The organism is Kribbella sp. NPDC049174 (assembly GCF_043197365.1).
Taxonomy (GTDB): Bacteria; Actinomycetota; Actinomycetes; order Propionibacteriales; family Kribbellaceae; genus Kribbella.
The window spans coordinates 112098-467280 of the sequence record NZ_JBICSZ010000007.1; the positions used below are offsets into that span (position 1 = coordinate 112098).

Below are 355183 nucleotides of genomic sequence, written 5' to 3' on the forward strand. Positions count from 1 at the left end.
CAACCTGGCCGTCTTCTTCAAGTGGACCGGCGCGCTGCTGATCCTGGTCGCGGCCGGCATCTTCGCCTACGGCTTCCACGACCTGCAGGAGGCGAACATCCTGCCCGGCCTGCAGAACCTCGCCTTCGACATCTCCCACGTCATCCCGCCGGACAGCTGGTACGGCGTGCTGCTCAAGGGGATCTTCAACTTCAACCCGTCCCCGACCGTCGTCGAGGCGATCGCCTGGCTGGCGTACCTCGTCCCGGTGATGGTGCTGTACTTCCGCCCCGTCAAGACGCCCCCCGCCGTACCTGCGAAGACCGCTGAAAAAGCGGCCTGATCCACCACTCACAGTCCAGGAGAACCATGTTCACGTCAGCGGCCCGCCGGGCCACCGTCATCGGCGCAGTACTGGGGCTCGCCACGCTCACCGGCTGTGCCGACGAGACACCGGCCGCCACCGATGACGGCACCGGTCCGGTGGCCGTCAAGGCGACCGACTCGGAATGCGACCTGAGTCGGCGTGACGTGAAGTCCGGCACCAGTACCTTCACCGTCACCAACGGCGGCAGCAAGGTCACCGAGTTCTACGTGTACGCCGACGGCGACCGGGTGATGGGTGAGGTCGAGAACATCGGCCCCGGTCTGAAGCGCGACCTGATCGTCGAGCTGCCGACCGGCAAGTACCAGGCGGTCTGCAAGCCCGGCATGGTCGGCAACGGTATCCGCGGCGACCTGACCGTCACCGGTGACGCCCCCGCGCAGGTCGACGAGGACACCCTGCTCAAGGAGGCCACCCAGAGCTACCAGCGGTACGTGAACTCGCAGGCGGTCGCGCTGGAGCAGAAGACCACCGAGTTCGTGGCCGCGGTCAAGGCCGGCGACGTGGCCAAGGCCAAGGAGCTGTTCCCGGTGTCGCGCACGTACTGGGAGCGGATCGAGCCGGTCGCGGAGTCGTTCGGCGACCTGGACCCGAAGATCGATGCCCGGGTCAACGATGTCGAGCCGGGCACCGAGTGGACCGGGTACCACCGGATCGAGCAGGCGCTCTGGGTCTCGAACTCCACCAAGGGCATGGAGAAGTACGCCGACCTGCTGCTGACCGATGTGAAGACGGTGGTGGCCAAGGCCAAGGTGGTGCAGCTGAACCCGCTGCAGCTCGCCAACGGCGCCAAGGAACTGCTCGACGAGGTTGCCACCGGCAAGATCACCGGCGAGGAGGACCGCTACTCGCACACCGACCTGTGGGACTTCGAGGCCAACGTGGAAGGCTCGCAGGCCGCCATCCAGGCGCTCCGCCCCGCCCTGCAGAAGCGTGATGCCGCGCTTGTCGTCACCCTGGACACGAACTTCAAGGCAGTCTTCGCCGCGCTGGACAAGTACCGCGTCGGCGACGGCTTCAAGCCCTATGTGGTGACCGAGGCCGAGAAGAAGCAGCTCGGCCAGGTCTTGGACGGACTGGCCGAACCGGTCAGCAAGGTCGCCGGAGTGATCGCCAAGAAATGAGCGAACGTAAGGGCATCTCCCGCCGCGGTCTGTTCGGGGCCGCCGGCGCGGCCGTGGCCACCGGCGTCGCCGGGTACGCCGCCCATTCGGTGCTGGCGGGCGAGGAGTCCCAGGCGGCGGACACCACTGGCCCGGTCGAGTTCCACGGTCAGCACCAGGCCGGGATCATCACCCCGGTCCAGGACCGGCTGCACTTCGCAGCGTTCGACGTCACCACGACGAAGCGCGCCGAGCTCATCTCGCTGCTGAAGGAGTGGACCGCGGCCGCGGCACTCCTCACGGCGGGTCGCGACATCGGCCAGTACGGCGCGATGAACGGACCGGGCGAAGCACCGCCGGAGGACACCGGTGAAGCGGTCGGACTGCCGCCGGCCCGGCTGACGCTGACCATCGGGTTCGGGCCGAGCCTGTTCGACAAGCGGTTCGGCCTGGCGGCGAAACGGCCGCAGGCGCTGGTGGATCTGCCGCACTTCATCGCCGACGACCTGGACCCGAACCGGTCCGGCGGCGACATCGCCGTACAGGCCTGCTCGGACGATCCGCAGGTCGCCGTCCACGCGATCCGCAATCTGGCCCGGATCGGCTTCGGCCGGGTCGCGGTCCGCTACTCCCAGCTGGGTTTCGGGCGGACGTCGTCCACGTCGAAGGCACAGACGACACCGCGGAACCTGTTCGGTTTCAAGGACGGCACGAACAACCTGAAGCTCGAGGACACGGCCAAACTCGAGCAGCAGCTCTGGGTGCAGCCCGACGACGGCCCGGACTGGATGGTCGGCGGCTCCTACCTGGTGTCGCGGCGGATCCGGATGAACATCGAGATCTGGGACCGTACGTCGCTCGGCGAACAGGAAGCCATCATCGGCCGGGGCAAGGGCACCGGGGCGCCGCTGGGCAAGGCGGACGAGTTCGACGCGATCGACTTCGAGGCGAAGAACTCCGACGGTGAGCTGAAGGTCGCGACCGAGGCGCATATCCGGCTGGCGCACCCGTCCTTCAACAAGGGGGCCGAGCTGCTGCGGCGCGGCTACAACTTCGTCGACGGTTCGGACGGTCTCGGCCGGCTGGACGCGGGCCTGTTCTTCCTTGCCTACCAACGGGATCCGCGCAAACAGTTCATCCCGGTCCAGAACCAGCTGGCGCGGTCCGACGTACTGAACGAATACATCGTCCACGTCGGCTCCGGCATCTTCGCCTGCCCCGGCGGCGTGGCCGCCGGTTCCTACTGGGGCGAGAAGTTGTTTGCCTGAGCTTCCTTGGCCCAGCATCGACCCGGTCAGTGGAGCGGGATGGCGATGACCTCGCCGACGTCGGCGCAGACGCCGCAGTTGGAGACGTATGCGTTGCCGTTCCTGATCGCCAGGCCGGTCGGCATCGTCAGGCCCTCGCTCGCGATGACCGTCCGCGCGCCGTTCTCGCCGACCCGGATCAGTGCACCCGTGGGGTCACCCGACAGCAGACCGTTGTGGGCGATCTCCAGGACGTAGAGTGCATTGTCCGGACCGAAGGCGATGTCGATGATGTTGGTGAATCCACCGGCCGCCACCTGGGGCTGCCCGCCCGGCCCGATCCGGTAGACGTTCGCGCCGCCGACCGGGAACGGGAACCCGGTGAGCTGACCGACGTAGAGCGCGCCGTCCGGGCCGCGGGTCACCGTCGTCGGCACTGCCTGCATCGGGATGTCCGGGCCGCCGAACGGATTCGGCACCAGCCGCGTCGGGAAGACGGCCAGCGTGGAGATGCGTCCGTGCGAGCGCACCCCGAGCAGAGAGTTTCCACCGGCATCCGCGACGACCTGACCACCCTTCGTCACCAGCAGGCCCTGCGGATTGGTGTCCGGCAGTCCGCCGTCCGGGTTCGCGGACAGCTCGTACGCGCCGATGTCCGCTACGACCTTGAATGTTCCCTTGGGCGCCTTCGCCCGAATCAATGTCCCGGCGAGCTGTCCGTTCGGAGGCAGTTGACTCCGCAGGCCCGGGTCGTCGCCGAGACCGAGCGTCACGTACAGGTTGCCGGTGCCGTTCAGTCCCACGTCGGACGGTCCGAACACCTCGTCCGTGCCCTGGAGGCCGAAGGAGGGGAGTCCGGTGAGAACCCGCGTCTGGTGCCCTCGTTTCACCTCGGTGACCGCACCCGTAGCGCCGTAGCAGATCTGCCCGAGCGGATGCGGGATGCACGGTCCGGCGCCGCCAACACCTGCTTCGGCGACGTAGAGTGTGCCGTTCGGAGCGAATCCCAGGCCGCGTGGGCTGTCGAGGCCGGACGCGATCACCTGCCACGAAGTGCTTTGTGCGCCTGCCGGTACGACGGGCAGGGCGACGAGACTCGCCCCGGTCATCAATGCTGTGCCGATGACCGTCAAACGTCGGAACATGTCCCCTCCCAAGGTGTTACGGCCCCCTCTTCACTCCCGAGTCTGCGCGTATCCGCCCCGACCGTCACGGGGTCGGCACGTGCAAGAAATGCCGGTGGCCCCGGACAGAGCCGGGGCCATCGGCAGAGCGTAGTACTGCGATTACTTGACGGCGCCCGCGGTGACGCCGGCGACGAAGTGCCGCTGGGCCAGGAGGAAGCCGATGACAACCGGGATGCTGACGACCAGGGCGGCGGCCATGATCTGGTTCCAGTAGACGTTGGTCTGGGTCGAGTACTGCCGCAAACCCACCGACAACGTCCGGTTCGCCTCCGTCGTCATCACGGATGCGAACAGCACCTCACCCCACGCGGTCATGAACGAGTAGATCGCGACCGCAATGACACCGGGCCGGGCCGCGGGCAGCACCACGCGGCCGAGCGCGCCCATCGGCCCGCACCCGTCCACCAGCGCGGCCTCGTCCAGCTCGCGCGGGATGCTGTCGAAGTACCCGGCCAGCATCCAGATCGAGAACGGCAGGCTGAACGTCAGGTAGGTGATGATCAACCCCAGCCGGGTCCCGACCAGCTGCACACCGATCGAGTTGTTGATGTTCACGAAGATCAGGAACAACGGCAGCAGGAACAGCACACCCGGGAACATCTGCGTCGACAGCACCGTGGTGGTGAACACCGTCCGGCCGCGGAACCGGAACCGCGACACCGCGAACGCGGCCAGGATCGCGATCGCCACCGAGAACACCGTCGCGACCACCGAGACGATCGTGCTGTTCACGAAGTACCGGGCCAGCGGCACCGTCTTCCACATGTCGAAGAACGGCGCCAGCGTCAGGTTCGACGGCCACCAGGTGAACGCGCCCTGGACGTCCTTCAGCGGTTTCAGCGACGACGTGACCATCACGTACAGCGGGATCAGCACGAACAGGCCGAGCACGGCCAGTACGACGCCCCGGTAGATCTTGAAGCCCCTGGTCTCACGCACGACGCGACCTCCTTCCGGTGACGAACAGGTAGATGCCGGTGACGATCATCAGGAAGATCAGCAACAGCACGGACATCGCCGCACCACTGCCGAAGTTCCAGGTCAGGAACGACGCGTTGTAGATGTGGAAGGTGATCAGGTCACCCGCCGGCGGCTGCGCCGTACCGAACAGCACGTACGGCGTGTTGAAGTCGCTGAACGTCCACAGGAACAACACCAGCACGAGCACCAGGTTGACCGGCCGCAGCGACGGCAACGTGATGTTGCGCCACTGCCGCAGGTTGCCGGCTCCGTCCACCGCCGCGGCCTCGTAGATGTCGCGGGGGATGCTCTGCAGCCCGGCCATCAGGGTGAGGAACGCGAACGTCCACAGCTTCCAGGTCGCGACCGTGATCAGCGACACCAGCGCGTTCCCGCCGATCAGCCAGAACGGCCGGTCCGAGGCGAGCCCGAGGTTGTCGACCAGGATGTGGTTCACGATGCCGGTGTCGCGCTGCAGCATGAAGTTCCAGGTCAGGATCCCGGCGTACGCCGGTAACGCGTACGGCACCAGGAACAGGGTCCGGACCCAGCTCCGGCCGCGGAACGGCGGCTGCAACGCGACGGCCGCGGCCATCCCGAGCGCCCAGGAGAGCCCGACCGTGATGAGCGAGAAGGCGACGGTGACGCCGAACGACTTCAGCAGTCCCTCGCCGACGGCGTTGTCGAAGTCGAGTGCCACCTTGTAGTTGCCGAGCCCGGCCCAGGGCGCGGCGGACCAGTTCGCGATGTAGAACTTGGTCAGTTTCACGAAGCTCATCCAGATTCCGACCAGCATCGGGAGGATGTGGATGAGCAGTTCCAGCAGTACCGCCGGTGCCAGCAGCAGGTACGGGAGCCAGCGGCTCAGTCCGGGCCGGCGCTCCGGGCCATGCTTGATCTTGGCGGCTTTCGCCGGGGCTTCCGTCGTGGCGACGGCCATCCTGGGTCGCCTCCTGTCCTTGGGATCGCGGTGGTCGGCTGACGCGGTCGGTGGCCCGGACGCGCTGCGCGCCCGGGCCACCTGGCCTCACGTCAGCTACTCGCGGCCACCTGATCCTCGGCGGTCTTGAGGGCCGCCTTCACATCGTCCGCGGTCACGGTCCCGCCGGTGGCGATCTTGGCGAACATCGCGTTCATCGCCTTGCCGACGGTGCTCTCGTACTGGTCTTCGGCCGGCACCAGCGGCAGCGGCTTGGACTTGGTGTTGTAGATGTCCTGGAACGTCGCGGCCTCTTCGGCGTTGTCGGTGAAGACCGGCTTCGCGTCCTTCAGCACCGGCAGCGAGGCGAACGGCTTGCCCAGCGTGGACTGAGTGTTCGCGTCCGTCATGTACTTGACGAACTTGAGCGCCGCGTCCTTGTTCTTGGTGTTCTTGAAGATCGACAGGTTGATCCCGGCGACGTGGCTCGCGGTCTGGTTCGCCGCGCCCTGCGGTGCCGGGAAGGGCACCACGCCGTACTCGCTGCTCTTCATGCCGTTGGCGGCGATCGAGGAGTCGGCGTTGTTCTGGTTGATGATCATCGCGACCTTCTTGGTGGCGAAGTCGTTCACCGACTTGGTGCCGTTGTCGTACTGCGCGTTCGACGGGTTGGCGACCTTGTCCTTCTGCATCAGGTCGAGGTACCGCAGCACGCCCTGCACCTGGCCGTCACCGGTGAAGGTCGGCTTGCCGTCCTTGTCGAACCAGTCGGCGCCGTTCTGCGCGGCGTTGATGAACGCGAAGTGCACGTTCTCGGTGTAACTGCCGGCCGCGAGCGCCATCCCGTACTGGTTCTTCGCCGGGTTGGTCAGCTTCTTCGCCGCGGTGACCATCTCTTCCCAGGTCTTCGGCGGCTGCGGCCCGGCCGCGGCGAACATCGCCTTGTTGTAGTACATCCCGTACGCCAGCCCGTAGAGCGGGACCGAGGTCGGGTCGGTGCCTTCCTTGCCGCCGGTCGCCAGAGCCGTCGGCACGAACTTGTCCTTGCCGCCGATCGCGGTCATCGCGTCACCGTCGAACGGCAGGAACGCGTCGGTCGCCTGCAGCGACGCGGCCCAGGTGTTGCCGATGTTGACCACGTCCGGCGCCTGGCCGGAGGTGATCGCGGTCTGGATCCTGGTCTGCAGGTCGTTCCAGCCGATCACCTCGAGGTTGACCTTGATCCCGGTCTCCTGGGTGAACTTCTGCAGAACCGGGGTCAGCACCTCCTTGTCGTTGTCCAGGCTGGTGCCCTGGTTGCTGGCCCAGTAGGTCAGCGTCTGGTCTCCACCCGAGCTACCGCCGGAGGAATCGCCCGAGTCGCTGCCACCGCAGGCGGCCAGGCTGATTCCCAGGGCGGTCACCGCTGCTGCGGCTACAAGCGAACGCAGTCTCACGTCGGACTCCCTCGTCCCGTCGAGCCCCCGCGGACCTGCGGAGGCGGATCGGCCCCATAGTGGCCTAACCGGTTAAGTTTCGAAACCCTAACCGGTTCAGTAAGCAGTGGTTCGTTATTACCTCGTGACCATGTCGGCACGCGACACAACACACTCCGAACCTACCCAACTACAAAGAGTTGTGGGTGGGATGCTTTTCAGCTCCTGGCAGGTCCTGACGACTCCCGCGCGTGCAGTTCGCCCGCAGGTGCCTCTTCGTGCAGATCGGTCTCGCCACCGGCCACCCGCAGCAGCAGATCCGCCGCGGCCCGCCCGCGCTCCATCGTCTTCTGATCGATCGCGGTGATCCCCGGCCGGGCCAGCTCGCACAACGGCGAGTCGTCCCACGCGAGGATCGACACCTCGCCCGGTACGTCGGTGCCGTGATCCATCGCCACCCGCAACGCGGCCACCGCCATCAGATCGTTCCCGAGCACGATCGCGGTCGGCGGGTTCGGGTCGCTCAGCAGCCTGCGGGTCAGCTCGGCGCCGTCGTCGTACCGGTAGCTGCCCTCGAAGTGCCGGACCGTCATCCCGCGCCGCTCGGCCCCCTCGGCCAGCATCCGCACCCGCAGTTGCTCGTGGACGAACGTGAACGGCCCGCTGATGTGCGCGATGTCGCGATGGCCGAGCTCGGCCAGGTGGTCGAGCAGCAGCGTGACGGTCTCGACCGGCGAGCTGATCAGCCGGCCGACCTGGTCGTCGGGGTCGTTGGAGCTCACCACCACACACGGCATCCCGAGCTCCTTGAGCAACGTGATCCGCGGGTCGTCGTCGTGCTCGTCGAACAGGATGAACCCGTCGACCCGCCCCTGCCGGGACCATCGCCGCAGTACGTCGAGATCCTCGCCGTGCTCACCGGTGAGCCGCAGCAGCAGCGACGAGTCGACCTCGTTCAGGTACTGCTCGATGCCGACCAGCGTTCGCATGTAGAACGCTTCGGTCGAGATCAGCGCGGGATCACGGGCGATCACGATGCCGATCGTGCGGGTCCGGCTGGCCGAGAGCGCGACGGCGGCGGAGTTCGGATGGAAGCCGAGTTCCTCGGCCAGGTTGAGGACCCGCTGCCGGGTCTCCTCGCTGACCCCGGCGCGGCCGTTCAGCGCGTACGAGACCGACGCCTTGGAGATGTGCAGACGGCGTGCGAGATCGCTGATCGTCACTCGCCGGCGCCCGCCACCGCCCGCCGGACCGTCGTCGGCGCTGTCCCCGCCGGCCAAGGATCCGGGTGTCGTCATGTCTGCCTGGTACCCCGCACAGCCGAGAGAGTAGCAGCGAGTTTTCTGGGGTAGCGCGTTCGCGGAGGTTTGGATAGCGTTTTCCCATGACGCCTGGTGAACCGTTGAGACTGGATTTCCTGCCCTGGGAGTACGCGCGCGTCGGGTCCGACGAGGAGCGTGAGCGTCAGATCGAACGGCAGCAGCGGCTCTCTGGGACGCTGTCGCTGGCAGACAACGTGTACGTCGCGGAGTCGGCGGCGGTGTACTGCGAGGAGCTCCGGATGGGGGAGCGGTCGTACATCGCGGCGCACGCGTACGTGACCGGGCACATCACGCTCGGCTCGGACACGACGATCAACCCGTTCTCGGCGGTCCGCGGCCGGGTCACCGTCGGCGACGGCGTTCGGATCGGCGCGCACACGTCGCTGCTCGCGTTCAACCACGGCACCGCGCCGGGCGAGCCGATCTTCCGCCAGAAGCACACCTCACTCGGCATCACCGTCGGCGACGACGTCTGGATCGGCTCGAACGTCACCGTCCTGGACGGCGTCACCATCGGCCCACACTCGATCATCGGAGCTGGTGCAGTGGTCACCAAGGACGTCCCCGCCAACACCATTGCCGCCGGCAACCCGGCCCGCGTCCTGCGGTCCCGGTCGGACTCCGGCCCGAAGCCTTCCACCGACCTGGCCGGCCGCCTCTCCGCTTTCACGGCCAAGGCTCGGGCGCAGGCGGACGACGTACTGCGCCGCTGCTGGGACGGCGAACGTTTCGTCGACCGCCCCGGACTCGACCACGAACCGGCGATCCGCCCGTGGTGCGACGCCGTCGAGATCGCCGACGTACTGCTTCGTCGTACGCCTGAAGGTCACACCCGCGACGACCTGGTCCGCCGCCTCCGTGCCCGTCAGGATCCCGAGTCCGGACTGGTCTCGCCAGGAGACCTCGCCGACGTCGGCCTCGACGTGCCGGCTACCGACAAGCTGTCTGTCCTGGAAGGTCCGGCCAGCTACCACATCCTGTGTGTTGGGTACGCCCTGCAGGTCCTCGACAGTTCCTTCGAGCACCCGATCCGGACCGACTTCGCACCCGGCGAGCTCGAGCGTCAGCTCGACAACTTGCCCTGGGCACGGCAGGCCTGGTCGTCCGGTTCCGGAATCGATGCCCTCGGCACCGCTGTGGCCCGGAACCTCAAGGATCACGGGGAATCCGGGCCGTTGGAGACTCTGATGGGATGGCTGCTGGTTCGTGCCGATCCTGCTTCCGGCATGTGGGGTGAGCCGCATCCGGACGACGGATGGCTGCAGGTGGTCAACGGTTTCTATCGGCTGACTCGTGGCACCTACGCGCAGTTCGGGCTGCCGTTGCCGTATCCGGAGCAGGCCGTCAAGACTCTTCTTGCCCACAGCAACGACAAGCGGATGTTCAGTGGTGACGGCTACAACGCGTGCAACGTGCTGGACGTGATCCACCCGCTCTGGTTGGCCGGCAAGCAGACCGACGTGGGCCGGGCGGACGGCACTCGGTGGGCCGAGGACCAGCTGACCCGGATCCTGGACCGCTGGGTCGACGGCGAGGGTTTCGCGTTCGCGCCGGACGGTACCGACGACCGCTCGATTCCCGGGCTGCAGGGCACCGAGATGTGGCTGTCCATCATTTGGCTGCTCTCCGACTACTTGGGTCTGTCCGACGCCGTCGGCTACCGTCCTCGCGGCGTCCATCGACCCGAGCCCCTGGTCAGTCCGCGCTGACCCAGCTCGACCAGAGCTGCCCCGTGCTGTGATCCGGCCCTCTTCGCGTCCCTGGCCCTGACTGTCGCCGGACGGGGGTCCATTAGCCTGATGGCGTGGACCCCCGCACCCGCCGACTGGTGACCTCGCTCGTACTGGCCGCACTGGTCGCCATGGTCGTCATCGCCGCACTCGTCCGCTGACACTTCGGCGACTAACGTTCTGCCGCATGACCGTATTGATGCCACGCCTCCGGCGCGGCGGGTCATGGGGCTTCGGCTCCCGGCCTCCCCTCGTCGCTCCGCTCCTCAGTCCAAGCCGGGAGACCCCATGACCACCACCCCTGGAGCACGGTCGCCGTACCTGATGCGAGCGGGTCTGGTCCGCAACGTACGGTCCGCGGAACACCTGACCACCTTCGTGGTGAGCGGTGTGGCGACCGTCCTGATCACCCGCCTGTTCCTCGGGCTGAGCGGCTACCCGCAGATCGGCGGCAAGGGGCTGCACATCGCCCACGTCCTCCCCGGCGGCCTGCTGATGCTGGTCGCGATCTCCCTGCTCCTCGCGTACGTCGGTCCGGTCGTCCGACCCGCGGCGGCCCTGATCGGCGGGGTCGGGTTCGGGCTGTTCATCGACGAGGTCGGGAAGTTCGTCACCTCGGACAACAACTACTTCTACCAACCGGCCGCGGCGATCGTGTACGTCGTCTTCGTGCTGATCGTGCTGGCTACCAGGTTCCTCACCACCCGGCGGCCGATCGATCCGCGCGAGCAGTTGGCGAACGTGGTCGACAACGCCGTCGAAGGGGTCGCGGGCGGGTTGTCACGCCGCCGGCTGGCGCAGGCCTCGGAACAGCTTCGTCAGGTCGGTGCCGAGGTGCCCACTCGCCAAGAGACCCGGGCGCTGCTGGCGGCCTGCCCGGCCGACGAGGTGGAGCTCGCCGCTCCGGTCGATGCCGCCTGGAAGGCCCTACGGCGTGGGTTCGACCGGCTGGCCACCCATCCACTCGCGCCTGGGTTGGCGGTCGCCGTACTGGTCGTCCAAGCGATCGGTGCGCCGGCCATCGCGGCCGGGATCCGGTTCGACGACGGGCTGGTCGCGGACATTCCGGTGCTCGGGGTGGCCGCCGGGAGCTTGCTGTCGGCATCGTTCACCGTGCGTGGCGCGGTGCAGCTGCGGAAGAAGAACAGGGCACGTGCGGTCCGGCTGTTCGAGCTGGCCGTGCTGGTGTCGCTGCTGGTCACGCAGGTGTTCCAGTTCGCCGGTACGCAGTTCGCGGCGGCGTTCGGGATGTTGCTCGACCTGGTGCTGCTGGGACTGCTGAGTGCCGAGCGGGACCGGTTGAGCCGCAAGGAGGTCGAGGCGACCAAGGCTAAGACGTGGAAACTGCCACCGGATCCGAGCCTCCCGCCGTTCCCTGAGGACCCGTCGGATCCTGTGTAGCCTTCCAGGTCTCGTGCCGCCCGATCAGCAGCGGTGACATGGTCGCGACGAAGTAGACCGCGCCGGCCGCGAGCAGTGCTGGCGCCAGGCCGATGCCGGCGATCGCCGCACCGGCCACGACTCCACCGAGTGGTACTCCGATCCAGCAGACCGCGTCGGCCAGTGAGTTGACCCGGCCGAGCATGTGCCGGGGGATCCGCTCGATGAACAATGCGCCCAGCACGGGGTTGATGAACCCTGCTCCGATGCCTCCGGCGGCGTACACGGCCATCACTGCCCACACCGGTGCGTCGAACGCCATCACCACGAAGCGCGGTGCACCACAGATCAGGAACGCGAGCGTGAAGACCAGCTTCCGCGGTATCCGGTTGCCGACCGCTGACGCGACCAGTGCGAACAGGGTTGCGGTCACACCGAACGACGTGAGGATCAGGCTGGTGTGCCCGGGACCGAAGCCGTGGTCCTTGATCCAGACCGGCAGGAGTACGGCGGCAATCGCCGCGTCGAGCAGGTTGGTCACGGCGATCATCACGACGAGCGGCATCATCAGCTTGTCCCTGCGGAGGAAGTGCCAGCCCTCGAGCAACCGGTGCTTGTAGGTTCCTTCGTCCGGCTGCTCGGTCTTCTGGTGCTGTCTGGGGATCCAGCGGGCGATGAGGACTGCGCAGACGCCGAACGATGCCGCATCGATCCACAGCGCGTTGACCTCGCCGACGAGAGTGATGAGGGCACCGGCGATGGCGAACGCGATGAACCCGGCCAGCCGCTCGGTGGTGCTCTCCAGGCCGGTCACGCGTTCCAGCGGGACGTTGGCTGCCTTTGCGATGTCGGGGATGAGCGTGCCCTTGGCTGCGTCACCTGGTCCGCGGAGTGCTCCTGCTATTGCGACCAGCGCCAGCAACAGCGGGAAGGACAAGGCGTTCAGCGTGTGTAGCAAGGGGATCAGCGCGACTACTCCGGTGCTGGCGGTGTCTGCGAGCACGCTGATCCGACGCGGTCCGACGCGGTCGATCAACGGGCCGCCGACTGCTTTGAAGATGACCAGCGGTGCCATCTCAGCCAACGCGACCAAACCGGTCTTGAACGGCGACCCGGTGGTCATCAACACGAACCACGGGATCGCGATGGCGCTGACCCGGGTGCCGCAGATCGACACCACATTGGCGACCAGGAACGCCACCAAGGGCGCCCGGTCTGGTCTCACCGCCGTACTCGCGTCACCCATCTGCCTCACCTTTCGCCTCACGTCGTACCGCTGCTGCACGCCGTGCGGCGGCTCACCGGGTCTCTCGTGGATAGGCCTGGATCTGGACCGACACCTGCTCGGCACCCTCGGGCAGGGGAGCGGTGAGGTCCGGTGTCTTGTACTTCTCGAACACCGCCACGACCTCCGCCAACATCGCGGCCAGCTCCTCAGGGCGGAGATGGAAGATGTAGTCCGAGAGCATGCTGGCTTCCCGCCACGCAGGCGGCAGTGTCTGCATCGCGTCGATGAAGCCGAACATGTTCTCCGCGTACGACTGCCCGATCCCGTGCAGGAAGCCCATGGTCAGCTCCGGCTCCTGGTCGAGCAGTTCAGCCGCGTCGAACGCCGTTCCCTGGTGCGCCGACTTCCACCAGCGGTCCCGTGCGTTCCCTCGCGTGTCGTCCTCCACGACGAGACCTGCCGCGGCCAACTGCCGCAGGTGATAGCTCGTGGCGCCGGTGTTCACCCCTAGCCGGCCGGCCAGCGTGGTGGCGGTTTGCGGCCCGTACACCCGCAGCAGCCCGAGCATCCGGTTGCGCATCGGGTGCGCCAGCGCCCGCACCAGATGCCGATCGAGCCGGACCGTCTTCCCGCCGACAAGGCGAGCCTCCACTGGCTCGTCAGGTGCGTCAGGTGGGCCCGGCGTTTCGGGTGCGTCCTCGCTCATGCCGTCGAGCCTAGGACTGCAAAGCCTGTTTGCAAAGAGATTTTGCAAAGCAATTGTGTGGTCGGTTGTCCACAGCTTGCGGATCGGCGGTCGGGGAGGGGCGGGATCGCGGCATCTTCTCTGTCGAGAGAGGGACCGGATGCGACCGCCGTAGCCGCCGGACCGTACGACGAAACGGAGAGAACGACCCATGTTGCGAGTGATGCTCGAGGACGCCGACTACTGCGACGTCCCGGCCGACCTGATGACGTTCGAGGAGGAGGCGGTGGTGTTCTGGCGCGAGGGCGAGGAGGTCGGTCGGCACCGCCAGGCGCGGATCCGGTCGCTGGAGCTGCTGGACACCCGCTCGATGACCCGCAAGATCAAGGCCGCCCGCAAGAACCATCCCAACGCCTTCCGCGTCTGGTCGCCCGAGGAGGAGCAGACCCTCACCGAGCTGTACCGCACCGGCGCCACCAAAGACGAACTCGTCGAGGCCCTGGGCCGCCAACCAGGCGGCATCGCCACCCGCCTCCGCTCCCTGGGCCTCCTCAAAGAGGACGAGAAACTCGAATGACTCCGCTCCCCGGCAGGGTGCCGGACGGGTCCTGTGGACGCAGGTTGGGGTGGATGCTCAGCGGGGTTGGGCGAGACCGTTTTGTGATCGGGATGAGCGGTCGGAGACAATGGCGCGATGCAGGCAGACGTGGATCCGGAGCGGACTTCCGGCGAGCCGGGCGCCGGCTCCGGAGCGGAGTCCGGCGCGCGCGACGTGATCCGTGCGGCTCTGCTGGATCCGGCCGGCCTGGTCCGGGCGGTCGCCTCGGGCCGCCGTCGCGGCCTGGAACCACCGCACTACCAGCGCGTCGAGCTCCGGTGCGTCGACCTCAAGGGCGTCCGTCACCTGCAGATCACCGAGTACGACGTACGCCAGGCCCACACCCGCAACGTCGCCGACCCGGACCTGGAGAAGGCGGTCGACGAACTGCTCGACCTGCCGTACGGGACGTGGCATGTCGAGACGACGGCCGAGACACTGCGGCTGCGGTACACCAAGAAGGGCAAGGAGCTGCTGCACCGGCAGGCGGACAGCCGGGAGCAGGAGACCAGCCACGACCGCGCGAAACAGCGCGTGCTCGAGCCGGGCGCGCCGTTCCTGATCGAGCTCGGGATCAGCGACCACCACGGCCGGGTGAAGCCGTCGCGGCAGGCGAAGTACAAGCAGATCGAGGAGTTCTGCAAACTGCTCGCCCCGGCTCTGGACGAGGCGATCTCGGCGGGCCGGATCGCGACCGGCAGGCCGCTCCAGGTGGTCGACCTCGGCTGCGGGAACGCGTACCTCACCCTCGCCGCCTACCACCTCCTGACCACGGCCGGGCACGACGTCCGGATGACCGGTATCGACCACAATCCCGCGGCGCGGAACCGCAACACCAGGGTGGTGACGGCGCTCGGCTGGCAGGACCACCTGCGGTTCGTCGACGCGACCATCCAGGCGGCGGAGCTCGACGTACGCCCGGACGTCGTACTCGCGCTGCACGCCTGCGACACCGCGACCGACGACGCGCTCGCCCGGGCGGTCGGCTGGGAGGCTCCGCTGGTGCTCGCAGCTCCGTGCTGTCATCACGACATCCAAAAGCAGCTCAAGAGCGTCACACCACCGGCGCCTTATGCGCTGATGACGAGATATGGCATCGTTCGTGAGCGGTTCGCCGACGTCCTGACCGATAGTCTCCGGGCGGCGGTACTGCGACAGGTCGGATACCGGGTGGAGGTTGTGCAGTTCGTGGACAGTCAGCACACTCCGCGTAACCTCCTTCTCCGCGCCACGCGCACCGGCGTCCAGCCCACTCGCGATCTCCAGACCGAGTACCAGACCCTGATCGACGACTGGCACGTCACTCCCCGCCTCGCCCAGCTTCTGCTGACGGACAGTCCCGAGGTGGTGTCGTGATGCGACTCCGGGCTGGTCTCGCCCTGGTGGCGGCCGGGTTCTTCGGCCTGGCCGGTACGGCGCTCCCGGCCGGGGCCTCAGCCTTCGCTCCGGAGTCCGTCAGCGCCGCCTCGGCCGCGCTCTCACCGCAGGCTGCTGGCGGGGCCGCGTCCGCGGCGTCGCGGGCCGGCGTGCAGTTGCCGGTCGCGGATCCGTCGCCGGCGGCGAAGAAGCTGTTCACGATCCGCGACGAACGGGTGACCGAGTCGTCGGGGCTGGCGAAGGCCTACAAGTACGAGGGCATCTACTGGACGGTGAACGACTCCGGCGACAAGGCTCGCGTGTTCGGCGTCGACACCACCGGCAAGGTCAAGATGGAGCTCAGCTTCAATGCGGAGGTCCGTGACGTCGAGGCGGTCGCCGTGGACCGCGACGGAACGATCTACATCGCCGACATCGGTGACAACAAGGCGACCCGGGACGTGGTCGAGATCTACACGATCCCGGAGCCGGGCCAGCTCGGCGACGCCGGCAATGTGCCCTACCACCGGTACGACTTCACCTACCCGGACGGCGCGCACGACGCCGAGACCCTGCTGGTGGAGCCCGGTACCGACCAGCTGTACATCGTCACCAAGTCCGCGAAGGGCGCCGGGATCTACGCGGCACCACCGGCCCCGTCCCGCGAGGGCACGAACGAGCTGACCAAGCTCGCGCCCGCCCCGGCCGGTGTCTTCACCGACGGCACGTTCCTCCCGGACGGCCAGCGAGTGGTACTGCGGACGGCCACCGGCGTCTCCACCATCGCCTGGGGCGAGTCCCCGAGCCTGGTCGCGAGCGCCAATGTTCCGGCCGCCCAATGCACCTCGATCGCCCTGTGCGAATCGGTCGCCGTCGGTCAGGCGAACGACACGGTCGTGATCGGCAGCGAGGGTGAGAACTCCGCCGTCTACCAGGTCGCGGTCCCGGCCAAACAAGCCGCCACCCCACCCGCCGCCTCCGCGACCCCCAAGCCGGCCACCGGCAACGAGTCGAACACCGAGCCCGCGAAGAGCCACAACCTCCGCTGGATCCTCATCGGCGCCGCCGCCTTCGCCCTCATCATCACCATCATCACCTTCCCCCCAGGCCGCCGCGAACGCCTCGACCGCATGGCCGAAAACGCCCGCCTAACCGGCCAATCCCCACGCACCCCCCACCGCCGCCCCTAGCCCCCGCCTCACACCGGCCCCCGCCTCACACCGGCCCCCGCCTCACACCGGCCCCCGCCTCACACCGGCCCCGGCACCACCTCATCGCGCGCTGGCTAATCCCAACCGCTCACAGCCGGTGCTTTGCCTAGGCACAGGGCGGTCAGCTGACAGCAAACCTGCAAAGCACCGGATGGGAGCTACCTGCACCCGTCAACGGCGGCTGCGGCACCCCGACAGCCCCGCGCACCAGACTGCACCCAGCGGGATGAACACGAACAGCCGCCGACCCGGACTCGGGTCGGCGGCTGTTCGGCGTACCAACAGACTCTGAGCGACCTACTTCTGCTGCTCGACCACGTAGTCGATGGCCCGGGTGAGCTTCTCGACATCGTCCGGGTCGACCGACGGGAACATCGCCACCCGCAGCTGGTTACGACCCAGCTTGCGGTACGGCTCCGTGTCGACGATCCCGTTGGCCCGGAGCGTCTTCGCGACCGCGGCCGCGTCGATCGAGTCGTCCAGGTCGATAGTGCCGATGACGAGCGAGCGCGCGTCCGCGTCCTCGACGTACGGCGTCGCGTACTCGGACTTCTCGGCCCACGTGTACAGCCGGGTGCTCGAGTCGGTGGTCCGCGCGACGCTCCACTCCAGCCCGCCCTGGTTGTTGATCCAGTCGGTCTGCTCCGCCATCAGGAAGAGCGTGGCCAGCGACGGCGTGTTGTACGTCTGGTGCTTGCTCGAGTTGTCCACCGCGGTCGCCAGATCCAGGAACGCCGGGATCCACCGGCCGGACGCGGTGATCTCCTCGACCCGCGCCAGCGCGGCCGGGCTCATCACCGCGATCCACAGACCGCCGTCGGAGGCGAAGCACTTCTGCGGCGCGAAGTAGTAGACGTCGACCTCGTTGATGTCGACCGGCAGGCCGCCGGCGCCCGAGGTGGCGTCGATCGCGACCAGCGCGCCGTCGTCGGCACCCTCGACCCGCTTCACCGGCGCCATCACGCCGGTGGAGGTCTCGTTGTGCGGCCAGGCGTACACGTCGACGCCCGCCTCGGCGACCGCGGTCGGCCGCGTCCCCGGGTCGGACTTGACGATGCTCGGCTCACCGAGGTGCGGAGCCAGTTGCGCGGCCTTGGCGAACTTCGAGGAGAACTCACCGAAGCTCAGGTGCTGGCTCTTCTCCCGGATCAGCCCGAACGTCGCGACGTCCCAGAACGCGGTCGACCCGCCGTTGCCGAGCACCACCTGGTACCCGTCGGGCAGCTGGAAGAGGTCGGAAACGCCCTGCTGCACCCGCGCCACGAGGTTCTTGACCGGCGCCTGACGGTGCGACGTACCGAGCAGCTTGGCGCCTTCGGTGGCGAGCGCGGCGACGGCTTCCGGACGCACCTTGGACGGCCCGGCCCCGAAGCGGCCGTCAACAGGCTTGAGCTCTGCAGGAATCTGAATCTCGCTGGTCACCAGCGTCTTCCCTTCGTCGTCTGGCAATCCCTGAGCCGACGACGCTGTCAGCGCGATCTATCCTCCCACACGACTCCCAAGACCCGGCTCAGGGTCTCATCGGGGCTCTCGTCACCGGCTCCGCGCCCTCCACCGCGCCCTCGACCCGCCCTCCACCGCGCACCGCGCGCGAGTGGCCTCGGCTACTCGTGTTTGCGGGTGATGGTCTGGGTGCCGGTCATGACGGCGACCGGGCCGTCCGGGGTGTCGGTCCATTCGCCGCAGGCTCCGCCGCCCTCCGCGATCTCCAGCTCCAGCGTGCTGCCGTCCATCCGGAGGGCCGGGTGGTAGTACTGGGCAACTCGCTCCGCTTCGCCCTCGATGTAATGACCGATCAGCGCCCGGCGGAACCGGTCGGTGGTCACGTTCGGCGCGCTGCCGTGGACGAGAGCGCCGTGGAAGAACAGCACGTCCCCAGGCTCCATCTCGATCGGTACGGCGGCGTCCGGCTCCGGCAGCGGGACGGTGACGTCGGTGAAGCTGACCTTGGTGTCCGCCTTCTCGGTGCACAGGATCGGCCAGCGGTGGCTACCGGGGACGACCTCCAGGCACCCGTTCGCCTCGTCGACCTGGTCGAGCGCCATCCACGCCGCCACGCACGTACCTGGCTCGGCCTTCAGGTAGAAGTTGTCCTGGTGCAGCGCCTGGCCGCGGGAGCCGGGCGGCTTGAAGTAGATCATCGTCTGGACCGCGTACGGCGACCTGCCGAGGAGCGCCGTCATCACCTGGTCGAGGCGTGCGTCGATCATCCAGCGCAGCGAGGCGTCGTCCCAGCGGTGCATCTGTGCCATCCGCGGGTAGCGCCGCAGGGGATCCCGGCTGTCGGTCTGGAGACCGGCGAAGTCCCCTGGGTGTGCGCCGCGATGCCGCAGTTCCATGTAGTGGTCCCGCAGCACATCGACCTCGTCCGCGCCGAACAGCCCGCGCACCAGCGTGTACCCGCTGTTCTCGAAGTCTTCCCGGTACGCCGCGGACGCCTGCTCCTCGACCTTGTACGAAACGCTCATCCACCACTCCCGCAGTAGTTCCGGCAATCGCTCCCGGATAGCCCTACTCTGTCCCTGACACAGCAATTCTCCGAGCAATCATCACCATCGGACCACAGACGATCCACGCAAGGACTTGAACTATTGGCGCACGAGCCACCTATCGATGCTCCGCGGAGGCGCGAGGTCTCTGGGGATGAGGCGGTGCGCGGGGTGGCCGCAGGTGAGGCGTTGGGGTTGCGGTTGTTGTCGGGGCCTACGTTTTGGCGGTGTGAGCCGAGTTGGTCTTGGGTGTCTCGGCCGTTGCCGGATTATCTGCTCTGGTGCGTGCTGGATGGGCGTGGGCGGCTGGAGTTGGACGGGGTTGAGCGGGAGTTGCATCCGGGGGTGTGTGCGGTGTTCGCGCCGGGGGATGCACCGACTGCCGGACACGATCCGAAGCGTCGGCTGTTGGTGTTCGGGATGCATTTCGATGTCGAAGGTTCTGCGACAGGTGGGGTGGTGCCGGCCCCCCGGTGGGGGGAGGTGCGGGATCGGGAGTTGTTGGGGGTGCTGGCACGCACGAGTGATGCGGCGTACCGGCGGCGGGATCCGGTGGGGAGGCGGCAGGCTGAGCTGTGTCTGGAGCAGCTACTCGGGATGATCTGGGACGCCGTGCACAATCCTGGCCGCAGCGCGACGGACACCGCGGTTGACGAGGTGGCTCGGCAGCTTCGGCAGGACCCTGGGCGTGACTGGACCGTCGCGGAGATGGCCGGGCGAGCCGCGCTGTCCAGAGCGCAGTTCACCCGGCGCTTCGTCGCACAGCTCGGCATGTCGCCGGCGCAGTACCTGATCCAGGCCCGGATCGACCGCGCGCACCAGTTGCTCACCGAGACCGGCATGACCGTCACCCAGGTCGCCGCTGCCCTCGGCTACACCGACGTGCCGTACTTCAGCCGCCAGTACAAGCAACGCACGGGCAAATCCCCGAGCACCGCCCGCCCCTAGGCCCAGTTGGGGTTCCAACCTTCGATGGAGGTGGCCGCGCGGGAGGAGGGGCCTGAGTAGATGGCAGAGGGGCGGATCAGGCGGCCGGTGCGCTTCTGCTCGAGGACATGCGCGCTCCAGCCCGCCGTACGGGCGCAGGTGAACATCGACGTGAACATCGGCGGCGGTACTTCGGCGAAGTCCAGCACGATGGCAGCCCAGAACTCGACGTTCGTCTCCAGCACTCGGTCTGGCCGGCGCTCGCGGAGCTCGTTGAGTGCGGCCTTCTCCAGAGCCTCGGCCACTTCGTAGCGCGGTGCGGCGAGCTCCTGCGCCGTACGACGGAGCACGCGAGCGCGGGGGTCCTCGGCCCGGTACACGCGGTGTCCGAAGCCCATCAGCCGTTCGCCTGCGTCCAGCAGGCCTTTGACGTAGGCACGGGCGTCGCCACTGCGCTCTACGCCCTCGATCATCGTCAGTACGCGTGCGGGCGCCCCACCATGTAGCGGACCGGACATCGCGCCGACCGCACCGGACAGCGCTGCTGCGACGTCGGCGCCGGTGGAGGCGATCACCCGCGCGGTGAAGGTGGATGCGTTCATGCCGTGCTCCGCTGCGGACGTCCAGTACGCGTCGACAGCCTTCACGTGCTTCGGGTCGGGTTCGCCGCGCCAGCGGATCATGAACCGCTCGGTGATCGTCTTGGCCTTGTCCACCTCGCGTTGCGGCACCATCGGTTGCCCGATGCCACGAGCGGCCTGGGCGACGTACGACAGGGCCATCACCGCGGCGCGGGAGAGATCCTCACGGGCCTGTACGTCGTCGATGTCGTAGAGCGGTCGCAGACCCCAGGCGGGTGCGAGCATCGCCAGCGCGGACTGAACGTCGACCCGCACGTCACCGGTGTGGACCGGCAGCGGGAACGGCTCGGCCGGCGGCAGACCGGGGGTGAAGGCACCGTCGACCAACAGGCCCCAGACGTTCTCGAACGGCACCCGGCCGACCAGGTCCTCGATGTCCACGCCGCGATAGCGCAGCGCCGAACCTTCTTTGTCCGGCTCGGCGATCTGCGTGTCGAACGCGACCACGCCTTCCAGCCCGTGCTGCACCTCGGTCCTCGGATCTGACATGCGACTCCCTCGTCCTCGTGGTCAGCACCCCCGCCCACCAGTGGCCGGCGCACTGCTAGGCGCCCAGGCAGCATAGTTCTCGCCGGCGACCCCCGGACAGATCTGTGACCAGCTCGGCACGTCGTCCCCTGCCGGCTGGGTGGGGTGGGGGTGACCGGATGGCAAGACGGGGGAAAGGAAAGGCGGGGTTGCTGACCGGTTAGAGGTCTAGTGTCTTGGCATGCCTGCCAAGCCTGTTCCTGGCCTCGGTCTCGTTCTTGGGGTCATTGTCGGATACGCCGCGATCGTCGGCGGCTCGTACGCGACCACGCGGCTCGCGATGGCACGCGCCGTCAGGTTCGAGAGCGACCTCGGCCGGAGTCTGCCGTGGCTGGCCCTGTTGATCGCAGTCGCGGTGGTGCTGGGTGTGCTGATGGCGATCCCGGCGATCGGGGCCGGGGCGATGGTCGGGACAGGCGGTCTGATGACGCTGGTCGGCCTGGCGTTCCTGGTGCTGCCGTTGCGGCAGGTGTTCGACCTGAGCAAGGTGTTCAGGGTCCCTGGGTCGCGGTTCCCTCCGTCGTACATGCTGTTCGACGGGTCGCTGCTGCTCCTCGGGCTTGTTCTCCTGCTGGTCGGTGTACGGCGGTGGGCCTCGGACGCGAAGGTCTACCGGTTGCTGACGGCCCAGGGGCAGGCGCAGGACCGGGCCTACAACCCGACCTTCCCGGCGCAGCCGGGCCAGCCGGCCCAGCAGTGGGGCGGCTACCCCGGCCAGCAGCCCCAACAGCCGCTCGGCCAGCCCCAACACATCCAGCAGCCCCACCAGCCGCAGCAGTACGGCGGCTACCCCGGCCAGCAACAGCAGAGTGGTCAACACAGCCCGCAGCAACCGGGATATCCGGGCCAGCAGCAACCACAGGACTACGGCCAGCAACCACCCGGCGGGCACCCGGGCCAGCAGCAGCCGCCGCGATAACTTTCCTCGCAGGGCCTGCATCTGGCTCTGCATGGAAACACTGGTCGCCTACACCTTCCACGGAGACAGCGTGGCAAGGGCTACCGCGGGCGCGGCACGAGTCGAGGCGTACTACAGCGGCCTGTGGGACCACAAGGCCAGGCACAAGGGCTATGACGGCAGCACGATCGGCCTGCACGTGTGGGACCGAGACGACACCAGTTGCTTCTGGCCGTCCTGGCACGACACCGGTGACCTGCGGGTGGCGAGCCTCCACACACCACTCGGCTACCAGCGTGTCATCGGTGACGTTCCGCCGTACGACGGTCCTGGCCGGTTGGCACACGCAGTACGGCGTACTCCGGACGGCTTCCTGGAGTTGGCGCCACCGTTCACGATGGCGGTGCTCGAGCCACAGCAGGAACGTCTGGACCTCTTCACCGACTCCATCGGTGTCGGCAGGCTCTTCCAGCTGCGACTCACCGATGGCTGGGTGTGGAGCAACCGGCCGGTCGCGGCTCTGCTGTTCGCGGGGATACCGGCCGCAGCCGCTCCACGGGGCTGGAGCTTTGCCGCCGCGTGCGGGTGGTTCATGGACGACAGCACGCCGTACGACGGTGTGCTCGCCGTACCGGGGGCCACACACATCGTTGCCGACGGCAGGAGTCGTCGACAGACGGTGTCTCGCATCGAGACCACCAGCGTCTGGTCCACTGACAGCACTGACACCGTGGACGAGACTGCCGAAGCACTGCAGGACGTCGCGAGGTCGGTAGGCCGCTTGTGGCCTGGCAGACCGACTGTCGACCTCAGCGGCGGTCGCGACTCGAGAGTGGTTGCGGCCGCATTCCTCAAGGCCGGTGTGGACCTGAAGCTCAACAGCTACGACGCAGTGCCCGGCGAACTGGAGGTCGCCGAGTCGCTCGTCCAAGCCCTGCCCTTCGAGGTCGAGCACGCCACCACCCGCCGCAAAACCACCGGAATCAAGCCCGCGACCAACCCGCAGCCGGTCAAGCCACCGGCACTGGCAGACCGGGCGCTCCGCTGGCACAGGTACGCCGAGGGACTCCGCCCGGCCAGCTATCTCTTCCACGCGCCGCCGGCGACGCTGGCGAACGTCACCCACCTGGCCATCGGCGGCGCCGGCGGAGAAGTTGCTCACGGCCACTTCTATCCCGCAGACGTACTGCAGCTCGATGCGCTTCCCCTGCACGAGAAGGTGAATGCCTTCGGTAGTCGTCTGCAGGCCAGGCTGACGCCGACCGCCGGGCCGGCCACCATGGCCCGCGCCGCGGTCGCCGAGCAGATCGATCGCGTCCTGCGGACCGCGGTGCACGGCGGTATCGAGAACGCGACCATGCTCGACTACTTCTACGTCGTCGAGCGCCTCCGCCGCTGGGGTACGACGGGTGAGCGCAGCGGCGTCGTGTCGCCGCTGCTCGTCCCGTCCTTCGTCCGGTCCGCGTTCGCGCTCAGCCCGACCCAGCGCGTCGACAACGCCCTCCATCGTGAACTCGTCCGCCGTCTGATCCCGGAGTGGGCCGACATCCCGTTCTTCAAACCGGCCCGGCCGGCTCCACGCAGTACCCCCACCCGGATCCGCTGCCTCGCCGACGCCCCGGACTGCGACCTCATCCGGGCACAGCTCACCGACGTTGACGGCTTCGACCAGCAGGCGCTCAACACTCTCTGGGCAGCCTCCACCGCCGGCGCCAGCTCAGCCGCCGCCGAAGCCACCCTCAACCAGGCACTCTGGCGCGCGACCTTCAACCAGCACCTGGACGAGATCAACCGTCACCTCCCGCCCAGCGCCCGGGTGCAGCAGCGCGCGACGCCGAGCAGCGCGAACAACACGCCGGAAGCGTCCACCGCGGCCACCCGCTCAACCCGCAAGGTACGACGCCTGGTCCGGCACCCAGCCGTACGGCGCCTGGCCGCCAACCCGCTCTGGAAGGCGTTCCGCCGTACCAGCCTCGGTCGTTCCTGGCGAAGCCTCAGTAAGTAGGCTCGGACCGTGGATCTTGCGGAGATGCGGCGTATCTATGGAATCGGCGAGTTGCTCGAGACCCAGGTCGACCCGGACCCGATCGTCCAGTTCGGCATCTGGCTCCAGCAGGCGACGGAGGCCGGCCTGGCCGAGCCGAACGCGATGGTGCTGGCCACCGCCGACAGCGACGGCCGCCCGTCCGCACGGACTGTCCTCCTCAAGGGCCTGGACGCCCGCGGGTTCGTGTTCTACACCAACCAGCAGTCCCGCAAAGCCGATGACCTCGCCGCGAACCCGCACTGCGCCCTCGTCTTCCCCTGGCACGCGATGGAGCGGCAGGTCCGGATCGAAGGCACCGTGAGCAAGCTCCCGGCCGACGAGGTCGACGCGTACTTCGCCAGCCGTCCGCGCGAGTCACAACTCGGTGCCTGGGCCTCGCAACAGAGCCAGCCGGTCGAGTCCCGCGAGGAGCTCGACCTGCAGTACACCTCGTACGAGCGGCAGTGGCCGGAGGGCACCGAGATCTCCACGCCGTACTTCTGGGGTGGGTACCTCGTCCACCCGGACAGCGTCGAGTTCTGGCAGGGCCGCACCGGCCGCCTCCACGACCGCCTGGCCTACCGCCGGACCAAGTCGTCGACCGATGCGGCCTGGTCCGACTGGGAACTGACCCGGCTCCAACCCTGAGAGCCCTGCGGGCCCTGAGCACCCTGAGGCCCGTCCGAGCTCTCGCGGAACCCGAACCGCTCCCACCACCGCACCAGCGGTCCCGGCGCCCACCAGTTCGCCCGGCCGAGCAGCCGCATCGTGGCCGGCACCAGCAGCGCCCGCACGATGGTCGCGTCCAGCGCGATCGCGATCACCAGCCCGACCCCGATCATCTTCACGAACACGATGCCCGAGGTGGAGAACGCGGCCACCACGATGATCAGCAGCAACGCCGCGCTGGTGATGATCCCGCCGGTCCGTTGCAGCCCGAGTGCGACCGCCTGGGTGTTGTCGCCGGTCCGGTCGTACTCCTCCCGGATCCGGCTGAGCAGGAACACCTCGTAGTCCATCGAGAGCCCGAACAGTACGGCGAACAGCAGCACCGGGTTGGTGGCGTCGAGGAACCCGGCCGGGGTGAAGTCGAGCAGCCCGGACAGGTTACCGTCCTGGAAGATCCACACCATCGCGCCGAACGCGGCCGACAGGGACAGCACGTTCATCACCAGTGCCTTGGCCGGCAACACGAAGGATCCGAAGGCAACGAACAGCAGGACGAACGTGATCAGCACGATGAACCCGGCCATCCATGGTGCCCGCTCGGCCAGGACGTCGAGCAGGTCGATCACGGCCGCCGTCTCACCACCGACCTCGACCGAGGTCCCGGCCGGCGGCGCCACCGCCCGCACGTCGTGGACGACGTCACGCGCAGGCAACTCCTGCCCGGTGAAGTGCGTGTGCACGACCACCGACGCGACACCGTCCGAGTAACCGCCGAGCCGCACGTTGTCGACATCCTTGATCTGCCCGAGCGTTCCGACGTACGGCGCCAAGGCCGCCGCCGGATCAGCAGGCGGAGAGTCGAACCGCACCGCCACGAAGATCTCCGACCCGCCGGCCCCGGCGAAGTCCTGCTGCAGCGTCTCCGTCACCGTGCGAGACGTCGCGCCCGAAGGCAAGGCCCGATGGTCGACCCCGCCCAACTGCGCCTGCAGGAAGGGAATCCCGAGCACCAGCAGCAGCGGAATCAGCACCACGACATACCGGACCGGCCGCTTCATCACACTGTGCGCGAGCCGGTACCACGCGCCGTGCTCCGCCGCCCCAGGCTTGCGTCGCCGCAGGAAAGGCAACCGCAGGTTGTTCACCCGATGCCCCAGTACGGCGAGCAACGCGGGCAGCGCCGTCAGCGCCGCCACCATGGCGACCGCCACCGCGGCCGCACCGCCGTACGCCATCGAGCGCAGGAACATCACCGGGAACAGCACCAGACTGCTGATCGCCACACCGACCGTGATCCCGGAGAACGCGACCGTCCGGCCGGCCGTCGACATCGTCACCGCCAGCGCCGTCTCCACGTCATTGCCCTTGGCAAGCTCCTCGCGGAACCGGGTGACGATGAACAGTGCGTAGTCGATCGCCAGGCCGAGCCCGATCATGGTGACGATGTTGATCGAGAAGATCGACACGTCGGTCACCGCGGACAATCCTCTGAGCACCACGAACGCGCCCAGGATCGCCAGGGCGCCGACGAACAGCGGCAGGCTCGCCGCGACCAGGCCGCCGAACACCACGACCAGCAGCACCAGCACGATCGGCGTCGAGATGGTCTCCGCCCGCACGATGTCGTGCTCGGTCTGGGTGTTCACCTCGTCGAAGACCGCGATCTCACCGCCCACCTTCGCGTCCAGCCCGGCCGGCGACGTTCGCAACTGATCGGCGATCTTGTGGAACGTCTCCAGCCGTGCGTCCGGATTCGCACCGGCCAAGGTCAGTACGGCGTACGTGCTGTGCTGGTCCTTGGAGACGAAGGCGGGGGAGCGGGTGGTCCAGTACGTCGCGGTGCTCGTCACCTCGGTGGACGGCAACGCGGACAGGTGACGCTCCACCGACTGCCGGAACGCGGGATCGGCCACAGTCTTCGAGCCGCCGTCGTACAGCACGATGACGTCGGTGCCGGTCCGGCCGACGGTCTGCTCGATGGTCGCGACCGCGTTGGCCGCCTCGGTGTCCGGTGCGTCGAAGCCGCCGTTGGCCAGCGAGCCGAACACGCCGGTGCCCCAGGCGAGGCCGACGGCGACGAAGACTCCGGTCAGGGCGAGCACCAGGCGGCGGCGCCGATAGGTGAAGCGGCCGAGCGTCTCGAACACGAAACTCTCCCCCAGGGCGTAGATTTGAGCGGATGGCAAAGAGTGAACAGCGTTAACTGTTAACGGTGTTAACTCTAGGCCGAGGACGGTCGTCGTTGTCAAGGGAGAAAACCGACAGATGGAACCGAGTCCGACCCGGCGCGATCGCCAGCGGGCCGCCACGGTCGCCGAGATCAAGGCCGCCGCCCGGAGGCTGCTGGTCGGCGGCGGCGTGGCCGCGGTCGGCCTGCGGGCCGTCGCGCGCGAGCTCGGTCTCACCCCGCCGGCGCTCTACCGGTACTTCCCGAGCCACGAGGCGCTGATCAGCGCACTGATCGCGGATCTGTACGACGAACTGACCGCGGCGCTGATGGCGTTGCAGGACAACGACGCCGACCCGGATCTGGGCGCGCGGCTCTACCTGCTCGCCAACGGCCTGCGCGACTGGGCCCTGGCCCACCCGGCCGAGTTCGGGCTGCTGTTCGGCACCGCGATCCCGGATCCGGACGCGGAAGGACACGAGGAGACCCCCGGCCATCAGGCGGCGATGCGGTTCGCGGGGGTGTTCAAGGCACTGGTCGCCCAGGTCTGGCACCAGAAGCCTTTCCCGCATCCGTCCGAGGAGGAGATCGGGCCGGTGCTGGTGGCCCAGCTGTCCCGGAAGTCGGAGTACTTCGACGGGATGCCGCCGGGCGCCATCTACCTGGCACTGAACTACTGGACCAGGCTGTACGGCCTGATCTGCATGGAGGTCTTCGGTCAGTTGCACTGGGCACTGGAGGACGCCGGTGCCTACTTCGAGGCGCAGCTCTTCGAGATCGGGGAGGCACTCGGGCTCGACTGCCCGACCCCTGGATAGAAAGAAGCCCGCGGGCGCTTCCAGAACGCGACCGGGTGGCCGAACTCTGGGTCAGGCGGACTGACCTGACTGCCCGCGGGCCCGGTGGCTGGCGTTGAATTGGCCGACCCCGGTTCAACGCAATAAAGCGCTGTCCCACTTAACTAGTGGTTGGCGGTCAACCCGCCGCCACCTCACGAGTCCGATAGCAATTCATGCGTTGGACCACCTCCCTTCGCGTGTACTGCGAACCTACTTCCCGAAGGTCCGCCGTTCAACCGCTTTTCGCCCGCGAACGTGATCCCATAAGGGACATGTTCAGACTCGGACTGCCGGTGATCGTCATCCTGCTGGTCGGAACCGCCTGGTTCGCGTGGGCGTCGTACCGCCGGGCCGCCCAGGCAGAGCGGGCGCTGGCCGAGCTGCACGCCGAGAACCGGGCGCTGCTGCAGGAGGCCAGGGCGCTGGAACGGGCGGTCGCGGCTGCCGAGCAGGGCTTGCGTACGCTCAGCTCGCATCCGTCGGTGCCGCGCGACGTCGCGCTCACCGCCGACCTGACGATCGCCGACGTACGGCGACTGGTAGAACGCAAGGAGCTCGACGACTGATGGCAAAGCTGGGGAACGCCGCGGCCGCGGTGAAGGCCACCGGGGGCGGCGGCGTCAAGGCGAAGGTGATCGGCGGCATCGTCCTGGCCGTGATCGCGCTGATCGTGTTGTTCAACATCTTCAACTTCGCCGACACCGACGCGAACAAGATCGGTCTGCACTACGGCGGCGGTGTGGTCGAGGACAAGAGCTTCAAGTCGATCATCCCGCCGGGCTCGACGAACAAGCTGATCGGCCCGGGCGACACGGTCTACGCCTACCCGATCGACCAGCGCTCGTACATCATCGGCGGCGACGGTGCGGACACCGACACCGCCGACGAGGTCACCGTGGTCAGCAAGGACAACGTCCGGCTCGGTGTCCGGGTGCAGGTCTACTTCACCCTGAATCGGACCGAGGAGACGCTGAAGTCCTTCCATGAGCGGATCGGTCTGAAGACCGACGCGTACGAGGACGACGGCTGGGACACCATGCTGCGGAGCTACTTCCGGCCGCAGATCGACCGCGCATTGTCCGCCGTCGCGACCAACTACAACTGGGCCGAGCTCTACAACAACGAGGCGAAGAAGTCCGCCTTCCAGAAGGCTGCGGCCGAGGAGTTCACCCGGCTGCTGCCGGCCGCGGTCGGCGGGGACTACTTCTGCGGCCCGTCGTACACCGGCAACAACGCGTGCGGTGAGCTGTCCTTCACCGTCCAGAAGCCGACGCCGCTGGACAAGGGCATCATCGACGGCCTGGAGGCCAAGCAGCGGGCCGAGCTGGCCAGGGCGACGCAGGTGCAGAAGAACGAGCAGGTCAACGTCGAGCTGCAGTCGGTCAAGCAGCAGGTGGCGATGCTCGGGGCGCAGGGCTACCTGCTGAAGACGGCGATCGAGTCGGGCAAGATCCAGTTCATGGTGATCCCGCAGAACGGCAACGTCAGCATCCCGGTGCCGACCACCGCCCAGACCACCCAGCCGGCCCAGCCGGCTCCGCCGAACCAGCAGACCCAGCCGAACCGCTGAATCGAGAGCACCCGTGTCCGCGCTGCCTTCGCACCTAGAGCTCGTGCAGGGCGTCGTCCTGCCCAAGCCGGTCGGCGCGGACCCGGTGCTCGACTTCGTCAACACCCGGGCCGACTGGACCGTCCGGGCCCGGCCACGGACCGAGTGGCTGACGTCGTACGAGGCCTTCCTGATCTGGACCTCGTACGTCGGCCTGTTGCCGCCGGCGACCGTGTTCCGCCTGATCGAGCAGGCCAGCGGTAAGCCGACCGAGGCGGCCCGCAGGTTGCACACGGCTTTGGAGTTCAGAGCCGATCTGTACGACGTCCTGACCGGCCAGACGACCGGTGGGTCGTTCGAGGGCGCGGCCCGGGTGATCGAGAAGGCATCCGGGCGGCGGCAGCTCGTGCCTGCGGACGAGGGCGCGTCGTGGGAGTTGCCGGAGGACTTGGCTCAGCCGCTCGACCAGGTCGCGCTGCTCGCCGGTGAGCTGTTCACCGGGCCATCCCGGGCACATGTCCGGCTCTGCCCGGGGGAGTCGTGCGGCTGGCTGTTCCTCGATCAGCGCGGGCGCCGGCGCTGGTGCTCGATGGCGACCTGCGGCAACCGCGCCAAGGTCCGGGCCCACGCGGCCCGGGTTCGCTAGTTGAACATCGCCGGGTCGACGGTGATCCACGTGTGGCGCGCACGGGCGAGCACGCGGCCGTCGGCGTCGTACAGGGTGCTGGCGGTGAACGTCTTCCGACCGTCCTCACCGAGGTAGCGGCCGAGTGCCACGCAGGCCTCACCGACATGCGGTCGTGCGTCGATGCAGGCCGTGAGCTGGCCGAGCACCGACGGCCGGCCCTCCAGATCGATCGCCCATCCACCCGGGCAGTCGAGTGCCGCCCAGAGGAACACCTCGTCCACCAGCCCGTCGTCGCCGGTGGCGAGGTCGGCGGCCGGTTTCCAGGTGCACGCCGTCCGTCCGTCGCCCAAAGGCCCGGGCTTGAGGTGCAGTCCGTCCTTGTTGGCCGGCCCGCACACGAAGCACGTCGGGAACGGGTGGTTCTTCAGCCCGCGGTACGACGCCTCGGCCACCCGAGCCTCCTCCGGCAACACCGGATCGACTGTCGCATCGGCCAGGAAGTCAGCGGACACCGGTACGGCGCTCGCGACCAAGGACTCACCGTCGAGCAGGCGGGCGCCCTCGGAGTCGGCGACGAGCTCCAGCTCCCGCTCCACCGGCGGCGGCATCCGCAAGGTGACCTGCGGCACCAGCCCGCCGTCGATCGCACCGGCCAGGGCGGTCCCCAGCCGGCCGGCGACGTACCCACCGTTCCCGGATCTCTCCGGTCCCTGGAACCGTCGGGCGATCCACACCGCTTCCCGGTCATTCATGGATCTCGACCCTAGTCGTTCACGGTCGGTGGCTCACATTGCCACACACAGTGACCGAATCTGAGTACTAAGACCATCCCGGCGGACCGGATCAGGGGACCTGGGCGACAGGCGAAGTACACAGGTGTGAGTTGTGATCCCGGTGGGAAAGAAGGAGTTTCAGAGAAATCTGAGGAATTCTCGGAGATAACTGAGCTGAGTACTCCTGTTCAAACGACCGTTTGAACTATGCTGACTGCAGGCTACGGCGAGTGAGCAGGTGGGGTGCCTGAGCAAGCAGTGGCCGGGGGGAAGGAGAACTCTGTGGAAACGCCGGTCGAGTCGACCCGGGAGAGGTTGCTCAACGTCGCTGAGCAACGATTCGGCGAAGGGGGTTACGAAGGAACATCGCTGCGCGCCATCACGGTCGCGGCAGCCGCGAACATCGCGGCGGTCAACTATCACTTCGGCTCGAAGGAAGCGCTGCTGCGAGCGGCGGTGGCGCGGGCCATGGCGCCGGTCAACACCGAACGCAGGCGCCGGCTGGACCAGTTGGAGGCCTCCGGTCAGCCGGAGCCCGAACAACTGATCCGCGCCTTCATCGAGCCCGGACTGGACCTGGTCCTGCGCCGCGGTGAGCGCGGTGCCGTGGTCGCACGGTTCATCGGCCGGATCGCCTTCGATCCGAGCCAGCGGATCCGCGACCTGTACGCGGCCGAGTCCGATCCGATCGAGGCGCGGTACCTGACCGCGCTGAAGGCCGCGCTACCGCACGCGACGCCGGAAGCGGTCGCGTTCGGGTACGTGAACATGCTCGGTCTGCTCGCCCTGCACCAGTCGCAGGCGCTGTCTCGCACACCAGGTCTGGAGGACGCAGAGGATTCCGGCAAGTTGGCCGAGAACCTGATCGCGTTCCTGGTGGCGGGGTTCGACCGGGGCCTGCGCGCCTGATCCGGTGGCGGCCGAATACCCGCGGCGCCCTGCCCGCGGATCTTCGGACGCAACTGAACCAGCGTCGCAGGTGGTACGGCCGGAGATGTCCAAAGACTGCTCACGGATGTTCGGACTGCCGGGTAACGCTGCATAATGGCGCTCCGTGGACCCCTGTGAAGTCGTGGTTGCCGTCGATCTCGGTGGAACCCGGATGAAGTGCGGCCTGGTCGCCGCCGACGGTGCCGTGCTGCACCGCGAGACCAGGCCGACTCCCCGGGACGCTGGGGGCCGCGCCGTCCTCGACGCGCTGCTGGAAACCGTCGTCGAACTCGGCCAGAAGGCGACCGCCGACGGCCATCGGGTGCGCGCCATCGGCGTGGTCGTGCCCGGCGTCATCGACGCCGCGACCGGTACCGTCGGCGCCGAGAATCTGGCCTGGGCCGGTACGCCGGTGCTCGCCGAGCTGACCGCCGCGGTCGGCGCGGACGTACCGGTCGTACTCGCCCACGACGTCCGGGCCGGTGGGTACGCCGAGCTCCGCCACGGCGCCCTGGCCGGCACCACGAACTCGATGTTCCTCCCGCTCGGCACCGGCATCGCCGCGGCGATGGTGGTCGACGGCTCGCTGGTCAGCGGCGACGGGTACGCCGGTGAACTCGGCCACACCCGCTTCGTCCACGGCGACGGCGCCGAGCAGTGCGCCTGCGGTCAGTGGGGCTGCCTCGAGACCGTCGCCTCCGCCGCCGCCCTGGCCCGGAGGTACGGCGCCCGCACCGGGCGGACCGTGGACGGTGCCCGCGAGGTGCTCGAGCTGCTCGCCGCCGGTGACCCGGACGCCGCGCAGGTCTGGGACGACGCGCTGACCGTCCTGGTCGACGCACTGGTCCTCTACACCACCCTGGTCGCGCCCACGCGGATCGCGATCGGTGGTGGACTGGTAGGAGCGGGCGAGACGCTGCTGCAGCCACTGCGCGACGGCATCCACGCACGGCTGACGTTCCAGCGCGAGCCGGAGATCGTCGCCGCCGTCCTGGGTGAGGAGGCCGGCTGCCTCGGCGCCGCGCAGATGGCCTGGGACCGAGTCGCCGCGGACGAGAATGAGGGTGCGGTATGACGACTTATCGCGTGGGCCGGCTCGTGACGCCGGACGACGTGCTGGAGAACGCCTGGATCCAGGTGGTCGACGAGGACATCCTCGCCTTCGGCCGCCGGTCCGAGGGGATGCCGGCCGACGGCAAGCGGCCGGAGGACCTCGGTGACGTCACGGTCGTCCCGGGCTTCGTCGACATCCACACCCACGGTGGCGGCGGGTCGACGTATTCGACGACCGATCCGGAGGAGGCGCGCAAGGTCGCGGCCTTCCATGCCAGGCACGGTACGACGACCACGCTGGCCAGCCTGGTCACGTCGCCGCTCGACGACCTGGTCTCGCAGACCGCGTGCCTCGCGGAGCTCGTCGCCGACGGTGTGATCGCGGGCGTCCACCTCGAAGGCCCGTTCCTGTCCGAGGCGCGGTGTGGTGCGCACGACCCGACGATGCTGCGTGACCCGGTCGCGGACGACGTGGCCAAGGTGCTGAGCGACGTCGTGCGGATGGTGACGATCGCGCCGGAGCTCGAGCACGGGCTGGACGCGATCCGGCAGGTGGTCGACGCCGGTGCCGTCGCCGCGCTCGGGCACACCGACGCGACGTACGAGCAGATGATCGCCGGTGCCGACGCCGGGGCGACCGTGGCGACGCACCTGTTCAACGGGATGCGGCCGTTCCACCACCGCGACCCCGGTCCGGTCGGTGCCGCGATCAACGACGAGCGGTTGCTGCTCGAAGTGATCAACGACGGCCTGCACCTGGATCCGCAGGTCGTCCGGGTCGCACTGGCCGCGGCGGGGGTGAACCGGATCGCCCTGATCACCGACGCGATGGAGGCGACCGGGATGCCGGAGGGGCGGTACAAGATCGGGAACCTCGAGGTGGACGTGAAGGACGGGCTGGTGACGCTCGCGCACGGCACGCACTCGATCGCCGGCAGCACGTTGACGATGGGCGCCGCCTACGCCAACGCGGTCAAGGCCGGGGTGTCCCTGGTCGACGCGTCCCGGATGGCGTCGACCACGCCGGCCCAGACCTTCGGCTGGTACGACGTCGGCGCGATCGAGACCGGTAAGCGGGCCGACCTGGTGCTCCTGGACGAGGAGTACGCCGTCCAGAAGGTGATGCGGGCCGGGTCGTGGCTGGACTGATCGGACCATGATCGGCACCGTCACTCTCAACCTCGCGCTGGACGTCACCTACGAGGTGGACGAGCTCGTCGTCGGCGGCAGTCATCGGGTCGCCGCGATCCGGCAGCGGGCCGGTGGCAAGGGTGTGAATGTCGCGCGGGTGGCGTCGACGCTCGGTCACCAGGTGCTCGTGCTCGGATTCGTCGGCGGTGTCACCGGTGAGCTCGTCGCCGAGGAGCTCTTCGACGCCGGGCTGACCGCGCTGCTCACCCCGATCGCCGGGGAGACTCGCCGTACCGTTGCCATCGTCAACGGCGCCGACGGGGACGCGACGATCTTCAACGAGGCCGGCCCGTCGGTGACGGCCGACGAGTGGCGAGCGTTCCTCGACCGGATGCCGTGGGGTCGGCTGGGCGTGCTGGCGTGCTCCGGCAGCCTTCCGCCGGGCTTGCCGGCCGATGCGTACGCCGAGCTCGCGGTCCGGGCCCGGCATCACGACGTACTGACGGTGATCGACGCCGGTGGCGACGCGCTGACCGCGGCGGCGAAGGCCGGTGCGGTGGTGCGGTCCAACGCGGCCGAGTTGCGTGACGCGCTCGGCGACACCACGGTCGAGGAGGGCGCTCGGCAACTGGTTCAGCTCGGCGCGACCGCGGCCGTGATCACCGACGGATCCCGCGGAATGGTTGCCGCGAGCCACAAAGGTGTCTGGCGGGCATTGCCGGTCGAGAAGGTGTCCGGGAATCCGACCGGCGCGGGAGACGCGTGTACGGCGGTCGTCGCCGCGGCGGTCGCGGAGGCGCCCGAGCCGGACTGGTCCGTCGTCCTGAAGTCTGCCGTCGCCGCATCCGCCGCCGCTGTCCTGACGCCGGTTGCCGGAGACATCGATTTGGGCGCGTACCGGCGTTGGCAACCTCAGGTTGCCGTCAACTAGAAGGAGTTCTCATGCCGTTGGTTTCCGGGGCCGAGGTTGTGCTGACCGCTGCCAAGGCCGGTCGCGGGGTCGGCGCGTTCAACGTGATCCAGCTGGAGCACGCGATCGCGCTGATCGCCGGAGCCGAGCAGGCCGGTGCACCGGTGATCCTGCAGATCAGTGAGAACGCGGTGAAGTACCACGGCGCGCTCAAGCCGATCGGTGTCGCCACACTGGCCGCCGCGGCCGCCGCTTCGGTCCCGGTCGTCGTACACCTCGATCACGCGATGGACCGCGACCTGGTCACCGAGGCGGTCTCGCTCGGCTTCACCTCGGTCATGTACGACGCCTCGAAACTCGAGTACGCCGACAACGTCGCCGCGACCAGTGAGGTGACGACGTTCTGCCACGACCACGGCGTCTTCGTCGAGGCCGAGATCGGCGAGGTCGGCGGCAAGGACGGCGTGCACGCGCCCGGTGCTCGCACCCGGCCCGACGAAGCTGTCGCCTTCGCCGAGGCCACCGCCGTCGACGCTCTCGCGGTAGCCGTCGGCTCGTCCCACGCGATGACCGAGCGCACCGCCACCCTCGACTTCGACCTGATCACCGAGCTCCACGCCGCAGTCGCCGTACCGCTCGTCCTGCATGGGTCTTCCGGCGTGGCCGACCCCGACCTCACCCGCGCCGTCGAGGCCGGGATGACCAAGGTCAACATCGCCACCCACCTCAACAACGTCTTCACCGAGTCGGTCCGCCGAACGCTCACCGACAACCCGACTCTGATCGACACCCGCAAGTACCTGGGCCCGGCCCGTGACGCGGTAGCCGCCGAGGTGGCCCGCCTCCTCGGCGTCCTCAAGGCGGTCTGATGGCTGCCCAGCCGGGGCTCGCGCGACGCCTCGGTCTGGGTGACGCCGTCGTCATCGGTGTCGGGTCGATGGTGGGGGCCGGCGTGTTCGCGGTCTGGGCACCGGCTGCGCAGGCGGCCGGGGCGGGGCTGCTGATCGGGTTGGTGATCGCGGCGGTTGTTGCCTACTGCAACGCGGTGTCGTCGGCTCAGTTGGCGGCTGTCTATCCCGTGTCGGGCGGGACGTACGTGTACGGCCGGGAGCGGCTGGGGGAGTGGTGGGGTTTCGCCGCGGGCTGGTGCTTCGTCATCGGCAAGACCGCGTCATGTGCGGCGATGGCGCTGACGTTCGCCACCTACGCGGTGCCCGGCGCCGAATGGCTCCGGCGACTGATCGCTTTGCTGGCAGTTGCCGGGCTGGCGGCCGTCAACTACCGCGGCGTGACCAGGACCGCCCGGCTGACCAGAGTCCTGGTCACGTGCACCTTGGCGGTGCTTGCCCTCGTGCTGGTTCTGCTCTTCACCGGTGAGCCGCATCGCGAACTACCGGCGCTCACCGGCACCTCGCCGTACGGGTTCCTGCAGGCGGCGGGGTTGTTGTTCTTCGCCTTCGCCGGCTACGCGCGGATCGCGACGATGGGCGAGGAGGTGCGGGACCCGGCGAAGACCATCCCCCGCGCCATCGGCATCGCCCTGCTACTTGCCATTGGCATCTACTTCCTGGTCGGCGTAGCGCTGTTGCGGGTGCTCGACCCCGCGACGACCACCGCGCCGCTGGCCGCCGCGGTCGACGCGGTCGGTGCGGCCTGGGCCGTCCCGGTGGTGAGGATCGGAGCTGCGCTGGCCAGCCTCGGTGCGCTTCTCGCTCTGATCGCCGGCATCGGGCGGACCTCCCTGGCGATGGCGCGCAACCACGACCTCCCCGCGTGGCTGGCCGCCGTACACCCGCGCTACCAAGTGCCGCACCACGCCGAGATCGCGCTCGCCGTGGTCGTCGGCATCCTCGTCCTCACCACCGACCTCAGAGGCGTGATCGGCTTCTCGTCCTTCGGTGTCCTGCTGTACTACGCGATCGCGAACGCCGCCGCGTTCACCCAACCGGCCGATCAACGTCGTTGGCCTCGTGCCGTCAACGTGATCGGCCTGGTCGGCTGCGTCGTCCTCGCGGTCACCCTGCCTTGGACCTCGGCTGTGGTGGCCGCAGCCCTGCTCGCGGTCGCCCTGCTGGTACGACGGCTCAGGAAAGGTCGCGCCGGATCCGCCAGAAGCTGAACCCGGTCAGGCCGAAAGCCAGCAGCATGAACAACCCGAACTCGCGCCACTGCAGTGACCAGAAGGTGTCCGAGGTGAAGTACCGGACGTGCTGCCGGTAGCCCTCGTCGGCCAGCCGCTGGAAGCACGCGTCCCGCTTCGGGTTGGGGCGCACCTCCTGGGCTGCTCCCGGCGGCCCACCTGGTTCGCAGTCGATCGTCCACGAGGGCAGCACGCTCAGCGCCTTGCCGGACTTGTCGACGGTCTTGTCGTACAGCTTCCACGCGCCGACGGCACCGGTCGCGACCTCGATCTGCTTCACCTCCGGATTGGGCCCTGGCCCGGAGAGCATGAAGCCACGGATGTTCTCCGCGGAAGCGACGATCTTCTGATCCGTCGGCGCCATCAGGTGCGGCCGGACGAACGTCGGCGTCAGGATCTGCACCAGGATCACCACGGCCAGGGTGACCGCGAGGGCGACGAGGGTACGGCGTACGACGAGTCCGATCGCGACACCGAGGGCGAACGCGAAGGCGGCGTACCCGACCGGGACCAGGCCGCGGGCGGAGAAGACCGGCGGGAACATCCGGGGCAGGTAGGAGTTCGACTCCTGTCCGGCGTTGATCGCGTCGTCGATCGGGTCGGACCACCAGGTGACGGCGAGGCTGAGCAGTCCGGTGATCGCGATCGCGCTCAGGCCGGTGATCCCGACCTTGGTCGCGAGCCAGCGTCGCCGGCCGATGCTCTGGCTCCACACCAGCCGGTGTGTCCCGGTCTCCAGCTCACGCGCGATCAGCGGCGCGCCCCAGAACGCTCCGATCACCGGCGGGACGGCGTACAGGAGCGCCTGTCCGATGTAGTACAGCTGCGGGTTGAGCCGCTCGAGCGCGAGATTCCTGATGAACTCGGTGGTCAGCCGTTGATAGTCGTCCGCGAGCCCCGGCCCGGTGACGGCGAGGATGACGATCGCCGCGGCGATCACCGTCGCGACCACCAGGAACTGGACGCGGAACTGTCGCCAGGTCAACCAGATCATCGGTGCACCTCCAGCAGCGGGCGTTCGGGTTGGGCCGGGGCGGTGCGGCCCATGTACGCCAGCACCAGGTCTTCGAGGGTGAGCTGACTGACGTTCCAGGCCGGGTCGAGGATCGGCTGGTCGGTCCGGATCAGGAATGTCGACTGCCGGTCCGTGTGGCTCTCGGTCACCACGTGCTGGTCCCGGGGCAGGTCCTTGGCGTTGCGCCGCGGTCCGGTCAGCCGGAAGTGCGTCGCGAGCAGGGTGTCGATCTCGCCACTCACCTGGACCCGCGAGTCGACCAGCACGACCAGGAAGTCACAGGCGCGTTCCACGTCGGAGACGAGGTGCGAGGACAGTACGACGCTCAACTCCTGCTCGGCGACCGCCTGCATCAGGTCCTGCAGGAACTCGCGCCGGGCCAGCGGATCGAGCGCGGCGACCGGTTCGTCCAGGATCAGCAGATCGGGACGCTTGGCCAGGCCGACGGTCAGCGCCAGCTGCGCCCGCTGGCCGCCGGACAACTTGCCGGCGCGCTGCTTCGGGTCGAGGCCGAGGTGCTGGATCCGTTGCTGGGCAAGGGAATCGTCCCACCCCGGGTTGAGCCGGGCGCCGAGTTTCAGATGATCGGCGATGCTCAGGCGGCTGTAGGTGGGGGTGTCCTGAGCGACGTACCCGACCTTCGCCTGCTGTGCACCGGCCGCCGTACCGAGCACCTCGACGGTGCCGGTCGTCGGGGTGAGCATTCCGACGGCCAGGTTCAGCAGCGTGCTCTTGCCTGCCCCGTTCGGCCCGACCAGCCCAACCACGTGCCCAGCCGGAACCTCCAGGTCGCAGTCGGTCAACGCCCACCGGCGACCGTATCTCTTGCCCAATCCCTGGGCCTGCAGAACCGGGGTCATCGCAATGATGGCGCGGACGTCCCGTACCTCGCGGCGGGGAAGTAGCGCCATCTCCCTCCCTTCAAGAAGTGTCGGTGCGAGCTGCTTGGATTCTTTCTGTGTCCCGCTACCGCCTCGCTCCGACGCCTGCCCAAGTCGCAGCGTTGCTGGAGCAGTGCGGGCATGCCAGATTCGTGTGGAATCTCGCCCTCGAACAGTGGTCGATGTGGCGGCCTGGTCGCCGCTCCCACGCTCCCCGGTTCGTGGCACAGGCACGCCAACTCACCGAGGCCCGCGCCAACAACGATTGGTTGCGCGCTGGGTCGCAGATGGTGCAGCAGCAGGCGTTGCGGGATTTCGATCAGGCTGTTACCCGGTTCTTCGCCGGCATCAACCGACGCCCGACGTGGCGCAAGGCCGGTCGGCACGAGGGCTTTCGCATCGTCGGCGCACAGGCATCCCGAACGGAGAGATTGTCGCGGAGGTGGGGACGAGTTCTCGTGCCGAAGGTTGGCTGGATCAGGTTCCGGCTGTCCCGCCCGTTGCCGGAGGCGAAGTCGTACCGGGTGACGCGCGACCGGGCTGGCCGCTGGCATGTGGCGTTCGCTGTGGCGCCGGATCCGATCCCAGCACCAGCCAATGGGGACGTTGTCGGTGTGGACCGCGGCGTGATCGTGTCCGCTGCCCTGTCGACCGGGGAGCTCCTGTACTGCCCAAGACTCAGGCCGGGCGAGAAATCCCGCCTCCTCCGGTTGCAGCGCCGCCTGTCGAAGGCTCAACACGGATCGAACCGGCGCGCCAGGATCGTGGCAGCGATCGCACACTTGAAGGCTCGGGAAACGGATCGGCGCAAGGACTGGGTCGAGCAGACCTCCACCGACCTTGCGCGTCGTTTCGACGTTATACGGGTGGAAGATCTCAGGATCCGGAAGTTGACCCGCTCGGCCAAAGGAACGGTCGCCGAGCCGGGGAAGAACGTCCGGCAGAAGGCAGGCCTCAACCGCGGCATCCTGGCCAACGGCTGGGGTTGTCTGGTCGAGCGGCTGGAGCACAAGGCCGTTGGGCGGGTGGAGAAGGTTGTGCCCGCCTACACATCGCAGACGTGTTCGCGCTGCGGGACCAAGGACAGGAAGGCGCGCGAGAACCAAGCCGACTTCCGGTGCCCGTCCTGCGGCTACATCGCGAACGCGGACGTGAATGCAGCTACCAACATCGCGGCAGGGCGTGCCGTGACAGCGCGTGGAGCCGATGGAGTCCGATCGGCTGCGAAACGTGAACCTCAACTCGCTACCTCCGCGTCGATGAGTTGGAATCCCCGTCCTTCGGGGCGGGGAGGACGTCAAGCTATGTCCTCCTGAGCGGCGGTCCGAAAGGTTGTCAGGAACAACGCCTCGATGCTCTCGTCGTCGAGGCCTGCCTTGCGTGCCTTCGCCAGCCAGCGGCGCAGGTCCTGCCGGAGCGGGCCGTGGGCGGCGAGGGTGTTGTCGGTCAGCGTGCGGGTCACGAACGTGCCGCGTCCGGGCCGGGCCTGGACCAGGCCTTCGTGCTCGAGTTCGCGGTAGGCCTTGAGCACCGTGTTCGGGTTGATCGCCAGCGTCGCGACCACGTCCTTGACGGTCGGCAGCTGGTCTCCCTCGCGCAGCAGACCGAGCCGCAGCGCGTTCCGGACCTGCTGGACGATCTGCTGGTACGGCGAGACCCCCGACCGGCCGTCCAGATGGAACTCGATCATCTCCAACCCCATTCATCTAGGTAACTAGCACTATAGGGGTATGGCTCAAGTAGTCGTCAAGACTCGGTGGTCTCAGCGGATCGCGTCGTACCTTCTGAGCGCCTCGCGACGGGCCTCGGCGTGGTCGACGATCGGGGCCGGGTAGCCGTCGGCGCCGCCGTGCTTCCACGGTTCGTGGGCGGCCTTGCCGTCGAGGTGACGCAGCTCGGGGACCCAGCGCCGGACGTACTCGCCGTCCGGGTCGAACTTCAGCCCCTGCCCGACCGGGTTGAAGATCCGGAAGTACGGCGCCGCGTCCGCACCGCAGCCGGCCACCCACTGCCAGTTCAGCGAGTTCGACGCGAGATCGCCGTCGCGCAGGGCCCGCATGAACCAGCGGGCACCGAACTTCCAGTGGACGTGCAGATCCTTGACCAGGAACGACGCGACGACCATCCGCACCCGGTTGTGCAGGAAGCCGGACCCGGCGAGCTGCCGCATTCCGGCGTCGACGAACGGGAGCCCGGTCCGGCCCGCGCACCAGGCCTCGAACGCGTCCCCGGGCTCGTCGTACGACATCCGCTCGAACTCGGGCCGCAACGGTTTCCAGGACGCGTCGGGATGCCGCCTCAGCAGGTCCGCGCAGAACTCGCGCCAGGCGAGCTCGCGCCGGTACGCGTCCGCGCCGGCGCTGCGCTTGCGGGCCAGGTCGGCGAGCATCGTGCGCGGGTGGATCTCGCCGTACTTGAGCGGGATCGACATCCGCGAGGTGCTGTCGAGATCGGGCCGGTCGCGCTCGTCGTCGTACCGGCCGACCTCGTCCAGGTACGCGCGCCAATGGTCCAGCGCGGCCTGCTCGCCGGCGCCGTGCGCCGTGCTGTCCGGGAGGTCTTCACTGTCGGCCGTGATCCAGTCGACCTTCGCCGGCGGGTCGACCGGCTGTCGCCAGCCGTGCTCGAGCCAGCTGCGGAAGTACGGCGTGAACACCTGGTAGGGACGGTTCTGCTGGTTCAGGATGCGGCCGGGCGCGATCGCGTACGGGGATCCCGTCGCCACCAGCGGACAGTTCAATGAGGCTTCAACTTCCGCATCCCGGTCCCGTCCGTACGGCGCGTGATCCGCAGTGATGTGGACGCTGGTCGCGCCGACCTCGTCGGCCAGCGCCGGGACCACCTCGGCCGGAGCTCCCCGTCGTACGACGAGGTTGCCGCCGATGGACTCGGACAGGCTCCGCAACGACGCCGCCAGGTGCGCACGCCGTGGATCGCCGGCTCGATCCCAGAGCCTGGGATCGAGGACGAACAGGGCCACCACCCGACCGCCGCCCGCCGAGACGGCGTCCAGCAACGCCGGATGGTCCGCCAGCCGCAGATCCCGGCGGAACCACATCACCGCTGCCACATCCCGCATCCTCCGGTAGTACCCACGACCATCCGCGGACCCGCGCCGACCCGCTACCACAAGAACCGAACAGGCGATTGGGTAAGGCTTGCCTCCATAGGCGAGAATGGTTTTCGTGAGCGAGCTGATCGATACCACCGAGATGTACCTGCGGACCGTCTACGAGCTGGAAGAAGAGGGCATCCTGCCGCTGCGCGCGCGGATCGCCGAACGACTGCACCAGTCCGGTCCGACGGTCAGCCAGACAGTGGCTCGGATGGAGCGCGACGGGCTCGTCACGGTCGAGGGCGACCGTCATCTCGAGCTCACCGAGGTCGGCCGGAAGCAGGCGGTCCGGGTGATGCGCAAGCACCGTCTGGCCGAGCGGCTGCTGGTCGACGTGATCGGGCTGGAGTGGGAGGACGTGCACACGGAGGCCTGCCGCTGGGAGCACGTGATGAGCGACGCGGTCGAGCTGCGGCTGCTGAAGATCCTGAACCACCCGACCGAGTCGCCGTACGGCAACCCGATCCCGGGGCTGGAGGAGCTGCTGACCGACGGCCAGGCGAGCGGGACCGAGGACTTCCGGATCGGCGTCGAGCCGCTGGACAAGGTGCTCGACCAGGCCACCGGTGACAGCGTGCGGGTGCTGGTCCGCCGGATCGCCGAGCCGGTCCAGACCGACGACGGCGCGATGGCGGTGCTGCGCAAGGCCGGCGCGCTGCCGGGCCGCGAGGTCGACTCCACCCTCGACGCCGAGGGTGTCCTGGTCGGCAGCCGCGAGGCCGGCGGCGTGATCAGCGACGAGACGGCCGGGCACATCTTCGTCAGCCGGGTCTGAGCTTTCCGTACTTCAAAAATGCATTAAGGCCGTCAACGCTGAGCGCTCGATGCTGTACAGCGTGTGGCCACGAGGTAGCGTCTGTCCGCAATGTCTGAGAACGAGATCGACTGGCCGGAGTATCTGCGGGAGTTCCACACCGCGGCTCCGGGCAGCACCGAAGCCCTGCTGTCCCGAGCGGTGGCAGGCGACCACACGCCGTACCGCTGGCTGGTCCGCGCTGTCTCCGGCGAGGCCCGCCGGGTGCTCGACCTGGCGTGCGGGAACGGTCCGGTCGCGCGTGAGCTGTACGGGCGGTGGGTCGTCGGTGTCGACAACAACCCGGCCCAGCTCGCCGGCGCACCGGGTCCGAAGGTGCAGGCCGATGCGTTGCACCTCCCGTTCGCGAACGAGGTCTTCGACGTCGTCACCTGCTCGATGGGACTGATGGTGCTGCAGCCGCTGCCCGCCGTACTGGCCGAGGCGGCCCGGGTACTGCGCCGCGGCGGCGTACTGGCCGCGATCGTGCCGGCCGTGCGACCGCTCCGGCGTGGTGACATCCGCACGTTGAGCGGGCTGACCACGCGGCTGCGGTCGACCCCGCAGTTCCCGGCCGGTGGTGAGATCACCGAGCTCAAGGACAAGTTGCATCACGCCGGTTTCGACGTGATGGAGAGCCAGCGCGAGCGGTACGTGTACATGATCCGCACCCGCGACGACGCCCATCGACTGGTCAACGCGCTCTACCTTCCCGGTACGCCGGACCTCCGCCGCGACACCGCCGCCGGCTGGCTCGCCGACCGCGCCGAGTCCAAGGACGGCCTCGAGGTCGCCATCCCGATCCGCCGAATCACCGCCATGAGAACCAAGCTGGCCCTGACCGTCTCCTGAACCCAGGCCCTCACCGGCGCCCACGGTAGGTAACGTGTGCCTGTGAGTGCGCTGCGCTGGTCTGTGCGGACGGTTGACCGGGCGCTTGACGGTGAGACGGTCTACCGCGAGCTGCTGGCCGGGGAAGCTGTTGCGTTCTGGCTCGACGGGAGTCTGACCGATCGGGCGGTCCGACGGGTGTCGGTGCTCGGTACGACGCTCGGGGTCGGCGCGGAGGTCGTCGTGCGGGATGTTGCCGATGGCGACGTGTTCAGCGAGTTGCAGGGGCTGATCGCGGCCAAGGGGGCGCGGCTGGACGACGTACCTGCAGAACTGGCCGGGGTGTTCAACGGTGGGTACGTCGGGTACTTCGGGTACGAGCTGAAGGCGCTGACCGGGGGAGTCGCGGCGCACGAGTCGCCGACGCCGGACGCGCTGTGGATCTGGGCGAACCGGTTCGTGGTGATCGACCACGACCGGGATGTGAGCTACCTGGTCAGCGTGGACGAGGGCGACGACGGGTGGCTCGATCGGGCCACGCGGAGTGCGGCCCATTGGTCGATGTGCGGGGTCGACACACCGGCGATCGCGCGGCTCGATCTCGAGACGCATCTGGAGCAGGACCGGGCGACGTACCTGGCCGGGATCGGCAAGTGCATGGCCGCGCTCGAGGCCGGGGAGACGTACGAGGTGTGCCTGACGAACCGCGTCCGGCTGCCCGCCGTCCCCGATCCGTTCGAGTTCTTCCTCTGGCAGCGGGCCCAGAACCCGGCGCCGTACGCCGCCTTCCTCCGGTACGGCGATCTCGCAGTGGCCAGCTCGTCGCCGGAGCGGTTCCTGACCGTGGACGCGGACGGCTGGGCGGAGTGCCGGCCGATCAAGGGGACCGCACCGCGGGAGGCGGACCCGGCGGCCGACCAGCTCGCCGCGAAGGCGCTCGCCGAGGACGAGAAGACGCGGGCCGAGAACCTGATGATCGTCGACCTGATCCGCAACGACCTCGGCCGGGTGAGCGAACCGGGGACGGTGCACGTGCCGCAGCTGATGGAGGTCGAGACCTACCGGACCGTCCACCAGCTCGTTACCACCGTGCGCGGCCGGCTGCGGTCCGGGGTGTCCGCGGTCGACGCCGTCCGGGCCTGCTTCCCGCCGGGGTCGATGACCGGGGCGCCGAAGATCCGGACGATGGAGATCCTCGACGCGCTCGAGTGGAGTGCGCGCGGGGTGTATTCGGGGGTGCTGGGCTACCTGACCGTGGACGGGCGGGCGGATCTCAGCGTGGTGATCCGGACGGCGGTACTGACGCCGTCCGGGACCGTGGTCGGGACGGGTGGGGCGATCGTGCTCGACTCGGACCCGGTCGCGGAGTACGACGAAATGGTGCTGAAGGCAACGGCAGCCGTCGGCGGGAACGCCGCGGCCGAAGGGTGGGGGAAATGAGTGAGTTGCAGGTGGCGGATTCGTTCCTGGTGGCCAATGGCAAGGTTCGGGGGATCGAGCTGCACCGGGAACGGTTCGTCGGGTCGTGTGCGGCGGCCGGTGTCGAGGCTTCGGCCTTCTGGACCGAGCAGGTCGGCCGGCTGCCGGGGTTCGGCCGCTGGTTCCCTCGCTTCGAGCTCCGAACGTCGGGTGAGTTGGCGGTCCAGCTCCGACCGGCTCCTCCGGTCGGGGGTCGCGTGCGGGTCGCCGTCCACGAAGGTCCCGACCCACGCACCACGCCGCGGGTGAAGGGTCCCGACCTGGAGCTCCTCGGCAAACTCAAGGAAGCCGCGTCGCACCGGGCCGACGAGATCCTTCTCCTGGACCAGGACGGCACGGTGCTGGAAGCGGCGTTCTCCGCCATCGCCTGGTGGGACGACGACACCCTCTGCTTCCCACCCGCCGACCGCCCGCTCCTCCCGTCGGTCACCGCCGCCCTGCTCCGCCAGGTCGCCACCACCCAAAACGTCGAGATCGCCGAACGAGCCTGCACCCCCGCCGACCTCCAGTCCCACGAGGTCTGGCTCCTCAACGCCCTCCACGGCATCCGCCCCGTCCACGCCTGGTCCGACTCCGCCATCGACCCCCTCCCCAACTCCCAATCCACCACCTGGCAACAACACCTCACCGCCCTCGCCCAACCGCTATGAAACCCCTGCCACCGCACGAACAGCTGTCGGTCTCGACGGACCTGCCGCTGATCGAGCGCTGGCTCGAGAACAACCTGGTGTCGGCCCAGGCGACCGTCGCGATCGACCGGGCGGCCTTCGACTCGAACCTGGGCCACGTGCTCCTGGTCGTCTCCGTCCGGGAGCTGTCCGAGGTCGACCGCGCCCGCGAAGAGCTCACCGCCCTCGTCGTCTACCCCGACCGCCTCCGAGTACGCCGCTGGAAGCCCGCCGAAGCCGAACTCCGGCGCATCCACGACTGGATCTGTACGAGGCCGACCCTCCCCGGCAGCGAGGACACCAAGATCACTTCCTGGGGCCCACACCACGAGACCGGCCTCATGTGGGTCACCCTCAACCGCAAGGACGAGACCTACGCCGCCTATCTCGTCAAGGCCAGCGGCGGCCTGATCGCCGTGGACCCCACACCCACGACCATCGTCGCTCTGACCGGCTGACCCGGGCGTCCGATGCGTCGGCGGGAGCGTGTGTTGAAAAAGTGATATCACAATGCTACCTTTTGGATATTCGAGAGGAGTGGTGATGGCTGAGGTGGATGTCGCGGTGGAGATGCCGGCGCCGAAGGTGACGGAGCGGGTGGCGCGGGAGATCAACGGGTGGCCGATGGCCGGGGTCGCGTTCGTGCTGGTGGTGCTCGGGGTGGTGTCGTTCGTCCTGGGGATCGCGAACGGGACGGGTGCCGTGGTCGTGATCTCGATCCTGGTGTTCCTCGCCGGGCTGACCGTGGCCGGTGGGTTGACGCCGGTGGCGCCGGGCCGCGCGCGGGTGCTGCAGATCCTGGGGCGGTACAGCGGGACGATCCGCACCGACGGGCTGCGCTGGGTGAATCCGATCGCCACCCGCAAGGTGGTGTCCACCCGGATCCGTAACCACGAGACGGCCGTTGCCAAGGTCAACGATGCCGACGGCAACCCGATCGAGATCGCCGCGGTGGTGGTCTGGCAGGTCGAGGACACCGCGCAGGCGACGTTCGAGGTGGACGACTTCGTCGAGTTCGTCGCGATCCAGACCGAGACCGCGGTCCGGCACATCGCGAACAGCTACCCGTACGACGTCCACACCGAGGACGGCGGGTTGTCGCTGCGAGACAGCACCGACGAGATCACCGAGACACTGTCGACCGAGATCGGCGCCCGGGTGCAGGCTGCCGGGGTCCGGGTGATCGAGTCCCGCATCACCCACCTCGCGTACGCGCCGGAGATCGCGCAGGCGATGCTGCGCCGCCAGCAGGCCGGTGCCATCGTGGCCGCCCGGCAGCGGATCGTCGAAGGGGCGGTCGGCATGGTCGAGCTCGCCCTGGATCGGCTGTCCGAGCACGACGTCGTCGAGCTGGACGAGGAACGCAAGGCCACCATGGTCAGCAACCTGTTGGTCGTGCTGTGCGGTGACAAGGACGCCCAGCCTGTGGTCAACACCGGCACGCTCTACCAGTGAGGCCCCGCCGTGGCCGTCGAACGCAAGAAGATCCTGCTCCGGCTGGATCCCTTGGTGCATGATGCGCTGGCCCGCTGGGCAGCCGACGACCTGCGCAGCACCAACGCCCAGATCGAGTACCTGCTCCGCCGGGCGCTCGCCGACGCCGGCCGGCTCCCGTCCGGGGTCGGCAAGATGCGCCGCCCGGGCCGCCCGTCCAAGGAGGAAGACGATGAGTAGAAGTGTCAGTACCGTCGCCTCAGGCAACCACCTCAGCTTGGTGCGTGCCCCGGGCGGCCGCGGGACGCTGCCGCGGCGGCCTCCGCTCCGGCGTCCCCGGGTTGTTGCCCTCGGCAGGGTTCAGGCCCCGGACGCCTTGCCTGCAAGACTTTTTCTGTTGGCCTACGATCCGGAGAGCGGGCGTCTGGTCGGCCGATGGACGAAGCTGGGCCGGACCCTCCGGGCCGCCGCGCTCGTCGATCTCCAGCTGAGCGGAAACCTTGCCGACGACAACGGCCGGGCCCGGCTGACCAAGGCGGCCGATCCGGTCGACCCGGTGCTGGCCGGGGTGCTCAAGGACATCCGCCGGGTCGGCCCGCGGAAGTGGCGGACCTGGGTCGACCGGCGCCACGGCGCGATCGTTCGTGACGTCCGCGACGAGCTCGAGCGCGCCCGCCTGATCAAGGTGGAGCGCTACCGCATCCTCGGCCTGTTCCCGGCCGACCGCATCACCCTGCGCCATCCGCTGGTACGACGCCACTTGCTGCGTAACGCCACGGACACGCTTCGGCCGGCCCGTCTCGTCACACGCATCGACCTCCGCGACGCGGCGGTCGTCGTACTGGCCGCGACGGGGGACCTGCGCACCGTCGTGACCAAGGACCAGCGCGCCCGGCACAAGGACCGCCTGGCCCAGCTGGCGGTCCGCGTCGGCCCGGTGGTCCCGGCCCTGAAGAAGGCACTCCAGCAGGCCCACGCGTCCGCCTCCTCCGGCGGATAGGCCGATCGGTCGCGACCCGGCCCGGCCGATCGTGAGACCTGATGACCTGGCGGGGGTGCTATGGTTCGTTGCTCAAGTAATGAACCTAAGAACCTACGCGCCTGGACCCGGGAGAGGAGGCCGTGATGTTCGATGACCGGAGCCCGATCTATCTGCAGATCGCCGAGCAGATCAAGAACGACATCGTCACCGGCGCCCTCGCCGAGGATGAGCAGGTGATGTCGACGAACCAGTACGCCGCGTTCTACCGGATCAACCCGGCCACCGCGGCCAAGGGGTTCGCCCAACTGGTCGACGAGGGTGTCCTCTACAAGAAGCGCGGGATCGGGATGTTCGTCAGCCCGAACGCGCGGGACCTGCTCCGCACCGCCCGGCGTGACTCGTTCTTCGCCGACGTGGTCGACCCGATGATCCGCGAGGCCAAGGCGATCGGCGTACCACTGAAGGACGTCGTCCAGCACATCCGCATCTACGGAGACGCCTGATGACCAACCGCACCGTGGAACCCACAGACCTCGCCGCCGCGACGGAGACCGAGCATGCACTGGCGGCGCGGACGGAGAACCTGTCGGTCCGGTTCGCCAGCGTGCCCGCGCTGGACCGGCTCGACCTGCGGCTGGCACCGGGCAAGATCCATGGCCTGCTCGGCCGCAATGGCTCTGGCAAGAGCACTCTCGCCGCGGTCCTGGCGGGATTCCGCCAGCCGGACGAGGGCCGCGTCCTGATCGAGGGCGGCGACCTCGGTACGGCGGCCGAGCCGTACGAGAACGCGGTCGTCACCAGCCGGATCTGCCTGATCCGCGAGACGGGCGACCTGGTCGACGCGGCGCAGGTCAAACAGGTGATCGGTCTCGCCGCGAGCCTACGTCCGTACTGGGACAGCGACCTCGCCGAGGAGTTGCTCGACCGGTTCGAGCTGCCGACGAACCAGAAGGTGCAGAAGCTGTCCCGCGGTAAGAAGTCCGCGCTCGGGGTCGTCCTCGGGCTGGCCAGCCGCGCGCCGCTGACCATCTTCGACGAGACCTACCTGGGCATGGACGTGCCGTCCCGCAACCTGTTCTACGACGCTCTGCTCGCCGACTACGCCGAGGTGCCGCGCACGATCGTGCTGTCGACGCACCTGGTCAGCGAGGTCAGCACGATGCTCGAGGAGGTCGTCATCCTCGACAACGGCCGGCTCGTCACGCAGTCGCCGGTCGACGCCCTCCGCGGTCGCGGCGCATCGATCGTCGGTCCGGCCGCGGTGGTGGACGAGTTCACCTCCGGGTTCACCGTGCTCGCCGAGGAGAAGCTCGGCGGCACCAAGTCCACCACCGTGCTGGGCGATCTCGATCCCGACCTGCTCGCCGAGGCAGATGCGGCCGGTCTCGAGATCGGTCCGGTCGGACTGCAGGACCTGTTCGTCCATCTCACCGCCAATGGCAAGGGAGCGCGCCGATGACGACCACAGTCGACAAGGCCCGTCCGGCGTACGCCCTCCCGCGTGGCGTCACCTCGACCAACCGGTTGCGGCAGGTCGTGCTGGCGATGATGGTCGGCACCCGGCCGATGCTGACCGGCTACTGGCTCGTGATGCTGTTCCTGTTCCTCGCGATCAGCGTCGGGTATCTGGTCGCCACCGGCGGGCTCCCCCGTAGCACGTGGGACTGGGGCACCCAGTCGCCCAAGTACTTCTCGATGGCGCTCGGCATCACCATCACCCCGGCGTACGTCGGCCTGATGATCGCCCAGGGCGTCACCCGCCGGATGTTTTCCGTTGCCGCGAGCATCTACCTCACCGGCGCCGCGATCGCGACGGCGTCGCTGTGGGTGCTGATGTATCAAGGCGAGCGCTTGCTTTACAGCGTCCAGGGCTGGTCGCAGACGATGGAGAACCCGCACCTGTTCCACGACACCACGCAGGCCGGTCTGATCTTCACCGAGTTCTTCCTGCTGATCCTGTCGCACGAGGCGGCCGGCTGGTTGCTCGGCATCACGTTCTACCGGTTCGGCTTCTGGCGCGGTGTGCTGATGCTGCCGCTCTCGCTGATCCCGGCGGCGGTGACCGAGTTCCTGTTGATCGCTCAGTGGCTCGCCGACGTGTTGAACGGCATCGGCTATCAGCGTCCACCACTCGCTGTCGCCGTACCGTCCATCCTGGTGGTCAGTGTCCTCGGGATGTACGTCGGCTACCTTCTGCTGCGACCGATGGCACTGAAACAAGCGAAGGGCTGACACCCTGGTTATGCACAGGGGGTGTGCATAAGTCGAGGTATTTCTGTGGATGGTTGCGGTATCACTGTGGACGACACGCGGTCGCTCGCGAATTGACGAAATCTCTTGGCAGGAAAGGCTTGTGCGGCCCTGGGGAGCGGCGGTAGAAATGTCGACACGCCGCTTCTGATCTGAGCGGTGGGTCGAACGGAAACCGAGGACCCTAGCGGTGGGGATCCCCACTGAGGTAGACCGGTGACGGGGTCTGCCGGCCCAACGGACCCGTTCGGGAGGCTGGAGACGTCACCTTCCTTCAGCTATGCGGGGCCCCTCCGACTCATACTCGGAGGGGCCCCGCTTCTTTGCGCTTATCGGCACCGATCGGTGCCGATAACAACACACTCAGTGCCGACCACACAGGGCCGACAGCAAAGGGCCGGCCGGCGCACAGAACGGTTGTGCGCCGGCCGGCGGTTCGGGGCTCACCGGGTCGGAGTCCCGAGGGCGGCCGTGGCGGCCCGGCAGGAACGAGCCGCCACGGGGTCAGTCAGCGAAGGGTGATCTTCAGCGCCGAGGACGAACCGCGGGCCGCGACCTGCACCTCCACTCCACGCGTCGTGGTCACCAGCTGGTACGACGCCGCGCGACCGTCCAGCGAGACACTCTTCACCGTCGCGCCGGCCGGCAGGACGGCGCCGATCGTGAACTTCGCGCCGACACCCTTCACCCTCACGTCGGTCCGCAATTCCTTACCTGCAAGGCGTGCGGACACATCGACCGAGCCGCGGCCGAGCCGGATGTTGCTACCGGCCACCTTCTGCTGGCCTTCCGGAAGCTGCGGAATCACCGCGACCGTGCCGTGCCCGAGGTCCGGGTCCACACCGAGCTGCTGGTGCACGACCGGCCACAGGATGCCGTACGCGCCCCACGCCTGGAGCGACATCGAGCGGTCGTAGAACGGCCGGCCGATGTTCGCCGGTGAGTCGGGTGACGGTGCGATCTCCGGCATCGCGCCCGGGGTCTCCCACACCGTCGGGTCGAGCTGGATGCGGGCGTTGCCGGTCGTGTAGACCTGCTGCTGGTCCTTGCCCAGCCGTCCGTAGTTGCCTTCAGCAACCGCCATGATCGACGTGTTCAGCCCGAACATCGCCCGCTCGCTCTGGACCGTCGAGACGATCGGGTCACAGGAGGCGCCACGGTTGCCGCCCGGAGCCGACGTCGGCCCGGTGCCGGTGTGGAACAGGCCGAATTCGCCTGTGTAGCAAGGCGTCTCGCGCTGCTCGAGGGCGATGGCGCCGTGCTCCGCGGAGGCCAGCGGAGAGTCTGGCTGACCGGGCCGGTTCAGGACCGCCTCCATCGGCGTGACACCGATCCAGTGCCGCTGGAAGATCGGCGTGTTGTCGTTGGCGGGGTTGGCCGGGTCGTCGACCGAGTCGGCGTACCCCATCGCCTGCGGGACCCACCACTGCGCCTCGAAGCGGGACTCGAGGTCGTTCGCGCGGGTGGTCGCCCACTGCTGGACCGCTGTGTCCTTCTTGGACGCCGCCAGGTCGGCGAGATCGCGGAGACCGCGGGCCAGGTAGACGGTGCTGTCGAGCTTCTCGACACCCATCCCGCTGCGCTCGACGTTGGCCAGGCCCTCCGGCCAGCCGTCGCCGTCCTTGTCCAGCTCGCGGTAGACGTACTGCAGGTTGCGGACGCTGAAGTCGTACATCGAGTCGCGGAACTTGTCGTCACCGGTCCACCGCCACAGCAGTGCGACGGCGCTCGGGAACTTCACCGTCTCGTCGGTGTTGCCCGCGCTCTGGTTGGAGCCGAAGTAGACGTCGCCGGTCGGGACCACCTCGTGCGCGACCTTGCCGCTGCGGTTGTTGAGCAGATCGCTGATGTCGCGCAGCGCGCGCAGGTGCTCCTTCACCGTGTCGAACTGACCGGCCGCGACCGCGGCGAAGGCCATGTACTCACCGTCGGTCGCGAAGATCCACGGGTAGTCCGGGAAGCCCGCGCCGAACCAGCGCGCGGCCTCGACGGTACCGACCGGTGCCGGGTAGTCCTTGCCCTCGTTCACGTCGCGGATGCGCAGGTTGCGTGCCTCCTGGACGGAGTCCGCGAGGTTCTGCTTGCTCCACTCGACACTCTGCTGCAGTAGCCGGTCACCAGGAAGGTCCACCGCGGACATGCTGTCGATCTCTTGCCGGTCCCGAGTCTTTGCCTTCAGCAACGCTTCCGGGCTGCTCAGAGCACGGCGGTACTCGCGTTGAGCGGCCGACACTCCGTCATCCGAGCCGGCGACGGCGAACCAGACCGTCTTCGACTGACCGGGCGCGAGTTTGACGTCGTACGTGAGTCGTCCGCCGGTGCCCTTGCCGACGAGCGAGTCGTCGCAGCGTGCGGGCGTCGTACCGTCGGCCGGGCAGATCACCGCCGGGTCCTGCGGACCGCGGTTGTTCGGGCTCAGGGCGTGGCCCGTCGGACGCAGGGACGATCCGACGAACGCGGCGAAGTCGTGGGCGGTCGCGTTCGGGTGCGGCGGTGTGCCCTGCTCGCGGAATCGCAGCGAGCCGTCGGCGTACGCGCCGGTGTCCGGCAGGTTGGCGGTGGCCGCACTCGGCGTCGTCCAGCCCCACGGGTAGGACTGCATCAGCTCGGAGTGTGCGTCCACGTCGAGCTTGACCGTCTTCGCCGTACTGGACTCGAGTGTCAGGCCGACGAGGGTCGCCCGGATGCCGTCGGGGACGAAGTCGGTACGGCGGACGCGGACATCACCGGAGTAGTCGATCCGGCTGTAGCCGTGGCCGCTGGTGTACTTCTGCGCGGCCACGTCCTTCCCGAGCCAGGCGCCGTCGAGCCCGAACCACAGGCCGTCGAGGAGCTTGATCGGCTGGGTCCAGAAGCCGCCCATCTCACCGCGGATGTGCCATCCGGCCGCGGGGTAGAGGCCGGTCTCGTCGCCCATCGCGTAGGCGCGGTCGCCGACCACCAGCGACCGCCGGTCGGCAAGCCGGGTCGTTTCGGACAGCTCGGACGGTGCGGCGGTCGGTCCGGAAGCTGCCTGGGGTGGGGTCGAGCCGGCGGTCGCGGAGGCGGTGCCGGCCAGGATCGTGGCTGCGGCGAGCAGCGTGATGCCGGCCGTCCGCCGGGCTCGACGTGGTGGGGCGGTGCTGCGTCTGACGGTTGGGCGGAGAGTCATGGCGGTGTCCTCCTTTTCGCGGCGCGCGTGCACCGCATCAGCCAGGGGCTGAACTACCCCTGATCACCAGTTCTGGTTGCAGCAGGCGTTCGGTCGGTACGCCGTTGCTCGTACCGGTCAGGCTCGGCGTTTCAGTGAGAGTGGCGATGAGCTCGGACGCGATCTGGTCCATCGGCTGCCGGAGACTCGTCAGGCCGGGGGAGACCACCGACGCGAGCGGTGAGTCGTCGAAGCCGGTGACGCCGACGTCGACGCCGGGGGTGAGACCGCGGCGGCCGAGCTCGCGGAGTGCGCCGAGGGCGAGAATGTCGCTCAGGGCAACGATTCCGTCCGGCGGCTGGTCGCTGTCGAGCAGCTCGGCGGTGGCCCGGGCGCCCTCGTCGATGGCGTCTTCGCCGCAACGCACGGCCAGCCCGGCGGTGGGAAGGCCGAGCTCCTTGCAGCGGCCGCGCCAGCCGGCCAGCCGGTCCTCGGCCAGGCCGGACGACTTCGGCCAGCTGAGGAAGGCGATCCGCCGGCGGCCGGTGTCGTACAGGTGCTGCACCGCCGTCGCGGAGCCGGCCGCGCCGTCGACGTCGACCCACGGGCCGGGCTGGGTGGTCTGCTTCCACACCCGGCCGAAGGACACGAACGGGATCTGCTTCTCCTTCAGCCAGCCGTGCCGCGGGTCGTGCGTCTCCGTCTGCGAGAGCACGAACCCGTCGACCAGGCGGCGCGCATGCAGGTCGTCGTACGTCGGCATGCCGTCGACGGCGGCCGGGGCGGTGAACAGGAGGATGTGCCGGCCGGTCGTCTCGGCGGCGGTGCAGAGTTCGTGCAGGAACTGGTCCATCACCAGGTGGGTCTGGTTCGGCCAGCTGGGGACGCAGTAGCCGATCAGTTCGACGGCGCTGGTGCGCAGGCTGCGGGCGTTACGATTGGGCCGGTAGTTGAGCAGCTCGATCGACCGGTTCACCCGCTCGAGCGTGTCCGGCCGGAGGCGATGCGGTGCGTTCAGAGCGTTCGACACCGTCTGGACCGACACCTCGGCGTGGGCGGCAACCTGCTTCAACGTAGCCACGGCAACCTCCCACGACACTTTGAACGTTAAAAACAACCGCAGTCTGCCGCTCCGCCCCGGCCATGTCAACGCCTCGGCCGCGACCTTCGATGGTCGCGGCCGAGGCGGTGGTGCCGACGGACCCGCGGTGGTCCCCGCAGGAGTACGGATCAGGCGGTGTGGCCGCCGTCGATGGTTAGTTCGGTGCCGGTGAGGTAGGCGGTGGTCGGGCCGGCCAGGTAGGTGATCGCGGCCGCGACCTCGGTGGTGGTGCCGAAGCGGTCCAGGGCCAGGTCGGCGATCTGGGCCGCGGCGTACGGGCCGTCCGCCGGGTTCATGTCGGTGTCGATCGGGCCCGGCTGGACGACGTTCGACGTGATGCCGCGCGATCCGAGTTCACGGGCCAGGCCCTTGCTGAGACCGACCAGTGCCGACTTGCTCATCGCGTACAGCGTCATCCCCGGGCTGGTGACCCGGCCCGCGGCGCAACTGCCGACGTGGATCATCCGGCCGCCGTCGGACAGTCTCAGTACGGCGGCCTGCGCGGCGGCGTAGACACCACGGATGTTCACCGCGAGCACCCGGTCCACATCGTCGAGCGTGAAGTCGCCGATCGGGCCGATCGCGCCGACACCCGCGTTGTTGACCAGGATGTCGAGCCCGCCGAGTTGGTCCGCGGCCCGGGCCACGCCGTCCGCCACTGCGATCGCGTCGGCCGCATCGACCTCGAACGCGTACGCCGTCCGGCCGAGGGCCTCGATCTCCTTCACCACCTTCGCCGCGGCGTCTGCGGAACTGTTGTAGGTCAGCGCGACATCCGCGCCGCGTTCGGCAAGCGCGATCGCGGTCGCCGCTCCGATTCCGCGGCTGCCACCGGTCACCAATGCCTTCTTGCCAAGTAGTTCGTTCATGTCTTCCAGTTGACCTTGGTGCGTCGCCTGGTTCTGGCGGAAATCGGACGCCGGATCCTGGCGTCGCGTTTCCGCTATCCGACCCAGTTCGCGATCCCTCCATGTCGCAAAACCGCTAGAGACTGTCGGCGGCAGCAGGGATGCTGGGGGACGTGTACGAATGCAGAGAACGGTGCGTCCGCGCGGTCCAGTCCAAGGACGCGCGGTTCGACGGCTGGTTCTTCACCGCGGTGCTGACGACGAAGATCTACTGCCGGCCGAGTTGCCCGGTGGCGCCGCCGAAGGTCGAGAACATGCGGTTCTACCCGAGCGCCGCCGCCGCTCAGCAGGCCGGGTTCCGCGCCTGCAAGCGCTGCCGCCCGGACGCCAGCCCGGGGTCGCCGGAGTGGAACCACCGCGCCGACCTCGTCGCCCGCGCGATGCGGCTGATAGCGGACGGCGTGGTCGACCGCGACGGCGTACCAGGCCTTGCCACCCACCTCGGGTACAGCGTCCGTCAGGTCCAGCGCCAGCTGCAGGCCGAGCTCGGCGCCGGTCCGCTCGCGCTCGCGCGGGCGCAACGCGCGCAGACCGCCCGGCTGCTGATCGAGACCAGTGAGCTGCAGATGGCCGACGTGGCGTTCGCGGCCGGGTTCTCCAGCGTGCGGACGTTCAACGAGACGGTGCAGGAGGTGTTTGCCCTCGCGCCGACCGAGCTGCGCAGCCGGGCCAAGAAGGGTACGACGACCGCCGCGCCCGGCACGATCTCACTCCGGCTGCCGTTCCGCGCACCGCTGACTCCGGACAACCTGTTCGGCCATCTGATCGCGACCGGCGTACCAGGCGTGGAGGAGTGGCGCGACGGTCACTACCGGCGCACGCTCCGGCTTCCGCACGGCCATGGTGTCGTCGCGTTGAAGCCGATGCCTGACCACATCGCCTGCCAGCTGTCACTCAACGATCAGCGTGACCTGGCGATCGCGATCAGCCGGTGCCGCCGGATGCTCGACCTCGACGCCGACCCGGTCGCGGTCGACGACCTGCTGGGCGCCGACCCGGTGCTCGCAGCGCTGATCGCGAAGGCGCCTGGTCGCCGGGTGCCGCATACGGTCGACGGCCAGGAGTTCGCCGTACGGGCTGTGCTCGGGCAGCAGGTGTCGACAGCGGCCGCGCGGACGCACGCTCATCGGCTCGTCCGGCAGCATGGTGAGCCGATCGAGGACGCGGCCGGCGGGCTCACGCATCTGTTCCCGACCATGCAGGCGCTGGCCGAGCTCGATCCGGAGACCCTCGCGTTCCCGAAGTCCCGTCGTACGACGCTGATGACGCTGATCGAGACGCTCGCCGCCGGTGAGATCGACCTCGGCGCGGGGAGCGACTGGGACAAGGCACGTGCGCAACTCACCGCACTGCCGGGGATCGGGCCGTGGACGGTCGAGTCGATCGCGATGCGTGCGCTGGGCGACCCGGACGCCTTCGTGGCCAGTGATTTGGGTATCCGGTACGCGGCGCGTGATCTAGGCTTGCCCGAGGCCCCCAAATCCCTGATCGCCCACGCCCGTGCGTGGCGGCCGTGGCGTGCCTATGCGGTGCAGTACCTGTGGGCCACCGGCGACCATGCGATCAACAAGATCCCCGCGGAGTGAGCATGACTGTATTGAAGGCCACGCTGCCGCGCGGCAGGTCATGGGGCTTTGGCTCCCGGCCTTCCCTCGTCACTCCAGTCGCTTCGCTCCCTCCACTCCTCAGTCCAGGCCGGGAGGCCCCATGACCGAATTGACCACCGACCGCCTGCTGATGCGCCAGTGGCGCGACTCGGACCGCGAGCCGTTCGCGGCGTTGAATGCGGACCCGGCGGTGATGGCGCATTTCCTGGCACCGCAGACCCGCGAGCAGAGCGACGCGCTGATCGACCGGAACATCCCCGAGATCGAGGGACGCGGCTGGGGTCTGTGGGCGTTGGAGGTGAAGGACACCGGCCGGTTCATCGGCTTCACCGGGTTGTCGGTGCCGAGCTTCGAGGCGCACTTCATGCCCGCGGTCGAAATCGGCTGGCGGCTCGCGAAAGAGGCCTGGGGCAACGGTTATGCGACCGAGGCGGCCCGGGCGACGCTGGCCCACGGGTTCGGTCCGGCCGGGCTGACGGAGATCGTCTCGTTCACCACGACCACCAACCTGCCGTCCCAGCGGGTGATGCAACGGATCGGTATGACCCACGACGAGGCCGGCGACTTCGATCATGTCCGCCTGCCGGATGGTCACCGGCTCCAGCCTCACGTCCTCTACCGGATCAACCGTGCGCGGTGGGAGGCGACGCGTTGACGTACGCCGTGATGGACAGTCCGCTCGGTCCGCTCACCCTGGTCGAGCGGGACGACGGCCTCGCCGGTGTCTACATGGAGCAGCACCGTCATCGCCCGCCGATGGAGACCTTCGGCCAGCGTGACGATTCGGTGCTGCCGGCGGTGGCCGAGCAGTTGACCGAGTACTTCGAGCACGGCCGGACGACGTTCGACGTACCGCTGCACCTGGCCGGGACGCCGTTCCAGCAGCGGGTGTGGACGGCCCTGCAGGACATCTCGTACGGCGAGACGACCACGTACGGCGAACTTGCCCGGGCCCTCGGCCTCGTGCCGGGCGCATCGCGGGCGGTCGGCCTCGCCAACGGCAAGAACCCGATCAGCATCATCGTCCCGTGCCACCGCGTGGTCGGGTCGACCGGCAGCCTGACCGGGTACGGCGGCGGCCTCGACCGCAAGCAGGCACTGCTGGACCACGAGCGCGGCGACGCACTGTTCTGAAGCTGCGCCGAATGTCTCTCCGAGAAAGTGCTCATTCGGTGCGCACTTATTGGGTGCATCCTCTAGGTATGAGCACATTGACCGATGAGGACGCGCTGGCCTGTTCGACCGTGGCGGAGTGGCGCGCGTGGCTGGCGGCGAACGGGCGGACGGAGCGGTCGGTCTGGCTGATCGTTCACCGGAATGACGAGGGTGTCGGTCTGATGAGTGCGGTCGAGCAGGCGTTGTGCTTCGGCTGGATCGACAGCAAGACCGTGAAGCGTGACGACAAGACGACGTACCAGTGCTTCACACCGCGGAACCCGCGCAGCACCTGGAGCAAGATCAACCGCGAGCGGGTCGAGGAGCTGATCTCGGCGGGTCTGATGGACGCGTCCGGTCAGGAGCTCATCGACCTGGCCCAGCGCACCGGCACCTGGGACCTGCTCGCCGACGCCCAGAACCTGATCGTCCCCGCCGACCTGGCCGCCGCCCTGGCCGCGAATCCGCCGGCGGACAAGCACTTCCAGGCCTTCCCGCCGTCCTCGCGCCGGGCGATCCTCGAGTGGATCACGCTGGCCAAACGGCCGGAGACCCGAGCGGGCCGGATCGAGCAGACCGTCGCCCAGGCAGCCCAGAACGTCCGCGCCCGCTGACCGACCGGCGGTGGTCAGCGGGCGCGTGGGCTCAGCTCGCAGTGTTGGCCGGGTCGTCCAGGCGTTCGGCGGCGGGAGGCCCGGCGGGGGTCTGCTTGCGGGCCGTCAGGCGGCGGGCGAGCGGTTCGGTGTAGCGGGCGGCGATCGGGCCGAGGACGACCAGGATCAGCACGTACGCCGTCGCCAGCGGGCCGAGTCTGGGTTCGACGCCGACCGCGAGACCCGCGATGACGATGGAGAACTCGCCTCGGGCGACCAGGGTGCCGCCGGCCCGCCAGCGTCCGGCCGTCCCCACGCCGGCCCGGCGGGCGGCATACCAACCCGTCGCGATCTTCGTCAGCGCGGTGAGCAGTGCCAGCCCGAGCGCGATCGCGAGCACCGGCGGGATCTCGGCCGGATCCGTGCTCAACCCGAAGAACACGAAGAACACCGCGGCGAACAAGTCCCGCAACGGACTGAGCAGGTTCCGTGCGCCGTGCGCGACTTCACCCGACAACGCGATCCCGACCAGGAACGCGCCGACCGCCGCCGACACCTGCAGTTGCTGCGCGATACCCGCGACCAGCAACGTCAGCCCGAGGACGACGAGCAGCAACATCTCCGGGTTGTCGGAGGACACCGCCCGGCTGATCACGCGTCCGTAGCGCACGGCAACGAACAGCACGATGCTCACGGTGCCGAGCGAGATCAGCAGCGTCATGCTGCCGCCCGCCAGTCCGACACCGGCGAGCAGGGCGGTCAGGATCGGCAGGTAGACCGCCATCGACAGGTCCTCGAGCACCAGAATCCCCAGCACCACAGGGGTTTCCCGGTTACCGAGCCGGCCGAGATCGCCGACCACTTTGGCGATCACACCCGATGACGAGATCCAGGTGACACCGGCCAGCGCGACCGCGGCGACCGGTCCCCAGCCGAGCAGCAATGCGACGGCGGCACCTGGCAACGCGTTGAGCAGGAAGTCCACGACCCCAGAGATGTACTGCGTCTTCAACGTGCCGACCAGATCGCTGGCCGTGTACTCGAGGCCGAGCAGCAACAGCAGCAGGATGACGCCGATCTCGGCGCCGGTGGCCACGAACTCCTCACTGGCTGCCAACGGCAACAGTCCGCCGTGGCCGAAGGCCAGCCCGGCCAGCAGGTAGAGCGGAATCGGCGAGAAGCCGAACCGGGAGGCGATCCGGCCGAGGATGCCGAGGGCGAGGATGACCGCGCCCAACTCGATCAGGAGGGCGGTGATGTTCTCGTGCACGTCACCCTCCCGCGATCAGGTCGTAGACCGCGTCGACGCCCTCGCGGGTGCCCACGACGACCAGCGTGTCCCCGGTGGCGAACCGGAAGTCCGGGGTCGGGGACGGGGTCGCGCCGGTCCGGCGCAGTACGGCGACGATGGACGCACCGGTCCGGCTGCGGGCCTGGGTGTCACCCAGCGTGCGACCCGAGTACGGCGACTTGGCCGTGATCGGGATGTGCTCGGTGATCAGGTCGATCTCGATCTCGTTGCGCACCGGGTCGATCGGTGCCGGGATCAGCAACTGGGCGAGCGCGGCCGCTTCACCGGGATCCAGCGGCACGGAGTCCTTGCAGTTGTCGTCGTCAGCGGGATCGTGGAAGCCGAGGAACCGCCGTCCGTCGTTGTGCACCACCACCGAGACGTGCTGGCCGCCTTCGGTGGTCAGGTCGTACCGGGTGCCGATCCCGGGCAACGTCGTCCTGGTCGGATGGGCCTGCTGGTCCATGATTCCTCGATCCGCGATAGCTGGCGTCTGCAACCATTATCCCAAATCCTGAGCGGCCTGTCCGGCGCTCAGCTGTGATCCAGGCTGCAATCAGGTGCACTGCAACCAGTTGCATAGGTACGCTGCCGGACATGGCCCTGGAACACGCGATTCTCGTCTCGCTGACCGAGCGGGCCGGGACCGGTTACGAGCTGGCCCGGCGGTTCGACCGGTCGATCGGGTACTTCTGGCCGGCCACCCACCAGCAGATCTACCGGGTGCTGCGCCGGATGGACGAGGCCGGCTGGGTGCGGCACACCGAGATCGCCCAGGACGGGCGGCCGGACAAGAAGGAGTATCGGGTGTCCGCGGCGGGGAAGGCGGAGCTGAGCCGCTGGCTGGCCGAGCCGGAGGATCCCGCCGTACTGCGGGACGGCCTCGGCGTGAAGTTGCGGGGTGCGTCACTCGGCGATCCGGGCGTCGTACTGCGGGAGGTCGAGCGGCACCGGGCCGAGCACGCCACCCGGCTCGAGGTGTACCGCGGGATCAGGACCAGGGACTTCCCGAAGCCGGCCACGCTGCGCGGGCGGGACCTGCACCAGTACCTCGTCCTCCGCGGCGGCATCCGCGCCGAGGAGTCGTTCGTGGACTGGTGCGACGAAGTGATCGAGGCCCTCCGGAAGGATGATCGATGACTGTGCTTTTGGCCGGGCCTTCGGCGCCGGCGTGGTCATGGGGCCTTGGCTCCCGGCCTTCCCTCGTCGCTCCAGTCGCTTCGCTCCCTCCACTCCTCAGTCCAGGCCGGGAGGCCCCATGACCGCGTATCCACATCTGTTGCGACCACTCGATCTTGGTCACGTCGTGCTGCCGAACCGGGTCATCATGGGCTCGATGCACACCGGTCTGGAGGACCGGGCGAAGGACCTGCCGAAGCTGGCCGCGTACTTTGCCGAGCGTGCTCGCGGCGGCGTCGGGCTGATGGTCACCGGCGGCTACGCACCGAACCGGACCGGCTGGCTCACTCCCTTCGGCTCCAGGCTGACCAGTCGCCGGCAGGCCCGCAGACACCGGATCCTCACCGACGCGGTGCACGCCGAGGGCGGTCTGATCGCACTGCAGATCCTGCACGCCGGTCGCTACGCGTACCACCCGTTCAGCGTCTCCGCCTCGGCGCTGAAGGCCCCGATCAACCCGTTCAAGCCGCGGGCCCTGACCGATCGCGGCGTACACCAACAGATCAAGGCGTACGTCGACTGCGCCGCGCTCGCCCGGGAGGCCGGGTACGACGGCATCGAGATCATGGGGTCCGAGGGCTACTTCATCAACCAGTTCCTGTCCGAGCGCACCAATCAGCGCACCGACCGCTGGGGCGGCAGCCCGGAGAACCGGCGCCGGCTCGCGGTCGAGATCGTCCGGCGGACCCGGGAACGCGTCGGCGACGACTTCCTGATCATCTACCGGCTGTCGATGGCCGACCTGGTCGAGGGCGGTCAGACCTGGGACGAAGTCCTTGCGTTGGGCAAGGAGATCGAGGCGGCCGGTGCGTCGATCATCAACACCGGCATCGGCTGGCACGAGGCACGCGTACCCACCATCGTGACGTCGGTCCCGCGCGCGGCCTTCACGAGCGTGACCGCAGCATTCAAGCCGCACGTGAGCATCCCGGTCGTCACCTCGAACCGGATCAACCTGCCGCAGGTCGCCGAAGAGGTGCTGGCCCGTGGTGACGCCGACCTGGTCAGCATGGCCCGGCCGTTCCTTGCCGATCCGGACTGGGTGCTCAAGGCAACCACTGACCGGGCCGACGAGATCAACGTCTGCATCGCCTGCAACCAGGCCTGTCTGGATCATGTCTTCGCCAAGCGGAAGGCGAGCTGCATGGTCAACCCCAGGGCGGCCCGGGAGACCGAGCTCCAGCTGGTGCCGACCCGTCGTACCAAGAACATCGCGGTCGTCGGGGCCGGGCCGGCCGGGCTGGCCGCGGCGGTGACGGCGGCCGAGCGCGGCCACTCGGTGGAGCTGTTCGAGGCGAGTGACGAGCTCGGCGGACAGTTCGGGATCGCGCAGCGGATCCCCGGCAAGGAGGAGTTCGCCGAGACGATCCGGTACTACCGGCGCCGGCTCGAGCTGACCGGCGTCAAACTGCACCTCGGCCGCCGCGCGAGCGTCGAGGACCTGGCCGGTTTCGACGAGATCGTGCTGGCCACCGGCGTCGTCCCGCGGATCCCGGCCATCCCCGGTATCGACCACCCGAAGGTTCTCTCGTACGTCGAGGTCGTCCGCGACCGCAAGCCGGTCGGCAGCACCGTCGCCGTGATCGGAGCGGGCGGGATCGGCGTGGATGTCAGCGAGTTCCTGACCACCGAGTCGTCGCCCACACTGGACCTGGAGGCATGGAAGGCGGAGTGGGGTGTGACCGATCCGACAGTCGCACCCGGCGCACTCACCACGCCACGCCCGGAGCCGTCTCCTCGGCAGGTCTACCTCCTGCAGCGCAAGGCCGGGAAGGTCGGTGCCGGCCTCGGGAAGACGACCGGCTGGGTGCACCGCGCGGCCTTGAAGAACAAGAAGGTCGAGCAGCTTCGCGGTGTCAACTACGAGCGCATCGACGACAGCGGCCTGCACCTGACCTTCGGCCCGAAGCGTGAGAATCCAAGGGTTCTGGACGTCGAGACCATCGTCGTCTGCGCCGGGCAGGAACCGGTCCGCGACCTCGCCGACGCGCTCCGGGAGACCGGCCGCCCGGTTCACCTGATCGGGGGAGCCGACGTCGCGGTCGAGCTGGACGCCAAGCGCGCGATCGATCAGGCGACCCGGCTGGCGCTCACTCTCTGAGCCGGTGCGCGGACAGAGAGCAAAGCTGACAGTTCAAGTAAGGTAAGGCTATCCTCTGCTCCATGCGGGAAAAGGTGGGGCTGGCCGGGGACGACCTGCGCCTCGGCTATCACGGCAAGCTGGTGGTCGACGGCGCCTCGTTGCGGATCGAGGCGTCCAGTGTCACCGCGCTGGTCGGCCCGAACGGCAGCGGGAAGTCGACGCTGTTGCGCGCCCTGGCGCGGCTCCACCATCCCGACGGTGGCCGGATCACCTTCCCGGACGGCGTGGACGCGCTCGACCTGTCCGCGAAGGAGTTCGCCCGCAAGGTCACCCTGCTGTCGCAGTCGCGGCCGACTCCCAACGGTGTGAGTGTGCGCGACGTCGTCGGGTACGGCCGGCATCCGCATCGCGGGCGCTGGCGGGCCGACGACCCGGACGGCAAGCGAGCGATCGACCACGCGATGGCTGTCACCGGTGTGACCGCGATGGCCGGGCGTGCGGTCGACGAGCTGTCCGGCGGTGAGCTGCAACGCGTGTGGCTCGCGACCTGTCTGGCCCAGGACACCGGTGTCCTGCTGCTGGACGAACCGACCACGTTCCTCGACCTGCGCTACCAGATCGAGATCCTCGACCTGATGCGCGAGCTCGCCGACTCCCACGGGGTAGCGGTCGGCGTCGTACTGCACGACCTGAACCAGGCCGCCGCCGTCGCGGACCGGATCGCATTGCTCGATCAGGGGCGGGTACGTGCGACCGGTACGCCGGAGGAGGTGCTCGAGGCGGAGGCGTTGACCGAGACCTACGGCATCCGCATCGAGGTCGGCACCGACCCGGCCACCGGCTTCGTCACCACCCGCCCGATGGGCACTCATCTAAGCCGCGTCACGACAATCTGAGGTCAACTGATGAAGAGAATCACCGCCCTGCTCGCCGCCGCCGCGTTCGTGCTGACGGCCTGTGGGACGAGCGAGCCCGCCACCACCGACGCCGGTGCGCAGACCACTGCCCAGCCGGTCTCGATCACCGACGCGCGCGGCAAGAAGATCGACCTCAAGGCACCTGCGACCAAGGTGGTCGGGCTGGAATGGGGCGCGATCGAGAACCTGATCACCCTCGGCGTGATGCCGGTCGGCGTGGCCGACGTCAAGGGCTACACGAACTGGGTCACCGCGGCCAAGCTGGACGCGTCGGTCAAGGACGTCGGCACCCGCGGTGAGTCCAGTGTCGACGCGATCGCGGCGCTCAGCCCCGACCTGGTCATCACCACCACCGACGAGTCGGCGAACTCGATCGCCCAGTTCGAGAAGATCGCACCGGTGCTGGTGATCCGCGGCGCGGACGCGGCCAACGCGATCCCGCAGATGAAGACCAACCTGGAGCTGATCGGCAGCGCGATCGGCAAGGCCGACCAGGCCCAGCAGATCAATGCCGACTTCGACAAGAAGGTTGCTGAGGGCAAGCAGAAGATCGCCGACGCGGGTAAGGCCGGCGAGAACTTCACCATGTCCGACGGCTACAAGCAGGGCAGCACGATCTCGATCCGGATGTACACCACCGGCTCGCTGCTCGGCGCCGTACTGACCGAGATGGGCCTGAAGAACGGCTGGACCGGCGCCGGTGACAAGGACTACGGCCTGGCCCAGACCGATCTCGAGGGCCTGACCAAGGTGCCGAACGGCAACTTCCTCTACATCGCCAACGACGCCGACGGCGGTGACGTGTTCGGCGGCGACCTGGCCGGGAACGCGATCTGGAAGAACCTGCCGTTCGTGAAGGCCGACGACACCCACCGGCTGCCGGACGGCATCTGGATGTTCGGCGGCCCGAAGTCCACCGAGCAGTTCATCGACGCGGCCGTCCAGGCAGTCACGTCTTGACCCAGGTCACCGCCCCGGGGCCTGACGTCCAGGTCTCCGAGGCTCTGCAGCCGGTACGACGGCTCCGGGTGGCGAGCGTCTTCGTCATCGCCACCGTGGCCGTCGTCCTGCTCGCTGCTGTACACCTCACCCAGGGCACGTCGTCGGTGAACGCAAGCGACCTGCTCCGGCTGCTGGTCGGGCAGGGTACGGACAACTCGGCCAACGTGCTGATCGCGTCCAGGCTGCCCCGGCTGCTGGCCGGCGTACTGGTCGGGGTGGCGCTCGGTTTCGCGGGCGCGGGCTTGCAGTCGCTGGCCCGGAACCCACTCGCCTCACCGGACACGTTGGGGGTCAACGCCGGGGCGTATCTCGCGGTCGTCGTGGTGGCCGCGTTCGGGGTTTCGCTGCCGGTGTTGCCCGCCGGGGGAGTCGCCTTCCTCGGCGGGCTGGCGGCCGCCGCGCTGGTGCTCGCCTTGTCCGCCGGCGGCTCGTCCGGGCCGACGCGGCTGATCCTGGCCGGCTCGGCCGTCGCGATGGCGCTGGCCGGGGTGACGACGTTGCTGCTGCTCCTCTATCGCGAGGAGACGGTCGGCACGTTCGCGTGGGGAGCGGGCACGCTGGTCCAGACGGACCTCAAGGCGGTCACCCAGATGACGCCAGTCGTTGCCGTCGGCATCCTCGGATCGATGCTGCTGGCACCGAAGCTCGACATCCTCGGCCTCGGCGACGACACGGCGTCGGTGCTGGGAGTTCACGTACGGCGGGTGCGGGTCCTGATCACCCTCTTGACGGTGTTGCTCTCCGCCGCCGCGGTCACCGTTGCTGGACCGGTCGGCTTCGTCGGTTTGGTCGCGCCGGTGTTGGTGCGGTTGGTCGCTCCGCTGGTGCCGGGGTTGTTGCGGCATCGCGTGCTGCTTCCGATGAGCGGGCTGGTCGGCGTACTGGTGGTTCTCAGTGCGGACGTCGTACTCCGGGCTGTGCTTGGCAGTCAGGCCGGGGTGGAGATCCCGACCGGTGTGATGACGATGATGGTCGGTGCGGTCGTGCTGGTGTGGCTTGCGCGGCGGTACCGGGATTCAGGGCCGAGCCGTACGCCGGGTGGTGCGAGTTCGGGCCTGCGTAGTCTGCGGACTTTCTGGATCGTCACGGGTGTGCTCGTCGTACTCCTGGTGGTTGCCGGGGTGCTCGCGATGCTGGCCGGCGACGCGTTCCTGCGCACTGGCGACGTGGTGAACTGGATCAACGGGCAGTCCGGCCGGGCGATCACCTACGTGCTCGACCAGCGGTTCCCGCGCGTGTTGTCCGCCGTGCTGTGCGGTGCCGCCCTCGCGATCGCGGGTACGACGGTCCAAGCGGTGTGCCGGAACCCGTTGGCCGAGCCGGGGATCCTCGGTATCACCGGTGGCGCCGGCGTCGGTGCCGTGATCACGCTCGTACTGTTGCCATCAGCAAGCATCTGGCTGCTGTCAGGTGTCGCCGCGGTGGCCGCACTCGTCACGTTCGCGCTGGTCTATCTGGTGTCCTGGCGGGGTGGCCTGAGCTCGGACCGGCTGGTCCTGATCGGTGTCGGGGTGTCGTCGGGGGCGACCGCGATCATCACGTTGCTGATCGTCGCCACCGATCCGTGGAACCTCAGCATGGCGATGACCTGGCTGTCCGGCAGCACCTACGGCCGGACGTTGCCGCAGGTCGCGCCGGTTGCGATCGCGCTGCTGATCTTCACCCCGATCATCGTCCACGCAAGGAGCGAACTCGACCTGCTGGCGCTGGACGACGACGTACCGCGGATTCTCGGTGTGCGACTCGAGCGCACTCGGCTGACCGCGCTGCTGTGTGCGGCGTTGCTGACCGCGGCGGCTCTGTCCGCGATCGGGGTGGTCGGATTCGTCGGGCTGGTGGCGCCGCATGCCGCTCGGGCCCTGGTCGGTGGGCGGCACACCCGGATCCTGCCGGTCGCCGCGCTGCTCGGCGCGATCCTGGTCAGCGTCGCGGACAGCCTCGGCCGCACGCTGCTGGCTCCGGCGCAGATCCCGGCGGGGCTGCTCACCGCACTGATCGGAGCGCCGTACTTCGTCTACCTGCTCTGGCGGACCCGGGTCCCGAACCGCTGATCAGCCGGCAGTCTTCGCGGCGGCCTTCTTCGCCTGCTTGAACTCCCGGACCTTCAGCAGCGACTCCCCGTCCACGACATCCGCGACCGACCGGTAGCCGTCGAGTGCGTAGTCGCCCGCTACCGCCTCCCAGCCCTCGGGCCGGACGCCGAGTTGCTTGGCCAGCAGCGCGACGAAGATCTGCGCCTTCTGCTTGCCGAAGCCGGGCAGCTCCTGCACGCGCTTGAACAGCTCCTTGCCGGTCGTCGGCTCGGTCCACAGTCGCGTGACGTCACCGTCGTACCTGGTCTCGACCAACGCGGCGAGCTCCTGCAGGCGGGCGGACATCGAGCCGGGGAACCGGTGGATCGCCGGCGGCTGGGAGCACAGCTCCTTGAACGTCTCCGGGTCGGCGGCCGCGATTGCCGCCGGATCGAGGGTGCCGAACCGGCTGAGCACTTTCCAGCCGCCCCGGAACGCGTGCTCCATCCCGTACTGCTGATCCAGCATCATCCCGAGCACGACGGCGAACGGGTACTCGTCGAGGACCTTGTCGGCCTCAGGCAGGTTGGTCATCTGGAAGCCCATCGCCGCATCATCTCACGGGGGTCGCGGTGCGGGTTGTCCCTTGTGCTCAGCCGAGGTCCCTGCCGAAACGCCGCCATCAGGCCTATGCTCAGCCGGGGCAGCAGCCGACGGGAGGAGCACGGATGGACATCCGGGATCTGGATCGTAGGGCCGGTGCGGTACTCGGGGAAGTGGTGATGCAGGTGCGCCCCGAGCATCTGTGGTTCCCGACTCCCTGCCCCGACTGGACCGTCCGTGGTCTGCTCCGCCACATCGTCAGCGAGAACGAGGGGTTCGCCGCCGCGGCCCTGAACGGGTCTGCTCCGGTGCAGACCTGGAACGGCGGCCGGCTCGGGGACAATCCGGCCGGCGCCTACCGGCGGTCCAACGTGGGCGTCGCGGACGCGTTCGCCGACGGCGGGGCGCTGGACCGGCTGATGGAGGTCCGCGAGTTCGGCTCGTTCCCGCGCCGGATCGCGCTGACCTTCCACCACCTCGACTGTGTCATCCACGCCTGGGACCTGGCCCGGGCCATCGATGTCCCGTACGACCCGCCGCCGGACCTGGTCGAGCAGGCGTTCGCGCTGGCCCGCAAGATCCCGGACACCGACACGGCCCGGGGTCCCGGAGCCGCGTTCGAGCGCAGCGTGAAGGTCCCCGGCGACGCGTCCGACTTCGACCAGTTACTCGGCCTCCTCGGCCGCAACCCGGACTGGGTTTCCCCGCTCGACTGAGTAGTCCTCGAGTTCGATCTTGTCCGGTACGGCGGCGGCCATCTTCGCGAGGAGGCCGGTGAACGGACGCGACATCATCAGCCGGGTCGAGGCGTTGCGGAACCAGATCCCGAGTGACGTCATCGGCATCGCCATCGTGATCCCGCCCGGCGGCAGTTCCATCCGCTGGTCGACGTACGCCTGCAGCTGAGCCTGGTACGACGGGAAGGCCCGGACGTGATCGCCGTCCGCGGCGGCCAGCTCACCGGCGAGGACGTACGCACCGACGAGTGACAGCGCGGTCCCGTGTCCGGCCAGCGGCGAACCGCAGTACCCGGCATCGCCGATGAGCACGACCCGCCCGCGGGACCACTCCGGTACGACGACGCGGCTCGTGCTGTCGAAGTAGAAGTCGTCCGCGTCGCGCAGTGCGGTGAGGATGTGGTCTGTGTGCCAGCCGAGACCTGTGAAGCGCTGAGCCAGCAGGGCCTTCTGGGCGTCGACATCGCGCCGGTCGTAGCTGAGGACGGGGGAGCGGAAGCTCAGCAGGGCCTTGGCGTATCGCGGATCGTGGTCCGGCCGCAGTCCGACCCAGCGACCACCGGGTGCGGAGTAGATCTTCATCCAGTGGTTCAGCGGTTCGGGTGTCTCGACGGTGAAGAACGACCCGTAGCCGCCAAGGTGCTGGACGAACTCCTCTTCCGGTCCGAACGCGAGCCGCCGGACCCGCGAGTGCACCCCGTCGGCCCCGACCACCAGGTCGAACCGTCGCTGCGATCCGCTGGTGAAGGTGACCAGCACGCCGGCTGTGTCCTGGTCCAGTGCGGCGATCGAGTCGCCGTACAGGTATTCGACGTCACCCGCGACGGCGTCGTTCAGGATCCCGGCCAGGTCGCCGCGGAGGATCTCGATGTCGGCGACCGGGCCGGCGCCGTCGAGTAGTTCGGCCGGCATCGCGGCGCCGGTGCGGCCGTTGGCGCGGACGTACTCGAGACCGCGCTCATGCAGCTGGGCCCGCTTGATCGCCGGCATCAGGCCCATCCGCTCGACCACCACCTTGGAGATGCCGCGGATGTCGACGGTCTGCCCGCCGGGCCGTGGTGCGGGCGCGATCTCGACGATCGTCGGGGCGAATCCGTGTTGGCGCAACCAGTAGGCCAGGGCCGGTCCCGCGATTCCGCCGCCGGAGATCAGAACGCTCGTCGTCATGGTGGTTCCTCTCGCTGAGCTAGTGCACTTACGCTGTACACGTACACGGTGTGGTGCACTGTGGTCGGTCGTCCAGCGGGAGCTGAAGCGCACTAGTACAGGAGACAGGGATGGGTGAAGCGCCGTACCGGGTGATCGCGGCCGAGCTGCAGCGCCGGATCGAGACGGGAGAGCTGGGTCCGGGGGACCGGGTGCCCTCCACCCGGGCGTTGGTCCGGGAGTTCGGTGTCGCGATGGCAACAGCGACCAAGGCGCTTCAGGTGCTTCAACAACAGGACCTCGTCCAAGCACTGCCTGGAGTCGGCACCGTCGTCGGGCCCCGGACCGTGCGCGTCCGCCCGAGCCAGCCCTCGCGTGAACTCAACCGCGACGAGGTGGTCAGGATCGCGATCGCCATCGCGGATGCCGAAGGACTGGCGGCGTTGTCGATGCGACGGATCGCGGCCGAGCTCGGTGTCTCGACGATGGCGCTGTACCGGTACGTCGGTGGCAAGGAAGCACTCGTGTTGCGGATGGTCGACACGGCGATCGGCGAGTTCCCGGTGCAGCCGGTGGCGAGCTGGCGGGCCGGGATCGAGTCCGTGGCCCGGCTGCAGTGGGCGGCGTACCGGCGGCATCTCTGGCTGGCGAGCGCGATCAGCCTCAGCCGTCCACAGGCCCTGCCGAACCTGCTCCCGCACACCGACGCCGTACTGCGTGCGCTCAGCCCGTTCGGGCTCGACGGCAGTACGGCGCTCTACACCGCGATCACCGTGTTCGCCTACGTCCGTGGTGTCGCGCTGGCGCTGGAGGCCGAGGTGCAGGCCGAGCAGGACACCGGGATGACCGCGGACGAGTGGGCCGACCAGCACATCGGTCCGATCGCGACGATGATCAGCCTGGAGGACCTGGCCGGCTTCCGGGCGGTCTTCCAGCCCGGTTTCGACTTCGACTACGACCTGGACCAACTGTTCGAGTTGGGTCTCGAACTGGTTCTGGACGGTCTCGCAGTGAAGCTCTCCCGGCTACGCTGAGTGCCGACAGTGTCGACAGCCGTGGAGGTGCCGATGGAGCCGGTGTTCGCACCTGACGTTCCGGCCGGCGTACGGCGGCTGTACGAGCGCAGGCCCGAGTTGTTCGTGCCGGCCGGGCAGCCCAAGCCGAAGCGGGAGACGTCCTGGTCGGTTGCGCCGGCGAACACCTTCGGTCAGCTGCTGGTCTGGCTCGCGGTCTGCGTCGGCGGCTGGATCCTGGCCCTGATCATCATGGCCGCGACCCTGCCGGCCGAGGTCGCCGCCTGGTCCGCGGTGATCCTGGCCGGGATCGCGGCCGTCGCCACCGTCGGGATCGTGGTCAAGACCGGGGTCGAGGATCGCGGCCACCGGGCGGTCCGGCTGCAGCACGGGAAGTACTTGCTCCCGGACGATTTCGACGACGCGGCCGGCCGGTTGCTGGGCCGGGCCCAGCGCGCGGTGAAAACGGTGCTTGAGGCAACAGTCACCCGGCGCGGGCTGCTCGACGACGTGAAGAACGACCTGGTCCTGCCCGAACAGCTGTGGGACATCGCCCAGGTGCTGCGCGAGCAGACCGTCCTGCGGGCGCGGCAGCGCGAGATCGCCCGTGGGATGGCGACGGCCGAGCTGGAGGCCGTGCTCGGACCGCAGCGCCGCGCCCTCGCCCTCTCGGTCGACGCGATCAAACGCAAGGTCGATCTCCTCGACCGGTACGCCGATCGCGTCCGCTCGGCCGATGCCGCCCTCCGCGCCGAGGCCGCCCTCGAGGACGGCGACCGCTACATCGAGCTGCTGGCCCGCACCGAACCGGCCGGCGACACTTCGGTCGTCCAGGGTTTCGCCGACGAGGCGGCCGCCTTGCGCGACACCCTCACCCGCGCCATCAACGCGGCCCGCGACGCCGGCCGGACGCTAGCTCTGCCCGAGTAGCTTCTGCTCGTCCTCGGGCGACAGACCGAAACCGAGGTCGGGCTCGCCGCGCGCCTGGTCCCAGGCGATCAGGTCGGCGAGGGTCTGGCGGAATGGGGTGACCGGCATGCCGGCGGATCTGGCCTTCGCCGGGTTGCGGCGGCGCTCGCCCCACTCGGTCTCGGGCTCCATCAGCGGGAAGCGCGGCGGCACGGCGTCGGTCGGGACCCGCACCAACTCGACCGTGCTGCCGGAGAGATCAGCCGAGGTTTCGATCAGTTCGGCGATCGTGGTGAACGGTCCGACCGCGTTGAACGCACCGGAGCGATCGTCCGCGATCAGCTGCACCAGGAGTCGTCCGAGGTCGCGGCTGTCGGTCAGTTGCAGCGGCTGCTCCGGCTTCGTCGGCAACGCGACCCGGCCGCCTCGCGCGCCACGCCGTACCCAGTAGAGGACCGTGCTCGCGGTGTCGCCGGGACCGGTCAGCCGCCCGGGCCGGACGATCGTCGCGCGGTCGCCGTACCGCTCCAGGACGTCGTCCTCGCAGGCGACCTTGCAGGGGCCGTAGGTCTCGTTGGTGAGGGCGTCGGCCGCGCGCATCGGCGCCCGGCGGGCTGCGGTCTCGTCGGTGCCGGCCGGCAGATCGCGGATGTAGACGGCATGGCTCGAGATGAACACGTACCGTCCGACCCGGTCACCCAGCACGTCCATCGCCTCGTCGACGTGCTTGCTCTGGTAGCCGCTCAGGTCGACGACCGCGTCCCAGTCGCCGGTCCGCAGCGCGGCGTAGTCTCCGGTGTCGCGATCGCCGATCAGCTGCGTGACCTCTGCCGGCAGGTCGGTTCCGCTCTTGCCCCGACTGAAGGACGCCACCTCGGCGCCGTGCTCGAGCGCGTCCGCGATAGCCGCGCGCCCGACGAACCCGTTCCCGCCCAGCATCAGAATCCGCACAACCGCCGACGTTAACCCGTGGAGCCGCGCTGCCGCGACCCGATTAGGCTTCGGACCATGACCAACACGGTGGTGGTTGCCGGGGGCACCGGTGCGCTCGGGGCGGCGGTGACGGCGGAGTTCCTGCGGGCCGGCTGGCGGGTCGTCGTCCCCGGACGGACCGAGGAGTCACTCGCCCGGCTCGGCACCGATCCGGCGCTGAACCCGGTGGTCGCCGACCCGTTCGACCCGGCCGGTACGGCGGACGTCGTCGCGCTCGCCACGTCGGACGAGAGCGCGCCACTGACCGCGCTGGTCAACCTCGTCGGCGGGTTCGCATCCGGCGGGCGGGTGCACGAGACGCCGGTCGAGGAGTTCGAGAAACTGCTCCGGCTCAACCTGCGGCCGACGTACCTGATGACGCACGCCGTGCTCCCGCACCTGCTCGCGGCCGGCGGCGGAGCAATCATTTGTACGTCGAGTGGTGCGGCGCTCCGACCGTTCTCCGGGGCGGCCGGGTACATCACCTCGAAGGCCGGCGTGATCGCGTTCGCCGACGCCCTGCACGCGGAGTACGCACGTGACGGCATTCGGGTGAACACCATCCTGCCCGGCACCATCGACACCCCGGCCAACCGCGCCGCGATGCCGAACGCCGACACCAGCAAGTGGACCCCGCCGGCCCGCATCGCCGAGGTCGTGCGCGCTCTCGTCGAGACCCCCGGCTTCTCGGGCAGTCACCTGCCCGTATGACAACCGATTGACCCTGTAACACGTCTGAAGAGGTGCAGGTGTGGGTACTTGACGCACACTGGTTCTGGGGACGGCGACAGGGGAGCCATGGGGAGACGCTCGCGCGAGGCAGGCGCCACGGGGAGTTCCGAGTTGCCGACGGCGATTTCTGAGTTGACGGAAGGCGAGCCGGCCGGGCGACGGCTGCGATCGGTGCCGAAGCTGCTCGGGCTGACCCTGCTCGGCGCGCTGCTCCCCGGATCCGGTCTGATCGCCGGCGGGCGGCGCCGGATCGGCGCCTTCATCCTGACCGTGACGCTCGGGCTGATCGGTCTCGGCGTGTACGTCGGCCTGACCCGGCGCGAGGAGGTGCTGGCGGCGGCCGTCGTACCGAGCCGGCTGCTGATGACCTCGGTGGCGATCGGGACGCTCGGGTTCCTCTGGATCGTGGTGATCGTCGCCTCGCACCGCTCGTTGCGTCCGGCAACAGGTGGGGCCGGCGGCCGGGCGGTCGGGGCGCTGCTGGTCGGCGTCCTGTGTTTCGCGATCGCGGCGCCGGCGGCGCTCGGCGTCCAGAGTGTGCTGGCGCAGCGCGACCTGGTCCAGGATGTGTTCGTCGCGCAGGGGGAGAGCCGGAGCGCGACCCGGCCGGAGGTGGTGAACACCAAGGACCCGTGGGAGGACAAGCCGCGGCTGAACCTGCTGCTGCTCGGCGGCGACGACGCCCCGAGCCGGCCCGGGGTCCGGACCGACACGGTGATCGTGGCGAGTATCGACACCAAGACCGGTAACACCGCGCTGGTCTCGATGCCGCGGCAGCTGACCTTCATGCCGTTCCCGAAGGACTCGCCGCTGCACAAGATCTACCCCGACGGGTACGGCCAGGAAGGGCTCAGCCTGGAGGGCCGGCTGGAGTGGATGCTGACCGCGATGTACCAGAACATCCCGGCCGCGCACCCCGGCATCCTCGGCCCGTCCGACAACGAGGGCGCCGACGTCCTGAAGCAGTCCGTCGGTGAGGCGATCGGGCTGAAACTCGACTACTACCTGCAGGTCAACCTGAAGGGCTTCGCCGAACTCGTCGACGCGCTCGGCGGGATCACCGTCAACGTCAACGAGCGGGTCGCGATGGGCGGCGTCAGCAGCTCCCACATCCCGCCGGACGAGTGGATCGAGCCGGGACCGAAACAGCACCTCGACGGGCGGCACGCGCTGTGGTTCGCCCGCGGCCGGTACGGTGCCGACGACGACCAGCGCCAGATCCGCCAGCGCTGCGCGATCAAGGGCATCGTCGACGCGGCGGACCCGCGGACCCTGGTGACCAAGTACCAGGCGATCGCCAAGGCCGGCCAGCAGTTGCTCCGCACCGACATCCCGCAGGAACTGCTGCCCGCGTTGGTCCAGCTCGCCCTCAGGGTGAAGTCCGGCACCGTCTCCAACGTCACTCTCGACGTCGCCAAGCTGCGGCTGAAGTACCTGCACCCGGACTACGACGCGCTGCGCGACACGGTCGAGAATGCTCTCGAGCAGCCGACGCCCGAGCCGACCACCGCCCCGACCACACCGGCGACCCCGAAGTCGACCACGCCCGCCCGCAAGCAAGCCACGCCGGCGCCCCCAGGCCCCACGCAGGACCTCGTGGACGCCTGCGCGTTCCACCCGAACGGCGACCAGCCGAACTAGTCAACCGGGACTGTACGGCCCTGACCGCTCCGATGGCGGGCCGCTGAATTCTTGTCGTGGCGTGTGTCGATCTGGTGGTGAACCGCTCGACGTGAGAGTAAGTGATCGACCGACACGACGAGGAGAACCACTGCGATGCGATACATGATCATCAACAAGGCGGACGCGGACAGCGAGGCCGGAAAGTTCCCGTCCGACGAGGTGGCCGCGGCCGTCGGGCAGGCCGTCGAGGAGATGTCGAAGGCGGGCGTCCTGCTGTTCGCCGAAGGTGTGCACCGCAGCGCCCTCGGCGCCCGGGTGAAGGTCGAGGCCGGTAAGCGCACCGTCACCGACGGACCGTTCGCCGAGACCAAGGAACTGATCGGCGGCGTCATCGTCGTCGAGGTCCGCACCCGCGACGAGGCCGTCGAATGGGCCGCCCGCCTGGCCGAAGCCCTCGGCAGCGAGGTCGAGGTCCGCCGAGTGGTCGAAGAAGCCGACTTCGACCCCGACTCGGATCTCTACAAGAACTGACGTGGTCCCCGGGTGCTGGGCAGGTTTCCGTCCAGCACCGACCCGGCTGTCCATTTCGCGAGGTGCCGTTCGTGGTAGCGGCAAGAACTCGTCGAAGGAGGACACCATGATCAGCAACACGACTGCGAGCTCGGTTTCCGGCAGCACCCTGAGCGTGCCCGATGCGGAGCTGTACTACGAGGTGCGCGGCACCGGACCCCTGGTGGTTCTGGTCGGTGCGCCGATGGATGCCGATTCGTTCGCGCCGCTCGCCGACCTGCTGGCGAGTGATCACACCGTGCTCACCACCGATCCACGCGGGATCAACCGCAGCTCACTGCGCAGTGAGGGGTCGACGCCTGGGCAGCGTGCGGACGACCTGGCCCGGCTGATCCGGCACGTGGACGCCGGGCCGGCGACCGCGTTCGGGTCGAGTGGCGGCGCGGTGACCGTGCTGGCCCTGGCTCAGGCGCATCCGGACCTGGTCAGCACGGTGATCGCCCACGAGCCGCCGCTGGATCGGCTGGTCGAGGACGCCGACGAGTTGCTGGCCGCGTCGGAGCGGATGATGGCCGACTACCTGGCCGGGGACGTGATCGGTGCCTGGAAGCAGTTCTTCGCGCTGGCGAACATCCAGGTGCCGGACGGTGCGATCGAACCGATGTTCGGCGGCGAGCGGGATCCGCGGGTCGTCGCCGACGAGCGGTTCTGGTTCGAGCACGAGCTGCGGGCGTCGGTCACCTGGGAGCCGGACTTCGGCGCGCTGCGGGACGGCAGTGTCCGCATCGTGGTCGGGATCGGCGAGGAGTCGGGCGCGCAGCTGTGCGAGCGGACCTCGATCGCACTGGCCGCCGGGCTCGGGATCGAGCCGACCCGGTTCCCGGGTGATCACATCGGATTCGCCGAGGACCCCGAGCCGTTCGCGGTCGCCCTGCGCGCGGTGCTGGGATAGAACCGCGCGTGATGCTGGATAGATGAGACTCGCCCGTGGCTCCGCGGGCGGAGTATGTGAAGCTGGGGGTGACCGGTGTGGGCCCGTGTGAACAGGCCCGGATCGGGCACTGGGCGGAGGTGCCGGCCGGGTTCTCCCGCGTGGCGCCTTGACCTCAACCGTGGTTGAAGTTTCAAGCTGGTGCCGCTGAAACAGGACATCGGAGATATCGGCCCCCGCGGGCCCCGACGAAGGAGCAGAGTTGACCACGTACACGCTTCCCGACCTCCCCTACGACTACGGCGCACTGGCGCCGAGCATCGCCGGTGAGATCATGGAGCTGCACCACTCCAAGCACCACCAGACCTACGTGAACGGCCTGAACGACACCCTCGAGAAGCTGGCCGCGGCCCGCGAGAAGGGTGACTTCGGCGCCATCGTCGGGCTGGAGAAGTCGCTCGCCTTCAACCTCGGCGGGCATGTCAACCACTCGATCTTCTGGAAGAACCTGTCACCGGACGGCGGCGACAAGCCGGACGGCGAGCTGGGTGCCGCGGTGGACGAGTTCTTCGGCTCGTACGACGGCTTCCAGGCCCACTTCACCGCGGCGGCGACCACCATCCAGGGCTCCGGCTGGGCGATCCTCGGCTGGGACGCGCTGGCGGGCAGGCTGCTCGTCCACCAGCTGTACGACCAGCAGGGCAACCTGCCGGCCGGCCAGATCCCGATCGTGATGCTGGACATGTGGGAGCACGCCTTCTACCTGCAGTACAAGAACGTGAAGCCGGACTACGTCAAGGCCTGGTGGAACGTGGTGAACTGGGGCGACGCCCAGGCCCGTTTCGACGCGGCCCGCGCGGGTGCTTCCGGGCTCATCAACGGCTGACCTGAGCCACGCACGACTCGAGGGGCGCCCGGAGACGGGCGCCCCTCGCGGTCTGTTCAGCGCAGGCTGGGTGTCACTGTAGGAAGCCGGAGATCACCGGGGCGATCGCCGACGCTTTGATCATGTGGTTCTGACCAGGCACTTCCTCGTGTTTCGCCCCCGGTACGGCGCCCGCCAGCGACTTCACCGACGTCCGCATCCAGCCCGGGCTCTTCCCGCCGTTGACCACCAGCGCCGGCGCCTCGATCGTCGCCCACTGCTCCGGGTCGAGCGGCCGGCCGAAGCAGTTCGGGCCGAGCAGCGCGGCGTCGTACGGAAGGGTGTGCGCGACCGCCTTCATCCCCTTCCAGGCCGGCATCAGCTTCATCATCCCGACCACGAACCCCGGCAGCCCGATCCCCTTGGTCATGAAGTACTTGACCGCCTCACCCGGCTTGCCCGCGTCGCTCAGCGCGCGCATGTCCGCGGCCCAGGTCGACGGGATCTGCTTGCGGCTCTGGTCCACGACGTACGGCGGCTCGAACGCGACCAGCCTCGTGATCGGCAGCCCGGCTGCCGCGGCCCGCAGCGTCAGCGCCGCACCCGACGACGTGCCGTAGACGTACGCCGACCCGCCGGCCGCCTTGATCACCGCGGCCAGATCCTCGATCTCGCGCTCGACGTCGTACTCCGCCGCGTCACCGCTGTCGCCGCGACCACGCCGGTCGTAGTTGTAGACCGTGAACTCGGACGCCAGCAGCTCGGCGAGCTCCGGCATCGGGCCTTGTGCCCGGCTGCACAGCGCGCCGTCCACCAGCACCAGCGCCGGGCCGCTGCCACGCTTGTCGTAGGCGATCGTCGTACCGTCCTGGGAAGCGACAGTGTTCATGCGAAGAACTCCTTCAGTGCGGGGGCCAGGGCGGCCGGGGTGCCGGTGAACACTTGGGTGGGTACCACCACCGTGTCGGGTGGCGGCTCGGGCGGCTCGCAGAGGGCCAGCTTGGTGACCGGGCGGCCGGCGGCCGTTGCCAGCAGGGCCAGGGCGGCGCCGGAGGACGTACCGCAGAGGTGGGCGGAGCCGCCGACCGCCGCGAAGATCGCGTCCAGGTCCTCGATCTCGTGCTCGATCGCGTACTCCGCGCCGTCGCCGGAGTCACCGCAGCCGCGGCGATCGTAGTTGTAGACGGTGAAGTTCTGGGCCAGCAGCGCGGCGAGCCCGGCGTTCGCCACCCGGTCCACGGAGCTGCCGCAGACAAGGACCACCGCGGGTCCGTCGCCGAGCCGGTCGTACGCGATGGCGGTGCCGTCCGCCGACGTGACCTTCTCCATGATGTTCCTCCTGCATCGTGGGCCAATCGGCTGGCCTCACCACTGCGTCGAACATCGGTCCCGGAAATCGACACGTCGGAGCGGAGAACTTACTGACAGGCCGCCGCACGCTCGAGCAGCAGGGTGCGTTCCCGTTCGTTGCGGGTCAGGCCGGCCGCCTTCTCGAACTCGGCGCGCGCCTCGTCGAGCCGGCCGAGCTTGAACAGCAGGTCGCCGCGGACACTGGGCAGCAGGTGGTAGTCCTTCAGGGACGGCTCGTCCGCGAGCGCGTCGACGGCCGCGAGTCCGCGTTCCGGGCCGAACGCCATCGAGATCGCGACCGCCTGGTTGAGCTCGACCACCGGTGACGGGGTGACTTGCGCGAGTACGGCGTACAGGCCGGCGATCCGGGCCCAGTCGGTGTCGTCGGGGTCGGCCGCCCGGGCATGGCAGGCGGCGATGGCGGCCTGGAGCAGGTACGGGCCGGGTGGTTTGTCCAGCGCCCAGGCCTTGTCGAGTCCTTCCAGACCACGGCTGATCAGCAGGCGGTCCCAGCGGCGGCGATCCTGGTCGAGCAGCAGGACGGGCTCGCCTTCAGGGCCGATGCGGGCGTTGGCGCGGGAGGCCTGGAGCTCCATCAGCGACAGCAGGCCGTGGACCTCGGGCTCCTCGGGCATCAGTTCGGCCAGTAGCCGGCCGAGGCGCATCGCCTCGTTGCACAACGCCGGGCGCATCCAGTCGTCGCCCGCGGTCGCGGAGTACCCCTCGTTGTAGATCAGGTAGACGACCTCGAGCACACTCGTCAGCCGGTCGAGCAGGTCGTCACCCGAGGGGACCTCGAACTCGACACCGGCCTTGGCGAGATTGCGCTTGGCCCGGACGATCCGCTGGGCGATCGTCGACTCGGGGGCGAGGAACGCTCGGGCGATCTCGTCGGTCTTCAGGCCGCCGAGCAGCTTCAGCGTCAGCGTCACCCGCGCGTCCATGGTCAGCACCGGGTGACAGGCGGTGAATACCAGCCGGAGAAGGTCGTCCTCGATGTGGTCCTCGAGGATCGCCTCGACATCGTCTTCGACGCTCTCACCGTCGATCTCGAGCTCGTGGCCCATCTCGGCGAGCTTGCGCTGGTACGTCTCCTTGCGCCGGATCAGGTCGATCGCACGGCGCTTGGCGATCGCCATCAGCCAGGCGCCGGGATTGTTCGGTACGCCGGACTCCGGCCACTGCTCCAGCGCCGCCACCAGGGCGTCCTGCGCCAGTTCCTCGGCCAGCCCGACGTCCCGCACGATCCGGGCCACCCCGGCGATGATCCGCGCCGACTCGATCCGCCAGACCGCGTCGACCGCCCCCTGCGCCTCCATAACCGTCACGCCGCCGATAGTAGTCCGGGCACCGGACCCCGGCGGGGGACGAATAGACTTCCCCCCGATACCCCTCGGAAGAACGCTTGAGGTTTGTTGTGCTCACCATGCAGGACGCGCTGCTGGCGCTGACGAAGTACTGGACCGACCGCGGGTGCATGGTCGTGCAGCCGTTCAACACCGAGGTCGGCGCCGGAACGCTGAACCCGGCGACCATCCTGCGGGTGCTCGGTCCCGAGCCGTGGCGGGTCGCGTACGTCGAGCCGAGCGTCCGGCCGGACGACAGCCGGTACGGCGAGAACCCGAACCGGCTGCAGACGCACACCCAGTTCCAGGTGGTGCTCAAGCCGGACCCGGGCAACCCGCAGGAGCTGTTCCTGGACAGCCTGACCGCGCTCGGGATCGACATCCACGCCCACGACGTCCGGTTCGTCGAGGACAACTGGGCCAACCCGGCGACCGGTTCCTGGGGGCTCGGCTGGGAGGTCTGGCTGGACGGTCTGGAGATCACCCAGTTCACCTACTTCCAGCAGGCCGGCGGGATGACGCTGGACCCGGTGTCGGTGGAGATCACCTACGGCATCGAGCGGATCATGATGGCGCTGCAGGGTGTCTCGCACTTCAAGGACATCGCCTACGCGCCCGGCATCTCCTACGGCGAGGCGTTCGGCCAGGCCGAATACGAGATGAGCCGCTACTACCTCGACGACGCCGACGTCGACAGCCAGAAGCGGCTGTTCGAGGAGTACGCGAACGAGGCCCGCCGGATGCTCGACGCGCGTCTCCCGGTCCCGGCGCACGTCTACGTGCTGCGCTGCTCGCACACCTTCAACGTGCTCGACTCCCGCGGTGCGGTCAGTACGACGGAACGCGCCAAGGCCTTCGGCCGGATGCGGTCGCTGGCCCGCGAGGTGGCTCAGTTGTGGGCCGAGCGTCGTACCGAGCTCGAGCACCCGTTGGGGATCGCCGAGCTGCCCGCGGCGGCGCCGGAGCCGACCTCGTTCCCGACGGTGACCGGGACCAGGCAGCTGACGTTCGAGATCGGCACCGAGGAGATGCCTCCGTCGGAGGTGACCAAGACCGCCGAGGCCGTGCGGACCGCGTTGACCGAGAAGCTGGCCGCGACCCGCCTCGGCCATGGCGACATCACGGCGTACGCGACGCCCCGGCGCGTCGTCGCCTTCGTCGCGAGTGTCCAGGCGGGCGAGCCGGACGCGGAGCGGGTGGTGCGTGGTCCGCGGAAGTCGACCGCGTACGACGCCGACGGCAATGTCACCAAGGCCGCCGCCGGGTTCGCCCGCGGTCAGGGTGTCGACGTCAGCGAGTTGCACGACCTGGACGTCGACGGTGTCGAGTACGTCGCGGTGACCAAGCCCGACCCGGGTCGCGGTGCGGCCGAGGTGCTGAGCGGCGTACTGAGTGAGATCGTCAGCGGGCTGCGGTCCGACAAGAACATGCGCTGGAACGACGCCAAGCTGTCGTTCACCCGGCCGGTCCGATGGCTGGTCGCGCTGCTCGGTGACCAGGTCGTTCCGGTGTCGGTGTCGTCCCTGGCCGCCGGCCGGACGACGCGAGTGCTCCGGACCGCGGCCCAGACCCAGGTCGAGATCGCCGCGGCCGAGGGGTACCTGGACCTGCTCCGGATCCACGGTATCGAGGCCGACCCGGCTCGTCGCCGCGAGCAGATCGTGACCGCGGCCCAGGAGCTCGCCGCGGGCGTCGGCGGCACGATCGACGTCGAGGGCGAGTCCGCGCTGATCGACCAGATCGTCAACCTGATCGAAGAGCCGACCGCGATCCTCGGTGGGTTCTCCGCCGACTACCTGACGCTGCCGGGCGAGATCCTGACCACCGTGATGCGCAAGCACCAGCGGTACCTGCCGGTCCGCGACGGCGACGGCAACCTGCTTCCGCACTTCGTTGCCGTGGCCAACGGCTCGGTCGACGAGGACGTGGTCCGCGGCGGGAACGAAGGGGTGCTGCGGGCGCGCTACGAGGACGCCGCCTTCTTCTGGCGGGCCGACCTGGAGACGCCGCTCGAGACCATGAAGAGCGAGCTGGAGAAGCTGGCCTTCGAGGAGCGGCTCGGCTCGATGGCCGACCGGGCGGCGCGGATCGGCCGGATCGCCACGTCCCTGGCCGCGGTGGTGAGGCTGGACGGCGACGACCTGACCACGCTGCGGCGGGCGGCCGAGCTGGCGAAGTTCGACCTCGGGTCGCAGATGGTGGTCGAGCTGACCAGCCTGGCCGGCACGATGGCCCGCGAGTACGCGCGGCGTGCCGGTGAGGCCGAGGCCGTCGCGCAGGCGCTCTACGACATGGAGTTGCCGCGGTCCGCGGGCGACCCGGTGCCGTCGACCACGCCGGGTGCGCTGCTCGCGCTCGCCGACCGGTTCGACCTGCTGGCCGGCCTGTTCGGCATCGGCGCCAAGCCGACCGGTAGCTCCGACCCGTTCGCGCTGCGTCGCGCGGCCGCCGGTGTGGTCGCGATCCTGCGCGAGCACCCGTCGTTGCAGGCGATCACCCTGGAGACCGGCCTGAAGGCGGCCGCCGCGGAGATCGGTGCCCAGGGCATCGATGTACCGGCGGAATCGCTGGAGGAGGTCGCCGAGTTCACCGTCCGGCGGTACGAGCAGCAGCTGATCGATCGTGGTGACGACCACCACCAGGTGGCTGCGGTGTTGCCGCTGGCAACGGCTCCGGCGGTCGCGGACGAGACCCTGGCCTCCTTGCAAGAACTGGTCGGCAGCAGCGACTTCGCCGACTTGGTCGCGGTGCTGCAGCGGGTGCGACGGATCGTGCCGGAAGGGACCGAGGCGTCGTACGACGCGGGCAAGCTGACCGAGCCGGCCGAGGTCGTCCTGCACGAGGCGGTCCAGAAGGTCGGCCAGGCGCCGACCGCGCTGGCCGACTTCGTCACCGCCGCGTCCGTCCTGGTCGAGCCGGTCACCACCTTCTTCGACGAAATCCTGGTGATGGCCGAGGACCCGGACCTGCGCGCCGCCCGACTGGGCCTGCTGGCAACGATCAGCGCCCTCGCCGCACCAGTCCTCGACTGGCAAGCCCTCGGCACCAGCCTCAGCCCGGCCGAGTGATGGCCTGACCGGCGACGCTGGTCCTCAGTCGTCGAGAGTGATCAGCGCGCCGAGGCGTTCGCCGAGGAGGCGGTAGCCGTCGGGGCCGGGGTGTACGTCGTCGACGTACAGGGTAAGCGCTTCGTCCGCGGTGAGGACGGTGCGCCCGTCGATGATCCGCACCCTGGGGTCCGTCCGGGCGCCGAGCTCCACACAGGCGCGTACGTCGTCCAGCGTGAGGCCGACCGCGTTCGGTTTGCCTTCGAGCTGTGGTGCGACGAGCGGGGTGATCACGACGAGCGGGGTTTTCGGATGCCCCGCGCGGACGGTCGACACGAACGCCTCGACCTGCGCCGGCAAGGTGCGGCCGCTGTACGTCTCACCGCCGTAAATGTTGATCCCGAGACACATCGAGATGAGCCGGGCAGGGGTGTCGCGGATCGTGCGGGCCGCGACCGGGTCGAGGTGGCACTCGCCGGCGAAGCCGAGCGCAACCAGGTCCCACCCATGCGTCCGCGAGACCAGGGCCGGCCACGTCTCCGACGGTCCGTAGGCCCCGGTGCACTGCGTGATCGAGCTGCCGTAGGTGATCCACCGCGGTCCGGCCGGCGCCAGGGGCTCGGCCGCACCGTCGAAGGTCAGTCCGCGGACGCCGATCACGCCCGAGTGCGGCAGCCAGATCTCGACCTCGACCGGCCGGTCCGGCAGCTCGACCACGAGCCGCTGCTCACCGTCACGGACGACGCAGCGCTCGTGCAGCTCGCCGTCGACCAGCACGTCCATCGGGGCGATCAACGAGTAGATGCCGAGGCTCGCGCGGATCTCCAGGCTCACCGAGGACGCCGTCGTACGCCAGGCGGCCCGGACACCGGCGGGGGTCGCGGCGCGGTCCCACAGCCGGTGACCAGGGCGATCCGGATACCCGGTCCAGTCGATCAGCCGGAAGTCGTGACCGCGGGGGTCGAGCCGCCAGTACGTCGTCCAGCCGTCGACGTCGACCGCACGATGCTGGTAACCGCTCCACAGCGCGTCGGTCATGTGCGTGCTCCTCGGATGCCCCGGAGTGACCGGGCGACGGGTTGGGCGGCGGCGGAGGTGAGGCGGGCGACCGCGCGCGCACCGAGGCTGGCGTCGACATGGGCGAGCATGACCGTGGCGGCCGTCTCGGAGTCCCCGGCCGCGATCGCGTCGACCATTGCGCGGTGCTCGGCGTGGGTGCGGTCCAGATCCTCTTCGGTCCGGCCGTCCTCGAGAGCAAGCCTGCGGTACCGGTCCGCCTTGTCCCACAGTCCGTCCAGGGTCTGGACCAGCATCTGGTTGTGCGACGCGGTGTAGATCGCGACGTGGAACCGCCGATGCGTGGACAACTCGGCCGGCCCGGGGTCGGTCCGCAACGGCAGCAACTCGTCCGCCGTCGCCCGGATCAGTTCGAGGTCCTGCCGGGTACGACGCTCGGCCGCGAGCCCGGCCGCGAGCGGATCGAGTGACCGCCGCAGCTCGACCAGGTCACGCGCCTCCTCGGCGGTCAGCCGGGTGACCCGCGCGTCCCGGTGCGCATCGAGCTCCACCAGTCCGTCACTCATCAACCGCCGCAGCGCCTCCCGCAGCGGCGTCGTGCTGATCCCCAGCTCCCGGGCGAGCGCCGCCTGCTGGATGACCGCGCCGGGCACCAGATCCCCGCGCAGCACCTGCTCGCGGACGAGCTCGTACGCGACCTCGGCCTTGGTCGCCATCTTGGTCGCCCCGGTGGTCGCCAGATTCGCCTCTGCCACGCCTGCCCTCCTCGTCCGGACCGGGCTACAACTTACCTCAGCCATCTGGTTATAACGAGAATCGGGCACAGACCGCCTGATTTCAAGCCTTGAGACGATCATGGGCGACCAGTTGACGCAGAAGGTTATAACGACTCATAGTCAGAGCTGATCAGGTGGACGTGCTGTTGGGAAGGTGGCCATGGCGGACAACTACAGGCTGGGTGTGCTGGCCGGTGACGGCATCGGGCCCGAGATCGTGCCCGCGGCCGTCCAGGTGCTCGACGCGGCGGTGGCTGCTGCCGGTGGTGCGCCGATCGAGTGGGTTCCACTCCCGGTCGGTGCCGACGCGATCGAGACGCACGGCAGTGCGCTCCCTCCGATCACGCTGGAGACGCTCGAGCAGCTCGACGGCTGGCTGCTGGGTCCGCATGACAGTGCGTCGTACCCGGATGAGCATCGAGTGCAGCTGAACCCGAGCGGCTTCCTGCGCAAACACTTCGACCTGTTCGCGAACATCCGGCCGGCGAAGGCCTTCGAGGGGACGCCCGCGCTGGTGCCCGGCCTCGACCTGGTCGTCGTCCGGGAGAACACCGAGGGTTTCTACGCCGACCGCAGTACGTATCGCGGCACCGGCGAGTACATGCCGACCCCGGACGTGGCGATCGCGATGGGCATCTTCACCCGCCCCGCGATCGAGCGGATCGCGCGCCAGGCGTTCGAGCTCGCCTCGCGGCGCAGCCGGCATCTGACCATCGTCCACAAGGCGAACGTGCTGCGTCTGACCACGGGCTTCTTCCGGGACATCTGCCGCGAGATCGCCGCCGAGTACCCGGATGTCCGGGTCGACGACTTCCACATCGACGCGATGACCGTTCATCTGGTCCGGCACGGCGCCGACTTCGATGTCCTCGTCACCGAGAACATGTTCGGCGACATCCTGTCCGACCTGGCCGGCGAACTGGCCGGATCCCTCGGCATCGCGCCGTCCATCAACGCCTCCAGCGACCACGCGATGGCCCAGGCCGCGCACGGCTCGGCACCCGACATCGCCGGCCGGAACCTGGCCAACCCGACCGCGATGATCGCGTCGGGTGCGATGCTGCTCGACTGGCTCGGCAACCGGCGCGACGACCCGATCGCCCGGCAGGCCGCCGTACTGGTCGAGCAGGGGCTGCGGGCAACCGTCGCTCGAGGCATCCGGACGGCGGACCTCGGCGGAACGGCCGGTACGTCGGAGTTCGCCACGGCCGTGGCCGACGGTTTGAGATGAGCACCCTGACCGTCGGGGACCGCGAATACTCCTTCCATTCGTTGGACGGAATCGCGCCGGACCACCTGCCACGGACGCTGCGGATCCTGCTCGAGAACGCGCTCCGGCACCGGACGTCGAGCGATGTGCTCAGGGTCTGGGAGCCCGGCGTGATCGGTGAGCTGGAGGTGCATCCGTCGCGGGTGTTCCTGCACGACACCAACGGCGTACCGGTGCTCGCGGACCTGGCCGCGATGCGTGACGCGATGGTGGCCCAGGGCAAGGATCCGGCGCTGGTCGACCCCCTGATCCCGGCCGAGCTGGTGGTGGATCACTCGGTGATCGCCGACGCCTTCGGACGGCCGGACGCGATGCAGCTGAACGTTGCCCTGGAGTACGAGCGCAACGCCGAGCGGTTCCGGTTCCTGCGCTGGGGGCAGCAGACTTATCAGCAGTTGAAGGTCGTCCCGCCGGGTGCGGGGATCATGCACCAGATCAACCTGGAGCACCTGGCCCGGGTGGTCGAGGAGCGCGACGGCCTGCTGTTCCCGGATCTCTGTCTGGGCACGGATTCGCACACCACGATGGTCAACGGGCTGGGTGTGCTCGGCTGGGGGATCGGCGGGATCGAGGCCGAGGCGGCGATGCTCGGGCAGTCGGTGTCGATGGTGCTGCCGCGGGTGGTCGGCGTACGGCTGACAGGTTCGCTGCCGATCGGCACGACCGCGACCGATCTGGTGCTGACGATCACCGAGACGCTGCGGGCGCACGGTGTGGTCGGCAAGCTGGTCGAGTTCGGCGGCCCCGCGCTGGCCGAGCTGCCGGTGCCGGATCGGGCCACGATCGCGAACATGAGCCCGGAGTTCGGCTCGACCGTGGCGTACTTCCCGATCGACCAGCAAACGCTGGACTACCTGCTCTTCACCGGGCGGCCGGTGGAGAAGGTCGCGGTGGTCGAGACCTATGCGCGTGCACAAGGGCTGTGGCATGACCCGGCGGAGCTTCGGTACGACGAGTACGTCGACATCGACCTGACCACGGTGGTCCCATCGATCGCCGGTCCACGCCGGCCGCAGCAGCGCACCTCACTCGCCGACGCTCGCCGAGCCGTTGAGGCGGAGCTCCCGCCGGGGCGCCGTACCGTCGGGGCTCCGGGGCATGGTGCTGTCGTGGTCGCGGCGATCACCTCCTGCACGAACACGTCCAACCCCGAGGTGATGGTCGCCGCCGGACTTCTCGCCAGGAACGCGGTCGAGCGCGGTCTCACCAGCAAACCGTGGGTGAAGACGACACTGTCGCCCGGATCGCGCGTGGTGATGGATTACCTCGGCGACGCCGGCCTCACGCCGTACCTGGAGAAGCTCGGGTTCCACCTGGCCGGCTTCGGCTGTATGACGTGTATCGGGGCGTCGGGTGCGCTGATCGACTCGGTCGGCGAGGCGGTCCGTGCGCAGGACCTGACTGTTGCCGCAGTACTGTCCGGCAACCGCAACTTCGAGGGCCGGATCCAGCCCGACGTACGACTCAACTACCTCGCGTCGCCGCCGCTGGTGATCGCCTACGCCCTGGCGGGCCGGATGGACATCGACCTGCTCACCGAGCCCCTCGGCATCGACACGAGCGGCGATCAGGTCTACCTCGCCGACCTCTGGCCGTCGTCGGCCGATATCGGCGCGGTGATCAGCCAGACGCTGAAACCCGAGCTCTTCAACACTGCGTACGACGACATCTTCGTCGGTGACGACCGTTGGCAGCGGCTCGAGGTGCCCGACGGTGAGACCTTCGCCTGGGGTGATTCGACCTATCTGCAGCGGCCGCCGTACTTCGACCAGCAGGCCGCTCCGGGTGACCTGATCGGTGCGCGTGCGTTGGTGCGACTGGGCGACGCGGTCACCACTGACCACATCTCGCCCGCGGGCGCGATCCCGGTCGACAGTGTGGCCGGGCGCTATCTGCTGGACCTCGGGGTGACGCAGCCGAACACCTATGCGTCGCGTCGGGGCAACCATCTGGTGATGATGCGGGGTGCCTTCGGCAACGTCCGGCTGCGCAATCAGCTTGCCCAGGGCGTCGAAGGGCCGACGACACCCGGGCCGGACGGCGTACTGACGTCGATCTACGACGCGGCCGAGGCGTATCGCGCGGCCGGCGTACCGATCGTGGTTGTCGCCGGCAAGGAGTACGGGACCGGGTCGTCCCGGGACTGGGCCGCGAAGGGTCCGGCGTTGCTCGGGGTGCGGGCGGTCCTCGCCCAGTCGTTCGAGCGGATCCACCGGTCGAACCTGGTCGGGCTCGGCATCCTGCCGCTGGAGTTCCAGCCGGGTGAGGGCGACGACCTCACCGGCGCGGAGCCGATCGACATCCACCTCGGCGACGACGGCTTCGCCACCGCGTACTCCGCGGGTCGGGAGTACCGGCTGAAGATCCGCCTCGACACCCCTCGAGAAGTCGACTACTACCACCACGGCGGCGTCCTGCCCTACGTGCTGAGCCGCCTGAGTGAGGAATCGTTGCGGGGTCAGAATGGTAACGAGTAGACTGATGTAACAGGTGATGCAATTTAACTAAGGTTACGCTCACCTACCCCCGCGGAAGGATTCTTCGACAATGACCGCGCATGTAGCGGAACTACCGACTCCCGAGATTCACCACTCCCACCGCGACGTCACCGGCGGCTGGCTGCGGCCCGCGACCTTCGGCGTGATGGACGGCCTGGTGTCGAACTTCGCCCTCGTCGCCGGTGTGGTCGGCGGCGGTGCGACCGGCAAGGTCGTGATCATCACCGGACTGGCCGGCCTGGTCGCCGGCGCCTGCTCGATGGCGTCCGGCGAGTTCACCTCGGTCTCGTCCCAGACCGAGCTGATGCAGGCCGAGATCGAGATCGAACGGCGCGAGCTGCAGATCCACCCCGAGGAAGAAGAGCGCGAGCTCGCGATGATGTACGAGGCGAAGGGCCTGCGTCCCGAGCTCGCGGCGGAGGTCGCCCGCGAGCTGACCAGCGACCCGGCGGTCGCGCTCGACGTCCACGTTCGCGAGGAGCTCGGGGTCGACCCCAACGACCTGCCGTCGCCGTGGCTGGCGGCCGGATCGTCGTTCGTCGCCTTCGCCCTCGGCGCGGTGATTCCGCTGCTCCCGTTCATCTTCGGCGCCATCAGCGTCTGGCCGGCGCTGTTGCTGAGCGCGCTCGGCCTGGTCGTCACCGGCGGAATCGTCGGCAAGATCACCGCACGCCCGTTCTGGTACGGCGGTGGGCGGCAGCTGCTCCTGGGCGGAGTATCGGCCGCTGTCACATTCGTCATCGGACTAGCAGTAGGAACCGGTTTGTCATGACCCAAGGAGGGCGGCCGTTGTGCGCATCACGGCTTTGATCAAGCAGGTGCCGAAGGGTGACCACAGCGGTCGCCTGGACGCCGACGGACGGCTCGAGCGGGCCGGCGCCGTCACCGAGATGAACCCGTGGTGCCGCCGGGCCGTCGCTCAGGCCGTCCGGCTGGCGGCGGAGTCCGGCGGTCGCAGCACGGCGATCACCATGGGTCCTCCGGCGGCTGCCGACGTACTGCGCGAGGCGCTCGCGTGGGGTGTGGACGACGCTCTGCACCTGACGGACCCGGCGCTGGCCGGGTCGGACTGCCTGATCACCGCTCGCGCGCTGGCCGCCACGATCGCGGTGCTGGACGACCGGCCGGACCTGATCCTGGTCGGTGCCAGCTCCGTCGACGGCAGCACCGGCGCGGTCGGCGCCATGCTGGCCGAACTCCTCGGCCTGCCCTTCACCGGCCCGGTCCTGACCCTCGAACCACACACGTCCGGTTCGACGACGCGGCTTCGAACGACGGTCCAGTACGACACCGGCACCGAGGACGTCGACGTACAACTCCCCGCGGTGGTGGCCGTAGCCGAACGCTCGTGCAATCCGGCCAAGGCACCCGCGGAGACCTGGCCCACCGGGGACGCCATCCGCCGCGTCACCACGTCTGATCTGAGCCCCGGCCGCTGGGGCCTGCCCGGCAGCCCCACCAAGGTCGCCAACGTCCACCCGGCGCCCCTCACCCGAGACCCCGTCATCTTCCGCGGCCGCCCGGAAACCCAGGCATCCAGAGCCATCACCGAACTAACCGCCCGAGGCTGCTTCGAGGCTCCCCACGCGGAATTGGTCGAGCCCGTCCCCAATAGTCAGCTCCCGGGTGGATCCGAGGTGGTTGTGCTTGTTGGTCCCGGCCCGTCGGCCGGCACTCAGGCGCTTCTCGGCGCGGCCGCGACCCTGGCAGCAGACGTCGGCGGGTCGGTGACCGCAGTAAGGACAGAGCACAGTAGTGACGATCTCGCGCGCTGGGGTGCTGACGCGGTCGTGACCTTGACGGGTGACGAACCACGCCCGGTTGCCGAGAGCCTGGTGAAGTGGATGGCCGACCGCGAGCCCTGGGCGGTGCTCGGCGCGGCGTTGCCTTGGGACCGCGAGGTGCTGGCCCGGCTCGCAGTCGCGACCGGCGCCGGACTGATGTCCGACCTGGTCAGCCTGAGCATCAACGGCACCCACCTGGCCGGCCTGAAGCCCTCCGGCGGCGGCACCCTGGCCGAGATCGTCAGCCACGGATCGCCGCAGATCGCGACGCTGAGGACCGGCCTGCTCCCACTGCGCACCCCGCGAGCCGACCGTCCCCTGGACCAGCACACCCTGCACGTATCGGACGATCCAGCCGTACGCCGGGCAGAGCGTCGTACCGGAAGTGAAGGCGACGCGCTCGACCGCGCCGATGTGGTGATCGGAGTAGGCCGCGGCGTACCGCCGGATAGATACGCCGAGCTCGAGCCCATGCGCGTCCTGCTCGGCGCGGAGTTGGCCGCGACCCGCAAGGTCACCGACGAAGGCTGGTTGCCGCACGGTCGGCAGCTCGGCATCACCGGCCGCAGCGTCGCACCGCGGATGTACTTCGCGGTCGGCCTGTCCGGCAACCTGAACCACCTGGCCGGCGCGAGTCGGGCCGGGACCGTGCTGGCCATCAACACCGACCCGGCCGCGGAGGTCTTCGCGCACTGTGACGTCGGGCTGGTCGCGGACTGGCGGGAGGTGATGCCTCACCTGGTCGAAGGACTGCGCAATCGTGTGAGTGCGCGGGAGGCCGGATAACCTGTGCGGCATGGCGACGACCCGACGGACGAAGGCTGCGGTGACCACCCCTGACACCGAGGCCTGGCTGCTGCTGATCTACAAGGTGCCCAGCGACTCGTCGCGGGCGCGGGTGGCGGTCTGGCGGGAGCTGAAGCGGCTCGGCGGGTTCTACGTCCAGCAGGCGGTGTGTGTGCTGCCGGATCGCGAAGAACTGCGGACCGGTATGGAGAAGGTGCGGGAGCGGGTCGCCGAGCTCGGCGGCTCGAGTGTGTTCCTCACCCTCACCGATGTCGACGAGGATGCGCGCTCGCAGTTCGTGGAGGGCTTCCGGAGCCAGTCCGCGAAGGAGTACGCCGAGATCGTCGAGGAGTGCGACACCAAGTTCGTCAAGGAGATCGAGTTCGAGCGGTTCCGGGAGAACTACACGTTCGAGGAGGCCGAGGAGATTCGCCAGGACCTGGAGAAGCTCCGCCGCTGGCTCGCGAAGGTCGAGGGCCGGGACTGGATGGGTGCCGACGGCAAGGAGCTGGCGCACTCGAAGGTCGCCGACTGCGAACGTCTGCTGGAAGAGTTCGAGGCCGACGTCTACGAACGGACCGAAGGCAAGGTCTAGCCCGCTTAGCTGCGGCGACGCGGTTTGGACCTCGGTGGGGCGGTGCGGGGGAGACCCAGGACCGTCTCGTCGGCCAGCGGGTAGCCGTTGAGCTGCTCGCGGAGCTGGTTCATCCGGACGGTGTTGCTCAGCGCGCGATCGCGGTCGTGGGCGGCGACGGCGATGACGAGGGCCTCCAGCACGATCAGGACCATCACCTGGCTGGTGTAGGTCCCGGGCCGGCTCATCCGGGTGGACAGGACGACGGCCACCTCGTCCCGCAACGCTTCGCCGAGGGTGTCGGTCACCAGGATCACCGGGATGCCGGTCTCGCTGCAGTGGTCCAGGATGATCCGCGCCTCGCGGTTCAGCCGGTTGTGCGCCATCACGACGACGACGTCCTCGCTCCCGAGCAGCAGGATCCGGTCCGCCAGCCGGTACCCGGTGTCGGTGGCGACCCGGGCCCGGTGCCCGATCCGGGTCAGGTGGGTGGCGACGTACTCCGAGACGCCGTCCAGGCCGGCGAATCCGCAGACGACCGTCTCCCGGGCGCCGTCGATGAGCTCGACCGCTCGGCGGAACTCGTCCGGGTCGATGGTCTGCTCGGCGATCATCAGGTGCTCGATGTGATCGCGCAGGGTCGCCCGCAGTACCTCCTCGGGCCCGTCGCCGAGCGTCTCGAGGCTGGCGGTGAGCCGGCTGGCCGGGGTGAGCAGGGTCTGCAGGTGATCCTGTAGTGAACGCTTCAGCCCGGGCAGTCCGTCGTACCCGAGCGCCTTGGCGGTCCGGACGACGCTCGCGTCGCTGGTGCCGGTCGCCCGGCCGAGCTCCTCGGCGGACGAGAACGCGGCCTCCTGCGGATGCGCGGACAGGTACTCCGCGACCTTCCGCTCGGTCGCGGTGAGGTCGGCGAGTCGTGCCGCCACCCGCTCCTGCAAGGTGGGCGGTTTGGCCTCTGCTGTGGTCACGTCGATCCCCTCCGTACGAGTCGGCCCATCATTTCATTCGCGAACCCGTTGACAGCGATTGTAGCAATCACTACCGTCATCTGAATATTCGTAGTGAACACAACGACAACAAGAGCCGCCGACTCCGGCGGCAGGTGGTGGGAGAGGGGTCGCCCCACCTGACTCCGTCCAGTCCAGGGAGCATCCGTGATCGACACCATCGACATCTCGGCGGCGGACCCGCGGGAACGCGGTCGCCAGTACGGCGAGGCCGCACGTGAGCAGATCGCCCGTTCGGTCGCCTTCTACACCGAGTCCGTCGCCCACAAGACGGGACTGTCCTGGCCCGAGGTGCAGGACCGGGCCCGCGCCTGGGTCCCGATCATCGAGGACTACCTGCCGGAGATCGTGCCCGAGTTGCGCGGGATCGCCGACGGTTCCGGCCGCGCCTTCGAGGAGATCGTCGCCCTGAACAGCCGGGGCGAGCTGACGCGGGGGAACCCGTTCCAGACCACCACCCAGCCCGGCGCCTCCCCTTCCACCGCCGGGCTGGGTGGCGACCCCACCGAGGACGAGGGCTGCACCTCGTTCGCGATCCTGCCCGCGGCCAACCCGCTCGGCCGGGTCTGGGCCGGGCAGAACTGGGATCTGTGGGCCGGGGTCGCCGACACGATCGTCGCCGTCCGGATCGCACAACCGGGCAAGCCCACGATCATCTGTCACGTCGAGGCCGGCCAGGTCGGCCGGCACGGGGCGAACTCGGCCGGGATCGCGCTGAACGCCAACGGTCTCGGGGCCGGCTTCGGCACCGGGCTCGGTATCCCCGGCGCGTTCGTACGACGCAAAGTCCTGGAGAGCTGGGACTTCCACGAGGCGCTGAAGGCGATCTTCGACGCCCGCCAGACCTTGTCCAGCAATCTCCTGCTCACCCATCGGGACGGTTTCGCCATCGACGTCGAGACCACCCCGGGACGCAACGCCTGGATGTACCCGACCGAGGGGTTGCTGGTGCACGGCAACCACTTCCAGGCCTTCGTCCCACCGCAGATCGAGGACAGCTACCAGCCGTTCTCGGTGGATTCGCTCTACCGGGTGCCGCGAGTCGAGGAGGGCCTCCACCGGGTCCGCCGCGACGGCACCTCCGATGAGGCCATCGCGAAGATCGTGCAGGACACGATGAGCGACCACTTCGGCCACCCCGACGCCGTCTGCCAGCACGTCGATCCGCGCCGGCACGAGCTCGACCGTTACGCCACCATCGTGTCCAGCCTGGTCGATCTGACCACTGGCACCTACCGGCTCACTCCGGGCCTGCCGTGTGCGAACAGCTACCAGCAGGCGCCGTGGAATCTGTACGACGGTCCTAGTGCCCCGTCAGCGTTGTCGCTTGACGCTGCCGACGCCCAGGCGCGCACCTCGCTGCGTTGGAGGAGCGCCCACGATGAACCCCGCATCGAGGACGCTCCTCCGCCTTGCGAGGCACGCACCTGGACGTCGCCATCGTTCAAGCGACAACGCTGACGGGGCACTGTCCGGACGACCGTCCCGACGTCCCCGGTCCGGCGCAAGCACTCGCCGGTACCCGATGACCCAGCTTCAGCCCGAGGAGCACGTGCCATGTCCCACTCCGCCACGAAGGTACGGCGTACTGTCGCCGTCCTAGCCCTGACCGTCGCCGCGGCCGCCCTGGCCGGCTGCGGCGCGTCTGCCTCGCCCTCCACCGGCGCGGCGCCGAATGCCGACCGCGCCGCGGCCGCCGAGGGCGTCAGCCCGGACGTCAACCTGGAGCAGTGCGGGAAAGAGTCCCGCACCGTCAAACACGATCTGGGCACCACCACGATCACCGGCAGTCCGACCAAGGTGGTGGCACTGGAGTACTCCTTCGTCGACGCCCTGGTCGCGGTCGGGATGTCGCCGGTCGGTGTCGCCGACGACGACCAGCCGGAGCGGATCATCCCCGCCCTGCGCGACAAGGTCGGCGAGTACAAGTCGGTCGGCCTCCGGGCGACGCCGAACATCCAGGTGATCACCGCGCTCAAGCCCGACCTGATCGTGGCCGACAGCGGCCGGCACAAGGCGATCTACGCCCAGCTGTCCAAGATCGCGCCGACGATCGCCTATGCCAGCCTGAACGGCAACTACCAGCAGGTGCTGGACAGCGAGATGTCGACCGCGATCGCGCTGAACAAGTGCGACCAGATGAAGACCCGGCTGTCCGAGCACGCCAAGCTGATGGCCGACCTGAAGGCCCAGGCGCCCGCGGACGAGAGCCGCAAGGCGCTGTTCGTGCGCGCCTCGGACAAGGGCTTCACCGGGTTCCCGCCGAAGGCCTACACGCCGGGCGTCCTGGCCGTCGTCGGAATCCGGTCGCCGCTGCCGGACGAGTCCGGGGACGCGTCGGTCTCGCTCACGCTGGAGACGCTGGTCGCCACCAAGCCGGACGTCATGTTCATCGCCCCGAACGACGGACCGACGCTGCGCGACACCTGGGTGAAGAGTCCGCTGTGGAAGGAGATCCCGGCGGTGAAGAACAACGCGACCTTCGACGTCAACCCGAACGAGTGGTCCCGGTCGCGCGGTCTGATCGCCTCCGAAGTCGTCGCTCAGGAAGCCGTCAAGCTCCTCTACGGGAAGTGACATGTCCACACCTGTGGGCACTGTGCCCAAACCGGCCGAGGACGCCGCTCACAAGCGTCCGAGGATCGTCACCAACAAGCAGCGGGTCACCTGGGTGACGCTGGCACTCCTGGTGCTGGTCGTGGCCGGCGTGGTCTGGGGCCTGTCGATCGGGAGTCAGCAGATCTCGCTGGCGCGGTTGCCAGGGGCGATCTTCAAGGCCGATCAGCCCGATGAGCTGATCATCCAGTCGATCCGGCTGCCCCGGGTGGTGCTGGCGCTGTGCGTCGGCGCCGCCCTGGCGGTCGCCGGCGCGCTGATGCAGGCGGTCGCCGCGAACCCGCTGGCGGCACCGGAGATCATGGGTGTCAACGCCGGCGCGGTGTTCGTCGTCGTACTCGCGATCACCGTGGTGCCGTCGCTGTCGGGTGCTCCGACGATTCTGCTGGCGTTCGGCGGTGCGGCCGCGGCGGGTGTCGCGGTGATGATGCTGGCGGGATCGGGTGGGGGCCGGATCAGTCCGGTCCGGCTCGCCCTGGCCGGGGTGACGGCGAGCAGTCTGCTGATCTCGCTGACGCAGGTCCTGATCATCTTCGACGAGAACTCGGCGGACAGCGTGCTGTTCTGGCTGGTCGGCGGCGTCAACTTCGCCGGCTGGCAGGACATCCGCAACCTGCTGCCGTGGCTGGTCCTCGGCCTGATCGGCGCGTTCGCGATGGCGCGGCCGCTGAATCTGCTGGCGCTCGGTGACGACATGGCCCGCGGTCTGGGTCAGAACGTCGAGCGGACGCGGATGTTCGGGTCGGCGCTGGTGATCGTGTTGTGTGGTGCGGCGGTGTCGGTGGCCGGTCCCGTCGCGTTCATCGGGCTGATCGTGCCGCACATCATGCGTCGGCTGGTCGGTTCCAGCTACACGGTGCTGTTGCCGCTGTGTGCGGTCGGCGGCGGTGTGCTGGTGCTCTACGCCGACATCTCGTCCCGGTACATCAAGCCACCGTTCGAGGTGCCGGCCGGTGTGGTCACCGCGCTGATCGGTGCACCGATCTTCGTCTACCTGGCTCGTCGACAGAAGGTGACCTCATGAACGAGCGAAGCGAGTTCATCATCAAGCGCAGTCCACTCGTGCCTCATCGGCGCCCGGAGCGAAGCGAGGACGTCGATGAGTAGTACGGCGATTGTCGCGCAGCACGTTCGGCGTACGTCGCTGGCCCAGCGGCATCCATCGGTTCTGATGGGATCGCTCTGCGTGCTGGCGGTGGTGCTGAGTTTCTACAGTCTCAGCGTCGGCGCGACGGATGTGTCGATGGGTGACGTGTTCAATGCCGTGATCGGCAACACCAGTGATCAGGCGGCGCAGATCGTGGTGCAGTTCCAGCTGCCGCGGGTCCTGCTGGCGTGGCTGGTCGGGATCGCGCTGGCGGTGTCCGGCGCGGTGATGCAGGGTGTGATCCGCAACCCGCTCGCCGCACCTGATGTCGTCGGGGTGACCAAGGGTGCCGGGTTCGCCGGCATGCTGTTGCTGCTCGCGATCCCCGGGATGCCGGTGGTGGCCGTCGTACCGGCGGCGTTCGTCGGTGGTCTGGCGGCCGCGGCCCTGGTGTACCTGCTGGCCTATCGGCGCGGCGCTACTCCGGTTCGGATCGCGCTCGTCGGTATCGCGGTCAGTGCGGCCTTCGAGGCGGGCATCAGGTTCCTGCTGGTGCGTAATCCGCTCGATGTGAGCGCGGCACTGATCTGGTTGACCGGCAGTCTGTTCGGCCGGTCGATGAGTTCGGTGCTCGAGATCCTGCCCTGGGTGCTGGTCCTCGTGCCGCTGATCGTGATCTGGAGCCGCAAGCTCGACGTACTCGGGCTCGGTGACGACCTCGCCGCCGGACTCGGTGAGCCGGTCGAGCGGACCCGGCGGACGTTGCTGCTGTTCTCGGTCGCACTGGCCGCCGCGGCGGTCGCGGTGTCGGGCACGATCGGCTTCGTCGGTCTGATCGCACCGCACATGGCCCGGCGGGTGTTCGGCGGCAAGCACATCGCGTCGATCCCGGCCGCCGCGCTGTTCGGCGTCCTGCTGATGCTCTTCGCCGACATGCTCGGCCGCGGCCTCGCCCCGCCGCTCGAGATCCCCGCCGGTCTGGTGACAGCAGTCGTCGGCGGACCGTACTTCCTCTACCTGCTCGTGAAGACCGGAAAGTAGGAGAACCGCCATGCGTCTCCAGGCACAGGGCGTTCAGCTCGCCTATGACCAGCGCGTCATCGCCAAGGACCTGACCCTGACCATCCCGGACGGGAAGGTCAGCGTGCTGATCGGTCCGAACGGGTCGGGCAAGAGCACCGCGCTGCGGGCCCTGGCCCGGTTGCTGCCCCCGCAGAAGGGAAGTGTGATCCTGGACGGGAAGTCGATCCAGGACACGCCGACGAAGGAGGTGGCCCGGCTGCTCGCGATCCTGCCGCAGGTCCTGGTCACGCCCGAGTCCATCTCGGTCGAGGACCTGGTCTGGTTCGGCCGCCATCCGCACCGCGCGTCCCTCAAGGTGCCCAGCCCGGCCGACAAGGAGGCCGTCGAGTGGGCGATGGACGTGACCAGTACGGCGGAACTGCGGCACCAGCACGTCGATCAGCTGTCCGGTGGTCAACGGCAGCGGGTCTGGATCGCGCTGTGCCTGGCCCAGGGCACGGACCTGATCCTGCTCGACGAACCGACGACGTACCTGGACGTCGCCTACCAGCTCGAGGTGCTCGACCTGCTGCACCAGCTCAACCAGGAGCAGGGCAAGACGGTCGCGATGGTGCTGCACGACTTCAACATGGCCGCCGAGTACGCCGATCACGTGTTCGTGATGAAGTCCGGCGGCCTCGTCACCCAGGGAACACCGGAAGACGTGTTCACCTGCGACATCATCCGCGACGTGTTCGGGGTGGAGTCGAAGGTCGTCCCGCACCCGGTCAGCGGCAAGCCGATGTGTATCCCACTGCGCGCCGGGCTCCGCGCCCAGCTCTCAGTGGCAACCGGATAGGAGTACTGCATGACGTTGAGCCCAGCGGAAGCCGCCGAGCGGTCGGAACGGGTGGCGCCGAGGTTGCGTGAGCATCTGCCGCCCACGCCGTTCGTCCGGTTCGGGGCGTTCAGCGACGAGCTGGGGGCGGAGGTGCTGGTGAAATGCGAGCATCTCCAGCGCACCGGCTCGTTCAAGGCCCGTGGTTCGATGGCGAAGATCCTGAAGCTGACCGACGAGCAGCGGGAGCGCGGCGTGGTCACGGCCTCGACCGGCAACCACGGCCTTGGTGTCGGCAATGCGCTGGCGGCGCTCGGTGGCCGCGGTCTCGTCTACCTGCCGGAGAACGCGTCGCCGAGCAAGGTGGCCGCACTGCGCCGGCTGGGTCTCGACTTACATGCTGAGGGCAACGATTCCGGCGTCCTCGAGCCGAAGGCACGGGCGTACGCCGCCGAGCACGACCTGGCCTACGTGCCGCCGTACAACGACCCGGACATCATCGCCGGGCAGGGCACCGTGGCTGTGGAGATCCTCGAGCAGCTGGCCGGCCAACCGCTGGACGCGGTGGTCGTGGCGGTCGGCGGTGGCGGGTTGGTCAGCGGAGTCGCGGCGGTGCTCAAGAAGCACCTGCCGGGGATCCGCGTGTACGGCGCCTCGCCGGTGCGCGACGACGCGATGGCCGCGTCGGTGCGGGCCGGGGAGATCGTCCAGGTCGACGCGCAGGAGACGTTGTCGGACGGTACGGCGGGCAGCGTCGAGCCCGGCAGTATCACCTTCGACCTGTGTCGTGAACTGGTCGACGACTGGGTGCTGGTGAGTGAGGACGCGATCAGTTCCGCGTTGCGGACGGTGATCGACACCGAACACCAGTTGATCGAAGGATCCGCCGCGATGGCGTTCGCCGCCGCGCGGGCCCGCCGTACAGAGCTCGAAGGCCGGCGGGTCGCGATCGTGTCGTGTGGCGGCAACATCTCGTCGAGCACGCTGGTGGCCGCACTGGCCTGACCCTCCCGCCGAAGCACCCGAGGCAACCACCTCGGGTGCTTCGGCGTGCCTGCGTTCGGGCCACTTCGAGGTTCTCCGCGTGACGTTGACACCTTCGACACGACGTAACTATCGTTTCGTGCAGCATATGTTTCATCTGAGCATCTGAGACGAGGAAGTGGCTGATGGATGCGGCAACATGGGGGTTGATCATCGCGACGTTCGTCGCGTGTTTCGTGGAGATGGTGGAAGCCACCACGATCGTGATGGCGATGGGGTACACCCGGAGCTGGCGATCGGCGCTGGCCGGCACCTTCGCGGCGCTCGGTGCGCTCGCGGTGGTCACCGTGGCGGCCGGGTACGCACTGGCGAACTGGCTGCCGGAGTCGGCGCTGCAACTCGCGATCGGCGGCCTGCTGCTGATCTTCGGTCTGCAGTGGTTGCGCAAGGCAATCCTCAGATCGTCCGGGCGGAAGGCGATCCACGACGAGGATGCGATCTACCGCGAGGAGGTCGCGGCGGCGAAGGCGGCCGGTGAGACCAGGACCGGCCTGGATCTGTTCGCCTTCATGGTCTCCTTCAAGGGTGTCTTCCTCGAGGGCATGGAGGTCGTGTTCATCGTCCTCACCTTCGGCCTGAACGCGAACAACATCCCGGGTGCCGCGCTCGGTGCGATCGCCGCCGTGGTGATCGTGCTCGGTGTCGCGGTGGCACTGCGCCGGCCGCTCTCGATGATCAACGAGAACCTGCTCAAGTACGGCGTCGGCCTGCTGCTCGCGTCGTTCGGTACCTACTGGGCGGTCGAAGGGCTCGGCATCTTCCGGGACGGCCGGGAGAGCATCGACTGGCCGGGTCACGACCTGATGATCCTGGTCCTGCTGGCCGCCTGGCTGCTGCTCAGCCGGATCTTCGTCGCCGTCCTGCGCAAGCCGGCCGACCCTGCGCCGGTCGCCGCCGGTGGCGTTCCCGTGGAGGTGAAGAAGTGAAGTTCCTCAAGGCTTTCGGGCAGTTCTGGTACGACTTCATCATCGGTGACGACTGGAAGATCGCCGTCGCCGTGGTGCTCGCACTCGGAGTGACACTGGTAGTGATGGCTACCGGCGCCCTCGGTGACACCGCGTTGACCTTGCTCGGCGGGGTCGCGATCATCGTCGCGTTCTCCATCAGCCTGGCCATCGACGTCCGGCCGAAACAACACTGATCTCCTTCCCTGCTTGACCTCCGGCCCCACAGCGCCTTGTGGGGCCGGAGTTGTTTGTAGTGATTGTGACGTCTTCTCAGAATCTCGTAGTGTCTGCTACAGTGCTGATCGAGGCGCCCGTTTCCCTTTGTGCATCGGAGGTCCCGAAGTGTCTGATTCATCGGTCCTGCGCGATACCGCCGAGGCGGTGCTCGGGCTGCTTCCCACGGAGGTGCAGTACGGCGACGTTCGCGTCGTCCGGCGCACCCACGAGCAGGTGCTGGTCGAGCTCGAAGGTCCCGGCGAGGTCGGGTACGACGACTCGACCGGGCTCGGTCTGCGGGTGCTGATCGGCGGCCAGTGGGGTTTCGCCGCGACGCACCGGCTCGATCGGCCGGGGCTCGACGCGGTCGTCGCCCAGGCGGTCGGCCAGGCCCGCGCGGCCGGCGGTGGCGGGCGCGTTTCGCTCGGGTCGCCGGTGACGACCCACGACACGTGGTGCTCGCCGATGCAGGTGGATCCGTTCACCGTTCCGCTGGCCAGCAAGCTCGACCTGCTGGCCGCGACCGTGAAGGAGGCGGCGACCGCCGGTCCGCTGGTGCAGCAGATCGAGGCGTCGATGGACTTCTACCGCGACCACAAGGTGTTCGCGAACACCGAGGGCGCGCTGATCGAGCAGACCCTGACCGAGAGCGGCGGCGGCCTGATGGTCAACGCCAGCGACGGCGACGACCTGCAGCGAAGGTCGTTCCCGCAAGGCGTACCGCGGCAGATCCGCGGTCAGCGCGGTGACTTCGCGACCGCCGGTTACGAGCATGTCATCTCGCTCGGTCTGGATCGCGAGGCGGCCCGGATCGCCTCCGAGGCGGTCGCGCTGCTGTCCGCACCGCAGTGCCCGGACGAGATCACCACGCTCATTGCCGGTAGCAACCAACTCGCGATGGTGCTGCACGAGTGTGCCGGTCACCCGATGGAGGCCGACCGTGCGCTCGGCACCGAGGTCAGCCTGGCCGGCGGCACTTACGCCACGCCCGAACGACGCGGCACCTTCCGATGGGGTTCACCGATCGTGTCGGCGTACGCGGATGCCACCATCCCCGGTGCGCTCGGTTCCTTCGGGTACGACGACGAAGGCGTGCCGGCGCAACGGACCCAGCTGGTGAAGGACGGCATCTTCCTCGGCTACATGTCCGGGCGCGAGTCGGCCGGGGCGCTGGGCGGTGAGTCGACCGGTCAGGCCAAGGCCGACGGCTGGCAGCGGCTTCCGCTGGTGCGGATGACGAACATCTGCCTCGAGCCGGGCGAGTCCTCGCTGGCCGAGATGATCGCCGGCACCAAGCGCGGCATCCTGGTCGACACCAACCGCGGCTTCTCGATCGACGACCAGCGGATGAACTTCCGGTTCGGTACCGAGGTCGGCTGGGAGATCCGTGACGGCAAGGTCGGCCGGCTGCTGAAGAACTGCACGTACCAGAGTGTCACGCCACAGTTCTGGGCCAGCCTCGACGCCTTGGGCGGACCGGACGAGTGGAAGCTGCACGGCGTTCCGTCCTGCAACAAGGGCGAGCCACTGCAGGTCGCACACGTCGGTCACGGCACGGTTCCAGGTCGCTTCCAGAATGTGCAGGTGGGTCGATGAGCATCCAGCAGTCCCAGGTCGAACAAGCCCTCGAGATCCTCGGCGCGGGCACCCGGCTCGACGTACTCGGTGAGCACGCCGACCTGCTCCGCTTCGCCGAGTCCGCGGTCACCGCCCAGCACAGCGAACGCCGCCTCCGCGTCCGGGTCCGCACCACCCGCAACGGCCGCTCCGTCGCAGGCTCCCTCGAAACCCTCGAGCCTGCAGCAGTCCAGACTTTGGCCGATCGCCTCGACGCGGCTCTCGCCGACCTTCCTCCGGGACCCACGGCAGCCACCTCCTCGGAAGCTCCTACAGATCATTCCGCGGAAACACCTGAGGTCACTGCCTCCTCCTCTGTTCTTCACGCTGACCCCGCCGACCGGCACCGGTGGTTCTCGACGGTGCGGGACGGGCTGGACTCTTCGACGACGCTTGGTGGGGCGATCCGGTACGACGTGCTGGATCGGGTGGTAGCTGACTCGGACGGGCTGTTCCGGGCGGAGACGTTGACCAAGGCCGCCATCCAGGCGATCGCCAAGAAGGGTGACAACTCGGTCAGCGTCCGGTACATGCATCGCGATGCCGACCGGATTCCGGTCGACGAGATCCCGGCGAAGTTGCGGACGGCGTTGACTCCGTTGCCGACCCGCGAAGCGCACCACGGTCCGTGCCGCGTGCTGCTGAAACCACAGGCCGTCATCACGCTCATGGCGACGTACGGCCACTTCGTCCTCGGTGCGACCGGCTACGCGACCGGCCGCTCGGCGGTGGCCGGCCGGCTGGGGGAGCGGGTCGTGAGCGACCTCCTCAGCCTGGTCGACGACGGTGCCGACGCGGACGGCCTGCCCAGCGGCTTCGATGCCGAGGGCAACGTACGACGCCGCACCCAGCTGATCGATCACGGTGTCCTCACCGGGGTCGTCTCGGACCGTCGCCGCGCGGCCGTCACCGGCGGCATCCCGACCGGCCACGCAGTACCGGACGGCTGGCGCTTCGGCGGCGATCCCAGCCCGTCGAACCTGCTGCTGGCTCCCGGCGACGCAACGGACGAGGAGTTGCTCTCCGACTGCGGCAGCGGACTCGTCGTCAACCGGTTGGACTACCTGCGCTCTCTGCATCCGAAGCAGACCCTGGTCACCGGCACGACCCGTGACGGGACGTACTGGGCCGAAGGCGGCGAGCTCGTCGCGTGGCACCCGCAGGTGCGTTTCACCTTCCGGATGGAGGACGTCCTCAACGCGGTCCTTGCCGTCGGCAACACCCGCGAGTGCGGCGACACCACGTTCATGGACAGCGTCGTCGTACCGTCCCTGCTGATCGACGCCGGTCCGCTCGTCCTCCCCTGATCCAGCAGTGCCCCGCGTGACGCGTGCTCAGAATCCGCGGGGCACTGCTGCACCACCTCGTTTGGAGATTGCATGCCCTCGGTCACACCCCTGCTGAACGGCTACTCGCTGACGTCGGACCAAGGCAATCCGGCCTTCTGTTCCGTGCTGCTGGTAGAGAGCGGCGATGAGCGGGTGCTGTTCGACTTCGGTCACGTCGGGAGGCGTCGGAAACTGCTGACGACGTTGGCGGATCGCGGTCTGGAGCCGGCCGACATCAGCAAGGTGGTCGTGTCCCACGGTCACTGGGACCATCTCCAGAACGCGGACCTCTTCCCCAAAGCCCAGGTCCTCATCCACCGCGACGAACTGCGCAACCTGGCCAATCCACCGGCGACCGATTTCGGCACCCCGCGGTGGGCCAAGGCAGTGCTGGACGATCTCGACCTCCACGAAGTCGGTGAGGGGGACGAGGTGATCCCGGGCATTCAGGTGCTGGAGCTGCCGGGACACACCCCTGGTTCGATCGGTTTGGCCGTCAGTACGACGGAGGGCACCGCGGTTCTCGCGGCAGACGCCGTACCGACCCTCGCCGTTCTGCTCGCTCGCCGAGCGTCCGGCAGGCCGTACGACAGGGAGCGGGCCGATGCATCCGTCGAGCGGGTCGCGGCGATGGCCCAGATGGTCTATCCGGGCCACGACCGGCCGATGCGGCTCGACCCGGACGGTAGCTTCGACTACACCGGATCTGTTGCGCCGTTGGAGTTCCGGGTCCCGTGAGCGAAGGAGTTGCTGTGGACACCATCCCCGAGCGGACGCCGAGCATGCTCGAGGATCCGCCCCAGGTCGACCTGACCGCGGCGACGCGGTTGCTGCAGGTGGAGTACGGCCTCGACGCGGTGGTGTCCGACCTGCGCAGCGAGCGGGACCGGAACTTCCTCGCCGAGGTCCCGGACGGCCGGCGGCTCGTGGTCAAGGTGTCGAACTCGGGCGACGACCCGGACCAGATCGCGATGGAAAGTGCCGCGATGCATCACGTCGAGGTGGTCGACCCCGACCTCCCGATCCCGCGCGTGCTGACCAGCCTCGACGGCCGATCGGTGGTGACGGTCGAGGCCGCCGACGGGCGGACGCACCTGGTTCGCGTGATGACGGTGATGCCCGGCGATGTCGCCGACCTGACCGCGCTGCCGGGGTGGTTCGCGGCCGACTTCGGTGTGGTGAGTGCGCGGCTGACGCGCGCTCTGCAGGGTTTCGGGCATCCGGCGGCGTACCGAAGGCTCGACTGGGATCCGCGGATCGTGACCACCCTGCGTCCGTACGCCGACCGGCTGCCGGACGAGCGTCGTCGCGCCCCGATGCACCGGCTGCTCGATCGGTTCGAAGGGCTCGACGCGGCGACGCGTGCGCTGCCTGGGTATGTGCTGCACGGAGACGTGACGTTGAGCAACGTGCTGCTGCAGGACGGCGGCATCACCGGCGTGATCGACTTCGGCGACATGCACCACACGGCCCGCGTCGCCGAGCTCGCCATCAGCCTGACGTCGCTGCTGCGCGAGTCGGACGATGTGTGGGGCGATGCCGGCCGGTTCCTCGACGGGTACCAGCGGGTGCTGCCGCTCGAGCCTGCGGAAGTCGCGCTGATCGGTGAGCTCGTCCTGGCCCGGTCCGCCGCGAGTGTGCTGATCTCGGCCTGGCGTGCGCCGCTCTACCCGGACAACGAGGAGTACCTGACCAGCCTGGTCGCCGGCAGTTGGCGCATCCTCGACCTCCTCGCCGACAGCTCTCCGACCGACCTGGCCGACCACTTCCACCGCCTCTGCGGCACCTCGCGCGTCGCCTCCGCCCAGACCGCCGATCCGACCTTGCTGGTACGACGGCAGTCCGCGCTCGGTGGTGAGCTGTCGCCACTGTTCTACCGGTCGCCGCTGCAGGTCGTACGGGCCGAGGGTCCGTGGATCCACACCGCGGACGGTCGCCGGTATCTCGATGCCTACAACAACGTTCCGGTCGTCGGGCACGCGCATCCGGCTGTCGTCCAGGCGATCTCGCGACAGGCCGCCGTACTCAATCTGAACTCGCGCTATCTGCATCCCAACGTGGTCGAGTTGGCGGAGCGGCTGACGGCGTCGATGCCGGACGGGCTGGACACCTGCGTGTTTGCCAACTCCGGGAGCGAGGCCAACGACCTCGCTTGGCGGATGGCGCGCGTCGTCACCGGACGGGGTGGTGCGGTTGTCGCCGACCTCTCGTACCACGGCGTGAGCGAGGCGACTGCGGCGTTCTCGACCAACACGTATCCCGCCGAGGCCCGCCCGGCGCATGTCGCGGTCTTCGAGGCGCCTCGGGACGCCGGCGATGATGGGATTGCCGCGGTCGAACGGGTTCGGGCCGCGCGGGTGGAGTTGCAGCGGGCCGGGCACGATCTGTCGTTGCTTGCGGTCGACACGGTGTTCAGCAGTGCGGGGATCCTGACGCCGACCGACTCGTTCATGCGTGGGTTGCAGGACGAGGCGCGGGCGGCCGGCGGGTTGTTCCTGGCCGACGAGGTGCAGGCCGGGTTCGGGCGTGGTGGGCGGAACCTCTGGCGGTTCCTCGACTTCGGGCTGACCCCGGACTTCGTCACGCTCGGCAAGCCGATGGGCAACGGGCATCCGGTCGCGGCGCTGATCACCCGGCGGGAGATCGCGGAGGCGTTCGTCGAGGTGGACGAGTACTTCAGCACCTTCGGCGGCAACCCGGTCTCGTGCGTCGCGGCGCTGACCGTCCTGGACGTGATCGAGGAGAGTGGCCTGGTCGCTCGCTCCGGCGAGGTCGGCGCACTGCTGCGCAGCGGTCTGGAGTCGCTGGTCCCGGAGCTGCCGGTCCGCGGGCAAGGGCTGATGGTCGGCGTGGAGACACCTGACGCGGCCGACTTCGTCGAGCGGTTGCGGGAGAACGGCGTACTGGTAGGAACGACCGGACCCGGTGGGGGAGTGCTGAAGATCCGGCCACCGCTGATCTGGACGGCGGCCGAGGTCGAGCAGGTCTTAATCGCGTTTCAACGGGCGTTGCGTTAGCTACTGTTGGCGGGTGCGCGAACTGGTTGTGCTGGGCACCGGAAGTCAGGTGCCGTCGCGCGAGCGCACCCAGAACGGCTACTTCCTGCGCTGGGACACCGAAGGGTTCCTCTTCGATCCTGGTGAGGGAACGCAACGCCAGATGCTGTACGCCGGGGTCGCGGCCGGCGCGATCACCCGGCTCTGCGTCACCCACTTCCACGGCGACCACTGCCTCGGCGTGCCGGGAATCGTCCAGCGGCTGTCACTGGACGACGTACCGCATCCGGTCCGGGCGCACTATCCGGCGTCGGGGCAGACGTACTTCACCCGACTGCGGTACGCCGCGTCGTTCTACGAGCGGGCCGAGTTGGTCGAGGAGCCGGTGGAGGAGGACGGTCTGCTGTCGGTCGGGTCGTTCGGGCAACTGTGGGCGCGCCGGCTCGAGCACCCGATCGAGTCCTTCGGCTACCAGTTGATCGAGCCGGACGGCCGGCGGATGCTGCCGGACAAGCTCGCGGAGTACGGCGTGGCCGGTCCGGCGATCGGGCGCCTGCAGCAGAGCGGCTCGATCGAGGTCGACGGCCGGACCGTGACGATCGAGCAGGTCAGCGAGCCGCGGCCCGGGCAGCGCTTCGCGTTCGTCATGGACACCCGACTCTGCGACAACGTGCTCAAGCTCGCCGATCGCGCCGATCTGCTGGTGATCGAGTCCACCTACCTGTCCACCGAATCAACGCTGGCCCGCCGCTTCGGTCACCTCACCGCCCGCCAGGCGGCCCGAGTGGCGCAGCAATGCGGCGTCCGCAAGCTGGTCCTGACCCACTTCTCCCAGCGCTACCTGGACCCGAAGGCCTTCCATGACGAGGCCGCCGAGGAGTTCACCGGCGAGATCGTCGTCGCCGCGGACCTGACCCGCACGGGCGTCCCGGCCCGCGGCTGACCCGTCAGCGCAGGGTCCGGAAGAACTCGCGGACGTCGCTGACCAGCAGTTCAGGCTCCTCGAGAGCCGCGAAGTGGCCGCCGCGGTCGACGTCGTTCCAGCGGGTGATGGTGTTCTCCACTTCGGCGTACCGGCGGATGCCGACGTCGTGCGCGAACACCAGCGCGGCGGTGGGCACCCCCGAGTTCTCCTTGGTCGCACCCCACGCCTGCTGCTGGGCATAACCGACGTACGCCGCCGATCCCGCCGTCCCGGTGAGCCAGTACAGCATCACGTTGGTGAGCAGGCGGTCCTTGCTGACGATGTTCTCGGGCAGGGTTTCGGCCGGGTGGGTCCAGGTGCGGAACTTGTCCATGATCCAGGCGAGCTGCCCGACCGGCGAGTCGACCAGCCCGTAGGCCAGCGTCTGCGGCCGCGTCGACTGGATCGAGATGTAGCCGAACTCCTCCTGCATGAACGTCGCGATCCGCCCGATCCGGTCCTGCTCGAGCGGAGTCAGGCTGTTGAACTCGTCGTCGGACAACGGGAACGGCGGCAACCCGGGAGCGCCGTTGACGTGCACGCCGACCACGTGGTCCTTCGCCGCTCTGGCGACCTCGGGCGACACCGCTCCGCCGATGTCCCCGCCCTGTACGCCGTACCGCTCGTAGCCGAGGTGGTTCATCAGTTCGGCCCACACCCGCCCTACCCGGTCCGTCGACCAGCCGCTGTCGCTGACCGGGCCGGAGAAGCCGAACCCGGGCAGCGCGGGGATGACCAGATGGAAGGCGTCCTCGCTCGAGCCGCCGTACGCGACCGGGTCGGTCAGCGGGCCGATCACGTCGAGGAACTCCACGATCGACCCCGGCCAGCCATGCGTGAGCACGAGCGGGAGCGCGTCGGGCTCAGCCGACTTCACGTGCAGGAAGTGGATCCGCTGGCCGTCGATCGTGGTGGTGAACTGCGGGTACGCGTTCAGCTCTGCCTCGGCCTTGCGCCAGTCGTAACCGGTGCGCCAGTAGTCGACCAGCTCGGACAGCCAGCCGACCGGTACGCCGGTGTCCCAGTCGTCGCCGGGGAGTGCGGCCGGGAGCCGAGTGTTCTCCAACCGGGTCGCCAGGTCGTCGAGCGTGCTCTGCGGGATGTCGATGCGGAATGACTTGATCATGGTTCTACTGTGTCACCTGGTTAGGACAGCTTCAGTCCTAACTGGGTGACAGAATCTCGGCATGCTCGAAACTTCTGCTCGATTGCTCAAGCTGCTCTCCTTGCTGCAGTTGCCCCGGGACTGGAGTGGGGCCGCGCTCGCGTCGGAGCTGGGTGTCGGGGTGCGGACCGTCCGTCGCGACGTCGACAAGCTGCGCAACCTCGGCTACCCGGTCGACGCAGTACCAGGTGTGGCCGGCTATCGCCTCGGCGCGGGTACGGCGCTGCCTCCGCTGCTCCTGGACGACGACGAGGCGGTCGCCGTCGCGATCGGCTTGCGAGCAGCGGCGACCGGGAGTGTGGCCGGAATCGAGGAGTCGTCGGTCCGTGCGCTGACGAAGCTCGAGCAGGTGCTGCCGTCCCGGCTGAGGCACCGCATCAAGCTGCTCCAGGCAGTCGCTGTCACGCCGTCCGGCGGACCTGCTGTGCAGCCGGACGTGTTGCTGGCGGTCGCCGCGGCCACTCGCGATCGGCAACGGTTGCGGTTCGACTACCGCAGTCACGACGGTACGACGACCATCCGTACGACGGAGCCACATCGGCTGGTGCACACCGGCCGCCGCTGGTACCTGGTCGCCTGGGACGTCGACCGTGCGGACTGGCGGACCTTCCGCCTCGACCGGCTCGAACCGCGCATCCCGACCGGACCGCGCTTCACTGCTCGCGAGGTGCCGGACCTGGATGCCACCGCCCGCGGCGTCGCGTCCGGCGGCTATCGCTACCAGGCCCGCTTCCTCATCCACGCGCCCGCCGAACAGATCGCCGATCGCTTGGGCCCGAGCATCGCGACCGTGACTCCGGTGACCGCCACCACGACTCAGGTCGACGCCGGCTCCAACTCGCTGGACGAGCTGGCCCTCTACATTGGCCTCCTGCCCTTCCCGTTCGAGATCCAGTCGCCACCCGAACTCATCGCTCACGTCCGCACTCTGACCGACCGCCTGACTGCCGCGATCCCGTCCAACGGGGAGCTGAGCGGGTAGCGTTCGGACATGTCTCTCGCCGGCTTTCAGGATCGGTATGTCGACACGGTGCTCGGCCGGATTCGCTTGCGGGTCGGCGGATCGGGACCGGCGATGCTGTTCTGGCCGAGCCTGTTGATGGACGGGACGCTCTGGTCCGGCCAGGCACCACACTTCGCCGACCGCTTCCAGGTGATCCTGGTCGATCCGCCCGGCCACGGTGACAGCGCGCCGCTGACGGCGCCGTTCACCTTCGAGCAGTGCGCGCAGGCGATCACCGAGATCCTCGACGACCTCGGCGTCGCCAAGGTCCAGCTCATCGGCAACAGCTGGGGCGGCATGATCGGCGGCACGTTCGCCGCCCTCCACCCCGACCGGATCGGCATCGCCGTCCTGATGAACGCGACCGCCTCCCCGGCCGGTCGCCGGCAGAAGTTCGAGTACGGCGTCCTGACCCGGTCGGCCCAGCTCCTCGGCGCGATCCGGGGACCGCTGGTCCGGCCGGTGATCGACGCGTTCCTCGGCCCGACCGCCAAACACGAGAAGCCGGATGTCGTTGCCGCGGTCAACGAATCGGTCCGGCGGGTGAACATCACCTCCGGCCGGCACGCCGTCACCAGCGTGGTCCCGCGCCGACCGGATCAGCGCGAGCTGTTCGGCCGGATCCGCACGCCCGTCCTGGTCGTGGCCGGCGCCGAGGACGCCACCTTCCCGGTCGCCGAGACCGAGGAGATGGCGGACTCGATCCCCGGCGCGCGCTTCGTCGTACTGGAACAGTCCGCCCACCTGGCCGCGCTGGAAAGCCCGGCCGAGGTGAACGCCCTGATCGACGACTTCCTGGCGGACAATCCCTACACGCCGCAGTCATGATTGCTCGCGGCACTTGGTTTCTGTGGACAACCTGGGGATGGTGTCTGTGGACCGAAGTCCCTTGAAAATAAGGGGATTCCTGGTTTGAGAAGTGTCGGTGGAGGTGTCTAGGGTGGTCGGCATGGAGATCCTTGGCGAACGGCCCGCGTGGTCGATGACCGGCAGCGAGAAGCTGTCGCGTCTCGACGCGGCCGTCGCTGAGATCCACCGGTTGAAGACCTACTGCCTGCATCTGGTCGGCGACCTCGACGCGTCGGGTTACGCCAAGGACATCGGCGCCGGTGACACCGCCCGGTTCCTGTCCACGCGCTACCGCATCGATTCGGTCGAGGCGCGTCGCGACGTTCGCCTCGCCAAGTCCTTGGCCAGGTACGAGGCCGTCGCGGCAGCCCTCCCCGACACCGCCGTCCCGTTCCCCGGGCCGGCGCGCACCCCCGACGTCTCCGCCGACACCGACCAGGCCGCCGACACCGACCAGGCCGCCGACACCGACCAGGTCGATGACGCCGACAGCAACAAGCAGGCCGACCGGGGTCGTCCACTGCACCCTGCGCAGGCTGCTGCCATCGTGTCCGCCCTGGAGAAGGTCCCCGACACCGTCCCGGTCGACAACATCGACGCCGCCGAACGCCAACTGGTCAATCTGGCCCGCACCTTCACCCCCGGCCAACTCCGCGACGCCGCGCAGCGCATGCGCAACATCCTCGACCCCGACGGCCCCGAACCCGACGAAAAGCGCGCCTACCACCGCGAATCGCTGACCCTCAAACCCGCCGACAACGGTGTGAAGTTCGGCGGCTACCTGGCCAACGAGAACGCCGAACTCTTCCGCACCCTCATCCACAGCGGCGCCAAACCCCACAAGACCATCGACGGCGCACCCGACCCCCGCGCCCGCGACAAACGCCAAGCCGACGCCCTGACCACCCTCCTCAACACCGCCGCCGCCATCACCCACACCACCATGACCACCACCGCCAACCCCAGCACAACGACCACCACCACCGCCAACCGCACTACGGCGACCACCGGCAACCGCAGTACGGCGACCACCGGCAAACCGCAGTGCGGCGAGCAACTTCCTCGCCGACCGCCGCGCAGCCAGCGAGCCAAACGACGATCACAACTCCGCCGGCCACCTCGGCCAGCCCACCCGCTACGGCACCTCGACCGGCACAAGCACCCGCACAGATGCGCCCCCTGACGAAGGCGACAGCACCAGCGCCGCCGGCAACTCCAACCATCGCGCCCGCAAAGACATGCCACCGGTCGACAACCCCGCCACTCACCACACGCCGACTCACCACACGTCGAGTCACGACACTTCGACTCACGACGCGGCCGGTCAAGAGACGTTCGGCCAATACATTCCCGGGCACGGACCGAAAGCCCACCTCACCATCACCATCGACTACGACGCCCTCAAAGCCGCGACCGCCGACGCGATCGGCGAGACCGTCTTCGGCGACGACCTCTCCGCAGCCGCCGTACGCCGCCTGGCCTGCGACGCCCAAGTCATCCCCATAGTCCTCGGCTCCAGATCCCAACCACTGGACGTCGGCACCACCAAACGCCTCGTCACCGCACCAATGCGCCTCGCACTGAACGCCCGCGACCGCGGCTGCGTGGTCTGCGGCGCCCCACCAATCCACTGCGAAGCCCACCATCTGGAGCATTGGATCGACGGAGGGGAGACGTGCGTCTCGAACCTGGTCCTGCTCTGCAAACGCCACCACCTCGACCTGCACACCGGCCACTGGCACATCCAAATCATCGACGAGGTCGTCCACGTCACCCGACCCGACTGGGCGAACCCCGATCCCGCCCCACCCGGCACCTATAGACCACCCATCCACCACGACACCGCGGGCACCTCCACGCGTGTCGCCGATCCGGCCCGCCCACATAACAACGACCGCGGGCAGGATCACAGCCGCTCCCAGGCCATCCCACCAGATCTCCGGCTGAACGCCACCCCGGATGTCGTCCGTCAGGCGATCTGGGGTGACGACATCCGGCTTGCCACTCCCGGATCACCCCAACGCGCCAAACCTCCCACCACAAGACCATCACCCGTCGTTGCTGCTTGCCCACCCAGCTAGCGCCCGGCTGGGCTGCTGCTCTCGTTCACGGACCGTCGATGGTTGCTGCCTGAGTCGACGCTCGCTCACCCCGGTGCCACTGAGCACACTCCGCCGAGCTGCCATCCGGTCACCGCTGCACGCTCGGTGCATCCCGGCGACGCTCGGCTGCCTTTTCCGGGTCAGTCGTCGTAGTCGGTTGAAGTGGTGAGGTGTGCCCAGGCCGCGGCTTCGTCGGCGCGGGAGCGGGAGGCCTGGTCGGCGTGGGTGAGGGCGTCCTTGCCGAGCAGGAGCCGGAGTGGCGGGTTGTCGAGGGCAACGATCTCGAGGATCGCGCGGGCGGCCTTGGCCGGGTCACCGGGCTGTTTGCCGTCGGTCTCGAGCCGGTAGCGGTTCATCGCGCCGACGGTGGAGTCGTAGTCGGGATCGACCGGCGCTAGCGTCATCGACGTACCGCCCCAGTCGGTCCGGAACGCACCCGGCTCGACGATCGTCACCTTCACACCGAACGGCGCGACCTCGTTGCTCAGCACCTGCGAGAACCCTTCGACCGCGTACTTCGCGGTCTGGTACGCGCCCATGCCCGGCGTCCCGCCGGCCCGGCCGCCGATCGACGAGAACTGCAGGAAGTGCCCGCTCCGCTGCCGCCGGAATACCGGGAGCGCGGCCTTCGTGACGTTGACGAGGCCGAACAAATTCGTCTCGAGCTGGGCCCGGAAGTCGGCGTCGGTGGTGTGCTCGATCGCGGCGCTGTTCGCGTAGCCGGCGTTGTTCGCGACCACGTCGAGACCGCCGAACGCGTCGAGTGCGGTCTGTACGGCCGACTGCGCGGCGGCCGCGTCCGTGACGTCGAGGGGGATGGCGCGGATCCGGTCGCCGTACTGCTCGACCAGGTCATTGAGTTGCTCGGGTTTGCGGGCGGTCGCGACGACCTGGTCGCCGGCGGCCAGGACCGCTTCGGTGAGGGCGCGACCGAGCCCGCGGGAACTACCTGTGATCAGCCATGTTCTAGTCATGTCCGTCCTAACTAACCAACCGGTTGGATATATTCCTGGGTAGGATGCCGGGCATGCAGAGGAATGCCGACCGGACCAGGACCCGGATCCTGGCGGCCGCCACCGAGGAGTTCGCCGCCCGCGGGATCGCCGGGGCGCGGGTGAACCGGATCGCCGAGGTGGCCGGCTGCAACAAGGCGATGCTGTACGCGTACTTCGGCAGCAAGGACGGGCTGTTCGACGCGGTCTACACGGCGGCCGTCGACACCTACCTGGCCGAGGTCGGGTTCGACACCGCCGATCTGCCCGGGTACGCCGGCCTGGTCTTCGACTACTTCGAGGAGCACCCCGAGCATCTGCGGCTGAACATCTGGTACCGGCTGGAGCGCCCCGCCGGCGCCGCACTGGAGGCGATCGTTGCCGTCAACAAGAGCCGCCTCGGCGACCTCGACCAGGCCCAGCGATCCGGCGTCGTACCGGGAGATTTCACCCCGGCCGAGCTGCTCGCGCTGCTGCAGGCCGTCGCCACCAGTTGGTCCTCGATGAACCCCGAGTACGGCGCCTCCGCTCCGAACCGGGCGTCCCGGCGGGAGGCGGTCGTCGAGGCAGTGCGCCGGTTGCTGACGGCGTAGGTGTGGCGCAGGACACGACGGATTCTCAGCCAACTCATTGGTTCACCCGAAGGAGTTCTCAGTCTCGCGCGCTCTACTCGAAGGCAGAAGGAACTGGCCGAGGAGGGCACCGGGAATGAACGACAGCGCGGGACGGCAGGGACAGGGACAGGGCGGCGGCGCGGGGCAGCAGGGCGCCGGTCAGCAGGGCTTCGGGAATCAGGGGCCCGGTCCGCAGAGTCCTGGCCCGCAGGGTCCCGGTCCGCAGGGTCCCGTGCAGCAAGGGCCCGTGCAGCAAGGGCCGGTGCAGCAAGGGCCGGTGCAGCAAGGGCCGGTGCGGCAAGGGCCGGTGCGGCAAGGGCCGGTGCAGCAGGGGCCGGGGATGTCGGCCCAGTGGCAGGCGCCCGGACAGCAGCCGCCCGGTTACTGGCACCCGGCTGGTCCGCAGCAGGCAGGCCCGTACCAAGGTGGTCCGCAGCACGCAGCGCCGGGGCAGGCGCCGTACGCGGGGATGCCGTATCCGCCCTATCCGGGGTATCCGGCGTACGGCGCACCGCAGCAGCGGCCGCCGCGGAAGCGGGGCCGGCGGCTGTTCGGCGCCGGAGCGCTGGGACTCGCCGTCGCGCTGGTCGCCGGTTCGGTTGCCTGGGGCATCGATCAGCGGGCCGACAGCGGTTCGAAGCTCTCGCACCAGCAGTTCGATCCGGCCGCCGTGGCGGCGCAGGTCTCGCCCGGGCTGGTGAATGTGAACACAGTGCTCGGGTACGAGGGTGCGAAGGCAGCCGGGACAGGGATCGTGCTGACCTCCGACGGCGAGGTCCTGACGAACCACCACGTGGTCGAGGGTGCGACCTCGATCTCGGTGGTGGACGTCGGCAACGGGAAGACGTACACCGCGAGTGTGGTCGGGTACGACGAGGACCACGACGTCGCAGTACTGAAACTGAAGGACGCCTCCGGGCTGCAGACGGCCAAGATCGGTGACTCGGACAAGGTCGCGGTCGGCGACCAGGTGGTCGGGATCGGCAACGCAGGCGGCGTCGGCGGTACGCCGAGCTACGCGCCCGGCACCGTCACCGGGCTGAACCAGGCGATCACCGCAACGGACGAGAACGGGCAGGACCCGGAGAACCTGACCGGCCTGATCCAGACCAACGCGAACATCCAGGCCGGCGACTCCGGCGGACCGCTGGCGAACGCGGCCGGCGAGGTGGTCGGCGTCGACACGGCCGGCTCGAGCGCCAACGGCGGCGGCAACGGGCCGCAGCGGCAGACGGCCGCGACCACGGCAACCTCCGCCACCGCGACACTGGCGTCGGCCCCGGCGGGTACGGCGACCGAGACGGCGGACGGCAACGGGTACGGCGGGCCCGGGTTCGGACCTGGCGACGGCTCGGGCAACGGCAACGGCAACGGCAACGGCAACGGCAACGGATACGGCGACGGGTCGGGTAACGGCAACGGGTACGGCGACGGTAACGGTGACGGGTCGGGCAACGGTGACGGGTCGGGGAACGGCCAGGGGCAGACCACGACGCTGGGGTACGCGATCCCGATCAACGAGGCGATGGAGATCGCCGACCAGATCGAGGACGGCAAGGCGTCGGACACCGTGCACATCGGCGAGTCGGCGATGCTCGGAGTCTCGATCCTGTCGAACGCCGGCACGACCGGCGCGGTGGTCGGCGACGTCCTGGCGAACGGCAAGGCGGACGAGGCCGGGATCGAGGCCGGTGACGTCATCACCTCCTTCGCCGGCAAGACGGTCGAGTCGCCCGACACCCTGTCGACCCTGCTGAACCAGCAGCACCCCGGCGACAAGGTCGAGGTCGGCTGGGTCGACCAGGCCGGACAGCAGCACAAGGCAACCATCGAACTCATCACAGGCCCGGTCCGCTGACACCAGCGCTACTCCCCCCGCTGCAGCGGACCGCAACGATCGGGCCCGGCGTCTCCCACCCCTAGAGGCGCCCGGGCCCGATCAACACAGACGATCGGGCCCGGCACCTCCTCCCCCTCCGAGGCGCCCGGGCCTGATCAAACACGATCGGGCCCGGCGCCTCGTCCCCCTCCGAGGCGCCCGGGCCTGATCAAACACGATCGGCTCGGCGCCTCGTTCCCCCGCGAGGTGGCCGGGTCCGATCGGCATAGACGATCGGGCCCGGCGCCTTGTCCCCTCCGGGGTAGCCGGGTCCGATCTTGTGGGTCCGGAACGGTCAGGAATTGAGAAGCCCAGGGGTGTAGGCCGCACTTAGCGTGAGTCCATGGTGATTCGACGCCTTGTCCCCGCCGCGTATCGCCCGGTGCTGGCCAACCGGGTGCTCCGGCGGTTGATCCTCGGCTTCGCGGTCTCGTACCTCGGCGACGGGATGAGCTTCGTCGCGGTGGCGTGGCTCGCCATCGAGTTGGCGCCCGAGGCAACGGCCGGTCTGTGGGTCGGCGGCGCGGTGGCGGCGTACACCTTGCCGGGCGTTGTCGGCGCGTTGGCGTTCGGTCGTCGTCTGCGCCGGCTTCCGCCCAGGCGCATTCTGCTGGCCGACAACATCGTGCGCGGTGTGTTCCTGGGCGCCGTACCGCTTGCCTGGTTCGCCGGTGCGTTGACGCTGCCGTTGTACGTCGGACTGCTCGCGGTGTCGTCATTGCTCCACGCGTGGGGCAGCGCGGGGATGTACACGCTGATGGCTGAGTTGCTGCCCGAGGAGCAGCGGCTGGCCGCGAACACGCTCGTCAGCACGCTCAACTTCAGTGCCACGATTGCCGGGCCTGCCATCGCCGGTGTGCTGGTGACGTACGTCAGCTCCGCGCTGGTGATCGGTCTGGATGCGCTGACCTATGTGTTCCTCGCCCTGATCGTCGTAACGACCCGATTGCCTACCTCGCGACCGCCCGTCGCCGAGGTCGATGAGCCGTCGGCTGCCCGCGGTGGGTTCGCGTTCCTGCGTTCGCATCCCGAGCTGCTCGGGCTGTTGGCGCTCACCTGGTTCTTCAACTTCCTCTACGGCCCGGTCGAGGTCGCGCTGCCGCTCCACGTGACCAACGACCTGAACGCACCGGGCACGCTGCTCGGCCTCTACTGGATGCTCTTCGGCATCGGCGCGGTCCTCGGCGGCCTCACGATCGGTGCCCTTCGCCAGCTACCTCTCTGGCCCGTGACCATCGCCATCGTCGTCCTCTGGGGTCTACTACTGCTGCCGTTCGGCTTCGACGTACCGGTCGCGGTCACCGTCGCGTGCTTCATGCTCGGCGGCGCAATCTACGGCCCGTTCGTGCCGCTCTCCGTGACTCTCGTCCAGGCGAAGTCGCCGCCCCAGCACCTGGCCGCCGTCCTCGCCGCCCGCAGCTCAGTCCTCCTCACCGCGGCTCCACTCGGCACGGCCCTCGGCGGCCCTCTCACCACCGCCCTGGGCCCAAGAGCAACGCTCGGCGTCTCAGGTCTGGCGACCGTGACCCTCGGCGGCATCGCCTGCGCTCTACTGGTCGCCCGCGAAGCCAGAGCGCCACGTCGGGTGCGTGGGCGTCCACGCTAGATCGACGCGGGCACGGGTGTTGGAAGCGCCGCGTGCCCAGACAGGGCGACTGCTCTCGGTCGGTGGGGGAGCGGGGGCACCGACGGACTCGGCGAACACCGGGGACCAGGCGGAGGCCGGAGCAGGGTCGTTGTCGACGATGTTGACCGGGCCTGTCGGCCAGTTGAGAGCCTTTACGGCGGCGATCGCGGCGTCCTCGACATGGAGGAAGCTGGTGATGTCGGAGCCGGTGGGCAGGTCGCCGGCCACGGCGAGGTCGGCCATCAGGCCGCCCTTGGTGTACCAGGTGCCGGGGCCGTACAGCATGCCGTAACGCAGCACGATCCACTCGGGAGCCTCGGCGGTAATGTTCTCGAGTTCCGCCACCGCCTCGACCATTCCGCGGCGTCCCGCGTCCGCCGCGGCGAGGTCCAGCGGTGTCGACTCAGTGGCCGGGTCATCGCCGCCCTCGTACGCCCACGAGATGCTCTGTGTGATCACCCGGCGTGCACCCGCGGCCAGCGCGGCGTCGACGAGGTTGCGGGTGCCGACTCGCCGGATCCGACCGTTCGCCGCGAAGTCGCGCGATCCCAGGTCGGTCAGCTGGTGCATGACCACGTCCGGCCGGGCCGCCGCGACCACCTCGCGCAATGACGCGGCGTCGTACACATCCCCGACGACAGCGGTCGCGCCCTGCCTGTGCAGCAATGACGGGTCGCGCCTGGTCAGGGCGGTGACCTGGTGGCCGTCGGCGAGCAGGAGCGGTACCAGCAGGCGCCCGATCGCGCCGGTCCCGCCGGCGAGAAAGATCCTCATGGGGGCCACGCTAAGCGGTCGCAGCGGTGTGGAGGGTGGTCCAGTTCACGGGGAATTCGGTGGGCCATTCCCCGGCCGTCTGTCTATTCTGAGGTGAAAGTAAACAGCTGTTCACCTTCGTGAGGACACCGCGTGAGCGCCCGCACCTCGACCGTCCGCCCAGCCCGTCCGCGCCTCATCCTGACCGCGCTCGCCTCCTGCGGCGTCCTCGTCTCGATCAGCCAGACGATCGTCGTACCGCTGCTGCCCGAGCTGCCGCGGATCACCCACCGCGGTCCGGCCGACGTCAGCTGGCTGATCACGGTCACGCTGCTGACCGGCGCGGTGTTCACGCCGTTGCTCGGCCGGGCCGGCGACATGTACGGCAAGCGCCGGGTGCTGTTGATCGCGCTCGGCTCGATGGTGATCGGTTCGTTGCTCTGCGCAAGCAGTTCGGAGCTGGCGGTGCTGATCGTGGGCCGCGCGTTCCAGGGTGCCGCGGTGGCCGTCGTACCGCTCGGGATCAGCATCCTGCGCGACGAGCTCGAGCCGCGCCGGGTGCTGCCGTCGATCGCGATGATGAGCTCGACCCTGGGGGTCGGTGCGGCGCTCGGCATCCCGGCGGCGACCCTGGTGGTGGAGTACTCGAACTGGCACACGATGTTCTGGATCTGCGCCGGGATCGGGGTGTTCGACCTCGTCCTGGTCCTGCTGGTCGTGCCCGAGTCGGCGGTGCGGACGCGCGGCCGGTTCGACGTCGTGGGTGCCCTGGGGATGAGCTCGTTTCTCGTCTGCCTGTTGCTGGCTGTCTCGAAGGGCAGCACCTGGAGTACGACGGCGACCATCGGCCTGTACGTCGCAGCCGCCGCGATCGTGCCGTTGTGGGGCTGGTTCGAGCTGAGGACGACCAGTCCGCTCGTCGATCTGCGGGTGTCCGCGCGTCCCGCCGTACTGTTCACCAACCTGGCCGCGCTGCTGATCGGATTCTCGTTCTACGCCAACTCGCTGGCGACCGCGCAGCTCGTGCAGGAGCCGAAGTGGACCGGCTACGGACTCGGCGGGTCGATCGTCGTCAGCGGACTGTGCCTACTGCCCGGCGGTCTCGCGATGGTGCTGCTGTCGCCGGTGTCGGCCCGGATCTCGGGCGCCCGCGGCCCGCGGTTCACCCTGGTGATCGCGTCGGTCCTGATGGCGGCCGGGTACGTCGTCCGGCTGTTCACCAGTGGAAATGTCGCCGGGATCGTGGCCGGTGCGACCGTCGTCTCTGCCGGGACCGCGGTGGCGTACTCGGCACTTCCGGCCCTGATCATGCATGCTGTGCCCGTGACCGAAACGGCCGCGGCGAACGGCCTCAACACCCTGATGCGCACGGTCGGGGCAGCGATCTGCAGCACGATCGTCGTGACCGTGCTGACCAACGTGACGATCACCCAGGCCGGCCCCGGACCGAATGCGGTCGCGCCCGCGCTGTCGGCGTACCTGATGGTCTTCGTGATCGCCGGCGTGGCCGCGGTGGTCGCGGCCGGGCTGGTCCTGCTGATCCCGGTACGGCGGCAGGCCCCGGTCCATCTGGAAGGCACGGTGGGCAGGACGTGACGGACGTCGGGCGGATCGCGATCCTCCGGGCGGCGCGACGGGCGTTCGCGCTGCAGCCGTACAACGCCGTCACCCTGCGCGGCATCGCCGCCGACGCGAACGTGAGCGCGGCCCTGATCGTCAAGCACTTCGGCAGCAAGGAGTCGCTGTTCGACCTGGTCGCGGACTTCAGTGAGGCCGCGGAGAAGCTGCTCGACGCGGCCGACGAGGACCTCGGCCGGCATGCCGTCCTGACCCTGGTGAACTACCGCCGCGAGAACGGTCTCGACCTGCTCGTCCGGGTGATCTTCGCGGCCGGCAGCGGTGACGAACGCGTGCTCATCCGCGAGCACTTCCGCGACCAGGTGACGCGTGCGTTCGCCGCCCGCCTGTCCGGCTCCGACGCGGACCTGCGAGCCGAGCTCATCACCGCCCAGTTGCTCGGCCTCGGCGCCACGATGTCGATCGACAAGACCGGCCCGACCGCGACCGCGGACCCCGAGACGATCGCCGATCACTACGCTCCCGCCATCCAGGCCCTCATCCACTGACTGAACAGCAGTCTCACTAAGTGGGCAGGGGTCCTGTAATCCCGGTGTGACGCCGCTAACATGGTGCGGCCAGGTCGAGAGGCGCTGCAACGGACACTCAGGTCCGCCACGCTCGACCCGGGGTCTGTTTGCAAGGGCGCCTCCGGAGATTTTCTGGAGGTGACGGCAGATGAGTGAAACCGCTCTACGGGAGCTGCTGGATCAGCGGGTCGTGGTGCTGGACGGTGCCTGGGGCACGATGCTGCAGTCCGCGAAGCTGAGCGCAGCCGACTACCAGGGCGATCGGTTCCTCGATCACAGTCACGACCTCACCGGTGATCCGGATCTGCTCAACCTGACCCGGCCGGACGTCATCCTCGACGTGCACCGCCAGTACCTCGCGGCCGGCGCGGACATCACCACCACCAACACCTTCACCGCGACGAGCATCGGCCAGGCCGACTACGGTCTGCAGGACCATGTCCGCGAGATGAACGTGGCCGGTGCCCGGCTGGCCCGGCAGGCCGCTGACGAATTCGAGAACCGGTTTGTCGCAGGTTCGATCGGCCCGCTCAACGTGACGCTCTCGCTGTCGCCGCGGGTGGAGGACCCGTCGTACCGGGCGGTCACGTTCGAGCAGGTGCGGGCCGCGTACGCCGAGCAGATCGCGGCGCTGGCCGAGGGCGGCGTGGACCTGCTGCTGATCGAGACCATCTTCGACACCCTGAACGTGAAGGCCGCGATCATGGCGGCCCGCGAGGTCGCGCCGCATCTGCCGCTGTGGATCTCGGTGACGATCGTCGACCTGAGCGGCCGGACGCTGTCGGGCCAGACGGTCGAGGCGTTCTGGAGCTCGGTCGAGCACGCCAAGCCGCTGATCGTCGGCGTCAACTGCTCACTCGGTGCTGCGGAGATGCGCCCGCACGTGGTCGACCTGTCCCGGTTCGCCGACACGTACGTCGCCTCGCACCCGAACGCCGGCCTCCCGAACGCCTTCGGCGGGTACGACGAGACGCCGGAGCAGACCGCCGGGATGCTGCAGGAGTTCGCCGAGTCCGGCCTGGTCAACATCGTCGGCGGCTGCTGCGGTACGACGCCCGCCCACATCGAGCAGATCGCGCACAGCGTGGCCGGCCTGGAGCCGCGGACCGTCGTACCGCCGGACGAGACCACCCGGTTCTCCGGACTCGAGCCGTTCAGGATCGGGCCGGACACCGGGTTCGTGATGATCGGCGAGCGGACCAACGTGACCGGGTCGGCCCGGTTCCGCCGGCTGATCGAGGGCGACGACTACCAGGCCGCGGTCGACGTGGCGCTGGAGCAGGTGCGCGGTGGCGCGAACCTGCTGGACGTGAACATGGATGCCGACCTGCTGGACAGCGAGCAGGCGATGACCACGTTCCTGAACCTGATCGCGACCGAGCCCGAGGTGGCCCGGATCCCGATCATGATCGACAGTTCGAAGTGGTCGGTGCTGGAAGCCGGCCTGAAGTGCGTGCAGGGCAAGGGTGTGGTCAACTCGATCAGCCTGAAGGAAGGCGAGGAGGAGTTCCTCGAGCGCGCCCGGCGGATCCGCGACTACGGCGCCGGCGCCGTAGTGATGGCCTTCGACGAGCAGGGCCAGGCCGACACCGTCGAGCGCAAGGTGGCGATCTGCGGCCGGGCCTACGACCTGCTCACGCAGAAGATCGGCTTCCCGGCCGAGGACATCATCTTCGATCCGAACGTGCTCGCGGTCGCCACCGGCATGAGCGAGCACAACGGCTACGCCAAGAACTTCATCGACGCCTTGCCTCTGATCAAAGAACGGTGCCCGGGCGTCCACATCAGCGGCGGTATCTCCAACCTGTCGTTCTCGTTCCGCGGTAACGACGTGGTCCGGGAAGCGATGCACTCCGCGTTCCTGTACCACGCCGGCCAGGTCGGCCTGGACATGGGAATCGTCAACGCGGGGCAGCTCGCGGTCTACCAGGACATCCCGGCGGATCTGCTGGAACTCGTCGAGGACGTGATCTTCGACCGGCGCGACGACGCCACCGACCGGCTGGTCAGCTTCGCCGAGAACGTGAAGGGCAAGGGCACCAAGCGCGAGGTCGACCTGACCTGGCGGGAGGGCTCGGTCGAGGAGCGGCTGTCCTACGCGCTGGTGCACGGCATCGTCGACTTCATCGAGGCCGACACCGAGGAGGCCCGGCAGAAGCTGCCGCGGCCGCTCGAGGTGATCGAAGGCCCGCTGATGGACGGGATGAAGGTGGTCGGCGACCTGTTCGGCGCCGGCAAGATGTTCCTGCCGCAGGTGGTGAAGAGCGCCCGGGTGATGAAGCGCTCGGTCGCCTACCTGGAGCCGTTCATGGAGGCGGAGAAGGAACAGGCCCGGCTGGAAGGCCGCGCCGAGACGGTCCGCGGCCAGGGCAAGGTCGTGCTGGCCACGGTCAAGGGCGATGTGCACGACATCGGCAAGAACATCGTCGGCGTGGTGCTCGGCTGCAACAACTACGAGGTGATCGACCTCGGCGTGATGGTGCCGGCGGCAAAGATCCTGGACACCGCCGTGGCCGAGGGCGCCGATGCGGTCGGGCTGTCCGGCCTGATCACGCCGTCGCTCGACGAGATGGTTGCCGTCGCCACCGAGATGCAGCGCCGCGGGCTCAAGCTCCCGTTGCTGATCGGCGGCGCGACCACGTCGAAGCAGCACACCGCGGTCCGGATCGCACCGGCGTACGACCACACGACCGTGCACGTCCTGGACGCGTCGCGGGTGGTCGGGGTGGTCTCGGACCTGCTCGACGAAGAGCGCTCCGAGGAACTTGCCCGGAGCAACAGCATCGAGCAGGAGCGGCTGCGTGAACAGCATGCCAACAAGCAGCGCGCCCCGCTGTTGAAGATCGAGGAGGCGCGCGCGAACAGGGAGCCGGTGGCATACGACGAGCTCCCGGTGCCGGCGTTCACCGGGCTGCGGCAGGTGTCACCGTCGATCGAGGTGCTGCGCGAGATGATCGACTGGCAGTTCCTCTTCCTGGCCTGGGAACTGAAAGGCAAGTACCCGGCGATCCTGGACCAGCCGGTGGCGCGTGAGCTCTTCGACGACGCGAACACGCTGCTCGACGAGATCATTGCCCACGGCTCCTTCACCGCCGAGGGGGCGTACGGGTTCTGGCCGGCGCACAGCGAGGGCGACGACATCATCCTGGACGGTCAGGACGTGTCCTTCCCGATGCTGCGGCAGCAGACCGAGAAGCCGGCCGGGCGGCACAACCGGTGCCTGGCGGACTACGTCGCGCCGGCCGGTGACCACCTCGGCGGGTTCGGGGTGGCGATCCACGGTGCCGAGGCGCTGGCGGCGTCGTACGAGGCCCGGAACGACGACTATCGCGCGATCATGGTGAAGGCGCTGGCCGACCGGCTGGCGGAGGCGTTCGCCGAGTGGATCCACCTGGAGGCGCGGCGGGCCTGGTTCGAGCCGGACGCGGAGCCGGTCCTGGAGGACCTGCATGCCGAGCGGTTCCGTGGGATCCGGCCGGCGCTCGGGTACCCGGCGAGCCCGGATCACAGCGAGAAGAAGGCGCTGTTCGAGCTGCTGGAGGCCGAGAAGATCGGCCTCGGGCTGACCGAGTCGTACGCGATGACACCGGCCGCGGCGGTCAGCGGTCTGATCTTCCAGAACCCGGCGTCGCGCTACTTCAGCGTCGGCCGGCTCGGCCGCGATCAGATCGAGGACTACGCCGTACGCCGGGGGCTGCCGGTCGCCGAGGTGGAGCGCTGGCTCCGGCCGAACCTGGCCTACGACCCGGACTGATGTCACACTCGGGCGCCGGGATGACTCATAAGTGGTGTGAAAGCACATGATGACCTGAGTCCGGACGCGGCGACCGAGGTGTTCGTCGAGCATCGGGAACTGCTGTTCTCGATCGTCTACAACATCCTCGGCAGCGTCACCGACACCGACGACGTCCTGCAGGAGACCTGGCTGGCCTGGTCGACCCGGACCGGCGTCGAGAACCCGCGGGCGTACCTCGTCCGGATCGCGGTGAACTCGGCGTTGGCCCGGCGTACGACGATCAATCGCCGCAAGGAGGAGTACGTCGGGCCGTGGCTGCCGGAGCCGGTGGTCACACCGGCCGATCCGGTCGAACGGACCGAGGCGGTGTCGCTCGCGGTGCTCGTCGTACTGGAGACGCTGACGCCGTTGGAGCGGGCGGTGTTCGTGCTGCACGAGGTGTTCGGGTATGCACACACGGAGATCGCGGAGATCGTGGGTCGGACGCCCGCGGCGGTGCGGCAGTTGGCACATCGGGCCCGGGATCACGTGCGGGCCCGGCGACCTCGGTTCCCCGCGGATCGGCACGTGCAGCAGGAAGTGACGCAGCGGTTCATCGATGCCGTCGTCGGCGGGGATCTGAACGCCCTGATGGAAGTGCTCGCGCCAGATGTGACGCTCTGGGCCGATGGTGGCGGCAAGGCTCGCGCGGCCGGTCTGCATCCGCTGCTGGGTCGTGACCGGATCGCCCCGCTCATCATCGGTGACCGCCGTCGTCGCCCGCTGGAGTCACTCGGCATCCGCTACCGGACCATCAACGGCGATCCGTCCGCGCTGCTGTTGTCCGGTGACACCGCGTTCGCCGTGATCGTGCTGGATGTCGAAGGTGATCAGGTGACAGGCATCTACGCGATCACCAACCCGGACAAGCTCGCGCACGTGGAGGTCGACTGACATGGGCACGACCGCGGTTGTCGTCGTGGTGGTGACCGTTGCCTTGAACGCGTTCTCGGGGATCGCGGCGCTGCTGCACTGGAAGGCGATCCTGCCTGGGATGGCGAAGGCCGACGTACCGGAGTCGTGGCTGACCTTCCCGATCGGCACACTGAAGACTGCCGGTGCGGCCGGACTGCTTGCCGGGCTGTTGATCGAAGCGCCGTGGCTGGTGGCTGCTGCCGCGATCGGGCTGGTGCTGTTCTTCGTGTGTGCGCTGTACACCCACGTCCGGGCCGCGGACTACACGGCACAGTTCGGGCTGGCCGTCGTGTTCTTGGGCGCGGCGAGTGCCTCCTTGGTGTTTACCCTGACTGCATGACAGCTTCGCTCCGCCCTGCCGGGCCCGCCGACGCCGAGGCCGTCGCCGCCATCTGGTACGCCGGATGGGGCGACGGGCATCTCGGTCACGTGCCGGACGAACTGGTCGCGATCCGGACCAAGGATTCGTTCTGGACCCGGGCCGCCGAACGCGTCGCCGACACCACAGTCGCGGTGGTGGGTGACGAGGTGGCGGGATTCGTGATGGTGGTCGGGGACGAGGTCGAGCAGGTGTACGTCTCCCGCGACCACCGTGGCTCGGGTATTGCCGGCGTACTCCTGGCCGAGGCCGAGCAGCAGGTGAAGGCGAACGGTCACGCCGAGGCGTGGCTCGCGGTCGCTACCGGCAACGCCCGGGCTCGCCGTTTCTACGAGCGCAGCGGCTGGACCGACGCCGGGGCCTTCGACTACCCGGCCACCACCGACTCGGGCCCAATCCCCGTCCCGTGTCACCGCTACACGAAGCCGGTCTGACGGGGCCCGCTTGGCGGTTACGGCAGGTAGTAGTTCGGGTTGGGGAGCTTGAAGGTGCGGTCGGCGTACCCGCCCTTGAGGTCGCTGTACTGGTCGCCGAAGTTCGCGACGATGTCGTACCCGAGCGACTCGATGTGGGCGCGGGTCGCCGACTTGTAGTGGATCGTGGTGCAGGAGCCGTTCGGGTCGGCGGCACACGCCTTTTTCAGGTAGTCCGGGTAGTCCGCGACGGCCGGCTTGGTGAACAGGCCGTCCTCACCGTTCGGCAGGGTGGTCGGCTTCGGGAAGCCCGCGTCGACGCCGACGCCGTCCGCGGTCAGGTTGCCCAGCGTCGCCTGCTCCTGCGCGGCACCGCGCCCGGTCAGGAAGAAGACCGCGTACCCTTCCCGCTCGGCCGTCGTCACCAGGTCGACCATCCCCGGGACGGCGGGGAATTTCTGGTCCAGCACGTACGTCGCGTTGGTCGCCGGGTTGTACGCCCAGTTGCTGGCGATCTCGTAGTTCCAGGTGGCCAGCGAGGTGTCGTCGACGTCGAGCAGGATCGCCTTGGTCTTCTTGGCGTCCTTGGGGTGATGCGGTGCGGAGATCCAGCGCGTGCCCGCGGCGGCGACCGACGTCGCCTCCTTGGCGTAGTTGCTGTTCGCACCGAACGTGCCGGTGCCGAGCGGATCGCCGTAGTAGTTGCGCAACTGCTGGCGCAGGACGTCGATGTTCGTGACCTGTCGTTCGGTCCGCGGTGTCGACGTCTGGATGGCCGGCTGCTGGGCCGCGACTCCGGCCGAGTACGCGACGCCGCCGACGATCGACGCGAGCGCGACCGATGCGGCGCCGGTCAGAACCAGCCGGCGCGACGGCCGGCGCCAGGAACGGATGTTCATGGGTAACCTCTCCCAACGAAGAAAGCTTGCGCGAGCAAACTAACTCCATTCGTCACCAATGGAGTTGCGCTGGGCTCAAACTTCAGGGGAAACCTGCACCGCGGCGTCTCAGGCCTCGGTGGGTCAACGCACGGTGATCCCCGGTGTCAGCGGGGGAGTCCGCCGCCGGTGTCACCGGGGGAGAAGGCCGTACAACAGACTGGTGAGTGCTTCGCGGAGACTCGGCGCGAACTCCAAGCGGATGGTCGCAAGCTCGGGGTCTGCCTCGTAGGCGGCCAGGATGGCGGCGGTCGGGTGTGAGTGTGTCCAGATCGCGCCGGCCAGCATGCTCGCGTTGGCGATGAAACGGGACGCACCTTCCACGCCGATCTGCGGAAGGGCTGCGGTCACCACGATCAGCATTCGCTGGTAGCCGGCCAGGGCGGCGCGTTTGAAGGTGAGCGCGACCTCGGTCGAGATGTTCCGCTCGAGCACCGCCGCCTGCGCGCTGATCAGGTCGCAGAACACCGGCCGCGCCGACAGCGTCCGGACCACTGCCTCCACCAGTTGTTCGCTGCGCTGGGCCGGGCTGCCGGCGGCGTCCCGCAGGGCCGCCTCCAGATCGTCGATCCACGCGTCGAACTCGATGCCGAACAGCTCGAGCAGGACGGCCTCGCGGGACTCGAAGTACTTGAGCACGTTCGACTTGGCCAGGCCGACGCGGCGGCTCAGTTCGTTCAGGCTCAGCTCGGCGACCGGCATCTCGGTCAGCATGGCCGCCGCTGTCCCGAGGATCGCCCGCCGCCGGGCCGCCCGCTGCTCCTCGCTCCGGGCCCGCTGGAATGTCGTCACCCTCACAGTCTACAGACCGCCGGTCTGTTGTTAACGAACCACCGGTCTGATAACGTGGAAGCCATAACAGACCACCAGTCTTTTATGAGATGGAGACGAGAATGTACGTCGTTCCCGACCAGACCGGCAAGCTCGCGGTCGTCACCGGCGCCAACAGCGGCACCGGCAAGGAAGCCACCAAGCGGCTGGCCGCGGCCGGCGCCCGTGTGGTGATGGCGGTCCGCACCGTCGCGAAGGGTGAGGCGGCCCGGGCCGAGATCCTCGCCGAGCACCCGCACGCCCAGCTCGAGGTACGGCGCATCGACCTCGCCGACCTCGCCTCGGTCCAGGAGTTCGCCGCCGGGCTGAGCGCGGACGAGCCGCACCTCGACCTGCTGGTGAACAACGCCGGCGTGATGCATCCGCCGACCCGGATGACCACGAAGGACGGTTTCGAGCTGCAGTTCGGCTCCAACTTCCTCGGCCCGTTCGCTCTCACCCTGCAGTTGCTGCCGCTGGTCCTGGCCGCCCCGAAGCCGTGGATCACCACGATGAGCAGCGGTGCCGCGAACTTCGGCCGGATCCACTTCGACGACCTGCAGTGGGAGCGCCGGTATCGGGCGACGGCGGCGTACGCGCAGTCGAAGCTCGCCGACCTGATGTTCAGCAACCACCTCGCGCAGGTGGCCGCCGACCACGGCTGGCCGCTGCTCAGCAACGGCGCGCACCCCGGCTTCACCCGCACCAACCTGCAGACGGCCGGCCCCAGCCTCGGCCGCGACAAGACGCCGCGGCTCGTGGAGCTCGCGATGCGCTTCAACCCGCTACCGTCGCAGGAGGTGGAGATCGGCACCGAGCCGTTGTTGTTCGCGGCAACCAGCCCGGACGCGAAGGCCGGTGCGTACTACGGCCCGTCCGGCCGCCTCGGCCTGGTCGGCCCGACCAAACTCGTCAACCCGCCGAAGCGCTCGCTCGACCGCGAAGCCAACGCTCGCCTCTGGAAGGCGGCCGAAGAACTCACCGGGGTATCCCTGCCGACCCATGTCCGGTAGGCCTACGCTGCGGGAATGAGCGAGTGGTCGAGTGGCGACATCTACGAGTCGTACGTGGGCCGGTGGAGCCGGCCGGTCGCGGCGGAGTTCGTCGGCTGGCTGGACCAGCCCACAGGCCTGCGCTGGCTCGATGTCGGCTGCGGTACGGGCGCTCTGACCAGCACGATCCTGCGGATCGCGGCTCCCGCGTCGGTGCTCGGCGTGGACCCGTCAGAAGGGTTCATCGGGTACGCGCGCCAGACCGTCGACGACGAGCGGGCGAGCTTCGAGGTCAGGTCCGCCGCTGAGCTCCCGGACGGTCCGTACGACGCGGTCGTCGCCGGGCTTGTGCTCAACTTCATCCCCGAACGCGTCGAGGCGCTACGCCGGATGCGGGAGATCGGCTCGACGGTCGCGGTCTACGTCTGGGACTACGCCGACGGCATGCAACTGATGAGGTACTTCTTCGACGCGGTGGCCGAGGTGCGGCCGCAGGACCGTGAGCACGACGAGGGCATCCGCTTCTCGTTCTGTACGGCGGAGGGCATCCAGGGGCTGTTCACCGATGCCGGGTTCACCACGGTCGCCACGCGCGAGATCGTCGTACCGACGGTCTTCACCTCGTTCGACGACTACTGGCGGCCGTTCCTGGGTGGGCAGGGGGTTGCGCCGGCCTACCTGCGCAGCTTGGCCGCGCCGGATCAGGAGGTACTGCGGGAGGCGGTGCGCTCGCGGTTGCCGATCGAGGCGGACGGCTCGATCCGGTTGACCGCCCGCGCGTGGGCGGCGAAGGCGGTCAGCTGAGGTAGTCGGTGCGCAGGAGACCGAACAGCAGGTCGTCGGTCCACTCGCCCTTGAACCACGAGTTGGAGGGCCGCAAACCCTCCCGCCGAAAGCCGACCCGTTCGAGCAGCCGTGCCGACGCGGAGTTGCGAGCATCGCACTCAGCCGACACGCGATGCAGGCTCCGCTCGATGAAGAGGTGGTCGAGCAGTCCCCGAACGGCCTCGGTCGCATAGCCGTTCCCCTGGTACGCCGGCGCCAGCGTGAAACCGAGCTCGGCCTGCATGAGGTTGTCGTGCAGATTGAGCCCGAGGTCCCCGATCAGTACGCCGTCCAGGTCGATCGCGTACTGGAACCAGCCGGGCCCGGCCGGATCCCCCTGCCCGAAGTCCTCGACCAGCTCGAGCGCGTCCGCCAGGCTCACCGGCTCATCCCACGACTGGTAGCGGGCAACCTCCGGCACCGACCGGTACGCCGCGAACGCCTCGGCGTCCGCGGTCGTGAAGCGGCGCAAGCCCAACCGCTCGGTGCGTACGAACATCCCGTCATCATGTCAAAACCGCGGCCTCGACTCCGTCTTATCTGTAAGAGAGGAGTGCGCCGATGAAATTCCTACTGATCCTGCAGGGCGACACCGGCGCGGACCTGTGCCGCGACGCGTTCGAGCACACCGCCCGCGAGGCCGGCGAACTGGTCGGCGGTGAACTGCTGGCCGATGCACAGCTGGCGATCACCGTTCCCGACCGAGCCCGCGCGGTCTCGATCGACGCCTACTACCTGATCGACGTGGAGACTCCGGCCCGCGCGGTCGAGCTCGCGCACCTTCTCCCCGACACCCGCGCCCCCGGCCGCTCGGTGGAGATCCGCGCCGTCATGCACTCGACCGCGGTCGACTTCTAGCCCTCCTTGGACACTGCGAACCAGAGGTTGGAGGCGAGCGGGTTCTCGGTCAGGCTCAGGCGGGTCAGGGCGACGGTGTGACCGCCGGGGTGGTCGAAGAGGCGGGTGCCGTCGCCGAGCATCACCGGTGCGAAGCACAGCAGCACCTCGTCGAGTTCGCCGGCCTCGATGCACTGCTTGGCGATGTTCGCGCCGATCACGTTGACGTACTTGTCGCCGGCCGCGTCCTTCGCCATCGCGAGTGCCTTCGCGAACTCGTCGACGTACGTGACACCGGGCTCGGGGCTGGCCGGCGGGCGGTGTGTGACCACGAACAGCGGCCCGTCCCATCCGCCGCCGAAGGCCTGGCCCTCGCCCTCGTCGCCCTTGTGCGGATCGTCCCCGTCGTGCGACCGCCGCCCGATCAGCAGTGACCCGATCCGCGGGATCAGCTCCTCGACCTCCGGATTCGGCCCGAGGTACGGCCGCATCCACTGCATGTCGCCCTCCGGCCCGGTGATGAAACCGTCCACCGACATCGTCACCGAGTACAACACCTTCGCCATCACAAACCTCCGGCTCGCTCGTCCTGTACCCCTGTTGAGACGAGCGAGCCGGCGAAAACTCATCGCGGCCCGACGTCTCCGGGGGTGAGCGGCCGGTTGAGCGGAGTGGCCGGGCTGTACTCGTCCGCGCCGACGTCGGCCCGGCCCATGCGCGGGTGACCGTCGAGGTCGCGGGTCACGGTCGGGTAGGTCTTGCTGGCAGCGTTGATCGCCGGACTCGACGAGGTGAGGCGGCGGATGCCGTCGGAGCCGGTGGCGAGCCTCGGGTCCTTCCGGCTGAAGCCGCCGGGGATGTTGCCGTCTCCGGCGGCGCCCCAGCAGATGTTGCCGGACCAGCTGATGCCCTGCAGGTACGGCATCGACACCAGATGCCTGCCCGAGTCGCCGACCAGCAGGTTGTCGGCGATCGTGCAGCCCATCGGCGGGAGTGTCCGCTGCGACTCGCCGCTGATCGCCGTACCGCAGAACAGGATCGTGTTGAGGGCGATCGTCACCCGGTCCGGTGCGTCGTTGCCGCGGCGGCTCTCCGGTGAGTCCTCCGGCTTGTGGTCCTGGACGTTGCCGCTGCCCAGGACGACGCCGGAGCCGCCGACCTGCTCGACGTAGTTGTTCACGATCAGGTGATCGTTGCCGTAGATCCGTATTCCGTTGCTCCCGGCAAGGATGAAGTTGCCTTCGACCCGGGTCCGGTTGCCGTGCCGGAGTACGATCCCGCCGAGGCTGTCGCGGATCGTGTTGTACCGGATGGTGTTGCCGGACGACTTGACCGAGATGGCCTCGGGATCGCCGTCGACGCGTTCGAACAGGTTGTACTCGACCACCGCACCCGCGTCGCTCAGCGACCGGCCGCTCAGCCCGAGCCGGATCGGTTCGCCGCCGTTGTCGCCGGCGAAGGTGTGGTCGGAGAAGTAGTTCCGGGTGATCCGCACACCGCGGGCCATCCCGTCCGCACCGGGCCCTTCGACCCCGAGGAAGACGCCGAGGGTGGACTTTCCGTGGAAGTGGTTCCGCTCCACGGTGGAGTAGTCACCGCGGATCATCAGCCAGTGCATGCCCTCGATATCGGCCAACTGGAAGTCGTTCCGGCTGATCCTGAGGTGATGGCACGTGGTCGGCACCTCGAACGTCGACCGCTGCCGGAGCTTGAACCCGCTCACCGTGACGTATGACGAGTCGCCGAAGACGAACCCGCGGCTCCCGGTCAGCGTCACGCCGCCGATCGACTCGGCCCGGACGGTGATCGGCGCGTCCGCGGTGCCGCGTTTGCCCTGGACCGCGATCGTCTGGCCGTCCGGTACGTCGTACGTCCCGTTGGCGAGCACGATCTCGGCACCCGGCCGGGCCGCGGCGATCGCCCTCCGGAGTTCGTCGAGGGTCTTCGCCCGGACGGGTCGGGCGTGGGCACGGGCGGGCGGGACGACGAACGCGGTGGTGGCGAGGCCGGCGCCGACGGTGGTCAGGAAGGTACGGCGATGCATGCGTTTCTCCTCCGGGATCGGGGGCGGTGTTCCGGATGTGGCGCTCAGTCTGTGGCTCGCGGACGGGTCTGGCAAGCGTTTGCCAACGAACTTGCCGGGATCTCCCGTCGGGTGGGACGAAGCGGGCATCCGGTTCCGCGACACAGCCCGGTTGCGCCGGCCGGACCGCGCTACCGGTAGCCTTCGGGACAATCTGACTTTTCGGATTTTCGGACCTTCCGGACGCAAGCCCTGACACAAATCGTTGGTCGATCCGGCCCGCGATCGCCGATCATGGGGTGCATGTCTCCGAAGGCCGCTGCCGCTCACTGATTCCGCGACACCTCGCCGGATCATGCCCGTCACCAACGGGCTCTTCAGCGTGCAGCCTTCAGCCTTGGAGTTCATCACCTATGCACACCCTGCCATCGCAGGCGTGGGTCGAGATCGCCTGTGACGAGTCGGGATTCTCCGGGAGCAACCTCCTGGATCCCGAGTCGCCCGTGATCACCCATGCCGGCGTGGATCTCGCCGTACCGGAGGCCGCCGAGGTGGTCGCCGTACTGCGGTCGTCCCGTCGGCGCCGATCCACCGAGTACAAGTCCAACCTGCTGCTCCGGCCCGAGCAGCGATCCGAGCTCGAGTGGTTCCTGACCGTCCTGCGGGGGCGTGCGCACGTCCACGTCATCGACAAGACCTGGTACGTCGCCCGCCGGGTGATCGAGTTGCTCGTCGCCGAACCGTCGTACGGCGCGGGCACCAGCCTGGAATGCGATCACCACGAGAGCGCGATCGCCATCTACCGGGCCGCCGGCCGGACCGAGTTCCTGGACGCGTTCATCACGATGACGCGGACGAAGCGGCTGCGGCTGATCGACCATGCGCTGATCGACCGGTTCTTCGCGACGATGCCGGCCGAGGTAGCGGTGTTGCGGGACGTGACGCGTGCGCACGTGGAAGAGGTGCTGCTGCGGTTGATCGACGACGATCCGGCGATCCCGCCGCCGCTCGAGCCGATGGTGCCTGCGCTGGCGGAGACCGCGCTGTTCTGGAGTGCCGGTCGTCGGTCGGTCGCGGTGGTGCACGACGAGCAGAGTGCGCTGACCCGGCATCGCATCGCCCGGCTGCGCACGTACCTGGCTGGGGCGACGTTTCCGTCCCCACCGCCGCTGCTGACCGTGACTCAGGTCGACTCTCGTCGCGATCCGCGCGTCCAGGTGGCCGACCTGCTGGCCGGAATTGCCCGTCGCTTGCACGCGCAGCCGAGCCGGCTGCTCCAGCCCTACCTGGTGGGCGGGATCCACCCGCCCACCACGCTGGATCAGACCGGCTGGCGGGTGTAGCTGCGGGCCACCTCGATGCCGAGGATCTCGGGCCGGCCCGCCGGTTCGGGGCCGAGGACCTTGGCGAGGACCGGGCCGAGGCGGTCGGCGAAGAAACGGTCGGCGTGCTCCTTGGTCTCCCAGAGGGTGACCACTCGGAGCCCGTCGGCGGTGGTGCCGACGTACCGGGCCTCCAGGCCGTCGACCTGGTCCTCGCCGAGTTGGTCCATGACCCGGTCGAACTGCTCGATCGCCGCGAACGGCGGGGTGGCGACTGCGATCCACTGCATGATTCCTCCTGGGTGAGTGCTGACCCTCGTCACGCTAGGGATCCGCGGGCGGGCGCGAATCCGCCAGATCACTCATTCGGGGTACTCATCGGGCGGGGTGCTCACCGGCGGCTGGACCAGGCGGCGATCTGGCTGCGAGTGGTGAAGCCGAGTTTGGTGAGGATGTGCTGGACGTGGTTCTGCGCGGTCCGCTCCGAGATCACCAGCCGCCCGGCGATCTGCCGGTTCGTCATCCCCTCGGCCACCAGCCCGGCGACCTCCAGCTCGCGGGTGCTCAGCCCGTGCTTCTCGTTGCCGTTCAACCGCCCGACCAGAACGGCGGCCCGTTCCCTGTAGGCGGACATGCCAAGCGTCTCGACCAAGCGCGCCGCCTCGGTCGCGAGCGGCCGGGCCCGGTCGCGGTCGCCCGCCCGGTCGCGCGTGAACAGCGTCCAGGCGAGGTGATACTGCGCCTCGGCAACGAACCCGGCGGCTCCGGCGGTCTCGGCCAGGGCGACCGCCGTGGTCAGATCGTCGACTGCGGCATCCAATCGCCCGAGTGCGGCCGCGGCCCGGCCGATGGCCAGTTCAGCTGGCCCCAGGTACGCGACACCGTTGCCCACGGCATGTTCCCCACGGAACGGCTGCAACCTGTTCAGCAATGCGGCGAGGTCGTCGAACCGGCCGAGGCCGCAGCAGGCCAGGGTCGCGTACACGTACGCCGGCAGCACGAAGAACGCGGGCAACGACCACGTGTCGATCGGCCCGGCCCGCTGGTACGCCGCCGCCGCCTGCTCGGGTGAGTTCGTGCAGAGCAACAGGTGGGCCCTGGACAGCAGGGAGAGCGTGACGAAGCGCGGCGGTGGTTCGAACGGCTGTTGGGCGAACTGCCGCATCTCGTCGGTGACTGCGACATGTCCGGCCAAGGCGATCTGCAGGGCGAAGTACGCGCCCGTGGCTGGAGCCCGTTCGACCGGCCGCATCCGGTCGAAGCCGCGCCGCCCGAGCATCGCTGCTTCGGCGTACAGGCCGCGGGCTTGGGCAATACAGGCGGCGATGCGGTCGTGGTGCCAGGCGGCGACCGGGCCGCCGAGGCGGTCGACGGCGACGCGGAGGCGGGGGAGTTCCTCGGCCGCGGCGGCGAGGCGGCCGCTTTCGATCAGCGCGTCGAGCCGCCAGATCTCGCCCCACATCTCTGCCCGTGGGTTACTGGTCCGCTTGGCGAGGTCGAGCATTTCGGTCGCGAGCTCCAGCCGCTCGGCGCGACCGTGCGGACCCGGGCACGCCTCCTGCCGAGCGCGCAGCGCATCAGCGAGCGCTCGGTCGTCCTTAGAGGTCCTCGCGAGGGTGAGAGCCTCCGCGCTGAGCTCGTCGAGTCGCGATTGCTCGCCGTCGTAGAAGGCGAGATGGCTGCGCAGGGCAAGCAGCCGGGCACGGAGTCCAGGATCGATGTCCAGGGCAAGCGCCTCCTCGCAGAGCCGCTCGGCGGTCGCGTTGATGGCCGGGTCGGGAACTGCTTCGAGCACCAGGGCGGCCTCGGCCGACTGCTCCGGACTCTGCGCCGTCGCGGCCGCCTCGACCGCTGCGGCGCAACAGCTCTGCAGATCACCGGCCAGGTAGGCCGCCTTGCCCAGGGCAATCAAGATCTCGCAGGACTCCCGCAGGTCGAGTGGCCGCGTCGTCAACGCCTGCCGATAGAGCCGAACACCTTCCTCGTAGGCCAGTCGTCGGACGGCGTCCTCGGCCGCACGAACGATCCACCGCCGCGCGGTCGTGCCGTCGCCGTACTGCGCGAGGACCGCATAGTGACTGGCGATCGTGGCCAACTGCTCCTCGGGGTCGTCCTCCAGTGCTGCTGCGACGGCACGGTGGAGCATTATCCGTTCGGTGGTCGACAGGGAGGCCTCGACGGCGTCGCGGGTGAGGGCATGGACGAACCGGAAGTCCTCGATGAAGCCCAGTTTCGTTGCCTCGTCCACCAGCGGCAGACAGTCGTCCACGGGCCGTTGCAGCGTCGCGGCAACTGTTCGGAGGCGGAAGTCGCGGCCGACGATCGCGGCGGCCTGGACCAGCCGGCGGCAGTCGTCCGAGGCGCGGTCGAGTCGGGTGCCGACGATCTCTCGAACCGACCGTGGCGGTGGCTGGTTCGGACGCCAACTGCCGTCGGCGATCGCGCGGGCGAGTTCGCGGACGAACAGCGGGTTGCCGCCGGTGACCTCGTAGACCGTTGCCGCCAGCCCGGAATCGGTGGTTGCCGACGTCAACTGTTCGGCGACCTCGGTCGCGGCGAGGGGTTGCAGATCCAGGCGTTCGGCGGCGGAGAGTTCGCCCAGTCCGGTGGCGTCGCGGGCGGTGGCGAGGATCAGCACCGGCAGGTTGGTGAGTTGGCCGGCCAGATGTCGCAGTACCAGCAAGGACGGTTCGTCACCGCGGTGGATGTCGTCGAGGACGATGACGAGGCCACGGTCCCCGGCGGCCCGTCGTACCTCGTCCGTGACTTCCTCGAAGAGCTTGAAACGGTCGTCGCCGGTGAGCACCTGATCCGCGTCCAGGTCGAGTGAGCGCAGTACCTGCCGCCACGGCCAGTACGCGGGAGCGCCTTCGGTCTCGACGCAGCGGCCCCACGCGACGGCGGCTCCCTGCGCGAGGGCCAGCCCGGCGACTTCCTGTGCCAGCCGGGTCTTGCCGATCCCGGCCTCGCCGGTACACAGGACCAGTCGCCCGTGACCTGCACGAGCCTCGTCCACCCACGCGCGCAGGGCCTGCAGTTCCCCCCGGCGCCCCACCATCGCCATGGGCCAAGCATCACTCCCCGAGCGGTTTGGCGGAAGCCCCGTGTGTTTGCTCGGCCAGGAAGTCCTCCCAGGTGCGCGTGCCGACGTCGGCGCCGCTGAGCGTCAAGTTGCCTCCGGCCCGATATACCTTGCCGGCCTTGCCCGGGACACGGACCGGGAGCGACAACCGTCGCTTGCCAGTCGCCTTCAGGTAGTCGCGGGCGAGGTCTCCCACTGGGTAAACCTTCGGGCCGACCAGATCAGGCACGAGCCCGGCCGGCTCGCCCAGCGCGAGTTCGACCAGCCGCTCGGCCACGTCCCGAGCATCCACCGGCTGGAACCTCAAACCGCCGGGAACAGGCAGCACCGGCAGTTTCGCCATCGCCTGCACCGTCTTCAACGCGAAGTCATGGAACTGCGCCGCCCGCAGCACCGTCCACGGCACCGACGACTCCCGGACGGCCTGCTCAGCACCGAGCTTCGACTTGAAGTACGTGAACGGCAACTGGTCCACCGCCGTCACCGAGATGTGCACCAGATGCTTCACCCCAGCCCGCTCCGCCGCCTGAACGAGATTCCGCGTCCCGATGTCGTCACCCTTCGGCCCGCCCGCCAGGTGCACCACCACGTCGACACCCTCCACCGCGGCGTCGATCCCCGCACCCTCCATCAGATCCGCGGCAACGTATTCCACCCCATCGCCCCGATCCCGCCCATGCCGGCTCAGGACGCGAACATCCCGTCCCGCCGCCCGCACCAACGGCACAACCTGCCGCCCGAGCGTCCCGGTCCCACCAGTCACCAGCAGCGTGCCCACAACAGCCTCCACTCATCAGGTGGACCCGTTTCCCGGGTCCTCACCCTTCTGACGGACCCCGATCCGGGAGTGTGACCGGCAGAATGTCGAGGGTGGCGCGGTGGGTCCGACGTCTACTGCGTATCGGCACACACCCACAGGAGGATCTTGTGAAGTACGTGATTCTGATCCATTCCAACCCGCAGCCGTGGGGGCACCCGACGGTGGACTTCACCGAGGTGGGGCGGGCGATCCCGGTGGAGCAGCGGGAGCGGATGTACAAGGAGTTCGACGAGATGCTCGCCGAGCTGAAGGCGTCGGGGGAGTTCTTGACCGCGGAGGCGCTGGATGCGCCGGCCTCGTCGAGCGTCTACCGGTGGCAGGGTGGCCGGCCGGTCAGCACCGACGGGCCGTACGCGGAGGCGAAGGAGCAGTTGGCCGGGTTCTTCCTGTTCGACTTCGCCACCCGTGAGCGGGCCGAGGAGATCGCGGCCAAGTTCGCCGGACCCGGTGACGTGGTGGAACTCCGGCCGGTGATGTGAATGTCCGACGCGATCAGGCTCGCATCGCCGACGCTGAACTGCCCCGATGCGACTGCGCTGGCGCGCTTCTACGCCGAGATCACCGGCGGGAAGGTTGTGTACGTCGATCCGGTCTGGGCGACGATGGACGGGCCGGGCGGGCGGATCGACTTCCAGACCGATCCCGCCTACGTCCCGCCGACCTGGCCGGATCCGGCGACCCCGATCCAGATGCACCTCGACTTCACCGTCGACGATCTGGACGCGACCGCGGCCAAGGTGCTGGCCGCGGGGGCGACCAGGTACGACCACCAGCCGAACGACGACCACTGCCTGGTCTTCGCGGACCCGGCCGGGCACCCGTTCTGCCTGTCCACCTGGGACCCGCTGGCGTGACGTAGCTCGCGTCCGGACGTGATGTAGGCCGTACCGCTGTCGCGGAACTTCTCCTACTCTGTTGAAACTTACCGAGAGTCAGGAGTGCTGCCCGTGACGACCGTCGTCCTGATGGGACCGCCCGGTGCCGGCAAGGGAACCCATGCCGAGCTGCTCGCGGGTCGTCTCGGCGTCCCTGTCATCTCGACCGGTGACATCTTCCGTGCCCAGGTCGCCGCCGGGACCGACCTGGGCCGGACCGCGCAGCGGTACCTGGACGCCGGTGAGTACGTCCCGGACGAGGTCACCAACGCGATGGTGCGCGAGCGCCTGGCCGCCGACGACACCCGCTCGGGCTTCCTCCTCGACGGGTATCCGCGCACCCTCGACCAGGTGGCGGTCCTGGACGAGATCCGCAGCATCGATGCGGTCGTGGTTCTGCGGGTCGAGCAGGAAGCCCTGGTCCGCCGCCTGCTCCGCCGGGCCGAGACCGAGCACCGCTCGGACGACACCGAGGAGGTGATCCGGCACCGGCTCCAGGTGTACAGCGACCAGACCGTCCCGCTCATCAGCCTGTACGGCGACCGCGGCCTGCTCCGCGAGGTCGACGGCAACGGCGAGATCGACGAGGTCCGCGAACGCGTCCTCCACGTCGCCTGCGAATTCACCCCGGCTGAGGAATCTCCTCCCGGCCCGGTTGCCGGTTGAGCGCCAGCGCTGACGTTCACGGCGTACTGCCAGGAAAGTCGAGGGGCTTTCCCAGCGGGTCTTTCTAGCGTCATTGCCTTCGCACGGGGATCGGAACCGACGAAGGAGAAGGACAGTGGAAGACGACGACAAGCCCGTCGGCCGGGTGCTGAGCCGGCGCAAGGCGCTGGCCGTGTTCGGCGCGGCCGGGATGACCGGTCGGACATCCGGGTGGACACCTCGGACGGGTCGCAGGTTGCCGGTGCGACCTCACCCTGGTGCTGCACATCCTGCAAGTGGGGGATCAGGCCTGCAAACCATTGCCGGGTGCAACTGTCGACATCTGGCACTGTGACGCGGCCGGGATCTACTCCGACATCGCGGCCGAAGGCACCACCGACAAGAACTTCCTGCGCGGCTACCAGGGGACGAACCGAGGCGGCATCGTCAAGTTCACCACCGTCCTGCCGGGCTGGTACCAGGGCCGGACCGTCCACACCCACGTGAAGGTGCAGACGACCGGTACCGACGGCAACCCGCACGAGTTCACCTCGCAGCTGTACTTCACCGAGGAGTTCAAGGCCGCTTACCTGGCCAGGGCGCCGTACGCCGCCAAGGGCACGCCGGACACCACGAACGACGCCGACATGCACTACGCCGACATCGGCGACCAGATGCTGCTCAAGCCCAGGCTGACCCGCAGCGGGTACGAGGCGTCCTTCGCCATCGCCCTCGACCTCTCCGACACCGCGGTCGGCGCCGACGACGCCTTCAGCGTGCCGGGCGGTGGCGGCCCCGGCGGCACCCCACCCACGGGCACGCCGCCCACTGGCACCCCGACCACTGGCACCCCGACCACTGGCACCCCGACCACTGGCACCCCGACCACCTGACCCGCTGCCCCGAGCCCCGGCGCACCCCCGGGGCTCGGGCTTGCGTCAGCTGCGCCAAACGGGAGCGACGGACTTGCGGTAGTTGCGGCCGAAGATGCCGGAGATGACGGTCAGGACCGGCTTGGGCACCGTGCCGGTGATCGCCGCGGACTCCTCCGGGCCGGCGCCGTCGAGCGCCCAGGCGAAGAACGTGCCGCCCTGCGACGGGCTGACCTTGGCGAACTGCCGGCCCATCGCCTTCATCTCGGCGGAGTCCTTCTTCTCCAGGTACACCGGCTCGATCGCGGCCTCCTCGTGATCCAGGTGCAGCACCGTGACCCGCTGCAACTCCTGCATCGCGGTCAGCGCGGCCGCTGCGTCATCGGCACTCGCCGTACTGCGCAGGGTCGCGAGTGCGCTGCGGGTCGCGGTCAGCGCCGCCGCCATCGTGTCGTGCTCGGCATCCATCTGGGTGAGCAGCTCGTGGCTCACGCCGATCGACTCCAGCGCCGGCCAGGCGATCTCGTGCTCACCCTCGTGGTGGCGCGTCAGTTGCTCGTCGAAGTTGGCCCAGGCCATCGACAATTGCTCGGCCCGCTGCCGATCCCCCGCCGGAAACCGCTCCAACGCGTCGATGAATCGCTGCAGATCCCGCCGAAACGCGGCGTGGATCGCCTTGTTCATACTCATCATTTCCGCCATGTTCTCGGAGTGTAGGCTGAAGTGGCGTTGGAGCGGCAGAGGCGAGCCCTGGAGGGGAAAATGGGCACAGCCGTCGAGTTCTCCGGCACCGTACGGCGCTGGAACGAGGACAAGCCCGGCGGTCTCGCGGTCGTCGACGTGCCGTCCGATCGCGTGGCGGAACTGGGTGGGCGCAAACAGCGACGGATCACCGGCACTCTGAATGGTGCCGACTTCACTGGCAGCACGATGCTGGTCGCCGGCGGCGGCTTCTGTGTCGGCGTGAGCAAGGTGGCGCTGAAGGCAGCCGGCGCCTCGGTCGGCGACGAGGTCCGGGTGGCGCTCGAGCCGTAGGAACATTTGTGGCTTTCGGCAAGTTGTCCACAGGTATGCATGGTGAGTACAAAGTGCCGGGTGGGAAGCTGGTTGTCGCGGATCTCGAGGTGGTCGGCGAGCACGTACGGCGGGCTCAGATCAGTGGGGACTTCTTCCTCGAGCCGGACGACGCGCTGGAGCGGATCAACGGTGCGCTCGCCGGTCTGCCGGTTGCGACTCCGGCGGCTCAGGTGGCTGCGCGGGTGCGCGCCGTCCTGGGGGACGGCGTCGAGATGCTCGGGTTCTCGCCGGAGGCCGTGGCGGTCGTCGTCCGGCGTGCGCTGACCGGCGCGACCGGTTGGCGCGATCACGAGTGGGAGTTCGTGCACGACGTTCCGCGGGAGCCGGCCCTGCAGATGGCGCTCGACGAGGTGCTGACCGAGCAGGTCGGTTCCGGTGAGCGCCCGCCCACGCTCCGCGTCTGGGAATGGGCCTCGAACGCGGTCATCATCGGCAGCTTCCAGTCGCTCAGCAACGAGGTCGACCTGGACGGCGCCGCCAAGCACGACGTGACAGTGGTACGACGGATCAGCGGCGGCGGAGCCATGTTCGTCGAACCCGGCAACACGATCACGTACTCGCTCTACGTCCCCGAGTCACTGGTGTCCGGGTTGTCGTTCACCGAGTCGTACGCGTTCCTGGACGACTGGGTGATCGGGGCGCTCAACGACCTCGGTATCGCGGCGACGTACCAGCCGATCAACGACATCACCTCTCCCGCCGGCAAGATCGCCGGCGCCGCGCAGAAGCGGTTGGCGGGCGGCGCCATCCTGCACCACGTCACGATGGCCTACGACATGGACGCCGCGAAGATGCTCGAGGTCCTGCGGATCGGCCGCGAGAAGCTGTCCGACAAGGGCACCACGAGCGCGAACAAACGCGTCGACCCGCTCCGCAGCCAGACCGGCCTCGACCGCGCCGAGGTGATCGACCGGATGGTCGCGTCCTTCGCGAGCCGCTACGGCCTCAAGCCCGGCGCCATCGACCCGACGACGGTGGAACTGGCCGAAGATCGCGTGCTCAGCAAGTTCGGCACCGACGACTGGCTCACCCGCGTTCCGTGATCGGTACGGCGTTGCCGCTCACCCGGACCCGATTGTCGTCGGTCCGCAACTCAACCTGGATCTGACTGGGCCGGCCCAGATCGTCACCCTGATGCAGCGTGAGCGTGACGGGCGCCTGGACGATGCCGCGCTCACGCAGGTACGCGCCGAACGCAGCCGCCGCCGCACCGGTCGCCGGATCCTCGACCACACCGCCGACCGGGAACGGGTCGCGAACATGGAAGGTGGTCGCCGACTCCCGCCACACCAGCTGCAGCGTGGTGAGATCGCGCTCGAGCATGTACGCGAGCAGCCGGTCGAAGTCGTAGTCGAGCTCGGCGAGTCGTTGCCGGGTCGACGTACTCAGGATGAGATGACGCGCCCCGGCGTACCCGATGGCCGGTGGCAACGCGGGGTCGAGCTGGTCGGCGCGCCAGCCGAGGATGTCCAGCACCTCGCCGATCTCGCCGGCCTCCTCGACGTACGGCTCGACACTCGTCAGAGTGGCCCGCAGCCCTTCGTCCACGACGATCGGCACGAGCCCGGCCGCGGTCGAGAACACCAGCTCGCCCGGACCGATCCGCTCCGCCAGCGCGACCGCGGTGGCCACCGTCGCGTGGCCGCAGAACGGGACTTCCGCCTTGGGGGAGAAGTACCGCACCTGATATTCCCCGGTCACAAAGGCTGTTTCGGAGTAGCCGACCTCAGCGGCGATCGCCTGCATCGCGGCGTCGTCCAGGCCGCGGGCGTCGAGGACGACGCCGGCCGGATTCCCCCCGGCCGGGTCAGTGGTGAACGCGGTGTAGCGCAGTACTTCGGTCATCGGCGCCTCAAGGTGATGTGGGTGGCGGTGGGTGAGCTGACCATCTCGGTCACCTGGTAGTTGATCAGCGCGTCGGCGACGTTGTCGAACAGGCGCTCGCCGGCGCCGGCGAGCAGCGGGACCTGGACCAGGTACAGCTCGTCGATCAGGCCGGCCCGCAGGTACTGCTGGATCGTCGCGGCACCACCCGCGACGATGACGTCCTGACCGTCGGCGGCCTTGAACGCCCGGTCGAGCACGGTCTCGACCGGCTCGTCGGTGAGGTGGAACGTCGTCCCGCCCTCCATCACGATGGGGTCCCGCGGGTGGTGGGTGTGCACGAAGACATCGTGGTGGTACGGCGGGTTGTCACCCCACCAACCCTTCCACGACTCGTCCTGCCACGGACCGCGGACCGGGCCGAACATGTTCCGCCCCATGATCGTCGCGCCGATGCCCTCCTCCCACCGGCCGACCCGGTCGGGGCCGATCCCGGTCCGGCCGGCCGCCTTGTCCTCCTGCGCGGCGAACATCCAGTCGTGCAGCCCCTCCACACCGTCGCCGAACGGCGCGTCCAGCCGCTGGTTCACGCCGGCGCCGAAGCCGTCCAGCGTGATCGTGTAGTTGTGGACCCGAACCTTGGCCATGATCTTCTCCTCGGGGTGTGCTTGCACCCGATGGTCGGACCCGTCCCGCCGACTTTGACATGGCTACTCGGTCCAATCCAGCTGAGGCTCCGGGATCCCGAGCTGCCGCCCGAAGGCCTGTGCCTCCGCACGGGCCACGACGTCGCCGCGCGGATAACGGAACACGCGTCCCGGGAACACGACGAAGATCTCCTTGGCGTCGTGGAAGTCCGCGTACCACCCCGGCGAGTCCAGCGTTGCCGCCAACTCCCTCGACAGCGTCTCCGCGTGCCAGTCCTCCACCTCGAACTCCAGCACCGACCACACCGGAGGCTGATCGGTCGTCGCACTACTCACGTCGTACCGGCTGATCTTCCGCACCACGACCGGGATCTGCGTCAACTCGGTGCCGACCCGGAGGCTCTCCAGGATCAACGTGCCCTCGTACACCTCGATCTCCTCTCCACACAGCCGAGGCTAAGTCACACCACCGACTAGTTTGGCGTCGTGCAGCGGATCGGGTACGTCATCTTGTACGTCGAGGATCTCGACGTGTCGGTCGCGTTCTATCGGGACGTGATCGGGTTGCCGTACAAGTTCACCGACGCGGGGTATGCGGAGTTCGGGACGGACGGGACGCGGTTCGCGTTGTACGAGCGGCGGCGGGCGGAGTGGCTGACCGGGCGGGCGGTGACGCCGGGGCCGGCGGCGGAGATCGTGCTGGTCGTCGACGACGTGGACGCGTGCGCCGATCGCCTCGTGGCCCGGGGCGTGACCGTGCTCAGTGGGCCGGCCGACCGTCCGTGGGGACACCGGACGGTGCACATCGCCGATCCCGACGGGTTCGTCGTCGAGTTCGCTCAGGAGATCCCGCGGCGCAGAGGGCGTGTCAGCGGCGGTGGTGGTGCTGGTGCTGCCAGCGGTTGCGATGAGCCCCGCTGAACAAGACGATCCAGAACAGACCCCACAGCAGCCACGGCGCCGTCAGCGCGATCGACGTGACCACCAGGCCGATCATCAGGATCGGCGCCAGCATCATGAACGGTGGCGGCGGGCCTTGCCGTTGCCGCTGCCTGACCGGCTTGGCGGCCGGCGACCACGGTCCCTGGACGAGTTGCAGCTCGGCCGGATCCGGCAGGTCGTCGAACAGCAGCGTGAGGTCGTCGGCGTACCGGGCCCGCGTCGCGTGCTCGCTGCGCTCCTCGAACTCGTCCTGTGTCAGCCGGCCGGCGACGAAGTGGTCGCTGAGCATGGCCACGGCCTGATCGCGTTCGGCGTCGCCGATCCGGACCGGGCCGTGGCGCTCCGGGAGGTACGAGCTCATGACCGGTCCTGCTCGTCGTCGGCGAGGATGCCGTACAGCTTGCGGCGCAGCTCGGCGACCGCGTCCTTGGCCCGCGCCTGCTGCTCCGGCGTACCGGTCGCGATGATCTGCCACATCGCCGTCGCGACCTGGCCGAGCAGGGGCTTCAGGCCGTTCTCGTCGTCCGCGGCCGGTGCGCTCATCGCCTCCCACGGCGCCGACACCTCGTCGGCGTGCTCGGCGACGTACGCGCGTCCCTCGTCGGTCAGCGTGAAGGTCCGGCGGCCGACCTCGGCGTCGGCGGTGACCAGGCCCTCGTCCTCGAGCTGCTGCAGGGTCGGGTAGATCGAGCCCGGGCTCGGCTTCCACACGCCACCGCTGCGCTCGGCGATCTCCTGGATGATCTGGTAGCCGTTCATCGACTGCTCGGCCAGCACGGCGAGGATGGCGGCGCGGACGTCACCGCGCCGGGCCTTCGGTCCGCGCCAGCGCGGCGGCGGCCCCCACGGCGGCCCGAACATCTGCCCGCCGAACATCCCCCACTGCGTCCCGAACGGGTGCTGCCCGTGGTGGGTGCGCCGGCCGGTCATCGCGGCGCGCAACTCGTCCTTGATGTCGTCGAAAGCTGAACAGTGCCGTGCGATGTGCTGCCAGGGCCACCCCGCGGCGTACGTCGATCCGGTCATCCCGACCACCGTCCCTCAGGTGAGAATGCGATACGTCGACGATATATCGCGATCCATCGCAACCCAAGGGTCAGCCGGGAACGGTCTCCAGGCTGGCGAGGAGGCGGAGACCGTCGTACGACGGAGTGCCCGGCGCGGCGTTGTAGGCCGTCAGCGTGAGACCGGGATCGGCCGGCAGCGGCATCGCCTCGAAGTTCAGCTCGAGGACGCCGACCTCCGGGTGCCGGAAGCGCTTGACGCCGGAGTGGTGCAGCCGTACGTCGTGGGCCGCCCAGCGGGGTCCGGAACTCCTCGCTCCGGGTCGAGAGCTCGCCCACCAGGTCGGTCAGCTTGCGGTTGTAGGGATCCCGGCCGGCCTCGGTCCGGAGCAACGCGACGGTGGTGTTCGCGGAGTGCTCCCAGTTGGGATGGAAGGTCCGGGCGGCCGGATCGAGGAAGACGAACCGGGCGAGGTTGACCGGGCGGTCGTCCCCGGCCCCGTCGAAGGCCGGTGCGAACAGGGCACGGGCCAGCCGGTTGACGGCCAGGAGATCGAGCCGCCCGTTGCGGACGAAGGCCGGTGCCTCGGTCATCGACTCGAGGATGGCGACGACACTCGGCCGGACTTCGTCGGTGGTACGACGACGTCGCGTCGTCCGCGGGGTGGCGCCGGCCGTGCGGGCCAGGTCGTACAGGTGCTGGCGTTCAGCCTCGTCCAACTGGAGTGCGCCGGCCAGGGCGTCGAGGACGCTCTCGGAGACGCCGCCGAGGTTGCCGCGCTCGAGGCGGGCGTAGTACTCGACACTGACGCCGGCCAGCAGCGCGACCTCCTCGCGGCGGAGGCCCGGGACCCTGCGGTGACCGCTGTGCAGCCCGCCGAGTCCGGCCTGCTGCGGGCTGATCTTCGCCCGCCGGCTGGCCAGGAACTCGCGGATCTCGCTGCGGTTGTCCATGCGTTCGAGGCTAACGCGGCGCTCCACAGGGGTGGGATTCCCTGTCAGTACCAGTTACGCGGCTGGGCAACGTACGGATCCTCCAGCCGCTTGATCTCGTCCTCGGTGAGTTCGAGGTCGAGTGCCGCGGCGGCGTCGGTGAGGTGGTGCGGTTTGGTGGCACCGACGATCGGAGCTGACACGACCGGCCTGGTCAGCAGCCAGGCCAGCGCGACCTGCGCCATCGGTACGCCGCGATCGGCGGCGACTGCCTCGACGGCATCGACCAGGGCCTGGTCGGTGTCCCGCTCGAGGGCTTTGGCCACGTGATCGGTGTCCGCCCGCAGTGTCTGCCGGTCCCACGGCTGCGCCAGCCGGCCTTTGGCGAGTGGCGAGTAGGGAATGGAACCGACGCCTTGGTCGGCACAGAGCGGCAGCAACTCGTTCTCGTCGTCGCGCCGGATCAAGTTGTACTGGTTCTGCATCGACACGAAGCGCGTCCACCCGCCGAGGTCGGCCGCGTGCTGCAGCTTCGCGAACTGCCACGCCCACATCGACGAGGCCCCGAGATACCGGACCTTGCCGGCCCGGACCGCGTCGTGCAGTGCCTCCATCGTCTCCTCGACCGGCGTGTCCGGATCGAACCGGTGGATCTGGTACAGGTCGACGTACTCGGTCCCGAGCCTGGTCAGGGACGCGTCGAGCTGTTCGAGAATCGCCTTGCGGGACAGGCCGGAGCCGCCCGGTCCGTCGTGCACCTCGCCCCACACCTTCGTCGCCAGGACGATGTCCTCGCGGCGGCTGTACCGAGTGATCGCCCGGCCGACGAACTCCTCCGAAGTGCCCCCGCCGTACGTGTTCGCCGTGTCCCAGAAGGTGATCCCGAGCTCGACCGCTTGCTGGAAGTACGGCTGCGAACGCTCCTCGTCCAGCGTCCACTGATGGAACGCGTCGCGATCGCCGAAACTCATACAACCCAACGCGATCCGGCTGACGGTCAGTCCGGTGCTGCCCAACTTCAGATACTCCATGTCCCGACGCTAGAGCGGACCGAGAGGATCAGGCAGGCACTGTCAGTACACGTCTTGCGAGGGTGCGGCCTCGATGACGTGATAGCCATACGGCGGTAGCGCCTTGCTGACAGCGGTCATCGTGAGACCGGCCTTCTCGAGCAGGCCGCGGAACTCTTCCTCGGTGCGCTCCCGGCCGCCCGTGACGACGAGCATGTGCATGTCGATCAACAGCGTCGGCATGTCCTCGGGACTGACGACTTCGGGCAGCATCCGCTCCAGGATCAGGATCCGGGCTGTTGGTGACATCGCGGCCCGGCAGTTGGACAGGATCCGGACCGCCGCCTCGTCGTCCCAGTCGTGCAGGATCTGTTTGAGCAGGTAGGCGTCCGCGTCGTGCGGTATCGCTTCGAAGAAGTCGCCCGGGTAGAGGCGACAGCGATCGATGACGCCGCGTGCCTCCAGGCTCGCGGCGGCTTCATCCAGGCCTGAGGGCAGGTCGAACACGATGCCGTGGAGTCCGGGCTCCGCGTGCAGCATCTCCGCGATCAGCGTGCCGTCGCCTCCGCCGACATCCAGGACGGTTGTGAAGCGCGCTGGGCGGACTGCCTCGATCAGACCGGGTGCGGCATCACGGGAGTGCTGCGACATCGCCTTGTTGAACGTGGCCGATGCCTCCTGGTGGCGGGAGTAGAAGTCGATCCAGGACATCCCGTAGGCCTGACTCCAGCCGGCCTCACCGGTTCGGACCGCCGCGACCAGCTCGCCCCAGCTCACCCAGGCCTCCTTGCCCCAGAGCATCGTGGCCAGCGCGTGGATCGAGTCGTCGGTGTCGCTGCGGAGGGTTGCGCCGCGCTCGGTGAGCTCGAACTCGTCGGGGGCGGTCTGCTGCACGAGCCCGAGTCCGGCCAGGGTCCTGAGCAAGCGGTAGAGCGACGGCTGGTCAGTGCTCGTGTGCTGGGCCAGGTCGGCACTCGACTGTGGTCCGCCCGCCAGCAGGTCGGCCAGGTTGAGCTCGGCGGCCGCGGTGACGACCTTGGTCACGGTCGCGCCGAAGAGCAGTTCATCTGTCATCGCCATCCGTCAACGCTGTCATCGCACTCGCTGGGCCGACATGACCAGGAGTGCACAGCTGATGAGGATCCGTGTACTCATTCGTGAGTGTTTGGCTACGGTGGGCAGGTGAGCGCGGTGTTCAGGGCTGACGACCAGCCGGTGAACGCACGAGCCGACTACTGGCATCAGGTGGTCGGCGATACGCTCGCGCGCCTCGATCTGGCTTTGCCGTCGACGCCCTTGGACGCCCGCGATCGCCTGCGGGTCGGCGATCTCGGTCCGGTGCGCGTGGTCGAGTTGTCGACCGGTGAGACGAGTCGGGCGTCACGGCGGCCGGCGCACATCAGGAGCTCGGACCCGGAGCTGTACAAGATCGACGTACAGGTTCGCGGACACGGTCTGATCGCGCACGGCGGGCGTGAGGCTCGGTGCGCGCCGGGCGATTTCACTCTGGTCGACCTGTCTCGGCCTTGTGGTTGGGCGAACAGCCCGGCTGCTGGTCTCGTGGCGGTGGCGTTTCCGCGTGCGTTGCTGCCTCTCCCGGCGGACAAGTTGGCGTCGGTGGCGGGAGTTCGGGTTCGTGGTGACGACGGTCTGGGTGCGCTGGTGTCGTCGCTCGCTCTGCAGCTCCCGGGGCACCTGGACTCGGGTGAAGGGGCGCGCCTCGGTACGGCGATGCTGGATCTGCTGACGGTGGCGTTGGCGGGGCGGCTGGGCGTTTCCCGTGCCGTCCCGACGGAGTCGCGGCGGCGGGCGCTGCTGGTGCAGATCCGTGCCTTCATCGAGGAACACCTCGGCGATCCGGAGCTGTCACCGCGCAGCATCGCTTCCGCCATGTACATCTCCGTGCGGTATCTGCACAAGCTGTTCGAGACCGAGCAGACGACTGTCGTGGACCTGATCCGCCGCCGCCGACTCGAACACTGCCACCGCGACCTGCTTGATCCGGGCCTGGCCGCCGTACCAGTCAGCGCGATCGCCGCCCGCTGGGGTTTCACCACCCCGGCCCACTTCAGCCGCCTCTTCCGCGCGACGTACGGCGTACCACCGATCGAACTGCGCCTCAGCCGGCGAATGTGAGGTCGTCGACGGTTGCCACCAGTACGACGGAATTGCCTTCGACGGCGACCTGTTTGAGCGAGGCACCGAACGGCATCTTCGGGAGAGTGATGCCTCTGGCAAGCATCGAGCTCACCGCGTTGCGGACGACCGACGGAACCTTGTCGGAGAGCTCGTCGACCGCCAGGACGATGCGGCCCTTCTCTACCTTCGGGCTGAGCGTCGCGTCGGCGTCGATACCGCGCACCGACAGTTGCGCGTGCAGCCTGCCGTCGACAATGCGCAGGGTCAGGTCGTCCACACCGGTCGCCCGTGCGGCGAGTTTTGCCAACTCAGCCGGCGACAACCGCACCTTCAGGTCCGTCGAGTCGATGGTGACCTCCGCACCGGAACCGCCCGTCACCAACGCGCGCGGCACATGGACCCCGGTCATCGTCACCACCAGGTCCTCGGCCGGCACCGACGAGAACGTCGGCTGCTGCATGGTCAGCGTGACCGTGGAGAACTCTTCCTTCACCACCTGTGGCAGGAAGCCGAACCCACCGATGGCCACCTTGGTCTCCGCGGCCTGTACGTCGTACTGCGCCGCCTCATCCGCGGCCATCGTCGCCAGCCGATCCTCAGCCACCCACGCAGCTGCCCGATCGGCGCCGACACCCAGCAGCCCCAGAATCACCACGGTGACAACCAGACGCCGCAACCACCGACGCGGTCTCCTCGAACTCATCCCAGCCCTTCCATCGGCAGACCAGCAGGCCCGGACCCCGTCGACCCGCACAGCCTAGGGCACACCACCAAGCGACCGGCCCCGGGACGGACGACGCTGACCCGGGCGCTCACCGGTGAGGTCGGTCAGACAGTCGCCTGAGCGCGGATCCCGTCGATGGTCTCGCGGAGAGCCTCGTCGGTCGGCGTCGGCTCGATGCCGAAGGCAACAGTTGCGGCCTTGGAGTCGAGGACGAACGGACGTTGCCACTGGTACTGCGTCTCGACCATCGCCCGTGCGGCCGGATTGAACAGCCCGGCCAGCCGCAGCGCTGTCCCAGGCATCTTCGCGACCCGAGCCGCCGGCGCTCCGGCCATCTCGGCAGCACGACCGGCGAGCTCGCGGACGGACACTGGCGGGGGAGTTGGCACGTGCCACGGGCGACCCCACGCGTTCTCATCCGCCGCCACCGCGACCAGCGTGCGGGCAACGTCCCCGGCGTACGTCCAACTGTGCGGGGCGTCCAGATCGGCCGGCGCCGTACCACGACCGCCGGCGATCACCTTCGGCAGCACCATGACGCTGAACGGCGACACCGTGTGCGCTCCGAGGTAATCGGATCCGCGCACCTCGGCCGTCCGGATCCGCCCAGCCTCATGCGCCGCCAGGGCGTCCGTCCACAGCATCGCCCGGACCTGGCCCTTGACCGAGTTGGGGCGCAACGGCGTCTCCTCGGTCATCGGTCCATCCACCGCGCCGTAGCCGTACAGATTGCCGGTCGTCACCAGCACGGCGCCGCTGGTTTCAGTCGCCCGAATCAGCGCCGCCCCCAACGGCGGCCAGTCGGTAGCCCACCGGTGATACGCCGGCCCCGCACACGAATACAGCGCAACCGCGCCGTCGGCATGCCTCGCCAACACCTCGGCGTCACTAGCGTCCGCCGCAACACACTCGATCCCACTCGCGTCGATCCCACTCGCGTCGATCCCGCCCGCGTCGATCCCGCCCGCGTCAGTCCCGCTCGCGTCGGTCCCCGTGGTGGTGCTCCGGCCGGGGAGTTGCTGGGGACCGCTGCCGCCGCGGGTGATGAGGCGGACCTGCTCGCCGCGGGCGGCCAGGAGGCGGGCGGTGGCCGAGCCGACCGGACCTGCTCCGACGATGACGTGCAGGGACATGGCGAGTAACCCCTTCGTAGACTTCGGATGAGAACACTGTTCTCGAATAGGTTCACTGTACGCAGGCCGTAGATCGGCAGTCAAGAACACTGTTCTCGCCACGTTCCAGTGTTCTCGGATCTGTGTCAGACTGGCGCCATGTCCGCACCGTCACTCCGCGCCCGGGTCCGCTCGGAAATGGCCCAGGAGATCAAGGACGTCGCCCGCCGGCACCTCGCCACGGACGGCGCCAACCTCTCCCTGCGCGCAGTGGCCCGCGACCTGGACATCGTCGCCTCGGCCCTCTACCGCTACTTCCCGAGCCGCGACGCCTTGCTCACTGCCCTGATCATCGACGCGTACAACGCACTCGCCACCGCCGCGTCCGAGGCCGATGCCGCCGTACCCCGCGATGACCTCCGCGGCCGCTGGCTGGCCGTCTGCCGCGCTGTACGCACCTGGGCTCTCGCTCACCCGGCCGAGTACGGCCTCATCTACGGCGCCCCCGTCCCCGACTACGCCGCCCCGCAGGACACCGTCGAGCCGGCAGCCAAGGTCATCCTCCTGCTGGTCGGTATCGTCACCGACGGCCTCGGCCGGCTGAAGCCGATCACCGCGTCACCGCTCACGATGCCGCTGCGCGCCGACCTCCGCCGCCTCATCGACGAACGCCACGGCGAGCTGCTCGAGGAACGCCTCGACCGGGTGCTGGTCGCGTGGACCCACCTCTACGGCGTCCTCAACTTCGAAGTCTTCGGCCGCCTCGACACCATGATCGATGCCCGCGCCGAGTACTTCGACCACCACATGACCCTGATGGCCGACCTCACCGGCCTACCCCGCTGACCTCGCCGCGAGGTTCAGTCCGCGACCCAGACGTCGGGGGAGGCGATGCGGTCGGCGGGCAGGTAGTCGGTGATCTCGCCGTGCCCGTCGTCGTACTGGACGAGGCCGACCCAGCCGGTGGGCCCGTTCTGCCGGGCGATCAGCCAGCCTCGTCGCCAGCCGGTGTCGGTCCGCAGGATCACGTGGCCGGGGAGCGGGAGGTTGCGGAGGATCTGCTCGCCGTGGGCGCGCTGGAACCGGCCTTGCGCGGTGCCCGTCATGACGTCAACCGACGGCGCAAACGCAGCTCGTCGCGGATCGCGCGCGGCACAGGCAGCCGGTAGGACTCCAAGGCGTCGGCGTAGGCGCTCAGTGAGGCGGTCAGGCGGCGGGAGTTGCTGCGGATGGTGTCGTCCGGACGCTTCGTGCTGCGGGTCAGTTGTTCGGCGGCGCGAGCGTGGACGACCTCGGCGAGTAGGTGGGAGAGATCGTGGTCTGCCGTCGAGCGACGGCGGATGCTCGGCAGATCGGCAATTGGCTGGATGGTCATCAGGCATCGCCTCAAACAGGCCGCCGGTTCCCGACAGACCGCCTGGTGTGCCATTGTTCCGGAGTCTCACCAGCTTACCTCGGTAAAGACCGGATCGAAGGCCGAGAAGGCGTGATGCCCTCCCGCAGCGACACACCGCGACCGACCGCTCACGCTGTCGTCGGAGCGGTTCACGGAGTGAGTGCAACGGCTGTTGGGCCGTCTCGTGCGGATGCAGATCGTTATGTCGGTAGTGGGTGATTCGACATATATTGACGGTGTAGGGCGCCGTTGTAACGGCGTCGGCACGCTGCCCCAGACCCCGGTGGCTCGACCACCGGATGGGTGGGTTTGAGTGGGGCCGGGTCTATGTTTCGTCTCTGCAGGAGCGCCGAACGGTGGTCAGCCGACCACTTGGCGGCCCTGATGCCCGCCGAGTCTGAGCAGGAGATGTACTCCGCTCCCACCGAGGCTGCGGGCGCTGTTCAGCGCCGCAGCCGCCTGTCCCCGCTCCGCGGTGCTGCTCGGACCCAGAGATCAGGGATCCGATGCCGCGGCCGCGGGCGGCGCCGACCGTCCCCGCCCGCTCCGGTACCCTCCCGCCGCGATCCGGCGAGGCGGCGTGCGAACGGAGTACCGAGGGGTCAAGGTAGGGTCACGGCGCTTGCGGTCCAGTTGTATCGACAGCCCATCGCAGCGCGCGAACAGACGCCGAGGACGGTGTAGAGGCAGTGGGATCGTTGCGGGTCCATCAGATCCTCGTTGCCGTCCTCACGGCTCATGCCGACGCCGTCGGAAGCGCTCTGGACAGATTGTGCGCGGCCTGCGTCGACGAGTTGCCGGTCAGCGGAGCCGGGCTGGCACTGATGACGTCAGCCGGACATGGTGGCACCTTGGCCGCCAGTGGCGGACCGGCCGAAGCGATGGAGAACCTGCAGAACGGGCTCGGGGAAGGGCCGTGCCTTGATGCCTTCCGCGACGGGCGGCCGGTGCTGCAGTCCGACCTCGCCTCCACCGGTACGGCGCTGTGGCCGGGGTTCGTGTCTGGTGCGCTGGAGGCCGGTGTCACGGCGGCGTTCGCCTTCCCGCTGCAGGTCGGCGCGATCCGGTTGGGTGTGCTCGACCTCTATCGGGATGCGACCGGCCCGCTGACCGGTGCCGAGCTCACGCTGGCGCTGGATTTCGCCGCCGCGGCGACCACACTGGTCCTCGATCTGCAGAACAAGACCGCTCCAGGCGAACTGCATCCGCACCTGGCCGACGCAGCGGCGGGTCATCGTGAAATCCACCAGGCGACTGGCATGATCACCGTCCAGGCCACCGTCGGCATGACCGAGGCCCTGCTGTTGCTGAGGGCCAGGGCCTATGCCGACGAGCGTCCCTTGCTCGATCTTGCCAAGGATGTGGTGGCCCGGAGGCTGACATTCCGGCCGGAAGACGATCCATCATGAAGAGAGCACCCGAGACGACAGGGCTGTTCATGGTCAGGAAGGGCAGCAAGCTATGAGCAGGGAGCAACGCCTGGCGAGTGTGTTCGTGGAACTCGCGGACACCCTGATCGATGAGTTCGACGTCATCGACTTCCTCTACGTGTTGTGTGAGCGCAGCGTGGAGTTGCTACCGGCCGACGCGGCCGGCCTGATTCTTGCCGATCAGCGCGGCGGGCTCGAGGTGATGGCTTCGACGACCGAGGAAGCTCGGGTACTCGAGTTGTTCGTGCTGCAGAACTCCGAGGGACCCTGCCTCGACTGTTACGTGACCGGGCAGCCGCAGGTGAACATTGAAATTCGTGAGGTCGAAGGGCGCTGGCCCCACTTCCGGGCAGCGACCATCGATGCCGGGTACGAGGCGACGCACGCGCTACCGCTGCGGCTCCGCGGTCAGGTCATCGGCGCCCTCAACCTCTTCTGCGCGCGCCCGGTCAGCCTGAGCCCGGATGAGGTGGCGCTCGGTCAGGCGCTGTGTGATGTGGCGACGATCGGCCTGCTGCAGGAACGAACCGTTCGGCGCGGGGAGATTCTGGCCGAACAGCTCCAGAACGCCTTGAACAGCAGGATCCTGATCGAACAAGCCAAGGGTGTCCTGGCCGAGCGGGCCGGTGTCGGCGTGGAGGAAGCGTTCGCCATGATGCGCGGCTGGGCGCGTCAGCATGGCAGGCACCTTCAATCCGCCGCGCAGGCAGTCATCGACGGCACCGACGACCTCGTCCGAACCCAACCCGGATAGCCGCCCCCCGGCGCCGACTCAAGCCTCAGCTCTGGCGCCTCGTCTCGAGGCGGCCTACGGTCTTTGGGTTGGCGTTGCCTCTCTTGGGGAGGGCTGAGGCATGGCAGTCAGGGGTTTGTCCTTCGGGTGGGTTCGGATCCTCGTGGTGGCCGGACTGCTCGTTCCTACGGTCGGTGTCGTGAGCGCTACGAGCGCCGCGGCCGGACCCTCGTCCCAACAGGGGGCGTCCGCAAGGCCCGCGGCGGTGAACCTGCAGTGGAAGCCGTGTGGCCCGGAGCATCCCGGCTACGACTGCGCGACCGTGACCGTGCCCCTGGACTACGACCGGCCATCGGGCGGGACCACACAGCTCGCGCTCGCGCGCTTCCCGGCGACGGACACGCGTCACCGCATCGGTTCGGTCTTCGTCAACCCTGGTGGGCCGGGCGGATCCGGTGTCGGCATGGTGCTCGGCGGTTTCGGCGAGTTCCTCGGCACCCAGCTCGACGGGCGCTTCGACGTCGTGGGGTTCGATCCTCGCGGGGTCGCATCCTCGGACCCGTTGCACTGCTTCGCCTCCGCGGACGAGTTCAACGAGTACTTCGCCGGCCAACCCCTCTTCCCCTACCGCAACGACCAGTTCCGTTCGTACTTCGACACGTACGCCGGCCTGGGACGCGAGTGCCTCGACGATCGCCAGAAGGTCGCCGCGCATATGAACACCGCCGACGTGGCCCGCGACCTGGATCTGCTGCGCCGGGCTGTCGGCGACCGCCGGCTGACCTATCTCGGCTTCTCATACGGCAGTTACCTCGGCAACACCTACGCCAATCTGTTCCCGAACAACGTGCGTGCGTTGGTGATCGACGGTGTCCTCGACCCGCGCCTGTGGGCCAGTGGCTGGCAGATCAAGTCGGACCGGGTCGCCACCCAGGCGGAGTTCAACGAGTTCCTCCGCCTCTGCGACGCCGCGCGTACCGAGTGTGCCTTCTGGACGCCGGCGGGCTCGGCCAAGCGGTGGGAGCAGTTGGCCAGAAGCATTCAGCGTGACCCGCTCGAGCTGCCGGACGGGACGCAGTACACCTATGACTTCCTGATCGGCGACGCCACCGGGGCGATGTACTCGCCCGAGGTCTGGGGCGGTCCCGAAGGGGCGGCGGCGTTCTTCGATCTCCTGGCGGACGCGGCCCTGGCCGGCCAGCCGACCGCCGCAGCGGCCCGGGTGCGTACGGCGCTGATGGACCAGCTCACGCCGGACCGCGAAGAGGCCGACTACCCGAATGGGCTCGACGCGTACTACGGCAACCAGTGCGCCGACACGCAGTACCCACACTCGTTCGCATCGTGGCTCGCGATCGATAAGTACGCGCGGGCCGGGTCGCGGTTCGGCCCGCTGTGGTGGTGGGGCAACACCGGCTGCGCACGCTGGCCGGTCAACGCCGACCGCTACGTCGGTCCGTGGACGGCTCGAACGTCGTCGCCGGTGCTGGTGGTGGGGAACTTCTTCGACGGCGTCACCGACTACGCCGGCGCTGTGGCCAGCGATCGCCTACTGCGCAACAGCCGCCTGCTCAGCTACGCCGGCTGGGGGCACACCGCCTATGGACGCAGCCAGTGCGTGACTGACTACGTCGACGCCTATCTGCTCACGCAGTCGCTACCACCCAACGGAAAGGTCTGCCCCGCCAACCCGAACCCGTTCCTGACGGCGACAGCCCGTAACCTCCAACGAACAGCCCCGCTGGTCGGACTCCCCCCACCGTTCCTCACCCGCCGCTGACCCACCCGGCCTAGCGCACGGCCGCCGTACGGGCCGCTTGCCTGCGAGGATGCGGGGATGGATCTGCATCTGCATCTGGGGGAGGAGGGCGGACTGGCCGAGCAGATCTACGCACAGCTGCACGAGCGAATCAGCACCGGTGCCTTGCCCGCTGGAACGGTGCTGCCGTCCTCCCGGGAGCTCGCCGCGCGGCTGTCGGTGTCGAGGGCAACGGTGGTCGCGGCGTACGAGCGGCTCGCCGCGCACGGGTTGATCCGCTCCCGCGCCGGGATCGGAACGGTTGTCACTGGGGAACGCACCCCCGCGCCGGCCGCATCCCCGCTGCGGCCACGGGCAACTGCGCACCCGCACAGAGGTCAACTACGCCGACCCGGGGGCTCGGCCCGGCTGCGTACTGCGCTTGCGCATCATCTGGTCGTGAGTCGCGGTCTCCGAATTGCGCCGGAGCAGTTGGTGATCACGACGGGTGCCCAGCAGGCGTTCGACATCGTTGCGCGCATTCTGCTCGAACCAGGCGACACGGTGGCTGTCGAGGACCCCGGTTACCTGCCGGCCTACCGTGGATTCCTCGCGCACGGAGCCCGTGTCGTCGGGGTGCCCGTCGACAGCGAGGGCCTGGTTGTCGACCGGATTCCGGCCGGGACACGGATGGTGTACGTGACACCGTCGCACCAGTTCCCGCTCGGCATGCCGATGTCCGAGTCACGCCGTACCGCGCTGCTCGCCTGGGCCGACCGGCACGACGCGGCGATCGTCGAGGACGACTACGACTCGGAGTTCCGCTTCACCGGGCGTCCGCTCACGCCGCTGCAGGCGACCGACCGCGAGGGGCGCGTCCTGTATGTCGGGTCCTTCTCCAAGACGCTGCTGCCGGCGCTGCGGGTCGGATTCCTGGGCGTCCCGGCAACGCTGGCTGAAGCCGCGCGCCGCGCGAAGTTCGTCGCCGACTACGGCACCACCGGCCACGTACAGGCCGCGCTCGCCGCCTTCATCGAGGACGGCGACCTGGCTCACCACATCCGGCGGATGCGACGCTCGTACGAACGTCGGCACGACCTGCTGATCGGCACCCTGCGCGAACACTTCGCCGGCGTCCTCGAGCCGATCGAGTCCAGCGGAGGAACGCACATGGCCGCCCTGCTCACCCCCGGACAACCGCAGGACACGGTCCTCGCCGCGCGCTCTCACGAAGGGCGTGAACCTCGCGACGACCTCGCGCTGGGGGACACCTACCACAGGAGGCCCGATGAGATCTCTGCGCGTCGCCGCGTTCGCCATCGCCGGTGCCGGCGTCCTCGCCGGCTCGTCCCTGGCCAACGCGGCTGCCCGCCCCCGACCCAGGTCTGCGTGGTCGGCCTCACCTGGCTATCGCGCGGTCAGCGGCACGATCACCCTCACATTCACCCTCACGTTCAAGGACGGTTCGACGCTCACGGCGCTCGAGACCGCCATCGGCAACGTCGACACCACCACCACCGGCCTCGGCCACGCCGGCGGCACCCAGGAGTTCACCGGCGGCACCGGCCGCTACGAGGGCGCGCCGGCTTCACCTACCTCAGTCAGCACTTCGAGGCCGACCACTTCGTCACCCGGATCCAGGGCGAGGTCTGCCGCGCAAGGAGCTAGCCTCCGGATGGCGCACCGGCTCGCCGCGGCTCGGCCCGGCCAATCATCCAGGCGGGGTGATGTGGTGCCCGGCCGGGCACGGCAGCCTTCGAGCCATGGCCACGAAGGTGATTGAGCATCCGGACATCGAAGAACGACGGGCCGAGGGCAAGGAGGCCCGGAGGCGTACGCCGCCGTCGAGCCACGCCGGGTGGCACCCTGTCGCGGACCGTGCGGATCCGGTCACGCTGCTCGACGAGCAGAACAAGACCCGCGAGCCAGATCTCGTCCCGGTGCGCCACGGCCGGATGATGGTCTCGCCGTTCACCTTCTACCGGGGCTCGGCGAAGATCATGGCCGCGGATCTGAAGGACACCCCGACCGCGGGTCTCACCGTCCAGTTGTGCGGTGATGCGCACCTGTCGAACTTCGGCGTCTTCGGCTCGCCCGAACGGCGCCTCCTGTTCGACCTGAACGACTTCGACGAGACGCTTCCCGGGCCGTTCGAGTACGACGTGCAACGCATGGCCGCGAGCTTCACGATCGCCGCCCGCAACAACGGCTTCTCCAACCCCGACACACTCGACGCGACGACCGCCTCGGTCGCCGCCTATCGCGAGGCGATGGCTGAGTTCGCCGAGATGCGGACGATGGAGATCTGGTACGCCCGGATGGACGAGGACGACCTCGCAGCGGCGGTCCGCGGCACTCTGGACCAGGTCGTTAAGGGCAAGCACGGGAAGAAGGACGCGAAGGCCGCCGTGAAGGCCGGGAAGTCGTTCGAGAAGAACCGGCAGAAAGCACATTCCCGGGACAGCCTGCAGGCACTCTCCAAGCTCGGCGAGGTCGTCGACGGACAGGCACGGATCGTCAGCCAGCCGCCGTTCGTGGTTCCGATCCGCGACTTGGCAGCCATCTACGGTTTGTCCGGGGACGAGACCGACGAGGCGATCCGGGCCCAGTTCAGGGCGTACCGGGCGACTCTCAGTGATGACCACCGCCAACTGCTCGAGCGGTTCCGGCTCGTGGACGCCGCCCGCAAGGTCGTCGGCGTCGGCAGCGTGGGCACCCGGGCGTTCATCGCCCTGCTCCAGGGACGAGACGCCGGCGACGTGCTTTTCCTGCAGGTCAAGGAAGCCACCAACTCTGTGCTCGAGGCTCACCTGCCCAAGAGCACCTACAAGCAACACGGCGAGCGCGTCGTACGGGGACAGCGAATGATGCAGGCCGCCAGCGACATCTTCCTCGGCTGGACCGTCGGCCATGACAAGCGCCGCAACTTCTACTGGCGTCAGTTGCGGGACATGAAAGGCTCGGCGCTGGTCGAGACGATGCCACCGGTAGCGCTCACGCTCTACGCCCGTCTGTGCGGGTGGACGCTGGCACGGGCGCACGCGCGCTCCGGAGACCCGGTCGCCATCTCCCGGTACCTGGGAAACAACGACAAGTTCGACCGGTCGATCACCGACTTCTCGGTGCAGTACGCGAACCAGAACGAACAGGACTACGAGGCCTTCGTGAAGGCCATCCGATCGGGGCGGTTGGAAGCCGCCGAGGACATCGGCTGAACGGGCCTCCGATCACGTACCGCCGCCGCGTTCCTCATCCAGTTCCGCCATCGCCACCTCGATAGCGACACCGATCGCCGTCACGATGCGTCCTGTCGCCGCGGCGACCCGCGAGGTTCCGACAATAGGTGCGATCGCGGCGAGAACGCCGCGAACGGCCTCGGCATCGAGGCCCAGCTCGGCATCGGCGGCCAGGTTCAGGGCGTAGGACGCGGCCGGTGCATCGCTGGCCACCAGGGCGGCGAGCCGGACGAGCGCGATGGACTGTACGTCGAGGCTCGACGTGGCCACCGAGTCGACGGTCATGCGCTCCAGGAGGTCGAGAACGGGTGTGTCCGTGGGGCTGAGATCAGACATGGTTTCTCCTCAAAAGTCTGCTGTGAACGGCTTGCGGGCCCCTCATCAGCGCTGAACAGTGGACGGGTAGCCCGGCGCCTGCCGACGCTGCGTCCAGGAAGCGGCCCAGTGGGCGATGTCGAGGACGCCGGCCAGGACGATCCAGAACCAGTCCAGCCCGCTCAGGCCTCCGGTCCGCCAGAGGATCACGTACATGAGGGTCGCGAAGGGCAGGAAGATCAGCCCGAGTAGCGGCCAGATCCACGAGTCGAAAGCGGCTTCCACCAACTTGGGCCGCGCCACCCAGACGATGAACAGGGCGAAGCGCGGAAAGATACCGGCGAACAGCGCGAACAGACACCCCATGGATCGCTCCCCTCGTAGGCGTTCTGCCCCGACCATGCCCTGGCAGCGGTAGCCCCTGCCTCATCCCTGGCAGGTGACTCTCGAACCGTCGTCACGTCTTCTCCTTCGGGGAGTGCCAGTTCGCGCCTGTCTGCCGCCGGTACTCCGCGACCGCCTCGTCGAGCGTGGGGAGGAAGTGCGCCGGGTCGATCGTGCGGGTGAGCTCGTACCGCTCGATCTTCTGGCGGACCGGATCCTTCATCTCCGCGAAGACCAGGGACACACCGCGCGCGTTGAGCCAGGAGTCCAGCTCCTGCAGCATGTCGGAGGCGGTGGTGTCGACGTCGGTGATGGGCTCGGCGGCCACGATGATCCAGCGGAGGTCCGGGTGATCCTCGGCGATCTCCCGTACCGCGTCACCGAACATGCGCGCGTTGGCGAAGATCAGTGGCGCGTCGAAACGGTAGACGACCAGACCTGGCAGCAGTTCGGCGTCGGGGTAGCTCTCGGTGTCATGCAGTCCCGCGATCCCCTCCACCCGGCCAAGCTCGGCCCGGTGCGGCCACCAGGCGCGGCGGAAGACGTTGAGGATGGACAAGCCCACCGCGATGAGAATGCCGGGCAGCACACCCAGGAGGGCGACGCCGAGCAGCGCGATGATCGACAGTAAGAACTCGGTCCGGCGCTGGTGCCACAGGCGGCGCGTCCCGGGGATGTCGGCCAGCGACAGCGCTGCGGCGATGACGATCGCGCCCAAGGTCGGCTGCGGCACGTGCTGCATCAGGCCGGTGGCGAAGACCAGGACCACGGTGATCACCGCGGCGCCGACGACGCCCGTCACCTGGGACCGGGAGCCGGCCTGCTCGGCGACGGCGGTGCGGGACCCGCTGGTGCTGACCGGGAAACCCTGGAAGAATCCGGCCGCGACGTTCGCGGCACCGATGCCGATCATCTCCTGGTTGCCGCGGACCCGCTCTCCCTTGCGGGCGGCGAACGACGATGCCGTCGACATCGTGTCGGCGAGCGCGACGACCGCGATGGCGAGCGCCCCGAGGAACAGCGGCGCCACGTCGCTCCAGTTGATCGCCGGGACCTCGAAGGGCGGGAATCCCTGGGGGAGCACGCCGATCGTGTCGACGCCGTCCGACTCCAGGTCGAACGCGTTGACCGCGAGGGCGGCCAGCACCACGACGATCAGGACGCTCGGGAGCTTGGGCAGCAGCCGGTTCAGGAGCAGGATGCCGGCCAGCGATCCCACCCCGAGGACCGCGGCGGTCGCGTTGGCCTCGCCGTCCGCGAGCCCTGACAGGAAGGCGCCCGCCTCTTCGACCAGCCCGTCGGCATCGATCGAGAACCCGAACAACTTGCCCAACTGCCCGATCACGATGGTCAGCGCGAGCCCGTTCATGTAGCCGATCTGGGTCGGCTTCGACAGCAGGTCCGCCACGAACCCGAACCGGGCCAGCCCGGCGACGGTCATCACGACGCCGACCATGATCGCCAGCATCGAGGCGAGCGCGACGGCTCGAGCGGGGTCGCCGTTGGCGAGCATCAGTGGCGCGATCGTTGCCGCGATCATCGGTCCCAGGGACGAGTCGGGACCAAGGACCAGCACTCTGGACGGTCCGAAGACCGCGTAGCCGAGCAGGCACAGAATCGAGGTGTAGAGCCCGGTCACCGGCGGCAACCCGGCCAGCTGGGCGTACGCCATCCCCTGCGGCACCAGCAACGCCGACAGGACGAGGCCGGCCACGACATCCTTCGGCAACCAGGCCCGCTGGTACGACCTGGCCAGCGCCAGACCAGGTACGTACTCCTGCCACCAAGGCGGGCTCACGTCGGATCGGGCCCTACTGTCATGGAACCGGGCGATTGCCTGAGTCCGGGCACGTCGCTCCTCCTCAGGTCGGCCTAAAGATCGTTGCCCAGTCGTTCTTCATGCTCACGACGGTCCAGTCACTCGCGGCGGCTCGCTCGAGGGCTTGCTCTGCGCCGGATGTGTACTCGAACTCCCGCTCGCCGTCGTCGTGTAACACCAGCAGCCGCAGGAAGGGCTTGTCGCCATGCTGGGAGAAGTCGAGCATCGGGACGTCTCCGTTGGAGTTGCCCGCCGCCAGCACCGGCCGTCGTCCGGTCCGCGACCAGATCCGTACCGGCTTCTCCGGGCCGTCGTCGATGTAGTCGGCCGCGGCCGTTCGCATGATCGTGCCGCCGCGCCCGTCCGGCGCGTAGGTCAGCGCGGCAGTGCTGCCGATCACCCTCTCGCTCGGTACGGCGTACACCTCCTGGCTGATCGGTCGCATGAAGTCCCGGCCGCCGCCCGAGGCGATGTAGTTGGCGAAGCCGTTGTCCGCCAGGTAAGCGAGCAACTCGACCATCGGCGCATAGGCGCATTCGAGGTAGCCGCGACCGAGGGTGGGATGGCGAGCGGTGCGGAGGAACTCCTCTGCCTTGGCGGCGAAAGTCTCGACGCTGATTCCCCCGAACGCGGCGAGGATGCCGGCCCCCACCGTTCTGACATTCGTGTCATCGCCCGCATAGTGCTCGGCCATCACCGCGCCGAACCAGCCGTAGTCCTGCGCGTACGCGGCCTTCCATGGCTGGCGCTCCCGCAGTTCGGGATCCGCAGCCGCCATCTCGACGAGGCGACGCAGAATGAAGTCGAGCTGGATCGGCATCGGCTTCTCGCACCACAGGGTGCCGTCGTTGTCGAAGACCGCCACTCGGTCCGCCATCGGCACCCCGGGTGCGGAGCCTTCGCCGCGGGCCTGTCGCACGAAGGCGACGATGTCGTCCTTGCTCTGGCCGTCGTTCCAACTCGGCAACGGATCAGACATTCCCGGATCTCCCCTCCGCACGTCGTGTCAAGGATCGCGTCAACCCCGTCCGTCGCACCTCATCCGCCGCGCATGAGCCCCCCGGGAACACCGGAACCGTCCGGGTCTCACGGTCCGTTGGTCATCCGCTGAGGGGGAGGCGCGGCGGGGTCGCGTTGACCAGCCTGTGGTGAAACAGCCCGGTGGAGCCATGCCGTGCCCCGGGGGGCCGTAAACCCAAGGGGAGTCGATCATGGGCAGCACGTTCAGGGGCGTTATCAACACCGACATCCGTGACTCGGTGCCGGACTGGTCGCCGTTCGAGCCGCCGAAGGCACCCGAGGGAGCGCCGAGCGTGGTGTACATCGTGCTCGACGACGTGGGCTTCTCGGCCATGGGTTGCTACGGCGGTCCGATCGCGACGCCGAACATCGAACGGATCTCCGGCGCCGGCGTGCGGTACACGCAGTGGCACACCACGGCGCTGTGCTCGCCGACGCGCTCCTGCTTGCTGACCGGCCGCAACCACACCCGTAACGGGATGGCGTGCATCACCGAGTGCGCCAGCGGGTTCCCCAACGCCAACGGGGTGATCCCGCCCGAGAACGGTCAGGTCCAGGAGATCCTCGGTGCCCAGGGCTGGAACACGTACATGGTCGGCAAGTGGCACCTGTGCCCGGAGTCGGAGATGAACCTGGCCTCCTCGCGGCGCAACTGGCCGAGCGGCCGGGGGTTCGAACGGTGGTACGGGTTCCTCGGGGCCGAGACGAACCAGTGGTATCCCGACCTGGTCTACGACAACCACCCCGTCGACCCGCCACGGTCCCCCGAGGAGGGCTATCACCTGTCCGAGGACATCACCGACAAGGCGCTGGAGTTCATCAAGGACGCCAAGGTGATGGCCCCGGAGAAGCCGTTCTTCCTGTACTACGCGCCGGGCGCCTGCCACGCTCCCCACCACGCGCCCAAGGAATGGATCGATCGCTTCAAGGGACAGTTCGACATGGGCTACGAGGTCCTGCGCGAGCAGACCCTCGCACGTCAGAAGGAGATGGGCATCGTCCCGCCTGACACGACGCTGCCGCCGCTGAATCCGATCGGGACGCCCGACACCCGCAGCGGCCCGGACGGCCAGCCCTACCCGGCCCTCGACTACACGCGACCGTGGGACTCGCTGTCGAGTGAGGAGCAGCGGCTGTTCAGCCGGATGGCCGAGGTGTACGCCGGCTTCCTGGCGCACGCCGACGCGCAGATCGGCCGCTTGCTGGACTACCTCGAGGACACCGGCCAGAGCGAGAACACGATGATCATCGTGGTCTCCGACAACGGCGCCAGTGGCGAGGGCGGCCCCAACGGGTCGGTCAACGAGAACAAGATCTGCAACGGGATCCCGGACGACCTCGAGGAGAATCTCGCCAAGATCGACGAGCTCGGCAGCCCGGCGACGTACAACCATTACCCCAACGGCTGGGCGATGGCGTTCAACACGCCGTTCAAGATGTGGAAACGCTACGAGTTCGAGGGCGGCACGTCGGACCCGTGCATCATCTCCTGGCCGCAGGGCATCAAGGCCAGGGGCGAACTCCGCGAGCAGTACCACCACGCCATCGACATCGTCCCGACAATCCTCGACGCGCTCGGCGTCGAGCCGCCCGAGACCATCGCCGGCCACCAGCAGAGCCACTTCGACGGCGTCAGCATGCGCTACAGCTTCGACAGCGCGCCGCTGCCCAGCGCACGTCAGACGCAGTTCTACTCGATGCTCGGCTCCCGCAGCATCTGGCACCAGGGCTGGAAGGCCGTCACCACCCACCCGACCATCAGCGGCTGGGACGCCTACGCCAAGGACACGTGGGAGCTCTACCACACCGACGTCGATCGCTCCGAGGTGCACGACCTTGCGGCCGAAGAACCCGAGCGTCTGGGCGAGCTGATCAACCTCTGGCATGCGGAGGCCGGCAGCAACGCCGCCTTCCCGCTTGACGACCGTTCCGCACTGGAGCTCCTCACGACGCCGCGGCCGCTGCTCTCGCCGCCGCGGAACCGCTACATCTACTACCCGGGCGTCGCCGACGTGCCGGAGTCCCAGGCGGTCAGCATCCGGAACCGCTCCTACGCGATCGCCGCGCGCGTCGACCTCCCTGCGCCCGGGGCTGAGGGCGTGTTGTTCGCGCATGGCTCGCGCTTCGGCGGCCACTCCCTCTACGTCAAGGACAACCGGCTGCACTACGTCTACAGCTTCGTCGGGAGCCTCGAGCAGAAGATCGTCGCGTCCGAGGAGGTGCCGACGGGGCAGGACGTCGTCCTGTCGGCCGCCTTCGAGAAGGATGGCGAGGACCCGCCCGGCGTCGCGGTCGGCACTCTGTCGCTCTACCACGGCGACGTCAAGGTCGGCGAGGGCCGCATCAAGACCCAGCCGGGCAAGTTCACGCTCGCCGGCGACGGCCTGTGCGTCGGACGCGACAGCAGCGACCCGGTGACCCAGGGCTACCCCGGCGAAGCGCCGTGGTTCTTCACCGGTGGGACGATCAATCGCGTGGTCATCGACGTCAGTGGCGAGCCCTACGTCGACCTGGAGCGCGAGGCCGTCGCGATGATGGCGCGGGAGTAGGGCGACACCCTGGCCGGCTGCTCCGGTGCTGAACGATCCGGGACCATCACAGCGGACTGCTGGGCGGCGTCGCCACTGGCGCCGTCCCCGGGTCGGCCCGATAGGCGCTGAAGGCCTCCTCGAGAGTCGGAAAGATGTTGTCCGCGCCGATCGCGTCCAGGGTCCCGTACGCCCGGAGCGTCGCCAGCAGTTGGGTATCCGGCCGGACCAGCACGAAGCGGGCGTTGTGCGCCCGGCTGTAGTTGACGAGGTTGGCCAGCGTCACCCCGGCCGAGTAGTCGATGTCATCGATCGCAGCGCAGTCCAGCGCGACCCAGCGGACGGGGACAGGAGCGGCGGAGACCACCGACTCGAGTTGGTCGGCGAAGCGGTTGGCGTTGGCGTAGAAGAGTTCCGCGTCGTAGCGGAAGACCACGAGCCCGGGCAGGCTCTGCGCGCCCGGCACTGCCGGCAGGTATGTCGGCTCGCCGGCCTGGTCCTGACCGATGACATAGTCGCCCGGTTTGTACTGCCGCCGGACGAGGTCGAGCAACGAGAGCACGACGGCGAGGATGATGCCCTGCTCGACGCCGACAGCGAAGACGGTGACCGTGGTGATCAGAGCCACCACGAACTCGTCCTTGCGTCGCCTCCACAGCCGCTTCAGGCCGGGCAGGTCGATCAGGCTGACGCCGATGAGGAAGACGATCCCGGCGAGCACCGCCGTGGGCATGTCCGCCAGCAGCCCGGTGAAGAAGAGCGTGAACAGCAGCACGACCGCCGCCATCGTCAGGTTGGCGAGCTGGGTGCGCCCCTTCTGCTCGTCGAGGATCTGCGTCTTGGTCGGGCTGCCGTTGACCACGAAGGTGCCGCTGAGGCCGGCCGCGAGGCTGGCGCCGCTGAGCCCCACGATGTCCCGGTTGATGTCGACCGAGTCTCCGTGCTTGAACGCGAAACCGCGGGAGGTGGCGGCGCTCTGGGCGACGATGAGCACGAAGCAGGACAGGGCGGTCGGCAGCACCTTTCCTACGTCCGACCAGGAGATGCCCGACGGCAGGCCGATCGGTGGGAATCCGCCCTGCACGGCGCCCACCACGGCCACGCCGTGCGTGTCCGCGGCGGCCAGAGCGGAGATGACGGTCAGCAGTACGACGGCGACGATGGCGCCCGGCACCACACGAGCAGCCGCGATGAGCCCAGCAGGGCGAAGATCAGCGTGGGGAAGATGACGGTGTACAGCCCGGTCACGATCGGCGTACCGGCGATGGACGTGTAGCCCATCACTTCGGGAATCGCCACCGCCGACAGCGTCAGACCGGCGATGATGTCGCGGGCCAGCCAGGTTCGCTGGTAGCCACGCAGCGGCTCGGGCATCAGATTCATGCCGTCCGCCCAGGCTCGATCGCCGGTGCGGGGTCGTGGGCCTGCCGCTGAGCCGGTTCCGGGAGCATATTGGTGATGACGAAGGCCACCGCTACCGCGACCACGACCTGAGGCGTCACCACAATGCCGTCCGTGCCGAGCAGCAGGGTGGCCAACAGCGTCGAGGTCAGCGGCAGCCGCAGCATCGCGGCACACATGGCTCCGATGCCCATGCCGATCGCCGGCGCGAGACTCATGCCGGGCAACCCGTTCGCGGCGATGCCCAGTACCGCACCGATGAACATGGCGGGGAAAACGGGTCCGCCGCGGAACGCGCTCAGTGAGAGCCCGTAGGCGATGGTCTTGCAGACGGCGAGCAGGATCAGTACGCCGAGTGAATAGTCCGCGGCGTTTTCGACCAGCCCGGGCAGAGCATCCTGGCCGGAGAACAACACCTGGGTGAAGCTGTTGTCAGAGATCAGTTGGTAGGCCATCGCGGTCAGGCCGATGACAAGGCCGAGCCCCGCTGTCACCAGCACCCGGTTCACGTGCACGACCGGACGCAGCGACAGCCCGATCCAGCGGATCACCCAGCCCAGCAGCGCCCCAGCCGCGCCCATGGCCAGAGCCCAGGCCATCGTGGCCACCGTCGGGTCCACCGCCGGCGGCACCGAGGGGAGGGCCAGCGAGAAGCTGCCGAGGCCCGTCCAGTTGTCCAGACCGACGAAGACCAGAGCGCCGACACCGGAGGCGAGCAGTCCGGGCAGCGCCACCAGGCTCAGCGTCGCACCCCCGATGCCGGCGGCCTCCATGATCAGGAACGCACCGAGGACGGGGGAGCCGAGCAGCGTGCTGATCGCCGCGAAGCTGCCGGCCGACGCCATGATCGTCAGCGCCATCGGTGGCGCGTCCTTCTTGATGAGATGCACGGTCAGCGCCGCAAGGCCACCGCCGATGGCGATGAGGGGAGCTTCGGGCCCGAGGACGGCGCCAAGACTGAGGGTGGTCAATGCGGCGAGGATGATGGCGGGGAGTTCGATGTCAGCCGTCGGACCTCCGCCGGCCTTGAACCCGAAGGCGGGTGAGTGACCCCCGTTGCCGGGCAGGTACCGGATGGTCAACCCGGTCAACGCTCCACAGAGCACCAACCAGGGCACCGGCCACCACGCGGGGACGCCGCCGGTGAAGATCGCCCGCGGAAGATCGTCGAACAAGGACTCCTGGATTTTGCCGACCAGAGCCAGGAAGCCGTACGCGACAGCCGAGATCGGAATACCGAGGACCGCGGCGAGCAGCAGCGCCACCAGATACGGCTTCGAACGGATGACCGCGGCCGGGTCCATCGCCAGTGGACCAGCCGACGGCGAAGAAGTCGGGCCCGCCGCGGGTGATCCGGTCGCAGGGCGTTGCGAGTCGGTCATCAACCGCCACCACCCAGGCGCGGAGGGAGCTCGAGCGAACAGGGCGCACCGATCGTCACGATGGACTCCTCTCAGACGCCTCCACCATCCGCGTGCGGCCCGGCGGTCGCATCGTCCAGGCCGGATGATCGACCCACTGCTATCTGGAAGGTCCGATCGCTCAAGCGTTTGCGCCCTCGCTCGAGCGTTTGCCGGCCCTTGGTCGGCCGAGAGCGAGTCGATCACTCGTCACCCGGCAGGGGTGATGCCGCGCTGCGTGCCCGATGCTCTGGTTGGTGGAAGAACTGCACGATTCGTTGGATCTGGCTCGGCGCGTCTCATCGGCGTAGGCGGACGGAGTGGCTATGACCGTGAAGACTGAGGGTCGCAGAGTGGCGAGCCCTGCCGCGCGGGCGTTCGGTAGAGAATCGAAGCGGGCCGGGACAGCCGGCCAGTTGAGCCGTGCGGACCGGGTCGCCCTGGGGAAGGACGCCCGGAGGGTCACTCCGCGGGAGTCGCACGCGGAGTTCCAGCCTGACGTGGCGCGGGATCCGGTCGGGCTGCTGCTGGAGCAGTCGAAGTCGCGGTTGCCGGAGCTGGTGCCGATCCGGCACGGGCGGATGCTGGTGTCGGCGTTCGCCTTCTATCGGGGCGCTGCGCTGCCGATGGCGGCTGACCTGGCCACGACGCCCACGTCGGGTCTGCAGGTGCAGTTGTGCGGAGATGCGCACCTGTCCAATTTCGGTGCGTTCGCCTCGCCGGAGCGGGAGCTGGTCTTCGACGTCAACGATTTCGACGAGACGCTGCCCGGCCCGTTCGAATGGGATGTCAAGCGGCTGGCGGCGAGCCTGGCGGTGGCGGGACGCGACAGCGGGTTCCATCGCAAACACCGCCGCAAGATCGTCCTCGCGGCGGTGAAGGGGTACCGGAAGGCGATGCGTGGGTTCGCGCAGCAGACGTTTCTGGAGGTGTGGTACGCGCACCTGGACCTCGAACAGGCCATCGGGCAGTTCCGGTCTCAGCTGAAGGCGAAGACGTTCACGGCTACGGAGAAGATGCTGGCCAAGGCCCACACCCGCGACAGCACCCAGGCGCTGCGCAAACTGACCACGATCGTCGAGGGCCGTCGTCGGATCATCAGTGACCCCCCGATGGTCGTCCCCGTCGAGGAGGTCTTCGCCAACGTGCAGGCCAGTGAAGTGTATGACCAGATCCGCGCGGTGCTGGGCAAGTACCGGCGCAGCCTGCAGTCCGACCGGCGGCACATGCTCGAGCGGTTCACGCTGGTCCAGGCGGCCCGCAAGGTCGTCGGCGTGGGCAGCGTCGGCACCCGCGCCTGGATCGTGCTGATGGACAGCGGAGACGGAGTCGAACCGGTGTTCCTGCAGGCCAAGGAGGCGCAGCCGTCGGTCCTGGCGGACTACTGCGGGCGCAGCCAATACACCAACCAGGGCGAGCGCGTGGTCGCCGGACAGCACCTGATGCAGGCCGAGAGCGACATCTTCCTCGGCTGGACCCACACGCCGGGCCCGGACGGAGTGGACCGCGACTATTACGTCCGCCAGCTCAAGGACTGGAAGTTCTCCCTCCCGATCGAGCAGGCGGCACCCGCGGGCATGGTGGTCTATGCCCGCGTGTGCGGATCGACCCTGGCCCGCGCTCACGCTCGCTCCGGCGACCGCGTCGCCTTGGCCGCCTACCTCGGCGGCTCGGACGCCTTCGACCAGGCAATCGCCGACTTCGCAGAAACCTACGCAGACCAGAACGAACGCGACTACGCCGCGCTCCAGAGCGCCGTCAAAGACGGCAGAGCCGAAGCGACCACCGACATCTGACACCGAAATCTCGGCGGTCCAGCCGGACGGCCGAGAAGAACAGGAATGCGCCATGGCAGACCCCGCCGTCGATCCCGATGCTGAGCACAGGGCGTCACTTGGGCGCCGGTACTTCATCCGGTTCGAGGAAGACACCCTGCGGCAACGGCCGTTGTGGATCCGGCTGATCATCGAGTTTCTGGGCACCTTCGTCCTGGTGACGGTGGCGGCCGGATCGGGTGTGATCAACCATTACGTGGGCAACGAACCGATCAGCAGGACCGCGGCGGTGATTGCGCCCGGGGCGGTGGTCATGGCCATGATCTACGCGTGGGGCCCGCTGTCAGGCCTCCACATCAACCCCGCTGTGACCTTCGCCTTTACCGCCCGGGGAGTGTTTCCCACCAAATGGGTGGTGCCGTACTGGGTGGTCCAGCTCGCCGGGGCCATCTGTGCCGCGCTGTTCCTGGAGCTGATGTTCGGCGACGTCAGCACGGGCGGGAACTACCCGATCGACACTCCCGGCGGGGAGTGGAGGTCGCTGGTGATGGAAACCGTCCTGACCGCGATCCTGGTCAGCATCATCCTCAACACTGCGACCGGGGCCCGCAGCATCGGCCACAACGCGGCGATCGCCGTCGGGTCGACGGTCGCGCTGCTCGGCTTGTTCGCCAGCCCGATCAGCGGCGCGTCCATGAACCCGGCCCGTACCCTCGGGCCCGACATCGTCGGCAACGACTACTCGGGCTGGTGGGTCTATATCGCCGGTCCATTGATCGGGGCCGCGATCGCCGTCGCGATCATCGGAGCCGTGCGCGGATTGCCCGACAAGGACGAGCGTGAGGCCGCTGAAGGCGGTGCCCTGCCGATGACTGGCACTCCCACCAGCCGCTGAGCAAAGAGCCCCACAGAGATCTGGCGTCCGGCCAGCGTCAGGAGCGTGTGTCGATGACCAGTGAACCGCCCGAGGGCCTGGCCGGCGAGGGAGTCCGCACCCTGGAGGTCCGCTGGATCTTCCCTGGCCGGCTGGAGACCGCGGTGACCGGATGGTTCGGGCGGTTCCCCACCGGGTTGGAGTCCCGCGAGGACAGCTACCTGCTGGATCCGCGGTTGCCTGGGCTGTCAGTGAAGGTTCGCGGGGGGAGGGCACTGGAGGTCAAGATGTACCACGGGAGCCCGGGAATCCTGGAGGTGGAGGGTCGCGCCCGCGGACGCCTGGAGTCCTGGCAGAAGCTGTCCTTTCCGGTCAGCCCGCCCTACCAGCACAGCGGCTCCCCGGCCGGCTGGCGGCCGGTACACAAAAGTCGACGCATCAGCCATTTCTCACTGGCCGGAGGACAGATCGTGGCGTGCGCCTCGGGGCTGGACCAGGAGCCGCAGTGCGACGTGGAGCTCACCGAGGTCAGCAGCATCGGCCAAGACTGGTGGACCCTGGGGTTCGAGGCGAGCGGTCCTGCCGATCTGCTCCGAAGCACACTCGAGGCCACCGCCCGGCTCGTGTTCGACCGCTCCCTGCCCGGTGGTGCGGAACCCGGTCTCGACGAGTCCAAGTCCTACCAGCAGTGGCTGTCCCAGCGGCCGGGCCCCAAGACCGAAGCCTGTTGACGTACACAGGTCGGCGTCGTCTCGCTCGTCCCAATGGACGTCGACCTCACCTCGTCGATGTCCGTATGGAAGGGCCTGGCGAGGTCCCGGTTGCCCCACCGGTCAGGCCCGCCAGCGGTCGGTCAGCTCTTCATTGCTAGGCGGCGGTCCCGGGAGTTCCGGATCGCCGCCCGGTTGTTCCCCGGGCCGATGCATCGCCTCCAGCATCAGGGTGAGGTACCGATGCCGGAGTTGGTTCGTCCGCGCCTCGTCGCCGAGCTTGATCGACGTGATCTGCTCCAGGATCACCCCGAAGTCCTCGACCACGATCCCCGGCCGGAGGTCCTCCTTCGTCCGCGCGTAGATGGCCTGGTTCAGCTCAGCCGCCCGGGCGGCGTCCTGCCACAGATCGGGCGTCGGGGTGAACGTTCCCGCCAGTCGCTGGGTCAGTGAGTTGGTGTCAGCGTCGACCAACGCGTGCAGGAACGCTCCGAAAGCGACCCATGGCTCACGGTCGTCGGCCAGGGCCTTCTCCGACTCCTCGATGTACCGGGCCAGACCGTCGCTGCAGAGCTTGCGGAGCAACTCCTCCTTGCTCGCGTACCGCCGGTAGAGCGCGCTGATACCGACACCGGCGCGCTCGGCCACCGCGGAGATCGGGGCGCCGGGATCGGCGATGAACACCGCCCGGGCGGCGGCCAGGATCACTTCGTCGTTGCGGGCCGCCTGCGCCTGCCGGCCACTCAAAGCTTTCGTCATATCCCCAAGATTACCACTTGAACGGAATGCTCCGTTCCGCTAGAGTTGGAACAGAACAGTTCGTTCCGTTTGAGCCTGGAGTCGATGATGACCGCAGTCGTAGAACTCCCCAGCAGCGCAGCAGCCGCCACCGTCGTCGAGGCCGCCTCGCAGCCCGTTCGCAAGCGCTGGTTCGCTTTCTCCGCGGTCATCACCGCGGCGGTGATGGACCTCCTCGACTCGACCGTGATGAACGTCGCCGCCCCCGCCATCCGCGCCGACCTCGGCGGCTCCTACGCGAGCCTTCAGTGGATGGCCGCCGGCTACACGATGGCCCTGGCCGTCCTGCTCCTCGTCGGCGGCCGCCTCGGTGACCTGGTCGGCCGGAAGCGGGCGCTGCTGATCGGCGTCGGCGGGTTCACCGTCACCTCGTTCCTGTGCGGCCTCGCGGTGTCGTCGGAGATGCTGATCGCCGCGCGTGTCGCCCAGGGCGCATTCGCCGCGATCATGTTGCCGCAGGGCTTCGGGCTGGCCCGGGACCTGTTCGAGCCGGGCGAGCGAGCCAAGGCGTTCGGGTTCTTCGGTCCGGTGATGGGTCTGTCGGCGGTGGTCGGCCCGATCGTCGGCGGCACGCTGCTCGACGCGGACCTGCTGGGCACCGGCTGGCGAGCGATCTTCCTGGTGAACATCCCGGTCGGCATCTTCACCTTCGTCGTCGCGGCCAAGTACCTGCCGAACGCCCAGCCCACCGGCCGCCGGATCTCGCTGGACATTCCCGGGCTGCTGATCGCCGGCGCCGGCCTGGTTGCCCTGGTCTACCCGCTGGTGCAGGGTCACGAGATCGGCTGGCCGCTGTGGTCGAAGGCGCTGCTGGTCGCCTCGGTACCGGTGCTCACCGGGTTCGGTGTCTACCAGTCCCGCCGGCAGCGCAGCGGCGCGACGCCGCTGATCGAGCCCGGGTTGCTGCGGAGCCGCTCGTACCTGTCCGGCGTGTTCTTCGCGGTCGTGTTCTTCGGTGCGATGGCCGGCACGTTCGTCTTGGGCATGTTCCTCCAGGTCGGCCTCGGCTACACCCCGATCCACGCCAGCCTGGCGATGGCGCCCTGGGCCTTCGGGGCGCTGATCGGCTCGGCGGTCTCCGGGATCGGGATGCAGAAGTACGGTCGCAAGCTGCTGCACATCGGCCTCGCGCTGATGGCGCTCGGACTGATCGGCCTGTACGGCGTGCTGGCGCTGACCGGCCTGAACGTCGGGCACTGGGACCTCGTCGCCCCCAACCTGATCGGCGGGGCCGGTATGGGCATGGTCTTCGTCCCGCTGTTCGACATCATCCTGAGCGGCGTCCGGGACGAGGAGGTCGGCTCGGCCACGGGCATGCTGGGCTCGCTCGAGCAGGTGGGTATCGCCCTCGGCATCGCGGTGATCGGGACCATCTTCATGGGCAAGGTCGCCCACGCCGCACCCGCGACCCGCGCACTGGCCGCACTCGAGGGCACCCAGACGGCGCTCCTCGCGACCATCGGCGGGATCGTCCTCGCCTTCGCGGCCGGCTTCCTGCTCCCCAAGACCGCCCGAGCCGGCACCGAGCACTGACTCAGGTGGTCCCCCCGGCAGCCAGAGAGGCGCCGCTCCATCCCTCGGAGCGGCGCCTCTCCGGCGCGGGAGATTGCTGGTGGACCTTCGGGTGCTGGGGCAAGCTCGCCGACGTGCAACCGTTGCGCGTCTGGCTGGTCGGTCACGGCACGGTGGGCCGATGGCTGGTCGACGCCCTGGACGCACATGCCGGCCGTCTGCACCGCCGGTACGGCGTCGAGGTGAGCGTGGTCGGCATCGCGAACGCCCGCGACGGCTTCGTGTACGACCAGAACGGCATCGACCTCCCGGCGGTGCGTGCACTGGCGTCCGCCGGTGGGTCGCTCACCGAGCTTTCCCGCGTACAGCACTGGCCGGTCGCACTCGACGGCCTGCGCGCCACCGAGGCTGACGTCCTGGTCGAGGTGTCGCAGAGCCCGGCCGCCGACGGCGAACCCGGCCTCGGCCATCTGCGCGAGGCGTTGGGTCGACGTATCCCGGCGGTGACCTCGAACAAGTGGCCGGTGGCGTTGCACGGTGTGGAGCTCGCTGAGCTCGCCCGGCGGCACGCGGTGCCGTTCCGCGCCGAGTCCACGGTGATGTCGGGTACTCCGGTGCTTAGCACTTTGACCGCCGGCCTCGCCGGTGCGGTCCCGATCGGGGTCCGCGGGCTGCTCAACGCCACCGCGAACGCGATCCTGACCCGGATGAGCGAAGGCGCGTCGTACCCGGACGCGCTCGCGGAGGCACAGGCCGCCGGTCTGGCCGAACGCGACCCGGCCGCGGACGTCGACGGCGCGGACACCGTCGCCAAACTGATGGTGCTGTCCGCGCTGGTGTTCGGCCGCCAGCTCCGCGCTGACCAGGTCGAGTGCCATGGGATCAGCGGCGTCACCCGCGCCGACATCGAACGGGCGACGGCCGCGGGGGCACGGATCAAACACGTCGCAGCGCTCGAGTTCGCCGAACCTGATGGCGGTGGCGAGGTCACCGCCCGGGTGCGACCGGAGCTGGTTGAGCTCGACGACCCGCTGGCGACGGCGGAGGGCACCACCAACGCGATCCGGGTCCGCGCCGATCCGGTCGGGTACGTGACGATCACCGGCCCGGGGGCGGGACCGCAGCTCGCCGGCCAAGGTGTGCTCAGTGATCTGCTCGCAGTGGCACGCGCCGTGCGGTGACAGGGACGACCTCCGGCACGCCCAGAGCGGCTGCTGGTAACGGCGCCGCGACGAGTGCGAACCTGCTCGCGAGCAACGCGAAACGGGGACAGAGCTGCAGGTTGACCGGTGTTACCCGGGTGCTCGGGTGAGGTCGGCCGCAACCTCGGTGGCGATCTCGATCGCCCGTACGGCCAGTGGGGACTGAGATCGGGTCGGCCAGTGGAGGTAGATCTCGCGGGCGGGCGCCGGCTGCAACTCGTGGATCGTGAGCCGGTCGTCGGACCAGGCGTCGGATCCGTGCAGGGCGAGCCACGGCAGCACGGCCCATCCCAACCCGGCTCGCACCATCGACAGGATCGTCTCGTTGCCTGGGGAGCGGAAGACGATCCGCGGTCGCGCACCGGCATCGGCGAGGGCCCGATCCATCCACTGCTGGTCGCAAGTCGCATGGCAGCCCACCATCGGTCTGCCATCGAGCAGCTCCAGTCGGACCGGGCCCCCGGCGAAGTCGCCCGGTCGGGCCACCAGCAGGTAGGGATCGTCGACCAGCTTGACGCGCTCCAGGTCGCCGTCGATCGGTCCGTCGAAGAACAGCAGGTCCAGGCCGCCGATCTGTGCATCCACCGGCACTTCGGAGAGCCTGATCTCGCAGCCGGGGTGCTCGTCACGGAGCCGGCGTACGACCGACGGCAGGATCACGTTCGACACGCTCTGGAACGTGCCTACGTCGATCCGGCCGTCGCCGGCCTTGAACCGCTCGACGGCATCGGCCAGCTCCTCCGCCTTCGCCAGCAGGTCGCGTCCCTGCTCGAGGACCACGGCGCCGAGCGGCGTGACCCGGACCGGCTTGGGACCGCCCGGCCGCTCGAACACCGGGCCTCCAACGGACCTCTCCAGCGCGGCGATCTGTTGACTGATCGTCGACTGCGTGTAGCCCAGCCGCACGGCGGCTCGCCCGAACGTCCCCTCCTCGACGATGGCGGCCATCGTCGTCAGATGCCGCAGTTCCACCTCGACCATGAGGCCCAGTATAGGCGTTAGCGATCGACTTGATCGGAAACAATCGCTTTTCACGATCGGAATGCGAATCTAGCGTCGGGACCATGACAACCCACGGGACACTGGCCCTCGAATCCCAACCGCCTCGGGCGCGGCTGCGGCCATCGAGGCTGGTCTGGGCGCTCACGGCGACGTACTTCGTGAGTCGCGCCGGCGGTGTGGCGCGGACGTTCCTGGTGCTCTATCTGACCCAGGAGCGGCAGCTCTCGCCGACGACGGCCGGGGCGGTGATCGCGGCGGTCGGCGTCGGAGATATCGGGTCGCAGCTGTTGGGCGGCTGGCTCGGCGACCGAATCGGCCGACGCCACACCATGTTGGTTGGGTTCTTGGGCACAGCCGTCGCGCTGGTCGCGCTCGGTTCGGCGGAAACGATGCCGGCGAGCTTTGCGGCGGCGATCGGTGTCGGGCTGATGGCGGAGCTGTTCCGCCCGGCGGGATCGGCTGCCGTGGCGGACCTGCCTGCGCAGGAGCGGGTCCGTGCCTTTGGTTTCCTCTTCTGGGTGGCCAACCTCGGCTTCACGGTCTCGACGGTGGCGGCTGGGGTGCTGGTCCAACAGGGGTACGGCATCCTGTTCTGGATCAATGCCGCGGCTTCGGTCCTCGCGGCGCTGATCGTATGGCGACACGTCCCCGAGACCCGTCCGCCGAGGCCGAAAGCGACCCGACGGGCACTGCTACCAGTCCTCCTGCGCGATCCGGTCATGCTCGCCATGGCGGCGATCCACGTCGTCTACTTCGCAACGTTCCTGCAGACGTTCTCGACGCTCCCGCTCATCATGGCCGGCGACGGCCACAGTTCAGGGACGTACGGCGCGGTGCTCGCCCTGAACGGGATCGTGATCGTCGTCGTCCAACCGATCGCCGTACGGCTGCTCGACGGGCGCGACCGAGCCTCGGTTCTGGCGGTCTCGATGCTGCTGGCCGGCGTCGGCGGCGGACTCGGCGCTGTCGTGCACAGCGCCGGCGGCCACGCCGGGGCGGTCTTCGTCTGGACCCTCGGCCAGATCGGCATTGCCGTCATGTTCGGCGCCACCTTCGCCGACCTCGCACCGGCCGACCTGCGCGGCCGATACATGGGCGTCGCCTCCACCACGTGGAGCCTCGGCGCCGTGCTGGGACCACTGCTCGGCACCGCACTACTCGACCACGCCGGCAGAACCGCGCTGTGGGCGGCCTGCTCGGCAGCCGGACTCGCGCTGTTCGCCGCCCAACATGCCGTCGCCCCGGCACTACGCCGCCGTACCCACACTATCGAAACGAAGGAGACACACCAATGACGACAATGACCGACAACGAATGGCGATCCTTCGTCACAGAAGGAACCAGGCTTGCCCACGTCGCCCTCGCCCGCCCCGACGGACGGCCCCACGTCACCCCGGTCTGCTTCATCCTCGACGGCGACGAACTCGCCTTCGCGCTGTCCCCCGGGAGTGTCAAAGGCAAGAGCCTGGCCCACGATCAGCGCATCGCACTCTGCATCAGCGACGACCGGCAGCCCTACAGCTTCGTCACCATCGAAGGAGAAGCCCAACTCTCAGCAGAGCCGGCCCACATCAGACACATCGGCACCCGCATCGCCACCCGCTACTACCCCTCCGCCCCCGCAGACGACGTCGCCGAATCATTCCTCCAGGAAGGCTTCACCGCAGTCCGGATCACCATCACCAACATCATCGCCCACTCCGGCCTCGGCTGAGTTGTCCTGGCAGGAGAAGTTTGCCGAAGAGGTCAAGACCAAGCTCCTGAACCACGTAGACGAGCAACTGTGTTGGTTAGCTCGCGCGGCAGGCTTCCCCTCACCCGGATGAGATAGCGGCTCATCCCGATCGGACCTGGAGCTGACCCGAGCACTGCACGGCTGCCCCTGTCCGAACGCGCCACGTAGCCGCGCAACGTGTCAGCCGATTTGGCTCGTAGCCGTTGGGAGGGACCCGGCCGGTCACGGGCAGGTCTTCTCATACGGACGATTGCCGAAAGCCTGCTTCCACTCCTGGTCGGTGAGGTTGCGACCGGCCATGCTGCAGGCGAAGTCCGTCAACCGATCGATGCGTGTGTCCCACCGGTATGCGTGTCCGTCGTACGCGGCGATGGTCACGATGTCGTTGCCCTGGGTGAAGGTCGGTGAGACGGAGGCCGGTTCACTGCCGGTTGCTGTCGTGACGGTGCCGAGGAGGTCGAGGGTGTGGGTGTCCCAGAGGCTCACGGTGCCATCCGACGCTCCCGTCACGATCCTCGTGCCGTCCGGCGAGAACCGGACGAACTCACCAATGCCGCCGTGGCCGGTCGTCGGTGCGCGCAGCTCGGCTCCGGCTGCCACATCGATGACCACGAGCTCGCCGCCGATCCCGGTGACGGCGATGTTGCGGCCGTCTGGTGAGAACGACGCGTCGAACAGGTTGAGGAGCACCTCGCCGTCTGCGACCACCTCGCCGGTCGCGACACGGACGACGCGCCATTGGGCCTTGGCGGCGTCCGGGGAGTGCTCGAACAGGACCATACGCTCCCCATCCGGCGACATCGCAGCGCAACAGTACTGGCCCGGCCAGTCATACCACTGGGTGTCCTCTCCGACATTGATGGGCGGGCCGCTGGGCCGCAGCCCGTGCGCGTCGAGCATGGTCGTCCGGCGGTCGATGTCGGTGACTGCGATGCGGTTCCCGCCCTCGACATACGCAATCGACTCGACTTCCTTCCCGACGACCTGGCGCCGCACGATCACCCGGTTCGTCACGGAGTCGATGATCGCGATGACGCCCGCCCGGTCGACGGCGGCGAAGTGCCGGCTGTCCGGATGCCAGGCAGCCAGGGACCTCACCGGATCGATGTCCAGTCGCACGGGTGCGCTGCGAGCGCCGGTGGCCGAGTCGGCGAAACTCATCCACGCGGTCGCGGCGTCGCTCCAGATATAGGCCGTTCGCCTGCCGTCTCTCGATGGGAGGACATGCGCGTACGTGCGCGTGGGCATCGGCTGGCTGCCCTGCAGGTACCGCTGCTGTCCGGACAGGTCGTAGGCCCGGATGATCCCATCGTCGCCGCCGGTGTACAGCGTCCGGCCGTCCGGACTGAAGTCGACCCCCCACAAGATCTCGAACGACTTGATCCGATGGCGGGGTCGGCCGGTGGCCACGTCCCAGACGATCGCCTCGCCGTCGTGCGAGACGGAGCCGAGCACCGTGCCGTCAGGGGAGAAGGCCAGTGCGCGCGGCTCGTCGATGTGGTCGGGCAGCAGCTTGACCGTCCTGCCTGTGCGCGCGTCGACAAGTCCGATCACGCTCGGGTCCGTGTAGTCCTTGTTGTGCAGTTGAAGAGCGATCAGCTTGCCGTCACGGGTGACGTCGATGCGCATGAAGCCGGTGAGGTCCGGGCGCCGCCAAAGCTGTGCCCCCGTGGCGACGTCGTACGCCGTGAGCGTCTGCATGCTGTACAGGATGCGGCCGTCCGGGCTGAGAGCGATGCCCTGAACCCAGATCGGAAGGTTCACTCTGCGAGGGAGGCGGTCGGTCGCCTTGAGGTCCCACACGAGGGCGAAGCTCGGAGCGGACCTCGGCACCGGATCGTTGTCGGTGCCTTCCCGGAATGAGGCCGCGAGGTACCGCGCATCGGCGCTGAACGCCAACCCATCGTGCGCGAGCTTCTTCGTGCTCGGGAACGCGAGCGGGGTCGACACCTCCTCCAGCGTCTCCGCGTCCAACAGTCGAAGGAGCGGCTTGTCAGGCGGTGGAGGCACCTGCGGCGGATAGACCACCGATGCGACGACGAACCTTCCGTCCGGGCTGAAGCGGGCGTCGCCGTACACCGGCGCCCCTTCCAGGTCCGGTCCAAGGACGACCGTCTTGAGCACGCGGCCGGTGTCGACGTCGTACACGTGGAACTGCGCGTCGTCGTCACCGGAGACGATCCGGCGCCCGTCAGGGGATACCGAAATACCTTCCACATCGTCGCCGCGGCCAGGAAACGACCGGACCAGCAGCGGGCGCCTGCTCACCGCCGCGAGCAGATTGGCGCGGGTCTCCGCGGAATCGTCCAGGCGCGCCCCGTGCGCCGCGAGCAGCAGCGAGTGGCTGATGCCTTCGGTGAGGAGTGCTCGCGTCCCGACCCGACGTGCGAGCTCGCTGGTTGCCGCACGCTGAGCCGCTGTCGCCTGCCGGTCGGCGCGTTCGGCCTGGTTGACGGCGACCAGGCCGGCGATGAGTGCGCCGACGAGGAGCACGGCTGCCGTGCTCAACGCGGCGCGAAGCCGTCGATTGACCCGGATCTGGCGCCGGGCGGTGTCCTCGGCGGCATGCAGCTCGGCCTCCGAGAGCCGCTTGCTCGCGGCGAGAAAGTCCTGCTCCGTGGCGGTCAGTGTGGGCTGACGGTTGTCCTGCCAGTCCAGGGCCTTGGCCAGGCGTACGCCGCGGTACAGCTCGCTGTCCGGGCGGTCGAGACCGTCCCATGAGTCGGCGGCGACCGCCAAGTGGTGCAGGACGCGTTGGCCTTCGAGATCGTCGTCGAGCCAGCCGCGCAGCCGGGGCCAGGCCCGGGCGAGTGACTCGTGGGCGAGCTCGACCGCTCCGTCGTCGCTGGTCACCAGCCGAGCGTCGACCAGCAGGTCGATCATCGCATCGTTCGCAGGGCTGGTGACGAGCAGGCGCCGGGGCAGTCGGCTACGAACCGGCTCGCCTTCTGGGCCGGGCGTCACCAGACGCAGCAACAGGTCGCGCAACACCGAGCGCTGCTCGGCCGGGACCCGCTCGTAGGCCCGTTCGGCCGACTGCGCCACGGCACCACGGATCCCGCCCGTGTCGCGGTAGCCGGCGACGGTGAGGGTGCGGCCCTCGCGGCGCTGCCAGGTCTCGGCCAAGGCGTGCGACATCAGCGGTAGCGCGCCGGGTTGGTCGGCGACCTCGGTGACCAGCAGGTCGACCAGTCCCGGCTCGACCACGAGCGAAGCCAGCCGGGCCGGTTCCTCGATCGCGGCCCGCAGGTCCGGTTCGGTCATGGCTGCCAGCACGTACATCCCGTCGGCCACCACGCGTGCGAACCCCGGGTGAGACGAGATGTCGGCCATCCGATCCGCGCGGAACGACACGATCAGTGGCGCGACGGCAGTGTGTGCCGTCAGCGCGGTCAGGAACGTCTCGCGCTCGGACGGGTCCTGGCACAGCGAGAAGACCTCCTCGCACTGATCGACCAGCAGTGCCGGCGGTGAGCCCCGGCCGGGCATCACGGTGGCAAGCGTGGCGACCGGGTGCACGCCGGGCGTCATCACGACGACGGTCCTCCCGTCGCGCCGCAGCGCGGCGGCGACACCGGCGCGCACCAGCGACGACTTGCCGCACCCGGACGGGCCGACCACCGCCAGCACCGAGGTGTCGGCGAGCTTCCGCAGGCAGGCCGCGACGTCGGTGTCCCGGCCGAAGAACTCGTCTGCGTCGTCCACGTCGTACGGCTGCAGACCCCGGTACGGGCAGACCGGGCTCGGCTCCGGTAACGCACTCGCCACCACCAGCGAGGGGTCTTGATGCAGGATCGCCTGCTCCAGCACGTCGATCTCGGTCCCCGGATCGAGGCCGAGCTCACGACTCAGCACGTCGCGCAGCCGACGCAACGTCCGCAGCGCCTCGGCCTGCCGGCCGGACTGGTACTGCGCCGTGGCCAGCAGGATCCACCGCCGTTCCCGCAGCGGCGCCTCCGCCACCAACGTCCGCGCCTTGGCCAGCACCCTGTCGTGCTGACCAGACCGCAGCGCCGAATCGACGTACAGCTCCTCCGCGGTCTCGCGCAGCTCGGTCAACCGGGCCGCCTCGATCCGCCCGGGATCCCACCCCTCCAGCTCGATCAGTGGCCGGCCGCGCCACAACGTCAGCGCATCGGCGAGCACCAACGCGGCCCGCTCCGGGTCGTCGGCGGCCAGCAACTCACCGGCGCGGCCGACCGCGCGCTCGAAGCGTTGCGCGTCGATGTCATCGAGCGGCACGGCGAGCCGGTAGCCCAGCGGTGTGGTGTCGATCGTGTGGCTGCCGAGCAGCTTGCGGAGCCGGACCACGCAACCCTGCACGACCTTGGACCAGGTCGCCGGTGGCTGGTCGTCCCAGAGTGCGTCGGCGAGTACCTCCGCGCTGACCACCTCTCCTGGGTGTACGGCGAGAGCGGCGAGCACGACGCGATCACGTCGTCCGAGAACTGCTTCTTCCCCCTCGATCGTGAGCGGGCCGAGAACGGCGATACCCACATCTCGACTCTCGACCTGTCACCACACGTGGTCAAGGGCCGCGTTACCGCGGTGATACCGCCGTTTGTCGCCGTGTTACCGCTGCGCGCGACAAAGGGATCACCGACCGTCAGGCGCACCCGGACTACCGGCACAGGAAGTCCCGCTTGATGCTCAAGAGGAGCGCAGTAGTCATGTCTGTACACAGCACGAAGAACGCAACCAAGACCGCATGCAAGACCATGCTCGTCCGGCTGGCGCTGGGCACCACCGCGACCGCGGCCCTACTGCTGGTGGCGGCCGCGCCGGCGAGCGCGATCAACCAGGACCACGCCGACCGAGCCGGGGTGATGTTCCCGGCGCCTTCGCCGGCGCCGTATGCCACAGCGTCCTCCGGCGGGGTGGACGTGTCGTCCGCCGCGCTCGGCGCCCTCGGCGGGATCGCGCTCGGCGGGGCCGGACTCGCCCTCACACTCGGCGTACAGCGCCGCCGCGACCACACAGCTGCCCGGCCAGCCTGACCGGAGCGAACCTACAGCGATCGCCGACGCAGACCGCGCCGGCGCTCGCCCACGGAGGGCCATGTTGCCCAAAGCAACAACTCTGTCAGTGGATCTGTCACTGAACGGGAGTCAGAACATGCCAGAGACGGCAGCCGTTAGGTCAATCAGTGACGCTGTGGACAGCGGAGTCTTGGGCCCGGAGCGTCTCGCACCGCGCCCCTGGAGCAGTTCCCGAAGATCGCTGTTCAACCAGCATGACCGTCCAATCGGTGATGTCGGAGAAGCCGTGCGAGGAATCGCCAGGACGCCTGTCCCACGTAGTTGGCCGGGGGACCCCCCAGGGCGAGGTTTCGGATCGTCGAATGGACGCCGTCCGCACCGACGACCAGGTCGTAGCTGCCGGTCGAGCCGTCGGAGAAGGTCACTTGCGGCGCCCCGCCGATTTCCAGGTCCGTCACCGACGTGCCGAGCCGGACAGGCACTTCAGCGGTCGCCTGGCGAAGCGCCTCATGTAGCGCCGCGCGCTGGATCGCGACGCAGCCGCCGACGCCGTCCCAGATTCGGTCGAGGTCGATGTTGGCGAGAAGACGGCCGCGGTGGTTGAGGAGACGCTGACGCCCGATCGGGTTCGCGTGGGCGGTTGCGGCCGGTCCGATGCCGAGCTCGTGCAATGCCCGTACGGCGTTGGCCGGTAGGTACAGGCCGGTGCCGCTCGGCTGCCAGTCTGTTGCCCGCTCGACAACCTCAGCGATGATGCCCCGTTGACACAGGGCGCGGGCCAGCGCGAGACCGGCAATACCTGCACCGACCACGAGCACCCGCGAGGCGTTCATGTTTGCCTCGCTCTATCCGGTACGGGCCCGGGGACGGATGTTCCGGTTCCGGCGGAACAGGTTCTGCGCGTCGTACGCGTTCTTGACCGCGACGAGGCGGTCGAAGTTGGCGCCGTAGGTCGCGCGGACACGCTCCTCGTCTTCGTCGGCGGTCTGGAAGTTGAGGTAGTTGCCCCCTGTCGAGAAGGGTCGGACGCTCTTCCATGCCTCCCGTACCCAGGCCACGTGCTCGTCGTCGGGGCTGTCAGCCGGCCATTGACCGGCGAACGCGGTCATGTAGCGGGCGTCGCGGTTGCCGACCGCCCCGTCGTCGTCTGCTCTCTCGTTCAGCTCACCCGCGAGGTGGATAACAATCGACGCCGACAGCGGGGACGTCACTTTCAAGGCACTGTCGCGGAAGATGTCGAGGAACTCATTCGTCAGGCCGGCCAGGTACTCGGTCTTCCAGTAGTAGCGGTGCCCCTTGGGCTCATCGCCGTCGAACATCGACTGCTGGTCGGTGTAGGGCGTCTCGGTGACGAGGTCGGCGATCGGGTCGCCGAGGGTGCGAACGGGGGCGAGGTCGGCCGCCGCGTCCGCACCGCTGTGGCATATGAGCAGCGCGACTATCGGTCTGCCGTGCCAGTCCTCGGGGAGGAACGGGGCCGGCGGCGCGAGGCGCACGCTCACGGCGGCGGTCAACTCGCGTGGCGCCGACTCGGTGAGGTTGCGGTAGGTCGCGAGCACGTCGTCGACCCGGTCGGCACTCCAGACGATGAGGCCGCCGGTAACGGTCGGGCCGACGTCGTGCAGGCGGAACGTGAATCGTGTGACGACGCCAAAGTTGCCTCCACCGCCCCGCAGCGCCCAGAAGAGTTCGGTGTTCTCCTCGCGGTTGGCCGTCCGGATCTGGCCGTCGGCAGTGACGATCTCGACCTCCTCGAGGTTGTCCGCGGTCCAGCCGAAGCGACGCGTGAGGTAGCCCAGGCCGCCGCCGAGGGTCAGGCCAGCGACGCCGACCTCGGAGGAGAAGGAGCCTAACGGCGTGGCCAGCCCGTGCGCCTGTGTCGCCCGGTCGACGTCTTGGAGCAGACACCCAGGCCCGACCTGCGCGAGCCGCGCGTCCGGGTCGACCGTGACGTCGCGCATGCGCGACATGTCGAGCGTCAGACCGCGCTCGGCGATCGAGGTACCGGCCATGTTGTGCCCCCCGCCCTTGATGCTCAGCAACAGACCGTGGTCACGCGCGAAGCCGACGACAGCTGCGACGTCCCGGGCCGACGTCGGCTGCAGCACCACCGCGGGGGCTTTCGCGACCATGCCGTTCCAGACCAGCACGGCGTCGTCCCAGCCGGCGTCGTCCGAGCGAAGCAACGGACACTTGACCCGCGACTCGAACTCGTCGAGCTGCTCCGACGTCAGCCGCACCAGTGCGCCGTCGAGTCCGGCGACGTCGATGGTGCTCGTCTTCATGCGCCGTCCATCCGCGCCGGCGAACTGTGGCTGATTCGCTTCCATCATGCCGCTCCTCACTTATCGTTGTGCTCAACGCTAAGTCGTTGCCAGGGCGGTGACTGGCGGGATTCGGCCAACTGAGTGGACGTCTACCGAGCTGGCCGAAAACCGCTGATACGGTTGACTCCGGGGCGAGAAATGAGCCACATCGTCGAGGACTTCGAGAGCTGCTACCGGCTGAGTTGCAGCCGCGATCCGCGCTACGACGGCATCTTCTTCATCGCCGTCACTTCAACGCGGCTCTACTGCCGGCCGAGCTGCCCGGCGCGGATTGCGAAGCGCTCGAACGTCTGCTTCTATCCAACGGCGGCCGCCGCGCAGTCGGCTGGCTTCCGCGCTTGTAAGCGCTGTCGCCCCGACGCATCGCCCGGGTCGCCCGATTGGAACTGGCGTGCCGACCGTGTTGGGCGCGCCATGCGCTTGATCGGAGACGGCACCGTCGACCGCGAAGGAGTCTCCGGGCTCGCAAAGCGACTGGGCTTCAGCGATCGGCATCTTCGGCGACTCCTGTCCGAGGAGGTCGGCGCAAGCCCGGTCGCACTTGCGCGCGCCCAGCGTGCCAACACCGCCCGGCTCCTGATCGAGTCGACCGCCATGTCCTTCGCCGATGCGGCCTTGGCGGCCGGGTTCCATAGCGTTCGCCAGTTCAACGCCACTATCAAAGACGTTTTCGACTTGACCCCGGGCGAGATGCGGCACCGGTCGGACCGTGCCTGCTCCCGGTCGCCCGGAGTCGTCGAGCTTCGCCTGAACTGCCGGGAGCCCTTCGATGCGGCCGCCTTGCTGCGGTTCCTGGAAGTGCGCGCAGTCCCCGGTCTCGAAGACGTCAGCGGCGGTACCTATCGGCGAGCGCTGACTCTCGCCCATGGCATCGGGATTGTCGAGCTGACCCCGGAAGTGCGTTCCGTTCGGTGCGTTCTCCTCCTTGACGATTTTCGCGACCTCGCCGCGGCGGTAGCACGCTGCCGGCGCCTGCTCGATCTCGACGCCGACCCTCTGGCCATTGCCGGGGCCCTCGGCCGTGACAAGGTGATCGGCGGCCTCGTCCGCGCCCGGCCGGGGCTGCGAGTGCCGGGCTGCGTCGACGGAGACGAACTCGCCCTGCGCGCAGTGCTCGGTCAGCGCGCGTCGCTGCGGGCTGCACGGACACAGACAGCCCGCCTCGTCGAAACGTTCGGTACGCCGCTGCGCCAGCCGCTCGGGACGGTGACCCATCTATTCCCATCCGCGGCGGTCCTCGCCGAAGCCGACCCCAACGCGTTTGCCGGGCTGGGGCTACGCCGCGCCCCGTTGCAGACTCTCGCCGCCCAGCTCACCAACGGCGAAGTCCGGGTCGACGCCGGCTCAGACCCGATCGAAGCGCTCACCCGGCTACTCGCGATTCGTGGTATCGGACCTTGGACTGCCGCGTACGTGGCGATGCGAGGATTTCACGATCCCGATGCGTTCCCAAATGGCGACGCTGGTCTTCGCCGCGCACTCGAGGCACTGGGTTGCCCGGTCGACCCCCGCTCGGTCGCCAAGCTGCAACAGCGATGGCGGCCCTGGCGTGCATACGCCGTCGTTCAGCTCTGGACGAGCCTCGACCACTGACCGTGAGCGTTGGTCATGACCCCCGCGCAGCCGCGCTTGAACGCGCTGATCTCGAGCTGCGCGGGCCGTGACGCCCTGACCGGACTACCGTACTGACGGCCGAGCGGCTCATCGCTGCCGCCCACCAACCAGCCGTGGAAGCGGCGTCTGTAGCGCCAGGGCAGAAACCGGCAAGCGAACGTTTGAGCGAGCCGATGACGGTTCTGATGTCAGCCGGACTAACGCCTCGATGCTGGGGCAGGTTGGCTGCGCACCGCCGAGCCGCTCGCTCGCCGCCGCACTAGCCACTAACCCGCGCGGGAGGAGCCTTAGGGCGAGGAACGCGCACCAGCGGGCAAACGAGTGACGGGTAGCTCTGTGGGTCCAAGTCGCTGAGCACCACCGAACCGAGGAGGTTACTTCCAGATGGCGGTGCCACCAAGCGATGCCGGTGGCACCCTTGCGGATTGCGGTGATCCACTGTGGCCTCGGTACGGAGGCCCATCGCCTGGCAGCCGAGAACGGACCTCCCGTTGGAGATCAGCCTGACGCTTCCCGATGAGCCGCTCACCGAGGAACTCCCGGGGGGCATAGCGCGGATCGACATGCCGGTCACCAATGTGTCCGACTCAGCCCTGCACGCCACGACTGGCCGGGCCCCACATCTGACGCTCGTCAGGGACGGGCTGGTCGTCGCATCACCCCCCGGGGCAGCGTTCCTCAGCTCACAGCTTCGACCTCAGCCCCGGTGCCAGTCGCGACTACGAGTCCGGCGTCAGTCTCCGACGCTGCACCCCCGGCCCACCATCTCCATACTCCGTCCCGCAGATGGGGACCGCATTCCCCACTGGGGCTGGGCTGTCGGCCAGATTGAGAGGTTGATCCCCACCGAGCTCAGGCGGTCGGTGATTACGCAACCGGCTCCGGTAGCCGATAAGCGTGATTCTGTCCGTAGGCGTCCCGATCTGCAGTGCCAGCGCACTGAAGGCGGGCCGAAAGGACCAACTTGGTGCCCCCGGCAGGATTCGAACCTGCGACGCACGGTTTAGGAAACCGACCCACCCCACCGACATACCCCTCTCGAGGCGCAACCAGGCGACACCAGTTCGGCTGTTCTTGACTCCAGTCGACTCGGATCGACGCGCCTTTGTTCCCACGGTGTTCCCACGCTGAACTGCTGAGCGTTCGCCGAGCTAGCGCAGCTCGTAGCGACTGAGATGAGGCTGATTGGCTACGAGTGGCAGGCGAGACCTCAGCGGTACCTTGACTCGCGAGATACGCACCCTCCTTGCCGACCCGATCGTGCTCGGCTTCGCAGCTACCGGGTGCGCCCATGCAGTAGCCGGCGCGCCACGGCCGAGTCGATCCCGCCTCCTTGAACCGCACCCACCAGCGATCCTGCCGGGGCCCAGCTGGGCCGGTTCCTCGTATGGAAGGTCACCGCGGCGGGTGCGACGATGCCCGTACCAGAGACCTGGGGCATCGTAGTCTGGACCCGGATGCGGGAGGTGCATGTGACAGCAATCTGGGCTGACGCGGGCGACGGCTGGTCGCTTCTCAGCGCGGCGGGCTTCCCGAACGAGGCAAGTCTGCATGAGATCGTCGCGACTTCGCCGGAACTGCTGCCGCTGTCGGGTAGCCCGAGCCTGGCCGTGGTCGGTCGGGAGGTGCTGTTGGGCAGCGGGTATGCCGACGTCCTGGCGATCGAGTCAACTGGTCGGCCGGTCGTCGTCGAGGTCAAGTTGCGGAACAACTCCGAGTCCCGGCGCGCCGTCGTAGCGCAGATCCTCGCCTACGCCAGCGCCCTGCACGGCCTCACCCAGCAAGAACTCGAACGCGACGTCCTTTCACGTCACCTGAAGGGCCGATCCCTGCTCGATGTTGTACGCGAGTCGGAGGCCACCCAAGAGGGCGTCGATGCTGAAGCCTTTGCCGAGGAGCTATCGATCTCATTGAGGGATGGCGCCTTTCGGCTGGTGCTCGTGCTGGACGAAGCACCCGACGAGCTGGTTGGACTTGTCGGTTATCTGGAGTCGGTTGCCGAGGTGATCACCGTCGACCTGATCACGGTGACCGCCTATCAGCTAGGTGGACGCCGAATCATCGTGCCCCAGCGAGTGGCGCCCGAACCGCCACGCAGGATGGGCAGCGACGAGGCACCCGCTCAGTCACGATCCGGAGGTTTGGCACGCCGGGGTCACTCCGTCGCCGGGGTCTCGCCGTTCAGGGAAGCGATCCAGAACGCCCCTCCCGAGATGCAGCCTGCGCTCGTACGCCTCTCCGAGCTGGGCGAACGGCTTCAAGTCGAACGCTTGGCAGACGTGTCCACATACTTCGGAAAGCGCGGTGAGGTGACCCTATTGCCCAGGCTGCGGCCGGACAACGCAGGTCTCGTGACGTTCTGGCAGTGGACAGACGGGCGCGCCTTGGTCACTCCCTACCGCACTGTCTTCGAGCGGCGCGCACCGAACAGCATCGTCGGCTTCGAGCATGCGGCTGCGCCAGCCCGTCTCGGACAGGGCAATGAGGTCTCGACGATCACGGACGAACTCATCGACGCGGTGTATCACGCCTACCTGGAGGCCAACGGCCGAGGCTGGCCTCCTGCGGATGGGCTTGTACCCGAGACCGAAAGGTTATGAAACACGGCGGCAGTCGCGGGGGCCGACTTCAGGCTGCAGGAGCTCGGCGTCAGCTCCTGCAGCTCTCTCTCGAGTTGATGCGCTTTAGCGTCACGAGCGAAGGTCCGGCCGTTCAAGACGGGTGCCACGGTCTGACGAGCTACTTCGGGTAGAAGAAGGAGCCGTCCTTGCCGAACATGTCAGGGTAGTGGCTGGCCCTGGCGTGAATTTGCTGAGACTCGGGTAGGCGGCCGTCACGCATCCTGTACAAACCCCGTCGGCCGATCTCGGCGATGATCTCTCCAGCCCGCAGCTTGCCTTCTGGTGACTCCGTGAGCACCTTGTACATCGCGGCGTGCAGGGTCATTCTGCCGTCTTGCCCGCTGTGCGCAGTCTGCGGGCCGATCGGGCCAGATCCGCTAGGTGGCTCGGCGTCGATTTCGAGAAGACCCTCGAGGACGCAAACCCGGCGCTCCTTTCTGCCGAGGGCGTGTCGTGCGTCGTCGCGTTCCAGACGAGCGTGCTCCAGATCAGCCTCAATCTGTTCGCGGTGGTCCAGGCGGATCTTGACCAGTGCTTCGGTGTAACTCATGGCACATCTCCTGACTCTGATGGGCGACTGTTCGTCGAATATCACACAATCACACATCTTGCGAGAGATCAATGGGCGACGCTTGAGGTTCGCCGGAGCGCTGTCCGGCAGTCCCTTGTGATAGCCCACACCGCGGGGCCGGTGATGAGCAGTTACCTGGCCTGCTTCCCTTGGCCGACCTATGTAGGCGGCGGCCACCCTAGAACCGACGAAATCGATGTGAGTACCCGAGGGGCTACGCATGCGCGCGCACGTGAGTCTCAGTGCGGACGTGGCTGATGTCCGCGGCGGCCGGGGCGATTTGTCATCGCGGAGCGGCTGACGCTGGCCTTCGGTGGCCGGCGCGCCCCGACGGAGGGCAGTGGCACCCACCCTCGCCTGAAGTCAACCTCAGTCGTGCCTCGATCTGGGGTCGGCCAGATCACGATTCGCGTGAGGTTGCCGACTCGCCCGGCAGCAGAGTGAGATCATCGCGTGGCGGTCGCGAGGCCGCTGCGCATGTCACAGCGGCCTCGATCGTGTGGGCTGGTATGCAACCTCGACGCCGGTGAGGGGTAAGTTGTCGCGGTAACTGGGGAAGGGGGTGAACTATGTTCGAGAAGGGACAGCGGGTCCGAGTGGCCGCGGCTGGCGTGCCCGATTTCGCGACGGTCCGGTTCGTGATTCCCGGAGAGCAGCCGGGGGCATTCGACCTGATCCTCGTGGATGATGAGGGAAGACGTCACGAGGTAAACCTGGCTCCCGGTGATGCAGCCACGGTTCGTGCTCTCGTCAGCGATGGGAAGGCTGATTCAGCTAGGGTCCTGGCCGGCATGTGGACGCGGTGGATGGATGCCGCCGCGACGAACGCGGAATCCAGTGCGATGGCCTCGACACCGCTCAAACCGTACGCGCATCAGACCACGGCTGTGTACGGCGCGATGCTGCCGCAGCCGCTGCTGCGGTTCCTGCTTGCAGACGAGCCGGGCACAGGTAAGACCATCATGGCTGGGCTCTACCTGCGGGAGATGCAGAGGCTCGGCCTGGTCAAGCGGGCGATCATCGTGTGCCCGGCGAACCTGGCCACCAAGTGGGTGGACGACTTCCAGCGGCTGCTCGGCGGCGGGCTTCGCCAGCTGACGTCGGCGACCGTGCGGGAGAACGCACTAAACAGCAACGACCTCTGGGTTGTCAGTCTCGAACTGGCAGCCGTCAACCCTGCCGTCCAGGACGCCATCCGGCCGGACCGGGCTGGGTGGGACCTCGTGGTCTTCGATGAGGCGCACCGGCTCACCCCGACCGCTGCGGGTTTTCACCAGGTCGGGCGGTTGCTGGCCAAGAACACGCCACGTGCGCTGCTGATGACCGCGACACCACACCGCGGCAAGGAGTGGCTGTTCCGCCACCTGCTGCATCTGGTCGACCCTGGCATCTACCCCGACCCTGGCACTGATCCGAACATCGAGCTGAGCGCGCTGCGCCCCGGGCCGATCCATTTCCTGCGCCGCATGAAGGAGGACCTGGTCGACTACGACGGACAGACGCGACTGTTCAAAGGCCGCACGGCCCACAACCACAGCGTCCCGCTGTCGCAGGTCGAGTACGGCTACTACCAAGCCGCCCTCGACATGGTCGATCAATACTTCCCGCCCACCGCGCAGCCTCTCGCACGCATGGTCTACGGCAAACGTGCCGCCTCCAGCCTTCACGCTCTCGCGGAGACACTGCGCCGCCGGCATGCCCACATGGGCCAGATGAGCGAAGCCGAGGCCGCGCTCATCGCCGACCGTGAAGACCAGGGCGACGAGACCGAGATCGATGAAGCCAAGGTCGTGCACGCGGCCTCGACCGCGAGCCGCGCCGAGCGCGCCGGCATCAAGGCCCTCGTCGAGCAGATCGATGCCACAGTCAACGACCCGACCGTGCAGCCGTCGAAATGGAAGCGACTCACCGACGACTGCCTCGGCAAGCACGGCATCCATCCAGGTAACACCGAGCAGGCCGTCGTCTTCACCGAGTACGCCGACTCGGCCGAGTGGATCGCCCAGCGACTGCAAACCCAGGGCTACACCGCACGGCTGTACTCCGGCCGCCAGAGCAAAGCCGACCGCGATGAGGTCCGCAAAGCCTTCATGCGCGGCGAGTTCCAGGTCATCGTCACCACCGACGCAGGTAACGAGGGCATCGATCTGCAAGCAGCGCACGTCCTGATCAACTACGACATTCCCTGGTCGCTGGTCCGGCTCGAGCAGCGCATGGGCCGCATTCACCGCGTCGGCCAGCACCGAGACGTATTCCTCTACAACCTTGTCGCCACCGACACTCGCGAAGGCGAGACGCTGCTACGCCTGCTCGACAACTTCGTCACCGCCGCAAACGAGTTGCGCGGGCAAATGTTTGACAGCCTGTCGGCGGTCGCCGAGATCACCGGCGTCGACTACGACAAATGGCTGTCCGACCTCTACGGCAACGACGAGGTCAAGAAGCAGAACGCGATCGACGCGGCCAAGGCGATCCAGTCGCACGAGCTGACCCGGGCCGCCCGCCAAGTACGAGACACCGAGCGCAAGCTCGCGAGCCAGGTCGACGCAGTCGCGGCGCTCACACTGCTGCAACGCGACCTGTTCGCCCGCATCAACCCAGCCATCGTCGAGGCCTACCTCGACCGGCTCGCCGCCGCCGACCTCCTGCGCGCCGAGCCCACCGCCGCCGGCGCCGGCTTCCGCCGGCTCGCCCTCACCACCGGCACGCTACCGGCCAGCCTGGGCGGCGGGTACGAGGTCCACATCGCCACAAGCGGCGACGCGCTGCGCGAGGCCGCCGAGAACATCGACGTCGGCGACACCATCACCCTCGGCCCCGGTGAACCAGGCTTCACCGACCTCATCAAGCTCGCCGACCACAAGCTCGCCGAAGACGTCTACCAGGCCGGCGCGGCCGGGGACCCGACCAGCCTCACCCCGTACGACCTCTACGCCTTCGAGGCGACGATGACCGAGAGCGACGGCAAACGCGCCAGCATCTGGGCAACCTTGATCAAGGTCGACGACAGCGGCAATGCCCGCGCCGTGCGCTGGGAGACTCTCGCCAACCTCGTCCCCACCACCCGGCCCGGTACCGGGCCCCACCCCGCCCGGCACGACAGTGCCGTCCAAGCCGCCGCCGAGGTCGCCCAGGAGACAGTGGCACAGCACCGCAGTGTCCGGACAGACTGGTTCGCCCAAGCCCGCAGAGACCTCACCAACCTGCCGCTCAGCCTTACCGACAGCATCAAAGACCGCGACACTCGGCTCGCCCTCCGCAAACGACTCCAAGCGCAGACCACCGAGCGGCTCGCCGAACTCGAGCGGCTGGTCGATGTCCAGCTCACCGAACCAAAGCTCGTAGGCCGACTGCGCGTCCTCGCCGCCGCTGACCCCAGCATCCAGGCCGAGATCGACGCCGAAATGGTATCGATGAAACATGTCCAGCAGTTGATGCAGGACGACGGCTGGACCGTGGAAGATATCCACACCGAGGGCCGCGGCTATGACCTCGATGCCCGTCGCAACAGCCAGGTTCGCCACGTCGAGGTGAAAGGTGTACTCGGCAGCGCCGCCAGCAGTGGGATCCGGATGACCGGCAACGAGGTCCTCATCGCAACCCAACACCGCAAGGACTACTGGCTCTACGTCGTCGACTCATGCGCCGACGGCAAGGGCCGATTCTTCGGCGCCTACGAAGACCCCGCAACCTTGTTCGCCACCGACATGACCGGCGACGCGGTATTCCGCGTCCCGGGCAGCAGCCTCAAGAACGCACCCGGGAGCAATGTATGACCCGCATGATCGAGCGCTGGTTTCCCTGCGCGGAAGTCAGCCTTGCAGCAGCAAGTGGTTGGGGGAGCGGCAACGTTGAGCGCAAGCTCTTTACGTGGTTCGCGGCCCGTCCCTCCGCCCAAGCGAAAGCTGCAGTTGTCTGCTCGCTCCTGCCGTGGCCGGACGAGGAGGCCGAGCAGAAACGACTTCAGACGTTGGTACGCGAGGCCATGACGGGCCGAGATGCTGCCTGGACGGCCCTGCGTCACGAGATCATGCTCAGCAACACTGCTCCTGTCCGTGTCCTCGACCCCTTCTCCGGCCGCGGGATAATTCCACTTGAAGCAGCTCGGCTGGGTTTGCCGGCCGCTGCAATTGACTACTCCCCTGTCGCAGTGCTTGCTACATCGCTGCTGGCCGAGCACCCATTCATCGATTGGACCAACGAGCCTCCACTGCCTTTTTCGTCAAGCGACAAGTTCGCTGGCATCGGGGATCGTCTCGTTGAGGACGTGGACCTGCTTCTGGCCGAGATTGGCAGGCGCCACCAAGCCAGCATGCGTGAGCTATTCCCCGCCAATGCTGATGGATCGCAGCCTTGGGGCTATCTCTGGGCCGTCACCTTGCCTTGCCAGGAATGCGGCCGCCGCTTTCCGCTCGTGGGGAAGAATTTACTTCGCGAGCCATCCACCAGGAGAGTCAAGGGTTCGAAAACTTCGGTCGTAGATCCAGGGCAGTCCTTCTTCGTGCGTGCCTCGCGAACCGGAGACACATTCGAAATAGTGCCAGAGGATGGCCCGCCGCGGCATCCCGCGACCCTGGTGAATGCTCGTGGGACTGATGGAAAGAAGATCCCCGGTAAGGCCGCGGTATGTGTGTTCTGTTCCCACGCCCACCCGCTGAATGTTCATCGTCGCTTGACAAACGAGGGCGAGGGCAAGGATGCCTTGTTGCTGGTGGCTGACCACGACCCAACGGTAGGCAAACGTTTCCGTCTGCCAACCGACGATGAGATCGCTGCTGCCCAGGCAGCCAGCGAGGCGCTCGGATCAGAGAAGAACTTTGGCACGTTCCTGCCGGCAATCCCGGACGAGGTGATAGGTCCAGGCAACAACAACATCATTGGGCCCAGTATCTACGGGGCCCGAACATTTGGTGACTTCATGTGTGATCGGCAGACACTGTTCTACGTCCGGCTATGCAGAGTAATAGATGAGATTGGTCTGGAACTCGCCGCGGCTGGGATAAGTGACCGGTATGCGCGTGCGCTCACCGGCTATGCAGCCGCGAACATGGTTCGGATGTTGCGATACAGCACGCGCGGCGCTTGGCTGCACACGGCTGGTACGCCGCGCATCGCTGGCATTTTTTTAAACGAAGGATCCCTTTCGTTCTCCTATGACTTCTTCGAGGCCGGTATAGGTGACGGCCCTGGAACATGGGAGGGGGTGCGTGGCAGCTCCGTCAGCACGCTGAGAGATCTCATGCCGAGCCGACCCGGTACCGGTGTGGAGATTCGGCGAGCGTCGGCAACGGAACTACCTTTTGGGAAGGAGCGCTTCGCCGCTGTCGTTACCGATCCCCCGTACGACGAGATGATCGCATACGCCGATTCGTCAGACATCTTCTTCGCGTGGCTCCGGCGTGCACTCGTTAACACCTGGCCGGAGTTGGCCGTCAGCGCGGAGCCGGGAGGTGCGCAAGAGAAGGCGCTCGAAATCATCGTGAAGCGCAGTCGAGGACTTTCGAAGAGTGAATTCAAGGAGCACCGGACTCGCGAACACTACGACACCCTGATTGCGCAGGCGTTTACAGAGATGCGCCGCGTGGTCCAGCGCGACGGAGTTGTCACGATTGTTTTCGGGCATGGTGACCCTGAAGTGTGGCAGCGACTGCTGGCTTCGATAGATCAGGCGGGCCTCATCATGACCGGCTCGTGGCCGGCCAACACAGAGTCAGGTGGACGTCAGAACAAGGCAAACATCCAGACCACACTCACCATGTGCTGTCGTCCCGCATCGGAGAAGCGACAGCCGGGACGGAAGGGCTCCGTCGAGCGCGAGATCAGAGACGAGATCAGGAAGCGTTACCTGGACTGGGAGCGCTGGGGGCTTGCTCCGGCGGACATGTTGATGGCCGCCGTTGGTCCGGCGATGGAGGTTGTTGGGCGATACGAATCGGTCTTGGATGCCAAAGGTGAAGCTGTCGACATCTACACCTTTCTGCCACTCGCTCGGGCCGCTGTTCAGGACGCAATGGCGGTCGAAGTGGACCACCATCCGCTCGAGACCTTCGACGCTCGGACGAGGTTCGCCCTCTGGTGGGTTCGTTTGTACGGCCGGGAGGTACAAGCAAAGTCCGAACTGCGCTGGCAGTCACTCGCGTCATCTCTGGACATCGCCGAAGTTCGCGACTTGGTACCTGAGGCCGGCAAGGGCGTGGCATTTACGACGTCCCGTCAGTTCAAAGGAATTATCACCGCCGACTCCTCAGTCATTGACGTTGCGCTAGCTCTTGCTGCTGCGTCTGACGACGGGCTCAGTGTGATGGGAGAGATCCTCGTGGCTTCGAAGCGATCTGCCGATGACACCTACTTGTGGGCCGCCATCAAGTTCTTGGCTGATCGGCTTCCCGATAGTGACGCCGATTCCATCTTCTTTAACCGGGTACTGCGCACGCGATCCGGTATCACAAGCGCTGCTGAGGCGGTCTCTGCAAGTGGCGAGCAAGAACGCCGACGTCAAGTGAACGACGACGCACAGTTGAGGCTGCTGTGATCGGCCGCGCATCGCAAATCAGCCGATGAACACACGGGCCCGGAAGATCTGAGGAGATCGACGTGACGAAAAGCGTGACCCCGTGGTGGAAGACTCTGAAGATCCGCCAGGAGATCCTGAACGCCTCTGGACAGATCGACGATGTACAGATGTCACTGTTTCGGGCCGTCCATGGGATCGGCAACGACAAGCCGCCGTACGCTGACGCAGCCTATTACGGCGACATCACCCACCCGACCGAGCGGCTTACCGACCTTCTCACCGAGATCGCTGTCCGTATCGGCAGCGGTAGTGATTACCTCAAGGCTCGGGCCGTCACCCGCCTCGATCAGGGTATGGGCGGCGGCAAATCGCACGCTTGCATCGGTGCATACCACTTGGCCCATAGTAGCGAGGCGTTGTTCAAGACCCAGCTCGGCCAGGGAATTGCCGCTCGTGCAAAGGCGAAAATCGGGCGCGAGCTGCCAGGTGATCTGGGTCGTCCACATGTCGTGGTGATGCCCTGCGATAACATGACGCCAGGTGCGGGTGTCCAGGAATTTGACGGCCCCGCCGTCAGCCTCTACGAGCGATTTCTCTGGCGGCTCTTCAGTAAGGACTATTCGCTTTACGAGCGGTATCAGCCCTACTGGAGCGACAAGCACAAGATCGGTGAAGCTCTTCGTGCCGTCAACCGGCCGGTCCTCATTATTGTCGACGAAATCATGGACTACGTCGGCAACGGCCTCGATGGTGCCGGCAAGCCCGACCTTATGGCGCAAGACATGGCGTTTCTTCGTGCGATCCTCGACGTCGCCAACGATGTTCCACATGTCGCGATGCTCATGGTGATGATCGCTTCCGATCACGACAAGACGGCTCTGTCGACAGGCGGGCAGGAGCGGCGAGAAGATCTCAACAGTCAACTTGACCGGAACGGTAAACCAGCTACAGTCACGGAGGTGGGCGACTTCGCCGACATCCTACGGCGACGTCTCTTCGACGCCGACCCGCCAGCGGAGGTCCTCAGCGCAACCGCCGACCTGTATCGCCCAGTGCTCGACGACAAGGCGTGGACCAAGAACGTCTGGGAAGCGACCGGCGCCGAATGGCGACGTCGCTGGGACGACGAGGTTGCCGCCTGCTATCCCTTTCACCCGATGTTGATGAATGTTGCGAAGGAGGAATGGAGCAAGGTCACCGGCTTCCAAAGAGTCCGCTCCACCATCCGCATCTTCGCGGCCACCGTCTACGCGCAACAGCAGCGCGGGGCGGCCGGCCAATGGGTCCCCGCGCTGATTGGTCCCGGCGATCTGCCCCTGTCTGATAGCGCAGTCCGTGAGGCACTTCTGGGCAGCGGCCTGGTTGAAGACGAGCGGACCATTGCGAACTATCGGAGCCTTGCGGAGATCGAGGTCGTCAACCACGACAGCTCGGCGGGCACCGCTCGCCGCCAGGACCTTGAACGCCCGCCCCTCATTTGGAGCGAAAGCAACCCGCGGGCCGCCGAGCGCGCCGCCACGTTCATCTTCCTCGCCAGCATCGTCGGCACACTGCGCCCCGGCCGTGGACGGGGCGCCAGCGCGCCCGAAGTCAAGGCAGCCACCAGCGTCCCCGACACCAACTACAGCCTGACAGACGCCGACAGCGTCGTCGAGGATCTCGTTGACCCCGACCAGGGCATGAGTGCAGTCGAGATCATCCGCGGGCAGGGCAACAACAAGCCGGCCCGCTACTTCCTCTCAACCCGCCTCACGCACCGGATGCTGGTCAACAACATCCGCCGCACGATCACGGACACCGAACGGGACCAGCTTCTCGCCGACTTCGCCCAACGTCTGGCTAGCAGCGGTCCTTTTCGCGAGCTCAAGTTCGTCAAGGCTGACCCAGGTCGCAGTGCCACGGACGTGCTGGCCACTGCAGGACTTGATACGGCACACACCAGCCGCCTGATCGTGCTCGACCCCGCTCAGTACAGTCTTCGAAACGGCATGGAGGAGGCCACTCTCGCGGCCCTGACCGTCGCCATGGGTTTGGGTACAGGGACGCAGCGACTGCCGGTTCAGTGGGCCAGTAGCGCCGTCTACGCCGTTGCGAACACGCAACGCCGCAGCCTCGCCCGTGGGCTTGCCGTCGAGTATCTCGCCCGCCAGAAGGCACTTGCTGCCCCGGAGGTGCAGAACGACGACGAACTCAAAGCCACTGGCACCAAGGAGCTTGCAGCCGCGAAGGAGCAGCTCGAGAAGGCACTCAAACGGGCATATCAGCACGTCGCGTACCTCGCTCAGCCCGATCCGGACGGCGAGCGGTACCTCGACCAAATCACATTCGACGACGAAAACTTCACCGCGCTAGACGGAACCTTAGTCTGGAAAGGGCTCGCCGATCGAGACAAGGTGTTCGATACCGGCCAGTTCGGGCCGAGGGCCCTTATGCACAACCTCCGGGAGCAGGACTACGGCAAGACCCTGTCCGACGTCCGAGCCGCGTTCTATAGCGCACCACGACTCCCGCTGCTCTACGCCGGCGACCGGGACCTGCAGCAGGCGATCTTCGACGCCGTCAACGAGGGGTTGGTGAGCATTGTCGATGGAAGCGGCAACGACGTAGCCGTGACGGCACCCGGGCAGGTGAACCTCACCAGCGCCGGGCTGCGGCTTGCGAAGCCGCAGCCACAGATCTGCCCTGACTGCGGCCAACCCGCTCACGCCGGCGAATGCCCCGCCGCGGTCGCGGGCGGGGACACGGGCGCTGAGACCGATACAGGAAAAGCCGCGGGCACTCAAGGTGGTCCCGCATCGACCGGACAAGACGGCGGTACGCCATCCGGCACGGACACGCAGACGCCTGCAACGAAAGATAAGCAGGCCGCCTTCTCCTTCACCAGCAACCTGCTGAGCAACCCCGACAATGCAGACACTTTCGCCGCCTTGTTCAAGACGCTCTACATGGCGCTCGATGAACGGCAGGTCAGCTACCTCCAGGGGACGATCCAGTTGGTCGTGGACGCGACAGTGGCGAGAGAGGTCGAAGAACGGCTGAACGAGATCGGGATCAACGGGACGTTCAAGGACATCTGACCTGAGTTGGGTCAATCCCTTAGTGCCTTGCGCAGGGGCGCTCTGCTGCCCGCCGGTCCATGCGTCGTCGCAGGTCAGGGGCCAGGTTGCCGGTCAACACCCGGTCGTGCTGCGGGCTGGGCCGACCAGCGCAATGGGCCTAGCACGAACCCAGGAGTGCGTCGTCGGCGCTCGTCAACGACGACACGCCGCCCTTCGACGGCGCGAAGACACGCTCAAGTGCGCCCAGGCGATGGAACAGACCCGGCGAGCACCGGGCTGTCGCGCAAGAGCGCTGCTTCGCAGCGCGAATCGACCGGATTTGGTGCCTTGGTAAGGCACTTCACCATGTCATCTCCGCAGGTCAACGGCTTGCGGTGCTGAGAATCGGGCGCGGGTGACCCAAGTCGGGTCTGACAGAGAACGCGCAGACGTATCCGAGGGCGGCTGCAGCGGAGCGCGCCACCACAATGGCCCGCGATTAGGACCTGCATCGGATGTGGACTGCGATGAGCTCGGCTTCGGTCATGCCGCCAGAGACTTCGTCGACGGTCAGTCAAGTGCCGACGACTGCCGAACCGATGGTGTCAGGCCGAGGTGGCTATGGCGGACTCGATTGCGGCGCGGATTGCTCGCCAGGGGAGCTCCTTGTTGGGGGCACTCCGGGGTCTGTGCAGAGGCCAGACATCCTCTCCATAGACGAGGTGGACACCAGCGCCAGCAAGGGCGGCGATGTGGTGTTCCCAGCCGGGCTGGCCGGCGTGGGCTGCGTTGACTCGAGGAAAGACGACGACGGGTGGACGGCGTCCGCCGATTGCCTCGCAGAGCTGAGTCAGTGCCTGATTGTCGGCGATCCCCAGCGCCAGCTTTGCTACCAGGTTCGCGGTCGCCGGAACGGCCGCGTAGCAGTCCACATCTGGGTGCGGACTCGTCTCGTGAGGTAGGCGAGGTGCGCTGCGAACCGGTAGGCCGGTGACCGCTTCGATCTTGCCGATTTCGCCAGTGGCCTCCAGCCATGCGGTAGCGGTTGGCGTCAGCGTCACGGCAACGGTCCAGCCATCCTCCAGCAGCGGCTCGATGAGTCGCTCGCGCACGTCCTCGATCCCGCCGGCAGCCGCGCACACCAGGCCGAGTGTTCGGCCGCTCATTGAACCGCCCGGCAGCGCTCGGCGAGGGCGAGAATCTGCGATCCACGGCCACCAGTGCTAGGTGTCCTGCGGTGGATGTCCCGCACAATCTCTCGGACGGCGGGATTGTGCCGCACGAGCTGCGGTGACTTCGCCTCAGCGTCCAGGAGCGCTGATATCGCCTCGTCGTCCTGAGCTGAGTAGCTGTGCGCGCGGGCAAGGTCGATGCCGTGCGCAACCTGTCGGACGGTCGGAAGAACACTTGAGTCGACCCGAGGGCCGTGGTCCGTCACGTATGCGACGTCGCCCAGGTCGAGCGCAGCGGACAGCCTGTGCAGCATGACGTTCGTCGGCCCGAAGGAGGTTTGCCAGTAGTTCGCATCCGAACCGAGCTGCTGCGCGGCCGACTCTGCGGAGGCGAGTAGTTCGGTGGCTGTTGCACGGTCATTGCGGCGGGATGCGGCAGTTGCCATCCGCAGGTCGAGCATGCCGAGCAGACTGAGCGCTGCTGGGTCCATCCGAGCTACACGGGTCGTGAGCCAAGAGCGGGCAGCCTGCCCGAGCTGAAGCGCGTCGTCGTACCGCCCGACGGCGAGTAGCGCGTGAGTGCCGGCCCTAGCCGCCGAGGCGAGTACCAGCGGGTCGTCAGAGTTGTCAGCGGCGTTCATCGCTCGCTCTGCGGCGATCCACGACAGATCAGATTCGCCGATCTTGGTAAGGGTCGTTGCTGCGAGGTGATGGATCCGGGCCGACAGCGCCGGTCCGCGACCGCCATTGCTTGTATCACCCTCGACAGCTTGAGCGGCTCGAATCAGCTCTGGCAGCAGGACGACTGCTTGGCCGATGCGGCCCTGTTGGTAGTGGTCCCAGGCGCCCTCGGTGAGGCTTGCGATGTGTTCGAGATTTGGGGGGCGAGTGGCCTCCTCCGGCGCGAACAACACCCGCGAGAGGCGCCGAGGAGCCATCAGCGCGTCGCGAATGGCCGGCACATCGTCGTGCTGGTGATCGTCCTCCAGGAGAACTGGCTGCCCGAGGAGATCTCCGAGCGATACCCGGAGCGCTGACGCGACTTCCCCGAGCACGTCCAGCCGCCGGATCTCGCGTTCGCCGCGCTCGATCTTGCTCAGCCAGTCTTCGGTGCGTCCCACCAGGCTTGCGAGTACCGACTGGGTGAGACCGCGGCGGGCGCGATAGAACGCGATCCGCTCGCCGATGCTGAGATGGTCGCCAGCTCCTCGCATGCCCACAACGATAGTGCAGGGCGGAATTAACCTACCCGGACAGTTTGTCCGGGTACTCCGATTGACTCCAGTGTCCACTGGTTCATATGGACGCAAAAGTGATCGAGAGCCAAGTCGAAACCTCTCAGGTTGAGGCGCCATCGCCTGTACGCAGGCGTTCCTCGACCACGTCCAGTCGGCGCCTCAGCTCCTCGACGGTTTCCCGGAGCGCGGTGAGGTCATCGATGGGCGGACGACTGTCCGAGGAGGCGACGAAGACGCCCCGGCCTCGTTGGGTGTACACGAGTCCTTCATCGCGCAGCTGGTCGATGGCCTTCTGGAGAGTCATCAAAGCCACGCCCCACTGCTTGGCCAGGTCGCGGCCTGACGGGAGCTTCGTGCCGGCCGCCAGCTCGCCGGTCTGGATTGCACGGCGCAGTCCGTCAGCGACCTGGGCGTACGGCGGGCGGGGGTCATTGATCTCTACCTGCATGACTCAACCGTAGTCGACCTAGGTAGCTAGGTCAGTTGGACAAGGAACTCTTGTAGAACCAAGTGACCTAGGTTAACCTAGGTCAACCTAGTTAACGCTTGTGAAGGAGAGAGTCAGTGAGTGAAGACGCAACGGCCAGCGAGGTCGTAAGGAAGTTCCTCAGCGTTGCCTCGGCCGCCGAGGTGCTCGGCCTGTCCGAGATGACGCTCTATCGCGTTATCGCGGCTGGGGAGTTCCCCGCCGTCCGGGTGGGTCGCAGGTTGTTCATTCCGAGTCAGGCCCTTGACGACATGGCCACCGCAGCTATCGCCACCGGGGGAGTCGTCGATGCGGCCGAGTGGCGCCCCGCGCAGGTAGCGGGATGACCCGCCAGCTGTCGGCGCAGTCGTCGCACCCCCAAGACATCGAAGACCGGCCCCGCACAGGCGCCAACCAGAACAGGGCCGGTTCTCCCATCACTCAGCTACGAGTTCGAGAGGTCTACAGCATGACTGACGCAGTACAGGGCGGCACGGAGTGGGTGCCGCGGTTTGGGATGTTGGAGGTTTCTGCCGATCGGGCCAGGCTCATCCGGGGGTTGTTCGAGCTGGCGGCGTGGGTGGCGGATCACCCGGACCTGCCGCTGCCAGACGTCACCGCGCACGTGCCGACTCGGCACGACGGCTGGGATGCCGAGCGCACACTGGTCGATCAGGTCGCGCCGGCATTGGAGGTCGAGCCGGAGTTCGACCAGGACGGTGCGCACTACCGCGCGGAGCGGTTCTTTGGCTCGGTCCGGGTGTACTGCCTGGCGATCGAGCCGCAGTGGATGGCGGCCTTCGCGGCGCGGTCCCTGGCCGCCCGCAAGGCTACAGAAGCCGCTAAGTCCGACCGGGCTGCCGAGTCGGCTGCCACGGAGCCGTCCGGTGGTGTGCGATGAACGAGCGCACGCAGTTGGATTTGGCGTGGCGGATGCACGACTCGGCCGCGCAGGCGATCGACAAGGCCGACACGAAGGCCGGTTTCGCGGCGACGGTGGAGACCGCGCTGGCGGCGGTTGTCCTGACGTTGGTGTCGCAGTCGCACGACGCCCCGCTGGCCGGGCGAGTGTTGTTCGGTGTCGCGCTGGTGGCGCTCGCGGTGGCGCTGGGGTCGGCGCTGCTGGTCGTGGTGCCGCGGCTGCACCGCCCGGCTGACGCGCTGGTGCCGGGGGAGTTCTTGTACTTCGGCGCGGTCCGGCTGCGCTCGATCGAGCAGCTCAGTCGGCACATCGTTCCGCGCGGACTTGTGAGCGACATTTACGACGTTGCGGACCCCGGGGTGGCGGTCGTGCACCAGGCCAAGCGGCTTGCGGACATCGCCTGGACCAAGCACCGGTGGCTGCGGGTGTCGTTCCTCGCAGCAGTTGCCGGCGGGATCTTCGCGGTGGCCGGTGTGCTGATCGGTGGTGCGCGATGATGCGGCGGCCGACCAGGACCGAGGGTGTGATGGTCCCGCGGTTCACCCTCGCGATGGTGGCGCTGCTGGCCGCGGGCGTGGCTGCGGTCGCCTGGGACGAGACGCCGGCGCTGACCGAGGTCGGTTACTGGGTCGCCGCAGCCGGAGCGGTCGGACTGGTGACAGCCAGCCTGTTGTTCTGGCGGCTGATGCATGGCGCGCTGATCGCGGCCCCGCTATGGGTGCTGCTGGCCGGCGCGATGGGGTTGCGCATCGGTGCACCGGGTGGCGCGGCCGGGTGGGTGATCGCAGGAGGAGTCCTGCTGCTGATCACGCTGGCCTTGGTCGCGGTGAACCGCCCGGTCGGCGGTGGTCTCGCGGTCGCGCTATGGCTCGGCTACGCCGGGTTCGTGCTCCGGGCCCTGCCGTCAACCGTGCAGGCTTCTCAGCGCTGGTGGCAGCTGCTGATCGCTGCGGGAATCGTGCTGCTCGTCACGGCGGGGTTCACCCTGCGGTCGCGGTCCAGCTCGCGCGGACTGCTGCGCCGTCTCGGCCGCGCCGGCCGCGTCACCGACGGGCTGGCATCGGGATGGGACGTGCGGCGGGTCTCGTCAGCGCGGATGCTCCGCAAGAAGGCCAAGATCGTCCGCCCCTCACTTGCCGAAGTGCCCGCGTGGCGCCGGCGGTTCGTGCCGCTCACGCAGATCGGCGCGACCGTGGCCACGGTCGGCTGGGTCAAGGTCCGGTCGTCTGCTGAGGACCACACGCTGACGGTGGCCGGTCCGCGTGCCGGCAAGACCGGCCTGATGATGAACCACCTGCTGGACGCGCCGGGCGCGGTGATCGCCACTAGCACGAAGACCGACATTCTCGACATCACCCGCGGCCAGCGCGCGAAGCGCGGCCCGGTCTGGGTGTTCGACCCTGACGGCCTCACCGATGAGGGGTCCACGATCACGTTCGACCCGCTGGTCGGCTGCGCCGACCCGGGCGTGGTGATGGACCGCGCCTCGGACCTGCTCGACGGAGTCGGCGCGAAGTCCGACGACGCCGAGCACTGGCTGAACCTGGCCCGCCAGGCGCTGACCGCATTGATGCACGCCGCCGCGCTCGGCGGCTACACCATGGCCGACGTTCAGCGCTGGATCGCGCACCCCGACGACCAGGCGAAGTCCGACGCGCTGTGGGAGCTGCGGGTCGCGAACGCGACCGGGTTCGAGCAGCAGGCCACGCAGTTCTTCACCAACAACGAGCGCACCCGCTCCAGCATCTCCACCACGATCATGCCCGCGCTGAGCTGGCTCTCGGTCCCAACCGCCGCCGCAGCGGCAACACCGGGCGGGGTGCCGTTCGACGTGGAGCGGCTGCTGGCCGAAACCGGCGCCGTCTACCTGCTCGGCGCGGAGGACAAGAAGACCGCGCCACTCGTCACGGCCCTGACCGCGCACATCGCCCGCCAGGCCAAGGCCCTCGCGGTGCGTACACCGGGGCGCCGGTTGGACCCGCAGCTGACGATGGTGCTGGACGAGGCCGCGCTGATCTGCCTGATCCCGCTCGACAGGTGGACCGGCGACTTCGGGTCCCGCGGGATCACCCTGCACATCTCCGCGCAGTCCCGCGCCCAGCTGCGCGACCGGTTCGGCGAAGCCGCCACCGGGGCGCTGCTGACCAACGTGACCACGAAGGTCGTCCTGGCCGGCACATCCGACGACGACGACCTGCAGTTCTGGTCCACGCTGTGCGGGGAACGGCTGGAGCAGGTCGCGACCCGCGACCGCACCACCGGCGGAGTGTCGATCAGCGACCGCCGCGTCCCGGTCCTCACCCCGGGCCAGGTCGCACAGCTGCGCGCCGGGCAGGCGCTGATCATCACCCGCGGCATGCCGCCCGCGATCGGGCGGGTCAAGATGGCGTGGAACCGGCGCGACCTGCGAATGGAGCGGTTCCACAACCGCCGCAGCGTCCAGTGGACCGCCCGCCAGTTGGCCGCGCTCGAGAACCGCCTGGGTGGCCGGGTGCTCGGCGATGCCGCGTGGCTGCGCGACCAGTTCCTCGGCGGCATCGATCGGATAGCCGCCGCGCGGCAGCGCTTGACCGCGCCCTTCGTACGACGGATCGCGGCACGGGTGGACGCCGCGGTGACGTGGCTGGAGGCAACCGACCCGGCGCGCGAACTCCTCGCCCGCCTGCGACTGGCTGGCGCGAGGCGCAAGGCGCGCGCCGCGCTCGCCGCCCGCGACACCAACCGGGCAGGTACGCCGGAACTCGTCGGCTCCGACGACACCGACGGAGACCGGTCATGACCGCCGACATCAGCGGTGGCCGCGGGGTGGAGTGGGTGCAGTTGTGGGACGGCCGGCGCTGGCCGGGCCGGATCCGCAACGGTCTGCCGGAGTTCGGATTCGGGCAGGCGCCGTCTGGCCTGTCCACGCGCCGACAGCTGCGCGAGCGCGGCCTGTCCCGCGGCGGACAGGAGCCGTTCGCCCGGCTGACCTGGAAGCGCGAGCAGCGCTTCGCGTGGCTGTATGTGGACGAGCGCGCCCGTGCCAGGCGGACCCCGAGCGAGAAGCAGCTCGCCGCGGTCAACAACGCACTGGCCGCGCGCAAGGTGTGCGCAGAGTGCGGCCCAGTCGATCACTTCGTGCGCACCACCGACCATCTGTGCGGCGACTGCCACGCTGCCGGTGTCACACCGACCGCGGGGGGCACCGACGGGTGGCGCACCGTCCAGGCCTGGCAGAGCGAAGCAACCGAGGACGAGTCCGACGAGGCCCAGCAGGACGAGGCGTCGGCCGCCGGCGACCGAGCCGCCGAGGCTCTGGCCCGCGCAACGGCGCGCGTCGATCACGCCGAACGCACACGAGCCGGGGCCGAGCTGGCCGAGCAGCTCGCCCACTGGCACGCCGACGACCACGCCGACCGGCCCGCCGCCGAGCAAGCCCACACCGATGACCAGCACGACGGGTCATGGATCGAGAGGGGAGTGGCATGACCGCCGAGCTTGCGCCGCCGTTCGCCTACTACGGCGGCAAGACCACCAAGGCCGCCCAGCTCGCGGCGCTGCTGCCGACGCACCGCCACTACGTCGAGCCGTTCGCCGGATCGCTGGCCGTACTGCTGGCCAAAGCCCCGGCACCGTTCGAGACCGTCAACGATCTGGACGGGGCGCTAATGACGTTCTGGCGGGTCCTGCGGGACCGCGGCAACGACCTGGCCCGGGTCTGCTGGCTAACGCCGCACAGCCGCGCCGAGCACACCGACGCCTACACGCTGACCGATGCCGACGGCAACGACCTTGACGAGCTGGAGGTAGCTCGCCGGGTCTGGGTGCAGCTCAGCCAGGGCATGGGCGGCACCCGCCGCCGTACCGGGTGGCGGCACTTCCAAGACCCCGGCGATCGGACCACTGTGTCCATGCCGGACTACCTGCAGGCCTACGTCGAGCGCATGACCCCGGCGCTGCGCCGGTTGCGCAGGGTCAGCCTGGAAGCCCGGCTTGCGCTGGACGTGATCGCCGCCTACGGCCGCCACGAACACGTCTGCATCTACGCCGACCCGCCCTATCTGGGCAGCACCCGCTCGTCTCGCCAGTACGCCGTCGAGATGAGCCGCCCGGCAGAACACGTCGAACTCGCCGACGCGCTCAAGGCGTGCCGCGCCGCGGTAGTGCTGTCCGGCTACCCCAGCGACCTCTACGACGCCCTCTATGCCGACTGGCACCGCCTCGACCTGGCCGGATTCACCGGCCAGGCCGGCACCAACGGCCGCCGCACCGAAGTGCTGTGGTCCAACCGGCCCCTCGGCACCCAACCCACGCTCTGGCAGGAGAACCACTGATGCAGTACGACAACGACAAGGACCCCGGCACCGCCGCGCTCGCGGCAGTGGCTGGGCTGGCCCGGTCGGTCGAGGCACTGACCCGCGACGTGGCCGCGATGAAGGCCGGTCTGAAGCAGACCGCGTCCAAGACCGCCGTTGCGCGGCTGAACGACACCGTTGCTTCGCTCGGCAACACCATCGCGTCGTTCGAGGATCTGCTGACCCGGCTGGCCGCGGCCAAGCCCAGCAGTAGCCGCGGCAAGGCCGCCGACGCCAGTTCGGTCGAGCCGGTGCGGTCGTGGCTGCGACTGCCCGAGGACTCGGCCGCGGTCGAGGCGGTGCTGAGCGAGTTGCTGCCGTGGATGGAGACGACCTATCTGCGGTACGCGACCGCGCGGGAGACGCTGCCGCCGTGCTGGCTGTGGCACCCCGAGATCGTTGAGGAATTGCTGTGGCTGATGGACGCCTGGATCGCCGCCTACGACAGCGACGAGGCGTCGAACAAGCTCGTCGGTGACTGGCACGACCGCCAGCGTCCCGGCGTCACCCGCCGCATCGGCGAGTACGCCCCTGCGTGTGACGTGCTCGCCCACCGCGACCCCGCCGGACAGCGCGCGATCACCGTGCCGCTGGCCGCTGACGCCGACCCGTTCGTCACCTGGTGGGCCAGGAGTCGCGACGACAACGGCCCCGCCCCGACACCGGAGCAGATCAAGGCTGGCCGCCGAGGCGGCCTGACCGCCCTACCGACCACGACCGCTGGAGGCCAGCGATGACCACCCTGTCCATCAACCTGCCCGAGGCGTTCGAGCCGGGCGCACTCACCTGGCCGATGATCGCCGCCGGCGGCGCCGCACTGCTGATCCTCGCCGCCGTCCTCACCGGCTTGGTCTGGGCGGCCCGTCGCGCGGCTCGCAGCGTCACCGGCGCGATCGAGTCCGGGCGCCTGACGACCCGTCGGGTGCTGATCGTGGTCGCGATCGTCGCCGCGCTCGGTGTGGCCGGGATCGGCGGTGCCCGCTCGTTCGGCGCGGTGTCGGAGAAGTTCGACAGCCCACTGGTGCCGCTGGTGGCCGACGGCATGATCGTGGCCTGTACCGCCCTGCGGCTGGCGGCGCTGACCCGCGGGTGGCGGATTCCAGGGGCGCTGGTCACGACGTACATGTTCATCGGCGGCACCGTGTGGCTGAACATCGACACGGCCCACGGCATCGCCGACGCCCTCGCGCACGCGCTTGCGCCGCTGGCCTACGCCGTACTGGTTGAGATGCTTGCGCACCTGCTGCGGCTGCACATGAAGCTCGCGCAGCCAGCGAAGCCGCGGCTGTCGGCGCTGACCTGGTTCACCTCGCCGGTGATCACCACCCGCGTGTGGCTGCACCTGTCGCGGACCGGCAGCGACGACCCGGCGGCCGCGCGGGCGCTGGTCCAGCAGGTCGTGCGGATGGCGTCGCGGCTGGCGACGCTGTGCCCGAGCCGCAAGCTGTGGCCGCTGGACGCCGCCCGCGCGGCCCGGACCGCGGCCTTGCAGACGATCCGCGACGGGCTGCTGTCGGCCAGCGAACTGGCCGCGCTGCTGCCGGCCGCCGGGCGCCTCGCGCCGGGTGAGCTGCTTGCGCTGGTCGATTCCGCCGCGCTCGGACTGACCGACGAGAACACACCGGCCGAGATCGCCGCGCCTGCCGACGTGCCCACCCGCAACGAGCACCCGAGTGCACCGGTATGGCTGCTCGCCTACCTGCTCGGTGCACTCCGCACCGCATCGGCCACCGCACCGGTGCACCACCCGACCCGCACCGCACCGACTGCACCGGTGCACAACGACGGCACGAACAGTGCACCTGCACCGGTGCACGCACCGCACCGCACCGACCCGGCCGAGCACGAGTCCGCCAACGCCGACGAGGCCGCACGGCGCAAGCCGACCGGGCCGTCCGACGCCGAACTGCTCGACGCGGTGGTGCGCCACGCAGCCGAGCACGGCGGTGCGCCTCTCGGCCAGCGCGAAATCCGCCGCGCCACCGAAGAGGCATTCGGGCGGCCGGTCGGCTTCGGCCGCGCCAAGCGCCTCCAGGAACTCGCCGGGTGGGCCGAGCCCACCACCACCGACAGCGATGACAACCCACCACCCGTCCAGCAGGTCCGTGGACAGCTCCAGCTCGTCACCGAGCCCGGCGAAAACCCCGACACCACCACCAACGACGAGACCACAAGCAACACCGAACTCGAAGCGAGCAACAGCCGATGAGCAACCACAGCACGAACTCAGCAAACAACAGCCATGACAGCAACGGACCAGCAGCGACCACGACCCAGCCGACGACCGATCTGATGATTCAGCAGCAGCCAGTAGGCCGCAGCAGGATCAAAGAACTCAGATCACACCCATGCATCACGATCAAATGGAGCCTCGACTCCGCTTCGCGTCGTCATATCGGCCTGCCGCCTACGGCGGCCGTCGGCGCTATCGCGCCGGGCGCGGCGTCGGTCGGTGGTGGCTCATGCTGAGCGTGCGCAGCGGCCACCGGGCCGACTACCTGACCGGCGCGGTCGCGACCGGGCGGGAGAACTACTACACCGGCGCCGTGGCGGCCGGCGAACCGCCCGGGCGCTGGTTCGGCAGGGGCGCGGAGGCCCTTGGACTGTCCGGCGAGGTCGATGCGCAGGACATGACCGCGCTGTACGAGCGGTTCATCGACCCGCGCGACGAGGCGTTCCGCGACCCGTCGCGATGGGACGAGGCCGAGACCCTCGGCCACACCGGGCGGGCGTACAAGACCGAGGAACAGGTGTACGCCGATGCACTGGCGAAGGAGCCCGGTGCATCACCGGAGCGGCGCGCCGAACTGCGCGCACTGGCTGGCAAAGCGGTGCGCAAGAACGTCTCGTTCCACGACGCGACGTTCAGCCCGGCCAAGAGCATCACGGTGCTCCACACCGCGTTCGAGGCCCAGGAGGTGCAGGCCCGCACCGCCGCCGAGGCGGCCCGCGGTGCACTGACCGACGCCGACCGCACCGGTGACCGTGAAGCGGTGCACCGCTACCGCACTGCGGTGCAGCGAGCGGAGCGGGAAGCGGTGCAGTGGGGCCAGCACCGCCAGGCGGTCGAGGACGCGATCTGGGCCGGGAACAACGCTGCGCTGAAGTATCTGCAAGACAAGGCCGGCTACACCCGCGTCGGGCACTTCGGTGGCGCGGCGGGCCGGTGGGCCGACGCGCACGAGTGGACAATCGCGTCGTTCTTCCAGCACGACAGCAGGGAGCACGACCCGCAGCTGCACATCCACAACGCGATCCTCAACCGCGTGCAGGGACCCGACGGCAAGTGGCGCACCATCGACGGGCAAGCCCTGCACCGCTGGAAACCGGCCGCGGGCGCGGTCGGCGAGCGAGTGATGGAACAGCACCTGGTCAAGGCGCTCGGTGTGCAGTTCAAGGAGCGCCCCGACGGCAAAGCCCGCGAAATCGTCGGGATCGACCAGACCGTGATGGACCTGTTCAGCTCCCGCCGCAAGGCGATCACGAAGAAGACCGCCGCACTGGTACGCGCGTTCGAGGCCAAGATGGGCCGCGAACCGAACAACCTGGAACTCGCCTACATCCAGCAGGAGGCGTCGCTGGCGACCCGCAAGGCCAAGTCCCACGACGGCGAGACGGTCGAGCAGCGGCTGGAGCGGTGGGATCGGGAGCTGCGCGCCGAGGTCCGCGGGGGACTCGGCAAGGTCGCCCGCGACGTGCTCGGGTTGCAGCAGCGCCAGTGGCTGCCCGGCCGCATCAACCAGGCCAAGGTCCTCGAGACGGCACTGGCCGACGTGCAGGCCAAGCACGCGACTTGGCGGGCGGCGGACTTGACCCGGGCGATCAGCAACGCGCTGCCCGACAACCTCGGAAACATGAGGCCGGCGAAGATCGCGCGGCTGCTCGACCGGCTGACCGAGCGAGGCCTGAAGCTCGCGCAGCAAGTCGATGCCGACCGTCCGGGCCACAGCGCAGGCGAACTCTCGGCGCTGCCGGCCGAGCTGCGCCGTGGTGACGGGTCGTCGGCGTACGCGGCTCCGGGTGCTGCCCGGTACGTGACACCGGATCATGTCAAAGCCGAGCGGCAGCTGGCCAAGGCCGGGTACGCCCGCGGTGCCGCCGCGATGACTCCAGCCGACGTGCAGGCGTTCGTGAAGCGGCTGGCCGCCGACGGCCTCCAGCTCGGCGACGACCAGGCCGGCGCCGTGCGCGGCATCCTCGGCTCCGGGGCGAAGGTCGAGACGCTGATCGGCCCGGCCGGCACCGGCAAGTCCCGAGTTGTGGGCGCCTTGGCGAAGGCGTGGGAAGACCCCGAGCTGTGGGACGGCGTGCAGCACCGCGTGGTCGGGCTTGCCGCGTCCCAGGTGGCCACCGAAGTGCTCGCCGCCGATGGCGTCACCGCGCAGAACATCACCCGGTGGCTGATGACCCAGCAACGTATCGCCGACGGCTCGACTACGCCCGAAGACCAGGCGTGGGCACTGCGAGAGGGGGACCTGGTCGTGGTGGACGAGTCGGCCATGGCCAGCACCAGCGACCTGTCCCAGATCGAGGCGCACTGCGACGCCGCAGGAGCCAAGCTGCTGCTGGTCGGTGACCACTGCCAGCTCGCCGCGGTCGGCGCCGGCGGCGGCATGGAGCTGGTCGCCGCAGGCGCGCTAACCCACGAGCTGACCGAGACCCGCCGCTTCACCAACGACTGGGAAGGCCCGGCGTCGCTCCGACTGCGCGAGGGCGACGAGTCGGTGCTGGCCGAGTACCACAAGCAGGGCCGCATCCTCGACGGCGGCCACCTCGAAGCAACGCAGCGCTCCGCGGCCGACGCCTGGCTGGCCGACCACCTCAACGGGCTGCACGCCCTGCTGATCGTGGACACGAATCACCAGGCCGCCGAGCTGTCCGCGCAGCTGCGCGCCCGGCTGGTCGAGTACGGCCAGGTGGACGACGAACGCACCGCCTGGTTGGCCGCGACCGGCAACCGCGTCGGCGCCGGTGACCTGATCCAGACCCGGCTCAACGCCTGGCACCTCAACGGATACCGCGGCAACACCCGCGCCGCGTTCAACCGCGACGAGTTCAAGGTGGTCGAGGTCTTCGACGATGGCGGACTGCGGGTCGCGCCGCTGATCCGCGGCACCCGCCAGCCCGCACCGGGCGAGACGATGGTGTTGCCGGCCAGCTACGTGCGCGACTGGGTGGCGCTCGGCTACGCCGCCACCGTCCACTCCTCCCAAGGCCTGACAGTGGACTCCAGTCACCTGGTCACCACCCCGAACACATCGATCTACGCGCTGTATGTCGCGATGACCCGGGGCCGGGTCGCGAACACCGCGCACGTTGTCACCCAGTCGCTGTCGAAGGAGGCCGAGTACGGCGAGACCACCACCGCCGCGAAGCAGACGCCGCTGTCGGTGCTGCGCGGAGCGTTCGAGCTGGACGACCCGCAACTGTCGGCGCTGGCGACCGCGGCCGAGTCCGCCGCCGAAGCCGACCGGCTGCGCACCCCGGCGGAGCTGCTGGCCGACGGCATCGCGCTGGCAACCGCCGGGCGCACCGCCCGCTGGCTGGATGAACTCGCCGACGCCGGCGTGCTCACGGCCGAGCAGCGCACCGCCCTCGCGGTCGAAGACGGTGCCGGAACACTCCAGACACTGCTGCGCCGTGTGGAGCTGGCCGGGCACGATCCGCGCCAGGTGCTGACCGAGGCGATCCAGCAGCGGTCGCTGCACGACGCGCGCCGGATCAGTCACGTGATCCAGGACCGGATCAAACGCGCCGGCGGAAACCTCGACCCGCTCGGCGACACCTACAGCGAGCGACTTCCGCGAGTCGATGACCCCAAGTGGTCGGCGTACCTGGCCAACCTCGCGACTGAGGCAGACGCCCGCGCCACCCAGCTCGGCGAGCAGGTCGCGACGGAGCAGCCGCAGTGGGCGATTGAGGCGTTCGATCGGCCGCCGACCGATCCCGGCCGGGAGCGCGACGAGTGGATTCAGAAGGCCGGCATGGTGGCCGCACACCGCGAGGTGGTGGCGCACGAGGCCACCGACGACGCGCTCGGCAAGGCACCCAAGCCAGGACAGGTCGAGCAGTACGCCTCCTGGCGCGCCGCCTGGCGCGCACTCGGCCGGCCCGAAGCCGACCGCGCCGAAGCCGAGATGTCGAACGGCCAGCTCCGGGTCCGGGTCCGCGCCTACGAGCGGGAAAAGGCGTGGGCGCCGCCCTACGTCGGCGAGGAACTCGCCGGCACCCGCCAGGCGGTCGAACGCGAACGCCGCACCGCCGCGCTCCGCGCCGCGGAAGCCGACGCGGCCGACGACGCCGCGACGCGTGATCGGCTGCGTGCCGAAGCCGAGCAGGCCAAGGCACTCGCTCAGGCGCTGGAGGCCCGCGCCGCCGAGCTGCAGGTCACCGACGATGCCCGCGCTGTCTGGTGGGCGCACACCGCCGAAACCCGCGCGAACGCCGAACGCGCCGAGGCGGAACTGGAGGCCCGCGGCATCGACAACAGCGACGACGGACCCACCCCCGAAGAACTGCTCGACACCATCGACGCCGAAGCCGCCGAGGACGAACACCGCGAGGTCACCGACGAGCACGAGCTGGCCGACATCGCGCAGCAGCGCGACACCGACACCACGCACGCGGTGCCTGCCGACGAGTTCGTGGAGGCGGAACTGGTCAACGACCAGCTACCCAGCAGGGCAGCGGAGTCCGACGTCGCTGCCGACGAAAGCCTCGATGCGGAGATCGTTGCCGACGACAACACCATCGCGGCCGAGGCGATCGGCGATGTTGACGCCGACGAAACAGAGACGGGTGTGGACCGCGCCGTGCTGGAGAGCCAGGCGCCGGCCGACATTCGGGAGGTCGCCGCAGGCGAGGAGACCCTCGCGGAGTCCGATGTTCCGCGGGTTCCGTCCGCGGACGAGACCGCCGAAGCGGTACGCCGAGCACAGCGGGCGCTGATCGAGATTCAGCACCGCCGCAAAGCCGAAGAACTCCATGCCGCCGACGATGCCGAAGCCCGAGCCGAGGAACTCGCCCGGTGGCACGCCGACGACACTGCCGCCGAGCAGGCCAACACATCACCGACCACCGCCACCGATCAGGCGACGGACGACCACGGACCGGTGCTGGAACTCGGCGGCTACGACGACTAACCGCGCGGTCCAGGCTCTCCCGCCCCTGGCGGGCGGGAGAGCACCCCGGCCTTCGGCCGGGACGAAAAGCCATCTGTGGCTGGGGTTGGTGGCCTGGTGCCAGACCGCCCCCTCCGAAGTCAAGGGGTTCTCGCCTGGAGGACGGCGGCGCTCCGCAAGCTCCGCTTATTTCCTTGTCCACCAGCCGAGAACCCCTTGACTTCGGAGCCTCTAGCGGCCCGGCAGACGGCAGTAGCCGGCAGGCCCCAAGGGGCTGCCGTCACACAACGGCCACCAGCGAGAGGGGCCACGATGCCGAAGACAACGACCACCCCCCAGCAGACCAACTGCCCGCCGTGGTGCAGCCCCAAGCGCCAGGTCGGCTGCGGACGGCCGGGCTGCCCGTCCAGCGCCGGGAGCACCAAGCGATGAACCACAGCGACGCAACCCCGCTCGGCGAACACCCATACAACGGCGACGACTTCGTATCGACCTGCTCCTGCGGGCGCCAGTTCACCGGCCCGACACCAGACGACGCCGACGCACTGCTGATGGAACACATCGAGACCGCCAACTAGCCCACCAGCTCGGGGAGGGCCGTGGTGAAGGTCCACGCACCCACGGCGCCTCCCCGCACCACCCAGAAAGGGGTTGAAGACCGATGACGTTGACGATGACGGATCTGTTCTGCGGGGCCGGTGGGTCGAGCACCGGTGCGGTGCAGGTGCCTGGTGTGACGGTGAAGCTGGCCGCGAATCACTGGAAGCTCGCGGTCGAGACGCACAACAGCAACCATCCGACCACCGACCACGACTGCGCCGACCTGTCGCAGGTCGAGCCGCGCCGCTACCCGCGCACGGACGTGTTGTGGGCGTCGCCGGAGTGCACGAACCACTCCCAGGCCAAAGGCAAGAAGCGCAACGTGGACGCGATGCCGGACCTGTTCGGGGACACGCTGCCGGACGAGGCGGCGGAGCGGTCGCGGGCAACGATGTGGGATGTGGTGCGGTTCGCCGAGCACCACCGCTACGACGCGATCGTGGTCGAGAACGTCGTCGACGCCGCGCTGTGGGTGCTGTGGCCGGCGTGGCGCTCGGGTCTGGATGCGTTGGGTTACTGCGTGCACTTGGTGTACCTGAACTCGATGCATGCGCAGGCCGGGGGACTTCCGGCGCCGCAGTCACGGGACCGGCTGTACGTCGTGGCGCATCTTCGGAGGACGACCTGCCCGGACCTGAACCGGTGGACCCGCCCGGAGGCGTGGTGTGCGGGCTGCGGGCAGAGGGTGCGGGCGATGCAGGCGTGGAAGAAGCCGGAACGGACCTGGGGCCGCTACCGCGCCCAGTACGTGTGGCGCTGCCCGAACGTTGCCTGCCGCAACCAGGTCGTCGAGCCGGGCTGGCTCCCGGCGGCGGCCGCGATCGACTGGACCCTGACCGGCGAGCGGATCGGGGACCGGGCCCGGCCGCTGGCCGACAAAACCATGGCCCGCATCCGCGCCGGGCTGGCCCGCTACGTCAAGCCCGAGCTGCTGGTGCCGGTCGAGGGCCGCGACGGCAAAACGGCAGCTCCGTTGTCGGAGGCGATGCGCACGATGACGACCCGCAACGAGACCGGGCTACTTGTTCCCGCCGGTGGCACGTGGAACGAGACCGCGACGCCGGTGTCGGAGGTGATGCGGACCAGAACCACGCGGGAGTCCGAGGCGCTGGAGGTGCCGCTGAGGAACAACAACACGACCAAGCGGGCGAGTGACCCGTTCGACACGTTCGCTGCCGCAGGCAACCACCACGGCCTGCTGATGCCGTACTACGGCAACGCCACCAGCCGCGACACCAGCGAGCCGCACGGCACGTTCACCACCCGCGACCGGTACGCGCTGGTCATGCGGAACAACGGCTCCCGCTACGACGGCGCGGAGATGTGCACACCCGCGACCGAGACGCTGCGAACGATCACAACAGCAGGGCACCAGTCGGTGCTGGAGCCGCAGACGATCGCGGTCGAGGACTGCCTGTTCCGGATGCTGGAGCCCCACGAGGTCGCGGCCGGTATGGCGTTCACGAACGGCTACGTCGTCTTGGGCAACAAGCGCGAGAAGGTCCGCCAGCTCGGCAACGCCGTCACCCCACCCGCCGCGCGCGACCTGATCGCCGCCGTCGCCGAATCCCTCGGCCACGACCTCACCGACCTGACCACTGCCTGACCGAGCCGCAGTCGGCCGGACCTCCCGCCGAGGTCCGGCCCCTCGGCCGCCCGGCCATTGACACGTAACCGTCAACACACGAAGGAGAAGCCCCCCATGAGCGAATCCACCAACACTGAGACTGACACCGGACCGGACGAGTTCCAGGTGGCCGCCACCGCGATCACCCGCGCGATCCGCGCGATCAACAACAACCAGCGCCCCGGTGACGGCGCCGAGTTCATCACGCACCTGCTCGCCACGGTCGCCGCGAACCTTGGCAGCAGCGACGCAGTGACCGCCGGCCGCCCCGGATCGTGGGAGTCCGCCGGCGTGATTGACCTGCTGCGCAGCACCGTCGGGTACAACGACGAGTACCTGCTGACGTATCGCGCCGAGCCGATCGAGATCGTGGTCAACAGCGTCTACGAGTTCGACGACCTCGGCATGTTCGAGACCTACGACGCCAGCACCAACCACATCGGCCAGACGCTGTTCGGTGACCGCTGGACCCCATCGCGCGACCGGCTGACCCTGAACCAGCTGCAACAGATCGAGGACATCGAGGGACTGCTCGCCGAGCTCGAGCACACAGACCGCGCCGAGTACCAGCAACGGCTCACCGCGACCGTCCAGGCCCGGTTCGAGCAGCTGCGCACCGACGACCCGCACCGCTACCCCGAGCACCTGACAGTGACAGTCCGGTTCGTCAACGACGGCCCCACTCCTGACGGCCGCACGGCCGACCTGACCGACGGGTGGGGCAGCGACCTGGCCAGCCGCCTCTACCAGCACGCCCGCGAAACCACACCACTGCCCGGCAGCGACACCGCACCGGACTGGGCCGCCGGCCAACGCCACGCCGACACGCTCCTCGCCGCCGGGCACTGGCCACACCTGCGCATCCCCACTCTCGCCCACTACGGCGTACCCACCACTACGAAGGAGAACTGACCATGGCTGAGCGCATCCAGAACGGAACAACCCTCACGACCTACGACGAGCTGATCGAGCTGGTGGGCTGGGCTTTGGTCCCTGTGGTGATCGACCGCGCCGGAACCCCGTGGATCGTGTTCGAGACCGAGGACGGCGACGGCTACGCGGTCACCGTGCCGTGCCCCGACGATGACATTCCCGGCCGCACGGACTTCGACGGTCTCTGCGAGCGTGGCCCGCTGCGCGTGGTGTTCAACGGCGACACCAGCCCCGAAGCATGGCCCGGAGCGAACAAGGACCAAGGGGTGACGGCATGACGATCAAAGTCAGACTGTCCGGCGAGGCCGACGAAATCGCGCGCCTGGTCGAGCATCTACGACACGAGTTCGAAGTGGCCGGCGCAGACCGCGCCTACCCGAACCGTGGATCGTTCGGCGTACGTGTCTACCTCGAACTCCGCGAGCCCGCCGCAGGCCGGGATAAGCAGCGAGTCCGTAGCGAGCGAGTCCACCCCGATTGGAGAGGAATCGAGCCGTGACCGCCACCACGCGGCGCGGCGGGCGAGCCTTGGACTCGGACCACCGGATGCTCAGCCGGGCCGCGCACTGGCACGCCGATCACGGCATGGCCGTCTTTCCGCTCGCCCCCGGCCGCAAGGTACCCGCCGTGGAGAAGGACTGGGAACACAAAGCAACCACTAACCACCTCGCGATCGCCCGCACCTGGCGCCAAGCGCCATACAACATCGGCATCGCCACCGGACCCTCCGGTCTCCTCGTCGTGGACCTCGACCAACCCAAGACCACCGCAGACCTGGCACCCGAACCATGGCGCACCCGAGGCGCAACCAACGGCGCCGACGTACTCGCCTTGACCGCCGCCGACCACGACGCCAGCATCCCCGCCACCTACACCGTCACCACACCATCCGGCGGACAACACCTCTACTACCGCCAACCCACCAGCCACCAGCTCGGCAACAGCGCCGGCCGCATCGGCTGGAAGATCGACACCCGCGGCCACGGCGGCTACATCGTCGGCGCCGGCTCGATCACCAACCACGGCCGCTACCTCGCGGAGGATACTCTGGCACCGCAGCCTCTACCCAGCTGGATCATCGAAGCCCTCGACACGACCCGGCCCGGAGCCGAGGCACCCCGGACCGCACCCAACCTGAAAAACACCACCGCGTATGCCCTCGCCGCGCTCACCGGGGAACTCGAGAAAGTCCTCGCCGCCACACCCGGCCAGCGCAACGACACCCTCAACCGCGCCGCCTTCGCACTCGGTCAGCTCGTCGGCGCGCAGCTGCTCGACCAGCATGTCGCGCGAGATGAACTCGTATCCGCCGCCGGCCGCATTGGCCTACCCCGCAACGAAGCCGAACGCACCATCACCTCAGGACTCACCGCCGGCACACAGCACCCTCGCCAACGAACCGCGTGACAGGCAGGGGAAGAGAAACACTATGAACGAGGAACGGGCCTCAGGGACCCGCCAATGGCTCCCGAGGCCCGTTCTTCGTGGACGGGCGAGCTGACTGTCAACCTGCCTGTGCTTGCTCAATCTCAATCGGCGGCACGCCCGAACGTCGCCACGCCCACGCCAGCGTCGCCATTGCACCTTCTGCGAAACCTGGGCGACCAGGCAGCCCACCGCGAGCAACCGCGAGCTCGGCAGCCTCAGTCTCCAGCGCGATCAACTCCTCGTACGCCTTTCTAGTGCTGCGGGTGATCGGAGCACGCGCCCGCTGCCTGACCGGGCCGGATGGGTAGCTGAAGGTCACGAAGGCACACGCCAGCCAACTGCACGTCATTTGCACGCCGGTCAGGTACCAGTCGCCGCGGCCTTCAGCCGCCAGCGCATCGCCACGTCGCTCGGCCGTCAACCACAGCCGGGCGAACTCACGCACCGGCACATGCAGGTTCTCCCGCGGTATCCGCTCGAAATCCCGGGCAGTCAGCTCCATACCACACGACGATCCCATAGCGCACCGACAGTTTCGAGGGAAGCGCTTCGGGCGAGCTGAGACCGCGGGGCATTTGGCCGCGGCCGAGTGCTGCCCCGGCGCTCGCTTCTGAACGTCGGGGCCTAGGCGCTGACTCCATCCCGGCCGGGATCATTGGGCATGCCCTGACCCGGAGGTAACCCGCTCGTTGACAACTAAACCTCCGACACGGCGGCTCCCGCCAGGCGATGACCCGTAACGGCGACCCGTCGGCTTCCGATAGTCAGAGGATGGGGTGGGGGATATGAGACGTTGCAGATACCGCCCGGGCAGCAGCGACCAGATCGACTTCGAGGTGACCAGGCGCCTGCTCGGGCTGCTAGCGGTACTTGCTCGCGTGCCGGCTGGCGAGGATCCGGAGCTGGCCGACGATGAGTTGTTGGACCGGTTGTCCGCCACCTGTCGAGCGACCAGCCGCCATCGACAGGGCCGAGCGGGGGGGGAACCCGGACTGGTGACGACTGGTCACTCGCTTGCAGTGTCCGCCCGGCCGTCGCCATACACAACTTCGTTGCGCTACGGGCCGAAAGTCCGGAATCTCAGCGTGTCTGATGCCCGTTCTGAGTCGTTGAGCGCAGGTGATGCTCCAGCGCCCGCAGGCGGGCCGATTCGATCGGTTGGGACGCTGTCAGGGGCGTGCGGTCGATCCGTTGGTGCGACTGGGCGCGCGCGACCTCGCGGCCGGTGAAGACCTCCCACAGTGATACGCCGTACCCGAGATCGGCAGTTACCCGGTCGGCGTACTTCTCGCTCGCACGCGACGCCCAGGCAACGACAACCGGCGCGAACACCGGCGAGATCATCATGACGAAGTACTCGTCGAAGCTGGTGAAGATCGCCACCAGGAACACCCCCACCACGAGGAATCCGATCACGAGCTTGATCACCGTACTCAGGCCCGGCACCTTCACCCCATGCCGGATGAACGCACCCAGCGCCCGGGCCGGGAGCGAGTACCAGTAGATCATCAGCGACAGCCAGCCTGGCACCGCGAGTCGGTGTGCCAGTTCATGCGCCAGGACCGCCTCGAGATTGCGCGGCGGCAGCGTGTGGACACTCCAGGACGTGACCGCCACGGTCGACCCGGCTGTCTGCGGTGCGGTGGCCTCCGGTCCCTCGTGGATCCACACACGGTACCGGTCGGGATTGACGCCGGCTGCGGCACATGCGGCCCACCAGGCCGGGCCGACGCGGCGGGACTCCAGTTCGGACGGTGGCCGGAGGCGCCACACCTTCCAGGCCAACAGATCCTGAGTGCGCGGGTAGATCAAAGCCGCCCCTGATACCAACCAGACGCCCAGGGCAACATGCTCGATCGTGTCACTCGGGATCCCAACGAACTGCACCGCCAGCCACGCCCACCACAGCCACGGCAACGCCAGCAGCAGCTCCGTCAGGCCAGCTATGTCCCAGCGTCGTGCTCGGCCGGCCGCCCGCCGTGCCCCGGGCGGTGGGATCGAAGCCGGACGAGGCGATTCCTGGTCTGTCGGTGGGGAATTCCGGCTGGGCGCTACCGCCCAGCCAGGCAGGGGTTGGCGGGAAGTGTCTTCCGGTCGGGTCGAGCGGTGCGGATTGTTGCTCTCAGCCCCATTCATCTTTCGCAGGGTAGCCACCGCCACCGACATGCGACCAGCCGTTTGCAGCTTGTTGCAAAGGGCGTGGAGACGCCTCCGGAGCTTGCCAACGGCAACACCCGCGAGTGCAGATCGAGCACCGCTACCGCAATGGGAGACCGAGGCACGATGACAGGCGACCCGATCAGGCGCAGTCTGGAGCCATGAACGGATCCGTGCAAACGATCAACATCGTCTTCGACGGACCGCCGGCGCCCCAAGGTGGGCGGTTCGTCGAGGTCGAGACCGACGACGGCCACAGCATCAGCATCGGCCAATGGCTGGAGCGCTCAGACGGCAACTGGGCGCTTCGAATCGAGAACGTGCGCATTCCTTCACCCGATGTCATCAACCGCCCAGACGAGGCGGCCCACGATGACCCCGAACCGTAAGCCGCCCCTGCCAGCCGATCACGGGCCTATCCTCCCGCCGGACCTGGCTGGACCCGTGGAACTGGAACTCGCCAAGGCGGTTGAGCAACTGCCGGGCCGCAACGGCCTTCCCGGCGGATCACGCTATGAATTGAAGTACGACGGCTACCGTTGCGCTGTAGTCCGCCGCAACGGCACTATCCGCTTGTGGTCGCGGAACGGAACCGACCTGACCGACAAGTTCCCCGATGTCCACAAGGCGCTCGGCGCCCAGTTGGAGCGAGACTGCGTCCTCGACGGCGAGCTGGTCGTGTGGAACGGCGAACTGCTCGATTTCGGCTCACTCCAGCAGCGCATGATCAACAGCGCCGCGACCATCCGGCGGCAACTCGCACCGAAGCGGCCGGCCTCCTACGTCGCCTTCGACCTCTTGGCGATCGACCAGGTAGACATCAGAATGATGCGCCTCAGCGACCGGCAGCGACGCCTCAGCTCACTCGCGAAACCATGGCGACCGCCGCTGCAGCTCTCGCCCGTCACCGACGATCCCGACGAGGCACGTGAGTGGCTCGACGCCTTCAGCTACTCCGGCGTCGAAGGACTGGTCGTGAAGGGCGCCGGCACGCGATATCACCCTGGCCGCCGCGACTGGGTCAAGATCAATTCTATTGGGGTGGCCAGTGTTCGGTTGGGTTAGCTCTGACTGAACCTGCAAGGTCAGGCGGCGAGTCGTTGCCGCGCGACGGTGCACGACAGGTGTCGTGCACGACTGGAGTGGTGCAGTGACGAGGTCGCCTTCAGTGGTCGGTCTCGGCGGAGCGTCCCTGTGGGACAGTCCAGGACAATATGTATCGCCAGAACAGGCCGCGTCTGAGCCGCGCACCGGGCAGGATGCGTTCAGCTGTGAGGGCGATCTCCTCGAACGATTCCGCGGCCATGGCGGTGGGAGCGGCCATGTGCGTCGGGATTTTGCTTGATCGTCGCGGATGCACGACGGCACCGACGATCGGATTCAGGATCAGCGAGGCAATCGACCATGGAAGGTCTGCACGCGCTTCTCGGCTGATGCCGACCACAACGAGTCGGCCACCCGGTCGCAGCAATTCGCGCGCCTTCCTGAGCGTGGCTTGCAACGGCAGATGATGCAGCACCGCCACGAAGGTGATGAGGTCGTAGCGGTTCCGGTGGGACTCGTCGAACGGTTGGGTCAGGATGCGGACGTTGGCGAGGTCTGCGGTTGTGCGCCGAGCTCGCGCTGCGGTCGGGACATCGGGCTCGATGCCAGTCACTGCGGGAAAGACGCCCGCGAGCCGGCGAACGAGGTTTCCTGTCCCGCAGCCCACGTCCAGGGCCTCCGTTCCACCGGCGGCGCGGACACGACGCGCATGGTGGAGGACGAGTGCGGCATATGCGTCGTTGTGGGACCAAGGATGGGCGTCATTGAAGCGAGCCACGGCGGCCAGCGCGCTCTGGAAGGCACGAGACATAGTGCGACAGTATCGACGGATCTCCGTCCCGCCCGAGCTTCAGGTCGGCGGGGTGTTGAGCTGAATCATCAGCTCGTCGCCGCGTTCCTCAAGCCGACGGCGCAGCTCGAGGAGTTGTTGCTCGCGGTCGGCGAGCGCCTGCAAGAGGCTGCGGACGTCGTCGGGTGCCCCCAGGCACTGTGGAGAAGACGGTCTCACCAAGGCTCTCTGACAGCCGGTTTCCAGGGTACGGACGTGCTGCTGCAGGGCAAGTCGTCACGAGCGGATGAGAATCGTCCTCGTCGAGCGGTCGACGTTCTCATTGCATGGCGTACATCCACTGACTCGTTGCCCCGCCGAAGGACATGACCAGCCCCGGCTCCGATTGCGTTGCACATCACGTTGGTTCGTCCGGCTCGCGCATCGTCCATTCGAGCGGCAGCGCCGCGAACCACATCACGTCGATGCGCTCGCCCTGCCACACGCTGTGTGCGCGCATCGTTCCCTCGTGCACGAACCCCGCGCGGCGGGCCACCGCAGCTGACGCTTCGTTGTCCGCCTCGACCGTCAGGAAGGCGCGAGCTGCGCCGAGCCTGAACAACCACCGTGTGAGCAGAACCACCGCCCGAGTCGCGTACCCGCGCCCTCGCGCGCTCGGCCCGATCCAGTAGCCGAACTGCGCTACGTCTCCCTTCGACCAATCATCGACGCCGCAGCAGCCGACCAGGCCACCAGAGGCTGCGTCCGTGATCGCGAATGCAACACCAGATGGTGGCTCCGCCGCGCCGAACGCCCGCCACCTCGACGCGAACTCGTCGATGATCGCTTCAGCGTCCCCGATCGAGAGCGGCGGAGCCGGCCGCCCGAGTCGATCGTGGGCCCCGTTGTAGCGTCGGATCGCTGGATCGGCGAATGCTTCCGCCATGAACCCGGCTTCATCTCTCGACCACGGCCGGAGAGTGACCACACCATCCGAGAGCGACACCACCGGAATGTCGGCATCCGCTGCACGCACGTCTATCGGCTCCCTTGGTTCCGGTTTCCCCTGGACATGTCGCACCCTACGGACTGAAGCGAACCGACCGCAGCTCAAATACCGGTCACTGCTCGCCTGCCGCCTCTGCATCGGCGAGGGCAGATGTCCGTGGAATCTCGGTCGTTCGGCTCAGTCGGAGGCACGCGGCGATGTCGAGCAGGCCGTAGCACCGTGGACGGTGTCGCGCACCTGGCGAATGCCACCCAGCGCGACAGTGCACGACACAGAATCGAGCCCTCTAAAAGGTCAAGCACCGCGACACTATCGAGGTGATCGTCGGTGCCGTGACCGGCCGCATCGACCACCCGGAAGTCGTCGTGTGCGGACGCTACCGAGGACGCGACCTGGAGATCGTCGGGCGGACCGTTCCACTCAACCCTGCCCAGGCCGACGAGCAGGCGGCGGTCCTCAAGCCGGCAGGCGACCGGCACCCCTGGCCAGACGAGATCAGCGCCGGGTACTGGGGCCGCGACGCCAAGAAGGTCCCGATAGTCAAGGTCAGGCCGCTCGTCGTGGCCGAGGTCGCGGCCGACGCCGCTATGCAAGGTGACCACTACCGCCACCCGCTTCGATTCCACCGTGTCCGCGGCGACCTCACGCCGAACGACGTGGATCGACTACCGGTGTAGCAGTCGCTCGGTGCGAGCCTGACGGGTGCGCCAGGTTCCCGGCGGAATCCCTGCTCGGGCGGGCGGGTACTGGGTGTTTTATGAGCAGCTTTGAACCGTGGAGCTTTCGGTCGGGCTCTGGCTTCAGCGATCGAAGCAGGTTGGATGGCTACAAGGTGCTGGCTCCGGATGGCGAGGTCGGCAAGGTCGAAGATGCCAGCTATCCGCCCGGCGAGGCGGCGCTGGTGGTCGATACCGGTCTAGGGCCCTTTGGGCAGCGTGTCCTGCTGCCGGCGGGCGTGGTCGAGTACATCAACCACCACACCAAGGAGATCACCGTCGACGTCAGCGAGGCCGACATCCAGGCGGCCCCGCCGTACGAGGCCGACAGCTATCAGGACCCGGGCTACCGCGACCGGGTGGCCGTGCACTACGCCCGCGTGCGCACGGCGCGTAACCGCTAATCCGCCCTCAAGTTTCACGTACTGCAGACCGGCTGCAAGGGTCTGGGTGCGCGCCGAGTAGCCGACCGGCCACGGTCAATGAATTGGCGATCATGTCTCGAACATATGTTCGCCTTTGTGGCATCCTGGGGTCATGAGCAGGTTTGAGGTGTGCGGGGATGCCGCCAGTGGCTTCGGAGTGTCCGACTCTGCCACCAGCAGGTGGAGCATGCCGCTGGATCTCAGCGAGGCTGAGGCCGCGGAGCTGGCGGCCGACCTGAACGCCCGGTGCGACAGCTACCAGCGCGGACCCGAGGCGGTGCGCTGGTGCAAGCCCGCAGTCCCTGTCGCCGCCAGGCGATGGAAGCCAGCCGGAACCATCGATGTGTGGATCCGGGACCGCGGCGAGTGGTACGGCAGGGTCTGCGACGACACAGGGCGGGTCCGGTGGTATCCCGCCGACGACCTACGTCCCGCCGGAGACCCGCCGGTTGAGAAGGCAAGCTGATGACCGGTCCTGTGATCAAGCTCGAAGGAGGCCCCGGACACGGGCAGATCTACCTCGAATCCGACTTCCGTGGCCGCATCAAGGCCGCCCAGCGGATGGGCCGCACCGAGGCAACCGGTCCCGGTTGGGCGCTCGGCTACACGCCTGGACCCGGCAACCTGTGGGTATGGCAGGAGGGAGTCAACTGCCACCCCGCCGATCCGAACGATCCCGACCTCGCGTCGTACGGCGCCGCCTTCCAGGCGGAGTTCGCGACGCAGGACATGGCCTGTGGATAACTCCAAACGGTGCCGCCGACTTTCCGGCAAGCTGGACACGTCGCCGGCCGCGGCCAGAGACCACTCGCAGGCGAGCCGCTGCCCGCACAGCGTCGAGGCGCGAGGCCCTGGGAGCAGGCAGGCCCCGGTCGGCGGCGGGTCTCCCGCGCGCCGCGCGAATACCATCCGCCACGACCCCCGCGGAAGCGGCTGGTGGCGCGGCCGTTTATAACAATTCGGTCACGAGCGGTCTGTACCGCGTAACCGAATCGCTGTATGTAATCGCGCGACTACGCATTTCACTGTTCGTCCATCCCGTGGATGGGATGTAACACGGATAGCGCATACCCTCCGCGCTACAACGATGCAATCAAGTATGTGAGTTTCTTCACAATTTCTCCCGCGTGATCCCATTTGGTGAAAACCGTTTGAATCTGTCCGAATCTGAACTACAAGGCGGTAATTTCCGCCCGAGTAGCGGTTCGGATGCCGGGGCTGGGCGCTGTACTGTCGTGCGCGGTACATGCGAAGACCCCGGTCGACGCAAGCGCCGAGCCGAGGTCCACACGTTGTCATTTGCCGTGACGTTGTGGACCTTACTGGGTGTCGGTTTAACATCCAGCCGGTTCTTTACATACGGGCTGATCGTTACAGCCTCGTTATGTTTAGGTGCTGTGGGTTCTGCCTTGCTGACGCTGGGTTCTCCGTGGGCCATCGTGTCCTACTAACTGGAGAAACAGCACCATGCCCCTCAGTCCCAACGACGACCTGGCCGCTCTGTTCGGCAACGGTCTGTCGATCGCCTTCAATCATGACCTCGCCATCCCGGCCCTCACCACCGAGATCAAGCGCCGGTTCAAGACCATCGACCCGGCGCGCGAAGCCCCCGACAGGGTCCTGGCCCGTCTCGCGACGCGGGCGCACGAGACGGGCGACCCTCACCAGGACTTCGAGGCCCTCATCGGCCCGCTCGACCAGCAGAGCGAGAACCTCACGGACCTCCGGGAGCTGGCCGAGATCGTCGGACAGGAGTCACGCGCAGTCGCCAATGCCATCAGGACCGTCGGCGACTTCGTGAAGAGCCTCCAGCGCCAGGGCAAGGGCGACGCGCTCGACCTCATCCAGGAGCGCTCGTACGCCGGCGGGTTGCAGCCCACTTGGATCATCGAGGACTTCATCCGCGCCGTGACCGCGACTGCTGCAGGACAGGTTGCCATCGGCAACCTGAACTACGACTCCCTGGCGATGGCCGGGCTCTGCCGGACCGCGCCGACGGGCGGATTCTGCGACATGGCCTGGGGATACGGTCCGAGCCTCTTCGACGTGGTGCCGGGCACCTACACGATCAGCGGCTCGGCGCTGCGCACCGACGCGAGCACCTTCCCGGCCAGGAGGACCCGTCTGCTCCACCTGCACGGCTCGCTCACCTGGCTCCGGCGGCCCGGCACGAACGAGATCTACCGGTTCGGGATCGAAGACCTCCGCACCATCGACTACTGGCGGGCGTGGAGGGATGGCCTGACGGAGTGGGCACCTGAGGTGGTTCTGACGAACCAGAGCGCCAAGAGTCAGGTCGTCGCCAAGCATCCGTTCCTCCTCGCCTACCAGACGTTCTTCCAGAGCCTGTACAAGGCCGACCGGTGGTTGATCGCCGGCTACTCCTTCCGCGACGAGTGCGTCAACGACCTGCTCTCCCAGGCGTGGGGCTACCGCGCCGCCAACCCGCCGGAGATCCTGGTTGTTACCCACGGCAAGCAGTTGACGATGGATCAGGTCGTCGACGCTATCGGCTGCGCCCCGGGCCTCGTCCCGACCGGACGCCACCTGTACATCTGCCGGTGTGGGATTGCCGACGCGCCGAAGTGCGCGAGGTGGTCCAGCTGGGAGCGCTTCGGGATGCACAGCGTGGCCTAGCAGCCACGCTGCCTCGGTGATGGGCAACGAGGCGGGAGTGGCCGGCGGCGATGGCCTCCGGCCACTTCCCTTGTTTTCGGCTCGGCCGAATCCTTTGGTCCCTCGCGAATGGAGAGGGGCACGGAGCCACCGACCCGTCCCCTGGCGTGGTGGCGACTACGCTAGGCTCCCTGTGACAGGCCCCCGTAGCTCAGGGGATAGAGCAGTGGTTTCCTAAACCATGTGCCGCAGGTTCGAATCCTGCCGGGGGCACCTTCACAATTGGCCTAGCCTGCTTCTTCCCGGCGACTGTCTTCCCGCGCCGTACCCGGGCTGATCACCGTGGCTCGTCTGTACTGCTTGGCCTCCACGAGGCCGCGGTCCTTCAGGTCTGCGATTGCTCGGCTCACCGTGCCCACGGAGACGTTGTGGGTATCGGCTAGCTCGCGCGCGTACGGCAGCTCCGAGCCAACCGGGTACTGGCCCGACTCGATCGCGCCGCGGAGTTCGGCGGCGAGCTTCTCGAATGCGTGCCGCGGTTTCCGCTCGCCGAAGTCTGGGCGGGGGATGGACTGAGCGAGTGTCTCGGCGGCGGCCGTGTCCGCCTTCTCGACCCACGCGGCGTAGAACTTCAGGGTCGTTGCCCCGCCGCTGCCATGGCCGAGACGCCCGGCCACCGATCGCAGGTCGATGCCGGCCGTGAGTAGCTCCGTGGCTGAGTAGTGCCGAATCGAGTGAAGGCGGGTACTGCGAAGACCATTCCTCTTGGCGAGGCGTCGGTATCGCTGAGTTGCCGTGTTGGGCTTCAGGGGCTTGGAGAAGTCTGGTGTAAGCGAGAACACAAAGGCGTTGCGCGCGAGTTCGAAGCCCAGCTCCTCGACCTGACGACGGCACTTGCCCTTGTATGCGCGCAGCAGGTCGACGGTGTAATCGTCCAGCCTGACTCGTCGTTTCTGCCGGCTCTTCGTGGGACCCTCCATGACCTCTCCGTCGTACTGGTCGCCGGCGCGCTCCACCATGAGCGTGGAGCGTGACAGATCGACGTCGGTCCACCGGAGAACGCAGATCTCCCCGCGGCGGCTGCCGCTGATCATGGTCAGCCACAGGAACAGGCCCCACGCCGGGTCGCGCCAGGCCTCGTTGATCACCGGTGCGAGTTCCTCGGGTGTGGGCGGGTCAGGATCCGGCGCCCCGAACGACGGCGGCTCGGTGAACGCGACGACGTTCCTTCCGAGATATCCCCACTTGACGGCGCGATCGAAAGCCGGGCGGAGAACGAAGTGGATCGCGCGGACCGAACTGTTCGCCAGCGGCTCGCACTCGTGATCCTTGTGGGACGTGCCGCGGACCGCGTTGTGTTTGCAGGTCTGCAGGAGTGCGTAGTAGTTCTCCAGAACCTCGGCGTCGAGTTTCGCGGCCTTCATCGAACCAAACCGCGGCTCGATGTAGTCGCGCACGAGCTGGCGGGTGCGCACCCGTGTCTTCCGCACGTGGACGGGTTCCTTGATGGTCAGCCACTTTTCGATGACCTCGCCGACCGTGAGGTCGCTACGTGCGTGCGTCTGTTGGTCGACTTGGTGGAGCAGATTGGTGAGTGCCTTCTCCGCCAGCTTCTGGGTGGGCGCGGTCGCCCTGAGGAAGCGTCGTTTGCCCGTCAGGGGATCGATGCCGGCGGACACTACTGCCCGGAACGTTCCGTTCGGCCGCGCCTCGATGTGGCCGCGGCTAGACGATCGTTTGCTCACGGCAACCACGGTATCGGCTCCGTGTTCCCATTTGTGTTCCCATGACGCAACGAGCGTCGGGTGAGGTGTAGAGTTCCCGCAGGTCAGAGCCACTTTTTGGTGGATAGTTCGAGAAAGCGACGCACGGTTTAGGAAACCGACGCTCTATCCCCTGAGCTACGGGGGCGCACTGGTGGGCCCGAGGGCCGGGGCCAGCCTAGCGGACTCGGGGCGGGGGCGCTCATCGTGATCACGATCGTGCGACGGGTGTGGACCGGGGGTTGGTGGTGGGCGCACGCTTCGGGCTACGGGATGGATTCGCGGGGGAGGGGCTATGAGTTTCAGCGTGCTCGGGGATCTGAACTGGCTTACGGTGGTCGTGGCCGCGGTCGTGTACTTCGCCATCGGCGGGCTGTGGTTCGCTCCGGTTGCCTTTGGCAAGCAGTGGCAGGAGGCGATCGGGTGGAACGAGGCGGACGCCGCGCAGGCGACGCCGGCGAAGATGTATGTCATTCCGGCGGTCACCTGCCTGGTGACGACGATCGCGCTCGCGATGGTGTCCGAGGCAACCAGCACCGACACCTTCGGCGAGGGCATCGTGCTCGGCTTGGTGGTCGGTATCGGACTCGTTGCCTCGGCCCTGTTCGTCACGGGTTTCTTCGACCCGCGCAAGCCCAAACCGCAGACTTGGATCGGCATCACCGCCGGCTATCACGTCGTGGGAATCCTCGTTGCAGCGGTGATACTGGCGCTGTGGACCTGAACGGTCAGCCAGTCAGAGCCGATACTCCCAGGTGGCCGCTGATCGAGGCATAGCGTTCGGCGTAGAGGGTGGTGCAGCGGGAAGACGCGCAGCCGGCGCCGGCGAAGGTGATGCCGCGGATGGTGGCGGTGGTGGAGCCGGGGCGGGTGTAGACAGGTCCACCGGAGTCGCCTCCGATGATGGCGATCTGGCCGCCGCGGGTGGCGCGGATGACGTAGGTGGTGCAGCCGTCGGTATCGCAGTACTTCGCTGACGTGGAGCGGACGGTGATGCCGCACAGTGACGTACTGAAGCTGCCGGACTGACAGACGACTGTGCCGACGCCGGGGTCGCCGCCGCCTTTGACCGTGCGGGTGTTGGCGGTGTCGCCGGGGCCGTCGGTCCAGATCTTCGGGCCGTACGTGCTGCCGGTGAGCAAGGCCTGGTCGTAGTCGGGGTAGTTCGCCCGGACCGAGGTGGTGCCGTAGTAGTACGAGCCCGACTTCCACAAGGTCCCGACGCCGCCGCAGTGGCCGGCGGTCACGGACCCGCGCTGGCCGTTGGAGCGTCGTACGACGGAGAAGCCGGCGGTGCAGTTCTTCAGGGCCGACGTGATCCGGGCGCCACCCCAGTGGCCGCCCTTCGGGGTGTCGTTGAGCCGGGACGTCCGCGCCAGCGAGCTCTCGACGAGTTGTACGCTGGACAGGCCGCGCAACCCCTCCAGTGACGCGGCGGAGGTGCTGGCCTTGTCGTACTCGACCACGATGTCCTCGCTGACTGGGTCGAGGTCGGCGGCGAACGTCGTACCGCGGGCGTCGGCGGACCAGGACCGGGCGCCGACCGTGTTCCAGGCTTCGCCAATGACCTTGGCGGATCGGCAGCTGCGTTCGATGCCGACCATCTGCTTGCCGGCCGCAGGGACGTTGCGGGCCATCGCGGCCTCGTACCTGCGGGTGTCCAGCACCGAGCTGTCGACCACGACCTTGTACCCGGCCGACGCGGAACCGACGACACCGATCACACCCTGGCTCAACCCGTAGGGCAGCCCGGATGTCGGCCTGCCGGTGGCGTCCAGCGGCTCGAGGGACCGTACGGCGAGGCTGATGCCTTCGCCGAGGGTCTCGCCGAGCGGCCGCGGATCCGAGGCGGACGTCGGCTGGGCGAGCCGCTGGGACTGCACCGAGTTCGCACTCGGCTGGGCGTGCGAGCATGCCGCTCCAGCAGCGGATGGGGCAGCCACGGACGCCGTGAGGCCGACCGCGAAGAGTGATACTGAGCCGAGTGTGAGCAGCGGGACGGTAACTGAGAGTCGCACGTAGCTCCCCAGATCGGTGGACGGCCGCATCCATCGTCCGGGCAGAGACTTCACTCAGTCAAGAGTCGATCACCGTCAGCGAGCAAATTTGACTACCGTGCGCGAGCGTAACTTGCGAGTTCACGCCCGTCGCCGCCGAAGAACTTCAGCGTGTCTGCGTCGAGAGTGATGCGCTTGGCGCCCTGCAGTACGGCGGTGTGCGGCACGTTGTCGCACCCGACCAACCGCTGCGGGCCCGCCTTGGCGGTGAACTCGCCGCGCTGACCGATCGTGTACGTCCCCGACAGCCCGTTGCAGCCATCCGAGCCGGTCCAGGTCCCGTCCGGTTTGAACTCGATCAGCGGATCGTCCGGCCGCTCAGCCTTCAGCGTGGTGAGACCGGCCATCTGGACCGGCCGCCACGTCCCGGACACACTCTGGGCCGACGGCGGTGCCTGCACCGAGGTCGACGCGGCCGGCGTCTGACCGCCTGCGACCGGCGGCTGCACCGGTGCGTTCCGCCCGCCCAGGCTGAATCCGACGACGGCGACGGCGGCGACCGCCACGGCGGCGGCTCCGGAGATGATCCAGGTACGACGCTGGGCCTGGCGCGCACCCGTCGTCGCCCGCTCGGTCAGGCCGGTGGCCGGCGGCACCGAGGCCGCGGCACGGTCGAAGGTTCCCCGCAGGTCATCCTCGAGATCGGTGTTGCTCACGACAACCTCTCATCACACATGGTGGGACTGCCTGGTCTTCCGCAGGGTGGCGAGCGCCCTGCTGGCGGTCGCCCGGACGGAGGACGGTTTGATGCCGAGTACGTCGGCGATCGTGCGGTCGTCGAGATCCTGGTAGTACCGCAGGACCAGCACGACCCTCTCCCTGGCCGACAACTCAGCGAGCGCTCGCCAGAGATCGTCGGAGTTCACGATGTCGGTGGCGGGATCGGGCACCGTGTGCTGCGGGTCGATCTCGGCCGTCGGTGCCTCGGTGAACGATCGCCGCCGCGTCATCGACAGGTACGCGTTGATCAGGATCCGCCGGACGTAGTGGTGCGGATCGTCCGCCTTCCGCACCTTCCGCCACGACCGGAACGCCTGCATCAACGCGATCTGGGCCAGATCTTCCGCTCGCTGATAGTCGCCGGAGACGGTGAAACCGAGCCGCACCAGTTCCTGTCCGCGCGCGGACACGTACTCCTCGAACTCCACTCGCCACTCCCCGGCTGGGCGTACAACACCTCACACCTATTAGACGCATCGAGTCGCCCAGGGTGCTGCAACCATTCACGCACAGTTGAGTCTCAGCCCAGCAGAAACGCCCGCGCCGCCTCCCGCCCGCGCGGGTCCCGCTGCACGCCATGCCCACTCCCTGGTACGACGACCAGCTGCGCCGACTGTGCATGCGCCAGCTCCCACCGCGCCCATTCCACTGGGCAGAACAGGTCGTTGCTGCCGTGCAGAATCAGTGTCCGTGGCAACAACTCGGCAGCAGCCGGGTACGTCGACATCCGCGCGGCCGGCCACCGCAGACACCCGTCCACGATCAACTGCTGACGGGCGGTCTGCACGTCGTACGGATACAGCTGCTTGGGGTCCAGGCGTCGTACGGCGGTCTCGAGAGTGCTGACGGCCCCGCCGGCCCAGGGGATGCGCAGGTCGGAGCAGAGCGTGGCCAGGTGCAGTCCGGCCGACAGTACGTCGTACCCGATGCCTTTGCTGCTCACTGACTGGAGGAACTCCTTCAAGCCCGCATCGTCTCCGTTGCGGGCGGCGTGGAGGGTCGCCGGGATCCCCTTCAGGGATGGGTTGACCGTGTTGAGGCTGGAGATCGACAGGCTCTCCAGGAGCTCCGGGCCGTCGACCGAACCGTGCTGCACCAACCACGCCAGGTCCGCGACAGGGTCCGTCGTACACGCAGGGTCTTGGCGACAGGCTGCCTTGAGTACGCCGCCGGTCGCAGCCATCAGGTCCACACCGAACGGGTCGAAGCCCTTGTGCGGGACCACTGAGTCGAGCACGAGCGACGAGACGCGGTCCGGGTACTTCAGCCCGTACTGCGCCGCAGTGAAGCTCCCGTACGACGTCCCGTTCAGTGTCAGCCGCTCGACACCCAAGTGCTGACGCAGCCGCTCGATGTCTTCGACTGTGTCCGGTGTGCCGTAGTACCCGACCCCTTGACCGATCCGCTGGGCACAGTCCTCGACTGTCCCGGCAGGGGCGGTCAAGAAGTCCGAACCGCCTATGGCTGCTTGTAGAGAAGAGCAATTGATGCCGGACGAGCCGGTGCCCCGTTGGTCGAACATGACGAGCCTGTACTCGCGGAGCACGTCAGGATGAAGGTTGTTGCGGACACGGGCCAGCAGGGAGACACCTGGTTGGCCCGGGCCGCCGGTGAGCATCAGCAGAACGCCGCGTGGTGCGTCCACGTTGTTTGCTGCGGCTACGGCCAGATCCAGCGTCTGATCGTCCACGCCAAGTGGTACGCGCAGCGTCGTACAGGTGAAGCCTGCAACGCAGGGGCCAGAGCGCTTCGGCGGGTCCGTCGGGTCCGTCGGGTCCGTCGAGTCCGTCGAGTCCTTCGAGGCCGGCGAGGAGCACGCGGTGCAGACGAGCAGCAGCGCACACAGCAGCCGGATCAGTCGTGTGCCCACGCTGAAGCTTCCAACACTTCGGGGCAAGGCCGCTACCTGCCTTGCGGGTCGACCCCAGGGAGGGACCCGCAAGGCAGGCGCGGGTTGACCCCGGTCCGGACGGCTTCGGGGGGCGCGTCCGATGCAGGGTCAGCGCAGGCCGAGCGACTTGATCAGCTCGGGTGACACCTGGCGTGGAGCCGGTAGCTCGCCGGGCTTGCCCTGGCCCTCCAGGGAGGTCGCCACCAGGCGGCGGCAGCCGAAGGTCTCCACGGTGTAGGAGAGAACGCCGCGGTCGTTGTCGGTGAACCGCAGTACGTACGTGGGGCCGAGCTCCTGGGTGCAGTAGGTCGGCTTCTTGGCGACGGGCTTCGGAGCGTTCACCAGAGCGAACAGGTCCGCGGCCTGCTTGCTGTTGCGCTTGGCGCTGACGGTCGCGTAGTCCTGCCCGGACGCCTTGGCGTCGTACTGGCAGACGGTCACGCTGACCGGCTGGAACAGCGACGTGGCCGCGCCTTTGCCCCAGACGACTTTGTCGGTGGCTGCGCGCACTGCCGCGATGGTGTCGGGGCAGTCCATGCTGGGTGTGCCGCTGGGGGTGGGCGGCGAAGGGGTGGTCGGGGTATCCGTGGGCTGGGCGGCGGGCGGGGACGTGGCGCTCTCGTTACCGCAGGCGGCGGTAACTCCGAGCACAGCCACGACGAGCGTCGCACCGATCAGGCCCCGTGTCCGTAATGCACTCACGACTCGGTCCTTCCGGGTTGGCAAGGTCATCAATGATGGTCGACAGGGGTCTCGTCCGGCGTGCCAGAAGCATCACGGCGGCGCGTCGTTCCGGTCACGCCGACGGATCGTGCGGCAACCGAGGCACACCTGTAACGTGCACGCGCTGTTCGGCCCTGATTACCATGCTGTGCCGTGGGCCGGAAGAAGAACGACGACGCGACGGCGCAGCGCGAGCGCGACGAGTGGCAGCTCGGCATCGACTGGGCCCGCTGGCTGATGGCCGGCAACAGTCCGCAACCACTCACCATGTACGGCCTGGTCCTCGAGCAGGGCGAGGTCGCCTACGTCAACACTCCGGCGCACTACGCCCGGCTGTACGGCGGCAGTGGTCGCTACACCCACAACAGCGGCCTGTTCATCGGCAAACCGGGGGTCGTGCTCGGGATGATGGCGGCGAACGCCGCGGTCAACGCGAGCCGGAAGGCCGCGGCCAAACGGGACATGCAGCTGATGTGGCGCGACCTGCAGGAAGTCCCGACCGTGGCGACGAACTACCGGCTGCTGTGCCTGCTGCCGCGGCGTGGCTGGCTGAGCTTCTACTACAGCGCCGTGCAGGAGTTCTATCCCGATCCGGCGAACTGGACGATCACGTTCGGTTTCCAGAACGCGGAGCCGCTGCGGCTGGCCGGACTGGCGACGCCGACGCTGTCCGTGCTGACCGCGTGGTGCGTGCTCGGAAACGACCGCTGGCAAGGCGAACCGGGGATCGCGCCGCTGATCGAGGCCGCGACCGGACACCAGTTGCCGCCGGGGGGTGTTCACGGCGAATTGGATACCGGACAGCCGCGGCGACTCGGTAACCTGGAGCCATGACGAGCCCGTACGAGGACGACGAGCCGCTGCTCCCCGAGCAGACCCGCGACGACGACCCGCGGACCTGGGGCGACAACGATTTCGGCAGCGACGACGACGAGCGCATCCTCCGCGAGGTCCCACCGCACCACGAATGAGCGACACCGTCGTTCTCGTCCACGGCGGACTGTGGGACGCCATGGACGCGGAACGCTTCTGGCGTACGACGGGGATCGCCGCCGGACTCTCGTCGTACGGCCTGACGGTGGTCGCGCCCGATCGTCCGAAGCAGCCGACCGGCTGGGACGTGGAGGTCGCGGCCTTGGGGGGATTGCTGGAGAACCGGAGCGGACCGGTGACGCTCGTCGGGGCATCCAACGGGTGCACAGTGGCCGCCCTGCTGGCGCTGCGTTACCCCGTTGACCGCCTGCTGCTCGCGTGGCCGGCGACCGGTGGCGATGCGGTGGTCGACGCACGGACTCGGGCGGGTTTGCTCGATCGAGGGTGTGCGGCGGAGCTCGTGGACGGGCTGCTTGTGGGGAGACGTTGCGTGGGGTGAAGGATGCCGAGCTGGCCGAGCTCGGGCGAATCCCGGTGGCGGTGGTGCCGTCGGTGCCGGAGAATCCGTCGCACCAGCGGAAGACGGTCGACTCGCTGCTGCGGTTGATCCCCGGGAGCCGGGAGCTGGCTGGGTGTCCGGAGCCGCCGGTGCCAGGGGTTCGCGCCGTACCTGGACTCGCTGGTGGGCACGATCGTGGAGTTCATGCGAGGGGGACGGGATGGAGCTTCGGGGGTTCACGGATGAGTACGGGCGTTTGGTCGCCGGCTGGGCCCGGACGGCGCAGGAAGTGGGCTTGCTCTGCGGTCGCGAGCAGTACCCGTTTCCCGAGGAGCTGATCGGGAGCTGGGTGAAGGTCGACCCTGACATCCAGTCGTACCTGTTCTTCGACGGCGACCAGCCGGTCGGGTACGGCGAGGTGTGGCTCGACGACGAGGAGGACGAGGTCGAGCTGGCCCGGCTCATCGTGGACCCGTCTCTTCGCGGCCGGGGGATCGGCGCCGAACTGGTCCGCGCGCTCCTGAAGCCGGCGATCGCAGCCGGTCATCCGGACATCTTCCTGCGAGTCAGACCGGACAACACGGTCGCGATCAAGACCTATCTGCGCCTCGGCTTCGTCGACGTTTCGCAACAAGAAATGGACGAGTGGAACGCCGCCCAACCCCAGCCCTACCGCTGGATGCGCTACGCCACCGACTGACGTCGTACCTGGCTTGCGAAACACAGAGCGTCCAGGAATTACTCAAATGCTTGGCTGAGGCAATTTTGCAAATACCTCTATTTTGCTGATGCGCAGCCTTGTGGAAACCGATCCGGTGGGAGGACTCTGGCTACAAAAGGGGGCAGCAGTCGTCGGGCGTGGTGAGACGACTGCCTCGGCTTCCGGTCGTCTGGAGGCAGCAGCAACAGGGGGAACCATGTCTAGAAGAATCATTACCATGGCGCTCGCGTCGGTCCTGATCACCCTCGTCGGTACTGGCACCGCCAGTGCCCAAACCGTGGCGGTTCAGGACCCTGTTGGAGATTCGGGAAACCCTCATGGCCAAAGCCTGGGCAATGAGAAGGCGCAGGAGTACTTCGACATCGTCCGAGCCGAGGTCTCCAAGGAATCTGGAACCTTTGCCATGACCATGCGTGTTGCAATTCCCGTGCCGGAAGCGCCGCCGCGCCCCACGGGCGCTTCCGGGCTGCTTCTGTGGGTCTTTGCCGTTGACACGCAGCCAGGTTCGATCGCGGGCTATCCTTTCTCTCCAGGACAGGTGCGACCGTTTGAATACTTCGTTCTGCTGGCCTGGGATGGCTCCGCGTTCAATGCATCCGTCATCGATCGGACGCCGCTCGCCTCGGGTGGAGAAGCAGTCACCAGTGACATTCCGTTCTCGTTCAACACTGCGCGCGACGAATTGCAGCTCCTGATCGAACCGACATTGATCGGCAACCCTGCGGCGTTCGAATGGCTGTCAGTGACCGTACTGCGGAAATCACATTTCGGGTCAACGGGAGTGTTGGCTCTCGATTTTGCTCCTGACGGCAGCCCCGGCGTGGCGAACTGGCCCTAGATCGACATTGATTCCTCAAGTCGGCCGTAGGTCGGCAGTTTGGTTTTGCATCGAGTCCCGTGTTGGGCTCGGTGGTCCTCGTCCGTGCGTGTCATGACGGTGTTCACCCTGCCGAGGCGGCCGCACGACCTTCGCACGGCTAGCGGCGTTCTGACCAGCCCTCGGGGGCTCGATGTCCGATTCGGGGACCCGGTCCGCCGAGGTGTAGCAGAGCGGGACGGTCTGTGGTCGGGAGGTCGGGATTGTGGTTCGCGGTCATTGAAGACGTTAGCTCCTTAGAAAGCGCTCGCCGGAATTGTGGACACGAACCCTGCGCGAGACAGCTTCGGACGGGGCTGGATGCTTCGCGGAATCCTGTGGCTCGCTTGCCGGATCGACAGCTGTTCGTGGGCGCCACAAGATCCGCACACCAGGCGGAACCGTTACCTGGGGAATTGGGCGGGACCTGGGTGCGAGAGGTGAGGCTGGAGCAGGAGCCGGGGGAACGGAGCGGGAGCGGAGCTGTGCTGGGAGCTGGGAGCGGGAAGTCGGAAGTGGGGCTGGAGCCGGGAGTTGGAGGTGAAGTTGGGAGGTGGGCAGGCGGGGGAGTGGGTGGGCTGTTGGCGAGCTCAGGGGCTGAGGTAGTGGCCCGCCCACTCCCGAGGGGTTAGGGGCGGGTTTGTTGGAGGGCGTCGCGGATTTCGGTGAGGAGTTGTTGGTCGGTGGTGAGGGGCTCGGGCTCGGGCTCGATGCCGCGGGCTCGGCGCTCGGCGAGTTTGTTGAGCGGCATCACGATGACGAAGTAGATGGCGGCTGCGACGAACAGGAAGTTGAGCAGTGCCTGCAGGATCGCGCCGATCGAGAAGACCGCGTCGTTGATGGTGAAGGTCCAGACCTTGCTGATGTCTGTCTTGCCGAAGATCGCTGCGACCAACGGGTTGATCAGGCCGTTCACGAGCGCGGTCACGACCTGACCGAACGCTGCGCCGATGACCACGGCGACCGCGAGGTCCACGACGTTTCCTCGCATGATGAACTCTTTGAAGCCCTTGAGCATGTGGGGTGCCTCCACGAAGCGGTGATATTCCCCGACAACGTAGGGCGCTGCCTCGGTCAGTGCGAGAGAGCGCGCCGGGCAGGCACACATCGTGCTCGCTTGTGTCCGATACGTGATCGTCAGCTGGTGTCCGGGGTCAGGGCCACGGTGATTCTGGAGTTGGCGGTGGCCTGGGCCAGGCGGGTGGCGACGTCGGGGCTGGTGGCGACCACGATCAGCGCGCCGGAGGTCGTCGTACGTGGGGAGGGTAGGGCGACCACGCGGACGGCTCTGGCGAGGAGGCGTGCGGAGTCGGCCGGTGTGCTGGTGGCGGCGTACAGGTTGATGTGGTCGCCGACGCGGAGGAGCGCGCTGATGTCAGGGTCGGCGATGCGGAACGGGTACGCGAGGAAGTCCTTGGGAACTGATACCGGCGCGAGGAAGCGGGCGTCGGTGAGTGGTTCGCCGGATCTGACTGGGCCGCTGAGGACGCGTGCTGTTAGGTCGGTGCCGGGTTTGAGGGCTCCGTCGGGGACGGCGGTGGTGGGTAGGTCGAGGGTGCGGAGGTCGGAGTTGGCGGGCACGGCTCCGCCGGCTAAATCGCGGGCGGCGGCTAGCACGGCGACGGTTGGCGGGGGTGGAGGGGAGAGGGCGGCGAGGCCGAAGTACACAGCTGCCGCGGCGGTCGCGCCGGCCAGCAGTCGGCGATGCCATCGTGCGGCGCGGATCAGGTCACGAAGTGGGGAAGGGATTCTCATGCCAGAGAAAGTACGAGTTTCCCGATCCCCCGCCTGCTGGTTATCCACAGCCGGGGGCGGCATGCCGGGTGGTCGGCAGGCGGGGAGTGAGGTGGGGCGGGGGAGTGAGGTAGCCGGGACGTCGCGGCGCCGGGGGGACTGGGCGACCGGAACGCGGTGAGGCTGGGGAGATAGGTGCCGGGACGTCGTTGAGCCGGGCAGGTGAGGCCCTGGACGTGGTGCGGCTCGGGACGTGAGCCGGACGGCGAGGTGAGCCGGCCGGAAGTTGAGTTGGCCGGGGCGCGTGGTGGCGTGGTGCCGCCGAGGGGCGGCGGGGTTCAGGCGGCGCTGGACTTGGTGTTTGACGAGGTGCCGCTCGACGAGGGGGAGGACGAACCGCTCGAGGAGGCTGAGCTCGACGACGAGGAGCTGGAGTCGGAGGAGGACGTCGAGGATGAGCCGGACGAAGATGCGGCGTCGGACTTGGCTGCGACTGTGCTCTTGCCGGAGTTGCGGCTGTCGTTGCGGTAGAAGCCGGAACCCTTGAAGACGACGCCGACGGCGTTGAAGACCTTGCGCAGGGTGCCCTGGCACGCCGGGCAGACGGTCAGCGCGTCGTCCGTGAAGCTCTGACGCACCTCGAGCGCCTCGCCGCAGTCGGTGCACTGGTACTGGTACGTCGGCACGGTTCGTTCCCTTCAGGCCGTTGGCACTCCTACTACTCGACTGCTAATAATGCTCCAGCAAGCCGAACTATTCCAACTCGGGCGTGGGATACCTCAACTCAGCGTGGTTGTCCACCGGACGCAGAGCAACGCAAAGTTGTGCGGTACCCCATTTGGGGCGGGGCCCGGCATTCTCTACGGTTGGTCCGTGCGTCGCCTGCTACGAGTCGTCATCATCAGCGGAATCGCCCTCGCCACGGTCCTCGTGGTGATCGCGGGAACCGTCGTTTTCGTCGTCCGCCACTCCTTCCCGACGTATGACGGAACGATCGAGCTGACCGGTCTCGACGCCGACGTCGAGGTCGTCCGGGACGCCAACGGCATCCCGCAGATCTACGCGGACAGCCCGAGTGACCTGTTCGCCGCACAGGGGTATGTGCACGCGCAGGACCGCTTCTTCGAGATGGACTTCCGCCGCCACGTCACCGCCGGCCGGCTGTCGGAGCTCTTCGGCTCCGACGCGCTGGAGACGGACAAGTTCGTCCGCACGCTCGGCTGGCGCAAGGTCGCGGAGAAGGAGCTCGGCCTGCTCAGCCCGTCCACCCGGCAGTACCTGGACGACTACGCCCGCGGCGTCAACTCGTACCTGGACACGCACAGCGGCTCCGGTCTCAGCCTCGAGTACGCCGTCCTGTCGCTGAAGGGCACCGACTACCGCCCGGAGCCGTGGACCGCGGCCGACTCGCTGGCCTGGTTGAAGGCGATGGCGTGGGACCTCGGCGGCAACATGGACGAGGAGATCACCCGGACGAAGCTGCTGGCGACGTACACGGCGCGCAACATCGAGAGTCTCTACCCGCCGTACCCGTACGACCGGAACGAGCCGATCATGTCCACCGGCGCGGTCGGCAGCGACGGCAAGTTCACCACCGCGCCGCTCGCCTCGGAGGCCCGCCGCGGGATGCTGACCAAGGACCTGCTCAAGTCGCTGGACACGGTCGACAAGGTGGCCAAGGGCCTCCCGCAGCTCCTCGGCCGCGGTGACGGCATCGGCTCGAACTCGTGGGTCGTCTCCGGCGACCACACCACCACCGGCAAGCCGCTGCTGGCCAACGACCCGCACCTCGGTGCGACCATGCCGGGGATCTGGACCCAGGTCGGTCTGCACTGCAACAACGTCGGCCAGGCCTGTCCGTACGACGTCTCGGGCTTCAGCTTCTCGGGATTGCCCGGGGTGGTGATCGGCCACAACAACGCGATCTCCTGGGGCTTCACGAATCTCGACCCGGACGTCACCGACCTCTACCTCGAGCGCGTCGACGGCAACAACGTGCTCTACAACAACAAGTGGCGGGCGATGGCGACCCGCGAGGAGACGTTCAAGGTCGCCGGCCAGGACGAGCCGGTGAAGATCACCGTCCGCGAGACCCGGCACGGTCCGCTCATCTCCGACGTCGGCGAGGACCAGCGCGAGACCGGCGAGACGGCCGCCAAACAGGGCAAGTACCCGACCGCGTACGGCGTCGCGATCCAGTGGACCGCCCTGAACCCGGGCCGCACCGCCGACGCCCTGTTCGCGATGAACCGGGCCCAGAACTGGACCCAGTTCCGCGCCGCCGCCCAGCTGTTCCAGGTCCCTTCGCAGAACCTGGTGTACGCCGACACCGAAGGCCACATCGGCTACCAGGCCCCCGGTCTGATCCCGATCCGGAAGACCGGCCGGGGCGACTGGCCGGTGCCGGGCTGGGACCCGAAGTACCACTGGACCGGGTACATCCCGTTCGCTGCGCTGCCCACCGAGTTCGATCCCGCGGACGGGATCATCGTGACCGCGAACCAGGCGGTGGTACCGCGGACGTACACGTACTACCTGACCAACGACTGGGACTACGGCTACCGCTCGCAGCAGATCCTCGACCGGATCAAGGCCGCCGGGAAGCTGGACGCGAACGCGATGGCGTCGATCCAGCTGGACACCAAGAACCGCGCTGCCGAGATGCTGGTGCCGTACCTGCTCCAGATCGGCATCGACGACGACTTCCAGCGTCAAGGGCAGGACACACTGCGGGACTGGGACTTCACCCAGCCGCCCGACTCCGCGGCGGCGGCGTACTTCAACGTCGTCTGGCGCAACCTGCTCGCGCTGACCTTCCATGACCAGCTCCCGGAGGGCACCTGGCCGGACGGCGGCTCCCGCTGGTTCGAGGTGATCCACACGCTGCTCGCCCAGCCGAACAGCGGCTGGTGGGACGACCTGCGAACGCCGCAGCACGAGAGCCGCGACGACATCCTGCGTGAGGCGTTGGTCGACGCGCGGCAGGAGATCACCCAGAAGATGGCTCGCGAGCCGTCCAACTGGGAGTGGGGCCGGTTGCACAAGCTCACGCTGACCAACCAGACGCTCGGCAAGTCGGGGATCGGCATGGTCGACAGGATGTTCAACCGCGGCCCGTACGAGCTGGGCGGCGGCTCCTCGATCGTCGACGCGACCGCTTGGGACGCGTCGGAGGGCTACACGGTGACCGCGACGCCGTCGATGCGGATGGTCGTGGACCTGTCCGACTTCGACAAGTCCCGGTGGATCAACCTGACCGGTGTGTCCGGGCACGCGTTCTCGTCCCACTACACCGACCAGACCGATCTGTGGGTGCGTGGCGAGACCCTGCCCTGGGCCTACACCAAGGGCGCCGTCGAGGCGGCCCGCGAGCACACCGTCACGTTCACGAAGCCGGAGTCCTAAGCGAATCCGGGACCCTGAGCCCAGAGCCCTAAGCCCAGGGCGACGTCACCAGGCCGGAGCGCTGGCCTCCGCGAACAGCTCTTCCGGCCAGGTCCACAGCGCCCGCTGGGTCAGCAGGATCGAGATCGTCTGGTCGGCCGGATCGGTCGACCAGAGGGTGCCGAGCCCACCGGCCCAGCCGTAGCGATCGCTGCTGACCGACAGGCCGTAGCCCCACCCGGTCTCCGGTCCGAGGAAGTCGGCGGCCGCCGTACGCTGCGCAGCCGTCAGGTGGTCCGTCGTCATCTCCGCGACCGCGGCCGGCGACAGGATGCCGTCCCCACCGGCCTGCAGCATCCGGGCGAAGGCGTGGAAGTCATCTGCCGTCGAGATCAGCCCACCACTCGCGTCCGGGAACGACGGGGGCTCCAGCCACTGGCTGTCCGCTGCCACGTCGAACACATCGTCACCGACGTACGCCGTGGTCAGCCGCGCAGGGTCCGACGCGGTGAACCCGGTGTCACGCATGCCGAGCGGCTCGAAGAACCGCTCCTGCAGGAAGACCTCCAGCGGCTGCCCAGTGGCTCGGGCGATCAGTACGCCGAGCACGTGCGAGCCGGTCGAGTACATCCACCGCTCACCCGGCTGGTACTGCAGCGGCAGCGTTCCGAACCGTCGCATCCACTCGTCCGGCTCGAGCGGAGTCCGCGGTACCGGCGGCCCGAACGTCCGTAGCTCCAACTCCTCCTCCCGCTGCCGGATCTCCGGGTGGTCGGACTCGCCCAGCCCCAGCCGGAACGTCAGCAGGTCCCGCAGCGTGATCGGCCGGTGCGCCGGAACGGTGTCCTCCAATGGTCCGTCCGGCTGACGCAGTACGACGGGATGCGCCAGCTCAGGGAGCAGATTGCCGACCGGCGCGTCCATCGACAACCGGAGCTCGTCCACGAGGACCATCGCCGCGGCCGCGACGATCGGCTTGGTGAACGACGCGACCCGGAACAGGCTGTCCCGCTGCATCGGCGGACCACCGAAGGCGGCATCACCGAGTACTTCGACCCGTGTCTCGCCCTCGTGGCTCACCAAGGAGACCAATCCGGGCAGGTCCCCGCTTTCGACGTACGAGCTCAGCATCAGCCCAGTCCACCAGCGAACGGGGTGTCCCGCCACTGCCCGACGAACATGCGGATGCCGTCAGCCAGTGAGGGCAGTCGCGGCACCAGCGGGGTGCACACCATGACCTGCAGCACGCGGGCGGTGTCCATCACCCGCTGGACCCGCTCATCCAGCACCGGCCGTCCCAGAGCCGTCGCTGCCTCGTTGTAGACCTTCCCGAGGTCCGGACCGAAGCCGGCCATGTCCCACTCGAGCGGACCGAGCGTGGTGTCCTCGAAATCGGACCACAGCACGGCGTCCGCGGTCGGGATCACGTTGTACGACGGAGCGTCGCCATGGATCGTCTGGATCGTCGCCGACGGGAAGACCGCCTCGAATTCGGCCCGACTGGTCAGCAGCGGCCCAAGCACGTCCCACTCGGCCCGTGCGCGGTCCACGTCCTCCTGCTCGAGCAGACCCGGCACAGCCGCCAAATCCGCAAGTGCTGGCGGCACAGCGAGCAGCGGCGTCATCCACGGCAGCTCGTGCGGGTACTCCGCGAGTACGGCGTGCAGCTCGGCGGCCCTCGCCGTACCTGCGACGAAGTCGAGCTCCACGGACCTGTCCTGCTCCACGAACTGCCAGAACGTCATGGAGAACCCGTCCTGCTGCACAGGCTTCAGCGGTACCAGTGGACTCGGTGCGGCAACCGGCTTGCCCTGCTCCGCCAGCCACGCGGCCACATCCAGTTCGCGCTGCTGCCGTCGTACGGCGACCTCTGGCTCCATCAGGTGATCCGGCAGGGTGATGGGGACCCGCGCGACCACGGGCGACGGCTTGAGGTGCACCACTACGGAGAACGCGTCGTACAGCACAGTGGGGTCGGTGACAGTCAGGCCCAGGCCTCGTGCGGCCGTTGCGGCGGCTTGTACCGCGTTCTCAGTCATCCACCGATCTTCTCAACGGGATCAACCGAATTGGTGTCAGCGCCGCGTGCACCCGTTGGTCGTGATCGTCCACCGGAAGCGCTTCGACGACCTCTGAGTCGTACACCGCGGCCCAGATCGGCGTACCAGGCCTGACCCGGGCGAGTGCCCGGTCGTAAGAGCCGCCACCGCGTCCCAGGCGTGCACCGTCGCGGGCGACCCCCACAGCCGGGCAGATGACCAGATCGGCGGTGGCGATGGCGTCCGGGCCCAGGTCGACCGGCGGCTCGGACATGCCCCGCCGGCCGGGGACCAGGTCGGCGGCACCCGGTGCAACACCCCAGCCGAGGTCGTTGTCGGCGTACAGGATCGGCAGCAGCACCTCACGGTCGGTTGCCAGCAGCCAGTCGATCAGCGCCCCGGTCTGCGGCTCCGCACCCATCGAAACGTACAGAGCGATCCGCCGCGCCTCCTGCACCGCAGGCTGCGCTTGAGCGACCCCGAGGAGGTCACCCGCGTGAGGCCGACTTCTGCGGGCACTGAGCAAGTACTGTCGCGCCGCGACCTTGGACGGGAACACTCCCTGATCGTAAGCGGCGTGACGCGGATAACACGGTGATTACCCGGCGTCCCCTAGGGTTGTGACATGAGTGAGGCAGGTCTTCGACAAGCGCAGGACAAGATGCGCGCGGCCGGCGCTGCCGACGTCGCCATCCGGGTCTTCACGCACTACTACCGGCTGCTCGAGTCGGGTCAGCAGGGCACGATCCGCGAGGACGACATCGAGCCGGTGGGGGAGCTGCCACACCTGGACCACCTCGACACCGACGCCGAGGCGATGCGCGCCGCGCTGGCCGAGACGGTGGTGATCAAGCTCAACGGCGGTCTCGGCACGTCGATGGGCGTGACCGGGCCGAAGTCCGCCCTTCCGGTCAAGGACGGGCTGAGCTTCCTCGACATCATCGCCCGCCAGATCCTCAGTACCCGCAGGGAGTACGACGTACCGCTGCCGCTGGTGCTGATGAACTCCTTCCGGACCAAGGAGGAGTCGCTGCAGATCCTGAGCGAGTACGACGGCCTCGCGGTCGACGGCATCCCGCTCGACTTCCTGCAGAACATGGAGCCCAAGCTGCTCGCCGACGACCTGACGCCGGCCGAGTGGCCGCCGGACCCGGAGCTGGCCTGGTGCCCGCCCGGTCACGGCGACCTGTTCACCGCGTTGGTTGCCTCCGGCACCCTCGATGCGCTGCGGGAGCGCGGTTTCCGGCACGCGTTCATCTCCAACGCGGACAACCTCGGCGCCACCCCGGACCCCCGGATCGCGGCCTGGATGGCCGAGCACGACGTACCGTTCGGGATGGAGGTCTGCCGGCGGACCCGGTCCGACCGCAAGGGCGGGCACGTCGCGATGCGCAAGTCCGACGGCCGGCTGATCCTGCGGGACAGCGCTCAGGTCGCGGACGAGGACACCAAGCACTTCCAGGACATCACCCGGCACAGAACGTTCAACACGAACAACCTGTGGATCGACCTGGACCGGCTGGCCGAGCTGATGGACGGGCACGACGGCGTCCTCGGGCTGCCGATCATCGTGAACCGCAAGACCGTCGACCCGGCCGACCCGTCGTCGCCGAAGGTGATCCAGCTGGAGACCGGGATGGGGACGGCGATCGAGACCTTCGAGGGATCGCAGGCGGTGCTGGTGGACCGCAGCCGGTTCAAGCCGGTGAAGACGACGAACGACCTGCTGGTACTGCGCTCCGACGTGTACGAGCTGACCGAGGCCGGCGATCTGACCACGACCCACGAGGGCGACGAGCCGTACGTCGACCTGGATCCGGAGTACTTCAAGATCCTGGCCGACTTCGAGGCGCGGTTCCCGGCCGGGCCGCCGTCGCTGGTCCGCGCGGACCGGCTCGAGGTGCGCGGTGACGTTGCCTTCGGCAAGGATGTGACAGTGGTCGGCGAGGTCGAGATCGCGGCCGCGGACGGCGAGCGGCGCGAGATCCCGGACGGCACCGAGCTCGGCGGCTGACTGCGCACCCTGGGGGAATCGATGGACGAGCTGTTGATCCGGCCGCTGGAGCCGTACGACACCGATGAGGCGGCCCGGCTGTGGTGGCGGTCGCGGCATGCCAGTCCCGACCTGTTGCCGGCCGCGATCCACACCTTCGAGGAGGTCGCGACGTGGTTCGCCGACGTACTCCTGCCCGACGCCCAGACCTGGGTGGCGCTCGACGACGGCCGGATCGTCGCGGTCCTGACCCTCGACGGTGACGACCTCGACCAGCTGTACGTCGACCCGGACGCGGCCGGCCAGGGTGTCGGGTCGACCTTGGTGGACCTGGCGAAGGACCTCCGCCCGGGCGGCCTGGCCCTGTGGACCTTCCAGACCAACCTCCGGGCCCAGTCCTTCTACAAGCGCCACGGCTTCACCGAAGTACGCCGTACCGACGGAGCCACCAACGAGGAGAAGTCCCCCGACATCCGCATGACCTGGGGCAACCACCCCGAATCCACCGGCTGAGGCCGGACGCGCGACCTTGGATTAGGGTCGGGGCGTGAGACGGAGTGTGGATGAGCATCTGGAAGTAGTGCTGGGGAGGGTGCAGGCGCTACCGGCGTTCGAGCAGCCGTTGATGGAGGCTGTCGGGCTGGTGCTCTGCGAGGACGTCGTCTCGGGGCTGAGTCTGCCGGGGTTCGACAACTCGGCGATGGACGGGTACGCCGTCCAGGCCGCCGATCTGGCCGGGGCGTCGCAGGACAACCCGGTCACCCTGCCCGTGGTCGGTGAGATCGCGGCCGGGCGGGTCGAGCACATCGTGGTGACGCCGGGGACCTGTGTACGCATCATGACCGGCGCGCCGATGCCACGGGGCGCGGACAGCGTCGTACCGGTGGAGTGGACCGACGGCGGTACGGCGAATGTGCGGATCGCCCAGCAGCCCGCGCTGGGAGCGTCGGTGCGGCGCGCCGGTGAGGACGTGCAGGCGGGGGAGAAGGTCCTGGACCGGGACACCGTGCTTGGTCCGCGGCAGATCGCCGTACTCGCTGCCGTCGGCCGGGCCCGGGTGAAGGCGCGCCCGCGACCCCGCGTGGTCGTGGTGTCGACCGGAGCCGAGCTGCGTGAGCCGGGGAGCCGGCTGGGCGAGGGGCAGATCTACGACTCGAACAGCTACACGCTGGCCGCCGCCGCGCGTGACGCCGGGGCCGTGGTGTACCGCGTCGGCATCGTCGGCGACGACCCGAAGCGGATCATGGACACGCTGTCGGACCAGCTCGTCCGCGCCGACCTGGTGATCACCACCGGCGGCGTGAGCATGGGGGCGTACGACGTGGTCAAGGAGGAGCTGTCGAAGCTCGGTACGGTCGACTTCCCCCAGGTCGCGATGCAACCGGGCAAGCCGCAGGGCTTCGGCGTACTCGGTGAGGACGAGACGCCGATCTTCACGCTGCCCGGGAACCCGGTGTCGGCGTACGTGTCCTTCGAGGTGTTCGTCCGGCCGGCCCTGCGCAAGCTGATGGGCCAGATGCCGTACCGCCGGCAGCCGGTCCGCGGCGTCTCACTGGACAGCTTCAGCTCGCCGGCGGGGAAGCGCCAGTTCGTCCGCGCCGCGGCCACGTCCGGCGACGAGGGCTGGATGGCCAGTACAGTCGGCGGGCACGGCTCACACCTGCTCGGCGGGCTGAGCCGCTCGAACGCGCTGATCGTGGTGCCCGAGGACGCGACCTCGGTCCGGGCCGGCGATCAGGTGGAGCTGTTGCTGCTGGACGAGGAGACCGGATGACGCAGGACCCGGGGCTGACCCACGTCGACGAGACCGGGGCCGCACGGATGGTGGACGTGTCGGCCAAGGAATCGGGCGCGCGGCGAGCTGTTGCCAGCGGCAAGGTTCTGGTCTCGGCCGAGGTGGTCAAGGCGTTGCGCGGCGACGGCGTACCCAAGGGTGACGCGCTCGGTGTCGCCCGGATCGCCGGCATCATGGGCGCCAAGCGGACGCCCGACCTGATCCCGCTCTGCCACCCGATCGCGATCACCGGCGCGAAGGTCGACCTCGAGGTCGCGGACGACGCCGTACTCATCACCGCCCAGGTCAAGACCACCGACCGTACCGGCGTCGAGATGGAGGCGCTCACAGCAGTCGCGGTCGCCGGTCTCGCGGTGATCGACATGGTGAAGGCGATCGACCCGGCCGCGGTGCTGTCCGACGTCCGGGTGGAGCTGAAAGAGGGCGGCAAGACCGGGCATTGGGAGCGGCCGTGAGAGCTCTGGTCGTCAGCGTCTCCAACCGAGCCGCTGCCGGGGTCTACACCGACACCACCGGTCCGCTGATCTTCGAGCGTCTCAGCGAGTGGGGCTTCGAGGTGTCCGGCCCGCAGGTCGTCCCCGACGGCGCTGCGGTCGGCTCGGCGTTGAGTGCCGGCGTCGAGGCGTCGTACGACGTGATCCTGACGACCGGGGGCACCGGCATCTCGCCGACGGACGAGACGCCCGAGCAGACGGCTGCTGTGCTCGACCAGATCATCCCCGGTATCGCTGAAGCAATCAGGGCGTATGGGGTGGCGAACGGCGTACCCACCGCTGCTCTTTCCCGCGGGCTTGCCGGTGTGGCAGGTACGACGATCATCGTGAACCTGCCGGGTTCGCGCGGCGGGGTCAAAGACGGGCTGGCCGTGCTGCAGCCGCTGCTGCGGCACGCGGTCGAGCAGGTTCGCGGCGGTGACCACGTCCGGACGGACCACGACTGATGGCGATCGTCCACTGGCCCGTCGAACTCCGGCACGGGCAGGTCGCACTCCGGCCGCTCCGCGCAGGTGACGGTGCCGAGTGGGCGGCCGCGCGGCAGCGGAACGTGAGTTGGCTGCGGCCGTGGGACGCGACCCAACCGCCCGGCGCGGAGGACGGTGCGCGGACGTTCCGCGCGATGGCACGCGACTGGAACCGCCAAGCGCGGTACGGCCGGATGCTGCCGTTCGTCATCACGTACGGCGGTGCCGCCGGACTCGGCTCGCGATCGAAATGGCCGCTTGTCGGGCAGTTGACCGTGTCCGGGATCACCTACGGTTCCGCGCGCTGGGCCAACCTCGGCTACTGGGTCGACGAGCAGTACGCCGGCCGCGGCATCGTGCCGACCGCGGTCGCGATGGCCGCCGACCACTGCTGGTTCACGCTCGGCCTGCACCGGATCGAAGTGGCGATCCGCCCCGAGAACAAGGCGAGTCTGCGAGTCGTCGAGAAACTCGGCTTCCGGTACGAAGGCGAGCGGCCGCGGTTCCTGCACATCGACGGTGATTGGCGCGACCATCGGATCTTCGCTCTCAACGTGGAGGAAGTCGGGCCCGGTCTCGTAGCGCGACTGGTTTGATCACACAGCGTCGCTATTCACATCAGTCACACGAGTCTTCTTGCGACACACCGACAGACATGCCTCATCTGGCCCTCGCTGGGTCTTAGCGTCGTCGCATGGGGACGACAGGGCTGATCTATGTGGCGATCGTCGCCGCGTGGGCCGCCTACCTCGTCCCGATGCTGCTGAAGCGCAACGACGAGGCACGGCGCACGCCGGTGGCGTCGGCTGACGCGCGCGTGCTCGCCCGGCAAGGCGATCCGCAGTCGCGGTCGCGGTACGTCGTACGCCCTGCTGCTGGTGCTGGTCCTTCGGTTGGTGGTGCTTCGGCCGCGGTGGACGAGGCGACGCAGGCCGATGACCTGCCGCCGCCCGCGCCGCGGTACGTCCCCAACCGCGCCCGCCGGGTGGCCGCCATGCGCCGCCGGCGGGTCCTGTCGCTCCTGACCCTTTCGCTGTTGTCGGTGACCGCACTGGCCGGTCTCGGGATGCTGCTGTGGTGGACGGTGGCGATCCCGGGTTCGCTGATCGTCGCGTTCGTCGTACTGACCCGGGTCCAGCTTCGGCGTCAGGCCCGCGAGCGTGCCCGGGTCGCCGCCGAGCGACGTGCCCGCGCCCAGGCCCGGCACGACCGCGGCCCGGCCGGCAAGCCCGCCCCGACTCCGTCTCCCGACGAGGAGATGACCATCGAGGTCCGGCTCCCCGCCGAACCGGCCCCGGTCGAGAAGCCGCGGACCGACGGCCTGTGGGACCCGGTCCCGGTCACGCTGCCGACGTACGTCATGAAGGAAAAGGCCCCGGACCGTACCGTCCGCACCATCTCCCTCTCCGACCACGAGGTCTTCTCCTCAGCCCGTACGACGGACCCCGCCGAGGCACCGCCGGTCGTCGAATCGCCGGCCCCCACGACGGTGGAGGAACCGGAGATCAAGCGCGCCGTCGGCGACTGAAACCCGCTCGACATCCCGGTTTCAGTCCGAGACGATGTGCGTGTTAGAGTTTCGCGGTCGCCAGGGAAACCAGGTGATCGCTCGGGGCTGTGGCGCAGTTGGTAGCGCGCTTCGTTCGCAACGAAGAGGCCAGGGGTTCGAATCCCCTCAGCTCCACCCGAGGTGAAGAGGCCGGTCCGATGGACCGGCCTTTGTCATTCCCCACGCAGCCGCTACGCACGCAGCTCGCTGCGACCGCCTCGCGACGCATCTCAGGACGTTCGACCGCGGCCTCACCGTCTCGCTATGTGTTGCTGGCCTGTGTCGCCGGGGCGGAGCCGTTCGGGGTCGGAGCGGTTGGCGAATGCCAACTGTTGGTGGGGACGATGGCCACGAAGTTCTGGGCGAGGACGGGTGCGTCCTGGCCGACGTCGGCGACCACACCGCCGTTCTGCAGCCTGAAGCCGATGACTGGTAGCCACTCGTCGTTGTCTGTCCTCAGCATGTAGTCCGGTTGGGGCGCCGGCGCCGTCGGGACGGGGCGGCCGAACTGTGAACTGGACAGGATGGCTGTGGTCACCGCGGCGCGCGCCTCGAACTGTGCCGCGGAGGCCGTAGAACGTGCGTTGACATCTGCTCGCACCATGATGGCGATGGCGATCGCCACGGCTGACGCCAGCAAAGACGCCGACACCGTGAAGGCTGCCCGCTGTACGACGTTGGCGTCGTCTGGGCCGACGCCGAAACCCATCAAGCCGGTCACGATCGCGCTGCCGCCGCCGATGGCAGCCACGATCGACGGCCAGACCTTTCCCAAACTCGTGGCGCCGGCTGTGATGACCTGCAGGCTGGCAGGAGTACCGAACAGGTTGGCAACGTCGGACTTCTTCTCCAGCAGCCGCAGATCGCGGAGGAATTGCTGGACCGGACCGCTCAGGTCATCGCCGTCCGCATTGACCGCCTTGCCCGGCCATTGCACTTTGTCGTTGGACATCTGATCCCCCTGTCCCGCCATGGTCCCCCCATGGATCTCAAGGTGAGGGTGACAGTCTGTAGCCGTGTCGTCTAGTGCAGTGGAGTGTTCAGGTCAGATCGTTACGTTGAGCGATGATTCGCCGCACCGAACGCTTTTCACGGCCGCAGCAGGCGCGAGCACGCGACGCAGGAGTGGGCGTAGCCGGCGCGTGGGGAAACACCCCGACTCGTGTCACGGAAGCTAATCTTGACTGGTTCCAGAAAAGGGTGGCAGACTTCGGGGCGTGCCGACGGTTGACGAGCTCCAGGGGTTGTTGCGGGGGGCTGCGTTGCGGGTGACACGGCCGCGGTTGGCGGTGTTGGGGGCTGTGTACGGCAACCCGCATGCGGATACGGACTCGATTATCGGTGCCGTGCGCAACGAAATCCCCGAGGTTTCGCATCAGGCGGTGTACGACTCCCTGCACACGTTGACGGCGGCGGGGCTGGTGCGGCGGATTCAGCCGCACGGTCTGGTGGCCCGGTACGAGTCGCGGGTCGGGGACAACCATCATCACGTCGTCTGCCGGTCGTGCGGTGTCATCGCCGATGTCGACTGTGCTGTCGGTCATGCGCCCTGCCTGACCGCGTCCGATGACCACGGGTTCGTGATCGACGAGGCCGAGGTCATCTACTGGGGCCTGTGCTCCGACTGCTCCACCGCACGCAGTACCTGACTTCCACGCAGTACCTGACTTCCTTGAAACGTCCAGTCTGGAAGGAATCCGATGTCTGAGAACCATCCGCCGCTGCCGGCCGAAGCGAGCCCGGAGAGCGAGGGCAAGTGCCCGGTCGCGCACACCTCTCGTGCGCCGCACCCGACCCAGGGCGGTGGCAACCGGGGCTGGTGGCCGGAGCGGCTGAACCTGAAGATCCTGGCCAAGAACCCGGCCGTGGCGAACCCGCTCGGCGAGGAGTTCGACTACGCCGCCGAGTTCAAGACCCTCGACCTGGCCGCGGTGAAGCGCGACATCGCCGAGCTGCTGACCACCTCGCAGGACTGGTGGCCGGCCGACTTCGGTCACTACGGCCCGTTCATGATCCGGATGGCCTGGCACAGCGCCGGCACGTACCGGATCAGCGACGGTCGCGGTGGCGCGGGTGCCGGGCAGCAGCGGTTCGCGCCGCTGAACAGCTGGCCGGACAACGGGAACCTGGACAAGGCCCGCCGGCTGCTGTGGCCGATCAAGAAGAAGTACGGTCAGAAGATCTCCTGGGCCGACCTGATGATCCTGACCGGCAACGTCGCGCTGGAGTCGATGGGCTTCGAGACGTTCGGGTTCGCCGGCGGCCGCCCGGACGTGTGGGAGCCGGACGAGGACGTCTACTGGGGTCCGGAGACCACCTGGCTGGGCGACGAGCGCTACACCGGTGACCGCGACCTGGAGAGCCCGCTGGGTGCGGTCCAGATGGGCCTCATCTACGTGAACCCGGAAGGCCCGAACGGCAACCCGGACCCGATCGCCGCGGCCCGCGACATCCGCGAGACGTTCAGCCGGATGGCGATGAACGACGAGGAGACCGTCGCGCTGATCGCCGGCGGCCACTCGTTCGGCAAGACCCACGGTGCCGGTCCGGCCGAGAACGTCGGGGTGGAGCCTGAGGGCGCGCCGATCGAGGCGCAGGGCCTGGGCTGGAAGAGCACGTACGGCACCGGTAAGGGCGCCGACGCGATCACCAGCGGCCTCGAGGTCACCTGGACCACGACGCCGACCCAGTGGAGCAACAGCTTCTTCGAGATCCTCTTCGGGTACGAGTGGGAGCTGAGCAAGAGCCCGGCCGGAGCGCACCAGTGGGTCGCCAAGGACTCCGAGGAGATCATCCCGGACGCCTACGATACGGCGAAGAAGCAGAAGCCGACGATGCTGACCACCGACCTGTCGCTGCGCTTCGACCCGATCTACGAGCCGATCTCCCGGCGCTTCCTGGAGAACCCGGCCGAGTTCGCGGACGCGTTCGCGCGCGCCTGGTTCAAGCTGACCCACCGCGACATGGGCCCGATCGTGCGCTACCTCGGCCCGGAGGTCCCGGCCGAGACGCTGATCTGGCAGGACCCGCTGCCGGCGGTCGAGGGCGAGCTCATCGATGCCAACGACATCAACGCGCTGAAGGCCCAGGTCACCGCTTCGGGGCTGTCCGTCTCGCAGTTGGTCTCCACCGCATGGGCGGCGGCGTCGTCGTTCCGCGGCAGCGACAAGCGTGGCGGTGCGAACGGTGCCCGGATCCGCCTCGAGCCGCAGAACGGCTGGGAGGTCAACAACCCGGACGAGCTGGCGACGGTGCTGAGCACGCTCGAGAGCGTTCAGAAGTCCTTCAACGCCGCCGGTGGCAGGCAGGTCTCGCTGGCCGACCTGATCGTCCTCGCCGGTACGGCGGGTGTCGAGGCGGCGGCCAAGAGCGCCGGGTACGACGTCGAGGTCGGCTTCACCCCGGGCCGGGTGGACGCCTCGCTGGAGCAGACCGATGTCGACTCGTTCGCCGCGCTCGAGCCGACCGCGGACGGGTTCCGCAACTACTACGGCAAAGGCAACCGGCTGCCGGCCGAGTACCTGCTGCTCGACAAGGCGAACCTGCTGACCCTGAGCGCACCCGAGCTGACCGTCCTCGTCGGCGGCCTGCGCGTCCTGGGTGCGAACTACGACGGCTCCAAGCTCGGTGTCTTCACCGAGACCCCGGGCTCGCTGACCAACGACTTCTTCGCGAACCTGCTCGACCTGGGCACGGAGTGGACCGCGGTCGACGACAGCCAGGAGGTCTTCGAGGCCCGCGACGCCTCTGGTGAGGTCAAGTGGACCGGCACCCGCGCCGACCTGGTCTTCGGCTCGAACTCCGAGCTGCGCGCCCTCGCCGAGGTCTACGCAAGCGACGACGCGAAGGAGAAGTTCGTCAAGGACTTCGCCAAGGCCTGGACCAAGGTCATGGAGCTCGACCGCTTCGACCTGCGCTGAGCCACATCGCGCCTGACCTGACCAAGACCGGCTCCCTCACCCCGAGGGAGCCGGTCTTGTCCTGGGTGCGCTGACGACGTCGCTTGTTCGTGGTCGGGGCGCGTGTCAGGCTGGCGGGGCTCGGAACCGTTCGTTTGAAGGAGATTGCCATGCGGTTTCACCATGATCGGGAGCCTGCTGGGGATCTGACTTTCAGTGACGTGTTCCTGGTGCCGAACCGGTCCAGGGTCGCGTCGCGGCTGGACGTGGACCTGTCCACGAGTGACGGCAGCGGTACGTCGATTCCGATCGTCGCGGCCAACATGACCGCGGTGTCCGGGCGGCGGATGGCCGAGACGATCGCACGCTGCGGCGGGCTGGCGGTGATCCCGCAGGACATCCCGGTCGACGTGGTCGCCGAGGTGGTTGCCTGGATCAAGCAACGGCACACCGTGCACGACACCGCGCTGGTGCTGCCGCCGACCGGGACCGTCGGCGAGGCGCTGAACCTGCTGCCGAAGCGTGGCCACAACGCGGTGATCGTGGTCGACGACGGGCGGCCGGTCGGCGTGGTGACCGAGGCGGACTGTGCCGGCGTCGACCGGTTCACCCAGCTGGGCGGGATCATGTCCCGCGAGCTGCTGACCCTGCCGGCCGGGATCGACGCCGAGCAAGCCTTCGACCTGCTGCACGACGGCCGGCACCGGCTGGCGCCGGTGGTGGACGCCGACGGCACGATCGTCGGCATCCTCACCCGCCAGCGCGCGCTCCGGGCGACCCTGTACGAGCCGGCGGTCGACGCGAACGGGAAGCTCCGGGTCGCCGCCGCGATCGGGATCAACCGCGACGCCGAACAGAAGGCGAAGGCACTGCTCGACGTCGGCATCGACGTCCTCGTGATCGACACCGCGCACGGGCACCAGGAGCGGATGATCGAGGTGCTCAAGCAGGTCCGCGGTCTCGAGCCGCAGGTGCCGGTCGTCGCCGGGAACGTGGTCACCGCCGAGGGGGTCAGCGACCTGGTCGCCGCCGGCGCGGACATCGTGAAGGTCGGCGTCGGACCGGGCGCCATGTGTACGACGCGGATGCAGACGGCCGTGGGGCGGCCGCAGTTCTCCGCCGTACTGGAATGCGCCGAGCGGGCGCGCCAGCTCGGCAAGCACGTCTGGGCGGACGGCGGCGTCCGGCATCCGCGCGATGTCGCGCTGGCGCTGGCCGCCGGGGCGTCGAGTGTGATGATCGGGTCGTGGTTCGCCGGGACGTACGAGTCGCCCGGCGATCCGCATCGCGACAACGACGGCCGGATCTACAAGGAGAGCTTCGGGATGGCGTCGGCCCGCGCGGTCCGGTCACGGACAGTGGAGGACACGCCGTTCCAGCGGGCCCGGAAAAGTTTCTTCGGCGAGGGAATCTCGACCGCCCGGATGTACCTCGACCCGGACCGCCCGAGCGTCGAGGACGTCCTCGACTCGATCGTCTCCGGGATCCGGAGTTCCTGTACGTACGTCGGTGCCGCCGATCTGGCCGAGTTCCACGAGCGGGCCGTGGTCGGCATCCAGACCGCGGCCGGCTACACCGAAGGCAAGCCGCTCGATACCAGTTGGTGACAGGAGCGTTCCGTCGGACGGCGATTTCCGGCCCGGAACGGTTGCGTAAACGACTACGGAGAGTCTCATCCCCGGGGTGAGATTGAGGAGACAACGATCTCATGCCCCGGGCGATAGGCAGGCCTCAGCCAAGGTGGCACCGTGTAGTCAACGGGGGGTGGAGGTGAGGACGCCGAGCAGACTGTCGGGGGGTCGCCGATCTCGCAGGGGGCGTGGGATCGAACGACGCGGGGGCTCACAGCACAGGCGTCCCGAACCGTAGTTGCGGGTGGTGGTGTGGAGTTCGACCGAGGCTTGGGAGGGCGACTCGGGAACTCGGACCCACCACCCGCGACTGCTTTGTACGGACAGTAATCGTGTGCGGCGCGCCGGCTCTTGGTGAGAGAGTCGGGGCGTGACGGGCGCAGCGAGGACCGGGACCGCACCGGCGGCGGTCGAGATCGTGTGCGACGAGTCCGGGTACGAGGGGGAGAAGCTGGTCGGTGGGGTGACCGACGTCTTCGCGCATGCGAGTGTGCGGATCGACGAGGAGACCGCGGCCGGCTGCATCACCGAGTTACGGCTGCGGATCCGGTCGCCGGCGACGATGTACAAGGCCAACCATCTGCTCAGGTCGAAGCACCGGTCGGTGCTGCTGTGGCTGCTCGGGCCCGACGGACCGCTGCTCGGCAACGCGCAGGTGTTCCTGGTCGACAAGACCTACTTCCTGGCCGCTGAGCTCGTCACCTTCCTCGGTGCCCGGCCGGCGCTGACCCGGTTCCTGTACGACGCCGGCCGCCGGACCGCGGACGCCGAAGCGTTCCTGGTCGCGGCGAACGATTTCCTCCGGACCACGTTCCGGGACGAGCAGCCGGTCGTCTCGCCGCTCGATCCGTTGATCCCGGCGATCGTGCGGGCCGTCGAGCACTGGGGTGCGGGCGGACAGCCGGTGGCGATCGCGCACGACCGGCAGACCACGTTGTCGGCCGAGCGCGTCTTCACGCTCCGCCGGTCGGCGCCGGGGTTCGCCGGGCTGGAGCAGGTCGACTCGTTCACCGACCAGCGGGTCCAGGTCGCCGACTTCCTCGCCGGAGTGGCCCGCAAGATCGCCTCGGACCAGCTGAAGGGCTCCGACGACGCCGAGGTCAGCGCTCTGCTCCGCCCGTACCTGGATCCCGAGTCGCTCTGGATCGACGAGCCGTCGTGGACCAGACTGACACGCTAGCCCTTGGCAACCGTCGGAGTACGGCGGATAGTCGAGTGATCGATACAGCAGCGTGGGGAGCCGATGTCGTGGAAGGAGACAAGGCGGCCGCTCCGCTGCGGGTTGATGCCGAGACCGCAATCATCCTGCGCGAGGCGTACCACAAGATCGAGGCGTTGTTCCGCGCCGACCACTACGGCCTGTACGACTACGTGCGGGTGGTGGCCGGCAAGATCGCCCGTGTCGACACCTTCTTCGTCGGATTCCTGCAGGGCACCAGCCGGGTCCGGTATCCCTACGGGTACGACGACGGCCGGTACGTCGACCCGGACACGCACATCTTCGGCCCGAACGGCCAGACCGCCTGGCTGCTCCAGCACCGGCGTACCTATCGCCCCGCCTACGACCACGGAGCCGCGCTGCATGCCGGCGTGGCGATCGGGGAAGTCGGGCGGAGGTCGGAGGACGCGGTGACGGTGCCGATCTTCCGGCCCGCGAAAGACGGCCCCGAGCAGCTCTTCGGGATGCTGTCGATGCAGAGCTATGTGCCGAACAGCTACGACGACAACGCCATCCGGGCGTTCGAGTGGCTCGGGGGCGTGGTGGAGCGGGTGCTGACTCGGGAGGGCGAGGACCGGGAGGCGCTCCGGCGGCTGCCGGCCGGCGACGCCGGGCCGAATCTGCTGACGTCCGACCACGTGATGGAGTACCTGGCGCACCGGGTCGGGTCGATCCGGGAGATCGCGGTCGAGGCGATGGACGAAGCCGACGTGACGGCCGCGGTCCGGAGCCACCTGACCCGGATCATCGACGCCACCGAGCACATCCAGTCCGAGCTGATCGAGATGCTGATGGACACCGACGAGGGTCCGGAGCGCCGGTACGCGAGCCTGACGAAGGCTCAGCAGGGTGTCGCGGTCCGCCTGGTGGACGGTATCGACAACGATCAGCTGGCCGCGGAGCTCGGTATCAGCCCGAACACCGTGAAGACCCACCTGAGCGCCATCCTGCGCAAGTACGGCATGGCCAACCGCGCCCAGGTGGCCGACGACGTCCGCAGGTACCTGGCCCGGTGACCGCATTGGTCACCGGGCGCTGTTGTGCGGGTCAGAGGGAGGCGAGGGCTTCGTTCCAGGTCTTGGACGGGCGCATGACGGCGGCGGCCTTGGCTGGGTCGGGCTGGTAGTAGCCGCCGAGGTCGACCGGGCTGCCCTGGACGGCGAGGAGCTCGGCCACGATCGCCTCCTCGTTCGCCGCGAGGGTCTCGGCGAGCTGGGTGAACTCCTTGGCCAGCTCGGCGTCGTCGGTCTGCTTGGCCAGCTCCTGGGCCCAGTACAGGGACAGGTAGAAGTGGCTGCCGCGGTTGTCGATCCCACCGACCCGGCGGGTCGGCGACTTGTCCTCCTCGAGGAACGTCGCGGTGGCCCGGTCCAGGGTGTCGGCGAGGATCTGGGCGCGGGCGTTCCCGGTCGCCTGAGCCAGGTGCTCGAAGCTCGCGGCCAGCGCGAAGAACTCACCCAGGCTGTCCCAGCGCAGGTAGTTCTCCTTGACCAGCTGCTGCACGTGCTTGGGCGCCGACCCACCCGCGCCGGTCTCGAACAGACCGCCGCCGGCCATCAGCGGGACGACCGACAGCATCTTCGCGCTGGTGCCGAGCTCGAGAATCGGGAACAGGTCGGTCAGGTAGTCGCGGAGCACGTTGCCGGTCACCGAGATGGTGTTCTCGCCGCGGCGGATCCGCTCCAGCGACAGTTTGATCGCGTCGACCGGGGCCAGGATCCTCAGGTCCAGGCCTTCGGTGTCGTGCCCGGTCAGGTACTCGTTGACCTTCGCGATGATCTGAGCGTCGTGGGCGCGGGTCTCGTCCAGCCAGAAGACCGCCGGGTCGCCGGTGGCGCGGGCCCGGGTGACGGCCAGCTTGACCCAGTCGCGGATCGGGTCGTCCTTGGTCTGGCAGGCGCGGAAGATGTCACCGGCCTCGACCGCCTGCTCGAGGACGACGGTGCCGGCGGCGTCGACCAGCCGGACCGTGCCGGCAGTGGCGACCTCGAACGTCTTGTCGTGCGAGCCGTACTCCTCGGCCTTCTGCGCCATCAGGCCGACGTTCGGCACCGAGCCCATCGTGGCCGGGTCGAAGGCGCCGTTCGCGCGGCAGTCGTCGAGGACGACCTGGTAGATGCCGGCGTAGCTGCTGTCCGGCAGCACCGCGAGGGTGTCGTGCTCCTGGCCGTCCGGACCCCACATGTGGCCGGAGGTGCGGATCATGGCCGGCATCGAGGCGTCCACGATCACGTCGGACGGGACGTGCAGGTTGGTGATGCCCTTGTCGGAGTCGACCATCGCCAGCGCCGGGCCGTCAGCCAGTTCGGCGTCGAACGAGGCCTTGATCGCGGCGCCTTCCGGCAGCTCGGCGAGCCCGGACAGGATCGCGTTCAGCCCGTCGTTGGGGGACAGGCCGGCGTTCGCGAGCGTCTCGCCGTACTGCTCGAAGGTCTTCGGGAAGAAGGTGCGGACCGCGTGGCCGAACACGATCGGGTCGGAGACCTTCATCATGGTGGCCTTCAGGTGCAGCGAGAACAGGACGTCGTCCGCCTTGGCCCGGGCGACCTGCGCGCCGAGGAACTCGCGCAGCGCGGCCACGTGCATGACGGAGGCGTCGACGACCTCACCGGCCAGCACCGGGACCGACTCGCGCAGCACGGTGGTGCTGCCGTCCTCGGCCACCAGCTCGATCCGCAGGCTGCCGTCGGCCTCGATCACGGCCGACTTCTCGGTCGAGCGGAAGTCGTTCTGCCCCATGGTGGCGACGTTCGTCTTCGACTCGGCGGTCCAGGCGCCCATCCGGTGCGGGTGGGCCTTGGCGTAGTTCTTCACCGAGGCGGGTGCGCGGCGGTCGGAGTTGCCCTCGCGCAGCACCGGGTTCACCGCGGAGCCCTTGACCTTGTCGAAGCGGGCGCGGATGTCGCGCTCCTCGTCGGTCTTCGGCTCGTCCGGGTACTCCGGCAGCGCATAGCCCTGGCTCTGCAGCTCGGCGACCGCGGCCTTCAGCTGCGGGATCGAGGCCGAGACGTTCGGCAGCTTGATGATGTTCGCCGCGGGCGTCTTGGCCAGGTCGCCGAGCTCGGCCAGCGCGTCCGCGATCCGCTGGTCGTCCTTCAGGTACTCCGGGAACACCGCGAGGAGCCGTCCGGCCAGTGAGATGTCCCGGGTCTCCACCCGGACACCGGCCTGACCGGCGTACGCCTGGATCACGGGGAGGAACGAGTACGTCGCCAGTGCGGGGGCCTCGTCGGTGTGGGTGTAGATGATCGTCGAGTCAGTCACAGCCCCACCCTAATAGGCGCCGCGTCCGCCGCCGCCCCCACGTGGGCAGGCTCACGCTCCGTCGAGCTCGTCGGGATGGGCGAGCTTGATCTGGAGGGCCGAGGCCAGGGCGGTGGTGACGGCGAGCATGTCGATCGGGGAGGCGTTCGCGATGGTGGCACCGGCCAGGCTGCCGATACCGCGGGTGCCCTCCCAGGTGCAGTCGACGAAGGTGGCGCCGGCCGCCTTGACCTGGGAGAACTCGGCCGATGTCAGGTCGCAGCGCCGGAACACCGTGCCGCTCAGATCCGCGGAGACGAAGTCCGCGCTCTGCAGCCGGCAGTCGCTGAACTCGACCTTGACGAACTTCCCGAACCGGAACGACGCGAAGTCCAGCACGCAGTCGCGGACGGTGACGTGCTGGAGGCTGGTCCCCGGCGCGGCGAAACCGGTGAGCCGCGAGGAGGCGATCGCGAGCCGGGTCACGGCGGCGTCGGACCAGCGGGCGTTGGCGAGATCGCACTGGGACAGCTCGGAGTCGACCAGGATCAGCTTGTCCAGGTCCGAACCGCCGAGCTTGCACCGGGTCAGCCGGCAGCCGCTGAACTCGACGTGCTCGGCGACCACGTCGCTCAGATCGACGTCCTCGAGCGCGAGGTCGAGCAGCCGGGTCTCGTCGTCGATGTCGTCCGGTGCGGGCGAGGCGGGGTCGAGCTGGGTGCGTAACCGTGGTGCGGCGATCTTCATGACGCCGACCGTAACCAGGGCTGCCGACAGTTCAGCGCGACCGGAGGTAGTGCGCGGCGGCACCGATCAGGGCCGAGTGCTCGGTGTCCTTGGTGGCCGCGACCTCGACGTCGAACACCTCCCGGATGATGTCGAAGGCACCGGAGATCGAGCCGCCCAGCACCACCTTCGTCACCCCGAACCGTTCCAGCCACGGTTTCAGCGCAGCCGCCAGTACGCCGAACGCGTCGAGCAGCACGTCCCGCGCGTCCTCGGCTCCACCCCGGGCTCGTTCGGCGATCTCTTTCACGCCGATCTCCGGTTCCTCGCTGCCGGTCCGGTCGAAGTACGCGCGCAGGATCGCCCGCGCGGAGATCGAGTCCTCCAGCGGCTTGCCGTCGTACGACGTCTTGTAGAGCTCACCGCCCGGCGGCACGGTCTCGCCCTCGCGCACCACCCATCCGTCGGCGAGGAACGCCGTACCGATGCCGGTGCCGATGGTGACGCCGACGCAGCGGTCGATCCCGCGGACCTGGCCGGCCGTCCACTCACCGACCGCGAAAGCCTCCGCGTCGTTCATGAACAGGATCTCGTCGAGGTCGAGCAGGTCGCGCAGGCTCTCGCCGACGTTGTAGCCGTAGAGCTGGTCGAACTTGCCCTGGCCGCGGTACCAGGCGATCCCGGTCGCGACGTCGAACGGGCCGGGCAGTGCCACCGCCAGACCCTTTGCCAACGGCAACTTCCGGGCCGCGGTCGCGAGTTGCCCGAGGACGATCTCGGCCGCCAGTTGCGACTCCAGATCCGCCCGCTCCACCACGTCCACGGCCCAGGTGTCCGACGACACCACCGCGGCCGTCACGTGGCTACCTCCGACCTCCAGCACCGGTACATCCATGGGCCCATCATCCCTGACCGGGGATCACCACTTGCCCACGGCATCGAGTCGGCCGCGCGCGTCGTAGATCCGGATCACCGCGGTCGGCATCGCTCCGGGCCAAGGCCGCGCCTCGATATGCCGGTAGACGAAGAAGTCGGCCTTGGCCACCCCCTCGCCGCTCTGGCCGTCGCCGGTCTCGACGACGACCTTCATCGCCTCACCGTAGGCCCGGCCGAAGACGGTCGTCATACTCCTGGTCGCGTCGATCGGGCTCTTGCGCAGCAGCACGCCGCCGCGGCCGCCGGTCGGCACGGACAGCGCGACCTCCGGCTGGGTGACGCAGAAGGCATACATGGCGATCGCCGCGTTCTTCTCGCCGGGCTGTCGCCGGATGGAGACCGACCCGTAGTCGTCGGTGATCGCGAGCACCTCGGACCAGGCCCAGGCCTCGGACCCGAGCACCCGTCCGTTCGACGCCGTACAGAGCTTGTAGTTGTCCTGCGGCCGGTTCGGACCGGTCGGGGCGGTGGTGGGTTGGGCCGCCGGGTCGACGCCACGCAGGTCCTGAAGGTCGAGTACGACGGTGACGCCGGCGAACAGGAGGACGAGTGCGGCGACCAGCGAGCCGGCCAGCCTGCGGTTCCGCACCCGCCGACGCCCCGCGGCGACCAGTGCGGCCGGATTCGGCGTGAAGCTGTCCGGCCGCTCGGTCGCGCGGTCCATCAGGTTCTTGAGCTCACGCGTCATATCAGCCTCCCAGTCCGGCGAGGTCGGAGAGTTCCGCGAGGGCGGGATGGGTGCGCAGCTTGTCGAGCGCCCGCAGTGTCTGGCTCTTGACCGTTCCGGGCCGGCACCCGAGTACGGCGGCCGTCTCGTCGACCGAGAGCTCGTCGAAGTACCGCAGTACGACGCACGCGCGCTGGCGGGTCGGGAGTTCGGCCAGGGCCTGGGTGATGACGATGCGGTTCTCCAGCATGCCGAGCGGGTTGGCGGGATCGGGCTCGGCGGCGAAGTACCCGTCACCGCCGACGACCTCCTGGCTGGACTTGCGGCGCAGGCCGTCGAGCGTGGTCGAGACCACCACCTTGCGCGCGTACGCGCCGACGCTGCCCTTCCGCTGGATCCGGCCCCAGACCCGGTACAGCCGGATCAACGCCTCCTGGGTCGCGTCCTCGGCCCGCTTCCAGTCCCCACACAGTAGGTAAGCGGTCCGGCACAGTGCGTTGGCCTGATGGGTCACGAAGTCGACGTAGTCCGCCTCTACGTCGCTCTTCACCGTCAGCCTCCCCCGGGTCGTCAGTTATGAACGTGACGACAACTGCATTTGGTTGCACGAGTGCGGCAGACTCTTTTCGTGCATGAGCTCATGCTCGACGGTGTGGGGTTCACCTATCACGTCCACGGCACCGGCCCGGTGTGCCTGGTCTACCCCGGCGGCCCCGGATTCGACTGGCGCTACCTGCGGCTGCCGATGCTCGAGGAGCACCTGACGACGGTGTACGTCGAGCCGCCCGGCAGCGGGAACTCCGGCCTACTGGCCGACGGCGACTACTCGATCGAGCGGTACGCGTCCTTCGCCGACCACCTGGCCCGGCACCTCGGGGAGTCGAAGGTCTTCCTGCTCGGCCACTCGCATGGCGCGTTCGTCGCCCTCCAGACCGCACTCGACCACCCCGCCCGGCTGGCCGGGATCATCGTGTACGGCGGTGCCGCCTTCTACGGCCGCGAGCTCTTCGATCAGGCGTACCGCAACATCGAGGCGTGGGTCGCCGGCCGCCCGCCGGGAGACCCGCTGTCGGAGCAGGTCGTCCAGGCGTGGCACGACGATCCGCCGGAGCCGGAGGCCCACATGGACGCGTTCCGGCGGCTGCTGCCGATGTACTTCAAGGACTACGCGTCGATCGAGGACCGGCTCACCGACTGGCGGAACGCCCTCGCCATCACCCTCGACCCGAACCGGCAGGAGGAGCACTGGGACATCCACGACCGGCTCGGCGAGATCGCCGTACCGACGTTGGTGCTGGTCGGGGTGGCGGACTTCATCACCCCGTTGAACTCGGCGCAGGAGTTGTCCGACGGGATCCCTGGTGCCGAGCTGGCCGTTCTTCCCGGGAGCGGGCACTTCGCCCACCTCGAGGAACCGGACGACTTCCGGAACTCCGTCCTGGGCTTTGTTCGTAGAGTGTCTTGATCGGCACCTGAGGGGACAGCATGCCCGCGGAGAGCAGAGCGACCTCCGTGGTCGCGGCGCTGAGCGTCGTGATCGCGGTGGTCGGCCATGTGCTCGCGGGTGGTGGGCCGGTGCCGTTCAGGGTGGTCGCACCGCTGCTGGCTCTGACTGGAGTGTGCTGGCTGCTCGGTGAGTACCTCGCCGGCGAACGCCTGCTGTCCGGCCTTGTCCTCGCCGGTGTGCAGCTCTTCGTCCACGTCACATTGGATGCAGCGCACACCGGGCACGAGACGATGCATCGTGGGATCGGTGGCAGTCTGTTCATGACCGCGGCCCACCTGGCGGTCCTCCTCGCCGGGGTCCTGGCGATCAGCCAGGCCCATCAGTGGATCTACCGCGTCCTGCGGATCTTCGCGCGCCTGCTGCCGGTCCTTCCCGTCCTGGTCCCGGTACGGCGGTACGCCGCCGTACTGCTCTCGGCACCCGCACAGCCCCGACTGCTGCAACGGTGGCTGACTGCGAATGTCTCCCGGCGTGGACCGCCGCTCACCCGAGTGATCCCAGTTCCGTCCTGACCGGCCCGCGTCGCATCGCGGTCCGGTGAAACTCGTGTGACCGCGAAAGGTCCTTCATGTCCAAGAGGTTCGTCCTGCGTGCCGCCGCGATCGCCGCGGCGTCCACGCTCGTTCTGGCCGGTGCCGCCACCTCGGCGTCGGCCCATGTCACGGTGTCGTCGCCGGACGCCAAGCCCGGCGGGTACGCCAAGCTGGTCTTCCGGGTCCCGACCGAGTCCGACACCACCAGCACCACCAAGCTCGTCGTCTCGCTGCCCAAGGACCACCCGTTCGCCCACGTCGGGGCCCTGGTGAAGGACGGGTGGAAGGTGGAGAAGAAGACCGAGAAGCTGGCCGCGCCGGTCAAGGTCGGCGACGTCAACCTGTCCGAGGCGGTCACGACGGTCACCTGGACCGCCACCGGCGCAGGCATCCCGCCGAACGACTTCGACGAGTTCGCGCTGTCGGTCGGCCGGATTCCCGAGGGCGTGGACGCGCTGAGCTTCCCCGCCGACCAGACGTACAGCGACGGCGAGGTGGTCAAGTGGGCCGAGGCCGCCAAGGACGGCGCCGACGCGCCGGAGCACCCGGCACCTACGCTGAAGCTGGCCGCCGCGATCACCCCGGTCGCCGCGACCACCGCCGAGAGCACGGACTCGTCCGACCCGGTGGCGCGCTGGCTCGGCGCGGGTGGATTGGCGGTCGGCCTGCTCGGACTCGCCTTCGGCCTGCGGCCACGCAAGGCCGCACCCGTTGCCGATGCCGGTACGACGAAGGCACAGTCGTAACCGTGCGTCGATTGATTGCTGTTCTGGTGGCGTCGCTGCTCGCCCTGGTGGTTTCCACCGGGGTGGCGGCGGCGCACGCCAAACTCGAGTCGATGACGCCGGCCGACGGGTCGTCGATGGCCGCGCCGCCGACCCAGGTGGCGCTGACCTTCAGCGAACCGGTCGGCAGCAACGGCACCCAGGTCCAGGTGAAGTCACCCAGCGGGAAGAACGTCGCCACCGGTGACGTGCAGGTGCTCGACAACAAGGTGACCCAGCCGGTCGGAGCGATGATCGAGGCCGGCCGGTACCAGGTCGACGCCCGGGTGGTGTCCGCCGACGGTCACCCGATCACCGTCACCGGCTCCTTCACCGTCACCCACGCCGGCCACCCGGCAACCCAGCCGGCCGGCACCACGACACCCGCCGACGAGGGCAGTTCGAACGCGGTCACCATCGTCGCCATGTTCCTCGTCATGCTGGTCGTCGTCGCCCTGGCCGTCGTCATCGTCCGTCGCCGTCCGGCCTCCCAATGAGCGCCGGCTCGCCCAGTCCGGTCAGCGCGGGGCAGGGGAGCGACCGACGGTCGGGCTGGGTGCTCGCCGCCGGGATGGTTACGGTCGGCATCGTGGTGATGGTCGTTGCCCTGGCCGCCGCGGGTGGTGCGCCGCAGCGACCACCCGAAGGGCTGATCGGCGCCGGAATGCCTTTGTCCTGGTCGGTTCCGATCCTGCGCTTCGTTGCGGACGCGGCTGCCATCGCGACCGGCGGTGCGCTGCTGGCCGTCGTACTGTTGCTTCCGGCAACTGATGGGAAGCTCGGTCCGCAAGCGCTGCGAGCGTGTCAAGACGCGGCGGTTGCGGCCGGTGTGTGGGCGGTAGCGAGTATCGGCGGACTGGTCACGTCCGCGGCTGTGATCCTCGGCATCCCGCTGTCCCACCTCGCCGACCACGCGTCCGCGGCGGGCGAGCTCGACCAGGTCAGGGCACTCGCGGTCGCCGTCGTACTCACGGCGATCCTGGCTGTGATCCTGAGCGGCTGCCGCACGACCCGAGGAGCCCGCTTCGCCGTCGTCCTGACCGCGGCGGCGCTGACTGGGCCGCTGCTCACCGGTCACGGCGCGATCGACCGCACCGGCTTCTGGTCGGTCCTCGCGACCAGTTCTCTGGTCGTGCATGTCTTCGCGGCAACCGCATGGATCGGCGGTCTCGGCGCCGTACTGCGCTATGCCCGGGAGCGGCACGCGGTTGAGCAGTTCAGCCGGTTGGCCTTGGTTTGCGCGATCGCGGTGGGCGTCACCGGGCTGTTGACGGGCGAGATCCACCTCGGCGACCGGGAAGACGGCTGGGGCCTGATCACGCAGTGGGTGACGAGCGGGTACGGCGCTCTGGTCTTCGCCAAGACGGTCGCGTTCGCCGTCCTCGTCACGGTCGGCTGGTGGCATCGGCGGACGACCCTCCCGGACCTCGCGGCGGGGGATCCGGCGGCCTTCCGGCGGTTGGCGGTCGTCGAACTGCTGATCATGGCCGGGACCGTGGGGCTGGCCGTTGCCCTGTCGCGCACGCCCTGAGCGTCGTACTCGGTGATATGTCAACAGAAGTCCGTATGATGGTTGAATGACGGAACCACGGTGGCTGGACGCGCGCGAGGCGCGTCTGTGGCAGTCGTACCGTGACGCGTACCGCGAGCTGATGCGCGCGCTGGAGAGCCGGCTGATCGGCAATTCCGGTCTGTCCGGCGCCGACTATGCCCTGCTGCACCCGTTGTCCGTCGCCGAGGAAGGGGTCCTGCGGACCCGCGATCTCGGCCGGTCGGTGGGCTGGGAGCGGAGCCGGTTGTCGCACCAGGTCAGCCGGATGGAGAAGCGTGGCCTGGTCTGCCGCGAGGAGTGCGTCTCCGACGCCCGCGGCTCGATGGTCCGCCTCACCGACGTGGGCCGCAAAGCCATCGACGCGGCCGCACCGGATCACGTCGACGCGGTCCGGACGTACTTCTTCGAGCAGTTGAGCCGCGAGGAGCAGGATCAGCTCGCGGGCCTGCTGGACCGCATCGTCGCGAAGATCCCCGCGGACCCCTGCGCGTCCGCGGACTGCGACGAGTAGTCACCTCCGGCCCTCCGGCCCTCCGGCCCTCCGGCCCTCCGGCCCTCCGGCCCTCCGGCCCTCCGGCCCTCCGGCCCTCCGGCCCTCCGGCCCTCCGGCGCGCCCCCTCCCTCCCTCCTTCCTTCCTTCCTCCCCCTTCCTCTCGCCGTCTCGGCAGGAGAGAGTTCCGATGAACGAGTTGACATGTCATCTCGAAACGCTATTTTGGTGACGCATCATCAAACAGCCTGCGGGCTCCCTCCTTCCGAAGGAACTGTCATGCCCAAGATCGCGATCATCCTCGGCAGCACCCGCCCCGGCCGGAACGGCGAAGCCGTGGCCAAGTGGGCGCTGGACCTCGCCAAGCAGCGCGGTGACGCCGAGTTCGACCTGATCGACATCGCCGACTACAAGCTGCCGCACCTGGACGAGGCGATCCCGCCGTCGATGGGGCAGTACACCCAGCCGCACACGCTGGCCTGGGCGCGGACGATCGACAGCTTCGACGGGTTCGTCTTCGTCACCCCGGAGTACAACCACTCCACCTCCGGCGCGCTGAAGAATGCGATCGACTTCCTGTTCAAGGAGTGGAACGACAAGGCGGCCGGCTTCGTCAGCTACGGCGCGGTCGGCGGCGCCCGTGCGGTCGAGCACCTGCGGCTGGTGATGGGTGAGCTCAAGGTCGCCGACGTACGCAATCAGGTCACCCTGTCGCTGGCCACGGACTTCAAGAACTACAGCGAATTCGCCCCGGCCGAGTACCAGGAGCCCGCGCTGCACGCGATGCTCGACCAGGTTGTCAGCTGGAGCAACGCCCTGGCCGGCGTCCGGGCTGTTCCGGCGGCCTGAGGCCGCGAAACCGGTGGTGACTCCCGGTACTCGGAGGTAAGGGCTGGTGACACGCCGTCACGGAGCGCAGGAGGTGGGTGAGCCGGAAAGAATGAACTCGTCTCGTTCGGATGCGCGCTGAATTTGACAACGATTTTCATTAACGGCAGGATCTCTCCCCGACGGCGACCTCGTCGGGACCTCTACCGTGAAGGAAACGCGCATGTCCGATGCTCTGAACAGGCGAGGATTCCTGGGGCTGGCCGGTGGACTGGGACTGGCGGCACTGACCGGGTGTGGATCGGACGGCCAGGCAGCCGCCCAGCCCACGCAGGGTGGGCGGCTGCGGGCCGTGTACGCCGGCGGCGGGGCGAAGGAGGTGCTCGACCCGCACGTCCAGAGCCTGTTCGTCGACATCGCGCGGCACAAGGCGATGTACGAGAAGTTGGTCGAGCTCGGCCCCGACCTGAAGCCCGTGCCGCGGCTGGCGGAGAAGTGGGAGAGCGACGCGCAGGCGACGACCTGGCGGTTCATGCTCCGGGACGCGACCTTCCACGACGGCGCCAAGCTGACCAGCGAGGACGTGCTCTACAGCCTCGCCCGGATCGCCGACCCGAAGGTCCCCGAACGCGTCGCCCAGTCGTCACTCGCCACCCTGGATCTGCGCCGCAGCAAGGCGATCGACCCACGCACCGTCGAGGTGACCCTGTCCGCGCCGAACGCCGAGTTCCCGGCGCTGCTGGCCGGGATCGGCACCCAGATCGTCCGCGACGGCTTCACCGACCCGACCAGGCCGATCGGCACCGGTGCGTTCCGGTTCGTCTCGTTCGACGCCGGCCGGTCGATGGTCGCCAGCCGGTACGACGACTACTGGGACGACCCGGCGCGGATCGACGAACTGCACATCCTGTCCGCCGATGCGGAGGCTCGGGCGAACGCCGTACAGGGTGGACAGGCCGAGTACGCGAACGACATGACCGCGACCTTCGCCCGGACGGCGGAAGCCGGCAAGACGGTCCGGATCGTCGCGGCGAAGGCCAGCACGATGCAGGCGTTCGTGATGAAGTGCGATCAGCCGCCGTTCGACAACCCGGATGTGCGGATGGCCTTCAAGTTGCTGGCCGATCGGCAGCGGCTCGTCGACGTGGTGCTCGCCGGTCGTGGTGCCGTCGGCAACGACCTGTTCGGCAAGGGCTACCAGTACTACCCGGACGGCCTGCCGCAGCGGGAGCGCAACGTCGACGAGGCGAAGGCGCTGCTGAAGAAGGCCGGTCTGGTGAACAAGGAGATCGAGATCTTCACCGCCGACGCGTCGGCCGGGTTCGTCGAGGCGGCCACGCTGTTCGCCGAGCAGGTCGGCGAGGCCGGGGTGAAGCTGAAGGTCACCACCGGCAGTCCGCAGACCTATGCGAAGGACCTGCTCACCAAGGGTGTCATCGGCAACCATCGGTCCGGTGCGATGCCGATCCCGCAGTACGTCACCGACCGGCTGCTGACCAAGTCGCCGTTCAATGTCACACACTGGCGCCGGTCCGCCTTCGACGCGGCGTTCGCGGCCGCCCAAGTGCTGACCGACGAGGCGGCGAGGTCGGCCAAGTACGGCGAACTGCAGAAGACGCTCCGGGACGAGGGGGGCATCATCGCCTGGGGCCTGCCGGACTACCTGGTCGCCGTGTCGGCCAAGGTGCAGGGCGTGCAGGCGGTCCCGCCGAACACCCTGGACTCGGGCCGGTTCGACAAGGTGTGGCTGGCCTGAATGCGGTCGTACGCAGCGCAACGCGCCGCACTCGCCGTCGTCCAGCTCGCCGTACTGTCCGTTCTCGTCTTCGTCCTGACCGCGCTGCTTCCCGGTGACGCGGCAGAGATGCGGTTCACCGAGACGCTGACACCTTCGCAGGTCGATCAGTTGCGCGCGCAGCTCGGACTGGATCAGCCGGCGGTCGAACGGTTCACGCACTGGTTCGGCAACGTGCTGACGGGAGACCTCGGTACGTCGCTGATCAGCGGCGGACCGGTGATCGACATCGTCAAGGACTCGGTCGGCGCGACGCTGGTGCTCACGCTGGCCACCCTGGCGGTCGTGGTCCCCCTGGCCGTTGCCCTTGGCATCGTGATGGGCACGCGCGAGAACGGTCGGCTGGACCGCGCGATCACCTCGGTGACGCTGGCGTTGAGTGCGATCCCCGACTTCGTCATCGCGGTGCTGCTGGTGGCGGTGTTCTCGCTGAAACTCGGGTGGCTGCCGGCGACGTGGATCGGTGGTGATCTGCTCGCCAGCCCCGTGTTGCTGGTGCTGCCGGTCGCGGTGCTGCTCGGGCGGACGGTCTGTCTGCTGTCCCGGCAGGTCCGGGCCGGAACCATCACGGCCCTCCAGGCGGAGTACGTCGTACAGGCTCGGCGGCTCGGGGTTCGGCGGCGACGGTTGCTGCTGCGGCATGTGCTGCCGAACGCGGCCGTGCCGGGGGTGCAGGAGTTGGCGCGGACCGGAGACACCTTGCTGGGCGGGGTTCTGGTGGTGGAGGCGATCTTCGCGATCCCTGGGTTCGCGACGGCGCTCGTTGACGGGGTGGAGACGCGGGACGTGCCGGTCGTGCAGGGGCTGACGCTGGTGCTCGCGGTCGCGGCACTGGTGATCAACCTCGGCGCCGACCTCGTTTGCAACCGCTTGGTCCCGCGCACGGAGCTGCTCCGATGAGAGCGCGAGTGCGGTCCGGCGCTTCGGCCGCGCGGACGCGGTCCGGGGTGCGTGCGGCCCGCACGCGGTCCGGGATGCTGGCGGCCAGCATCCCGGTGGCGGTGTCGACTGGGTTGGTCGTCGTGCCGCTCCTCGTCGCCGCCCTCGGCCCGCTCATCCAGCTCCGGGCCGCGCCCGGCCTTCCTTACTCCTCGGAGGGAGCGCTCGGCACCGACGGGCTCGGGCGGGATGTGCTGCAACTTTTGCTGAACGGCGGTCGGACCGCGCTCGGGATGGCCTTCGGTGCCGTCCTGATCGCCTACCTCGTAGGCGGCCTCATCGGGCTGACGTCGGCATCCACCCGGCACCGCTGGCTCGACGAAGTGTTGATCCGGCCGCTCGATGTCCTGCTGCCGTTGCCGTCCCTCCTGGTGATCAGCGTGGTCGCCGTCGGCTGGCGGGCGTCGGCGTTCGCGATCACCCTGGCCGTTGCCATGGTCAACGTTCCGACCGTCGCCCGACTCGTGCGCGCGGCCGCCCTCGACGCGGCCAGCGGACCGGTCGTGGAGGCGCTCCGGATGCAGCGGGAGAGCTGGTTCGGCATCCACCTCGGGTACGTCGGTCGCGCCGTACTGGGCCCGGTTGCCGCCGACATCGGTACCCGCATCACCCTGGCCGTCTTTCTCGTCGCCTCGGTGAACTTCCTCGGCCTCGGGTTGAGCCCGACCGCCCCCGACTGGGCGGTCAGCGTGTCGCGGAACCGTGAAGGGCTCCTGCTCCAGCCGTGGGCGGTGATCGCACCTGCCTTGATGCTCGTGTCCTTCACGTTGGGCTTCAACCTGCTGGCCGACCGCCTCGTGCACCGGTCCCGCCGCCTGGTCGAGGTGAGCAGATGAGCGCGCTGGTTCGCGTGAGCGACCTCGCGGCGAGCGCCGGGTCGTCGGTTCTTGTCGACGGCGTCTCGTTCGACGTGTGGCCCGGGCGGGTGACGGCGTTGGTTGGTGCCTCGGGATCGGGCAAGACCACCTCCGCTCTTGCCTTGCTCGGTGAGCACGGGAACGGTGTGCGGCTCGAGGGTACGGTCGAGGTCGACGGCCAGGTGGTTGTCAACGGCAACGGGCCGACGGCTGCGGCGTCCGCCGTCCGCGGCCGGGTGGTGGCGTACATGCCTCAGCATCCCGGCAGCGCACTCAACCCCGCGCGCCGGATCGGCAAGACCTTGCAGGAGCTGGAGCGCCTGCATCGCCCGGGCGAGGACGTTGTGCCGGAGGCGTTGCGAGCGGCGCAGCTCCCCGACGATCGCGCCACGCTGCGACGATTTCCGCATCAGTTCTCCGGTGGGCAGCGGCAGCGGACCGCGTTGGCGCAGGCGCTGACCTGCCGGCCGAAGGTCCTGGTGCTGGACGAGCCGAGCACCGGCCTGGACTCGATCACCCGGCTGCAACTGGTCATCGAGCTGGAGGATCTGGCGACGAGTGGGCTCGGCATCCTGCTGCTCAGCCACGACCTCGACCTCGTCCGGTCGCTGGCCGAGCACGTCGTCGTATTGTCCGCCGGGCAGGTGATCGACTCCGGTGGTCCCGAGGTGCTCCCGGCCGCGCTCGAACTGCGGCCGCTGGGAACGCCGAGCCGGGGCAAACCGTTGCTCCAGGCAATGAACCTGTCGGCGTCGCTGCGCCCGCGCGGCCGTGATCCCATCCTGCAGGACGTCGACCTCGCCGTCAGGCCGGGGCAATGCGTCGGCATCGTCGGTCGCTCCGGCAGCGGCAAGACCACGCTCGCCCGCTGCCTGGCCGGCCTGCACGAGCGCTTCACGGGCCGGATTCTCCTGGACGGCGATGAACTGCCCGTCCTGCGGAAGCGATCGCTGGAACAGAACCGCCGAGTCCAGTACGTCTGGCAGGAGGTCCGCGGCTCGTTCGACGAACGCCGTCCGGTGGACCAGCAGGTCGCGCGCACAGCCCAACGCCTGCGCGGCCTCGCCTTCAAGGAAGCCCACGCCGAAGCGGTCTCGACCCTGGCACGGCTGGGCGTCTCGGCCATCACCGCGGCCCGGCCGCCGAGCCGGCTGTCCGGCGGTGAGTTGCAACGCGCCGCACTCGCCAGGGCTGTCCTCGCGCACCCCGACGTACTGGTCTGCGACGAGATCACCACAGCCCTCGACGACCGCGGTACGACGCTCGTCGTCGAACTGCTCGCCGAGCTGAGGGAGCGCGGGACCGCGCTGGTCTGGATCGGCCACGACCTCGGCCTGGTCGCGGCGGTGTCCGACCAGGTCCTGGTGATCGACGCCGGCCGGGTGGTCGAGCACGGTCCACCCGCGAGCGTGATGACCGCGCCGGCATCCGAGCTGACCCAGCGGCTGGTGAGGGCCGCGCGGATCGGACACACCCCAGAATCTCCGCCCGTGCTGACCACCTGTGCCGACACGAGGAGCGAACCGCGCCGATGACGCGACTGCACGACCACCTGGCGGAAGCGATCAAGGACCCGGACCCGATCCGGGTCGGTGCCGCATCCGGGGACGACCTGATCTGCCTGCGGTTCGAGACCATGAAGGTGTACTCCGCGCTCGGCGCCGTACGCCACCTGCTGGAGACCGGCGCCGTCCGCACCGGCGACACGCTGATCGACAGCTCGAGCGGGATCTACGCGCACGCGCTGGCGCTGGCCTGTCACCGGTACGGGATGAAGTGCCACATCGTCGGCTCCACGACCGTCGACCGGACGCTGCGGATCCAGCTGGAGATCCTCGGCGCGACCGTCGAACAGGTGCCGTCGTCGAACAACCTGCAGCTGGACCAGAACCTCCGGGTCCGGCGGATCGGCGAGATCCTGCGCGACAACCCGACGTACCACTGGATGCAGCAGTACCACGACGACATCCACTATCTCGGGTACGGCGCGGTGGCCGACCTGGTGAACGACGTGGTGCCGACCGGGCCGCTGTGTCTGGTCGGCGGGGTCGGGACCGGTGCGTCGACCGGTGCGATCGCGGAGTACCTGCGCAATCGCGGGCGCGACGTCAATCTGGTCGGGGTTCAGCCGTTCGGCAGCATCACGTTCGGGGCCGGGCACACCCAGGATCCGGAGATGATCATCGCCGGGATCGGCAGCTCGATCGAGTTCCGGAACGTGCGGCACGAATTGTACGACCGGCTGCACTGGGTGTCGTTCGACTACGCGATGTCGGCGGCGGTGGACCTGCTCCGGACCTCTGGAGTCTTCGCCGGGCTCTCGGCCGGAGCGGCGTACCTGTCGGCGCTGTGGGAGCACAACTGCGACAGCAGCCGCAAGCACGTCTTCCTGGCCGCCGACACCGGGACGCGGTACGTCGAGTCGGCTTTTGCCCGTCATGCCGAGGCGCGGCCGATGGCGTCGATGCGGCCGCGGGAGATCGACTCGCTGGACGAGCTCGCGGTGCCGTGGTCGGCGATGTCGTGGGACCGGCGGGATTCGGCGCTGGCCCGGCGCGAGGAGTTCCCATCTGCGACGCCGTCGCATTAGTCTGGGTGTGTGCCTGACTGGGGCGGCGGGGCGGGGAAGGAATCTGCATGGCGTATGTGCTGCTGCCTGAGTTGTTCGCGGCAACGGAAGTGGAGCGGTTGCGGGACGTGGTCGAAGAGGTGCACGCGGGCGTCGTGCAGGCGGCCGAGTCCGGGGAGACCGACGTGACAGTCTGGCCGGACGGGCACCGGCTGGAGAAGGTGCGCGGGACAACGGTCCACTGGGAGTCGGACGCGCCGGGGAAGGCCGTGCGCAGTCTGTCCCCGGTGTCGCAACTGCATCCGGCGCTGGAGGCGTTGTGGGACGAGCCGCGGCTGATTGCGCCGATGAGTTCGCTGATCGGTGCGACGGCCGGGCGGTTCGTGGCCAAGCTAAACTTCAAGCGGGCCGGGGTCGGCTCGGAGTTCGCCTGGCACCAGGACTTTCCGTACTGGTACTGCTGTGCCGGGCCGGCGGCGTACGACATCGCGACCGCGATCGTGATGCTGGACGACAACACTGTCGCGAACGGTGCGATGACGTTGATTCCGGGGAGTCCCGCGGAGGGTCCGGTCCGCCGGGATCCGTTGGACCCGACCGGCCTGCTGGTGGATCCGCTCGCCGTCGACGCGTCCCGCGCGGTCACGGTGGAGGCGCCGGCCGGGTCGGTCCTCATGTTCCCCGGGCTGATGGTGCACCGCTCGGCGCCGAACCGGACCGCCTCCGATCGCCGCTCGCTCCTGTACTGCTTCCAGCCCGCGGGTCGTCCCGAGTTGTCCGCCCTGACATACGACCCCGAAAGGCTCTCCGATCTCCCATGACTGTGCTTTTGGCCGGGCCTCCGGCACCGGCGTGGTCATGGGGCCTTGGCTCCCGGCCTTCCCTCGTCGCTTCAGTCGCTTCGCTCCCTCCGCTCCTCAGTCCAGGCCGGGAGGCCCCATGACCGCATCCGTGACCGCCCTCACCTCCTCCGTCCTCTCCGGCTCACTCGGTGTTCGTCCTGCTGAGTTGTCCGTCACCAGTGCCTTCTGGTTGCACCACACGACCCGGTTGCCCGGTGCGGACGTCACCTATCGGAACTACTACGTGCTGCTCCGGGTCGGCGAGGTCTTCGGTGCGTGCTCGTTCGAGGCGGGCGAGCTCGATCCGTCGTACTGCGCTGACACCTCGGGGCTGACGATTCAGGACCTGTTGTCCTCGGACGGGGTTGCCGTGCCGGTCCGGATCGCGGCGCTGGACGCCTACCTGGCCGCGGTCGAGCCGCATCACGCGTCGCCGCTGGCCGAGGAGATCGTGCTGCCCGCCGGTACGCCGGACGTGCGGGCGCGGGCCCGGGATGCCGCCGTCGCCGGGTTGCTGGATGTTGCCGAGGGCACCAAGGTCGCGTTGATCGGCGTGGTGAACCCGCTCGTCGACGCGATCACCGCGCGCGGCGGAGTGTGTCTGCCGTGTGATTTCAACCTGCGCGAGACCGCGTCGGGGCTGCCGGTTTCCCGCGACATGACGGAGGTTATCGACGCCGCCGACGCTGTCGTGGCAACCGGAATGACCTTGTCCAACGGGTCATTCGACGTCCTCCTCGATCGTTGCCGTCAGCAAGAGAAGCCGCTGGCGGTCTATGCTCAGACCGGAAGCGCCGTGATCCGGTCCTTCCTCGGTTCCGGCGTCACAGCCCTCTCCGCCGAACCCTTCCCCTTCTCCCAATTCAGCTCCCGCCCGAGCAGCCTCTACCGCTACCCCAGGACGGACACATGAGCAGCAGTACCCCGAATCCCGCGCCTGCCGCCAGTCCTCGCCCCAGTGCCGTGCTGAGCGCCGGCTCCTCCCCATCTCCCAGCTCCGCCGCCGCGCGTAGCGCGGGGGCGGAGGTGCCGGGGGATTTGCGGATGGCTCGGCGGTTGTGGCCGTTTTTGCTGGCGTCTGCGGTGAGTTTGATTCCGTTCACGGTGTTCGGGATGTATCTGGTGCCGATCGCGGCGGCGGCGGACGGCAACGTGGCGGAGATCGGCGGGCTGCGGGGGCTCGGTGGTCTGGCGGCGCTGGTGGTCGGGTTCTCGCTGGCGCCGTTGATCGACCGGATGGCGCGTGAACTGGTGGCCGCCGGAGGTCTCGCGCTGCTGGGGATCTCGGCCGCGTTGGGTGCCATCGGCAACGTGTTCGCACTGGCCGCGTTCTGCCTGCTGATCGGCGCGTCAACCTCGATCCTCGCGCCGTCGATCGGCGCCGCCGCGGCCGACCGGTTCACGTCGCCGGCGGCTGCCGGGCGGGCGGCGACACTGGTGTCCGCGACCACGTCGGCGATGGCGATGCTGGCTGCACCGCTGCTCGCCGTACCGGGGATGGTGTGGGGCTGGCGGGGCAACCTGCTCGCCGCGTCGGCTGTCTCACTCGCGTTGTCGGCCGCGTTCTTCTGGCGCGGCCGCGGGCGGAAGGCGCCGCTCCGGGCGGACGGCGGCCGGCGGATGAGCTACCTGGCGACGTACCGGGAACTGGCCCGGGTTCCCGGCGCGCTGCCACTGCTCGTGGTCGCGATGCTGCGGACAGCTGCATTCATGGGCTACCTGGCCTACCTGGCCGCGTTCTACGACGAGAAGTTCGACCTCGCGCCGGGCTGGTTCGCGCTGGTGTGGTCGCTGAGCGGTGCGTCCTTCTTCCTCGGCAACCTGCTGGCCGGGCGCTACATCGCGCTCGAGCGTCCCTGGATCGGCCCCGAGAAGATGCTCCTGATCGGTCTCGCCGTCGCCCTCACCAGCGTCGCGGCCTTCTACTTCTCGCCGACGCTCCCGCTCACCCTGCTGCTGACCGCGCTGATGGGCGCCAGCCACGCAACCGTCGCTGCCTGCGTGACGACGCTGCTGGTCCGGCGCAGTGGCGACCTCCGTGGTTCGGCGCTCAGTGTGAACGCCGCCGGGATGAGTCTCGGCACCTTCCTGGGCGCCGCGCTGGGCGGCCTGGGCCTCGGCCTCGGTGGATACCCGGGCACGGCCCTGACTTTCGCGTCGATCACCCTGATCGCGGTGCTTTTTGCCCTGCGGGTACGACGCTGACGGGGCTATTGTTCCGTCTTATGGAAAACCTGCCCGAGCGCCCGCATCCGCATGCGCATCTGCGTGCGTCTGACACCGATCGTGACCGGGTGGTCGACGTACTGCGAGATGCCCTGATGTCGGGACGGTTGACGCAGGACGAGCATGCCGAGCGGCTCGAGCAGACCCTGCAGGCCAGGACACTGGGCGAACTCGAGCCGATCACGCAGGATCTCGTCGTACCGCAGCAGGCGATGCCGGCCGCGAGTCCCGCGCCGTCGAACAGCCCGGTGCCGATCGAGGAGCCGGCCAACCCGTCGGACAGCTTCGACACCATTTTCGCAGTCTTCGGCGGCGGCGAGCGGACCGGCCGGTGGCGGGTCCGGCGCCGGACCAACGCGGTCGCGATCTTCGGCGGCCACGACCTCGACATGACGAACGCGGTGTTCGAGGGCCGCGAGGTGACGGTGTGGGCGTTCGCGATCTTCGGCGGGATCGACATCACGGTCCCGGACGCGGTCGCCGTCCGCAGCGAGGGCGTCGGCATCTTCGGCGGCTTCGGGGTCCGCGGCGGCGACGACCCGGACCCGAACGCCCCGACCGTCGTGGTCAAGGGCCTCGCCCTGTTCGGCGGCGTCGGCGGCCAGAAGTCGTCCAAACGCCACAAGAACAAGAACAAGGGCCACGGCCGGCTAGGCCACTAGGACTAGATCCAGGACTTGAACCACATCCGGTTGAGCCAGTCCGGGTGCGGCAGCACCTTGTCGGTCAGGATCGGCCAGATGTAGGCGAAGTTCAGCACGACCAGGACGACGAACGCGCCGACCACCGCACTGCCGATCAGCCGGCGTGGTGTCGCCTGGCCGAGTGCGGTCCGGGCCGGGCCGAGGATCTTGCCGAGCACGAGGGCCAGCGCCATCACCGTGAACGGGATCATCGTGACGGCGTAGAAGAAGAAGATCGGCCGGTCGTCGAAGGCGAACCATGGCACCCAGCAGGTGACGTAGCCGACGATCGGGATGCCGAATCTCCAGTCCCGCTGACCTATCCAGAAGACCAGTGCGGCGATCAACGCCAGCGCGCCGCCCCACCACAGCAGCGGCGTACCGAGCGCGGAGATCACCGACAGGCAGTTCGTCCCGGCCGGCGCGGTGCAGCCCGCCGTACCGGGTTTGATGTCGTTGACCGCGTCGAACCCGATCGGCCGGGCGATGATCGGCCAGCCGGCCGGGTTCGAGGCGTACGGGTGGGTGGCGTTCTTGATGTAGTCGCCGGTGTGGAAGGCGAGGACTTCCTGGTGGTAGTGGATCAGTGACCGGAAGTCGTCCGGGACGACCTTCATCACGCCGTGCGCCGGGTTCTTGGACGCGTAGTCGTGGTCGTAGGCGTTGTCGTGCAGCAGCCAGCCGGTCCAGGTCGCGGTGTAGGTGACGATGGCGACCAGGACGATGCTGAGGAACGCCGGGATGCCGTCGACCAGCGCCGACTTGACGAACGCGTGCCGGACGCCGAGCGCGCGCCGGGCACCGAAGTCCCAGGCGAAGACGAGGATGCCGAAACCGGCGATCACCCAGACCGCGGACCACTTGGTGCCGAGGGCCAGGCCGAAGCAGACCCCGGCCGCGATCCGCCACGGGCGGATGAGCAACCAGCGCCCGAGCGTACGGCGCTCGCCGTCAGGCGTCGGCGTGTCGAGGGATTCGGCGTGCCGGCGCCGGGTCCAGTCCCGGTCGGCGACCAGGCAGGAGATCGCGGCGACCAGCCAGAACGCCAGGAAGATGTCGAGCAGCGCGACCCGGGACATGACGAAGTGCAGGCCGTCGACCGCGAGCAGCAGCCCGGCGACGGCGCCGATCAGGGTGGACCGGGTCATCCGCCGGACGGTCCGGATCACCAGCAGCACGGTCAGGGTGCCGAACAGGGCCGGCATGAACCGCCAGCCGAACGTGTTCATCCCGAACAGCTGCTCACCGGCGGCGATCATCCACTTGCCGACCTCGGGGTGCACGGTCAGGCTCGGGGTGTCCTTGAAGACGTCCAGGTTGCCGGCCAGGATCGCCTTGTCCGCGGCGCCCTCCGGCTGGTCGATGAACTGCCGGGCGTAGCCGAACTTGAGCAGGCTGAAGGCGTCCTTGGCGTAGTACGTCTCGTCGAAGACGAACTTCACCGGGTCGCCGAGGTTCCAGAACCGCAGGAACGCGGCGATCGCGGTGATCGCCAGCGTCGCGATCCAGCCGCCCTCGAAGTCCCTCGGCATCGGCGGGTACAACCGGTCCTTCAGCGGCGGCAGCCGTCTCCCGAGCACGTCCCGCCCGAGCGTCTCACGCCCGCCGCGGGCGTCCTCCCACTGGGCGGACCCATCCTCGAAAGCAGCAGTCACGCCCGCCATGGTACGGAGCCCTCAGTAGCACTGACCCCCGGTGTGCGGTCCGGGGCTGCGATGATGGGGCCCGTGACCGGGCGATTGGTGCTGGCTGGGAGTCCTATCGGGGATGTGCTGGATGCGTCGCCTCGGCTGGGAAAGGTGCTGGGTGAGGCCGATGTGGTGGCGGCCGAGGACACCCGGCGGTTGCGCCGGCTGACGTCGGAGCTGGGGGTGGTGATCGCCGGGCGGGTGGTCAGCTACTTCGAGGGAAACGAGCGGGAGCGGACCCCGGACCTCCTGGCCGCGCTGACCGCGGGGCAGACGGTGGTCGTGGTGACCGATGCGGGGATGCCGAGCGTTTCGGATCCTGGGTATCGGCTGGTGGCCGCGGCGATCGCGGCCGGGATCGACATCACCGCGGTTCCGGGGCCGTCCGCCGTACTGACGGCGGTGGCGTTGAGCGGGCTGCCCGTGGACCGGTTCACCTTCGAGGGGTTCCTGCCCCGGAAGCCGGGGGAGCGGGCCCGGCGACTGGGTGAGCTGGCCGACGAGCCGCGGACGATGGTGTTCTTCGAGGCCCCACACCGGCTGGCCGCGTCGCTCGAGGCGATGGCGGAGGCCTTCGGAGCGGAGCGTCGTACGGCGGTCTGCCGTGAGCTCACCAAGACGTACGAAGAGGTCAAACGGGGCCCGATCGCGGAGCTGGTGACGTGGGCGGCGGACGGCGTACGGGGTGAGATCACCGTGGTCGTGGCGGGCGCGGACCCGGACAAGGTGATGACCCAGGAGGACCTGGCCCGGGAGGTCGCCACCGACGAGGAGGCCGGCACACCCCGTAAGCAGGCCATCTCCGACGTCGCCAAGCGCTTCAACGTGCCGAAACGGACGGTGTACGACGCTGTTCTCGCTGCCCGGGACCCTGGTAAATAGGTCTGGCGCGCGGCACTACCCTTTTCCTATGTCCGAGAAGGCCTATTACGTCACCACCCCGATCTACTACGTCACGGCTCCGCCGCACATCGGCAGCGCCTACACGACGGTGGCCGGGGACGTCCTGACCCGTTGGCACGCCCAGCGCGGCGAGCAGAAGTGGTACCTGACCGGTACCGACGAGCACGGCGAGAAGGTGATGCGCAGCGCTGAGGCGCAGGGCATGTCCCCGCAGGCGTGGACGGACAAGCTGGTCGAGGAGTCCTGGAAGCCGGCCTGGGTCGACGTCGACATCGCGTACGACGACTTCATCCGGACCACCGAGCAGCGGCACACCGAGCGGGTCCGCGAGTTCTGGCAGACCCTCTACGACAAGGGCGACGTCTACAAGGGCGAGTACGAGGGCCTGTACTGCGTCGGCTGTGAGGAGTTCAAGCTCCCGGCGGACATCCTGACCGACGAGGACGGCACCCAGCGGTGCATGATCCACGGCACCGAGCTGGAGACGGTCTCGGAGACGAACTACTTCTTCCGGCTCTCGGCGTACGCCGACAGGCTGTTGGAGCTGTACGAGTCGCAGCCCGACTTCGTCGCCCCGGCCAGCGCCCGGAACGAGGTGATCGCGTTCGTCAAGCAGGGCCTGCAGGACCTGTCGATCACCCGGTCGACCTTCGACTGGGGCATCCCGGTCCCGTGGGACGAGGAGCACGTCCTCTACGTCTGGATCGACGCGCTGCTGAACTACGTGAGCGCGGCCGGGTACGGCACCGACCCGGAGCGGTTCGAGCAGCTGTGGCCGGTCGACGTCCACCTGGTCGGCAAGGACATCCTGCGGTTCCACGCCGTGATCTGGCCGGCCATGCTGATGGCCGCGGGCGTCGCCGTACCCCGGCAGGTGTTCGCGCACGGCTGGCTGCTGGTCGGCGGCGAGAAGATGAGCAAGTCCAAGCTGACCGCGATCGCGCCGCACGAGATCACCGACCACTTCGGCTCGGACGCGTTCCGGTACTACTTCCTGCGCACGATCCAGTTCGGCTCGGACGGGTCGTTCTCCTGGGAGCACCTGAGCGCGGTCTACACCTCCGAGCTCGCCAACGGCCTGGGCAACCTGGCCAGCCGGATCGCGGCGATGGTCGGCAAGTACTACGACGGCGCCCTGCCCGAGCCGACCGATCACGGCCCGGCCGAGCAGGCGCTCGCGGACAAGCTCGCCCAGACCGTGGCGACCGCGGACAAGGCGATCGAGACGCTGGCGTTCCACGACGCGCTGGCCGCGATCAACGACCTGGTCGGCGCGATCAACGGCTACGTCACCGAGCAGGAGCCGTGGAAGGTCGCGAAGGACGAGTCCCAGCGTGACCGCCTCGCCACCATCCTCTACTCGGCCGCCGAGGCCCTCCGCGCGGTCGCCGTACTGCACAACCCGACCATGCCGAAGACCTCCGCCAAGCTGTGGACCCTGCTCGGCGCCGAGGAGAAGCTCGGATCCCTCGACGACCAGCACATCCAGGACGCCGGCACCTGGGGCCAGCTCCCCGCCGGCGCCACCCTGACCAAGGGCGCCAACCTCTTCCCCCGCCTCGAAGAGTCCTAGGCCGTGTCTGGTGGTCCCCCGCCTACTGCGCGGCACTCGGCACGGCATCTCGCCGCACTGGAGCAAAGGCCACGATGAAACCCACATCGAGGCCTTCACTCCAGTGCGGCGAGCTACCGCACCGAGCACCTGCTCGCTACGGCGCGGGACCACCAGACACGACCTAGACCGCCGTTGCGTGGTAGAGGGCGGCGGCCTGGGTCCGGCTGGTGACTGCGAGCTTGGTGAGGATGTTGGCGACGTGGAACTTGACCGTGGATTCGCTGATGTGGAGGGCGTCGGCGATGGAGCGGTTGCGGTGACCTTGGGCCAGGCGTTCGAGGACTTCCAGCTCGCGGGTGCCGAGGGCGGCCAGCGGGTCTGAGGTGATCGTCTGGGGTGTCGAGCTGGCCTGGAGGGTGATCCGGGCGGTCAGGCCCCAGCCGGGGACGGCGTCCAGGTCGAGGTCGCCTTCGTGCAGGCGGAGCCGTTCGGCCAGTTGGCCGAGGTCGAGGACGTCCTCGAGCCGACCGGGGCCGTCGTCGCGGACGGTCGCGGTGAGCTCCGTCCCGGTCCACCGCCAGCCGACCCGGATCCGTCGTACCTGGTCCTGGGTGAGCATCGCGAGGACGACGGACCGGACGGCGACCCGGGCCCGATGGGCGACGCCGGCCGGGATCAGCCGGTCATTGCCGGGGGCGTCCAGTTCGAGCTCGACCGGCCCGTGCCGGAGCAGGGCGCGGAGCGAGTCGGTGAGTCGGTCGAAGGCCTTGCCGGCCGGCTCCTCGCCGCTGCACACCCGGTCCCGCTGGGTGTCGGTCCGGAGCTCGGCCAGGCCGTTCAGCGCCAGCTCGACCGCCATCGAGCGAGCCGAGGCGTCGTCGATCCGTTGGTTCCGCAGGACGCCGAGGAGGGTGGCGAGCGTGGCCGCGTGGGCTTCGCCGAGCTCGGCGGCGACGTCGGCGCGGGCCTCCGCGACGGCCCGGTTCTGCGCCAGCGCGCCGGGCTCCCGCTCGAGGGTGAGCCGGTACATGTGCGCGGTGACCAGGTCCCACAGGTGCTGGATCATCACGGCGGTGGCCGTCGGCGTCTCGTCGTACCGGATGAAGACGACCACCGATCCGCGCGGTGCCCGGTCGCTGGAGACGGCGAGGACTGGGTGGTCCGAGCCCGCGATCGGTACTACGCCTTGCCACGGCTGACCGGCGGTGACGGTGCCGAGCAGGGCGGCTAGGTCGGCACCCGTGATGGCCTCGGCCAGCGCGGGCTCGCCGTGTGCGGTGACAGGTGTGGACGCACATTGGGAGGCGAGCTGGGCGACCGCGCGGTGCGGGATCAGCTCGGCGGTCGCCGCCGACAGCCGCTCGAGCAACTCCGACGCGGGTCCGTCGATGATCTGCGCCACCGACGCGAGCACCTCCGCGGCTCCGACGCTCTCGCCTGTCATCAACATGTTCTTCAGGGTACGTCGGTTGACGCGTCCACCCGAGCCCGTCTTTCGGGCGGTGGACAACTGTCCGAACGGCCAGTCGGATCTCCACCGAGTCCGGCCACCCTTGATTGAAGCATCAATCAATCGATGGAGGCAGAACATGCACGCGGTGGTTTTCGAGGAGTTCGGCGGTCCCGAGGTGCTGCGGACCCAGGACGTGGCCGAGCCGCACGCCGGACCGGGGGAGGTGCGGGTCAGCGTCCGGGCCGCCGGGGTGAACCCGATCGACTTCAAGATCCGCCGCGGCTGGACCCAGGGTTTCATCGACGTCACCTTCCCGGCGACGCCCGGGCTCGAGGTCGCCGGGGTGGTCGACGAGGTCGGTGCGGGCGCGGAGTTCGCGATCGGTGACGAGGTCGTCGGCTGGTCCACGACCGGCTCGTACGCCGAGCACGCGGTCGTCGGCAACGTCGTACCGAAGCCGGCCGGGGTGAGCTGGGAGCAGGCGGTCGGTCTGCCGGTCGCGGGTGAGACGGCTCAGCGCGTCCTGGACGAGCTCGGGATCAAGGACGGCGAGACTCTGCTCCTGCACGGTGCCGCGGGCGGTGTCGGCTCGATCGCCGTACAACTCGCGACGGCCGCCGGTGCCACGGTCATCGGCACGGCGTCGCCCGTGAACCACGACTTCCTGCGCGAGATCGGCGCGATCCCGGTCGCGTACGGCGACGGACTGCTCGACCGGGTCCGCGAGGCCGCGCCGCAGGGGATCGACGCGGTGTTCGACGCGGCCGGCCAGGGCGGGTTGGAGGAGTCGATCGAGCTTCGCGGCGGCACCGACCGCATCGTCACCATCGCCGACATGCAGGCCGGCGCCCTGGGCGTCGCGGTCTCGGCGGCCAGCTCGGCCTCACCCGAGGAGATCGGCGCCGGGCTGTCGAAGCAGCTCCAGGCCGCCGCGGACGGCAACCTGACGGTCCGGGTCGCCGAGACCTTCGCGCTCTCCGACGCAGCCAAGGCCCAGGAGCTGAGCGAATCCGGCCACGCCCAGGGCAAGGTCGTCGTACTGCTGTAGTCGGCCCAGCCCACAGTCGCTGGGATCGAAGGAGCGGTGAGGCGGGAGCCCGCCTCACCGCCAACCCGGGATCCCCCTCCCGAACCCGGGTCGATCAGAGGTGGGTGATCTCGCCCGGAAGACCCGACTGCCAGTGTGGCGGGAGGAACATCCGGGACTCGTTCCGGCAGGAGCCCTGGCAGACCGCGCAGGAGACCGCGTAGCAGGCGAAGACGGACCACACGCCAAAGGGATCTGGCACGTTGCGATGCTTCTCCCTCATCGGCACCTTGCAGTGCAGACAACGCGGAGCGCCTCGGTGCCGGGGACGCGGTCCGGGTGACGGCACGCCGGTCGGCGGTGGAACCGCGGGAACGCTGAACAGTCGCCGGGCAGCGCCCCAGACGGCGCGGAGCGCGCGGATCGGTAGCGGGCCGACCCTCAGGCGGATGTCGGGTCCGGTCGGATGCACCTCAGCGGGTCCGACACAGGCGATGGGATAACGACGCGGTCGGATCGGTGTGGGCGCCGGTCTGGGCCCACGAGGTCGGCTGCTGTTCATTGGTTCCCCCTCCGGGGATCGATCCGGGATTGCCGGACGGACCCCAGTGCCGAGCACAGCGCTCGAGACCACGGTCAGCCGTCGAAGGGTGATCGGGTAGGTGCGCGGCAGATGTCCGTACAAACTCGTACGGCCGACGTACAGCGCCCACCGGTTCTCTCCTGTAGCGTCTTGATCACTCCCTGTGGGAGTGGGCTTTGAGGGGGGCCGCAATGGGGGAAAGATCTGTTGAGCCGCTGGGGGCGTCTCCGGACCGGGTACAGACTCGAAGTCAGTTCTCCGATGAACTGACGTTGCTCCGCAGTCAGGCAGGCCGGACGGTACGGGACATCTCGAGAGCCATCGACGGAAGTCAGCCGCACAGCACGCTGGGCGAATGGTTCGCCGGACGAAGTCTTCCGTCGGACGCGTCGAAGGCCTTGCTGATAAGGGTTCTGCGCGAGTGCGGAGTCACGGCCGACGATGAGATCGAGCGTTGGCTTCAAGCCTGGCGCCGGGTTCGGCGGGCTCCCGGCCCGAGGGGAGGAACCGCACCCTATCGGGGCCTTGCCAGCTTCCAGCCCGGGGATGCCGACTGGTTCTTCGGACGCGAGGCTCTGACCGAGCAGGTGGCCAGTCAGATCCTGGCTCTCCATGCCGGTGGCGGTGGTCTGCAGGTCATCGTCGGAGCATCCGGTTCGGGGAAGTCGTCGCTCCTTCGGGCCGGCGTTGTCCCGGCTCTGGGTACGCGCGCCGCGCCCGGCCGGCCCGCCTGGCCGGTAGCTCTCCTGACCCCTGGCGCCGATCCCGTGCAACAGTTGGCGGCTGCGCTTGCTACCGGTACTGAGGTCCAGACGGATCGGCTTGCCGAACTCATCAGCGCCGATCCGGCGGCCGCCGTGCTCGAACAGGTCGCCAGGTTCGTCACAGCCGCCACACGTCCGGCGGCGCCGAGCGGGAGAGGTGCGGCCGATGTCGCCGATCGGCTGCTCGTCGTCGTGGATCAGTTCGAGGAACTGTTCACGATGTGTCTCGATGAGCAGGAGCGTCGCTCGTTCATCGCGGCTCTGAACGCGGCCGCCCACGCACCAGCGCTGCGTCGAGGACCGGACGCCAGGCCGCCGGTGGCCACGGTCGTCGTGCTGGGCCTGCGCGCCGACTTCTACCCACAGGCACTGCGGTACTCCGAGGTCGCCACCGCTCTGCAGAACGCGCAGTTCGTCGTCGGGCCGATGAGCGAGGTGGAGTTGCGGCGTGCGATTGCCGAGCCGGCCGCGAAGGCCAACGTCGAACTCGACGGGGGACTCGTCGAACTGCTGATCCGGGAGGCAGCGCCCGGTACGGCTCCGGCCGGTGTGGCGCAGTCCGGGGCCGGTGCTCTGCCGTTGCTGTCGCACGCGCTCCTGGCCACCTGGCAGCGTGCGGAGCGCGGCCGGATGACGACGCGAGGGTATCTGTCGACGGGCGGAATCAAAGGTGCGGTCGCGGAGACTGCCGAAGCGGTGTACGGCGATCTCAGCAAGGCTCAGCAGCTCGTCGCCCAACGGGTCTTCCTTCGGCTCGTGAACCTGGGGGACGACACGACCGACACCCGCCGCAAGGTGAGTCGTGCCGAACTGGAGGGCGTCGGCGACACCGCCGCCGAATTGGACGATGTCATCGAGCACTTCGTCGGAGCGCGCTTGCTCACGATGGACGCGGACACGGTCGAGATCAGCCACGAAGCGCTGCTGTCGGCCTGGCCGCGGCTGCGGGGCTGGATCGACAGCGATCGCGACGGACTCCGGCGGCACGGCCAACTCGCCGACGCCGCCAAGCAGTGGCGGGATCTCGACCGAGATCCGGGATCCCTCTATCGCGGCGGGAAGCTCGACGGCGTCCGCGACTGGACCGCCCGTGACGCGCCCGGCCGCGACCTCAACGCACTGGAACTGGAGTTCCTCACCACCAGCCTGACTGCGGAACGCCTCGACCGGGAGGCAACTCGGCGCCGAACCCACCGGCTGCAGCGGATGGTCGCGGCACTGACCGTGCTTGCCCTGGCGACGGCGGGGCTGGCCGTCTACGCCTTTTGGAAGCGCGATGCGGCCGACAAGGAACGCGACCTGGCGATGTCGCGCCAGGTGGCGATCACCGCGGACCGCCTGCGTGCGACCGACCCGGCCCTCGCGGCTCGGTTGTCATTGGCTTCGTACGCCATCGCACCGACGATGGAAGCGAGATCGAGTCTGCTCGACGCCACCGGGACTCCGCCGGTCACGCGGATCGTGCGGCCTTCGAAGGGCGCACAGAACGTGGTGCTCACACCGGACGGCCGGACGATGTTCGCGGCCGGCACAGGCCCGGGAGACACCGCCGTCCTTACCTGGGATCTCGGCGATCCTCGCCATCCGCGCGCCATCGGGACGCCGCTGACCGATCACACGCTGCCGGTCTTCGGGCTGGCCGTCAGCCCGGATGGCCGGCTGCTGGCGACCGGCGGCCGGGACCAGAACGTCCGGCTCTGGAACGTCGCGGATCCGGGACGGCCGATCCCCCTCGGCGTACTGCCTGCGGGTCCGGCTGGAACCGTCTATTCACTGGCCTTCACGCCGGACAGCAGGACCCTCGCGGCCGGCAGCTCTGACCGGATCGTTCGACTGTGGGATGTCCGTGACCCTGCCCATGCGGTCTCGCTGGCAGCCCTGCCTCCGCTGAAAGGCTTTGTCCAGAGCGTCGCGTTCAGCTCCGACGGGAGCACGCTTGTGGCCGGAGACGCCGCTGGCGTGTTGTACGTCTGGGATGCCCGCGATCTCGGGGAGGTCCGCCAAGTGGGCCAGGTGCAGATCGGCTCAACGCAGCTCAATGCGCTGAAGTTCGCTCCACAGGGGCGGCAGTTGGCCGTCGGTGGCACGAAGGGTCTGCTGCAGTTCTGGGACCTGACGAAGCCCGAGGCGCCGCGCCGAACGTCGTCGCCGATCCAGGTGCCGGAGAACTGGGTGAACGCGGTCGCGTTCAGTCCGGACGGCAGATTGCTGGCGATCGGCAGTTCGGAGAACGTCGCACAGGTCTGGGAGCTGGCCACCGGGCGTCTGGTCGCCAACCTGCCTCATGCCGAGCCGGTCTCGTCGGTCGCGTTCACGAACGGGGATCGGACACTGTTGACTGCTGGGTACGACGGGGTCGCCCGGCTGTGGTCGATCCCCGGGCCGGTGATCAGCGGCCCGACGTCAACGGTGGCATCCGCCGCGTTCAGCCCGGACGGTCGGTCATTGGCAGCGTTCGGGGGAGGTGCCTTCCTCCTGGACGTCTCTCAGCCGCGAGCACCGGTCGCCCTCGCAGCGGGTTTGCTGTCACCGCTGGCGGATAAGCCGATCAGCGGAGCGGGGGCGTTGAGTCCGAACGGGAAGATCCTTGCCGGCGGGACCACAGGGACCTCAGTTCTCCTCTGGGACGTCAGCGATCCCGCCCGGCCGAAGTCCCTCGGGCCACCTCTGCAGGGTCCGGGCGCGGTGGTGGAGTCGCTGGCCTTCAGTCCGGACAACCGGATTCTGGCGGCCGGGGCCGATGACGGCAGGGTGCACCTGTGGGACGTGAGCGTTCCGGGCCACCCAGCAGCTCTCCCGGTCGCACCCGGTGGCGACAGCAACTACATCTACATGGTCGCCATCAGCCCAGACGGTCGGACACTGGCCGGAGTGACCGCGGACGGGGTGATCAGGCTGTGGGACATGACTGATCCGCGGCAGTTGCGCGCGCTGCCTCCGGTCAAGGGGTCTGCTGACCTGCTGTACTCGGCCGCCTTCAGCCTGGACGGCAAGCTCCTTGCCACCGGGAGCGCCGACGGTACGGTGCGACTCTGGAACGTCACCGATCCCGCCGCGCTCGTCCCGATCGGTGCGGCGCTGAGAGGTCCGGATGGCACCGTGACATCCGTTGCCTTCGGTCCGGATGGTCACACGCTGGCCGCGAGTACGCGAAGTGGCCAGGTTTGGTTCTGGGACGTGGGTACGCCGGATCGACCCGAGACCGTGGCAATGCTCAGCGCGTCCGATGCGGCGGTGTGGGCGGTCGGGTTCAGCCCGGATGGCCACACCGTCGTCACCGGAGGATCGGACCGGACGGTCAGGCTTTGGGAGATGAATCCCTTGCAGGCTGCTGAACTGGTCTGCTCCGCCGGCGGGGATTCGGTGTCCGAGGACGAATGGGCGAGGTACCTGCCAGGCGTCCCCTACCAACCGGTCTGCTGAGTCGGCGTCGTTCCTGCCGGAATGCGATCGCCGCCAGGCTGCGGGCGTTCTACAGTCGGCAGATGACCAGCATTCTGTCTGCCGTGGCCTGGCCGTATGCGAACGGGCCCAGGCATATCGGCCATGTGTCCGGCTTCGGTGTGCCCTCCGACGTGTTCAGCCGGTATCTGCGGATGGCTGGTCATGACGTGTTGATGGTGTCGGGGACGGACGAGCACGGTACGCCGATCCTGGTGGAGGCCGAGCGGGAAGGTGTGACGCCTCGTGAGTTGGCGGATCGCTACAACCGGGTGATCGTCGAGGACCTGCAGGGTCTCGGGTTGTCGTACGACCTGTTCACCCGGACCACCACGCGCAACCACTACGCCGTCGCGCAGGAGTTGTTCAGAACCGTTCACCGCAACGGCTATCTCGTCCCCCGGACCACGATGGGCGCGATCTCGCCGTCGACCGGACGCACCCTGCCGGACCGCTACATCGAGGGCACCTGCCCGATCTGTGCGTACCCTGCCGCACGCGGGGACCAATGTGACAACTGCGGCAACCAGTTGGACGCGATCGACCTCCGCGACCCGCGCAGCCGCATCAACGGCGAGACGCCCGTCTTCGTCGAGACCGAGCACTTCTTCCTCGATCTCCCGGCCCTCGCCGACGCGCTCGGCTCCTGGCTGCAGACCCGCACCGGCTGGCGCCCCAACGTGCTGAAGTTCGCCCTCAACCTGCTCGACGACGTCCGGCCGCGCGCGATGACCCGCGATATCGACTGGGGGATCCCAGTCCCGCTGCCGGGCTGGGAGGACAACCCGAACAAGCGCCTGTACGTGTGGTTCGACGCCGTCATCGGCTACCTGTCCGCCAGCATCGAGTGGGCCCGCCGCACCGGCGATCCGGACGCCTGGCGCAAGTGGTGGTGCGATCCGGACGCGCAGTCGTACTACTTCATGGGCAAGGACAACATCACCTTCCACGCCCAGATCTGGCCGGCCGAGCTCCTCGGCCACAACAGTTCTCCCGGCCGGTACGGCGCTCTGAACCTGCCGACCGAGGTGGTCAGCAGCGAGTTCCTCACCATGGAGGGCCGGAAGTTCTCGTCGTCCCGCTCGGTGGTGATCTACGTCCGCGACGTCCTCGAACGCTACGGGCCGGACGCGCTGCGGTACTTCATCTCCGTGGCCGGACCGGAGACGCAGGACACCGACTTCACCTGGGCCGAGTTCGTCCGCCGCAACAACGACGAACTGGTCAGCACCTGGGGCAACCTGGTGAACCGGACCGCGTCGATGATCGCGAAGAACTTCGGTGCGATCCCGGCGGCCGGCGAGCTCGTCCCGGCCGATCGTCAACTGCTTGCCGCCAGCAACAAGGCTTTCGGGGCCGTCGGCGACCATCTCCGGCACCAGCGACTGAAACTCGGGATCGGCGAGGCGATGCGGAACGCGGCCGAGGCGAACCAGTACCTCTCGAAGCAGGCGCCCTGGAACGAGCCGGACCCGGAACGCAAGGCAACGATCCTGTACGTCGCCGCCCAGGTGGTAGCCGACAGCAACCGTCTGCTCGCGCCGTTCCTGCCGCACTCGGCCCAACGCGTCCACGAGGCCCTCGGTGGCACCGGCACCTTCCTGCCCCGACCGGAGATCCACGAGGCCGACGACCTCGACGGCGGCCCGCCGTACCCGATCATCACCGGCGACTACTCCGCGCAACCCCGCTGGGCCCAGGAGCCCGTCGTCCCCGGGACTCCGGTGCGTCCGCCGACCCCGATCTTCACGAAGCTGGCGCCTGAGGTGGTCGACGAGGAGCTCGCGCGACTCGGGTGACGCGTTTGTACAAGACCGTAAGCGCCGGTGGTCGTACGGTCGGGGTAGAGAGAGGAGTTGAGGAACATGGCCGACTACCTGGCCACTGCGGAGACGGATATCAAGGCCTCACCGGCGCGGGTGTGGGAGGTGCTGACCGATCCCGACGAGATCAGGAAGTTCATGTTCGGCGCCGAGGTGAAGACGGACTGGCAGCAAGGCAGTCCGATCACCTGGAGCGGCGAGTACGAAGGCAAGGCGTACGAGGACAAGGGCGAGATCCTGGAGATCGACCCCGGCCGGACGCTGCGGGTGACGCACTACAGCCCGTTGAGCGGGCAGCCCGACGTACCGGAGAACTACCACACCCTCACCTACACGCTGGACGACCACGGCACCTCGACCCACCTGAAACTCACCCAGGACAACAACGGCAGCGAGGAAGAGGCGCAGCACTCCCAGGGCATGTGGGAGATGCTCGTGACGAAGGTCAAGGAATCAGCTGAGGAATAGTCAGTAATCTAGGCCGTATGTCTGCTGACGGTGTGGAGGTCCACCGGCCCACTCGCGAGCGGGCCGCCATCGGGGAGGACGGCCGCTCGCGGGACCGGACCCGGCCGGCGGTGCCCGATCCGCTGCCGATGAGTGTGGTCGACGCGCACTGCCATCTGGACATCGCCGACGGCGAGGACGGTGCCTGGCTGAGCCCGGCCGACGCGATCAAGCTGGCGTCGTCGGTCGGGGTCACCCGGATCGTCCAGGTCGGCTGCGACCTGCCGGGTGCGGTCTGGGCGGTCGAGGCCGCGGAGCAGTACAAGAGCGTTGTCGCCGGTGTCGCCCTGCATCCGAACGAGGCGCCGAAGCTGAAGGCCGTCGGCGAGCTGGACAGCGCGCTGGCCGAGATCGAGCAACTGGCGAAGAGCTCGGACAAGGTCCGGGTGATCGGCGAGACCGGGCTGGACTACTTCCGGACCGGTGAGGACGGCCGGGCCGCGCAGCACGAGTCGTTCGCCGCGCACATCGACATGGCCAAGCGGCTCGACAAGGCGCTGATGATCCACGACCGGGACGCGCACGACGACATCCTGAAGATCCTGGACCGCGAGGGTGTGCCGGACCGGCTGGTCATGCACTGCTTCTCCGGTGACACCGAGTTCGCCCGGGAGTGCGTGAACCGGGGTGCGTTCCTGAGCTTCGCCGGAGTGGTGACGTTCAAGAACGCCCAGTCGCTGCGGGACGCGCTGGCCGTGACCCCACTCGACCACCTGCTGGTGGAGACGGATGCGCCGTACCTGACGCCGTCACCGCATCGCGGTCAGCCGAACGCGTCGTACCTGATCCCGCACACGGTGCGGAAGATGGCCGGCGTGCTGAACATCTCGGTCGCGGAGCTCTGCGACGCTCTGAACACCAACGCGAACAGGGCCTTCGGCGGCGCCTGGTAGACAGTGCCTCATGGAGTTCAGTGAGGTGGTCCGGCGGCGCCGGATGGTCCGGAACTACGACCCCGATCGCCCGGTGCCCGCGGAGATCCGGGAACGCATCCTGCAGAACGGTCTGCACGCCCCCTCCGGCGGGTTCAGCCAGGGGTGGGCGTTCCTGACCCTGGAGGGCGACGACCGGGACCGGTACTGGGCAATCACGGCCGAGGACGTCGACGAGAAGTATGTGGAATGGATCACAGGCCTGCGCCGTGCGCCGCTGCTGATCCTGGCCTTCGCGCACAAGGACGCGTACCTCGATCGCTACACCGAGCCGGACAAGGGCTGGACCGACCGCGACGAGTCCCGCTGGACGGCGCCGTACTGGTACGTCGACACCGGGATGGCGGTGCTGCTGATGCTGCAGACGGTCGTCGACGAAGGCCTGGGAGCCTGCTTTTTCGGGCCTCCCGCGGACAAGGTGGGCAAGCTCTACCAGGAGTTCGGGGTGCCGGCCGGGTTCGATCTGATCGGCCTGATGTCGGTCGGCTACCGGGCCCCGGACAAGCGATCCCCGTCGCTCAAGCGAGGGCGCCGGAGTACGGCGGAAGTGGTGAATCGCGGGCAGTGGGGCCATCACCAGGCGTAACTGCCCCATTACACCTTTTTGCGACTCGCCGACGAGAGGATTGGCGCTTCCGGGACATTCTCGTTACTGTCTCGTGATGTTGGCCGGGATCGGGGAAGATCCCGGGCAGCACGCCCCTCGGCGTAGACCGTGGTTTCCGGGCCCTGTTATCCCGGCATTCGCGGCCCGCGCCTGTGCTGTCCGACCCCGTGCCCGGGTAGCCCTACCTGGGAGCGTTAGTGCGTAAGTCCATCATCGTGGCCGTCGGTGCGACGGCTGCGTTTGCCGTCGCGGGCGGCTCCGTGGCCTATGCCAGCAAGAGCAAGACCGTCAGCCTTTCCGTCGACGGCCAGGTGCAGCAGGTTCACACCTTCGGCTCCACCGTGGCGGACGCCCTCGAAGCCAAGAAAGTTCAGGTCGGCGAGCACGATGTCGTTGCCCCGTCGCTGGACTCGAAGCTGAAGGACGGCCAGGAGATCGCGGTCGAGTACGGTCGCCAGCTGACCGTCAACGCCGACGGCACCAAGAAGGCTTTCTGGACCACTGCCGACAGCGTCAACGAGGCGCTCGCCGACCTGGGTCTGCGCTACGACACCGCAGCCGTCTTCTCCACCAGCCGGAGCGCGCCGATCGGGCGCGAGGGGCTGGAGCTCGTGGTCAAGACCCCGAAGACCGTGCAGATTCTGCGGCAGGGCAAGGTCGCGACCATCAAGTCGATGGCCGGGACCGTCGGTGAGGCCCTGACCGGCGCGAAGATCGTCTGGGACAAGGACGACCGGATCAGCCCGGCGCCGGCCACCGCGCTCAAGCCCGGCGTCAACAAGATCGGGTACGTCAAGGTCGACCTGAAGACGGTCACCAAGACCGAGGCGATCGCGTTCGGCACCGACGAGACCAAGTCGGCCACTGTGCTCGAAGGGACGAAGAAGACCACCGCCGCCGGTAAGGCCGGCGAGAAGTCGATCACGTACCTGTACACCTACCTGGACGGCAAGCTGTCGACCACGAAGGTGGTCACGAGCAAGATCGTCACCGCGCCGGTCGACGCGAAGGTCACCGTCGGCACCAAGCCGAAGCCCGAGGAACCGACCACCGACACCGAGCCGCCGGCGACCGGTAACACGAGCGCCTGGGACCGGATCGCGGAGTGCGAGTCGGGCGGCAACTGGGCGACCAACACCGGCAACGGGTACTACGGCGGCCTGCAGTTCAGCCACCAGACCTGGGTGGCGTACGGCGGCGACGCCTACGCGGAGAACGCCCACCTGGCCAGCAAGGCGCAGCAGATCGCGATCGCCGAGAAGGTTCGGGCGGCTCGCGGTGGCTACGGCGACTGGCCGGTCTGCGGCCAGCGGGCCTGACCGGGGCGGTGGGGTGGGCATAGCTACTGCACCGCGCCTGACACACTGACGGGGTGACCTCGTCTGATTCACCCACATCAGCCGGACCGAGGCTTCTCGGTCCGGCTGATGTGCGTTCACTGGCCGCTTCGCTCGGCGTCCGCCCGACCAAGCAGCGCGGGCAGAACTTCGTCATCGACCCGAACACGGTCCGCCGGATCGTCCGGGCGGCCGGCCTGTCCCCGGACGGCGAGACGGTGCTGGAGGTCGGCCCCGGACTGGGTTCGCTGACGCTGGCGTTGCTGGCCGCGGGGCATCGGGTCACCGCGGTCGAGATCGACCCGTTGCTGGCGTCCGCGCTGCCGTCGACGATCGCGTCGTACGCGCCGGATCAGGCCGATCGGCTGACCGTGGTCGAGGCGGACGCGATGGCCGTCGGACCGGCCGAGATCGGGACGCCGTCCGCGTGTGTGGCCAACCTGCCGTACAACGTCGCCGTACCGGTGCTGCTGCATCTGCTCGAGGTGTCCGACTCGCTGCGGCACGGGCTGGTGATGGTGCAGTCCGAGGTCGCCGACCGGCTCGCGGCCGGGCCGGGGTCGCGCACGTACGGCGTACCGTCGGCGAAGGCGGCCTGGTACGCCGAGGTCCGCCGGGCCGGGCCGATCGGGCGGAACGTGTTCTGGCCCGCTCCCAACGTCGACTCGGGCCTGGTCGCGTTCGAGCGGCGGGAGCCACCGGCCACCGCGGCGACGCGCGAGGAGGTGTTCGCGGTGATCGAGGCGGCCTTCTCGCAGCGGCGCAAGACCGTCCGGTCCGCACTGGCCCGCTGGATGCCGGACCGCGACCGCCTGGACGAGGTCTTCAGCCGCACCGGGATCGACGCTCGGCTGCGCGGCGAGATGCTCGGCATCACCGAGTTCGCAGCGCTCGCCGGTGCAGCTAGGACTGTGTAAGGCACCTAGGGCATGTCCGTCCCTTCCATGCGTGCTGCGCGGCACTCGGCGGGCACCTCGCGGCACTGGGGCAAAGGTCACGATGGATAGAAGCATCGCAACCTTCGCCCCAGCGCCCCAAGGCACTCCGCCGAGCACCTGCTCGCTACTGCATGGAAGGGACGGACATGCCCTAGCCTGTGCGAGTGCCACCTTCTGCTGAGGTCACGGTGCGGTCGCCGGCCAAGATCAATCTCGGTCTGTCCGTCGGTCCGCCGCGCCCGGACGGTTTTCACCCCGTCGCCACGGTCTACCAGGCCGTCGCCCTGTACGACGATGTCACCGCGGTGGTCCGGGACGACGATGCGTCGATCTCGGTCGAGGTGGTCGGCGACTTCGCGGCCGACGTACCGACGGACGAGACCAATCTCGCGGTGCGGGCGGCGCGGCTGCTGCAGGCCGAGTACGACGTCGAGGAGGGGGTGGCGCTGACCGTCCGGAAGACGATTCCGGTCGCGGGTGGGATGGCGGGTGGTTCGACTGACGCGGCAGCGACTCTGGTGGCGTGCAACCGGCTGTGGGGTTTGCAGTTGTCACAGACCGAGTTGCAGCATCTCGCGGGGGAGTTGGGCAGCGACGTGCCGTTCTGCCTGGTTGGGCACACGGCGCTCGGCCGGGGGCGTGGTGAGCAGGTCACCGAGGTGATGTCGCGCGGCACCTTCCACTGGGTGTTCGCGATCGCCGACGGCGGCCTGTCCACGCCGGCCGTGTACGGCGAGCTCGACCGGCTGCGTCCGATCCGCCGCGTCGAGCCGCCGGCGGTCCGACCAGAGCTCCTCTCGGCCTTGCTGACCGGCCAGCCCGGCGCCCTCGCGGTTGCTCTCAGCAACGATCTCCAGGCCGCCGCCCTGTCGCTGCGGCCCGAGCTCGGCGACACCCTCCAGTTCGGCCTCGACCAGGGCGCCCTCGCCGCCCAGATCTCCGGTTCCGGCCCCACCTGCCTCTTCCTGGCCGCCGACAGCCGCAGCGCCGTCGACCTGGCCGTGGAACTCGCCGAATCCGGCCTCTGCCGCATGGTCCGCCAAGCCGAAGGCCCGGTCCCCGGCGCCCGAATCCTCCCCGCCACCGTCAACCGGTGATCGCGCGAGCTACCGGCCGGTGAGGATCGGTAGCAGGGTCTCGGCGGCGGGGGCGTTGGCCGCGAGGGCGGTGAGGACTGAGCGGACGGCGAGCGGTGGGTCGAAGGCGTGCGGGTGTAGCGCGGCTGCGGCTCGTCTCAGGTCCTCCTCGGTCAAGGCGGCGGGCGGGGTGGATCGGCCGGCGCCGTCGAGTAGCGGGCGGACGTAGGCCTCGAACTGCCGGTACGCCGACAGCGTGAAGTCGGTCGGGTAGCGGTCGGGGCGGTTCCAGGCGAGGTACAGGCGGACGATGTCGACATCCTCGTCGTGGAGGAACTCGTTCGCCGGGATCGCCTGGTCCAGGCCGGTCGGGAAGTCGTTCACCTGCGCGCCGCCGATCGCCTCCGGCGGCACCCCGCAGGCGAGATACACCGCCGGCCAGAACAACGTGCAGTGGAACCCGTGGTCGATCCCGTTGAAGTGCCACAACACGCCGACCTCGGACCACGCCTGCGCCGTCTCCTCCAGTCCGATGGCTCCCGGCCGGATCGACTGCGCGACGCCGTACACGGTGGCCAGGCCGAGCTCGGGGCTGGCGAGGCCAAGCGGTCGTTTGACTGGCCGGTGCGGAAGAAGCAGCAGTGCGCGGTCGTCGGCCGCTGAACGGGTTCGCGGAAAATCAGTCGCGGCCAATTCCCGGCCGGGTTACCATCCAAGCGTTTGCCTCGGAACAGAGATTGAATGGGAGACCGGGATGCGCCGCGCTGTGATCTACCTCAGCAGGACTGATCACTTCGACGCATTCGCGAGGACCCTTGAACTCTCTGACGATGGGCATTGTGGCGCATGTCGACGCCGGTAAGACCAGCCTGACCGAGCGGCTGCTGCACGCCGCCGGTGTGATCGACCGGGTCGGCCGGGTCGACGACGGGAACACCCAGACCGACTCGATGGACCTCGAGCGCCGGCGCGGGATCACCATCCGCTCGGCGGTGGTGTCGTTCGAGCTGGGCGACCTGACCGTCAACCTGATCGACACCCCCGGACACTCGGACTTCATCGCCGAGGTCGAACGCGCGCTGTCCGTCCTGGACGGCGCGGTGCTGGTGATCTCCGCGGTCGAGGGGGTCCAGGTCCAGACCCGCCTGCTGATGCGCACGCTGCAGCGCCTGCGCATCCCGACGCTGCTGTTCGTGAACAAGATCGACCGCCTCGGCGCCCGGTACGACGACCTGCTGGCCGATATCGGGCGCTTGCTGACCCCGGCCTGTGTGCCGATGGGGTCGGTGCCGGATCTCGGCACCCGGGCGGCCCGGTTCGAGCCGTTCGACCTGCGGAACAAGGCGCTGAGCGAGCTGCTTGCCGAGCGCAACGATCAGTTCCTGGCGCGCTATCTGGACGACTCGCTCGACGTGGACGAGATCGAGGCCGAGCTCCGGCGCCAGGTCGGCGCGGCGCAGGTGCATCCGGTCTTCTTCGGGTCCGCGATGACCGGTGTCGGCGTGCCGGAGGTGATCTCCGGCATCCAGTCGTGGTTGCCGCGCGCAACGGGATCTGCCGCGGAGTCCTTGCAGGCAAGGGTTTTCAAGGTCGAGCGGGCCGCGGCCGGTCAGAAGGTCGCGTCGGCGCGGGTGTTCTCCGGGTCGCTGTCGCCGCGTTCGTACGTCGATGTGTACCCGGCGGCAGGTCCGTCGTACCGGGCTCGTCCGAGTGCTGTCGAGCTGTTCGAGCGCGGAGCCCGCCGTACCGTCGACCGGGTCGAGGCCGGCCAGATCGTCGCGCTGCGGGGCTTGAAGGACATCCAGATCGGCGACCAGCTCGGCGACCGCGTCGACGGTGTCGATCGGCTGTTCGCGCCGCCGACACTCGAGACGGCCGTCGACGCGCGCGACCGGGTGAAGCTCTACCAGGCGCTGACGCAACTCGCCGAGCAGGATCCGCTGATCCGCGTCCGCAAGGCCGACGACCTCACGGTCTGCCTGTACGGCGAGGTGCAGAAGGAAGTCATCGCATCGCTGCTGGAGACTGAGTACGGCCTGGAGGTCGACTTCAGTGAGACTAGGCCGATCCACATCGAACGGCTGAACGGGGTCGGCACGGCGCACCGGGAGATGGGTGACCCGGACAACCCTTGGACCGCTACCGTCGGCTTCCGCGTTGCGCCCGGTGACGTCGGCGTCGACTACCGCATCGAGTCCGAGCTCGGAGCCCTCCCGCGAGCCTTCCACACCGCGATCGAGGAAACCGTGGGGCTGACCCTGCAGCAGGGACTCCACGGCTGGGAGATCCCAGACATCGAGGTAGCAGTCACCCACACCGGCTACGACTCAGCCGGCACTGTCGCCGCCGACTTCCGCCGCCTCGTCCCGCCGGTTCTCCTGCAGGCCATCGCCGACGCCGGCACCACCGTCCACGAACCAGTCAGCCACTTCGAGCTCGACGTCCCACCCGACTCCCTGTCGAGAGTCCTGTCCCTGCTGGCCGAATCCCGGGCCCTGGTGGAAGAAGCCACCCTCCACGAAGACATCGCGACCCTGCACGGCACCATCCCGGCCGCCACCACCCACCCCTTCGAAACCCACCTCCCCGGCCAGACCCACGGCGAAGGCATCCTCACCACCACCGACACCACCTACACCCCGGCCCCCGCCCCAACCCCCACCCGCTCCCGAACCGACGGCAACCCCCTCAACCACAAGCAATACCTCCTCCACCTCAACCAGGCGTGAAGGCTTCAGTACGGCGCGACGGTTTCGTGGATCTTGGTCAGTGCGTTTTCGGTGGGGCCGAAATGGGCCAGGACGCAGAGGTGTTCGCGGAGGTGGAGGAGGGGGAGGCGGGCCTGCCAGCCCGGCGTCAGGGGGTGCGCTTCCTCGTAGGCGGTGAAGAAGTCGGCGGGGATGTTGCCGCAGCCGTCGAGCATGGAGAGTTCGGCTTCGGCCCAGCCGTAGTAGACGGCTGGGTCGATCAGGGCGGGGCCTGGGAGGAGGTTGCCGTGCCAGAGGTCGCCGTGGAGGAGAGCCGGAGGTTGCGGAGGGATCAGGTCGGGGAGGCGGGCAGCGAGCCGTTCCAGGCGGTGGCGGTCGTCTGCGGGGAGGGCGTTGTAGCAGTTGGGGACTTCGAGGTAGCGGAGGAGGCGGTGTTCGGCGAAGAACGTGTGGCCGTCGGCTGTCCACGGGTTTCGCTGGGGGAGTAGGCCCAGATAGTTGTCCTGGTGGTAGCCGAACTTGTCCGCGGTCTGCTGGTGCTGGATGGCGAGGCGGTGGCCGGCGTCGCGCCAGAAGTCTGGAGTCTGATCGGCCAGGGCGCCGGAGCCCAGATCGGCCAACACCAGGAAGTCCGGCGCCACCCGAAGTACCGCAGGTACGACGAACGCGCCAGGCACCCGCAACGCGTTGAGCCCGTCAGCCTCCACTGCGTACATCCCGGGCGGAGGATCGTCATGCGTCTTCACGATCACCGACCGGCCCAGCGTCGTACCCACGCGGTAGGTCTTGTTGGCGACACCGCCTTCCAACGGCGAAGTGGATTCGACCTCACCCAACTCGAGGCCGTCGAGCCATGAAGGAGTCAGCACGTGGACGATCCTGGCACGCTCACAGCCGTCGGATACCCTGGTCCGCGATATGGCTGGTTCTCCCGCACCTAATCTGGTCAATCTGGAAGCCGTTTCCAAAGGCTTCGGGACCCGTACCCTGCTCGACTCGGTGAGCCTCGGCATCGGCCGGGGTGAGCGCGTCGGCGTGGTCGGGCGCAACGGCGACGGCAAGTCGACGTTGCTGCGACTCCTCGCCCGCCGGGAGGAACCGGACAACGGCCGGATCACCCACAATCGCGACGTCCGGATCGGGTACCTCGGCCAGACCGACGACCTCGACCCCGACCAGACCGTGCTGCACGCGGTGCTAGGCGACGTCGAGACGTACACCTGGGCGGCGGATCCGCGTGCGCGTTCGGTGATGGAGCACCTGCTCGGCGGAGTCGACCACCAAGCGCAGGTCGGCACCCTGAGCGGTGGCGAACGGCGGCGGGCCTCACTCGCCAGGCTCCTGCTCACCGAGGTGGACCTGCTCATCCTCGACGAGCCGACGAACCACCTCGACATCGAGGCGGTCAGCTGGCTGGCCGAGCATGTGGTCGACCGGGCCAGCGCCCTCCTCGTCGTCACCCACGACCGGTGGTTCCTCGACGCGGTGTGTACCGACACGTGGGAGGTGCAGGGCGGCAGCGTCACGTCGTACGACGGTGGGTACGCCGCCTACGTACTGGCCAAGGCAGAACGCGCCCGCTCGTCGCAGGTCACCGAGGCCAAGCGGCAGAACCTGTTGAAGAAGGAGCTCGCCTGGTTGCGTCGCGGCGCACCGGCCCGCACCAGCAAGCCGAAGTTCCGCATCGATGCCGCCAACGCCCTGATCGAGAACGAGCCGCCGCCCCGCGACAAGCTCGCGCTGTCGCAGCTGGCGACCGCGCGACTCGGCAAGGACGTGTTCGACGCCGAGGACGTGAGCCTGAGCTTCGGCGACCGGGTGATGCTCAACCACGTCACGTTCCGTCTCGGCCCGGCCGACCGGATCGGCCTGCTCGGTCCGAACGGTGCCGGCAAGACGACGTTCCTCAGAGTCCTCACCGGCCAGCTGCCGCCGGACCGCGGCATCGTCAAGCAGGGCAAGACCGTCCGCGTCGCCAACCTGTCGCAGACCCTCGAGGAGATCGACGGTACGGCGACGGTGCTGCAGCACATCACCGACATCCGTCGTACGGCGGCACTCGCCGGCCGGGGTGGCGAGCTGACGTCGTCGCAGTTGCTGGAGCGGTTCGGGTTCAGCGGCGACAAGCTGACGACGCGGATCTCCGACCTGTCCGGTGGTGAGCGCCGGCGGCTGCAGTTGCTGCGCATCCTGCTCGACGAGCCGAACGTGCTGATCCTCGACGAGCCGACCAACGACCTCGACGTCGAGACGCTGACGGTGCTGGAGGACTTCCTCGACAGCTGGCCGGGTGTCGTCGTCACCGTCACCCACGACCGGTACTTCCTCGAGCGGGTCAGCGACATGGTCTACGCGATCATGGGCGACGGTCAGGTCCGCCACCTGCCGCGCGGCGTCGACCAGTACATCGACGAGCTCACCGGCGAGCCGCCGCGCCGTCCGACAACCGCCGTACCGGCTGAGGCGGTCGAGCCCGAGGAGCCGGCGGTTGACGCGGCAGCGGCCCGGGCGGCGAAGAAGGAACTGAACCGGATCGAACGCCAGCTCGCCAAGCTCACCGAGACCGAGGCCAAGCTGCACGATCAGCTGGCCTCGAACGCGAGCAACTACGAACGGCTGGCCGAGCTCGACACCGAGCTGCGCAAGCTGGCCGAGGAACGGTCCGAACTGGAAACCGCCTGGTTCGACGCGGCCGAACGCGCCGAATGATCTCCAGCGGTGGAAATCCGCACTGAGTTAATCCCCAGGTTGTGAACAACCGCACGATCCCGACCGGTGAGTAATATTTTATCCGCGCCTGTGGAAAACGTGTGGAAACAGAACTGAGTCGCGGCGCCCCCTCCGATCCCCTGTGATTCGGAGGGCGCGCCGCGACTACCGGGTGAGCGGGCCCCGTGCCGGCCGGCGTTGTTCGGGCCCCGAGCCCCGGACACCGCGCGGCCACTTTCGGCGGACCACCTCTTGCCGCCGAAGTCACCATTGAATTGAACGTTTCGTGGTCGGTCAGCCACCGACAGTAAGGACCCTAGTGGCCCCGCTCACGCACTGTCGATAGTCGACCGCTACAACAGCCTCTCGATCTCGTTGCAACTAGCAACGATCGGAACCGGGGCGAAGTGACGGGTCGTCTTTTCGGATTATTCCGGCACAATTCCCGGGGGTTTCTCCGATGCCCGGAACAATGCGGGTTCAGTGCTTTTCGAGGTCGAAGGGCCGGACCAGTTCGCGCAACACGCGGGCGATCTTCGCCTGGTCGCGATCGCTGATCGAGCCGAGCAGGGTGCGCTCGTGAGCCAGCAGGTCGGCCATCGCGGCGTCGACCGCGTCCCGCCCGGCGTCGGTGAGCTGGACCAGCACGCCCCGGCGGTCGGCCGGGTCCGGGAGGCGCTCGACCAGGCCGCGAGCGGCCAGGCGGTCGACCCGATTCGTCATCGTGCCCGAGGTGACCAGGGTTTCCTTCAGCAGCTTGCCGGGGGAGAGTTGGTACGGCGCTCCGGCCCGGCGAAGGGCCGCGAGGACGTCGAACTCCCACGACTCGAGGCCATGGGTCTCGAATGCCTGACTTCGGGCGCGGTCCAGGTGGCGCGCGAGCCGGCTGACCCGCGACAGCACCTCCATCGGCGCGACGTCGAGGTCGGGGCGTTCTCTGCGCCAGGCCTCGAGCAGCCGATCGACCTCGTCTTCCATGCTGTTGAGATTACGCCATCAAGACTCTTGACATCAAGACAACTCGCATGCCTAGAGTATCTCGACATCAAGATAAATCCTCGGAGAGAGGCAGCAGCATGCGAACGTCACCGGTCTGGAGTCCGCAGCAGTACGGCACCTATGCCGAGGAGCGCGGCCGCCCGTTCGCCGACCTGGTCGGCCGGATCCGGGCGGACGACGTACGCACGGTGGCCGACCTCGGCTGCGGTCCGGGCAACCTGACCGTGACGCTGCGGGAGCTGTGGCCGGAGGCGACCATCCGCGGGATCGACAGCTCACCGCAGATGATCGAGGCGGCCCAGCAGTACGCCGACGACCAGCTCACGTTCGAGATCGGCGACCTGCTGGAGTGGACCGCCGAGCCGGGATCCCTGGACGTGATCGTCACGAACGCGGTCCTGCAATGGATCCCGGAGCAGCTCGACCTGCTGCCCGGCTTCGTCAAGGCGCTGCGGCCGGGCGGCTGGCTGGCGATCCAGATCCCCGGCAACGGCAACGCCCCGTCGCACTCGATCCTGCGCGACCTGGCCGCGACCGAGCCCTATGCGCAGTACGCGAAGAACGCGTCGCTGCGAGCCGAGGTCCCCGGTCCGGACACCTACGTCGATGCGCTGAGCGCCGAAGGGTGTGTCGTCGACGCGTGGGAGACGACGTACTACCACCTGCTGCAAGGTGACAACGCCGTACTCGAGTGGGTGAAGGGGACGGGCGCGCGGCCGGTGCTGCAGTCGTTGCCGGATGAGATGCGGCAGCGGTTCGAGGATGAGTACGGCGCTCGGTTGGCCGACGTCTACCGGCAACGCGAGTACGGGACACTGCTGCCGTTCCGCCGGATCTTCGCCGTCGCCCAGAAGGTGGCCTGACGATGCGCCTCGACCACGTGCAGGTGTCGTGTCCGCCGGGCGGTGAGGAGATCGCACGGGCGTTCTACCGCGATGCGCTCGGGATGACCGAGGTGGAGAAACCACCGTTGCTGCAGGCTCGCGGCGGTTGCTGGTTCCGCGAGGGTACGGCGGAGGTGCACGTCGGAGTCGAGCAGGACTTCCAGCCGGCTCGAAAGGCGCATCCGGCATTGGCCGTCGACGACCTGGATGCGCTGGCCGAGAAGCTCGAGAAACTGGGCTATCCCGTGACCTGGGACAACGAGACGATCCCGGGCCGCCGGCGGTTCCACACCGCCGACGGCCACGGGAACAGGGTCGAGATCGTCTGATCTACTCGGTCGCCAAGGCTCCGGCGGGCGCCACCTTGGCCGCCCGCCGAGCCGGGAGCACCGAGGCCAGCAGGCCGGCCACGGCTGCCACCGCGGCGATCGCCACCAGCAGGCTCACGGGTACGGCGTACTCGACGCTGCCGTCGGCCGTCTGGCCGCCCATCAACGCGCTGGTGCCGGTCCAGCCGTAGATCAGGCCGAGCGCGATCCCGAGGCCGGCGGCAACAAGTGCCATCAGCAACGATTCGACCGCGAGCATGCTGCGCAACTGGCGGCGGGTCAGCCCCATCGCCCGCAGCAACGCGTTCTCCCGGGTCCGTTCGAGCACCGACAGGCTGAGCGTGTTGCCGACCCCGACGAGCGCGATGAGCACCGACACCCCGAGCAGTCCGACACCGATGATCAGCAGAACGTCGAAGATCTGGGTGTAGGTGCTCCGCTCGGGCAGCCCGCCGCTGACCGTCAGGTCCTTGACGGTCGGGATGGACTGCTCCACCGCGTCGATCACGTCCGAGCCGTCCGCCTTCGGATCCGAGGCCAGCCAGAATCCGGTGGTCGGAGCCGTGGCGGACAACGTGCGAAGGTCCGTCGAGGTGATCGTGACCGGATCCAGCCCGATCGCTCGGTGTGCCGTCAGTGTCAGCTTCCGCGCGCCCGCCACGACGGTGAGCCGGCCGCCCTCTGCGAGGTCGAGCATGCTCATCGTCTGCGGGTCCAGGAGCGCGGTACCCGGCTTCAGTTGGGCGGCCAGTGGCGGGTTGTGGATGACGGAGCCGGCCGCGGCCTGGTCGATCCCGGTCACCGGCAACTCCTGGCCGCCGGTCTTCACCGTCACCTTGCTGACCGGGACGACCTGGGTGATGCCCTTGATGTCGCGCAGTTGCTGTTCGGCGCCGGCCGGCATCTTCTCGTTGTAGGTGGCGACCATGATGTCGACCGGGTACTGCCCGTCCATCGACACGTCGAAGGTCTTGCGCACCGACGCGATTCCGACGCAGGTGAGGCTGATCAGCGTCACACCGATCAACAGTGCCGACGTGGTGGCCGCCGTACGCTTCGGGTTCCGGACCGCGTTCGCGACGGCGATCCGCGCCGGGACTCCGCCACCACGCGCCGGCAGTGCACCGAGCAACCTGATCAACGCCGGCACCAGCAGCGAGCCGATCGCCAGTACGCCGATGAACGAGAGCACACCGCCCGCGACTCCGATGAGAACCTGATGCGACGACGCACCGGTGGCCAGCAGCAGTCCACCACCGGCCAGCAACAGGAACCCGAGAACCAGTCGCACCACGCCGGCCTTCGACGCCGCGGCCGGAGCAGCCTCCGGCCGCAGTGCGACCAGCGGAGCCACCTTGGTCGCCCGACGAGCCGGTACGACCGCGGCCGCGATGGTGGCCGCAGTACCCAGCGCGAGCGGCACGAGCAGCGACCACAGATCCAGGTGCAGCGACACCGGCGGAAGACCCCAGTCGAACTCGCGGGCCAGCGCGAGCGCGAGCGCGGACAACGCGACCCCGAAGACGACGCCGATCGCCGACGCGACCACCCCGACCACCGACGCCTCTGCCAGGACTGACGAGAACACCTGCTTGCGCGACGCGCCGACGCAGCGCAGCAACGCCATCTCACGGGTGCGCTGGGCGATCACGATGGTGAAGGTGTTGCCGATCACCAGGCAGGCGACGAACAACGCGATCACCGCGAACATGCCCAACACACCACCGAGTACGTCGATGCCGTTGGTGTAGCTCTTCACCTCGTGGTCGATCCAGGCTTCGCCGGTGAAGGCCTTCAGGTCCTTGGAGACGACGGCCTGTGCGGCGGCAGCCAGGGTCTCCTGGTCGACACCGGGCTTCGCGGCGATCCCGACCGCCCGGATGAAGGCGTCCGGTTCGAGGGTCTTCACGGCGGCCAGAGTTGCCACGGCCGACGCCGGTCCGACGACCTTCGAGTCGTCGAGGAGACCGACCACCGTGAGGTTCCAGGACTTGCCGGTGTACGCGTTGACGCGCAGCGTCTGGCCGAGCGAGACCTGGTGCTTGGCGGCCAGTTTGGCCGGCAGTGCGATCTCGTTTGTTGCGGTGGGCAACCGGCCGGACGACGTACCGGGGCCGGCGATCCGGGTGGTGTCGTAGAGCGCGTCGACCGGGAGGCTTTCCGGCCGGACCAGGTCAGGGAACGCGGCCGTCAGGTAGGCGTAGGTGAGGGTGACGACCGAGTCGGCCTGGGGCAGCTTCTCCAGCTTGGCGACGTCGGCCGCCGTGATCTGCGCGTTCTCCGGGTAGACGACGGTGTCGACACCGCGGTACTGCGCGCCGATCGTCTCGTCGATGCCGTTGGACGCGGACGAGTGCGCAGTGAGTGCCAGGGTGCCGAAACCGACCCCGAGCACGATCGCGAGACAGGCAGCGATCAGGCGGCCCAGGTGGGCGCGCAGCGAGGACAGGATGGAGCGTCGCACCTCAGGCCCCCAGCTGCCGCAGGGCGTCGAGCACGGTCTCCGGGGTCGGCTCGAGCAGCTCGCCGGCAAGCTTGCCGTCGGCAAGCATCACGACGCGGTCGGCGTACGACGCGGCCAGCGGATCGTGGGTGACCATGACGACCGTCTGGCCGAACTCGCGGACCGAACGGCGCAGGAAGCCGAGCACCTCCGCGCCGGACCGGGAGTCCAGGTTGCCGGTCGGCTCGTCCGCGAACACGACCTCGGGCCGGCCGACCAGCGCGCGCGCCACCGCGACCCGCTGCTGCTGACCACCGGACAACTCCGACGGCCGGTGCGTGAGCCGGTCCTGCAGCCCGAGTACGTCGATCAGCGTCGCGAACCACTGCTGGTCGGGCTTGCGGTTGCCGAGCTCGAGCGGAAGCAGGATGTTGTCCTTCGCGGACAGCATCGGGAGCAGGTTGAAGGACTGGAACACGAAGCCGACCCGGTCCCGGCGGATCCTGGTCAGCTCGGCGTCGGGGAGCTGGGTGAGCTCGGTCTCGCCGAGCAGCACCTGCCCGCTGGTCGGGGTGTCCAGGCCCGCGAGGCAGTGCATCAGCGTCGACTTGCCCGAACCGGACGGCCCCATGATCGCGGTGAACCGGCCGACCCCGAAGTCGACCGACACGCCGTCGAGCGCGGCCACCGCGGTGTCACCCTGCCCGTACACCTTGCGCAGCTCGTGCGCCCGGATCGCCGTCCGCGGCACCCCGTCCTGCGGCAGCCGCCCCACCGCAAGGTCACCGGTCTGCAAACTCATGTCACTCCTCAACTCAACGGACTGTCGTTGGTCAAGAAGTTAGTGATTCCGCCGGGACATCTCGTCGGACCCAGGTCGCGACCTCAGTACGACCTGAGTAGTACAACAGGCTGTCGACGCTCTCGGTCGATTGGCGAGCAAGCCCCGGAGCCAGGCGAAATGGAACCCGTGAGACCTAGCTGAAGGGGATGTTGAAGGCGTACATCAGGCCGCGATGCAGCTGCCATGGGCCCTGACGCTTGAACTTGTACGTGTTCCGGCGGTGATAAAACTGGACATAGCCGGTGCGTGGGTCGTAGTTGCCCAAGAGTCCTGCCATGAACATGAACTGGGTCAGCTCCGGGGTCAAGCTCGCATTCAATCCGACCGCCGTGACCGCCTCGACCATGGAGCTTTCGGTTAGATTCGACGCAGCTGGCAAGGAGGGCAGGATATCGGCAAGGTGGTCCTGTAGATGCTCATGGAGTATCCCGGTCGCTTCGGCAGTGACGATCGACAGTAGATCTCGGGTAGCGAAGGTATCGACGGCGTTCCGGACCCGTTCCGGCGTTACGTATCCTCTCGGTGGAACTTCTTCCTGGATCCTGCGCATCAGGCCCGTCATCTCCCGGGGCGTGGATCGAGTCGACTGGATGAGATACTCCGCCGATGGGATCGGACGGGGTCGTTGAGACCGCTGGCCCACGGTGATGTTCTCAGGAAAGAAAGCAAGCAGTTGATCGGCAGAAATTTCAGCTTTACTGGCTAGATAGTCCCACAGCGGACTGTCGGCCGGTATTGTCTGCTCGGCGCCCCAGTCGACGAAGATCGACGAGTCCGCAGCGATCTTGTCGGCATCCGCGAATCGGATCCGCCGGAACACGTCGCTTCGGCACATGACCAGAAGTCGGATGTCGATTTCGGCTGGGAGAAGCCGCCGGAATAGCTCGTCGCCAACTCGGAGGAGTGCGGCCAGTGTAAGCCAGTAGGCCTCGTTCTCGCTGATGATGCGATCCAGGCCATCAATCGAGAGCAGGAAATGACTGCTCGATCGGGCATTGACGATGAGCCGCAGCAGCGCCTCACCGAGGTGTGCAGCAGATATCTCATCGGAATCCCGAGATGAACGCTCGTGACTGATGATGCCTTTCAAGCTGATTGTCGTCTTGTTTTCGCGTACTCTCTTGAAGATCGACGGGAAGTCCTGTCCGAGCAGATCCGCCCGGCGGAGATCGTCAATCAGCTTGAGCACTTGATGGTCCGATGACAATGAACAGCCATGGTCCTGACTCAAGAGATCCAGGATCTGTAGGCAAAGGAACAGGCGCCAGGCAGAATCAGTCAACGCGGCGCCCTGCGCGGTTACGTCTTTGGTTCGCATAGAGCTGAGGGGGTTCATGCCCGGACTGACTTCGTCCAGATTGAGAGTTCGGTAGAACACCGCATGCTCGCCGTGCTTCTTACGCAGGCTCAGGCGAATGTATTCACTGACTGCGCTCTTACCCGATCCCTTGGGTCCAATGACTAGGAAGAACTCCTGGGACTGAATCGACGCGGCCAGGTTCCAGCGATCGTAGTAGGTTCGCAGAAAGCGTTCCGGATTCCGTGCGACCTCCGCCTCTGCCGAGGCCAGACCGAAGTACAGGTCGTTGAAGGTCGGCTTCTTCATATCGGCGCCCCCGTTAGCGAGAGTAGGATCCGGTTCTCATCAGGCTGGATGGTATAGCCTCATCGTCGTCAAAACTAGTTGGCGAACTCAGTCCCACGCAGTTGGTTGTTTGCAAATCCCCCGTTCCGACCGCGTATCTCAGTATTACTTGGTCGGTCGCACCAAGCCCGTTTCGTAGCCGAGGACCACGAGGGCGACCCGGTCGCGCAGGCCGGTCTTGGCCAGGATGCGGCCGATATGGGTCTTGACCGTTGCCTCGGACAACGTGAAGAGCTGGGCGATCTCGGTGTTCGACAGGCCGCGGGCGACCTCGACCAGGACCTCGCGTTCGCGGGCGGTCAGCTCGGCCAGGTCCGGGCGCTCCACCTCGGCGTCGGGCAGTGCTCCGGCGAAATGCTCCAGCAGGCGCTTCGTCGTACTCGGGGAGACGACGGCATCACCGGAGTACACCTGCCGGATCGCCGACAGCAGGTCGGCCGGCGGCGTGTTCTTGAGCAGGAAGCCGGCCGCACCCGCCTTGATCGCGGCGAAGGCGTACTCGTCCAGGTCGAAGGTGGTCAGCACGATCACCTTCGGTGCCTGCGGCAACGACTGCAGCCGGCGGGTGGCCTCCACCCCGTCCAGCCGCGGCATCCGGACGTCCATCAGGACGACGTCGCAGGCGGTGACCTGGATCTTCTCGATCGCCTCACCGCCGTCACCGGCCTGGCCGACGACGCGCATGTCCGGCTGGGAGTCCACCAGCATCGTGAATCCGGCCCTGACCAGCTCCTGGTCATCCACCAGGAAGACTCTGATCACGTCGGTCTCGCTCACACCTCCACCTCGCTTCGCTCGGTTCCGGTGTGACCGAGAATGCTGCTGTGCCTATTGTTCACTCGCTGCGCTCGTTCACGTCTGTCCTCCAAGTTGCAGGTGGTACGGGAGCTTGGCGATCACCTCGTAACCGCCGCCCGCCTTCGGTCCGGCGCTCACCGTACCGCCCGAGATCGAGGCGCGCTGCCGCATCCCGACCAGGCCGTGACCCGGATCCGAACTCGGCGCGACCCCGCCACCCCGGCCGTCGTCGGTGACCGCCACGGTCAGCATCTCGCGCCCGAAGTCCAGCTGGACGGAGGTCCGCGCTCCCGGCCCGGCGTGTTTCAGCGTGTTGGTCAGACCCTCCTGCACGATCCGGTACGCCGTCAGGCCGAGCAGCGCGGGCAGATCGCGCGGCTCGCCGGTCACCTGGTAGTCGACGGTGAGCCCGGCGTCGCGGACGTTGTCGATCAGCTCGGGCAGGCTCGAGACCCCGGGCTGGGGGCGTGGCTGGTTCGGGTCGAGCCCGTTCTGTTCGTCCTGTTTGAGCAGACCGAGCATCTTGCGCATCTCTGTCAGCGAGGCGCGGCCGGTGTCGCCGATCGTCGCCAGCGCCTTCTTCGCCTGCTCGGGTGACTGGTCCGCGGCGTACAGACCGCCGTCGGCCTGGACGATCATGATCGACAGTCCGTGCGCGACCACGTCGTGGATCTCGCGGGCGATCCGGGTCCGCTCGTTGGACACGGCCAGCTTGGCCTCGCGGTCGCGGTCCCGCTCGAGTTGGGCGGCGCGCTCCTCGAGTTGGGCGACGTACAGGCGGCTGGTCCGACGCCGTTCGCCGAACGCCCAGACGCCGAAGACCACCGCGCCCAGGGCAACCATCATGGTGACCTGCTGGCGCCAGTCCGAGTTCGACCAGTAGCGCGAGACCGCCATCAGGACGCCGAGGCCGCCGATCGCCAGGGCGATGCGGCTGTAGCGGACGGCGCCGTACACGGAGATCGTGTAGAGGGCGACCAGCAGGCCGACGTTGGCCGGCATCAGGTCGGCGCCGCCGAGCCACTGGAGCGTGGCGACCGCGGAGACGCCGAGGAGGACGAGCTCCGGATGGGTGCGGCGCCAGATCAGCGGGACGAGCATGCCGAAGCCCAGGACCCCCACGAACCCGGCCTGCGCGATGGACAGGAGCCCGAAGACCATGCAGAGACCGCCGGCGAGCAGCAGGTCGAACGCCTTGCTGCGGGCAGGCACGGGCCGGGCGGTGAGGATCCCCGTCATGCGGGCCAGGGTACGGGGATCCGCAGACGCGGAGGTCATGCCACGGGTGGATGTCGCGTACTACCGGAGTCTGGTGATCACTTATCCGGAGTGGGGTTATCGCCTATCCGGAGTGCGGTGATCAGCTGTCCGGAGCGGGGTGATCGGCTTCGCGGAGCCGTCGTACTGGAAGCTACTTGTGTGGGCGAGTGGACAGCGTCGGCTTGGCCTCGAGGCCGGAGAGGCCGTTCCAAGCGAGGTTGACCAGATGGGCGGCGACGTCCGGCTTCTTCGGCTTGCGGGCGTCCAGCCACCACTGCCCGGTGAGCGCGACCATGCCGACCAGCATCTGCGCGTACATCGGCGCGTTCTTCGGGTCCAGGCCGCGGCGCTTGAACTCCTCGGCCAGGATGTGCTCGACCCGGGTGCCGACATCGCTGAGGATCGAGATGAACGAACCGCTCGACGACCCGACCGGCGAGTCGCGCACCAGGATGCGGAAGCCGTCGGAGTTGTTCTCGATGTAGTCCAGCAGCGCGAGCGCCGCCTGCTCGACCAGTTCGTGCGCGCGGCCGGCGGTCAGTGCCCCGGTGACACCGTCGAGCAGGGCACGGACCTCGCGGTCCACGACGACGGCGTACAGGCCTTCCTTGCCGCCGAAGTGTTCGTACACGACCGGCTTGGAGACCTCGGCGCGTGCCGCGATCTCCTCGACCGATGTCGCCTCGTACCCCTTCTGGGCGAACAGGCCGCGGGCGATGGTGATGAGTTGCTCGCGACGTTCGGCACTCGTCATCCGGATCCGGCCGGTCCGCCGCGGTTTGGGTTCCGTCACGTCGAGATCACGTCAGCATCATGCCGTACTCGGGTGTTGCCGGTGGGCGATTTAGTACAGGTGATGCCTCAGGCCGCCGCTTTCAGGGGGGTTTTGGCGTTCGCATCGACCCGGCGGGCCTCCAGGCGCTCGCGCACCGGCCAGCGAACGTCGCTGACCCAGCCCATCTTCTCGAAGAACCAGATGCAGCGGGCCGACGTGTCGAGTTGGCCCCGGAGGACACCGTGTCGCGCGCAGGTCGGGTCCGAGTGGTGCAGGTTGTGCCACGACTCGCCCTGGCTCAGGATCGCCAGCCACCACACGTTGCCCGACTTGTCCCGGCTCTTGAACGGCCGGTCGCCGATGGTGTGGCAGATCGAGTTGATCGACCAGGTGACGTGGTGCAGCAGCGCGATCCGGACCAGGCTGGCCCAGAAGAACGCAGTCAGCGCGCCCTCGATCGACCACGACCAGAGCCCGCCGATGACGGCCGGCGCGAGCAGCGAGATCGTCACCAGCAGCGGGAACATCCGGGACACCTTGATGATGTCCTTGTCCTTCAGCAGATCCGGCGCGTACTGCCGCTGCGGGGTCTGCTCGGTGTCGAACAGCCAGCCGATGTGCGCGTGCAGGAAACCCTTGGTCAGCGCGCCCAGGCTGGTGCCGTACTTCCACGGGCTGTGCGGGTCGCCGTCGCGGTCGGAGAACTTGTGGTGCTTGCGGTGGTCGGCGACCCAGCGGATCACCGGACCCTCGATCGCCAGCGAGCCGGCGATGGCCAGCGCGTACTTCATCGGCCGGTTCGGCTTGAACGACTTGTGCGTGAACAGCCGGTGGAAACCGATCGAGATGCCGTGGCCGGCGATCGTGTAGAACACCACCGCGATCACGATGTCACGCCAGCCCAGGAACCCGCCCCAGGCGATCGGTACGGCGGCCAGCACGGCCAGGAATGGGATCCCGATGAACAGCGCCAGCGCCACCTGTTCCCACGGGCGCTTCAGCTCACCCCCGAGCGTTCCGGTGTCGACGTCGAGCTCATCGGCCTGGACGCGGGCGGGCGCCTCCGGTGCGGCTACGGCGGGTGGAGTCATTGGCGTGTTTCCCTCGGCTGGAGGACTGCTTACCTACGCTACCGTAACCTACGGAGGCGTAGGTAAGGAACCCCTCAGCGTGTTGTGCGCCCCACTCGTGGCAAACTGTCCCGGCGACCACGATCCCCCGTGGGGTACTCGGCAGCCCGCGAGACTTTGAATCTCGAAGACCTGGATCGAAACCAGGCGGGGGAGCTCTTTGCAGGACCCGTGGACCTTGTCGTCCCGCGGGTCCTACCCACGCGGCGCTACGCGCTCTCCCTCGTCGCGTGCTCGCCGCCGCTCCCGCCCGCCCGACGCGGTGCGTGCTGTTGCGCGCTCCTGACGCTGTCGCGCGGGGTGTTGCGAGGCTGTCGCCCTGTGGTGGCGCTGCCGCGCGGGTGTTTGCGGGCTGTCGCCCTGGGTTGGCGCTGCCGCGCGGTGACTGCCTCGTGGTGTCGCTCGCATGTGGTCTGTTGAGTGGATCGTGTGACGGCGTTGTTTCCCACGCGGCGCTACGGGCGCTCTTGAAGTCGCTGCGTCCGAGGTCGCTCCTCTCGTCGCATGTGCTCACTCAGGGCGGGGCTGATGCGAGACCGCGCTCGGCGACCGCGTGGCGGCGGGGAGTTACCTATGGCGCGGTTGGGGGCCTTAGGGAGGCTCTGGGAAGCAGGGATAGGGAGGAGTCCCGATGTGTGGGGCTCCTCAGGTGGGCAGATTCGGGGGTCGACAGACGCCGCCCCAAACCAGGAGGAAGTAGATGTTCACCGACGCCGAGATGGCAGAGGTTGGCTACAGCGCGCGCGCTACCGGACGGCCTCGCGTTCTGGTTGTCGGCGGCAAGCTGAAGCATGTGCGGAAGGCCCGGGAGCTCGGGCTGGACGTGGTTCATGCTCAGTACCCGGACGAGTATGACCGCGGCCATTGGCCGTACGTCGACCAGGCATTGCTGCTCGACTACGGCGACATCGACCGGCTGCTGCCGGTGGTCCGGGCGTTGCACGAGGCGTATCCGTTCCAGGCAGCCGTGTCGTTGTTCGAGCTCGGGCTGTTGCCGGCGGCGCGGATCAACGAGGCGCTCGGGCTCGGTGGCGAGTCCGTCGAGACGGTGGAGTTGCTGCTCGACAAGTGGCGGATGCGGCGGCACTTGGCCGAGAAGGGGATCAGCCCGGTGGCCTCTGCGGTCGGCCGTTCGGCGAAGGACGTTCGGGAGTTCGTTGAGGCGCACGGGCTGCCGATCATCGTCAAGCCGATCCGCGAATCGGGCAGCCTGGGGGTGTTCCGTATCCGCGACCGGGCCGACGTGGACGCGGTCGCCGAACAATTCCGATCTCTTGACGACGGGCATTGGGCCACCGGGGACCTGTCCTCGGCCGACTCCTTCGAGGAGTTCCTCATGGAGGAGTTCCTGGACGGCCCGGAGATCAGTGTCGAGACCCTGAGCTTCGACGGCCGGCATGTGGTCATCGCGGTGACCGACAAGGAGATCGGCGGTTCCGGTTTCGTCGAGATCGGGCATTCGCAGCCCAGCGGCGTCTCGGCCGAGACGCTGCGCGAAGTCACGCAGTTGGTGGCGGACTTCCTCGACGCGGTGGGGTTGCGCAACGGTCCAGGGCACACCGAGGTCAAGCTGACCTCGCGTGGCCCGCGGATCATCGAGTCGCACAACCGCGTCGGCGGTGACCGGATCAACGACCTGGCCGAGATCGCCTACGGCGTCGACATGGAGCGTTACGCGTTGGGCGCCCGGTTCGGCGTCGTGGAGCCCCTGACCGCGGCGCCCGAGCCTCGGGGCGGAGCGGCCATCCGGTTCCTCACGCCGGAGCCCGGACGGGTCGTGGAGGTGACCGGCGTGGACGTCGTGCGCGCGGATCCGGCGTACGTCGACCTCCAGTTGGAGGTGGGGCCGGGCGACGTCGTACCACCGTTGACCTGGAACGAGGACAAGGTCGGTCACGTCATCGCTCGCGGCGCCACCGCCGCCGAAGCGATCGCCCACGGCAAGCGGCTGGCCGCGGCGATCCACGTACGCACCGAGCCCGTCGCGTGAGCGCCGCGCCGCCGGACCGGACGGGCGTCGACGGGCCGCGCTTCCGCGACGCGCTGCGCAGCCTGCCCCCGCGGGTGTGGTTCATCAGTCTCGGCATCATGGTGAACCGGGTCGGCAACTTCCTGCCCGTGTTCATCGTGCTCTACCTGACCGGGCGCGGCTATTCCGCCGGCGCCGCGGGGTTCGTGCTGGGCGTGTCCGGTCTGGCCAACGTGCTCGGCAACGCCGTCGGTGGCTACCTCACCGACCGGATCGGCCGGCGATGGACCATCGTGGTGTCCGCCGTGCCCACCGCCGGACTGACGGCGATGGTGCCGTACGTCGAACCGTTCCCGGTCCTCGTCGCGGTGGTCGGTCTGATCGGCGTCACGTCGCAGATCTACCGGCCGGCCGCGGCCGCCGTTCTGCTCGACTCCGTGTCGACCAGCCAGCAACGGCTCGCCGCCTTCGGGGTGTTCCGGTTCGCGATGAACATCGGCGCTGCCCTGGGCGGCGTCATCGGCGGCGTGCTGGCCAGCACCTCCTATGTGGAGCTCTTCCTGGGCAATGCCGCCGCGTGCCTGCTGTTCGGCGTGGTCGTGGCGGTGCTGCTGCGGGACGCGCCACAGCCGCGGTCCGACCAGGGCGACGCGGGCGAGCAGGCGGACCAGGCGGTCGGGTACCGGCAGGCACTCTCCGACCGCATGCTGGTGCGATTCCTGGTGATGACCCTGGTCGCCGAGTTCGTCTACATCCAGTGCACCGTCGGCCTTCCCCTGCACGTCAACGACGTGGGTTTGAGCGCGCGCGACTTCGGTCTTCTCATCGGGCTCAACGGTCTGGTGGTGTTGGTGCTGGAGTTGCCCATCACCGGCGTGGTCTCGCGGTTTCGGCTGGAGTACGTACTGGCCGTCGGCAACCTGCTCATCGGTGCCGGTCTCGCGCTGACCGGGCTCATGACCGACATGGTGCTGCTGGCGGCGACGGTGCTGATCTGGACCCTCGGCGAAATGATGTCCAGCTCCGTCGCCAACGCCTACCTGGGAGGTCTGACTCCGCCGCGGATGGTCGGGCGCTACCAGGGTTTGTACTTCGCCGCGTACACGACCGGCACCGGCATCGGACCACTCGTTGGCGGCGCCCTGTACGCGATCGGCCCATGGTTGCTCTGGACCCTGGTCGCCGCGGCCGGTGTGCTCGCCGCCCAACTCAGCCTACCCCGCCGCGGCTCGACGCCCGCAGCGCACGAACCGGATTCCTGACCTCGGGGGTCACTCGAGGGTGAAGCGGTAGACCTGGGAGTTTCGGGCTTGGAAGCCCAGGCGTTGGTAGAGGTGGTTGGCGGCGGTGCGGTCTGGGCGGGAGGTCAGGTCTACGGTGCGGGCGTTGGCCTGGCGGGCCAGTCGGAGGGCTTCCTCCGTGAGGGCTGCGCCGACGCCTTGGCCGCGTGCGCTTTCGTCTACGACGACATCTTCGATCCGGGCGCGCAGGCCGGTGGGGACCGGGAACATCACCAGGGTCAACGTGCCCACGATCGCGCTTGGTCCACGCGCTACCAAGACAGTGTTGGTCTCGCAGGAGACCAGTTGGCGTAGCGCGTCCTCGGTGAGTGGTTGAGCCGATCGGGACAACTGCGGCAGCAGCCGGCGGAAGGCATCAGTTACCTCGTCGGTGACCTGATCGAGTACTTCGATGCGAATGCTCACGTCCAGGACCCTACTGATCTTCCGGACGGCTTCGGAGGAACTGGCGGATATGGCCGGACCAGAGCTCCGGGTTCTCGAAGTGACACATGTGGGCGGCCTCGGGGATCAGGCGAAGCCGGCTGCCGGGGACTGCGGTGTGCAGGCGGTGGGCCAGCTGGACGGGGAAGCCCATGTCCTTCTCGCCGTGGAGGATGAGGATGGGTTTCCCGGAGTCGCGCAGGATGCGTTCGGGGTCGCCGGGGCACCACGGGTGCATCGTGCCGTTGATGGCGCGCTCCTCGCTCCAGTCGCCGAGGTCGGAGCCGAGACTCTCCAGCAGTTCCAGGTACGCCGGTGCGCGGTCCAAGTCCCACACGAAGATGGTGGAGTTCCGCATGCTCCAGTCGGCGGCCTCCTCCGCACGACGACGCCGCTGATACTCGTCCCAGTTCGCCAGATAGCGCTCGTTGTCCGCGCTGCTGTAGGCCGAGGTGGACGCGAGGACCAACCGTCGTACCTGCTCAGGATGCTTGTCCACGAACTGCGTCGCGGCGCGGCCGCCGGTGGAGAAGCCGAGCAAGTCCACCTGTCCGAGCCCCAGCTTGTCGATCAGCCGATCCGTGTCCTGTACGACGTACTCCGGCTGAAGAGCGTCGTCGGGAAGACCGCGGCTGCTCCGGCCGCAGCCCCGGAAGTCGAACAGCACGACGTGGTGGTCGCGAGCCAGCGGTTCGAACCCGGGCACCAGATAGCCGTGGCCGACGTCCGGCCCGCCGTGCATCACCACCAACGACGGCTGGTCACTGCGCTCCCCGAGCTCCCGCAGAACAACGTGACGTCCCCGACGTCGACCAGCGCCCCGTCACCCATGCCCCGAGCATCCCAGCCGCCGCCGACATCTCCAGCGGCGCCGATCAGTCTGGGACTCGGACCAGGTGTGGCGTGGCGAAGGTGGTGTTGTCTACGAGGAGGGTGGCGCGCTGGTGGGGAGTGCACGCGGCGAAGTACAGCTGTTGGGCGCCGACGTACCGCTGCATGGTCGGGTGGTTGGGGTCGGGACTGGTGCCGTCGCGCTCTGCCATCCGGGGCGCGGTCACCTCGAAGGGGACGTCCAGGAAGATCGAGAACCCCCAGGAGCCGGCGAGTTCGTCGCGGTGGAGGAAGAGGCCGTCGGCGACCAGGACTGCGCCGGGCGGAGCGACCTCCTGGGCTGGGTCGAGGATCTCGTCGGTGGTGAGGTCGTGGGCTGCCGAGCGATATCGACGTGAGCCGCCTGGTCCTAGCGGCGCGAGGACATCGGCGCGGAGGCGGTCGTAGTTGAAGGAGTCCAGCCAGAACCCCTCGGGTGACAGCCGGCCGCGGCGGTATCTGGTACTGCGGACGTTGTGGAAGTCGTCCACCGATACGCGTACGACGTATCTGCCGAGGCTGCGGAGGACAGCGGCGAGCTCATCGGCGAAGACGGTCTTGCCCGAGCTGTCGACGCCGTCGACAGCCACGCGCACACAATCCTCGCCAGCCGCATCGGGCACCAGTTCGGCCACCCGCTTGAGAACCTCCAGCCGCTTCTCCGTCACGCCGCCATCCTGGCAAATCCACGGGTCTGGGGCCCTCGACACGGCTGTTCACTCGATGATGCAGAAGAGGGTGCCGTCGGGGGCGGCGAGGACGACGAAGTCGGCGTCCGGCGGGTACTTCCACTCGACTCGCTGAGCGCCGAGGGCGATGAGTCGGTCGACCTCGGCTTCCAGGGTGGAGGTGCTGCGGTCGACCCAGAGGTCAAGGTGGGTGCGGTCGGTCTCGTCGAGGTGCAGCCGGGTGCCCGCGCCGTTCCGGGGCCCGAGGAACGCAGGGTTGTCCGGGCGGGCGTCGTACCCAAGGGCCTCGCTCCAGAAGGGCGCCGAGCCGTGGATGTCCGGGACGTTCAACACGATCGCTCCGAGCGACAAACTCATGAAAGCTCCTTGCCTGATAGGCCGGACTCTGACGCGTCCAGGATTGCAGCCGTCAAGACCCTCAGACAGCGACGGTAGAACAGGTTCCGGACGGTCTACGTCCGGAACGTTCACTGCGGGACGACAGGCAGCTACCCGGGGCCGGGGAGTGAGACCGGTCACGTGGGAGGTGCGGGCGGGTTCGGGGAGTGGGTGGGGGAGCAAGTAGGCTTGCGCGGGCACCCCAGACGGTGAACACCGCGAGTGCCTGTGCAGATACTTGTTCCACCAACTCGCAGGGAACTCGAGGAGAAGACCGCGTGACTTCCCATCGTCCCGCGGCGGTCGTGATCATGGCCGCCGGTCTGGGAACCCGGATGAAATCTGCGACCCCGAAGGTGTTGCACGAGATCGGCGGGCGCAGTCTCGTCGGGCACGCCGTGGTCACCGCCCGTGCACTCGCCCCGGAGCATCTGGTGGTCGTGGTCGGCAACGGCCGCGAGCTGGTCGAGGCGCATCTCGCCGCCGTCGACCCCGAGGTGAAGACCGCCGTCCAGGAGCAGCAGTTGGGCACCGGTGACGCCGTGCGGGCCGGGCTCACCGCCGTACCGAACGACTTCGACGGCTCGGTCGTGGTGACGTCGGGCGACGTACCGCTGCTCGAGGCCGAGACCCTGCAGGAATTGGCCGCCGCGCACGACAAGCAGGGCAACGCGGTGACCGTGCTGACCGCGCGGGTGCCCGACCCGACCGGGTACGGACGGATCATCCCGGGCGACGACGGCACGGTCGCCGGGATCGTCGAGCACAAGGACGCGTCGCCGGAGCAGCGGAAGATCGACGAGATCAACGCCGGGATCTACGTGTTCGACGCGGCCACGCTGCGCGACGGCCTGAGCCGGATCACCACCGACAACGCGCAGGGCGAGCTCTACCTGACCGACGTGCTGGCGATCGCCCGGCAGGACGGCAAGCGGGTCGGCGGGTACGTGACCGACGACGCGATGCAGACCGAGGGCGTCAATGACCGCGTCCAGCTGGCCACGCTCCGGGCCGAGCTGAACCGCCGGACCCTCGACAAGCTGATGCGCGCCGGGGTCACGATCGTCGACCCGAACACGACGTGGGTGGACCAGACGGTCCAGCTGGCCCGCGACGTCACCCTGCTGCCGAACACCCAGCTCCACGGCGCGACCACGGTCGACGAGGGAGCCACGATCGGCCCGGACACCACGCTGACCGACGTACAGGTCGGCGCCCAGGCCACGATCATCCGGGCGCACGGCTCGCAGTCGGTGATCGGCCCGCAGGCGTCCGTCGGCCCGTTCGCCTACCTGCGTCCCGGGACCAAGGTCGGCGTCAAAGGCAAGATCGGGACGTTCGTCGAGACCAAGAACACCAGCATCGGCGACGGCGCCAAGGTGCCGCACCTGACGTACGCCGGTGACGCGACGATCGGCGACGGCGCGAACATCGGCGCCGGCACCATCTTCGCCAACTACGACGGGGTCGCGAAGCACCCGACGCACGTCGGCAAGCACTCGTTCATCGGCAGCAACTCGGTACTGGTCGCGCCGCGGACGATCGCGGACGGCGCGTATCTGGCCGCCGGTACGGCGCTGACCGAGGACGTCGGCCCGGGTGAGATCGCGGTCGCGCGGGCCCGGCAGCGCAACATCAAGGGCTGGGTGGCCCGCAAGCGGGCCGGCACCAAGACCGCGAAGGCCGCGGAAGAGGCCCAGGCCGCACCGGAGACGGACGACGGTGCTGTGGGCGACACTGGCGAGAAGGCGTAACGGGAGGCCGGCCATGAGCGGGATGAAGCGAACCACCGAGAAGAACCTGATGGTGTTCTCCGGCCGGGCTCACCCCGGTCTGGCCGAGGAGGTCGCCGAGCAGCTCGGCGCCGGCCTGGTCCCGACCTCGGCGTACGACTTCGCCAACGGCGAGATCTACGTCCGGTTCGAGGAGTCGGTCCGGGGCAGCGACGCGTTCGTGATCCAGAGCCACACCTCGCCGATCAACGAGTGGATCATGGAGCAGCTGATCATGGTCGACGCGCTGAAGCGGGCGTCGGCCAAGCGGATCACCGTGGTGCTGCCGTTCTACGGGTACGCCCGGCAGGACAAGAAGCACCGCGGCCGGGAGCCGATCTCGGCCCGGCTGATGGCCGACCTGTTCAAGACCGCCGGCGCGAACCGGCTGATCTGCGTCGATCTGCACACCTCGCAGATCCAGGGCTTCTTCGACGGCCCGGTGGACCACCTGATGGCGCTGCCGATCCTGAGTGAGTACGTGCAGAAGAAGTACGGCGACCAGAAGCTGGCCGTGGTGTCGCCGGACGCCGGCCGGATCAAGGTGGCCGAGCAGTGGTCGGCCCGGCTGAGTGGCGCGCCGCTGGCCTTCATCCACAAGACCCGCGACATCGACCGGCCGAACGAGATGGTCGCGAACCGGGTCGTCGGTGAGGTCAAGGACCGGGTCTGCATCCTGGTCGACGACATGATCGACACCGCCGGCACCATCACCAAGGCCGCCGACGCGCTGTACGCCGACGGTGCGGCCGGTGTGGTGATCGCCGCGACCCACGCGATCCTGTCCGGGCCGGCGGTGGACCGGCTGAAGAACTGCCAGGCCAGCGAGGTGATCGTCACCAACACGCTGCCGATCGCCGAGGACCGCCGGTTCGACAAGCTGACCGAGCTGTCCATCGCGCCGCTGATCAGCCGGGCCATCCGCGAGGTCTTCGAGGACGGCTCGGTGACCAGCCTGTTCGAGGGCCGCGCCTGACCGTCAGGCGTCGTACCAGGTCAGACGATTCAGGCGCTGATCCGGCGTCCGCTCACCTTTCCGGTCACGGTCTCGAGCACCTCGGTCTCGCTGTTCGGCGCGAACACGGTGACCCGGTAGGTCGCCGAGATCTTGCCGTGGGACAGGACGCCCCTGAGTCGTACCCGGACCGTCGGCCCGGTCGATCCCGGTCCTTGCTCGCCGGGAAACCCGGTCCAGAAGGTCGCCTGGAACGACTTGCCGTGCCGCGACCAGGTCCCGGTGAACGGTGGTCCGGCCGGGCTGATGTCGTGGGAGACGATCACGCCACCCGCGGCGAAGCTCAGCACCAGCCGTACCGTGTCCGGCGAGCCGTCGTCCTGCCGGCGGCACATCCAACTGCCGAGCAATCCGTTGTCGCTGTCCGCCGCGGCCGGCGTGGCCGTCGCCAGTCCGGCGATCGCCACACCACCCGCGGCGATGCCCGCACCCCTCAGCGCCTGGCGGCGCCCCATTGCGTTCTCGCTCATTGGAGTCCCTCCCCAGAGATCCGCTATTCCCTCCACGCTGCACCCGGCCGGGCCCCTGGGCAACGGTTCGCACCCCACGACGACGAGGGGTAGCGTTCCGCCTGCTGACCGTCAGGCCTGGCGCCAGGCGTAGTACGCCGTACCGAGTGAGGCGGCTGTCATCGGCAGAGCGGTGAGGAGACCGGCGATGCCGTTGCCGGGGACGACGAACGTCGCCACGATCGTCAGCCAGAACAGGGGGATCCAGCGTGGGACGGCGTGCGAGCGCCACAGGCCGACCGCCTGGATGACGGTGCCTAGGGCAACCAGTAGGGCGCCGGGGATCATCACGCCGAACAGGTGGGCGGGGTCGTCGTTGATCCGGTCGATCACGCTCGGGTCGACGCCGGGTGCGGTGGCGAAGTAGTAGGCGGCGGCCCAGCCGGCGCCTCCGACGGCGTACAGCGCGGTGCCGATCCACATCACGACGGCACCTGTGGTCGCCCACGCGGCGCCGCGGCGGCGGACGAGGAGCGTGGTCAGCAGCGCCTGAGCGGGCACGTTGATCACGAGTGCGGCGCTGAGAACCACGAGCAGCCCCCACCACAGGTCGCGGACGGGCTGGATGTCGCTGTAGGCGTACGTCTCGCCGCCCGCGGCCGGCTCCGGCCAGAGCAAGCCGCCCGGAACCGCCGCCACAGCGGTGAGCGCGAGTAGCAAGGCGACGATTCCGACCCGGCGCCGGAGCACGGGATCGGTGGCGGTCGGGCTGGGTGCAGTCTGGGTCGTCATGGTGATCCTCCGCGAGGTGAGCTGACGACCTCAGGAAACGCCGGGCGGGTTGCCTGACACATCGGAGCGGACACGGAGGCGGTCTCCGTGCTGGCTCGGAGTCGTGGGGCACGGTGCGGCCTTACTCTGACGACATGCGGTGGCCGCGGTGGGTCGCGCTCGGTACCTTCCTGCTCGTCCTGGTGATGGTCGCGGGGAGTTCCTGGCTGCTGATCGCGTACCGCACTGGCCCGCACACGCTCCGGAACTTCGTCGGCATCGCCACGATCGGGACCGCCGTCGCCCTGCTCGGACTCGTGGTCAGCAGGCGCGAACCCTTGGTCGGAGCGCTTCTCGGCTGGATCGGCGCGGTCACTGTCTTCCTGACCGCCCGCGACGTCTACTACAACGCCGACGGCCTGCCCCTGGACAGCCGCGTCGTCGCCTGGCTCGAGGAGAGCGGTTGGTGGCTGCTCGCCGCGATCAGCCTGTTGCTGCTGTACTTCCCGAACGGTCGACTGATCAGCCCCCGCTGGCGACCCGTTCCACCCGCGTTGCTGCTGCTCTGCGCCGCGCAGCAGGCCTTCGGCGCGTTCGCCACAGCGCCCTTCCTCTCACCGCTGGAAGAGCTCCCTCGCCCGTACGACGCCCTGCCGCAGCCGCTCCGGGTGCTGAGCGAAGTCGTCTTCTTCGCCTTCCTGGCTCTGTGTCTGGCCGCGGCTGTCTCCGTGGTGATCCGGTACCGCCGGTCGACCGGCAAGGTCCGCGAACAGGTCAAATGGCTCTCGCTGGCCGGAGTGGCCGCCGTGCTCTACCCGCTGGTGTGCCTCGCCGAGATCGTCATCACCGGAGACACCGGCATCGTGGCAACTGTCTTCGGACTGGTCGCGCTGGTGTCCCTCCCCGCCTCCGTCGCAGTGGCAATGCTCCGGCACGACCTGTACGACGTTGATCGCGTGCTGGCCGACACCGTCACGTACGGCATCGTCATGGTCGTCCTGCTGGGCACCTACGCGGTCGCAGCCGTGTCACTGGGGCTCGTGCTCGGCCGCGACTCCGCAGTCGTGGCTGCTGCCGCCACAGCCGTCTGCGCGCTGGTCCTCTCGCCACTGCGAAGCCGGTTACAGCGCTCGGTGGATCGCCGGCTCTACCCACCGCGGCGTGCGGCGTTGCTGGCAATCGAGGACCTGCAGCGCCGGATCCACACCGAGCACGCCCAACCAGAGGAGCTGCAATCCGCTCTGCGGACCGCACTGCGTGACCCGGGCCTTCGCGTCGGTCTGCTGATCCCTGGTGCGTCGGGCTTCGTCGATGCCGCTGGTACGCCGGTCGGCGGGCCGCAGCTGGTGCCGGTGATGCTGGGTGGTGCCCAGATCGGCGTACTCGGATCGGCTTCGACCAGTCCCGCCGTACTGAAGGCTGTGGCGGCTGGGGCGGCCAGTCTGGTTGAGGTGACGCGGCTGAGGGCCGAGTTGGCCGGGGCGTTGCGGGAGGTGGAGGCGAGCCGGGCGCGGCTGGTGCAGGCGGGTGACGAGGAGCGGCGGCGGCTGGAGCGGGATCTGCACGACGGGGCGCAGCAGCGGTTGGTCTCGCTGGGGATGGCGATGCGGTTGGCGCAGCGGCACCTGGGTGACGGGACGGTCGACGTGGACGGGCTGCTCGATCAGGGGGTCGCGGAGTTGGCGACCGCCGTCGCCGAGTTGCGGCAGATCGCGCACGGGTTGCGGCCGGCGAGTCTGGACGATGGACTGCATGCAGCCTTGAGCGCGATCACGCAGTCGCTGCCGATTCCGGTCCGGCTGCAGATCCCGTCGGATGTGCCTGAGGAATTGGCCACGACGGCGTACTTCGTGGCGGCCGAGGCGGTGACGAATGCGGCGAAGTACGCGAACGCGACGTCGATCGCGGTCCGGGTGGCTCGGTCGGCCGAACAGGTGACGGTGCTGATCGAGGACGACGGGTGTGGGGGAGCTGCGCCGCGTCCGGGGTCAGGGTTGAGCGGATTGCTCGATCGGGTGGCGGCCGTCGGTGGTTCGCTGAACCTGCGGAGCCCGGCGGGCCGGGGGACGACGGTCGAGGCGGTGCTCCCATGCGAATCGTGAACGGGTGCGGACGATGCGGATCGTGAACGGGTGCGAACGATGCGGATCGTGATCGGGGAGGACTCGGCGTTGTTCCGGGAAGGGCTGGCGCGGCTGCTGGCCGACGCCGGGCACGAGATCGTCGGCCTCGCACCGGACGCGCCGACCCTGATGACCGTGGTCGCGCAGACCGCACCCGACCTGGCGGTGATCGACATCCGGATGCCGCCCGATCACACCGACGACGGAGCCCGGGCGGCGCGCCGGCTCCGGATGCTGCATCCCGAGCTGGCCATCGTGCTGCTGTCCCAGCACATCGAGACCCGGCACTCGGTCGAACTCGTCGCGACCGGCCGGTTCGGCTACCTGCTGAAGGATCGGGTGCTCGCGGTCGACGAGTTCCTGGACGCGCTCGATCGGGTCGCGGCCGGTGGATCAGCGCTCGATCCCGAGGTCGTCACCCGCCTGCTCGGCCGCCAGCGATCCGACGACCGGCTCGCGCCCCTGACGCCGCGCGAACGTGAGGTCCTCACCCTGATGGCCGAGGGCTGCACCAACGTCGGCATCGGACGCCGCCTGTTCCTGACCGAACGCACCGTGGAGACCCACGTCGGCAGCATCCTGTCCAAACTCGGCCTCCTCACCAACGACGAACAACACCGCCGCGTCCTCGCCGTACTGGCATATCTTGGGGAGCACTGACCGCTTCTCAGAGGATGGCTCCATGCGGATCGCTGTGTTCCACCCGGGTGCGATGGGTTCGAAGCTGGCCGGGCAACTGGTTGCTGCGGGCCACGAAGTGCACTGGGTGCCGGAGGGCCGGAGTCCGGAGAGTACGACGCGAGCCGAGGAAGCGGGGCTGATCGGTACGCCGTTCGCCGAGGCCGTCGAGCAGGCCGAGGCGGTGTTGTGCTCGTGCGCACCACAGGGCGCCGTGGACATCGCCGTACAGGTCGGTCGGGCGGGGTTCGACGGTCTGTACATCGAGGCGAACCCGTTGTCGCCGAAATCGCTGCGGGAGGCGCAGGCGGCGGTCTCCGAGGCGACGTTCGTGGACGCCGGGGTGATCGGGCCGCCGCCGACCGGTGGGCCGAGTCCGACCCACCTGATGCTGTCCGGCACAGCCGCCGAGCAGGCTGCCGGCTTGTGGGCCGGGACAGCGGTCACGCCCATGGTGGTCGGCGATCAGCCTGGTGCGGCCAGCGCGGCCAAGTCGTCGTACGCGCTCTACAACAAGGGCAAGGCAGCCCTCGCGGTCCTCGCCTTCCAGCTTGCCGAGAAGTACGGCGTCACCGAGGCCCTGACCGCACAACAGGTCCGAGGGGATGCAGGCTCGCTCCAGGACCCGTCGCTGCCCGAGCAACTGCGCCGAGTGGCGTGGCGCTGGGGCCCGGAGTTCGACGAACTGGCCGAGACACTGGACGACGCGGGCCTCGAAGGCGATGCCGCCCGCGCGCTCCGACTGGTCTGGACCAAACTCACCTGAGAGCGTCGTACGGGCGGGCCAAAGTGCCCTGCAGAACGGATTTCCTGTCTGGGCGGAGTGATGGGTAGACTGTTTTGGTTGCCTCGGCGAGGGACGCCCCCCGAGAACTGTTGGGCGCGGCTCCGTGATCGACGCGGTGGTTCGTTGCCTGACGCCTTCTCCGGGGTCACAAAGCGCCCGCTGAGGCCGCAGCCGAGTTCCACCTAGACAACAGATCACCGCAACGCACTTGAGGAGTTCATCTCGTGGCCGAGGTCAAGATCCAAGCCGAATCGCGCACGGAGTTCGGCAAGGGTGCTGCCCGCCGAATCCGCCGGGACAACAAGGTTCCCGCAGTCCTGTACGGCCACGGCAGTGACCCGGTGCACATCACGCTGCCCGGTCACGACACCATGCTGGCCCTGAAGACCGCCAACGCCCTGCTGCTGATCGAGGTCGAGGGCGCCGAGAGCCACCTCGCGCTGCCCAAGCAGGTCCAGCGTGACCCGCTGAAGGGCTTCATCGAGCACGTCGACCTGGTCATCGTGAAGCGCGGCGAGAAGGTCCAGGTGGACATCGCCGTTCACCTCGAGGGCGAGGCCGTCAGCGAGACGCTGGTCGTGCTGGAGCACCCGAGCATCCTGGTCGAGGCCGAGGCGACCCACATCCCGGACGGCGTCACGCTGTCCATCGAGGGCCTCGAGGTCGGCGCCCAGCTGCACGCGTCCGACATCAAGCTGCCGAGCGGGACCACGCTGGCCATCGAGCCGGACACCCTGATCGTGAACGTCACCGCCCAGCAGACCGCCGAGCAGGCCGAGGCCGAGCTGGCCGACGCCGAGGCCGAGGCCGGTATCGAGCGGGACGAGCCGGAGGCTCCGGCCGACGAGCCGGTGGCCGCGGCCGCCGAGTAGTCTGCGCCTCAGCACCCAGACACAGCAGGAGGGCCGGGATCCGTGGCGGACGACGTGTGGTTGGTCGTCGGACTGGGGAATCCCGGCCCTTCCTATGCCCGCACCCGGCACAACATCGGTCACCTGGTGGCCGACGAGCTGGCCGACCGCACCGGCGGCAAGTGGAAGCAGCACAAGCAGGTCCGGTCCGAGGTGATCGAGACCCGGATCAGCGGCATCCGGACCGTGCTGGCCAAACCCCGGTCGTACATGAACGAGTCCGGCGGGCCGGTGTCCGGGCTACTGAAGTTCTTCAAGATCGAGCCGACCGGCCTGGTCGTGGTGCACGACGAGCTGGACATCGACTTCGGCGTCCTGCGGGCCAAGTTCGGCGGCGGCGACAACGGCCACAACGGGCTCAAGTCGCTGCGGAAATCGCTTGGCACCGGTGAGTACTATCGAGTCCGGTTCGGTGTGGGTCGTCCACCGGGCCGGCAGAACCCCGCCGACTTCGTCCTGAACGAGTTCTCCGCCACCGAACGCAAGGATCTGCCGTTCGCGGTGGATCGTACGGCGGACGCGGTGGAATCACTGCTCACCGACGGCCTGGAAGCAACCCAAGGGAAGTACAACTCGTGAACCTGAGCGGTCTCGTCGACACCCTGATCACCGATCCGGTGGTGGCCGAGGCCGTTCGCGACGCCAAGACCGACGGCGTCACCACCCTCGACCTGAGCACGCCCGGCCCGGTGCGCCCGGTCCTGCTCGCCGCGCTCGCGTCCGAGCAGAAGGGCGCCGGCCGCCCGGTGCTCGCGGTGACGGCGACGTTCCGCGAGGCCGAGGAGCTCACCGAGTCCCTGCAGTGCCTGGTCGATCCCGCCACGGTCGCCTACTACCCGGCCTGGGAGACCCTTCCGCACGAGCGGCTCTCGCCCCGGTCCGACACGGTCGGCCGGCGTCTCGCCGTACTGCGGCGACTGGTTCACCCCGACCCGTCGGACGAGACGACCGGGCCGATCAAGATCCTGGTCGCGCCAGTGCGATCCGTCCTGCAGCCGCAGGTGGCCGGTCTCGCGGACCTGAAGCCGGTGCAGTTGCACGTCGGCGACTCGGTCGAGCTCGAGGAGGTCGTCGAGGCACTGGCCGGGGCGGCGTACCACCGGGTCGACCTGGTCGAGCGGCGCGGTGAGTTCGCGGTCCGCGGCGGCATCATCGACGTGTTCCCGCCGACCGAGGAGCACCCACTGCGAGTCGACTTCTTCGGCGACGACGTCGAGGAGATCCGGTACTTCGCGGTCGCCGACCAGCGCTCGCTGGAGATCGCCCAGCACGGTCTGTGGGCACCCCCGTGCCGTGAGTTGCTGCTGACCGACGAGGTGCGTTCGCGGGCCGCCGTACTGGCGAAGGAGCACCCGGAGCTTGCCGAGCTGTTCGAGAAGCTGGCCGAAGGACATGCCGTCGAGGGCATGGAGTCGCTGGCGCCGGTCCTCGTCGACGAGATGGAGTTGCTGGTCGACCTGATGCCGGCCGGGACACATGTCGTGGTCAGCGATCCCGAGCGGGTGCGGGCTCGGGCACACGACCTGGTCGCGACCAGCCAGGAGTTCCTGGAAGCGTCCTGGGCGGCCGCCGCCGGTGGTGGCGAGGCGCCGATCGATCTGGGTGCGGCGGCGTACGTATCCCTCGGCGATGTCCGGTCGCACGCGCTGAGCAACGGCCTGGCCTGGTGGAGCATGTCGCCGTTCGCCGCGGCGCCGACCGACGCGCCGGAGCTGCGCGACTCGATGGGTGAGCGGGTCTCGGTCGACATCGACCCGGACGCGGGCGCGGTCCGGAGCCGGGCGATCGCCGCCCACGGGGTCGACCCGTACCGCGGTGAGACCGCGGCCGCCGTCGAGGATGTCCGCGGCTGGCTGCGGGACGGCTGGCGCGTCGTCTGCGTGACCGAGGGTCATGGTCCCGCCCAGCGCCTGGCCGAGGTGTTCTCCGAGGCCGAGCTGCCGGCCCGTGCGGTCGACGGCATCGAGGAGATCCCCGAGCCGGGCGTCGTGCTGATCTCGCAGGGTCAGCTCGACCACGGGTTCATTGCCGACGGCATCAAGTTCGCCGTCCTCACCGAGAACGACCTGGCCGGTCAGCGGTCGATGGCCGAACGGCGTTCCCAGCAACGGATGCCGAGCCGGCGGAAGAAGACGATCGACCCGCTCGAGCTGCAGCCCGGCGACTTCGTCGTGCACGAGCAGCACGGCGTCGGCCGGTACGTCGAGATGATGCAGCGGACCGTCGGCACCGGGACCCAGAAGGCCACCCGCGAGTACGTCGTCATCGAGTTCGCCCCGAGTAAGCGCGGCCAGCCCGGCGACCGGCTGTACGTGCCGACCGACCAGCTCGACCAGGTCACCCGGTACGTCGGCGGCGAACAGCCCTCGCTCGACAAAATGGGCGGCGGGGACTGGGCCAAGCGCAAGGGCCGCGCCCGCAAGGCCGTTCGCCAGATCGCGGGCGAGCTGATCAAGCTGTACGCCGCCCGGCAGGCGACCAAGGGTCACGCGTTCGCGGTCGACACCCCGTGGCAGCGCGAGCTGGAGGACGCGTTCCCGTTCGTGGAGACGCCGGACCAGCTCGCCACCATCGACGACGTCAAGCGCGACATGGAGCGCGTCATGCCGATGGACCGGATCGTCTGCGGTGACGTCGGCTACGGCAAGACCGAGATCGCCGTCCGGGCCGCGTTCAAGGCCGTCCAGGACGGCAAGCAGGTCGCCGTCCTCGTGCCGACGACGCTGCTCGTGCAGCAGCACTACGCGACCTTCGCCGAGCGGTACGCCGCCTTCCCGGTGAACGTGGCCCCACTGTCGCGGTTCCAGACCGACAAGGAGGCCAAGGCCACCATCGACGGCCTGGCCGACGGGTCGATCGATGTGGTGATCGGGACGCACCGGCTGTTCAGCGGCGAGGTCGCGTTCAAGGACCTCGGACTGGTGGTGGTCGACGAGGAGCAGCGGTTCGGCGTCGAGCACAAGGAGCAGCTGAAGCGGTTGCGGACGGCGGTCGACGTCCTGACGATGTCCGCGACGCCGATCCCGCGGACGCTGGAGATGTCGATCACCGGGATCCGGGAGATGTCGACGATCGCGACCCCGCCGGAGGAGCGGCACCCGGTGCTGACCTTCGTCGGCGCCTACGAGGAAGGCCAGGTGACCGCCGCGATCCGGCGCGAGCTGCTCCGCGAGGGCCAGGTCTTCGTCGTCCACAACCGGGTGAACACGATCGAGAAGGCGGCCGCGCGGATCCGCCAGCTCGTCCCCGAGGCCCGGGTGAGTGTCGCGCACGGCCAGATGAACGAGCACACCCTCGAGAACGTCATCCAGGGCTTCTGGGAGAAGCAGTCCGACGTCATCGTCTGTACGACGATCGTCGAGTCCGGGATCGACATCTCGAACGCGAACACGATGATCGTCGAGCGCGCCGACCTGCTCGGGCTGTCCCAGCTGCACCAGCTCCGCGGCCGGGTCGGCCGTGGCCGGGAGCGCGCGTACGCGTACTTCTTCTTCCCGCCGGAGAAGCCGCTGACCGAGACCGCGCACGACCGGCTCGCCACGATCGCGCAGCACGCGGATCTGGGTGGTGGCATGGCGGTCGCGATGAAGGACCTGGAGATCCGCGGCGCCGGCAACCTGCTCGGCGGCGAGCAGTCCGGGCACATCGCCGACGTCGGCTTCGACCTGTACGTCCGGCTGGTCGGCGAGGCGGTCGCCGAGTACCGCGGCGACACCCAGGCCGAGGAGCCCGAGGTCAAGATCGAGCTGCCGATCGACGCGCACCTGCCGCACGACTACATCCCGTCGCAGCGGCTCCGGCTGGAGATGTACCAGCGGCTGGCCGCCGTCCGGGACTCCGACGGCATCGCCGAGCTGGTCGAGGAGTTGCACGACCGGTACGGCGACATCCCGCAGCCGGTGCTGAACCTGATCGAGGTGGCGAAGTTCCGCAACCACGCCCGCCGGGCCGGCCTGCACGACGTCACCCTGCAGGGCAATCTGATCCGGTTCGGGCCGGTCGACCTGCCCGATTCGAAGGTGCTCCGGCTGAACAGGCTGTACCCGAAGAGTCTGGTGAAGCCGCAACTGCGTACGATCCTGGTGCCGAGACCTGCCACCCGGCCGGTCGCCGGTCAGCCGCTCCGCGACCAGGAGTTGCTGCAGTGGTGCACCCGGTTGATCGACGACGTGATCGCCGAACCGATCGGGGTTCCGGCATGAAACTGATGAGTATGCGAGGAGATTCGGTGAGCACATCACGACGGCTTCGGGCCCTCGGTGCGGCAGTGGCGACGGTGCTGCTGGTCGGCGGCTGTGCGGCGGGGACGCACCCGGGCGCGGCGGCCGTGGTCGGCGATACCGAGATCACCGTCGGTGACGTCGACACCACCTCCCGTGCGGTGAGCACCGCGCTCGGGCAGGAGTTCAACAGCACGGTGGCGCTGAGCGAACTGGTGAACAACGCGCTGGTGTCCGAGGTCAGCAAGCAGCGGTCGGTCGCGGTCAGCGACGCCGAGACCGCCGAGGCGGCCAAGCTGGTCGTCAACGACCCGACGGCGTACGCCAAGTTCGAGGCGGACCCGGTCGCGCGGGACTTCCTGAACCAGGTCGCCGCGGCCGCGGTCGCGACCATCAAGCTCGGCGGCGGCACCGGGGTCAAGGACCCGAAGGTGCAGGTCGCGCAGCAGGCCGGTCTGCAGATCGTCAAGGAAGCCTCGAAGGGCGTCACGGTCGACATCTCGCCGCGCTTCGGCCAGTGGACTGACGGCCGGATCGACAGCAAGGTCTCCGGCTCGCTGTCCGAGGAGTCCGCCCAGGCCAAGGCCAAGCGCGAAGCCGCCGAACAGGCCCAGCAGCAGAGCCAGGGCCAGGGCTGAGGTTCCTGAATGCCTGGTGACACCGCGGGTGGTGCGATCAAGGTCGTCCTGACCAGCCCTCGGGTGGCGCCAGGACTGCTCACCCGCGCGGCCTGGCAGGCCTTCGCCGACGCCGAGGTGATCGGCGCCGCCGGGGTGATCGGCGCCGCCGGGGTCGCCTCCGGCGCCGAAGCGGCAGTCCCGGCCAGGCCGGACGTGCAGGCCTTGGTGGGATCGGGCCTTGTGGTCGCCCAGATCGAAGGCGGAGTCGCTGAGCACTGGGCGTGGCTCTCGGCCGCGGCCGGCGCTGGTCAGCGGGTTGCCTGGCTGGTGGGTGAGGACGGCGAGCCAGGGTTGCTGCGGGTCGTCGCCGACCAGTTGAGCCGGGAGCCACGTCCGCCGTACCAGGTGGAGATCCTGCACGGGTCGTACGACGTACCCGGCGCGCGGCTGATCGACCTGGTGCGGGTGATGGACCGGCTGCGCCGGAACTGCCCGTGGGACCAGGAGCAGACCCACGAGAGCCTGGCGAAGTACCTGCTCGAGGAGACCTACGAGACCCTCGAAGCCATCGACACCGGCGACCGCGCCCACCTCCGCGAGGAACTCGGCGACCTCCTCCTCCAGGTCGCCTTCCACTCCCGCATCGCCGAGGAGAACCCGGACGAGGGCTATTCCATCGACGACGTAGCCGCCGACATCGTCGAAAAACTCATCCGCCGCCACCCCCACGTCTTCGGCGACGAGAAGAACAAGGACCTCGCAGCGGTCGAAGCCAACTGGGAGAGCATCAAAGCCGCGGAGAAGCAGCGCAGCTCGGTCCTTGAGGGCATTCCGCTTGCCCTCCCGGCTCTAGCGCTGGCAGACAAAGTCCTGTCCCGAGCAGCTCGGGTTCTGCCGCAGTCGGCAGAGGACCTCACGATCCCGGCTGGAACAGGCGGCGACCATGAGAAGTTGGGCGCGGAACTACTGGCCCTCGTTCAGCACAGCAGGTCCGCCGGCGTAGACCCCGAACAAGCACTCCGCGATGCGGTCCGATCGCTGGCAGACCGGATCCGCACCGCGGAGCAGAGCTGACTCGGGTCAGGAAATCAGGGCCTGTGCGGTGGCCTTGAGCATGGCCGCCGTACTCAAGGTGCAGAGACCGTAGACGAGCGGCGTCTCGGCTCCGAAGGACACCCCCAGAAGCTCCGCATCGCGCCGCTCCACCGCCCGCGCATGCCGCTCCTCGTCGACGAACCCGATCCACGAGTACGACGCCGTCGTAGCCGGAAACACCTCGACACCGGCCGGCACCGAGATGTGCGCGTTGATCATCGTCAACGCCTCGGTCACCGGGCGGCCGCCGGCGATACCGATCACGCTGTGAGCCTGCCAAACCTGGACGAAGTCCGGCGCCAGGCCGGCCGTCAGTTCGCTCGCCGCCGCCAGCTTCCCGCCCAGCAGTTGGTCGACATGCGCGCCCAGCCACGCCGGCACGCCTTCCGTCGCCCGCCCCGTGGGCAGACCGGACAGGTCTTCGACCCCCCGAACCCGCACCGTCGGCGAGCTCAGCACCCCCGGATGCGTGCGGTTCTCCTGCGGAGAACGCACACACGCCAGAACCTGTCGCGAACCTTCGGCCTCACGGGTGACCGTCAGGGCGAGGACCGGCGCGTACGTCGCGACGGGTTCGGCAGACCCCGCGGTCAGTTCCAGCGCATCAAGCCACGCGCGCGGAACCCGCCTGAGGTCATGGTCAACACCAGTTGTGTTCATCACTCCATCACAATCTTTAAGTCTTCCAGCACGGATAAGAACCAGTCCCCCGCTTGCGTCCGCGCGGTCTCCAGGAAGTCGTTGAGTGGGACGTCCGGATCCTGCAGATCCTTCTGGCCGAAGGCCAGAGTCCCAGCGGTGTCGAGCAGGGCTGCTTCGAGGCTGCCGACGGATGCCAGCCAGTCGTCGAACTGCGCCGAATCCCCCTTCTGCCCGCTCGCTTCGATCCGGGCCGACCCGTACTCGTTGTCACGGGGGGTCAGGTCCAGATGGAACAACCGTGGTACGACCGGCATCAGGCGGTTGCCCTGCGAGTCGAACTTCTCAACGATCCATAAGGGCTCCGGTAATGGGAGCTCCTGGAGCGCGCTGGCCGGCACATCCGCGCCGAATTCGTCCAGGAGCCCGTGCCGGGCTGCCCGGATGAACGCGGCCGAGGTGACTCGCGCGTCTCGATCGCCCGCGATCAGTCTTCGTCTCGCCTGATGGCTCGTGGCCGTAGACCGTGGCCCACGCTCCCCGGTTCCGACGAGATCCTCGTCGGAGATGTGGCTGCTGACGAGCTGATACGTAGCGGACTTCGGGTCCTGCTGTAGCAGGACCCTACGGCCGAGCGGGCGTCCTCCCCGCACGGCATAACCATGGACGAGCACCAGCGCGACACCGAAGCCGAAGCGGCCCTTCGGTCCGTCGCCGGTCGCCGCCTCGTCGTTCTCGGAGTCGACACCGAGTTGGAAGTAGCTGGAGAGGCGGTGCCGGGCGGCTGGGCCGGCCGGCGTCGACTCTTCGCCCTCGCCAACGACGACGACGGCCTTCAGATGGGTCAGCGGCAGCCGGTCACGCACGAGATCGCGGTAGTGAGCCTCGATCACCTGGATGAACGACGGCTCCGCGGAGACGGCAACCGGAATGGTCTCGAGCTGGTCGCGCTGAATGTTCGGCAGCGTCGGCCAGACGGCGCAGCGGTTGCCTTCCGCCGTCCCGACCAGGGCGAAGGACTGTCGGACATCGTCCGACTCGTAAAGCTTGATGTCGTAGTCGAGCGGCCCGTCGTCCGGGTTCAGCCGTCCGCCGACCGCGAGGGCCTCGAAGATCCTGGTGATCTGTTTCTGGACGTCCCAGGTGGCTGCGTTGGGTGCTGCCGTCCCTCGGAGTTGCTGCTGGCGGGCGTGACTGGGAAAGACGATGGTCACTCGCTCCGGCAGGTTGAGACGGGCGCCCTCCAGCAGGCCCAAGATGTCCAGCTCGTCGGCGACGACGATGACCAAGCGGTCGAGTCGTTGAGAGCCGAGCAGTTCCTCGAGCAGTGCGTCGCGAGTGTCCGGCAGCTGGGTCGGCAGAGACGAGGAGGCGAACTGGGCGCGGGCGCGTTCCTCGAGCTCCGGCAGGTCGAGAACCTCGGCGAGTTTGCCGGCAAGGTCCAGCGACAGATCCTTGTTCTCGAGTTCGAGCCGGTTGATCACGTAGCGGCTCACCCCGACGCGCGCGCCGAGCTTCGCCTGGCTCAGCCCGAGCTTGTTGCGCGCCATCCGGATCTGGCGGGCGATCTCACGGCGGGTCTCCCGGGGATCGTCAGCGATCGGGCCAGCGGGTGTGTCGTTCACCGCCTTCTCCTTCTGAGAGTGTCGCTCGAGGTCCGGTCTTCCGCGCGCGGCGTCTTGGGACACCTGGCGCCATACAAGCAGAACGTCGACGAAAGCCTGGTTGCCGCGCCGGAGTTCACCAACGTGCAACAGAGCCTAGACCTGCCCCCGCGGCTGCTTCCGCGACCCCCACTCGCAATCATGTGTTTAACATTGTGCGCCATGTGCGCACCTGTGCATAGATGGAGCGCACTTTGTATTGACCTTCCGCACAGAGCGCAACTACGCTGAGGTTGAGGCTGAAATACGACGAGGCGGCTCGGTGGCACCCGAGCCGCCCCAACATCACCGAGAACCCGACGACTTAGCCAAGTGAGGGGTCGAGTCAGTGATGAAACAAAAGCCTATCCCATGCTGTGCGATGTGCAAGGCAATGTGCACAATTGTGCTCAACGCGGCGGTTGCGACCATTCCGGTCCAGTCCGCCGAGACTTCGAAGCACCTCCGGCCCGGAGGTGTGTGATGAGAAGCAGGCGAGGCGGGAGGACCCGCTATCGCACCGCGCGGCGCCGGCCCTTGCGGGTTGCGGGAAGGCCGAGGAGGCGTGCCCGGGGGCGGAGGGGTTCCCGGAGATGGCTCCTCGGGGTCGTGATCGGGCTGCTGCTCGCGGTGGTGTCCGCGTCTGCGGCGATCTGGGCGTCGCGTAGGCAGGAAACGCCGGAGCCGGTGCTGGGCGGGACGATTGTCTATACGGCGCCGACGGCCAATCAGGCGGCGATCCGGATTGGTGGGAGTGCTCGGGAGATGCTCGAGCGGGCTGGCGCCGGCCATCAGGTCGTGCGAGTTGTGCGGATCGAGGGCAACGGGGCCGTCTCGACGAGCACGGTGGACATGACGCCGCGGATCGATGGGAAGCCGGACGGGGAGCCGCTCAAGGTTGCGGAGCGGGCCGCGGCGGAGATCGACCGGTTGATCGCGACGATGCAGAGCCAGCTCAACCAGAAGAGCTCGGCCGTTGGAGGCGAGGCGTTGTTCGCCGGGCTGTCGCGGGCGCGGATCGACGTCTCGCGGCCGGTGTTCATCTTCTCCTCGGGGCTGGATACGACCGATCCGGTCGACTTCCGGAAGCTGGCCTTCGACGTGGCGCCGTCGACATTGGCGGGTGAACTGCGGGCCGCGGGGGAGTTGCCCGCACTGCAGGGCGCGATGATCACCTTCGCGGTGCTCGGGGAGTCCGGGCGGCAACCGGTCCTGCGGCGGCCGCAGGTGGTCTATCGGGAGACGTTGTGGACCACGCTGCTCCGGGCGTCCGGAGCGCCGACGGTCCGGTACGAGTACCCGGACGGCGAACCGTCCACCTCGACCCTGCCGGCGCCCGTCGTACCGATCCCGCCGCCGCCGAGTACGCCGGTGCCGGCCAAGACCACCAAGGTGCGCGGGGAGAAGACGTGCACGTTGAGTGCGGCGACGTACTTCGCTTCGGACCAAGCGGTCCTGCTGGATCGGCGGGCGACGCTACGCGCGCTGGCGCCCTGCGCGGCGACGATCGGGACCACCGGCCGCGTATCGGTGGAAGGGCACACTTCCTCGGTCGCCAAGCGGCCGAACAACCCGGTGGCCATACGACTCAGCACTCAGCGGGCGCAGGTTGTGGCCGATCTGCTGGTTCAGCTCAAGGTTGCGCGGAACCGCATCGATGTCAGGGGATACGGCAACGCGAAACAGCCGTTCCCTGACCCCAGCGACCCCAGGAACCGCTGTGTGGTCGTTCGCTTCAACAACGCCAGCTGACAGGAGACGCAGATGGCTGGTCAGGCGATTCCGTTGCCGGACAACGGAACAGAGAACAATCGGGGACCGCAGTACACGCGACGCGAAGCCGTCCGGGCGGACCTGTGCACCAAGGCGGAGTACCGCATCGCCGCCACCTACTACGACTACGTCGTACGCCATCACCGGGCCAGTGGTACGCCGCGGAGTGAGTGGGAGCCGCAGGACATCGTCGGCCGGCAGCTCAGTGCTCCCTACGGGCGGGACGCGCAGGATCTGGTCGGCGTGCGGCTGAAGAACCTGGCCGACCCGGCACTGGACGCGATCGACCGGCTGTGCGACGACGTCGAGACGACGATCGATGCTGTCGGCAAGCTTCCGGGCGACCTAAGCACGCCGGAGACCAACAAGGTCTACAGCGGGCGGACAGCGGTCGACCGGGTCGAGGAGCTGACCGATCGGGTCGAGTCGGATCGGGCCGAGGGGCACCGTCACCACGACCGGGCTCCGGCCTGGCTCCGGCTCATCTCGCACGTGGCGCCGTGGGCCGAGGCCCTTGGATTCCTTGCCTTCCTCACCTACTACCTGAACGTCCCGATCGTGAGGCCGTGGCGAGACTGGATGGGCTGGACGTTCTCGCTGATCCTTGTCGTCTACATCATGCTGGGCCAGACCTGGCTGGTGGATCACGCCGCTCGTGCGCACAACCACGCGCGGGAAGCCCAGGCCGACGGGCAGAAGCATCACGCGGAGGCCAGCCGACGCCAGCGGCTCTGGTACCTGGCCGTGACCGCGACGGTCGCGGTCGGTATCACGACAGCGCTGATCGAGCGCGGACTGGACACCCTCGGACAGGCGGAGAGGGCGGTGACCGTGGTGATGGTGATGCTGGCGGTCACGACCGGTCTGTTGATGCCCACCTTGGCGTTCCTGGGGAAGGCTCTCGACGGCAGCAAGGTGTCGCGTGAGCGGGACGCGCTGTCGGATGACCTCGACGCGGATCGGGCGGAGTACGACGAACTGGTCGAGCAGGCCGAGGCGGACCTGGCGCTGGCCAGGAGCCTCGACCGCGAGCTGGTCGAGAAGGTCGTCCCGGCCATCCTCAGCGATGCGCAGAACGTGGTCGACGAGGCGCGGGCGCCGTACAACTTCCTCCGGTTGCAGATCGGCGGGTTGTCGAACGACGCGGCGCGGATCCCGGCCGGCACCGAAGTCGAGGTGATGACCGGTACTCGAATCCGGCCGCCGATCCACAACGGCATTCCTGGCGCTGAGCCGGTGAGTATGCAGTTGGTCATCGATCGGGACAATCGGCTCGCGGCGCTGCGCGCAAGGCTGGCTGAGCTCACGGTGCGACTGCGACAGGTTCCGCCGCACCCCTGGGACCACTCGTCGCCGCGTCTTGTCTCTCCACTCGGCCGGTAAACCGCGTGCGCGTCACCGGCGCCACTGGCAAGGTGGCGCCGGTGGACGTTGACCGATTGTTGCGCGATCGCTGGCAGCTGGATGCCGAACAGCTCGAGCCCCTGACCGGCGGGATGGGGTCGCACACGTGGCTCGCCACAGGCGATGGCTGGCGGGTCGTCGTCAAGGCGGTGCGCGCGGGGGACGAGGGCTTCGGGCCCGGGCTCGAGTTGGCGGCTCGGCTTGGTGATGCCGGGTTCGTGACCGGGCGGCCGGTGCCGAGCGACGCTCGGCGGTTGGTCGAGGCGTACGACGGGCGGTTGGTCGGGGTGCTCGAGTTCGTGGACGGGGAGCCGCTGACCAGCGCTGATGCGGTTGCGGTCGGCGAGATGCTGGGGCGGGTGCATCAGGCGACGTGGACTGCCGAGGGGGAGGTGGAGGAATGGCTGCAGTTCCTCCGGTTCTTCGAGCCGTGGCTGGACCTCGAGGAGTGGATCCGGCCGGCCGTCGAGGGGGCGATGGAGGGCGTACGACGGCTCGCACCGTTGAGCTGGGCCTGGTTGCACGGGGATCCGGCGCCGGAGGCCTTCCTGCGGCAGCCCGACGGCACCACGGCCTTGATCGACTGGGGTGCGGCGATGCGCGGGCCGGTGTTGTACGACGTGGCGTCGGCGGTCATGTACGTCAACGGGGCCGGTCAGGTCGTTCCGGCGTACCTGGTGGAGCGGCCGGAGTTGCGGGATGAGGTCGAGGCCGGCCTCGACACGTTCCTGCAGGTCCGGTACGCCGTGCAGGCCGGGTACTTCGCATGGCGGTGCTCAAACGACGTCCGCACCGGGATCGCGGACCCGGCCGAGAACCGCAAGGGGCTTGCCGACGCCCGGCGCGCATTCGGTCTGTAGGTCCTGGAGGATCGCCGCCTCGGTCTCGGCCCAGGTCCGGAAGAGGTAGCGATACGGGACCACGCCGTCGATCGCCGCGATCACGTCCGGCTTGTCGTCGACGAAGTGGGTGATGCCGAGGTCGGCACAGTGGATCGCCTTCTGCGGCCGCTGCAGGCAGAACCGGACGTTGCCCTCGGCAATCCCGGTCAGTTCGAAGAAGCGGTGATGCCGCAACCATTCCAGCGAGCGCTGCTGCACCCGCGGCCCGCACTTCGAGATCAACCACGCCGCACCGAAGCGCGGGACCAATCGCGCGATCGCCTCGAAAGCCCCTGGTACGGCGGGGGTCCGCAGCATCGCCGTGGTGTCGCCGGAGAAGAACGACGTGTCACCGGTCCCCGAGGAACCGTCGATGATCACCCGGCCGATGTCGATTCCCAATCTGTTCATGTCACCAGGCTGACGACTCCGGCTCTCCAGCAGAACTATCGATCAAGCCCGTAGCTATAGTCTGAGGTAATGATCGGATTGGTCGCGGAGGATCTGGAAGCGTTCGCGGTGTTCGCCCGGCACCGCAACTTCACCCGCGCCGCGGTCGAGTTGCACGTCAGTCAGCCGGCCCTCCACACCCGCATCCGCAAAGTCGAGCGACGGTTGGGGAGGTCGCTCTACAGCAAGCAGGGGCGGCTGCTGCGGCTGACCGAGGCCGGCGAGCAACTGGCGGCATTCGCGAACGACAGCCGGGACAGGGCGGCCGAGTTCCTCGCCACGTTGGAGCTGGCTCCGCCAAGGCCGCTGGTGCTCGTGGCGGGCTCCGGCTCCTACCTGTATCTGCTCGGCGATGCCATCCGGCGGTTCCTGGCGAAGGGCCTCGAGCTTCAACTGCGGACCGGAGATGCCGCTGACACGCTCGCGGCGGTTCGAGATGGTACGGCAGATATCGGGGTCACAGCGCTCACGGTCCCGCCGGACGACCTGGAGTGCGAGCTGCTGGCGCAGTACCCGCAGACCCTGATCACGCGGGCCGATCACCGCCTGGCCGACCGGCGGCGCATCAGGCTGAAGGAATTGCAGGACGAGGCGCTCGTCGTACCGCCGAAAGGGCGTCCGCACCGGCAGCAGTTGGAGCGGAGCATGCTGGATCAAGGCATCCGGTGGTCCGTCGCGGTGGAGGCGGAGGGGTGGGAACTGCTGGTCCACTTCGTCCGTCTAGGAGTAGGCCCGGCCGTCGTGAACGGGTCGGTCCGGGTGACGAGCGCCGTACGGCGGATTCCGGTGAAGGACCTGCCGCCGGTGCGGTACTACGTCGTGACGCGCGGGGACCGGAGTGATCGGGTGGACGAGCTGAAGGGGTTGTTGCTGTGAGCAGGGACAGCCGGAGGATCTCCCGGCTGCTCAGGCATACAGCAGGTGAGCACGGTCTCACCATGCGTGCGGATGGCTGGGCGCTGATCGAAGATGTCCTCGAAGTCCTCAAGCTGGACCGTGCGGCGCTCGATGCCGCGGTGAAGCACAACGACAAGCAGCGCCTGCAGGTGGACGGGGACCGGATTCGGGCGTGTCAGGGGCACTCGCTGGAAGGGATGCCCGTCACGTGTGAAGCCTTGGAGAACAGTTGGGAACGGGTTCACCCCGATCACCTGCTCTGGCACGGGACGAATCGGCAGGCACTGCCCGCGATCCAGGTCGACGGCTTGCTGCCGGGACGGCGTACTCATGTCCATCTGGCGCCCGCCAAGGACAGTCACGTGGGGCGGAGATCGGCCGTGGATGTCTTGCTGGCGGTGGATCCGGCGAATCTGGCCGTCTATCGGGCGCCCAACGGAGTGTTACTGACGCGGTTCGTGCCGCCGGATGCGATTGTGAAGGTCGACCCTGACCGGGGCGGTGGGGTGGGCTGAGCGAGGACGCGGTCCACCCTGCTCGCTGGTCTGGCAGCTAGGCTCGGGCTGATTCGTCATCGAGAACTTGGGAGTCAATGTGGCCACCATCGAGGCCGTCGGCGCCCGCGAGATCCTCGACTCGCGCGGCAACCCCACTGTCGAGGTCGAGGTTCTGCTCGACGACGACACCGTAGCCCGGGCGGCCGTGCCGTCGGGCGCGTCCACCGGTCAGTTCGAGGCCGTCGAGCTGCGGGACGGCGACAAGGCCCGGTACGGCGGCAAGGGTGTCCAGAAGGCGGTCACCGCCATCCTGGAAGACATCGACAAGGAGATCGTCGGGTACGACGTCCACGAGCAGCGGCTGATCGACCACGCCCTGCTGGACCTGGACGGCACCCCGAACAAGGCCAAGCTGGGCGCGAACGCGATCCTCGGCGTCAGCCTCGCCGTCGCCAAGGCGGCCGCGGACTCGGCCGGCCTGCCGCTGTTCCGGTACGTCGGCGGCCCGAACGCGCACGTGCTGCCGGTGCCGATGATGAACATCCTCAACGGCGGCGCGCACGCGGACAGCAACGTCGACGTGCAGGAGTTCATGATCGCCCCGATCGGTGCGCCGACGTACGCCGAAGCCGTGATGCAGGGCGCCGGCGTCTACCACGCGCTGAAGGCGGTGCTGAAGGAGCGCGGCCTGTCCACCGGTCTCGGTGACGAGGGCGGCTTCGCGCCGAACCTGGCCAGCAACCGCGAGGCGCTCGACCTGATCGTGATCGCGATCGAGAAGGCCGGTCTGCAGCTCGGCAAGGACATCGCACTGGCGATGGACGTGGCCGCGAGCGAGTTCCACACCGACGGCGTGTACGCGTTCGAGGGCGGCAAGAAGTCGGCCGACGAGATGATCGCCTACTACGCCGACCTGGTCGCGTCGTACCCGATCGTCTCGATCGAGGACCCGCTGAACGAGGAGGACTGGGACGGCTGGAAGAGCATCACCACCGAGCTCGGCGCCAAGACCCAGCTGGTCGGCGACGACCTGTTCGTCACCAACGTCGAGCGGCTGCAGCGCGGGATCACCGAGAAGGCGGCGAACTCGCTGCTGGTGAAGGTGAACCAGATCGGCTCGCTGACCGAGACCCTGGACGCGGTCGACCTGGCCCACCGCAGCGGCTTCACCTGCATGATGAGCCACCGCTCCGGCGAGACCGAGGACACCACCATCGCCGACCTGGCGGTCGCGACGAACTGCGGTCAGATCAAGTCCGGCGCCCCGGCCCGGTCCGACCGGACCGCGAAGTACAACCAGCTGCTCCGGATCGAGGAGGAGCTCGACGACGCGGCGGTCTACGCCGGCCGCTCGGCCTTCCCGCGGTTCAAGGGCTGATTGGATGGCCTCGTCCCGTCGGGAATCCGGTGCACGCCCCGGCTCGCGTCCGTCGAGCCGGACCCAGTCGCGTCCACCGGCCCGGCGGGGCGACCAGCCCAAACGCCGTACGACCGGGACCGCGTCCGAGCCGGTCCGGACCCGGGGCTCCCGCAACCTCACCGGCCGGGCGGCCGTCGTCCTGCTGGTGCTCGGTGCGCTGATCGTGTCGTACGCGCAGAGCCTGCGGGTGTGGTTCGACCAGCACCAGCAGATCACCGCGCTGCAGCAGGAGATCCGCGACCGGGAGAAGCGGGTCGGCGAGCTGAACGACGAGATCGCCCGCTGGGAGGACGACGCGTACGTGAAGGCGCAGGCCCGGCAGCGGCTCGGCTGGGTGATGCCGGGTGAGGTCGGGTACCGCGTGATCGGCGCGGACGGGAAGCCGATCGGTGCGCCGCCGGAGCCGACGACGCCGTCCGACGCCTCGGCCGAGGAGCAGAAGCCGACCTGGTACACCAAGCTGTGGGGGAGCGTCGAGGGAGCCGGCGAGCCCGCGGTCCCGGCGACCCCGAAGCCGGTCAAGCCGACCCCGAAGCCCATCCTGACCCCGTCTCCGAAAGCGACCCGGTGAGCGTTAGTCCTGAGGATGTCGAAGCGGTCAGCAAGCAACTCGGGCGGACCGCGCGCGGGATCCGGTCCATCGCGCACCGGTGCAGCTGTGGCCTGCCCGACGTGGTGGAGACCGAGCCCCGGCTGCCCGACGGTACGCCGTTCCCGACCACGTACTACGTGACCTGTCCGCGGCTCGCGTCCGCGATCGGCACACTCGAGGCCGAAGGCATGATGAAGGAGATGACGGACCGGCTGGGCACCGACGAGGACCTGGCCGCGCGCTATCGCGCCGCCCACGAGGCCTACCTGGCCCACCGCGAGTCGATCGAACACGTCGAGGAGATCGCCGGCATCACCGCCGGCGGCATGCCCACCCGGGTCAAATGCCTCCACGTCCTAGCCGGACACTCCCTGGCCGCCGGCTCCGGCGTGAACCCATTGGGCGACGAAACCCTGAACGCCCTGGACGACTGGGGCCGCCGAGGTCCGTGTGTCTGAGCGCGTTGCCGCGGTCGACTGCGGAACGAATTCCATCCGTTTGCTGATCGCCGACCTGGCTCACGGTGAGCTGGTTGAGGTTGATCGGCGGATGACGATCGTGCGGCTCGGCCAAGGTGTGGACGCGACCGGAGCATTTGCGCCGGAGGCATTGGAGCGGGTGTTCGCGGCCTCGGACGAGTTTGCGGCGGCGATCCGCGCGGCCGGTGCAACGCGGACTCGGTTCGTGGCGACGTCGGCGGCTCGGGACGTGAGCAACCGGGACGAGTTCTTCGCGGGGATCGCCGAGCGCTTCGGCGTGGAGCCGGACATCATCTCCGGCTCCGAGGAGGCCGAGCTGACGTTCCGGGGCGCGACCAGTGGGCTGGCCGCTCTGCACGTCCCCGGGCCCTACCTGGTGGCCGACATCGGCGGTGGATCCTCCGAGCTGGTCCTGGGCGACCTCGGGGGAGTGATCGCCGCCGAGTCCCTCGACATCGGCTCGGTGCGCCTCACCGAGCGCCATGTCAGCTCGGATCCGACGACGCCGGACGAGCTAGCCGCCATGCGCAAGGACATCGACGCGTTGCTCGACGCAACCACAGTGCCGCTCGCTCGGTCCCGCGCCCTGGTCGGCGTAGCAGGCACCGTCACCACAGTCGCCGCCGTCGCACTGAAGCTCCCCGAGTACGACCGCTCGCAGATCCACCACGCCCACATCCCCGGCCCGGTCCTCCGCGACACCACCACCTGGCTGACGGACTCCAGTCGCGCCGAGCGTTCCGCCGTACGGTCGATTCATCCCGGGCGGGTGGATGTGATCGGAGCCGGCGCCCTGATCCTGCAGCGCCTGTACGACCGCATGGCCGTCGACGAAGTACTTGTCTCCGAACACGACATCCTCGACGGCGTCGCGCTCTCCCTCGGCTAGCTAGCGGTTGCGGATGCCGTCGAGGGCGATCGCCAGGACCCGGTCGCGTTGCGCGTCGTCGACGTACCCGGCCGCGGTCAGGCCGCTGACCATCCGCAGTACGTCGTCGAAGTTCACATCCGAGCGGGCGTCGCCGGACTCCTGCGCCTGCTCGAACAGCGGCGTGCCGGCGGCGTACATCGCCTCGCGCGCGAGTTTGAAGCTCTCGGACTCGCGGTTCAGCGACTCGTAGATCGCCCGCTTGGTCGCGGCGTACCCGACGAACCGGCGCAGCCAGGTGGTCAACGCCTCCCACGGCGGCAGGTCGGCCACGTCCTCGGCCGCGATGCACAGCTCCTCGATCTCGCCGAGGTAGACCGCGTTCAGCAGATCCTGCCGGGTCGGGAAGTTCCGGTACAGCGTGCCGATGCCGACGCCGGCCTGACGGGCGATCTCCTCCAGCGAGGCCTCGACCCCCTTGGTCGCGAACGCGTCCCGGGCGGCGGTGAGCAGGGCGTCGAAGTTCCGTCGCGCGTCGGCCCGCTGCGGCCGCCGGACGTCGACCCGCAACGCCGGCCTGGTCTGATCCACACTTCACCCTAACGACTTGGAACCGGAGGCATCCCTCCGTTATAGTGGAGGCATACCTCGACTTTACCAGGCCGGGGACTTCACGCGCCGCCGGATGTGGCGCACTCACACCCCTTTCGAAGGACTTTTGCATGCCTGGAAGTAGCACTTCGCCACGACTGACGCTGGCTGTGCTGGCGACCGTCGTGGCCGCGTTCTCGATGTTGCAGTCGCTGGTCAGCCCGGCCCTTCCGGTCATCCAGCGCGACCTGGGTACGACGGCCGGCACCGTCACCTGGGTGTTCACCGCACTGCTCCTGTCGGTCTCGGTGGCGACCCCACTGCTCGGCCGGATCGGTGACATGGTCGGCAAGGAGCGCACGCTCCTGATCGCACTGGCTGCCCTCGCGGTCGGCTGTCTGCTCGCTGCGATCGCGCCGAACATCGGCGTACTGATCGGAGCCCGGGTCGTCCAGGGCCTCGGCGGCGCGGTGTTCCCGCTCGCGTTCGGCATCATCCGGGACGAGTTCCCGCCGCAGCGGGTGCCGTCGGTGGTCGGCGTACTGTCCGCGATCATCGCGGTCGGCGGCGGTCTGGGGATCGTCCTGGCCGGCCCGATCGTCGAGGCGCTCGGCTGGCGCTGGCTGTTCTGGATCCCGCTCGTCGTCGTGACGGTCGCCGCCGTGATGGTTCGCCGGTACGTGCCGGAGTCGCCGCAGCGGGTGCCGGGCCGGATCGACTGGCTGGCCGCCGCGTTGCTGTCGGGCTGGTTGGTGGCGTTGTTGCTGCCGCTGAGTGCAGGTCGGTCGTGGGGTTGGACCTCCTTGTCGACAATCGGTTTGTTCGTGGCGGCCGCCGTACTGTTCGTTGGCTGGATCACGGTCGAACTGCGGTCGCGGAACCCGTTGATCGATATGCGCATGATGCGGTTGCCGGCGGTCTGGACGACGAACCTGGTCGCGCTGCTGTTCGGTGCGGCGATGTTCGCGGTGTACGCGTTCGTGCCGCAGTTCATGCAGATCCCGACGGTCGCGGGCTTCGGGTTCGGGTCGAGTGTCAGCCAGGCCGGGCTGCTGATGCTGCCGATGCTGGTGACGATGGCGGTGAGCGGTTCGCTGAGCGGGCCGATCGCGCCGTGGTTCAGCGTGAAGTCGCAGGTCGTCTGGGGATCGGCGCTGAGCCTGGTCGCGTCCGTGGCGTTCGCCGAGTTCCACGACGAGCCGTGGCAGGTGGGGATCTCGACCGCCGTGTTCGGCCTCGGTCTGGGCCTGGCCTACGCGTCGATGACGAGTCTGATCGTGCAGAACGTGCCGCGTGAACAGACCGGCGCCGCGACCGGCATGAACGCCAACATCCGCACCATCGGCGGTTCGATCGGTACGGCGATCGCCAGCTCGATCATCACCGGCCACCTCCAGACCAACGGCCTGCCGGCCGAGTCCGGCTTCACCGACACCTTCCTGCTACTCGCCGCCTTCTGCGCGGTCGCCGTACTCCTGGCCCTGGCCATCCCGCGAGCCCGCCGCGCGACTGTCACCCCTGAGCCCGCCTTGGAGAAGCTGGCCAGCTAGAGCGTCCAAGTGACCGGCCCGCGCGGGATGTCTCGCGTGGGCCGCATTCACGTGAGGAAAGACGACTCGGCCGGCGCGAGCCACTCGGCGGCTGTTGGGGTGAGGGTGATCGCGGGCTGGTGCCCTCGCGTGATCAGCGGCTTGATCAGGTGCTCGCGTAGTTGCTCGACTCCACCGGGTGCCGACGCGACGACACCTACGACGCTCATGTCCTTAGTCTGATGGGTATGAAGTTGCCGCATCCGTTGACGGGGGAGTTGTTCGAGAGTCCGGTGCCGCCGGGGTCCGGCTGGCCGGAGGATCCCGCCGTACGGGGTACTCCGGTGGCACACTCTGCGGCCCAGGTGGTCGAGCTGGCCGCGACCGGCGAGCTGGCCGAGCTGGAGGCCCGGGTGTCGGTGTGCCGGGCGTGCTCGCGGTTGGTGGAGTGGCGGGAGGAAGTTGCCTTAGGCAAGCGGAAGTCGTTCGCCGACCAGCCGTACTGGGGCCGGCCGATCGCGGGGTGGGGTGCTGCCGAGCCACGGATCCTGATCGCCGGCCTGGCTCCGGCGGCGCACGGCGGCAATCGCACCGGCCGGGTGTTCACCGGCGACCGCTCCGGCGACTGGCTGTTCGCCGCCCTCCACCGCGTCGGCCTCGCCAACCAGCCGACCAGCGAACACGCCGGCGACGGCCTCCACCTGATCGCCACCCGAATGATCGCCGCCGTCCGCTGCGCCCCACCCGCCAACACACCGACACCCGAGGAACGCGACACCTGCGCCCCGTGGTTCCGGAGCGAACTACAACTCGCCCTCCCCACCACTCGCGCCATCGTCTGCCTCGGCAAGTTCGGCTACGACGCCCTCCTCAACGCCCTCGCGTCTTTGGGGGCCGCCGTACCCAAACCCCGCCCCAAGTTCGGCCACGCGGTAGAACACCGCATCGGCAACCTCACCGTCCTGGGCTGCTTCCACCCCAGCCAACAAAACACCTTCACCGGCAAACTCACCGCCGACATGCTCGACGCAGTCCTCTCCCGCGCGAAGTCCCTCGCGGGCCTCTGAACCAACAGTCAGCGATCTGTCTCGGAATACCCGCCGAGTTGCTCCAGCACGTCCAGCCAGTCCATCACCACGTCGGCTTCGACCATCACGCCGTTCGCGAACAGATTCAGGCTGATTCCGTTGAAAGTCACCCGCCGCCCGGTAGGCGCCACCCCGAGCCAGGTGCCCTTGTGGGTGCCGTGATAGACGAACCGGGTCGCCATTCTGTCGCCTTCGACCACCCGCCGGGTCGCAGCACCGGCATAATCCGGGAACGCCCGCCGAATCTGGCTGATGCCCTCCCTGAAGTCGACTGCCAGTTCCGGCCCCATCAGCCCATCCAGCGCATCCAGGTCACCCGCTCCGATCGCGTCGGTGATCGCCTCGTCGATGCGCACCATCTCATCGCGGTCCATCGCTACCTCCCCCATGGCGCAGCCCCTCGCCGTCGTTCCTCCTCGACGCTAGGCCGCATCCCGTACCCCGGCAAGGACGAAGGACGTGGGCGTGGTCCGGGCGCGAATGCTTTTGCAGAGGGGATGAACGCCGCATTCTTGAAGGATGCCGGCGCGGGCCTTCGCAGTTTCCGCGACCGCGGCGGCAGAGCGCGGCAGCACGGAGGAGGCGGATGATGCCGCACAACTCGCTGTGGAGCAGGCTCGTACTGCTCGGGACGCCGCTCGCCCTCGCCGTACTCGAGGTCTTCCATCCGGATGCGAGCGATGCTGCCGAGGCCATCGATCAGGGGAACTGGTTCTTCTGGTTCCACATGATCCAACTCCCTCTCATCGGCCTGATGGCGTTGGCGGTCTACCTGCTGACCGAAGACCTGGACGGGCGGGCGGTGACCGTCAGCCGCTGGGCCACGGGAGTCTTCGCCGTCTTCTTCAGCGCGTACGACGCCGCCGCAGGGATCGCCACCGGCTACGTCCTGCGCAAGGCAGGAGATCTCTCGACAGAGGACCAGTCCCTCGTCTTCGAGATGGTGAAGGACATGCCGGGCCTGAGCGCGATCTTCAGCCTCTCGATCGTCGGAACGGGCGCCTGGGTGGTAGCGCTGATAGCGGCGGCGATCGCCCGCCGGCGCGCCGGTGCCTCCCGGATCACCTTCGTCCTCCTGATCCTGGCCGGAGTCTTCCTCCTGGCCGGCCACCCCTTCCCCGGCGGCACCCTCGCCTTCGGTTCCTTCTTCCTGGCCACCCTCTCCCTCGAACTCACCGCAAGAAGACGCTCCACGACCACCTGACCAGCGCGCAGACGTGGGCCGGACCTCCGATCCGGTGCTGACGTGGACGTGATGTGCGACACGGGACGTCACAGTCGCGGTGGTCGCGGGGTCATATGTATGACCGCGGATTGCGGCCGGCATGGAGGATGACCAAGGAGGTCGAGCCATGAACCGCCGATGGAGCAACCTGCGAGCAAGGGTGTTCCCCGACCATTGGTCGCTGCTGTTCGGACAGATCGCCTTCTACAGCTTTGTCATGATCGTGCTCAGCGGCGTGGTCCTGACGGCGTACTACGAACCGTCGGTCGATCACGTTGTGTACGACGGACCGTACGCACCGCTGCACGGTACCGAGATGTCGCGGGCCCTGGATTCGACCATGGCGATCACGTTCGAGGTCCGCGGTGGGCTGCTGATCCGCCAGATCCATCACTGGGCCACGCTGATCATGGTCGCGGCGATCACGCTGCACTTGTTGCGGCTGTTCTTCACCGCCGGATTCCGTCGGCCACGGCGCCTGAACTGGCTCGTGGTCTTCGGGCTGCTCATCGTCGCGCTGGCTGCGAGCCTCACCGGCACCTCACTCCCGGACGACATGGCGTCCGGCATGAGCCTCGCCGTACTCGACGGTGTCCTGCAGGCGACTCCGCTCGTCGGCACTGCCCTTTCGGCCCTGCTGTTCGGCGGAGACTTCCCGGGCGATGTGATCTCCTGGTTCTACCCGTTGCACATCGTCGTCCTGCCCGCCGTACTCGTCGTCCTCTTCGTTGTCGGCGCGGTCCTCGCACTCAGGCAGAAGCCCGCGCAGTTCGCTGGACCCGGGCGAACGGAAGACAACGTGGTGGGACGTCCGGTGACTGTGGCCGCGGTCAAGAGTGCCGGCCTGTTCTGTTTCGTCGCGGGGGTTGCGGTCTTCATGGCCGCGACGGCGACCATCAACCCGGTGTGGCTGTACGGCCCCGCGGATCCGGCGAACGCCTCGGCCGGTGTCGGCCCGGCGTGGTACCTCGCCTTCCTCGACGGCTCGCTCCGGCTGGCGCCAGGCTGGGAATTCGTCTTGTGGGGCAAGACGTTCACCTTGGCCATACTGCTGCCGGTCGCGGTCTGCACTCTGTTCCTTGCGCTCGTCGCCGTCTACCCGTTCATCGAGGAGCGGCTGACCGGCGACCGCAGGCACCACCACCTCCTCGAGCGCCCGCGCAACAACCCGACCCGAACCGGCATCGGGGTCGCCGGCATCACCTTCTACGGCGTCCTCTGGGCCGCAGCCGGCGCCGACACCCTGGCCGTGCTGTTCCACCTCTCGGTCAACGCACTCCTCCACGTCTTCCAGGTCCTCCTGATCCTCGGCCCACCCGCCGCCCTGCTGATCACCCGCCGCATCTGCCTCGGCCTGCAGGCACACGATGCGCAGATCGCGATCCACGGCGTCGAAACCGGCCAAGTAGTCCGCCTCCCCGACGGCGGCTACATCGAGAAACACCGCCCAGTCGACGAATACCGCCGCTGGCAACTCGTGGGCGCATCCCCGAAAAACCGCGCGTTGACCGCACACACCACCCCCGCGACGAGGGACACAGAACACGAAGGCGCCGAATGACCGATCAGGCCCCCGCTCAAGCGGTGCCGTTAGTAGTCAGGGCCCGGGACGGGATTCGAACCCGTATGCCTTTCGGCCGCGAGGTTTAAGTTCGACCAGCCTCTGTCCAGCGAGGTCGTCGCGGTCCGCACCGCGCTCGTCACCTGGTTGTTGTATCCCTGGGAACGCGCGCGAATCGGGGTGAACTGCAACTACCGGTGCAACTACGACCACGGACTGCCTACTTCAACCCGATGGGCGTCGGTCAGCTCGTCAGGAGTCGCCGGCGTCGCCCCGGATCAGCCCTGGTTCCCTCAGCCTGGCGCGAGTAACGTCACAACCGCCCGGCGCACAGAGCTCCATCTCGCAAGAGGGGGCATGGAATGCTTCGTCGCCTGCTACTGATGGTCGGCCTGCTGATCGCGGGCCTGTTGTTCACCGGAGCGCCCGCGTTCGGCGCGCCACCGGTCACCGAGACCACCACCCAGAAGAACCTCGTCGAGACCTTCGTCGATGTGATTCCCGATCCCATCTGCTCGGACGAAGGACCGCTCTACACGATCACCACCACCACCAACCTGATAGAGCACACGACCACCTTCGATGACGGCCGCGTGCACGCAACCTTCACCCAGACCGGCACCTTCGTCGCGGTGCCGCTCGAGGACCCGACTCTGCCGAGCTACACCGGCAAGGTCACGATCTGGGGAGGCTTTAACGCCAACGGGGCGACCGTGAACGGCACGTTCACGTTCAACCTCCACGCCACCGGCTCGGACGGGTCAACGATCCGCACCAACCAAGTCGATCACTTCAACGTCCGGCCCGACGGCACGGTCAACGAGTTCTTCCACTGTCACTAGGTCTTCCTGGGGAACTCACCCCGCCAGCTCCCGCGCCGGGCGCTGGCGGTGGGCATGACGAAAAGATACGACAGTTCTGGAAAGGAGGCAGTGTCATGCGCAAGATGCTGATCGCGGGCGTCGTGTCGACGATCGCCCTGATTGGGACAGCAGTGCCTGCGGCTGCGCAACCGCAGCAAAGATCCCCCGAGGAGTGGGTCTGCGATGGCAAGGACACGCTGATCGTCACCGCGGGCCGCAACGGCTGGATCGATGACACCAAATACCACGCCGTGACGTTCTCCATTGAGGGCACCTTCACGCCGACTGGTGGAACACCCGAACCGTTCAGTGAGTCCAAGACCTGGGCCGGGGGTAAGGACGCCAACAGCCCTGACCTCATCACTTGCACCTCAGACGTCTCCGAAACCGACGAGACTGGGACCTTCGAAGCACACTTCGAGGTCACGGCAGTTCCGGTCGGCTGAGCTTAGAGGTCGCGCGGAACGGTCAGAGTGAGGCCACTCCAGGTCCTCAACTCGCGAGCAACAATTGACGGTTACGTGTCAAGGCTCGGCCAGTCCCACCGCATCGCCCCGATAGCTGCCGACCTCAGGTTCGGACCGGTGGGGGTCAAGGGTCGAGCTTGCTCGATCGCTTGCGACGCCGGAGGCGCCCTTGATGCGTGCCGGGCTGGACCGCACTTCTCCATGATTGCTAGCGGGGCGATGCGGGAGCTCCGGGTCAGTCAGCCGGGAGCGCACACCGACCGCGGGGCAGCGGGTAGCCGGCCGTTTCGGGCGAACAACTACAGCGACAGGGTGTCGATCGTTGATGGCGAGTTCGGCTGTCTTCGACCCGGCACCCTGTTGGCACCTGCGCGCCATGCCAAGGGCCGCGAGCGAAGCGAAGCGGAGTGGAGGGCAGGCGGCCCGCCCTCCGGTGGCGGCGCTTTCGGGTCCTGGAGGGGCCCGTCTTGGTTGATGCACCCACTCATGATGACTCCGACTTCGAGGCGTTGGAGCACCTGGAGGCGACGGCGATTCTCAGGCAAGCGGCCAGCATGCGTAATGGGGCTCGATGGTCCGTCGCTTTTGCCCGGGGTCTGCGGCAGGCCGAAGCATTGGGCATGCGGTGGAAGTGAAGCGCCCCAGGTTTGATGCCGCATCTTTCTGAGTTTGGAAGGATGCAGGACGTGCGCAAGAGGATCGATCCCGAGGTCAAGGCTCGCGCGGT

General features: G+C 68.5%; 332 protein-coding genes, 2 tRNA genes, 1 pseudogene and 1 riboswitch (1 of these 336 running past the window's edge). Of the genes and pseudogenes, 216 read left to right on the top strand and 119 right to left on the bottom strand.

Annotation, left to right across the window (positions count from 1 at the left end; translation table 11 throughout):
• The 3 genes in view from efeU to efeB are tightly spaced (at most 26 nt apart) and all read left to right on the top strand, a layout consistent with a single transcriptional unit that may run on beyond the window.
• On the top strand, window positions 1-322 hold the 3' portion of the coding sequence (efeU, locus tag ACGFIF_RS30280) for an iron uptake transporter permease EfeU (protein WP_393159177.1). It extends 521 nt beyond the left edge of the window; the window shows 322 of its 843 coding nt (coding positions 522-843); the start codon falls outside the window, past its left edge; it ends in the stop codon at window positions 320-322.
• Between the two features lie 26 nt (window positions 323-348).
• Window positions 349-1488 carry an iron uptake system protein EfeO gene (gene efeO, locus ACGFIF_RS30285; RefSeq protein WP_393159178.1) on the top strand — a complete coding sequence of 380 codons (1140 nt, stop codon included), beginning with the start codon at window positions 349-351 and terminating at the stop codon, window positions 1486-1488.
• Complete coding sequence (gene efeB / locus ACGFIF_RS30290; protein ID WP_393159179.1) at window positions 1485-2735, top strand: iron uptake transporter deferrochelatase/peroxidase subunit; 1251 nt, start codon at window positions 1485-1487, stop codon at window positions 2733-2735. The genes efeO and efeB overlap by 4 nt, the downstream gene beginning before the upstream one ends.
• A gap of 26 nt (window positions 2736-2761) precedes the next feature.
• On the opposite strand, the gene ACGFIF_RS30295 is transcribed toward efeB, so the two are convergent.
• From ACGFIF_RS30295 to ACGFIF_RS30315, 5 genes are all read right to left on the bottom strand, one after another.
• Window positions 2762-3859: a ScyD/ScyE family protein gene (locus ACGFIF_RS30295; RefSeq protein ID WP_393159180.1), complete on the bottom strand. Its 1098-nt coding sequence runs from the start codon at window positions 3857-3859 to the stop codon at window positions 2762-2764.
• A 141-nt stretch (window positions 3860-4000) separates the two neighbouring features.
• Window positions 4001-4840 carry a carbohydrate ABC transporter permease gene (locus ACGFIF_RS30300; protein WP_393159181.1) on the bottom strand — a complete coding sequence of 280 codons (840 nt, stop codon included), beginning with the start codon at window positions 4838-4840 and terminating at the stop codon, window positions 4001-4003.
• The gene (locus ACGFIF_RS30305) at window positions 4833-5801 is read right to left on the bottom strand and encodes a carbohydrate ABC transporter permease (protein WP_393159182.1); all 969 of its coding nucleotides are present in this window, start codon (window positions 5799-5801) and stop codon (window positions 4833-4835) included. The genes ACGFIF_RS30300 and ACGFIF_RS30305 overlap by 8 nt, the downstream gene beginning before the upstream one ends.
• 92 nt (window positions 5802-5893) lie before the next feature.
• Complete coding sequence (locus tag ACGFIF_RS30310) at window positions 5894-7216, bottom strand: ABC transporter substrate-binding protein (RefSeq protein ID WP_393159184.1); 1323 nt, start codon at window positions 7214-7216, stop codon at window positions 5894-5896.
• 197 nt (window positions 7217-7413) lie between these two features.
• Window positions 7414-8493 carry a LacI family DNA-binding transcriptional regulator gene (locus ACGFIF_RS30315; RefSeq protein ID WP_393159186.1) on the bottom strand — a complete coding sequence of 360 codons (1080 nt, stop codon included), beginning with the start codon at window positions 8491-8493 and terminating at the stop codon, window positions 7414-7416.
• An 86-nt stretch (window positions 8494-8579) separates the two neighbouring features.
• Here ACGFIF_RS30315 and ACGFIF_RS30320 point away from each other — a divergent pair, with 86 nt between their 5' ends.
• The gene (locus ACGFIF_RS30320) at window positions 8580-10226 is read left to right on the top strand and encodes an acyltransferase (RefSeq protein WP_393159188.1); all 1647 of its coding nucleotides are present in this window, start codon (window positions 8580-8582) and stop codon (window positions 10224-10226) included.
• Window positions 10227-10535: 309 nt separating this feature from the next.
• Window positions 10536-11648, top strand: coding sequence for a hypothetical protein (locus ACGFIF_RS30325; protein ID WP_393159189.1), 1113 nt, complete (start codon window positions 10536-10538; stop codon window positions 11646-11648).
• On the opposite strand, the gene ACGFIF_RS30330 is transcribed toward ACGFIF_RS30325, so the two are convergent.
• Together ACGFIF_RS30330 and ACGFIF_RS30335 are read right to left on the bottom strand one after the other, a co-directional pair.
• Entirely contained in the window at window positions 11578-12873 is a 1296-nt protein-coding gene (locus tag ACGFIF_RS30330; protein WP_393159190.1) for an MFS transporter, read from the bottom strand. The genes ACGFIF_RS30325 and ACGFIF_RS30330 overlap by 71 nt on opposite strands.
• A 52-nt stretch (window positions 12874-12925) precedes the next feature.
• The gene (locus ACGFIF_RS30335) at window positions 12926-13561 is read right to left on the bottom strand and encodes a helix-turn-helix domain-containing protein (RefSeq protein WP_393159191.1); all 636 of its coding nucleotides are present in this window, start codon (window positions 13559-13561) and stop codon (window positions 12926-12928) included.
• 190 nt (window positions 13562-13751) lie between these two features.
• Here ACGFIF_RS30335 and ACGFIF_RS30340 point away from each other — a divergent pair, with 190 nt between their 5' ends.
• The 3 genes from ACGFIF_RS30340 (at window position 13752) to ACGFIF_RS30350 (ending at window position 16684) form a co-directional block, all read left to right on the top strand.
• On the top strand, window positions 13752-14117 hold the full coding sequence (locus ACGFIF_RS30340; protein ID WP_393159192.1) for a hypothetical protein: 366 nt from the start codon (window positions 13752-13754) through the stop codon (window positions 14115-14117).
• Window positions 14118-14234: 117 nt separating this feature from the next.
• Window positions 14235-15494 (top strand): class I SAM-dependent methyltransferase, encoded by a 1260-nt coding sequence (locus tag ACGFIF_RS30345; RefSeq protein ID WP_393159193.1) that lies wholly within the window; start codon window positions 14235-14237, stop codon window positions 15492-15494.
• Window positions 15494-16684 (top strand): hypothetical protein, encoded by a 1191-nt coding sequence (locus ACGFIF_RS30350; protein ID WP_393159194.1) that lies wholly within the window; start codon window positions 15494-15496, stop codon window positions 16682-16684. Before ACGFIF_RS30345 ends, ACGFIF_RS30350 begins: the two co-directional genes overlap by 1 nt.
• Window positions 16685-17002: 318 nt before the next feature.
• On the opposite strand, the gene serC is transcribed toward ACGFIF_RS30350, so the two are convergent.
• Together serC and ACGFIF_RS30360 are read right to left on the bottom strand one after the other, a co-directional pair.
• A complete protein-coding gene (serC, locus tag ACGFIF_RS30355; protein ID WP_393159196.1) occupies window positions 17003-18127 on the bottom strand; it encodes a phosphoserine transaminase in 1125 nt (374 codons plus the stop codon).
• Between the two features lie 182 nt (window positions 18128-18309).
• Window positions 18310-19173 (bottom strand): phytanoyl-CoA dioxygenase family protein, encoded by an 864-nt coding sequence (locus tag ACGFIF_RS30360; protein ID WP_393159197.1) that lies wholly within the window; start codon window positions 19171-19173, stop codon window positions 18310-18312.
• A gap of 528 nt (window positions 19174-19701) precedes the next feature.
• Between ACGFIF_RS30360 and ACGFIF_RS30365 the strand changes: the two genes are divergently transcribed.
• A complete protein-coding gene (locus ACGFIF_RS30365; protein ID WP_393159199.1) occupies window positions 19702-20142 on the top strand; it encodes a helix-turn-helix domain-containing protein in 441 nt (146 codons plus the stop codon).
• Here ACGFIF_RS30365 and ACGFIF_RS30370 read toward each other — a convergent pair.
• Window positions 20139-21251, bottom strand: coding sequence for a citrate synthase 2 (locus tag ACGFIF_RS30370; protein ID WP_393159201.1), 1113 nt, complete (start codon window positions 21249-21251; stop codon window positions 20139-20141). The genes ACGFIF_RS30365 and ACGFIF_RS30370 overlap by 4 nt on opposite strands.
• Before the next feature lie 220 nt (window positions 21252-21471).
• On the opposite strand from ACGFIF_RS30370, the gene ACGFIF_RS30375 reads away from it, so the two are divergent.
• From ACGFIF_RS30375 to pdxH, 3 genes are read left to right on the top strand one after another with little or no spacing between them, the layout of a single operon-like run.
• Window positions 21472-22209 (top strand): hypothetical protein, encoded by a 738-nt coding sequence (locus ACGFIF_RS30375; RefSeq protein WP_393159202.1) that lies wholly within the window; start codon window positions 21472-21474, stop codon window positions 22207-22209.
• 31 nt (window positions 22210-22240) lie between these two features.
• Window positions 22241-24193, top strand: a complete 1953-nt coding sequence (locus tag ACGFIF_RS30380) for a hypothetical protein (protein ID WP_393159204.1) — start codon at window positions 22241-22243, stop codon at window positions 24191-24193.
• A gap of 24 nt (window positions 24194-24217) precedes the next feature.
• A complete protein-coding gene (gene pdxH, locus ACGFIF_RS30385) occupies window positions 24218-24862 on the top strand; it encodes a pyridoxamine 5'-phosphate oxidase (protein ID WP_393159205.1) in 645 nt (214 codons plus the stop codon).
• On the opposite strand, the gene ACGFIF_RS30390 is transcribed toward pdxH, so the two are convergent.
• Window positions 24793-27030: an MMPL family transporter gene (locus tag ACGFIF_RS30390; RefSeq protein WP_393159206.1), complete on the bottom strand. Its 2238-nt coding sequence runs from the start codon at window positions 27028-27030 to the stop codon at window positions 24793-24795. The two genes, pdxH and ACGFIF_RS30390, sit on opposite strands and share 70 nt — an antisense overlap.
• Window positions 27031-27148: 118 nt before the next feature.
• Here ACGFIF_RS30390 and ACGFIF_RS30395 point away from each other — a divergent pair, with 118 nt between their 5' ends.
• The 4 genes from ACGFIF_RS30395 (at window position 27149) to ACGFIF_RS30410 (ending at window position 30084) form a co-directional block, all read left to right on the top strand.
• Window positions 27149-27868 (top strand): TetR/AcrR family transcriptional regulator, encoded by a 720-nt coding sequence (locus tag ACGFIF_RS30395; RefSeq protein WP_393159208.1) that lies wholly within the window; start codon window positions 27149-27151, stop codon window positions 27866-27868.
• A 293-nt stretch (window positions 27869-28161) separates the two neighbouring features.
• Window positions 28162-28455, top strand: coding sequence for a hypothetical protein (locus ACGFIF_RS30400; protein ID WP_393159210.1), 294 nt, complete (start codon window positions 28162-28164; stop codon window positions 28453-28455).
• A complete protein-coding gene (locus ACGFIF_RS30405) occupies window positions 28455-29459 on the top strand; it encodes an SPFH domain-containing protein (RefSeq protein WP_393159212.1) in 1005 nt (334 codons plus the stop codon). The genes ACGFIF_RS30400 and ACGFIF_RS30405 overlap by 1 nt, the downstream gene beginning before the upstream one ends.
• A gap of 13 nt (window positions 29460-29472) precedes the next feature.
• Window positions 29473-30084, top strand: a complete 612-nt coding sequence (locus tag ACGFIF_RS30410) for a CGNR zinc finger domain-containing protein (protein ID WP_393159214.1) — start codon at window positions 29473-29475, stop codon at window positions 30082-30084.
• Here the strand turns inward: ACGFIF_RS30410 and ACGFIF_RS30415 are convergent.
• A complete protein-coding gene (locus ACGFIF_RS30415) occupies window positions 30081-30818 on the bottom strand; it encodes a hypothetical protein (protein ID WP_393159216.1) in 738 nt (245 codons plus the stop codon). The genes ACGFIF_RS30410 and ACGFIF_RS30415 overlap by 4 nt on opposite strands.
• 303 nt (window positions 30819-31121) lie before the next feature.
• On the opposite strand from ACGFIF_RS30415, the gene ACGFIF_RS30420 reads away from it, so the two are divergent.
• The 6 genes from ACGFIF_RS30420 (at window position 31122) to ACGFIF_RS30445 (ending at window position 36982) form a co-directional block, all read left to right on the top strand.
• Window positions 31122-31748: a TetR family transcriptional regulator gene (locus tag ACGFIF_RS30420; protein WP_393159218.1), complete on the top strand. Its 627-nt coding sequence runs from the start codon at window positions 31122-31124 to the stop codon at window positions 31746-31748.
• A 145-nt stretch (window positions 31749-31893) separates the two neighbouring features.
• Entirely contained in the window at window positions 31894-32844 is a 951-nt protein-coding gene (locus tag ACGFIF_RS30425; RefSeq protein WP_393159220.1) for an ROK family protein, read from the top strand.
• Window positions 32841-33971 (top strand): N-acetylglucosamine-6-phosphate deacetylase, encoded by a 1131-nt coding sequence (nagA, locus tag ACGFIF_RS30430; protein WP_393159221.1) that lies wholly within the window; start codon window positions 32841-32843, stop codon window positions 33969-33971. Before ACGFIF_RS30425 ends, nagA begins: the two co-directional genes overlap by 4 nt.
• A 7-nt stretch (window positions 33972-33978) precedes the next feature.
• Window positions 33979-34884, top strand: coding sequence for a 1-phosphofructokinase family hexose kinase (locus ACGFIF_RS30435; protein WP_393159223.1), 906 nt, complete (start codon window positions 33979-33981; stop codon window positions 34882-34884).
• Between the two features lie 11 nt (window positions 34885-34895).
• Window positions 34896-35732, top strand: a complete 837-nt coding sequence (locus tag ACGFIF_RS30440; protein WP_393159225.1) for a ketose-bisphosphate aldolase — start codon at window positions 34896-34898, stop codon at window positions 35730-35732.
• Window positions 35732-36982 carry an APC family permease gene (locus ACGFIF_RS30445; RefSeq protein WP_393159226.1) on the top strand — a complete coding sequence of 417 codons (1251 nt, stop codon included), beginning with the start codon at window positions 35732-35734 and terminating at the stop codon, window positions 36980-36982. The genes ACGFIF_RS30440 and ACGFIF_RS30445 overlap by 1 nt, the downstream gene beginning before the upstream one ends.
• Here the strand turns inward: ACGFIF_RS30445 and ACGFIF_RS30450 are convergent.
• Both ACGFIF_RS30450 and ACGFIF_RS30455 read right to left on the bottom strand, forming a co-directional pair.
• Entirely contained in the window at window positions 36948-37997 is a 1050-nt protein-coding gene (locus ACGFIF_RS30450) for an ABC transporter permease subunit (protein WP_393159227.1), read from the bottom strand. The two genes, ACGFIF_RS30445 and ACGFIF_RS30450, sit on opposite strands and share 35 nt — an antisense overlap.
• Window positions 37994-38929, bottom strand: a complete 936-nt coding sequence (locus tag ACGFIF_RS30455; RefSeq protein ID WP_393159228.1) for an ABC transporter ATP-binding protein — start codon at window positions 38927-38929, stop codon at window positions 37994-37996. Before ACGFIF_RS30455 ends, ACGFIF_RS30450 begins: the two co-directional genes overlap by 4 nt.
• Before the next feature lie 47 nt (window positions 38930-38976).
• On the opposite strand from ACGFIF_RS30455, the gene ACGFIF_RS30460 reads away from it, so the two are divergent.
• Complete coding sequence (locus tag ACGFIF_RS30460) at window positions 38977-40215, top strand: RNA-guided endonuclease InsQ/TnpB family protein (protein WP_393159229.1); 1239 nt, start codon at window positions 38977-38979, stop codon at window positions 40213-40215.
• Here ACGFIF_RS30460 and ACGFIF_RS30465 read toward each other — a convergent pair.
• Complete coding sequence (locus tag ACGFIF_RS30465) at window positions 40197-40601, bottom strand: GntR family transcriptional regulator (RefSeq protein ID WP_393159230.1); 405 nt, start codon at window positions 40599-40601, stop codon at window positions 40197-40199. The two genes, ACGFIF_RS30460 and ACGFIF_RS30465, sit on opposite strands and share 19 nt — an antisense overlap.
• A 60-nt stretch (window positions 40602-40661) precedes the next feature.
• Window positions 40662-41978 (bottom strand): cryptochrome/photolyase family protein, encoded by a 1317-nt coding sequence (locus tag ACGFIF_RS30470; protein ID WP_393159231.1) that lies wholly within the window; start codon window positions 41976-41978, stop codon window positions 40662-40664.
• A 106-nt stretch (window positions 41979-42084) separates the two neighbouring features.
• On the opposite strand from ACGFIF_RS30470, the gene ACGFIF_RS30475 reads away from it, so the two are divergent.
• The 11 genes from ACGFIF_RS30475 to ACGFIF_RS30525 all read left to right on the top strand — a co-directional run bounded on the left by ACGFIF_RS30475 (window position 42085) and on the right by ACGFIF_RS30525 (window position 50433).
• On the top strand, window positions 42085-42789 hold the full coding sequence (locus ACGFIF_RS30475) for a metal-dependent transcriptional regulator (protein WP_393159232.1): 705 nt from the start codon (window positions 42085-42087) through the stop codon (window positions 42787-42789).
• A 90-nt stretch (window positions 42790-42879) separates the two neighbouring features.
• Window positions 42880-43659 carry a class I SAM-dependent methyltransferase gene (locus tag ACGFIF_RS30480; protein ID WP_393159233.1) on the top strand — a complete coding sequence of 260 codons (780 nt, stop codon included), beginning with the start codon at window positions 42880-42882 and terminating at the stop codon, window positions 43657-43659.
• A gap of 42 nt (window positions 43660-43701) precedes the next feature.
• Window positions 43702-45078, top strand: coding sequence for an aminodeoxychorismate synthase component I (pabB, locus tag ACGFIF_RS30485; protein WP_393159235.1), 1377 nt, complete (start codon window positions 43702-43704; stop codon window positions 45076-45078).
• Window positions 45075-45767, top strand: coding sequence for an aminotransferase class IV (locus ACGFIF_RS30490; protein ID WP_393159236.1), 693 nt, complete (start codon window positions 45075-45077; stop codon window positions 45765-45767). The genes pabB and ACGFIF_RS30490 overlap by 4 nt, the downstream gene beginning before the upstream one ends.
• A complete protein-coding gene (locus tag ACGFIF_RS30495; RefSeq protein WP_393159238.1) occupies window positions 45764-46243 on the top strand; it encodes a hypothetical protein in 480 nt (159 codons plus the stop codon). Before ACGFIF_RS30490 ends, ACGFIF_RS30495 begins: the two co-directional genes overlap by 4 nt.
• Before the next feature lie 85 nt (window positions 46244-46328).
• Window positions 46329-47240: an SPFH domain-containing protein gene (locus ACGFIF_RS30500; RefSeq protein ID WP_393159239.1), complete on the top strand. Its 912-nt coding sequence runs from the start codon at window positions 46329-46331 to the stop codon at window positions 47238-47240.
• 9 nt (window positions 47241-47249) lie between these two features.
• Window positions 47250-47459 carry a hypothetical protein gene (locus tag ACGFIF_RS30505; protein ID WP_393159240.1) on the top strand — a complete coding sequence of 70 codons (210 nt, stop codon included), beginning with the start codon at window positions 47250-47252 and terminating at the stop codon, window positions 47457-47459.
• Entirely contained in the window at window positions 47452-48219 is a 768-nt protein-coding gene (locus tag ACGFIF_RS30510) for a GPP34 family phosphoprotein (RefSeq protein WP_393159242.1), read from the top strand. The genes ACGFIF_RS30505 and ACGFIF_RS30510 overlap by 8 nt, the downstream gene beginning before the upstream one ends.
• A gap of 125 nt (window positions 48220-48344) precedes the next feature.
• On the top strand, window positions 48345-48704 hold the full coding sequence (locus ACGFIF_RS30515) for a GntR family transcriptional regulator (protein WP_393159243.1): 360 nt from the start codon (window positions 48345-48347) through the stop codon (window positions 48702-48704).
• Window positions 48704-49660 carry an ATP-binding cassette domain-containing protein gene (locus tag ACGFIF_RS30520; protein WP_393159245.1) on the top strand — a complete coding sequence of 319 codons (957 nt, stop codon included), beginning with the start codon at window positions 48704-48706 and terminating at the stop codon, window positions 49658-49660. Before ACGFIF_RS30515 ends, ACGFIF_RS30520 begins: the two co-directional genes overlap by 1 nt.
• Window positions 49657-50433, top strand: a complete 777-nt coding sequence (locus ACGFIF_RS30525; protein WP_393159247.1) for a hypothetical protein — start codon at window positions 49657-49659, stop codon at window positions 50431-50433. The genes ACGFIF_RS30520 and ACGFIF_RS30525 overlap by 4 nt, the downstream gene beginning before the upstream one ends.
• 526 nt (window positions 50434-50959) lie before the next feature.
• On the opposite strand, the gene ACGFIF_RS30530 is transcribed toward ACGFIF_RS30525, so the two are convergent.
• From ACGFIF_RS30530 to ACGFIF_RS30540, 3 genes are all read right to left on the bottom strand, one after another.
• On the bottom strand, window positions 50960-53602 hold the full coding sequence (locus tag ACGFIF_RS30530) for a glycogen debranching protein (RefSeq protein WP_393159249.1): 2643 nt from the start codon (window positions 53600-53602) through the stop codon (window positions 50960-50962).
• 37 nt (window positions 53603-53639) lie between these two features.
• A complete protein-coding gene (locus ACGFIF_RS30535) occupies window positions 53640-54662 on the bottom strand; it encodes a LacI family DNA-binding transcriptional regulator (protein WP_393159251.1) in 1023 nt (340 codons plus the stop codon).
• 149 nt (window positions 54663-54811) lie between these two features.
• A complete protein-coding gene (locus ACGFIF_RS30540; RefSeq protein ID WP_393159252.1) occupies window positions 54812-55552 on the bottom strand; it encodes an SDR family NAD(P)-dependent oxidoreductase in 741 nt (246 codons plus the stop codon).
• 152 nt (window positions 55553-55704) lie between these two features.
• Between ACGFIF_RS30540 and ACGFIF_RS30545 the strand changes: the two genes are divergently transcribed.
• From ACGFIF_RS30545 to ACGFIF_RS30560, 4 genes are all read left to right on the top strand, one after another.
• Window positions 55705-57177 carry an AlkA N-terminal domain-containing protein gene (locus ACGFIF_RS30545; protein ID WP_393159253.1) on the top strand — a complete coding sequence of 491 codons (1473 nt, stop codon included), beginning with the start codon at window positions 55705-55707 and terminating at the stop codon, window positions 57175-57177.
• Window positions 57178-57298: 121 nt separating this feature from the next.
• Window positions 57299-57853 (top strand): GNAT family N-acetyltransferase, encoded by a 555-nt coding sequence (locus ACGFIF_RS30550; protein ID WP_393159255.1) that lies wholly within the window; start codon window positions 57299-57301, stop codon window positions 57851-57853.
• Window positions 57850-58332 carry a methylated-DNA--[protein]-cysteine S-methyltransferase gene (locus tag ACGFIF_RS30555; RefSeq protein ID WP_393159257.1) on the top strand — a complete coding sequence of 161 codons (483 nt, stop codon included), beginning with the start codon at window positions 57850-57852 and terminating at the stop codon, window positions 58330-58332. Before ACGFIF_RS30550 ends, ACGFIF_RS30555 begins: the two co-directional genes overlap by 4 nt.
• A gap of 68 nt (window positions 58333-58400) precedes the next feature.
• Window positions 58401-58967, top strand: coding sequence for a YdeI family protein (locus ACGFIF_RS30560; RefSeq protein WP_393159258.1), 567 nt, complete (start codon window positions 58401-58403; stop codon window positions 58965-58967).
• A gap of 31 nt (window positions 58968-58998) precedes the next feature.
• Here ACGFIF_RS30560 and ACGFIF_RS30565 read toward each other — a convergent pair whose 3' ends face one another.
• Window positions 58999-60216, bottom strand: a complete 1218-nt coding sequence (locus ACGFIF_RS30565) for a cation:proton antiporter (protein WP_393159260.1) — start codon at window positions 60214-60216, stop codon at window positions 58999-59001.
• Between the two features lies 1 nt (window position 60217).
• Window positions 60218-60703 (bottom strand): cation:proton antiporter regulatory subunit, encoded by a 486-nt coding sequence (locus tag ACGFIF_RS30570; RefSeq protein ID WP_393159262.1) that lies wholly within the window; start codon window positions 60701-60703, stop codon window positions 60218-60220.
• A 131-nt stretch (window positions 60704-60834) separates the two neighbouring features.
• Between ACGFIF_RS30570 and ACGFIF_RS30575 the strand changes: the two genes are divergently transcribed.
• The 5 genes from ACGFIF_RS30575 (at window position 60835) to ACGFIF_RS30595 (ending at window position 67469) form a co-directional block, all read left to right on the top strand.
• Window positions 60835-61377 (top strand): PadR family transcriptional regulator, encoded by a 543-nt coding sequence (locus ACGFIF_RS30575; protein ID WP_393159264.1) that lies wholly within the window; start codon window positions 60835-60837, stop codon window positions 61375-61377.
• Between the two features lie 118 nt (window positions 61378-61495).
• Window positions 61496-63517: an FAD-dependent oxidoreductase gene (locus ACGFIF_RS30580; RefSeq protein ID WP_393159265.1), complete on the top strand. Its 2022-nt coding sequence runs from the start codon at window positions 61496-61498 to the stop codon at window positions 63515-63517.
• Window positions 63518-63579: 62 nt separating this feature from the next.
• Window positions 63580-64395, top strand: a complete 816-nt coding sequence (locus tag ACGFIF_RS30585) for an ABC transporter ATP-binding protein (RefSeq protein WP_393159267.1) — start codon at window positions 63580-63582, stop codon at window positions 64393-64395.
• 9 nt (window positions 64396-64404) lie between these two features.
• Window positions 64405-65376, top strand: coding sequence for an ABC transporter substrate-binding protein (locus tag ACGFIF_RS30590; RefSeq protein WP_393159268.1), 972 nt, complete (start codon window positions 64405-64407; stop codon window positions 65374-65376).
• Window positions 65373-67469: an iron ABC transporter permease gene (locus ACGFIF_RS30595; RefSeq protein ID WP_393159269.1), complete on the top strand. Its 2097-nt coding sequence runs from the start codon at window positions 65373-65375 to the stop codon at window positions 67467-67469. Before ACGFIF_RS30590 ends, ACGFIF_RS30595 begins: the two co-directional genes overlap by 4 nt.
• On the opposite strand, the gene ACGFIF_RS30600 is transcribed toward ACGFIF_RS30595, so the two are convergent.
• Entirely contained in the window at window positions 67470-68036 is a 567-nt protein-coding gene (locus ACGFIF_RS30600; protein WP_393159271.1) for an HhH-GPD-type base excision DNA repair protein, read from the bottom strand.
• A gap of 122 nt (window positions 68037-68158) precedes the next feature.
• On the opposite strand from ACGFIF_RS30600, the gene ACGFIF_RS30605 reads away from it, so the two are divergent.
• Entirely contained in the window at window positions 68159-68749 is a 591-nt protein-coding gene (locus tag ACGFIF_RS30605) for a TIGR03086 family metal-binding protein (protein ID WP_393159272.1), read from the top strand.
• Here ACGFIF_RS30605 and ACGFIF_RS30610 read toward each other — a convergent pair.
• Window positions 68699-69937 carry an FAD-dependent monooxygenase gene (locus ACGFIF_RS30610; RefSeq protein WP_393159273.1) on the bottom strand — a complete coding sequence of 413 codons (1239 nt, stop codon included), beginning with the start codon at window positions 69935-69937 and terminating at the stop codon, window positions 68699-68701. The genes ACGFIF_RS30605 and ACGFIF_RS30610 overlap by 51 nt on opposite strands.
• Before the next feature lie 110 nt (window positions 69938-70047).
• On the opposite strand from ACGFIF_RS30610, the gene ACGFIF_RS30615 reads away from it, so the two are divergent.
• The gene (locus tag ACGFIF_RS30615; protein WP_393159275.1) at window positions 70048-70950 is read left to right on the top strand and encodes a GntR family transcriptional regulator; all 903 of its coding nucleotides are present in this window, start codon (window positions 70048-70050) and stop codon (window positions 70948-70950) included.
• Between the two features lie 9 nt (window positions 70951-70959).
• Window positions 70960-71859 carry a hypothetical protein gene (locus ACGFIF_RS30620; RefSeq protein ID WP_393159277.1) on the top strand — a complete coding sequence of 300 codons (900 nt, stop codon included), beginning with the start codon at window positions 70960-70962 and terminating at the stop codon, window positions 71857-71859.
• Here the strand turns inward: ACGFIF_RS30620 and ACGFIF_RS30625 are convergent.
• Window positions 71842-72789, bottom strand: a complete 948-nt coding sequence (locus tag ACGFIF_RS30625; RefSeq protein WP_393159279.1) for an NAD-dependent epimerase/dehydratase family protein — start codon at window positions 72787-72789, stop codon at window positions 71842-71844. The two genes, ACGFIF_RS30620 and ACGFIF_RS30625, sit on opposite strands and share 18 nt — an antisense overlap.
• A 57-nt stretch (window positions 72790-72846) precedes the next feature.
• On the opposite strand from ACGFIF_RS30625, the gene ACGFIF_RS30630 reads away from it, so the two are divergent.
• The 5 genes from ACGFIF_RS30630 (at window position 72847) to ACGFIF_RS30650 (ending at window position 77492) form a co-directional block, all read left to right on the top strand.
• The gene (locus ACGFIF_RS30630) at window positions 72847-73521 is read left to right on the top strand and encodes an SDR family oxidoreductase (RefSeq protein ID WP_393159280.1); all 675 of its coding nucleotides are present in this window, start codon (window positions 72847-72849) and stop codon (window positions 73519-73521) included.
• Window positions 73522-73608: 87 nt separating this feature from the next.
• A complete protein-coding gene (locus tag ACGFIF_RS30635) occupies window positions 73609-75183 on the top strand; it encodes an LCP family protein (RefSeq protein ID WP_393159281.1) in 1575 nt (524 codons plus the stop codon).
• A 135-nt stretch (window positions 75184-75318) separates the two neighbouring features.
• Window positions 75319-75696, top strand: coding sequence for a YciI family protein (locus tag ACGFIF_RS30640; protein WP_393159282.1), 378 nt, complete (start codon window positions 75319-75321; stop codon window positions 75694-75696).
• A 106-nt stretch (window positions 75697-75802) separates the two neighbouring features.
• Window positions 75803-76627, top strand: coding sequence for an alpha/beta fold hydrolase (locus ACGFIF_RS30645; RefSeq protein WP_393159283.1), 825 nt, complete (start codon window positions 75803-75805; stop codon window positions 76625-76627).
• A 241-nt stretch (window positions 76628-76868) separates the two neighbouring features.
• On the top strand, window positions 76869-77492 hold the full coding sequence (locus ACGFIF_RS30650; protein WP_393159284.1) for a superoxide dismutase: 624 nt from the start codon (window positions 76869-76871) through the stop codon (window positions 77490-77492).
• A 73-nt stretch (window positions 77493-77565) separates the two neighbouring features.
• On the opposite strand, the gene ACGFIF_RS30655 is transcribed toward ACGFIF_RS30650, so the two are convergent.
• The 3 genes from ACGFIF_RS30655 to ACGFIF_RS30665 form a co-directional block, all read right to left on the bottom strand.
• Window positions 77566-78360 (bottom strand): alpha/beta fold hydrolase, encoded by a 795-nt coding sequence (locus ACGFIF_RS30655; protein WP_393159285.1) that lies wholly within the window; start codon window positions 78358-78360, stop codon window positions 77566-77568.
• Window positions 78357-78800 (bottom strand): alpha/beta fold hydrolase, encoded by a 444-nt coding sequence (locus tag ACGFIF_RS30660; protein WP_393159286.1) that lies wholly within the window; start codon window positions 78798-78800, stop codon window positions 78357-78359. Before ACGFIF_RS30660 ends, ACGFIF_RS30655 begins: the two co-directional genes overlap by 4 nt.
• An 89-nt stretch (window positions 78801-78889) precedes the next feature.
• The gene (locus ACGFIF_RS30665; RefSeq protein WP_393159721.1) at window positions 78890-80140 is read right to left on the bottom strand and encodes an RNA polymerase sigma factor; all 1251 of its coding nucleotides are present in this window, start codon (window positions 80138-80140) and stop codon (window positions 78890-78892) included.
• Between the two features lie 86 nt (window positions 80141-80226).
• Between ACGFIF_RS30665 and ACGFIF_RS30670 the strand changes: the two genes are divergently transcribed.
• Window positions 80227-83235 carry a glycine--tRNA ligase gene (locus tag ACGFIF_RS30670; protein ID WP_393159288.1) on the top strand — a complete coding sequence of 1003 codons (3009 nt, stop codon included), beginning with the start codon at window positions 80227-80229 and terminating at the stop codon, window positions 83233-83235.
• Window positions 83236-83259: 24 nt separating this feature from the next.
• Here the strand turns inward: ACGFIF_RS30670 and ACGFIF_RS30675 are convergent, their stop codons facing one another.
• Together ACGFIF_RS30675 and ACGFIF_RS30680 are read right to left on the bottom strand one after the other, a co-directional pair.
• On the bottom strand, window positions 83260-84252 hold the full coding sequence (locus ACGFIF_RS30675) for a GDSL-type esterase/lipase family protein (protein WP_393159289.1): 993 nt from the start codon (window positions 84250-84252) through the stop codon (window positions 83260-83262).
• Window positions 84249-84986: a GntR family transcriptional regulator gene (locus tag ACGFIF_RS30680; RefSeq protein WP_393159291.1), complete on the bottom strand. Its 738-nt coding sequence runs from the start codon at window positions 84984-84986 to the stop codon at window positions 84249-84251. Before ACGFIF_RS30680 ends, ACGFIF_RS30675 begins: the two co-directional genes overlap by 4 nt.
• 181 nt (window positions 84987-85167) lie before the next feature.
• On the opposite strand from ACGFIF_RS30680, the gene ACGFIF_RS30685 reads away from it, so the two are divergent.
• The 5 genes from ACGFIF_RS30685 (at window position 85168) to ACGFIF_RS30705 (ending at window position 91940) form a co-directional block, all read left to right on the top strand.
• Entirely contained in the window at window positions 85168-86238 is a 1071-nt protein-coding gene (locus ACGFIF_RS30685) for an isocitrate/isopropylmalate dehydrogenase family protein (RefSeq protein ID WP_393159292.1), read from the top strand.
• Window positions 86235-88754 carry an aconitate hydratase AcnA gene (gene acnA / locus ACGFIF_RS30690; protein WP_393159294.1) on the top strand — a complete coding sequence of 840 codons (2520 nt, stop codon included), beginning with the start codon at window positions 86235-86237 and terminating at the stop codon, window positions 88752-88754. Before ACGFIF_RS30685 ends, acnA begins: the two co-directional genes overlap by 4 nt.
• 70 nt (window positions 88755-88824) lie before the next feature.
• On the top strand, window positions 88825-89547 hold the full coding sequence (locus ACGFIF_RS30695; RefSeq protein ID WP_393159295.1) for a VIT1/CCC1 transporter family protein: 723 nt from the start codon (window positions 88825-88827) through the stop codon (window positions 89545-89547).
• A 19-nt stretch (window positions 89548-89566) separates the two neighbouring features.
• Window positions 89567-91345, top strand: coding sequence for an FAD-binding protein (locus tag ACGFIF_RS30700; RefSeq protein ID WP_393159296.1), 1779 nt, complete (start codon window positions 89567-89569; stop codon window positions 91343-91345).
• A gap of 10 nt (window positions 91346-91355) precedes the next feature.
• Window positions 91356-91940, top strand: a complete 585-nt coding sequence (locus ACGFIF_RS30705) for a Chromate resistance protein ChrB (RefSeq protein WP_393159298.1) — start codon at window positions 91356-91358, stop codon at window positions 91938-91940.
• A gap of 5 nt (window positions 91941-91945) precedes the next feature.
• Here the strand turns inward: ACGFIF_RS30705 and ACGFIF_RS30710 are convergent, their stop codons facing one another.
• Window positions 91946-92887: a MurR/RpiR family transcriptional regulator gene (locus ACGFIF_RS30710; protein WP_393159299.1), complete on the bottom strand. Its 942-nt coding sequence runs from the start codon at window positions 92885-92887 to the stop codon at window positions 91946-91948.
• A gap of 186 nt (window positions 92888-93073) precedes the next feature.
• Between ACGFIF_RS30710 and ACGFIF_RS30715 the strand changes: the two genes are divergently transcribed.
• From ACGFIF_RS30715 to ACGFIF_RS30775, 13 genes are all read left to right on the top strand, one after another.
• Window positions 93074-94387 carry a C45 family autoproteolytic acyltransferase/hydolase gene (locus tag ACGFIF_RS30715; protein WP_393159300.1) on the top strand — a complete coding sequence of 438 codons (1314 nt, stop codon included), beginning with the start codon at window positions 93074-93076 and terminating at the stop codon, window positions 94385-94387.
• Between the two features lie 96 nt (window positions 94388-94483).
• Window positions 94484-95503: a Fe(3+) dicitrate ABC transporter substrate-binding protein gene (locus ACGFIF_RS30720; protein WP_393159301.1), complete on the top strand. Its 1020-nt coding sequence runs from the start codon at window positions 94484-94486 to the stop codon at window positions 95501-95503.
• 1 nt (window position 95504) lies between these two features.
• Window positions 95505-96566 carry a FecCD family ABC transporter permease gene (locus ACGFIF_RS30725; protein ID WP_393159303.1) on the top strand — a complete coding sequence of 354 codons (1062 nt, stop codon included), beginning with the start codon at window positions 95505-95507 and terminating at the stop codon, window positions 96564-96566.
• Window positions 96567-96641: 75 nt separating this feature from the next.
• A complete protein-coding gene (locus ACGFIF_RS30730) occupies window positions 96642-97670 on the top strand; it encodes a FecCD family ABC transporter permease (protein ID WP_393159304.1) in 1029 nt (342 codons plus the stop codon).
• A gap of 10 nt (window positions 97671-97680) precedes the next feature.
• Complete coding sequence (locus tag ACGFIF_RS30735; protein WP_393159305.1) at window positions 97681-98490, top strand: ABC transporter ATP-binding protein; 810 nt, start codon at window positions 97681-97683, stop codon at window positions 98488-98490.
• A 9-nt stretch (window positions 98491-98499) separates the two neighbouring features.
• Window positions 98500-99474 carry a threonine/serine dehydratase gene (locus ACGFIF_RS30740; protein ID WP_393159307.1) on the top strand — a complete coding sequence of 325 codons (975 nt, stop codon included), beginning with the start codon at window positions 98500-98502 and terminating at the stop codon, window positions 99472-99474.
• Window positions 99475-99638: 164 nt separating this feature from the next.
• Window positions 99639-100439, top strand: a complete 801-nt coding sequence (locus tag ACGFIF_RS30745) for a COG4280 domain-containing protein (RefSeq protein WP_393159309.1) — start codon at window positions 99639-99641, stop codon at window positions 100437-100439.
• The gene (locus tag ACGFIF_RS30750; RefSeq protein WP_393159310.1) at window positions 100436-100654 is read left to right on the top strand and encodes a hypothetical protein; all 219 of its coding nucleotides are present in this window, start codon (window positions 100436-100438) and stop codon (window positions 100652-100654) included. Before ACGFIF_RS30745 ends, ACGFIF_RS30750 begins: the two co-directional genes overlap by 4 nt.
• A 148-nt stretch (window positions 100655-100802) precedes the next feature.
• Window positions 100803-102272 (top strand): TldD/PmbA family protein, encoded by a 1470-nt coding sequence (locus ACGFIF_RS30755; RefSeq protein ID WP_393159312.1) that lies wholly within the window; start codon window positions 100803-100805, stop codon window positions 102270-102272.
• Complete coding sequence (locus ACGFIF_RS30760) at window positions 102269-103600, top strand: TldD/PmbA family protein (protein ID WP_393159313.1); 1332 nt, start codon at window positions 102269-102271, stop codon at window positions 103598-103600. The genes ACGFIF_RS30755 and ACGFIF_RS30760 overlap by 4 nt, the downstream gene beginning before the upstream one ends.
• A 72-nt stretch (window positions 103601-103672) precedes the next feature.
• Window positions 103673-104359, top strand: coding sequence for an MBL fold metallo-hydrolase (locus ACGFIF_RS30765; protein WP_393159315.1), 687 nt, complete (start codon window positions 103673-103675; stop codon window positions 104357-104359).
• 14 nt (window positions 104360-104373) lie between these two features.
• Window positions 104374-106638, top strand: a complete 2265-nt coding sequence (locus ACGFIF_RS30770; protein ID WP_393159316.1) for an aminotransferase class III-fold pyridoxal phosphate-dependent enzyme — start codon at window positions 104374-104376, stop codon at window positions 106636-106638.
• A gap of 13 nt (window positions 106639-106651) precedes the next feature.
• Window positions 106652-107560, top strand: coding sequence for a ribonuclease Z (locus tag ACGFIF_RS30775; RefSeq protein ID WP_393159318.1), 909 nt, complete (start codon window positions 106652-106654; stop codon window positions 107558-107560).
• A gap of 4 nt (window positions 107561-107564) precedes the next feature.
• On the opposite strand, the gene ACGFIF_RS30780 is transcribed toward ACGFIF_RS30775, so the two are convergent.
• Window positions 107565-108707: an epoxide hydrolase family protein gene (locus ACGFIF_RS30780; RefSeq protein ID WP_393159319.1), complete on the bottom strand. Its 1143-nt coding sequence runs from the start codon at window positions 108705-108707 to the stop codon at window positions 107565-107567.
• 61 nt (window positions 108708-108768) lie between these two features.
• Here ACGFIF_RS30780 and ACGFIF_RS30785 point away from each other — a divergent pair, with 61 nt between their 5' ends.
• From ACGFIF_RS30785 to ACGFIF_RS30800, 4 genes are all read left to right on the top strand, one after another.
• The gene (locus ACGFIF_RS30785; RefSeq protein WP_393159320.1) at window positions 108769-109728 is read left to right on the top strand and encodes a helix-turn-helix transcriptional regulator; all 960 of its coding nucleotides are present in this window, start codon (window positions 108769-108771) and stop codon (window positions 109726-109728) included.
• A gap of 9 nt (window positions 109729-109737) precedes the next feature.
• Window positions 109738-110577: an alpha/beta fold hydrolase gene (locus ACGFIF_RS30790; protein WP_393159321.1), complete on the top strand. Its 840-nt coding sequence runs from the start codon at window positions 109738-109740 to the stop codon at window positions 110575-110577.
• 121 nt (window positions 110578-110698) lie between these two features.
• On the top strand, window positions 110699-111781 hold the full coding sequence (locus tag ACGFIF_RS30795) for a DUF222 domain-containing protein (RefSeq protein WP_393159322.1): 1083 nt from the start codon (window positions 110699-110701) through the stop codon (window positions 111779-111781).
• Between the two features lie 55 nt (window positions 111782-111836).
• Window positions 111837-112679, top strand: coding sequence for a DUF222 domain-containing protein (locus ACGFIF_RS30800; RefSeq protein WP_393159324.1), 843 nt, complete (start codon window positions 111837-111839; stop codon window positions 112677-112679).
• Window positions 112680-112840: 161 nt separating this feature from the next.
• On the opposite strand, the gene ACGFIF_RS30805 is transcribed toward ACGFIF_RS30800, so the two are convergent.
• Window positions 112841-113674 carry an oxidoreductase gene (locus ACGFIF_RS30805; protein WP_393159325.1) on the bottom strand — a complete coding sequence of 278 codons (834 nt, stop codon included), beginning with the start codon at window positions 113672-113674 and terminating at the stop codon, window positions 112841-112843.
• 53 nt (window positions 113675-113727) lie between these two features.
• Between ACGFIF_RS30805 and ACGFIF_RS30810 the strand changes: the two genes are divergently transcribed.
• From ACGFIF_RS30810 to ACGFIF_RS30820, 3 genes are all read left to right on the top strand, one after another.
• Window positions 113728-114285, top strand: coding sequence for a TetR family transcriptional regulator (locus ACGFIF_RS30810; protein WP_393159326.1), 558 nt, complete (start codon window positions 113728-113730; stop codon window positions 114283-114285).
• Between the two features lie 115 nt (window positions 114286-114400).
• Entirely contained in the window at window positions 114401-116164 is a 1764-nt protein-coding gene (locus ACGFIF_RS30815) for a S1C family serine protease (protein ID WP_393159327.1), read from the top strand.
• Window positions 116165-116528: 364 nt separating this feature from the next.
• On the top strand, window positions 116529-117791 hold the full coding sequence (locus tag ACGFIF_RS30820) for an MFS transporter (RefSeq protein WP_393159328.1): 1263 nt from the start codon (window positions 116529-116531) through the stop codon (window positions 117789-117791).
• Here the strand turns inward: ACGFIF_RS30820 and ACGFIF_RS30825 are convergent.
• Window positions 117735-118586 (bottom strand): NAD-dependent epimerase/dehydratase family protein, encoded by an 852-nt coding sequence (locus ACGFIF_RS30825; RefSeq protein WP_393159329.1) that lies wholly within the window; start codon window positions 118584-118586, stop codon window positions 117735-117737. The two genes, ACGFIF_RS30820 and ACGFIF_RS30825, sit on opposite strands and share 57 nt — an antisense overlap.
• A gap of 132 nt (window positions 118587-118718) precedes the next feature.
• Between ACGFIF_RS30825 and ACGFIF_RS30830 the strand changes: the two genes are divergently transcribed.
• The 6 genes from ACGFIF_RS30830 (at window position 118719) to ACGFIF_RS30855 (ending at window position 126215) form a co-directional block, all read left to right on the top strand.
• A complete protein-coding gene (locus ACGFIF_RS30830) occupies window positions 118719-120161 on the top strand; it encodes an MFS transporter (RefSeq protein WP_393159330.1) in 1443 nt (480 codons plus the stop codon).
• Entirely contained in the window at window positions 120158-120691 is a 534-nt protein-coding gene (locus tag ACGFIF_RS30835) for a TetR family transcriptional regulator (RefSeq protein WP_393159332.1), read from the top strand. Before ACGFIF_RS30830 ends, ACGFIF_RS30835 begins: the two co-directional genes overlap by 4 nt.
• Window positions 120692-120761: 70 nt before the next feature.
• A riboswitch (S-adenosyl-L-homocysteine riboswitch) is annotated at window positions 120762-120840 on the top strand.
• A gap of 20 nt (window positions 120841-120860) precedes the next feature.
• Window positions 120861-124466, top strand: a complete 3606-nt coding sequence (gene metH, locus ACGFIF_RS30840) for a methionine synthase (RefSeq protein WP_393159334.1) — start codon at window positions 120861-120863, stop codon at window positions 124464-124466.
• A gap of 36 nt (window positions 124467-124502) precedes the next feature.
• Window positions 124503-125381, top strand: coding sequence for an RNA polymerase sigma factor SigJ (sigJ, locus tag ACGFIF_RS30845; RefSeq protein ID WP_393159335.1), 879 nt, complete (start codon window positions 124503-124505; stop codon window positions 125379-125381).
• 1 nt (window position 125382) lies between these two features.
• Window positions 125383-125742, top strand: coding sequence for a DoxX family protein (locus tag ACGFIF_RS30850; RefSeq protein ID WP_393159337.1), 360 nt, complete (start codon window positions 125383-125385; stop codon window positions 125740-125742).
• Entirely contained in the window at window positions 125739-126215 is a 477-nt protein-coding gene (locus ACGFIF_RS30855; protein ID WP_393159338.1) for a GNAT family N-acetyltransferase, read from the top strand. Before ACGFIF_RS30850 ends, ACGFIF_RS30855 begins: the two co-directional genes overlap by 4 nt.
• A gap of 17 nt (window positions 126216-126232) precedes the next feature.
• On the opposite strand, the gene ACGFIF_RS30860 is transcribed toward ACGFIF_RS30855, so the two are convergent.
• A complete protein-coding gene (locus ACGFIF_RS30860; RefSeq protein ID WP_393159340.1) occupies window positions 126233-127093 on the bottom strand; it encodes an HAD family acid phosphatase in 861 nt (286 codons plus the stop codon).
• A 171-nt stretch (window positions 127094-127264) separates the two neighbouring features.
• Window positions 127265-127924 (bottom strand): TetR family transcriptional regulator, encoded by a 660-nt coding sequence (locus tag ACGFIF_RS30865; RefSeq protein WP_393159341.1) that lies wholly within the window; start codon window positions 127922-127924, stop codon window positions 127265-127267.
• 101 nt (window positions 127925-128025) lie between these two features.
• Here ACGFIF_RS30865 and ACGFIF_RS30870 point away from each other — a divergent pair, with 101 nt between their 5' ends.
• Both ACGFIF_RS30870 and ACGFIF_RS30875 read left to right on the top strand, forming a co-directional pair.
• Window positions 128026-128955, top strand: a complete 930-nt coding sequence (locus tag ACGFIF_RS30870) for an SDR family oxidoreductase (RefSeq protein WP_393159342.1) — start codon at window positions 128026-128028, stop codon at window positions 128953-128955.
• Between the two features lie 15 nt (window positions 128956-128970).
• Complete coding sequence (locus tag ACGFIF_RS30875; RefSeq protein ID WP_393159344.1) at window positions 128971-129738, top strand: class I SAM-dependent methyltransferase; 768 nt, start codon at window positions 128971-128973, stop codon at window positions 129736-129738.
• On the opposite strand, the gene ACGFIF_RS30880 is transcribed toward ACGFIF_RS30875, so the two are convergent.
• Window positions 129731-130258: a GNAT family N-acetyltransferase gene (locus ACGFIF_RS30880; protein ID WP_393159346.1), complete on the bottom strand. Its 528-nt coding sequence runs from the start codon at window positions 130256-130258 to the stop codon at window positions 129731-129733. The two genes, ACGFIF_RS30875 and ACGFIF_RS30880, sit on opposite strands and share 8 nt — an antisense overlap.
• A gap of 62 nt (window positions 130259-130320) precedes the next feature.
• On the opposite strand from ACGFIF_RS30880, the gene ACGFIF_RS30885 reads away from it, so the two are divergent.
• Window positions 130321-130617 (top strand): hypothetical protein, encoded by a 297-nt coding sequence (locus ACGFIF_RS30885; protein WP_393159347.1) that lies wholly within the window; start codon window positions 130321-130323, stop codon window positions 130615-130617.
• Here the strand turns inward: ACGFIF_RS30885 and ACGFIF_RS30890 are convergent.
• Both ACGFIF_RS30890 and ACGFIF_RS30895 read right to left on the bottom strand, forming a co-directional pair.
• Window positions 130614-131162, bottom strand: a complete 549-nt coding sequence (locus ACGFIF_RS30890) for a dihydrofolate reductase family protein (RefSeq protein WP_393159348.1) — start codon at window positions 131160-131162, stop codon at window positions 130614-130616. The two genes, ACGFIF_RS30885 and ACGFIF_RS30890, sit on opposite strands and share 4 nt — an antisense overlap.
• A 59-nt stretch (window positions 131163-131221) precedes the next feature.
• The gene (locus tag ACGFIF_RS30895) at window positions 131222-132640 is read right to left on the bottom strand and encodes a polysaccharide lyase 6 family protein (RefSeq protein WP_393159349.1); all 1419 of its coding nucleotides are present in this window, start codon (window positions 132638-132640) and stop codon (window positions 131222-131224) included.
• Between the two features lie 392 nt (window positions 132641-133032).
• Between ACGFIF_RS30895 and ACGFIF_RS30900 the strand changes: the two genes are divergently transcribed.
• The gene (locus tag ACGFIF_RS30900; protein WP_393159351.1) at window positions 133033-133962 is read left to right on the top strand and encodes a DUF3800 domain-containing protein; all 930 of its coding nucleotides are present in this window, start codon (window positions 133033-133035) and stop codon (window positions 133960-133962) included.
• Here ACGFIF_RS30900 and ACGFIF_RS30905 read toward each other — a convergent pair.
• The 3 genes from ACGFIF_RS30905 to ACGFIF_RS30915 all read right to left on the bottom strand — a co-directional run bounded on the left by ACGFIF_RS30905 (window position 133941) and on the right by ACGFIF_RS30915 (window position 137801).
• On the bottom strand, window positions 133941-134231 hold the full coding sequence (locus tag ACGFIF_RS30905) for a hypothetical protein (protein ID WP_393159353.1): 291 nt from the start codon (window positions 134229-134231) through the stop codon (window positions 133941-133943). The genes ACGFIF_RS30900 and ACGFIF_RS30905 overlap by 22 nt on opposite strands.
• Window positions 134232-134332: 101 nt before the next feature.
• Window positions 134333-137005, bottom strand: a complete 2673-nt coding sequence (locus ACGFIF_RS30910) for an ATP-binding protein (protein ID WP_393159354.1) — start codon at window positions 137003-137005, stop codon at window positions 134333-134335.
• A gap of 10 nt (window positions 137006-137015) precedes the next feature.
• Window positions 137016-137801 carry an SDR family oxidoreductase gene (locus tag ACGFIF_RS30915; RefSeq protein ID WP_393159356.1) on the bottom strand — a complete coding sequence of 262 codons (786 nt, stop codon included), beginning with the start codon at window positions 137799-137801 and terminating at the stop codon, window positions 137016-137018.
• A 149-nt stretch (window positions 137802-137950) separates the two neighbouring features.
• Here ACGFIF_RS30915 and ACGFIF_RS30920 point away from each other — a divergent pair, with 149 nt between their 5' ends.
• The 4 genes from ACGFIF_RS30920 (at window position 137951) to ACGFIF_RS30935 (ending at window position 140256) form a co-directional block, all read left to right on the top strand.
• Window positions 137951-138322, top strand: a complete 372-nt coding sequence (locus ACGFIF_RS30920) for a YciI family protein (protein WP_393159357.1) — start codon at window positions 137951-137953, stop codon at window positions 138320-138322.
• Entirely contained in the window at window positions 138323-138697 is a 375-nt protein-coding gene (locus tag ACGFIF_RS30925) for a VOC family protein (protein ID WP_393159359.1), read from the top strand. It begins immediately after the preceding gene.
• 111 nt (window positions 138698-138808) lie between these two features.
• Window positions 138809-139384 carry an adenylate kinase gene (locus ACGFIF_RS30930; protein ID WP_393159723.1) on the top strand — a complete coding sequence of 192 codons (576 nt, stop codon included), beginning with the start codon at window positions 138809-138811 and terminating at the stop codon, window positions 139382-139384.
• A 257-nt stretch (window positions 139385-139641) separates the two neighbouring features.
• The gene (locus tag ACGFIF_RS30935; protein ID WP_393159360.1) at window positions 139642-140256 is read left to right on the top strand and encodes a hypothetical protein; all 615 of its coding nucleotides are present in this window, start codon (window positions 139642-139644) and stop codon (window positions 140254-140256) included.
• Window positions 140257-140301: 45 nt separating this feature from the next.
• Here the strand turns inward: ACGFIF_RS30935 and ACGFIF_RS30940 are convergent, their stop codons facing one another.
• Window positions 140302-140937, bottom strand: coding sequence for a hemerythrin domain-containing protein (locus ACGFIF_RS30940; RefSeq protein WP_393159362.1), 636 nt, complete (start codon window positions 140935-140937; stop codon window positions 140302-140304).
• 60 nt (window positions 140938-140997) lie between these two features.
• Here ACGFIF_RS30940 and ACGFIF_RS30945 point away from each other — a divergent pair, with 60 nt between their 5' ends.
• A complete protein-coding gene (locus tag ACGFIF_RS30945) occupies window positions 140998-141270 on the top strand; it encodes a DUF1905 domain-containing protein (RefSeq protein WP_393159364.1) in 273 nt (90 codons plus the stop codon).
• A gap of 35 nt (window positions 141271-141305) precedes the next feature.
• Complete coding sequence (locus ACGFIF_RS30950; RefSeq protein WP_393159365.1) at window positions 141306-142355, top strand: biotin/lipoate A/B protein ligase family protein; 1050 nt, start codon at window positions 141306-141308, stop codon at window positions 142353-142355.
• On the opposite strand, the gene ACGFIF_RS30955 is transcribed toward ACGFIF_RS30950, so the two are convergent.
• The 3 genes from ACGFIF_RS30955 to ACGFIF_RS30965 form a co-directional block, all read right to left on the bottom strand.
• The gene (locus ACGFIF_RS30955; RefSeq protein ID WP_393159367.1) at window positions 142339-143157 is read right to left on the bottom strand and encodes a PhzF family phenazine biosynthesis protein; all 819 of its coding nucleotides are present in this window, start codon (window positions 143155-143157) and stop codon (window positions 142339-142341) included. The genes ACGFIF_RS30950 and ACGFIF_RS30955 overlap by 17 nt on opposite strands.
• A complete protein-coding gene (locus ACGFIF_RS30960; protein ID WP_393159369.1) occupies window positions 143154-143783 on the bottom strand; it encodes a dihydrofolate reductase family protein in 630 nt (209 codons plus the stop codon). Before ACGFIF_RS30960 ends, ACGFIF_RS30955 begins: the two co-directional genes overlap by 4 nt.
• A gap of 63 nt (window positions 143784-143846) precedes the next feature.
• Window positions 143847-144212, bottom strand: a complete 366-nt coding sequence (locus ACGFIF_RS30965; RefSeq protein WP_393159371.1) for a hypothetical protein — start codon at window positions 144210-144212, stop codon at window positions 143847-143849.
• Between the two features lie 57 nt (window positions 144213-144269).
• Here ACGFIF_RS30965 and ACGFIF_RS30970 point away from each other — a divergent pair, with 57 nt between their 5' ends.
• The gene (locus ACGFIF_RS30970; protein ID WP_393159373.1) at window positions 144270-144704 is read left to right on the top strand and encodes a VOC family protein; all 435 of its coding nucleotides are present in this window, start codon (window positions 144270-144272) and stop codon (window positions 144702-144704) included.
• Here the strand turns inward: ACGFIF_RS30970 and ACGFIF_RS30975 are convergent.
• The 6 genes and pseudogenes from ACGFIF_RS30975 to ACGFIF_RS31000 all read right to left on the bottom strand — a co-directional run bounded on the left by ACGFIF_RS30975 (window position 144652) and on the right by ACGFIF_RS31000 (window position 148752).
• Window positions 144652-145086, bottom strand: coding sequence for a DUF1707 domain-containing protein (locus ACGFIF_RS30975; protein ID WP_393159375.1), 435 nt, complete (start codon window positions 145084-145086; stop codon window positions 144652-144654). The two genes, ACGFIF_RS30970 and ACGFIF_RS30975, sit on opposite strands and share 53 nt — an antisense overlap.
• Window positions 145083-145751, bottom strand: coding sequence for a PadR family transcriptional regulator (locus ACGFIF_RS30980; RefSeq protein WP_393159377.1), 669 nt, complete (start codon window positions 145749-145751; stop codon window positions 145083-145085). Before ACGFIF_RS30980 ends, ACGFIF_RS30975 begins: the two co-directional genes overlap by 4 nt.
• Before the next feature lie 70 nt (window positions 145752-145821).
• Window positions 145822-146004 (bottom strand): hypothetical protein, encoded by a 183-nt coding sequence (locus ACGFIF_RS30985; protein WP_393159725.1) that lies wholly within the window; start codon window positions 146002-146004, stop codon window positions 145822-145824.
• A 79-nt stretch (window positions 146005-146083) separates the two neighbouring features.
• Window positions 146084-146683 (bottom strand): annotated as a pseudogene (locus ACGFIF_RS30990) (helix-turn-helix transcriptional regulator); the annotation flags it as partial.
• A gap of 44 nt (window positions 146684-146727) precedes the next feature.
• Window positions 146728-147693 carry an aldo/keto reductase gene (locus tag ACGFIF_RS30995; RefSeq protein WP_393159379.1) on the bottom strand — a complete coding sequence of 322 codons (966 nt, stop codon included), beginning with the start codon at window positions 147691-147693 and terminating at the stop codon, window positions 146728-146730.
• Window positions 147694-147735: 42 nt separating this feature from the next.
• Window positions 147736-148752, bottom strand: coding sequence for a methyltransferase (locus ACGFIF_RS31000; RefSeq protein WP_393159381.1), 1017 nt, complete (start codon window positions 148750-148752; stop codon window positions 147736-147738).
• A gap of 102 nt (window positions 148753-148854) precedes the next feature.
• Here ACGFIF_RS31000 and ACGFIF_RS31005 point away from each other — a divergent pair, with 102 nt between their 5' ends.
• Window positions 148855-149808, top strand: coding sequence for a helix-turn-helix domain-containing protein (locus ACGFIF_RS31005; RefSeq protein WP_393159383.1), 954 nt, complete (start codon window positions 148855-148857; stop codon window positions 149806-149808).
• Here ACGFIF_RS31005 and ACGFIF_RS31010 read toward each other — a convergent pair.
• Together ACGFIF_RS31010 and ACGFIF_RS31015 are read right to left on the bottom strand one after the other, a co-directional pair.
• A complete protein-coding gene (locus ACGFIF_RS31010; protein WP_393159385.1) occupies window positions 149792-150466 on the bottom strand; it encodes a DUF2993 domain-containing protein in 675 nt (224 codons plus the stop codon). The two genes, ACGFIF_RS31005 and ACGFIF_RS31010, sit on opposite strands and share 17 nt — an antisense overlap.
• 173 nt (window positions 150467-150639) lie before the next feature.
• Entirely contained in the window at window positions 150640-151668 is a 1029-nt protein-coding gene (locus ACGFIF_RS31015) for an NAD-dependent epimerase/dehydratase family protein (RefSeq protein ID WP_393159387.1), read from the bottom strand.
• Window positions 151669-151806: 138 nt separating this feature from the next.
• On the opposite strand from ACGFIF_RS31015, the gene ACGFIF_RS31020 reads away from it, so the two are divergent.
• The gene (locus ACGFIF_RS31020; protein WP_393159388.1) at window positions 151807-152493 is read left to right on the top strand and encodes a TetR/AcrR family transcriptional regulator; all 687 of its coding nucleotides are present in this window, start codon (window positions 151807-151809) and stop codon (window positions 152491-152493) included.
• Between the two features lie 14 nt (window positions 152494-152507).
• Here ACGFIF_RS31020 and ACGFIF_RS31025 read toward each other — a convergent pair whose 3' ends face one another.
• On the bottom strand, window positions 152508-152753 hold the full coding sequence (locus ACGFIF_RS31025) for a hypothetical protein (RefSeq protein WP_393159389.1): 246 nt from the start codon (window positions 152751-152753) through the stop codon (window positions 152508-152510).
• Window positions 152750-153022, bottom strand: a complete 273-nt coding sequence (locus ACGFIF_RS31030) for a hypothetical protein (RefSeq protein WP_393159391.1) — start codon at window positions 153020-153022, stop codon at window positions 152750-152752. Before ACGFIF_RS31030 ends, ACGFIF_RS31025 begins: the two co-directional genes overlap by 4 nt.
• A gap of 710 nt (window positions 153023-153732) precedes the next feature.
• Here ACGFIF_RS31030 and ACGFIF_RS31035 point away from each other — a divergent pair.
• The 5 genes from ACGFIF_RS31035 (at window position 153733) to ACGFIF_RS31055 (ending at window position 160159) form a co-directional block, all read left to right on the top strand.
• Window positions 153733-154452, top strand: a complete 720-nt coding sequence (locus tag ACGFIF_RS31035) for a GAF and ANTAR domain-containing protein (RefSeq protein WP_393159392.1) — start codon at window positions 153733-153735, stop codon at window positions 154450-154452.
• A gap of 52 nt (window positions 154453-154504) precedes the next feature.
• The gene (locus ACGFIF_RS31040; protein WP_393159393.1) at window positions 154505-155227 is read left to right on the top strand and encodes a GAF and ANTAR domain-containing protein; all 723 of its coding nucleotides are present in this window, start codon (window positions 154505-154507) and stop codon (window positions 155225-155227) included.
• 178 nt (window positions 155228-155405) lie between these two features.
• The gene (locus tag ACGFIF_RS31045) at window positions 155406-156986 is read left to right on the top strand and encodes an alpha/beta hydrolase (protein ID WP_393159395.1); all 1581 of its coding nucleotides are present in this window, start codon (window positions 155406-155408) and stop codon (window positions 156984-156986) included.
• 57 nt (window positions 156987-157043) lie between these two features.
• Window positions 157044-158612: a PLP-dependent aminotransferase family protein gene (locus ACGFIF_RS31050; RefSeq protein ID WP_393159397.1), complete on the top strand. Its 1569-nt coding sequence runs from the start codon at window positions 157044-157046 to the stop codon at window positions 158610-158612.
• Between the two features lie 95 nt (window positions 158613-158707).
• Window positions 158708-160159 carry a DUF2252 domain-containing protein gene (locus ACGFIF_RS31055; protein WP_393159398.1) on the top strand — a complete coding sequence of 484 codons (1452 nt, stop codon included), beginning with the start codon at window positions 158708-158710 and terminating at the stop codon, window positions 160157-160159.
• A gap of 12 nt (window positions 160160-160171) precedes the next feature.
• Here ACGFIF_RS31055 and ACGFIF_RS31060 read toward each other — a convergent pair whose 3' ends face one another.
• From ACGFIF_RS31060 to ACGFIF_RS31075, 4 genes are all read right to left on the bottom strand, one after another.
• A complete protein-coding gene (locus ACGFIF_RS31060; protein ID WP_393159399.1) occupies window positions 160172-160516 on the bottom strand; it encodes a carboxymuconolactone decarboxylase family protein in 345 nt (114 codons plus the stop codon).
• 45 nt (window positions 160517-160561) lie between these two features.
• Window positions 160562-160861 (bottom strand): hypothetical protein, encoded by a 300-nt coding sequence (locus tag ACGFIF_RS31065; protein WP_393159400.1) that lies wholly within the window; start codon window positions 160859-160861, stop codon window positions 160562-160564.
• A gap of 91 nt (window positions 160862-160952) precedes the next feature.
• Window positions 160953-162677, bottom strand: coding sequence for a SulP family inorganic anion transporter (locus ACGFIF_RS31070; protein ID WP_393159401.1), 1725 nt, complete (start codon window positions 162675-162677; stop codon window positions 160953-160955).
• Window positions 162678-162741: 64 nt separating this feature from the next.
• Window positions 162742-163677 carry an HAD family hydrolase gene (locus tag ACGFIF_RS31075; protein WP_393159404.1) on the bottom strand — a complete coding sequence of 312 codons (936 nt, stop codon included), beginning with the start codon at window positions 163675-163677 and terminating at the stop codon, window positions 162742-162744.
• Window positions 163678-163909: 232 nt separating this feature from the next.
• Between ACGFIF_RS31075 and ACGFIF_RS31080 the strand changes: the two genes are divergently transcribed.
• On the top strand, window positions 163910-166267 hold the full coding sequence (locus ACGFIF_RS31080) for an arylsulfatase (protein WP_393159406.1): 2358 nt from the start codon (window positions 163910-163912) through the stop codon (window positions 166265-166267).
• Window positions 166268-166313: 46 nt separating this feature from the next.
• Here ACGFIF_RS31080 and ACGFIF_RS31085 read toward each other — a convergent pair whose 3' ends face one another.
• From ACGFIF_RS31085 to ACGFIF_RS31095, 3 genes are read right to left on the bottom strand one after another with little or no spacing between them, the layout of a single operon-like run.
• The gene (locus ACGFIF_RS31085; protein WP_393159408.1) at window positions 166314-167420 is read right to left on the bottom strand and encodes a SulP family inorganic anion transporter; all 1107 of its coding nucleotides are present in this window, start codon (window positions 167418-167420) and stop codon (window positions 166314-166316) included.
• Window positions 167387-167629, bottom strand: a complete 243-nt coding sequence (locus ACGFIF_RS31090) for a SulP family inorganic anion transporter (RefSeq protein WP_393159409.1) — start codon at window positions 167627-167629, stop codon at window positions 167387-167389. The genes ACGFIF_RS31085 and ACGFIF_RS31090 overlap by 34 nt, the downstream gene beginning before the upstream one ends.
• Complete coding sequence (locus ACGFIF_RS31095) at window positions 167626-169029, bottom strand: chloride channel protein (protein ID WP_393159411.1); 1404 nt, start codon at window positions 169027-169029, stop codon at window positions 167626-167628. Before ACGFIF_RS31095 ends, ACGFIF_RS31090 begins: the two co-directional genes overlap by 4 nt.
• 344 nt (window positions 169030-169373) lie before the next feature.
• Between ACGFIF_RS31095 and ACGFIF_RS31100 the strand changes: the two genes are divergently transcribed.
• Genes ACGFIF_RS31100 through ACGFIF_RS31110 form a run of 3 tightly spaced genes read left to right on the top strand, consistent with a single transcriptional unit; the run spans window position 169374 to window position 172427 of the window.
• Entirely contained in the window at window positions 169374-170843 is a 1470-nt protein-coding gene (locus ACGFIF_RS31100; RefSeq protein WP_393159412.1) for a DUF2252 domain-containing protein, read from the top strand.
• Window positions 170844-170895: 52 nt separating this feature from the next.
• Complete coding sequence (locus tag ACGFIF_RS31105; protein WP_393159414.1) at window positions 170896-171717, top strand: MIP/aquaporin family protein; 822 nt, start codon at window positions 170896-170898, stop codon at window positions 171715-171717.
• Window positions 171718-171770: 53 nt separating this feature from the next.
• Window positions 171771-172427 (top strand): hypothetical protein, encoded by a 657-nt coding sequence (locus ACGFIF_RS31110; RefSeq protein WP_393159416.1) that lies wholly within the window; start codon window positions 171771-171773, stop codon window positions 172425-172427.
• A gap of 102 nt (window positions 172428-172529) precedes the next feature.
• On the opposite strand, the gene ACGFIF_RS31115 is transcribed toward ACGFIF_RS31110, so the two are convergent.
• On the bottom strand, window positions 172530-173165 hold the full coding sequence (locus ACGFIF_RS31115) for a TetR/AcrR family transcriptional regulator (RefSeq protein WP_393159417.1): 636 nt from the start codon (window positions 173163-173165) through the stop codon (window positions 172530-172532).
• A gap of 87 nt (window positions 173166-173252) precedes the next feature.
• On the opposite strand from ACGFIF_RS31115, the gene ACGFIF_RS31120 reads away from it, so the two are divergent.
• Both ACGFIF_RS31120 and ACGFIF_RS31125 read left to right on the top strand, forming a co-directional pair.
• Window positions 173253-174737, top strand: a complete 1485-nt coding sequence (locus tag ACGFIF_RS31120; protein WP_393159418.1) for an MFS transporter — start codon at window positions 173253-173255, stop codon at window positions 174735-174737.
• 113 nt (window positions 174738-174850) lie between these two features.
• A complete protein-coding gene (locus ACGFIF_RS31125; RefSeq protein ID WP_393159420.1) occupies window positions 174851-175897 on the top strand; it encodes a homoserine dehydrogenase in 1047 nt (348 codons plus the stop codon).
• Window positions 175898-176008: 111 nt separating this feature from the next.
• Here ACGFIF_RS31125 and ACGFIF_RS31130 read toward each other — a convergent pair whose 3' ends face one another.
• Window positions 176009-176899, bottom strand: a complete 891-nt coding sequence (locus ACGFIF_RS31130; protein WP_393159422.1) for a LysR family transcriptional regulator — start codon at window positions 176897-176899, stop codon at window positions 176009-176011.
• Between the two features lie 83 nt (window positions 176900-176982).
• Between ACGFIF_RS31130 and ACGFIF_RS31135 the strand changes: the two genes are divergently transcribed.
• Complete coding sequence (locus ACGFIF_RS31135) at window positions 176983-178215, top strand: MFS transporter (RefSeq protein ID WP_393159424.1); 1233 nt, start codon at window positions 176983-176985, stop codon at window positions 178213-178215.
• The gene (locus tag ACGFIF_RS31140; protein WP_393159426.1) at window positions 178212-178634 is read left to right on the top strand and encodes a PPOX class F420-dependent oxidoreductase; all 423 of its coding nucleotides are present in this window, start codon (window positions 178212-178214) and stop codon (window positions 178632-178634) included. Before ACGFIF_RS31135 ends, ACGFIF_RS31140 begins: the two co-directional genes overlap by 4 nt.
• Before the next feature lie 243 nt (window positions 178635-178877).
• Here the strand turns inward: ACGFIF_RS31140 and ACGFIF_RS31145 are convergent, their stop codons facing one another.
• The gene (locus ACGFIF_RS31145) at window positions 178878-183152 is read right to left on the bottom strand and encodes a BTAD domain-containing putative transcriptional regulator (protein ID WP_393159427.1); all 4275 of its coding nucleotides are present in this window, start codon (window positions 183150-183152) and stop codon (window positions 178878-178880) included.
• Between the two features lie 173 nt (window positions 183153-183325).
• Between ACGFIF_RS31145 and ACGFIF_RS31150 the strand changes: the two genes are divergently transcribed.
• Window positions 183326-183652, top strand: coding sequence for a hypothetical protein (locus ACGFIF_RS31150; RefSeq protein ID WP_393159428.1), 327 nt, complete (start codon window positions 183326-183328; stop codon window positions 183650-183652).
• Between the two features lie 227 nt (window positions 183653-183879).
• Here ACGFIF_RS31150 and ACGFIF_RS31155 read toward each other — a convergent pair whose 3' ends face one another.
• Together ACGFIF_RS31155 and ACGFIF_RS31160 are read right to left on the bottom strand one after the other, a co-directional pair.
• The gene (locus ACGFIF_RS31155) at window positions 183880-184467 is read right to left on the bottom strand and encodes an FAD-dependent monooxygenase (RefSeq protein ID WP_393159429.1); all 588 of its coding nucleotides are present in this window, start codon (window positions 184465-184467) and stop codon (window positions 183880-183882) included.
• Window positions 184468-184479: 12 nt separating this feature from the next.
• Window positions 184480-185919: an FAD-binding oxidoreductase gene (locus ACGFIF_RS31160; protein ID WP_393159432.1), complete on the bottom strand. Its 1440-nt coding sequence runs from the start codon at window positions 185917-185919 to the stop codon at window positions 184480-184482.
• Window positions 185920-186099: 180 nt separating this feature from the next.
• Between ACGFIF_RS31160 and ACGFIF_RS31165 the strand changes: the two genes are divergently transcribed.
• Both ACGFIF_RS31165 and ACGFIF_RS31170 read left to right on the top strand, forming a co-directional pair.
• The gene (locus tag ACGFIF_RS31165; protein ID WP_393159433.1) at window positions 186100-187554 is read left to right on the top strand and encodes an AlkA N-terminal domain-containing protein; all 1455 of its coding nucleotides are present in this window, start codon (window positions 186100-186102) and stop codon (window positions 187552-187554) included.
• A 1478-nt stretch (window positions 187555-189032) separates the two neighbouring features.
• Window positions 189033-190175 (top strand): hypothetical protein, encoded by a 1143-nt coding sequence (locus ACGFIF_RS31170; protein WP_393159436.1) that lies wholly within the window; start codon window positions 189033-189035, stop codon window positions 190173-190175.
• Between the two features lie 139 nt (window positions 190176-190314).
• On the opposite strand, the gene ACGFIF_RS31175 is transcribed toward ACGFIF_RS31170, so the two are convergent.
• Window positions 190315-190746 (bottom strand): hypothetical protein, encoded by a 432-nt coding sequence (locus ACGFIF_RS31175; protein ID WP_393159437.1) that lies wholly within the window; start codon window positions 190744-190746, stop codon window positions 190315-190317.
• A gap of 812 nt (window positions 190747-191558) precedes the next feature.
• On the opposite strand from ACGFIF_RS31175, the gene ACGFIF_RS31180 reads away from it, so the two are divergent.
• The 3 genes from ACGFIF_RS31180 to ACGFIF_RS31190 all read left to right on the top strand — a co-directional run bounded on the left by ACGFIF_RS31180 (window position 191559) and on the right by ACGFIF_RS31190 (window position 200358).
• Window positions 191559-194543 (top strand): helicase-related protein, encoded by a 2985-nt coding sequence (locus tag ACGFIF_RS31180; RefSeq protein ID WP_393159438.1) that lies wholly within the window; start codon window positions 191559-191561, stop codon window positions 194541-194543.
• Window positions 194540-197299, top strand: a complete 2760-nt coding sequence (locus tag ACGFIF_RS31185; protein WP_393159440.1) for a hypothetical protein — start codon at window positions 194540-194542, stop codon at window positions 197297-197299. The genes ACGFIF_RS31180 and ACGFIF_RS31185 overlap by 4 nt, the downstream gene beginning before the upstream one ends.
• Before the next feature lie 62 nt (window positions 197300-197361).
• Window positions 197362-200358 (top strand): DUF499 domain-containing protein, encoded by a 2997-nt coding sequence (locus ACGFIF_RS31190; protein ID WP_393159442.1) that lies wholly within the window; start codon window positions 197362-197364, stop codon window positions 200356-200358.
• A 566-nt stretch (window positions 200359-200924) separates the two neighbouring features.
• Here ACGFIF_RS31190 and ACGFIF_RS31195 read toward each other — a convergent pair.
• From ACGFIF_RS31195 to ACGFIF_RS31205, 3 genes are all read right to left on the bottom strand, one after another.
• Window positions 200925-201485 (bottom strand): flavoprotein, encoded by a 561-nt coding sequence (locus ACGFIF_RS31195; RefSeq protein WP_393159443.1) that lies wholly within the window; start codon window positions 201483-201485, stop codon window positions 200925-200927.
• The gene (locus tag ACGFIF_RS31200) at window positions 201482-202705 is read right to left on the bottom strand and encodes a helix-turn-helix domain-containing protein (RefSeq protein WP_393159727.1); all 1224 of its coding nucleotides are present in this window, start codon (window positions 202703-202705) and stop codon (window positions 201482-201484) included. Before ACGFIF_RS31200 ends, ACGFIF_RS31195 begins: the two co-directional genes overlap by 4 nt.
• A gap of 124 nt (window positions 202706-202829) precedes the next feature.
• On the bottom strand, window positions 202830-203177 hold the full coding sequence (locus tag ACGFIF_RS31205) for a GntR family transcriptional regulator (protein WP_393159445.1): 348 nt from the start codon (window positions 203175-203177) through the stop codon (window positions 202830-202832).
• A 116-nt stretch (window positions 203178-203293) separates the two neighbouring features.
• Between ACGFIF_RS31205 and ACGFIF_RS31210 the strand changes: the two genes are divergently transcribed.
• From ACGFIF_RS31210 to ACGFIF_RS31280, 15 genes are all read left to right on the top strand, one after another.
• The gene (locus ACGFIF_RS31210) at window positions 203294-203542 is read left to right on the top strand and encodes a helix-turn-helix domain-containing protein (RefSeq protein ID WP_393159447.1); all 249 of its coding nucleotides are present in this window, start codon (window positions 203294-203296) and stop codon (window positions 203540-203542) included.
• Between the two features lie 122 nt (window positions 203543-203664).
• Window positions 203665-204096 carry a hypothetical protein gene (locus ACGFIF_RS31215; RefSeq protein ID WP_393159448.1) on the top strand — a complete coding sequence of 144 codons (432 nt, stop codon included), beginning with the start codon at window positions 203665-203667 and terminating at the stop codon, window positions 204094-204096.
• A complete protein-coding gene (locus tag ACGFIF_RS31220; RefSeq protein ID WP_393159450.1) occupies window positions 204093-204614 on the top strand; it encodes a Pycsar system effector family protein in 522 nt (173 codons plus the stop codon). Before ACGFIF_RS31215 ends, ACGFIF_RS31220 begins: the two co-directional genes overlap by 4 nt.
• Window positions 204611-206896, top strand: coding sequence for a type IV secretory system conjugative DNA transfer family protein (locus tag ACGFIF_RS31225; protein WP_393159452.1), 2286 nt, complete (start codon window positions 204611-204613; stop codon window positions 206894-206896). The genes ACGFIF_RS31220 and ACGFIF_RS31225 overlap by 4 nt, the downstream gene beginning before the upstream one ends.
• Complete coding sequence (locus ACGFIF_RS31230) at window positions 206893-207585, top strand: RRQRL motif-containing zinc-binding protein (RefSeq protein ID WP_393159454.1); 693 nt, start codon at window positions 206893-206895, stop codon at window positions 207583-207585. The genes ACGFIF_RS31225 and ACGFIF_RS31230 overlap by 4 nt, the downstream gene beginning before the upstream one ends.
• Window positions 207582-208430, top strand: coding sequence for a DNA adenine methylase (locus ACGFIF_RS31235; RefSeq protein ID WP_393159456.1), 849 nt, complete (start codon window positions 207582-207584; stop codon window positions 208428-208430). The genes ACGFIF_RS31230 and ACGFIF_RS31235 overlap by 4 nt, the downstream gene beginning before the upstream one ends.
• Window positions 208430-209188 carry a hypothetical protein gene (locus ACGFIF_RS31240; protein WP_393159457.1) on the top strand — a complete coding sequence of 253 codons (759 nt, stop codon included), beginning with the start codon at window positions 208430-208432 and terminating at the stop codon, window positions 209186-209188. Before ACGFIF_RS31235 ends, ACGFIF_RS31240 begins: the two co-directional genes overlap by 1 nt.
• Window positions 209185-210660 (top strand): DUF2637 domain-containing protein, encoded by a 1476-nt coding sequence (locus ACGFIF_RS31245; RefSeq protein ID WP_393159458.1) that lies wholly within the window; start codon window positions 209185-209187, stop codon window positions 210658-210660. The genes ACGFIF_RS31240 and ACGFIF_RS31245 overlap by 4 nt, the downstream gene beginning before the upstream one ends.
• 253 nt (window positions 210661-210913) lie before the next feature.
• Window positions 210914-215593, top strand: a complete 4680-nt coding sequence (gene mobF, locus ACGFIF_RS31250; RefSeq protein ID WP_393159460.1) for a MobF family relaxase — start codon at window positions 210914-210916, stop codon at window positions 215591-215593.
• 407 nt (window positions 215594-216000) lie between these two features.
• Window positions 216001-216150, top strand: a complete 150-nt coding sequence (locus ACGFIF_RS31255; protein ID WP_393159462.1) for a hypothetical protein — start codon at window positions 216001-216003, stop codon at window positions 216148-216150.
• Window positions 216151-216233: 83 nt separating this feature from the next.
• Entirely contained in the window at window positions 216234-217778 is a 1545-nt protein-coding gene (locus tag ACGFIF_RS31260) for a DNA cytosine methyltransferase (RefSeq protein ID WP_393159465.1), read from the top strand.
• Window positions 217779-217874: 96 nt separating this feature from the next.
• Window positions 217875-218711 (top strand): hypothetical protein, encoded by an 837-nt coding sequence (locus ACGFIF_RS31265; protein ID WP_393159468.1) that lies wholly within the window; start codon window positions 217875-217877, stop codon window positions 218709-218711.
• Between the two features lie 2 nt (window positions 218712-218713).
• Entirely contained in the window at window positions 218714-219010 is a 297-nt protein-coding gene (locus ACGFIF_RS31270; RefSeq protein WP_393159470.1) for a hypothetical protein, read from the top strand.
• Window positions 219007-219231, top strand: a complete 225-nt coding sequence (locus tag ACGFIF_RS31275) for a hypothetical protein (protein ID WP_393159472.1) — start codon at window positions 219007-219009, stop codon at window positions 219229-219231. The genes ACGFIF_RS31270 and ACGFIF_RS31275 overlap by 4 nt, the downstream gene beginning before the upstream one ends.
• Before the next feature lie 47 nt (window positions 219232-219278).
• A complete protein-coding gene (locus ACGFIF_RS31280) occupies window positions 219279-220139 on the top strand; it encodes a bifunctional DNA primase/polymerase (RefSeq protein WP_393159474.1) in 861 nt (286 codons plus the stop codon).
• Window positions 220140-220236: 97 nt separating this feature from the next.
• Here ACGFIF_RS31280 and ACGFIF_RS31285 read toward each other — a convergent pair whose 3' ends face one another.
• Both ACGFIF_RS31285 and ACGFIF_RS31290 read right to left on the bottom strand, forming a co-directional pair.
• Entirely contained in the window at window positions 220237-220662 is a 426-nt protein-coding gene (locus ACGFIF_RS31285) for a hypothetical protein (protein WP_393159476.1), read from the bottom strand.
• A 578-nt stretch (window positions 220663-221240) separates the two neighbouring features.
• Window positions 221241-222047: a M48 family metalloprotease gene (locus ACGFIF_RS31290; protein WP_393159477.1), complete on the bottom strand. Its 807-nt coding sequence runs from the start codon at window positions 222045-222047 to the stop codon at window positions 221241-221243.
• A gap of 431 nt (window positions 222048-222478) precedes the next feature.
• Between ACGFIF_RS31290 and ACGFIF_RS31295 the strand changes: the two genes are divergently transcribed.
• Both ACGFIF_RS31295 and ACGFIF_RS31300 read left to right on the top strand, forming a co-directional pair.
• Window positions 222479-222706, top strand: a complete 228-nt coding sequence (locus ACGFIF_RS31295) for a hypothetical protein (protein ID WP_393159479.1) — start codon at window positions 222479-222481, stop codon at window positions 222704-222706.
• A 55-nt stretch (window positions 222707-222761) separates the two neighbouring features.
• Complete coding sequence (locus ACGFIF_RS31300; RefSeq protein ID WP_393159481.1) at window positions 222762-223382, top strand: RNA ligase family protein; 621 nt, start codon at window positions 222762-222764, stop codon at window positions 223380-223382.
• Window positions 223383-223482: 100 nt separating this feature from the next.
• Here ACGFIF_RS31300 and ACGFIF_RS31305 read toward each other — a convergent pair whose 3' ends face one another.
• The 3 genes from ACGFIF_RS31305 to ACGFIF_RS31315 form a co-directional block, all read right to left on the bottom strand.
• Window positions 223483-224172 carry a class I SAM-dependent methyltransferase gene (locus ACGFIF_RS31305; protein WP_393159482.1) on the bottom strand — a complete coding sequence of 230 codons (690 nt, stop codon included), beginning with the start codon at window positions 224170-224172 and terminating at the stop codon, window positions 223483-223485.
• A gap of 39 nt (window positions 224173-224211) precedes the next feature.
• Window positions 224212-224370 carry a hypothetical protein gene (locus ACGFIF_RS31310; RefSeq protein WP_393159483.1) on the bottom strand — a complete coding sequence of 53 codons (159 nt, stop codon included), beginning with the start codon at window positions 224368-224370 and terminating at the stop codon, window positions 224212-224214.
• 178 nt (window positions 224371-224548) lie between these two features.
• A complete protein-coding gene (locus ACGFIF_RS31315; protein WP_393159484.1) occupies window positions 224549-225277 on the bottom strand; it encodes a GNAT family N-acetyltransferase in 729 nt (242 codons plus the stop codon).
• A 179-nt stretch (window positions 225278-225456) separates the two neighbouring features.
• Here ACGFIF_RS31315 and ACGFIF_RS31320 point away from each other — a divergent pair, with 179 nt between their 5' ends.
• From ACGFIF_RS31320 to ACGFIF_RS31345, 6 genes are all read left to right on the top strand, one after another.
• The gene (locus ACGFIF_RS31320) at window positions 225457-225816 is read left to right on the top strand and encodes a hypothetical protein (RefSeq protein WP_393159486.1); all 360 of its coding nucleotides are present in this window, start codon (window positions 225457-225459) and stop codon (window positions 225814-225816) included.
• An 80-nt stretch (window positions 225817-225896) separates the two neighbouring features.
• The gene (locus tag ACGFIF_RS31325) at window positions 225897-226259 is read left to right on the top strand and encodes a hypothetical protein (protein WP_393159488.1); all 363 of its coding nucleotides are present in this window, start codon (window positions 225897-225899) and stop codon (window positions 226257-226259) included.
• Between the two features lie 133 nt (window positions 226260-226392).
• A complete protein-coding gene (locus ACGFIF_RS31330; RefSeq protein ID WP_393159490.1) occupies window positions 226393-226746 on the top strand; it encodes a hypothetical protein in 354 nt (117 codons plus the stop codon).
• Entirely contained in the window at window positions 226746-227024 is a 279-nt protein-coding gene (locus tag ACGFIF_RS31335; protein ID WP_393159492.1) for a hypothetical protein, read from the top strand. Before ACGFIF_RS31330 ends, ACGFIF_RS31335 begins: the two co-directional genes overlap by 1 nt.
• A gap of 723 nt (window positions 227025-227747) precedes the next feature.
• Window positions 227748-228917, top strand: coding sequence for an SIR2 family protein (locus ACGFIF_RS31340; protein ID WP_393159494.1), 1170 nt, complete (start codon window positions 227748-227750; stop codon window positions 228915-228917).
• 179 nt (window positions 228918-229096) lie between these two features.
• Window positions 229097-229169 (top strand) — tRNA-Arg (locus tag ACGFIF_RS31345).
• 14 nt (window positions 229170-229183) lie between these two features.
• Here ACGFIF_RS31345 and ACGFIF_RS31350 read toward each other — a convergent pair.
• A complete protein-coding gene (locus tag ACGFIF_RS31350; protein WP_393159496.1) occupies window positions 229184-230641 on the bottom strand; it encodes a tyrosine-type recombinase/integrase in 1458 nt (485 codons plus the stop codon).
• 313 nt (window positions 230642-230954) lie between these two features.
• Here ACGFIF_RS31350 and ACGFIF_RS31355 point away from each other — a divergent pair, with 313 nt between their 5' ends.
• A complete protein-coding gene (locus tag ACGFIF_RS31355; protein WP_393159498.1) occupies window positions 230955-231383 on the top strand; it encodes a DUF1761 domain-containing protein in 429 nt (142 codons plus the stop codon).
• Window positions 231384-231387: 4 nt separating this feature from the next.
• On the opposite strand, the gene ACGFIF_RS31360 is transcribed toward ACGFIF_RS31355, so the two are convergent.
• The 5 genes from ACGFIF_RS31360 to ACGFIF_RS31380 form a co-directional block, all read right to left on the bottom strand.
• Entirely contained in the window at window positions 231388-232677 is a 1290-nt protein-coding gene (locus tag ACGFIF_RS31360; RefSeq protein ID WP_393159500.1) for a hypothetical protein, read from the bottom strand.
• Between the two features lie 92 nt (window positions 232678-232769).
• The gene (locus ACGFIF_RS31365) at window positions 232770-233372 is read right to left on the bottom strand and encodes an META domain-containing protein (protein WP_393159502.1); all 603 of its coding nucleotides are present in this window, start codon (window positions 233370-233372) and stop codon (window positions 232770-232772) included.
• A 12-nt stretch (window positions 233373-233384) separates the two neighbouring features.
• A complete protein-coding gene (locus tag ACGFIF_RS31370) occupies window positions 233385-233864 on the bottom strand; it encodes a SigE family RNA polymerase sigma factor (protein WP_393159504.1) in 480 nt (159 codons plus the stop codon).
• A 92-nt stretch (window positions 233865-233956) separates the two neighbouring features.
• Window positions 233957-235306 (bottom strand): alpha/beta fold hydrolase, encoded by a 1350-nt coding sequence (locus ACGFIF_RS31375; protein ID WP_393159506.1) that lies wholly within the window; start codon window positions 235304-235306, stop codon window positions 233957-233959.
• Window positions 235307-235435: 129 nt separating this feature from the next.
• Complete coding sequence (locus tag ACGFIF_RS31380) at window positions 235436-235837, bottom strand: hypothetical protein (RefSeq protein WP_393159508.1); 402 nt, start codon at window positions 235835-235837, stop codon at window positions 235436-235438.
• A gap of 366 nt (window positions 235838-236203) precedes the next feature.
• On the opposite strand from ACGFIF_RS31380, the gene ACGFIF_RS31385 reads away from it, so the two are divergent.
• From ACGFIF_RS31385 to ACGFIF_RS31405, 5 genes are all read left to right on the top strand, one after another.
• Window positions 236204-236884 carry a hypothetical protein gene (locus ACGFIF_RS31385; RefSeq protein WP_393159510.1) on the top strand — a complete coding sequence of 227 codons (681 nt, stop codon included), beginning with the start codon at window positions 236204-236206 and terminating at the stop codon, window positions 236882-236884.
• A complete protein-coding gene (locus ACGFIF_RS31390; RefSeq protein ID WP_337001036.1) occupies window positions 236881-237021 on the top strand; it encodes a hypothetical protein in 141 nt (46 codons plus the stop codon). Before ACGFIF_RS31385 ends, ACGFIF_RS31390 begins: the two co-directional genes overlap by 4 nt.
• The gene (locus ACGFIF_RS31395; protein WP_393159512.1) at window positions 237018-237422 is read left to right on the top strand and encodes an alpha/beta fold hydrolase; all 405 of its coding nucleotides are present in this window, start codon (window positions 237018-237020) and stop codon (window positions 237420-237422) included. Before ACGFIF_RS31390 ends, ACGFIF_RS31395 begins: the two co-directional genes overlap by 4 nt.
• A gap of 220 nt (window positions 237423-237642) precedes the next feature.
• Window positions 237643-238122, top strand: a complete 480-nt coding sequence (locus tag ACGFIF_RS31400) for a GNAT family N-acetyltransferase (protein WP_393159514.1) — start codon at window positions 237643-237645, stop codon at window positions 238120-238122.
• 88 nt (window positions 238123-238210) lie between these two features.
• Entirely contained in the window at window positions 238211-238981 is a 771-nt protein-coding gene (locus ACGFIF_RS31405) for a hypothetical protein (protein WP_393159515.1), read from the top strand.
• A gap of 646 nt (window positions 238982-239627) precedes the next feature.
• On the opposite strand, the gene mscL is transcribed toward ACGFIF_RS31405, so the two are convergent.
• From mscL to ACGFIF_RS31420, 3 genes are all read right to left on the bottom strand, one after another.
• Window positions 239628-240017, bottom strand: coding sequence for a large conductance mechanosensitive channel protein MscL (mscL, locus tag ACGFIF_RS31410; RefSeq protein WP_393159729.1), 390 nt, complete (start codon window positions 240015-240017; stop codon window positions 239628-239630).
• Window positions 240018-240136: 119 nt separating this feature from the next.
• Entirely contained in the window at window positions 240137-240754 is a 618-nt protein-coding gene (locus ACGFIF_RS31415) for a hypothetical protein (protein ID WP_393159517.1), read from the bottom strand.
• A gap of 317 nt (window positions 240755-241071) precedes the next feature.
• Complete coding sequence (locus tag ACGFIF_RS31420) at window positions 241072-241419, bottom strand: FmdB family zinc ribbon protein (RefSeq protein ID WP_393159518.1); 348 nt, start codon at window positions 241417-241419, stop codon at window positions 241072-241074.
• A gap of 187 nt (window positions 241420-241606) precedes the next feature.
• Here ACGFIF_RS31420 and ACGFIF_RS31425 point away from each other — a divergent pair, with 187 nt between their 5' ends.
• Window positions 241607-244138: a penicillin acylase family protein gene (locus ACGFIF_RS31425; protein ID WP_393159520.1), complete on the top strand. Its 2532-nt coding sequence runs from the start codon at window positions 241607-241609 to the stop codon at window positions 244136-244138.
• A gap of 45 nt (window positions 244139-244183) precedes the next feature.
• Here ACGFIF_RS31425 and ACGFIF_RS31430 read toward each other — a convergent pair whose 3' ends face one another.
• Genes ACGFIF_RS31430 through ACGFIF_RS31440 form a run of 3 tightly spaced genes read right to left on the bottom strand, consistent with a single transcriptional unit; the run spans window position 244184 to window position 246715 of the window.
• Window positions 244184-245248 carry a serine hydrolase domain-containing protein gene (locus tag ACGFIF_RS31430; protein WP_393159521.1) on the bottom strand — a complete coding sequence of 355 codons (1065 nt, stop codon included), beginning with the start codon at window positions 245246-245248 and terminating at the stop codon, window positions 244184-244186.
• Window positions 245248-246156 (bottom strand): aminoglycoside phosphotransferase family protein, encoded by a 909-nt coding sequence (locus ACGFIF_RS31435; RefSeq protein WP_393159523.1) that lies wholly within the window; start codon window positions 246154-246156, stop codon window positions 245248-245250. Before ACGFIF_RS31435 ends, ACGFIF_RS31430 begins: the two co-directional genes overlap by 1 nt.
• Window positions 246149-246715, bottom strand: a complete 567-nt coding sequence (locus ACGFIF_RS31440) for a 5-formyltetrahydrofolate cyclo-ligase (protein WP_393159524.1) — start codon at window positions 246713-246715, stop codon at window positions 246149-246151. The genes ACGFIF_RS31435 and ACGFIF_RS31440 overlap by 8 nt, the downstream gene beginning before the upstream one ends.
• Window positions 246716-246781: 66 nt before the next feature.
• On the opposite strand from ACGFIF_RS31440, the gene ACGFIF_RS31445 reads away from it, so the two are divergent.
• From ACGFIF_RS31445 to ACGFIF_RS31480, 8 genes are all read left to right on the top strand, one after another.
• Window positions 246782-248170: a UTP--glucose-1-phosphate uridylyltransferase gene (locus ACGFIF_RS31445; protein WP_393159526.1), complete on the top strand. Its 1389-nt coding sequence runs from the start codon at window positions 246782-246784 to the stop codon at window positions 248168-248170.
• A 21-nt stretch (window positions 248171-248191) separates the two neighbouring features.
• On the top strand, window positions 248192-248662 hold the full coding sequence (locus ACGFIF_RS31450; protein ID WP_393159528.1) for a GNAT family N-acetyltransferase: 471 nt from the start codon (window positions 248192-248194) through the stop codon (window positions 248660-248662).
• Between the two features lie 34 nt (window positions 248663-248696).
• A complete protein-coding gene (glp, locus tag ACGFIF_RS31455) occupies window positions 248697-249923 on the top strand; it encodes a gephyrin-like molybdotransferase Glp (protein WP_393159529.1) in 1227 nt (408 codons plus the stop codon).
• Window positions 249920-250399 carry a cyclic pyranopterin monophosphate synthase MoaC gene (moaC, locus tag ACGFIF_RS31460; RefSeq protein WP_393159531.1) on the top strand — a complete coding sequence of 160 codons (480 nt, stop codon included), beginning with the start codon at window positions 249920-249922 and terminating at the stop codon, window positions 250397-250399. Before glp ends, moaC begins: the two co-directional genes overlap by 4 nt.
• On the top strand, window positions 250396-250884 hold the full coding sequence (locus ACGFIF_RS31465) for a molybdenum cofactor biosynthesis protein B (RefSeq protein WP_393159533.1): 489 nt from the start codon (window positions 250396-250398) through the stop codon (window positions 250882-250884). The genes moaC and ACGFIF_RS31465 overlap by 4 nt, the downstream gene beginning before the upstream one ends.
• Entirely contained in the window at window positions 250884-251501 is a 618-nt protein-coding gene (locus ACGFIF_RS31470; protein WP_393159535.1) for a GNAT family N-acetyltransferase, read from the top strand. Before ACGFIF_RS31465 ends, ACGFIF_RS31470 begins: the two co-directional genes overlap by 1 nt.
• A 98-nt stretch (window positions 251502-251599) precedes the next feature.
• On the top strand, window positions 251600-252433 hold the full coding sequence (locus ACGFIF_RS31475; protein WP_393159537.1) for a hypothetical protein: 834 nt from the start codon (window positions 251600-251602) through the stop codon (window positions 252431-252433).
• 83 nt (window positions 252434-252516) lie between these two features.
• Window positions 252517-252589 (top strand) — tRNA-Ala (locus ACGFIF_RS31480).
• Window positions 252590-252716: 127 nt separating this feature from the next.
• On the opposite strand, the gene ACGFIF_RS31485 is transcribed toward ACGFIF_RS31480, so the two are convergent.
• On the bottom strand, window positions 252717-253406 hold the full coding sequence (locus tag ACGFIF_RS31485) for a hypothetical protein (RefSeq protein WP_393159540.1): 690 nt from the start codon (window positions 253404-253406) through the stop codon (window positions 252717-252719).
• A gap of 292 nt (window positions 253407-253698) precedes the next feature.
• Here ACGFIF_RS31485 and ACGFIF_RS31490 point away from each other — a divergent pair, with 292 nt between their 5' ends.
• The 5 genes from ACGFIF_RS31490 to ACGFIF_RS31510 all read left to right on the top strand — a co-directional run bounded on the left by ACGFIF_RS31490 (window position 253699) and on the right by ACGFIF_RS31510 (window position 260219).
• Window positions 253699-254103, top strand: a complete 405-nt coding sequence (locus ACGFIF_RS31490) for a Fur family transcriptional regulator (protein WP_393159731.1) — start codon at window positions 253699-253701, stop codon at window positions 254101-254103.
• Between the two features lie 51 nt (window positions 254104-254154).
• Entirely contained in the window at window positions 254155-256374 is a 2220-nt protein-coding gene (katG, locus tag ACGFIF_RS31495; protein WP_393159542.1) for a catalase/peroxidase HPI, read from the top strand.
• A gap of 149 nt (window positions 256375-256523) precedes the next feature.
• Window positions 256524-257960 carry a GuaB1 family IMP dehydrogenase-related protein gene (locus tag ACGFIF_RS31500; protein ID WP_393159543.1) on the top strand — a complete coding sequence of 479 codons (1437 nt, stop codon included), beginning with the start codon at window positions 256524-256526 and terminating at the stop codon, window positions 257958-257960.
• Between the two features lie 394 nt (window positions 257961-258354).
• A complete protein-coding gene (locus ACGFIF_RS31505) occupies window positions 258355-259164 on the top strand; it encodes a hypothetical protein (RefSeq protein WP_393159545.1) in 810 nt (269 codons plus the stop codon).
• Window positions 259165-259199: 35 nt separating this feature from the next.
• Window positions 259200-260219 (top strand): LuxR C-terminal-related transcriptional regulator, encoded by a 1020-nt coding sequence (locus ACGFIF_RS31510; RefSeq protein WP_393159548.1) that lies wholly within the window; start codon window positions 259200-259202, stop codon window positions 260217-260219.
• A gap of 31 nt (window positions 260220-260250) precedes the next feature.
• Here ACGFIF_RS31510 and ACGFIF_RS31515 read toward each other — a convergent pair whose 3' ends face one another.
• The 5 genes from ACGFIF_RS31515 to ACGFIF_RS31535 are packed head-to-tail and all read right to left on the bottom strand — an operon-like array spanning window position 260251 to window position 265325.
• Window positions 260251-262467, bottom strand: coding sequence for an NADP-dependent isocitrate dehydrogenase (locus tag ACGFIF_RS31515; RefSeq protein WP_393159550.1), 2217 nt, complete (start codon window positions 262465-262467; stop codon window positions 260251-260253).
• A 51-nt stretch (window positions 262468-262518) separates the two neighbouring features.
• Entirely contained in the window at window positions 262519-263193 is a 675-nt protein-coding gene (locus ACGFIF_RS31520; protein ID WP_393159552.1) for a pentapeptide repeat-containing protein, read from the bottom strand.
• A 31-nt stretch (window positions 263194-263224) separates the two neighbouring features.
• Window positions 263225-264067 (bottom strand): ROK family protein, encoded by an 843-nt coding sequence (locus ACGFIF_RS31525; protein WP_393159553.1) that lies wholly within the window; start codon window positions 264065-264067, stop codon window positions 263225-263227.
• Between the two features lie 24 nt (window positions 264068-264091).
• Entirely contained in the window at window positions 264092-264796 is a 705-nt protein-coding gene (locus ACGFIF_RS31530; protein WP_393159555.1) for a hypothetical protein, read from the bottom strand.
• A 1-nt stretch (window position 264797) separates the two neighbouring features.
• On the bottom strand, window positions 264798-265325 hold the full coding sequence (locus ACGFIF_RS31535; protein ID WP_393159557.1) for a SigE family RNA polymerase sigma factor: 528 nt from the start codon (window positions 265323-265325) through the stop codon (window positions 264798-264800).
• A 78-nt stretch (window positions 265326-265403) separates the two neighbouring features.
• Between ACGFIF_RS31535 and ACGFIF_RS31540 the strand changes: the two genes are divergently transcribed.
• The 16 genes from ACGFIF_RS31540 (at window position 265404) to ACGFIF_RS31615 (ending at window position 280339) form a co-directional block, all read left to right on the top strand.
• A complete protein-coding gene (locus ACGFIF_RS31540; protein ID WP_393159559.1) occupies window positions 265404-266240 on the top strand; it encodes an alpha/beta fold hydrolase in 837 nt (278 codons plus the stop codon).
• A gap of 20 nt (window positions 266241-266260) precedes the next feature.
• The gene (locus ACGFIF_RS31545) at window positions 266261-266794 is read left to right on the top strand and encodes a hypothetical protein (RefSeq protein WP_393159561.1); all 534 of its coding nucleotides are present in this window, start codon (window positions 266261-266263) and stop codon (window positions 266792-266794) included.
• Window positions 266795-266850: 56 nt separating this feature from the next.
• A complete protein-coding gene (locus tag ACGFIF_RS31550; RefSeq protein WP_393159563.1) occupies window positions 266851-267561 on the top strand; it encodes a YcnI family protein in 711 nt (236 codons plus the stop codon).
• Between the two features lie 2 nt (window positions 267562-267563).
• Window positions 267564-268076 carry a copper resistance protein CopC gene (locus ACGFIF_RS31555; protein ID WP_393159565.1) on the top strand — a complete coding sequence of 171 codons (513 nt, stop codon included), beginning with the start codon at window positions 267564-267566 and terminating at the stop codon, window positions 268074-268076.
• A 98-nt stretch (window positions 268077-268174) separates the two neighbouring features.
• Window positions 268175-269110 (top strand): copper resistance D family protein, encoded by a 936-nt coding sequence (locus ACGFIF_RS31560; protein ID WP_393159733.1) that lies wholly within the window; start codon window positions 268175-268177, stop codon window positions 269108-269110.
• A 46-nt stretch (window positions 269111-269156) separates the two neighbouring features.
• A complete protein-coding gene (locus ACGFIF_RS31565) occupies window positions 269157-269642 on the top strand; it encodes a MarR family winged helix-turn-helix transcriptional regulator (RefSeq protein ID WP_393159567.1) in 486 nt (161 codons plus the stop codon).
• Between the two features lie 258 nt (window positions 269643-269900).
• Window positions 269901-270470 carry an NADPH-dependent FMN reductase gene (locus ACGFIF_RS31570; protein ID WP_393159569.1) on the top strand — a complete coding sequence of 190 codons (570 nt, stop codon included), beginning with the start codon at window positions 269901-269903 and terminating at the stop codon, window positions 270468-270470.
• 202 nt (window positions 270471-270672) lie between these two features.
• Window positions 270673-272205, top strand: coding sequence for an ABC transporter substrate-binding protein (locus tag ACGFIF_RS31575; RefSeq protein WP_393159571.1), 1533 nt, complete (start codon window positions 270673-270675; stop codon window positions 272203-272205).
• Window positions 272206-273144 (top strand): ABC transporter permease, encoded by a 939-nt coding sequence (locus ACGFIF_RS31580; RefSeq protein ID WP_393159573.1) that lies wholly within the window; start codon window positions 272206-272208, stop codon window positions 273142-273144. It abuts the gene before it with no gap.
• Window positions 273141-274019 (top strand): ABC transporter permease, encoded by an 879-nt coding sequence (locus tag ACGFIF_RS31585; RefSeq protein WP_393159575.1) that lies wholly within the window; start codon window positions 273141-273143, stop codon window positions 274017-274019. Before ACGFIF_RS31580 ends, ACGFIF_RS31585 begins: the two co-directional genes overlap by 4 nt.
• Entirely contained in the window at window positions 274016-275575 is a 1560-nt protein-coding gene (locus tag ACGFIF_RS31590) for an ABC transporter ATP-binding protein (protein ID WP_393159577.1), read from the top strand. The genes ACGFIF_RS31585 and ACGFIF_RS31590 overlap by 4 nt, the downstream gene beginning before the upstream one ends.
• Window positions 275572-276630: a pyridoxal-phosphate dependent enzyme gene (locus ACGFIF_RS31595; RefSeq protein WP_393159580.1), complete on the top strand. Its 1059-nt coding sequence runs from the start codon at window positions 275572-275574 to the stop codon at window positions 276628-276630. Before ACGFIF_RS31590 ends, ACGFIF_RS31595 begins: the two co-directional genes overlap by 4 nt.
• A 47-nt stretch (window positions 276631-276677) precedes the next feature.
• The gene (locus tag ACGFIF_RS31600) at window positions 276678-277430 is read left to right on the top strand and encodes a phytanoyl-CoA dioxygenase family protein (RefSeq protein WP_393159583.1); all 753 of its coding nucleotides are present in this window, start codon (window positions 276678-276680) and stop codon (window positions 277428-277430) included.
• Window positions 277431-277548: 118 nt separating this feature from the next.
• A complete protein-coding gene (locus ACGFIF_RS31605; RefSeq protein WP_393159585.1) occupies window positions 277549-278364 on the top strand; it encodes a Rossmann-like domain-containing protein in 816 nt (271 codons plus the stop codon).
• A gap of 131 nt (window positions 278365-278495) precedes the next feature.
• On the top strand, window positions 278496-279656 hold the full coding sequence (locus ACGFIF_RS31610) for an MFS transporter (protein ID WP_393159587.1): 1161 nt from the start codon (window positions 278496-278498) through the stop codon (window positions 279654-279656).
• Window positions 279657-279676: 20 nt separating this feature from the next.
• Window positions 279677-280339: a DUF1707 domain-containing protein gene (locus ACGFIF_RS31615; RefSeq protein ID WP_393159589.1), complete on the top strand. Its 663-nt coding sequence runs from the start codon at window positions 279677-279679 to the stop codon at window positions 280337-280339.
• 2 nt (window positions 280340-280341) lie between these two features.
• On the opposite strand, the gene ACGFIF_RS31620 is transcribed toward ACGFIF_RS31615, so the two are convergent.
• The gene (locus ACGFIF_RS31620; RefSeq protein ID WP_393159735.1) at window positions 280342-281892 is read right to left on the bottom strand and encodes a dolichyl-phosphate-mannose--protein mannosyltransferase; all 1551 of its coding nucleotides are present in this window, start codon (window positions 281890-281892) and stop codon (window positions 280342-280344) included.
• 186 nt (window positions 281893-282078) lie between these two features.
• Here ACGFIF_RS31620 and rsmI point away from each other — a divergent pair, with 186 nt between their 5' ends.
• Both rsmI and metG (ACGFIF_RS31630) read left to right on the top strand, forming a co-directional pair.
• On the top strand, window positions 282079-282930 hold the full coding sequence (gene rsmI, locus ACGFIF_RS31625; RefSeq protein ID WP_393159590.1) for a 16S rRNA (cytidine(1402)-2'-O)-methyltransferase: 852 nt from the start codon (window positions 282079-282081) through the stop codon (window positions 282928-282930).
• Window positions 282931-282958: 28 nt separating this feature from the next.
• The gene (gene metG / locus ACGFIF_RS31630; RefSeq protein WP_393159592.1) at window positions 282959-284524 is read left to right on the top strand and encodes a methionine--tRNA ligase; all 1566 of its coding nucleotides are present in this window, start codon (window positions 282959-282961) and stop codon (window positions 284522-284524) included.
• Between the two features lie 163 nt (window positions 284525-284687).
• Here the strand turns inward: metG (ACGFIF_RS31630) and ACGFIF_RS31635 are convergent, their stop codons facing one another.
• Window positions 284688-285956, bottom strand: coding sequence for a LuxR C-terminal-related transcriptional regulator (locus tag ACGFIF_RS31635; protein ID WP_393159593.1), 1269 nt, complete (start codon window positions 285954-285956; stop codon window positions 284688-284690).
• A gap of 139 nt (window positions 285957-286095) precedes the next feature.
• Here ACGFIF_RS31635 and ACGFIF_RS31640 point away from each other — a divergent pair, with 139 nt between their 5' ends.
• Window positions 286096-287007, top strand: coding sequence for an NADP-dependent oxidoreductase (locus tag ACGFIF_RS31640; RefSeq protein ID WP_393159595.1), 912 nt, complete (start codon window positions 286096-286098; stop codon window positions 287005-287007).
• 94 nt (window positions 287008-287101) lie between these two features.
• Here ACGFIF_RS31640 and ACGFIF_RS31645 read toward each other — a convergent pair whose 3' ends face one another.
• A complete protein-coding gene (locus tag ACGFIF_RS31645) occupies window positions 287102-287248 on the bottom strand; it encodes a hypothetical protein (RefSeq protein WP_393159596.1) in 147 nt (48 codons plus the stop codon).
• Between the two features lie 512 nt (window positions 287249-287760).
• Between ACGFIF_RS31645 and ACGFIF_RS31650 the strand changes: the two genes are divergently transcribed.
• From ACGFIF_RS31650 to ACGFIF_RS31685, 8 genes are all read left to right on the top strand, one after another.
• Window positions 287761-291756: a hypothetical protein gene (locus ACGFIF_RS31650; protein WP_393159598.1), complete on the top strand. Its 3996-nt coding sequence runs from the start codon at window positions 287761-287763 to the stop codon at window positions 291754-291756.
• Window positions 291757-291818: 62 nt separating this feature from the next.
• A complete protein-coding gene (gene metG, locus ACGFIF_RS31655; RefSeq protein ID WP_393159601.1) occupies window positions 291819-293573 on the top strand; it encodes a methionine--tRNA ligase in 1755 nt (584 codons plus the stop codon).
• A 66-nt stretch (window positions 293574-293639) separates the two neighbouring features.
• The gene (locus ACGFIF_RS31660) at window positions 293640-294065 is read left to right on the top strand and encodes an SRPBCC domain-containing protein (RefSeq protein WP_393159604.1); all 426 of its coding nucleotides are present in this window, start codon (window positions 293640-293642) and stop codon (window positions 294063-294065) included.
• 17 nt (window positions 294066-294082) lie between these two features.
• The gene (locus ACGFIF_RS31665) at window positions 294083-294997 is read left to right on the top strand and encodes a TatD family hydrolase (protein ID WP_393159606.1); all 915 of its coding nucleotides are present in this window, start codon (window positions 294083-294085) and stop codon (window positions 294995-294997) included.
• 10 nt (window positions 294998-295007) lie between these two features.
• Window positions 295008-295622, top strand: coding sequence for a nitroreductase family protein (locus tag ACGFIF_RS31670; RefSeq protein ID WP_393159610.1), 615 nt, complete (start codon window positions 295008-295010; stop codon window positions 295620-295622).
• Window positions 295623-295840: 218 nt separating this feature from the next.
• The gene (locus tag ACGFIF_RS31675; protein WP_393159612.1) at window positions 295841-296962 is read left to right on the top strand and encodes a ubiquitin-like domain-containing protein; all 1122 of its coding nucleotides are present in this window, start codon (window positions 295841-295843) and stop codon (window positions 296960-296962) included.
• A 53-nt stretch (window positions 296963-297015) separates the two neighbouring features.
• Window positions 297016-297897: a 16S rRNA (adenine(1518)-N(6)/adenine(1519)-N(6))-dimethyltransferase RsmA gene (gene rsmA, locus ACGFIF_RS31680; RefSeq protein ID WP_393159614.1), complete on the top strand. Its 882-nt coding sequence runs from the start codon at window positions 297016-297018 to the stop codon at window positions 297895-297897.
• Between the two features lie 179 nt (window positions 297898-298076).
• Window positions 298077-299015 carry a 4-(cytidine 5'-diphospho)-2-C-methyl-D-erythritol kinase gene (locus tag ACGFIF_RS31685; protein ID WP_393159617.1) on the top strand — a complete coding sequence of 313 codons (939 nt, stop codon included), beginning with the start codon at window positions 298077-298079 and terminating at the stop codon, window positions 299013-299015.
• Between the two features lie 9 nt (window positions 299016-299024).
• Here ACGFIF_RS31685 and ACGFIF_RS31690 read toward each other — a convergent pair whose 3' ends face one another.
• On the bottom strand, window positions 299025-299564 hold the full coding sequence (locus ACGFIF_RS31690) for a hypothetical protein (RefSeq protein WP_393159619.1): 540 nt from the start codon (window positions 299562-299564) through the stop codon (window positions 299025-299027).
• 260 nt (window positions 299565-299824) lie between these two features.
• On the opposite strand from ACGFIF_RS31690, the gene ACGFIF_RS31695 reads away from it, so the two are divergent.
• Window positions 299825-301723, top strand: a complete 1899-nt coding sequence (locus ACGFIF_RS31695) for a GTP-binding protein (RefSeq protein ID WP_393159623.1) — start codon at window positions 299825-299827, stop codon at window positions 301721-301723.
• 5 nt (window positions 301724-301728) lie between these two features.
• Here the strand turns inward: ACGFIF_RS31695 and ACGFIF_RS31700 are convergent, their stop codons facing one another.
• On the bottom strand, window positions 301729-302571 hold the full coding sequence (locus ACGFIF_RS31700; RefSeq protein WP_393159626.1) for a fructosamine kinase family protein: 843 nt from the start codon (window positions 302569-302571) through the stop codon (window positions 301729-301731).
• Window positions 302572-302620: 49 nt separating this feature from the next.
• Here ACGFIF_RS31700 and ACGFIF_RS31705 point away from each other — a divergent pair, with 49 nt between their 5' ends.
• On the top strand, window positions 302621-304411 hold the full coding sequence (locus ACGFIF_RS31705) for an ABC-F family ATP-binding cassette domain-containing protein (protein WP_393159629.1): 1791 nt from the start codon (window positions 302621-302623) through the stop codon (window positions 304409-304411).
• Between the two features lie 480 nt (window positions 304412-304891).
• Here the strand turns inward: ACGFIF_RS31705 and ACGFIF_RS31710 are convergent, their stop codons facing one another.
• Window positions 304892-305389 carry a MarR family winged helix-turn-helix transcriptional regulator gene (locus ACGFIF_RS31710; RefSeq protein ID WP_393159632.1) on the bottom strand — a complete coding sequence of 166 codons (498 nt, stop codon included), beginning with the start codon at window positions 305387-305389 and terminating at the stop codon, window positions 304892-304894.
• A gap of 98 nt (window positions 305390-305487) precedes the next feature.
• On the opposite strand from ACGFIF_RS31710, the gene ACGFIF_RS31715 reads away from it, so the two are divergent.
• Window positions 305488-306273, top strand: coding sequence for a methyltransferase domain-containing protein (locus tag ACGFIF_RS31715; RefSeq protein ID WP_393159634.1), 786 nt, complete (start codon window positions 305488-305490; stop codon window positions 306271-306273).
• Between the two features lie 2 nt (window positions 306274-306275).
• Window positions 306276-306623, top strand: a complete 348-nt coding sequence (locus ACGFIF_RS31720; RefSeq protein ID WP_393159636.1) for a VOC family protein — start codon at window positions 306276-306278, stop codon at window positions 306621-306623.
• 1 nt (window position 306624) lies between these two features.
• Here the strand turns inward: ACGFIF_RS31720 and ACGFIF_RS31725 are convergent, their stop codons facing one another.
• The 7 genes from ACGFIF_RS31725 to ACGFIF_RS31755 all read right to left on the bottom strand — a co-directional run bounded on the left by ACGFIF_RS31725 (window position 306625) and on the right by ACGFIF_RS31755 (window position 315479).
• A complete protein-coding gene (locus tag ACGFIF_RS31725; RefSeq protein WP_393159638.1) occupies window positions 306625-309087 on the bottom strand; it encodes an ABC transporter permease in 2463 nt (820 codons plus the stop codon).
• 1 nt (window position 309088) lies between these two features.
• The gene (locus ACGFIF_RS31730) at window positions 309089-309868 is read right to left on the bottom strand and encodes an ABC transporter ATP-binding protein (RefSeq protein WP_393159639.1); all 780 of its coding nucleotides are present in this window, start codon (window positions 309866-309868) and stop codon (window positions 309089-309091) included.
• A 175-nt stretch (window positions 309869-310043) separates the two neighbouring features.
• Window positions 310044-311516, bottom strand: coding sequence for a P-loop ATPase, Sll1717 family (locus ACGFIF_RS31735; protein ID WP_393159640.1), 1473 nt, complete (start codon window positions 311514-311516; stop codon window positions 310044-310046).
• 144 nt (window positions 311517-311660) lie between these two features.
• Window positions 311661-312332 carry a response regulator transcription factor gene (locus tag ACGFIF_RS31740; protein WP_393159641.1) on the bottom strand — a complete coding sequence of 224 codons (672 nt, stop codon included), beginning with the start codon at window positions 312330-312332 and terminating at the stop codon, window positions 311661-311663.
• A gap of 75 nt (window positions 312333-312407) precedes the next feature.
• The gene (locus ACGFIF_RS31745) at window positions 312408-313592 is read right to left on the bottom strand and encodes a sensor histidine kinase (protein WP_393159642.1); all 1185 of its coding nucleotides are present in this window, start codon (window positions 313590-313592) and stop codon (window positions 312408-312410) included.
• 172 nt (window positions 313593-313764) lie between these two features.
• A complete protein-coding gene (locus ACGFIF_RS31750; protein WP_393159644.1) occupies window positions 313765-314406 on the bottom strand; it encodes a TetR/AcrR family transcriptional regulator in 642 nt (213 codons plus the stop codon).
• 68 nt (window positions 314407-314474) lie between these two features.
• The gene (locus ACGFIF_RS31755) at window positions 314475-315479 is read right to left on the bottom strand and encodes an acyl-CoA desaturase (protein ID WP_393159646.1); all 1005 of its coding nucleotides are present in this window, start codon (window positions 315477-315479) and stop codon (window positions 314475-314477) included.
• 739 nt (window positions 315480-316218) lie between these two features.
• Between ACGFIF_RS31755 and ACGFIF_RS31760 the strand changes: the two genes are divergently transcribed.
• Both ACGFIF_RS31760 and ACGFIF_RS31765 read left to right on the top strand, forming a co-directional pair.
• Window positions 316219-317508 (top strand): ATP-grasp domain-containing protein, encoded by a 1290-nt coding sequence (locus ACGFIF_RS31760; RefSeq protein WP_393159648.1) that lies wholly within the window; start codon window positions 316219-316221, stop codon window positions 317506-317508.
• Complete coding sequence (locus ACGFIF_RS31765; RefSeq protein WP_393159650.1) at window positions 317505-318749, top strand: MDR family MFS transporter; 1245 nt, start codon at window positions 317505-317507, stop codon at window positions 318747-318749. Before ACGFIF_RS31760 ends, ACGFIF_RS31765 begins: the two co-directional genes overlap by 4 nt.
• 9 nt (window positions 318750-318758) lie before the next feature.
• On the opposite strand, the gene ACGFIF_RS31770 is transcribed toward ACGFIF_RS31765, so the two are convergent.
• From ACGFIF_RS31770 to ACGFIF_RS31785, 4 genes are all read right to left on the bottom strand, one after another.
• Window positions 318759-319193 (bottom strand): GNAT family N-acetyltransferase, encoded by a 435-nt coding sequence (locus ACGFIF_RS31770; RefSeq protein ID WP_393159651.1) that lies wholly within the window; start codon window positions 319191-319193, stop codon window positions 318759-318761.
• A gap of 10 nt (window positions 319194-319203) precedes the next feature.
• A complete protein-coding gene (locus ACGFIF_RS31775; protein WP_393159652.1) occupies window positions 319204-319959 on the bottom strand; it encodes an alpha/beta fold hydrolase in 756 nt (251 codons plus the stop codon).
• A gap of 127 nt (window positions 319960-320086) precedes the next feature.
• Window positions 320087-320749 carry a uridine kinase gene (locus ACGFIF_RS31780; RefSeq protein WP_393159654.1) on the bottom strand — a complete coding sequence of 221 codons (663 nt, stop codon included), beginning with the start codon at window positions 320747-320749 and terminating at the stop codon, window positions 320087-320089.
• A 48-nt stretch (window positions 320750-320797) separates the two neighbouring features.
• Window positions 320798-321127 carry a VOC family protein gene (locus ACGFIF_RS31785; protein WP_393159656.1) on the bottom strand — a complete coding sequence of 110 codons (330 nt, stop codon included), beginning with the start codon at window positions 321125-321127 and terminating at the stop codon, window positions 320798-320800.
• A gap of 356 nt (window positions 321128-321483) precedes the next feature.
• On the opposite strand from ACGFIF_RS31785, the gene glmU reads away from it, so the two are divergent.
• Entirely contained in the window at window positions 321484-322902 is a 1419-nt protein-coding gene (gene glmU / locus ACGFIF_RS31790; RefSeq protein ID WP_393159657.1) for a bifunctional UDP-N-acetylglucosamine diphosphorylase/glucosamine-1-phosphate N-acetyltransferase GlmU, read from the top strand.
• A gap of 13 nt (window positions 322903-322915) precedes the next feature.
• Window positions 322916-323896: a ribose-phosphate diphosphokinase gene (locus tag ACGFIF_RS31795; RefSeq protein ID WP_393159658.1), complete on the top strand. Its 981-nt coding sequence runs from the start codon at window positions 322916-322918 to the stop codon at window positions 323894-323896.
• A 29-nt stretch (window positions 323897-323925) separates the two neighbouring features.
• Here ACGFIF_RS31795 and ACGFIF_RS31800 read toward each other — a convergent pair whose 3' ends face one another.
• Window positions 323926-324405, bottom strand: a complete 480-nt coding sequence (locus tag ACGFIF_RS31800; protein WP_393159660.1) for a hypothetical protein — start codon at window positions 324403-324405, stop codon at window positions 323926-323928.
• Between the two features lie 111 nt (window positions 324406-324516).
• Window positions 324517-325176, bottom strand: coding sequence for a hypothetical protein (locus tag ACGFIF_RS31805; protein ID WP_393159662.1), 660 nt, complete (start codon window positions 325174-325176; stop codon window positions 324517-324519).
• A gap of 134 nt (window positions 325177-325310) precedes the next feature.
• On the opposite strand from ACGFIF_RS31805, the gene ACGFIF_RS31810 reads away from it, so the two are divergent.
• From ACGFIF_RS31810 to ACGFIF_RS31845, 8 genes are all read left to right on the top strand, one after another.
• The gene (locus ACGFIF_RS31810; RefSeq protein ID WP_393159664.1) at window positions 325311-327257 is read left to right on the top strand and encodes a histidine kinase; all 1947 of its coding nucleotides are present in this window, start codon (window positions 325311-325313) and stop codon (window positions 327255-327257) included.
• Between the two features lie 39 nt (window positions 327258-327296).
• Entirely contained in the window at window positions 327297-327938 is a 642-nt protein-coding gene (locus tag ACGFIF_RS31815) for a LuxR C-terminal-related transcriptional regulator (RefSeq protein WP_393159665.1), read from the top strand.
• A gap of 22 nt (window positions 327939-327960) precedes the next feature.
• The gene (locus ACGFIF_RS31820; protein WP_393159667.1) at window positions 327961-328722 is read left to right on the top strand and encodes an NAD(P)-binding domain-containing protein; all 762 of its coding nucleotides are present in this window, start codon (window positions 327961-327963) and stop codon (window positions 328720-328722) included.
• A 245-nt stretch (window positions 328723-328967) separates the two neighbouring features.
• On the top strand, window positions 328968-329615 hold the full coding sequence (locus ACGFIF_RS31825) for a 50S ribosomal protein L25/general stress protein Ctc (protein ID WP_393159669.1): 648 nt from the start codon (window positions 328968-328970) through the stop codon (window positions 329613-329615).
• A 42-nt stretch (window positions 329616-329657) separates the two neighbouring features.
• Window positions 329658-330233, top strand: coding sequence for an aminoacyl-tRNA hydrolase (gene pth / locus ACGFIF_RS31830; RefSeq protein ID WP_393159671.1), 576 nt, complete (start codon window positions 329658-329660; stop codon window positions 330231-330233).
• Entirely contained in the window at window positions 330230-333856 is a 3627-nt protein-coding gene (mfd, locus tag ACGFIF_RS31835) for a transcription-repair coupling factor (RefSeq protein ID WP_393159673.1), read from the top strand. The genes pth and mfd overlap by 4 nt, the downstream gene beginning before the upstream one ends.
• Before the next feature lie 26 nt (window positions 333857-333882).
• Window positions 333883-334512 carry a hypothetical protein gene (locus ACGFIF_RS31840; protein WP_393159675.1) on the top strand — a complete coding sequence of 210 codons (630 nt, stop codon included), beginning with the start codon at window positions 333883-333885 and terminating at the stop codon, window positions 334510-334512.
• Window positions 334513-334521: 9 nt separating this feature from the next.
• Window positions 334522-335568 carry a MazG family protein gene (locus tag ACGFIF_RS31845; protein WP_393159677.1) on the top strand — a complete coding sequence of 349 codons (1047 nt, stop codon included), beginning with the start codon at window positions 334522-334524 and terminating at the stop codon, window positions 335566-335568.
• Between the two features lie 6 nt (window positions 335569-335574).
• Here ACGFIF_RS31845 and ACGFIF_RS31850 read toward each other — a convergent pair whose 3' ends face one another.
• Window positions 335575-336249, bottom strand: a complete 675-nt coding sequence (locus tag ACGFIF_RS31850) for a hypothetical protein (RefSeq protein WP_393159679.1) — start codon at window positions 336247-336249, stop codon at window positions 335575-335577.
• Window positions 336249-337853: a helix-turn-helix transcriptional regulator gene (locus ACGFIF_RS31855; RefSeq protein ID WP_393159681.1), complete on the bottom strand. Its 1605-nt coding sequence runs from the start codon at window positions 337851-337853 to the stop codon at window positions 336249-336251. Before ACGFIF_RS31855 ends, ACGFIF_RS31850 begins: the two co-directional genes overlap by 1 nt.
• Window positions 337854-338480: 627 nt before the next feature.
• Between ACGFIF_RS31855 and ACGFIF_RS31860 the strand changes: the two genes are divergently transcribed.
• Genes ACGFIF_RS31860 through ACGFIF_RS31870 form a run of 3 tightly spaced genes read left to right on the top strand, consistent with a single transcriptional unit; the run spans window position 338481 to window position 341908 of the window.
• Complete coding sequence (locus ACGFIF_RS31860; RefSeq protein WP_393159683.1) at window positions 338481-339623, top strand: OmpA family protein; 1143 nt, start codon at window positions 338481-338483, stop codon at window positions 339621-339623.
• Window positions 339624-339635: 12 nt separating this feature from the next.
• Window positions 339636-341027, top strand: a complete 1392-nt coding sequence (locus ACGFIF_RS31865; RefSeq protein WP_393159685.1) for a hypothetical protein — start codon at window positions 339636-339638, stop codon at window positions 341025-341027.
• 41 nt (window positions 341028-341068) lie between these two features.
• Window positions 341069-341908, top strand: coding sequence for a phosphotransferase enzyme family protein (locus ACGFIF_RS31870; RefSeq protein WP_393159687.1), 840 nt, complete (start codon window positions 341069-341071; stop codon window positions 341906-341908).
• Here the strand turns inward: ACGFIF_RS31870 and ACGFIF_RS31875 are convergent.
• Window positions 341825-342340, bottom strand: a complete 516-nt coding sequence (locus ACGFIF_RS31875) for a hypothetical protein (RefSeq protein WP_393159689.1) — start codon at window positions 342338-342340, stop codon at window positions 341825-341827. The two genes, ACGFIF_RS31870 and ACGFIF_RS31875, sit on opposite strands and share 84 nt — an antisense overlap.
• A 69-nt stretch (window positions 342341-342409) precedes the next feature.
• Between ACGFIF_RS31875 and ACGFIF_RS31880 the strand changes: the two genes are divergently transcribed.
• From ACGFIF_RS31880 to ACGFIF_RS31905, 6 genes are all read left to right on the top strand, one after another.
• Window positions 342410-343255 carry a LysR substrate-binding domain-containing protein gene (locus tag ACGFIF_RS31880; protein WP_393159690.1) on the top strand — a complete coding sequence of 282 codons (846 nt, stop codon included), beginning with the start codon at window positions 342410-342412 and terminating at the stop codon, window positions 343253-343255.
• Window positions 343256-343317: 62 nt separating this feature from the next.
• Window positions 343318-343791 (top strand): RNA 2'-phosphotransferase, encoded by a 474-nt coding sequence (locus ACGFIF_RS31885; protein ID WP_393159691.1) that lies wholly within the window; start codon window positions 343318-343320, stop codon window positions 343789-343791.
• Window positions 343792-343870: 79 nt separating this feature from the next.
• Complete coding sequence (gene eno / locus ACGFIF_RS31890; protein WP_393159693.1) at window positions 343871-345151, top strand: phosphopyruvate hydratase; 1281 nt, start codon at window positions 343871-343873, stop codon at window positions 345149-345151.
• A 4-nt stretch (window positions 345152-345155) separates the two neighbouring features.
• Window positions 345156-345764 carry a septum formation initiator family protein gene (locus ACGFIF_RS31895; RefSeq protein ID WP_393159695.1) on the top strand — a complete coding sequence of 203 codons (609 nt, stop codon included), beginning with the start codon at window positions 345156-345158 and terminating at the stop codon, window positions 345762-345764.
• Window positions 345761-346243 carry a DUF501 domain-containing protein gene (locus tag ACGFIF_RS31900; RefSeq protein WP_393159697.1) on the top strand — a complete coding sequence of 161 codons (483 nt, stop codon included), beginning with the start codon at window positions 345761-345763 and terminating at the stop codon, window positions 346241-346243. The genes ACGFIF_RS31895 and ACGFIF_RS31900 overlap by 4 nt, the downstream gene beginning before the upstream one ends.
• Window positions 346236-347153 carry an exopolyphosphatase gene (locus ACGFIF_RS31905; RefSeq protein WP_393159699.1) on the top strand — a complete coding sequence of 306 codons (918 nt, stop codon included), beginning with the start codon at window positions 346236-346238 and terminating at the stop codon, window positions 347151-347153. Before ACGFIF_RS31900 ends, ACGFIF_RS31905 begins: the two co-directional genes overlap by 8 nt.
• Here the strand turns inward: ACGFIF_RS31905 and ACGFIF_RS31910 are convergent, their stop codons facing one another.
• Window positions 347154-347723 carry a TetR/AcrR family transcriptional regulator gene (locus ACGFIF_RS31910; RefSeq protein WP_393159701.1) on the bottom strand — a complete coding sequence of 190 codons (570 nt, stop codon included), beginning with the start codon at window positions 347721-347723 and terminating at the stop codon, window positions 347154-347156.
• Window positions 347724-347854: 131 nt separating this feature from the next.
• Between ACGFIF_RS31910 and ACGFIF_RS31915 the strand changes: the two genes are divergently transcribed.
• Window positions 347855-349273, top strand: a complete 1419-nt coding sequence (locus ACGFIF_RS31915; RefSeq protein ID WP_393159703.1) for an MFS transporter — start codon at window positions 347855-347857, stop codon at window positions 349271-349273.
• Window positions 349274-349320: 47 nt separating this feature from the next.
• Here ACGFIF_RS31915 and ACGFIF_RS31920 read toward each other — a convergent pair whose 3' ends face one another.
• On the bottom strand, window positions 349321-349482 hold the full coding sequence (locus tag ACGFIF_RS31920) for a hypothetical protein (RefSeq protein ID WP_393159705.1): 162 nt from the start codon (window positions 349480-349482) through the stop codon (window positions 349321-349323).
• 18 nt (window positions 349483-349500) lie between these two features.
• Here ACGFIF_RS31920 and ACGFIF_RS31925 point away from each other — a divergent pair, with 18 nt between their 5' ends.
• Window positions 349501-350319 carry a uracil-DNA glycosylase gene (locus tag ACGFIF_RS31925; RefSeq protein ID WP_393159707.1) on the top strand — a complete coding sequence of 273 codons (819 nt, stop codon included), beginning with the start codon at window positions 349501-349503 and terminating at the stop codon, window positions 350317-350319.
• A gap of 8 nt (window positions 350320-350327) precedes the next feature.
• Here ACGFIF_RS31925 and ACGFIF_RS31930 read toward each other — a convergent pair whose 3' ends face one another.
• Window positions 350328-350714, bottom strand: coding sequence for an ester cyclase (locus ACGFIF_RS31930; RefSeq protein ID WP_393159709.1), 387 nt, complete (start codon window positions 350712-350714; stop codon window positions 350328-350330).
• A gap of 212 nt (window positions 350715-350926) precedes the next feature.
• Between ACGFIF_RS31930 and ACGFIF_RS31935 the strand changes: the two genes are divergently transcribed.
• The 4 genes from ACGFIF_RS31935 to ACGFIF_RS31950 all read left to right on the top strand — a co-directional run bounded on the left by ACGFIF_RS31935 (window position 350927) and on the right by ACGFIF_RS31950 (window position 354435).
• Window positions 350927-351544 (top strand): hypothetical protein, encoded by a 618-nt coding sequence (locus ACGFIF_RS31935; RefSeq protein WP_393159711.1) that lies wholly within the window; start codon window positions 350927-350929, stop codon window positions 351542-351544.
• A gap of 148 nt (window positions 351545-351692) precedes the next feature.
• Complete coding sequence (locus ACGFIF_RS31940; protein ID WP_393159713.1) at window positions 351693-353126, top strand: cytochrome bc complex cytochrome b subunit; 1434 nt, start codon at window positions 351693-351695, stop codon at window positions 353124-353126.
• Window positions 353127-353488: 362 nt separating this feature from the next.
• The gene (locus ACGFIF_RS31945; protein WP_393159715.1) at window positions 353489-353968 is read left to right on the top strand and encodes a hypothetical protein; all 480 of its coding nucleotides are present in this window, start codon (window positions 353489-353491) and stop codon (window positions 353966-353968) included.
• Between the two features lie 95 nt (window positions 353969-354063).
• Entirely contained in the window at window positions 354064-354435 is a 372-nt protein-coding gene (locus ACGFIF_RS31950; protein ID WP_393159717.1) for a hypothetical protein, read from the top strand.
• Window positions 354436-355183: the final 748 nt, after the last annotated feature.

Excerpts from the sequence above, each read along its gene's own strand:
- efeO (WP_393159178.1), top strand. The coding sequence starts at position 349 with ATGTTCACGTCAGCGGCCCGCCGGGCCACCGTCATCGGCGCAGTACTG.
- efeB (WP_393159179.1), top strand. The coding sequence starts at position 1,485 with ATGAGCGAACGTAAGGGCATCTCCCGCCGCGGTCTGTTCGGGGCCGCC.
- ACGFIF_RS30295 (WP_393159180.1), bottom strand. The coding sequence starts at position 3,859 with ATGTTCCGACGTTTGACGGTCATCGGCACAGCATTGATGACCGGGGCG.
- ACGFIF_RS30305 (WP_393159182.1), bottom strand. The coding sequence starts at position 5,801 with ATGGCCGTCGCCACGACGGAAGCCCCGGCGAAAGCCGCCAAGATCAAG.
- ACGFIF_RS30315 (WP_393159186.1), bottom strand. The coding sequence starts at position 8,493 with ATGACGACACCCGGATCCTTGGCCGGCGGGGACAGCGCCGACGACGGT.
- ACGFIF_RS30320 (WP_393159188.1), top strand. The coding sequence starts at position 8,580 with ATGACGCCTGGTGAACCGTTGAGACTGGATTTCCTGCCCTGGGAGTAC.
- ACGFIF_RS30325 (WP_393159189.1), top strand. The coding sequence starts at position 10,536 with ATGACCACCACCCCTGGAGCACGGTCGCCGTACCTGATGCGAGCGGGT.
- ACGFIF_RS30330 (WP_393159190.1), bottom strand. The coding sequence starts at position 12,873 with ATGGGTGACGCGAGTACGGCGGTGAGACCAGACCGGGCGCCCTTGGTG.
- ACGFIF_RS30335 (WP_393159191.1), bottom strand. The coding sequence starts at position 13,561 with ATGAGCGAGGACGCACCCGAAACGCCGGGCCCACCTGACGCACCTGAC.
- ACGFIF_RS30340 (WP_393159192.1), top strand. The coding sequence starts at position 13,752 with ATGTTGCGAGTGATGCTCGAGGACGCCGACTACTGCGACGTCCCGGCC.
- ACGFIF_RS30345 (WP_393159193.1), top strand. The coding sequence starts at position 14,235 with ATGCAGGCAGACGTGGATCCGGAGCGGACTTCCGGCGAGCCGGGCGCC.
- ACGFIF_RS30350 (WP_393159194.1), top strand. The coding sequence starts at position 15,494 with ATGCGACTCCGGGCTGGTCTCGCCCTGGTGGCGGCCGGGTTCTTCGGC.
- ACGFIF_RS30360 (WP_393159197.1), bottom strand. The coding sequence starts at position 19,173 with ATGAGCGTTTCGTACAAGGTCGAGGAGCAGGCGTCCGCGGCGTACCGG.
- ACGFIF_RS30370 (WP_393159201.1), bottom strand. The coding sequence starts at position 21,251 with ATGTCAGATCCGAGGACCGAGGTGCAGCACGGGCTGGAAGGCGTGGTC.
- ACGFIF_RS30375 (WP_393159202.1), top strand. The coding sequence starts at position 21,472 with ATGCCTGCCAAGCCTGTTCCTGGCCTCGGTCTCGTTCTTGGGGTCATT.
- ACGFIF_RS30380 (WP_393159204.1), top strand. The coding sequence starts at position 22,241 with ATGGAAACACTGGTCGCCTACACCTTCCACGGAGACAGCGTGGCAAGG.
- pdxH (WP_393159205.1), top strand. The coding sequence starts at position 24,218 with ATGCGGCGTATCTATGGAATCGGCGAGTTGCTCGAGACCCAGGTCGAC.
- ACGFIF_RS30395 (WP_393159208.1), top strand. The coding sequence starts at position 27,149 with ATGGAACCGAGTCCGACCCGGCGCGATCGCCAGCGGGCCGCCACGGTC.
- ACGFIF_RS30400 (WP_393159210.1), top strand. The coding sequence starts at position 28,162 with ATGTTCAGACTCGGACTGCCGGTGATCGTCATCCTGCTGGTCGGAACC.
- ACGFIF_RS30405 (WP_393159212.1), top strand. The coding sequence starts at position 28,455 with ATGGCAAAGCTGGGGAACGCCGCGGCCGCGGTGAAGGCCACCGGGGGC.
- ACGFIF_RS30415 (WP_393159216.1), bottom strand. The coding sequence starts at position 30,818 with ATGAATGACCGGGAAGCGGTGTGGATCGCCCGACGGTTCCAGGGACCG.
- nagA (WP_393159221.1), top strand. The coding sequence starts at position 32,841 with ATGACGACTTATCGCGTGGGCCGGCTCGTGACGCCGGACGACGTGCTG.
- ACGFIF_RS30435 (WP_393159223.1), top strand. The coding sequence starts at position 33,979 with ATGATCGGCACCGTCACTCTCAACCTCGCGCTGGACGTCACCTACGAG.
- ACGFIF_RS30440 (WP_393159225.1), top strand. The coding sequence starts at position 34,896 with ATGCCGTTGGTTTCCGGGGCCGAGGTTGTGCTGACCGCTGCCAAGGCC.
- ACGFIF_RS30445 (WP_393159226.1), top strand. The coding sequence starts at position 35,732 with ATGGCTGCCCAGCCGGGGCTCGCGCGACGCCTCGGTCTGGGTGACGCC.
- ACGFIF_RS30450 (WP_393159227.1), bottom strand. The coding sequence starts at position 37,997 with ATGATCTGGTTGACCTGGCGACAGTTCCGCGTCCAGTTCCTGGTGGTC.
- ACGFIF_RS30455 (WP_393159228.1), bottom strand. The coding sequence starts at position 38,929 with ATGGCGCTACTTCCCCGCCGCGAGGTACGGGACGTCCGCGCCATCATT.
- ACGFIF_RS30465 (WP_393159230.1), bottom strand. The coding sequence starts at position 40,601 with ATGGGGTTGGAGATGATCGAGTTCCATCTGGACGGCCGGTCGGGGGTC.
- ACGFIF_RS30470 (WP_393159231.1), bottom strand. The coding sequence starts at position 41,978 with ATGCGGGATGTGGCAGCGGTGATGTGGTTCCGCCGGGATCTGCGGCTG.
- ACGFIF_RS30480 (WP_393159233.1), top strand. The coding sequence starts at position 42,880 with ATGTCTGAGAACGAGATCGACTGGCCGGAGTATCTGCGGGAGTTCCAC.
- ACGFIF_RS30490 (WP_393159236.1), top strand. The coding sequence starts at position 45,075 with ATGAGTGAGTTGCAGGTGGCGGATTCGTTCCTGGTGGCCAATGGCAAG.
- ACGFIF_RS30495 (WP_393159238.1), top strand. The coding sequence starts at position 45,764 with ATGAAACCCCTGCCACCGCACGAACAGCTGTCGGTCTCGACGGACCTG.
- ACGFIF_RS30500 (WP_393159239.1), top strand. The coding sequence starts at position 46,329 with ATGGCTGAGGTGGATGTCGCGGTGGAGATGCCGGCGCCGAAGGTGACG.
- ACGFIF_RS30510 (WP_393159242.1), top strand. The coding sequence starts at position 47,452 with ATGAGTAGAAGTGTCAGTACCGTCGCCTCAGGCAACCACCTCAGCTTG.
- ACGFIF_RS30515 (WP_393159243.1), top strand. The coding sequence starts at position 48,345 with ATGTTCGATGACCGGAGCCCGATCTATCTGCAGATCGCCGAGCAGATC.
- ACGFIF_RS30520 (WP_393159245.1), top strand. The coding sequence starts at position 48,704 with ATGACCAACCGCACCGTGGAACCCACAGACCTCGCCGCCGCGACGGAG.
- ACGFIF_RS30525 (WP_393159247.1), top strand. The coding sequence starts at position 49,657 with ATGACGACCACAGTCGACAAGGCCCGTCCGGCGTACGCCCTCCCGCGT.
- ACGFIF_RS30530 (WP_393159249.1), bottom strand. The coding sequence starts at position 53,602 with ATGACTCTCCGCCCAACCGTCAGACGCAGCACCGCCCCACCACGTCGA.
- ACGFIF_RS30540 (WP_393159252.1), bottom strand. The coding sequence starts at position 55,552 with ATGAACGAACTACTTGGCAAGAAGGCATTGGTGACCGGTGGCAGCCGC.
- ACGFIF_RS30550 (WP_393159255.1), top strand. The coding sequence starts at position 57,299 with ATGACCGAATTGACCACCGACCGCCTGCTGATGCGCCAGTGGCGCGAC.
- ACGFIF_RS30560 (WP_393159258.1), top strand. The coding sequence starts at position 58,401 with ATGAGCACATTGACCGATGAGGACGCGCTGGCCTGTTCGACCGTGGCG.
- ACGFIF_RS30570 (WP_393159262.1), bottom strand. The coding sequence starts at position 60,703 with ATGGACCAGCAGGCCCATCCGACCAGGACGACGTTGCCCGGGATCGGC.
- ACGFIF_RS30575 (WP_393159264.1), top strand. The coding sequence starts at position 60,835 with ATGGCCCTGGAACACGCGATTCTCGTCTCGCTGACCGAGCGGGCCGGG.
- ACGFIF_RS30580 (WP_393159265.1), top strand. The coding sequence starts at position 61,496 with ATGACCGCGTATCCACATCTGTTGCGACCACTCGATCTTGGTCACGTC.
- ACGFIF_RS30585 (WP_393159267.1), top strand. The coding sequence starts at position 63,580 with ATGCGGGAAAAGGTGGGGCTGGCCGGGGACGACCTGCGCCTCGGCTAT.
- ACGFIF_RS30590 (WP_393159268.1), top strand. The coding sequence starts at position 64,405 with ATGAAGAGAATCACCGCCCTGCTCGCCGCCGCCGCGTTCGTGCTGACG.
- ACGFIF_RS30600 (WP_393159271.1), bottom strand. The coding sequence starts at position 68,036 with ATGGGCTTCCAGATGACCAACCTGCCTGAGGCCGACAAGGTCCTCGAC.
- ACGFIF_RS30605 (WP_393159272.1), top strand. The coding sequence starts at position 68,159 with ATGGACATCCGGGATCTGGATCGTAGGGCCGGTGCGGTACTCGGGGAA.
- ACGFIF_RS30610 (WP_393159273.1), bottom strand. The coding sequence starts at position 69,937 with ATGACGACGAGCGTTCTGATCTCCGGCGGCGGAATCGCGGGACCGGCC.
- ACGFIF_RS30615 (WP_393159275.1), top strand. The coding sequence starts at position 70,048 with ATGGGTGAAGCGCCGTACCGGGTGATCGCGGCCGAGCTGCAGCGCCGG.
- ACGFIF_RS30630 (WP_393159280.1), top strand. The coding sequence starts at position 72,847 with ATGACCAACACGGTGGTGGTTGCCGGGGGCACCGGTGCGCTCGGGGCG.
- ACGFIF_RS30635 (WP_393159281.1), top strand. The coding sequence starts at position 73,609 with ATGGGGAGACGCTCGCGCGAGGCAGGCGCCACGGGGAGTTCCGAGTTG.
- ACGFIF_RS30640 (WP_393159282.1), top strand. The coding sequence starts at position 75,319 with ATGCGATACATGATCATCAACAAGGCGGACGCGGACAGCGAGGCCGGA.
- ACGFIF_RS30645 (WP_393159283.1), top strand. The coding sequence starts at position 75,803 with ATGATCAGCAACACGACTGCGAGCTCGGTTTCCGGCAGCACCCTGAGC.
- ACGFIF_RS30655 (WP_393159285.1), bottom strand. The coding sequence starts at position 78,360 with ATGAACACTGTCGCTTCCCAGGACGGTACGACGATCGCCTACGACAAG.
- ACGFIF_RS30660 (WP_393159286.1), bottom strand. The coding sequence starts at position 78,800 with ATGGAGAAGGTCACGTCGGCGGACGGCACCGCCATCGCGTACGACCGG.
- ACGFIF_RS30665 (WP_393159721.1), bottom strand. The coding sequence starts at position 80,140 with ATGGAGGCGCAGGGGGCGGTCGACGCGGTCTGGCGGATCGAGTCGGCG.
- ACGFIF_RS30675 (WP_393159289.1), bottom strand. The coding sequence starts at position 84,252 with ATGACCGACGCGCTGTGGAGCGGTTACCAGCATCGTGCGGTCGACGTC.
- ACGFIF_RS30685 (WP_393159292.1), top strand. The coding sequence starts at position 85,168 with ATGGCGGACAACTACAGGCTGGGTGTGCTGGCCGGTGACGGCATCGGG.
- acnA (WP_393159294.1), top strand. The coding sequence starts at position 86,235 with ATGAGCACCCTGACCGTCGGGGACCGCGAATACTCCTTCCATTCGTTG.
- ACGFIF_RS30695 (WP_393159295.1), top strand. The coding sequence starts at position 88,825 with ATGACCGCGCATGTAGCGGAACTACCGACTCCCGAGATTCACCACTCC.
- ACGFIF_RS30705 (WP_393159298.1), top strand. The coding sequence starts at position 91,356 with ATGGCGACGACCCGACGGACGAAGGCTGCGGTGACCACCCCTGACACC.
- ACGFIF_RS30720 (WP_393159301.1), top strand. The coding sequence starts at position 94,484 with ATGTCCCACTCCGCCACGAAGGTACGGCGTACTGTCGCCGTCCTAGCC.
- ACGFIF_RS30725 (WP_393159303.1), top strand. The coding sequence starts at position 95,505 with ATGTCCACACCTGTGGGCACTGTGCCCAAACCGGCCGAGGACGCCGCT.
- ACGFIF_RS30730 (WP_393159304.1), top strand. The coding sequence starts at position 96,642 with ATGAGTAGTACGGCGATTGTCGCGCAGCACGTTCGGCGTACGTCGCTG.
- ACGFIF_RS30735 (WP_393159305.1), top strand. The coding sequence starts at position 97,681 with ATGCGTCTCCAGGCACAGGGCGTTCAGCTCGCCTATGACCAGCGCGTC.
- ACGFIF_RS30740 (WP_393159307.1), top strand. The coding sequence starts at position 98,500 with ATGACGTTGAGCCCAGCGGAAGCCGCCGAGCGGTCGGAACGGGTGGCG.
- ACGFIF_RS30745 (WP_393159309.1), top strand. The coding sequence starts at position 99,639 with ATGGATGCGGCAACATGGGGGTTGATCATCGCGACGTTCGTCGCGTGT.
- ACGFIF_RS30760 (WP_393159313.1), top strand. The coding sequence starts at position 102,269 with ATGAGCATCCAGCAGTCCCAGGTCGAACAAGCCCTCGAGATCCTCGGC.
- ACGFIF_RS30765 (WP_393159315.1), top strand. The coding sequence starts at position 103,673 with ATGCCCTCGGTCACACCCCTGCTGAACGGCTACTCGCTGACGTCGGAC.
- ACGFIF_RS30780 (WP_393159319.1), bottom strand. The coding sequence starts at position 108,707 with ATGATCAAGTCATTCCGCATCGACATCCCGCAGAGCACGCTCGACGAC.
- ACGFIF_RS30785 (WP_393159320.1), top strand. The coding sequence starts at position 108,769 with ATGCTCGAAACTTCTGCTCGATTGCTCAAGCTGCTCTCCTTGCTGCAG.
- ACGFIF_RS30790 (WP_393159321.1), top strand. The coding sequence starts at position 109,738 with ATGTCTCTCGCCGGCTTTCAGGATCGGTATGTCGACACGGTGCTCGGC.
- ACGFIF_RS30795 (WP_393159322.1), top strand. The coding sequence starts at position 110,699 with ATGGAGATCCTTGGCGAACGGCCCGCGTGGTCGATGACCGGCAGCGAG.
- ACGFIF_RS30800 (WP_393159324.1), top strand. The coding sequence starts at position 111,837 with ATGCCACCGGTCGACAACCCCGCCACTCACCACACGCCGACTCACCAC.
- ACGFIF_RS30805 (WP_393159325.1), bottom strand. The coding sequence starts at position 113,674 with ATGACTAGAACATGGCTGATCACAGGTAGTTCCCGCGGGCTCGGTCGC.
- ACGFIF_RS30810 (WP_393159326.1), top strand. The coding sequence starts at position 113,728 with ATGCAGAGGAATGCCGACCGGACCAGGACCCGGATCCTGGCGGCCGCC.
- ACGFIF_RS30815 (WP_393159327.1), top strand. The coding sequence starts at position 114,401 with ATGAACGACAGCGCGGGACGGCAGGGACAGGGACAGGGCGGCGGCGCG.
- ACGFIF_RS30820 (WP_393159328.1), top strand. The coding sequence starts at position 116,529 with ATGGTGATTCGACGCCTTGTCCCCGCCGCGTATCGCCCGGTGCTGGCC.
- ACGFIF_RS30825 (WP_393159329.1), bottom strand. The coding sequence starts at position 118,586 with ATGAGGATCTTTCTCGCCGGCGGGACCGGCGCGATCGGGCGCCTGCTG.
- metH (WP_393159334.1), top strand. The coding sequence starts at position 120,861 with ATGAGTGAAACCGCTCTACGGGAGCTGCTGGATCAGCGGGTCGTGGTG.
- ACGFIF_RS30850 (WP_393159337.1), top strand. The coding sequence starts at position 125,383 with ATGGGCACGACCGCGGTTGTCGTCGTGGTGGTGACCGTTGCCTTGAAC.
- ACGFIF_RS30855 (WP_393159338.1), top strand. The coding sequence starts at position 125,739 with ATGACAGCTTCGCTCCGCCCTGCCGGGCCCGCCGACGCCGAGGCCGTC.
- ACGFIF_RS30860 (WP_393159340.1), bottom strand. The coding sequence starts at position 127,093 with ATGAACATCCGTTCCTGGCGCCGGCCGTCGCGCCGGCTGGTTCTGACC.
- ACGFIF_RS30870 (WP_393159342.1), top strand. The coding sequence starts at position 128,026 with ATGTACGTCGTTCCCGACCAGACCGGCAAGCTCGCGGTCGTCACCGGC.
- ACGFIF_RS30875 (WP_393159344.1), top strand. The coding sequence starts at position 128,971 with ATGAGCGAGTGGTCGAGTGGCGACATCTACGAGTCGTACGTGGGCCGG.
- ACGFIF_RS30880 (WP_393159346.1), bottom strand. The coding sequence starts at position 130,258 with ATGTTCGTACGCACCGAGCGGTTGGGCTTGCGCCGCTTCACGACCGCG.
- ACGFIF_RS30885 (WP_393159347.1), top strand. The coding sequence starts at position 130,321 with ATGAAATTCCTACTGATCCTGCAGGGCGACACCGGCGCGGACCTGTGC.
- ACGFIF_RS30890 (WP_393159348.1), bottom strand. The coding sequence starts at position 131,162 with ATGGCGAAGGTGTTGTACTCGGTGACGATGTCGGTGGACGGTTTCATC.
- ACGFIF_RS30895 (WP_393159349.1), bottom strand. The coding sequence starts at position 132,640 with ATGCATCGCCGTACCTTCCTGACCACCGTCGGCGCCGGCCTCGCCACC.
- ACGFIF_RS30900 (WP_393159351.1), top strand. The coding sequence starts at position 133,033 with ATGCACACCCTGCCATCGCAGGCGTGGGTCGAGATCGCCTGTGACGAG.
- ACGFIF_RS30905 (WP_393159353.1), bottom strand. The coding sequence starts at position 134,231 with ATGCAGTGGATCGCAGTCGCCACCCCGCCGTTCGCGGCGATCGAGCAG.
- ACGFIF_RS30910 (WP_393159354.1), bottom strand. The coding sequence starts at position 137,005 with ATGGCGATGGTGGGGCGCCGGGGGGAACTGCAGGCCCTGCGCGCGTGG.
- ACGFIF_RS30925 (WP_393159359.1), top strand. The coding sequence starts at position 138,323 with ATGTCCGACGCGATCAGGCTCGCATCGCCGACGCTGAACTGCCCCGAT.
- ACGFIF_RS30930 (WP_393159723.1), top strand. The coding sequence starts at position 138,809 with ATGGGACCGCCCGGTGCCGGCAAGGGAACCCATGCCGAGCTGCTCGCG.
- ACGFIF_RS30940 (WP_393159362.1), bottom strand. The coding sequence starts at position 140,937 with ATGGCGGAAATGATGAGTATGAACAAGGCGATCCACGCCGCGTTTCGG.
- ACGFIF_RS30945 (WP_393159364.1), top strand. The coding sequence starts at position 140,998 with ATGGGCACAGCCGTCGAGTTCTCCGGCACCGTACGGCGCTGGAACGAG.
- ACGFIF_RS30950 (WP_393159365.1), top strand. The coding sequence starts at position 141,306 with ATGCATGGTGAGTACAAAGTGCCGGGTGGGAAGCTGGTTGTCGCGGAT.
- ACGFIF_RS30955 (WP_393159367.1), bottom strand. The coding sequence starts at position 143,157 with ATGACCGAAGTACTGCGCTACACCGCGTTCACCACTGACCCGGCCGGG.
- ACGFIF_RS30960 (WP_393159369.1), bottom strand. The coding sequence starts at position 143,783 with ATGGCCAAGGTTCGGGTCCACAACTACACGATCACGCTGGACGGCTTC.
- ACGFIF_RS30975 (WP_393159375.1), bottom strand. The coding sequence starts at position 145,086 with ATGAGCTCGTACCTCCCGGAGCGCCACGGCCCGGTCCGGATCGGCGAC.
- ACGFIF_RS30980 (WP_393159377.1), bottom strand. The coding sequence starts at position 145,751 with ATGACCGGATCGACGTACGCCGCGGGGTGGCCCTGGCAGCACATCGCA.
- ACGFIF_RS30995 (WP_393159379.1), bottom strand. The coding sequence starts at position 147,693 with ATGGAGTATCTGAAGTTGGGCAGCACCGGACTGACCGTCAGCCGGATC.
- ACGFIF_RS31000 (WP_393159381.1), bottom strand. The coding sequence starts at position 148,752 with ATGGCGATGACAGATGAACTGCTCTTCGGCGCGACCGTGACCAAGGTC.
- ACGFIF_RS31015 (WP_393159387.1), bottom strand. The coding sequence starts at position 151,668 with ATGTCCCTGCACGTCATCGTCGGAGCAGGTCCGGTCGGCTCGGCCACC.
- ACGFIF_RS31020 (WP_393159388.1), top strand. The coding sequence starts at position 151,807 with ATGTCCGCACCGTCACTCCGCGCCCGGGTCCGCTCGGAAATGGCCCAG.
- ACGFIF_RS31025 (WP_393159389.1), bottom strand. The coding sequence starts at position 152,753 with ATGACGGGCACCGCGCAAGGCCGGTTCCAGCGCGCCCACGGCGAGCAG.
- ACGFIF_RS31030 (WP_393159391.1), bottom strand. The coding sequence starts at position 153,022 with ATGACCATCCAGCCAATTGCCGATCTGCCGAGCATCCGCCGTCGCTCG.
- ACGFIF_RS31040 (WP_393159393.1), top strand. The coding sequence starts at position 154,505 with ATGAGCAGGGAGCAACGCCTGGCGAGTGTGTTCGTGGAACTCGCGGAC.
- ACGFIF_RS31050 (WP_393159397.1), top strand. The coding sequence starts at position 157,044 with ATGGATCTGCATCTGCATCTGGGGGAGGAGGGCGGACTGGCCGAGCAG.
- ACGFIF_RS31055 (WP_393159398.1), top strand. The coding sequence starts at position 158,708 with ATGGCCACGAAGGTGATTGAGCATCCGGACATCGAAGAACGACGGGCC.
- ACGFIF_RS31060 (WP_393159399.1), bottom strand. The coding sequence starts at position 160,516 with ATGTCTGATCTCAGCCCCACGGACACACCCGTTCTCGACCTCCTGGAG.
- ACGFIF_RS31065 (WP_393159400.1), bottom strand. The coding sequence starts at position 160,861 with ATGGGGTGTCTGTTCGCGCTGTTCGCCGGTATCTTTCCGCGCTTCGCC.
- ACGFIF_RS31075 (WP_393159404.1), bottom strand. The coding sequence starts at position 163,677 with ATGTCTGATCCGTTGCCGAGTTGGAACGACGGCCAGAGCAAGGACGAC.
- ACGFIF_RS31080 (WP_393159406.1), top strand. The coding sequence starts at position 163,910 with ATGGGCAGCACGTTCAGGGGCGTTATCAACACCGACATCCGTGACTCG.
- ACGFIF_RS31090 (WP_393159409.1), bottom strand. The coding sequence starts at position 167,629 with ATGAATCTGATGCCCGAGCCGCTGCGTGGCTACCAGCGAACCTGGCTG.
- ACGFIF_RS31095 (WP_393159411.1), bottom strand. The coding sequence starts at position 169,029 with ATGACCGACTCGCAACGCCCTGCGACCGGATCACCCGCGGCGGGCCCG.
- ACGFIF_RS31100 (WP_393159412.1), top strand. The coding sequence starts at position 169,374 with ATGACCGTGAAGACTGAGGGTCGCAGAGTGGCGAGCCCTGCCGCGCGG.
- ACGFIF_RS31105 (WP_393159414.1), top strand. The coding sequence starts at position 170,896 with ATGGCAGACCCCGCCGTCGATCCCGATGCTGAGCACAGGGCGTCACTT.
- ACGFIF_RS31110 (WP_393159416.1), top strand. The coding sequence starts at position 171,771 with ATGACCAGTGAACCGCCCGAGGGCCTGGCCGGCGAGGGAGTCCGCACC.
- ACGFIF_RS31115 (WP_393159417.1), bottom strand. The coding sequence starts at position 173,165 with ATGACGAAAGCTTTGAGTGGCCGGCAGGCGCAGGCGGCCCGCAACGAC.
- ACGFIF_RS31120 (WP_393159418.1), top strand. The coding sequence starts at position 173,253 with ATGACCGCAGTCGTAGAACTCCCCAGCAGCGCAGCAGCCGCCACCGTC.
- ACGFIF_RS31130 (WP_393159422.1), bottom strand. The coding sequence starts at position 176,899 with ATGGTCGAGGTGGAACTGCGGCATCTGACGACGATGGCCGCCATCGTC.
- ACGFIF_RS31135 (WP_393159424.1), top strand. The coding sequence starts at position 176,983 with ATGACAACCCACGGGACACTGGCCCTCGAATCCCAACCGCCTCGGGCG.
- ACGFIF_RS31140 (WP_393159426.1), top strand. The coding sequence starts at position 178,212 with ATGACGACAATGACCGACAACGAATGGCGATCCTTCGTCACAGAAGGA.
- ACGFIF_RS31150 (WP_393159428.1), top strand. The coding sequence starts at position 183,326 with ATGTCTGTACACAGCACGAAGAACGCAACCAAGACCGCATGCAAGACC.
- ACGFIF_RS31155 (WP_393159429.1), bottom strand. The coding sequence starts at position 184,467 with ATGAACGCCTCGCGGGTGCTCGTGGTCGGTGCAGGTATTGCCGGTCTC.
- ACGFIF_RS31160 (WP_393159432.1), bottom strand. The coding sequence starts at position 185,919 with ATGAAGACGAGCACCATCGACGTCGCCGGACTCGACGGCGCACTGGTG.
- ACGFIF_RS31165 (WP_393159433.1), top strand. The coding sequence starts at position 186,100 with ATGAGCCACATCGTCGAGGACTTCGAGAGCTGCTACCGGCTGAGTTGC.
- ACGFIF_RS31170 (WP_393159436.1), top strand. The coding sequence starts at position 189,033 with ATGCGGGAGGTGCATGTGACAGCAATCTGGGCTGACGCGGGCGACGGC.
- ACGFIF_RS31175 (WP_393159437.1), bottom strand. The coding sequence starts at position 190,746 with ATGAGTTACACCGAAGCACTGGTCAAGATCCGCCTGGACCACCGCGAA.
- ACGFIF_RS31180 (WP_393159438.1), top strand. The coding sequence starts at position 191,559 with ATGTGGACGCGGTGGATGGATGCCGCCGCGACGAACGCGGAATCCAGT.
- ACGFIF_RS31185 (WP_393159440.1), top strand. The coding sequence starts at position 194,540 with ATGACCCGCATGATCGAGCGCTGGTTTCCCTGCGCGGAAGTCAGCCTT.
- ACGFIF_RS31195 (WP_393159443.1), bottom strand. The coding sequence starts at position 201,485 with ATGAGCGGCCGAACACTCGGCCTGGTGTGCGCGGCTGCCGGCGGGATC.
- ACGFIF_RS31200 (WP_393159727.1), bottom strand. The coding sequence starts at position 202,705 with ATGCGAGGAGCTGGCGACCATCTCAGCATCGGCGAGCGGATCGCGTTC.
- ACGFIF_RS31205 (WP_393159445.1), bottom strand. The coding sequence starts at position 203,177 with ATGCAGGTAGAGATCAATGACCCCCGCCCGCCGTACGCCCAGGTCGCT.
- ACGFIF_RS31215 (WP_393159448.1), top strand. The coding sequence starts at position 203,665 with ATGACTGACGCAGTACAGGGCGGCACGGAGTGGGTGCCGCGGTTTGGG.
- ACGFIF_RS31220 (WP_393159450.1), top strand. The coding sequence starts at position 204,093 with ATGAACGAGCGCACGCAGTTGGATTTGGCGTGGCGGATGCACGACTCG.
- ACGFIF_RS31225 (WP_393159452.1), top strand. The coding sequence starts at position 204,611 with ATGATGCGGCGGCCGACCAGGACCGAGGGTGTGATGGTCCCGCGGTTC.
- ACGFIF_RS31230 (WP_393159454.1), top strand. The coding sequence starts at position 206,893 with ATGACCGCCGACATCAGCGGTGGCCGCGGGGTGGAGTGGGTGCAGTTG.
- ACGFIF_RS31235 (WP_393159456.1), top strand. The coding sequence starts at position 207,582 with ATGACCGCCGAGCTTGCGCCGCCGTTCGCCTACTACGGCGGCAAGACC.
- ACGFIF_RS31240 (WP_393159457.1), top strand. The coding sequence starts at position 208,430 with ATGCAGTACGACAACGACAAGGACCCCGGCACCGCCGCGCTCGCGGCA.
- ACGFIF_RS31245 (WP_393159458.1), top strand. The coding sequence starts at position 209,185 with ATGACCACCCTGTCCATCAACCTGCCCGAGGCGTTCGAGCCGGGCGCA.
- mobF (WP_393159460.1), top strand. The coding sequence starts at position 210,914 with ATGCTGAGCGTGCGCAGCGGCCACCGGGCCGACTACCTGACCGGCGCG.
- ACGFIF_RS31255 (WP_393159462.1), top strand. The coding sequence starts at position 216,001 with ATGAACCACAGCGACGCAACCCCGCTCGGCGAACACCCATACAACGGC.
- ACGFIF_RS31260 (WP_393159465.1), top strand. The coding sequence starts at position 216,234 with ATGACGTTGACGATGACGGATCTGTTCTGCGGGGCCGGTGGGTCGAGC.
- ACGFIF_RS31265 (WP_393159468.1), top strand. The coding sequence starts at position 217,875 with ATGAGCGAATCCACCAACACTGAGACTGACACCGGACCGGACGAGTTC.
- ACGFIF_RS31270 (WP_393159470.1), top strand. The coding sequence starts at position 218,714 with ATGGCTGAGCGCATCCAGAACGGAACAACCCTCACGACCTACGACGAG.
- ACGFIF_RS31275 (WP_393159472.1), top strand. The coding sequence starts at position 219,007 with ATGACGATCAAAGTCAGACTGTCCGGCGAGGCCGACGAAATCGCGCGC.
- ACGFIF_RS31280 (WP_393159474.1), top strand. The coding sequence starts at position 219,279 with ATGCTCAGCCGGGCCGCGCACTGGCACGCCGATCACGGCATGGCCGTC.
- ACGFIF_RS31285 (WP_393159476.1), bottom strand. The coding sequence starts at position 220,662 with ATGGAGCTGACTGCCCGGGATTTCGAGCGGATACCGCGGGAGAACCTG.
- ACGFIF_RS31295 (WP_393159479.1), top strand. The coding sequence starts at position 222,479 with ATGAACGGATCCGTGCAAACGATCAACATCGTCTTCGACGGACCGCCG.
- ACGFIF_RS31305 (WP_393159482.1), bottom strand. The coding sequence starts at position 224,172 with ATGTCTCGTGCCTTCCAGAGCGCGCTGGCCGCCGTGGCTCGCTTCAAT.
- ACGFIF_RS31315 (WP_393159484.1), bottom strand. The coding sequence starts at position 225,277 with ATGCAGAGGCGGCAGGCGAGCAGTGACCGGTATTTGAGCTGCGGTCGG.
- ACGFIF_RS31325 (WP_393159488.1), top strand. The coding sequence starts at position 225,897 with ATGAGCAGCTTTGAACCGTGGAGCTTTCGGTCGGGCTCTGGCTTCAGC.
- ACGFIF_RS31330 (WP_393159490.1), top strand. The coding sequence starts at position 226,393 with ATGAGCAGGTTTGAGGTGTGCGGGGATGCCGCCAGTGGCTTCGGAGTG.
- ACGFIF_RS31335 (WP_393159492.1), top strand. The coding sequence starts at position 226,746 with ATGACCGGTCCTGTGATCAAGCTCGAAGGAGGCCCCGGACACGGGCAG.
- ACGFIF_RS31340 (WP_393159494.1), top strand. The coding sequence starts at position 227,748 with ATGCCCCTCAGTCCCAACGACGACCTGGCCGCTCTGTTCGGCAACGGT.
- ACGFIF_RS31355 (WP_393159498.1), top strand. The coding sequence starts at position 230,955 with ATGAGTTTCAGCGTGCTCGGGGATCTGAACTGGCTTACGGTGGTCGTG.
- ACGFIF_RS31390 (WP_337001036.1), top strand. The coding sequence starts at position 236,881 with ATGACGAGCCCGTACGAGGACGACGAGCCGCTGCTCCCCGAGCAGACC.
- ACGFIF_RS31395 (WP_393159512.1), top strand. The coding sequence starts at position 237,018 with ATGAGCGACACCGTCGTTCTCGTCCACGGCGGACTGTGGGACGCCATG.
- ACGFIF_RS31400 (WP_393159514.1), top strand. The coding sequence starts at position 237,643 with ATGGAGCTTCGGGGGTTCACGGATGAGTACGGGCGTTTGGTCGCCGGC.
- ACGFIF_RS31405 (WP_393159515.1), top strand. The coding sequence starts at position 238,211 with ATGCGCAGCCTTGTGGAAACCGATCCGGTGGGAGGACTCTGGCTACAA.
- mscL (WP_393159729.1), bottom strand. The coding sequence starts at position 240,017 with ATGCTCAAGGGCTTCAAAGAGTTCATCATGCGAGGAAACGTCGTGGAC.
- ACGFIF_RS31415 (WP_393159517.1), bottom strand. The coding sequence starts at position 240,754 with ATGAGAATCCCTTCCCCACTTCGTGACCTGATCCGCGCCGCACGATGG.
- ACGFIF_RS31430 (WP_393159521.1), bottom strand. The coding sequence starts at position 245,248 with ATGCTGAGCTCGTACGTCGAAAGCGGGGACCTGCCCGGATTGGTCTCC.
- ACGFIF_RS31435 (WP_393159523.1), bottom strand. The coding sequence starts at position 246,156 with ATGACTGAGAACGCGGTACAAGCCGCCGCAACGGCCGCACGAGGCCTG.
- ACGFIF_RS31445 (WP_393159526.1), top strand. The coding sequence starts at position 246,782 with ATGAGTGAGGCAGGTCTTCGACAAGCGCAGGACAAGATGCGCGCGGCC.
- ACGFIF_RS31450 (WP_393159528.1), top strand. The coding sequence starts at position 248,192 with ATGGACGAGCTGTTGATCCGGCCGCTGGAGCCGTACGACACCGATGAG.
- moaC (WP_393159531.1), top strand. The coding sequence starts at position 249,920 with ATGACGCAGGACCCGGGGCTGACCCACGTCGACGAGACCGGGGCCGCA.
- ACGFIF_RS31470 (WP_393159535.1), top strand. The coding sequence starts at position 250,884 with ATGGCGATCGTCCACTGGCCCGTCGAACTCCGGCACGGGCAGGTCGCA.
- ACGFIF_RS31475 (WP_393159537.1), top strand. The coding sequence starts at position 251,600 with ATGGGGACGACAGGGCTGATCTATGTGGCGATCGTCGCCGCGTGGGCC.
- ACGFIF_RS31485 (WP_393159540.1), bottom strand. The coding sequence starts at position 253,406 with ATGTCCAACGACAAAGTGCAATGGCCGGGCAAGGCGGTCAATGCGGAC.
- katG (WP_393159542.1), top strand. The coding sequence starts at position 254,155 with ATGTCTGAGAACCATCCGCCGCTGCCGGCCGAAGCGAGCCCGGAGAGC.
- ACGFIF_RS31500 (WP_393159543.1), top strand. The coding sequence starts at position 256,524 with ATGCGGTTTCACCATGATCGGGAGCCTGCTGGGGATCTGACTTTCAGT.
- ACGFIF_RS31520 (WP_393159552.1), bottom strand. The coding sequence starts at position 263,193 with ATGAAGATCGCCGCACCACGGTTACGCACCCAGCTCGACCCCGCCTCG.
- ACGFIF_RS31525 (WP_393159553.1), bottom strand. The coding sequence starts at position 264,067 with ATGGATGTACCGGTGCTGGAGGTCGGAGGTAGCCACGTGACGGCCGCG.
- ACGFIF_RS31530 (WP_393159555.1), bottom strand. The coding sequence starts at position 264,796 with ATGACGCGTGAGCTCAAGAACCTGATGGACCGCGCGACCGAGCGGCCG.
- ACGFIF_RS31545 (WP_393159561.1), top strand. The coding sequence starts at position 266,261 with ATGCCCGCGGAGAGCAGAGCGACCTCCGTGGTCGCGGCGCTGAGCGTC.
- ACGFIF_RS31550 (WP_393159563.1), top strand. The coding sequence starts at position 266,851 with ATGTCCAAGAGGTTCGTCCTGCGTGCCGCCGCGATCGCCGCGGCGTCC.
- ACGFIF_RS31560 (WP_393159733.1), top strand. The coding sequence starts at position 268,175 with ATGGTCGTTGCCCTGGCCGCCGCGGGTGGTGCGCCGCAGCGACCACCC.
- ACGFIF_RS31565 (WP_393159567.1), top strand. The coding sequence starts at position 269,157 with ATGACGGAACCACGGTGGCTGGACGCGCGCGAGGCGCGTCTGTGGCAG.
- ACGFIF_RS31570 (WP_393159569.1), top strand. The coding sequence starts at position 269,901 with ATGCCCAAGATCGCGATCATCCTCGGCAGCACCCGCCCCGGCCGGAAC.
- ACGFIF_RS31575 (WP_393159571.1), top strand. The coding sequence starts at position 270,673 with ATGTCCGATGCTCTGAACAGGCGAGGATTCCTGGGGCTGGCCGGTGGA.
- ACGFIF_RS31580 (WP_393159573.1), top strand. The coding sequence starts at position 272,206 with ATGCGGTCGTACGCAGCGCAACGCGCCGCACTCGCCGTCGTCCAGCTC.
- ACGFIF_RS31585 (WP_393159575.1), top strand. The coding sequence starts at position 273,141 with ATGAGAGCGCGAGTGCGGTCCGGCGCTTCGGCCGCGCGGACGCGGTCC.
- ACGFIF_RS31590 (WP_393159577.1), top strand. The coding sequence starts at position 274,016 with ATGAGCGCGCTGGTTCGCGTGAGCGACCTCGCGGCGAGCGCCGGGTCG.
- ACGFIF_RS31595 (WP_393159580.1), top strand. The coding sequence starts at position 275,572 with ATGACGCGACTGCACGACCACCTGGCGGAAGCGATCAAGGACCCGGAC.
- ACGFIF_RS31600 (WP_393159583.1), top strand. The coding sequence starts at position 276,678 with ATGGCGTATGTGCTGCTGCCTGAGTTGTTCGCGGCAACGGAAGTGGAG.
- ACGFIF_RS31605 (WP_393159585.1), top strand. The coding sequence starts at position 277,549 with ATGACCGCATCCGTGACCGCCCTCACCTCCTCCGTCCTCTCCGGCTCA.
- ACGFIF_RS31610 (WP_393159587.1), top strand. The coding sequence starts at position 278,496 with ATGGCTCGGCGGTTGTGGCCGTTTTTGCTGGCGTCTGCGGTGAGTTTG.
- ACGFIF_RS31615 (WP_393159589.1), top strand. The coding sequence starts at position 279,677 with ATGGAAAACCTGCCCGAGCGCCCGCATCCGCATGCGCATCTGCGTGCG.
- ACGFIF_RS31620 (WP_393159735.1), bottom strand. The coding sequence starts at position 281,892 with ATGCCGAGGGACTTCGAGGGCGGCTGGATCGCGACGCTGGCGATCACC.
- rsmI (WP_393159590.1), top strand. The coding sequence starts at position 282,079 with ATGGGGCCCGTGACCGGGCGATTGGTGCTGGCTGGGAGTCCTATCGGG.
- metG (WP_393159592.1), top strand. The coding sequence starts at position 282,959 with ATGTCCGAGAAGGCCTATTACGTCACCACCCCGATCTACTACGTCACG.
- ACGFIF_RS31635 (WP_393159593.1), bottom strand. The coding sequence starts at position 285,956 with ATGTTGATGACAGGCGAGAGCGTCGGAGCCGCGGAGGTGCTCGCGTCG.
- ACGFIF_RS31640 (WP_393159595.1), top strand. The coding sequence starts at position 286,096 with ATGCACGCGGTGGTTTTCGAGGAGTTCGGCGGTCCCGAGGTGCTGCGG.
- ACGFIF_RS31650 (WP_393159598.1), top strand. The coding sequence starts at position 287,761 with ATGGGGGAAAGATCTGTTGAGCCGCTGGGGGCGTCTCCGGACCGGGTA.
- metG (WP_393159601.1), top strand. The coding sequence starts at position 291,819 with ATGACCAGCATTCTGTCTGCCGTGGCCTGGCCGTATGCGAACGGGCCC.
- ACGFIF_RS31660 (WP_393159604.1), top strand. The coding sequence starts at position 293,640 with ATGGCCGACTACCTGGCCACTGCGGAGACGGATATCAAGGCCTCACCG.
- ACGFIF_RS31665 (WP_393159606.1), top strand. The coding sequence starts at position 294,083 with ATGTCTGCTGACGGTGTGGAGGTCCACCGGCCCACTCGCGAGCGGGCC.
- ACGFIF_RS31670 (WP_393159610.1), top strand. The coding sequence starts at position 295,008 with ATGGAGTTCAGTGAGGTGGTCCGGCGGCGCCGGATGGTCCGGAACTAC.
- ACGFIF_RS31695 (WP_393159623.1), top strand. The coding sequence starts at position 299,825 with ATGGGCATTGTGGCGCATGTCGACGCCGGTAAGACCAGCCTGACCGAG.
- ACGFIF_RS31705 (WP_393159629.1), top strand. The coding sequence starts at position 302,621 with ATGGCTGGTTCTCCCGCACCTAATCTGGTCAATCTGGAAGCCGTTTCC.
- ACGFIF_RS31710 (WP_393159632.1), bottom strand. The coding sequence starts at position 305,389 with ATGGAAGACGAGGTCGATCGGCTGCTCGAGGCCTGGCGCAGAGAACGC.
- ACGFIF_RS31715 (WP_393159634.1), top strand. The coding sequence starts at position 305,488 with ATGCGAACGTCACCGGTCTGGAGTCCGCAGCAGTACGGCACCTATGCC.
- ACGFIF_RS31720 (WP_393159636.1), top strand. The coding sequence starts at position 306,276 with ATGCGCCTCGACCACGTGCAGGTGTCGTGTCCGCCGGGCGGTGAGGAG.
- ACGFIF_RS31730 (WP_393159639.1), bottom strand. The coding sequence starts at position 309,868 with ATGAGTTTGCAGACCGGTGACCTTGCGGTGGGGCGGCTGCCGCAGGAC.
- ACGFIF_RS31735 (WP_393159640.1), bottom strand. The coding sequence starts at position 311,516 with ATGAAGAAGCCGACCTTCAACGACCTGTACTTCGGTCTGGCCTCGGCA.
- ACGFIF_RS31745 (WP_393159642.1), bottom strand. The coding sequence starts at position 313,592 with ATGACGGGGATCCTCACCGCCCGGCCCGTGCCTGCCCGCAGCAAGGCG.
- ACGFIF_RS31755 (WP_393159646.1), bottom strand. The coding sequence starts at position 315,479 with ATGACTCCACCCGCCGTAGCCGCACCGGAGGCGCCCGCCCGCGTCCAG.
- ACGFIF_RS31760 (WP_393159648.1), top strand. The coding sequence starts at position 316,219 with ATGTTCACCGACGCCGAGATGGCAGAGGTTGGCTACAGCGCGCGCGCT.
- ACGFIF_RS31785 (WP_393159656.1), bottom strand. The coding sequence starts at position 321,127 with ATGAGTTTGTCGCTCGGAGCGATCGTGTTGAACGTCCCGGACATCCAC.
- glmU (WP_393159657.1), top strand. The coding sequence starts at position 321,484 with ATGAAATCTGCGACCCCGAAGGTGTTGCACGAGATCGGCGGGCGCAGT.
- ACGFIF_RS31795 (WP_393159658.1), top strand. The coding sequence starts at position 322,916 with ATGAGCGGGATGAAGCGAACCACCGAGAAGAACCTGATGGTGTTCTCC.
- ACGFIF_RS31800 (WP_393159660.1), bottom strand. The coding sequence starts at position 324,405 with ATGAGCGAGAACGCAATGGGGCGCCGCCAGGCGCTGAGGGGTGCGGGC.
- ACGFIF_RS31805 (WP_393159662.1), bottom strand. The coding sequence starts at position 325,176 with ATGACGACCCAGACTGCACCCAGCCCGACCGCCACCGATCCCGTGCTC.
- ACGFIF_RS31810 (WP_393159664.1), top strand. The coding sequence starts at position 325,311 with ATGCGGTGGCCGCGGTGGGTCGCGCTCGGTACCTTCCTGCTCGTCCTG.
- ACGFIF_RS31815 (WP_393159665.1), top strand. The coding sequence starts at position 327,297 with ATGCGGATCGTGATCGGGGAGGACTCGGCGTTGTTCCGGGAAGGGCTG.
- ACGFIF_RS31820 (WP_393159667.1), top strand. The coding sequence starts at position 327,961 with ATGCGGATCGCTGTGTTCCACCCGGGTGCGATGGGTTCGAAGCTGGCC.
- ACGFIF_RS31845 (WP_393159677.1), top strand. The coding sequence starts at position 334,522 with ATGCCTGGTGACACCGCGGGTGGTGCGATCAAGGTCGTCCTGACCAGC.
- ACGFIF_RS31850 (WP_393159679.1), bottom strand. The coding sequence starts at position 336,249 with ATGAACACAACTGGTGTTGACCATGACCTCAGGCGGGTTCCGCGCGCG.
- ACGFIF_RS31865 (WP_393159685.1), top strand. The coding sequence starts at position 339,636 with ATGGCTGGTCAGGCGATTCCGTTGCCGGACAACGGAACAGAGAACAAT.
- ACGFIF_RS31875 (WP_393159689.1), bottom strand. The coding sequence starts at position 342,340 with ATGAACAGATTGGGAATCGACATCGGCCGGGTGATCATCGACGGTTCC.
- ACGFIF_RS31880 (WP_393159690.1), top strand. The coding sequence starts at position 342,410 with ATGATCGGATTGGTCGCGGAGGATCTGGAAGCGTTCGCGGTGTTCGCC.
- ACGFIF_RS31885 (WP_393159691.1), top strand. The coding sequence starts at position 343,318 with ATGCGTGCGGATGGCTGGGCGCTGATCGAAGATGTCCTCGAAGTCCTC.
- ACGFIF_RS31895 (WP_393159695.1), top strand. The coding sequence starts at position 345,156 with ATGGCCTCGTCCCGTCGGGAATCCGGTGCACGCCCCGGCTCGCGTCCG.
- ACGFIF_RS31915 (WP_393159703.1), top strand. The coding sequence starts at position 347,855 with ATGCCTGGAAGTAGCACTTCGCCACGACTGACGCTGGCTGTGCTGGCG.
- ACGFIF_RS31920 (WP_393159705.1), bottom strand. The coding sequence starts at position 349,482 with ATGAGCGTCGTAGGTGTCGTCGCGTCGGCACCCGGTGGAGTCGAGCAA.
- ACGFIF_RS31925 (WP_393159707.1), top strand. The coding sequence starts at position 349,501 with ATGAAGTTGCCGCATCCGTTGACGGGGGAGTTGTTCGAGAGTCCGGTG.
- ACGFIF_RS31930 (WP_393159709.1), bottom strand. The coding sequence starts at position 350,714 with ATGGACCGCGATGAGATGGTGCGCATCGACGAGGCGATCACCGACGCG.
- ACGFIF_RS31935 (WP_393159711.1), top strand. The coding sequence starts at position 350,927 with ATGATGCCGCACAACTCGCTGTGGAGCAGGCTCGTACTGCTCGGGACG.
- ACGFIF_RS31940 (WP_393159713.1), top strand. The coding sequence starts at position 351,693 with ATGAACCGCCGATGGAGCAACCTGCGAGCAAGGGTGTTCCCCGACCAT.
- ACGFIF_RS31945 (WP_393159715.1), top strand. The coding sequence starts at position 353,489 with ATGCTTCGTCGCCTGCTACTGATGGTCGGCCTGCTGATCGCGGGCCTG.
- ACGFIF_RS31950 (WP_393159717.1), top strand. The coding sequence starts at position 354,064 with ATGCGCAAGATGCTGATCGCGGGCGTCGTGTCGACGATCGCCCTGATT.